Source organism: Nocardia sp. CS682, from assembly GCF_004634405.1.
Taxonomy (GTDB): Bacteria; Actinomycetota; Actinomycetes; order Mycobacteriales; family Mycobacteriaceae; genus Nocardia; species Nocardia ninae.
In genome coordinates this window covers 6,236,575-6,697,947 of the sequence record NZ_CP029710.1, presented here as the reverse complement: position 1 = coordinate 6,697,947, position 461,373 = coordinate 6,236,575, and the positions used below count along the sequence as shown (strand labels likewise).

At 66.8% G+C, this 461,373-nt stretch carries 392 protein-coding genes, 6 tRNA genes and 2 pseudogenes (1 of these 400 only partly in view); 175 read left to right on the top strand and 225 right to left on the bottom strand.

Going from position 1 to position 461,373, the window contains the following annotated elements:
- Positions 1–25: 25 nt before the first annotated feature.
- Positions 26–1,072, bottom strand: coding sequence for a sulfate ABC transporter substrate-binding protein (locus tag DMB37_RS30085; protein ID WP_135235557.1), 1,047 nt, complete (start codon positions 1,070–1,072; stop codon positions 26–28).
- Positions 1,073–1,277: 205 nt separating this feature from the next.
- Positions 1,278–1,367 carry an Ms4533A family Cys-rich leader peptide gene (locus DMB37_RS42010; RefSeq protein ID WP_370465230.1) on the bottom strand — a complete coding sequence of 30 codons (90 nt, stop codon included), beginning with the start codon at positions 1,365–1,367 and terminating at the stop codon, positions 1,278–1,280.
- 71 nt (positions 1,368–1,438) lie between these two features.
- Here DMB37_RS42010 and DMB37_RS30080 point away from each other — a divergent pair, with 71 nt between their 5' ends.
- Positions 1,439–2,500, top strand: a complete 1,062-nt coding sequence (locus DMB37_RS30080) for a M48 family metallopeptidase (RefSeq protein ID WP_135235556.1) — start codon at positions 1,439–1,441, stop codon at positions 2,498–2,500.
- Between the two features lie 87 nt (positions 2,501–2,587).
- Here DMB37_RS30080 and DMB37_RS30075 read toward each other — a convergent pair whose 3' ends face one another.
- Positions 2,588–2,851 carry a hypothetical protein gene (locus DMB37_RS30075; RefSeq protein ID WP_206055035.1) on the bottom strand — a complete coding sequence of 88 codons (264 nt, stop codon included), beginning with the start codon at positions 2,849–2,851 and terminating at the stop codon, positions 2,588–2,590.
- A gap of 124 nt (positions 2,852–2,975) precedes the next feature.
- On the opposite strand from DMB37_RS30075, the gene DMB37_RS30070 reads away from it, so the two are divergent.
- The gene (locus tag DMB37_RS30070; protein ID WP_135235555.1) at positions 2,976–4,964 is read left to right on the top strand and encodes a glycoside hydrolase family 15 protein; all 1,989 of its coding nucleotides are present in this window, start codon (positions 2,976–2,978) and stop codon (positions 4,962–4,964) included.
- A gap of 12 nt (positions 4,965–4,976) precedes the next feature.
- Here DMB37_RS30070 and DMB37_RS30065 read toward each other — a convergent pair whose 3' ends face one another.
- Positions 4,977–6,776 carry a dynamin family protein gene (locus DMB37_RS30065; RefSeq protein WP_135235554.1) on the bottom strand — a complete coding sequence of 600 codons (1,800 nt, stop codon included), beginning with the start codon at positions 6,774–6,776 and terminating at the stop codon, positions 4,977–4,979.
- 74 nt (positions 6,777–6,850) lie between these two features.
- Complete coding sequence (locus tag DMB37_RS30060; protein ID WP_135235553.1) at positions 6,851–8,977, bottom strand: hypothetical protein; 2,127 nt, start codon at positions 8,975–8,977, stop codon at positions 6,851–6,853.
- A 382-nt stretch (positions 8,978–9,359) separates the two neighbouring features.
- Between DMB37_RS30060 and DMB37_RS30055 the strand changes: the two genes are divergently transcribed.
- The 3 genes from DMB37_RS30055 to DMB37_RS30045 are packed head-to-tail and all read left to right on the top strand — an operon-like array spanning position 9,360 to position 11,849.
- Positions 9,360–9,779, top strand: a complete 420-nt coding sequence (locus tag DMB37_RS30055) for a hypothetical protein (protein WP_135235552.1) — start codon at positions 9,360–9,362, stop codon at positions 9,777–9,779.
- 19 nt (positions 9,780–9,798) lie between these two features.
- A complete protein-coding gene (locus DMB37_RS30050; protein ID WP_107654860.1) occupies positions 9,799–10,491 on the top strand; it encodes a response regulator transcription factor in 693 nt (230 codons plus the stop codon).
- On the top strand, positions 10,488–11,849 hold the full coding sequence (locus tag DMB37_RS30045) for a HAMP domain-containing sensor histidine kinase (protein WP_135235551.1): 1,362 nt from the start codon (positions 10,488–10,490) through the stop codon (positions 11,847–11,849). The genes DMB37_RS30050 and DMB37_RS30045 overlap by 4 nt, the downstream gene beginning before the upstream one ends.
- 35 nt (positions 11,850–11,884) lie before the next feature.
- Here DMB37_RS30045 and lepA read toward each other — a convergent pair whose 3' ends face one another.
- Positions 11,885–13,744, bottom strand: coding sequence for a translation elongation factor 4 (lepA, locus tag DMB37_RS30040; protein WP_107654858.1), 1,860 nt, complete (start codon positions 13,742–13,744; stop codon positions 11,885–11,887).
- Between the two features lie 233 nt (positions 13,745–13,977).
- On the opposite strand from lepA, the gene DMB37_RS30035 reads away from it, so the two are divergent.
- The 4 genes from DMB37_RS30035 (at position 13,978) to DMB37_RS30025 (ending at position 16,436) form a co-directional block, all read left to right on the top strand.
- Positions 13,978–15,099, top strand: coding sequence for an AAA family ATPase (locus DMB37_RS30035; RefSeq protein WP_135235550.1), 1,122 nt, complete (start codon positions 13,978–13,980; stop codon positions 15,097–15,099).
- Complete coding sequence (locus DMB37_RS41020) at positions 15,096–15,236, top strand: hypothetical protein (protein ID WP_206055034.1); 141 nt, start codon at positions 15,096–15,098, stop codon at positions 15,234–15,236. Before DMB37_RS30035 ends, DMB37_RS41020 begins: the two co-directional genes overlap by 4 nt.
- 44 nt (positions 15,237–15,280) lie before the next feature.
- On the top strand, positions 15,281–15,673 hold the full coding sequence (locus tag DMB37_RS30030; RefSeq protein ID WP_370465229.1) for a DUF4276 family protein: 393 nt from the start codon (positions 15,281–15,283) through the stop codon (positions 15,671–15,673).
- Positions 15,674–15,884: 211 nt separating this feature from the next.
- A complete protein-coding gene (locus DMB37_RS30025; RefSeq protein ID WP_135235549.1) occupies positions 15,885–16,436 on the top strand; it encodes a type II toxin-antitoxin system PemK/MazF family toxin in 552 nt (183 codons plus the stop codon).
- A 103-nt stretch (positions 16,437–16,539) separates the two neighbouring features.
- Here the strand turns inward: DMB37_RS30025 and DMB37_RS30020 are convergent, their stop codons facing one another.
- Complete coding sequence (locus tag DMB37_RS30020) at positions 16,540–17,328, bottom strand: aquaporin (RefSeq protein WP_135235548.1); 789 nt, start codon at positions 17,326–17,328, stop codon at positions 16,540–16,542.
- 345 nt (positions 17,329–17,673) lie between these two features.
- Here DMB37_RS30020 and rpsT point away from each other — a divergent pair, with 345 nt between their 5' ends.
- Together rpsT and DMB37_RS30010 are read left to right on the top strand one after the other, a co-directional pair.
- Positions 17,674–17,934, top strand: a complete 261-nt coding sequence (gene rpsT, locus DMB37_RS30015; protein WP_107660148.1) for a 30S ribosomal protein S20 — start codon at positions 17,674–17,676, stop codon at positions 17,932–17,934.
- A gap of 164 nt (positions 17,935–18,098) precedes the next feature.
- Positions 18,099–18,350 (top strand): hypothetical protein, encoded by a 252-nt coding sequence (locus DMB37_RS30010; RefSeq protein WP_107654853.1) that lies wholly within the window; start codon positions 18,099–18,101, stop codon positions 18,348–18,350.
- Here DMB37_RS30010 and DMB37_RS30005 read toward each other — a convergent pair.
- Positions 18,334–19,275 (bottom strand): helix-turn-helix domain-containing protein, encoded by a 942-nt coding sequence (locus DMB37_RS30005; RefSeq protein ID WP_240771715.1) that lies wholly within the window; start codon positions 19,273–19,275, stop codon positions 18,334–18,336. The two genes, DMB37_RS30010 and DMB37_RS30005, sit on opposite strands and share 17 nt — an antisense overlap.
- 124 nt (positions 19,276–19,399) lie before the next feature.
- Here DMB37_RS30005 and DMB37_RS30000 point away from each other — a divergent pair, with 124 nt between their 5' ends.
- The 3 genes from DMB37_RS30000 (at position 19,400) to DMB37_RS29990 (ending at position 21,601) form a co-directional block, all read left to right on the top strand.
- Entirely contained in the window at positions 19,400–20,470 is a 1,071-nt protein-coding gene (locus DMB37_RS30000) for an aldo/keto reductase (protein ID WP_135235547.1), read from the top strand.
- Between the two features lie 165 nt (positions 20,471–20,635).
- The gene (locus tag DMB37_RS29995) at positions 20,636–20,887 is read left to right on the top strand and encodes a DUF2798 domain-containing protein (protein WP_135235546.1); all 252 of its coding nucleotides are present in this window, start codon (positions 20,636–20,638) and stop codon (positions 20,885–20,887) included.
- Positions 20,888–20,968: 81 nt separating this feature from the next.
- Positions 20,969–21,601: a maleylpyruvate isomerase family mycothiol-dependent enzyme gene (locus DMB37_RS29990; protein ID WP_135235545.1), complete on the top strand. Its 633-nt coding sequence runs from the start codon at positions 20,969–20,971 to the stop codon at positions 21,599–21,601.
- A gap of 129 nt (positions 21,602–21,730) precedes the next feature.
- Here DMB37_RS29990 and DMB37_RS29985 read toward each other — a convergent pair whose 3' ends face one another.
- The 5 genes from DMB37_RS29985 to DMB37_RS29965 form a co-directional block, all read right to left on the bottom strand.
- Positions 21,731–23,020 carry an LCP family protein gene (locus tag DMB37_RS29985; RefSeq protein WP_135235544.1) on the bottom strand — a complete coding sequence of 430 codons (1,290 nt, stop codon included), beginning with the start codon at positions 23,018–23,020 and terminating at the stop codon, positions 21,731–21,733.
- A gap of 312 nt (positions 23,021–23,332) precedes the next feature.
- Positions 23,333–24,301, bottom strand: coding sequence for a DNA polymerase III subunit delta (holA, locus tag DMB37_RS29980; protein ID WP_135235543.1), 969 nt, complete (start codon positions 24,299–24,301; stop codon positions 23,333–23,335).
- A 148-nt stretch (positions 24,302–24,449) separates the two neighbouring features.
- Positions 24,450–24,713, bottom strand: coding sequence for a hypothetical protein (locus DMB37_RS29975; protein WP_135235542.1), 264 nt, complete (start codon positions 24,711–24,713; stop codon positions 24,450–24,452).
- 62 nt (positions 24,714–24,775) lie between these two features.
- The gene (locus tag DMB37_RS29970) at positions 24,776–27,154 is read right to left on the bottom strand and encodes a ComEC/Rec2 family competence protein (protein WP_240771714.1); all 2,379 of its coding nucleotides are present in this window, start codon (positions 27,152–27,154) and stop codon (positions 24,776–24,778) included.
- Positions 27,155–27,297: 143 nt separating this feature from the next.
- Positions 27,298–28,368 (bottom strand): ComEA family DNA-binding protein, encoded by a 1,071-nt coding sequence (locus DMB37_RS29965; protein ID WP_135235540.1) that lies wholly within the window; start codon positions 28,366–28,368, stop codon positions 27,298–27,300.
- A 150-nt stretch (positions 28,369–28,518) separates the two neighbouring features.
- Here DMB37_RS29965 and DMB37_RS29960 point away from each other — a divergent pair, with 150 nt between their 5' ends.
- Positions 28,519–29,301, top strand: a complete 783-nt coding sequence (locus tag DMB37_RS29960; RefSeq protein WP_135235539.1) for a DUF5984 family protein — start codon at positions 28,519–28,521, stop codon at positions 29,299–29,301.
- Positions 29,302–29,304: 3 nt separating this feature from the next.
- Here the strand turns inward: DMB37_RS29960 and DMB37_RS29955 are convergent, their stop codons facing one another.
- The 11 genes from DMB37_RS29955 to DMB37_RS29905 all read right to left on the bottom strand — a co-directional run bounded on the left by DMB37_RS29955 (position 29,305) and on the right by DMB37_RS29905 (position 41,380).
- A complete protein-coding gene (locus DMB37_RS29955) occupies positions 29,305–30,147 on the bottom strand; it encodes a DegV family protein (protein WP_135235538.1) in 843 nt (280 codons plus the stop codon).
- A gap of 3 nt (positions 30,148–30,150) precedes the next feature.
- Positions 30,151–30,867, bottom strand: a complete 717-nt coding sequence (gene octT / locus DMB37_RS42005) for a diglucosylglycerate octanoyltransferase (RefSeq protein WP_135237904.1) — start codon at positions 30,865–30,867, stop codon at positions 30,151–30,153.
- A 499-nt stretch (positions 30,868–31,366) separates the two neighbouring features.
- Positions 31,367–32,026, bottom strand: coding sequence for a histidine phosphatase family protein (locus tag DMB37_RS29945; RefSeq protein ID WP_107654842.1), 660 nt, complete (start codon positions 32,024–32,026; stop codon positions 31,367–31,369).
- A gap of 49 nt (positions 32,027–32,075) precedes the next feature.
- Positions 32,076–32,492: a ribosome silencing factor gene (gene rsfS / locus DMB37_RS29940; protein WP_135235537.1), complete on the bottom strand. Its 417-nt coding sequence runs from the start codon at positions 32,490–32,492 to the stop codon at positions 32,076–32,078.
- Between the two features lie 26 nt (positions 32,493–32,518).
- On the bottom strand, positions 32,519–33,160 hold the full coding sequence (gene nadD, locus DMB37_RS29935) for a nicotinate-nucleotide adenylyltransferase (RefSeq protein WP_135235536.1): 642 nt from the start codon (positions 33,158–33,160) through the stop codon (positions 32,519–32,521).
- A gap of 47 nt (positions 33,161–33,207) precedes the next feature.
- Positions 33,208–35,475, bottom strand: a complete 2,268-nt coding sequence (locus DMB37_RS41015) for a hypothetical protein (protein WP_206055033.1) — start codon at positions 35,473–35,475, stop codon at positions 33,208–33,210.
- Between the two features lie 3 nt (positions 35,476–35,478).
- Positions 35,479–37,329 carry an HSP90 family protein gene (locus DMB37_RS29925; protein ID WP_135235535.1) on the bottom strand — a complete coding sequence of 617 codons (1,851 nt, stop codon included), beginning with the start codon at positions 37,327–37,329 and terminating at the stop codon, positions 35,479–35,481.
- Between the two features lie 80 nt (positions 37,330–37,409).
- Positions 37,410–37,751: an MmcQ/YjbR family DNA-binding protein gene (locus DMB37_RS29920; protein WP_135235534.1), complete on the bottom strand. Its 342-nt coding sequence runs from the start codon at positions 37,749–37,751 to the stop codon at positions 37,410–37,412.
- 8 nt (positions 37,752–37,759) lie between these two features.
- Positions 37,760–39,187, bottom strand: coding sequence for a VWA domain-containing protein (locus DMB37_RS29915; protein WP_135235533.1), 1,428 nt, complete (start codon positions 39,185–39,187; stop codon positions 37,760–37,762).
- 4 nt (positions 39,188–39,191) lie between these two features.
- Positions 39,192–40,076, bottom strand: coding sequence for a MoxR family ATPase (locus DMB37_RS29910; RefSeq protein ID WP_199856575.1), 885 nt, complete (start codon positions 40,074–40,076; stop codon positions 39,192–39,194).
- A 38-nt stretch (positions 40,077–40,114) separates the two neighbouring features.
- Positions 40,115–41,380 (bottom strand): glutamate-5-semialdehyde dehydrogenase, encoded by a 1,266-nt coding sequence (locus DMB37_RS29905; RefSeq protein ID WP_107654836.1) that lies wholly within the window; start codon positions 41,378–41,380, stop codon positions 40,115–40,117.
- A 69-nt stretch (positions 41,381–41,449) separates the two neighbouring features.
- On the opposite strand from DMB37_RS29905, the gene DMB37_RS29900 reads away from it, so the two are divergent.
- The 4 genes from DMB37_RS29900 to DMB37_RS29885 all read left to right on the top strand — a co-directional run bounded on the left by DMB37_RS29900 (position 41,450) and on the right by DMB37_RS29885 (position 46,148).
- Positions 41,450–42,328: a ribokinase gene (locus DMB37_RS29900; RefSeq protein ID WP_135235532.1), complete on the top strand. Its 879-nt coding sequence runs from the start codon at positions 41,450–41,452 to the stop codon at positions 42,326–42,328.
- A 54-nt stretch (positions 42,329–42,382) separates the two neighbouring features.
- The gene (locus DMB37_RS29895; RefSeq protein WP_135235531.1) at positions 42,383–43,753 is read left to right on the top strand and encodes a glutamine synthetase family protein; all 1,371 of its coding nucleotides are present in this window, start codon (positions 42,383–42,385) and stop codon (positions 43,751–43,753) included.
- A gap of 1 nt (position 43,754) precedes the next feature.
- Positions 43,755–44,825 (top strand): amidohydrolase family protein, encoded by a 1,071-nt coding sequence (locus DMB37_RS29890; protein ID WP_135235530.1) that lies wholly within the window; start codon positions 43,755–43,757, stop codon positions 44,823–44,825.
- 99 nt (positions 44,826–44,924) lie between these two features.
- Positions 44,925–46,148 (top strand): RtcB family protein, encoded by a 1,224-nt coding sequence (locus DMB37_RS29885; RefSeq protein ID WP_135235529.1) that lies wholly within the window; start codon positions 44,925–44,927, stop codon positions 46,146–46,148.
- Between the two features lie 40 nt (positions 46,149–46,188).
- Here the strand turns inward: DMB37_RS29885 and DMB37_RS29880 are convergent, their stop codons facing one another.
- Positions 46,189–46,671 (bottom strand): hypothetical protein, encoded by a 483-nt coding sequence (locus tag DMB37_RS29880; protein WP_135235528.1) that lies wholly within the window; start codon positions 46,669–46,671, stop codon positions 46,189–46,191.
- 131 nt (positions 46,672–46,802) lie between these two features.
- Between DMB37_RS29880 and DMB37_RS29875 the strand changes: the two genes are divergently transcribed.
- Positions 46,803–47,744 (top strand): alpha/beta fold hydrolase, encoded by a 942-nt coding sequence (locus DMB37_RS29875; protein WP_135235527.1) that lies wholly within the window; start codon positions 46,803–46,805, stop codon positions 47,742–47,744.
- A 14-nt stretch (positions 47,745–47,758) separates the two neighbouring features.
- Here DMB37_RS29875 and DMB37_RS29870 read toward each other — a convergent pair whose 3' ends face one another.
- Positions 47,759–48,985 carry a GGDEF domain-containing protein gene (locus DMB37_RS29870; protein ID WP_135235526.1) on the bottom strand — a complete coding sequence of 409 codons (1,227 nt, stop codon included), beginning with the start codon at positions 48,983–48,985 and terminating at the stop codon, positions 47,759–47,761.
- A 183-nt stretch (positions 48,986–49,168) separates the two neighbouring features.
- Here DMB37_RS29870 and DMB37_RS29865 point away from each other — a divergent pair, with 183 nt between their 5' ends.
- Complete coding sequence (locus DMB37_RS29865; RefSeq protein WP_135235525.1) at positions 49,169–51,292, top strand: ATP-dependent DNA helicase RecQ; 2,124 nt, start codon at positions 49,169–49,171, stop codon at positions 51,290–51,292.
- A gap of 10 nt (positions 51,293–51,302) precedes the next feature.
- Here DMB37_RS29865 and DMB37_RS29860 read toward each other — a convergent pair whose 3' ends face one another.
- From DMB37_RS29860 to DMB37_RS29850, 3 genes are all read right to left on the bottom strand, one after another.
- On the bottom strand, positions 51,303–51,506 hold the full coding sequence (locus DMB37_RS29860; RefSeq protein ID WP_135235524.1) for a hypothetical protein: 204 nt from the start codon (positions 51,504–51,506) through the stop codon (positions 51,303–51,305).
- A gap of 64 nt (positions 51,507–51,570) precedes the next feature.
- Positions 51,571–51,879 carry a hypothetical protein gene (locus tag DMB37_RS29855; protein ID WP_240771712.1) on the bottom strand — a complete coding sequence of 103 codons (309 nt, stop codon included), beginning with the start codon at positions 51,877–51,879 and terminating at the stop codon, positions 51,571–51,573.
- Complete coding sequence (locus tag DMB37_RS29850; protein ID WP_135235523.1) at positions 51,876–52,124, bottom strand: DUF6364 family protein; 249 nt, start codon at positions 52,122–52,124, stop codon at positions 51,876–51,878. Before DMB37_RS29850 ends, DMB37_RS29855 begins: the two co-directional genes overlap by 4 nt.
- 140 nt (positions 52,125–52,264) lie before the next feature.
- Between DMB37_RS29850 and ligD the strand changes: the two genes are divergently transcribed.
- The 9 genes from ligD to DMB37_RS29805 all read left to right on the top strand — a co-directional run bounded on the left by ligD (position 52,265) and on the right by DMB37_RS29805 (position 60,737).
- A complete protein-coding gene (gene ligD / locus DMB37_RS29845) occupies positions 52,265–53,239 on the top strand; it encodes a non-homologous end-joining DNA ligase (RefSeq protein ID WP_135235522.1) in 975 nt (324 codons plus the stop codon).
- A gap of 221 nt (positions 53,240–53,460) precedes the next feature.
- On the top strand, positions 53,461–54,411 hold the full coding sequence (locus DMB37_RS29840) for a D-isomer specific 2-hydroxyacid dehydrogenase family protein (RefSeq protein WP_135235521.1): 951 nt from the start codon (positions 53,461–53,463) through the stop codon (positions 54,409–54,411).
- A 143-nt stretch (positions 54,412–54,554) separates the two neighbouring features.
- The gene (locus DMB37_RS29835; RefSeq protein WP_135235520.1) at positions 54,555–54,911 is read left to right on the top strand and encodes a nuclear transport factor 2 family protein; all 357 of its coding nucleotides are present in this window, start codon (positions 54,555–54,557) and stop codon (positions 54,909–54,911) included.
- A gap of 46 nt (positions 54,912–54,957) precedes the next feature.
- Positions 54,958–55,377 (top strand): hypothetical protein, encoded by a 420-nt coding sequence (locus DMB37_RS29830; protein WP_135235519.1) that lies wholly within the window; start codon positions 54,958–54,960, stop codon positions 55,375–55,377.
- 153 nt (positions 55,378–55,530) lie between these two features.
- The gene (locus DMB37_RS29825) at positions 55,531–56,517 is read left to right on the top strand and encodes an alpha/beta hydrolase (protein ID WP_135235518.1); all 987 of its coding nucleotides are present in this window, start codon (positions 55,531–55,533) and stop codon (positions 56,515–56,517) included.
- 2 nt (positions 56,518–56,519) lie between these two features.
- The gene (locus tag DMB37_RS29820; protein ID WP_135235517.1) at positions 56,520–57,425 is read left to right on the top strand and encodes an SDR family NAD(P)-dependent oxidoreductase; all 906 of its coding nucleotides are present in this window, start codon (positions 56,520–56,522) and stop codon (positions 57,423–57,425) included.
- 7 nt (positions 57,426–57,432) lie between these two features.
- A complete protein-coding gene (locus DMB37_RS29815; protein ID WP_135237902.1) occupies positions 57,433–58,353 on the top strand; it encodes a ferritin-like domain-containing protein in 921 nt (306 codons plus the stop codon).
- Between the two features lie 5 nt (positions 58,354–58,358).
- Positions 58,359–59,864 (top strand): NAD(P)/FAD-dependent oxidoreductase, encoded by a 1,506-nt coding sequence (locus DMB37_RS29810; protein ID WP_135235516.1) that lies wholly within the window; start codon positions 58,359–58,361, stop codon positions 59,862–59,864.
- A gap of 42 nt (positions 59,865–59,906) precedes the next feature.
- A complete protein-coding gene (locus DMB37_RS29805; protein WP_240771711.1) occupies positions 59,907–60,737 on the top strand; it encodes a MerR family transcriptional regulator in 831 nt (276 codons plus the stop codon).
- A 4-nt stretch (positions 60,738–60,741) separates the two neighbouring features.
- Here DMB37_RS29805 and DMB37_RS29800 read toward each other — a convergent pair whose 3' ends face one another.
- The 3 genes from DMB37_RS29800 to DMB37_RS29790 all read right to left on the bottom strand — a co-directional run bounded on the left by DMB37_RS29800 (position 60,742) and on the right by DMB37_RS29790 (position 63,757).
- The gene (locus DMB37_RS29800; RefSeq protein WP_167768976.1) at positions 60,742–61,623 is read right to left on the bottom strand and encodes an alpha/beta fold hydrolase; all 882 of its coding nucleotides are present in this window, start codon (positions 61,621–61,623) and stop codon (positions 60,742–60,744) included.
- A gap of 69 nt (positions 61,624–61,692) precedes the next feature.
- Positions 61,693–62,451: an ABC transporter permease gene (locus DMB37_RS29795; protein ID WP_240771710.1), complete on the bottom strand. Its 759-nt coding sequence runs from the start codon at positions 62,449–62,451 to the stop codon at positions 61,693–61,695.
- A gap of 25 nt (positions 62,452–62,476) precedes the next feature.
- Positions 62,477–63,757, bottom strand: a complete 1,281-nt coding sequence (locus DMB37_RS29790) for a glycosyltransferase (protein ID WP_135235514.1) — start codon at positions 63,755–63,757, stop codon at positions 62,477–62,479.
- Positions 63,758–63,853: 96 nt separating this feature from the next.
- Here DMB37_RS29790 and DMB37_RS29785 point away from each other — a divergent pair, with 96 nt between their 5' ends.
- The 3 genes from DMB37_RS29785 to DMB37_RS29775 all read left to right on the top strand — a co-directional run bounded on the left by DMB37_RS29785 (position 63,854) and on the right by DMB37_RS29775 (position 68,004).
- A complete protein-coding gene (locus DMB37_RS29785) occupies positions 63,854–66,415 on the top strand; it encodes a cytochrome P450 (protein WP_135235513.1) in 2,562 nt (853 codons plus the stop codon).
- Complete coding sequence (locus tag DMB37_RS41740) at positions 66,313–66,801, top strand: pyridoxamine 5'-phosphate oxidase family protein (RefSeq protein WP_135237899.1); 489 nt, start codon at positions 66,313–66,315, stop codon at positions 66,799–66,801. Before DMB37_RS29785 ends, DMB37_RS41740 begins: the two co-directional genes overlap by 103 nt.
- Positions 66,802–66,909: 108 nt before the next feature.
- Positions 66,910–68,004 (top strand): methyltransferase, encoded by a 1,095-nt coding sequence (locus DMB37_RS29775; protein WP_135235512.1) that lies wholly within the window; start codon positions 66,910–66,912, stop codon positions 68,002–68,004.
- Here the strand turns inward: DMB37_RS29775 and DMB37_RS29770 are convergent.
- Positions 68,001–68,591, bottom strand: a complete 591-nt coding sequence (locus tag DMB37_RS29770; protein WP_135235511.1) for a TetR/AcrR family transcriptional regulator — start codon at positions 68,589–68,591, stop codon at positions 68,001–68,003. The two genes, DMB37_RS29775 and DMB37_RS29770, sit on opposite strands and share 4 nt — an antisense overlap.
- Before the next feature lie 70 nt (positions 68,592–68,661).
- Here DMB37_RS29770 and DMB37_RS29765 point away from each other — a divergent pair, with 70 nt between their 5' ends.
- The gene (locus tag DMB37_RS29765) at positions 68,662–69,474 is read left to right on the top strand and encodes a bifunctional 2-polyprenyl-6-hydroxyphenol methylase/3-demethylubiquinol 3-O-methyltransferase UbiG (protein ID WP_135235510.1); all 813 of its coding nucleotides are present in this window, start codon (positions 68,662–68,664) and stop codon (positions 69,472–69,474) included.
- 34 nt (positions 69,475–69,508) lie between these two features.
- On the opposite strand, the gene DMB37_RS29760 is transcribed toward DMB37_RS29765, so the two are convergent.
- The 9 genes from DMB37_RS29760 to DMB37_RS29720 all read right to left on the bottom strand — a co-directional run bounded on the left by DMB37_RS29760 (position 69,509) and on the right by DMB37_RS29720 (position 81,060).
- Positions 69,509–69,841 (bottom strand): hypothetical protein, encoded by a 333-nt coding sequence (locus DMB37_RS29760; protein ID WP_135235509.1) that lies wholly within the window; start codon positions 69,839–69,841, stop codon positions 69,509–69,511.
- 185 nt (positions 69,842–70,026) lie between these two features.
- Entirely contained in the window at positions 70,027–70,929 is a 903-nt protein-coding gene (locus DMB37_RS29755; protein WP_240771709.1) for a hypothetical protein, read from the bottom strand.
- Positions 70,926–71,534 carry a nitroreductase family protein gene (locus DMB37_RS29750; RefSeq protein ID WP_135235507.1) on the bottom strand — a complete coding sequence of 203 codons (609 nt, stop codon included), beginning with the start codon at positions 71,532–71,534 and terminating at the stop codon, positions 70,926–70,928. Before DMB37_RS29750 ends, DMB37_RS29755 begins: the two co-directional genes overlap by 4 nt.
- Positions 71,534–72,526 carry a ScbA/BarX family gamma-butyrolactone biosynthesis protein gene (locus DMB37_RS29745; RefSeq protein ID WP_240771708.1) on the bottom strand — a complete coding sequence of 331 codons (993 nt, stop codon included), beginning with the start codon at positions 72,524–72,526 and terminating at the stop codon, positions 71,534–71,536. Before DMB37_RS29745 ends, DMB37_RS29750 begins: the two co-directional genes overlap by 1 nt.
- Positions 72,523–73,443, bottom strand: coding sequence for a nucleoside-diphosphate kinase (locus tag DMB37_RS29740; protein WP_135235506.1), 921 nt, complete (start codon positions 73,441–73,443; stop codon positions 72,523–72,525). The genes DMB37_RS29745 and DMB37_RS29740 overlap by 4 nt, the downstream gene beginning before the upstream one ends.
- Complete coding sequence (locus tag DMB37_RS29735) at positions 73,440–74,531, bottom strand: SDR family oxidoreductase (RefSeq protein ID WP_135235505.1); 1,092 nt, start codon at positions 74,529–74,531, stop codon at positions 73,440–73,442. Before DMB37_RS29735 ends, DMB37_RS29740 begins: the two co-directional genes overlap by 4 nt.
- Positions 74,532–74,601: 70 nt before the next feature.
- Positions 74,602–74,865, bottom strand: a complete 264-nt coding sequence (locus DMB37_RS29730) for an acyl carrier protein (RefSeq protein ID WP_107654809.1) — start codon at positions 74,863–74,865, stop codon at positions 74,602–74,604.
- Complete coding sequence (locus tag DMB37_RS29725) at positions 74,862–78,371, bottom strand: AMP-binding protein (protein WP_135235504.1); 3,510 nt, start codon at positions 78,369–78,371, stop codon at positions 74,862–74,864. Before DMB37_RS29725 ends, DMB37_RS29730 begins: the two co-directional genes overlap by 4 nt.
- Positions 78,361–81,060, bottom strand: a complete 2,700-nt coding sequence (locus DMB37_RS29720) for a phosphoenolpyruvate synthase (protein ID WP_240771707.1) — start codon at positions 81,058–81,060, stop codon at positions 78,361–78,363. Before DMB37_RS29720 ends, DMB37_RS29725 begins: the two co-directional genes overlap by 11 nt.
- A gap of 215 nt (positions 81,061–81,275) precedes the next feature.
- Here DMB37_RS29720 and DMB37_RS29715 point away from each other — a divergent pair, with 215 nt between their 5' ends.
- The 3 genes from DMB37_RS29715 (at position 81,276) to DMB37_RS29705 (ending at position 83,619) form a co-directional block, all read left to right on the top strand.
- Positions 81,276–81,980 carry an ESX secretion-associated protein EspG gene (locus tag DMB37_RS29715; protein ID WP_135235503.1) on the top strand — a complete coding sequence of 235 codons (705 nt, stop codon included), beginning with the start codon at positions 81,276–81,278 and terminating at the stop codon, positions 81,978–81,980.
- Positions 81,981–82,072: 92 nt separating this feature from the next.
- Positions 82,073–82,447 carry a hypothetical protein gene (locus tag DMB37_RS29710; protein WP_135235502.1) on the top strand — a complete coding sequence of 125 codons (375 nt, stop codon included), beginning with the start codon at positions 82,073–82,075 and terminating at the stop codon, positions 82,445–82,447.
- Entirely contained in the window at positions 82,444–83,619 is a 1,176-nt protein-coding gene (locus tag DMB37_RS29705) for a hypothetical protein (protein ID WP_135235501.1), read from the top strand. The genes DMB37_RS29710 and DMB37_RS29705 overlap by 4 nt, the downstream gene beginning before the upstream one ends.
- Positions 83,620–83,946: 327 nt before the next feature.
- Here DMB37_RS29705 and proB read toward each other — a convergent pair whose 3' ends face one another.
- The 10 genes from proB to DMB37_RS29655 all read right to left on the bottom strand — a co-directional run bounded on the left by proB (position 83,947) and on the right by DMB37_RS29655 (position 96,894).
- Positions 83,947–85,044, bottom strand: a complete 1,098-nt coding sequence (gene proB / locus DMB37_RS29700; protein WP_370465427.1) for a glutamate 5-kinase — start codon at positions 85,042–85,044, stop codon at positions 83,947–83,949.
- 133 nt (positions 85,045–85,177) lie between these two features.
- Positions 85,178–86,632, bottom strand: coding sequence for a GTPase ObgE (obgE, locus tag DMB37_RS29695; RefSeq protein WP_135235499.1), 1,455 nt, complete (start codon positions 86,630–86,632; stop codon positions 85,178–85,180).
- A 116-nt stretch (positions 86,633–86,748) separates the two neighbouring features.
- Positions 86,749–87,015: a 50S ribosomal protein L27 gene (rpmA, locus tag DMB37_RS29690; protein ID WP_040732806.1), complete on the bottom strand. Its 267-nt coding sequence runs from the start codon at positions 87,013–87,015 to the stop codon at positions 86,749–86,751.
- A 22-nt stretch (positions 87,016–87,037) separates the two neighbouring features.
- Entirely contained in the window at positions 87,038–87,349 is a 312-nt protein-coding gene (rplU, locus tag DMB37_RS29685) for a 50S ribosomal protein L21 (protein ID WP_040732804.1), read from the bottom strand.
- A gap of 344 nt (positions 87,350–87,693) precedes the next feature.
- Positions 87,694–90,810 (bottom strand): translation initiation factor IF-2 N-terminal domain-containing protein, encoded by a 3,117-nt coding sequence (locus tag DMB37_RS29680; protein WP_167768975.1) that lies wholly within the window; start codon positions 90,808–90,810, stop codon positions 87,694–87,696.
- Between the two features lie 506 nt (positions 90,811–91,316).
- On the bottom strand, positions 91,317–91,733 hold the full coding sequence (gene ndk, locus DMB37_RS29675) for a nucleoside-diphosphate kinase (RefSeq protein ID WP_107654803.1): 417 nt from the start codon (positions 91,731–91,733) through the stop codon (positions 91,317–91,319).
- Positions 91,734–91,903: 170 nt separating this feature from the next.
- On the bottom strand, positions 91,904–92,146 hold the full coding sequence (locus tag DMB37_RS29670; protein WP_135235498.1) for a hypothetical protein: 243 nt from the start codon (positions 92,144–92,146) through the stop codon (positions 91,904–91,906).
- 193 nt (positions 92,147–92,339) lie between these two features.
- Positions 92,340–92,756, bottom strand: a complete 417-nt coding sequence (locus DMB37_RS29665; RefSeq protein WP_135235497.1) for a DUF4233 domain-containing protein — start codon at positions 92,754–92,756, stop codon at positions 92,340–92,342.
- A complete protein-coding gene (locus tag DMB37_RS29660; protein ID WP_135237895.1) occupies positions 92,753–94,123 on the bottom strand; it encodes a folylpolyglutamate synthase/dihydrofolate synthase family protein in 1,371 nt (456 codons plus the stop codon). The genes DMB37_RS29665 and DMB37_RS29660 overlap by 4 nt, the downstream gene beginning before the upstream one ends.
- A gap of 95 nt (positions 94,124–94,218) precedes the next feature.
- Positions 94,219–96,894: a valine--tRNA ligase gene (locus DMB37_RS29655; protein WP_135235496.1), complete on the bottom strand. Its 2,676-nt coding sequence runs from the start codon at positions 96,892–96,894 to the stop codon at positions 94,219–94,221.
- 172 nt (positions 96,895–97,066) lie between these two features.
- Between DMB37_RS29655 and DMB37_RS29650 the strand changes: the two genes are divergently transcribed.
- Complete coding sequence (locus DMB37_RS29650) at positions 97,067–97,381, top strand: helix-turn-helix transcriptional regulator (protein ID WP_240771706.1); 315 nt, start codon at positions 97,067–97,069, stop codon at positions 97,379–97,381.
- Between the two features lie 132 nt (positions 97,382–97,513).
- On the opposite strand, the gene DMB37_RS29645 is transcribed toward DMB37_RS29650, so the two are convergent.
- On the bottom strand, positions 97,514–98,437 hold the full coding sequence (locus tag DMB37_RS29645) for an NAD(P)/FAD-dependent oxidoreductase (protein WP_135235494.1): 924 nt from the start codon (positions 98,435–98,437) through the stop codon (positions 97,514–97,516).
- Between the two features lie 164 nt (positions 98,438–98,601).
- On the opposite strand from DMB37_RS29645, the gene DMB37_RS29640 reads away from it, so the two are divergent.
- On the top strand, positions 98,602–99,195 hold the full coding sequence (locus DMB37_RS29640) for a helix-turn-helix domain-containing protein (protein WP_135235493.1): 594 nt from the start codon (positions 98,602–98,604) through the stop codon (positions 99,193–99,195).
- A 131-nt stretch (positions 99,196–99,326) separates the two neighbouring features.
- On the top strand, positions 99,327–100,001 hold the full coding sequence (locus tag DMB37_RS29635; RefSeq protein WP_240771705.1) for an ATP-binding protein: 675 nt from the start codon (positions 99,327–99,329) through the stop codon (positions 99,999–100,001).
- A 94-nt stretch (positions 100,002–100,095) separates the two neighbouring features.
- Here DMB37_RS29635 and DMB37_RS29630 read toward each other — a convergent pair whose 3' ends face one another.
- Together DMB37_RS29630 and DMB37_RS29625 are read right to left on the bottom strand one after the other, a co-directional pair.
- Positions 100,096–101,040 carry a diacylglycerol kinase gene (locus DMB37_RS29630; RefSeq protein ID WP_240771704.1) on the bottom strand — a complete coding sequence of 315 codons (945 nt, stop codon included), beginning with the start codon at positions 101,038–101,040 and terminating at the stop codon, positions 100,096–100,098.
- Positions 101,037–102,614, bottom strand: a complete 1,578-nt coding sequence (locus DMB37_RS29625) for an FAD-binding oxidoreductase (RefSeq protein ID WP_135237893.1) — start codon at positions 102,612–102,614, stop codon at positions 101,037–101,039. Before DMB37_RS29625 ends, DMB37_RS29630 begins: the two co-directional genes overlap by 4 nt.
- A gap of 138 nt (positions 102,615–102,752) precedes the next feature.
- On the opposite strand from DMB37_RS29625, the gene DMB37_RS29620 reads away from it, so the two are divergent.
- Together DMB37_RS29620 and DMB37_RS29615 are read left to right on the top strand one after the other, a co-directional pair.
- Positions 102,753–103,373 carry a TetR/AcrR family transcriptional regulator gene (locus DMB37_RS29620; protein ID WP_135235491.1) on the top strand — a complete coding sequence of 207 codons (621 nt, stop codon included), beginning with the start codon at positions 102,753–102,755 and terminating at the stop codon, positions 103,371–103,373.
- Complete coding sequence (locus DMB37_RS29615; RefSeq protein WP_135235490.1) at positions 103,370–104,920, top strand: glycerol-3-phosphate dehydrogenase/oxidase; 1,551 nt, start codon at positions 103,370–103,372, stop codon at positions 104,918–104,920. Before DMB37_RS29620 ends, DMB37_RS29615 begins: the two co-directional genes overlap by 4 nt.
- On the opposite strand, the gene DMB37_RS29610 is transcribed toward DMB37_RS29615, so the two are convergent.
- Both DMB37_RS29610 and DMB37_RS29605 read right to left on the bottom strand, forming a co-directional pair.
- The gene (locus tag DMB37_RS29610; RefSeq protein ID WP_135235489.1) at positions 104,917–105,372 is read right to left on the bottom strand and encodes a GNAT family N-acetyltransferase; all 456 of its coding nucleotides are present in this window, start codon (positions 105,370–105,372) and stop codon (positions 104,917–104,919) included. The two genes, DMB37_RS29615 and DMB37_RS29610, sit on opposite strands and share 4 nt — an antisense overlap.
- A 106-nt stretch (positions 105,373–105,478) precedes the next feature.
- A complete protein-coding gene (locus tag DMB37_RS29605) occupies positions 105,479–106,150 on the bottom strand; it encodes a TetR/AcrR family transcriptional regulator (RefSeq protein WP_135235488.1) in 672 nt (223 codons plus the stop codon).
- A gap of 198 nt (positions 106,151–106,348) precedes the next feature.
- Between DMB37_RS29605 and DMB37_RS29600 the strand changes: the two genes are divergently transcribed.
- The 3 genes from DMB37_RS29600 (at position 106,349) to DMB37_RS29590 (ending at position 110,360) form a co-directional block, all read left to right on the top strand.
- Positions 106,349–107,764, top strand: a complete 1,416-nt coding sequence (locus DMB37_RS29600; RefSeq protein ID WP_206055032.1) for an MFS transporter — start codon at positions 106,349–106,351, stop codon at positions 107,762–107,764.
- Positions 107,765–107,834: 70 nt separating this feature from the next.
- Positions 107,835–108,671, top strand: coding sequence for an SDR family oxidoreductase (locus DMB37_RS29595; protein ID WP_135235487.1), 837 nt, complete (start codon positions 107,835–107,837; stop codon positions 108,669–108,671).
- 354 nt (positions 108,672–109,025) lie between these two features.
- Positions 109,026–110,360, top strand: coding sequence for an FHA domain-containing protein (locus tag DMB37_RS29590; protein ID WP_135235486.1), 1,335 nt, complete (start codon positions 109,026–109,028; stop codon positions 110,358–110,360).
- Positions 110,361–110,672: 312 nt separating this feature from the next.
- On the opposite strand, the gene DMB37_RS29585 is transcribed toward DMB37_RS29590, so the two are convergent.
- From DMB37_RS29585 to DMB37_RS29575, 3 genes are read right to left on the bottom strand one after another with little or no spacing between them, the layout of a single operon-like run.
- Complete coding sequence (locus DMB37_RS29585) at positions 110,673–113,174, bottom strand: serine/threonine-protein kinase (protein WP_135235485.1); 2,502 nt, start codon at positions 113,172–113,174, stop codon at positions 110,673–110,675.
- Positions 113,171–114,010, bottom strand: a complete 840-nt coding sequence (locus DMB37_RS29580) for a hypothetical protein (RefSeq protein ID WP_135235484.1) — start codon at positions 114,008–114,010, stop codon at positions 113,171–113,173. The genes DMB37_RS29585 and DMB37_RS29580 overlap by 4 nt, the downstream gene beginning before the upstream one ends.
- Complete coding sequence (locus DMB37_RS29575; RefSeq protein WP_135235483.1) at positions 114,007–115,125, bottom strand: hypothetical protein; 1,119 nt, start codon at positions 115,123–115,125, stop codon at positions 114,007–114,009. The genes DMB37_RS29580 and DMB37_RS29575 overlap by 4 nt, the downstream gene beginning before the upstream one ends.
- A 379-nt stretch (positions 115,126–115,504) precedes the next feature.
- On the opposite strand from DMB37_RS29575, the gene DMB37_RS29570 reads away from it, so the two are divergent.
- The 4 genes from DMB37_RS29570 to DMB37_RS29555 all read left to right on the top strand — a co-directional run bounded on the left by DMB37_RS29570 (position 115,505) and on the right by DMB37_RS29555 (position 119,873).
- Positions 115,505–117,802 carry an FdhF/YdeP family oxidoreductase gene (locus DMB37_RS29570; RefSeq protein ID WP_135235482.1) on the top strand — a complete coding sequence of 766 codons (2,298 nt, stop codon included), beginning with the start codon at positions 115,505–115,507 and terminating at the stop codon, positions 117,800–117,802.
- Positions 117,795–118,634 carry a formate dehydrogenase accessory sulfurtransferase FdhD gene (gene fdhD, locus DMB37_RS29565; RefSeq protein ID WP_107654787.1) on the top strand — a complete coding sequence of 280 codons (840 nt, stop codon included), beginning with the start codon at positions 117,795–117,797 and terminating at the stop codon, positions 118,632–118,634. The genes DMB37_RS29570 and fdhD overlap by 8 nt, the downstream gene beginning before the upstream one ends.
- 80 nt (positions 118,635–118,714) lie before the next feature.
- A complete protein-coding gene (locus DMB37_RS29560; RefSeq protein WP_206055031.1) occupies positions 118,715–119,245 on the top strand; it encodes a hypothetical protein in 531 nt (176 codons plus the stop codon).
- A 112-nt stretch (positions 119,246–119,357) separates the two neighbouring features.
- On the top strand, positions 119,358–119,873 hold the full coding sequence (locus DMB37_RS29555) for a hypothetical protein (RefSeq protein WP_135235481.1): 516 nt from the start codon (positions 119,358–119,360) through the stop codon (positions 119,871–119,873).
- A gap of 194 nt (positions 119,874–120,067) precedes the next feature.
- Here DMB37_RS29555 and mihF read toward each other — a convergent pair whose 3' ends face one another.
- Positions 120,068–120,382 carry an integration host factor, actinobacterial type gene (mihF, locus tag DMB37_RS29550; RefSeq protein WP_029895202.1) on the bottom strand — a complete coding sequence of 105 codons (315 nt, stop codon included), beginning with the start codon at positions 120,380–120,382 and terminating at the stop codon, positions 120,068–120,070.
- Positions 120,383–120,922: 540 nt separating this feature from the next.
- Here mihF and DMB37_RS29545 point away from each other — a divergent pair.
- The 6 genes from DMB37_RS29545 to DMB37_RS29520 all read left to right on the top strand — a co-directional run bounded on the left by DMB37_RS29545 (position 120,923) and on the right by DMB37_RS29520 (position 125,576).
- Positions 120,923–121,300: a nuclear transport factor 2 family protein gene (locus DMB37_RS29545; RefSeq protein ID WP_135235480.1), complete on the top strand. Its 378-nt coding sequence runs from the start codon at positions 120,923–120,925 to the stop codon at positions 121,298–121,300.
- 191 nt (positions 121,301–121,491) lie between these two features.
- On the top strand, positions 121,492–122,307 hold the full coding sequence (locus DMB37_RS29540; protein WP_107654784.1) for a hypothetical protein: 816 nt from the start codon (positions 121,492–121,494) through the stop codon (positions 122,305–122,307).
- A gap of 191 nt (positions 122,308–122,498) precedes the next feature.
- Entirely contained in the window at positions 122,499–123,101 is a 603-nt protein-coding gene (locus DMB37_RS29535) for a DUF3558 domain-containing protein (protein ID WP_167768974.1), read from the top strand.
- Between the two features lie 2 nt (positions 123,102–123,103).
- Positions 123,104–123,493, top strand: coding sequence for a hypothetical protein (locus tag DMB37_RS29530; RefSeq protein ID WP_135235478.1), 390 nt, complete (start codon positions 123,104–123,106; stop codon positions 123,491–123,493).
- Entirely contained in the window at positions 123,490–124,794 is a 1,305-nt protein-coding gene (locus DMB37_RS29525) for a hypothetical protein (protein ID WP_135235477.1), read from the top strand. The genes DMB37_RS29530 and DMB37_RS29525 overlap by 4 nt, the downstream gene beginning before the upstream one ends.
- A 2-nt stretch (positions 124,795–124,796) precedes the next feature.
- Positions 124,797–125,576, top strand: a complete 780-nt coding sequence (locus DMB37_RS29520) for an ESX secretion-associated protein EspG (RefSeq protein WP_135235476.1) — start codon at positions 124,797–124,799, stop codon at positions 125,574–125,576.
- Positions 125,577–125,580: 4 nt separating this feature from the next.
- Here DMB37_RS29520 and DMB37_RS29515 read toward each other — a convergent pair whose 3' ends face one another.
- A complete protein-coding gene (locus DMB37_RS29515; protein ID WP_135235475.1) occupies positions 125,581–126,027 on the bottom strand; it encodes a DUF4254 domain-containing protein in 447 nt (148 codons plus the stop codon).
- 258 nt (positions 126,028–126,285) lie between these two features.
- On the opposite strand from DMB37_RS29515, the gene DMB37_RS29510 reads away from it, so the two are divergent.
- Positions 126,286–127,170, top strand: a complete 885-nt coding sequence (locus DMB37_RS29510; protein ID WP_135235474.1) for a helix-turn-helix transcriptional regulator — start codon at positions 126,286–126,288, stop codon at positions 127,168–127,170.
- The gene (locus DMB37_RS29505; RefSeq protein WP_135235473.1) at positions 127,167–127,379 is read left to right on the top strand and encodes a DUF397 domain-containing protein; all 213 of its coding nucleotides are present in this window, start codon (positions 127,167–127,169) and stop codon (positions 127,377–127,379) included. The genes DMB37_RS29510 and DMB37_RS29505 overlap by 4 nt, the downstream gene beginning before the upstream one ends.
- Before the next feature lie 29 nt (positions 127,380–127,408).
- Here DMB37_RS29505 and DMB37_RS29500 read toward each other — a convergent pair whose 3' ends face one another.
- From DMB37_RS29500 to DMB37_RS29465, 8 genes and pseudogenes are all read right to left on the bottom strand, one after another.
- Positions 127,409–128,341 (bottom strand): ADP-ribosylglycohydrolase family protein, encoded by a 933-nt coding sequence (locus DMB37_RS29500; protein ID WP_135235472.1) that lies wholly within the window; start codon positions 128,339–128,341, stop codon positions 127,409–127,411.
- A gap of 146 nt (positions 128,342–128,487) precedes the next feature.
- Positions 128,488–129,042, bottom strand: coding sequence for a hypothetical protein (locus DMB37_RS29495; RefSeq protein ID WP_135235471.1), 555 nt, complete (start codon positions 129,040–129,042; stop codon positions 128,488–128,490).
- Positions 129,039–129,704 (bottom strand): RNA polymerase sigma factor, encoded by a 666-nt coding sequence (locus tag DMB37_RS29490; protein WP_135235470.1) that lies wholly within the window; start codon positions 129,702–129,704, stop codon positions 129,039–129,041. Before DMB37_RS29490 ends, DMB37_RS29495 begins: the two co-directional genes overlap by 4 nt.
- Positions 129,701–129,988, bottom strand: coding sequence for a hypothetical protein (locus DMB37_RS29485; protein ID WP_135235469.1), 288 nt, complete (start codon positions 129,986–129,988; stop codon positions 129,701–129,703). The genes DMB37_RS29490 and DMB37_RS29485 overlap by 4 nt, the downstream gene beginning before the upstream one ends.
- A gap of 97 nt (positions 129,989–130,085) precedes the next feature.
- On the bottom strand, positions 130,086–130,778 hold the full coding sequence (locus tag DMB37_RS29480; RefSeq protein ID WP_370465227.1) for a PAS and ANTAR domain-containing protein: 693 nt from the start codon (positions 130,776–130,778) through the stop codon (positions 130,086–130,088).
- Between the two features lie 101 nt (positions 130,779–130,879).
- Positions 130,880–131,550: pseudogene (locus DMB37_RS29475) on the bottom strand (DNA alkylation repair protein).
- Positions 131,551–131,588: 38 nt separating this feature from the next.
- Entirely contained in the window at positions 131,589–132,164 is a 576-nt protein-coding gene (locus tag DMB37_RS29470) for a DinB family protein (RefSeq protein WP_135235467.1), read from the bottom strand.
- Between the two features lie 63 nt (positions 132,165–132,227).
- On the bottom strand, positions 132,228–132,836 hold the full coding sequence (locus DMB37_RS29465) for a hypothetical protein (protein WP_135235466.1): 609 nt from the start codon (positions 132,834–132,836) through the stop codon (positions 132,228–132,230).
- A gap of 94 nt (positions 132,837–132,930) precedes the next feature.
- On the opposite strand from DMB37_RS29465, the gene DMB37_RS29460 reads away from it, so the two are divergent.
- Positions 132,931–134,631 (top strand): alpha/beta fold hydrolase, encoded by a 1,701-nt coding sequence (locus tag DMB37_RS29460; RefSeq protein WP_135235465.1) that lies wholly within the window; start codon positions 132,931–132,933, stop codon positions 134,629–134,631.
- A 406-nt stretch (positions 134,632–135,037) separates the two neighbouring features.
- Here DMB37_RS29460 and DMB37_RS29455 read toward each other — a convergent pair whose 3' ends face one another.
- The gene (locus DMB37_RS29455) at positions 135,038–135,790 is read right to left on the bottom strand and encodes a hypothetical protein (protein ID WP_135235464.1); all 753 of its coding nucleotides are present in this window, start codon (positions 135,788–135,790) and stop codon (positions 135,038–135,040) included.
- Positions 135,791–136,041: 251 nt separating this feature from the next.
- Positions 136,042–136,659, bottom strand: coding sequence for a LysE family translocator (locus tag DMB37_RS29450; RefSeq protein ID WP_135235463.1), 618 nt, complete (start codon positions 136,657–136,659; stop codon positions 136,042–136,044).
- Positions 136,660–136,769: 110 nt separating this feature from the next.
- Here DMB37_RS29450 and DMB37_RS29445 point away from each other — a divergent pair, with 110 nt between their 5' ends.
- Complete coding sequence (locus DMB37_RS29445) at positions 136,770–137,222, top strand: Lrp/AsnC family transcriptional regulator (protein WP_135235462.1); 453 nt, start codon at positions 136,770–136,772, stop codon at positions 137,220–137,222.
- Between the two features lie 60 nt (positions 137,223–137,282).
- Here DMB37_RS29445 and DMB37_RS29440 read toward each other — a convergent pair whose 3' ends face one another.
- The 7 genes from DMB37_RS29440 to DMB37_RS29410 form a co-directional block, all read right to left on the bottom strand.
- On the bottom strand, positions 137,283–137,561 hold the full coding sequence (locus DMB37_RS29440) for a 50S ribosomal protein L7/L12 (RefSeq protein ID WP_135235461.1): 279 nt from the start codon (positions 137,559–137,561) through the stop codon (positions 137,283–137,285).
- A 36-nt stretch (positions 137,562–137,597) separates the two neighbouring features.
- The gene (locus DMB37_RS29435) at positions 137,598–137,924 is read right to left on the bottom strand and encodes an STAS domain-containing protein (RefSeq protein ID WP_240771703.1); all 327 of its coding nucleotides are present in this window, start codon (positions 137,922–137,924) and stop codon (positions 137,598–137,600) included.
- A gap of 367 nt (positions 137,925–138,291) precedes the next feature.
- A complete protein-coding gene (gene clpX / locus DMB37_RS29430; RefSeq protein ID WP_107654767.1) occupies positions 138,292–139,572 on the bottom strand; it encodes an ATP-dependent Clp protease ATP-binding subunit ClpX in 1,281 nt (426 codons plus the stop codon).
- Positions 139,573–140,020: 448 nt separating this feature from the next.
- Positions 140,021–140,692: an ATP-dependent Clp protease proteolytic subunit gene (locus DMB37_RS29425; protein WP_135235459.1), complete on the bottom strand. Its 672-nt coding sequence runs from the start codon at positions 140,690–140,692 to the stop codon at positions 140,021–140,023.
- Positions 140,693–140,760: 68 nt separating this feature from the next.
- Entirely contained in the window at positions 140,761–141,348 is a 588-nt protein-coding gene (locus tag DMB37_RS29420; RefSeq protein WP_135235458.1) for an ATP-dependent Clp protease proteolytic subunit, read from the bottom strand.
- Positions 141,349–141,599: 251 nt separating this feature from the next.
- The gene (gene tig, locus DMB37_RS29415; RefSeq protein ID WP_240771702.1) at positions 141,600–143,021 is read right to left on the bottom strand and encodes a trigger factor; all 1,422 of its coding nucleotides are present in this window, start codon (positions 143,019–143,021) and stop codon (positions 141,600–141,602) included.
- A 171-nt stretch (positions 143,022–143,192) separates the two neighbouring features.
- Complete coding sequence (locus DMB37_RS29410) at positions 143,193–143,768, bottom strand: FKBP-type peptidyl-prolyl cis-trans isomerase (protein ID WP_135235457.1); 576 nt, start codon at positions 143,766–143,768, stop codon at positions 143,193–143,195.
- Positions 143,769–143,879: 111 nt separating this feature from the next.
- Between DMB37_RS29410 and DMB37_RS29405 the strand changes: the two genes are divergently transcribed.
- The 6 genes from DMB37_RS29405 (at position 143,880) to DMB37_RS29380 (ending at position 153,959) form a co-directional block, all read left to right on the top strand.
- Entirely contained in the window at positions 143,880–146,339 is a 2,460-nt protein-coding gene (locus DMB37_RS29405) for a phosphoketolase (RefSeq protein ID WP_206055030.1), read from the top strand.
- A 177-nt stretch (positions 146,340–146,516) separates the two neighbouring features.
- The gene (locus tag DMB37_RS29400) at positions 146,517–147,416 is read left to right on the top strand and encodes a glycosyltransferase family 2 protein (protein ID WP_135235456.1); all 900 of its coding nucleotides are present in this window, start codon (positions 146,517–146,519) and stop codon (positions 147,414–147,416) included.
- 79 nt (positions 147,417–147,495) lie between these two features.
- Positions 147,496–149,280: a 3' terminal RNA ribose 2'-O-methyltransferase Hen1 gene (locus DMB37_RS29395; protein ID WP_135235455.1), complete on the top strand. Its 1,785-nt coding sequence runs from the start codon at positions 147,496–147,498 to the stop codon at positions 149,278–149,280.
- Positions 149,280–151,895, top strand: coding sequence for a polynucleotide kinase-phosphatase (locus DMB37_RS29390; protein ID WP_135235454.1), 2,616 nt, complete (start codon positions 149,280–149,282; stop codon positions 151,893–151,895). The genes DMB37_RS29395 and DMB37_RS29390 overlap by 1 nt, the downstream gene beginning before the upstream one ends.
- 293 nt (positions 151,896–152,188) lie before the next feature.
- Positions 152,189–152,590 (top strand): hypothetical protein, encoded by a 402-nt coding sequence (locus DMB37_RS29385; protein ID WP_135235453.1) that lies wholly within the window; start codon positions 152,189–152,191, stop codon positions 152,588–152,590.
- A gap of 133 nt (positions 152,591–152,723) precedes the next feature.
- Positions 152,724–153,959 carry a serine hydrolase domain-containing protein gene (locus DMB37_RS29380; protein ID WP_135235452.1) on the top strand — a complete coding sequence of 412 codons (1,236 nt, stop codon included), beginning with the start codon at positions 152,724–152,726 and terminating at the stop codon, positions 153,957–153,959.
- A gap of 4 nt (positions 153,960–153,963) precedes the next feature.
- Here DMB37_RS29380 and DMB37_RS29375 read toward each other — a convergent pair whose 3' ends face one another.
- The gene (locus tag DMB37_RS29375) at positions 153,964–154,359 is read right to left on the bottom strand and encodes a DUF1801 domain-containing protein (protein ID WP_135235451.1); all 396 of its coding nucleotides are present in this window, start codon (positions 154,357–154,359) and stop codon (positions 153,964–153,966) included.
- A 68-nt stretch (positions 154,360–154,427) separates the two neighbouring features.
- On the opposite strand from DMB37_RS29375, the gene DMB37_RS29370 reads away from it, so the two are divergent.
- Positions 154,428–155,072, top strand: a complete 645-nt coding sequence (locus tag DMB37_RS29370) for a TetR/AcrR family transcriptional regulator (RefSeq protein ID WP_135235450.1) — start codon at positions 154,428–154,430, stop codon at positions 155,070–155,072.
- On the opposite strand, the gene DMB37_RS29365 is transcribed toward DMB37_RS29370, so the two are convergent.
- Both DMB37_RS29365 and DMB37_RS29360 read right to left on the bottom strand, forming a co-directional pair.
- Positions 155,059–156,492 (bottom strand): MFS transporter, encoded by a 1,434-nt coding sequence (locus DMB37_RS29365; protein WP_135235449.1) that lies wholly within the window; start codon positions 156,490–156,492, stop codon positions 155,059–155,061. The genes DMB37_RS29370 and DMB37_RS29365 overlap by 14 nt on opposite strands.
- 42 nt (positions 156,493–156,534) lie before the next feature.
- Positions 156,535–157,305 carry a trans-aconitate 2-methyltransferase gene (locus DMB37_RS29360; RefSeq protein WP_135235448.1) on the bottom strand — a complete coding sequence of 257 codons (771 nt, stop codon included), beginning with the start codon at positions 157,303–157,305 and terminating at the stop codon, positions 156,535–156,537.
- A 299-nt stretch (positions 157,306–157,604) separates the two neighbouring features.
- Here DMB37_RS29360 and hspQ point away from each other — a divergent pair, with 299 nt between their 5' ends.
- Both hspQ and DMB37_RS29350 read left to right on the top strand, forming a co-directional pair.
- Positions 157,605–157,832 (top strand): heat shock protein HspQ, encoded by a 228-nt coding sequence (hspQ, locus tag DMB37_RS29355; protein WP_135235447.1) that lies wholly within the window; start codon positions 157,605–157,607, stop codon positions 157,830–157,832.
- Between the two features lie 73 nt (positions 157,833–157,905).
- Positions 157,906–158,571, top strand: coding sequence for a hypothetical protein (locus DMB37_RS29350; RefSeq protein ID WP_135235446.1), 666 nt, complete (start codon positions 157,906–157,908; stop codon positions 158,569–158,571).
- 166 nt (positions 158,572–158,737) lie between these two features.
- Here DMB37_RS29350 and DMB37_RS29345 read toward each other — a convergent pair whose 3' ends face one another.
- The 5 genes from DMB37_RS29345 to DMB37_RS29325 all read right to left on the bottom strand — a co-directional run bounded on the left by DMB37_RS29345 (position 158,738) and on the right by DMB37_RS29325 (position 161,781).
- Positions 158,738–159,211, bottom strand: coding sequence for a flavodoxin family protein (locus DMB37_RS29345; RefSeq protein ID WP_135235445.1), 474 nt, complete (start codon positions 159,209–159,211; stop codon positions 158,738–158,740).
- Positions 159,212–159,317: 106 nt separating this feature from the next.
- On the bottom strand, positions 159,318–160,238 hold the full coding sequence (locus DMB37_RS29340; RefSeq protein ID WP_135235444.1) for an RNA polymerase sigma-70 factor: 921 nt from the start codon (positions 160,236–160,238) through the stop codon (positions 159,318–159,320).
- Positions 160,235–161,392 (bottom strand): NAD(P)/FAD-dependent oxidoreductase, encoded by a 1,158-nt coding sequence (locus DMB37_RS29335; protein WP_240771701.1) that lies wholly within the window; start codon positions 161,390–161,392, stop codon positions 160,235–160,237. Before DMB37_RS29335 ends, DMB37_RS29340 begins: the two co-directional genes overlap by 4 nt.
- Positions 161,393–161,586: 194 nt before the next feature.
- Positions 161,587–161,660: transfer RNA gene (locus tag DMB37_RS29330), tRNA-Pro, on the bottom strand.
- Between the two features lie 47 nt (positions 161,661–161,707).
- Positions 161,708–161,781, bottom strand: a tRNA-Gly gene (locus DMB37_RS29325).
- Between the two features lie 912 nt (positions 161,782–162,693).
- Here DMB37_RS29325 and DMB37_RS29320 point away from each other — a divergent pair.
- A complete protein-coding gene (locus DMB37_RS29320; protein WP_135235443.1) occupies positions 162,694–163,644 on the top strand; it encodes a GGDEF domain-containing protein in 951 nt (316 codons plus the stop codon).
- A 13-nt stretch (positions 163,645–163,657) separates the two neighbouring features.
- Here the strand turns inward: DMB37_RS29320 and DMB37_RS29315 are convergent.
- From DMB37_RS29315 to DMB37_RS29290, 6 genes and pseudogenes are all read right to left on the bottom strand, one after another.
- Positions 163,658–163,915, bottom strand: a pseudogene (locus tag DMB37_RS29315) (zinc finger domain-containing protein); the annotation flags it as partial.
- A 78-nt stretch (positions 163,916–163,993) separates the two neighbouring features.
- Complete coding sequence (locus tag DMB37_RS29310) at positions 163,994–165,118, bottom strand: serine hydrolase domain-containing protein (RefSeq protein ID WP_370465426.1); 1,125 nt, start codon at positions 165,116–165,118, stop codon at positions 163,994–163,996.
- A 188-nt stretch (positions 165,119–165,306) separates the two neighbouring features.
- Positions 165,307–165,993 (bottom strand): response regulator transcription factor, encoded by a 687-nt coding sequence (locus DMB37_RS29305; RefSeq protein WP_135235441.1) that lies wholly within the window; start codon positions 165,991–165,993, stop codon positions 165,307–165,309.
- The gene (locus DMB37_RS29300) at positions 165,990–167,045 is read right to left on the bottom strand and encodes a sensor histidine kinase (RefSeq protein WP_167768971.1); all 1,056 of its coding nucleotides are present in this window, start codon (positions 167,043–167,045) and stop codon (positions 165,990–165,992) included. The genes DMB37_RS29305 and DMB37_RS29300 overlap by 4 nt, the downstream gene beginning before the upstream one ends.
- 93 nt (positions 167,046–167,138) lie before the next feature.
- Complete coding sequence (locus DMB37_RS29295; protein ID WP_135235439.1) at positions 167,139–167,951, bottom strand: Fpg/Nei family DNA glycosylase; 813 nt, start codon at positions 167,949–167,951, stop codon at positions 167,139–167,141.
- Between the two features lie 7 nt (positions 167,952–167,958).
- Positions 167,959–168,432: a ribose-5-phosphate isomerase gene (locus DMB37_RS29290; protein ID WP_135235438.1), complete on the bottom strand. Its 474-nt coding sequence runs from the start codon at positions 168,430–168,432 to the stop codon at positions 167,959–167,961.
- A gap of 165 nt (positions 168,433–168,597) precedes the next feature.
- Between DMB37_RS29290 and DMB37_RS29285 the strand changes: the two genes are divergently transcribed.
- Entirely contained in the window at positions 168,598–169,659 is a 1,062-nt protein-coding gene (locus DMB37_RS29285) for a M48 family metallopeptidase (protein ID WP_370465226.1), read from the top strand.
- A 45-nt stretch (positions 169,660–169,704) separates the two neighbouring features.
- Here the strand turns inward: DMB37_RS29285 and DMB37_RS29280 are convergent, their stop codons facing one another.
- Positions 169,705–170,352, bottom strand: coding sequence for a DsbA family protein (locus tag DMB37_RS29280; protein WP_135235437.1), 648 nt, complete (start codon positions 170,350–170,352; stop codon positions 169,705–169,707).
- A 210-nt stretch (positions 170,353–170,562) separates the two neighbouring features.
- Between DMB37_RS29280 and DMB37_RS29275 the strand changes: the two genes are divergently transcribed.
- The 4 genes from DMB37_RS29275 to DMB37_RS29260 all read left to right on the top strand — a co-directional run bounded on the left by DMB37_RS29275 (position 170,563) and on the right by DMB37_RS29260 (position 174,095).
- Complete coding sequence (locus DMB37_RS29275) at positions 170,563–171,798, top strand: NAD(P)/FAD-dependent oxidoreductase (RefSeq protein WP_135235436.1); 1,236 nt, start codon at positions 170,563–170,565, stop codon at positions 171,796–171,798.
- 112 nt (positions 171,799–171,910) lie between these two features.
- Positions 171,911–172,312, top strand: a complete 402-nt coding sequence (locus DMB37_RS29270) for a YciI family protein (RefSeq protein ID WP_135235435.1) — start codon at positions 171,911–171,913, stop codon at positions 172,310–172,312.
- Positions 172,309–173,553 (top strand): RNA polymerase sigma factor, encoded by a 1,245-nt coding sequence (locus DMB37_RS29265; protein WP_135235434.1) that lies wholly within the window; start codon positions 172,309–172,311, stop codon positions 173,551–173,553. The genes DMB37_RS29270 and DMB37_RS29265 overlap by 4 nt, the downstream gene beginning before the upstream one ends.
- A gap of 56 nt (positions 173,554–173,609) precedes the next feature.
- Positions 173,610–174,095, top strand: a complete 486-nt coding sequence (locus DMB37_RS29260) for an NUDIX domain-containing protein (protein ID WP_135235433.1) — start codon at positions 173,610–173,612, stop codon at positions 174,093–174,095.
- 6 nt (positions 174,096–174,101) lie between these two features.
- Here the strand turns inward: DMB37_RS29260 and DMB37_RS29255 are convergent, their stop codons facing one another.
- The gene (locus tag DMB37_RS29255; RefSeq protein WP_135235432.1) at positions 174,102–174,938 is read right to left on the bottom strand and encodes a phosphoribosylaminoimidazolesuccinocarboxamide synthase; all 837 of its coding nucleotides are present in this window, start codon (positions 174,936–174,938) and stop codon (positions 174,102–174,104) included.
- Between the two features lie 112 nt (positions 174,939–175,050).
- On the opposite strand from DMB37_RS29255, the gene pepN reads away from it, so the two are divergent.
- Positions 175,051–177,630, top strand: a complete 2,580-nt coding sequence (gene pepN, locus DMB37_RS29250; protein WP_135235431.1) for an aminopeptidase N — start codon at positions 175,051–175,053, stop codon at positions 177,628–177,630.
- 64 nt (positions 177,631–177,694) lie between these two features.
- Here the strand turns inward: pepN and DMB37_RS29245 are convergent, their stop codons facing one another.
- The 7 genes from DMB37_RS29245 to DMB37_RS29215 all read right to left on the bottom strand — a co-directional run bounded on the left by DMB37_RS29245 (position 177,695) and on the right by DMB37_RS29215 (position 185,756).
- Positions 177,695–178,498 carry an NAD(P)H-binding protein gene (locus tag DMB37_RS29245; RefSeq protein WP_135235430.1) on the bottom strand — a complete coding sequence of 268 codons (804 nt, stop codon included), beginning with the start codon at positions 178,496–178,498 and terminating at the stop codon, positions 177,695–177,697.
- Between the two features lie 178 nt (positions 178,499–178,676).
- Positions 178,677–179,141: a DUF5130 domain-containing protein gene (locus tag DMB37_RS29240; RefSeq protein WP_135235429.1), complete on the bottom strand. Its 465-nt coding sequence runs from the start codon at positions 179,139–179,141 to the stop codon at positions 178,677–178,679.
- On the bottom strand, positions 179,128–179,433 hold the full coding sequence (locus DMB37_RS29235; protein ID WP_135235428.1) for a hypothetical protein: 306 nt from the start codon (positions 179,431–179,433) through the stop codon (positions 179,128–179,130). The genes DMB37_RS29240 and DMB37_RS29235 overlap by 14 nt, the downstream gene beginning before the upstream one ends.
- Positions 179,434–179,522: 89 nt before the next feature.
- Entirely contained in the window at positions 179,523–179,954 is a 432-nt protein-coding gene (locus DMB37_RS29230) for a hypothetical protein (protein WP_135235427.1), read from the bottom strand.
- 766 nt (positions 179,955–180,720) lie between these two features.
- Positions 180,721–182,790: a hypothetical protein gene (locus tag DMB37_RS29225; protein WP_135235426.1), complete on the bottom strand. Its 2,070-nt coding sequence runs from the start codon at positions 182,788–182,790 to the stop codon at positions 180,721–180,723.
- A gap of 810 nt (positions 182,791–183,600) precedes the next feature.
- Positions 183,601–185,202 (bottom strand): glycoside hydrolase family 13 protein, encoded by a 1,602-nt coding sequence (locus tag DMB37_RS29220; protein WP_206055029.1) that lies wholly within the window; start codon positions 185,200–185,202, stop codon positions 183,601–183,603.
- Positions 185,203–185,336: 134 nt separating this feature from the next.
- Complete coding sequence (locus tag DMB37_RS29215) at positions 185,337–185,756, bottom strand: globin (protein WP_135235425.1); 420 nt, start codon at positions 185,754–185,756, stop codon at positions 185,337–185,339.
- Positions 185,757–185,988: 232 nt separating this feature from the next.
- Between DMB37_RS29215 and DMB37_RS29210 the strand changes: the two genes are divergently transcribed.
- Positions 185,989–186,693: an HNH endonuclease gene (locus DMB37_RS29210; RefSeq protein ID WP_228542192.1), complete on the top strand. Its 705-nt coding sequence runs from the start codon at positions 185,989–185,991 to the stop codon at positions 186,691–186,693.
- Between the two features lie 19 nt (positions 186,694–186,712).
- On the opposite strand, the gene DMB37_RS29205 is transcribed toward DMB37_RS29210, so the two are convergent.
- Positions 186,713–187,282, bottom strand: a complete 570-nt coding sequence (locus DMB37_RS29205) for a helix-turn-helix domain-containing protein (RefSeq protein WP_240771700.1) — start codon at positions 187,280–187,282, stop codon at positions 186,713–186,715.
- Positions 187,283–187,361: 79 nt separating this feature from the next.
- On the opposite strand from DMB37_RS29205, the gene DMB37_RS29200 reads away from it, so the two are divergent.
- Positions 187,362–188,108, top strand: a complete 747-nt coding sequence (locus tag DMB37_RS29200) for an AzlC family ABC transporter permease (RefSeq protein ID WP_135235423.1) — start codon at positions 187,362–187,364, stop codon at positions 188,106–188,108.
- The gene (locus DMB37_RS29195; RefSeq protein ID WP_135235422.1) at positions 188,108–188,416 is read left to right on the top strand and encodes an AzlD domain-containing protein; all 309 of its coding nucleotides are present in this window, start codon (positions 188,108–188,110) and stop codon (positions 188,414–188,416) included. The genes DMB37_RS29200 and DMB37_RS29195 overlap by 1 nt, the downstream gene beginning before the upstream one ends.
- Positions 188,417–188,584: 168 nt before the next feature.
- Here DMB37_RS29195 and DMB37_RS29190 read toward each other — a convergent pair whose 3' ends face one another.
- From DMB37_RS29190 to DMB37_RS29160, 7 genes are all read right to left on the bottom strand, one after another.
- Positions 188,585–189,250 carry a hypothetical protein gene (locus DMB37_RS29190; protein WP_135235421.1) on the bottom strand — a complete coding sequence of 222 codons (666 nt, stop codon included), beginning with the start codon at positions 189,248–189,250 and terminating at the stop codon, positions 188,585–188,587.
- Between the two features lie 43 nt (positions 189,251–189,293).
- The gene (locus tag DMB37_RS29185; RefSeq protein WP_240772588.1) at positions 189,294–189,665 is read right to left on the bottom strand and encodes a thioesterase family protein; all 372 of its coding nucleotides are present in this window, start codon (positions 189,663–189,665) and stop codon (positions 189,294–189,296) included.
- Positions 189,666–189,757: 92 nt separating this feature from the next.
- Entirely contained in the window at positions 189,758–194,710 is a 4,953-nt protein-coding gene (locus DMB37_RS29180) for an NAD-glutamate dehydrogenase (protein WP_135235420.1), read from the bottom strand.
- Between the two features lie 567 nt (positions 194,711–195,277).
- Positions 195,278–196,954, bottom strand: a complete 1,677-nt coding sequence (gene ettA, locus DMB37_RS29175; protein ID WP_135235419.1) for an energy-dependent translational throttle protein EttA — start codon at positions 196,952–196,954, stop codon at positions 195,278–195,280.
- Positions 196,955–197,042: 88 nt separating this feature from the next.
- Entirely contained in the window at positions 197,043–197,534 is a 492-nt protein-coding gene (locus tag DMB37_RS29170; protein WP_135235418.1) for a single-stranded DNA-binding protein, read from the bottom strand.
- A 177-nt stretch (positions 197,535–197,711) separates the two neighbouring features.
- The gene (locus DMB37_RS29165) at positions 197,712–198,680 is read right to left on the bottom strand and encodes a threonine/serine dehydratase (RefSeq protein WP_135235417.1); all 969 of its coding nucleotides are present in this window, start codon (positions 198,678–198,680) and stop codon (positions 197,712–197,714) included.
- 69 nt (positions 198,681–198,749) lie between these two features.
- A complete protein-coding gene (locus DMB37_RS29160; RefSeq protein WP_135235416.1) occupies positions 198,750–200,783 on the bottom strand; it encodes a cytochrome c oxidase assembly protein in 2,034 nt (677 codons plus the stop codon).
- An 82-nt stretch (positions 200,784–200,865) separates the two neighbouring features.
- Between DMB37_RS29160 and DMB37_RS29155 the strand changes: the two genes are divergently transcribed.
- The 3 genes from DMB37_RS29155 to DMB37_RS29145 all read left to right on the top strand — a co-directional run bounded on the left by DMB37_RS29155 (position 200,866) and on the right by DMB37_RS29145 (position 202,427).
- On the top strand, positions 200,866–201,252 hold the full coding sequence (locus DMB37_RS29155; protein WP_135235415.1) for a DUF4345 family protein: 387 nt from the start codon (positions 200,866–200,868) through the stop codon (positions 201,250–201,252).
- Positions 201,253–201,321: 69 nt separating this feature from the next.
- Positions 201,322–201,395 (top strand) — tRNA-Arg (locus DMB37_RS29150).
- Between the two features lie 99 nt (positions 201,396–201,494).
- Entirely contained in the window at positions 201,495–202,427 is a 933-nt protein-coding gene (locus DMB37_RS29145; protein ID WP_135235414.1) for a tyrosine-type recombinase/integrase, read from the top strand.
- Between the two features lie 340 nt (positions 202,428–202,767).
- Here DMB37_RS29145 and DMB37_RS29140 read toward each other — a convergent pair whose 3' ends face one another.
- From DMB37_RS29140 to DMB37_RS29125, 3 genes are all read right to left on the bottom strand, one after another.
- Positions 202,768–203,001 carry a DUF2188 domain-containing protein gene (locus tag DMB37_RS29140; protein ID WP_135235413.1) on the bottom strand — a complete coding sequence of 78 codons (234 nt, stop codon included), beginning with the start codon at positions 202,999–203,001 and terminating at the stop codon, positions 202,768–202,770.
- 762 nt (positions 203,002–203,763) lie between these two features.
- Entirely contained in the window at positions 203,764–204,630 is an 867-nt protein-coding gene (locus DMB37_RS29135) for a helix-turn-helix domain-containing protein (protein ID WP_135235412.1), read from the bottom strand.
- A gap of 1,617 nt (positions 204,631–206,247) precedes the next feature.
- The gene (locus tag DMB37_RS29125; RefSeq protein ID WP_135235411.1) at positions 206,248–206,562 is read right to left on the bottom strand and encodes a WXG100 family type VII secretion target; all 315 of its coding nucleotides are present in this window, start codon (positions 206,560–206,562) and stop codon (positions 206,248–206,250) included.
- An 89-nt stretch (positions 206,563–206,651) separates the two neighbouring features.
- Here DMB37_RS29125 and DMB37_RS29120 point away from each other — a divergent pair, with 89 nt between their 5' ends.
- Entirely contained in the window at positions 206,652–208,343 is a 1,692-nt protein-coding gene (locus DMB37_RS29120) for an alpha/beta hydrolase (protein WP_135235410.1), read from the top strand.
- A 70-nt stretch (positions 208,344–208,413) separates the two neighbouring features.
- Positions 208,414–208,911, top strand: a complete 498-nt coding sequence (locus DMB37_RS29115; protein WP_167768970.1) for an LppA family lipoprotein — start codon at positions 208,414–208,416, stop codon at positions 208,909–208,911.
- Positions 208,912–209,924: 1,013 nt separating this feature from the next.
- Here the strand turns inward: DMB37_RS29115 and DMB37_RS29110 are convergent.
- Positions 209,925–211,367 carry a DNA sulfur modification protein DndB gene (locus tag DMB37_RS29110; RefSeq protein ID WP_135235408.1) on the bottom strand — a complete coding sequence of 481 codons (1,443 nt, stop codon included), beginning with the start codon at positions 211,365–211,367 and terminating at the stop codon, positions 209,925–209,927.
- A 592-nt stretch (positions 211,368–211,959) separates the two neighbouring features.
- Positions 211,960–212,892 carry an HNH endonuclease gene (locus DMB37_RS29105; RefSeq protein ID WP_135235407.1) on the bottom strand — a complete coding sequence of 311 codons (933 nt, stop codon included), beginning with the start codon at positions 212,890–212,892 and terminating at the stop codon, positions 211,960–211,962.
- Between the two features lie 802 nt (positions 212,893–213,694).
- Here DMB37_RS29105 and tcmP point away from each other — a divergent pair.
- A complete protein-coding gene (gene tcmP / locus DMB37_RS29100) occupies positions 213,695–214,849 on the top strand; it encodes a three-Cys-motif partner protein TcmP (protein WP_135235406.1) in 1,155 nt (384 codons plus the stop codon).
- Here tcmP and DMB37_RS29095 read toward each other — a convergent pair.
- From DMB37_RS29095 to DMB37_RS29005, 19 genes are all read right to left on the bottom strand, one after another.
- Positions 214,824–215,585: a DUF5131 family protein gene (locus tag DMB37_RS29095; RefSeq protein WP_135235405.1), complete on the bottom strand. Its 762-nt coding sequence runs from the start codon at positions 215,583–215,585 to the stop codon at positions 214,824–214,826. The two genes, tcmP and DMB37_RS29095, sit on opposite strands and share 26 nt — an antisense overlap.
- A gap of 195 nt (positions 215,586–215,780) precedes the next feature.
- Positions 215,781–216,644 (bottom strand): hypothetical protein, encoded by an 864-nt coding sequence (locus DMB37_RS29090; protein WP_135235404.1) that lies wholly within the window; start codon positions 216,642–216,644, stop codon positions 215,781–215,783.
- On the bottom strand, positions 216,641–217,180 hold the full coding sequence (locus tag DMB37_RS29085; protein ID WP_135235403.1) for a hypothetical protein: 540 nt from the start codon (positions 217,178–217,180) through the stop codon (positions 216,641–216,643). Before DMB37_RS29085 ends, DMB37_RS29090 begins: the two co-directional genes overlap by 4 nt.
- Complete coding sequence (locus DMB37_RS29080) at positions 217,180–217,401, bottom strand: hypothetical protein (RefSeq protein ID WP_135235402.1); 222 nt, start codon at positions 217,399–217,401, stop codon at positions 217,180–217,182. The genes DMB37_RS29085 and DMB37_RS29080 overlap by 1 nt, the downstream gene beginning before the upstream one ends.
- Complete coding sequence (locus DMB37_RS29075; RefSeq protein WP_135235401.1) at positions 217,401–218,129, bottom strand: hypothetical protein; 729 nt, start codon at positions 218,127–218,129, stop codon at positions 217,401–217,403. Before DMB37_RS29075 ends, DMB37_RS29080 begins: the two co-directional genes overlap by 1 nt.
- Positions 218,126–219,907 (bottom strand): hypothetical protein, encoded by a 1,782-nt coding sequence (locus DMB37_RS29070; protein ID WP_135235400.1) that lies wholly within the window; start codon positions 219,905–219,907, stop codon positions 218,126–218,128. The genes DMB37_RS29075 and DMB37_RS29070 overlap by 4 nt, the downstream gene beginning before the upstream one ends.
- A 71-nt stretch (positions 219,908–219,978) precedes the next feature.
- Positions 219,979–220,458, bottom strand: a complete 480-nt coding sequence (locus DMB37_RS29065) for a hypothetical protein (RefSeq protein ID WP_135235399.1) — start codon at positions 220,456–220,458, stop codon at positions 219,979–219,981.
- Positions 220,455–222,506 carry an ATP-binding protein gene (locus tag DMB37_RS29060; RefSeq protein ID WP_135235398.1) on the bottom strand — a complete coding sequence of 684 codons (2,052 nt, stop codon included), beginning with the start codon at positions 222,504–222,506 and terminating at the stop codon, positions 220,455–220,457. Before DMB37_RS29060 ends, DMB37_RS29065 begins: the two co-directional genes overlap by 4 nt.
- Positions 222,507–222,721: 215 nt before the next feature.
- A complete protein-coding gene (locus DMB37_RS29055; RefSeq protein WP_135235397.1) occupies positions 222,722–223,498 on the bottom strand; it encodes a hypothetical protein in 777 nt (258 codons plus the stop codon).
- Entirely contained in the window at positions 223,495–224,103 is a 609-nt protein-coding gene (locus DMB37_RS29050) for a hypothetical protein (RefSeq protein ID WP_135235396.1), read from the bottom strand. The genes DMB37_RS29055 and DMB37_RS29050 overlap by 4 nt, the downstream gene beginning before the upstream one ends.
- Positions 224,100–224,918 carry a hypothetical protein gene (locus DMB37_RS29045; protein WP_135235395.1) on the bottom strand — a complete coding sequence of 273 codons (819 nt, stop codon included), beginning with the start codon at positions 224,916–224,918 and terminating at the stop codon, positions 224,100–224,102. Before DMB37_RS29045 ends, DMB37_RS29050 begins: the two co-directional genes overlap by 4 nt.
- Positions 224,915–225,274, bottom strand: a complete 360-nt coding sequence (locus DMB37_RS29040) for a hypothetical protein (RefSeq protein ID WP_135235394.1) — start codon at positions 225,272–225,274, stop codon at positions 224,915–224,917. Before DMB37_RS29040 ends, DMB37_RS29045 begins: the two co-directional genes overlap by 4 nt.
- Positions 225,271–225,663 (bottom strand): RRQRL motif-containing zinc-binding protein, encoded by a 393-nt coding sequence (locus tag DMB37_RS29035; RefSeq protein WP_135235393.1) that lies wholly within the window; start codon positions 225,661–225,663, stop codon positions 225,271–225,273. The genes DMB37_RS29040 and DMB37_RS29035 overlap by 4 nt, the downstream gene beginning before the upstream one ends.
- Positions 225,660–225,974, bottom strand: a complete 315-nt coding sequence (locus DMB37_RS29030; protein ID WP_135235392.1) for a hypothetical protein — start codon at positions 225,972–225,974, stop codon at positions 225,660–225,662. Before DMB37_RS29030 ends, DMB37_RS29035 begins: the two co-directional genes overlap by 4 nt.
- A complete protein-coding gene (locus DMB37_RS29025) occupies positions 225,967–226,305 on the bottom strand; it encodes a hypothetical protein (RefSeq protein WP_135235391.1) in 339 nt (112 codons plus the stop codon). The genes DMB37_RS29030 and DMB37_RS29025 overlap by 8 nt, the downstream gene beginning before the upstream one ends.
- The gene (locus DMB37_RS29020; RefSeq protein WP_135235390.1) at positions 226,302–226,652 is read right to left on the bottom strand and encodes a hypothetical protein; all 351 of its coding nucleotides are present in this window, start codon (positions 226,650–226,652) and stop codon (positions 226,302–226,304) included. Before DMB37_RS29020 ends, DMB37_RS29025 begins: the two co-directional genes overlap by 4 nt.
- On the bottom strand, positions 226,649–226,864 hold the full coding sequence (locus DMB37_RS29015; protein ID WP_135235389.1) for a hypothetical protein: 216 nt from the start codon (positions 226,862–226,864) through the stop codon (positions 226,649–226,651). The genes DMB37_RS29020 and DMB37_RS29015 overlap by 4 nt, the downstream gene beginning before the upstream one ends.
- Complete coding sequence (locus tag DMB37_RS41735) at positions 226,861–226,986, bottom strand: hypothetical protein (protein WP_255508318.1); 126 nt, start codon at positions 226,984–226,986, stop codon at positions 226,861–226,863. Before DMB37_RS41735 ends, DMB37_RS29015 begins: the two co-directional genes overlap by 4 nt.
- A gap of 295 nt (positions 226,987–227,281) precedes the next feature.
- Positions 227,282–227,497 carry a DNA-binding protein gene (locus DMB37_RS29005; RefSeq protein WP_135235387.1) on the bottom strand — a complete coding sequence of 72 codons (216 nt, stop codon included), beginning with the start codon at positions 227,495–227,497 and terminating at the stop codon, positions 227,282–227,284.
- A gap of 145 nt (positions 227,498–227,642) precedes the next feature.
- Between DMB37_RS29005 and DMB37_RS29000 the strand changes: the two genes are divergently transcribed.
- On the top strand, positions 227,643–228,398 hold the full coding sequence (locus DMB37_RS29000) for a sigma-70 region 4 domain-containing protein (protein WP_135235386.1): 756 nt from the start codon (positions 227,643–227,645) through the stop codon (positions 228,396–228,398).
- A complete protein-coding gene (locus tag DMB37_RS28995) occupies positions 228,398–228,868 on the top strand; it encodes an NUDIX hydrolase (RefSeq protein WP_135235385.1) in 471 nt (156 codons plus the stop codon). Before DMB37_RS29000 ends, DMB37_RS28995 begins: the two co-directional genes overlap by 1 nt.
- 26 nt (positions 228,869–228,894) lie before the next feature.
- On the opposite strand, the gene DMB37_RS28990 is transcribed toward DMB37_RS28995, so the two are convergent.
- The gene (locus DMB37_RS28990; RefSeq protein ID WP_240771699.1) at positions 228,895–229,434 is read right to left on the bottom strand and encodes an HD domain-containing protein; all 540 of its coding nucleotides are present in this window, start codon (positions 229,432–229,434) and stop codon (positions 228,895–228,897) included.
- A 1,210-nt stretch (positions 229,435–230,644) separates the two neighbouring features.
- On the opposite strand from DMB37_RS28990, the gene DMB37_RS28985 reads away from it, so the two are divergent.
- The 3 genes from DMB37_RS28985 (at position 230,645) to DMB37_RS28970 (ending at position 233,578) form a co-directional block, all read left to right on the top strand.
- On the top strand, positions 230,645–231,001 hold the full coding sequence (locus DMB37_RS28985; protein WP_135235384.1) for a MerR family transcriptional regulator: 357 nt from the start codon (positions 230,645–230,647) through the stop codon (positions 230,999–231,001).
- Positions 231,002–231,009: 8 nt separating this feature from the next.
- Positions 231,010–231,417: a DUF6188 family protein gene (locus tag DMB37_RS28980; protein WP_135235383.1), complete on the top strand. Its 408-nt coding sequence runs from the start codon at positions 231,010–231,012 to the stop codon at positions 231,415–231,417.
- 1,186 nt (positions 231,418–232,603) lie between these two features.
- Positions 232,604–233,578: a hypothetical protein gene (locus DMB37_RS28970; RefSeq protein ID WP_135235382.1), complete on the top strand. Its 975-nt coding sequence runs from the start codon at positions 232,604–232,606 to the stop codon at positions 233,576–233,578.
- Positions 233,579–233,638: 60 nt separating this feature from the next.
- Here DMB37_RS28970 and fdxA read toward each other — a convergent pair whose 3' ends face one another.
- Positions 233,639–233,968, bottom strand: a complete 330-nt coding sequence (gene fdxA, locus DMB37_RS28965; RefSeq protein WP_135235381.1) for a ferredoxin — start codon at positions 233,966–233,968, stop codon at positions 233,639–233,641.
- Between the two features lie 109 nt (positions 233,969–234,077).
- Here fdxA and DMB37_RS28960 point away from each other — a divergent pair, with 109 nt between their 5' ends.
- The 5 genes from DMB37_RS28960 to DMB37_RS28940 all read left to right on the top strand — a co-directional run bounded on the left by DMB37_RS28960 (position 234,078) and on the right by DMB37_RS28940 (position 240,336).
- Positions 234,078–235,013, top strand: a complete 936-nt coding sequence (locus tag DMB37_RS28960; RefSeq protein WP_135235380.1) for a LysR substrate-binding domain-containing protein — start codon at positions 234,078–234,080, stop codon at positions 235,011–235,013.
- Positions 235,014–235,431: 418 nt separating this feature from the next.
- Entirely contained in the window at positions 235,432–236,913 is a 1,482-nt protein-coding gene (locus tag DMB37_RS28955) for an NAD(P)/FAD-dependent oxidoreductase (RefSeq protein ID WP_206055028.1), read from the top strand.
- Positions 236,871–237,686, top strand: a complete 816-nt coding sequence (locus tag DMB37_RS28950) for an alpha/beta fold hydrolase (protein WP_135235378.1) — start codon at positions 236,871–236,873, stop codon at positions 237,684–237,686. Before DMB37_RS28955 ends, DMB37_RS28950 begins: the two co-directional genes overlap by 43 nt.
- A gap of 141 nt (positions 237,687–237,827) precedes the next feature.
- Positions 237,828–239,855, top strand: a complete 2,028-nt coding sequence (locus DMB37_RS28945; protein WP_135235377.1) for an ATP-binding protein — start codon at positions 237,828–237,830, stop codon at positions 239,853–239,855.
- Positions 239,842–240,336, top strand: a complete 495-nt coding sequence (locus tag DMB37_RS28940) for a VOC family protein (protein WP_135235376.1) — start codon at positions 239,842–239,844, stop codon at positions 240,334–240,336. The genes DMB37_RS28945 and DMB37_RS28940 overlap by 14 nt, the downstream gene beginning before the upstream one ends.
- Here DMB37_RS28940 and DMB37_RS28935 read toward each other — a convergent pair.
- Complete coding sequence (locus DMB37_RS28935; protein WP_135235375.1) at positions 240,333–241,094, bottom strand: alpha/beta fold hydrolase; 762 nt, start codon at positions 241,092–241,094, stop codon at positions 240,333–240,335. The two genes, DMB37_RS28940 and DMB37_RS28935, sit on opposite strands and share 4 nt — an antisense overlap.
- 170 nt (positions 241,095–241,264) lie before the next feature.
- Between DMB37_RS28935 and DMB37_RS28930 the strand changes: the two genes are divergently transcribed.
- Positions 241,265–241,963, top strand: coding sequence for a LuxR C-terminal-related transcriptional regulator (locus DMB37_RS28930; protein WP_135235374.1), 699 nt, complete (start codon positions 241,265–241,267; stop codon positions 241,961–241,963).
- Positions 241,964–242,105: 142 nt separating this feature from the next.
- Positions 242,106–242,765 carry a hypothetical protein gene (locus tag DMB37_RS28925; protein WP_135235373.1) on the top strand — a complete coding sequence of 220 codons (660 nt, stop codon included), beginning with the start codon at positions 242,106–242,108 and terminating at the stop codon, positions 242,763–242,765.
- Positions 242,766–243,175: 410 nt separating this feature from the next.
- Here DMB37_RS28925 and DMB37_RS28920 read toward each other — a convergent pair whose 3' ends face one another.
- Positions 243,176–244,330 (bottom strand): LLM class flavin-dependent oxidoreductase, encoded by a 1,155-nt coding sequence (locus DMB37_RS28920; RefSeq protein ID WP_135237882.1) that lies wholly within the window; start codon positions 244,328–244,330, stop codon positions 243,176–243,178.
- A gap of 383 nt (positions 244,331–244,713) precedes the next feature.
- Between DMB37_RS28920 and DMB37_RS28915 the strand changes: the two genes are divergently transcribed.
- The 8 genes from DMB37_RS28915 to DMB37_RS28880 all read left to right on the top strand — a co-directional run bounded on the left by DMB37_RS28915 (position 244,714) and on the right by DMB37_RS28880 (position 259,783).
- Positions 244,714–245,796, top strand: coding sequence for a 3-oxoacyl-ACP synthase III family protein (locus DMB37_RS28915; protein ID WP_135235372.1), 1,083 nt, complete (start codon positions 244,714–244,716; stop codon positions 245,794–245,796).
- On the top strand, positions 245,793–246,776 hold the full coding sequence (locus DMB37_RS28910) for an ACP S-malonyltransferase (protein WP_135235371.1): 984 nt from the start codon (positions 245,793–245,795) through the stop codon (positions 246,774–246,776). Before DMB37_RS28915 ends, DMB37_RS28910 begins: the two co-directional genes overlap by 4 nt.
- A gap of 13 nt (positions 246,777–246,789) precedes the next feature.
- Entirely contained in the window at positions 246,790–248,649 is a 1,860-nt protein-coding gene (locus DMB37_RS28905) for an acyl-CoA dehydrogenase (protein WP_167768969.1), read from the top strand.
- Positions 248,646–250,121, top strand: coding sequence for an acyltransferase domain-containing protein (locus DMB37_RS28900; protein ID WP_135235369.1), 1,476 nt, complete (start codon positions 248,646–248,648; stop codon positions 250,119–250,121). Before DMB37_RS28905 ends, DMB37_RS28900 begins: the two co-directional genes overlap by 4 nt.
- Positions 250,118–255,766: an SDR family oxidoreductase gene (locus DMB37_RS28895; protein WP_135235368.1), complete on the top strand. Its 5,649-nt coding sequence runs from the start codon at positions 250,118–250,120 to the stop codon at positions 255,764–255,766. Before DMB37_RS28900 ends, DMB37_RS28895 begins: the two co-directional genes overlap by 4 nt.
- A 262-nt stretch (positions 255,767–256,028) precedes the next feature.
- Positions 256,029–257,273, top strand: a complete 1,245-nt coding sequence (locus DMB37_RS28890) for a helix-turn-helix domain-containing protein (protein ID WP_135235367.1) — start codon at positions 256,029–256,031, stop codon at positions 257,271–257,273.
- 324 nt (positions 257,274–257,597) lie between these two features.
- Complete coding sequence (locus tag DMB37_RS28885) at positions 257,598–258,848, top strand: helix-turn-helix domain-containing protein (RefSeq protein ID WP_167768968.1); 1,251 nt, start codon at positions 257,598–257,600, stop codon at positions 258,846–258,848.
- Between the two features lie 140 nt (positions 258,849–258,988).
- Positions 258,989–259,783, top strand: a complete 795-nt coding sequence (locus tag DMB37_RS28880) for a GNAT family N-acetyltransferase (protein WP_135235365.1) — start codon at positions 258,989–258,991, stop codon at positions 259,781–259,783.
- A gap of 23 nt (positions 259,784–259,806) precedes the next feature.
- Here the strand turns inward: DMB37_RS28880 and DMB37_RS28875 are convergent, their stop codons facing one another.
- Positions 259,807–260,487 carry a maleylpyruvate isomerase family mycothiol-dependent enzyme gene (locus DMB37_RS28875; protein ID WP_135235364.1) on the bottom strand — a complete coding sequence of 227 codons (681 nt, stop codon included), beginning with the start codon at positions 260,485–260,487 and terminating at the stop codon, positions 259,807–259,809.
- Between the two features lie 75 nt (positions 260,488–260,562).
- On the opposite strand from DMB37_RS28875, the gene DMB37_RS28870 reads away from it, so the two are divergent.
- From DMB37_RS28870 to DMB37_RS28855, 4 genes are all read left to right on the top strand, one after another.
- The gene (locus tag DMB37_RS28870) at positions 260,563–261,042 is read left to right on the top strand and encodes a MarR family winged helix-turn-helix transcriptional regulator (RefSeq protein WP_135235363.1); all 480 of its coding nucleotides are present in this window, start codon (positions 260,563–260,565) and stop codon (positions 261,040–261,042) included.
- Between the two features lie 122 nt (positions 261,043–261,164).
- Positions 261,165–261,554, top strand: coding sequence for an NYN domain-containing protein (locus DMB37_RS28865; protein WP_135235362.1), 390 nt, complete (start codon positions 261,165–261,167; stop codon positions 261,552–261,554).
- A gap of 80 nt (positions 261,555–261,634) precedes the next feature.
- A complete protein-coding gene (locus tag DMB37_RS28860) occupies positions 261,635–261,958 on the top strand; it encodes an ANTAR domain-containing protein (protein ID WP_135235361.1) in 324 nt (107 codons plus the stop codon).
- Between the two features lie 121 nt (positions 261,959–262,079).
- A complete protein-coding gene (locus DMB37_RS28855; protein ID WP_135235360.1) occupies positions 262,080–263,081 on the top strand; it encodes a YdcF family protein in 1,002 nt (333 codons plus the stop codon).
- Position 263,082: 1 nt separating this feature from the next.
- On the opposite strand, the gene DMB37_RS28850 is transcribed toward DMB37_RS28855, so the two are convergent.
- Positions 263,083–263,766, bottom strand: a complete 684-nt coding sequence (locus DMB37_RS28850) for a PAS and ANTAR domain-containing protein (RefSeq protein ID WP_135235359.1) — start codon at positions 263,764–263,766, stop codon at positions 263,083–263,085.
- A gap of 195 nt (positions 263,767–263,961) precedes the next feature.
- Between DMB37_RS28850 and DMB37_RS28845 the strand changes: the two genes are divergently transcribed.
- The gene (locus tag DMB37_RS28845) at positions 263,962–264,783 is read left to right on the top strand and encodes a M15 family metallopeptidase (protein WP_206055027.1); all 822 of its coding nucleotides are present in this window, start codon (positions 263,962–263,964) and stop codon (positions 264,781–264,783) included.
- A 154-nt stretch (positions 264,784–264,937) separates the two neighbouring features.
- Positions 264,938–265,480 carry a hypothetical protein gene (locus tag DMB37_RS28840; RefSeq protein WP_135235358.1) on the top strand — a complete coding sequence of 181 codons (543 nt, stop codon included), beginning with the start codon at positions 264,938–264,940 and terminating at the stop codon, positions 265,478–265,480.
- 5 nt (positions 265,481–265,485) lie between these two features.
- Here the strand turns inward: DMB37_RS28840 and DMB37_RS28835 are convergent, their stop codons facing one another.
- A complete protein-coding gene (locus DMB37_RS28835) occupies positions 265,486–266,292 on the bottom strand; it encodes an SAM-dependent methyltransferase (RefSeq protein WP_135235357.1) in 807 nt (268 codons plus the stop codon).
- 119 nt (positions 266,293–266,411) lie between these two features.
- On the opposite strand from DMB37_RS28835, the gene DMB37_RS28830 reads away from it, so the two are divergent.
- Entirely contained in the window at positions 266,412–268,541 is a 2,130-nt protein-coding gene (locus DMB37_RS28830) for a bifunctional diguanylate cyclase/phosphodiesterase (protein ID WP_135235356.1), read from the top strand.
- Positions 268,542–268,563: 22 nt separating this feature from the next.
- Here the strand turns inward: DMB37_RS28830 and DMB37_RS28825 are convergent, their stop codons facing one another.
- From DMB37_RS28825 to DMB37_RS28795, 7 genes are all read right to left on the bottom strand, one after another.
- A complete protein-coding gene (locus DMB37_RS28825) occupies positions 268,564–269,997 on the bottom strand; it encodes a cytosine permease (RefSeq protein ID WP_135235355.1) in 1,434 nt (477 codons plus the stop codon).
- A 132-nt stretch (positions 269,998–270,129) separates the two neighbouring features.
- Positions 270,130–270,807, bottom strand: coding sequence for a respiratory nitrate reductase subunit gamma (locus DMB37_RS28820; protein ID WP_135235354.1), 678 nt, complete (start codon positions 270,805–270,807; stop codon positions 270,130–270,132).
- Positions 270,808–270,912: 105 nt separating this feature from the next.
- Positions 270,913–271,326 carry a MerR family transcriptional regulator gene (locus DMB37_RS28815; RefSeq protein WP_135235353.1) on the bottom strand — a complete coding sequence of 138 codons (414 nt, stop codon included), beginning with the start codon at positions 271,324–271,326 and terminating at the stop codon, positions 270,913–270,915.
- Positions 271,319–271,651 (bottom strand): hypothetical protein, encoded by a 333-nt coding sequence (locus tag DMB37_RS28810; RefSeq protein WP_135235352.1) that lies wholly within the window; start codon positions 271,649–271,651, stop codon positions 271,319–271,321. The genes DMB37_RS28815 and DMB37_RS28810 overlap by 8 nt, the downstream gene beginning before the upstream one ends.
- A gap of 61 nt (positions 271,652–271,712) precedes the next feature.
- Positions 271,713–272,711 carry a hypothetical protein gene (locus tag DMB37_RS28805; RefSeq protein ID WP_135235351.1) on the bottom strand — a complete coding sequence of 333 codons (999 nt, stop codon included), beginning with the start codon at positions 272,709–272,711 and terminating at the stop codon, positions 271,713–271,715.
- Complete coding sequence (locus DMB37_RS28800; protein ID WP_135235350.1) at positions 272,698–274,095, bottom strand: hypothetical protein; 1,398 nt, start codon at positions 274,093–274,095, stop codon at positions 272,698–272,700. Before DMB37_RS28800 ends, DMB37_RS28805 begins: the two co-directional genes overlap by 14 nt.
- Positions 274,092–274,415, bottom strand: coding sequence for a hypothetical protein (locus DMB37_RS28795; RefSeq protein WP_135235349.1), 324 nt, complete (start codon positions 274,413–274,415; stop codon positions 274,092–274,094). Before DMB37_RS28795 ends, DMB37_RS28800 begins: the two co-directional genes overlap by 4 nt.
- A 314-nt stretch (positions 274,416–274,729) precedes the next feature.
- On the opposite strand from DMB37_RS28795, the gene DMB37_RS28790 reads away from it, so the two are divergent.
- From DMB37_RS28790 to DMB37_RS28780, 3 genes are all read left to right on the top strand, one after another.
- Positions 274,730–275,584, top strand: coding sequence for an ABC-2 family transporter protein (locus tag DMB37_RS28790; protein ID WP_135235348.1), 855 nt, complete (start codon positions 274,730–274,732; stop codon positions 275,582–275,584).
- Positions 275,577–276,404 carry an ABC transporter permease gene (locus DMB37_RS28785; RefSeq protein WP_135235347.1) on the top strand — a complete coding sequence of 276 codons (828 nt, stop codon included), beginning with the start codon at positions 275,577–275,579 and terminating at the stop codon, positions 276,402–276,404. Before DMB37_RS28790 ends, DMB37_RS28785 begins: the two co-directional genes overlap by 8 nt.
- Before the next feature lie 127 nt (positions 276,405–276,531).
- Positions 276,532–277,395 (top strand): ATP-binding cassette domain-containing protein, encoded by an 864-nt coding sequence (locus DMB37_RS28780; protein ID WP_370465425.1) that lies wholly within the window; start codon positions 276,532–276,534, stop codon positions 277,393–277,395.
- Positions 277,396–277,432: 37 nt separating this feature from the next.
- On the opposite strand, the gene DMB37_RS28775 is transcribed toward DMB37_RS28780, so the two are convergent.
- Both DMB37_RS28775 and DMB37_RS28770 read right to left on the bottom strand, forming a co-directional pair.
- The gene (locus DMB37_RS28775) at positions 277,433–278,140 is read right to left on the bottom strand and encodes a DUF4389 domain-containing protein (RefSeq protein ID WP_135235345.1); all 708 of its coding nucleotides are present in this window, start codon (positions 278,138–278,140) and stop codon (positions 277,433–277,435) included.
- Positions 278,141–278,333: 193 nt separating this feature from the next.
- Positions 278,334–280,391 carry a CocE/NonD family hydrolase gene (locus tag DMB37_RS28770; RefSeq protein ID WP_240771697.1) on the bottom strand — a complete coding sequence of 686 codons (2,058 nt, stop codon included), beginning with the start codon at positions 280,389–280,391 and terminating at the stop codon, positions 278,334–278,336.
- A gap of 131 nt (positions 280,392–280,522) precedes the next feature.
- Here DMB37_RS28770 and DMB37_RS28765 point away from each other — a divergent pair, with 131 nt between their 5' ends.
- Positions 280,523–281,185, top strand: coding sequence for a TetR/AcrR family transcriptional regulator (locus DMB37_RS28765; protein ID WP_107654698.1), 663 nt, complete (start codon positions 280,523–280,525; stop codon positions 281,183–281,185).
- On the opposite strand, the gene DMB37_RS28760 is transcribed toward DMB37_RS28765, so the two are convergent.
- Complete coding sequence (locus tag DMB37_RS28760; RefSeq protein WP_228542196.1) at positions 281,182–281,508, bottom strand: hypothetical protein; 327 nt, start codon at positions 281,506–281,508, stop codon at positions 281,182–281,184. The two genes, DMB37_RS28765 and DMB37_RS28760, sit on opposite strands and share 4 nt — an antisense overlap.
- A gap of 388 nt (positions 281,509–281,896) precedes the next feature.
- Between DMB37_RS28760 and DMB37_RS28755 the strand changes: the two genes are divergently transcribed.
- Positions 281,897–282,430, top strand: a complete 534-nt coding sequence (locus DMB37_RS28755; RefSeq protein ID WP_135235344.1) for a DUF4254 domain-containing protein — start codon at positions 281,897–281,899, stop codon at positions 282,428–282,430.
- Here DMB37_RS28755 and DMB37_RS28750 read toward each other — a convergent pair whose 3' ends face one another.
- The 3 genes from DMB37_RS28750 to DMB37_RS28740 are packed head-to-tail and all read right to left on the bottom strand — an operon-like array spanning position 282,431 to position 285,035.
- Positions 282,431–282,748, bottom strand: a complete 318-nt coding sequence (locus DMB37_RS28750; protein WP_135235343.1) for a hypothetical protein — start codon at positions 282,746–282,748, stop codon at positions 282,431–282,433.
- Entirely contained in the window at positions 282,749–283,897 is a 1,149-nt protein-coding gene (locus tag DMB37_RS28745) for an acyl-CoA desaturase (protein ID WP_135235342.1), read from the bottom strand.
- A 22-nt stretch (positions 283,898–283,919) separates the two neighbouring features.
- Positions 283,920–285,035, bottom strand: a complete 1,116-nt coding sequence (locus tag DMB37_RS28740) for a ferredoxin reductase (protein ID WP_135235341.1) — start codon at positions 285,033–285,035, stop codon at positions 283,920–283,922.
- Between the two features lie 192 nt (positions 285,036–285,227).
- Between DMB37_RS28740 and DMB37_RS28735 the strand changes: the two genes are divergently transcribed.
- Both DMB37_RS28735 and DMB37_RS28730 read left to right on the top strand, forming a co-directional pair.
- Positions 285,228–285,848, top strand: a complete 621-nt coding sequence (locus DMB37_RS28735) for a TetR family transcriptional regulator (protein ID WP_107660112.1) — start codon at positions 285,228–285,230, stop codon at positions 285,846–285,848.
- Between the two features lie 116 nt (positions 285,849–285,964).
- Positions 285,965–286,537: a hypothetical protein gene (locus DMB37_RS28730; RefSeq protein ID WP_135235340.1), complete on the top strand. Its 573-nt coding sequence runs from the start codon at positions 285,965–285,967 to the stop codon at positions 286,535–286,537.
- 33 nt (positions 286,538–286,570) lie between these two features.
- Here DMB37_RS28730 and DMB37_RS28725 read toward each other — a convergent pair whose 3' ends face one another.
- The 3 genes from DMB37_RS28725 to DMB37_RS28715 all read right to left on the bottom strand — a co-directional run bounded on the left by DMB37_RS28725 (position 286,571) and on the right by DMB37_RS28715 (position 289,684).
- Complete coding sequence (locus DMB37_RS28725) at positions 286,571–286,984, bottom strand: nuclear transport factor 2 family protein (protein WP_135235339.1); 414 nt, start codon at positions 286,982–286,984, stop codon at positions 286,571–286,573.
- 90 nt (positions 286,985–287,074) lie between these two features.
- Positions 287,075–289,105: an NADPH-dependent 2,4-dienoyl-CoA reductase gene (locus DMB37_RS28720; protein WP_135235338.1), complete on the bottom strand. Its 2,031-nt coding sequence runs from the start codon at positions 289,103–289,105 to the stop codon at positions 287,075–287,077.
- Positions 289,106–289,126: 21 nt separating this feature from the next.
- On the bottom strand, positions 289,127–289,684 hold the full coding sequence (locus tag DMB37_RS28715; protein WP_135235337.1) for a PadR family transcriptional regulator: 558 nt from the start codon (positions 289,682–289,684) through the stop codon (positions 289,127–289,129).
- Between the two features lie 255 nt (positions 289,685–289,939).
- Here DMB37_RS28715 and DMB37_RS28710 point away from each other — a divergent pair, with 255 nt between their 5' ends.
- The 4 genes from DMB37_RS28710 (at position 289,940) to DMB37_RS28695 (ending at position 295,125) form a co-directional block, all read left to right on the top strand.
- A complete protein-coding gene (locus tag DMB37_RS28710) occupies positions 289,940–291,298 on the top strand; it encodes an MFS transporter (RefSeq protein ID WP_135235336.1) in 1,359 nt (452 codons plus the stop codon).
- A gap of 70 nt (positions 291,299–291,368) precedes the next feature.
- A complete protein-coding gene (gene cmrA / locus DMB37_RS28705) occupies positions 291,369–292,172 on the top strand; it encodes a mycolate reductase (protein ID WP_135235335.1) in 804 nt (267 codons plus the stop codon).
- A 153-nt stretch (positions 292,173–292,325) separates the two neighbouring features.
- Positions 292,326–293,669, top strand: a complete 1,344-nt coding sequence (lysA, locus tag DMB37_RS28700) for a diaminopimelate decarboxylase (protein ID WP_135235334.1) — start codon at positions 292,326–292,328, stop codon at positions 293,667–293,669.
- 181 nt (positions 293,670–293,850) lie between these two features.
- Complete coding sequence (locus DMB37_RS28695) at positions 293,851–295,125, top strand: diaminopimelate decarboxylase (protein WP_370465223.1); 1,275 nt, start codon at positions 293,851–293,853, stop codon at positions 295,123–295,125.
- 129 nt (positions 295,126–295,254) lie between these two features.
- On the opposite strand, the gene DMB37_RS28690 is transcribed toward DMB37_RS28695, so the two are convergent.
- Positions 295,255–297,054, bottom strand: coding sequence for a helicase HerA-like domain-containing protein (locus DMB37_RS28690; protein WP_135235333.1), 1,800 nt, complete (start codon positions 297,052–297,054; stop codon positions 295,255–295,257).
- 209 nt (positions 297,055–297,263) lie between these two features.
- Here DMB37_RS28690 and orn point away from each other — a divergent pair, with 209 nt between their 5' ends.
- Complete coding sequence (gene orn, locus DMB37_RS28685; RefSeq protein ID WP_135235332.1) at positions 297,264–297,914, top strand: oligoribonuclease; 651 nt, start codon at positions 297,264–297,266, stop codon at positions 297,912–297,914.
- A 55-nt stretch (positions 297,915–297,969) separates the two neighbouring features.
- A tRNA-His gene (locus DMB37_RS28680) sits at positions 297,970–298,042 on the top strand.
- A 128-nt stretch (positions 298,043–298,170) separates the two neighbouring features.
- Here the strand turns inward: DMB37_RS28680 and DMB37_RS28675 are convergent.
- Positions 298,171–299,385: an Ig-like domain-containing protein gene (locus DMB37_RS28675; RefSeq protein ID WP_135235331.1), complete on the bottom strand. Its 1,215-nt coding sequence runs from the start codon at positions 299,383–299,385 to the stop codon at positions 298,171–298,173.
- 305 nt (positions 299,386–299,690) lie between these two features.
- Between DMB37_RS28675 and DMB37_RS28670 the strand changes: the two genes are divergently transcribed.
- From DMB37_RS28670 to DMB37_RS28660, 3 genes are all read left to right on the top strand, one after another.
- Positions 299,691–299,763 (top strand) — tRNA-Lys (locus tag DMB37_RS28670).
- Positions 299,764–299,805: 42 nt separating this feature from the next.
- Entirely contained in the window at positions 299,806–300,267 is a 462-nt protein-coding gene (locus DMB37_RS42000; protein ID WP_135235330.1) for an NUDIX domain-containing protein, read from the top strand.
- Positions 300,149–300,931 carry an isoprenyl transferase gene (locus tag DMB37_RS28660; protein WP_135235329.1) on the top strand — a complete coding sequence of 261 codons (783 nt, stop codon included), beginning with the start codon at positions 300,149–300,151 and terminating at the stop codon, positions 300,929–300,931. The genes DMB37_RS42000 and DMB37_RS28660 overlap by 119 nt, the downstream gene beginning before the upstream one ends.
- 112 nt (positions 300,932–301,043) lie before the next feature.
- Here DMB37_RS28660 and DMB37_RS28655 read toward each other — a convergent pair whose 3' ends face one another.
- Positions 301,044–302,417, bottom strand: a complete 1,374-nt coding sequence (locus tag DMB37_RS28655) for an FAD-binding oxidoreductase (RefSeq protein ID WP_167768966.1) — start codon at positions 302,415–302,417, stop codon at positions 301,044–301,046.
- A gap of 604 nt (positions 302,418–303,021) precedes the next feature.
- Between DMB37_RS28655 and DMB37_RS28650 the strand changes: the two genes are divergently transcribed.
- Positions 303,022–303,939 carry a hypothetical protein gene (locus DMB37_RS28650; protein ID WP_135235327.1) on the top strand — a complete coding sequence of 306 codons (918 nt, stop codon included), beginning with the start codon at positions 303,022–303,024 and terminating at the stop codon, positions 303,937–303,939.
- A 12-nt stretch (positions 303,940–303,951) separates the two neighbouring features.
- Here the strand turns inward: DMB37_RS28650 and DMB37_RS28645 are convergent, their stop codons facing one another.
- From DMB37_RS28645 to DMB37_RS28625, 5 genes are all read right to left on the bottom strand, one after another.
- On the bottom strand, positions 303,952–304,635 hold the full coding sequence (locus DMB37_RS28645; protein ID WP_135235326.1) for a class I SAM-dependent methyltransferase: 684 nt from the start codon (positions 304,633–304,635) through the stop codon (positions 303,952–303,954).
- A gap of 196 nt (positions 304,636–304,831) precedes the next feature.
- Positions 304,832–305,998 carry an oxygenase MpaB family protein gene (locus tag DMB37_RS28640; protein ID WP_135235325.1) on the bottom strand — a complete coding sequence of 389 codons (1,167 nt, stop codon included), beginning with the start codon at positions 305,996–305,998 and terminating at the stop codon, positions 304,832–304,834.
- 34 nt (positions 305,999–306,032) lie between these two features.
- The gene (locus DMB37_RS28635; RefSeq protein WP_206055026.1) at positions 306,033–307,109 is read right to left on the bottom strand and encodes a polyprenyl synthetase family protein; all 1,077 of its coding nucleotides are present in this window, start codon (positions 307,107–307,109) and stop codon (positions 306,033–306,035) included.
- A complete protein-coding gene (locus DMB37_RS28630; RefSeq protein ID WP_135235324.1) occupies positions 307,072–307,353 on the bottom strand; it encodes a polyprenyl synthetase in 282 nt (93 codons plus the stop codon). Before DMB37_RS28630 ends, DMB37_RS28635 begins: the two co-directional genes overlap by 38 nt.
- Before the next feature lie 186 nt (positions 307,354–307,539).
- Entirely contained in the window at positions 307,540–307,899 is a 360-nt protein-coding gene (locus DMB37_RS28625; RefSeq protein WP_167768965.1) for a chitin binding peritrophin-A domain-containing protein, read from the bottom strand.
- 753 nt (positions 307,900–308,652) lie between these two features.
- On the opposite strand from DMB37_RS28625, the gene DMB37_RS28620 reads away from it, so the two are divergent.
- The 3 genes from DMB37_RS28620 (at position 308,653) to DMB37_RS28610 (ending at position 310,273) form a co-directional block, all read left to right on the top strand.
- Entirely contained in the window at positions 308,653–309,246 is a 594-nt protein-coding gene (locus tag DMB37_RS28620) for a transglycosylase SLT domain-containing protein (RefSeq protein WP_135235322.1), read from the top strand.
- Between the two features lie 124 nt (positions 309,247–309,370).
- Positions 309,371–309,685 (top strand): hypothetical protein, encoded by a 315-nt coding sequence (locus tag DMB37_RS28615; RefSeq protein WP_135235321.1) that lies wholly within the window; start codon positions 309,371–309,373, stop codon positions 309,683–309,685.
- Between the two features lie 84 nt (positions 309,686–309,769).
- A complete protein-coding gene (locus DMB37_RS28610) occupies positions 309,770–310,273 on the top strand; it encodes a DUF1992 domain-containing protein (protein WP_135235320.1) in 504 nt (167 codons plus the stop codon).
- A 135-nt stretch (positions 310,274–310,408) separates the two neighbouring features.
- On the opposite strand, the gene DMB37_RS28605 is transcribed toward DMB37_RS28610, so the two are convergent.
- The gene (locus DMB37_RS28605; protein WP_135235319.1) at positions 310,409–310,876 is read right to left on the bottom strand and encodes a MarR family winged helix-turn-helix transcriptional regulator; all 468 of its coding nucleotides are present in this window, start codon (positions 310,874–310,876) and stop codon (positions 310,409–310,411) included.
- A 62-nt stretch (positions 310,877–310,938) separates the two neighbouring features.
- Here DMB37_RS28605 and DMB37_RS28600 point away from each other — a divergent pair, with 62 nt between their 5' ends.
- Together DMB37_RS28600 and DMB37_RS28595 are read left to right on the top strand one after the other, a co-directional pair.
- Complete coding sequence (locus DMB37_RS28600; RefSeq protein ID WP_135235318.1) at positions 310,939–311,916, top strand: pirin family protein; 978 nt, start codon at positions 310,939–310,941, stop codon at positions 311,914–311,916.
- Positions 311,917–312,049: 133 nt separating this feature from the next.
- The gene (locus DMB37_RS28595; protein ID WP_107654673.1) at positions 312,050–312,346 is read left to right on the top strand and encodes an excalibur calcium-binding domain-containing protein; all 297 of its coding nucleotides are present in this window, start codon (positions 312,050–312,052) and stop codon (positions 312,344–312,346) included.
- Positions 312,347–312,410: 64 nt separating this feature from the next.
- Here DMB37_RS28595 and DMB37_RS28590 read toward each other — a convergent pair whose 3' ends face one another.
- Positions 312,411–312,632, bottom strand: a complete 222-nt coding sequence (locus DMB37_RS28590; RefSeq protein WP_107654672.1) for a DUF3618 domain-containing protein — start codon at positions 312,630–312,632, stop codon at positions 312,411–312,413.
- A gap of 243 nt (positions 312,633–312,875) precedes the next feature.
- Between DMB37_RS28590 and bcp the strand changes: the two genes are divergently transcribed.
- The 4 genes from bcp to DMB37_RS41730 all read left to right on the top strand — a co-directional run bounded on the left by bcp (position 312,876) and on the right by DMB37_RS41730 (position 314,608).
- The gene (bcp, locus tag DMB37_RS28585) at positions 312,876–313,349 is read left to right on the top strand and encodes a thioredoxin-dependent thiol peroxidase (RefSeq protein ID WP_135235317.1); all 474 of its coding nucleotides are present in this window, start codon (positions 312,876–312,878) and stop codon (positions 313,347–313,349) included.
- 281 nt (positions 313,350–313,630) lie between these two features.
- Positions 313,631–314,020 (top strand): hypothetical protein, encoded by a 390-nt coding sequence (locus DMB37_RS28580; protein WP_135235316.1) that lies wholly within the window; start codon positions 313,631–313,633, stop codon positions 314,018–314,020.
- Between the two features lie 15 nt (positions 314,021–314,035).
- On the top strand, positions 314,036–314,470 hold the full coding sequence (locus DMB37_RS28575; RefSeq protein WP_135235315.1) for a hypothetical protein: 435 nt from the start codon (positions 314,036–314,038) through the stop codon (positions 314,468–314,470).
- 9 nt (positions 314,471–314,479) lie between these two features.
- Entirely contained in the window at positions 314,480–314,608 is a 129-nt protein-coding gene (locus DMB37_RS41730; protein ID WP_255508317.1) for a hypothetical protein, read from the top strand.
- Here the strand turns inward: DMB37_RS41730 and DMB37_RS28570 are convergent.
- Entirely contained in the window at positions 314,605–315,351 is a 747-nt protein-coding gene (locus DMB37_RS28570; RefSeq protein WP_240771696.1) for a TetR/AcrR family transcriptional regulator, read from the bottom strand. The two genes, DMB37_RS41730 and DMB37_RS28570, sit on opposite strands and share 4 nt — an antisense overlap.
- A 99-nt stretch (positions 315,352–315,450) precedes the next feature.
- Here DMB37_RS28570 and DMB37_RS28565 point away from each other — a divergent pair, with 99 nt between their 5' ends.
- Both DMB37_RS28565 and DMB37_RS28560 read left to right on the top strand, forming a co-directional pair.
- The gene (locus DMB37_RS28565; protein WP_135235314.1) at positions 315,451–316,407 is read left to right on the top strand and encodes an ATP-binding cassette domain-containing protein; all 957 of its coding nucleotides are present in this window, start codon (positions 315,451–315,453) and stop codon (positions 316,405–316,407) included.
- Positions 316,408–316,412: 5 nt separating this feature from the next.
- The gene (locus DMB37_RS28560) at positions 316,413–317,177 is read left to right on the top strand and encodes an ABC transporter permease (protein WP_135237876.1); all 765 of its coding nucleotides are present in this window, start codon (positions 316,413–316,415) and stop codon (positions 317,175–317,177) included.
- 60 nt (positions 317,178–317,237) lie between these two features.
- On the opposite strand, the gene DMB37_RS28555 is transcribed toward DMB37_RS28560, so the two are convergent.
- Positions 317,238–318,533 (bottom strand): hypothetical protein, encoded by a 1,296-nt coding sequence (locus DMB37_RS28555; RefSeq protein WP_135235313.1) that lies wholly within the window; start codon positions 318,531–318,533, stop codon positions 317,238–317,240.
- Positions 318,534–318,775: 242 nt separating this feature from the next.
- On the opposite strand from DMB37_RS28555, the gene DMB37_RS28550 reads away from it, so the two are divergent.
- Positions 318,776–319,396, top strand: coding sequence for a TetR/AcrR family transcriptional regulator (locus DMB37_RS28550; protein WP_228542308.1), 621 nt, complete (start codon positions 318,776–318,778; stop codon positions 319,394–319,396).
- A 54-nt stretch (positions 319,397–319,450) separates the two neighbouring features.
- A complete protein-coding gene (locus DMB37_RS28545; RefSeq protein WP_135235312.1) occupies positions 319,451–320,605 on the top strand; it encodes a CdaR family transcriptional regulator in 1,155 nt (384 codons plus the stop codon).
- Positions 320,606–320,691: 86 nt separating this feature from the next.
- On the opposite strand, the gene DMB37_RS28540 is transcribed toward DMB37_RS28545, so the two are convergent.
- Positions 320,692–321,129 carry a holo-ACP synthase gene (locus DMB37_RS28540; protein WP_107654668.1) on the bottom strand — a complete coding sequence of 146 codons (438 nt, stop codon included), beginning with the start codon at positions 321,127–321,129 and terminating at the stop codon, positions 320,692–320,694.
- 11 nt (positions 321,130–321,140) lie between these two features.
- Positions 321,141–330,497 carry a type I polyketide synthase gene (locus tag DMB37_RS28535; RefSeq protein ID WP_206055025.1) on the bottom strand — a complete coding sequence of 3,119 codons (9,357 nt, stop codon included), beginning with the start codon at positions 330,495–330,497 and terminating at the stop codon, positions 321,141–321,143.
- A 387-nt stretch (positions 330,498–330,884) separates the two neighbouring features.
- Here DMB37_RS28535 and DMB37_RS28530 point away from each other — a divergent pair.
- Positions 330,885–330,966 (top strand) — tRNA-Leu (locus tag DMB37_RS28530).
- Positions 330,967–332,371: 1,405 nt separating this feature from the next.
- On the opposite strand, the gene DMB37_RS28525 is transcribed toward DMB37_RS28530, so the two are convergent.
- From DMB37_RS28525 to DMB37_RS28510, 4 genes are all read right to left on the bottom strand, one after another.
- Entirely contained in the window at positions 332,372–333,535 is a 1,164-nt protein-coding gene (locus DMB37_RS28525) for an IS110 family transposase (protein WP_135230933.1), read from the bottom strand.
- Positions 333,536–334,071: 536 nt separating this feature from the next.
- Positions 334,072–335,234, bottom strand: a protein-coding gene (locus DMB37_RS28520) for an IS3 family transposase (protein ID WP_135235311.1) whose coding sequence is annotated in 2 segments (ribosomal slippage) — positions 334,072–334,947 and positions 334,950–335,234 — 1,161 coding nt in all. Because the reading frame shifts where the segments join, the coding sequence is not laid out codon by codon here.
- A gap of 59 nt (positions 335,235–335,293) precedes the next feature.
- Positions 335,294–335,689, bottom strand: coding sequence for a sigma-70 family RNA polymerase sigma factor (locus DMB37_RS28515; protein ID WP_240771695.1), 396 nt, complete (start codon positions 335,687–335,689; stop codon positions 335,294–335,296).
- Positions 335,690–336,592: 903 nt separating this feature from the next.
- Positions 336,593–336,982, bottom strand: a complete 390-nt coding sequence (locus tag DMB37_RS28510; protein WP_135235310.1) for a hypothetical protein — start codon at positions 336,980–336,982, stop codon at positions 336,593–336,595.
- Between the two features lie 529 nt (positions 336,983–337,511).
- Here DMB37_RS28510 and DMB37_RS28505 point away from each other — a divergent pair.
- The gene (locus tag DMB37_RS28505) at positions 337,512–337,811 is read left to right on the top strand and encodes a hypothetical protein (protein WP_135235309.1); all 300 of its coding nucleotides are present in this window, start codon (positions 337,512–337,514) and stop codon (positions 337,809–337,811) included.
- 179 nt (positions 337,812–337,990) lie between these two features.
- Positions 337,991–338,350 (top strand): ADP-ribosylation/crystallin J1, encoded by a 360-nt coding sequence (locus DMB37_RS28500; protein ID WP_240771694.1) that lies wholly within the window; start codon positions 337,991–337,993, stop codon positions 338,348–338,350.
- 93 nt (positions 338,351–338,443) lie between these two features.
- On the opposite strand, the gene DMB37_RS28495 is transcribed toward DMB37_RS28500, so the two are convergent.
- Both DMB37_RS28495 and DMB37_RS28490 read right to left on the bottom strand, forming a co-directional pair.
- Positions 338,444–338,791 (bottom strand): hypothetical protein, encoded by a 348-nt coding sequence (locus DMB37_RS28495; protein WP_135235308.1) that lies wholly within the window; start codon positions 338,789–338,791, stop codon positions 338,444–338,446.
- A gap of 120 nt (positions 338,792–338,911) precedes the next feature.
- Positions 338,912–339,544, bottom strand: coding sequence for a HEAT repeat domain-containing protein (locus DMB37_RS28490; protein ID WP_135235307.1), 633 nt, complete (start codon positions 339,542–339,544; stop codon positions 338,912–338,914).
- Between the two features lie 402 nt (positions 339,545–339,946).
- Between DMB37_RS28490 and DMB37_RS28485 the strand changes: the two genes are divergently transcribed.
- From DMB37_RS28485 to DMB37_RS28475, 3 genes are all read left to right on the top strand, one after another.
- Entirely contained in the window at positions 339,947–340,537 is a 591-nt protein-coding gene (locus DMB37_RS28485) for a hypothetical protein (protein ID WP_135235306.1), read from the top strand.
- Between the two features lie 352 nt (positions 340,538–340,889).
- Positions 340,890–341,072: a hypothetical protein gene (locus DMB37_RS28480; protein ID WP_135235305.1), complete on the top strand. Its 183-nt coding sequence runs from the start codon at positions 340,890–340,892 to the stop codon at positions 341,070–341,072.
- A 662-nt stretch (positions 341,073–341,734) separates the two neighbouring features.
- Positions 341,735–342,388: a hypothetical protein gene (locus tag DMB37_RS28475; RefSeq protein ID WP_135235304.1), complete on the top strand. Its 654-nt coding sequence runs from the start codon at positions 341,735–341,737 to the stop codon at positions 342,386–342,388.
- A gap of 533 nt (positions 342,389–342,921) precedes the next feature.
- Here the strand turns inward: DMB37_RS28475 and DMB37_RS28470 are convergent.
- Positions 342,922–343,452 (bottom strand): hypothetical protein, encoded by a 531-nt coding sequence (locus tag DMB37_RS28470; RefSeq protein ID WP_135235303.1) that lies wholly within the window; start codon positions 343,450–343,452, stop codon positions 342,922–342,924.
- 1,523 nt (positions 343,453–344,975) lie between these two features.
- On the opposite strand from DMB37_RS28470, the gene DMB37_RS28465 reads away from it, so the two are divergent.
- The 3 genes from DMB37_RS28465 to DMB37_RS28455 all read left to right on the top strand — a co-directional run bounded on the left by DMB37_RS28465 (position 344,976) and on the right by DMB37_RS28455 (position 347,665).
- Positions 344,976–345,377 (top strand): hypothetical protein, encoded by a 402-nt coding sequence (locus tag DMB37_RS28465; RefSeq protein WP_135235302.1) that lies wholly within the window; start codon positions 344,976–344,978, stop codon positions 345,375–345,377.
- A gap of 586 nt (positions 345,378–345,963) precedes the next feature.
- Positions 345,964–346,677, top strand: a complete 714-nt coding sequence (locus DMB37_RS28460) for an AraC family transcriptional regulator (RefSeq protein WP_240771693.1) — start codon at positions 345,964–345,966, stop codon at positions 346,675–346,677.
- Between the two features lie 43 nt (positions 346,678–346,720).
- Complete coding sequence (locus tag DMB37_RS28455) at positions 346,721–347,665, top strand: sterol desaturase family protein (protein ID WP_135235301.1); 945 nt, start codon at positions 346,721–346,723, stop codon at positions 347,663–347,665.
- 234 nt (positions 347,666–347,899) lie between these two features.
- Here the strand turns inward: DMB37_RS28455 and DMB37_RS28450 are convergent, their stop codons facing one another.
- Positions 347,900–348,499, bottom strand: coding sequence for a TetR/AcrR family transcriptional regulator (locus DMB37_RS28450; RefSeq protein ID WP_135235300.1), 600 nt, complete (start codon positions 348,497–348,499; stop codon positions 347,900–347,902).
- A gap of 55 nt (positions 348,500–348,554) precedes the next feature.
- Here DMB37_RS28450 and DMB37_RS28445 point away from each other — a divergent pair, with 55 nt between their 5' ends.
- The 3 genes from DMB37_RS28445 to DMB37_RS28435 are packed head-to-tail and all read left to right on the top strand — an operon-like array spanning position 348,555 to position 352,910.
- Positions 348,555–349,910 carry an FAD-dependent oxidoreductase gene (locus DMB37_RS28445; RefSeq protein ID WP_240771692.1) on the top strand — a complete coding sequence of 452 codons (1,356 nt, stop codon included), beginning with the start codon at positions 348,555–348,557 and terminating at the stop codon, positions 349,908–349,910.
- Between the two features lie 14 nt (positions 349,911–349,924).
- Complete coding sequence (locus DMB37_RS28440; protein WP_135235298.1) at positions 349,925–351,712, top strand: gamma-glutamyltransferase family protein; 1,788 nt, start codon at positions 349,925–349,927, stop codon at positions 351,710–351,712.
- 46 nt (positions 351,713–351,758) lie between these two features.
- On the top strand, positions 351,759–352,910 hold the full coding sequence (locus tag DMB37_RS28435) for a lipase family protein (protein ID WP_240771691.1): 1,152 nt from the start codon (positions 351,759–351,761) through the stop codon (positions 352,908–352,910).
- A 608-nt stretch (positions 352,911–353,518) separates the two neighbouring features.
- Here DMB37_RS28435 and DMB37_RS28430 read toward each other — a convergent pair.
- Together DMB37_RS28430 and DMB37_RS28425 are read right to left on the bottom strand one after the other, a co-directional pair.
- A complete protein-coding gene (locus DMB37_RS28430) occupies positions 353,519–354,277 on the bottom strand; it encodes a MerR family transcriptional regulator (protein ID WP_135235297.1) in 759 nt (252 codons plus the stop codon).
- 529 nt (positions 354,278–354,806) lie between these two features.
- Positions 354,807–355,250 carry a hypothetical protein gene (locus tag DMB37_RS28425; RefSeq protein ID WP_135235296.1) on the bottom strand — a complete coding sequence of 148 codons (444 nt, stop codon included), beginning with the start codon at positions 355,248–355,250 and terminating at the stop codon, positions 354,807–354,809.
- A 1,134-nt stretch (positions 355,251–356,384) separates the two neighbouring features.
- Between DMB37_RS28425 and DMB37_RS28420 the strand changes: the two genes are divergently transcribed.
- The 5 genes from DMB37_RS28420 to DMB37_RS28400 all read left to right on the top strand — a co-directional run bounded on the left by DMB37_RS28420 (position 356,385) and on the right by DMB37_RS28400 (position 359,517).
- A complete protein-coding gene (locus DMB37_RS28420; RefSeq protein ID WP_135235295.1) occupies positions 356,385–357,209 on the top strand; it encodes an SDR family oxidoreductase in 825 nt (274 codons plus the stop codon).
- Positions 357,210–357,305: 96 nt separating this feature from the next.
- A complete protein-coding gene (locus DMB37_RS28415) occupies positions 357,306–357,842 on the top strand; it encodes a GNAT family N-acetyltransferase (RefSeq protein WP_240771690.1) in 537 nt (178 codons plus the stop codon).
- 148 nt (positions 357,843–357,990) lie between these two features.
- Positions 357,991–358,524, top strand: coding sequence for an N-acetyltransferase (locus tag DMB37_RS28410; protein ID WP_206055024.1), 534 nt, complete (start codon positions 357,991–357,993; stop codon positions 358,522–358,524).
- Positions 358,525–358,542: 18 nt separating this feature from the next.
- Positions 358,543–358,872, top strand: coding sequence for a hypothetical protein (locus tag DMB37_RS28405; RefSeq protein ID WP_135235294.1), 330 nt, complete (start codon positions 358,543–358,545; stop codon positions 358,870–358,872).
- 3 nt (positions 358,873–358,875) lie between these two features.
- Positions 358,876–359,517 (top strand): LysE family translocator, encoded by a 642-nt coding sequence (locus DMB37_RS28400; RefSeq protein ID WP_135235293.1) that lies wholly within the window; start codon positions 358,876–358,878, stop codon positions 359,515–359,517.
- Between the two features lie 44 nt (positions 359,518–359,561).
- Here DMB37_RS28400 and DMB37_RS28395 read toward each other — a convergent pair whose 3' ends face one another.
- Complete coding sequence (locus DMB37_RS28395) at positions 359,562–360,197, bottom strand: TetR/AcrR family transcriptional regulator (protein ID WP_135235292.1); 636 nt, start codon at positions 360,195–360,197, stop codon at positions 359,562–359,564.
- A 191-nt stretch (positions 360,198–360,388) separates the two neighbouring features.
- On the opposite strand from DMB37_RS28395, the gene DMB37_RS28390 reads away from it, so the two are divergent.
- The gene (locus tag DMB37_RS28390) at positions 360,389–360,583 is read left to right on the top strand and encodes a DUF5708 family protein (protein WP_135235291.1); all 195 of its coding nucleotides are present in this window, start codon (positions 360,389–360,391) and stop codon (positions 360,581–360,583) included.
- A 3-nt stretch (positions 360,584–360,586) separates the two neighbouring features.
- Here DMB37_RS28390 and DMB37_RS28385 read toward each other — a convergent pair whose 3' ends face one another.
- The gene (locus DMB37_RS28385; RefSeq protein WP_135235290.1) at positions 360,587–361,828 is read right to left on the bottom strand and encodes a sel1 repeat family protein; all 1,242 of its coding nucleotides are present in this window, start codon (positions 361,826–361,828) and stop codon (positions 360,587–360,589) included.
- 202 nt (positions 361,829–362,030) lie between these two features.
- On the opposite strand from DMB37_RS28385, the gene DMB37_RS28380 reads away from it, so the two are divergent.
- Positions 362,031–362,765 carry a TVP38/TMEM64 family protein gene (locus tag DMB37_RS28380; protein WP_135235289.1) on the top strand — a complete coding sequence of 245 codons (735 nt, stop codon included), beginning with the start codon at positions 362,031–362,033 and terminating at the stop codon, positions 362,763–362,765.
- Positions 362,766–362,822: 57 nt separating this feature from the next.
- Here DMB37_RS28380 and DMB37_RS28375 read toward each other — a convergent pair whose 3' ends face one another.
- Entirely contained in the window at positions 362,823–363,779 is a 957-nt protein-coding gene (locus DMB37_RS28375) for a triacylglycerol lipase (protein WP_240771689.1), read from the bottom strand.
- Positions 363,780–363,918: 139 nt separating this feature from the next.
- On the opposite strand from DMB37_RS28375, the gene DMB37_RS28370 reads away from it, so the two are divergent.
- Positions 363,919–364,503 carry a dihydrofolate reductase family protein gene (locus DMB37_RS28370; protein ID WP_135235288.1) on the top strand — a complete coding sequence of 195 codons (585 nt, stop codon included), beginning with the start codon at positions 363,919–363,921 and terminating at the stop codon, positions 364,501–364,503.
- Between the two features lie 105 nt (positions 364,504–364,608).
- Here the strand turns inward: DMB37_RS28370 and DMB37_RS28365 are convergent, their stop codons facing one another.
- From DMB37_RS28365 to eccA, 4 genes are all read right to left on the bottom strand, one after another.
- Positions 364,609–365,799 (bottom strand): cytochrome P450, encoded by a 1,191-nt coding sequence (locus DMB37_RS28365; RefSeq protein WP_135235287.1) that lies wholly within the window; start codon positions 365,797–365,799, stop codon positions 364,609–364,611.
- A complete protein-coding gene (locus DMB37_RS28360) occupies positions 365,796–366,539 on the bottom strand; it encodes a tRNA-dependent cyclodipeptide synthase (protein WP_255508316.1) in 744 nt (247 codons plus the stop codon). The genes DMB37_RS28365 and DMB37_RS28360 overlap by 4 nt, the downstream gene beginning before the upstream one ends.
- A gap of 515 nt (positions 366,540–367,054) precedes the next feature.
- Positions 367,055–367,297: a hypothetical protein gene (locus DMB37_RS28355; protein ID WP_135235285.1), complete on the bottom strand. Its 243-nt coding sequence runs from the start codon at positions 367,295–367,297 to the stop codon at positions 367,055–367,057.
- Between the two features lie 112 nt (positions 367,298–367,409).
- Positions 367,410–369,227 (bottom strand): type VII secretion AAA-ATPase EccA, encoded by a 1,818-nt coding sequence (gene eccA / locus DMB37_RS28350; RefSeq protein ID WP_135235284.1) that lies wholly within the window; start codon positions 369,225–369,227, stop codon positions 367,410–367,412.
- Between the two features lie 199 nt (positions 369,228–369,426).
- Between eccA and eccD the strand changes: the two genes are divergently transcribed.
- Genes eccD through eccCa form a run of 3 tightly spaced genes read left to right on the top strand, consistent with a single transcriptional unit; the run spans position 369,427 to position 376,315 of the window.
- Complete coding sequence (eccD, locus tag DMB37_RS28345; RefSeq protein WP_135237868.1) at positions 369,427–370,881, top strand: type VII secretion integral membrane protein EccD; 1,455 nt, start codon at positions 369,427–369,429, stop codon at positions 370,879–370,881.
- Entirely contained in the window at positions 370,874–372,262 is a 1,389-nt protein-coding gene (gene mycP / locus DMB37_RS28340) for a type VII secretion-associated serine protease mycosin (RefSeq protein WP_135235283.1), read from the top strand. Before eccD ends, mycP begins: the two co-directional genes overlap by 8 nt.
- Positions 372,263–372,277: 15 nt before the next feature.
- Complete coding sequence (gene eccCa, locus DMB37_RS28335; protein ID WP_135235282.1) at positions 372,278–376,315, top strand: type VII secretion protein EccCa; 4,038 nt, start codon at positions 372,278–372,280, stop codon at positions 376,313–376,315.
- Positions 376,316–376,416: 101 nt separating this feature from the next.
- On the opposite strand, the gene DMB37_RS28330 is transcribed toward eccCa, so the two are convergent.
- The 3 genes from DMB37_RS28330 to DMB37_RS28320 form a co-directional block, all read right to left on the bottom strand.
- Positions 376,417–376,809 (bottom strand): hypothetical protein, encoded by a 393-nt coding sequence (locus DMB37_RS28330; protein WP_135235281.1) that lies wholly within the window; start codon positions 376,807–376,809, stop codon positions 376,417–376,419.
- Between the two features lie 136 nt (positions 376,810–376,945).
- Complete coding sequence (locus DMB37_RS28325; protein ID WP_135235280.1) at positions 376,946–379,072, bottom strand: hypothetical protein; 2,127 nt, start codon at positions 379,070–379,072, stop codon at positions 376,946–376,948.
- Positions 379,073–379,080: 8 nt separating this feature from the next.
- Positions 379,081–402,465, bottom strand: coding sequence for a C2 family cysteine protease (locus tag DMB37_RS28320; RefSeq protein WP_370465424.1), 23,385 nt, complete (start codon positions 402,463–402,465; stop codon positions 379,081–379,083).
- Between the two features lie 2,403 nt (positions 402,466–404,868).
- Between DMB37_RS28320 and DMB37_RS41995 the strand changes: the two genes are divergently transcribed.
- On the top strand, positions 404,869–406,860 hold the full coding sequence (locus tag DMB37_RS41995) for a pentapeptide repeat-containing protein (protein ID WP_135235278.1): 1,992 nt from the start codon (positions 404,869–404,871) through the stop codon (positions 406,858–406,860).
- Positions 406,861–406,902: 42 nt separating this feature from the next.
- On the opposite strand, the gene DMB37_RS28310 is transcribed toward DMB37_RS41995, so the two are convergent.
- The 7 genes from DMB37_RS28310 to DMB37_RS28280 form a co-directional block, all read right to left on the bottom strand.
- Positions 406,903–408,105: a hypothetical protein gene (locus tag DMB37_RS28310; RefSeq protein ID WP_135235277.1), complete on the bottom strand. Its 1,203-nt coding sequence runs from the start codon at positions 408,103–408,105 to the stop codon at positions 406,903–406,905.
- Between the two features lie 145 nt (positions 408,106–408,250).
- On the bottom strand, positions 408,251–409,651 hold the full coding sequence (locus tag DMB37_RS28305; protein ID WP_135235276.1) for a HAMP domain-containing sensor histidine kinase: 1,401 nt from the start codon (positions 409,649–409,651) through the stop codon (positions 408,251–408,253).
- A gap of 12 nt (positions 409,652–409,663) precedes the next feature.
- A complete protein-coding gene (locus DMB37_RS28300) occupies positions 409,664–410,323 on the bottom strand; it encodes a response regulator transcription factor (RefSeq protein ID WP_135237867.1) in 660 nt (219 codons plus the stop codon).
- Between the two features lie 73 nt (positions 410,324–410,396).
- Complete coding sequence (locus DMB37_RS28295; RefSeq protein WP_135235275.1) at positions 410,397–410,756, bottom strand: hypothetical protein; 360 nt, start codon at positions 410,754–410,756, stop codon at positions 410,397–410,399.
- Between the two features lie 305 nt (positions 410,757–411,061).
- Entirely contained in the window at positions 411,062–412,657 is a 1,596-nt protein-coding gene (locus tag DMB37_RS28290) for an MFS transporter (RefSeq protein ID WP_240772586.1), read from the bottom strand.
- Between the two features lie 48 nt (positions 412,658–412,705).
- Positions 412,706–414,139, bottom strand: a complete 1,434-nt coding sequence (locus DMB37_RS28285; RefSeq protein ID WP_135235273.1) for an aspartate ammonia-lyase — start codon at positions 414,137–414,139, stop codon at positions 412,706–412,708.
- Positions 414,140–414,174: 35 nt separating this feature from the next.
- Positions 414,175–415,983, bottom strand: a complete 1,809-nt coding sequence (locus DMB37_RS28280) for a serine/threonine-protein kinase (protein WP_135235272.1) — start codon at positions 415,981–415,983, stop codon at positions 414,175–414,177.
- Positions 415,984–416,250: 267 nt separating this feature from the next.
- On the opposite strand from DMB37_RS28280, the gene DMB37_RS28275 reads away from it, so the two are divergent.
- From DMB37_RS28275 to DMB37_RS28260, 4 genes are all read left to right on the top strand, one after another.
- The gene (locus DMB37_RS28275; RefSeq protein WP_135235271.1) at positions 416,251–416,997 is read left to right on the top strand and encodes a MerR family transcriptional regulator; all 747 of its coding nucleotides are present in this window, start codon (positions 416,251–416,253) and stop codon (positions 416,995–416,997) included.
- A gap of 120 nt (positions 416,998–417,117) precedes the next feature.
- On the top strand, positions 417,118–417,432 hold the full coding sequence (locus tag DMB37_RS28270) for a hypothetical protein (RefSeq protein WP_135235270.1): 315 nt from the start codon (positions 417,118–417,120) through the stop codon (positions 417,430–417,432).
- Between the two features lie 9 nt (positions 417,433–417,441).
- Positions 417,442–420,312 (top strand): hypothetical protein, encoded by a 2,871-nt coding sequence (locus DMB37_RS28265; protein ID WP_135235269.1) that lies wholly within the window; start codon positions 417,442–417,444, stop codon positions 420,310–420,312.
- A gap of 575 nt (positions 420,313–420,887) precedes the next feature.
- Positions 420,888–421,958, top strand: a complete 1,071-nt coding sequence (locus DMB37_RS28260; protein WP_135235268.1) for a hypothetical protein — start codon at positions 420,888–420,890, stop codon at positions 421,956–421,958.
- Positions 421,959–421,979: 21 nt separating this feature from the next.
- On the opposite strand, the gene DMB37_RS28255 is transcribed toward DMB37_RS28260, so the two are convergent.
- Genes DMB37_RS28255 through eccB form a run of 4 tightly spaced genes read right to left on the bottom strand, consistent with a single transcriptional unit; the run spans position 421,980 to position 425,337 of the window.
- Positions 421,980–422,336 carry a YbaB/EbfC family nucleoid-associated protein gene (locus DMB37_RS28255; RefSeq protein ID WP_135235267.1) on the bottom strand — a complete coding sequence of 119 codons (357 nt, stop codon included), beginning with the start codon at positions 422,334–422,336 and terminating at the stop codon, positions 421,980–421,982.
- 36 nt (positions 422,337–422,372) lie between these two features.
- Positions 422,373–422,837 carry a YbaB/EbfC family DNA-binding protein gene (locus DMB37_RS28250; RefSeq protein ID WP_135235266.1) on the bottom strand — a complete coding sequence of 155 codons (465 nt, stop codon included), beginning with the start codon at positions 422,835–422,837 and terminating at the stop codon, positions 422,373–422,375.
- A complete protein-coding gene (locus DMB37_RS28245; RefSeq protein WP_135235265.1) occupies positions 422,834–423,907 on the bottom strand; it encodes a hypothetical protein in 1,074 nt (357 codons plus the stop codon). The genes DMB37_RS28250 and DMB37_RS28245 overlap by 4 nt, the downstream gene beginning before the upstream one ends.
- Before the next feature lie 29 nt (positions 423,908–423,936).
- Positions 423,937–425,337, bottom strand: coding sequence for a type VII secretion protein EccB (gene eccB / locus DMB37_RS28240; RefSeq protein ID WP_135235264.1), 1,401 nt, complete (start codon positions 425,335–425,337; stop codon positions 423,937–423,939).
- An 81-nt stretch (positions 425,338–425,418) separates the two neighbouring features.
- On the opposite strand from eccB, the gene eccE reads away from it, so the two are divergent.
- A complete protein-coding gene (gene eccE / locus DMB37_RS28235) occupies positions 425,419–427,149 on the top strand; it encodes a type VII secretion protein EccE (protein ID WP_167768962.1) in 1,731 nt (576 codons plus the stop codon).
- 47 nt (positions 427,150–427,196) lie between these two features.
- On the opposite strand, the gene DMB37_RS28230 is transcribed toward eccE, so the two are convergent.
- From DMB37_RS28230 to DMB37_RS28150, 17 genes are all read right to left on the bottom strand, one after another.
- Entirely contained in the window at positions 427,197–427,490 is a 294-nt protein-coding gene (locus tag DMB37_RS28230) for a hypothetical protein (RefSeq protein WP_135235262.1), read from the bottom strand.
- A 40-nt stretch (positions 427,491–427,530) separates the two neighbouring features.
- Positions 427,531–427,842: a WXG100 family type VII secretion target gene (locus DMB37_RS28225; RefSeq protein WP_135235261.1), complete on the bottom strand. Its 312-nt coding sequence runs from the start codon at positions 427,840–427,842 to the stop codon at positions 427,531–427,533.
- A gap of 73 nt (positions 427,843–427,915) precedes the next feature.
- Entirely contained in the window at positions 427,916–428,701 is a 786-nt protein-coding gene (locus DMB37_RS28220; RefSeq protein WP_135235260.1) for an ESX secretion-associated protein EspG, read from the bottom strand.
- A 112-nt stretch (positions 428,702–428,813) separates the two neighbouring features.
- Entirely contained in the window at positions 428,814–429,884 is a 1,071-nt protein-coding gene (locus DMB37_RS28215; RefSeq protein ID WP_135235259.1) for a PPE domain-containing protein, read from the bottom strand.
- Between the two features lie 4 nt (positions 429,885–429,888).
- A complete protein-coding gene (locus DMB37_RS28210) occupies positions 429,889–430,194 on the bottom strand; it encodes a PE domain-containing protein (RefSeq protein WP_135235258.1) in 306 nt (101 codons plus the stop codon).
- 14 nt (positions 430,195–430,208) lie between these two features.
- Positions 430,209–431,555, bottom strand: a complete 1,347-nt coding sequence (locus tag DMB37_RS28205) for a hypothetical protein (protein WP_135235257.1) — start codon at positions 431,553–431,555, stop codon at positions 430,209–430,211.
- On the bottom strand, positions 431,552–431,872 hold the full coding sequence (locus DMB37_RS28200; RefSeq protein ID WP_135235256.1) for a type VII secretion target: 321 nt from the start codon (positions 431,870–431,872) through the stop codon (positions 431,552–431,554). Before DMB37_RS28200 ends, DMB37_RS28205 begins: the two co-directional genes overlap by 4 nt.
- Before the next feature lie 104 nt (positions 431,873–431,976).
- Positions 431,977–432,291: a YbaB/EbfC family nucleoid-associated protein gene (locus tag DMB37_RS28195; RefSeq protein WP_135235255.1), complete on the bottom strand. Its 315-nt coding sequence runs from the start codon at positions 432,289–432,291 to the stop codon at positions 431,977–431,979.
- Positions 432,288–432,758 (bottom strand): hypothetical protein, encoded by a 471-nt coding sequence (locus tag DMB37_RS28190; RefSeq protein WP_240771686.1) that lies wholly within the window; start codon positions 432,756–432,758, stop codon positions 432,288–432,290. The genes DMB37_RS28195 and DMB37_RS28190 overlap by 4 nt, the downstream gene beginning before the upstream one ends.
- Positions 432,751–433,536 carry an ESX secretion-associated protein EspG gene (locus DMB37_RS28185; RefSeq protein ID WP_135235254.1) on the bottom strand — a complete coding sequence of 262 codons (786 nt, stop codon included), beginning with the start codon at positions 433,534–433,536 and terminating at the stop codon, positions 432,751–432,753. The genes DMB37_RS28190 and DMB37_RS28185 overlap by 8 nt, the downstream gene beginning before the upstream one ends.
- Positions 433,533–435,209 carry a hypothetical protein gene (locus DMB37_RS28180; RefSeq protein WP_135235253.1) on the bottom strand — a complete coding sequence of 559 codons (1,677 nt, stop codon included), beginning with the start codon at positions 435,207–435,209 and terminating at the stop codon, positions 433,533–433,535. The genes DMB37_RS28185 and DMB37_RS28180 overlap by 4 nt, the downstream gene beginning before the upstream one ends.
- A gap of 12 nt (positions 435,210–435,221) precedes the next feature.
- Entirely contained in the window at positions 435,222–435,944 is a 723-nt protein-coding gene (locus DMB37_RS41825) for a YbaB/EbfC family nucleoid-associated protein (protein WP_135235252.1), read from the bottom strand.
- 70 nt (positions 435,945–436,014) lie between these two features.
- Positions 436,015–436,839: an ESX secretion-associated protein EspG gene (locus tag DMB37_RS28170; protein WP_135235251.1), complete on the bottom strand. Its 825-nt coding sequence runs from the start codon at positions 436,837–436,839 to the stop codon at positions 436,015–436,017.
- Positions 436,839–438,731, bottom strand: a complete 1,893-nt coding sequence (locus DMB37_RS41010) for a hypothetical protein (protein WP_206055023.1) — start codon at positions 438,729–438,731, stop codon at positions 436,839–436,841. The genes DMB37_RS28170 and DMB37_RS41010 overlap by 1 nt, the downstream gene beginning before the upstream one ends.
- 166 nt (positions 438,732–438,897) lie before the next feature.
- Positions 438,898–440,418 (bottom strand): DUF707 domain-containing protein, encoded by a 1,521-nt coding sequence (locus DMB37_RS28160; RefSeq protein WP_167768961.1) that lies wholly within the window; start codon positions 440,416–440,418, stop codon positions 438,898–438,900.
- Between the two features lie 62 nt (positions 440,419–440,480).
- Entirely contained in the window at positions 440,481–441,560 is a 1,080-nt protein-coding gene (locus DMB37_RS28155; protein WP_135235249.1) for a glycosyltransferase, read from the bottom strand.
- Between the two features lie 36 nt (positions 441,561–441,596).
- Positions 441,597–443,507: a hypothetical protein gene (locus DMB37_RS28150; RefSeq protein WP_135235248.1), complete on the bottom strand. Its 1,911-nt coding sequence runs from the start codon at positions 443,505–443,507 to the stop codon at positions 441,597–441,599.
- Positions 443,508–443,666: 159 nt separating this feature from the next.
- Between DMB37_RS28150 and DMB37_RS28145 the strand changes: the two genes are divergently transcribed.
- Positions 443,667–444,167, top strand: a complete 501-nt coding sequence (locus tag DMB37_RS28145) for a nitroreductase family deazaflavin-dependent oxidoreductase (RefSeq protein ID WP_135235247.1) — start codon at positions 443,667–443,669, stop codon at positions 444,165–444,167.
- A 50-nt stretch (positions 444,168–444,217) separates the two neighbouring features.
- Positions 444,218–444,910 (top strand): 1-acyl-sn-glycerol-3-phosphate acyltransferase, encoded by a 693-nt coding sequence (locus DMB37_RS28140; protein ID WP_240771685.1) that lies wholly within the window; start codon positions 444,218–444,220, stop codon positions 444,908–444,910.
- On the opposite strand, the gene DMB37_RS28135 is transcribed toward DMB37_RS28140, so the two are convergent.
- A complete protein-coding gene (locus tag DMB37_RS28135) occupies positions 444,900–451,967 on the bottom strand; it encodes a non-ribosomal peptide synthetase (protein WP_135235245.1) in 7,068 nt (2,355 codons plus the stop codon). The two genes, DMB37_RS28140 and DMB37_RS28135, sit on opposite strands and share 11 nt — an antisense overlap.
- A gap of 647 nt (positions 451,968–452,614) precedes the next feature.
- On the opposite strand from DMB37_RS28135, the gene DMB37_RS28130 reads away from it, so the two are divergent.
- Positions 452,615–453,634 carry an alpha/beta hydrolase family protein gene (locus DMB37_RS28130; RefSeq protein ID WP_135235244.1) on the top strand — a complete coding sequence of 340 codons (1,020 nt, stop codon included), beginning with the start codon at positions 452,615–452,617 and terminating at the stop codon, positions 453,632–453,634.
- 4 nt (positions 453,635–453,638) lie between these two features.
- Here the strand turns inward: DMB37_RS28130 and DMB37_RS28125 are convergent, their stop codons facing one another.
- A complete protein-coding gene (locus DMB37_RS28125) occupies positions 453,639–454,634 on the bottom strand; it encodes a YafY family protein (RefSeq protein ID WP_135235243.1) in 996 nt (331 codons plus the stop codon).
- A gap of 98 nt (positions 454,635–454,732) precedes the next feature.
- On the opposite strand from DMB37_RS28125, the gene DMB37_RS28120 reads away from it, so the two are divergent.
- Positions 454,733–455,974, top strand: a complete 1,242-nt coding sequence (locus DMB37_RS28120) for an NAD(P)/FAD-dependent oxidoreductase (protein WP_135235242.1) — start codon at positions 454,733–454,735, stop codon at positions 455,972–455,974.
- A 12-nt stretch (positions 455,975–455,986) separates the two neighbouring features.
- Here the strand turns inward: DMB37_RS28120 and DMB37_RS28115 are convergent, their stop codons facing one another.
- The gene (locus tag DMB37_RS28115; protein WP_135235241.1) at positions 455,987–457,000 is read right to left on the bottom strand and encodes a hypothetical protein; all 1,014 of its coding nucleotides are present in this window, start codon (positions 456,998–457,000) and stop codon (positions 455,987–455,989) included.
- Between the two features lie 181 nt (positions 457,001–457,181).
- Positions 457,182–457,487 (bottom strand): hypothetical protein, encoded by a 306-nt coding sequence (locus DMB37_RS28110; protein WP_206055022.1) that lies wholly within the window; start codon positions 457,485–457,487, stop codon positions 457,182–457,184.
- A gap of 133 nt (positions 457,488–457,620) precedes the next feature.
- Between DMB37_RS28110 and DMB37_RS28105 the strand changes: the two genes are divergently transcribed.
- The gene (locus DMB37_RS28105) at positions 457,621–458,337 is read left to right on the top strand and encodes a spermidine synthase (protein ID WP_135235240.1); all 717 of its coding nucleotides are present in this window, start codon (positions 457,621–457,623) and stop codon (positions 458,335–458,337) included.
- A 13-nt stretch (positions 458,338–458,350) separates the two neighbouring features.
- On the opposite strand, the gene DMB37_RS28100 is transcribed toward DMB37_RS28105, so the two are convergent.
- Positions 458,351–458,854 (bottom strand): metallophosphoesterase, encoded by a 504-nt coding sequence (locus tag DMB37_RS28100; RefSeq protein ID WP_135235239.1) that lies wholly within the window; start codon positions 458,852–458,854, stop codon positions 458,351–458,353.
- A 36-nt stretch (positions 458,855–458,890) separates the two neighbouring features.
- Positions 458,891–461,373: the 3' portion of an RND family transporter gene (locus tag DMB37_RS28095; protein WP_135235238.1), read on the bottom strand. 409 nt of this gene lie beyond the right edge of the window; the window shows 2,483 of its 2,892 coding nt (coding positions 410–2,892); its start codon lies beyond the right edge, outside the window; it ends in the stop codon at positions 458,891–458,893.

The window sequence follows — 461,373 nt, the reverse complement described above, 5'->3', positions numbered from 1 at the left end:
CCAGTATCCCGTGTGCCGGAGCCGGTTACTTGGTCGCCTTGTCGTAGATCACCGCGACGGAGCCGGTGTTCGGCGTGAACAGCTCCTTGTCCACGGCCTTCCAGCCGCCCAGGTCAGCGATGGTCCACAACTTCTGCGGGGTCGGGAAATCGGTGCTGAAATCGGCCGCCACCTTCGGGTCGACCGGACGGAAACCGGCTTGCGCCCAAGCCTTCTGGCCCTCGGCGGTGTAGAGGAAGTCGCGGAAGGCGAGCGCCTTCTCCTGGTTCTTGCTCGACTTCAGCACCGCGACCGGGTTCTCGATCTTGAAGGTGACCGGCGGCACGAAGTGCTCGATCTGGTCGCCGTTGCGCTCGGAGAACAGCGCCTCGTTCTCGTAGCTGAGCAGCACGTCACCGGTGCCCTGCAGGAAGGTCTCGGTGGCCTCGCGGCCCGACTTCGGCTGCACCTTCACGTGGTCCTTGGACACCAGCTGGCTCAGGTAGTCCAGGCCCGCCTGCGGGTTCTTGCCGCCCTCGGACTTGGCCGCGTACGGGGCGAGCAGGTTCCACTTGGCCGAGCCGGAGCTGAACGGGTTCGGGGTGACCACCTCGATGCCCGGCTTCAACAGGTCGTCCCAGTCCTTGATGCCCTTCGGGTTGCCCTTGCGGACCACGATCGCGACGACCGAGCCGAACGGAATTCCCTTGGTGGCGTCGGCATTCCAGTTCGTGTCGACCAAACCGGCGTCGACCAGGCGGGTGATGTCGGGCTCGACCGAGAAGTTCACCAGGTCGGCCTCGGCGCCGTCCTTGACCTTGCGGGACTGGTCGCCCGACGCGCCGTAGGAGCCGTTGATGATGACGTTCTTGCCCTTTTCGGTCTTGTTGAACTCGGCGGCGACCTTGTCGAAGCCGGGCTTGGGGACCGCGTAGGCGTAGAGGTTCAGCGTGCCGCCGCTGCCGTCCGCGCCGCCACCGCCGACCGTGTCACTGGCTCCGCCACCGCACGCGGTGAGGGCGAGCGCCGCGAACGCGGTGACTGCGGCGACGGCGGTACGTCGGCGCGGGGTGAGCCAGAATTTGCGAGACATCGGGGTGGACCTTTCCTACGGACCGCCTGCTCGGGTATCTCGAGCGGCAGCGAAGACTGCGATGGATCGGTAGACCTGCGCACCGCTCGGGATGCGGCTGTGGCGCGACTGCCGGCCGGGTAGGCCGTCGGGGTTCGGGGACGTCTGCGAAAAAGTTGCACGCCAGTCTACGAGGGAGGGACGCGCAGACGTGCCCGGTCGCCGATCAGCGACAGAGAATGTCGGCGACCGCGAGGTTGCCGACCGCGATCAACGCCAGTTCATGGCGGACCTGCGGGACGACATTCGAAGACACGGGCAGACTGTAGCAGAGGCCACGGCCTCGATTCGAATCACAGAGCTCCAGGAAGAGGGGGGTTTCATCCCATGACTACCAGCCCGGATCGCGTACGCACGAGGTTTCCCGGTATCAGCACTCGCGCGTGGGAGCACCCGGCCGACCGGACCGCCTTGGTCGCGCTGCGCACGCTGTCCGGTTTCGACACCGTGCTGCGCACATTGTCCGGTTTGCTGCAAGAACGCCAGCACCGCCTTTTGTACTTGGCGACGGCGGTCCGGGTCGACGAGCGGCAGTTCCGTTCGCTGCATCAATTGCGCGAGGACTGCGTCAACGTGCTCGATGCCCGCACCACACCGGAAATGTTCGTGCTGCAGAACCCGCAGGTGAATGCCTTCACCATCGGCATGGACCAGCCGTTCATCGTGCTGACCACCGGTCTCATCGATCTGATGGATACCGAGGAGTTGCGTTTCATCGTCGGCCACGAGCTGGGTCATGCCCTGTCCGGGCACGCGGTGTACCGCACCATGCTCATGCATTTGCTGCGCATCTCCGCGAGCATCGGCTGGATGCCGGTGGGCGGCTGGGCTTTACGCGCGATCGTGGCCGCGCTGATGGAGTGGAGCCGCAAGTCCGAGTTGTCCGGCGACCGGGCCGGGCTGCTGTGCGGACAGGATGTCGACGCCTCGGTGCGGGTGCACATGAAGACGGCCGGCGGCACCTGGATCAAGGAGATGAACCACGGTGCGTTCCTCGCGCAGGCCGACGATTACGAACGGTCCGGCGATCTGCGCGACGGTGTGCTGAAACTGCTCAACCTGGAATTGCAGAGCCACCCGTTCTCCGTGCTGCGCGCCGCCGAGCTGCGCCGGTGGATCCAGAGCGGTGAGTACGACCGCATGCTCGCCGGCGACTACCCCCGGCGCGATCAGGACAAGAACACCAGCCTCACCGAGGAGATCAAGGGCGCCGCGCGCACCTATCGCACCAATTTCGACCAGTCCGAGGACCCGCTGATCCGCACCGTGCGCAACCTCGGCCGCGATGTCGGTGCCGCGGTCGGCACGGTCGGCCAGGAGGTCGGCGAGACGGTGTCCAAGATCGGCAAGCGTTTCAACGACTGGCGGACCGGAGAGCGGGAGAACTAGCCGTCGGTCGTCAGCGCGTGACGAGCCAGGCGACCACGACGAGGACGAGCAGGGCGATCAATGCGAGCTGGACACGCGAACGTGGCATCAGTGGGCACCGCTCTGCACGGTCGGGCGGGCGTCGACGGCGAGGTCGGCGGGCACGGTGTCGGGCACGGCGGGCAAGGCCTGCTCGATGCCGTGCTTACGGTCCAGGACGCGCAGCAGGGCGCGCAGCGTGCGGTCCAGCAGGTAGGCGATGGCGAAGCTGACCGGGACCATGCCGACGAGCACGACGAGGAACTGCGGGATGAACGGGAGTCCCGCTACCCACAGCTCGAAGCTGTCCCACCACCCTGCGATCTGTTGCACGCCGTCCAGCCTAGTGGGTCCACCTGAGAGCTCGGCAAGGTCAATATTCGGTCACGGCGGGCGCCTGATCCGGCACGGCGGCGAAGACAGTGGACGTGCGGCTCGCCCGGCCCGAAGATGAGGTATGCCGTCCTCCGATGATCTCACCGTCGACGAACCGTATGACCTGCCGGTGCTGAGTTACCTGTCCGAGTCCAAGCGGCACGGCGCCTACCCGCCGATCGACGACTACGCGTTCCTGTCCGACTGCGAGACCAGCTGTCTGATTGCCAGCAACGGGGCGGTCGAATGGATGTGTGTGCCGCGCCCGGACTCCCCGAGCGTCTTCGGCGCGATGCTGGACCGTAGCGCGGGGCACTTCCGGATCGGTCCCTACGGCGTCAACGTGCCGGCCGCGCGCCGCTATCTGCCCGGCGGCATGATCCTGGAGACCACCTGGCAGACCGAGACCGGCTGGTTGATCGTGCGCGACGCGCTGGTGCTCGGCCCGTGGCACAACAACGATCAGCGCTCCAAGACGCACCGCCGCACGCCGATGGACTGGGATGCCGAGCACATGCTGCTGCGCACGGTGAAGTGCGTCAACGGCACCGTCGAGCTGGAAATGAGTTGCGAACCCTCGTTCGACTACCACCGTGCAGCGGGTCGCTGGGAGTACACCGGCAAGGTGTACGAGGAGGCGACCGCCGTCCGCACCGACGACCCGAGCGCGGGCCCGAGCCTGGTGCTGACCACCGATCTGCGGCTCGGGCTGGAGGGCAGGGAGGCCCGCGCGCGCACCAGAATGGCGGAGGGCGACGAGAAGTTCGTCGCGTTGACCTGGTCGGAGCTGCCCGCGCCCAAGACCTATGAAGACGCGGCGCAGAAGATGTGGCAGACCACCGAGAGTTGGCGGCAGTGGATCACCCTCGGCAACTTCCCGGATCACCCGTGGCGCAACTACTTACAGCGCAGCGCGCTGACCCTCAAGGGGCTCACCTACGCACCGACCGGCGCGCTGCTGGCCGCCGCCACCACTTCCCTTCCGGAAACCCCTGGCGGCGAACGTAATTGGGACTACCGCTACACCTGGGTGCGCGACTCCAGCTTCGCGCTGTGGGGCCTCTACACCCTCGGGCTCGATCGCGAGGCCGACGACTTCTTCGCCTTCCTGCGCGACGCCACCACCGGCGACAACGGGGATGCTGTTCCGCTGCAAGTGCTTTACGGCATCGGCGGCGAACGCCAGATCACCGAGGAGAACCTCGACCACCTCAGCGGCTACGACCGCTCGCGGCCGGTGCGCATCGGCAACGCCGCGTACAACCAGGACCAGCACGACATCTGGGGCACCATGCTCGATGCCGTGTACCTGCACGTGAAATCGCGTCAGCAAGTGCCGGAAACATTGTGGCCGCTGCTGGAACGGCAGGTCCGCGCCGCCATCGCACACTGGCGCGAGCCCGACCGCGGCATCTGGGAGGTGCGTGGCGAGCCCCAGCATTTCACCTCGTCCAAGGTGATGTGCTGGGTCGCGCTGGACCGCGGCGCGAAACTCGCTGAGCTGCACGGCCAATACGAGCACGCCACCGAGTGGTACACCATCGCCGACCAGATCAAGGCCGACATTCTCGAGCACGGGGTCAACGCCAACGGCGTCTTCACCCAGACCTACGGCGGCGACACCCTGGACGCCTCACTCCTGTTGGCGGTACTGACCCGCTTCCTGCCACCGGAGGACCACCGCATCCGCGCCACCGTGCTGTCCATCGCCGACCGGCTCACCGAGAACGGCCTGGTGCTGCGCTACCGCACCGAGACCACCGACGACGGATTGTCCGGCACCGAAGGAGCTTTCACCATCTGTTCGTTCTGGCTGGTCTCCGCCCTGGTGGAGATCGGCGAGGTGCAACGCGCCAGGCACCTGTGCGAACGACTCCTCGGCTTCGCCAGCCCCCTGCGCCTCTACGCCGAGGAGATCGACCCACGAACCGGCCGCCACCTCGGCAACTTCCCCCAGGCCTTCACCCACCTGGCCCTGATCAACGCGGTCACCCACGTGATCAGAGCCGAAGACAACCGAAACGCAAGCGGTTTCCAACCCGCCCACTCCCCCGCGAACAACCCTGGGTGACAGGGTTTTTCGTCAGACGGTCAGACTGTCGGCCTGTTCGCGCAGGCCGCGCAGTTTGCCGAGTTGAACGTCGATGTCGGCGATGCGCTCACCGCTGTGGTCGCCGTACTTGTGGTGGGCGGCTTCGGCCAGCCGCAGCGCCTCATCCGCCTGTTTGGCGACATCGGTGGCGATATCGGTGAAATGATCGCGCAGCACACGCTGCATGGCGCGCAACCGATTTCGCGATTCCTTGCTGACCTGGAAGATGACGTCGTCCATCAGCCGAGCCACCGCGACCTTCGCCTCGGCACGACGGCGGGCCTTGCGGTTCTTGCGATCGTCCCAGAGCGCGTTGATACCGAGCAGCACGCCCGCCCCGGCCGAGTACCAGTTGACCAGCGACATACCGAGCAAGCTGGTAGCGAGGCCGACCATGAGGACACCACCGTAGGAGCCCCGCAGACCGGACAGGAACTGCTGCGTCACACCGGCTTTCGCGCTCTCCAGCGGCTCCAGCGGCTGCACGGGTTCGAGTACCTCGCCGGGGTTGTCCAGGCGCAGATCCGGCAGCGGCGCGGCGCGGTTGTCCGCCAGGAACTTCGAGGCGACCTGCTCGGAGAGCTCGACCGAGCGGTAGTGCGCCATCACGAAATTCTCTTCGACCGCCTCGCAGATCCTGGCGTCGAGGTCGGTGCCGAATTCCTTCCAGCGGCGGGCCGGATCGGTCTTGATGATCTCGGCTTCGGCGTCGCGCACGAGGTTGCGCAGCCGGTGGCGCAGGTCGTGCTCGATGTCGGCCATCAGCTCTGTGCTGCCATCGACCAGGGTGACCTGCCAGTTCGCCGTGCGCTGGCGCAGTTGTTCCGCGTTGTCCCTGGCCCGCACCAGCTGGTCGGTGATCTCGTCCCGGCGGCGCGGATCCCGCAGGGACTCGACCTCATTGCGCAACGTCAACGCGAGATGATCACTGACCAGCCGAATGTCCTGCACCGCGGCATCCAGCGCCACACTGTCCGCGCGGGCGACCACATAGTCACGCAGGTGGTCGATCAGTTGCGGCACACCGGATTCGATGTCGCGCTGGTAGTTGCCGGACAGCCCGGCCTGCCGGTGCAGTTCCGCGGAGACGGGCGCCACCGCGAAGCCGAGCCCGGCCGCGTCGAGCAGTTCCCGATTGCGCTGCTGGGTGTGTGACCAGTGGGAGAACTGGTCGATCTTGTTGAGCACGCAGATGACGGTCGGGCAGATCTGCTGGATGCGTTGCAGGTAGGCGATCTGGTCCACGGTGAGTTCGGTGGCCGCGTCGCCGACGTAGAGCACGGCGTCGGCGGCGGCGATCATCGACCAGGTGGTGTTGTCGGCGCCGCGGGTGCCGGGTGCGTCCATCACCACGACGCCGTCGGCCAGCAGCGGACTCGGCTGGGTGAACTCGGCCCGGATCACGCCGAACCCGGAGATGGCGGGGCCGGGATCGAGCGGGTCGACCGACTGCCGTTCGGTGCGGCCGTCGACCGAACGCACCAGTGTCGCAGTCGGTTCCGGTCCGTACTCGACGATGACGGGCACGCTCAGGTCGCTGTTGGTCGCGCTGACCGACGCGCCGACCAGGCTGTTGACCAGCGTGCTCATGCCGTTCTTCGGCTCGCCGACGACGACGAGGCGGACCCGGGGGTCGCTCACTCTCGCCCGGACCATGCTCAACCGGCTGCCCAGATCGTCGCGGCCCGCGAATCTGGTCATCTCCCGCAGTTCGTCCAGAATCCGGATCAGCGGCGCCATCGCGTCCGGGTGTTTCACCGTCGCGGCCTTCAGCCCGGCTGCGGCAGACAACCTGCCTCCTTACATAGTTGTGCTCTCGATCGACATGGACGCCCCCTTCACCCCTTGATCACCAAGGTCCCGCGCTATATCAACGCTGAGTCCAAGCCGCCCGAGCCCATGTGATGGGTCTCGGCCATCGTAGATTCCGGCAGCAGACCGCCGGACAGGCCGCCGCTCGCCAGGATCGAGTGGTCGGTGTAGGTCGGGTAGTCCTGGATCTGCGCCGTGTTCGCGCCGACCATGTGCGTGTTGTCCGCGATGGCATGCGGCTTGGGATCGACGATCGGCGGCTTGTAGGTCGGTACGGGCGCCTGCGTCGGCGTCGGCGCGTGGAAGGTCGGCGGCAGGTCGTGGGTCGGCACGGGTGCGTTGTGCGTCGGGACCGCCGTCGGCACGTCGCGGGTCGGCACGGTCGGGTCAGGCTGGGTCACCGTCGGCACCTCGCGGGTCGGCACGGTGGGCTGGGTGGTGACCCCGCCGGTCGCGCCGCCGGGGCCCGCCCCCGTGCTGGGGGTGGTCACGTCGTCGTCCGGGATGGTCGGCGACTGCGTGCCCGTGGCCGGCGGGATCTTGGTGGTCGGCACGTCCGGCCCGGTGGAGATGCCACCGTGGGAGGTCGACGGGTGGCCCGCGCCGGGCACCTTCGTGGTGAGGTCCGGCGTCTTCGGGATGCTCGGCGTGGTGATATCCGACGGCACCGTCGGGACCGGGACGGTCTTGGTGATGGTGGTGGGCATGTTCGGCGTGGTGACCGACACGTCCGAGGGCTTGGTATCGGGGATCGGGTTCGGCTTCACCACGGGCGTGGGCCGAGCCTGATCGAACAGTGCGGGCGTGGCGGCGGCGGGCACGGTGAGCACCGACGGACCCTCCGGCGCCGCAAACACATTCGCGATCGGCGTGGTCGCGGCGTCCGGCTGAATGGTGGTCTGCAACGGGGTGGCCGCAACCGGCTGCGGCGCGGCACTCGCCACGGGTGCGACCACGGCGGGCGCCGCGGCGGCGGTGGCCACCGGCGCGACGGTGGCCGACGCCATCGGTGCGGGCGCGGGCAGCGCCTGCACCACCGGTTGCGTCGTGGGGGTCGGGGCCGCCGAGTGCGTGGAGTGCGTGGACTGGGTCGACGACGAGCCCGGCGTGGTGAGACCGCCGACAACACCGGGGTTGCCATGGCCGGCCACGGTCGGATCGGTGACCGCCCGGTCGTTGCCGTCGGGCACGTGCAGACCGCTGCCCAGCCAGTCGGTGAACTGGTCGAGCTGATCACCCACGTGACCGGCGCCCAGGTCCACCTTCATCTCGGAATTGAAGTAGACGCCCTGCGGGCCGATGGCGAAATCCACCGACCACTGCGTGCCGACGAAGATCCCGAGTGGATCACCGCCCGCGTCGCCGACTCCGTCGAAGGGACCGTTCGCTGCCGGGGTCGCCTGAGATCCGGGCAGGTCGAAGACGCCGGAACCCGGCGCGACGAAACCGTTCGCACCCGGCAGGCCGAAACCGTGCCCGGCCTGACCGAGCCCGTGGCCGGGCAGACCGAAGCCATTGCCACCGGGCGCCTCGACGTCGGCGCCGGGGCGGTGGGCCGGGCCTGCGTCCGCACCGGGCAGGCCGATGCCGCCGGGCGTACCGGGCAGTCCAAGGCCGTTACCGGGCGACGTGCCGGGCAGTCCGACGCCGTGCTGGTCCGAGGCACCGGGCGTACCCGGGAGTTCCATGGCGTGCTGGTTCGACGCGCCGCCGGGCAGGCTCGGCAGGCCCATGCCCTGATGGGTGGACTCGGTGCCGGGCAGCTGGAATCCCGCGTCGGTGCCGTTGTACTCGTCGCCGAACGTCGGCAGGTTCGTGCCGCCGGGGTGGGTGCCGGGCAGGCCGAAGCCGGAGTTGCCGTGGGCGACAGGCGAGTTGGCCCCGTAAGGCGAGTTCAGCGGAGCCGGTTCGACGACCGGGTCCGGAAAGGTGATCGTCGGGGAAGGCAGGTCGGCGTCGGGGTCGCTGTTGTGCGCCCAGCCCGCGTTCCTGCTGTCCGCGTGTGAGGAACCGGGGTGCGCCGGGACGCCGCCACCGTTCGCGGCCACCAGTGCGCCGCCGGTGACATACGCGCCCGCCCGTGCTACCCGCGCGACACCCGTGGCCACTCGGTATGCGGTGTCACCCGCGCGCTCGGCTGCCTCGGTGGTGTCGTCATCGAAGGGCAGGTCACGCGTCATAGAAGCTCCATCTCGGGTTTCCAGCAGCCATCCTCACATGCCGGCCAGGCCGAGTGAAGATCACCTAACACTATTTCGGGAAAACCCGACTGTCACATTCTCCAGGACTGTAGAGACTCCACTGGTGGCGAGCAACACAACCCTGCCATCCCGAAAACCAGAACGGAAGCCCCATTTCTGGTGGGTTAACAAACCGTTCGAGGCCGCCGATTTGGCTTGTGACCAGGTCGAATTCTGCCGCACCCCGATCGGGCCACGCACGCGACGACGGGAACCTAAGAGTTCTCTAACGAATGCTCAACAAGTGGTGAAGATCCTTTCCCTACCGTCGATTTCGTCGGACCAGCCGGGCCGGCAGCATCGATCCGAAGGAGTCACCCTCATGACCGCATTCACCGGACGCCGCATCGCGGCCGTGCTCAGCGGGACCGCGCTCACCGCCGCCGTGGTCGCGGGCATGGCGGGCGCCGCATCGGCGCAGCCGGGACCGCCGCCGGCACCTGCCGCACCCGGCGCACCTGCTGCACCCGCCCCCGGTGTCATTCAGGTTGCTCCGGGCACCCCTGGCGAACCCGTCGTCTGCGCTCCGATCGATCCCAGCGAGCCGGTGGTGATCACCCGTGGCGAAGGACCGGACGGCCCGTGGGTCACCATCGAACGCGAACTGCCGCCCGGCGCCGTCCCCGCTGTCCCGATCGCGCCCATGCCCGCGATCCCGGCCGACGACGTGCCCGGCGCACCGGCCGAAACCTTGCCCGCCGCTCCGGGTGAGCCAGGGTGCGTCGTCGCGAGCGTGCGCTGACCGGGACTAATGTTGATCCATGACCGGACACCGGATCTTGGTCGTGGACGACGAGGTTCGCGTGCTCGCCTCGCTACGACGCGGGTTGGAACTCTCCGATTTCGAGGTGGTGACCGCGAGCGACGGCGCCGAAGCGCTGTCGATGGTGCGTACCGCGGCCCCCGACGCCATGGTGCTGGACGTGAACATGCCAACCCTGGACGGTGAAGGCGTGGTCACCGCGTTGCGCGCGATGGGCAACGACATTCCGATCTGCGTGCTCAGCGCGCGCAGCGCGGTGACCGACCGCATCGCCTGCCTCGAACGCGGCGCCGACGACTACCTCACCAAGCCCTTCGACCTCGGCGAGCTGGTCGCCCGGCTGCGAGCGTTGCTGCGCCGCCGGGTGACCCCCGCCGAACGTCCCGGCACCCAGGTGCGGATCGGTCAGGTGCAGATCGACCTGGCCGGGCACCGGGTGCTGGCCGCGGGCACCCCGGTCGACCTGACCAAACGAGAGTTCGAGGTACTCGCCTTGCTTGCCGAACATCCGGGCATCGTGCTCGGTCGCGAGCAGATCCTCTCCGCCGTATGGGGTTACGACTTCGCCACCGACACCAATGTGGTCGATGTGTTCGTCTCGTATCTGCGGCGCAAGCTCGAGGCGCCGGGCGCGCCACGGGTGGTGCACACCGTGCGCGGGGTCGGCTTCGTACTACGGGAGCAGCCGTGAAGCGGTCACCGTCGCTGCGTACCCGGGTGGCACTGGTGTCCGGGGTCGTCGCCGCGCTCGTCGCCCTCACCCTGACCATCACGTTCGCCGCGTTGCTCAACGCGACCGGCGAGCGGCAGTTGGACGATACCGTTTCGTCGATGGCGGTAAGGGTCGCGCCGCCGTTCAAAGGTGCTCCGGCGGAGCCACTTCCGCCGCCGTATCCGGGGTCGCAGGCACCCGGCACACCTCCCTATGCGGAAACCCCTTCGCCCCCACCACCTGTCGCGTCACCGTATGCGGAAACGCAACCCTCGGTGGACGCACGCGCACCTTCGGCCGCCGATGTCCCCGAATACTCGGTGCCCGGCGTACCCAGCGACGCAGCGGTGACCCGGGTCGACGGCCTGCCCGGTGTGCTGGTTTCGCTCGATCCGAACCGCGACGTGGTCGCCTCGGCCATCCACCGCAGCCAGCTCATCGGCCTCGGCATCGGGGTCGCCGGCGCCGTGGTCGCCGCCCTGCTCGGCTGGTTGCTGGCCGGTTATGCCGCGCGACCGCTACGCACGCTGGCCACCGCGACGCACGGCATCGACACCCTCGAGGAGCTCCCACCGCTGTCCGGCCGCGGCGCCAAGGAGACCGAGGAGCTCTCCGACGCCATCACCCGCATGCTCGCCCGACTCGAGGCCGCACACCGCGCCACCAACCACGCCCTCACCAGCGCCCGCGATTTCGCCGCCGTCTGCGCCCACGAACTGCGCACGCCGCTCACCGCCCTGCGTACCGACCTACAAGTGCTGGCCACCAAGGAGATTCCCGCCGACCAGCGCGGCACCATCCTCAACGAGGTGCTCTTCGCCGAACAACAGATCGAGAACACCCTCACCGATCTCGAACGACTCGCCGTCGGCGAACTCACCGAGCCCGATATCTTCGAACCCTTCGACCTCTGCGAAACCCTCGACCGCGCAACCCAAGACGCGCAACGCCGCCACCCCGGCGTCCGCATCGAACTCATCGAATGCGAGCCCGTCACGGTGACCGGCATCCCCGGCGGCCTCATGTTGATCGTCACCAACGCCGTAGCCAACGCCGTCCAGCACGGTCACGCCGACACCGTCACCATCACCGTCCGCCCAGCCGCCGACGACATGGTGGAGATCCTCATCGATGACGACGGAACCGGCATCCCGGACACCCTGTGCCCCAAGGCCTTCGACCGTTTCGTCAAAGGACCGGGTTCCCCCGGCTCGGGGCTGGGTCTCGCGCTGGTCCAACAGCAAGCTGAATTACACTCCGGCACAGCCGAACTCGCCAAGAGCCCGGCGGGTGGCGTACGCCTCCAGGTCCGGATCGCCGTGCAGCCCGCGGGCTGAGTTCAGTCGATCCGGTCCTGGAGCGGGGCTGGGCCCTACTTCCCCTTCGGCTTATCCGACGCGGCGTCGGAGGAGAGGGCGGCGACGAAGGCTTCCTGCGGGACGTCGACGCGGCCGATCGTCTTCATCCGCTTCTTGCCTTCCTTCTGCTTCTCCAGCAGCTTGCGCTTACGGCTGATGTCGCCGCCGTAGCACTTGGCGAGCACGTCTTTGCGGATGGCGCGGATGTTTTCGCGGGCGATGATGCGCGAGCCGATGGCGGCCTGGATGGGCACCTCGAACTGCTGGCGCGGGATGAGTTCGCGCAGCTTGCTGGTCATCTTGTTGCCGTAGGCCTGCGCGGCGTCCTTGTGCACGATCGCACTGAACGCGTCCACTGCTTCGCCCTGCAGCAGGATGTCGACCTTCACCAGCGCCGCGTCCTGCACGCCCGACTCTTCGTAGTCGAGGCTGGCGTAGCCGCGGGTGCGCGACTTCAGCGAGTCGAAGAAGTCGAAGATGATCTCCGCCATCGGCATGGTGTAGCGCAGCTCGACCCGGGTCTCGGACAGGTAGTCCATGCCGCCGAGCTCGCCGCGGCGCGCCTGGCACAGCTCCATGATCGAGCCGATGAACTCACTCGGCGAGATGACCGTGCACTTCACCACCGGCTCGAAGACGTGGCGGACCTTGCCCTCCGGCCAGTACGAGGGATTGGTGACGACATGTTTGGTGCCGTCCTCCATCTCTACGGTGTAGACCACGTTGGGCGCGGTGGAGATCAGGTCGAGGTCGAACTCGCGTTGCAGCCGCTCCCGGGTGATCTCCATGTGCAGCAGGCCGAGGAACCCGCAGCGGAAGCCGAAGCCCAGTGCCACCGAGGTTTCCGGCTCGTAGGTCAGGGCGGCGTCGTTGAGCTGAAGCTTCTCCAGTGCGTCGCGCAGGTCCGGGTAGTCGGAGCCGTCGACCGGGTAGAGACCGGAGTACACCATCGGGCGCGGCTCGCGGTAACCGGTGAGCGGCTCGGTCGCACCATTGCGCATGGCGGTCACCGTGTCGCCGACCTTCGACTGGCGCACGTCCTTCACGCCGGTGATCAGGTAACCCACCTCGCCGACACCCAGACCCTGCGTCGGCTTGGGCTCCGGCGACACGATGCCGATCTCCAGCATCTCGTGCGTGGCGCCGGTGGACATCATCTTGATCTTCTCGCGCGGGGTGAGCTTGCCGTCCACCACTCGGACATAGGTGACGACGCCGCGGTAGGTGTCGTAGACCGAGTCGAAGATCATCGCGCGGGCGGGCGCGTCCGGGTCGCCGACCGGTGCGGGCACCGTCTTGATGACCTCGTCGAGCAGTTCGGTCACGCCGACACCGGTCTTGCCCGAGACCCGCAGCACGTCATCGGGGTCGCAGCCGATGATGTGCGCGATCTCGGCCGCGTAGCGGTCGGGGTCGGCGGCGGGCAGGTCGATCTTGTTGAGCACCGGGATGATCGTCAGATCCTTGTCCAGCGCCAGGTACAGGTTCGCCAGCGTCTGCGCCTCGATGCCCTGCGCCGCGTCGACCAGCAGCACCGCACCCTCGCAGGCCTCCAACGCGCGGGACACCTCGTAGGTGAAGTCGACGTGGCCCGGTGTATCGATCAGGTGCAGCACGTAATCCGTGCCGTCCACCTGCCACGGCAGCCGCACGTTCTGCGCCTTGATGGTGATGCCGCGCTCACGCTCGATATCCATCCGGTCCAGATATTGGGCGCGCATCTGCCGCTCCTCGACCACACCGGTCAGTTGCAGCATCCGATCGGCCAGCGTCGACTTCCCGTGATCGATGTGCGCGATGATGCAAAAGTTCCGGATCCGAGACGGATCGGTGAACGTCGTGTCGGCGAAGCTGGCGGGCACTCCACTCCTCATGGGTATCGGCAAACTGTCCTCTATCGTCCCATGAGCAGTACGAAGCTCCCGCCATCGGTGTGCTGAACCGCGAGATCCTGGCTGCACGGGCCCGCTGTTTCCCGGCCGGGAGCAGCCAGCGGGTGATGGGTGGACCTGCGACGAAACACACTCGACGCGCTCGCCGCCGTGCAACAAGCGTGCGATTCATGAGCAATCCCAGGAACGTCGGTGGCTCATCGTAGAGTTAGGCCATGCCAGGCCAACCGCTGAAAACAATCCAGATCGAGGGATTCACCTCGATCAGATCGGCGACGGTCGAGCTTCGGCAACTGAACATTCTGGTCGGCGCGAATGGTGCGGGGAAGAGCAACTTCGTCCAAGCGCTCGCCCTGCTCGGACGAATTGTCGACGGTGAGCTCGGCCTGTTCGTCGGGCTCAACGGCGGCGCTTCGGCGCTGCTCACCGACGGCGACGGCGTCTCCCGGATTCGTTTGGAGCTCGACGCCGATCCCAACTCCTACGAGGCTGTCCTCGTGCCCGCGGCGAACGACGAACTGATCTTCGAAACCGAGGTCGTCTACTACCACGAGCCGAAATACGATCGCCCGTACAGCAAGTCGCTGGGCCACGGTCATCGCGAAACTCGACTGGCCACGGAAACCGGTGGCCCACGGGGCGGAATAGCCAAGTATGTGTTCGCGCTGCTCGAGGGCTGCAAGGTCTTCCATTTCCACGACACCAGCGCCGATGCTCCGGTCAAGCGGATGGTCTCCACTGCGGACAACCTCACTCTGCGTTCGGACGCAGGCAATCTGGCCGCGTACCTCTATCGCCTGCAGACCAGCGACGCTGCCGCCGACCAGGCGGCCTATCGCCGCATTGTCGGGGCGATCCGGTTGGTGGCGCCGTTCTTCCGGGACTTCGTGCTGCAACCCGAGAACAACGACCGCATCCGGCTCCGCTGGCAACTGCAGGGTTCGGACGCCGTCTTCTCCGCCAACCAGATGTCGGACGGCACGCTTCGGTTCGTCTGCCTGGCTACGCTGCTGCTGCAGCCGGAGTTGCCCGCGCTCGTCGTCTTGGACGAGCCCGAACTCGGATTGCATCCCTTTGCCATCGTGCAGCTCGCGAACCTGCTGCGGCAGGCCGCGTCTCGCAGCCAAGTCCTGATCGCCACCCAATCGGTCACGCTGATGAACCAATTCGAGGTCGATGACCTGATTGTGGTGGAGCGCAGAGCGGGCGGATCGACCTTCTCGCGTCCGGACGCCGCTGAGCTGGAGGCTTGGCTGGCGGAGTATTCCCTCGGCGAGCTGTGGGAGAAGAACCTGCTCGGTGGTCGACCCGTCAAAGAGGATTTCGATCAGGTATGACGACCACCTATCACCGCCTCCACTTCCTCGTGGAAGGGCAGAGCGAGGAGATTGTCGTCAACAATGTGCTCGGGCCTTATCTCGCTGACAGCGGCTGGACGGTGACCCAGTCGATCGTCACCACGAAACGCCCCTGACGACCCTGTTCGACTTCTACGCCTTTCCACCGGACGCTCCCGGTATGGCGGACATTCCGCCCGGCCTCGCACCCCATGACCGGGTGGCACACGTCGAAACCTCCCTCGCCGCAACCGCCGCCGATCGCCGATTCGTGCCGCATCTGATCCTGCACGAACTGGAGACGTGGGTGTTCGCCGCCGCAGAGCAGGTCGGCTGCCTGCTGCCAGGGCTGACCGAGCGGTTGCTCGTGGACGTTCATCTGACGGGCGGTCCCGAACTCGTCAACGACGGACCGGACACCGTCCCGTCGAAGCGAATCCTCAACTACTGCCCGCATTACTCGAAAACAAACGATGGACCGCTGGCGATAGCCGATCTCGGCATCGAGGAACTCCGGAGCCGGTGTCCGCACTTCGATGCTTGGCTCACGACGTTGCGCAACCGGCTGCCGTGACGGACGTAGGTCGCTAGCGCACAAGTGGTCGCTCCCACATTGGTGTCTTGACGCTATGGAGGTGGAGTCCATTTTGGCGCCGGTTTTATCCTGGTAGTGAGGGTCCTTGCGGGAGTTGGGGGTTCGAGGGGTCGGCGGGCGGGTGGGGCGGGGTGCTGGTGGAGGTCGCGGCGCGCGTGAGAAGACGGCGGTGCGCCGTTATATTGCGAATATGGCCCGAAGTTGGAACTCCCTCGGCAAGCAGCTCGGACTTATCGCTAAGGAGCAGGGTCCCAAGCTGGTCAGGCAGCAGGGGCCGCGGCTGGTGGAGCGGCTGGTGGGGTCGTTGGGTCAGCGGCGCACGCCTGCGGTGAAGGTGCGCCCGACCGCGTCCACTCCGGTGCCGACGGCTGAGCGGGCCCGGCAGATCGTGTACTCGCCGCAGTTGGACGGACGGGCCGATCCGGGCGAGATCGTGTGGACCTGGGTGCCGTTCGAGGAGGATCCGAGCAATGGCAAGGACCGGCCGGTGCTGGTGGTCGGGCGCGACCGCAGGACGCTGCTCGGGTTGATGCTGTCGTCGAAGGCGGACCGGGCGCGCGACCCGAACTGGGTCGGGATCGGCAGCGGCAGTTGGGATCCGGAGGGCAGGCCGAGCTGGGTTCGGCTGGACCGGGTGCTCGACGTGCCCGAGGCGGGCATCCGGCGCGAAGGCGCCATCTTGCCCCGCAAGTCGTTCGACCTCGTCGCCCACCGGTTGTGCGCCGAATACGCCTGGCACTGAATCGATTACGGCGATTGCCTCGACCTGCAACGCCGTTCCCCGAACCGCGGCATAGTGGCGAGCCCAGCGGCCCCCTCGGCGCCGATGGGCTCGTCGAATCAACTCAGGACAGCACGTTGCGCGAGCGACCGAACAGCAGGCCGTACACCAGTGCGCCGAGCGCACCGCCGATCAGGGGGAACACCACGAAAGCCCAGACCTGGCCCATCGCACCGTCTTGGTAGGGGGCGACGGCGAGGCTGCGCGCCGGGTTGACCGAGGTGTTGTCCACCGGGATCGAGATCAGGTGGATGACCGCCAGCGTGACACCGATGGACAGGCCGGCCAGCGGCACATCGGAGAGCTGATCGGTCGAGGCGAGCACCACGAACACCAGCAGCGCGGTCAGCATCACCTCGATGATGATCATCGCGGCCAGCCCGTAGCCGTTCTGCAGGACGACCTCACCGAGTGGCGCCTTCTGCGCCGAAGGACTGTGCGCCCCCCAGCCGTTCGCGCCGAGCCCCTTGGCCTCGCGGTCGTAGGACGGCAGATTCTTCGCCAGCGCGAACAACACGAGCCCGGCCAGGAATCCACCGAGCAATTGCGCGATCCAATAACCGGCCGCGGTGACCATGCTGATTCTGCCGAGCAGCAGATGACCGACCGTCACGGCGGGATTCACATGGCAGCCGGAGATCGGCCCGATCGCGTAAACGAGAAACAACAGTGAAAGTCCGAAGGCCAACGCCACGCCCAGCGCCCCGACCCGGTCCCCCGCGAGCACCGCCGTCCCGACACCGCCCATGACCAGGACAAACGTGCCGAGCGCCTCCGCTCCCCACTTTTTGCTGTCGGGAATCGGCCCGTACTCGGCGACTTCTTCCACAACTTCTTGAGCCGTTGGAGACATCTGTCCACCTTCCGCGTTCCAGACGTATAGCTTTTGCCAGCCGTGGTGTCGCTCAGAAAAACAGTGCCGTTCAAGATCAACGGGTTGTACCCAGGGACGCTACGCCAGACGTGTGGTCTCTACAACGACCTCGGGATCGCTGAGCCTGTGCGGCCGCCGCGGCACGGGCGGCGAGGGTCGCACGCGTCGGCGTAGCGCTGGACGCCGGTGCTGATTTCGTGCCCCGAGCGGCGGCTGGTATTCTCGACCTTCGGCGTTGCGTTACCCGTTTATCGAGGGTGCGACGCACGCGCAGGAACTTTTCCAGCACAGACCACTCAGCGACAGGAACACGAGGAAACAGGCGTGGCCAACATCAAGTCCCAGTTGAAGCGGATCCGTACCAACGAGGAAGCGCGCAAGCGTAACCAGTCGGTGAAGTCCTCGCTGCGCACCGCGATCCGCAGCTTCCGGGAAGCTGCCGCGGCCGGCGACAAAGAGAAGGCCGCCGCGCAGCTCCAGACCGCGAGCCGCAAGCTCGACAAGGCTGCCTCGAAGGGCGTCATCCACGCCAACCAGGCCGCCAACAAGAAGTCGGCCCTCGCGCTGGCTCTGAACAAGATCTGATTCCCCGGTACCGATCCGGTACCGCATGCTTCTGACGCAGCCGCCGTGGCCTCGACGACCACGGCGGCTTTTGTCGTACACGTACCCCGGTCAGCGCCCTGTTCGTCCGCGAGGATTCTGGATCGGCCCACAGCCTGTCGGAGGTTCCAGCTACCATTCGGCGCATGGTTACCGTTTACGCCAATCAGACTGTGGTCCGTGGCGAGGATCTGCCCGACGTGATCCGGGCCGCCGAGGTCCTGGGCATCGGGGTGAAGATCGAGAACGTGATGGTTCCCATCGACGAGGAGGGCTCGTACTCGTTGGAGTGGGTTGTCACGCGAGACGACGAAGTACCCGTGTACGACGACTGGGAGGGCCGATACGAGGAGTCGGAGGAAGAGGACGAGGAGCTAGTGCTCAGCTCGGTGGAGTGAGCTCCGCCGAGGGCGTCCGATCGACCAACGGCGCCGGATCGGCCATCAGCCGGTCCAGCGCCGTCTGCGAATCCGCGTCGGCCGCCCGATAGATGATGATGCGCTGGTCCGGATCCTGCACCGGCATCAACACCTCGTAATTGACCACCAGCCGCCCGACGACCGGGTGCCGCAGCGGTTTCGCGCCGCGGCCCTGCACCCGCACGTCGTGCCTGGCCCAACCCTCCTCGAACTCGGCGCTGCGTGCGGTGAACTCCGCGATCAGCTCGCCGAGCACCTGATCGTCCGGATGCGCCGCCCAGGCCGCACGCAGATCCGCGACACCCTCACGGATGATCCGCTCCCGCTCCACGTAGAAATCGCGCATGCTCGGCTCCATCAGGCACAGCCACATGGAGTTGCGCTGGCGCGGCGGCACCGTGTCGAAGTCGATGATCAGCCGCGACATCTCCCGATTCCAGGCCAGGATGTCGTAGCGATGGTTGATGAGCATCGCCGGTAACGGCGACAGATCGTGCACCAGCATGGCCAGCGCGGGCGCGGGCACGGTGGCCGGTTTCCCGGCATTCGGCTGCCGCTGCTTGGCCAGATCGAACAGGTAGGCGCGTTCGTCGGCGTTCAGCCGCAGCGCCCGCGACAAGGCTTCCAGCACGTCGGCGGACGGACGCAGGCCACGTCCCTGCTCCAGCCGGACTATGTAGTCGGTACTGACACCCGCCAGCTCCGCGACCTCCTCGCGCCGCAGCCCCGGCGTGCGCCGCGCCTGCCTGCGCGCCGGTAACCCGAGGTCACCGGGGGTCAGGCGCTCCCGCCGGTCGCGCAGGAACGCCGCCAGTTCCTGAGTGGGATCGGTGGCGCTCGCCGACCTGCGACGGCCGCCGGGCCCCGAGTTCGCGCCGTCTGTCGCGTTCACCATTCCGGTCATCACCGTCGATATTACGGCTGCCTAGGACTGGCTTTCCCAGGAAGAACCTTCCCTTACCCCTCCGGTCGCACCGCTGAAGACTGGGTTTCCTCACCAATGCAGCACCAACGACAAGGAGCTGGACATGTCCGGAGTCCGTACCCTCGACACCTACCGGCTGCTCGGCCGCTCCGGCCTTCGGGTGTCTCCGCTGTCCCTCGGCACGATGACCTTCGGCGCCGACTGGGGTTGGGGAGCCGATAAGGACGAGGCCCGCAAGATCTTCGACACCTATCTCGACCGCGGTGGAAACTTCATCGACACGGCGAGCCAGTACACCAACGGCACCTCCGAGCAACTGCTCGGCGAATTCACTGCGGACAATCGCGAAAGCCTGGTGCTGGCAACGAAATACACCATGCTGCGCCGTCAGGGCGACCCCAATTCCGGTGGGAACCACCGCAAGTCGATGTTCGCCTCGGTCGAGGCGAGCCTGCGCAAGCTGAACACCGACTACATCGATCTGCTGTACCTGCACGCCTGGGATTTCATGACCCCCGTCGACGAAATCCTGGGCGGCATGGACGATCTCGTGCGTTCGGGCAAGGTGCTCTACGTCGGTATCTCCGATGCGCCTGCCTGGCAGGTGGCCCGCATGCAGACCATCGCCGACCTGCGTGGCTGGTCACCGCTGATCGCGTTGCAGATCGAATACAGCCTGATCGAGCGCACCGTTGAACGCGACCTCATCCCGATGGCGCGCGAGCTGGGCCTCGGCGTGATCCCGTGGTCGCCGCTCGGCAGCGGCGTGCTGACCGGCAAGTACACCCGCGACGACCTCGATCACCAAGGGGAGGGTTCGGTCGAGGGCACTCGCAAGAACGTCGCGGCCGCACAGGGCGCGCTCACCGAGCGCTCGCTGTCCATCGCTGAGGTGGTCAAGGACGTCGCCACCGAGTTGGGCAAGACGCCTGCGCAGGTCGCGCTGGCCTGGACGCTACGCAATCCCGGTGTGACATCGCCCATCATCGGTGCCCGCACCGCCGCCCAACTCGAGGACAACCTCGGCGCGCTCGATGTCGAATTCGATTCCGCGCAGTTGGCTCGGCTCGAGCAGGCCAGCGCCATCGAACTCGGTTTCCCGCACGACATGCTGGCGCGGCCGATGACCCGCGGCGTCGTCTCCGGCGACCTGAAGATCGAAGCCCGCGCCTGAGCAATCGGTGTACGCGGCGGTGCTGGCACGGCTTGCGCCGCCGCGGGTGGCTGTCCTATGCTCGGCGCCGCGACATCCTGTCGCCGTAAGCGTTCACGTCAACCAACGCACCGGCCCCGCCGATCCGGCGGTGCCGTTGCCTGACGAACACTTACGGAGCGACCGATGAACTCTCGCAACACCTTTGCCAAGCTGCCCGCCCGGTACTCGGCGGTGATCCTGCCGATGCTGCTGTCCATTCTGATGACCTGCATCGTGTCGTTGATCAGCACGCTGATGAGCGACGGCCTGGCGGTCGGCGTCTGGTTGCGGTCCTGGGCGGTGTCCTGGCCCATCGCCTTTCCGACGCTGCTGCTCGTGCTGCCGCTCGTCCGCAAAGTCACGGCCGCCCTGGTCCAATCACCGCAGCAGGCATAACGCTCACTTTCCGGCATTGCGATGAAATTCTGTGGTTCGGGTCGTCACTACCGGTGACGACACCGAACCCGGAGGAACACAGTGGACCGAGATCAGATCCAGGCGTGGGTAACGGCCGAAAGGCTCTCGCTGGCCGACTTCTTCGACGACCTCGACGAGCACGAATGGCAAGTGGAGTCGCTGTGTGCCGGCTGGAACGTGCATCAAGTGCTGGCCCACGTCTCGCTGTCCAGCAAGGTCAGCCTGCGGGAAACGCTGGTGGGCGTCATCAAGGCCCGTGGCGATTGGGACCGGATGACCGACAAGCTGGCTCGCGATCGCGCAGCCCGGTTCACGCCCGCCGAGTTGATCGCGCAAGTGCGTGAGTCGGCCGGATCGACGCACCGGGCACCCGGGGCGAGTCCGATAGATCCGTTGGTGGACATGATGATTCACGGACAGGACGTCGCGCGACCGCTCGGCCGGGTGCGGGAGGTGCCCATCGAGCAGGCGTGCGCGGCGCTCGAACATGTGCGGAACAATATTTTCTACGGTTCACGAAAGCGGTTGCGTGGGATTCGATTGGTCGCCACCGACGCGGAATGGGCGGGCGGCGACGGACCCGAGGAGATCCGGGGGCCGATCAGCGATCTGCTGCTTGTCGCGACGGGACGGAAGGCGGGGCTTGCGGCGTTGACCGGGCCGGGGGTCGAGCGGGTTACTGCCGCGATGTGACGGGTCGTCACCGTTGCCGTATGGCACGAATCTCTTGCCGCACAAAGTATTTCGGCACCGAATGCATGGACGTGATCGACCGTTGCGGTGCTCGGAGCGGATGGCTTCGGGCAAGCCGGTGCAGCTCACTCAGTTGACGCAGGGGATGGTGTCACCGGTGATGGTGGTAGCGACCGGCGCACCGACATCCGGTGTGGGCGTTGGGGTTCCGGCGAGTGGGTCGGTGGTCGGCAACGTCGGCGGGCGGGTCGATTTGAACAACGCGACGGTCGGGTCCGGATCGCCGAACGCGGCGCGGACCTCGCGGCGGATCGCCGCCGGGTCGATGATGTTGACGTCCTGCCCATTGATGGTGGCGTAGCGCAGCACCGGCAAGGTACGGAATTCGACGGCCGGGCTCTCCGACGAGCCGAGGGTGCGCAGGAAGTCGGTGACGTTCCAGCCGTCGGACAGCACGATATTGCGGTGCGCGACGTCCATCAGCGCAGCCAGCTTGCCGACATCGGTGAACGTGCCCGCCTTGCGCAGATCGAGGGCCACCGAGGTGAGGAAGGCCTGCTGGCGGTGGGTCCGATCGAGATCGCCGTTCTCCAGGCCGTGCCGCTGCCGGACGAATGCCAGCGATTGCGCGGGGTCGAGCCGCTGCCTGCCCGCAGGGAAATCGGCGCCGGAGTAGTAGCTGTCGTTCACCGGCTTGTTGAGACAGACGTCGACTCCGCCCAACGCCTTGGCCAGGTCGTAGAAACCTGCCAGGGTGACCTCGCCGAATCGATCGATCGGCACGCCGGTCAGGTCGCGCACCGCCTGCACAATCGAGGCCCGCCCCGCCTCGCGTCCCGCCCGCTCCAGTGCCTTGCTGTCGGTCACGCCCTGACTGATCAGTTGGTCCTGCACGGCCGCTTTCTTGAGACCGTACGCTTCCTTGATCTTCACATCGGTGTAGCCGGGGATGCCGGCGACCTTGACGTAGTCGTCACGCGGAATCGATACGGCGACAATCTTTTTCATATCCGCGGGGATGTGCACCAGGATCAGGGTGTTCGCGTTGTACCCGCCCTCTTCCCCGTCGCCTGCGTGCAGCTGGTCCAGGATCTCCTTCGGCAGATCGTTCCCGGCCTGATCCTTGCGGGTGTCCAGGCCGATCAGCAGGACGTTGGTGTCACCGGCCAGCGACCGCGGTGCATCCACACCCAATGCCGCCGACCTGGTGAATCCGCGATCGAACCGGCCCTCGGTCGCCCATCCGACTGCGGTTGCCGCGAGCACCGCCATCGACACGCCCCCGGCCAGTACCTTCAGCGCGGTTCGCGCCACTCGCCGCTCCGGACGACGATGCGCGCCACCCTGCGGCCGACCGCGCCGTAGGCGGCCCCGCCGGGAATCATCGACCGGAAAGACCGGTGCTGTTCGTTCGTCCATAACCGATTCCAGTTTGACACGAACGATTAGCCGACAATTGGCTCGAATATTCGCGAAACCGCTGGCCAGAACGTTGCTGGCGAACTAGCTGGTGCCGATCTGAGACCGGACAAACCTCATCTGACGTTGCGATCTGACAGTACAGCCGCGCCCGAATGGCTCCCGTTTCTTGCTCGGCAGCTCTCCCAATCCAACTGATTGAGTTCTCGCCCACATGTGCCACAGCACACATCCGGCATCCCGATTCCTCGACCGAACTGCCCGTCGAACTCCCCTACTCGACTGCTATCCGACCGAGGCCGGGCTGGCGGCTCAGCCTGCGGCGTGCAGGTCGAGGATTTGGGTGAGTGCGTGTTCGAGGGCGTAGTTGGCGTCGGCGGCCCCGCCCTTGACGTCGGCGTTCAGGGCTGCGACCACTTGGAGGGCGGACCCGATGGTGGTGGGGGTCCAGTTGCGGGCCTGGGCCTGGGCCTTCTTGACTTTCCAGGGTGGCATGCCCAGTTGCTGGGCGAGTTTGAACGGGTCGCCGCGGCCTGCGGAGCCGACGCGGGCGATGGTGTGCACGGAGTCGGCGAGGGCGTCGGCGAGCAGGACATGGGGGACGCCGCGGTCGTTGGCCCAGCGCAGCGCCTCCATCGCACCGGGGCGGTCACCGGCGACGGCAAGCTCGGCCACGTCGAAACCGGAGACCTCCGCCTTGCCCGAGTAATAGCGGTGCACGGCAGCGACATCGATCTTGCCGCCGGTGTCGGAGACCAACTGTGAACAGGCCGCGGCGAGCTCGCGCAGTTCGGATCCGACGGACTCCAGCATCGCCTGCACCACGTCGCCCGCCACGCGTACTCCGGCGTTGCGGAATTCGCCGCGCACGAACTCCACGCGCTCGGCCGCCTTGGTCACCTTGGCGCAGTCGTGCACCACCGCGCCGGCTTTCTGCAGCGCGGGCACCAAGGCTTTGGCCCGTCCGCCACCCGAATGCAGCACCACCAGCACCACGCCCTCGGGCGGATCACCGGCGGCGGCGGTGATCACCGCGACCGCGTCTTTGCCCGCCTCGGCCGCCGACTCCAGGATGATCACGCGATCCTCGGCGAACAGCGACGGACTCAACAGCTCGGCCAGTTCCGCCGTGCTGGCGTCACCCGCCCGCATCCGATCGACCGGCACCGCATCGGCATCCGGCGCGAGCGCACGCACCTGCGCGGTCACCTCCGCCACCGCCCGCTCGACCAGCAGCTCCTCGTCCCCCAGCATGAGGTGCAGCGCAGGGCGCTCGGTCATGACATCACCTCGCCGACGCTCGCCTCCGCCACACGCGTACGCGCGCCGGTTCGATGGTCCTCTCGCTGACGCTCGCTGCGCTCGGTCACGGCAGCGATCCTACGGTCCCCCACCGACACCCCCACCCCGCAGGTTCCGCGTGTTCTCGTCACGGCGACCCGTCGAAGCGCTGCGCTGCTTTCCATGTGGCGAGGCCGTCGCGGAGCGCGCGGGACTTCTGAAGAAGATGACCGGGAGCCGCCGCGGCGGCCGCATCCACCATCCGAGCATGCCGATCGAACTCGCTGCGCAGCAGTTTCTCCTCGATCGCCCGGGCAACGAACACCGTCAAGGTGACGCCGTCGTCCTCGGCGGCCAGCTCCGCTGCCGCGAGCAGATCGGCAGGTAGCCGTATGTTCACGGGTTCTGTCACACTTCCTAATCTATTGATGCCCGCACCTGACGTGTGCCAATTTGCCTTGCCGCACAGGAAGCTCATCGCGAGCTCACCATCCGAAGCTCCGGCTCGTCGCCCAGGATCAGCACGTCTCCTCGCTGGTCTGTACGCACCACATTTGTGCCGAGGGCGGATAACTCCGTGAGGATGCCGGGGTTCGGATGTCCGAAGGTGTTCTCGGTGCCGACGCTGATCACGGTCAGCCGTGGTCCTACTGCGGCGAGGAATTCCTTTGTGGTGGTTCGGGATCCGTGGTGTGGGAGCTTCAGAATGTCTGCCTGTAGTGAGATACCGGTTTGCAGTAGTGCACGTTGTGCGGGGGCTTCGATGTCTCCGGTGAGGAGGATTCGTCCCGCTGGGGTGGTCGCCGCTAGGACGACCGAGCGGTCGTTGGCTTCCTCGGCTTCGGCACCGGGGGTCGGTCGTAGCCCATCCACCTCGGGAGCGAGGACCTCTAATTCGACTGTGCCGAACCGGAATAGCTGTCCCGCCGATAACTCCATGATCGGGATCTCCGCATCCTGGGCAACACCTACCACGTGGGCAAGCCCTTCACCGTGTCCTCTCCGCTGCGCCGCTTTGCTCGACGAAGCCTCGCGATCAGCCGACGCCGACCGAGCGTCTCCAGCGAGCGACGCACCGTGGGTACCCGGTTTCACCGCACCGAGCTCGTGCGCCCCCACCGCCACGGCGGCCACGGCGCGTCCGTCCACCGCGCCGTTGATACCGCCGATGTGGTCAGCGTGGGGATGCGTCAGCACGAGTAGCGCGATTCGCGATATGTGCAAGCGGTCCAAACAGTTCCGGATCGGCCTTGGCTCCGGCCCGACATCGATGACCACTGCGGTGCCGTCCCCGACCGACAGCGCGAGTCCATCACCTTGACCGACATCGCAGGCAGCCAGCACCCAGCCCGACGGTGGCCAGCCGGGATGCCAGATTCGCACCGGGATCAGCACCACCGCAACGCCGAACGCCACGGTCAGGAGCACCCTGCGGATGGCGGCGAATCGCAACGCAACAACGACTGCGGCGACAACTATGAGGGCGACGATTCCGCCGAACACTCCGCCTGGCACCCCGATGGACGCGCCGGGCACATCGGCCGCGCGCTCGGCGACGAACAGCAGCCACCACATCGGCGGTGCGGCGCAACGCAGTACGAGTTCGGCGAGCGGCGACCAGAGGCAGGACAGCACCGCGCCGAGCGCCCCGATGATCGTTATTGGCGCGATAACGGGCGCCACCAGCACATTCGCGAGAATCGCGACCAGGCTGAGCTGCCCGTCCAACGCGACCATGAGCGGCGTGGTGACGACGAAAGCACCCGCCGCCACCGCGACGATCTCGGCAGGCACACGCCGCCAACCCCGCGCACGCAGCCAGTCGGCCCAACTCGGTGCCAGCAGGATCAACCCGGCGGTCGCGCACACCGACAAGGCGAAGCCGACCGAAACCGCGAGCGCCGGCCACACGGCAAGCAGACCGATGACCGCTGCGCACAGCGCAGGCAGCGCCTGCTTTCGACGCCCGGTTACCAAGGCCAGCAGGGTGATCGCGCCCATCGCTCCAGCGCGCAGCACACTCGGATCGGGCCGCGCGACGATCACGAACAGCACCAGCGCTGCCCCCGCGACCAGCGCCCCGGTGCGCGGACCGAGGGTCAGCACCCGCACTACCAGCAGCACGGCCCCGAGCAGGATGGTGAAATTGGCGCCGCTGACCACACAGAGATGACCCAGACCAGCGATATCGAACTCTTCACGAAGCTCTTCGGGCAGGGCGGAGGTGTCCCCATCGACCAGCGCGGGCAACAACCCGGCCGGTTCCGCGGGCAACGCCCGAGCTGTCGCGGTCGCGAAATCCGTACGGATCGACTGGGCTACACGTTGCCACCACGGCAAGGCGCCGACAACCTGCGGTGGCCCCTGGGCCAGCAGCGTCGCCACCGTGAGATCACGACCCCGTGGACGATCGACTCGCGCCTGGAACTCGACCGCCTGTCCGGGCAGCAATTGCGCCCATACTTCGCCCGAGGCCAGCACCACCACCGCGCCACCGGTTCGCACCGTCGTCGCGCCGAGCCGATACTCGTCCAGACTTGCCCGCACAACCCACCGGCTGCCCCCGAACGAACTGCCACGCACCGGCTTCGGATCGTCGTTGGGCGTCACCACCACCCGCAGCGAAATCCCCGCAACGGCTCGCAATGGATGCGTGGCCACCCGATGTTCCCGCCACGCCGCGGCCACCGCGAACCCGCCCGCCAGCAGTACCGCGGTCAACGCCACCACCGCAACGGCCCGGTGCCGCTCCCCCGGATGCGCCATCGCCGACAGCAGCAGCACCCACAGCCCGATCGCCAGCGCGATCAACGCCACCGCGAGCCACAGCCCAGCCACCCACCCGGCTGTCACCGCCACAATCGTTGCCGCCCAACAACACAACGCCGCGGGTAAGAGCCGAGCATCGAGCACCTGTGCCTCGCCATCGGGGTCATCCCGTTCTGCGTCCTGCCCGCGTCCGCCGGGCACTTGTCGCTGACTCCGGCCCACCGCACTCATACCTTCACCAGCTCACGCAGCCGGGACAGACGCGCGGGACCGATGCCGTCGACCTGGCCGAGTTGAGCGACGTCGGTGAAGCGTCCATGGGTGGTGCGCCAAGTGACGATGGCTTTGGCGGTGACCGGGCCGATGCCGGGAAGGGCGTCGAGTTCGGATTCTGTCGCGGTGTTGAGGTCTACCCGGCCCGACGGTGTGGACGGCTGTGCGGATCCGGATGGTGCGGCCGAAGGGCGGGCACCCGAGTTGATGGTCGCGCTGCCGAGTTGCGGTGGGCCGGGGTTGGGGCCGGGTGGGCCGACGAGTACCTGGTCGCCGTCGAGCAGTCGCTGTGCCAGGTTGAGTCCGGCGAGGTCGGCGCCGTCTCGTGCACCACCGGCCGCCGCGAGGGCATCGGCGACCCGGGAACCGGCGGGCAGCCGCACCAGACCGGTGCGCTGCACCAAACCGACGACACTGACTACCAATTCGGTGCCTGCCGACCCTGGTTCGGCGGGCGCCGGCGCGGCACCGGGCGCGGCCGACGGACTCCGCGGCACCGCACCCGACAATCGCGCGACGGCGGGATCCGTGGTCGTCCGCACCGCGGGCACCGGTGGCACCGGCCGCGCCACGGGCCGCTCGCGAAATATCACCACGGCGGCTATCGCCATCGCCACCACCCCAACCAACAGCAGCGTGCACATCCCCCGGCGTCCCGGATCCAGCCGCATGCCCCGAAAGCGCTCCGGCACAAGCCGATCCCGCCATCCGGTGGTGACGGGTTCCGCCAGCCATCCCGGCGAACGCACCTCACCATCGTCCGCCTCGTCATCGGACGGCAGCTCTCCCAGATCCCACCGTCCAGGACCCGCGCTACCGTTTCTCGATCGGTCGTGCGCCGATTCGCCGAGTCCACCCGACATCCGGGGCACCGCGGGCAGCGCGCTCGCCAACTGCGCGCGGCGACCGCCGAGGGGTTGCGCGGCCTCGGCGGCGCCTGCGATTCCCGTCCGGCTGGCGCCGACGCGGCAGGTCAGTGCGCTCATCCGGCGCCGGATCCGTTCGCGTTCGTCCTGTCGTGGCATGGGGGCGACGGTAGTTCCGGGTGGCGCCGAAAGATCGTGACCGACCAGGGAATTCGTCCGTTCTGTTGACAACTGCCGGGGTGTGCACAACTCGCCGACGGCGCGCAGATCGGTCGGGCGTGGCGCTGCGCGAAGTGCAAAACTTGGCCCGTGATCCGATTCCGTTTCGGCTTGGCGCCGTGGGACCGAGTCGGGCCGTGCGGAGATCGGTCCCGGACTCTGCACTGGTTCGCGCTCACCGAAGGCTGGTACTACATCGACCTCGGCGACCACCACCTACTCCGGTTCTCCCACCGCACGACCGAGTTACTGCGCACCCAATCCGGACGGCACAAGACTCCGCACGACTGCTACGTCGAGTACTACGTGGCCCGCCTGTGGGAGGACGTCCTCACGCTGCTCCCGAACGCACTGGAGCCGGTGCCGAACGACCTGGTCGACTTCGTCGCCGCCGAATCCACGGACTGGTCCTTGGCGGACACCCCAGAGGTCGACGCCGCGTCGACCTGGTACGGCGACCGCACCCTCGACACCGGTTACCTGTGGTTCGGACCGCACCTGCGCTGGTGGCGAACCGTCGACGGCAGCGCCGACACCGTCACCGTCGCCTGGCATTACCCAGCGGATCCGGAGGGCGAAATCGAGTTCACCGGACCGTCGACCGGCCGCGTCAGCGTCCCGACCGACGAATTCCGCACGGCCGTCATCGAATTCGATCGCGCCCTGCTCGCCGCCATGTCAGCGCGGCTGCGCGAATTCGAAAGCTCCGGCCCGCCACCAGGTATCGAGATCGACCCAGCCCAGTTGGCCTACGAACAACGCGACCGAGCGCGATGGCTCTCCCATGCGCTCGACCGCAGGCCCGACACGGACTGGACGGCCGTCCGCACCGGCGCCGACGCTCTGCGCCGATCCGCCCCCGCAGCACACTGACCGCTAGGTGCAGCCGCCGGGGAGGACTAGGACGCCTACGGCACCGACACCCAGGTGGATGCCCAGGGCGGGGCCGAATTCGGCGACGATGAGTTCACGGATGCCGGGGACGAGGTCTCGGAGCTGGGCGGCGACGGTCTGCGCCGCGTCTTCGGCGCCGAGGTGCTGCACGGCCACGGCGGCACCGTCCTCGCCCGCCGCATCGACCGCTGCCGCAACAAGTTTCGCGAACGCCTTGGACCGAGTGCGAACCTTCTCCCGAAGTTCCAGCCGCCCCTCGACGATCTGCAACAGCGGCTTGGTAACCAGCTCGCTGCCGAAAAACGCGGCGGCGGAACTCAATCGACCGCCGCGACGCAACTGTTCGGTGCGGTTCACCAGAATGAACGTGCGCGCACGACTCGAAGCCGCAACTGCGGTGTCGTACACGACATCCAGCGATGCCCCGCCCCGCGCCCGGCGCGCGGCGGCCAGCACCGGCAGTCCGGTGGCCAGGCCCGCGCCGAGCGAATCGACGAGCCGAACTCGGTCGGCTGCGTCCATGTCGCGAACGGCCTGCCGCCCCGCCTCCCATGTCCCGGAGAGCTGGCGCGAAATATGTACCGCGACAACACCATCGCCGCCGCTGAGCTCCCAGGCCTGTTCGTAGACGGCGCGCAGCTCGCCGGGCGATGCCGCCGAGGTGGTCACCGTGTCGGAGCTGTAATCGATGTCGATGGGGTCGACGCCCTCGCGGATCGCGCGGTCACCGATCAGCACATGCAGTGGTACGACGGCGATATCGAGCTCGGCGGCGAGTTCGGCAGGGAGGCTGGCGGACGAATCTGTCACGACCACGACGGCCACGGACTACCGAACCTCCTGCAAGGTCTTCACCATCGCGTTGGCCACGGCCGTGTGCCCGGCCCAGCCCCAGTGGATGCCGTCCGGGTTCGCGTCGCCGGAAAAGATGTTGTCGCGCACCGCTTCACCGAGATCGACCAGCGGCACCGAGGTCCGGGCCGACCACGCCCGCAACGCTTTGACGGCGGGCTCGCGCCCGGCATGCACGCGCCCGTAGGCGTCGCAGTTGTGCACCGACGGCAGTACCGCGACGAACGGCAGGTCGGGCCGCAAGTGCGCCAACGCTTCCCGCGACTGCTCCAGGTAGTCGACGCTCACCTTCGGCGGAAGCGCCACGGGACGACCGAGTTTCGACAGCTTGGGCTGCAACCAGGTGTAGGTGGCCCGGACACGACGGCGCAGGGCAGGCGGCCGCACGTAGCGGATCAGTTCACGCAGCGCGGTCGGCAGCGGCGAGGGCAGCGAGTCCATGCCGCCGACCGCGAACACCACGGCACCGGCGCGCGGCACGGCCGCCCACACTCGAGGATCACCGATCAACGCCCAGTAGGCATCCCGGCAGGTCCAGCCGATCCGCCCGACCACCTCGACATCCCAATCCAGCTCGGCCCCAACGAGGTTCGGCCAGATCCGCGGATGATCCGCGGGCAGTCCGCCCTTGGGCCCGAAGTAGGACAACGAATCCGCGATCACCAGCAGCACGGGCCGCGCGGTCGCCGCCACCTCCGCCGAGGCGACCGCGTCGGCAGCAGCGACGACCGACTCGCCCGCCGACGCGGGATCGACGGTGGCGGATTCCGCGGTAGTCGCGTCCGAGTCGGCCGAGGCACCGGACGCTCCCGCATCGGTAGTCGCCGCCGAACCGACCGCGGCGCTGAGCGGTTCGGGAGAGGCACTCGACCCCGCAACCAGAACCGAGGCCGCTGCCGACTCCGCAACGCCCTCGGCGGATGCGCCCGAGACAGTTTCGTCGCCGGCAGATGGCGCAGCGGACGAAGCAACGTCGGCTACCCGCTCCGGCGGAGGCGGATCAACCGAGCTGGCGGGCGCGGAACCCTCGGGTTCGGCGGGCGCCTCGCCCTCGTCCGTGCCCGACTCAGCGGCTTCGGGCTCCACCGCCGGGGGTGCCGGGGGCGGGCCGAACAGCGCGTCCGGGATCGAACGTTCCGGTTTGGCCGACGCCTTACGGAACAGTTCGTCCGGCACCTGCCGAATCGGGTCTTCAGAGGACATCCGGGGCCACCTTCGCCGATGCGTTCCACACGTCAAGGCGCCAGCCGGGCTGGTCGATGCTCGGACCGTGACTGCTGAGCTGCACCCAGCTGGTGTTGGCCAGTCCACCGAGGACGGGCCAGTTCGCTGGCGGCAGATCGAGCAGCGCGGCCGTGAGGCCGGCGATCAGCCCGCCGTGCGCCACCAGGATGATAGTCCGGCCGGGCCAGTCCTGCCGTTCGACGAGCAGTTCCCGCACCACCGGCAGCGACCGCGCGCCGACCTCGAGTTTGCTCTCCCCGTTCGGCGGCCGGAAGGTGGCGTCGAGCCGCCAGGCCTTGCGCGCGCCGGGGTAGTCGGCGTCGACCTCGAGGTGGGTGAGCCCCTCCCAGTCGCCGAGATCGGTTTCCCGCAGTCGCGGATCGGGCACCACGTCGAGCGAGGTGTGATCGGCGAGTGCGGAGGCGGTCTCGAAGGCGCGGCGCAGATCCGAGGAGATGATGGCGATCGCATTGCGCGAAACCAGTTCGCGCGCGGCTTCTTTGGCCTGACGACGGCCGAGTTCGGTGAGATCGGTGTCGATCTGACCCTGCATCCGGTCGGCGGCATTCCATTCGGTCTGCCCGTGGCGCAGCAGGATCAGGGTGCGCACGCCGGCGTACTTACTCACGGTCGCGCCTTTCTGACGCTGGACGCTGACTTATCGACGATTCGCTCGCTCACTCGGCATCGCTCTCCGCGGCACCGTTCACCGCCGCGGCCCGCGCCTCGGGTGTGCCGAGTCCGTCCACCGGCACCACTGGGCAGTCTTTCCACAACCGTTCCAGCGCATAGAAATTGCGCTCCTCGTTGTGCTGGACGTGCACCACGACGTCGACATAGTCGAGCAGCGCCCAGCGGCCCTCGCGGGTCCCCTCGCGCCGCACCGGCTTGTGCCCGGCGTCGCGCAACTTGTCCTCGATGTTGTCGACGATGGCGTTCACCTGGCGCTCGTTCGGCGCGGACGCGATGACGAAACAGTCGGTGATCACCAACTGCTCGGACACATCGAGCACCACCACGTCGAGTGCCAGCTTCTCGTCCGCCGCCAGGGCCGCGATCTGCGCGATCTCCACCGACTCCACAGACGCACTCATGCTTGCCCCCCGCTACGCTCGCTCACTCAGCTACCTTCCGCTCCTGCGGGCACATAGAGGTGCCGCTTGGATATGTACTGCACCACGCCATCGGGGACGAGGTACCACACCGGCCGATTCTCGGCGGCGCGGCGACGGCATTCGCTCGACGAGATCGCCAGCGCCGGGATCTCGACCATGGTCACCGCATCGGCCGGAAGATCACGCAGATGTTCCTCGAGATGATCGGTATTCAGCTCATACCCCGGACGGCTCACCCCGACAAACCTCGCCAGTTCGAACAGTTCGGCCCAATCCTGCCATGTCAGGATGTTGGCCAGCGCATCCGCTCCGGTGATGAAGTACAGCTCGGCGTCGGGATGCTGGCTGCGCATCTCCCGCAGCGTGTCGACGGTGTAGGTGACCTTGCCCCGGTCGATGTCCGCGCGACTGACCGAGAATCGGGGGTTCGAGGCGGTGGCGATCACCGTCATCAGGTAGCGGTCCTCCGCCGGACTGACCTGTTTATCCGCCTTCTGCCAGGGCTGACCGGTGGGGACGAAGATCACTTCGTCGAGCTCGAACCGATTCGCGACCTCGCTGGCGGCGACCAAGTGGCCGTGGTGGATGGGGTCGAAGGTGCCGCCCATCACGCCCAGTTTGCGGCCGCGCCGACCTGTCTCTTGCATGAGTGCCGAGCTTAACCGGTCTGCCCCCCGCGGCCGGGAGCGGCAAGCTACTCCCCGGCCACCCAGTCCCGGTCCTCGGCGTCCAGCATTTCCGCCAGCTCCCGGCGGGCCCTGGCGAGTTCCTCGGCGACCTCGTCGCTCGACGAGCCGCCGTCCAGTTCGGCCAACTCGGTGATCAGTGCCTGCATCGCGGCGAACCACGGTCGGCCCGGCCCCGCCGTGGACCCCCACAGCTGCAACCAAGCCGCCGATCGCACGCACCGGGCTCGCGACACCACGTCCCCGAGCTCGCCGAACAGTTCGGCCGCCCGCTGATACGCGGCCACCGCCGCCGCGTCGTGATCGGAGTAGTCCAGCGCGGTCGCCGCCGACATGGCGAGTTGGGCGTGCAGTGCGCGACGTTCGGGATCGCGCTCCACCAGCAGAGCGCCGAGGGCGAACTGCCGGGCGGCGTCGTCGTATCGGTGCAGTGCGTTCAGCGATTCGCCGAACTGGGCGCGAACCGTGGCCAGTTCGGCAGGTGGGTAAGGAACCCCGTTCGCCGCCAGAGCTTCCTCGAAGAGCGCGACGGCCTCGCCGTGCCGCCGACCGCGATGGAAGGCACGCGCGGCGATCACGGTGTGGTGCAGCAGGTCCGGCTCGGACAACCCCTCCCACCGAGCGGCGGCACGCACCGCGGCGTCCGCCAAGTCGAGCTCGCGATCCGGTTGTCCGGCGATCGCGATGACCAATTGCGAGCTGACTCGCGCCAGGTGTTCCGCGGGCAGCACGCCGGACCCGAGCGTCAACGCCTCGCGCAGTCGAGCTTCGGCCTGTTCCGGGGCATCGGCCAGCCGGGCGGCGCCGAGCTCCGCCAACCGCCGCGCCTCGCTTCGCCTGTCCGCTTCGGCGGTGACGTCCTCAGCCCACTCGCCGGAAGACGGGACCGCCGTTCGGCGCACACCAGCGGCAGCACTGCCGGCAACCGCGGCACCAGAGGCCGGAGCACCGCCGCTCCCAGTGCTGACCGTCAGCGTCGCGTCGCTCGCCGCGCCGCCCGTCGAGCCTGCAGCGCTCACAGAACTGGCACCGCTCGTTGCAGTGCCATCGCCCGTTCGCGCGACGCTATCCGGGCCCGAACTGCCTTCGAGGCCGCCACCGCCTGCCGACGCGCCCGCGCCCGCCGAATCCGGCCCGCTCGCGCCGGCACCATCCGCAGCACGACAACCTGCCGCCGACACCCCCGGCAACCGATTGCGCAGTCCGAGTGGAAGTCGTTCCAGCAACGGCTGTCTCGCCAACCGAGCGGTGACGCCGGTACTCACCGCAGCATTCCCGTTACGGATGTCGTACCGCGCGCACAACCCCGCGATCTCCGTATCCAGCTCCGCCAGGAGCGAATTCACCGTCCCACCCGCGATCGGCACATAGCCGAGGCCGAGCGTGTCGAGCCGGCGCAGCAGCACGCAGACCCCGGTGATGAAGGCGAGCCGAGCACCGGCGTCCCCGCCGGGATCGGTGAGCCAGCGGGCATGTTCGGCCAGGATCTCCAGCCCGCGTCCTTCATTGCCGGTCAGCGCACAGAACTCGATGTGCATCGCGACGGACGGCCGAAGGCTGTCGTTGTGCCGCACCAGCGGATACCCGGTCAAATGCGCGCCACGTGCTTCAGCAACCCGTCCGGTGCGCAGCAGTGGGAGCAGCGCCTGCGCCAATACCCGGTGCGGCTCCTCCGCGCAGACCCGATCGCCGTCGATGACCGGCTGCCAGTGCGCGAGCGCACCAGCATCGTCACCCAAAGCCGCACGGCCGGCGCCCCATTCGTTGCGCTCGCACGCATCGCAGTCCGACATGCCGTCGCGCGGCGCCGCCAGCGCCTCCTCGTGCAGCAGCGCACCGTGCTCGGCATCGCCCAGCTTTCTGGCGAGTTCGGCACGCAGGGCGAGCACCGGCCGCAGGCTGTATCCGCGCTGGCGGTAACGGTTTTCGAGCTCGTCGAACCATCGGTAGACCGTCGTCGGCGGCACCGCGGGATTGTCGATCAGCCCCCAGGTCATCCATTTGAGGTACCAGTGCACCGAATGCGTCAGCAGGCCGAGCTCGGCCGGGTACTCGTCGTAGATCCGCAGCAGCCTGCCATAGGCGACCGGTGCCAGGTCACGCTCACCCGCATAGGTGTAGGACTGGGCGAGCTCGAGCAGCACCCGTCCTTCGAGTAGCCGGTCGGTGGCCGGCTTCGCCGCCGCCGCAAGCATTTCCAGCCGCTCGACGCGTAGTCGGCCATGCGGCAACGAGTAGACCTGCGCGAGCGCCTCTTTGATCTCGGCGGTATCCACTTGTCACTCCGTCTCTTCGCCGGTGCCCGCGGCACGTTGCGTCGCCCAGCTGAGGAACTCGCCGAAGGCGCGGTTGAGCAGCGCCGTGTCGGCCGCCCGCAGCGGGCGGTGGGTCATCAGCAGGGCCTGCCCGTACAGCGATTCCACCGCCGTCTTCAGGAAGGCCGGATCGCCGATCCGGGCCAGCCTGCGCACGACCGGGCTGTGATGGTTCAGCACCAGCTGGGCACGCGGCGCCGCGGCGTCCAGCGCGCCGAGGATCTCGGTCCACAGCTCGTCCGCGCCCAGCGCCGTCTCGGCCCTGGTGCGTTCGTTGCGCGCGCCGCGGTCGTCCAGATACAGCGCGGGCACCGAAACAGGATGGAAGGCACGGACTATCACGTCGCACGACAGCGGATCCAGCACCGCGCGGGCAATGGACAGCACCGGCGTCAACGCCAGTTCCTCGGCCGGATCGATCGGGTCGAGCGCGGCCGTGATGGCGTCGGTATCGAGGTCGATCACCTCGACGCCGGGCAGCAGCCGCGGCAGCAACGCCACCAGCTCGCGGTCATAGGCGTAGCCGCCGTTGACGATTCCGATCCCCTGCGCGGCAGCGGTCGAGGCCACCTGGCGGAACTCTTCCACGGACGCGGTCACCCGGACGACCGGGTGGTTGCGCGCGAACTCGGTCAGCGGCAGCGGACCGTCGGTGGTCTCGAAGGTCAAGTGCGGCAGCATGATCCGGAACAGCTCCGGCGAGTGCCTGGCCATCGCCTTGACCCCGAGGGCATGCACCGCGAGGAACGCAGCCAGCCGCTGCGGCTGTTCGGCCGCAATCTCGGTGAGCCAGTCGCGCACTCGATCGCCGAGCACCTCACGGACGATGGCGAGCCGTTCGTCCTCGTAGAGCCCCTCCCGGGAGGCCGTCGGCCGCAACGAGTCGGTGTCGATCACGCAGCGCACGAAGAACGCCCAGTCCGGCAACAGGCCGCGCACCGCGTCGCCGAGCAGCATGCCCTTCAGGTACACCCGGTGCGCGCTGCTCTCGGCCGGATTGCCCGGCTGCGCAAGCACATACGCGACGCCGCGCACGCCGGCCAGTTCCGCGTCCAAGTCGATGACGTCGAGCGGCGCGAAGCCGAGGACGCGCTCACCGAACTCGAGCAACGCGGCGCGGCGCTCGACGCCGGACGAATATTCGCGATGCCACACCGCGGGTCCGTCGGTGACCGGCACAATGACGCCGTCGGACTCGACCGTCACCGCGTACGGCAGCAATGACCCGTACTCGCGGGCGAGTTCGATCACCCGGCGCGCGCCGAACCATGACTCCGCGCCGACCCGTGGCGTCAGGTGCACCGTGGTGCCTGGCTCGGGGTACTCCGCCGGTTCCAGCAAACGCACCGAGTAGGTGCCGTCCGCGGCGGCCAGCCATTCGACCGGCGCGGCCGCAGGGTCGTCGGCGGAGCGGGTGACCACCCGGATCGTCTCGGCCACGGTGAAGCAGGCCAGCAGGCCGATGCCGAACTGCCCGAGGAATTCGCGCCGCGCGCCCTCGATGTCGTCCCGCTTCGACGAGCGCCCGATGGTCGCCAGGAAGCGGTGCACGTCCGCCTCGGTCAGTCCGATCCCGGGATCGGCGATCCGCAGGCCGGTCTCGTCGATACAGATCCGAATCGCCGTGGGCGCCAACCGGTCTCGCCCAGCACGCGCGGTGACGGCATCGACGGCGTTCTGCAACAGCTCACGCAGATACACCCGTGGACTGGAGTACAGGTGGTGAGACAGTAAGTCGACGATCCCCCGCAGATCCACCTGGAACGTATAGCTGTCCTCCACCGCCGCCACACCATTGGGCGCTCTCTCCACCATGGTGGGCAATCCTTGCCGCAGCGCCCAATGGTTCGCTTAACGAACGCTGATGGTCTCGACTAGCGGGCTGCGGAAAGCTGTCAGCCGGTCGGCCGCTTGGACTTCGGCAGCTTGCGCACGATCGCGTCATAGGACTGATCGACCAGCTCGCGCAGCTCATCACCCGGCACCGCACCGCCGAGCGTGATCACATTCCAGCCGTAACGCCCGATATACGCCGAAGCTGCCACGTCGTTCGGATACACCCGGGTCAGCTCGTCGGCCTCCTCCCGGCTGCGGCCACATTTGAGCCCCACCGACGTATCCCCGAGGAACGCGAAGATCTTGTCCCCGACCTTGGCAACCACATCGCCCTCCCACGGCTCGTCTTGCCACGCGCCGGGCTTCGCCAGGCAGTATTCGAGCAGTTGCGCACCATCCATGTCGGCTCCTACACCGGTAGCAACATCGACACCACGGCCGTCAGCTGGCTCGCCGAGCGGCATTCGTGCATCTCGATCACCTGTTGGTATTTGTCGGCGGCGGAATCGCCCGAACCCCAGTTGGTACGCATCTCCGGATTGAGCCAGTGCGCGTGCTTCGCGGTACGCACCAGCCCCCGCAGTGTTTCCAGTTCAGGGTCACGGTAATTGGTGCGCGCGTCGCCGAGGATCAGCAGCGAGCTGCGGGCGGTGACGGCATCGGGGAAGTCTCTGGCGAAGCCGGCCAGCGCGTTGCCGTAGTCGGAGTGCCCGTCCATCCCGACCACCTTGGCCTCGGTGAAAATCCGGTTCATCGCCTTGTCCAGCTGCGTGCGCGGATCGAAGAACTGGGTGACCTCGTCGGTCTGGTCGACGAACGCGAAAATCCTTACCCGCGAGAACTGTTCGCGCAGCGCACTGACCAGCAGCAGGGTGAAGTTGCTGAACCCGGCCACCGAGCCGGACACATCGCACAGCAGGACCAGCTCCGGGCGACCGGGCCGCGGCTTGCGGTTCACCAGATCGATGGGCACGCCGCCGGTCGACATCGACTTGCGCAGCGTCTTGCGCATATCGATCTCGCCGCGACGGGAATGCCTGCGCCGCACCGCGAGTCGCGAGGCGAGGATGCGGGCGAGGCGCTGGGTGCTGCGCCGCATCTCGATCAGCTCGGATTCGGAGGCACGCAGGAAGTCGACGTCCTCGGACTGGCGCGGGACACCGTAGCTGGCGACCCGCTCCCGCCCGATCCGCTCGGCCACCCGGCGCCGCGTCTCCGCCTCCACCGAGGCCCGGAACGCATCGATCCGGCCACGCGCGGCCCGCCGAGCGATCTCGGTATCGAACGCGCTGGTATCCGGCCCGACCGCGAGGCCGGCCAGGATCTTGGCCAGCAAGGTCTGCGGCTGAACGTCTTTCAACGCCTGATACGCCGAGAACGACGCGCCACTCGCGGACGTGTACTGGCCGAGTTGCTCGACCAACTGGGCGGCCAACGCTTCGAGCTGCGCATCGGCCGATTCCTGGCTCAACAGCTCTGCGAGCAGTTCCCGCAGCGCGGCGATGTCGACATCACCGGTCGGAGTCCGGGGAATCTCGACTTCGTCGCGGGCACCGCTGCGCTCCCCGATCGCGATCGGGAACCACAGGTCGAACAGCCGGTCGAAGGTCGCGCGATGGGTCGTCCGGCGCAGCAATGAGCATGCGAGGCCCTCGCGCAGCACGTCCCGGTCGAGCAGGTCGAGCACGGTCACCACCCGGCCCGCGTCCACGGTCTCCGAGGGGCCCACCGGAATGCCGCGTTCGCGCAGCGCTTCGACGAACCCGACGAGATGACCGGACAGCCCGTGCGGCGCGGTCAGGTCCGCATCGGGCGCGGGCTGCGAACGCGCGGGCATCGCCTCAGGCCAGCTTCAGCTCGGCCAGCGCGCGCTGGTGATCGCTCTGATGCTTCAGCACGACGCCGAGCGTCGCCCGCACCGCCGAGTCGTCCAGATCGTGCATGCCGAGGGCGAGCAGCGTGCGGCCCCAGTCGATCGACTCGGCGACCGAGGGCAGCTTCTTGAGCTGCATGCCGCGCAACACGTGCACGATCCGCACCAGCTGGGCGGCGACGGCGGCGGACAGTTCCGGCACCCGGCTGGCCAGGATGCGGCGCTCCAGGTCCTCGTCCGGGAAGTCCAGGTGCAGGTACAGGCAGCGGCGCTTGAGTGCTTCGGACAGCTCACGGGTCGCGTTGGACGTCAGCACCACGAAGGGCTTGCGGCTCGCGACGATGGTGCCCAGTTCCGGCACGGTGACCGCGAAATCGCTGAGCACCTCGAGCAGCAGGCCCTCGATCTCGACGTCGGCCTTGTCTGTCTCGTCGATCAGCAGCACCGTCGGATCGCTGCGCCGGATCGCGGTGAGCAGCGGCCGCGACAGCAGAAATTCCTCGGTGAAAACGTCGGCTTTCGTTTCTTCCCAGTCGTTTTCGCTGGACGCCTGGATCCGCAGGATCTGCTTGGCGTGGTTCCACTCGTAGAGCGCGCGCGCCTCGTCGACACCCTCGTAGCACTGCAGCCGCACCAGTTCGGCGCCGGAGGTCTGCGCGACCGCCCGCGCCAGCTCGGTCTTGCCGACACCGGCCGGACCCTCGATGAGCAGCGGCTTGCCGAGCCGGTCGGCCAGGAACACCGAGGTGGCCGTGGCCTTGTCGGCGAGATAGCCCGTGGTCGCCAGCTGGTCGATCACATCGTCGACCGAGCTGAAGATCGGCTCCTGGGTCGTCTCGGAAATGGGGGCCACGTGCAGTCCTTCCTCGGGGGTTGGTCGCCCCCTGTTACCTAAACAGGCCGGATCTGGCCGTCGCCCCACACGATCCACTTCGTGGAGGTCAGCTCCGGTAGCGCCATCGGGCCGCGGGCATGCAGCTTCTGGGTGGAGATGCCGATCTCGGCACCGAAGCCGAATTGCTCGCCATCGGTGAACGCGGTCGAAGCATTCACCATCACGGCGGCGGCGTCGACCCGGCTGGTGAATTCACGGGCCGCGGCCAGCTCACCGGTGACGATGGCCTCGGTGTGCCCGGTGCCCCAGGTGTTGATGTGCTCGATAGCCGCGTCCAGGCCGTCGACCACCTTGAGCGCGATATCGAGGGTGAGGTACTCCTCTCCCCAGTCCTTGCTGTTCGCGGGCACCAGGCCGGGCAGGTCGCCGTGCACGGTGACGCCATGCCGTTCCAGCGCCTCGATCAGCTTGGGCACCGCGGTGGTCGCGATCGCGTCGTCGATGAGCACCGTCTCGGCGGCATTGCAGACGCTGGGGCGGCGGGTCTTCGCGTTGAGCAGGATCTGTTCGGCCATCTCGAGGTCGGCGGCGGCGTGCACGTAGACGTGGCAGTTGCCGGTGCCGGTCTCGATGGTCGGCACGGTGGCATCGCGGACCACGGCGCTGATCAGACCGGCGCCGCCGCGCGGGATCACCACGTCGACCAGGCCGCGGGCCTGGATCAGGTGCGTGACGCTGGACCGGTCCGCACTGGGCAGCAACTGCACCGCATCGGCCGGAAGACCGTGGGCGACAAGAGATTCGCGCAGCACTGCGACCAACGCGGCATTGGAGTGCGCGGCCGAGGACGAACCGCGCAGCAGCGCGGCGTTGCCGGATTTCAGCGTCAGCCCGAACGCGTCGACGGTGACATTCGGCCTGGCCTCGTAGACCATGCCGATCACGCCGAGCGGCACCCGGACCTGACGGACCTCCAGCCCGTTCGGCAGCACCGAGCCGCGCACGATCTCGCCGATCGGGTCGGGCAGGCCGGCCACCTGGCGCAGGCCGGAGGCGATGCCGTCGATCCTGGCTTTGGTGAGCCGCAGCCGGTCGATCAGCGATTCCTCGACGTTCGCCGACTGCGCCGCTTGCACGTCCTCGGCGTTGGCGTCGAGCACCTGGTCGGCCGCGGCGAGCAGCGCGTCGGCCGCCGCGTGCAATGCGTCGTTCTTCTGCGCGGTGGTCAGCTGGGCCAGCACACGCGACGCGACACGAGCCTTGCGTGCGGCCTCGTGCACCACCTCGCGGACATCCGGCTCGGTCGTCGTTCCTACCGTCATGGGTACAGCGTACTTTCCCGCCGCCGGGCCGGAACCACCGCTGTAGCGGCTCTACTAGCCTGTTACGGCATGGCCGAAAAGACGGACGTTCCCTCGATCGCGGTGCTCGGCAGTATCAATATGGACCTGGTGGCGACCACCGATCGGCGGCCGGTGCCGGGCGAGACGGTGCTCGGCACCGGATTCGCGATGGTGCCCGGTGGGAAGGGCTCGAATCAGGCGATCGCCGCGCAGCGGGCGGGCGGTGCCGTGCAGTTCCTCGGGGCGGTCGGTGACGACGTGTTCGCCGCCGAACTGCGTCGTGCGCTGACGGATTCGTCGGTGGGTGTCGAGCAGCTGCGGACCGTGGCCGGGCCGAGCGGTGTCGCCGCGATCGTGGTGGACGGTGGCGGCGAGAACAGCATCATCGTGGTCGGCGGCGCGAACACCCGGATGACCGAGCTCACCGAGGCCGACCTCGCGGCGATCGCCGCGGCCGATATTCTGCTGTGCCAGTTGGAGATTCCGCTCGATACGGTGGCCGCTGCCGCGCGGCACGCCCGCGCGAACGACACCACGGTGCTGCTCAACCCGTCCCCGGTGCAACATCTTCCCGCCGAACTGTGGGCGAATGTCGATGTGGCGGTGGTGAATTCGGGCGAAGCCGAACAGCTCGGCGCCGACCTCGACCCGGTCGCCCACGTGGTCGTGACCCGTGGCGCCGACGGCGCGGTCTATCGCGGCCCGGACGGCCGGCAACTGTCCCAGCCGAGCCCCCGCGTCGAGGTCGTCGACACCACCGGCGCGGGCGACACCTTCACCGGCGCACTGGCCGCCGCCTGGCACCGCGGCCCCGAATGGGCGCTGACCTGGGCAGGAGCGGCAGGCGCGCTGGCAACCACCAAGCTCGGCGCGAGCACCTCGATCCCCACCGAAGAAGAAATCTCAGCCGCCCTCACCACGAAGTAGCACCGCGGGAAAAGGCAACGCCGACGGGCAGTCTGCCGACTATCGTTGATGCTCATGTCCACCATGCCGGAGCGCATCCCGTTCGACGGCGACAACGAAGCGGTGATCGACAGGCTGGACGCCGAGATCGTCGCGTTGACCTTCGTCGACAATGCGGGGATCACCCGGGTGAAGACGGTGCCGATGCGGCGGCTGGGGCAGGCGGCGCGGTACGGGGTAGGGGTCTCCCCTTGCTTCGAGACGTTCGCCTTCGACGACCTGATGGCGGTCGGCAAATACCTGGGCGGGCCCGATGGCGATCTGCGGCTGATACCGGATCTGTCGGCGTTGACCGAGCTCGCCTGTCAGCCGGGCTGGGCCTGGGCTCCCGCCAACAAGTACACCCAGGACGGGACCCCTTTCGTCGCCTGCCAGCGTGGGTTCGCAGCCCGCCAGGACGAGGCCGCACGCCGGGCCGGAATTCGGCTGTCGATGGCGTTCGAGACCGAATGGGCGCTCGGCTGGGACGACCTGGCGGAGTACTACCCCGCGGTGGAAGGACCTGCCTACAGCATGCTGCGGCTCGGGCGGGTGGCCGACTACGCGCGGGAACTGGTCGCGATATTGGATCGGCAGGGCATCCTCGTCGACCAGTTCCATCCGGAATACGCACCGGGACAGTTGGAGCTGTCCGTCCAACCGTCCGACCCGGTCGGCGCGGCCGACGATGCGGTGCTGGTGCGCCACACCATTCGGCAGGTGAGCCTGAAGCACAGCTGGCGGGCGCTACTGGCGCCCTGTCTCGATCCGGGCGGCACCGGATCCGGTGCGCACCTGCACTTTTCCGCGCAGGACGCGGACGGCCCGCTGTTCGCCACCGGCGACGGTCCGTACGGGATGCGCCGGACGGGCGAGGCGTTCCTCGCCGGGGTACTGCGCGAACTGCCTGCGCTGGTCGCAGTGGGCGCGGGCAATCCGGCGAGTTTCCTGCGCCTGGTGCCGTCACGATGGGCGGGTACCTGGCAGTGCTGGGGCCGCGAAACCCGCGAGGCGGCACTGCGTTTCGTCACCGGAGTGCGCGGTACCGAGGAGTGGGCGGCCAACGCCGAGGTCAAATGCTTCGACGCCACTGGGAATCCGTATTTGATCGTCGGTTCGGTCATCGCCGCCGGACTGGCCGGCCTCGCCGAGGAGTTACGGCTGCCCGCCGAAATCAATGGCGACCCGGTCACCTTCGACGCCGAACAGCTGATGGTCTCCGGTGTCAGCAGGCTGCCGACCAGCCCCGCCGAGGCCGCCGACCGGCTGGCGGACTCCAGGGTGCTGGCCGAGGCGATGGGTCCCGAACTGCACGACGCACTGCTCACCGTGCGCCGCGCCGAGGCCGAGCGCTACCGCGACAGCAGCCCGGAACAGCTGGTCGTGCTGACCCGTTGGCGGTTCTGACGTGCTGACCGATGGCCTCACCCTGACCGACCACCACTGCCACGGTGTGGTTCCCCACGATGTGGACCGCGCCGGTTTCGAGCAGCTACTCGGCGAAGGCGCCACCGGCAGCTTCGATTCCGCGATCGGCCTGGCGGTGCGCCGCTGGTGCGCACCGGCGCTGGACCTACCGCCGCACGTCGGCGCCGACGCCTATCTGGCCCATCGAGCCGAACTCGGCTGGCGTGAGGTCGCCGTCCGGCTGCTCGCCGCCACCGGCACCACCAGCTGGTTCATCGACACCGGATTCGGTGGCGGCACAGCGGAATTCAGCCCGCTCACCGAGGGCGAGGTACGCGAGGTCGTACGGCTCGAGCAGGTCGCCGAGCAGGTCATCGCCGAGGTGGGCGCGGGACGGGCGGTGTTCGACGAGATCGAGGCTCGGCTGCGCGACCGTGCTCGCCATGCCGTCGGACTCAAGTCCATCGTCGCCTACCGGTCCGGGCTGGATTTCCCGCTGCGCGATCGACCGCCGAAGGCCGTGTTCCCCGAACACCGCCTCACCGATCCGGACCTGCTCGGCTGGCTGGTCGGGCTCGGCGCACGCATCGGCGCCGAATTCGGCCTGCCCCTGCAATTCCACACCGGTTTCGGCGACACCGACCTGCGGTTGCCTCGCGCGGATCCGTTGCTGCTCACCGACTTTCTCCGCAAAACCGCGAACACCGGCCTCACCGTGATGCTGTTGCACTGCTGGCCATTTCATCGCAATGCCGCCTACCTGGCGCACGCCTTCGGGCATGTCCGGATGGATATCGGACTCACTGTCCCCTATGTGGGGCACCGCGCGCAGGCCGTGCTTGCCGAAGCGCTCGAACTCGCCCCCTTTCGCTCGCTGTGCTACTCCTCGGACGGTTACGGCCTGCCCGAACTGCATTTTCTCGGCGCGTTCTGGTGGCGCCGCGGCCTCGGCAGACTGCTCGACGAATGGCTCGCCGAGGACCTGATCACCACTGCCGACGCCGAACGCCTGGCCGCGGGCATCGCCCATATCAACGCCGAGGATGCTTATCCGAGCACCCCCGCTCGGTGACACCGAGTGGAATTACTCGCCCGCGGCGCGTATTTATTCGAGTGCGCCTTGCCGCGTCGATCTTTACCGTTGATCACGAACCAACGAAAGGATCGAACAATGTTTCCCGTCGAGCTGCGCGGCACCCGCGCGCAGACGCTCATGTGGGCCGAAGAGCACGCGGTCGAGCAGGCCGCGCTGCAGCAGCTGCGGAATATCGCCGCGCTGAAATGGGTCCACGGCGTCCGCGTGATGCCGGACGTGCACCTCGGCAAGGGGGCAACGGTCGGCTCGGTGATCGCGATGAAGGACGCGGTGGCCCCGGCCGCCGTCGGGGTGGACATCGGCTGCGGCATGGAGAGCGTCAAGACCGACCTCACCGCCGCGGACCTCCCGGACGATCTGCGTTCGCTGCGGTCCCGGATCGAGGCCGCCGTCCCGGTCGGCTTCACCGCCCACGACAGCGCGGTCAACGTGACCAAGCTCGGTGGCGAGGTGTCCGCGCTGGGCGCGAGCACCGCGACGCTGCGGGCGGGCTGGGATAACTTCTGGCGCGCGTTCTCCTCGCTCGACGACGGGGTGCAGGCGCGAGAAGGCAAGGCGCACAAGCAGATGGGCACCCTGGGCGGCGGCAACCACTTCATCGAGGTCTGCCTCGACCAGGACGACGCGGTGTGGATCCTGCTGCATTCGGGCAGCCGCAATATCGGCAAGGAACTCGCCGAGCGGCACATGGCCGTGGCACGGACATTGCCGCACAACGTCGATCTGCCCGATCGCGATCTGGCCGTATTCCTCTCCGGGACACCGGAAATGGCGGCCTACCGGCGTGACCTCACCTGGGCACAGGAGTATGCCGCACGCAACCGCGCGGTGATGCTCGCCCTGGTGTGCCGCGCGGTGCGCGACGAATTCGCCGGGCGTCCGGTGCGTTTCGAGCAGCCGATCTCCTGCCACCACAACTACGTGGCCGAGGAGCTCATCGATGGCATTCCGATGCTGGTCACCCGCAAGGGTGCGGTCCGGGCGGGCGCGGGCGAGCTCGCGCTGATCCCTGGTTCGATGGGCACCCGCTCATACGTGGTGCGCGGCAAGGGAAATCCGGCCTCGTTCCAGTCGGCCTCGCACGGCGCAGGACGGCGGATGAGCCGCAATGCGGCGAAGAAGCAGTTCACCGTCGCCGATCTGGTCGCCCAGACCGAGGGCGTCGAGTCGCGCAAGGACGCGGGCGTGGTCGACGAGATCCCGGCCGCCTACAAGGACATCGACGAGGTCATCGCCGCGCAGCGCGACCTGGTCGACGTCGTCGCGACGCTGCGGCAGGTGCTCTGCGTCAAGGGGTGAACTCGGGCCGCGCCCACCGGCTGGTGGGCGCGGCGCCGATTCACTTGCGTCGTAAGACCGCCGCGAAGGCCGCGCCGACCAGGAACATGCCGGTGAGTAGCGCGAAGCCGTTCAGTACCCAATTGTGTAGTGCGAGATGGAAATCGTCGGACAGCTCCGGCAGGTTCTCGATCTGCCGGTAGGTGTCTTCCGGAAACAGGATGTGCAGGATCCCGGGGATAAGGCCCCAGACCAGGCCCGCGACGGCCGTGCCCACCGGGGAGAACGCGGCCAGCGCCGCGACCAGGAACAGCAGCACCGCACCGCCCATGATCTGGAAGTTCGAACCCCAGCGGTCCGCCGAGCTGCCGAGGATCACCCACTGCCGGGTGTCCAGCGCGCCGTGCGCGGATAGCCCGACCCCGATCGGCGTGATCGCCAGCGCGATCAACGTGCCGATCACCGTGCGGCCGAAGCCGCTGCGACTCTGGAACTCGGCCCCCGGCGGCGACCAGCCCGCCGGCGACTGATACTGGCTCGACATGATTGGCCTCCTGCGCGGATCCCGGTACCGGGAGTGCCTTCCGCACTTATTGTCCGTCGTTCATGGTCATTTCGCGGCGAATGCCGCCGCTACCCAGCGGTCGATCGGGACGCGGCTGGTTACCATCGAGTATGCGTCAGCGGCAGCGGATTTCCGGCTCAGCAACTCCGGCAGCGACCGAATCAATTGATCCGCCCGCAATTCCCGGCGTCCGCCGCTCCTTCGTCACCGCGCGTGGCATCCGCTTCCATGTGACCGAGGCCGGGCCGGCGGACGGTCGGCCGGTGCTCGCGCTGCACGGCTGGCCGCAACATCACTACGCCTACCGCCATCTGCTGGCCGATCCGCCGGAAGGTTTGCGGATCCTCGCCGTTGATCTCCCCGGTTACGGCTGGTCCGGTCCGGCGCCGCATCGGTGGGTCAAGGACGAGGTGGCCACTGATGTTCTCGCGCTGCTGGACGAACTCGGCCTCGATCGGGTCTTGCTCGTCGGCCACGACTGGGGCGGCTACGTCGGTTACCTCATGGTGCTGCGGGAGCCCGAGCGCTTCGACGGATACCTGGTGCTGAACATGGCGCATCCTTGGCAGACGCCGCGCACCGTATTGCCACATCTGTGGCGGTTCATGCTCTATCAACCGCCGGTCGCCGCGTTCGGCACATTGCTCCATCAGCGCACCCGGTTTCTCCACCTGATGTTCGCCAAAGGCGTGAAGAACCACGCGGAGTTCGGCCCGGAAGTGGTGCGCGCCTATGCCGATCGGTTCCGCGATCCGGTAGTGGCCCGCGCCGCGACCGATACCTACCGCACGTTCCTGCTACGCGAACTGCCCCGCGCGGGCCGCAACGGCGAGACCCGCCGCGCCACCGTGCCGATTCGGGCGCTGTTCGGTGTCGACGACAGTGCCGTTCACCATTCGCTCGCCGCTGCGGAAACCGCGCAGGCCGACGACTACACCCTGGAACGCGTGACCAACTGCGGGCATTTCATCACCGAGGAGCGTCCCGATCTGGTGCGCGCCCGCCTGATCACCCTCGCCGCGGACACCTCCCCGCCCGACTCGCAAGCCTGAAAGTCGCGCGGCCCTCACACCTGCTGTGTCGAATCGTGGTTGTCGATGCCCTGCAACGCCGTGATGTGCTCGACCACGACGGTATTGCCGCCACGCTGTTTCGCCTGATACATCGCGCTGTCGGCGCAGCGGATCAGATCCTGCACCAGCTGACGGCTGCGGTTGTAGCCGTCGGCCCCCGCGTCGGCGACGGCGATGCCGATGCTCGCGGTGACCGAGATCGACCCGACGGGTTCGGCGACGGCGGCGCGCAACCGCTCGGCGGCGTCGACCGCGTTGGGGGCGGGCAGGCGGGCGACGACCGCGAATTCCTCACCGCCGAGCCGGGAAACGATGCTGCGCGCCGGGGCCGCGTGCTGTAACCGGTCGGCGGTGCACACCAGCACCTCGTCGCCCGCGGCGTGCCCGAAGGTGTCGTTGACGGCTTTGAACCGGTCCAGGTCGACCATCATCACGCAGACCGGCACCGGGCCTGCCCCACCGACCACCATCGCGGAGTGGTACTCGAACCCGCGCCTGCTCAGCAAGGTCGTCAAGGGGTCGGAGAGCATGTCGGTGCGCAGCATCCAGTAGCAGAACTGCAGCCCCGGCGGCACCACCGTGGCCGCGACCATGCCGAGGATCATGATCACCGCCGACGCGGCGTCGCCGACGCCGAACAGCGGAATCGACAGCACCACCGCGGAAGCCAGCGACCATGCCGTGTGCGCGGCGAGCACCTGCGGGCTGTGGAACGCGCTGACATAGATGCCGACGATCAACAGCAGCATCATGCCGACCGACCGGACGACATAGCCGGGGCTCAGCACGCAGACCACCGTGATGCACACGTCGCCGATCAAGCACAACGTCAGCGATTCGACTCGGTTCGGCCACGGCAACCACCACCAGCGCACCACCCACACCGCCGCCAGCGCCACGATGCACCACAGCACCGTCCGGCCGAACACGCTCTGCGGGCCCGCCGACGACGTCACGACCAACACGCTGATGAGCGGCGTCGCCAGCCCGCACAGTCCGATCGCGAATTTCACCACGCCGAGCGCCGAGCGGTCGGCGAGCGCGTTCACGACCCAGCGGTAGTCGACGCCGTCACGCCACCAGTCGCGCAGTAGTCGCAGATAACTGCTCATGGCCGCGCCTCGCTTGCGCTCGGCTTCGCCGAGGGCCGTGCCACGGTTGTCTCGCTCATTCGACTCGTCCTCGGCGTCGACAGCAGCCTCGTATCGTTCGAACCGCACTCACTTGTGGTGAACGCCGCCGTGGCCGGGGATTTCGGCCGACATAGCAGCGATCCAGGCAGTGTAAGCCACATCACGGCGGATACCGAGAGTCCGATCGGTATCGACCGCGACATGCACGGTCGGGGCGGGCGCGCGCGACGAGCACGGTTCGTGTCGGTACCGTCGGGCACGATGGAGCCCATGACCACGGCGACCGATGTCCCGGCGATCGACCTCACCGCACCCGACCTTCGCGAGCGCGCGGAACATTTGCTGCGCGAACTGGCCGGACCTGCCGCTCGGCTACGGGAGGACCAATGGACGGCGATCGAGGCGCTGGTGGTGCAGCGGCGCCGCGCACTGGTGGTGCAGCGCACCGGCTGGGGTAAGTCGGCGGTGTACTTCATCGCCGCGAAGCTGTTGCGCGGGGCCGGGCGCGGGCCGACCGTCATCGTGTCGCCGTTGCTGGCGCTGATGCGCAACCAGGTCGCCGCCGCGCAACGAGCGGGTGTGGTTGCCGCGACCATCAATTCGGGCAATGTCACCGAATGGGACGAGATCCACACGCAGGTCGCCTCCGGCAAGGTGGACGTACTGCTGGTCAGCCCGGAACGACTGAACAATCCGGACTTCCGCGACCAGGTGCTGCCGAAACTCGCCGCCGACGCCGGCCTCGTGGTGATCGACGAGGCGCACTGTGTCTCGGACTGGGGCCACGACTTCCGGCCCGACTATCGGCGGATTCGTACACTCATCGCCGATCTCGGCTCGGACGTACCGGTGCTGGCCACCACCGCGACCGCGAACGATCGGGTGGTCACCGACGTCGCCACCCAGATCGGTACCGACACCCTGGTGTTGCGCGGCACGCTGGACCGCGAGTCGCTGCACCTGTCGGTGGTGCGCTTCGACGACGCGGTGGAACGCACCGCGTGGCTCAGCGGGCACCTGCGCAGCCTGACCGGCTCCGGCATCGTCTACACGCTCACCGTCGCCGCCGCGCATGATCTGGCCGACGTGCTGAACTCGCACGGCCACACCGTCGCCGCCTACACCGGCCAGACCGATCCCGCCGAACGCGAGGCGCTGGAAGCGGCGCTGCTGAACAACGAGGTGAAGGCGCTCATCGCCACCTCGGCGCTCGGGATGGGTTTCGACAAGCCCGATCTCGGCTTCGTCGTGCACGTCGGCGCGCCGTCCTCCCCCATCGCCTACTACCAGCAGGTCGGTCGCGCGGGTCGCGCCACCGAGCGGGCCGAGGTGGTGCTGCTGCCCGGACCCGAAGACGCGCGGATCTGGAGTTACTTTGCCTCCGTTGCGTTTCCGCGCGAGCACATCGTGCGCTCGGTACTCGACGCGCTCGACACGGATCGGGCGTTGTCCACGGCCGCGCTGGAACCACTGGTCGAGCTGAACCGTTCCCGGCTGGAGATGGTGCTCAAGGTGCTGGACGTGGACGGTGCGGTGCGCCGGGTCCGCGGCGGCTGGATCTCCACCGGTCAGCCGTGGACCTACGACACCGAACGCTACGAGCGACTGTCCGAGGCGCGCGAGGTCGAGCAGCAGGCCATGATCGACTACCAGTCGACCACCGCCTGCCGGATGGAGTTCCTGCGCCGTCAGCTCGACGACCCCGGATTGCCTGCGGGACAAACGGATTCGCCCGGCTGCGGGCGCTGCGACAACTGCACCGGCACCCGGCCCGACGTCACGGTGGATGCCGACGCGGTCGCCGCCACCCGGGCCCGCCTCGACCGGCCCGGCCTGGATCTGAGCCCGCGCAAGCAGTGGCCCACCGGCATGGCGAAACTCGGAGTTCCGTTGTCCGGCAAGATCACCGGCGGGGCCGAGACGGGGCGGGTGCTCGGCAGGCTCACCGATCTCGGCTGGGGTCAGCGCCTGCGCACCCTGCTCGACGGGCCCGACGATCCCATCCCCGAGAAGGTCTTCGAGGCCTGCATCGCCGTCCTGCGCGACTGGGATTGGGCCGTTCGCCCGACCGCGGTGATGGCCCTCGAATCCCCGCGCTACCCCGTGCTGACCGCCACCCTCGCCGCGGGCCTCGCCGAGGTGGGCCGCATGCACGACCTCGGCACGCTGCCGACCCGCCCGGACCGCCCACCGGTGTCCGCCGCCAACTCCGCTCACCGCGTCGCGGGCCTGTTCGACTCCTGGGAGGTCCCCGACCTCACCGACGTCGAGGGCCCGATCCTGTTGGTGGACGCGCTCTCCGACACCGGATGGACCCTCACCCTCGCCGCACACGCACTGCGCAAGGCGGGTGCGGACGCCGTCCTTCCGTTCGCCCTCGCGTCGGTCACCTAGTCGGCTGGAGTCACTGCCGAGCGTCAGGCAGGGTGATCGTCTTCGGATCGGGTTCGATCGGCCGGGTACCGCCCAGCTGATTGTCCGGCGGCACCGGTCGGCGCGGCTCGCGGACGCCCGCCGTGCCGCCGCCGTTACCGCCGCGGGGCGGACCACCTCCGGCTACCTTGCCGCCCAACAGTCTTCGAATGGCCCGGAGCAGTTTTCGCATCATAGGGTCCAGTGTGCTCGCCGGATCGGCGGTCGCCGTCGTTGTTCACGCGCAGCGAAGCCGCAGATCAGAGGCTGAGGGTGGCGCGCAGGCGGGCGTCGAGGGATTCGGATTCGGAGACGGTGAGTTCGCCGAGTTGTTCGGTGAGCCACGGGCGGTAGGCGCGGTGCAGTTCGAGGGTGTCGGCCCAGCCGTGTTCGGTGTGGGTGGCCAGGACGTGGCCGGGGTCGGCCTCGCGCAGCGGGACGACGTGCAGCCAGCGGTACGGCGAGGTGATCACGGCCGAGTCGGAGACCAGCACCACCGACATGCGTCGGGGCAGCGGGGTGCCGTCGCGCAGTGCCGGGGAGTAACGCCAGACTTCGCCGCGCCTCATGCCGCGCCGCGGTTGCGGCGGGCGTCGGTTTCGGCCGCCTCGGCGATGGTCAGATCGTCGAACGCGGCGGCTTGTTCGGCGGCCTCGTCGACGGCCAGCTTGGCCAGGCTGTCGTGCACCAGCGCAGTGCGCAGCGAGGCGTTGATCACGGCGGAGAGGCTGCGATTCTGCTGGTCGGCGGCCTGCTTCGCCCATTCGGCCACCTGGGGATCCAGGGTCACGGTTACCCGCGTCGCTTTAGTCATGCCGCCGCCTCGTCAGCGCTCGCCGCCGCATGATCTTCATGCCACGCTCGCTCATACCCTCATGCATACCACGATGCTGCACAGTGTGCGGCCCGTTTTCCGTCCCCGTGGCCGGTGCCGCTTCGGCTATCGTCGGACGCGTGGCCAGCAAGTCTGCGTCGCCGGCCATCGAACTCGATGTCGGCGACCGCACGATCCGCATTTCCAACCCGGACCGGGTGTACTTTCCGGAGACCGGCGCGACCAAGCTCGACCTGGTGCAGTACTACCTGAGCGTCGGCGACGGCATCGTCCGCGCGCTGCGCGACCGGCCGTGCATGCTGCACCGCTTCCCGAAGGGCTTGGCCGGGGACAAGGTGCACCAGAAGCGGCTGCCCGCGGGCGCGCCGGACTGGATTCCCACAGTGCGCGTCTTCTTCCCCCGCTACGGCAGGCACGCCGACGAGCTGTGCGTGCACGAGCTGGCCGACGTCGTCTGGGCCGTGCAGATGTCGACCGTCGAGTTCCATCCGTGGAACTCCCGCGCCGCCGACACCGAGTGCCCCGACGAGTGGCGCATCGATCTGGATCCGATGCCGGACTGCCCGTGGTCGCGGGTGCAGCGGGTGGCCGGTGTCGCGCAGGAGGTGCTCGACGAGCTCGGCGCGGTCGGCTGGCCGAAGACCTCCGGCGGCAACGGTTTACACATCTATGTCCGGATCGCACCGAACTGGGGTTTCAAGGAGGTGCGGCGCGCCGCGCTGGCCTTCGCCCGTGAGGTGGAGCGCCGCGCACCCGACGACGTGACCACCACCTGGTGGCGCAAGGACCGCGATCCCGAGCTGCTGTTCGTCGACTACAACCAGAACGCCCGCGACCACACCATCGCCGCCGCCTACTCGGTGCGCGGCGTGCCGACGGGCACCGTTTCCACCCCGATCCGCTGGGACGAGATCTCCGACATCGACCCGCGCGACTTCACCATGAAAACCGTCCCCGCCCGCTTCGCCGAACTCGGCGATCTGCACGCGGGCATCGACGACGCCGTCTTCGAGATCGACCAGCTGCTGGAATGGGCCGATCGCGACAAGGTGGACGCCGATCTGGACGCGGAAACCGACCTCGACGCGAACTAGCCACAGCCGATCTGACCGTCCGCGCACACTCCCGGCTGCCTACGGATGACAGCGAATTCGTCGGCAGAAGGCAACAGGGGGCGCGGCGAGTGGGGCGGAGAAACCCTCCCGGGCCCTTGCGCTGCGGCGCGGCGAGGGGGCTCAGCGACGGTGATAACGTCGCGGAGGCGCTGCCATAGCTGCCGTGCGAACCCGCTGTACTGCTCCGAAGGAGGTCCTCCATGAACCGACCGGCAGTAGCGATAGCGATCGGACCGGCCGACCCGCCGCCCGCATTGCTGGCGAAGGCGGTGGTGGACGGCGGCGCGACGATAACCGACCTCAGCGAGGCGCAGGCGCTGATCTGGGCGGGCACGCCCGGGCAGTTCCCGGACGAGTTGCCGAGCACCGTCGAGTGGGTGCAACTCCCCGCGGCCGGCGTCGAAGAATGGTTCAACGCAGGCATCATCGCCGCCCACCCGAAGGTGCAATTCACCTCCGCCGCAGGTGCTTTCGCGGCGAGCGTGGCCGAGCACGCGCTGATGCTGCTGCTGGCCGGGGTGCGTTACCTGCCCGAGCAGCTACGCGCGGCCAGCTGGCGGCAGCAGGATTTCATCCCGCACATCGGTTCGCTGCGCGGCAAGACGGTCACCATCGTCGGCGCGGGCGGCATCGGCCGCGCGCTGATCCCCATGCTCACCCCGCTCGGTGCGCAGGTGATCGCGGTGAACCGATCCGGCCGACCGGTCACCGGCCCCGGCATCCCCGACACGATCGAGACGATCTCCACCGACCACCTCTCCCGCGTGTGGCCGCGCACCGACCACGTCGTCGTCGCGGCCCCCGCCACCTCCGCGACGCACCATCTCATCGACGCGGACGTGCTCGCGAGGCTGAAGCCGTCCTCGTGGGTCATCAACATCGCCCGCGGCAGCCTGGTCGACACCGACGCTTTGGTCACCGCGCTCGCCTCCGGCGCGATCGCGGGCGCGGGTCTCGATGTCACAGAGCCGGAACCGTTGCCGGACGGCCACCCGCTCTGGGTGCTGCCCAATGCCATTGTTACGCCGCATGATTCGAACCCGCCACAGTTGCGGCTGGCCGCCTTGGCCGACCACGTAGGCGCGAACGTGCAGCGCTTCGTCGCGGGCAAAGATCTGCTGGCCCCGATCGATCCGGACCGCGGCTACTGATCCCCGCGCGCCGCCCCTACGTATACGGCGGCGAAAAGTACTTATAGATGACTGATTCGGGGCACCCCCCTGCGGCCATAACGTAGTTCCTGTCAGCAAGAACGACAGCGAAACCGCAGATCACAGCCCCGAAGGAGCTCATCATGGACACCATCGTCGCCCAGTACCTGGAAGCCTGGAACACCACCGACGCCGCCGCCCGCAGGGCCGCCGTCGCCCGGGTGTTCACCGAGACCGCAGGCTACACCGACCCACTGATGGCGGTGACCGGGCACGACGCCATCGACGCCGGAATCGCCGCGGCGCAAGCACAATTCCCCGGTTGGACCTTCCGGCTGGCCGGCCCGGTGGACGCCCACCACGACCAGGTCCGCTTCACCTGGGAGCTCGGCCCCGCCGACGCCCCCGCGGTGGTTGTCGGCTTCGACGTCGCCGTGGTCGCGGACGGCCGCATCGCCAACGTGTACGGCTTCCTCGACAAGGTCCCCGCCGCCGCCTGATCGAAAACTACTCCACCACACACTGATTCACGAAGGAAACACAGTCATGAACACCACCGCCCCGTCCTACCTGTCCTCCGTCATGGCCCCCGGCCCGCAGCTGCTTCGCCTCTCGCTCCGGTTGGATGCCGTGGTCACCGGCGTCAACGGCCTGGCCTACCTCGCCCTCGCCGGACCGCTGGAGTCGCTGCTCGGCCTGAACACCGAGCTCGGCATTCCGATCGGGATCTTCCTGACGCTGTACGGCGTGGCGGTGGCGATCGTCGGCACCCGGCAGACGATCAGCCCCGCGGCGACCCGCCTGGTGATCGCAGGCAACGCCGCCTGGACCGTGGTCAGCCTCGCCGCCCTCATCGCAGGCGCCCTGGACCTGAATCTGGTCGGCTCGATCTGGACGGTCATGCAGGCCGGCACCGTCGGCGGTTTCGCCGCCCTGCAGTACCTGGGCCTGCGCAAAGCGCAGTGAGTATCCGACAACTGAACAGCCCCGCCCCCGACGGCCGCGGCACCAGCACACCAGCTGATGCCGCGGTCGTCGTCGCAGGTCAGAGCATGTCGCGATCAGCCTGCAACAAATGTGCCATTGACAACTGGCACATTCATCGATGATTCTGAACACATGACAAGGTCAACGAGGACCTCGATCCCCGGGGTACCCACCGCACCCTCCACGCGGGCCACCCTGGCCGCGGCGGCCACCCAGTTCGGGTTGCGCCCGCTGAACAACGCGGTGCCGATGAACGCCCCCGGAGTCTGGTTCGCCCGCAAGCTCGTCGCCACCTTCATGGCCGTCGGCGGCCCGGTGCCCCGCGGCACCGCCGTCACCCCGGTGCGGTCCGGGGCGGTGCGCGGCGAATGGGTCCGCGCGCCCGGCGTCTCCTTCGGCAAGCGCGCCGTCTACTACATCCACGGCAGCGGTTACGTCATCTGCTCCGCCCGCACGCACCGCGGGCTGGCCGCGCAGCTGTCGCGCAAGACCGGGCTCCCGGTCTTCCTGACCGACTACCGACTCGCCCCGGAGCACCGCTTCCCGGCCGCGGCCGACGATGTCGAGGCGGGTTACCGCTGGCTGCTCGACCGCGGCTACACCGCCGACGACCTGGTGATCGCCGGTGATTCGGCGGGCGGGCATCTCGCGCTCGACCTGCTCATCGAGAACGAACGCCGCCGCATTCCGCAGCCGGCGGCCGTGGTGATGTTCTCCCCACTGTTCGACCTCACCCTGCAGTTGGCCGCCGAACAGGAACGGCGCCAACGGGATCCGCTCATCTCCGCCAAGGCGGCGAGCCGCATGCCACGCGCCTATACGCAGGGCCTGCCCGACGACACCCCGCGCCTGCGGCTGACCGTGCCGGAGGGCATGTCGCTGCCGCCCATGTTGATTCAGGTCGGCGGCACCGAAATGCTCAGTGCCGACGCGCGAGCGCTCTGCGCGATGGTGCGCGCCGCGGGCGGCAGCTGCGAGCTGGAGGTGTGGCCGGGCCAGGTGCACGTCTTCCAGGCGCTGCCGACGCTGGTGCCCGAAGCCGATCAGGCCCTGGCCCGTGCGGCCGACTTCCTGCGGACCGCACTGGCCGCCCGCACTGTCTCCGAGAAGGTGAGCTGACGATGTTCGGACTGGAAAAGCTGCTGCCCCTGGGTAATCGGCCACGGCGCAGCTACGGCGCGCGAGCGGTGGTGACCGGGGCGGGCAGCGGCATCGGCCGGGCTTTCGCGCTGGAGATCGCCGAGCGCGGCGGGCAGGTGATCTGCGCCGACATCGACGAGGCCCGCGCCGACGAGACCGTCGCGCTGATCGAACGCAAGCATCGCGGCACCGCGCACGCGTTCCGCTGCGATGTGGCACACCGTGAAGACGTGGAAAACCTTGCGCGCTTTGCCGAATCGCTGTTCGAGCGCCCGGTCAGTCTGGTCATCAACAACGCGGGCGTCGGGATCGGCGGCAAGCGGGTCGGCCAGGTCGGCTTCGAGGACTGGGAGTGGGCACTCGGCATCAATCTGTGGGGTGTGGTGCACGGATGTGAGGTCTTCACGCCGCAGCTGCGCGCCGCCCGGCGCGGCGGCATCATCAATGTCGCCTCGGCCGCCGGGTTCGCCGCCGCCCCGTCGATGTCGGTCTACAACGTGTCCAAGGCCGGGGTGATGTCGCTGTCGGAGACGATGGCGGCCGAGCTGAGCGGCACGGGCGTCGCAGTCACCGTGCTGTGCCCCACCTTCGTGAAAACCAATGTGGCCAAGGACGGCCGGATCACCCAGCAGTCGGCCCGGCTGGCCGACACCCTGATGCGCTGGACCGGCTTCACGCCCGAACACGTCGCCCGCAACACCCTCGACGCACATGATCGTGGGCAGCTGTACGTGCTGCCCCAGCTCGACGCTCACGTGGTCTGGCGGCTCAAGCGCTACTTCCCCGCCCAGTACACCTACGTCCTCGGCCTCCTGGATCGGGTGCTGCCCCAGGACAACTCCCCCGCCACCGACCACACCTCGGTCACCGACAAGACAGGAGTCTGACATGGCCATCACGATGGACTTCGACGACATGCTCGCCAAGATCAAAGACCGGCAGTGGGCGCTGGCCGATATCGACTGGGACGCACCGGGCGCCGAGACGATCACGCCCGAGCTGCACGCCAAGCTCAAGCCGTTCATGGCCGACCTGATGTGGATCGAGAACGTCGGCGCGCGCGGCTTCGCCGCCATGGCGAAGAAGGCGCCCACCGAGACGCTGCGCGACATCTACCGCTACTTCCACGCCGAGGAGCAGCGCCACGCGAATGCCGAACTGGCGCTGATGCGGCGCTGGGGCATGCTCGACGGTGACGAGATCCCGCAGCCGAATGTGAACGTCAAGCTGGTGATCGACTTCCTGGACAAGTACGCCGACGGCATGTCGCTGTCGTTCCTGGGCACCGTGATTCCGATGCTCGAGGTCGCGCTGGACGGCGCGCTGGTCAAGTTCATCATGGACGAGATCCACGACCCGGTCTGCCAAGACGTCTTCAAGAAGATCAACAACGACGAATCCCGGCATTTGGCCGTCGATTTCGCGGTGATGGATCTGCTCGGACACGCACATATCCGCAAACTCGCCACCGACCTCGTCGGCGGCTGGCTGAAGCCGTCGCTGATCATCGGGGTGCTGAGCTATGTGCCGCTGCTGAACAAGATGCGCGACAACATCGTCGAGATGGGCGTCGACGAGGAGAAGCTGTACTCGGCGCTCAAGCGCTACGCCAATGTCGGTGAGCGCAGCGAATTCGCGCGCAGGCTGCCGATGTATCAGCTGGTGAAGCTCCAGGGCGGCTGGGTGATCGACCGCGGCCACCCGTACCACCTGTTCGCCGACGCACTGGTGAAGATCACCGCCAGGGTGCCGAAGGCGCTGCTGCGCAGGGACCCGACCTGGGTCAAGGAAGTCACCTACGAGCCGGCGGCGTGAGGCAGATGAGCAACAAGACTTTGGACGTCGCCATCATCGGCGGCGGGTTCGCCGGTATCGGCAGCGCGATCCGCCTGAAACAGAAGGGGATCGACAGTTTCGCCATCTTCGAGCGCGGCGACGCGATCGGCGGCACCTGGCGCGACAACACCTATCCCGGTGCGGCCTGCGACATTCCGTCGCGGCTGTACTCCTACAGCTTCGCGCCGAACCCGGACTGGTCGCACACCTACTCGGGTAGCAACGAAATCCTCGGCTATATCGAGACGATGGCGGCCGAGTTCGGCCTCGGACCGCATTTCCGGTTCGGCCACAACGTGTCCGGCATCGCCTTCGACGAGCCCGCCGGACTGTGGGAGATCACCATCGAAGGCCGCAGCGAGGCCGTGCGGGCCCGCGCCGTGGTGCTCGCCTCGGGACCGCTTGCCAATGTGAGCTTTCCGAACATTCGCGGCATCGAGGACTACGCCGGGCACAAGATCCACAGTGCCCGTTGGGATCACGACTACGACTTCACCGGCAAGAAGGTCGCGGTGGTCGGCACCGGCGCCAGCGCGGTGCAGATCATTCCGGAGCTGGTCGATAAGGCCGCCTCGGTCAAGGTCTTTCAGCGCACGCCGGGCTGGGTGCTGCCCCGGGTCAACCGGCGCACCAACGCGGTGACCAAGGAGCTCTACCGCCGAGTGCCCGCCGCGGAGCAACTCGCCCGGCAAGCCTGGTTCTACGGCCACGAGTCGGTCGCGCTCGGCGTCGTCTGGAACACGCCGCTGACCAGGGTCGTCGAACTGGTCGGGCGGGCCCAATTACGCAGGCAGGTCAAGGATCCCTGGCTGCGCCGCCAGCTCACCCCGGATTTCCGGGCGGGTTGCAAGCGCCTGCTGATGACCGACGACTACTACCCCGCGCTGCAACGGGACAACTGCAAGCTGATCACCTGGCCCATCGCGCGGCTGTCCGAAAACGGCATCCGCACTGCGGAAGGCATCGAGCACCAGGCCGACTGCATCGTCTTCGCCACCGGCTTCGACGTATCCAAGACCGGCACCCCGATCCCGGTCGTCGGCCGGGACGGCCGGGTGCTCGCCGACGAATGGTCGCGCGGCGCGTATGCCTACAAGAGTGTCGCCGTATCCGGGTATCCGAACCTGTTCTTCACCTTCGGACCGAACTCGGGGCCCGGCCACAACTCGGCGCTGGTGTACATGGAGGCCCAGATCGACTACCTGGTCAGTGCCATCGGCACCATCCTGGAGCAGGATCTGCGCGTGCTCGACGTCCGCAAGGACCGGCAGGACCGCTACAACGCGGGCATGCAGCGCAGGCTGACCGGCACCACCTGGAACTCGGGCTGCCGCAGCTGGTACCTCACCGAGGACGGTTTCAACGCGACCATGTACCCGGGCTTCGCCACCCAGTACGTCAATCAGCTGCGGACCGTCGACCTCGCCGACTACACGGTCGTCGCCGCGGACCGCAACGCCCGCAAGCCCCGGATCGCGGCGGTTTCCTAGATGACCGGTGCCGGCGGCCTTGGCGATAGACTCGGTCGATCAATGACCGGGCTGTTCGGTCGCCGGCATTCCGGCGCGCAGGTGGGCGAGGAGGTGGAATCGATGGAGTACCGCATCGATGACCTCGCGCGCGCCGCGGGCACCACCACCCGCAATGTGCGCGCCTACCAGGAGCGCGGACTGCTGCCCCCGCCCGTCGGCAAGGACGGCCGGGCCAGTATCTACGACAATTCGCACCTCGAGCGACTGCGGCTGATCGACGCGCTGCTGCAACGCGGCTTCACCACCGCGCACATCGGTGACTTCATCACCAGCTGGGAGACCGGCAAGGACCTCACCGAGGTGCTCGGCTTGCAGCACGCGGTCACCGCGTCGTGGTCGAAGGACGAAGCCTTCGAGGTGCCGCGCGAGCTGATCGGCACCATCCTCGGCGCGGAGGCCGACGAACTCGTCGACCGGCTGCGCGAGATGAACCTGGTCCGGTTGGAAGGTGACACCGTGGTGTTCACCGAGACCCAGCTGCTCACCTCGTTCGCCGAGCTGCACGAGTACGGCCTGGAACTGCGCACCCTCATCGAGATCTACGCCGAGGTCGCCGCCCGGATCGACGACATCACCCACATCATGATCACCGCCGCCAAGCAGCACATCATCGATGAGCACGGGGCAGGCTGGCTACCCGAGACCAGCAGCGAAATCGCCGACACCACAACGATGTTGAGCAAGATGCGCGAGCTGGCCGTCACCTCGGTGCACTCCACCCTGGCCCGCTCGCTCGACGTCACCCTGCGCCGGGAACTCGGCGACTACCTCGCCACCGCCGCCGAACGCGAACGCGCCAAGACGGATTCGCGCCCGGACACCTCTGCCTGACGGCTCAGACCTGGACCGAGTCGTGCTTTCCCGCGAAGTCCAGCAAGCGCGAAATCACCTGATCCGGAATCGCCCACAGCATGTCGTGCCCGACGCCGGGGTAGGTCTCGATATCGGCCGCGGGAAAATGCCGCCGGACGTGACCCGCCGCCACCTCGGGATCATGAATGACCGACTCGGCGCCGTACAAGGCGAGCACCGGTGCGGTGATCGCGGCCAGCCGTTCGTCGCTGAGCGGGCGCGGCCACGGCAACGCCATCCGGAACTTCACCCCCGCCAGAATCATTTCCCATTCCTGCTCGGTGAACCGGATACGCGGCTGGAGCCAATCGTTGAGCTTCTGCATCTTCTCCCGGGTAGGGCGGATGCCCGCGGCGATGAACTTCCGCAGCACCCGCCATGGCGGCCTGCCGAAGATGGCCGGGGTCGGCTCCAGCAGGCTCAGACTGGCCAGCCGATCGGAATGCTCAGCGGCGATAACGACGGCCAGCCATGCGCCGAGCGAGTAGCCCGCGAGGTGGACGCGATCCGCACCGAGTCCGGCGATCACCTCGCCGGCCCAGCGGGCGATATCGGTCTCGTCGCGCATCGGCGCGGTCTGCACACAGCGTCCCGCCCATCCCATGACATCGGTGGTGTACACGATGCGGTCGCGGGCCAGGTCCTCGATGAACGGGCCCCACACCAAGCCGTTGCCCGACATGCCCGGCAGTAGCAGCAGCGGGGCACCATCTCCGGACCCCGACCGACGCACTCGCGTTGTCCCGAAAGATGTTTCGATGTCGAGCTCTGTCGACGGCACCGGCCACTGTGCCGACATCGCGTCGTAGCTTCGCAGGTAGGTGGCCTGCGCCTCGTCGCTGGTGAATCGCCCGATCTTCGGCATGATCTCCCCTCCCGTGTTGGTGATATCAACGTACCATATAAATGGTACGGACATATCACCAAAACGGATTCACACTCGCGACCGACGGGCGAAAAGTACTGCGGCACAGGCGTAGCCGACCACCGCCAGTCCGACGGACCAGAGCACCGCGAGCACCGCACTGCTGTGCCATTCCGCGCCGATGAGCAGGCCGCGGAGCGTGTCGATCACCGGCGTCGCGGGCTGATGCTCGGCGAAGCCGCGCAACCAGGACGGCATGGTGGCGGTCGGCACGAAGGCGCTGCTGATGTAGGGGATGAACATGATGGCGTAGGTGAATCCGCCTGCGGCCTCCGGGTTTTGCGCGAGCAAGCCCAGCGCGACCGCGATCCAGGTGATCGCGTGCACGAAGAGCACGATCACCGCGAGCGCGCCGAGCCAACCGAGAAACCCTGCGTTAGAACGGAAGCCCAGGATCACCCCGACCACCAGCACCACGGCGACAGCGAGCATGTTGCGCACGACCCCCTCCCCCACATGCCCGGCCAGCAGTGCTTGCCGAAAGATCGGCAAGGTCCGGAATCGGTCCACCGCACCGGTGCGCAGATCGGTCGCCACCGCGGTGGCGGTGATCGAGGCGCCGAAGCCGGTGCACAGCAGGATGATTCCGGGGATCACATAGTCGATGTAGGGGCCGTCCACCTGTATCGCGCCACCGAACACGTACACGAACAGCAGCATGATCAGCACCGGCAGCAACAGCGAGATCAGCAGCGTGTCTCGGCTACGTAGCGTATGCCGCACCGCCCGCCGGAACATGACAGCGCAATCGCCGTAAACGCCGCTCATACCGTCCCACCGGCGGACTGCCTGCTCACCCGGCCGTGGCCTCGACGATGTCGGCGGTGCGCGGCGTGGCATCGGCGTGCGATTGCAGCTCTCCGGCAAGGGTTTTCGCGCGTTGCGCGGTCCCCTGGTCCAGCAGTGTCCGCACCCCTGCCTCCAGTCGCTCCCGGTCGAGCTTGCGGAAGCTCAGATGCGCACCGACACCGAGCCGTTCGACCTGTGCACCCCACATCGGCTGGTCGAACGACACCGAACAGACCAGCGTCGGCAGACCGGCGCGCAGGCTTTCGAACGTGGTACCGATGCCGCCGTGGTGCACGGCGGCGGCACACACCGGGAAGACGATGTCGTGCGCGACCGGGCCGACCACCTTGACCTGCTTCCCGGTTTCGGCCTCGGCGGCGGCCAGATCGCTCCAGCCTGCGCTCACCAACCCGCGGATACCCAGCCGTTCGCACACCTCCTCGACGATGGCGAGCACGGCATGCGTGTCCCGGATGGGCATGCTGCCGAAACCGAAGTACACCGGCGGGTCGCCCTCCGCGATCCAGGCGATCACCTCCCCGTGATCGGCGGCCAGCTCGCCGAGCGCCTCCCTGGCGGTCCGCTCCAGCGGCAGGAAGCCGACGAGCGGCCTGCGCTCGCCCCACTCCTCGGCCAAGCCGGGCACCAGGGCACGGTCGTAGATCTGCACCTCGGGCACGCCCGCACGCGCGAGCATGTCGGCAGGTGCGGCGGTGGTGCGCGGCAGGCCGAGTTCCTTGCGCAGCTGATTGAGGTAGCGCATGAAGACGACGCGGCGCAGGTTCTCCGCGAGCAGCCAGGTGGCGCGGTTCACCACGGCGGGCGGGTGCCAGGCAGGCGGCAGCGAGCCGGGGAACGGATACGCGGAGTTCTTCCGGCACGGAAAGCCGTGCAGCGAGACCATCGGCACCCGCATCGCCTCGGCGACCGACGCGGCCCGATCCTCGGTGAGCATGGTCGCCACGATGACGTCCGCGCCCGCGCACACGTCGATCACCTCGCGGTTCATCTGCTCGGCGTAGTCGGCCATCTGCTTGCCGACCAGCTGCATCAGCCGGAAGCTGCTGCCCGCCGCCAGCGCCTTCTGGCCCTCGTCGGATGAGTAGAGCTGCTGCACGTCCGGCCCGCAGCTGACCGCGGTCAGGCCGGTGCGGGTGGCGAAGTCGACGAGGTTCGGCGGCGCGCCGACCAGAACGTCGTGGCCGCGTCTGCGCAGCTCCAGCCCGAGCGCCACCGCGGGTTGCACGTCACCGCGGGTGCCCGTCAACGGAATCGCCACTCTCATGCCAGCTCCTGTACCCGGCGGGCCATACCCCGCACTTGTCGCGACTCGTCGTTTTTCCAGCATCCCGCGCGGCGCACATGTCCGTACCGTGGTCCCATGCACGTCGCGCTGTTCACGGACTTCCATCCCGCGACTCTCGGCGGGATCCAGACCTCGGTACATGCCCAGCGTCGCGGGCTCGAGCGGCTCGGCCACCGCGTCACCGTATTCACCGCGCCCACGCCGGAATCTACCGAACCGGACCCGGACCTGGTGGTCCTTTCCGCACTCGGGGGCGTCGTGGTGAACGGTTTCGCCATGGTGCTGCCGACGCCGGCGAACAATCGGACCATCGACGCGGCGTTCGCCGAGCGCGGCCCCATCGACGTCGTGCACACCCAGACCACCTACGGCGTCGCCATCGCCGGGCTGCGCGCGGCCCGGCGCCACGGCCTGCCCGTGGTGCACACCGTGCACAGCCGCGACGACGTCTTCATCGCCAACACCTCGCCGGTCCCGTACCTGTCCGCGCTCACCATGCGGGCGTTGCACGGCCGCTTCGTCTCCCATCGGGGGCGAATGCCGCGCAACGACGAATCGCGGGCGGCACGGCATGCCTGGCGCACGATGGTCGCTCAGGCCCAGGCCGCCGATCGGGTGATCGTGCCGACCGAGCATTTTGCCGAGCGCATTCTGGCGCATGGGCTGGCTCGGCCCATTCGAGTGATCTCCAATGGGATCGATGACGAGCTGCTCGACGCCGCACAGACTTCGGTGCCAGAGTCCGGCCCGGCAAGCGGCCCACTGCGAATCCTGTGGTGCGCCAGGCTTTCCGGGGAGAAGCGACTGCTCGAGGCAATCGATGCGGTGCGGCTCGTCGAGAACTGCGTGTTCGACATCTACGGCACCGGCGAGCTGTGGGAACGTGCGCGAGCGGCGATCGACGCCGGCGGGCTGAGTGGTCGGGTGCGGCTGCACGGTGCGGTCAGTCAGGCGGAGTGCCTGGCCGCGATGGCGCTGCACGACGTATTGCTCTTCCCCTCTTCGGGTTTCGACACGCAGGGTATGGCGTTGCTGGAGGCGGTGGCCATGCGGCTGCCGGTGGTCTACTGCGATCCGGATCTGGCCGAGACGGTGCCCGAAGGCGGCGGTGTCTGTACCCGCAATCCGTCGGTGTCGGCGATCGCCGACGCACTGCGCGAACTCGCCGACGACCCGGAACAATTGGCGCCGATGCGCAAGATCCTCGCCGATCATGCCGACTCTGCGCGGCAATCACGCCTCACCGAGGCGATTGCCGGGATATACACCGATCTGGTCGGAGGTGCGAAACAAGCTATGCCGCAGCCTGTTCCGAAAGTACCCACCGCGCCGGGGCGGCTACCCCTGCTCGGTCACAGTGTGGTGGCGTTGCGCGACGGACTGAAGTTCGTGACGTCGCTGGCCGAGATCGGCCCGATCGTCCGGATCTATCTCGGCCCGCGACCGGCCTACGTGCTCACCACCCCGGATCTCATCCGTGAGGTGGGTTTCGGCGAGGCGGGCGAATTCCATCGCGAGGAGCTGCGCGACGCGATCCAGGAGGTGATTCGCGGTGCGTCCAACGTGCTGAGCGGCAAACCGCACGAACTGCGCCGCCGGATGATCGCGCCCGCGCTGCGGCAGCGCCGGTTGACCGAATACGCGGTGGTGGCCGCCGATCTCGCGAATGCGTGGTCGGCGTCGCTGGCGCCCGATCGGCCGTTGAACCTGGTAAACGAGGCGCACCGTCTCGTCCTCGACACGATCTCCTCGACGCTGTTCACCGCCGAGTTCGGCGCGGACGCGAAACATGAAGTCCAGCAGAACATCCCGTGGCTGCTCGGTCAGGTGATCCAGCGCGCCGCGTTGCCGCCGCCGGTGCGCCGCCTGCGCCTCGTCGCCAATCGCCGGTTCACCGCCAAGTCCCGTCGGTTGCGCGCCGAGATCGGCGCCGTGGTCGCCGAATACCGCCGCGCCGACCGTGATTTCCACGACGTACTGTCCGCGCTGGTCCGCCACAGCGACCCCGAGACCGGCACCCGCCTGTCGGACGAGGAGATCATCGACGAGCTGCTGCTCATGCTGGCCGCGGGCGTCGGCTCGACCGCGTCCATCCTGGGCTGGGTGTGGCACGAGATCATGCGCAATCCGGATATCGCCGCCGAAATACGTCGCGAGCTCGACGATTTCGTGGGCGAGGCCCCGATCACCCCCGGCCATGTCGCGGAACTGCCGTATCTGCGGCTGGTCATCCTGGAGACCCTGCGGTTCTGGGGTCCGTGGGTCAGCACGCACACCGCGGACGGACCGGTCACGCTGGGTGGCACCACGCTGCCCGACGGCGCGATGGTGGTGTTCAGCCCGTACATGATTCACCACAATCCGCACTACTACCCCAGCCCAGAGACCTTCGACCCGGACCGCTGGTTCCCCGGCCGCGTCGAGGAGATCGACAAGAAGGCGATCCTGCCGTTCGGCGTCGGCAGCAGGCACTGCCCCGGCAACAACTTCGCCCTGATGACCATCACCCTCGCCACCGCCGCCCTCTTCGCCCGCTGGCAGCCGGTCGCCGACCCCGGCTACCGGGTGAAGCCGTCGAACCGCGATTTCGTCGCCGCCCCATCGCGGTTGCCGGTGGTCCTGCACGCCCGGCGCTGAACCGACGACAACGCGGCCAGACCGCGATCCAGCCCCCAGAGGCACCCGTATGGGGCTGGTTCACCACCGGCAGGCGAACACGCAAGGCCCGCAACCTCGCTCGCGATCCGCACTGTGCGATCAGCATCGCCGCCCACGACTTCGACCTCACCGTCAACGGCACGGCAGCCCAGGTCACCGACCCGGCGGCGGTGGCCGACGTCGCCGCGCGTTATGCCGCGGACGGCTGGCCTGCGACGGTCGACGACACCGGGCTGGCGCTCACCGCCGAGTACAGCGCGCCATCCGCGGGTCCGCCGCCCTGGCACGTCTACCGCATCACCGTCGAGACCGCGATGGCGCTGGCCACGGTGGAGCCGGGCGGCGCGACCCGCTGGCGATTCTGACCACGTCGACCGCGTCGATGGGCGGCCGCCGGTTCGGCCCGTGACGAGCGGCAGGCCCGTACGCTGCTTGGTGGCATAGTGCCGGCCGTCGAGCGGATGGAGACTCCTATGGCACCCGATCACCCGAGAATGCCACCGCCAGCGCTGGTTCGGGCTGTCGAACTGGTGCGCAACGGCCTGTCCGTCGCCTACCGCAAGCTGGTGCCGGGGCAACTCGCGGTGATGGAACTGCTGGCCGCCGGATGGTTGACGCAGGCGATCCATGCCGCCGCCGAACTCGGCGTCGCCGACGCACTGGCGGACGGACCACGCAGCGGCGCTGAGCTGGCCGAGGCCATCGGCGCCGATGAGGACGCACTGCACAGATTGCTGCGACTGCTCATCAGCCACGGTATTTTCACCCGGCGCCGGGACGGTAGGTACGCCCTCACGTCGATGGCCAAAGCGCTCCAACGAGACACCGATGTCACGCTGCGCGACGCCGCCCTGTTCTTCGGTTCGCCTATCCACCGGGACAATTGGTCGCATCTGGTCGACGCGGTCCGCACCGGCAAGCCGGTCGGCGAAGCGCTGCACGGCATGTCGTTCTTCGAGCACGCGCGGGTCGATCGTGAGCTCGGCACACTGTTCGACAACGCGATGACCAGCATCGGCAGCCTGGCGCTCACCCCGTTGCTCGCGGCCTACGACTTCGGCGCATTCGACACCCTGGTCGATGTCGGCGGCGGCGAGGGCGCGCTGCTCACCGAAATCCTGCGCCGCGCACCACGATCCACGGGCATCCTGTTCGACCTGCCGGAGGTGCTCGAGTCGGCGCCGAGCAGGCTGGCCGAGCTCGGGCTGACCGACCGCTGCGCGATCGAGGCCGGTTCCTTCTTCGACGCCGTACCCCAGGGCGGCGACGCCTACCTGCTGAAGCACATCCTGCACGACTGGGCCGAGGACGACGCGGGACGGATCCTCACGACGATCCGCGCGGCGATGAAACCCGATGCCCGCCTGCTGATCATCGAACTCGTCGTCCCCGAGCACACTCGTCCGCATCCCGGCAAGTTCATCGATCTCGAGATGCTGGTGAATACCGGCGGGCGCGAGCGGACCGCCGACGAGTACCGGGAGTTCCTGGCGCGCTTCGGTTTCAAGCTGACGCGAGTGATCCCGACGGTGTCACCGGACAACATTCTCGTAGCCGAACCCGCCTAAGGTGCCAGCGCCCCGGCGACGACCGTGGTCACGACCTTGCTGACGGCTTCGGCCGTCGGCGGCGCACCTTTCCGGTCGGCGAACAGGAGATGCCCGGCCCCGATCAGCGTGGGCGCCAAGACTTCCACGTCGGCCCCGGCTACGACACGGCCCTGTTCGCGCTCGGCGTCGAGGTAGTCGGCGATCATCGCGGTCGCTTCCGCCAGCAGCGGAACACCTGTCGGCCTGGACTGACGCAGCCTGGTGCGCAACTCGTCCCGGAAGGTGACGAGGCTGACGATCGACACGGCAACCGTCCCGAACAGCTGGGTCAGCGCGCCGCCGAGATTGCCGACGACGGTGCCGGTTCCCGCGGCTTCGCGCAACGCGGCCGCCTGCTGGTCGATCCGCGCTATGCGGTCGAGCACGAGCTCGGCCAGGAAGGCGTCGAAGTCGGTGAAATGCCGGTGCAGCACCCCTTTGGCGCAGCTTGCCTCGGTGGTGACCGCCCGGCTGGTCAGCGCGCTCGGCCCGTCCCGCAGCAGGATGCGTTCGGCGGCATCGAACAACTGGTCGCGCACGTCGCGCATGGCCACTCCGGTTGGCACCGTGTACTTCTCCTTGTCGTCCAGCCCGAAACGGTTGAAGAGTGGGCATCCGCCCACTTATAGTGGGCACATGCCCACTATACCGCCGCCACCGCCAGCGGAGTCTCATCGAGCCCGCGAGATTGCCGAGTCGTTCGGCGTGGACACCGAGCGCTACGACCGGTCCCGCCCCCGCTATCCCGACGCGCTGGTGCAAGCGATCGTCGCCGAAAGCCCGGGACGCGACTTCCTCGACGTCGGGGTCGGCACCGGCATCGTCGCCCGCCAATGCCGAGCCGCCGGTTGTACCGTCCTCGGCGTCGAACCCGACGAACGGATGGCCGAATTCGCGCGCCGCCACGGCACCGAGGTCGAAGTGGCCACCTTCGAGGCCTGGGACCCCGCGGGGCGAACCTTCGACACCGTCGTCTCCGGGCAGGCATGGCACTGGGTGGACCCCGTCGCCGGCGCGGTCAAGGCGGCCGAGGTGCTACGGCCGGGCGGCCGACTTGCCTTGTTCTGGAACGTAAGTCAACCACCGCCCGAACTCGCGGAGACCTTCGCCGAGGTCTACCGACGTGCCGTCCCCGACTCCCCGTTCGCTCGCCTGCCCGCGACATCTCCCGTTGCGATGTACGCGGCGATGTGCGACAAAGCCGCCGACGGCATGCGCGATTCAGGCGCCTTCAGCGAGCCGCGGCGGCAGCAATTCGACTGGGAACAGCGATATACCCGCGATGAGTGGCTGGATTTCTCAGCGACCACCGGCGCCACCACCCGTCTCCCCCAGTCCGTGCTGGACGAGGTGCTGGCCGGCCTCGGCGCCGCCGTCGACGCGGTGGGCGGCAGCTGCACCGTGCAGTACACGGCAATCATGGTCACCGCGGCGCGGATCGCCACCTGAAGCTCACGACCCGTCGGTCCACCGACCGAAGTTCCTAGGTGTCGGAAACGAAGGCGCGGGTGGTGATGCCGAGTGCGGTGCTCGTCATGCAGGAGGCGCGCATCGGCTGGCCGACCTCGGACGGTACGGAGTCGGTGCCGGAGTAGGGACCGAAGGCCGGGCCGTCCGGGCTCGAAGCGGCACTGATGCCGAGGCATTCGACCTGCAAGACCGAGGATCCGGACCCCTCGTGGCAGCGGGCGATGGCGTCGGTCACCCCTCGATCGATGAAGCAGGCGCCGGGGTCGGCGGCCGCGGCGTTCGCTGTGCCGATCACCATGCCGCAGGTGAGCACGAGTAGGCAGCCGACCCCGATGCTTCGACGCAACAGGGTTCGTACGACTCGCCCTCGCTTACGCTCGCTCACATAGATCCCTTCCTCGCGAGTGTGCACAATCGTCCCGGTACCGGCCCGGTCGCCGCATCAGCGTGAAGCGTCCCCCGGCGTTATTCCACCAGAACCGAGGCGCATTCGCGCGGGACACGACGGTCGCATCGACCACCGTTTCCGCGTCAGGACAGGCTCAGGGCCTGGCCGATCAGGGTGAGGTAGAGCGCGAGGATGAAGACGACGGCGGGCATGGCCGGATAGTCGACGCGGTCACCACGCAGGAACTTCAGTGCGCCGAAGGCCGGAATCAGCAGCAACGGGACGGGGAGCCAGGCGAGCAACGAGTGATCCCACGGGCGGACGAGAGCGATATCGCACAGCGCCGCCGCGACCGCACACAGCAGCGACGCCGCGGTGCTTCCCTTGGCGCCCAGAGCATTCGAGTACAGCAGCTCGTCGGGCCGGCGCTCGCGTGAGGTCTTCCTGGCGAACTCGAATTGCAGGAAGGCACCGGCGAACACACCGGCGACCGCCGCGGCCTGCCACTGCGCGCGCACCTCGCCGGTGTCGATCGCCGAGACGACCACGTAGCCGGTGACGAGTAGCTGCACGGGATAGGTGACGAACAGATTCACCATGATGTTGGTGCGCACTGTCGCGAACAGCCACTCCAGCCCCCACAGGACCAGCCCGTAAGCCATTGCGACAGCAATCATTGCAGCCGAACCCACCGACAGCGCCAGACTGCCCGCGATGGCACCGAGCGCGATGAGCCCCATCGCCACTCGAAGTTCGACCGCACTCACCGCGCCGGTCACCAGCGGGCGGTCCGGGTTATGCACGCGGTCGTATTCGAGGTCCTTCTGCTCGTCGACCATGCGCAGATACAGCAGTACGAACGCGACGACCACTACCCGCACCAGCGTGGCGCCGGTCGGTCGCCAGGCCGAATCCGGCTGTGTTACCAGCGAAGCCGTGCCTTCCAGAGCCAGCACCCACAGCACGCCGTACAGCAGGTAGTGCGGCTTGTACATCACCGCGGTGAACCGGACGATCCGCGCGGCGGACGCCAGCGGGTTTCTCACGCCCACCGATCCCAGTTGGTCACCTCGGCCGCCGGTGTGCGCCGCCCTGGCCTGTCACTGCCGGGCAGCATGTGCGCAACCGGGACCATGGCCACCTGGGTCACCTCGTCGAACGGGATACCGAGCAGGTCGGCGACCTCGCGTTCGTAGGCCAGATGCGCCGTCGTCAGGCAGGATCCGAGCCCGCGCTCGCGCAGGGCGAGCATGAAGTTCCACACCGCGGGATAGATCGAGCCGTAGAAGCTGGCCGACCGCAGTGGCGGCGCGGACGCAGGCAGCCTGCCGAGCGAGCAGACGAGCACCAGCGCGGGCACCTCGGCCAGATGCTCCGCCAGGTACCGTCCGGAGGCGAGATCGCCGAGCTGATCCGGCCGCGGTGTGCGTCCGGCCAGGTTGGCGGCGAAGCCTTTTCGGTAGTACTCCGCGATCTGCTGCTTGGTTTCCGGGTCCTGCACGACGAGGAAGCGCCATGGCTGCCGGTTACTGCCGCTCGGTGCCTGAATCGCGATATCCAGGCACTCCAGCAGATCTCGACGCTCGACCGGCCGGGTGAGATCGAGGCGGCGGCGAAACGACCGGGTCGTGGTGAGCAGTTCGGTGCTCATCAGCGCTCGGCCGCAGGCACGTCGGCGTCGAAACCCAGTTCGTCGTCGGCGAATTCGAGATCGACCTCGGCCGCGACCGCATCGCACTGCCGGATCTCGCAGTGGATCACCGTCCGGTCGGCCTGCTGCCCGGTGACCTCCGCAACGCATTCCGCAGGACGGTCCAGCTCCACAAATCGCTCGAAAGCGCTGCCGACGCACTGCAAACGGGGCGCCCGGTGCAGCACCATGGCCAGCGCGGTCTGCCTGCATGCCTCGATCAAAAGACTCCCCGGCGCATGATCGAGTTGGTGATCGAACAGAAACGGATGGCCGAGATCGGGCACCAGCGTGGCGCGGGCGGTGGCACCGGACACCTGCGGCGCGGCGATCACGACATTGCGCCAGTTCTCCCGCCCGACCTCGGCCGCGACCGCGCGATCGGTGAGAGCCGAGGCACCCGGATACGCACCGAGACCGAGGCTTTTCCGGAAGGCCGCACGAAGCGAGGTCCACTGTCGCGACGTCATCCAGGAGAACGAGCCGTCGACGGTCATCATCGACTCCCCGCCACAGTCGATTTCGAGCACCATGTCCAGACCCTGCACTCGCTCACCACGCACGTGCCGGCGCGGCACCCGCACTCGCATCACGAGATCGGCGGGCGCCGTACCGATTTCCCAGGCCGCGGTGTCCGCGCCGGTGCCGTTGAAGGTCCGCACGATGAACGCCATGTCGGAAGGTACGCCGTAGAACTCGTGGCTCAGCGCGATCGCCGCCTGTCTGGCTGCTTCCATCACCAGCAGCGGGTCGTGCCGCAGCGCAAGCGATCCGAGATGGTCGCTGTAGTAGGCGTGCATCCTCGGTAATTGGGCGCCGACCACGAACTCGTCCTCGGCCACGGTGTCGAGCGAGGTGACGAACACCTCGGACACCGCGCACCGGTGCGCCAGTTCGCGCGAGATCGTGCGCAGATGAGTCGCGGTCTTCACCGTTTCCACGTTCGCCGTCACGGTTGTTCCTCCAGCCAGTCTTTCGCGGACACCGGGCGCAGCGTCTGCGGCTGCGTGCCGACCCGCATCGGGAGTACATAGGACCCGAGCACGATCACCGACCACGGATCGAGTTCCCGGCCGTCGGCCCACGCGGCATACAGCAGCTGCGCGCAGTCCGTGTCGGCCCCGAGGTCGAATCCGGGTGCGGCCGGGGCACCGGCCGCTTCGAGGTCGCGCAGAATCCGCTCTACCGCGACCGCACGGTCGAAGCTGCGAGCGGGTGTCCACGCGTAGAGGTCGTTCGCGATCGCGAGGGCCTCGGCCGAGCGGTCGATGCCCGCGCCCGCCTCCGCGATCACCGCCGACCGGCGTTGCTCGTCCAGGTAGATGGCGAGCTCCCGCAGCACATCGGCGGGGTCGTCGGGTGAATGCACCAGATTCAGCAGGTAGCTGTGGCGGCCGAGCAGATGGCGCAGCTCGCCAGGCTGGCGTTTACGCGGGTCGGTCGGGCCTTTCGCCTCGGTAAGGCGCAGGGGGACCGGCAGTTCCGCGTCCTCGCCGCGCACGACGAGCACCAGCACATCCGAGATACCGACGAGCAGGTCGGCCAGGCGTCGGCGTTCGGGTGAGGCGATGTTCCAGGCGAAGTACCACAGCGCGCGAGCGAAATGCCGGTCGACCGCTACCCGGAAGGCAGAGACGACTCGGAAGTCATTGTCCGCCAGCCACTTCAGTGTCGGTTCGACGGCTCTGGCGACGATGGCGTCCGGCTTCAGCAGCAGCATCGAGTGCGCCTTGGCGAACTTCTCGGCATCGACACCGAGGCGACCCAGTTGGTCTACGGTCTCCTGCACATAGGTGTCGCCGACATAGGCCGCCACCTTTTCCCGCTGCGGCGTCAGCGCGGCGAGCAGCTCACCCAGCGGCGCCGTCACCGGTTCGCTCCACCGAAGTCGTTGCCCGCCAGCACTTCTTCGATAGACGGCAAGGGCACGCCGAGGTATCCGGATTCCAGGCAGTAGTCCAGCAGCACCCGCAGATACTCCTTTCCGGTCGACGGCGACGATCTGCCGAGCAGCACTTCGGCATTCGATGTGTCGAAGGCCAGCCGACGCTCGAAGTAGCTGGTGTACAGCGAGCCGATGCGCCGGTAGTACTCCCGCTCGATGGCGCCGAGATCGTCTTCGTGGAAGGTCGTCGCGGGCACGAAGGTCGCGACCTCGAACGACGGATACTCGGCGAACACGTCGGATACCTCGCGCAGCGACAGCGTGTCCCGGCCGAGCGCGTGAAAGGTGCGCCCGGTCGCCGAGTCGAAATCCAGCACGGCTGCGGCGATCACCTCGGCGACGTGGTCGACCGGCGCCAGCGAGAGCGTCGCGTCGTACCGGCCGGGCAGCGAGCGCAGTTTGCCCTCGACCATGAGCTTGACCACGGTGTAGAGGTTCTTGTACTCGCGGATCACGCCGGTGCCGCTCGCGCCGGTCACGATGCCGGGCCGCACAATCGCCCAGCGCAGGCCATGCTCGCCCGCCGCACGCACCAGCTGTTCGGCGCGGAACTTGCTCTGCTCGTAGCCGTTTCCGAAGTACTGGCCCGCGTCGAGTTCATCCTCGGCGATGGTGCCGCCGCGCCTTCCGCACACGTACGCCGTGCTGACGTGGACGAGCGGAATGTCCCACCGCTGCGCGAACGCGATCGCGTTGGCCGTGCCGCGGACATTGAGTTCGTCGTAGTCCTGCGCGGCGGCATCGAACGCCGTGGTGGCGGCGCAGTGCACGATCATGCCGACGCGTTCGGACAGATCTGCGCAATCACGCTCGGACAGCCCGAATCCGGGGCTGCGGATGTCGCCCGCGACCGAACTACCCGCGCCGAGCACGGTGCCGTCGTTACGGACGATGCACGAATTGCTGTGCAGCACAGCGGCGACCGGGCGGCTCGCGGCGGCCAGCCGGGCCACCACCTCCGCACCGACGAGGCCTGTTGCGCCGGTGACCAATACGGTGTCGCGCCCGCTCATGCTGTGGCCTCGCCGACGCTCGGTGCGGCCGTGCGCGAGAGTGCGCCGTGCCGTTGGTTCATTCGCGCGCTCATGACTGATCCTCTGCGGCCAGCGCGGTAGCGACCAGGCCGATGACCTCGCCGACCCGGCGGACGCCGACGAGCTGTTCCGGCTTGTAGCGCGGCAGGCCGAACGACCGCTCCAGCACCACGGTCAGTTCCATCAATCGCAGCGAGTCGAAACCCAAGTCTTCGATGAGCCGTTGACTGTCCTCGGCCGGACCCTGCGGGTCGGGCGCCATGGCGTACACCAGTTTGCGCACCCGCTCGGCCACCGCCGCGTCGGCGGTCATGACCGCACCGCCCCGTCGCGCAGGTGCGGTTGCTGCCCGCCGGAGGCCAGCAGATCGCGAGCCTCGTCGAGCGGCAGGTCGGTGTCGAGATAGCCTGCGATGCGCAGCCAGTCGTAGCCGATGGCCAGGGTGCGCCGCCACTGTTCCCGCGAGTCGAACGAGGCCGGGAACCCCGTCGCGGCCGGGTCCGCGGCGATAGAGCGCACCAGCGTGACGAAATCGTCGAGCACCGCGAGCCCGGCCACCGAGTCGCCCGAGAAGCGCACCTGCCGAGCCGATTCCAGCCGGGCGAGCAGTTCGTCACGCGACGCGGCGTTGGCAGGCACGAGGCGGCGCAGGGTCGACGATGGCGCGACGTCTGCGGGCAACGGGTGAATGCCGAAGGCGGACAGCACCACTCGCACTCCCATGGCGATCATTCGATGCGCGGCGATGTCGGCTACGGCGCCCTGACCATTCTTGACGGCACCCGCAAGATCCTCGCGAGCGTTCTCCAGCACGATGTTCGACCACACCAAGTTCAGTGCGCACTCGGTGAACCGGCGGGCGGGCAGCGGTGAGAGGGTCGCGATCGCGTCCTCGCGCGCGGCGCCGGTCACCCCGAGCGCCGGTGCCAGCGCGGACGGCACCGGCGTGTACGGCCGCACCGGCTTACACATGGCCAGCGCGGGCGTGAGCAGTTCGCCACGGCGCCACTGCAAGCCGACGAAGCCGAGCCGGACGAACTCGGCCAGCTCGGCGCAGTTGTCGTGTGGTGCGCGAGCGAGGACCGCGGCGAGGGAATGGCGGAACACCACCGAACGCCAGGCGCGGGCACCGTTGTCCGAGAGCGCGAAAACCGCACTGTCGCCGCGGACTACGTGCACGCGACCGCCGATGGTCCAGGTGGTGACGCCGGGCACCCTGGCGAACACGATCTGGTCGGGATCGTCGACGACGCCCTCGACACCGAGTTCGGCGGCGAGCTCGAACACCTGATTCCAGGTCGCCTCTTCGGACGGCGCCCGCGCTGTCGCGTCGCCGAGCACGCCCTGCGGTGTGTCGCCGTAGCTCCGCTGCGGATCGTCGCCGGCCCATGCGCCCGGATCACTGAGATCGCGGTAGCGGTCGATGGGTTCGGCAGTGCCGATCCGGTCCAGTTGCTGCGGCAGCCATTTGGTCTCCAGGTAGCTCTCGCCCCGGCGGGCGGCCCACCCCTTCATGGCCTGGAGCAAGCCGTCGCGGGCCCAGTCGATCGCCTCGTCGCGCGCCTTCAGCGTGCGCAGGGCGACGGCGTAGCGCAGGGCCTGCACGGCGCGCGCGGTCCACCAGTCCGCGATCAGCGTCATGAACGTGGGGTGTGGCAACAGCGCGCGCAACTCGTCGACGTCCAGGCTGCCCGGCCGGATCACCGTCGCCCGCAGGAACCGCTGACACCTGTTGAGTAGATCCTCGTCGAGCTCGGCCACGGTGGCGGCCTGCGCCACCTGTTCGAGCTGGCGGCGCAACTGCGCTTCCGAGCGCGTGCGCACCTCGACCCGGCGGCCGTCGATGAACAGCACCGTCGGCAAGGTAGGCAACTCCTCGCCGCCGGGCGCGAGCACCAGGAAGTCCACATCGGACCCCGCGTTCCCGAACCCCTCGGCCAGCGAACCTTCGAACAGGATGGTCGAATCCGCTGGTACCGCAACAATTTCCAGCGCCTTTTCGAGCAACTGGCGGACCCGCTCCACCGCCAAGGCCGGCTCGGGCAGGTCGGCCGCCACTCGTTCGAGGTTTTCGCCGGACGGAGGAGCCTCGCCCTGGTGGCCGTCGCCACCACCGGCGTCGCAGTAGCGGGCAACTTCCGCCTCGTGCACCACGGCGTCCGTCAGCGATCCACCGCGGAGCTGCTCCCACATATGACGCCTGCGCGGCTTACCACTCGACGTGCGCCGAATGATGCCGCGCGGCCCCGTGACTATCAGGGCAGTCTGAGCCGGTCCCAGCTCGCTGCGAATGATCCTGCGCGCCTCGGCGATCCAGTCCCCCGGCTTGGCCTCCGCGAACAGCGCGATCCCCTGGTCGCCGGGTTCGGTGATCGCGACGGCGGCGAGTTTGCCCTTGGTGATTCCGGTTTCCTGAGCGACGCGGGACTCGATGTCCTCCATGAACACCGAGCGCCCGCGCACCTTCAGGCTCGACCCCATCCGGCCGAGCACGAATACCTCACCGCGATGCAGGAAGCCGGCGTCACCCGTATACAGCGCGCCGTCGATGATCCTGGTGGACGCGCCTTCGGACTCGTCGGAGTAGCCCAGCGCCACCGAATCGCCGACCACCACCATCTCGCCGAGCGCGCCGTCGGGCAACTTGCGCCCGTCCTCGTCGACCACCGTGACGGTCGACTCCGGGGTCGAGTAACCGAGGCCCGTGATCCAGCCCGCGCCGTCCACGCGATGGGTGTCGTCGAGCAGTTCCCGGTCGAGGATGGTGACGGGTTCGCCGAAACGCAACGTCGGGGTGTCGATGCGCAGCGCGGTGATCGGGCGATGCCGCGCCGACGAGGTCACCATCAGCGTCGACTCGGCCAACCCATAGGCGAGGGTGTAGGCGCTCATCGAAAAGCCGCGTGGCCCGGTGAGGTTCGCGAACGACTGGAGGTCGGCCACCTCGACGGGTTCGGAACCGACGGCCAGTGTGCGCCAACCGGACAGGTCGAGATCGGCGATCTCTTCAGGCGAAACCCGGTGCGCCACATAGCCGAGCGCGAACGACGGCGACGGCGAATGCTGGGCGTGCGCCATCGCCCGCAGCCAGCGCGCGGGGTCGCGGACGAACTGGTCCGGGCGCATCAGGTACAGATCGCCCTGGTTGGTGACGGTGGTCAGGAACGCGCCGACCAAACCCATGTCGTGGTAGAGCGGCAGCCAGGACACCATCGCCTCGCCGCTGCGCCACTCGACCAGGGCGGAGATCATCGCGATATTGTTCGCCAGGTTGTGCCAGCTCACCCGCACGCCACGCGGGGCGGCGGTGGAGCCGGAGGTGAATTGCAGCAGCGCGCACTCGTCGGGCTCGCCGAACACACGCTCCGCGGGGGCGCGCAGCGTGGCCGCGTCGATCACCACGGGTTCGTCGGTGCGCCCGGCCGCCGTCGCCGCCTGCCGCACCAGCTGCTCGAACTCCGTCGAGGTGACCACCAACCGGGGTTTCGCCTGCGTCAGAATGGCGGCGATGTGCGCGATGATCTGGCCGAGATCGCCGAACATCGGCGGCGCGACCGGCGTGAACACGCCGCCGCACGCCCAGACCGCGTAGAACGCGGCGACGCAGGGGAAACCGGTGGGCATGATGACGCAGGCGCCGTCGCCGCTGCCCATCCCGTGCTGCCGCATCACCGCGGCGATCGACCAGGTGAGTTCGGCCAGTTCGGCGTAGCTCCGATATTCCCAGCCGTCGGCCTCGTCGGCCAGGTAGATCCCGGCCGCCTCGGCCGGGGTGGCTAGCCAATCACGAACGGCCGCAACGTCTTTGTCAGGATTCATCGCGGACATCTCCTTCGGCCAGCACCGTCACGGTCCCGTTCGTGCCATCGACCCGGATCCGCGCGCCGGTCCGCACCTTGGTGGTGACGTCCTCGACCTGGACCACCGTCGGCACCCCGAGTTCCCGCGCCACGATCGCGACATGGGTGAGCGGACTGCCGCGCTCGATGACCAGAGCCGACGCCGAGGGCAGTGCGGCCACCCAGCCGGGATCGGTCCGATATGCCACCAGGATGCCACCCGCGACGTCGCGTGGCTCGTCCACCACGACGGCGGTCCCCTCGACGATCCCCGAGGCCGACGGCGTGCCCGCGAGGACAGTGCCTGCCTCGGCGGCCGGGGTGTCGGTGATGGGCACCCAGCCCTGGCTCGCCAGTTCGGCCCGGCCGAACGCCGACCCGGTGGTGACGAACCTGGCCGGAGCGACCAGTCCGGCGTCCTTTGCGCGCTGCGCCTTTCGCGCGCCGACGAGGTCACGCAGGTCCGTGGTGTCGGCCTGCTCGTAGCAGCCGCGCAGCTCCTGCACGGTCAGGTAGAACACGTCGGAGAACTCGTCGATGACGCCGCGCTCGGCCAGGTCGCGGCCCATCGCCCGGATCATCCGCTTGACCATGCCGAAGGCCCTGGTCCGGCAGAACCGCAGCCGCTCGCGATGCGCGGCACAGCGGGAAACCTTGCCGCGCAACCGTTCATAGATCCTGCGCCGGATACCGTGCAGATGCGCGTCGAGGTATTCCTCGGCCTCGTCGCGGTGGCCGAGCGGCGCGTCCGGCAGGGCGCTGCGCAGCATGATGAACAGGCTCGCCGGATCTTCGCGCAGATCAGGTGTTTCCAGTTTGAGTTCGTCCAGGCTTCGATAGCCGTAGCGGTCGATGTAAGCGTCGACCTCGGCGCGGAAGTCCGGATGGTTCGTCAATGCCGGGTAAATCTGTTCCGGCGCAGCTGAATTCACTAGTGCGGTCAGTTCTGGGTCGGCGCGGGCCACGTCGGCGAGGGCCTTCATCGCGCGGGCTGGCTCCGCGGACTCGACGTCGGCGCCGGGGCCGACCACCGCGTACAGGAACCACTCCGGCGCTTTCGGCAGCAGCAGTTTGGTGAGCAGGAACATCAAGCCGGTGCAGGTCAGCAGGATCGCGTCGAGCACCATCAGCGGGCCCCAGCGTTCCACCAGATCGCGGTCCACCTTCCGGTACGCCGCATAGGCTTCGGCGCCGGAGAGCGCGGTGTAGTCGATGGCTTCGTATTCGTCGTAGACGCGGTAGAAGTCGGTCATGAACTGTTCGACGATGGCGTCGATGCCGAACAGCCGCCGCAGATAGGTCAGGGTGGTCACCGCGCGCGAGCGGAGGCGGCTCAGCGGATTACTGAAGGTGAACGGGCGCAACGTCTTCGCGATGTCGTCGGGTAGCGGTTCGGCCACCCCGAGGGCAGCCTCCAGCACCTTGCGGTTCAGTGGGTAACCCGGCGCGATGCCGACCATCCGATACCAGTGCAGCAGGTTGTAGTAGACGCGGCCGTGAAAGTAGCCGAGCAGCACCGGCGTCCAGCGCTCGGTCTGCCGCAGCTGCGCGTCGGGGACGCGGAGGGACTTCGCGTACCCGTGGTACACCCGGCCGTAGATGTCGGCGGCGGTGGTGAAGGTCAGCGGCGAGGTGAGGCCATTGAAGCTCTCGATGATGTTGGAGTTGTCCCAGATTCGCTGTTCGCCGTCGGGCACCACCTCGCCTGCGCCACGGATGATCGCGCCGGGTGCGGCACCGAGCACCGTGGTGACCGGGCGTGACTGGAGGAACCAGAGTCCCGCGTCGTCGATCGCCCACTCCACGTCCTGCGGGGCGCCGAACTCGACCTCCAGCTTGCGGCCCAGGTCGGTGATCTCGGTGAGCTCGGCGTCGGTCAGGACGGGCAGCTCGCGTTGTCCCGCGTCGACCGTGCTGATCGTGTAACCCTGCTCGCCGTCGGCCACGTACGACCGGTCCTTATCTCCGAGCACGGTTTCCAGCACTGCGCCGGAGGACTTGTCGACCACGACGGAGTCGGCGTCCACCGCACCCGATACCAGGCCCTCACCGAGGCCGTAGACCGCGCTGATGACCAGTTCGTCGCGCGCACCGCTGATCGGATTCGCGGTGAACAGCACGCCGCTGGCTCGGGCCGTGATCAAACGTTGCAGCACCACGGCGACGGCGCCCGCTCGCGGCTGCTTGTTGGCGAAGGCGTAGCGCAGCGAGCGCTCCGAGAAGGCCGACGCCCAGCAGTCGCGCACCCGGTCGAGCACCGCGTCGACCCCGTTGACGTTCAGAAAGGAGTCGAACTGGCCCGCGTACGAGTGCTCCGGCCCGTCCTCGGCGACCACCGACGACCGGACCGCGATGGGTCCGTCGCCGAGCCGCCCGTAGGCCTCGGCGATCAGCTCGCGGAGCTCGCTTGGCAGCGGTGTCGCGGCGATCTCGGCCCGCACCGCGGCACCGGCGGCGAGCGCCGCGTCCAGATCTTCGAGAAGTGTGACCTCGGTCACTTTCGGTGCGAGGCCGGCTTCGGCGGTGAACCGCGCGAAGACGTCGGTGCCGAGCACGGTCCAGTCGGGAACGCGAAAACCGCACTCCCCTAGACGGTGCAGACCGCGCGCTTTACCGCCACCAACGGCGGCGATCGTCGCGAGATCGGTCCATGGTCCAAGCACCTGCACGGCATGCTCCCATCACCCCTGATCGTTACGCCGAGGCACCACGCACCGGCTCGTTCGGGCAGAGCACAACTAAGGGGTTGTATGGATATATCCGAGAATTCACCGCAGTGTTAGCCCACAATCCTAGGTGCTCGGTGCGGCGACCGCCGACGCGCGCGACGACCGTTAAGCTACAACCCAGTTTCGGTGGGTTCGGTGAGGATGTGATTCGGGCGGTGAGTTGGACCTTCACTCCGGACGAGTTCGCCCACCTCTGGCGCGAAACCGACCTCGATCGGCACCCGTATCCGCTGCGCATCCTGGAAACGCCGCGTACCGAGGACGAGGCCGACAAGCTGCGCGCGACGCTGGAGGAACGGCTGCCGCTCGGCGCGGACCCCGACCTGAGCGCCTGCCTGCGCATCCTGGCTGCTCCGCACACCAGGATCGTGGCGATCGGCGGCACGCACACGCCGGGCAGCGAGATCCGGCTGCTCGCCGCGGCGATCTTCGATCGGGCCGTGCTCGCCGTGCAGGAACCCGGTTCGTCCCCCGATTTCGGTGGGCGCGTTCGACTGTCGATCGGGCACAGCGGCAAGCTGGGCACTCGGATCGCCGGACTGCTGCCCGCCACGCCGCCCGGCAAGGAACCGGCCCGGGTGGCACCGACCGACGCCGTCCGCGACGAGGAAGTGGTGGTCGCGCAGCAGCCGACCGCGCCGCGCATCCGCAAGCTGCTGCTGAAACCACATAGCGCGGAAGGTCATATCCGGATCGAGCCCGGTCTGGATCGGCCCGCTCCGCCGCCGCCGATTCACTACACCTGGTTCGACGTCAAGGGTGACGGACGGTATCTCCTGCGGGCGGGCAAGGAAGTCCACATCACTCCCGCCTCGGCCGAACAGATCGGCGCGCAACTGCAGAAGCGCATCGGAGCCTGACCCTGTTTGTCGATGCCGACGGATAACCACTGGTGCCCGCGAGCAGGGCTACGGGCTAGTCTGAGTCGGACCGACCATCTCAGGGGTGTGCGATGACGATCGAGACCAGCCGAGCCGATATCGTCCGGTTCAAGCAAGCGGCCCAGGCAGGCACCGTCCAATTCGATCCGGCGGCGGCCCGGCGCTGCGCCGAGATGTACGACCAGCAGGCCGAACGGCTCATTCATCTGCAACAACGCCTCGAAACCGCCTCGGAGCTGGGCGGATTCGGCGGATTCGTGTCGGCGCAGCAATTACAGGCTGGGTTCAATCACAAAGCGCGGGATGCCGCCACGTTGCTAGATCACTACATCGAGGCGGCCTATCGGATGAAAGAGGCGTTTCTCATCAGCGGTGGGTTACTGGAAGAAGCCGACGCCGCCAACGCCGCCGCCCTGCGCGCCGTCGCCGCGAGGCTTCCGCGATGACCGGCACCGATCCCGACTACATCAGCTCGATGGAGCACTTCGAGTCGATGCGGCACGAAGAGATCTACGCCAAGACCCAGCAGATCGACGCCGCCGAGATACTGCGCGCCTCGGTCGCCTGGCTGGAGGCGGCGGGCACGGTCAGCACCTCCTTCCCGCTCACCCGCGGCAGCGTGGACCGGGTGATGAACTCGATGGAGTGGAAGGGTGCCGCCGCCGACGCCGCGTACGCCAGCATCCGCAGCTTCGCCGCCTCGGCCGACGAGCTTGCCGCCGTCATGGGCCAGGTGGGTGCCCGGCTCGGCGGTGTCGCCGCCGCCGCCGAGGCGGTCAAGATCGCGGTCGCCCCGCCCGGATCCTCCGGACCCATCGGCGCGGTGGCCCGACTACTCGAGGCAGCGCACGTCATCGACGCGAAGATGGCCGAGGAGGCGCTGCGCCAAGAAGCCGTGCTGGCCATGAACATGGTGTACAAGCCGGCCTACGGAATGGCAGGCAAAGCCGTTCCCGCGCTCCCGCCGCCCCCGCAATTGCCCGCGGAAGTAGCGCCCGCGCCCACCATGCCGCAGCAGCGGCGGACGGTGCCGATCCAGCCGGAATACGTGCCGCCACAGCAGGATCTGCCGGACGGGCAGCGCCCCGACGGGCAGCAGCCGAATGGTCGTCCGTCGGCGCCCGCACCCTCGGTGCCGGAATCGCAAGCGCCACCGAGCACTACAACACCACCGCGCCCGGTGCCCGACCCGACACCGACGCCACCTCCGACAACGCAGGCTCCGCCGTCGACCCAGCCGGCACCACCGCCGACCACCGAGGCGCCGCCGACGCAGCAAGCGCCACCATCGACGCAACCTGCGCCACCGACTACTCAGCAGGCGCCACCATCGACGCAACCGGCACCTGCACCGTCGACTCAACAGGCACCCCCGCCGGAGCCACCCCCGACGCAACAGGCCCCACCCCCCGCACCGGCTCCGCCGACCGAGCAGGCACCGCCACCCCTACCTTCGCCACCACCCCAACAGCAGATCCCAGACCCGGCCCAACCGCCCGTGCCGCTCCCGGATCCAGGTGGCCAGCCGGGTGTCACCGGCCCCATCCCCTCGGAAGACGAACAGCCACAACCCCCGTCAACCACCAACCAACCCGGTGTGGTCCCCTCGCAGAAGTAGCCCGTCAAGCCTGGTTTCACCACCGACGGGACATGGTGGCGCAAACCCCGCCACCATGTCCCACTCGGCGCGTAGCCGGTCGACAAGGGGAGACATGTCAGCGGAGAGATCCGCGTGGGAGCGCCACCACGCCCCGCTCGGTGCGCAGCCGGTCAACGAGGGGACGTGGTGGTGGAGAAGTGCGAGTGGCAGCGCCACCATGTCCCATTGACCCACGTCGACCACCACTCGCCTGACGCAGTGTTGGCCAGGGTTGACGAGCGCTCAGCCGCGCCGTGGTGTTAACCGGCGGTGAGGGTGACGGTAGGTCTGGCCGGTGCCCTCGGGTCAGACCTTGACGAGGTCGTCGGCGTGGATTACCGGGCGCTGCATGGTGTCCGGGAGTTCGGCGGTGGAGTGACCGAGCATGGTGGACAGTTCGGTGCTGTCGTAGGCGACGACGCCGCGGGCCACGACGTGGTTGTCAGGGGCGACCAGGTCTACGACGTCGCCACCGTAGAAGCGGCCGCGCAGACCGGTGATGCCTGCGGCGAGAAGGGAGCGGCGGGCTGCTACCGCGTGGGCCGCGCCTTCGTCGATGAGCAGGGCGCCGCGGCTGTCGGCGGCGTGCCGGACCCAGAACTTGCGGGCGGACAGGCGAACTGGGCGGGCGGCGAATGCGGTGCCGACCTTGCCGCTGGTCAAGGCCTCGCCTGCCGAGGTGGCGGCGGCCAGGAGCACGGGGACGCCCGCGTCGGCGGCGAGGCGGGCCGCGGACAGCTTGGAGGCCATGCCGCCGGTGCCGAGTGCGCCGCCGCTGCCTGCGATCACACCGTCCAGGTCGGCGCTGCTGCGCACCTCGGGGATGAAACTTGCGGCACCCTTGCGCGGGTCGCCGTCGTAGAGGCCCTCGACATCGGAGAGCAGCACCAGCGCGTCGGCGCCGACGAGGTGGGCGACCAGCGCGGCCAGCCTGTCGTTGTCGCCGAAACGGATCTCTTCCGTTGCGACGGTGTCGTTTTCGTTCACCACGGCGACCGCGCCGAGCGAACGCAAGCGGTCCAGGGTGCGCTGCGCGTTGCGATGATGCTCACGGCGCGCGAAATCGTCCGCGCTCAACAGGATTTGGCCGACGGTGCGGCCGTAGCGGGCGAACGAGGTTCCCCACGCGTGCGCCAGCGCGAGCTGCCCGACACTCGCGGCGGCCTGCTTGGTCGCGAGATCACGTGGGCGCGTGGTCAATCCGAGCGGCGCGATGCCCGCGCCGATGGCGCCCGAGGACACCACCACCACATCGGAGCCCGCGCGCATCCGCGCCTCCACCGCATCGGCGAGCCGATCGAGTCGCTCGGTATCCAGCCCACCTTCCAGACTGGTGAGCGCCGACGAACCGATCTTCACCACCACCCGGCGCGCCGAAGCGATCGCCAGCCTGGCCTCACTCAACCCCGAATCCGCCGCCGTAGCATCCGAACTCACCGTCATCGCCCTCGAACTCCCTGCGCAACAACAACACTCGCCGACACCGAACCCACCATCACAAGCTCCCGCTCAACGACGCATCGACACGCGGGCACGGCTACTCCTCGTCGTCCTGCACCAACCCGCGGCGCACGCGCGAGGCGTGCTTGCGCTCGGCGGCGCTGATTCGGTCGTCCTGCTCCAGCCGGATATCGGTGCCACGGCCGGTGGGCACCCGGTCGATGCCCGCGGTGATCTGCGGCTCCCATTCGAAGGTCACGTTGCCGATGGTCACCGGAGCACCCGGCTCGGCACCCTGCTTGACCAGCTCGTCTTCCACCCCGAGGCGGGCCAGGCGGTCCGCGAGGTAGCCGACGGCCTCGTCGTTGTCGAATTGGGTCTGCTTCACCCAGCGTTCCGGCTGTGCGCCGCGCACGATGAAGCCGCCCGGCTCCTGCGGATCCGCGATCACACTGAAACCGGACTCGTTGACCGCGATCGGCCGGATCACCGGACGTGCGGGCGCGGCCTTCGGATGCGCCGCGCGATACTGGAGCACCAGGTCCGCGAGCGCGAAGGTCAACGGCCGCAAGCCTTCTCGGCTCACCGCCGAGATCTCGAAGACCGGCCAGCCGCGTGCGGTGAATTCGGGGGTGACCATTTCGGCCAGCTCGGCGGCGTCCGGCACGTCGATCTTGTTCAGGATCACCACGCGCGGCCGATCGGCCAGATCGCCGAGGTCGGCGTCGGCGCTCAGCGCGGGCTTGTAGGCGGCGAGTTCGGCTTCGAGCGCGTCCACATCGGAGACCGGGTCCCGGCCCGGCTCGAGGGTGGCGCAGTCCACCACGTGCGCGAGCACCGCGCAGCGTTCCAGGTGCCGCAGGAAGTCGAGGCCGAGACCGCGCCCTTCGCTGGCACCCGGGATCAGGCCCGGCACGTCGGCGACGGTGAAAGTGGTGTCGCCGCTGAGCACCACGCCGAGGTTGGGGACGAGGGTGGTGAACGGGTAGTCCGCGATCTTCGGCTTGGCCGCCGACAGCACCGACACCAGCGAGGACTTGCCCGCGGAGGGGAAGCCGACCAGGCCGACATCGGCGACGGACTTGAGCTCGAGCACCAGGTCGCACTCTTCGCCGTCCTCGCCGAGCAGCGCGAAGCCGGGGGCCTTGCGCGCCTTCGAGGCGAGCGCGGCGTTGCCGAGTCCACCGCGGCCGCCGCGGGCGGCGATGAAGCGGTTGCCCGCGCCGACCAGGTCCATCAGGACCTTGCCGTCGCCGTCGAGCACCATGGTGCCGTCGGGCACCTTGAGCAGCAGGTCGGTGCCCTGCTTGCCGTCGCGGTTGCTGCCTTCGCCCGGCTTGCCGTTGCCCGCCTTGGCGTGCGGGTGGAAGTGGAAGTCGAGCAGCGTGTGCACGTTGGGGTCGACCTCGAGGATCACATCCCCGCCGTGGCCGCCGTTACCGCCGTTGGGTCCGCCGAGTGGCATGAACTTCTCGCGAAGTACCGAAGCACACCCGTGTCCGCCTTTGCCGGCCCGTACATGCAGTACGACACGGTCGATGAACTTGGACATATGCCGAATCATCCTCCTTCAGGACTGGTCGATCGCAGAGGTACGTCTGTTGAAACGCGAAAACGGGCCAGGGTTGCGACCCTGACCCGCTCGGCTGTTGTCTGGAGAGGTAAGGCCTAAGCCTCCACCGGCTCCGGGACGACGATGTTGACGGTCTTGCGTCCGCGCTTGGTGCCGAACTCGACCGCGCCCGCCGCGAGGGCGAACAGGGTGTCGTCACCGCCACGGCCGACGTTCACGCCGGGGTGGAAGTGGGTTCCGCGCTGACGCACCAGGATCTCGCCTGCGTTGACCTTCTGGCCGCCGAACCGCTTGACGCCGAGGCGCTGGGCGTTGGAATCGCGACCGTTCCGGGAGCTGGACGCACCCTTCTTGTGTGCCATAGCTGAATCTCCTCGGGATGTCTTACTTGATGCCGGTGACCTTGATGACCGTCAGCGGCTGACGGTGACCCTGACGCTTGTGGTAGCCGGTCTTGTTCTTGAACTTGTGGATGCGGATCTTCGGGCCCTTGGTCTGCTCGACGACCTCTGCGGCCACGGAGACCTTGGCCAGCTTCGCGGCGTCGGTGGTCAGGTCGGCCCCGTCAACGACGAGAACCGGATCCAGGGCGACGGAAGTACCCGGCTTACCCTCGATCTTCTCGACCTTCACCAGGTCACCGACCGCGACCTTGTACTGCTTTCCGCCGGTCTTGACGATCGCGTACGTTGCCATCGGTCGGCTTCCTCCACTCGAATAAGTACAGTCATGTTTCTTCTCGCGACACAAGTGCGCGACGCGAGATGTGTTCTTGGCTGGCTTGCTGCGCGGGGCGTGGTATAACGCCCATCGCCAGGCAGCGACCGACCAAGGTTACCAGAGCACCCCTTCAACGACACAATCCGCCTGTCGGCAGCCTGTGAGCAACCCTTTGCCAGTGGGGTTTCGGGGCCTTCCGGCACTGCGGCGGGGACACCTCCGGTGCGCTCGTAAACGCCCCGTCCGTGACCACCACCCGACGAAGCGGCCGACCGCACCGAAGGGTGCGACCGGCCGCGTCGAAGCTGTCAGCGCAGCTGCTACGACTCCGCAGGCGGCGGGCCCGCCGGACGGCCCACAGCACGGCGCCGCGGCCGTCGCTGCGGCACCTCGACCGGAGCCGACGCGGTGAAGTCGACAGCGGGGGCCGGAGCCTGGTCCGCGGTCGGCAGCACGAACACCGCACCGCTGCTGTCCGCGGCGGGCGCGGCGGCCGAACGGGCGACTCTGCGCCGTCGTCCGGTGCGGGCGCCCGGGGCCGGCGCACCGTTGGTTACCGCGCGATCCTCGGCAGCGGGTGCCGCCGATTCCGCAGGTGTTTCGGCGACCGGCGTCTCGGCGACCGGCACGATCTCCGTGACGGTTTCCACGACCTCGACCACCTCGGCCGGTTCGGCGTCCACGTCATCGGCGGGCACGGCCACCGCGGCTTCGGTGACGACCTCGGTCTCGAGCGGCTCGATCTCGGCCGACTCGTCCTCGGTGACGTCCGACTGGTTGCCGGTCACCTCCGACTCGTCCTCGTCACCGTGGTGCGCGGCCATCGCCAAGGCGACCGGGTGCGCCCGCTTGACGGCGATGTCCTCCTCGGACTCGACCGGCGCGGTGCCGTTGCTCGCGGCGACAGGCGCGGCGGGGGCCGCACTCTTGTCGCGACCACGGCGCCGACGCGATCCGGTCTCCCGGGTCCCGCGTGCGGCACCGTCGTCGCCGGAGGACGGCTCCACCGGGTAAGCGTGCACGAGGATGCCGCGCCCATGGCAGTGCTCACAGGTGGTCGAGAAGGCCTCGACCAGACCGGTGCCCAGCTTCTTACGGGTCATCTGCACCAGGCCGAGCGAGGTCACCTCGGACACCTGATGGCGGGTGCGGTCGCGGCCGAGCGCCTCGGTCAGCCTGCGCAGCACCAGGTCACGGTTCGACTCGAGCACCATGTCGATGAAGTCGACCACGATCATGCCGCCGATATCGCGCAACCGCATCTGGCGCACGATCTCCTCGGCCGCCTCCAGGTTGTTGCGAGTGACCGTCTCTTCCAGGTTGCTGCCGCCGGAACCGGTGAACTTGCCGGTGTTCACGTCGACCACCGTCATCGCCTCGGTGCGGTCGATCACCAGGGTGCCGCCCGAGGGCAGCCACACCTTGCGATCGAGCGCCTTGGCCAGCTGTTCGTCGATCCGGTAGGCCTCGAACACATCGACGTTGTTGTTGTCGTGCCGGGAGACCCGGGCGAGCATCTCCGGTGCGACGGTGCCGATGTACTTCTCGACCGTGCTCCAGGCCCGGTCACCCTCGATGACGAGCTTGGAGAAGTCCTCGTTGAACAGGTCGCGGATCACCTTGACCAGCAGGTCGGGCTCTTCGTACAGCGTCTTGGGCTGACCGTCGTTCTTGCCCTCGGCGGCCTTCTCGATGGTGCGCCAGGTGGCCTGCAGGCGTTCCACGTCGCGGGCCAGCTCGTCCTCGGCGACACCCTCGGACGCGGTGCGGATGATCACACCGGCGTCGTTGGGGACGATGTCGCGCAGGATCTCCTTGAGCCGCTTGCGTTCGGTGTCGGGCAGCTTGCGGCTGATGCCGGTGGACGTGCCGCCCGGCACATACACCAGGAAGCGTCCGGCCAAGCTGATCTGGGTGGTGAGCCGGGCGCCCTTGTGCCCGACCGGGTCCTTGGAGACCTGGACCAGCACCAGTTCGCCTGGCTTGAGCGCCTGTTCGATCTTGCGCTCTTTACCGCCGAGACCGGCGGCCTCCCAGTTCACCTCGCCCGCGTAGAGCACGCCGTTGCGGCCGCGGCCGATGTCGACGAACGCCGCCTCCATGCTGGGCAGCACGTTCTGCACCTTGCCGAGGTAGACATTGCCGACCATCGACGCGGAACCGGTGCTGGTGACGAAGTGCTCGACCAGGATGTTGTCCTCGAGCACGGCGACCTGGGTGGCGGTCGGGTGATCCGGGAACGCCTTCTCGCGCACCACCATCACCCGGTCCACCGCTTCGCGACGGGCCAGGAACTCCGACTCGGTCAGGATCGGCGGGCGACGCCGGCCTGCCTCGCGGCCGTCGCGCCTGCGCTGCCGCTTGGCCTCGAGCCGGGTGGAACCGGTGATGCCCTGCACCTCGTCGACCGTGGTGGCGCGGCTGCGGCTCTTGTTCCGCGGCTCGCGCTCGTGCACGACGGTGTTCGGCGGGTCGTCCTCGGTGGCGACGGCCTCGGCCTCGGCGGGCTCGCCCGCCACCTTGCGACGGCGGCGACGACGGCGGCGACGGCTCGCGCCCTCCGGCTCGTTCTCGTCGTCGTCGGAGTCGGTGTTGTCCTCGGCGGAGTCGGTCGAGTCCGTGGTGTCGGCGGTGGCGTCGCCACTCTGCTCGTCCTCGGTGTCGTCCGAGTCGTTCTCGTCGTCGGCGTCGCTGTGCTGCTCCCCACGACCGCGGCCACGGCCACGACGGCCCCGGCGCCTGCGGCGCGGCTGACCGTCAGCATCGCTCTGGTCGGCCGATTCCTGGTCGTCCTCGACCGCCTCGGGCTCTTCCTCGGGCTGCGGCTCGACCACCGGCTCTTCGCGGCGGACATCGCGCTCGGTGCGGCGCTTACGGCGGGTCTGCTCGGCGGCCGCGGCATCCGGCGGCAGGAACAGCGGTGCCTGCACGACGGCGGCGGACTCGAAGACCACCGGCGCCGCGACGTGCGGCTCTTCCCGGACGGGGTGGGTGAACAGCTGCACCGACGGCTGGTGCGCGACCTCGTTCGGGTTCTCCGACCCGGAGTGGCCGATCAGCGGTTCGGGTGCGGAAAAGACCAGTCCGCCATGGCCCCGGCTGGGCGCAGGCTCTTCCGGAGTCTCGGCCGGTCGCTCGGCCGCGGTCTCGGGCTGCTGCGCGACCGGAGTCTCGGCCTGCTGGACAACCGGAGTCTCGGCCGCCTGCGCCGCCGGGGCGTCACCGTCCGGCGGGCCGAGCGCGTCGCGGACGGATTCCGCAATCGCCCGGTCGACATTCGATTGCGCGCTGCGCGCGTCGGACCCCAACTCGGTGAGCTTGGCCAGGATGCGCTTACTCGTTACCCCCAGCAGCTTGGCGAGTGCGTGAACTCGGATTCGCTCCGGCAATTGTTCGGCATCCTGTGGTGTTGTTTCCAATGGCTCTTTTTCGGCCACGAAGTCTCCTCGGACCCCCGGGCGCGTCCCTCCCGGTAAGGAGTGAAGCGGCCGACGCGGGGGCACTGTCCGTTCGCCTCACGCCGCTCAGCGCAAGGTCATCTGGTCTCGCCCCGCATGTCCGGTTATCACCATGTTGTTCGTCGGTTTGGGCTAACTGGTCACGCGGCGCCTGGCTGTTGGCTGAACTCCGCGATTGTGAGCGCTCATCCAGCGTGCCGACGCGAACAGCAAGCCCAGCGACCGGGCCTTTTGTCCGTGGCAGCGATGATCGGCATCGAACCGCGGTGTGTCATCCGGCTGCGATGGCCCCGATAGTCCACGTACCTGCGCGAACAGTCGGCATCAAAAGCAGCCGATGTCAGTATCCCATACCGAGCGCCGCGGTCTCACCGCGGCGCACGGCTTGCCTCGCTAAAGCTCGGCAAGCCGCGCCCCGCTGGGCGCTGTGCCTTCAGTTCGCTCGCTACGCTCGCTCAGGACTGTGTTCAACTCGCAAACTATTTTCAGGCCGGGAACTCCGGGAACCACAGAGCAATCTCACGCTTGGCCGATTCGGGCGAATCGGACCCGTGTACCAGGTTCTCTTGCGTCTCCAGGGCGAAGTCTCCGCGAATGCTGCCGGGCACCGCCTTTTCGACCGGATCGGTGCCGCCGGCGAGCTGCCGGAACGCCGCGATCGCGCGCGGCCCCTCCAGGATGGCCGCGACGACCGGGCCGGAGGTGATGAATTCGATCAGGGAGCCGAAGAACGGCTTCTCGGCGTGCTCGGCGTAGTGGCCCTTGGCCAGGTCCTCGGACACATGCTTCAGCTCGAGGGCCGCGATCTTCAGGCCCTTGCGCTCGATTCGTACCAGCACCTCGCCGACGAGGCCACGGGCCACACCGTCCGGCTTGATGAGTACCAACGTCTGCTCAGTCACGGCGCACACTCTAACCGGCACCCCCGGCGGGTACCGAACCAGCGGTCGTCTGGGGCGCGACAGGGGGTGCGCACGTCGCGGCGCAGCGGACCATACGGTGGGCACATCGGTGCCCCGCCACCATGAACGAAGCGGGGCACCGATGGTGGATCAGAGGGCTCCGATGCAGGTCAGCAAAGGAAGTTGCTGCCCGTCGGGGGCTTACCGCCGAGACCACAGTCGGCAGGGCCCGAAAGACTCGACAGCAGCTTGGACAGCCCGGTCGCGGATCCGGTCCCCGTCTCACCGACCGGCGCGGCCGGCCCAGCGGGCTCCAGGCGCAGGCCTTGTTCGGCCGTCGCCTGTCCCGCTCCGATCATCATGACCACCGCAATCGCCCCGAGCACAACACTATTCGCCACAATCCGCTGCATAAGCACTGCTCCTTCGCTAGCCGTACGACGCCCGATTCGACGCCGTATCAGCGGCCACGGTAGGGAGCGGCGGTCGAGCGGGGCAGACCGGAATTGTCGCGACCCCGAGACTTTCGACCCCGACGACAGGGGCATCGCGCGGGCGCAGAGCGGCAACGGAAGGGCTGGTGCCGGCTCGTGTCGCAGATAAGGATCAGGAGGAACGCTGGATCCGCTGGCTCGGCAGCAGACCCTTCTCCATCCGCCCGCGCACATCCGCGCGCAGCACCAGAATGAACCCCCACACCACCGCGAACACCACGCCGATGATCCCGATGGACAGGTGGATGAAGGTGCCGAGCAGCACAAAAACCTGCAGCCCGAGATTGAACGACATCGCCCACGGCCGACGCTGTAATCCGGCGCCGAGGAACATCACCACGGCGAGCACCACCAGGTAAGTCCCCGAGGCCCAGGTCACTCCGCCGCCGACCGAGCCGACGACCGGCAGCGCCAGCAGCACCACGATCGCCTCGAGGATCAGCGTGCCCGCCATCACCCCGCGGAAGCCCTTCCACGGATCGGTCGCGGGCTCGGGCACCGAATCGGGTTGGGCGGCGGGCTCGGTCATGCGGGGTCCTTTCCGAACAGCGCGCGCGTCGCGCCCGCCGTCACTACGGAGCCGGTCACCACGACCCCGGCGCCGGACACCATCTCCCCGGACTCGCCGACCTCCTCGGCAATGGCGATCGCGGTCTCCAGCGCGTCCGGCAGCGTCGGCGCCGTGATCACCCGCTCGTCGCCGAAGCGCTGCACGGCGAGGTCGGCGAGCAGGTCGACGTCCATCGCGCGCGGCGAACCGTTGGCGGTGACGACGATTTCGTCGAGCACCGGTTCCAGCGCGGTGAGGATGCCGTCGGCGTCCTTGTCGGCGAGCACGGAGACCACACCGACCAGCTTGCGGAAGTCGAACTCCGCGGTCAACGTCGAGGCCAGCGCCTGCGCGCCCGCCGGGTTGTGTGCGGCGTCGATGAAGATGGTCGGCGCGCTGCGCATCCGCTCGAGCCGGCCCGGGCTGGTCACGCTCGCGAAACCCGCGCGGACGGCCTCGATGTCGAGTTGGCGGTCGGCGCCGGCGCCGAAGAACGCCTCGACCGCCGCGAGGGCCAGCACCGCGTTGCGCGCCTGATGCTCGCCGTGCAGCGGCAGGAAGATCTCGTCGTACACCCCGCCGAGGCCTTGCAGTTCGAGCTGCTGACCGCCGATCGCGATCTGACGGGCCAGCACCCGGAACTCGCCGCCTTCGCGCGCCACCGCGGCGTCCACCTCGACGGCGCGGCGCAGCAGCACCTCCATCGCCTCGGGGTCCTGTTCGGCGATCACCGCGACGGTGTCGCGCGGAATCAAACTCTCCGGCGCGCGTTTGATGATTCCGGCCTTCTCCCCCGCGATGGAGGTGAGATCGGTGCCGAGGTAGTCGGTGTGGTCCATCCCGATCGGGGTGATCACCGCGACCTGCCCGTCGATCACGTTGGTGGCGTCCCAGGTTCCACCGAGACCCGTCTCCACGACGGCCACGTCGACCGGCGCCTCGGCGAAGGCCGCGAACGCCATGCCGGTGAGCACCTCGAACTTGCTCATCTTCGGCCCGCCCACCTCGGCCGACTGCGCGTCGATCATCTCGATGAACGGTTGCAACTCGCGGTAGGTCTCCACATACCTGGCGGGCGTGATCGGCGCGTTGTCGATGCTGATCCGCTCGGTGGCCAGCTGCAGGTGCGGGCTGGTGATCCGGCCGGTGCGCCGGTGTAGCGCGGTGAGCAGTGCGTCGATCATCCTGGTCACCGAGGTCTTGCCGTTGGTGCCCGCGACGTGGATCGCCGGGTAGCTCTGCTGCGGCGAGCCGAGCAGATCCATCAGCGTGGCGATGCGGGTGAGCGACGGTTCGATCTTGGTTTCCGGCCAGCGGGTGTCGAGTTCGGCCTCCACCAGCGCCATTTCGGCCAGCTCGACCGGGGACGGGCCGGAGCTCAGCCGTGGCCCGGCGGCCGGGTGCCGAAGCTCGTCGCCGTACTGGGGCTCGGGTTCGTGGTTCATTTGCCGCTCAGTTCCGCGAGCCGGGCACCGATGCGCGCCACCTCGGCGGCGGCGACTTCCTGGCGGTCCTTGATCTTCACGACCACCGGCTCCGGCGCCTTGGCGAGGAAGGCCTCGTTGCCGAGTTTGGCGGTGGTGCCCGCCAATTCCTTCTCGGCGGCGGCCAGGTCCTTCTCCAGGCGGCGGCGTTCGGCGTCCAGGTCGACCGCGCCCGAGGTGTCCAGCTCGACGGTGACGGTGGCGCCGCTCAGCCTGACCTCGACGGTCGCGGTTGCCGCGAAGTCGTCGCCGGGCTCGGTGAGCCGGGCCAGGTTCGCCACGGAGTCGTGCAGTTCGGTGAGGCCGGCGGTGTCGAGGCCGATGAGCTTGGCCGCGACCTTCTGCTTGTCGGCCAGGCCCTGATCGCCACGGAACCGGCGGATCTCGGTGATCAACCGCTGGGTGTCCGCGATGCGCTGAGCCGACACCTGATCGGTCGGCACACCGGAGGCCTGCGGCCACGCGGCGATCACCAGGGACTCGCCCCCCGTCAGCGCCTGCCACAGCGACTCGGTGACGAACGGGATGACCGGATGCAGTAGCCGCAGCACCGCGTCGAGCACGGTGCCGAGCACCAGCTGGGTGTTGTCGGCGCGGGCGCCTTCCTCGGCGAACTGCACCTTGGTCAATTCCAGGTACCAGTCACACAATTCGTCCCAGGCGAAGTGGTACAGCGCCTCGCAGGACTTACCGAACTCGTAACTGTCCAGCGCCGAATCCACCTCGGCACGCACCTCTTCGAGCCGATCCAGGATCCAGCGGTCGGCGTCGGTGAGCTGGGCGCGGTCGGGCAGCGCACCGGTGCGCGCGCCGTTCATCAGCGCGAACTTGGTGGCGTTGAACAGCTTCGTGACGAAGCTGCGCGAGGCGAGCGCGTGCTGTTCGCCGACCGAGAGGTCGCCGCCGGGCTGCGCGCCGCGGGCCAGGGTGAATCGCAGTGCGTCGGCACCGTATTCGTTGATCCAGCTCAGCGGGTCGATGCCGTTGCCGCGCGACTTCGACATCTTCTTGCCGTACTGGTCGCGAATCAGGCCGTGCAGGAACACATCCTTGAACGGAACCTGCGACCCTTCCTTGCCCGCCCGAAGGACCGCGTCGTTACCGACGTAGGTACCGAACATCATCATCCTGGCCACCCAGAAGAACAGGATGTCGTACCCGGTGACGAGAACGCTTGTCGGATAGAACTTCTCGAGCTCGGCGGAGGCGTCGGGCCAGCCCATCGTGGAGAACGGCCACAGGCCCGAGGAGAACCAGGTGTCGAGCACGTCCGGGTCCTGCACGTAGCCCTCGGGCGCGGTCTCGCCGGGGCCGACGCAGATGACCTCACCCTCGGGGCCGTACCAGATCGGGATGCGGTGACCCCACCACAGCTGCCGGGAGATGCACCAGTCGTGCATGTTGTCGACCCAGTCGAACCAGCGCGGCTCCGAGCTGGCGGGGTGAATCACGGTGTCGCCGTTGCGCACCGCGTCGCCCGCCGCCTTGGCCAGCGTGTCCACCTTGACCCACCACTGCATGGAAAGACGGGGCTCGATCGGCTCACCGCTGCGCTCGGAGTGCCCCACGCTGTGCACGTACGGGCGCTTCTCGGCGACCACGCGGCCTTCCGCGGCCAACCGCTCGCGCACCGCGACGCGGGCCTCGAAGCGATCCATGCCGTCGAATTCGGTTCCGGTGTCGATGATCCGGCCGCCCTCGTCCATGATGTTGGGCATCGGCAGGTTGTGCCGCAGCCCCATCTCGAAGTCGTTCGGGTCGTGCGCGGGGGTGATCTTCACTGCGCCGGAACCGAACTCGGGGTCGACGTAGTCGTCGGCGATGATCGGGATCTGCCGCCCGGTGATCGGATGCTCCAGGGTGGTGCCGATCAGCGCGCGGTAGCGCGGGTCCTCCGGGTGCACGGCCACCGCGGTGTCGCCGAGCATCGTCTCCACCCGGGTGGTGGCCACGATCACGTGCGGCTCGTTGTCGTCGAGCGAGCCGTAGCGCAGCGAGACGAGCTCGCCGTCCACGTCCTCGTACTTGACCTCGATGTCGGAGATGGCGGTGCGCAGCGCGGGCGACCAGTTGACCAGTCGCTCGGCGCGGTAGATCAGTCCGGCGTCGTAGAGCCGCTTGAAGATCGTCTGCACGGCCTGAGAGAGGCCGTCGTCCATGGTGAACCGGTCGCGGCTCCAGTCGACGCCGTCGCCGAGCGCGCGCATCTGCCACTGGATGGCGCCGCCGGACTCACGCTTCCAGTCCCACACCTTGTCGATGAACAGCTCGCGGCCGAAGTCTTCCTTGGTCTTGCCGTCGACGGCGAGCTGCTTCTCCACGATGGTCTGGGTGGCGATGCCCGCGTGGTCCATGCCGGGCAGCCACAGCACCTCGTAGCCCTGCATGCGCTTGCGGCGGGTGAGGGCGTCCATGATCGTGTGGTCGAGGGCGTGGCCCATGTGCAGGTTGCCGGTGACGTTCGGCGGGGGCAGCACGATCGAGTAGGGCGGCTTGTCGCTGGTGGCGTCGGCCTCGAAATAGCCAGCGGCTACCCAGCGCTCGTACATCGAGGCCTCTACCTCGCCGGGGTTCCAGCTCTTGGGGAGGGCATCGGCACGATTACGCGGATTGTCAGGGGCTGCGCTGGTCACCCGACGATTCTAGTGGTCGGGCTCAACCGTTTTCCGCAGGGTGCGGGGCGGCGCCGGAATCAATCCCGTCGTGCGGCGATTCGGTGCGCGGTGGCGGCCGGACGGCGCATGAGCCCGGTGGCCGGCGGCGCGGTGGGCAGGCCGAGCCTCGGGTCGTGTGAAACTTGCCGACGTGAGTGAGCTCGGCGAATTCCTGAGGGGCAAGCGCGCGTCGATCGCGCCGGAGCAAGTCGGCCTGCCGCCCGTCGGCAATCCACGCCGGGTGAGCGGGCTGCGTCGCGAAGAAGTCGCCCAGCTGGCCGGGCTGAGCGTCGATCAGTACACCCGGCTCGAGCTCGGCCGGGTGACCCACGTCTCGGACGAGGTGCTCGCCGGGATCGCGCGGGCCCTGCTGCTGACCGAGGAGGAAGTGTCCTGCCTGCGGCGACTGGGGTCGCGGCACCGGTTGCCGCACAACGAGATTGCCCGGGATCCGGACAAAAAGTAAGGCGGAGTCTTCGGTGGATGAGGGACACCGAAGACTCCGCCTACACCAGAAAGCTTACCGTCCCAGCTGGAAGGGTTCTCGAATCCATAAGCAATTCTCAGCTTCCGGCATTTTCTACCCCTGATCTCCGGATTAACCGGTCGAAACGGGCATCTGGGCGGCCGCTTGCGCCAGGTCGACATTGATCGCGACCGCCGCCGAATAGCCCGCCGACGCCGCACCGACGACCTGGGCGGCGGGGTTCGCGACATTGCCCGCCGCCCAGACGCCCGGCACGCTGGTCCGCCCGGACGGGTCGGCGACCACCCAGCCCTTCTCGTCGAAGTCACAGCCCAGGGCGTGCAACAGGTCGGCATTGGGCACGAAGGTAGGCGCGACGAACATGGCCGAGCAGGGCACCGCACGCCCGTCGACCAGTTCCACGCCGCGCAAGGTGCCGTCGACGACGAGTCGAGCGACCTCGCCCTCGACGATCCGGACGCCGCGCGCGGTGAGCTGAGCCCGATCGGTGTCGGACAACTCCATCGTGTGCTGGAACAAGGTCACCTCGGCCGACCACTGCGGCAGCACCAGAGCCAGGTGCGGCACCCGTGGGTCGGCACCGCCGAGCAGACCGAGCGGCTGATTGCGCACCTCGTATCCGTGGCAGTACGGGCAGTGCAGCACGTCGCTGCCCCACCGCTCGCGCACGCCGGGCAGGTCCGGAAGCTCGTCGCGCAATCCCGTGGCCACCAGGATGCGCCGCGCGGTGAGGGTCCGTCCGCTTGCCAGTCGAACGGTGAAATCATCTCCGGTGTCGGGGTTTTCGACGCCGGTCACCAGGTCATCGATCAGCTCGCCGCCGTATCCGGCTACCTCCGCTGCGCCTCGCTCCAGCAGCTCGCCCGGCGGCATGCCGTCTCGGCTGAGGAATCCGTGCATGTGTTCGGCGGGTGCGTTGCGCGGCGCACCGCCTCGTACTACCGCCACCGTGCGCATGGACCTGGTCAGCACCAGCGCCGCGGACAGTCCCGCCGCACCCCCGCCGACGACCACTACGTCGTACGTTTCGCTCATGCCTCCGCCTCGCTGACGCTCGGCTCCGGCACGAGCGAATGCTCGGCTGTGTCCATCGTTCGCTCGCTCATCTAGCGATCACCTCCGCCGAACAGGTTGCCGGTCCTGTCGCGATTACAGCAACTTATATTGCCGTTTCCGGGAATTCGAGGTGCACTGGAGTCATGCAGAACCAGCCGACCATCGCCGCCGCGCTTGCCGACATCGGGCCGCGGCTCAAGGCGGCGCGCACGCACCGCAATGTCACCCTGACGGCCTTGGCGGAGTCCACCGGGATCTCCAAGAGCACCCTGTCCCGGCTGGAGTCCGGGCAGCGCCGCGCCAGTCTGGAACTCCTGTTGCCGATCGCGTTGGCCTTACAGGTGCCGCTGGACGAACTCGTCGCCGCACCGAAGATCGCCGACCCCCGCGTGCATGCCCCCGCACGAAAGGTGAACGGTATCACCGTGTTTCCGCTCACTCGCCAACCGGGACCGTTGCAGGCCTTCAAGATGGTGATGCCCGCCGACCGCACCGAGCCGGAGCCGCGCGTGCACGACGGGTACGAGTGGCTCTACGTACTGTCCGGTCGGCTACGGATGGTGCTCGGCGAGCACGACATCGTCCTCGGACCTGGCGAAGCCGCCGAATTCGATACCCGGCAACCACATTGGTTCGGTTCCACCGGCCGCGGTCCGGTCGAAATCCTCAGCCTCTTCGGGAGCCAGGGCGAGCGCATGCACGTCCGCGCGCGCAGCCGCGGCGGCCGATCGGGATAGTCACGATTCGACCGCGCCCGTATTGTCCGTTGTTGCGATATCGGCCGCGGATGCGGAGGCTGGAGGATGTGAGTGAAAAATCAGGGTTTTCCCCGTTGCCGGAACAAGTCCGGCTAGGGACTCTGGAAGAGGTGAACCCTCCGCTCGTCGTGCTGCCACCGCACTCCCCCGAGGCGATATCGTCTTTCCTCGCACCGGATGCCGTGCACGATCTGCGCGGCCGGGTCATCGATGAATTGCAGTATCCGCCGATGGCGGCGCTGGTCGTCGCCGGGATACCGGGGGCGGGCAAGAGCACGGTGCTGCGCCGGTTCTTCGGCGCCACGACCGAGGCGGAAGACCCCTCCGGCGGGCCGGAAGGGTCGCTCGTGCTGGACTCGCTGCAAGCCCGGAATCGGTTGCGGCACCGGCTCGGCTGGCTGCCGTATTCGCTGTGGCGGCCGGTCGTCCATGTCGTGCACTTCGCGGGAATTCGTCGGGCACTGCGGGATACGGAGGGACCGGTGGTCATCCACGACTGTGCCACCACCGGCTGGGCGCGGTGGATCATCGCCCTCTGGGCCGCGGGGTACGGCAGGGAGCTGCACGTGATCCTGCTCGATGTGCCCGCCGCGGTGGCCCGCGCCGGGCAACAGGCGCGCGGGCGGCGGTCGAATCGAATGACCTTTGTGCTGCATTGCTTTCGCTGGCGGCGGCTGATGCAGCGACTGCGGGCGGGTGGCGGTCTGCGGCCCGCGCCCGAGTCGCTGGTGATCGTCGACCGGAGCAACATCAATCAGATGAACCGGGTCACCTTCGCCGCGTAGGAATCCGCTTCCCAGTCGGCGCGAATACCCCGGATCGGGGAAGCCCTGTGACACCACTCGTTTCCCGGCTGCGCGGGAGCCGGGCGATGCGGGCTCAGGGAACCAGCACTGTCAGCGCACTCGGTACGGCGCGGATGGTGATGGGCAACGTGCCTGCGGGTTCGCCGTCGGCGGTCGCCGGGGCGCCGGGCGCGGTCAGGGTGATCTCCGCCGCGCGATACTGCTTGACCTCCGGGTGATTCTGCCGTTTGCCCGCGGACAGCGCGGGCAGTAGCCGCAGCATCTCTACCCGGGACAGTCCGCCGACCACGGTGAGATCGAGCAGGCCGTCGTCCAGCACCGCGTCCGGGCAGATCAGCATGCCGCCGCCGTAGGTGCGGGTATTGCCGACCGCGACCATCACCGCGTTGGTCGACACCTCCGACCCCACCCCCGGATTCGTCAGGCCCTCGGTGACCGCGCCGGTCAACTCGACCCGATAGGGCACGGTGAACCGGCCGGAGATCTCGGCCAGCGCGGCGGCGGTGTAGCGCAGACGACCCTTGGGCCAGCGCATAGCGTTGGCGCGCAATGTAACTCGGGCGTCGAACCCGGTGCCGGTGACGGTGACGAACCACATCGGCGCCGATCCCGGTGCGGACGGTTCGATCCGGCCGAGGTCGATGGTCCGGATCTTCCCGTCGGCCACCAGGTCGGCCGCGGCGGCCGGATCCTCGGTGGGCACGCCCAGTTCCCGGGCGAGATCGTTGCCGGTACCCGCCGGGACCATGCCGAGCGGAACACCCGTGTGCGCGACGGCGTCGAGGGTCACGTTGATCAGGCCGTCGCCGCCGATGCAGACCACCGCGTCGCCGTTGCCCTGCGCGATCGAGTCCCGCACCAGCCGAACCGTTTCGGCGGCCGACGGCGCGCGCACCTCGGCGATCTCGACCCCGCGTGCCCGCAACCGTGCCATTGCCGCGTCCGCGACGTCGTGTCCTGCGCGCGGGTTGGTCACCACCGTGACCGCACGCACGGTTCGAATCGAATTCTGCGTCACGGGATCAGCTTTCCAGGATTGAGGATGCCCGCCGGGTCCACTTCGGCTTTCACCGCGCGCAATACGCGGACCCCGAGATCGCCGACCTCGGCGGGCAGCCATGGGCGGTGGTCGGTGCCGACCGCGTGATGGTGGGTGATGGTGCCGCCGTTGGCCACGATCGCGTCGCCGACAGCCTGTTTCGCCGTGTGCCACTGCGCGATCGGATCATCGAGCTGCTTGGCGACGACGGTGAAGTACAGCGACGCACCGGTCGGGTAGGTGTGCGAGATGTGGCACATGACCAGCGGCGGGGTGCCCTGCCCGGAGAGCGAATCGGTCAGCGCGGCAGTCACCTTCGCCTTGAGCGTGCCGAGGTTCGCCCAGGTTGTTGCGGTCTCCAGCGTTTCGCACAGCACGCCGACGTCCAGCAATGCATCGCGCATGTAGGGCGCGCCGAAGCGGCCGTGTTCCCATTCCCTGGCCGGGGTTTCGCCGAGCGCGGTGCCACCCGCCGCGGTGAGCAAGGCGCTCGCCTCGGCGCTGCGTGCCGCGACATGCGCCGCAGTCCCCTCGAAGGTGGTGATGGCGAGGCAGCCGGCGATCGCGTTGCCGCCGATGTCGCTGGAGCGGGCCAGATTGACCCCGGTCTCGGCCTCGTCGGACAGGCGAAGCACCGTTGGCGCGGCACCCGCCTGCACGACCGAACGCAGTGCGGCGGCACCGGTTTCGAAGTCGGGGAACGACCACCCTTGATAGGCGGTGGTCTCCGGTACGGGGTGGACGCGCACGGTGACCTCGGTGATCACACCGAGGGCGCCTTCCGAGCCGACGAACAGCTCACGCAGGTCCGGGCCCGCCGCCGAGGCGGGCGGACGGCCGAGTTCCAGCGTGCCGGTGGGGGTGGCGATCTTCAGTCGCTGCACCATGTCGTCGAACCGCCCGTACCCCGCCGAGGCCTGCCCGGATGACCGGGTGGCGGCGAAGCCGCCGATGCTGGCGAACTCGAAGCTCTGCGGGAAATGCCCGAGCGAAAGTCCTTGTGCCCGAAGCAGTTCCTCCGCACGCGGGCCGGTGAGCCCGGCACCGAGGGTGGCCATGCCGCTGACCGGGTCGATAGCGGACACCCCGTCGAGCCTGCGCAGGTCCATCGCGAGCACGGTGTCGAAGCGGCCGCGCACCGGATCGACGCCGCCGACCACGCTGGTGCCGCCGCCGAACGGCACGACCGCGATGGCGTGTTCGGCGCAGTAGGCCAGCACGGCGAGCACCTGGTCGTGGTCGGCGGGGAAGACGATGGCGTCCGGAGCGTCCTGCGGGCCCTCGGCACGGCGACGCAACAGGTCAGGGGTGCTCTTGCCGCCGGCGTGCCGCAAGCGGTCGCGGTGGTCGGTCGAGACGTTGTCCGGGCCGACCACCTCGACCAACCCGTCTCGTCGGGTAGGCGTCAGCGCCGACTCTCGAAGTGGCACCTCGCCCTCATCGCGGCGCGCCACCGGGTCGCCGGACACTCCGAACACCTGCGTGAGCAGGCCCCGGACCTGTGCCGATAACGGCTTGTGTCCGGCCGGAATGCCCCAGGCATCCCAGACCATACTCGCCACGGCCTGGGCTGCGCCCGAGTTTTCCGCCGGAGCCGATGCGTCGCCGGGGTACTTCTGCGTCTCGACCATGCGTTACAGTTTGACATAGAATGTCAAGCAGTAACGAGCCGACCTCACCGAGGTGAACCTTTGACCGCTCCCGACGACCCGCTTTCCGCCATCGATCTCGCGATCCTGGAGGCCGCCCGCCGCTGCGTGGCGGAGTTCGGCGTGCGCCGCACCACGCTCACCGAGGTGGCCCGGCGCGCGGGCGTCAGCAGGCCGACCGTCTACCGACGCTGGCCCGACACCGGGGCGCTGGTCGCCGAGCTGCTGGTCCGCGAGCTGCGCGCGATCGTCGCGGCCACCATGCCCACCGGAGGGCCCGGCCGCACCCGGCTGGTCACCGGCATCGTCGCGGGAGCCGCGAAGGTTCGCTCGAACCCGTTGTTCGGCAAGATCTTCCGCGCCGACACCGACCTGATGCTCACCTATGTCTTCGGCCGCCTCGGCCGCAACCAGCGCGCTTTGCTCGAGCTGTTCGCCGCGGGCATTCGAGAAGGCCAGCAGGACGGGTCGATTCGCGACGGCGACCCCGAGCAACTGGCCACCATGCTCCTGCTGATCGCGCAATCCGCGGTCCAGTCGGCAGGCACGGTCGAACCACTGCTCGCCGGAGCCGACCTGGACACGGAGCTGTCCCACGCACTCGACGGCTATCTCGTACCGGCCGATCGGCACGGCACCGACCTCGGAAAGGCATTGCGATGACCAGGAATTCGGTTGTCACCGGCGACTCGGCCCTGAACGCGGAACGCCGCACCAGGGAGCTGCGGCAGCTCGGTGACGGGGGCGAGATCGACGTACTGGTGATCGGCGGCGGCGTCACCGGCGTCGGCGCCGCGCTCGACGCGGTGGCCCGCGGGCTGCGCACCGTGCTGGTGGAGCGGCACGACCTCGCGTTCGGTACCAGCCGGTGGAGTTCGAAGCTGGTGCACGGCGGGTTGCGGTATCTGGCCAGCGGTCAGGTCGGCATCGCGCACGAAAGCGCGGTGGAGCGCGGCATTCTGATCCGCACCACGGCACCGCATCTGGTCCGCCCGCTGCCGCAGCTGGTGCCGTTGCTGCCCGGCATCGGAGCCGCGCAGAGCGCGCTGGTGCGGGTGGGTTTCCTGGCGGGTGACGCGCTGCGCCGCGGTGCGGGCACCCCGGCCGCGATCCTGCCCCGGTCCCGCCGGGTCGCGGCCGCCGAGGCACTGCGGCTTGCACCGACCGTGCGCCGCGACGGGCTGCGCGGCGGCCTCCAGTCGTGGGACGGTCAGCTCGTCGACGACGCCCGCCTGGTGGTCGCCTTGGCGCGCACCGCGGCCGCGCACGGCGCGACGGTGCTCACCCGCGTGGAAGCCCTTGACGTGAATGGCAATTCGGCTCGCCTCCGGGACACCCTGACCGGTGCGACCATGTCCGTACGCGCCCGCGCCGTCGTCAACGCCACCGGCGTGTGGGCCGACGAGGTCGACCCCAGCATCGAGTTGCGCCCCAGCCGCGGCACCCACCTGGTGTTCGACGCCGCGTCGTTCGGCGGGCTCACCGCCTCGCTGACCGTCCCGGTGCCGGGCAGCACCAGCCGTTTCGTCTTCGCCTTCCCCGCCGCGCACGGCCGCGTGTACCTGGGCCTGACCGACGAGGACGCCCCCGGCCCGGTCCCGGACGAGCCGAAACCCGCCGAGACCGAGATCGATTTTCTGCTCGACACCATCAACACCGCGCTCCGTGAGCCGTTGACCCGCGCCGACATCCGCGGCACCTACGCAGGCCTGCGTCCACTGCTGAAGACCGCCGACGACAGCACCGCCGACATCTCCCGCAAGCATGCGGTCCTACACTCCCCCACCGGGGTCATCACCATCGTCGGCGGCAAACTCACCACCTACCGCCAGATGGCCGAGGACGTCATCGACGCGGCCGTCACCCACGCCGGACTGACCGCAGGCCCCTGCCGTACCAAACGACTTCCGTTGGTAGGCGCGGTTTCCGGCGCCGCGCGCGACCGCATCGACGCGCCTCCGGTGCTGATCGACCGTTACGGCAGCGAAGCAGCGGCCGTTCTCGCTGCCACCCAACGCAACCCGGCACTGGCCCAACCGGTGGCGCCCGGAATAGACGTCACCGCGGCGGAATTCCACTTCGCCGTCACCCACGAGGGCGCACTCGACGCCGACGACCTGCTCGACCGCCGCACCCGGATCGGCCTGATCGCCGAAGACCGCGCGGCCGCGACCCCGGCCGCGATGGCCGCGCTCGCACCGGCCACCTAGGTTTCCGTGACGGACCCGTCGAACGTCCACGAGTCGATATCGGCGCACATGGTGGCACGCGGCCAGCCGTCGAGGCCGTGGGCGGCTTCGGCGGCGCGGATGGCGTGCAGACCTGGTGTCTGCTCCTCTTCGGAGAGGTAGCGGAAGCCGAGGCGCTCGTAGTACGGGCCGTTCCAGGCGACGTCGACAAAGGTGGTGAGGGTGATCGACTGCATGCCATGGTCTTTGGCCCAGAACACCGCGTGGTCGATGAGCTGCTTGCCGATCCGGCGGCCCCGGTGGTCGGGGTGCACCGACACCTGATCGATGTGCGCCATCTGGTCGACGACGCCGAGGACCAGGTAGCCGATCGGGTGGTCGCCGTCGTCGGTCCAGACCCACGCGCGTCCGGCGCGCTGGAACTCGCGCAAGGTTTCTAAAGGCGGCGGTTCATCCTCCGCCACGGCTGTCATACCGATTTCCGCAAACGGTCTACCCGCTGCGATCTCGATATCCTGCAGGACTGGCAAGTCGTCCTCGGTCGCCGGTCGGATCACGGACACCTTCGCATCATAGAGATCAGGTGGCGGGCGTGGCGAGAATGCCCTCGATCAGCACCCGAAGCGCCCATCGGGCACGCTGGTCCCCCTCGCCGGACATCATGGTGTCGCCCAGGGCCACGATCATCGGATAGCGCTCGGCCGGCAGCGCGGCGAAGCGCTCGCGGACCTCGGCGAGGTGCGCCTCGGCGCGCATCCCTTTGGTGTTGTAGGCGCTCTGTTCGGCGGCGACCGCGGTGATGTGCAGGAACAGCAGGTCGACGGCCCACGAGTTGGTGCGCTCGTCCACGCCGCCCTCGGCGAGCAGTGCCAGCATCCGGTCGACGAGCACGAGTGCGTTCGTCCCGGTCGGGATCGCCCCGAGCGCGACGAGCGCCAGTCCCTCGTGCCGGCTCATCACGGTGACCGCCGACTCGACCAGGGCGAACAGTCGTTCGCGCCAGGTGCCGCCGGTCGGTTCCTCGATCGTGCCGAGCACGTGGTCGAGCATGGCGGCCATCAGGTCGTCGCGGTTGGCGACGTAGACGTAGAGCGAGGCCGCGCCGGTGTCGAGCTCCTGGGCGACGCGGCGCATGGTCAGCGCGGCCTGGCCGTCCTGATCGAGAACGCGCAGGCCGGTTTCGATGATCACGTCGCGGCTGAGCGGTGCCTTCGCCGGACGAGCTCGGCGGCTGACCGGCGCTGAATTCATGACCGCGCCTCGATCCGCCGCGCCGAAACCACCTGGTTCGCTGCTCGCTGTCCGCGCTCGCTCATGATGCCGAGCATACGCGTTGAACGAACGTCGTTTGACACGAACAGCGTTCGTCTCCTACCGTCTTCCCAACGAACATCGTTCGTAACGATCGAAGTTCGACCACTCTCCGCTCCACCTCGAAGGAGGTGTCCCGTGTCCATCCCCACTCAGTCCACTGCGGCGAATACCCAGGTCAACAGCCGCAGGTGGGCCATACTCGCGGTCATCCTCGCGGCCGCCGTCCTCGACCTGCTCGACGCGACGATCACCAACATCGCCGCGCCGACAATCGCCGCGGACCTGCACGGCGGCCAGGCTTTGATCCAGTGGCTCGGCGCGAGCTACGCCCTCGCGCTCGGCGTGCTGCTCGTCGTCGGCGGCCGGCTCGGCGATCGCTTCGGTAAGCGCCGCCTGTTCCTGATCGGGCTCGCCGGGTTCACCGTCGCCTCGGTCGCCTGCGGCCTGGCCGTCGATCCGGTCTCGATCATCGTGGCCCGCCTGGTCCAAGGGGCGTTCGGCGCGCTGCTCATCCCGCAGGGTTTCGGCATCCTCACCGCGGTGTTCCCGCGCGAACAACTGGGCAAGGCGTTCAGCGTCTTCGGACCTGCCCTGGGCCTGTCCGCGGTGGGCGGGCCGATCCTGGCCGGCTTGCTGATCGACGCCGATCTGTTCGGCCTCGGTTGGCGCGCCATGTTCCTGATCAATATCGGGCTGGGTGGTGCCGCGTTCGCCGCCGCTTACCGCCTGCTGCCGCCCGACTCCGGTGACCGCACCGTCGCCATCGACGGGCTCGGCGCGGGTCTGCTCGGCGCCGCCATGTTCGGTGCGCTGTTCGGGCTCATCCACGGTGCGGCCAACGGCTGGACCGTGCTGCCGCTGGGCTGCCTCCTCGGCAGTCTGGTCTGCTTCGGCCTGTTCGTCCGGCGGCAGCTGACGGCCGCGGAACCGCTGATCCGGCCGACACTGTTCCAGAACCGGGGCTTCACTTCGGGACTGCTGCTCGGACTGGTGTTCTTCGCCGCGGTGTCCGGATTGCTCTATGTGCTGTCGCTGTTCCTGCAAACCGGCCTCGGCTACCGCCCGACCGGTGCCGCGCTCGGCCTCGCGCCGCTAGCCGTGGGGATCGTGCTCGCCTCGATCGCGGCGCACCAGTTCATCGCCCGGCTCGGCCGCAATCTCATCTTGATCGGGCTGCTGATCACCTTGTCCGGCATCGGCCTGCTGCTCGCGCTCGCACTGAGCGCGGGAACAACCGTCCATCCGTGGGCGCTCGCCGTGCCCGTCTTCATCCTCGGGCTCGGCATGGGCACCTGCTTCGGCACCGTCTACCAGGTCACCATCGGCGATATCGAGCAGGCTGAAACCGGCAGTGCCAGTGGGTCTCTCACTGCCGTACAACAACTCGCGAATGCCATCGGCGCGGCCGCCGTCACCACGGTGTACTTCCACACCGTGGGTTCGGGGCAGGCGCACGCATTGATCGTCAGTTCGGTGCTGGTCGCCGTCGGCACCGTCATCTGTTGCGCATTGGTCCGGCTACTGCCGCGCAACGCACCGGCCGAGCACTGACCCGCCGATGTGCCTGTCCGCCAGTGGCTTCCAGCGGCGGACCCAATTCACTACTCACCAAGGACTTCTCATGATTCTCGTAACCGGCGGTCGCGGCGCGGTCGCTACCAACCTGCTCGACCTGCTGCGCGCCGACGGCCTCGCCGTGCGTGTCGGATCCGCCCACCCCGAGCGGCTCCGAGTTCCCGCGGACGTGCCGACGGTCGCCTGTGATCTGACCGATCCGACGACCTTTCCCGCGGCCCTCGCCACAGTCACCTCGGTATTCCTGTACGCGGAGGGCGCAACCATCAGCGAATTCGTCACCGCCGCAACCGAAGCTGGTGTCGAGCACATCGTCCTGCTGTCCTCGTCCTCGGTGCTCGATCCCGACGCCGCGACCAACCCGGTCGCGAAATCGCATCTCGACGCGGAGCTCGGACTCGCCGCCGCCCCGATGACCGTCAGCATGCTGCGCCCGGGTGCCTTCGCCGGCAATGCCCGTAGTTGGGCCTGGGCGATCAAGGCAGGCCAGCCGGTCCGCCTGCCGTACCCGAACGCCTACGGCGATCCGATCCACGAGCTCGATATCGCCGAGGCCGCGCACACCCTGCTCACCGAGCCGGACTCGCGGGGCGGCCAGTACCACCTGACCGGACCCGAGACCCTCACCTTCACCGAGCAGCTCGACCGCGTCGGCCAGGTCATCGGCCGCTCCATCGCCGTCGACCACGTGACTCCCGAAGCGTGGAAACAGCAAATGGCCGAGTACATTCCCGGTCACCTCGCCGACGGTCTGCTTGCGTACTGGCGTCGCTGCGACGGTGTGCCGAATCCGATCACCGACGATGTCAGCACCCTCACCGGGCGTCCGGCCCGTACCTTCACCAGCTGGCTCGAGGAGAATGCAGCTCTGTTCACCGGGTGAACTCGGGCAACTGATCCGTTTCCGACAGCCGCACCTCCGGCTGTCGGAAACGTTTGCGCCGATCGACGGCACGCGCGGGCCGGTACTCGAACCGGGTGTCGGCGAGACGGTCGCCACACTTACGCCCCGGACCGAATAAGACGAACACCACCACCGCCTGTAGCGTGCCCGGCGCCGACAGACCGACCAGAATCGTGGCGGCACTGGCGGATTCAGCGGTCGGCAGATTCTTCCGATCGGTAGCTCCGATGTGCCCGGACGTAGCCCCGCAGCCCCTCGGCGCGCCGATCCACCCCGCGCACACGCTCTATGCTGGCTTCGAATGTCGGTAGTGCGCCGGGAAGGAGGGCGCGGATGCGCAGCAAATCATCCACCGTTGGTATCGCGCAGGGTGACGGCCTCGTCGCGCGCTTCGGCGGCGTAGTCGTCTATCTGGCTGGGGAAACCGCCTCCACGGACCGGATCCTCGGCGCGATCGAGGCGGTCGCGGAGGCCGCGCATCCCGGCGCGGCGCTCGCGCAACGGCTGGCCGCCGTGGTTTTCGGCAGCACGTCCGAGACGCCGCCGTTCGGCGTGGTCGCCCCGACCGACGACGGCACCCTGATCCTGCTGCGCGGACCGGTCTTCGCCGAGATCAGCGGTGCGGAGGGGACCAGACGCCTGGATGGGTCGCGCGCGTTCACCTGGGTGGACGAGATCGTGCGCGAACCGCTGCGCCGGATCACCGTCGGCACGGACATCGGCAAACCGCTGAAAGCATTGCCGCGCACCGATCTGCGCGCTGGCGTGGTCCCCGGTGGTGGCTTCGTCCTGAATGTCGCGCTCAAGCGTGCGGGCAAAGCGGCCAAGAGTGCCGCGGCACCCCGCCCGTCCGCCGGCGGCTCGGCAGCCGAGCCGCCGCCGACCGCCGCCGCCGGATTCGCCGCCACACCCGAGCCCACCGGTGCCGATGTGGCGGTCGACGCGCCGGCTGCCACGGTTTCTCCCGCCGATACCGCGGCGGCCGCGAGCGTGTCGTCGGTCGTCCGGGCATCGCCGGCCGACCGGAGCCCCTCGGCTACCCGGTCCGGCGCGGCTCAGTCCTCGTCGGCTCCCGCACCCACGTCCAACCGCGCCGCGACCGCCACCACGAGCCAGCCGTCGGAATCAGCGCGGCCACGCATGCGGCCGCGGCCGCCCATCGGCAACCGTCCCGCGGCGGACCGTCCACTCGCCTGGTCACAAACCCACCACCCCGGGCCACGACCCGAACCTGTTGCGCTGCACAAGACCTCGGCCGATCGCGTCGCCCGGATCGTCCGCCCAGCCGCCGAACCGGACCAGGCCGTCGGCAACCTGATCCTCGAGAACGGCGCGGCCTATCCGCTGGACCGCCCCTACGTCATCGGCCGCGGCCCGCAGGCCGACGACTCCGTCCGCTCCGCCACCGCCGCGCCCATCGTGATCCAACGCGATCGCCACGTCTCCCGCGTACACGCCTACGTCTCGGTCGACCGCGGCAAGGTCTTCGTCCGCGACGCCGCCGCCACCTCCGGCACCTTCATCGCCCCGCCCGGCACCGACCAGTGGACCCGAATCGGCACCTCCCCCACCGAACTCCGCCCCGGCTGGAGCGTCCGCATCAGCGATCGAGTGATCACCTACCGCGGCACTGACGAGACGGACGGCGACCGCCGCGAATCCGAGTGACGCGCGCATTGGCGTGAGCTGCCGCGAATGCGGTTTCGGCACAGTCGGTTACGCCCACCAAGCCAGCGGCCTCGTCGTTGTGGAGGGCACAGTGATTACGACCACCGCGGCGGCCGACTCATGGGTGACAGCGGACGCGGCGATAGGCCACCGCGACAGCCGACTCATCGCTGACAGCAGGCGCGGCGCGTAACGACTAGCGCCACGGCCGACTCGTCTTTGATGGGAGCGGTGCAGCGATTACCGCCACCCCTGGCAACCGGCTCATCGCTGACAGCGGACGCGGCGACTACGACCGCCCCGGCAGCCGCCTTATCGTTGACGGCGGACGCGGCGAAGATAGCGGCGGCGCTTGCCGATTCGGCGGGCACCGAAGGACGCTGCCAGGCCTGCGGCGGCGGCGAGGGCGGCGGAGCCTGCGGTGGTCGCTATTGCCGGTGGGTGGCCGAGGAGGATCCAGGCACCGCCAACGAGGGCGACGGCGAGCAGGGCGGCACTGATCATCAGGCCGACACTGTTGGCGAATCCACCGCGGCCCCTGCGTAACCGGCGCATGTTCGACTCGAGGTAGGCGAGGGAGAACAGGGCGAGCAGGACGACGCTCGCGGCCGTGACGGTGGTCGCCGGGCGTTGGACGGCCTGCATTTCCACTCGCTCGGTGGCGATTTCGCTGTTGTTCCGCAACAGGACGAGCTCACCGGTGAGGTGCCCCGCCATCACGTACTGATTGACCGGCGCGGGCAGAATGGCCCCTGGCTCACCCGGTATGAACGGCACGACTTCGCCGACGAGCGGTACACCGAGCAGCGTCACCTTCAGCGAAGCGGCGTCCGCATCGATCCCATTGACGCGCAACGGGACCGGCTTCGTCAGATCGACTTCGACGGGTGTCGTGGCCGGATCGACCCCACCGAGGGTGACCGCGCCCGGCGCCAGGTCACCACCGATCGATGACCGACCGAACCCCGAGACCATCAACACCACTGCCGCAATCGCGAGGACCGCGGCAACGGCGAACGGCACCCGCGGCGACTCGAAGCTGACGACTTCCTGGATGAGCACCAGGTCCCGTCGATCGATCTCGGCCAGCCGTGCCCCGTTGTCGGGCATCGGCTGCAACGGCCGCACCCGAGTCACCGGTCCACGAAACGGCATCGCGCCCTGCGCCTGTGCCGCAGGCCCTACCGGCGACCGAGCCCCAGCCGGAGGGACCGCACCTGAAGGCCGACCTGCCACTGGATGACCGCCCACCGGTCGCGGATCAGTCGGCGGACGGGTACCACCCTCAGGCCGAGATCCGGCCGGATACCACGGCACAGTTGGCGGAGCAGTCCCCGTCGATCCGGCCGTCGACCACGGCGCACTGTCCAGCGCGGGCCCGAACGGTGGTGCGCCACCGGATCCCTCGGGTGGCGCAGCGGATTTCGATGCCCCGCCAGGAAACCAAGGCGCGGTCGGCGGAGCAGCACCGAATGTCCGATCCGCAGACAGGGACTCCGTGTCCGACGGCGTACCGCGCTCCGAAGGTGTGCCGGACGCGGCCGATCCCGATGGACCGCTTGGCTCCCGCGGCCCGCTGGGCATTGCCGGTCGAAACGGCGGTGGAGTTCCATAGGCATTCGGCGGAGCAGTTCCGCCAGGGCGAGGTCCGGTTTCACCAGGGTGCGGCCCGGTCCTGCCGAAGGGCGGGGCGTTTCCGCCAGAGGGTGCGCTGGTTCCACCGGAGTCCGAGCCAGTTTCGCTAGAAAGCGAGCTGGTTGATCCAGCAGCTCCGCCAGTCCCGCTGGGTGACAGCGATGTTCCGCCCGCTGAATACGGTTGGACACCAGGTCGTGGTCCAGGGGTGACCGGTGGTGTGCGGCGGTGCCGAACAGATCCCCGGCTCGACATCCGCCCACTTCCGGTGGCGGCGGCAACGATCGTGTCCGCGCCGATCACCGGAATACCCACGGGCGTAAGCCAATCCTGTCCCCAGCAGTAGGCGGCAGGCTGCGCGAGCGCGATACCGAAGGACTCGGCGGTATCGAAGCGATCCGCGGGATCGGTTGCCAACCCCTGCATCACCACGGCGGCGATCGGTTCCGGCACGCCAGGAGCGACCGCACTCAGCGGGATCGGCTCATCGAAGGCATGCGCGAACAACATGGCCAGCGGACCGTCACCCGGCGGGAACGGCAACACCCCCGACAGCAGCTGATAGAGCATCGTCGCCAGCGCGTACACATCCGTGGCGGGCGAAAGCTGTTGCCCCCGTGCCTGCTCCGGCGCGATGTAGGACGGCGTACCGATGATGTCGCCCGCCTTGGTCACCCACGTCTCGTCGCCACCGACGATCTTGGCGATACCGAAGTCGGTGAGCTTGATCGCCCCGCCCGCCGCGAACATCAGATTCGCCGGCTTCACGTCACGGTGCAGCACCCGATGCCGATGTGCGGCGGCCAATCCCGCCGCGCAGGACAGCGCGATCGCGACGGCGGTCGCGGAATCGTAACCGTCCGTGGCGAACCGCTCGCCCACCGTGCCGCCCGGCAGATACTCCATCACCAGCAGGCAGAGCTCACCGTGCTCCAGATAGTCGAAAACCCGCACCACGTGCGGATGGTCGATCGCCGCGAGTACGCGAGCCTCCGCGACGAACCGCCGCCGGACCTGCTCGTCGTGCGCGAACTGCGGCGGGATCTGCTTGATCGCGACCGGCCTGCCCAGCCTGCGATGCGTGCCCGCGAGCACCACCCCGCACCCGCCCCGGCCGAGTTCGGCGCCGATGTCGTAGGCGGGCAAGGCAGCCCGCACCAGTTCGTCCTGCTCGGTCACGACGCCGATCCTCCGGCAGGCAGGCGGTAGGCGGGGGCGTCGGCGATCTCGTCGGTATCGGCATCGGCATCCACGTCGTCGTCCTCGTCCGGTTCCGGCGTCGGCGACGCGTAGCCGAGCAGGAAAGCCACGGCGGCTGTCGTTCCCGCGAACGCCAGCCACAAACTCGTATCCGGCACCCACCACCGCGCCACCGACGCGGTGAACGCGAACACCAGTCCGATCCCGAGTCCCGGCGCGAGCAACCGCAGCCCGCGCTGCCAGCGGTTGGCCGAAAGTCGGTGCCGGGCAATGGCCAACGCGGCGTCCGCAATGGCCAGTGCGGTCAAAACCGCCAACGCGATCCCGAAAAACCCGTAAACCGACCACAACGACCCGCGCACATCGGTGACCAAGGGAATCTCGGCCACCGCAGTACCGCTCGCTCCATACACCGCGAGTTCACCGCCGATCAGCCCGGTTGCCTGCCCGGCCAGCCCACGCAACTCCAGCCGATACCGCAACGACTCGGATTTCCCTGGCGCAATGGTCAATTCGACAGCGGTGGAGTACGAGAAGAAGCTCAATCCGAGCACCCGCCCGGCGAGATCGACGTGCCGGATCTCCAACGGCTCGCTCGTATTGTTCGTCAACTCGATCGCGACGCGAACCGTGCTGTCCGGCTCGAGCCGCAACGGCTTCGCCACCGACGTCCCCGCGATATCGCGCCCATCGAAGTTCGCGGACATGTCGACCCCGTCGGGCTTCGCGCCCGCCTGCGCCGCAGGCCACAGCAGCGCGAGCAGCAACAGCACCGGCCAGACGACAGCCCGAATGCCTTGGAAACCACCGCTCATTCGCCCCTCCGAGCGGGTAGATGCGACACGAGGCGATGGCAGTAGTACCACCCGCCGAGCACAAGGAAGAACAGAATCACGGTCAGCGTCGACGTCCCCGACCCGATGCTGCCGACCAGCACCACATCCAACGGCGCCGCCAGGGTGCGCCCGCACTTCGCCGTCACCTGATGTCTGCCGATGTCCATCGCACCGGTGGCCAACGACACCTCGAACGCACCGTCCGCCCCGGCCACGGTCTTACCTACGGCGACATCACCGATCGCGACATCGACCGGTGCCCCCGGCTCACAGCCGTGACCACTGGCCGTGACACCGACCCCGGGGCCGACCGCCGACGGCGTGAGATCCATTGCGGCAGGGGGTAATCGAGGAGGTGGCGGCGGCAGCGGCTCGGGCACCGGCGGCTCAACCGCCGGGGTGCGGACCGGATTCCTCGGTGGCGCAACAACATCCGGCGTAGGCGGCGGGTCGACGACTTCCGGGGGTGGGGGCGGTGGGGGTGGCGGCGGTGGAAGCAAAACCTCGGGCAGCGGCGGGATCACCACATCCGGCGGTGTGATCGGCGGCGTGGTGACCTCCGGTGGCGTGGTCGGCGGCGTCGTAATATCCGGCGGCCTCGGTCTACTCGACGGCGGCACCGGCGGACAGGTCGGCCCATCGGACCCACCGCACGGATCGGGCGGCCGAGGCGGCGGCACCGCTCTGCCGGGCGAAACGGGCCCGTCATGCGTCCCACTGCCATCCTGCGGTGGCGGCGCGTCTCTGCCACCGTTGCCCTCCTGCCGCGGAGCGGGCGCACCCGTCCCGTCACGGGTCCCACCGCCATCATCCGGCGGCGGCGGTAGCGGGCTCGACGGCTGCCGCACCGGAACCATCGCCTGCGGCCGATCACCCGGCTCGACGCCCTCGTCTACCCCGCTATCCAGCAGCGCGGGCGCGTAACGCCCGACGAAGCCGTCCCACGGTCCCGATATCGGCGGCAGCCGTTGCGCGTCCTCGACCACCGCTACCGAATTCGAATCCCCTGCTGCGGGCGCCCCCGGCAACCCGGCCAGCACACCTCCACACAGGATTGCCCCCAGCAGCACCCGACCCGCACGCCGCTGTCTCACCTGCCGACGCGCTGCGCCGGCACGCGAAGCAGCTGGTGCCAGCGTCCCCATCGGCCATGCTCTCGCTAGGCATACCGCCGCCCGCGCGCCGACCCTGCCCGGTGCGCTGACGGACTCTGTACGACCGCGCCCATCGTGCGTGCGATCCCTAGCATCGTAAGGCCGTGTGCGCCAACGCGGAGCCAACTCCGACGAGCCGACCTCGGGGATTACCGTCCTGCGCCCGCGCGAGATCTGGGGATGCACCCGGACTCCGCACGCCCGTTATGGTCAGCGCGGGCAACCAGCGTGTTCCGCACCCGCATCGCCGCGAGTGCATACCATCGAAGTAGCTGGTCCCCTGCCCGACTCAGACACCGCGAAGAGGACAATACGAACTATGCACCGTAACGGTCCGACCGAGGACATCGACGAGTCCGCCCTGAGCGTGACCGCGCCGAAAGAGCAGGCTGCGGGTGTCACCGCGGTCGCGGTGTCGTTGCAGCGTGCGGTCAGCGAGATGGGCGTGATTCGCACCGCTCGCACCCTCGCGCGGGTCAATCAGGTGCACGGTTTCGACTGCCCCGGCTGTGCCTGGCCGGAGCCGACCGGTCATCGCCGCCCGGCCGAGTTCTGTGAGAACGGTGCGAAGGCGGTCGCCGAGGAGGCGACGCTGCGCACGGTCACCCCGGAGTTCTTCGCCGCGCACTCGATCGACGAGCTGGCGGACAAGTCGGGGTACTGGCTCGGCCAGCAGGGCAGGCTGACACATCCGATGGTGCTGCGCCCCGGCGACACCCACTATTCCCGCATCGCCTGGGACGACGCCTACCGCATCGTCGCGGATCACTTGGGCGCCTTGACTTCTCCGGACGAGGCTGTCTTCTACACCTCCGGCCGCACCAGCAACGAAACCGCGTTCCTCTATCAGCTGCTGGTTCGCAGTTACGGCACCAACAATCTGCCGGACTGTTCGAACATGTGCCACGAGTCCTCGGGTGCCGCGCTGATCAGCTCGATCGGCATCGGCAAGGGTTCGGTCTCGATCGACGACTTCGCCGCCGCGGATTTGATCATCGTCGCGGGCCAGAACCCGGGCACCAATCATCCGCGCATGCTCAGCGCGCTGGCGAACGCCAAAACCGAGGGCGCCAAGATCATTGCGATCAACCCGCTGCCGGAGACCGGGCTGCTCGGCTTCCGTGACCCGCAGACGGTCAAGGGTTTCACCACCGGCGTGTCCATCGCCGACCACTTCCTGCAGATCCGCCTCGGCGGCGACATGGCGTTGTTCCAGGCCCTCGGCAGGCTGCTGTTCGAGGCCGAGGACCGCGCGCCGGGCACGGTGGTGGACCGGGAGTTCGTCGACGAGCATTGCGCCGGCTTCGCCGAGTACGAAAAGCAGGTTCGCGCGGTCGATTTCGACACCGTGCTGGCGGCGACGGGCCTGACTCGAGCCGAATTGGACCGCACCGCAAAGCAAATGGCCGAGGCGAAGAGCATCATCATCTGCTGGGCCATGGGCCTCACCCAGCAGGCGCACGGCGTCGCCACTATCGAGGAGGCGACGAACCTGCTGCTGTTGCGCGGGATGATCGGCAAACCGGGCGCGGGTGTCTGCCCGGTGCGCGGGCATTCGAACGTGCAGGGCGACCGCACCATGGGCATCTGGGAGAAGATGCCGGACGCGTTCCTCGACGCCCTGGACCAGGAATTCGGCATCACCAGCCCGCGTAAGCACGGCCTCGACACAGTCGACGCCATCCGCGCCATGCGGGACGGCCGCGCGTCGGTGTTCGTCGGGATGGGTGGCAACTTCGTCTCGGCGACGCCGGATACCGCGGTGACCGAGGCCGCGTTGCGCAATTGCGCACTGACCGTGCAGATTTCCACCAAACTGAATCGCAGTCATGTCGTGCACGGCAAGACCGCGCTGATCCTGCCTACCCTCGGCCGCACCGATCAGGATCTGCGCGACGGCCGCAAACAGCAGGTGTCGGTGGAGGATTCGATGTCGATGGTGCACTTGTCGACCGGGCGGCTCACGCCGGTGAGCAAGCACCTGCGCAGCGAGGTCGCCATCGTCTGCGATCTCGCGCTGACCCTGTTCGGCGCGGACCATCCGGTCCCGTGGGCAAAGTTCCGGTGCGACTACGACACCATCCGCGACGCGATCTCCCGGGTCGTGCCCGGCTGTGCCGACTACAACACCCGGGTCCGCGCCCGCAACGGCTTCGTGCTACCGCACCCGCCCCGGGACAGCCGCGAATTCCGCACCAGCACCGGCAAAGCCAATTTTGCGGTGAACGAGCTCAGCTGGACCCCGGTCCCCGAGGGCAGGCTGATCCTGCAGACGCTGCGTAGCCACGATCAGTACAACACCACCATCTACGGCCTGGACGACCGCTACCGCGGCGTGCACGGCGGTCGCAAGGTGGTGCTCGTGCACCCCGAGGACATCACCGCGCTCGGTTTCGCGGAAGACGAACTCGTCGATGTGATTTCGGAGTGGACCGACGGTACCGAGCGCAGCGTCAAGGGTTTCCGGCTCGTCGCGTACCCGACCCCGCGCGGTAATGCCGCGGCCTACTATCCTGAAACCAATCCCCTTGTCCCCCTTGACCATGTCGCGGCACGGTCGAACACCCCGGTGTCCAAGTCGGTCACCATCAGACTCGAGCGGACCACTGATGAGTAGAGTCACCGCCCGCCGCAGAACGCGCCGGATCTCCCCGTCGGGTGAGATCCAGCGCCCCGACACGCTCGCCGTGGAAGAGCCGCTGGAGATCCGGATCGGCGGCCAATCCCTGGCCGTCACCATGCGAACTCCCGGTAACGATGTCGACCTGGTGCACGGATTCCTGTTGAGCGAGGGCATGATCGGCGTCGCCGAGGAGATCACGGCGGCCCGCTACTGCACGGGCACCGACGACGACGGTCGCCAAACCTACAACGTCCTCGACCTCACCCTGCGCACCGCGGTGCCGGTGCGTACCCGCAGTTTCCTGTCCACCGGTGCGTGCGGGCTGTGCGGCAAGACCGCGCTCGACGAGGTCCGTACGCTCTCGAGGTATCCCATCGCTGAGGGCGGGCCGGTGGTGGACACCCAGGTGCTCGCGGGGATGCCGGATACCTTGCGCAGCAACCAATCCCTGTTCGAGGCGACCGGCGGTCTGCACGCGGCCGGGCTGTTCGCGCCGGACGGCACCGCGCTGGCGGTGCGCGAGGATATCGGCAGGCACAACGCCGTGGACAAGGTGATCGGCTGGGCACTGCGCCAAAACCGCGTCCCCGCACGGGATCTGGTGCTCATCGTCAGCGGCCGCGCCTCCTTCGAGCTGGTGCAGAAGGCGGTGATGGCGGGCATCGGGATGCTCGGCGCCGTCTCCGCCCCCAGTTCACTCGCCGTCGATCTCGCCGCGGAGGCGGGACTGACACTGGCCGGTTTCCTGCGTGGCGAGACGATGAACGTCTACACCCACGGAGGCCGGATCACCGCCTCGCCGAACCGGAAACCGCGGCTGGCCTGATCACCCCTTGCCCGTACCGGATGTCCGCTTTACCGTGACAGCACGTAGTCGGAGCAGTTCGGGCGGGAACGGAGAGACCGATGCGGTTTTCAGTGGAAGGTACCCAAGAGGGCTTACGCGTCCGGATGCGGTTCGAACAGCACCGCCGTCGCCTGCTGGCCACCCGGATCGTCTTGTTAGTCCTTGCCGTACAGGGTGCCGTCATCGGCCTGTGGGCGACCTTCGCGCCGCACTCCTGGTACACCAGCTTTCCCGGCTTCGGCATGCAATGGATCTCGCCCGACGGCCCGTTCAACCATCATCTCGCGGCTGATGTCGGCGCTTTCTTCCTGGCGCTCACCGCGGTGACCATCGGCGCGCTGGTCCTCAACAGCACCGCGGCGGCCCGCCTGGCTGGTATCGGCTGGCTGACCTTCAGCCTGCCGCACTTCGTCTATCACGCCTTCCACCAGCCTGCCGATATGAACGCCGCCAGCCTCTCCCTCAGCCTCATTGCCGCAGCCCTGCTCATCGCCCTCGGCCTCGCCTGCCTGCTGCTACCCCCACGCGGTGATATCCCGATGACCGATCCCGCGCCGGTGCACGTCCGGTTCCCGCGTCGCCGCCGCTGAGCGGCGCCAACCCCGGCCCACCCGCCGTGGATTGCGCCGGCCGAGTGGGGGTACTGCCGTCGAGCACTGCTTCACCCCGGTCTTCCAACGAGCCAAGGAGAAGGAGTTCACGATGACACTCTCTCGCAACATCGCGGCGCTGGCCATGGTCCTCGCAGCAGCCGGCGCCCCGCTGGCCATCGGCAGTCAAGTGGCAGCCGAATCGATGAACGCCTCATGTGGCGGCGGCACGGTCTACTACGACACCGATCCGATCGGCTTCCAATCGATGCCGGTCAACGCCGGAGTCCGTGGCAACCTTTCGGGCTGCCAGGGCACACCCACGCACGATGCCACGATCGACGCGCAGTTCACCGGTGCCGCGAGCTGCATGGATATCAACGGTCAGGTCGATGGCACGGTGACGTGGTCCAACGGTGAGGTCAGCGCCGTGTCCGGCCCGTTCCACGTGCCCGGCGGCTTCGGCGCTCCCGCGACCAACACGCTGACTATCGAGAGCGGCCCCGGCGCGGGCGGGCAGATCGTCATGGATCTGGGACCGGTCAACGCCGCCACCCTGGCCGCGGCCTGCGCCATGGGCCAAGCCCAGCACGGCGAACTGCCGATTCTCGGGCTCCGCATCGTCTGATCGATCGACCCGTTCGACCGACGACAACGCCCCACAACCCGGCTAGGCGCTGTGGGGCGTTTGCATTGTCTGTGCGGCTGGGGGCTGAGCTACGCCGTCCGGACCGCGAGCAGGCGGTCCTTCGCGAGGCAGAGCCGCGCCACCGACGTGAGTATTCGTTCCCCGGTTAGATCAACCGCGAACTGTTTGCTAGTTCAGTCCTTCAGGGCGTCGAGCAGCGCCGCACGCTGACGTGCGCCGAGCCCGCCGATCCGACGATCCTCCGGGATCTCCGCCTGATCCATCAGCTTGGCAGCCTTCACCGGTCCGACGCCGGGCAGAGCCTTGATCACCGCGGCGACCTTCGTCTTCTTGACCAGCTCATCAGAGTCGGCCTTCTTCAGCAGGTCGGCGACCGAAACCTTGCCCGCCTTCACCTTGCCGATCAGTTCGGAGCGCGCCTTGCGGACCGCTGCCGCTTTGGCCAACGCTTCAGTGCGCTGCTCCGCGGTCATGGTAGGCAGTGCCATGTCTCCTCCGCTTCCACTCGTCACTCGAACATCTGGTTGACCGGACCGAGTAAACAGCACTTCACCGGCAGCGCAAGGCCGACACACCGGGATCGGTTCGGCGGAGTTAGCGATGAGTTTCCTGGCTCCGCGCCGCCGAACGCAGTAATCAGCGGGCAAAAAGGACGAAAACCGCCCTCGGTCCGCTGACCGGACCGAATGCGTCCAGTCGGTAACGCCGCGCCCGGTCAGCGCGACAGAATTAACGAAAGCATCAGCGCGGGATAAAGGTTCAACGGCGAGCCACGGGGGATCAATGACGATCCCCGGCACCGGGCGCGAGCGGGGTTTTCCGGTCGTCACCGTGTCCCATTGCGAGGATGCTGACAACAGCACAGCGGAAACGGGGGCAGGTAACTTTCGGGGGGATTCCCCACGGCCCGAGCCACATCGATCGCCGTGGACAGCGCAACGACAGCGCGGAACCGATCCTTGACCGCCCCCGCCGCTGTGCTGCTACGCTGCCGAACTAGAACAGGTTCCAATTCGGCAGGAGTTCCGATGGCCAAGCAGATCCGCGACGTGGTCGAGCAGTACGTGAAACTGGTCGGTTCCGGGCCGACTGAAGCCGTCGTCGAGCTCTACGCCCCCGACGCGACCGTCGAAGATCCCGTCGGCACCCCCGTTCGGCACGGGCACGCCGCCATCCGGGAGTTCTACGACGTGCTCGCCGCGCTCGACCGGGAGACCGAACTGCGGCCCGAGACCATCCGCATCGCGGGCAACGAGGCGGCGTTCATGTTCACCGTCGTCACCCGGGTCGGCGGTCAGCGCTTCACCCTCTCCCCCATCGACGTGATGGAATTCGACGACGAAGGCAAGATCGTGCGCATGCGCGCCTTCTGGAGTCAGGAAGACATGGCGATCGAACCCGAGTGACTCGCCGGGTTTTTCGGCGCAGATAGCGCTTCAGCGTGTCCTCGGCGCGCGGAATCGACTATGAAGAGTAGGTGTCGATGCCTCCTGTCCGCTACCCTCGCAGCGAGCTACTACCCAGCTCCCGGTGATCGGGCAGCCCGGCATCTCCCGATTTGTCGAGTTCCGTTCCGCCCATCCACTTTTGGAGCCGCATGCCCGAGGAACACCCCTTCGACGATGTCGCGCAGTTGGCCAGGCGGGTCGAGCGGGCCCGCGGCCGGCTGGCCTACCAGTTCGATCCCGCGCTCACCGAGGCCCTGGCCGAGGACGAGCTGGAGGCCGAGCGTGAACTGGCCGAACGCATCCGCACCCAGGACCGCGGGCAGCGCTGGAAGTACGCCGAAGCCGTCTCCGCCGCCGCCGACCGCGCCAGGCAGACCAAAGAAGCCATCGAAAAGGCCGACATCCGCGACCTGCTGATGGCGCGCAAAGCCATCGCCGCCCAGCGCCGCGAATCCAGCCCGCACGCCCAGCTCGCCTCGCTCTACCGGCATCGTGCCTGGTCGCTGCGCGCGCTCGCGGGCGTGGTGATCGCGGGCATGCTGTGGTCGGCGGTCAACGTGCAGCACAACATCGCGCCCGACGGCATCACCGACCCGCTGTACTGGTTCAGCTACCTGGTCGAGGCGATGATCAGCGTCTGCCTGGTCATCATCATGATCGGCACCACCAAACTCTCCGAATGGGGCGTGCTGAACAGCCGCCGCCAGGTCGTCTCCGCCGAAATCGTGCTGCTCGCACTGACTGTCGGGTTGAACACCTACCCGCACGTCAAGGACGCACGGTGGTTCGACGCCGGCGTGCACGCGGTCGCACCGATGATGATCGGTGTCGCGCTGCTGACGCACAATGCGGCCAGTGCGCGATACAGCCAAGCAATCACTCGGGCCACCGAGCACATCCGCGAGAATCCTGATCGGCCGCGGCCGATGCACGACAGCACGCTGCTCGGCGCGACGCGCGGGTAGTCGTCAGGTAGACGGCGGTAGGGGGACCGCCGCGCCTGGTCTTTGTGAGAAGTACCGACCAGGTACCCGGATCGGCACATGTTGTTGCGGGTCGCGCAGGGTCGGCGGTACGGTTTGCGCAGGTAACGGGGGTGGGCACCGGGACGCATCCACCTCGGATGGATTTCAGGCACCGGCGGTTAGGGGAACGGATGACCAGCAGGGGGAACAGGCTGCAGGGGATCGCGCTGGTCGTGGGTGTCGGGTTGGTGTTGGCGGGGTGTGAGAAGTCGACGGATGGGGTGCCTACTAGTAGTGGGCAGAGTTCGGCGAGTGCCACTGCGAAGCCGTCGGGTTCGAAGGCAGCCGATACGGCCCTCTGGGATCCCTGCACCCAACTGTCCGACGATGCGTTGCGATCGACAGGCCTGAAACCAGAGACCAAGGAAAAGGATGTCGCCGGCATCGACCCAACCGGATGGCAGGTGTGCGGTTGGCAGGCCGCCGGGTCAGGCTGGTATGACCTGGCCGTTATGTCCGGAGAGGTGACCCTGGATCAGTTCCGGCAGCGCACGGATCTTCGGGACTTCGAGACACTCACGGTCGCCGGCCGACCCGCCTTGCGGTTTCTGGATGCAGATGACGACAAAGGCCTGGATTGCACGGTTGCCCTCCAAGTGCCGCAGGGCGGAAAGCCCGGATCGGTCAGCTTTTACCTGACAACCCGGTACTCGATCGGAAAACTCGGCGTGCCGTGCGATGAAGCACTGCGAAATGCCAATGAACTCAGCAAGTTTCTTCCCGGGGGGAGCTGACGATGGCTCGAGAGGGCGTTACCGAATGGCAGCGGCTGTTGGATCAAGCCAACACAGGTGAGCTGCGACTGAGCCCGGACGTCGGCAAGGACCTCGACGCACAGTGCCAGAACTACCTGAATGAGCTCGACGGTGTGCGACGCCAAGCTCGGCGCGTCGAGCGGGTTACAGGATTCGGGGCGATGCCGTCCGGCCCGATCCTTGAAATGAAGTTCTCCCGAAAGGCATCCGGTGCAGACAGTTCTCTGAACCAGTCCTTGGAAACGCACATCGAAGAAGTTCAACTGATGCGCCAGGTCTTCGCCACAGCTATGGCGAACTACCAATCGGTCGACGTGTCCAACAGCCAGAACCTCGCGGCCATCAACGTCCTTGGGGAGGACGGCTCATGAGCCAGGACGACTATCGAGCCCGCATCATCGCCGCTCAGCAGCAGTGGAACGACGATCGCACCGCTCTCTATTCGCACCGCAGCAAGCTCGCGCAGAATATCGAGGCGGGCTACGACCCACCGTCGATCGCCAACCCCGGCGAGGACCTGTTCGTGATCGAGACCGGCACACTGCAGGATCTGGTCGCCAAGGTCGAGGCGATGAAACCCGCCCAGGCTTGGGAAGCGTCCCAAATGTGGCAGAGCATCAGCGCCACCTTCCGAGAGAAGTCGCACACGTTCGGCGACGCGATCAAGGCGACAATCGCCAACGGCTGGGAAGGCGGTGCCGCGAAAGAGGCGGTCCAATCGGTCAACAAGTACGTCGAACAGTCGCAACAACTCACCCTCGCAACCGAACTCATCTCGGTGAAGCTCAACGAGCTGTACACCGGTCTCCATCAAACGCAAGCGCTGATGCCTCGCGCCAGCGACAGCAGTCCCGACCTCCGCGGCAAGACGCTGCCCAGCGAGGGTGTGCTGAAGGTCGACGACCACAACCAGACCGAGGCAACCGCGGAGGCGCGGCGGGTGCTGCGCACGGTGTACTGGCAGGTCGCGAACCAGACCGACAATGGTGTTCCGGTGGTACCGAACTCGCCGACGCTGGTGAACAATCCGGATCAATCAGCGGCTCCCCCGTCGACTTCCTCCGGTCCGACGACGTCCTCCGCCACGGGCGATCCGTCGAAGCAGGAACATCCGACGTCTGCCGAGAACCAGGCCGCGGATCCGAAGCAGGATCCGAACTCGTCCACCCAGCCCGCAGACCAGAACCCGCAGACCAATCCGGCCGGCACGACGACACCGCAATCCACCACGCAGGCAACCAATCCCACGTCGCCTTCGAACACCACTCCGGCCGGCACGCCGAACCCGAACACTCCGAGCACCACAACGACTCCGGGAACTCCGGTACCCAGCCGCAGCACCGCGCCGGGTAGCCCGGCCACTACTCGTTCGCCGGGCAGTCCCGGCAGCCCTGGAAGTCCGAGCACTCCCGGCACGCCCGCTCCGGGCCGGAGCATCCCGGGAAGTCCCCAGCAGCCCGGGACTGTGGCCCCAGCGGCCGCCCGCACCGGGACAAGCACCGGCGCCGCTGGACGCCCCGGAATGAGCGGCATGCCGATGGCCGGTGCCGCAGGCAAGCAGGACGACGAGGAAAACACACATCAGACCAAGGATTACTTGATCCGAGATTGGTCCGAAGAACTCCTCGGCGAACCGACCAAAGCTGTTCCCCCGGTGATCGGGGAAAACTGAGCGTGCGCAGTTGGAGATTCACCGGCCAGGAATTCGACATCCTCTGGTCGGCCTACGATCGCGATCGTCTGCCCTACCCGCTGGCCTTCCGCCCCACTACCGCAGTCGACTGGGACGACCTTGTGCGGCAACGAGAGTCGGCGGTCGAGGCGCTACTCGGCCAGTATTCCGAGAATCTGGAACTCGCCTTGTCGACGTTGCTCGAGCCCGAAGCACGCGTCGAATCCAAGGGATTCGGCGGTTCCGATCTCACTGCGGTGTTCCGATTCTACGGCGCAGTCCGAAACGGGTCCGGCGCCACTCTTGTTCAGCTGCCCGGCCCAGCCGAAGACACCGGCGGTGACGTGATCATGGGCTTGTGCGCACCGAGCGAGGTAGCCGCGGCGGCGGTCGCGGCACTGCCGAAGGCCCAGGCGGGCAAGCAACCTGCGGTCAGTTTTCGCAGGGACGAGATCGCCGCGGACCGTCAACGCTATTCGCGCCGCGCGAACGAGGTCAGCATCAACGATCAGCTCAACCGCATGTTCAAGCGTGATCGAACCACCGTCGGTGAGATCACCGTATTCCCCGGCCCGGCAATGGATTCCAGACCGACCACGGACGGCCGAGGCTTCCTCTGGACCGACTACGCCGACGACGGTCGCTACTACATCAAATCCGGCGACCCCATCGTCGCCACCCCCATGAGCCCCACCTCGATGACCAACGAAATAGCCCGCCTGCTCGACCTGACCCGCCGCTACTACCGTATGGAGAGCGAGCAGACCCAAGCCACGTGGTGAATGGCTACGGTCCGCCTGGTAGGCGCCTGCGTCCTGCGCACACCTCAGCGGCCAAATCGTCATAGCCGACGGCTAATTCGGCGAGCTGCTCCCAGGCATCGCCCAGCTCCCACTGCGACGCACTCGCCAAGGCAGCAAAGGCGCACGCAGTGAACTGGGCAACGCGGTCAACCACAGCCCTGACCGTCTCGGTATGGATGTAAGCGGCACCGTGCGAAGGCGGTAGCTGCAGGGTGACCCAGCGATCTATGTCGCGCACCAATCTTGCACGCCGCACGTCGATTTGATCGATATGCCTGCGGTCGGCCATGGCTTCCCGTGCGGCATACAACCGTTGTTCGTGTAGGTCCGATAGCTCGCGTGCCAAGCGCAATAGCGGGTGGTCCACCGATTGATCGCCCCGACAGGCTTGCAGCAGCTGATGTTTCGGTGGCAAGGGATCGGTCGGCATCGGGGGTTCCTTGTGGCACAGGAGCGCAGCGCGGTGAGGAGGGGTGCGCCCGGCCGACATCGAAACTGTTAGGTTTGAGGTGGACTCCCTAACCGCGTCGACCGGGCGCACATCAACAAAACACCTGCCAAGGTGGCGATGTGTGCGGCTTCGGGCGGCCCGAATGAACTCCCCCGAATCCCCAGCAAACCTCCCGCGGCAGTTGCCATGATCTACCCGATGCGGGTCGAACGGCCCGCCCGAAGTGGGGAGGACTTCATGCCGGAAACCGGATCTACCCTGCCGCGAAGGCAACTCGGTCGATATCTGACGGAGTGGCGCAGTCGCGCAGGAATGAGCCAGCAGAAGGCCGCTGAGCTACTGGAGATGGGTTCGAGCAGCTTGCAACGGCTGGAGCGCGGACAGAACAGCCGGATCAAAGTGCGCGACATCCAGGCAGCGTGCGATCTGTACGGGGTGCCGAGTGAACTGACCGAAGCGCTCACCGGGCTTGCCCGGCAGGCCAGCGTCAAAAGTTGGTGGCATGAGTACGGCGACCTCATCCCGAAAGACTTCGATGTGTATGTCGGACTGGAATCAGCGGCCGTCAAGTTGTGCTCACATCAGCCCGAATTGGTGCCTGGTCTCTTCCAAACAGCCGACTACGTTCGCGCCTTGTTTCGTCTCGTTCGCCCAGACGCCGTTCGGGCCGAAGAAGACCGCTGGGTCGAGCTGAAGATGCAGCGGCAGAACATCGTCACCCGCAAAAACCACCCCACCACCGTCGACGTGGTCATCGGCGAAGCAGCTGTACGCCGCATGAACGGCGGCCCGAACGTCATGGCCGCACAACTCCGGGGATTGGCCGACGTCAGCACGAGACCCAACGTGACGGTGCGTGTTCTCCCGTTCCGAGCTGGGTTCCCCGCCGGAATGTCGTTGGGGCCGTTCGTCATCCTGGACTTCGGCAAGACCGCAACCGGCGAGCCCACGGAGCCACCGATCGTCTTCATCGAAGGCAGCTCTATCGGCAACCTTTACCTCGAGAAGCCAGAAGACGTAGAACGCTACGATCGATCGTACGAGATCATTCGGCGGGCAGCGTTGGACGCTGAACACAGCAGGAATCTGCTCCGGCAGATAGCAAGGGAGTATCTAGCGTGAGTGCCGACCTTACTAGTGCTCGCTGGTTCAAGAGCAGCCGCAGCGAGGCGCAAGGCGAATGCGTAGAAGTAGCCTTCCTCACCGACGGCATGGTCGGTGTCAGAGATTCCAAGAACCCCAACGGTTCCGCCCTCACCTTCACCCCCGGCGAGTGGAACGCTTTCACAACCGCAGTCGTCGATGGGACGTTCAGCCACCCCGAGCTCTGAACGCGTCCAGTGACCAGCCCTCGGATCGCTTACTGAAATATCCGAGGGCGCTTCACATTTGCGTCAAGCTCTACCCAAGCCGGCAGCGGTTCACGCGCCGCCAACCACTCCTCCGGCACCCCGCGCATCTCACCCCGCCGCCCCACCCCCGTGTGTGCCGCCACGATCCCACCAACGATCGCAGCCGTAGTGTCCGCATCGCCACCAGCCTCTACACACGCGGTCACAGCCCCCGGATAGTCACTGAGAAAGCTGGCGGCCACCCACAGCGTGAACGGCACGGTGTCCTGCGCACTGACTGCCGCACCATTCCCGAGCTCATACGCCGCTTCGGCCACCGACCGCCCCAGCAGCTTCCGCGCTCGCCGCACACCGTCCGCCGTCCTGCCGTCAACCAGATACGGCTCGACCACATCCAGCAATTCGCTTGGCGCACAATCTTTCCCACGAGTCACCGCAGCCTGACCAGCCGCGACCGCAACCACCATCGCTCCCATGATCGCCTCCGAGTGCCGATGCGTAACCTCCGCAGACAACGCCGCCTCCCCCGCCGCACGATCCAAATCTTCAGCGAAGTACGCCCCGAGCGGAGCCACCCGCATCGCAGCCCCATTCCCCCAAGACCCACTCCCACCGAAACCAGCCCCCGCCGCTTCCCGCCACGGCCGCCCATCCCGAATCTCATGCAGCACAACAACTGTGCCACCGTATCCCCGATACGGTTCGCAACGATCAGCGAACACCGCCGCAAGCGCGTCCTGATCAACCCGCCCACGGCGCCGAAGTTCCGAGTACACCGAACAGGCCATCTCGGTATCGTCGGTCCATTCCCACGGCCCCGCCGGCGGTCGCCCGGCAATCAATTCACTGACAGACCGACCAGGCACAAAGAACTGCGCACCCAGCGCATCACCAACGGACAAACCCTCCAGGCTGTCCCGAACAGAATCAAAATCCGGCATGCTGCCGCAATAGTGCCAACCCCCGACCAGCCACCGCAACCGTCTCGAACGGGTGGCTGACAGCTTGCGGAGCCGCAAGGTACCTTGCGGGTGCCGACGGGCCACCGAATCCGTGATCCGATCGGAGCGTGGCGAGTCCGCGCCACTCAGCCGAGCCAGCGGTCGATCAGTTCTTTCCGTGGACCACTCACCTGTACAGCTGTGGAGGAGTCGGCGTGCATACGCTCTACCAAACGCTCGGAGAGCAGGGTTACCGCTTGCGCCACGGGCAGGCCCAGCTGATCGGCGAGCAGATCGAGGCGAGCATGGGTTGTTGCGTCGTGCGCCAGTTCGGGATTACTGAGGAGCCGGTCGAGTTCCATCCCGGCGAGTGCCTGGGTGAAGGTCAGATCCCGGTCAGGTAGCCAGCTCAGTCCCCAGTTGTCCTTCCCTGCTCGGCGGAACGCCGATTCGGGCGAGACCGCGCTGACCATCACCGTGTCGTTCACCATGATGTCGGGATGCACGTCGATCGTCGCATCCGCACTGGTTTCGGCATCGGCAGCAGCGCCGATCTCGCCGGTGACTCGCTTCTTTAGTTCGGCTAGGCCCGCTTCTACGTCGTAGACATTCGCGTCGCGCTGCTCGAGGTAGCTGTCCAGCTCGGCGAATGCGGCAGCGATCGAGATCGGCTCTGCGCCTTCGCCTTTCTCGGTGCTCATGCCGGCCGCACCCCCTTTGCCTGGGTACTGGCGCCTTCGTCTGCGCTCTGCCGGTACTCCGCGATCAGTTCGACCAGCTCCTCGACCCCGTCGAACGCGACTTTCGCTCGCACGCGATTCATACTCGCCTCGATCTTCTTGCGGGCCCTGCTCTTATGAGACTGCACGGTCGAGACCGTGCAGTCCAGCACTTCCGCTATCTCGAAGTCCGGCAGCCCCAACTCCCACGCCATAATCGCGACCCGGTACTCGGCCTCGGTCAATATGCCGTTGAGCACCTGCAGGAATCGTTCGAGATCGTCGTCGTCGAGCACCCGTTGCAGCGGATCTCGCCGAAGCATCGGTCCCAGCAGCATGGGGGTATCGGTGTCGAGGTACTCGCCCACCAGCACCTCGGATCTGGCATTCTTGCGCCACACATCGATCACCCGCCGTCCCGCTATTCGCATGATCAGCTGGACGATCCGCCGGTTCGTCTTGTCCCGGAAGTCTCGGTCGTACTGCTTCCACACCGCGATGAACACCTGCTGGACGACCTCGTTCGCCTGGTCGGTGTCCCCGTGGAAAGCGCGCCGCGCGAAGCGGAACACCGCCGGTGCGTAGGTCCGGAACAACTCGTCGAACCGGCGCTCTTCCGCCGGAGGCTCGGGGCTGCTGTTCATCTGGCTCGGATCTCTCGTGGCGCCGTTGGCTCGGGTAGCCGCCGGGGCCCGTCGCCGACCTCGACGACCAGGGTCGACACCGCGTTGCCGCGGCGGGCGACGCTCTCGACCACGGTGCCGACCGGCGCTTCGCGCACGATCATCCGAGTCAGCAAGTGCCGCTGCCAGTTTCGCACACAGTCGAACAGCCCGTACAGGATCAGCGAGCACAGCGGCCCCACGAATACAGCCGCTGCAGCCCAATTCGCCGCGGAAGCGCCATCGAAGGCCGAGAACAGCATCATGACCAGTACTCGTCCCGCGGGCGCACAATCTTGAGACCGCAACGCGCAGTGTCGAAACGGCGCAGGCAAGGGCGGCGGTCACCGGCACGGCGGTCCGTTATGCGGAATCGGTTGGTGGGTCGGGTTGTTCGTGCACGGTCAGGAGCAAGTGGTCGAACTGGGCGCGCACCTTGACCGGTGCGCCGTCGAATCCGTTGATGACGGCGATGAGTTTGGTGGCCAGGGTGCGGAGTTTGGTGTTGGTTTCCTGGGAGCGCCACTGCAGAACGCGGAAGGCTTGCTCGGCGTTGAGGCCGTAAACGAACATCAGCACGCCTTTGGCCTGTTCGATCACGGCGCGGGCTTCGACGACCTCGGGCAGGGTGGTGTCGAGGGCTTCGCGGTGGTTCTGGTCGAGGCGGTCGGTCAGGTCGATGTAGTAGCCGGTGGTGCCGACGGTGGCGCCGGTGTCGTCGTGCAGGCGGTCGCCGACGACCAGGACGTGATGCATGGTCCCGGCGGTGTCGATGATGCGGTGCCGCGAGCAGAACGGGTCGCCGTGCCGGACCGCGACGGCGAGGGTTTCCGCGACGGTGTCGCGGTCGTCGGGGTGTTTGTGCGCGAGCAGCAGTTCGGTGGTCGGGGTGACGGTGCCGGGTTCGTAGCCGTGGAGTTGGGCGACCTGGTCGGACCATTCCCAGCGTTGGTCGGCGAACCAGAATCGGAAGCTACCGATCAGGTAGGGGCTGCTTGCGGCAATCTGCTCCAGACTCGGCTGGCCGTCGGTAGTAGATGCAACAGTCTCGATCACTCGACGATTATTACCCTTCACCAGCGGTGATGCCGAAATTTCGGCTCGATCGCCGGCCGGGTGCAGGACAGTTGTCATCGCCGCGGCTCGGTGGCGAAGCGCTACTTCTCCTGCCGCCTACGCACGATTTCGATGATCCAGGCGGGCGCGAACGGGGACGTGCAGTTCGGCGGGGTCGGGTAGTCCTTCAGCACCTGAAGGCGTTCGCCGATATCGAGGGCGCGGGCGCGGTGCTCGGCGTGCTCGATGCCGATCTGAGCGAGGCAGTGGTTCATCGCCCACTGCAAGCGATCTGGGGCGTCCTGCATCTCCGCCTCGATGACGTCGAGCAGCCCAGCGAGGTCGAGGCCGTCGGGTTGCTTGGCGACGCGTTCGGTGGTGAGCGCCCAGCCCGCGCTCGCGACCACGGGATCAGGGTCGGCGAGCCAGGCCAGGCGCAGTTCTTCGGCGTGTGGGTTCTTCTTCACGACGTAGTTCACAAGCCAGTCGTGCAGCTTGGGTGTGCCGGCCTGGCGCACCATGGCGTCCAACTCGGCACGGTCGAAGACTTTCGGGCGGCAGATCAGGGTCGCCAGTAGTTTGGCGGCGGTGTCGTCGGTCGCCCACAGCTCGCGCGCGAGGTCCTGCTGCGTTTCAGCTGCTTCGCGAGCGCGCGCAGTTTGCTGAGGTTCACGCCGTGGTCATCACCGTGTTTCTCGTTCACCGCGAGTGCTCGCGGATCCTCGAGCGCGGACAGCTCGGCCAGCACCTCGGCTACCGTCGTCTCGGCCACCGTCGCCTCCTGTCCGTCGCTCGGAAGGTTCAGCGTAGTTATCCAGTGGCAGTTGTGGTGTGTAGGTAGAGGTCGCGGAGCAGGCAGACCTCGGACAGGTGATGGATCAGTTCGCGGTGGACGTGCAGCACCAGATCGGCCATGGGGAGCTCCGGGTAAGGCTCCTTCTCGCCCACCGGGACGCGGAGTCCGTCCGCACCGAGGCTGTGCACTCCGGTCAACCAGGCGTCGAGCTGGGTTTCGAGTTGGTCGAGCGCGACGGCCGCGGTACCCGCGTATTCCCAGCTCTCGTAGGACGCCGCCGGTGCGCCGAAGTGTGCCGCGTTGCGGGCGGCCAGCACGCCGACGATCACGTGACCGAGTCGCCAGGCGATCGTGGTGAATGGTGCGGGGGTCGACTCGGGGAAGGCGTAGTCGATCGTGAATTCTCCGGCGCCGGCCTGTACGGGCGCTGTCGAACTGCCGCGCGGTCGGACACTCCAAGCGTTCGGGACCGGTGACCAGAAGTACTCGTCATCGGTTAGGCCGTCCAGCCGGGCTCGGATCTGATGATTCCAGTGGAACTCCCACTGCTCGCGCAGCGTCCGGTTCCAGTCGAGTTCGTCTGCGTTCATGTCGCCATCCTGACAGCGCTAGCGGACAGGATCGGTCCGCTGTCTTCAGTGTCGGTTGCGCATCTACTGGCTCAGCGATCGTGGGCTGTACCGCCACGCCCTGCCGGGACTGATGTCCGCCGGTTTCCCCACGCCCAACGATTTCCGGACCTCGCCGATGAACCGGTCTCGACACTCCTGCTGATGTCGACGCGCGACGTGCCACGTTTCGTTTGGGGGGACAGGGCCGTTGAACGCCACGGTCATCGCATCGACATCGGCGAAATGCAGTTGCTCGGCGGCGGCAACGACCTCGCGCGGAGCGATCAGACGCAGTCTGGTGAGACTTGTCATCGCACGCCGGCAGGCGGCGTCCGAACTCTCCTTCTGCTCGACCAGTCCGGCGTGGTCGTCCGCCGCACGTAGTTCCAGCGTCCGCGGCGAGCGCGTGGCGAAGCTCGCCTCGACGTACTCCACGTAGGCCTCCACCAGCGAGTCCCGCAGCCAGCGGCGATGTTCACGTCGACCGGTGACGTACAGCGTTCCGAACGACAGGGCCGCCGCCAACGTGGCGGCAATCGCACTGAGGATGGACGGAAGCTGTTCCATGGGGACCCTGCTGTCGGTCGAAACCGTTGCACTACAGGGTAATGCGAGCGCCAGGTTCTCGGAATTGCTCGCCGAGGCGACCATCGCATGCGAACCAGACTCATCGGCCCATCGGACGCGAGCCAGGCGCATCTCTGATTAGACTGGCGCCCGGCCCATTTGGGTGGAGGGGGATACTATGCGCCGAACACGGCGACCTGTCATCGTGCTGCCGCTGCTGGCGGTTGTCCTGTCGCTCGCGGCCGGGCACGCCTCCGCGGACGGCGGCTCGTACAATCTCGAATTCCCACCGACGCCAGCACGTTTCACCGAATACCCGGCTGGCGCGCCACAGATCCCCGCGGAGATCGCCGACCAGCGCTTGGACTGGAAGTCGTGCACCGAGGTCGGACTGATCGCCGCTGCGAACGGCAATCCGGAGGCTGGTGTTCGCGCTCCCTTGCTCGACGGGCTCGAGTGCGCGACGGTCCGCACCCCACTGGATTGGACGCGACCCGACGCCGGTCTGGTCGCGACCTTCGAGATCTCACGATTACCCGCCCGACAGCCAGCAGGACGACCGCGTCAGTTGCTGACCAGCCCGGGCGGTCCAGGGGCCGGTTCGTTGATCAACCCGGCCGAGTGGGCTGCCACGTTCCCCGAGCTCCGCGAGACCTATGACCTACTGGGTTTCGACCCGCGCGGCACCCGCCTGTCCAGCACCGACCAGGTCTGCGACGCAAACATTTCGGGCGATTCGCTCCTGCTCGGCACCGGACGCAACGACCGCACCGACGTGCTGGACTTCTCGAGCGAATCGGTGCGACTCCAGCTGGGGCAGGCCCGCGATTGGGTGCGCTCATGCGTCGACCGCACCCCGGCCGGCACCTCCGGAACCATCACCTACTGGCAGACTGTCCGGGATCTTGACCTGGTGCGCGAGCTCTTGGGCGCCCAGACATGGAGTTATCTGGGCGTTTCACAGGGCACCCTGCTCGGCGTCGAACTGGCCCGCACCTTCCCCGACCGCCTCGACCGCGTGGTCCTCGACTCGGTGATCGACCCGACCGTGTCCAGCGCGGCAGCCTACGCCGAACGAGTCCTACGCCAGCAGAACGTGATCGAGCGGCGGTTCGCACCGTGGCTCGCCGCACGCGGCACGGTATTCGGCAACAGTACCGACGCGGTTCTCGGGGCGCTGCGAAAGCTGCGCGCCGACCTCACTGCGCACCCGATCCCGCTGCCGTTCGATCGCACTTTCAGCGGCAACGATCTCAATACCTTGTTCTTCGGCGTCGATAACAGCCCTTATGAGGCGCTGGAACGCAAACTCCTGACCTTGCGTACCGGGGTCGACACTCCCACGCCTGCGGCACAGCTCAACGCCGCCACGGCATTTCGGGTCCCACGACTACTGGAGGAGCTCGCCCAGGACATCTTGGCCGCCGGTTCACGCGTCGGCTGGTGGACCGCTCGCAACTGCAATACCGGCGCGTGGAGCCACGACCTCGACCACATCGTCGACACCGCACAACAACTCGCCGCTCGCGCACCGTTGACCTACGTCGGGATGAACTTCACCGCCGCGTGCGCGTTCTGGCCCGAATCCCACACGGGCACAAGTCCGCTGGGCTACGACAAGATCGGCTCCGCGGTACTCATCGCCAACGAGAAGGACCCGGTGACGCCGATCTCGGGAGCCCACGCCGTCCGCGCGCTGATCCCTACCGCACGGCTGATCACCGTGGTCGGCACGCCCGGTCACCTCGTGCTGCCGCAACGACCCAAGGGATTTCCCGCAGCGATCCCCGGCACCAGTTCGTGCGCGCGAGCCATCGCTGCGGACTATCTCGTCCACGGACGAATCCCCGAAGCCGACACACCGTGCCAGCCAGGCTGACAGTCCCTTGGACATGAAACTGCCCCAAGGTTGCCGTCGAAGCCAACCTCGGGGCAGGGATCGCACGAACCGCGGATGCCTGCAGGTGTTGTCACCCGCGACCCTTTACCTACCGGAGGAAACCCGGAGCGCCCGCAACGCCGCCGACACAGTCGGAACCCGCGATATCCGCGGCAGCGAGGGACACCGAAAGAAACCCCACAACGAGTACATCGCCCCTCCCCCGCACTCCGTTAACAGATTTTTCCGATGACTTTCCGCCGCCCCTGAACCCGCTCGACATACCGGCCCTACGACCCGATGTCACCCATTCCTTCGCGGTCCGCCGCGCCCATCGATCGGGAACACACAGTTGGCGTTGTACCAGGACAGTGCGCCCCATGCTGTCCCGTTCGACCGCGACTAATCAGTGTTGGCTCGGCAGCGACATCGCCAGCAGAACCGACACCGCGGCAGGTCCTGCGGCACCGAGCACCAGTGCGAAAGCCACGACGACGTTTGTCGAAGTCGGCGCCCACACAATCGGGAGCCGAGTGAGGACCCCGGCGAAGATTGTTCCCGCACCTGACAGCGCGACGATCGTGTACGTGGCAGCCGGCAGCTTCCCATGCGACGGATCGGTGGTCGGCGCAGCGCCCAGCATCCGCCGCGTCCGCCATCCAGCGATCACGACGCTGACGCCAGCGGTCCCGACCAATATCGTGCCAGTCACCCATTTCAGCAGGGAGCTGGCGTGGAACCGGTACATCACTTCCAAGAAGTCGAGGGTCGTCATCATCAACAGCAGCGTTGTGGTGACGATGACGACCGCGACCATGAAGCACGTGAGCTTGCGGACGTAGCCGTGATCGTCGACCCCCGCAAGACTGCGGTTCGTCGAGGCAGTGAGATGGCTGGACAGCATCCAGCCGATGCCGCACACCAGGGCCGTTCCCCCGGCCGCCAGCAGTCCGCTGGCGGGCATGCCCTGCGCCCAGGCCTGCATGCAGGCCTCGGTCGACACCCCCGCACCCAAGACAACCGGCCGGATGCCGGTGACGAGGCTGAACAGGTAGCTGTCCAGGCTCAAGGCCAGAAACGCCGCCGACAGCAGTGCGATGGTCTGTAGATTCGGCCTGCCTTTACGGCCGAACAACAGCACGATGCCCGTGAAGAGCACGCCCGCAAGGACTCCGGCGAGTTGGGAGTTCGTCGGAGACGAGGTGACGATGCTCCAGCGCCACGTGCTTCCGCCGCATGTTTCGTCCAGCATCGCGCTCGCCTTCCAGCCGGGGTCCGCCCACGTGGCCTGCTGTCGAGGAAGCCGCGCAACGCAACCAACCCGAACGTTAACGACCGGCTTCGCGGCGAAGTATCCGTTGTTCGGCCGACACCGCAGGCAGCGACACTGCTACCCGGTGAATTACTCACTCACACAAGGCGTTCCAGCAGGAGGAGGGTGCCGATGATGATCATGGCGATACCGGAGATGCGGGTGACGAGGCGGGCGGCGGTGGGGCGGGCGCGCAGGACGGTGCGGGCGAGGGTGCCGACGCAGAGGTAGATGGCGGCGCAGCTGAGGGTGTGGATCAGGCCGAGGGTGCCGATTTGGGCGGCTAGGGGCCAGGAGCCGGTGCGGTCGGTGAACTGTGGGAGCAGGGCGAGGAAGAGGAGGATGGCTTTGGGGTTGAGGCCGCTGATGCCGATGCCGCGCAGGACGCTGGTGCCCCACGGCGCGGGGTTCGATTGCTCCGGAAGGGCGGCGGGAGTGCTGGCGGTGGCGAGGGTCGTGCCGCCGAGCCACATCAGGTAGAGGCCGCCGAAGACGGTAAGGGCGGTCAGCACAACGGGATTGCGGTCGACGACCGCGGCGACACCGGCGGCGACGACTGCGGTCAGTGCGACGTAACCGAGTAACAGTCCCCCGACGGCGGGCAGCACCGAGCGTTCACGCAGACCTGCGGCGATCGCGTAGGCCCAGTCCGCGCCGGGCACGAGGATCAGCAGGACCGAGACGGTCCAGAACGCGGCGATATACCCGAGTGCCATGCGGAGCTACTCCCTTCGATTGAATACCCGCAGGAAGAATAGGCGGGATCGACCGGGAGGTGATTCCAAGTTTTCGCAGCTGAGCGGCTGTCTGTGGAAGGATCTTCTGCATGGATCGCGTGGACCGGAAGATTCTTGCGGAGCTACAGCAGAATGGGCGTTTGACGATCACCGAACTCGCCGCGCGGGTACGGCTGAGCCTGTCGCCGTGTCACCGTCGGCTGCGGGAGTTGGAACGATCGGGTGTGATCCGCGGTTACCGCGCACTGGTCGACGCGGCGGCTGTCGGGTTGACGTTCGAGGCGCTGGTTTTCGTCACCATGCGCCAGGAGGATCGCACGACGGTGGCCGCGTTCGAACAGGCCGTCGCGGAGATACCGCATGTGTTGCAGGCGCAACGACTGTTCGGGGATCCAGATTTTCTGCTGCGCATCGTCGCGGCGGATCTGCCTGCGTTCCAACAGCTTTACGACGAGAAGCTGGCTACACTACCCGGCGTGCAGCATTTGACGTCGACACTGGTGATGAAACATGTGGTGCACGAGCGACCGGTGCCGCTGTAATGAGCATCAGCGCTCTGCAGCCGACGCCTGCGCGGCAACTCAATTCGCCAGCGCGGCAACTCAGTACGGATAGCGCTGTTCGACAGCGTCCTTGGCTTCCTTGAGCCCGCAGCCGGTCAACTCTCGATACCGCTTGATCGCATGAATCTTCTTGCCATCAGCCAGAAGTGCGTCGATCTCGGCGAAGCTGAAGGATGCGGGTCGAGTAGGAGAGGGCACCGCCCGGACCGGTTCGGCGGGCATGGGCGGCAGATCCTGGATCCCCAGATGCTGGAGGATCAGGTCCGTTTTGAAGTGCAGCGCATCAATCTTCCGCTCGAGGCGGCGGCGGGCAAACATGATCGAATCGTAGTGACCGCCGCCGGGACTCGATAACTAGGCGGCGCCGAGCAGTGCGTCGGCGAGGTTGGCTGCGGTGTCGAAGGCGGCGAAATCGCCGGCGACCGCCAGCAGCCGGTCGACGCAGCGCGGCCCGGTGACCAGGCGAACCCGGCGGTCGGTGTGCTCAGCCCAGGTTCGCGCCTCGATCAGCACATGCAGACCGGCGACGCCGAAGAACGTCACCTGGGACAGATCAATGACCACCAGGGGCGCTGCGGTATTCAGCGAACCGATCAGTTGGGACCGGAACTGGTCGGCGGTATAGAAGTCCACTTCTCCCGCGATGGCGCAAAGCGTGACGGTTTCACTCGGCGCGGTCACGGAAACATGAAGTCGAGCTTCCGGTTCGGTGCGACTCGGCAACGTTGCTCGACTCGGTGCCGCACCTCGACTCGCCATGAGGTCGGGTCTCGACGCGGTGGTTGCGGGGCTTGCAGGAGTAGCAAGAGTTGACGACATGCGGATCTCGGTCCTGTCGCGCACGGCAATTGACGTCCGTTGCCGGCAATGCGTTGCGTCCCGGGCTGATCATGAGCACCAGAACTAGGCTGTTCGCTCAACCCTGAATGCGGGTTACCCACTCCACACTAGACCTACACCTCATTGATGCAGAATTATTTCCTACTGGTAGCAACGAAAAAAGCCACCGCACGCTGCGCGATGGCTTCTTTCAGCTCTGTCGAGGGGACTACGCCGACTTCTCCCGGCGTTCGGCCCGCTGCGCCTTGCGAGGCACGATGGTCGGCAGCACGTTCTCGGTGACGGTGTCGGAGTCGACGACCACCTTGGCGACGTCGTCGCGGCTGGGGATGTCGTACATCACCGGCAGCAGGACTTCCTCCATGATGGCGCGCAGGCCACGAGCACCGGTGCCGCGCAGAATCGCCTGGTCGGCGATCGCTTCGAGGGCATCGGTGGTGAACTCGAGGTCGACCCCGTCCATCTCGAACAGCCGGACGTACTGCTTGACCAGTGCGTTCTTCGGTTCGGAGAGGATCTTGACCAATGATTCCTTGTCCAGGTTGGTCACCGAGGCGACGACCGGCAGCCGGCCGATGAACTCGGGGATCAGGCCGAACTTGATCAGATCCTCCGGCATCACCTCGGCGAAGTGATCGGCGGTGTCGATCTCGGACTTGGATCGGACCTCGGAGCCGAAACCGATGCCGCGATGGCCGGTGCGCTCGGAGACGATCCGCTCCAGACCCGCGAACGCGCCCGCCACGATGAACAGCACGTTGGTGGTGTCGATCTGGATGAACTCCTGGTGCGGGTGCTTGCGTCCACCCTGCGGCGGCACGCTCGCCTGGGTGCCCTCCAGGATCTTCAGCAGCGCCTGCTGGACGCCCTCGCCGGAGACATCGCGGGTAATCGACGGGTTCTCGCTCTTGCGGGCGATCTTGTCGACCTCGTCGATGTAGATGATGCCGGTCTCGGCGCGCTTCACGTCGTAATCCGCGGCCTGGATCAGTTTGAGCAGGATGTTCTCGACGTCCTCGCCGACGTACCCGGCCTCCGTCAGCGCTGTCGCATCGGCGATGGCGAACGGGACGTTGAGCATCTTGGCCAGCGTCTGCGCGAGGTAGGTCTTGCCGCAGCCGGTGGGGCCGAGCATGAGGATGTTCGACTTGGTCAGCTCGACGACCTCGCCGCGGCTGTCGCGGCCCTTGTCGCCGGCCTGGATGCGCTTGTAATGGTTGTAGACGGCCACCGCGAGAGTGCGCTTGGCGGTGTCCTGCCCGATCACGTAGTTCTCCAGGAAGTCCCGGATCTCCGCGGGCTTGGGCAACTCATCGAGCTTGACCTCGCTGGACTCGGCGAGCTCCTCCTCGATGATCTCGTTGCATAGATCGATGCACTCGTCGCAGATGTACACCCCTGGTCCCGCAATGAGCTTCTTGACCTGCTTCTGGCTCTTTCCGCAGAACGAGCACTTGAGCAGATCGCCGCCATCTCCGATGCGCGCCATCTCGTGGGTCCCTACTTCCTTGTCCGCGTGCAACCGTCCGTCCAGGTTGCCAGCTATCTGCCGCCTTGCTTGTCCGCGCCACCGGCTGTGATCGCAAACGCATCGACCGATTCCGGCGGGTGAGGCAGTGCTGTCAACCGGGAGCAAAGGTCCCTAGGTTGACCGTACCTGGTGTGTGCGACGGAGGTCGACAACTCGAGCATGTTTCTCCGCCGGGTTGTGCGAGTTCTCACGACACCGGAGCACGTTACGTCCGTTCAGCAGCCATTTTGTGCGTCGGCCGCTTGTTTCATCGGGGCTGCGGACCCGAGTGTTTCCGGGCCCGCCGTGTCACTGGAGCAGTCCGGCCGGGCAGCGCGCCACTTGGCACACTTCCCGGCCGGAAATCCCTGGGGTACAGCAATTTACGAGCGAATCGCCGCCGGGGTCGGCGATTCGCACGACGCGATCACTTCTTCTGCGCGCTGAGCTTGCGATAATCGAACACCTGGTCGATGATCCCGTATTCCTTGGCGTCTTCGGCCGTGAGGATCTTGTCGCGGTCGGTGTCCTTGCGGATCTGATCCGCGTCCTTACCGGTGTGGCGGGCCAGCGTGGTCTCCATCAGGCGACGCATGCGCTCGATCTCGGCGGCCTGGATCTCCAGATCCGACACTTGCCCCTGGATGCCACCCTCGAGCGAGGGCTGGTGGATCAGCACGCGGGCGTTGGGCAGGCAGGCGCGCTTGCCGGGGGTACCGGCGGCGAGCAGTACGGCGGCGGCCGAGGCGGCCTGGCCGAGGCAGACGGTCGCGACATCGGCACGCACGTACTGCATGGTGTCGTAGATGGCCATCAGCGAGGTGAACGAGCCACCGGGCGAGTTGATGTACATGGTGATGTCGCGGTCGGGGTCGAGCGACTCCAGCACCAGCAGCTGCGCCATGACGTCGTTCGCCGAGGCGTCGTCCACCTGCACGCCGAGGAAGATGATGCGCTCCTCGAACAGCTTGTTGTACGGGTTGGACTCCTTGACGCCGAAGCTCGAGTGCTCGATGAACGACGGCAGGATGTAGCGCGACTGCGGGCTCTGCGGCGCCGTGCCGCCGAGGCCTGCGCGTGGGTCAAACTGGTTGGCCATCTTCGTCTCCAAAGTCTGTGTGTGAAAGCGGCTGATGCGCTGAACGGACAAGAGAGTCCGGATGGCGCTTACTTGCCTGCGCCGTTGGTCTGCTCCGCGTGGCTGATCACCCGATCGATGAAGCCGTACTCGAGCGCCTGCTTGGCGGTGAACCAGCGGTCGCGGTCGGCGTCGATGGTGACCTGCTCGACGGACTTGCCGGTGTGCAGCGCCTGCAGCTCGTTGAGCTCACGCTTGGTGTGCGCGAACTGCTCGGCCATGATCGCGATGTCGGCCGCGGAACCACCGATGCCCGCCGACGGCTGGTGCATCATGATCCGGGCGTGCGGCAGGGCGAAGCGCTTGCCCTTGGTGCCCGCGGTGAGCAGGAACTGGCCCATCGACGCGGCCAGACCCATGCCGTAGGTCGCGATGTCGCACTCCGCGAACTGCATGGTGTCGTAGATGGCCATACCGGCGGTCACCGAACCACCGGGCGAGTTGATGTAGAGCGCGATGTCCTTGGTCGGATCCTCCGCCGTGAGCAGCAGGATCTGCGCGCAGAGCTTGTTCGCGATATCGTCGTCGACCTGGGTGCCGAGGAAGATGATGCGATTGCTGAGCAGCCGCTCGTACACCGAATCGCTGAGGTTGAGACCAGCAGTCGCGGATGTCATGACGACCCCTGCCTGATTGACTGTCACGGATACCTGCCTTTTCTAACCGGCTCGTTGGCCGACGGCCATCTCTGGTTCGTTGTCACAAACATTAACGAAGCAGGGCGGCACCGAACTCCCGGTACCGCCCTTCTTCGCTTACAGCGCAACTTCGCTAGCGCTCAGCTGCGCTGTTCGCGAGGGCGCGCTGTGTCTTCGGTTCACTCGCTTCGCTCGTTCACAGCGCAATCAGCGCAGCTCGCAGCCGCTCGTCACGCTGGCACTTCATAAAACTCATTCGGCCTTCGCCGCGGCGGCCTCGGTCGATTCGACCTCGGCAACACCTTCGGCCTCGACCTCGGGGCGGAATCCTCAGGGGCACCGAACATTTCGGCGGTGTCCACGACGTTGCCCGCGGAGTCGGTGACCTTCACCTTGCCGACCACACCCGCAAGCGCCTTGCCGCGCCGGACGTCGGCGAAGATCGCGCCGAGCTGGCCGGCCTGCTGCACCTGCTGGATGAACTGCTCCGGCGCGAGGCCGTAGCGCTGCGACTGGAACAGGATCCGCTCGGTGAGCTCTTCCTGCCCGACCTGGGTGTTGTCCGCCTCGGCGATGGCGTCCAGCAGCAGCTGGGTGCGCACCGACTTCTCGGCGGACTCCTTGGCGTCCTTGTCGAACTCTTCGCGGCTGGAGCCCTGGGCCTCCAGTGCCTCGGCGAGCTTGGCCTCGTCGTGGTCGAAGCCGTGCACCGCGTCGTGGGTGACGGCGTCGATCTCGGCCTGCACGACCGCCTCGGGCAGCGGCACCTCGACCTGCTCGAGCAGGGTCTCCAGCACCTTGTCCCGGATCTCGCCGGCCTGCTGCACCTTCTTGCTGCGCTCGACCCGGTTGCGCAGGTCTTCCTTCAGCTCGTCGAGGGTGTCGAATTCGCTTGCCAGCTGGGCGAAGTCGTCGTCGGCCTCGGGCAGCTCGCGCTCCTTGACCGACTGCACGGTGACCTTGATGACGGCTTCCTTGCCCGCGTGCTCGCCGGCCACCAGGGTCGAGGTGAACTCCTTGGACTCACCGGCGGCCAGGCCGATCAGCGCCTCGTCGAGGCCCTCGATGAGCTGGCCGGAGCCGACCTCGTGGGACAGGCCGGTGGTGGCCGCCTCGGGCACGTCCTCGCCGTCGACGGTCGCCGACAGGTCGATCGAGACGAAGTCGCCGTCCTGGACCGGGCGCTCGACACCGGTGAGTGTTCCGAAGCGCTGGCGCAGCGACTGCAGCTGCTCCTCGATGTCCTCGTCGCCGATGGTGAAGGCGTCGACGGTCACCGCGATGTTCTCGTACTCCGGCAGCGTGATCTCCGGACGCACGTCGACCTCGGCGGTGAACGCGAGCTCCTCGCCGTCCTCGATCTTGGTGATCTCGATCTCGGGCTGGCCGATGACCTTCACGTCGGCCGCGGTGACGGCCTCGCTGTAGCGGCCGGGCAGCACGTCGTTGACGACCTGCTCCAGCACCGCGCCGCGGCCCAGACGCGCCTCGAGCAACTTGGCCGGCGCCTTGCCCGGACGGAAGCCGGGGATCTTGACCTGCTTGGCGAGTGCCTTGTACGCGCGGTCGAAGTCCGGCTTCAGTTCCTCGAAGGGCACCTCGACATTGATCCGGACCCGGGTCGGGCTCAGCTGCTCGACGGTGCTCTTCACGGACATGCTCCTTGTTCGTCGTCTGTTCTGGTTGAGACGCGATCCCCCGTCGTCCCGGACTTCTACCGGGACCCCGGCACCCGCCGGGCTGGCGAGGGACGCGGCGTACGCATCCCGACCAGGTTAGTTGACCGGCCGGGGCGGGCTGCACTCGGCCGCTTCTCGCCGCCGCTACTTCCCGACCGACACCGCGTCGGTGACGAAGACCAGCGTCTCGTTCGGCGCGATACCGCGACCGCCCGCGCCGTAGCCGAGGTCCGGCGGCACGATCAGCAGCCTGCGGGTGCCCTCCTGCACGCCGACCAGCCCCTCGTCCCAGCCCTGGATGACCTGGCCGCCGCCGAGGGTGAGCTGGAAGGGGGTGCCGCGGTCGAAGGAACTGTCCTTCTTCTGCTTGTTCGACCAGGTGACGAGCGCGTAGTTCATGGTGAGCGGCTGGCCGGCGGCGGCGCCGGGGCCGCTGCCCTGGATCAGGTCCTTGGTGATCAGCTTCTTGGGCGGATCGCAGTTGTCCGGGATGGTGATCTTCGGTGCGGAACCGAAGTCGCCGCTCACGCCGATGTCCTCCGCGGTGCATTCCCGGCCCTTGCTCTGGGTCGGCGCAGCCGGTGCCGTCGGGGAGAGACTCTTCGCGGGCGCGGTGGTGGAAGGAGTAGAGGACGCCTTGTCGTCCGACCCACAGGCGACCAGAGTGAACGCTGCCGCGGCCATGGTGCCGATCCCGATGATCCTGCCGAGTGTGTGCATGCGGCGGACCCTAGACCATCATCGCGGCGAATGTCCGAGTCGCCCGGCGCGCGTCGGACTGCCGTTACGCTGACAAGTGGAATCTCCCCCTACGACGAGGAGAGTCGGCGCATGACCCACATGGCGAGCGCGGGTGGCGATACCTCCGCCGACAATGTCGGCAGCGCGGGCGGCGAGAGCGTCGCCCCGCAGCCCTATCGGTTGACGGATATCGCAGGCCCGCTGGACCGCGACGAACTGACCTCGATCGACGCGTGGTGGCGAGCCGCGAATTACCTCGCCGTCGGGCAGATCTATCTGATGGCCAATCCGCTGCTGCGCGAGCCGCTGCAGGCCGAACACATCAAACCGCGACTGCTCGGGCACTTCGGCACCGTGCCCGGTTTGAACCTGGTGTGGGTGCACGCCAATCGGGCGATCCGGCAGCGCGGGCTGAACGCGGTCTTCGTGGCGGGACCCGGGCACGGCGGGCCGGGGCCGAACGCGTGCGGCTGGCTGGAGGGCACCTACTCCGAGCTGTACAGCCATATTCCGCAGGACGCCGCGGGCATGGGTGCGCTGTTCGCACAGTTCTCCTTTCCCGGCGGGGTGCCCAGCCATTGCGCGCCGGAGACGCCCGGCTCGTTCCACGAGGGTGGCGAACTCGGCTACTCCCTGCTGCATGCTTTCGGCGCGGCCCTGGACAACCCGGACCTCACGGTGTTCTGCGTGATCGGCGACGGCGAGGCGGAGACCGGGCCGCTGGCCACCAGCTGGCACGCCAACAAGTTCCTCAACCCGGCGCGCGACGGCGCGGTGCTGCCGATTCTCGCGCTGAACCAGTACAAGATCGCCAATCCGACCATCCTGGCGCGTATTCCGGAGCAGGAATTGGTTTCACTGATGCGCGGGTACGGCTACGAGGCGATCATCGTCTCGGGCAGCGATCCCACCGCGGTGCATCAGGCGATGGCCGTCGCGGTGGACACCTGCATGGAACGCATCGCGCAGATCCAGCGCGCCGCGCGCGGCAGCACCGATGGTGTGCGCCCGGTCTGGCCGATGATCGTGCTGCGCACCCCGAAGGGCTGGACCTGCCCACCCGTGGTGGACGGCGACCCGGTCGAGGGCACGTTCCGCGCGCACCAGGTGCCGCTGCCCGGCGCGCGTTCCGACCCGGACCATCGAGCGGTGCTGGAGCAGTGGCTGCGGTCCTATCGCCCGGAGGAGTTGTTCGACGAGCTGGGCAGGCCGGTATCGGAGCTGCTCGACCAGGTGCCCGAGGGCGACCAGCGGATGAGCGCGAATCCGATTGCCAACGGCGGCATGCTCGTTCGTGATCTGAACCTGCCGGACTGGCGCGATTTCGGGGTCGAAGTCGCCACACCGGGTGGGTCTTCGCACGAGGCGACCAGGGTGCTCGGTGCCTGGTTGCGCGAGGTCACCCGGAACAACCCGGACAACTTCATCACCTTCGCGCCCGACGAACTGGCCAGCAACCGGCTCCAGGACATCCTGGAGGTGACCGGGCGCAACTGGCAGGCCGAAATCGGTGAGTACGACGAGAAACTCGACCGCACCGGGCGGGTGATCGAGGTGCTGTCCGAGCACATGTGCCAGGGGCTGCTGGAGGGTTATCTGCTCACCGGCAGGCACGGGGTGTTCACCTGCTACGAGGCGTTCATCCACATTGTCGACGCTATGTTCAACCAGCACGCCAAGTGGCTCGACGCCAGCGCGGGAGTGCCGTGGCGGCGGCCCATCGCGAGCCTCAATTATCTGCTGTCGTCGCATGTTTGGCGGCAGGACCACAACGGGTTCACCCATCAGGACCCCGGCTTCCTCGACGTGGTGCTCAACAAGAAGCCGTCGATCGTGCGGGTCTACCTGCCGCCGGACGCCAACACGCTGCTGTCCACCTACGACCACTGCCTGCGGTCCCGGCACTACGTCAACGTTGTGGTGGCGGGCAAACAGCCACAGGCGGACTGGCTTTCGGTGACCGACGCGGCCGAGCACTGTGCCCGCGGCATCGGGATCTGGGACTGGGCGGGGCACAACGACGACCTCGGCACCGTCCCGGATGTCGTGCTGGCCTGCGCCGGTGACGTGCCGACACTGGAAACCCTTGCGGCGGCGGCGATTCTGCGGGATCGACTGCCGGCGCTGCGCGTCCGGGTGGTCAATGTGGTCGACCTGATGCGCCTGCAAACGCAGGACGAACACCCACATGGGTTGCCCGACAGCGAGTTCGACACGCTGTTCACCCACGACCGGCCGGTGATCTTCGCGTTCCACGGCTATCCGTGGCTGGTGCACCGGCTCACCTATCGACGGGCCAACCACGACGGGTTGCACGTGCGCGGCTACAAGGAACGCGGCACCACCACCACACCGTTCGACATGGTGATGCTCAACGATTTGGACCGATTTCACCTGGTGATGGACGTCATCGATCGGGTGCCGAGCCTGGGCGAGCGGGCCGCCGGACTGCGTCAGGAAATGGTGGACGCGCGGTGGGAGGCGCGGGCCTGGACCCGGGAGCACGGCGAGGACATTCCCGAGGTCGCCGACTGGAGTTGGCCGTACTGACCCCGGCCTCGCACGCCGCGGCGTGTGAACCCTACGTATACTTCGCTGTCCGGGGACACCTTCAAAAGCATTGTGGTGAAGGATAGTTCGCGAACAAAGTTCCTCGATGCGGTCGGGGCGGAGGTTCCACGTGCTTCCGCTCGACTGTGTCTCGTCGAGGCCCAAGGGGGAGTATCGATGTCGGCGTCAGCCGTACCTGCACGTAAGCCCGAGCTCGTCTCGGTCATCATCCCGGTGTTCAACGGACTGCCGGAATTGGACGAACAACTCGCCGGCCTGGCCGAACAGGACTATCCGGATCCCTACGAAGTGGTGATCAGCGACAACGGCTCCAGCGACGGCCTGGCCGAGCACATCGCCGGACATCCGCTGACCGCGCGATTGCAGTTGCGCTACGTGGTCAGCTCCGCCACACCAGGTCCGTCGTACGCGCGCAACAACGGGGCGGCGCTGGCCGAGGGTGACTTCCTCGCCTTCGTCGACCAGGACGACCGCGTGCATCCCGGTTGGCTCAGCGCGATGGTGCGGACCGCCGCCGATTACGACGCGGTGAGCGGCGCCGTCGAGGTGACGACGCTCAACACCCCGGAGGTGGCCCGCTGGCGACCGATGCCCGCGCCGGAGGACGGCTTCCGCACGCATTACCTGCCCTATGCGCACGGCAACAACGCCGGGTACTGGCGCGCCGCCTTCGACGAGGTCGGCGGATACGACGAGAGTCTCTTCGGCGGCGATGACGTCGACATCAGCTGGCGGCTACAGGAAGCCGGGCTGCGCCTCGGCCATTCGCCGGATGCGCTGGTCGCATACCGGCTACGCACGACCTACCGCGACACTTGGCGGCAAGCGCTCAATTACGGGCGCGGCGCCGTCGAGGTGTACGTCAAGCATCGGGGCGCCGGCTGTCCTCGATTGCCGTTCCACGCGACGTGGTGCTCGATTGTGCTTGTGGTGCTGCACAATCCGTTCCTCCCGCTCACCAGGAATCGTGTCCCGCGCGGTCTGTGGACCCTGCACGCGGGCGTGCTCGCCGGGCGGATCCAAGCCGGCCTGCGCCACCGCACCTACTACGGATAACCGGAGCGCACCATTCCGGGGCCTGCTACGGGGATGAAACTTCCTTGCGCAGGTCCCGGCACTGGGCGACGATCGCTGCATGCTCCTGACGATCACCTGCACACCACCGGAGGACGCCGACTGGCCGGCGACCGACCTGGGGTTCTTGCTGCACAAGAATCCCGGCCGGGTGCAGGCGTTCGAACAGTCCTACGGCACAGCGCATGTCGTGTACCCCGAGGCGACCACCGCCCGATGCACGGTGGCGCTGGTGCTGGAGATCGATCCGATCCGGCTGGTGCGCGGACGTTCGCGCGGGACACCGGATTTCAGTCTCGGCCAGTACGTCAACGATCGGCCGTACGCGGCGTCGTCGCTGCTGTCGGTCGCGATCGGGGCGGTGTTCCGCACCGCGCTGCACGGGCGCTGCACGCTGCGCCCGGAGCTGGCGCAGACCGCGCTGCCGTTGCACGTCGAGTTGCCCGCCGTACCGTGCCGAGGCGGCGCGGAGGTGGCGGAGCGGGTGTTCGCGCCGCTCGGCTGGGCGGTGACCGCCACTGCCCTGCCATTGGATCCGGCGTTCCCGGCGTGGGGAGATTCGCACTATCTGCGGCTGGAGCTGTCCGGGACCGTGCGGTTGGCGGACGCGCTCTCCCACCTGTATGTCTTGCTGCCGGTGCTGGATGGGGCGAAGCACTACTGGCTGGCCGCGGATGAGGTCGACAAGCTGATCCGGGCGGGTGGCGGATGGCTGGCCGAACATCCGGAGCGTGGATGGATCACGCGACGTTATCTGGCGCGGCGGCAGTCGCTCGTGCGGACGGCATTGGCTCGGCTGGCCGAGTTGGACGAAGTCGAGCCGGAGTTGTTGGACGCGGTGGAGGAAGTGGACGACGCCGAGAGTGTTGCTTCCAGCGACCTTGCGGCGGGTGGATCCGAAACCGGCTTCACGCCAGCGCAAGTGGCTGACGGCGAAGACGTTTCGGCCGATCGCCGAGGCGGGGGCGAAATCGCCGCAGCAGACGCGGCGGACCTCGCCGCAACAGTGGCCGGTGCGCACGACGGGACCGTGGCGGGTGCGATCGACGTAGCCGTGGCCGGTGCAACCGACACGGACTCGGCCGGTGTGCCTGACATGGCAGCCGCTGGTGTGCCTGACATCGCAGCGGCAGGCGGGCCGGACTCGGCAGCGGCTCGTGCGTCCGGTCTGGCTGAAACATCGCCGGGCACAGTCTCATTGGCAGTAGCACGACGCGCTGCGGTGCGTGCCGCGCTGCACGAGGCCGGCGCTCGTCGGGTGCTCGACCTCGGTTGCGGCGAGGGCACGCTGCTGCGCGAGCTGCTGTCGGACAAGGCCTTCACCGAGATCGTCGGCGTGGACGTGTCGATGCGGGCGCTGCATATCGCGGAACGCAAGTTGCGGCTCGAGCGCCTGCCCGAACGCGTGGCGCAGCGGCTGACCCTGTTGCAGGGCGCGCTCACCTACACCGACGCCCGGTTGCGTGGTTACGACGCCGCGGTGCTGATGGAGGTCATCGAGCACGTGGATCCGCCGCGTCTCGGTGCGCTGGAGCATGCGGTCTTCGCGGCGGCGGCACCGAGGGCGGTGCTCGTCACGACGCCGAACGCGGAGGTCAATGTGCGCTTCGAGGGCTTGGCGGCCGGTGCGTTCCGGCATGCCGATCACCGGTTCGAATGGACCCGTGCCGAATTCGCGGCGTGGGCCGACGGGGTCGCGGCCCGGCACGGGTATTCCGTGCGGTTCGTGCCGATCGGCGTGGTGGACGCGGAGTTCGGCGCGCCCACCCAAATGGCAGTATTCAGCAAGGTCGAATTCGACAACGCCGCGGTCGCCGTGGCTGCGACCACGGAAGGGGTGGCGTGATGGCAGAGCTCTCCGTGCCCGAGCTGTCCCTCGTGGTGCTGATCGGCAGCACCGGCTCGGGTAAATCCACCTTCGCGCGCAAGCACTTTCGGTCGACCGCGGTGGTGTCCTCCGACGCGTGCCGCGGCATCGTCAGCGATGACGAGAACGATCAGTCGGCCACCGCCGAGGCGTTCGCGCTGCTGCACCACATCGCGGGCATCCGGTTGCGGCGTGGCCTGCGCACGGTGGTCGACGCGACCAACGTGCAGGCCAAGTCGCGGCAGGAACTGATCGCGGTGGCCCGCGCCCACGACGTGCTGCCGGTGGCGATCGTGCTCGACGTGCCGGATTCGGTGTGCCTGGAACGCAATTCGGCGCGCCCGGACCGGGCCTCGCTCGGCGCGCACGTGGTGGTCCGGCAGCAGCGCGAGTTGCGGCGCAGCCTGCGCGGACTGGAGCGCGAGGGCTTCCGCAAGGTGTACGTGCTGCGCGGGGTGGCCGAGATCGAGGCGGCGACCATCGTCGACGAGAAGGCGTGGAACGACAAGCGCGAGCTCACCGGGCCGTTCGATGTGATCGGTGACGTGCACGGCTGCCGCAGCGAACTCGAAACGCTGCTCGGCGAGCTCGGCTATGTCCTCGAACGCGACGACGCGGGCCGGGCGATCGGCGCGCGGCACCCGGCGGGGCGCACCGCGGTGTTCGTCGGCGACCTGGTCGACCGTGGGCCGGACACCCCCGGCGTGCTGCGGCTGGTGATGGGCATGGTGGCGGCCGGAACGGCGCTGTGCGTCACCGGGAATCACGAGAACAAGCTCGTCCGCGCGCTCGACGGCAAGCAGGTGCGGGTGGCACACGGCCTCGCCGAGTCGCTGGCCCAGCTCGACGGCGAGGACGAGGTGTTCCGCAAGGCGGCCCACGAATTCTGTCGTGGGCTGGTCAGCCACTATGTGCTCGACGGCGGCAAGCTCGTCGTCGCGCACGCGGGGCTGAAGGAAGAGTTCCACGGGCGGGCATCGGGGCGGGTGCGGTCCTTTGCCATGTACGGCGAAACCACCGGGGAGACGGACGAATACGGTCTGCCGGTGCGTTATCCGTGGGCCAACGACTATCGCGGCCGGGCCACCGTGCTGTACGGGCACACTCCGGTGCTGGACCTGCAGTGGGTGAACAACACGCTGTGCCTGGACACCGGCGTGGTGTTCGGTGGCAGGCTGTCCGCGTTGCGCTATCCGGAGCGTGAGCCGGTTTCGGTTGCGGCGGAGGCGGTTTGGTACGAGCCGACGCGACCGCTGGAGCCCACCGCAGCTGCGGCAAACGCGGCAGTGTCGGCTGCCGCCGGAGGCGTGGTGCACCGGGATCCCGGCGTGCTCGACCTGGAGGACGTGATCGGCCGCCGCGTCGTGGAGACCCGTTATCACGGGCGGGTCGGCGTGCAGGAGGAAAACGCCTGCGCCGCACTGGAAGTGATGAGCCGATTCGCGATCGACCCGCGCTGGCTGGTGTATCTGCCGCCGACCATGTCGCCGTGTGCGACCTCTGAGCTGGCGGGCTATCTGGAACATCCGGCGGAGGCGTTCGCGTATTACCGCACCGAGGGCGTCGACCGGTTGGTGTGCGAGGAGAAGCACATGGGGTCGCGGGCCGTGGTCCTGGTCGCCCGGTCGGCATCCGCCGCGCGGGACCGATTCGGCATCGACGACGGCGGCACCGGCGTGATCTACACGCGCACCGGTCGGCCGTTCTTCGATGATCCGGTGCACACCGAGACACTGCTCGCCCGCGTGCGCACGGCCGCCGAAACCGCGGGGCTCTTCGATGAGCTGCGCAGCGAGTGGCTACTGCTCGATACCGAACTCATGCCGTGGTCGGCGAAGGCAATCGGCCTGCTGCGCAACCAGTACGCCGCCGTCGGCACGGCGGCCCGGGCAGCGCTCGGTGCCGCCACCGAGGTGCTTTCGGCGGTGGCGGAACGCGGACTGGATGTCGCGGACCTGACGGCGCGCACAGGGGCACGCAAGGCCGATGCCGCGGCGTTCACCGACGCCTACGGCCGTTACTGCTGGCCGGTCGACGGCGTGGCCGGTCTCCGGCTCGCGCCGTTCCAGATCCTCGCCGCCGAAGGATCGAATTATGCGGTGCGCGAGCACGATTGGCACCTCACGCTGATCGACCGGCTGGTCGCGGCCGACAGCGAGCTGTTCGCGCCGACGGGTCGGATGTTCGTCGATCCGACCGACGCGGACAGCGTGGCAGCCGCCACCGACTGGTGGACCGAGCTGACCACAGCGGGCGGCGAAGGAATGGTGGTCAAGCCGCGGCAAGCGTTGGTGCGCGGCGTCAAGAAGGCCGAGGGTGCCACGGGCGACGGCAGGCTGGTACAGCCCGGCGTGAAATGCCGTGGCCCCGAATATCTTCGGATCATCTACGGGCCGGAGTATCTGCGCGAGCACAACTTGGCTCGACTGCGCACGCGCGGCCTCGGCCGCAAGCGCTCGATGGCGTTGCGCGAGTACGCACTCGGACTGGAGGCGTTGGACCGGCTCGCTGCGGGCGAACCACTGTGGCGGGTGCATGAGGCCGTCTTCGCGGTGCTCGCGCTGGAGTCCGAACCGGTGGATCCACGCTTGTGAGAAGCGTGGGCGGACAGCGGACCGAAACAGCTGACACCAGCTAGTGCGGCGGACCCCCGCCGCGCTAGGTGGTGGCGCTATAGCACCCCTCCCCCACACGGCAGCGGGCGTCATCGACAGCGTGGCGACGATGGTGCGCGATCCATCGCTCGTCGGGCGATGGTTGAAGCGCCGCCGAGCCGGGTAACCAACCCGGCGATGAGGCAGGATTCTGCCGCGGCATGGTTCCACGCCGCGATCTCTTCTGAGTGTGTTCGGCGACCTGTTCCCGCTACGCAGGAGGACGAAGATCCATGGTGACTATTCGAAATTCCGCCCGCATCGCGACCGCCATCGGAGCCACCGCGTTGGCCATTGCGTCGGCCACCGCTGTGGCCGCAGCCGAGAACGCCATCGAGGTCAGTGGTGTCGGGCCGGTCAATATCGGGGTCGATTACAGCTGTGAAGCCTCGGCCGGCGTGGCCGCGATCCGGGCCATGGTGGGCGACCCGCAGGCCGACAGCCCCTCGGCCACCGGTACACAAACGGCGGTGACCTGCGACGGCAGCCGCCAAACCGCCGTGGTGCTGCTCACCGGAGCGAACGGTGCGGACGCGCCGCTCTCGGCGGGACAAACCGTCCAGGTTCGCGTTGCCCTGGTCGACAGCAGCGACACCGTCGTCACTGGTCAGGCCAAGGTGGTCTCGCTGGCCTAGACCGAGCTCGGACTCCAACTGTCTCAGACCCATTGCACCCGGCAACTGATACACGTTACCGTGGGTGTTAGCAAGCTGCTTGCAACTGTTACCGCGGCGGCTTCGCAGGCGTACTGGACAAGGGAGTCTGACCATGCCGTTCGCGAGTTCGGACAGCACGCCCAACACCGGGCACATGCTCATCGACGACCGCTTCACCGCCGTGGCCGCGAAGTTCTTCGCGATGTTCCGGCGCAAGCGGCAGGGCGGTGGTGCCCTCTCGGTCTACCTGAATGGTGCACCGGTGCTGGACATCTGGGCCGGCTGGGCGGACGGTGACCGGCGGTGGCGCGCCGATACGATCGCGCTGTCGTACTCGACCGGCAAGGGCGTCGCGGCCACCATCGCGCACCGGCTGGCCGAGCGCGGCGTACTCGACTTCGACGCACCGGTGGCGACGTACTGGCCGGAGTTCGCGGCAAACGGCAAGGACGCCATCACCGTTCGCGACGTGCTGAACCATCGCGCCGGGCTGCAACGCACCCGAGGTCTGCTCGACGACCCGGCGGATCTGCTCGACCACGACGCCATGGCCGCGGCCATCGCCGCCTCCGCGCCGGATCCGTTGCGGCTGCGCGCGTCCGGGTATCACGGGCTCACCTTCGGCACGATCGTCGCGGAGATCGCACAGCGAGCCACCGGGCGCGAGTTTCCCGAGCTGGTCCGAACCGAGCTCGCGGAACCACTGGGCGACAACGACTTCTACTTCGGCGTCCCGCAGCACCAGCGGCATCGGCTCGCGAAGCTGTCACCGCGCCTCGGCATCGCACGCGTGCCGTTCGACCGGATGATCGCCCCGTTCGCCTCGATGCGGGCGGTGCACTCGGCGCGCGGCGCGGTGTACGACGGCTGGGCGGATATGACGCTCGGCGACCAGCCCTACGATGCGATGATGCCCGGCTGGAACGGGGTTTTCACGGCTCGGGCGCTGGGCAAGATGTACGGCGCGATCGCCAACGACGGCATGATCGGCCAGCGGCGCCTGCTGCGGCCGGAGACCACCCGGCTGATCGCGCAGATGCCGCCGAACGGGCGGTTCGACTATGTGCTCGGCGCCGCACCACATTTCGCGCTCGGGTATCACCGTGGCATCGTCGGCACCAGGCTGACCCGGCAAGCGTTGGGGCACTTCGGCATCGGCGGATCCGGCGGCATCGCCATGCCCGCGCTCGGGCTTTCGGTCGCCTTTGTCACCAATCACCTCGGCAACCACGCCATGTCACTGGGTGACGCGCGGCTCCCGGTGCTCGCCGCGCTCTCCCAGCGCGCCGCCAGAGGCGTGAAAGACACCAGCGGGCTGCCGGATACCCTCGACGTCGCGGTCGGCTGAGACGTCAGCTCTCGCGCTTCAGCTTGCGCCAGCCGCCCGCGCGGTTGTTGGCGATGATCTGCTGGAACATCGCGAGCAGCGGTGCGGCAGGGACCTTTTCGCCCTCGCGCACGGCGACGGTTCGGGCGGTCTTGTTGTCGTGACCCGCGGTGATGATGCCGTCGGGGTCAGCGACGATGGCTCCGTCGTAGAGGAAGATATTGACGTGCGTCTTCGCCGCGAGCAGGGCGCAGATGTTGCCGTCGAGCACGAAGTACGGCTGCACGGTGCGCTTGATGGTCTCGACGACGTCCGGATCGGCGGCGTGCACCAGCTCGCGCACCTCTCGGCAGATTGCTTGCTGCCAGCTGGGTAGCGCGTCGATATAGGTGTCGACGCGCGGATCGACCGCGTAGGACATGGACAGATCCAAACACAAATCCGGCGGTCCGATGACCGTTTCTCGCCAGCCTGAGTACGATCGACCGTATGGAAAGTGGCCCCGACTCTGCGGTCCTCACCCGGCGCGAGCCGGCCGAGATCACCGATAAGCGCCTGCTCCGCGGCGCGAAGACGCGGCAGACCGTGCTGCGGCACGCGGTGGACATCGCCTCGCTCGATGGCCTGGCGGGTTTGAGCTTCGGCAGGCTCGCCACCGACTCCGGGTTGAGCAAAGCGGGCATCCAGACGCTGTTCAAGACCAAGGAAGCCTTGCAGCTGGCCGCCATCGACTACGCGCGCGACCTGTTCGTCGAGGAGGTGATCGAACCGACCAGGACAACGCCGCACGGTCTCGCCCGGCTGCGAGCGCTGATCGAGAGCTGGCTGGCCTACGCCGAGACTCCCCTGTTCGCGGGCGGCTGCTTCTGGGTCGCGAGCATGCCGGAGCAGGACAGCAGGCCGGGGCCGTTGCGCGACGCGCTGCTGCGGGACCGGCGGGCGTGGGTGAGCATCCTCGAGCGGGAGTTGCGCGAGGCAGTGCGGGCGGGCGACATCGCCGAGGTCGATCCGGAACTCGCCGCCTATCAGATCGATGCGGTGCTGTGCGCCACCAACACCGCGCTGCGCGTGGGCGAGCAGGACGCCATGAGCCGGGCTCGGCGCATCGTCGAGGGTTTCCTCACGTCGCCCTGACCGCCGGTAGTTGGCGTACCAGCATTGAAATAACAATGGCGACAGCGAAATTCGCGATCGACGACATCATGAAGGCGTGCCCCGCCACTGCGGCGCCGGTGTCCGCACCGGGCTGGAACGCGGCGAAGAAGACCGCGCCGATCACCGCGACGCCCAGCGCACCACCGATCTGCTGGGCAGTCGACAGCGCCCCCGACGCCGTGCCGACAGCCGCCGGTCCGACCCCGGACAGCACCGTGTTGAGCAGCGGCGTGATGAGCAGCCCGCCACCAGCACATTGCAGCACGATCGTTGCAATCACCAGCGCCACAGGGAATTCCGAGCTCGACAGCAGCACCACCACGGTGCACAGATAACCGGCCACCATCAAGATCGACCCGAGTTCCAGTACGCGCCGACCATATTTCGGCACGACGCGGCTCGCGACCATGCCGAAGACGAAGAACGTCGCCGCACCGGGCGCGTAGACCAGCCCCGCCCCGAGGGCCGACATGCCGAGGCCCTCCTGGAGCGAAATCGACAGTGCCAGATAGTAAGACGTGAGCAGCGCGTATACACACAGCACGAGCACGATGCCCACCGTGAACGAGCGCTGGGCAAACAGACCGAGATCCACCAGCGGGTCGCCACCCGTGTCGGCCACGCGCCGTTCGACCACGGCGAACAGGGCGAATGCGGCCGCGCTCGCCACGAAGCAGGCCAAGGTCCACCACGGCCAGCCCGCCTCGCGCCCCTGAATGAGCGGGAAGGTGAGCAGTAACAGCGCGGTACTCAACGCGAGTACGCCAGGAACGTCCAGCCTGCGCGCCCCCGTCACGCGGGTCTCCGGCACGAATTTCGCGGCGAGCAGGATCATCGCCACCCCGATCGGCACGTTCACCCAGAACACCGCGCGCCACTGCGCCCCGAACAGATCCGCGCTGATCAGCAACCCACCGATGAGCTGGCCGCCGATGCTGGCCATGCCGATCACCACTCCGAGCACACCGAAGACCCGGTGCCTGCTGCGTTCCGGCACCAGCACGGCGATCATCGCGAAGACCTGCGGAACCAGCAGCGCGGCACCGAGTCCCTGCACGACCCGCGCCGCGATCAACGTGCCGGGGCCCGGCGCGGCGGCACACACGATCGAGGACAGCGTGAACACCGCCGCGCCGAGCAGGAAGATCCGTTTGCGTCCATACATATCGGCGATGCGGCCGCCGGTGATCATCAGTACCGCGTAGCTCAGCTGATAGCCCGCCAGGATCCACTGGAGTTGCCCCTCGGTGGCACCGAGATCCGCGCGGATCGCGGGGCCGGCCACCACCACGATGTACGCGTCGAGGATGGCCATGAACATGCCGACCATGACCACCGACACCGCGGTCCACGGCACGACGGCCGGGCTGGTGCCGACAGCTGGTTGCAACTCCGTCATGCCAGAGACAATACGGTCGACCGTATGTTTATGACAACAGCCTCAGGACGAAGGCTTGTGTGCCACCGCGAAGATCCGGCGGAACGGGAACCACGTGGTGCCGTCGGACCTCGCCGGGTAGGCCATGCGCAGCCGGGCCGCCAGCTCGGTACGGAATTCACCCCAGTCTTCCTCGTCCAGCGCGGCGCGAATCGGTCGAAGCGCGGTGCCGGTGACCCACTCCAGCACGGGATCGGGGCCCGAAAGTCGTTGCAGATAGGTGGTTTCCCAGACATCGACGACGGTGTCGTCGGTGGCCAGTGCCGTCGCATAGTCAGCGGGCGTGGACACCGCGTCGGCGCTGCGCAGCGCGATCTCGGCCAGCCGAGCCTGCCAGCGCGCCTCGGTCGCCAGCGCGCGGATCTCCCGATGCGACGGCGCGTCGAAGTTGCCGGGCACCTGCATGGCGAACCAGGCGCCGGACGGCAGGGCGGGCAGCCACTCCGCGAGCAGGCTCAGGTGATCCGGAACCCATTGCAGGACAGCATTACTGACGACGACATCGGTCTCGGGGTCCGGCGCCCAGTCGTGTATATCGAGCACGCGGGCATTGATTCCCCGCTCCTGGGCTTCCTGCACCATCTCCGGCGAGGAGTCGAGTGCGTCGAGTTGCGCGTCCGGCCATCGTTCGGCGAGCACACCGGTGAGCGTGCCCGGCCCGCAGCCCAAATCCACTACCCGCCGCGGCTTTTCGGCGTCGATCCGGCTGATCAGCTCGAAGAACGGGCGGGCACGGTGATCGGCGAAATCGAGGTACTTCTTCGGATCCCACATACGAAACCCTTCTCGTAAACAGTACGAGCGTACTTAGTACGATTGTACTGCAAGGCGGCGATCTGGAGCCGGTCCACTACAAGCAAACCGACCAGTTTTCGATGGGTATTTCCGGGTAGTCATTACCTACCCATGGATGTCCACGCCGATGCCGCCAGCAAACAGAGGGTTGCCGACCCGATCGCCCTGATCGGCTTCGCGCCCCGGCGACGACGCCCCCGCCCGCCCCGACTCTCGTTCCTCAATGTTGTTGCACGCAAGACAGATACAGTGAGCTGTATCGGAAAGGTGCGTGAATCATGACGGAAGCCAAATTCGCTGTCGGCGACCGAGTCCGCCACGTGTCCATCGGACGTCACGGTGTCGTAGTCGCGGTCGACACGGAGTATTCGCCGGCCCACGACGAAAACGACCTCAGCCTCAACCCCTCCGTCCGTGACAGCCCCTGGTACCGGGTGACGCTCGAGGACGAGAACGGTCAGCCCGTGGAGACCTACCTATCCGAGTCCCAGATCGATTCCGAATAACACCGACCCGCGCGAAACACAGCGGGATGGTTGGTGCCCGGTTTGTGTCGGTTGGTGCCGCTAGTCTGCTGAAGTGGTCGGACCGGATTCGGCGCTGCGCCGACTGATGCGCGAGGCAGCGAAGCTGCTGCAGCCCTATGGCTTCCAGGGCTCGGATGACATGTGGGTGCGAGTCGTGCCCGGGGGTGTGGCGTCGGTCAGTCGCACCCGGGTACTGCGCACCTGGACCGAAGGACAGCAGGTGCTGAAGTTCGGCCTGACCCTCAACGCCACACCCGCCGCCTGGTGGGAATTCCGCAACTGGCGCAATACACAGCTCGGTCGCCCGCTCGTGCCGCTGGAGCAGGCGACCGGCCCCGGGCTGATCAGTGACCACGGCATGCCGGACGAGCTGACCCAGCCGTGGTCGCTGGGGGTCGACCCGGCAACGGCGGGCAGGCATGCGCTGGCGGCAGACGTCGACGCCATTCGTGCCGAGCTACCCAAGCGCGTGCACGCCTATGCGCGGCGCGCGCTACGACTACTCGAGCCGGACCGGTATCTGGACGAGTTACTGGCCGACCCGGATCCGCAGAGTGAGGTGTGGGAGGCGATCGTCGTGCTGCTCGCCGATCGCGGGCCTGGGCCCGAACTGGAAGACGCGTGCACCCAATTACGGGCGTACCTAGCGGCTCGAGACGAATCGGCCTATGCGGAGAGCCTCATCGCGTACGTGCAAGGCCGCGCCGCCCTGGTCTGAGCATCCTCCAATGAAGGCGCTGGGCGGCGCGAAAATCGCTTAGCTGCCGGGCCATTACGAGCACGCCACTGAGTCGTACACCATCGCCCGGCCCATTGCGGCACGGGCAATTCCGGTAAGTGAACCCGCGGCATCGGGGAGCTCGCTGCCGCGCTCCCCTCGCATCTCAACGCGTCGCGCCGAGCCGGACTCGTAGTCCCTCTGCGAATGTGCGCGCCGCCGCGAGATCGGTGGCGTCGGGTCGCCCCTTCCGGATGCCGCCGACGAGCTTGAACGGTGCGTAGGTGTCGAACGCGCGGCACGAGAACGTGTCGGCCACCTCGAATCCCTTCTGCTCGAGCAGGCGAACCATGGGGCGGGAGAAGCGCTGCATACCGGCATCCGGAAAGCCGCTGCTGGCGAAGACGAATGCGGCCCTTCGCGGCTCCTGCGGGAGCGACTCGACGAACTCCCGCAGCTGGGCGTGGAAGGAACCGAGGAAGATCCCCGAGCCGAACCCGACGAGGTCGTAGCCGGCCAGCTCGGCGGCATCGGTGCGCTGCGGGTCGACAACCCGGGCTTGGAGCACCTGCCCCATGACGTCGGCGATCTTTTTCGTGTTGCCGTGAGACACCGAGGTGCACACGATGATGGCTTTCATGACGACGCTCCTTCAGGTTGCGTTGAACCGGACATGCTCTGAGACACCGCCCGGTTCACGACCGTGACATCCGGGCGCCTGTGGTCCCCCTCACGCCGCGGGTTCCTCAGATGTTCTGCGGCCGATCGAGCGGGCGCAGCACGTCGGCGGAGCGCAACTTGTCCGGGTTGCGCACCGCATACAGGCCGGTGATGCGGTCCCCGGCGATCTCGATCATCAGCACGGTGTCGAGCTGACCGTCCTCGGACCGGAGCAGGATCGCGGGCAGCGCGTTGAAGGTGCCGAACTCGGCGACCATGCCCGCCATGCTGTGCTTGGCGAGCTTGATGAGGAAGCCGGCGACCGCTGCGGCACCGGTGATCGGGCGACCGGCGACGATGGCTTTACCACCACCATCGGAGATCTGCACGACATCGGGAGCGAGCACGTCCATCAGGTTCTGCACGTCACCGGTGCGTGCGGCGAGCAGGAACCGATCGAGCACCGCGCGATTGGTGTCGGCGTCGGGCTGGAAGCGTTTGCGGCGTGCCTGCACGTGTTCGCGGGCGCGGTGCGCGATCTGGCGCACGGTGGTGTCGGACTTGCCGATCATCTCGGCGATCTCGACGAGGCTGTGGCCGAACACCTCCGACAGCAGGAACACCGCCCGCTCCGTCGGACTCAACGTTTCCAGCACCAGCAGCATGGCCATCGACACCGATTCGGCCAGCAGCACATCGTGACTGGCGTCGTGTTCGGTGCGGATCGGTTCGGGCAACCAGTTGCCCACGTAGTCCTCGCGGCGGCGGCGCGCCGACCGCAGCTGATTGAGCGATTGGCGTGTGACGATCTGCACGAGATAGGCGCGCGGGTGTGCCACCTCGTCCGGGTCGATGTCGCGCCAGCGAAGATAGCTGTCCTGCAACACGTCTTCGGCGTCGGCCGCGCTGCCGAGGATCTCGTAGGCGATGGTGAACAGCAGCGGACGGAACTGGTCGAACACGTCCGACGCGGTGGTGTCTTCGGTTCGCTCGCTGGGCTCGCTCATCGGGCCGCCGTCCGGCTCGGCGCCGGCACGGTCGGGCCGGGCAGCCATCGGTAGGCCCGCGGGTATCGCATCGAGGTGAGGGTGAAGCGGCACACCCGTTCCTTGACCATCGCCGCCACTCGCCCCGACAACACGAACCCGCGCGGCGTGTCATCCAAGTGTGTGGCTTGAATGAACCCGTCGCGGCGCCCCAGACTGACTGCCTGTCCCACCATGCCGATCGACAGCGGTTCCGGTCGTTCACCCCTGATCAACGCGAGCACCGTGTCAGCGCCGTGCGCCCCCATCGGTATCGCCGCTTGGCAACTCATTCTCAAGTGCTCCCCCACGTGTAGCGGCGGTGCGACAGCGTCCCCGACGCCGACGATCCGCCCATGATCAACACACACCAACGTATCGTCGGTGCGCAGCCGACCGTCAGCGGCCACCGGCAGGCCGCTGCGCGACGCCAGATCCGGCACGCCGAACGAGCCCGCCCACACTGTGCAATCGCTGGGCAGCACACCCGCATCGGTCGCGACACCGTCGGCACGGATCCCGGTCACCCGCAACCCGGCGCGCACCCGCACCCCAGCGTCCGCGAGCCTGCCCTCGATGCTCGCCCGGCTCGACTCGGGCAGCCACGCGGCCACCGACTGCGAAACCAGCTCGATCGCCAAAGACGGATACCGGTAAGCGATTTCAGCGGACGTCTCGATCCCGGTCAGCCCACCACCGACCACCACAACCCGAGCACCCGCCGACAGTCGCCGCAGTCGCCCACGCAACGATTCGGCTCCGTCGAGATCGGCGATATCGCATGCGTACTCGGACCCGGCCGGGCCGCGAGCGGCGGTGCTGCCCACCGCGTACACCAGGTAGTCGAATGCGAGCGCGGAACCGTCATCGAGCAGCACCGAATCCTCGTCGATCCGCTCCACCGTCGCTACCCGCAGCCGAACGTCGCGATGCAACAGTCCCCTGTGCTGCCGCACCGCGCTCGACACACCAGCCGCATGTTCGTGCAACCGAATCCGTTCCACGAACTGCGCCCGCGGATTGACCACGGTGACCTGCACATCCGACCGGCCAACCGCCGCAAGCCGATTCGCGGCCATCGCCCCCGCGTAGCCTGCACCGACAACCACCACCCGCACCATCACAACCACCTCCATGCAGCTCGACCAGATGTCTCGAAGACACCGCCCGAGCGGAGACCGTGACATCTGCAGAAAGTGGTGGCAATCACAATGATTCGCTTGGCTGACCGGCGGCCAGCGACAACTTCCAGACCACACGCGTGGGAATCGGTCAGGTAAACGAAACAGCCTCTGACCTTCGTACGCAGATCAGAGGCTGTTCGATGCTGTCGGGGTGACAGGATTTGAACCTGCGACCCTCCGCTCCCAAAGCGGATGCGCTACCAAGCTGCGCTACACCCCGTTGTTCCTCGCGGCGGGTGTCGGCCGCCGCCGAGGCTGAATTCCGTGTGGAGCGGGTGACGGGAATCGAACCCGCACCATCAGCTTGGAAGGCTGAGGTTCTACCATTGAACTACACCCGCAGGCATACGACATCGATGGGATCGCCACGATGTCGTGTGCGTTCCGACTGTACCGAACCCTGCTTCGCAATTGCCAATCAGCCCCCCGCGCAGCGGGTTAGCGCGGGGTGTGTCCGGCCCGTCGGCGCGCTGTCGCGGGCGCGCGCCGGAGGGCAGCCGCCCCGGTCAGGGCGTGGCGCACGGGCCAGAACTAAATGAAATTAAAAGGCTTCTGTTCCTGGAAACTCGGGCGTGTCGGATGGAAAGCGGGGAGCATATGGGACGCGTGACGACTCCTGTCGGGGGGAGCCGTGGCCCACGGGGTGGCCAGCAGTCACGCCCGACCGGTCGCGGAGAGGATGCCACCCTTGGGGACATCACGACTCGCCGATATCGCACTAGCAGTAAATTGCGCTGTGCGACCGACCGCCGGGTGTGCTGTGGGCAGGAAAAACCGGCTCCACACCTCCAGTGGGCAGAAGACCCGCAGACTCTCGGCTACTCATACCGCTACTTCGGCACCACGACCAGGCGGGCGGCCCGGCAGGCCGACCGCTCGGCCCCAGGGCGCCGAGACATCGCGAGTGGCCGCGGGGACCCGACTGACGCACCGCTACAGCGTGTCGTCAGCGTGTCACGGCGCGACTTCTCAGCGAACGAAATCCAGGTGTAACGCCCACGCGTGTGCAGCGATCACATACCCGATCGCCATTCGCGAGGCATCGAGAACACGTTGCAAAACAGCGTATTTTGATGCCGAGTGGCTTGCTAGGATCCTTTTTGCCGGACGGGGGTATCTGGAAAGGGGGCGGTGAGCGTGCGCCGAGCGAGGTGGACACAACCGCGTAGCAGTGCGAACGATCGGGGTGACGTCGGCACCTGTGTCAGCACAGGGCCTCTGGGTACCGACGCCACCTGCGTCGGGTGAGTTCGATGTCGATCGATATCGAACCCCCCGTCGCCGCGATGGCCCGCGCCTGGGCCCGTGCGGTGTGCGCCGAGCCGGGTACCGGTGCGGCGCCCCAACAGCTGGAACCGGTACTGATCGACATCGTCGAGCGCCTGCTCAGGCTGGCCAGGTCCGAGCCGTTCCCGGTGCCGGAGGCCCGGGTGCTCGGGTCCAAGCTGGCCGAGGCCCCGTTCGACCGGATACGCATGCTCGCGCAAGCCTCACGGTGGCTACTCGGCTTCCCCTCCGGCGCGCCGGGCTCACTCGTCGCCACCCGCTGGCCGCTCGTCGCCAGCCAGGCCATCGACAGCTACGCCCAAGCGCTCCAGGAACGCGCGCTGGCGCAGCAAGAACAAAACCTCTCGGCCAAGGTCTCGCTGCGCGTGCAGGAGATCGCCGCGCTGCAACACCGGCTGCGGCACGAGGCGACCCACGACGCGCTCACCGACCTGGCCAACCGGACGCTGCTGCAAGACCGGGTGCGGCTGATGGCGACGGACCCGAACCGCGGCGTCGGACTGCTGCTGATCGACCTGGACCGGTTCAAGCAGATCAACGACGGCTACGGCCACGCGATCGGCGACGAGGTACTGGTCGAGTTGGCCAACCGCCTGCGCGAGGTGTGCCCCCCGGACACGGTGATCTGCCGTTACGGCGGCGACGAATTCGTCCTCGCCGTCAACCCGCCGCACAACACGCTCGGCGACCTCGCCCACCGGATCGTGTCCGCGCTACGCGACCCGGTGTGGTCGACGGCGGGCCCGGTGCCGGTCTCGGCGAGCGTCGGCACCGCGTTCTGTCCGCCCGGAAGTCCCTGCGACTTCAGCGATCTGCTGCGCCGGGCCGACCGCGCGATGTACTCGGCGAAGACGGCGGGCGGGCGGCGGTTCGCGCTGGCCGACGAGCCCGCCATCGACGAGGCCGTCGCCGGTTGAGGGACTGATCCACCTGACAGGTGGGACACCAGAACAGATTCTGAGCCTCCATGACCGCGTGCGCGACCGGGGTGCCGCACACGCGGCACGGCGCGCCCTGGCGGCGGCAGACGTAGGTGCGCGGCCGGTCCGGAGCGTAGGACGGCTCACCGTGGTCGTCCTCGGGCCGGACCACGACCATCTTGCCGACCCGCACGCCCACCTTCATCAACGCGACCAGATCGACCCACATTGCGTCCCACTCGACGGCGGACAACGCGGTACCCGGCCGGCATCCGGTTCGTGCAGACCTGGGAGTCCAGTCGGAACCCGAGGTCGAAGTCCTCGCTTTCCGCCTCGGCGCTTCGGGTCACGCCACCGCGCAGAAGATAGCTGTAAACGCGGTCGAATACTGTTCGTTGGTCTGCTCGGTGTTGACGCTGATGGTCGCCGCGGTTCCCGTGCTCGTGGCTATCGCCATCGTGCTGAAGCCGGGAATCCCGCCGGAATGCCCCCACGCCTCCTTCACTTCGTTCCCACAGGGCACCTTGAATCGGACCAAGCCGAGTCCGTAGGTCATCTCGGTGAAGGGCGGCATCGGTATCGCGTCTTCCATCTGCGCGAGTTGTGCTGCCGGTAGCAGTTTTCCGGTGACCAGTGCGATGAAGAACCGGTTCACGTCGGTGCCCGTGGAGACGATCGCGCCGGCCGCGCCCGTCCAGGCCACCTCGGCGTCGGTGGCGTCGACCCACTTGTCATCGACCTTGCGATAGCCCAGCGGATGCGGATCGCGCAGGCCGGTGTCACCGCGCGACGGAATGTAGCTGTCGCGCATCGCGAGAGGTTCGAAGATGCGACTGCTGATCTCGGCGGCGAGCGGACGGCCCGCAATGTGTTCGATCAGCATCGCCAAGAGCGCATAGTTGGTGTTGGTATACCGGAATTGCGCTCCGGGCTCGAACTGCGGCGGCATGCTCATCGCGATACGCACCAGGTCTGCCGGTGTGAAATCGCGATAGGCCCTGCCGTCCGTCGTCTGATCGAGTTGCTGAGGCAGCTTCTCGGAGCCGCCTTCAGGGGCGAAGTCCGCGAGGCCGCTGGTGTGCTGGAGCAATTGGTGCACCGTGATCCGGTTGCCGTCATTGCCGTTGCCGTGCACGACACCCGGTAGATACCGCCCGATCGGAGCCTCGAGATCGACGGAGCCCTCGCCGACGAGTTGCATCACCACCGTGGCAGTGAAAGTTTTTGTGACGCTGCCGATTCGAATATGAGCCCCGTCCGCATAGGGTGCGCCGGTGGCAAGGTCACCTGCACCGGCGGTGAACGTGTGCTGTCCGTCCGGTCCGCTGACAGTTGCCTGCGCGCCGGGCATCCCGGAGCGGACCAGGTCGGTCAGCGCGTCGGTAACCCGAGTAGACATCGATGCGTCAGCACTCCGATTCGCTGTGCTGTCGGCCGCTGTGCTCTCATCGCAACCCGCCGCGGCCAGCATCGCCGCGGCGACGACCATGTACCGGCCGCGCCCCCGAAATAGGCCCCAACCCACGCTGTTGTACCTCTTTCCACCAGATGATCGATTTCCTTCTCGATCTGACAGTCCTGACGGTAGAGACACGGTCCATCCATGCCTATCCGGTAACGCCCGGAATTCGCTGTACCCCCAGGGTGGTACGTCCAGGGTTACGGGTGCCGGAGATCGGCCGGCGGGGAGGGCGTGATCAAGCCGCTCTCGTAGACGGCGACGACGACTTGCGCACGGCTGGACAGACCGAGCTTGCCCATGATGCGTTTGACGTGGGTTTTGACGGTAGCTTCGCTGAGTTCCAGGTGCTGCGCGATCTGGGCATTGGTCAGGCCATTGCCGATCAGCTGTGACACTTCGGTCTCGCGCGGAGTGAGAGCGCTCAGTCGAGCGCCGGCGACAGCCCTGGTCCGGTGCTGGTGTGCATAGGTTTCGATCAGCCTGCGCGTGATGGCGGGTGAGAGGAGCATGTCACCGGCGACGATGGCCTGCACGGCGGTGATGATCCGCTGCACCGGAGTGTCCTTGAGCAGGAATCCGGACGCTCCGGACGCGAGCGCGGCATAGACGTATTCATCGAGGTCGAAGGTGGTAAGAACGACAACCTGCGGTCGGTTGTCGTGTGGAGCATTTAAAAGCTGTCGAATAGCCGTGATCCCGTCGAGCACGGGCATCCGGATGTCCATCAGGATCACATCCGGGGAGATGCGGGTCGCGAGCTCGATGGCCTGGCGACCGTCGGCGGCTTCGCCGACGATCTCGAATCCGGGTGTGGCACTGAACAAGGTGGCCAGACCGGCACGGATGAGCGCTTGGTCGTCGGCGACGAGAACGCGGATCGTCATCGGACCCCGTTCGTCGGCAGCCGCACTTCGACCGCGAATCCGCCGCTCGTGTGCGGGCCTGCGGTCAGGACACCGCCGTACAGCTCGGCGCGCTCACGCATGCCCGCAATGCCTTGCGGCACAGCAGAGCTCGTCGACGATCCGCACGCACGGCCGTTGTCGATCACCCGTAACGTCAGCGCGTTTTCACCGTAGTCGAGATAGATCCGGGCCGCTGCGGGCCCGGCGTGCTTGAGGACATTCGTGAGCGCTTCCTGAGCAATTCGGTAGGCGCACAGGTCCACTCCCGGCGGCAGGGGCCGAGCGCGCCCGGTGCGGATGAGCTCGATGGGCAGACCGGCCGCACGAGTGTGGTCGGCCAGCTCATTCAGCTGCGCCAGGCCCGGCTGCGGGTGGTAATCCGCAGTATCACCGGGGTCGGTCCGCAACACCGCAAGCATCCGTCGCATCTCGGCCAGTGCCTGGCCACCGGAATCAGCGATCGCGGTGAGCGCCGTGCGTGCGGTCCGCGGATCGGAATCCAGTACGTACTCCGCCACTCCGGCTTGCAGGGAGATAACCGATATGTGATGGGCGACAATATCGTGCAACTCCCGCGCGATCCGCGCCCGCTCCTCAGCGGCGGCCCGCGCCGCGCGTTGGTCGGCCCGCTCGGCCCACCGCCGGAACGCGTCGCCCAGTGCCCACGCCCCCATGGTCTGCAGCACCGCGTTCACCGCATCCGGCCAGCTCAATCCGGCCGCCGTCGGCAGGTAGGCGAATAGCGCGGCGGCCAGCGCCAGCACCCAGATGATCGCGGCGACCCGGGTGGGCCGATGCTGCGCCACACTGAACATCCCGACCAGTAGGCCGATCCCGTAGAGCGGGAAGTCCCCGCCGTGGCCGAGCAGGAGGTAGGCGATCACCGCACCGCTGATGATCACCATGCATGCCACCGGCGCATAACTGCGCCCCACGATCGGCGCTGTCGACAATGCCGCCAACATCAATGCCGGCCAACTCGTACGATCCGACACCGGCATGCCGACCACGGTCAAGGCTGTCAGTGTCACAGCGAGCAGCGTGTCGGTCAGCAGTGGCCGATGATTTGCCCGCACCCGCCCCACGATAGCCAGGCCGACCCGTCGGGTACCACCCATGGAACCTCAGCGAGCCTGACAGGCCGGGCACCAGAACAGATTTCGGGCGTCCAGCACCGAGTGCAGAACCGTGGTGCCACACAGGCGGCAGGGATCGCCGGCTCGACGGTAGACGTAGGTGCGGGGCTTGTCCTTGGCGTATGCCGGTGCGCCATGATCGTCTTCGGGGCGGACCACCACGATCTTGCCGCGCCGGACGCCGACCTTCATCAGATCGACGAGGTCGGCCCAGATCGCTTGCCACTCTTCGCAAGCGAGCTGGGCGCCGGGGCGATGGGGCGAGATGCCTTGGCGGAAAAGGACTTCCGCCCGGTAGACGTTGCCGACACCCGCCACCACCTGCTGATCCATCAGCAACGCGCCGATCGGCCTGCGCGAGCGGTTGATGCGCTGCCAGGCGCGGTCGCGGTCGGCGCCGCGGCGCAGCGGATCGGGGCCGAGCCGATCGGTCAGCGCGGAAACCTCTGGGGCGAGCAGCACTTCGCACGCGGTCGGCCCGCGCAGATCGGTGCCGAAGCCGGGCTGTCCGTCCGGCGCGCCGAGCATGCGCATCCGCACCTGCCCGATCGGCTCCCCCATCGGCAGCTCGGATTCGGTGAACTTCCCGTACAACCCGAGGTGCACGTGCACGACCAAGCCCGAGTCGTAGTGGTGCAGTAGATGTTTGCCCCACGCCTCGGCTCGCGTCAGCAGGTGACCGTCGACCCGGGCGGCACCCGCCGCGAACTTGCCCTGCGGGCTCGACACGCGCACCACACCGCCCGCGAGGCGCTTGTGATGCAGCCTCGCGAGCCGGTGCAGCGTATGGCCTTCAGGCACAGCGTGTTCAGTACGCGGGAACGGCGGGGGCCTCGCCGGACTTCTCGTACTCGGCCAGGATGTCGATGCGCCGCTGGTGGCGCTCCTCGCCCGACCACGGGGTGGTGACGAACGCGTCGACGATGGCCAGCGCCTCCTCGGTGGAGTGCATGCGGCCGCCGATGCCTGCCAGCTGGGCGTTGTTGTGCTGGCGGGCCAGCTGGGCGGTCTCCACGCTCCAGGTCAGCGCGCAGCGGGCGCCGGGCACCTTGTTCGCGGCGATCTGCTCGCCGTTGCCGCTGCCGCCGAAGACCAGCCCGAGGCTGCCCGGGTCGGCGACGGTGCGGCGGGCTGCCTCGATGCAGAAGGCCGGGTAGTCGTCGAGGGCGTCGTATTCGAGGGCGCCGCAGTCGACCACCTCGTGGCCCGCCTTTTCCAGATGATCCTTGACGTGATTCTTGAGTTCGAAACCGGCATGGTCGGCACCGAGGTATACGCGCATGGCAGGCATTCTGTCAGGCCCGGCCGCGGCTCGTTGCGAAGGGGCACAGAGCCCGATTAACACCGGGGACCGCAAGCGCGAATCGAGATACGTCCGGACCGCCGCGGTCTCGCGAACACCGCGAGGTTCCGCTCCTACTCCCAGCAACTGAATAGAGTTCATTCCATGCAGCCGCACGAACCCCAGCCCTCTCAGACGGGCCCGCACGCCGACCCGTATGCCCCGGCCGGGTGGGCGCAGGCGCAGGACGCGCCTTACGGCTCGCCGCCGCCCTACCCCGTTCCGCCTGCCTACGGCCCCTATCCCGGCTTCCCCGTCCCGCCGAACGTGTCGCCACAGCAGCAGCCGCGCGGGCTGTCGCCGTTCGGGATGCCCGCCCGGCACAGCTGGGAGATCCCGATGCTCATCGTGGTGGTCACGCTGACCGTCGTGGCCTACGCGATCGCGGTGCTGTTGCTGGTGACGGGCAGTGTCGACCAGTACGTGCTGCTGCTGGTGTTCGCGCCGCTGCTCATCTGGTTCGGCCGCGGCATTCTCTACTCGACCCAGCGCGTGAACGGCGTCAAGATGTCGCCGACCCAGTTCCCCGAAGGCCATCGAATGGTGCTCGAGGCGGCCGCGCGATTCGGCATGGCCAAGGCGCCGGACGCCTACGTGGTGCTCGGCAACGGCCAGATCAACGCGTTCGCCAGCGGGCACGGGTTCCGCCGCTTCGTGGTGGTGTACAGCGACCTGTTCGAGATCGGCGGAGCCGCACGGGAACCCGACGCGCTGGCCTTCATCATCGGTCACGAGGTGGGCCATATCGCGGCGGGCCACGTCTCGTACTGGCGCCAGCTGGGTATGTTCCTGGTCCCGTTCCTGCCGATCATCGGCAACTCGCTGATCCGCGCGCAGGAGTTCACCGCCGACAACCACGGCTACTGCAACCGGCACGTCGGTGCGCCCGGGGCGATGAGCACGCTGGCTGCGGGCAAGTACCTGAACAAGCTGGTCGGCTTCGACGAGATGGCCGATCGGGCGGCGCTGGAGAAGGGCTTCTTCGTCTGGATGGTCAACGCCATGTCGTCGCACCCGGTGCTGACCTGGCGGATGTGGGCGCTGCGCGACCGGAGCCGCCACGGCAAGCTGTGGTTGCGGCCCACCCCGCCCGCGGGCGCCGTGCCTCCGGCATACCCGAGCTCCTACGGCCAGGCACCCGCGCTGCCGCCGAAACCCGTTCCGTAGCAAGCAGGTGCGAGTGCCGCCCGTACGCGGCACTCGCACGATCGCTCAGTCGAACTCGGGGTCTTCGGTGCGGGTGCGCTTGAGCTCGAAGAAGTGCGGGTAGTCCGCCAGCGTCACCGCGGCGTCCCACAGCTTGCCCGCCTGCTCGCCGCGCGGGATCCGGGACAGCACCGGGCCGAAGAACGCGGTGCCGTTGATGTGGATCGTCGGCGTGCCCACGTCGGTGCCGACCTTGTCCATGCCCTCGTGGTGGCTCTTGCGCAGCGCCTCGTCGTAGTCGGTGCTGTCGGCGGCCTTCGCCAGTTCGGCGGGCAGGCCGACCTCGGCCAGCGAATCGGCGATCACCACGGCGAGGGATTCCTTGCGCGATGCCCGCTCGTACTCGGCGCGGCGGTTGTGGATGCGGGTGGCCATCGCGGTGTAGAGCGGCGAGAGCACCTTGTCCCCGTGCTCCTGCGCGGCGGCGATGGCGACACGGACCGGGCCCCAGCCGGAGGCCAGCAGTTCCTTGTACTGGTCGGGCAGGCCCTCGCGGTTCTCGTTGAGTACCGCCAGGCTCATCACGTGGAATCGGGCCTCGATGTCGCGGACCTGCTCGACCTCGAGGATCCAGCGCGAGGTGATCCAGCACCAGGGGCACAACGGGTCGAACCAGAAATCGGCAACGTCTTTCGCGGAGCCTTGATCACTCACGGCGGGTCCTCTCGAATCGGATATTCGACGGCGGTGGCGTGTCCGATGATGTCGCTCGCTGCGCGCGCTGGTGCCCCGCCGCTATACCGAACCAACCACACCGGCTCCCGATTCGTTCCCATCCGGTGCCCGCGTTTTCGGGAGACGGCGCCGCCCACCCCAGTAGGGTCTATTCGCAGGAGTCCGGTTCCCTCTCGACAAGGAGTCCGAATGACCTCGGATGAGCATTTCGTCATCGTCGGCGGCGGACTGGCTGCGGCCAAGCTGGCGGAAGCATTGCGCGCCAACGACTTTCCCGGCGCGGTGACGCTCATCGGCGCGGAGGAATGGCTGCCCTACGAGCGACCACCGCTGTCCAAGGACCATATGGCGGGCAAGAAACAGCTCGCCGAATTCACCTGCGAACCGCGTCAGTGGTACCGCGACCATCGCGTCGAGGTCCGGGTCGGCACGACCGTCGAAGGCATCGATCGCGCCGCGAAGACGGTCTCGCTGCCGGACGGTTCGACGGTGTCCTACGACAAGCTGGCACTCGCCACCGGCTCGTCCCCGCGAACATTGTCGATCCCCGGCGCCGACGCGCCCAACGTGTACACGCTGCGCACCATCGAGGACTCCGACACCCTGATCGAGCTCTTCGCGAGCGCCGCACAGCGCATCGTGATCATCGGGGCGGGCTGGATCGGCCTGGAGGTCGCCGCGGCGGCCAGGGCCGCCGACCTCGAGGTGACCGTCGTCGAGAGCGCGGAACAGCCACTGCTCGGGGCGCTCGGACCGGAAATGGGCGAGGTGTTCGCCGACCTGCATCGCTCGCACGGGGTCGACCTACGCCTCGGGGTGCAGGTCAGCGAGATCACCACGAAGGAAGGCATCGGAACCAGGCTGGCGAGCGGGGTGAAACTCGCCGACGACACCGTGCTCGATGCCGAGGCCGTGCTGGTCGCGGTGGGCGCCGAGCCGAATATCGAACTGGCCGCCGAGGCGGGCCTGGACGTCGACGGCGGCGTGCTCGTCGACGAACACCTGGCCACCAGCGACCCGGACATCGTCGCCGTCGGCGACATCGCCGAACAGCAGCATCCGGTGCTAAACCGCCGAATTCGGGTGGAGCACTGGGCAAACGCGCTCAACCAGCCCGCCGTGGCCGCCGCGACCATGCTCGGCAAGAAAGCCAGTTACGACCGGCTGCCCTACTTCTTCACCGACCAGTACGACCTGGGCATGGAGTACACCGGCTACGCCGCCCCCGGCGACTACGACCGGGTGGTGACGCGCGGCGATGTCGGCAAACGCGAGTTCGTCGCGTTCTGGCTCGACTCGGACAACCGGATTCTCGCGGGCATGAATGTGAACGTCTGGGACGTGACCGACCGGATCAAGGAACTGATCCTCGCCGGCGAACCGGTCGACCCGGACGCGCTGGCCGACACCTCGAAGCCCTTGTGATGCAGGTCACTTCACGGGTTTGGCGAGATGCGTCGAATCGACGGGTCAGGCTCCGACTACACCACGAGCGCGCCGCACGGGCGCACCGCTCTGTAGCCGGAAAGAGGACCCGATGAAGTACATGCTGCTGAAGACCTACACCGCCCCCGCGTTCTGCGACACACCGATCAACGAATGGTCCCCCGAAGAAATCCAGGCGCACATAGACTTTCAGCGCGCCCTCGGCGAGCAATTGGCCAAGTCGGGTGAGCTGGTAGATGCGCAAGGGCTCGCCGGCCCGACCGAGGCCCGCATCGTCAGCTCCGACGGCCGCTCGGCGCCGGTGGTGACCGACGGACCGTTCCCGGAAACGAAGGAATTTCTGGCCGGGTACTGGATCGTCGACGTGGAAAGCCCGGAACGGGCCTACGAGATCGCCGCGAAAGCCTCGGCGGCACCGGGGCCGGGTGGCAAACCGATCGGCGAATACATCGAGGTGCGGCCGGTGCTGAGCGTCCCGGCCAGCGACCTGTGACCAACCGGCGAGTGGTGCCCGACGACACACCGCTCCCGGCGAGGGCCGAGGACCTGTTGCGCGAGTTGGCGCCACAGGTCCTCGGTGCGTTGGTCCGTCGGTTCGGTGATTTCGACACCGCGGAGGACGCGCTGCAGGAGGCCATGCTCGCGGCCGCGACCCAGTGGCCGGTGGACGGTCTGCCGGACAACCCGCGCGGCTGGCTGATCCAGGTGGCGCAGCGCCGGATGGCCGACGCGGTGCGTGCCGAGGTGGCCCGGCGGCGCAGGGAGACAACGGCCTACGACCGCGACGTGCCCGACGCGATGCCGGTCGACCACGACGACACCCTCGCGATGTTCTTCCTCTGCTGCCATCCCGCGCTGTCCTCGGCCAGCGCCATCGCGCTCACGCTGCGGGCGGTGGGCGGGCTCGGCACGGCGGAGATCGCGCATGCGTTCCTGCTGCCGGAAGCGACCATGGCGCAACGGATCACGCGGGCGAAGAAGAAACTGGCGACGCTGGAGCGGCCGTTCGCGCAGCGGGGTGGTTCCGAATGGCATGCTCGGCTCGGAACCGTCCTGCACGTGCTGTATCTGATCTTCAACGAAGGTAATACCAGCACGTCCGGCCCGGAGTTGCAGCGCGCGGACCTGTCCGCTGAGGCGATTCGGCTCACCCGCGCGGTGCATCGGATGCTGCCCGACGATACCGAGGTCACCGGCCTGCTCGCGCTCATGCTGCTCACCGACGCCCGGCGGGCGGCCCGCACCGGCGCCAAGGGCGAGTTGATTCCGCTCGCCGAGCAGAACCGTGGGCTGTGGGATCGCGCGCAGATCACCGAAGGCGTCACGTTGGCGACGAACACGCTCGCCCAAGGACTTTCCGGGCCGTATCAGATCCAAGCGGCCATCGCAGCGCTGCACGCGCAGGCCGGCAGCGCCGACGAGACCGACTGGACCAAGATCCTCGCGCTGTACGACCTGCTCGAAAAGCTTTCGGACAACCCGATGGTGACGCTCAACCGGGCCGTGGCGATCGCGATGGTGCACGGCCCCGAGGCCGGGCTCGACCTCGCCGCCGCCCTCGACGATCGGCTGGCAGGCAACCACCGGCTCGACGCTGTCCGCGGCCACCTCCACGAGATGGCAGGCAATCCCGACGCCGCTATCGCCTGCTACACCGCCGCGGCGGGCCGCACCCCGAGCGCGCCGGAGAACCACTACCTCACCCTTCGCGCCGCCCGGCTCCGGCATCGCTGAGCGGCTCGCTCGACGGTTGCCGCGGCCGTTGCGACTCGTACGGCAGACTGCATGGGGTGACGGATAAGACCAGTGCGGGCGTTTTGGTATTCCGGCGGCGCGGCGACGCGGACGTCGAGGTGCTGATCGGGCATATGGGTGGGCCGTTCTTCGCGCGCAAGGACAGCGGCGCGTGGTCCATTCCGAAGGGCGAGTACGAGCCGGAGCTGGAGGACGCGCAGGCGGCGGCCAGCCGCGAGTTCCACGAGGAGCTCGGCCTGTTTGTGCCGCCCGGCGACTGGATTCCGCTCGGCGACGTGCGGTACGGCAGCGGCAAGGGGAAGAAGACGGTCACCGTCTGGGCGGTCGAGGGCGACCTGGATCCGGCCGACGTGGTGCCGGGCACCTTCGAGATGGAGTGGCCGCCGCGGTCCGGCCGGATGGCGAGCTTCCCGGAGATCGACCGCGCCGGCTGGTTCGACCTGGCCACCGCGCACGACAAGCTCGGCACCGGCCAGCGGCCGTTCCTCGACCGGCTGAAGGACTACCTCACCCAGGCCTGAGTTCGCCTACTGCGACACACCCGTCCAGGCGCGACCGGTGACGAGTTCGTAAGCCTCCCGGTACTTCTGGCGGGTGACCTCGACGATGTCGGCGGGGATCTCCGGGCCGGGCGGCTCCTTGTCCCAGCCGGTGGAGGTGGCCCAGTCGCGGACGAACTGCTTGTCGAAGGAGCGTTGCGCGCGGCCGGGTTCCCATTCGGCGGCGGGCCAGAAGCGCGACGAGTCGGAGGTCAATACCTCGTCGCCGAGGGTGAGAGTTTCACCGTCCCAGCCGAATTCGACCTTGGTGTCGGCGACGATGACGCCGCGTTCGGCGGCGTGCGCCGCACCGCGGGAGTAGATGTGCAGGGTGAGGTCGCGGAGCTGCTCGGCGACCTCGCGGCCCTCCTGGTTCACCACGTCCGCGAAGGTGATGGACTCGTCGTGCCCCTCGGACGCCTTGGTGGTCGGCGTGAAGATCGGCTCGGGCAGCTTGTCGCCCTCGCGCAGGCCGGGCGGCAGCGCGACGCCGGATACCGAGCCTTCCCGCTGGTACTCCTTGAGCCCCGACCCGACCAGGTAACCGCGGGCGATGCACTCGACCTGCACCATCTTCAACGGCTTGACCCGGATCGCGCGACCGGCGAACTCGGCGGGCACGTCGGTGGCGGAGACCACATGGTTGGGCACGTCGGTGAAGTAGTCGAACCACCAGTTGGACAGCTGGGTCAGCAGCGCGCCCTTGTCCGGGATCGGCGTCGGCAGCACCACGTCGTAGACCGAGACCCGATCGGACGCGACGAGCAGCAGGGTGTCGCCGTCCTCGTAGAGGTCGCGCACCTTGCCTGCGTGCACATGCTTCACTCCGCAGCTCCGATCCTGGATAGGGTTCAGTAAAAAGTCCCGCGCGGGCAACCTTACCCAGGTGGCATCGTGGGGAACGCCCGAGCTAGTTCTTCGAACCCGAAGGAGCCCTATGTCCGCACCGAACCTGACTCGCGACCAGGCGATCGAACGCGCGTCGACAGTGACGGTCGATAACTACCGCATCGACCTGGACCTGACCGACGGTGCGGGCAAACCGGGCGAGCAGACCTTCTTCTCCCGGACCACGGTCACCTTCGCCGCAACGCCGGGCGCGAGCACCTTCATCGACCTGGTGGCCCGCGGCGTGCGGTCGGCGGTGCTCAACGGCACCGCGCTCGACGTCTCCGGCTACGACGAGTCCACCGGTATCACGCTGCCCGACCTGGCCGAGCGCAACGAGCTGGTGGTGGAGGCCGACTGCGAGTACTCGAACACCGGCGAGGGTCTGCACCGCTTCGTCGACCCGACCGACGACTCGGTCTACCTGTACTCGCAGTTCGAAACCGCCGATGCCAAGCGGATGTTCGCCTGCTTCGACCAGCCGGACCTGAAGGCGACGTTCGACGTCAGTGTGACGGCGGCGCCGGAGTGGAAGGTCATCTCCAACGGCGCGGTCGTGGAAACCCTTGCGGCGGAGCCTGGTCGGCACGTTTTCCGTACCACCCCGAAGATGAGCACCTACTTGGTAGCGCTCATCGCGGGCCCGTACGCGCAGTGGACCGACGTCTACACCGACGGGCACGGCAGCATCCCGCTCGGGATCTACTGCCGCGCTTCGCTTGCCGAGTTCATGGACGAAGAGCGGCTGTTCACCGAGACCAAGCAGGGATTCGGCTTCTACCACAACAACTTCGGCGTTCCCTACGCGTTCGGCAAGTACGACCAGCTGTTCGTGCCGGAGTTCAACGCGGGCGCGATGGAGAACGCCGGCGCGGTGACCTTCCTGGAGGACTACGTCTTCCGCTCCAAGGTGACCCGTGCGTCCTACGAGCGGCGCGCCGAGACCGTGCTGCACGAGATGGCGCACATGTGGTTCGGCGATCTGGTCACCATGAAGTGGTGGGACGACCTGTGGCTGAACGAGTCGTTCGCCACCTTCGCGTCGGTGCTGTGCCAGGCCGAGGCGACCGAATACACCAGCGCCTGGACGACTTTCGCGAATGTGGAGAAGTCCTGGGCGTACCAGCAGGACCAGCTGCCCTCCACCCACCCGATCGCGGCGGACATCCCCGACCTGGCCGCCGTCGAGGTGAACTTCGACGGCATCACCTACGCCAAGGGCGCGAGCGTGCTGAAGCAGCTGGTCGCCTATGTGGGATTGGAGCCGTTCCTGGCGGGTCTGCGGGCCTACTTCGCCGATCACGCCTACGGCAACGCCACCTTCGACGATCTGCTCGCGGCGCTGGAAAAGTCTTCCGGCCGTGACCTTTCCGACTGGGGCGCGCAGTGGCTCAAGACCACCGGCCTGAACACCCTGCGTCCGGACTTCACGGTCGACGGTGACGGCAACTTCACCTCGTTCGCCGTCCTGCAGGGCGGCGCGGAGCCGGGTGCCGGTGAGCGCCGCGTGCACCGGCTCGCCATCGGCGTCTACGACGACCAGGACGGAAAGCTGGTGCGCACCAAGCGCGTCGAGCTCGACGTCCAGGCGGCCGAGCGCACCGAGGTGCCCGAGCTGGTCGGCGTGGCGAGCGGGCAGTTCGTGCTGATCAACGACGACGACCTGACCTACTGCTCGGTGCGCCTCGACGCCGGATCGCTGGACGTGCTCGTCAACCGGATCGCCGATATCGCCGAGCCGCTGCCGCGTACCCTCGCCTGGTCGGCGGCCTGGGAGATGACCCGCCAGGCCGAGTTCCGGGCCCGCGACTTCCTCGCGCTGGTCCAGCGTGGCGTGGGCGCGGAATCGGAAATCGGTGTGGTGCAACGACTCCTGATGCAGGCGAACCTGGCACTGCGCAGCTACGCCGACCCGGAATGGTCGGCGAGCACCGGCTGGACCGTGTACGCCGACCGGCTGCTCGAGCTGGCTCGCGAGGCCGAGGGTGGCTCGGATCATCAGCTGGCCTTCGTCAACGCGCTCGCCGCGGCCAAGCTGTCCGACTGGCACACCGAGGTGTTGCAGGAGCTGCTCGACGGCGACCCGGCGAAGGTCGGTCTGGCCGGGCTGGTCATCGATACCGACCTGCGCTGGCGCCTGGTGATCGCGCTGGCGGCGGCGGGCGAGATCGACGCCGACGGCCTCGATACCCCGTTCATCGACCAGGTGCTGGCCAAGGATCCGACCGCGGCGGGCAAGCGGCATGCCGCCACCGCGGCGACCGCCCGCCCGATCGCGGCGGTGAAGGAGCAGGCCTGGACCAAGGTGGTGGAGGACGACACCATCTCCAACATCACCGCCCGCGCGATCGCCGCGGGCTTCGCACCGGCCGGTCAGGCCGAGCTGCTCGCGCCTTACGTGGATCGGTACTTCGCGGCGATCCCCGGCGTGTGGGAGCGGCGCTCCAGCGAGGTCGCCCAGACCGTGGTGGTCAACCTGTACCCGAGCTGGGCGATCAGCGACGACGCGGTCGCGGCTGCCGACAAGTTCCTGGCCGGTGAGCACCCGCCCGCGCTGCGCCGCCTGGTGATCGAAGGCAAGGCCGGCGTCGAACGCGCCCTGCGCGCACGGGTATTCGACAGCCGGTAGCGAACCATGACCAACGGGACATGACGGCTCCAGCTTCGCCGACATGTCCCGTTGATCATGAATGTCACTGGAAGAGAGCGGTATTGGCGGCGGCCCACTGGGCGAAGGTGGTGGCGGGGGCGCCGGTGAGGTCGGCGATGATCGTGTTCGCCTGCTGCGGGTGCTCGACCATGGTGGCGAGGCCGTCGACGTACCATTCGGCGTATTCGCCCATGGCCGGTGTCAGCTGTTGAATCGCCTCCTCACGTGACACTTTCACCATCCTGAGGGGGCGGCCCAGTGCCGCACCGAGCTGCGTGATCTTCTCGGCTCTGGTCAGCGTTTCCGGCCCGGTGAGTTCGTAAACTTTGCCCGCGTGACCGTCGGACAGCAGGACCGCCGCGGCGACGCGGGCGATGTCGTCCATCACCAGCGGTGCGTTGGCGGCCTCCGGGTAGGCGTCCGGCAGTACGTCACCGGCCCGGATCTGGTCGGTCCAGATCGTGGCGTTCTCGGTGAATTCGCCTGCATAGAGGTGCGTCCAGTCGAGCCCGGAGTTCTCCACGGCCCGCGCGATCGGCTGCCAGTCGGTGTACTCGTTGCCGGACAGGTCGACGATGTGCCGGATCCCCGCGGCTTTCGCCGCCGCCACGACCTCGTCGATGGTCTCCAGGACCGGGGCGAGATACATCCGGTCCACCCCCTCGAACGCTGCGGGCAACGACGACACCCGCTTCAGGTAACCCTTGACGACCTCCACTCCGGCCGGAAAGTTCGTCCGCTCCGGATGATTCGACAGCGCCCGGATGTCCTGTGCCCCCGCCGCGAGCAGGTGGTCGACCACCATCCGTCCGATATTTCCGGTAGCTCCGGTCACAAGAATTTTCATCTCACCACCCTGCGCGGCGGGCGCACCGAGTGACAACCCCCAATTCTGGTACTAGCGAAGAGAAAAATTTCCGCGTCTGGGTCTGGGTGTAGTGCCCGCAAACGCCACCGGCGCGCTCACCCAGTGGGTGAGCGCGCCGGAAGCATCACTCGTGACTCCGCCGCAAGGGCGGGATGGTTCAGCGGCCGATCGCGGCAGCCATCACGCGAACCGCGGAAACCAGGCCGTCGATCAGCTGGCCCTGCCGGAACGAGCTGGATGCGGCGGTGACGCCGAGCTGGCAGACCCGGTCGTTCGCGCGGTCGGCGACGTCGCGGCCGGAGCGGACCTCGATCGCCTTGTCGTTGGGCGAGACCGCGATGAGCACCGAACGCGTCGCCTCGGGGGTCGAGGGGAAGATCGCGTCCGCACCAGCGGCCGGATCGGCACCGAGATCGCCGATGTAGACGTTGAAGCGCACCTTGGTCGCGCGGGTCGCCTCGGTGAGCACGTTGTCCATGGCCAGCCGCTCTTCGTCGCTGAACGGGGCCTCCTTGAACACGTCACCCGCCTCGTGCACGCCGGAGACGCGTCCACTGGTGGTCACCACATATCCGCGCGGCAGGTCGGACTCGACCACCGCGGGCCACTTAGAACTTGCCACTTGCCCGGCCTCCGATCAGCTCCGCCTTGGGGGCTTCGAGCGCCGCATGATGACCATGCGACGACTCCGCGTGGTGGCCGTGCGACTCCTCGGCCCTTTCGTGGTGAAATGCGTTCGTCACCTCGTCGGTCGCACTCCACAGCACCGGCGCCGCCGTCCACTGCTGACCGAGGTCGTAGTGGGCGGGCTTCTCGCCGGGGAGTGGCTTACCGAGATACGACAATCCGGCAATCGCGCCGTAGACCACCAGCGGGATGCCGAGGAAGATCAGCACTGTCTCGAGAATGCTCACGGTCCAACGGTAGACGATGCTCTGTAGTAGTTCCTCTTCTGGTCGCACTGTGACTGTTTCGTGTCGGGTCGCGGCGACGACCCCGCCGGTCATGGCCGGGGAGGTCGAAACCGGACGCTGACGTGGATCTCTTCCGGCCCGCACCGCCGCCACAGGGCCCGAGCGGTCCGCCACCCGGTACGGAGGGCGAACACGAGCGCGCCGCAGGCCAGCGTCCGATGCTCGATATCGTCGGGCCATCCGTTGCTGACCATCTCGGCGAACGTCGCGGTCGTCATCACGCCGGCCACCGCAACCGGGATGTCGAGTCGCAGCGTGCGACCGATCAGCCCGGCAGTCACGTAGCGGGCACCGATCGGGACTGCCGATACCGGGTATGACACAGGCAGCGCAGGGCCGGACGGCACATCCGTCCGGACGCTGTCGGCGGTGTCGTCCCGCGCGCTCGGGGTGGCCGACTGGTCTCCGGTATCACCTGTGCGCGTGGCGTCCCCCGCGGGACCGCGGTGAGAATTCAGCATCTGCGTTTCGTCTTCCTAGGTGAGGAATCCGTGTTCGAGCACTGAATCAGCACGACGGAACACGAACTCAGGAATATTCAGGGAATGCGACCGACGCACGATTACGTGCAGTTCTTCTCTGGAATTCGCGGCGGGCCCGACTCGAGCTCACCGGGCCTGCCACCCTTCGCCAGCGAGAGGACGAATACGAGCATAGCCAAGACCAGCCGGGTTTCAACATTCCTTTTGCACCCTTCCGGCAGAAGTGAGTCAGCTCAGAGCGAAATCGGTCCAATAGAGTGGCAACTCTCGGAAAGCTTCCAAATAGCAGTCACGCCGATAGGCGCGTTTGGAATTGGAATTCCAAATACGATTCGGTGCCGTTCCAACCGAGCACCGCCAACTCTCGGATGCCATTCCAAACAGGCGGATTTGGACTCTCTTCCACCGCCCTTACCTGCGCTTTTGGAAATCTTCCCAGAGAGCAGGCCGCACAGGGATGACGAACGCCTGTCGAGGTTTCGTCGGCAACCAGCCCACGATAGACCGGGTTACGAGTCGAGCACAGCGATCCAACTCCAGCCACCCGGCTCGCGCACACCTCGAAGAATCCGCGCAGTACTCGACAACAGAAATTTCGACAAACTGCATACAGCGAAGTGTCGAATCCGCCGATATGCCTACCGATTCGAGATTGCAAATGCAAATACACCAGTGCAGGCTGTGCGGAAAAGTAGACGGTCGAGAATTATGCGGCGCCGTAATGACGGACAGCGAAAGCCCGGTCCTACGCGACCCCCGGCCGATTGCGGGCAGACCACCGACCCGCGGCGGCCGTGGCCAAGCGCGCCATCATCAACTCCGCGGCCGTCGCGGAGTCGGTCGGAGACACCGCTTGAACATTGCGGAGCCGAGCGTCACGTGGATACACCGGTTCCCGCACCGGATCCCATGCGGTCGTCACCGAGGTGAACTCGACTCCGCCTCGAATCTTGGCCGCGGTGAACAAATCTCGTCCGCTCAACGGCACGGCGACCCCACGCTGCTTCGCGCGCTCGACCACCTCGATCACCATAGCGACAACCTCGGCCGTTTCCGGAACCCGGCGATGACGGCCGCTACGTCGTTCACCGGCCCGGTAGATCCGCGCGAGGCGTCCGGTGCCGTCATGATCGACCACCGCCACCGAGCTCACCAGCCCATAACCGGTCCGCGCAGGCACGGCTGTCACTCGCCACGCCGCCACGTACAACGCAGGCTGCAGCACACTGGTGGCCTTGGTGCCCGCCGACCCCAGATACACGAGTTCACCATGGCCACCGTAAATTCCGAGCACGCCGGATTCGGTGAACACGATGTCGCCGGGGCGCAAGTCGACGTGGCGTACGGCGACCGCCATCACCGGCAACTCGAACCGGATATCGGGTGGCAGCGGCAAGTCGATGGCCTTGAAGGCCTCGCGCACGAGCCATGCCTGCGATCCCGCGTACGGGAAGACCAGGCGGTCGATCGCCCGCAGCGCGGCCGGTCCCGGTTCGGCGGCCCGCGCCGCGGCCTCGACCTGTTCGGTCACCGCACACATGACCGCCTCGTACTCCGATACGACGCTCTCGGTCGACGAGTCGGCCGGGCGCGACGGCAGCGTCACCTGCTGCGCAGCGGCACCGTCTCGTGGGCCAGGCGGGACGTCGGCCGACGACGGCGGAACGGTATCGAAAACTGTTGGTGTGGCCAGACTCTGCGCAGGGCGGTCCGTCAGCAGCACAGACTCCCACGTGATGCGGCGTGTCGTCCTAACCTGATCCCGGGGGATCAGCCAGCCGTACGATCCCCCCACCGACGCGGCGAACAGCAAAGCGAGTCCATTGCCCGCATAAAGACATTCACGGCCGTCGGCCAGGATGAGGATGTCGCCTGGCTCGGCGTTCTCGAACGGCACGTGCACGCCGGCCTCGGCCTGTTCGCCCGCGCGGGTCCGCAAAGTGATCCCGGCGGCGCCATAAGCCTTGCGAATGAACGATGCCGCGGTGAGATTCTCGAGGGAGCGCGGGTCAGCGAGTTCTTCGCGCACGAACCGCAATGCCATTCGACCTGGCGAGACCCGCACCCCCGAATCCCGCAGCACGCTGCCGACCCACCAACGGTCGGCCTGCGCAACCGGCTCCACGCCCACTGTCTGCACCGCGGGATCGCGCGGCTGCCACGGTTCGTAGGCATGCGGCTCGTACTGTGTCGCAGGCAAGGGTGTGATGAAACGCGTGCCGACGGAGCCGTAGACATCAGCCGGCGAGAAAGCCTTTCTCGGCGAAAACCGTTGGGTAAGCCCACGCCACAGCTCCGACCAGCCGCCCGGTTGGGCAGTCAACGGGGCGTCAGGACCGGCGTTGACAGTGTTCGGCGCAACGCTTTCCCGCTGCCCGGCAACCGGACCGGAGACACCCGGGTGCCGTCCCGGAGAGGGCACACCGTCGGTCTGCGGTCGAGGCGGCTCTGCTGTTCCGCGGGGCACTGTCTTGCCCGCCTCCGGGAACCTGCGCCTGATCTCCGCGCAGCGGGCCACCGCGAACTCGATCTGCTCCGGTGGGAGTTCGCAGCTCTCCAAATACTTGTGGAGCAGCGCAGGCTTCGGGAAGCTCGTGTAGGTGGGGTTTCCGGCGTAGTTGTACACCGTCTGCCGTCCGGGCTTACCGGCACAGCGTTTCGCGACGGCAGCCCTGGACAACCCCGAGGAACGCTGCGCCTCGGCGGTCATCGCCAGGAACTCCATGCGCAGTCGGTCGTAAGAGGCGCCGTCGAGATCGAGCGTGAGTTTCAGCTCGGTGCCTGCCTTCTCGGCCGCGGACACCTCGGCCCTCACCGCGATGAACGGCAGTCAGCACCACCCGGGACCCGACGTAGTGCGCCACCGAGCCACGCGCCACAGTCAGCTCTCCGACACCGCACGCACCTCGGCACTCCGGCGGACACGACAAAACCGGTCACGTCAACTCCTCAACCTGTGTAACGAAGGAGTCCGCTGGCCGCGGTGCTGCGCGCCGACCACTGCGATCGGCGCTCGTGGTCCGGATCCACTATGAGGTGGGTACCAGCCGTTGAGCCTCGCGTGCCTCGCGAACCCCAAAGCATCGTGGGTGCAGCCGAATTCGGGACCATCGCGGCACTGCGCGCTACAGGCTGGTTAAGCCGAGCGCGGCCCCCCACTGCACTGGGGGCACCGACCAGTCTCCCATTCCGCGACCGCTCACGGCCAGTCCCCGCGAGCAAAAATCACAAATGTGTAACTTCGCTGAGAGCGAACCACGTTCGGGTCGCTGACAACCCCGCCGACCAGCGATTTGGACTAAAACGCAAGCCCCCTGAACGCGAATGTGGACCGCATGAATTAGTCCAATTGGAAAAATGCATCGCGCACATAGGCAAATTTCGGCGTGGCGGATGCGGCCGTCAGGCAGCGTAGCGGCGGCCGCCGGGCTCGCAACGATCAATCGCTACGGGCGCAGCCCTCCCCACGCTGGGGTGTGGCCGCACACAGCAACACCCCAGCACAACTACGCGTACCTGCCGAGCAGACGCCGCAGCCCTATGCCTTCAGCATCGTTCTGCCGCAGCGGCTTCCGCAGTCCGTCGACCGGCTGCCCCTCGAAAGTTCAGCGGACCACCGTGCCCGCTAGACCAGCCACGCGGCGGTGTTCGGCGGCAGCTGGCCACCGTCGAGCGCGGCGCTGGCCAGCAGCACGTCGCCGGGTGGCAACTGGGTGGGTGTGTTCGACGCGTTCAGCACACAGACCAGGCCGCCCTCGCGGCGGAAGGCGAGGCACCCGGGCGGGCTGCCGTACCACTCGATCCGGTCACCGCTGAATTCCGGTCGCAGGCCGCGTAATTCGATGGCCATCCGGTAGAGCGAGAGGGTGGAGCCGAGTTCCTCGAGCTGGGCTTCCACGGTGCGTCCCGCCCAGTCGGCCGGCATCGGCAGCCACGGTGTGCCGGTGGTGAAGCCGAACGGCGGCGTGGCGCCCTCCCACGGGATCGGCACCCGGCAGCCGTCGCGGCCGCGTTCGGTGTGCCCCGACCGTTCCCACGCCGGGTCTTGCAGTACCTCGTCGGGTAGGTCGTCCACGTTCGGCAAACCGAGTTCGGCGCCGTTGTAGATGAAGACCGTGCCGGGCAGCGCGAGCTCGACCAGCAGCATCGCGCGGGCCCGCGCCTCACCCACCGCACCGCCGCCGTAGCGGGTCACTTCCCGGGCGATGTCGTGGTTGGACAGCGTCCAGGTGGGTGCGGCCGCGACCGGCGCGACCGCGGCGAGCGAGTTGTCGATCGCCGCACGGACGTGGTCGGCGTCGAAGTCGGTCTTGGCCAGCCGGAAATTGAAGGCCAGGTGTAGCTCGTCGGGGCGCAGGTACTCGCCGAATCGCGTGTTGTCGTTCACCCAGACCTCGCCGATCGACACCGCGTCCGGGTAGTCGTCGAGCACCTTGCGGATGCGGCGGTGGATCTCGTGCACGGCGGGGTTGTTGAAGCGCGGATCGTCGTCGTCGTTGGACAGCATGCTGGACTTGGCCACCGCCATATCGGGCAGCCCGGCCGGCTTCGCCATGCCGTGCGCCACGTCGAGGCGGAAGCCGTCGACGCCGCGGTCCAGCCAGAACCGCAGGGTCTTCTCGAAATCGGCGGCGACCTCTGGGTTTTCCCAGTTCAGGTCGGGCTGTTCCGGCGCGAAGATGTGCAGGTACCACTGGCCCGGCGTGCCGTCGGGCTCGGTGATCCTGGTCCAGGCGGGGCCGCCGAAGATGCTCGGCCAGTTGTTCGGTGGGGCGTCGCCGCCGGGGCCGCGCCCGTCCCGGAAGAGGTAGCGGGCCCGTTCCGGGCTGCCTGGTCCGGCTTCCAGCGCCGCGAGGAACCAGGGATGTTCGTTGCTGGTGTGGTTGGGCACCAGGTCCATCGTGATCTTGATGTGGCGCAGGTGCGCCTCGGCGATCAGCTCGTCCATGGCGGCGAGGCCGCCGAACAGGGGATCGATATCGCGCGGGTCGGCCACGTCGTAGCCGCCGTCGGCCATCGGCGAGGTCATCACCGGACACACCCAGAGTGCGTCGATGCCGAGCAGTTCGAGGTAGCCGAGTTTCTCCCGGACGCCACCGAGGTCACCGACCCCGTCGCCATCGAAGTCCGCGAATGATCGGGGATAAACCTGGTAGAAAACGGCCGACCGCCACCATGGTTGCTTGGTGCGATCCACCGGCACCAGCACGGCGGGTGTATCAGTCACACCTGCAATAGTGCCAAAGTTTTGCGGCAAAAACCCTTAGGCGGAGCAGTGATCTCAACTTCCGGCAAATCGCCAGCGTCCGCCGCGACGCGCCGAAAACTCTCGGCCCGTCTCGGCTCTGGCGCCAAACGCCCTCACCAGGGGGCGTTCATCAGCGAATTCGCCGCCATCTCCAGGTAGTCCAGCAGCGCCTTGCGGTGCTCGTCATCGAGCAGCTCGGGTTCGATCTCGGCTACGGCGATTCGCATGCAACGCAACCACGCGTCGCGCTCCAGCGGACCGATGGTGAACGGATGATGCCGCATCCGCAGCCGAGGGTGCCCGCGCTCCTCGCCGTAGGTCCGCGGCCCACCCCAGTACTGCTCCAGGAACATGCGCAGCCTGCGCTCGGCCGGGCCGAGATCTTCCTCGGGATAGAGCGGGCGCAACACCTCGTCGGTCGCCACCTCGCGGTAGAACGCCGCGACGATGCGTTGGAACGTTTCCGCTCCGCCGACCGCGTCATAGAACGACGTCGCCTGTTCTGCCGATGCTGTCTGCTCGCCCGAAGTCATAGACCCTCTCGATTCGCTGGATGCGCCGACGTCCATTGTGCCCGTGCTCGGCATCGGCAGCCCACACCGCGGTTTCTCGGGGCGGTAAATCGCGGGCCGGCGGCTCTTCAGCCACAGTTAACCGGACATTGTTGAAAATCACCGTGCAATAGCCGACGTTCCATGGTCAACTGGGTGGCAATCTCTGCCGAGCTAACAGCATGATCCTGCCAATCATGAAATTGAGGTCCAGATGAAGCAGCGGCACAGCGCCAGATCACACGAGGCGCGGACACACCGACAACTCCAGCCCGCCGACGTCCACAATCGTGGGTCGGGGGCTACTCCGCTGCACATCTTGTCCGATCATTATCCGGGCGCGCATCACGGTCACGCCGATCATGCGCACCGCTCCGCACCGCCGCACAGCGAGAGTCCGAGCTGGTTGAAGCGCCGGGTGCTGCTTCTGAACGCCACCTACGAGCCGCTCACCGCTCTGTCCGCGCGTCGCGCGATCGTCTTGCTCATCTGCGATAAAGCAGACACCGTCCATCACGACGTCGAAGGTCCGGTCGTCCATTCCGCCGAATCCGCCGTCACGATTCCCTCGGTGATCCGCCTGCGCACCTATGTCCACGTGCCGTATCGGGCCCGCGTCCCGATGACCCGCGCCGCACTCATGCACCGCGACCGCTATCGCTGCGGCTACTGCGGCGGCAAAGCCGAAACCATCGACCACGTCATCCCGCGCAGCCGGGGCGGGGAACACTCCTGGGAGAACTGCGTCGCCAGCTGTGCGCCGTGCAATCACCGTAAGGCCGACAAGATGCTGAGCGAGCTGGGCTGGACCCTGCGCTCACCGCTGGTCTCGCCGAAGGGACCGCACTGGCGGCTGCTGTCCACGACAGCCGATCTGGACCCGGTGTGGTTGCAGTACCTGGGTGAAGGCGCCGCCTAGCCCCGGTTCGACACAGGGCCTAGGTGTACTCGATCACCAAGGTTGCCCAGGTGGCGGGCTCCAGTGCCTCGAAGAGGTGTGGGAGATCGCCGGGGTAGGAGATGTAGTCGCCCGGGGACAGGTCGACGGGTTCATCGATCAAGCCGACTTTGGCGCGACCGCTCGCGAGTAGTACGTGCTCGACCACACCTGGAATGTGTGGCTCCGAGCGGCGTGCGTGGCCTGGTTCGACGGTGATCCGGAACAGGTCGCGGCGGGAGTTGGGCGGGCTCGCGGCCAGCAGAGTCGCGCGGTAGTCGGATTCCGCGGCGGCGACCACCGGGCCCTCCCCCGCGCGGATCACCTGAACGGTGGGGCGTGGCGGGTCGAGCAGGCCGGAGAACGGCATGTCCAATGCGACGCACAGTGCCCACAGGGTTTCCAGGCTCGGATTGCCGGTGCCCGATTCCAATTGGGAGAGCGTGGATTTCGCGATGCCCGCGCGATTAGCCACCTCGGTGAGGGACAGGCCCGCGCGGGTGCGTTCACGGCGCAAGGCGGCGGCGATCACCGCCTGAGGTGTCTGCGCCGGTGAGTCCCGCTGTGCCACTTGCCCTCCCATCGTGTGATCGAACACTCAACAGGAAACCATATTGACGGATCGGTTCGCTGTGTTCACTATAAGCTACATGCGTTCGATATGGCGAACACTCGGGCGGGATACGTTCTCCGGGATCGCGGCGGTATGCCTTGCCGTCGCGGTGATCGGCGTGTCCTACGGTGCGACCGCGGTAACCACCGGCCTGCCCGCGTGGCTGCCCATTGTGCTTGGGATCGTGGTGCTCGCCGGGGGTGCGGAGTTTCTGTTCATCGGGATCGTCGCGGCCGGCGGCAGTCCGATCGCGGCCGTGCTGGCCGGGCTGGTGGTCAACGCTCGGCATCTGCCGTACGGGTTGTCGGTGCCCGATGTGGTCGGCACCGGGTGGCGGCGGCTCCTCGGGGTGCACCTGATGAACGACGAGTCGGTGGCGATGTCGCTGGCCCAACCCGATGCCGAGCGGAAGCGGGCTGCCTACTGGGCCTGCGGTTTCGGCGTGCTGCTGGCCTGGCCCGTCGGTGCCGCGCTCGGTGCGCTGATCGGGTCCTTTGTGCCGGATACCGCGGCGTTCGGGTTGGACGCGGTGTTCCCTGCGGTGCTGCTCGCGTTGATCGTTCCGGCGTTGCGGGACACAGCGACACGGCGTGCGGCGTTGGTGGGGGCTGTGGCGGCGGTCGCCAGTGCACCGTTCTTGCCTGCGGGAATGCCTGTGCTGATGGCGCTTTCGGGATTGTTCTTCGTGCGGCCTTGGGGCGGCAAAGGAACCACTGCCGAATCGGAAGCTGTTGCACCAGCGCCGAATTGCGAGCGGACCACCTGCGAATCAGGTGTCGAGTAATGCTGATCGCAGGCATGATCGCCCTCGCCCTCGGAACCTACGCCTTCCGCTGGTCCGGACCAGCGCTCCGCGACCGTATCCGCTTCCCCGCCCGCACAATTCAGCTCCTGGAGGTCGGCGCTGTCGTCCTGCTCGCCGCTCTGGTGGCAGTCACCGCGCTGCCCACCGCCTCCGGCCACTTCGGATTCGCGCTGCCCGCAGGTGTTCTCGTCGCCGCGTTGCTGGCCTGGCGCAAACAACCCATCCTCCTGGTAATCCTCGCCGCCGCAACAACCACCGCCCTCCTACGCCTACTCGGTCTCCCCTGACTCGCCCGTTCACCATCAACGGCACCGCTGAGGACAACAGCCGCACCTGTTCTCGGGATTCGCACCGGCTGTGGGGGCCCCAAGCCAGTGCGAATCCCAAAATGAGTGCAGATCTCGATATGCCGCGAACGGCGCGATCCGCTGCCCTGCTGAGCCGTCGGCGATGGGTCAGCTCGGGGACAGGGAGATGCCGCCACCTCGGCGGCGGGCCACCGAACCGTAGCGGGCGTCGATGCGCAGCCAGGTGTTGGTAGCGCGGACTCGGACGATTTCGGTGGGGAGGATGCGGGCGGGATCGGCCTTGTCACCGGAGTGCGGGATGAAATCCATTGCGGTGAGGGCGAAGACGACGCGCATCGGGACCTCCACCTCGAGGTCACCGCCGGAGACGGTCAGCACAGGCTGGTCGAGCAGCGAGGCGGGCGGGCCGTGACTGCTGCCGTGTTCCTTGGCCAACCGCGCGCCCTGCTCGGCGAGTTCGACCAGGGTGCGGGCCGGGACATCGTCGATGTGGGTGAAACCGTCCATCGGGGGCAGTGCGCCACGCCAGGCGGAGTCCATCGAGTAGCCGAGGTCGATGGGCAGGCCGGAGCTGAGCCCGGCCAGCACCATGTCGGCGCCGACGGTGACGTCATCGACGCCGAGCTCACCGACGATGGTGCGGACCGCGAGCGCCTCGAAACCCGTTGCCACCCAGGCCGAGACGTGCTGCTCCCCGCGGCGGCGGATACGTACCACCACCGCGGGGTCCAGCCGCAGTGCCCGAGTCAGGAACGTCGCGAGATTCTCTCGCTCCGCCGGATCGGGCACGTGCAGCACACGCTGTTCCGGCATCACGGCTGTGCTGCCGTTCGCGCTACGTGACTAACGATGTGGATCAATCCATCCACTCGGCGAGATAGTCGCGTTCGGCATCGGTGAGCCTGCGCAACCGCTGCGCGGACATGTCGAACGCGGCGATCTGGGTGGACGCGATCACCGCGGCCGGCGAGTCCGGCGCCGCACTGGCGGCACGCACCTCGTAGCCGATGGTGAAGTCGACCGCCCGCAGCTGCTCGATCCACATGGCGATATCGAGCGGCGTGTCCTCGTGCCGCAGCTGACCGCGGTAGCGCACCCGCAGGTCGGCCAGCACACAGCCGGTGCCGAGCGCGGCGGTCGGCCTCCCGGGCTCGAGCAGCCACGGGATCCGCGCCTCCTCCAGCAGGGTCACCATCCGGGCATGGTTCACATGCTGGAAAGCATCCATGTCCGACCATCTGACCTCTACCTGGGTGTGGAAACGCTTGGGCAGCACGACGTTGCCGCCGTGTGCCTTCCCGTTACCGTTCAACGAGCTCGTCAACGTGGTACCTCCGATTGGGCGCCCACCCCGCTCACCATGCTTCGCACTTGCCGCGCCGCAACCGACAGCGTGGCGAGATCGTGGGTTCCGGACTCGAACAACTCCGACAGTGCCGCTCGGGCGCGCCCGAGCCGGGACTGGTTCTTCGACTCCCAGTATGCAATCTTCTCGTCGGCGCTCTCTTCCGGGTCACCGGCGGAGAGCACATCGAGGGTCAGCGAGCGCAGCGACGAGTACATATCGTCGCGCAGCGCGAGCCTGGCCAGCGAGTGCCAGCGGTCGCCGCGTTCGAGGTGGCTGACCGCCTGGAGCAACCAGTCGATCTTGAGGTGCTCGTTGAGCGCGTAGTAGAGCGCACCGACCTCGTCGCCGTCGCGATCGGTGATGTCGGCGATATCCACGATGTCGAGCAGCGGGAACAGGTTGAGCAGCCCGAACACCTCGGTGGCCAGGTCGGTCGGCGCACCGCGGGCGATGAGCTCGGCCGACTGATCGGTGAGCGTCGCGACGTGGTGTCCGCGCAGCCAGCCCGGCACCTTCGGCGCCAGTGCCTGCACGTCCTGGCAGTACCGGTTGATCTCCGCACCGACCGCGATCGGCTGCGGACGGTTGCTCAGGAACCAGCGCGACGCCCGGTCCAGCGTCCGCTTGGTCTCCAGTTCCAGCAGGTCACGCACCGCGGTGGTGGCGTCGGCCGCCCGGATCCTGGCCCACATCTCCGGCAGGCCGAAGATCTCGGTGGCCGCGGCGAACGCGCGCACCGAATCGGTGGCCGTGGCGCCGGTCTCCTCGCTCAACCGGTGCGCGTAGGTGATGCCGCCGTAGTCGACCATCTCATTCACGATCATCGTGGTGAGGATCTCCCGGCGCAGCCGGTGCTTCTTGATCGCGGCGCCGAACCGGTCGCGCAGCGGCGTCGGGAAGTAGTCCGGCAGCCGGGTGACGAAGAACGGGCTGTCCGGCAGATCCGTGTCGAGCAGGTCGGCCTTGAGCGAAAGCTTCACGTGCGCCATGAGATTGGCGAGTTCCGGCGACGTCAGGCCGGTGCCCTCCTCCAGCATGCGCTTCAGCTGCGTCTTCGACGGCAGCGCCTCCAGCTCGCGGTCGAGGCCGCGGCGCTCCTCGAGATCCTCGATCAGGCGCATGTGCACGTTCAGCATCTGCGATGCGTCGGTGCGCGACATGCCCATCAGGAAGTTCTGCGCCACATTGTCTTCCAGCACCATCCGCGCGACCTCGTCGGTCATCGAGGCGAGCAGCGGGTTGCGTTCCGGCGCTGGCAGCTGGCCCGCGCTGACCACACCGTCGAGCAGCACCTTGATGTTGACCTCGTGGTCGGAGCAGTCGACGCCGGCCGAGTTGTCGAGCGCGTCGGTGTTCATCTTGCCGCCGTGGCGGCAGAACTCGATGCGGCCGAGCGCTGTGGCACCCAGGTTGCCGCCCTCGCCGATCACCTTGACGCGCAACTCGTTTCCGTTGACGCGGACCAGATCGTTGGACTTGTCGCCCACGTCGGCGTTGGACTCGGTGCTCGCCTTGATGTAGGTGCCGATGCCGCCGTTCCACAGCAGCTGAGCCGGCGCGAGCAGGATGGCGCGCACCAACTCGGGCGGGGAAAGCGACTCCACATCGTCGGCCAGCCCCAACGCCTTTCGCGCCTGCGGGCTGATCGGCACCGACTTCACCGTGCGGTCCCACACGCCGCCGCCCTTGCTGATGAGCGAGGCGTCGTAGTCGGCCCACGACGAGCGAGGCAGCTTGAACATCCGCTGCCGTTCGGCGTAAGAGGCAGCGGTGTCCGGGTTCGGATCCAGGAAGATGTGCCGGTGGTCGAACGCCGCGAGCAGGCGGATGTGCTCGGACAGCAGCATGCCGTTGCCGAAGACGTCACCACTCATGTCGCCGATGCCGACGACGGTGAAATCCTCGGTCTGGGTGTCGATGTCCATTTCCTGGAAGTGGCGTTTGACGCTCTCCCAGGCACCCTTGGCGGTGATGCCCATGGCCTTGTGGTCGTAGCCCACCGAGCCGCCCGAGGCGAACGCGTCGCCGAGCCAGAAACCGTAGCGCTTGGCCACATCGTTGGCGATGTCGGAGAAGGTGGCGGTGCCCTTGTCGGCGGCCACCACCAGGTAGGTGTCGTCGCCGTCGCGGCGCACCACCCGGGCGGGCGGCACTACATTGCCGGTCGCGCGATCCACGTTGTCGGTGACGTCGAGCAGGCCGGAGATGAAGGTGCGGTAGCAGCTGACGCCCTCGGCGCCGAGGGCCTGCCGGTCCGCGACGGGGTCGCCGGTGGCGGCAGGCGGCTGCTTCACGACGAAGCCACCCTTCGCACCGACGGGGACGATCACCGCGTTCTTCACCGCCTGGGCCTTCACCAGGCCGAGCACCTCGGTACGGAAGTCCTCCAGCCGGTCCGACCAGCGCAACCCACCACGGGCCACCGAGCCGAACCGCAGGTGCACACCCTCGACCCGCGGCGAGTACACGAAGATCTCGAATTGCGGCCTGGGCTTGGGCAATTCGCTGATCTCCCGCGGCTCGACCTTCATCGAGATGTAGTCACGCGCCATGCCCTCGGCGTCGGTGACGTAGTAGTTGGTGCGCAGCGTCGCCCTGATCAGGTTGAGGATGGCGCGCAGGATGCGGTCGGCGTCGAGGCTGACCACCTCGTCGATCCGGCCGCGGACCTGGATCTCCAGCTCGGCGGCGTGCTCGGCCGAGAAGTTGTCCGGGTCGAAGCGTGCCCCGAACAGGTCCACGAACAGCCGAGCCACGTCCGGGTAGGTGAGCAGCACCCGGGAGATGTTGGCCTGGCTGTACGGGAAACCGGCCTGCTGCAGGTACTTCGCGTAAGCGCGCAGGATCGATACCGCACGCCACGGCAGGCGTGCGCGCAGCACCAGTTCGTTGAGTCCGTCCGCTTCCGCGCGGCCGTACCAGGCCGCCTCGAAGGCCTCGGTGAACCGCTCGCGCAGGCCACGGACCTCCGCCTCCAGCACGGCGGCCCGCTTGGACGACTCGAGCAGTTCCGCATCCAGGTCGCGGTCGAGCGCGCTGCGCAGCAACTCGGCGCGGGCCAGCAGACCGAAGTCGTAGATCCAGCGTTCGCCGCCGGTGCTCGGGTCACCGCCGGGCTGTGGCTCCAGTTCGAGCTGGTACGGACGCTCGTCGACAACTTCCACACCGAGGCTCTGCAGGACCGGAAGCACCTGGCTCAGTGAGATGCCGGGGCCTGCGACGTAGAGCGAGAACCGCCAGGTGCCCGGGTCGGAATCCGCGTTGCGGTACAGGTATTGGTCGATGCCACCCTCGCGCAGGCGCTCCAGGCGAACGATGTCGGCGAGCGCGCGGCCTGCCTCGAAGTCCTCCTTGTAGGCGTCCGGGAACGCCTCGGCGTAGCGCTGCACGACCGCCGGGTCGAGCATGGTGGAGGTGCTGACCTCGTCGTTCAGGTGGTCTTCCCAGGTCCTGCTCGCCTCGGCGAGCAGGCCCTGGATGCGCAAGCGGTTCGCCTCGGAGGTGTCCGCGGGCGGTGCCGCGTAGCGCGGGGCGCCGAACTCGGCCTCGGGCATGCGGACCGTGAAATACACACTGGCCAGGTCGCTTTCGCCGACCCGCGCGGAGTAATCGATGGAGACGCCGCCCAGTTCGCGGACCAGGATCTCCTGCATCTCCAGCCGCACCCGGGTGGTGTAGCGGTCGCGCGGCAGGTAGACCATGCAGGCGACGAAGCGGCCGTAGCCGTCGGCGCGCAGGAACAGCCGGACCTGTCTGCGCAGGCCGATGTTCAGCACCGCGAGGGCGGTCCGGCGCATCGTCTCGGCGTCGGAGGAGAACAGCTCGGTGCGCGGGAAGGACTGGATGACCTCGAGCATCGCCTGCCCGGAGAACGACTCCAGGTCGAAACCGCTCTCCTCGATCACCGAGCGCACCCGGCGCTCGATCACCGGGATGTCGAGCACGTTCTCGTGCACCGCGGTGACCGTGAAGACGCCGATGAACAGGTGCTCGCCGACGATGGTGCCTGCCTCGTCGAAGTCGGCGACACCGATGAAGTACGGATACACCGAGCGGTGCACGGTGGCGGGTACCAGACCCTGGGTCAGCATCAGCAGCGGGCGGTCGGCGGCGTTGATCGGCACCCGGAAGTCGGTGCCGACGTCGGGCCGGAGCACGCCGAGGCAGGTGCCCGGCATCGGGTTGGACGACTCGCGCCCCTGCTCGGAGCTCAGCTGGTAGCGGGCGTAGCCGAGCACGGTGAAGTTGCCGCTGGCCAGCCAGCGCAGCAGGTTCGCGGTGTCGGACAGGTCGGTTTCCGCGAACGGTGCGGTGCCCGACTTGGCGGCCAGCTCCAGGTCGTCGGCCAGCCTGCTCTGTACATCCTTGATCGCCTCGGTGTCACCGATGACCTGGCGGACATCGGCGATCACGTTCGGCATGCCGGATTCGATCCGGCTGAGCAGCGCCCGGCTGGTGGCCGGGTGCAGTTGCAGGTGCATCCATGATTCGCGCAGTGCGGTGGCACCGTTGGTGCCGTCCACTACTTCGTGCGGGGCGGCGTGCTGCAGGCGTCCCTCCGCATCGCGCTCGACTTCGAAGATCGGGTGGATTACCTCGCTCACACTGACGCCGAGCCTGTTCAGCGACGAGGTGATCGATTCGACAAGCAGGGGCATGTCGTCGGTGACCAGCTGCACCGCCGCGCCGAGGCCGGAGCCGTCGTCGGGGTGATACACCCGGACCAACGCCCGGCCCGCCGGGCGGTGCATGGCCAACTCCATGTGCCGCCGGAAGATCTGGGTGATGCCGGTGATCGCGCAGTCCACATCGCCAGCGTCGACGTGGCGGAAATACGCCTCCTCGAGGGTCGCCAGTTCGCCGCGCAGTACCTGCGGCAAACTCGCGGCCCACGCCGCACTGGACAATTCGGACGAGACCGTCATTTTTTCGCCAACTCCTCGGATTCGGTTCCGTAACAAAGCGACGCCGGTCCGAGAGTAGCTGTGCGCTGCAGGCGAGGGGGTGAAATCCCTTCCAATCCTGGGGTGTTCACCATCACCGCGGTGTTCGCCACGCGATTGCCCAGCTCGGATGAAGGATCCAGGCACAGCATCGTTCGGACTCGCGAACGTCAGGTGTGCGCGACAGGGTCTTTCTGCGGCGGCAGCGGGGCCGAAGCACCTCGGATCAGCTCGGCCACCATGTCGACGGTGGGAACCGCCGATTGCTCGAACTGTGCCTGCGCATTCACGTGTCCCACACTAGCGAGATTCGAACTGGCTGTGGGCGCCGGTGGGGTGCGGTTGTACCGGATCCGAGACATAACGGACGTCCTTCATCGTGGCGCGACGAACTCGTCGGTCCGGGCCCGGCATTGTGGGCTCGGTGGGGCCGGGATCGAGTCGTGGCGTCAGGTCGATGGCACGACTGGATTCCGGAGCATGTCGGCTAGGCCGAGGCACAACCGAGGTGCGGGCCGACCCGAGGGGTTGGCCGGCCCGCGGTCTCGATCAGTCGCGGGTCAGCTTGCGGTGCGTAACCCGGTGCGGGCGAGCCGCTTCCAGGCCGAGGCGCTCGATCTTGTTGGCCTCGTAGGCCTCGAAGTTGCCCTCGAACCAGAACCACTTGGCGTCGTTGTCCGCGTCGCCCTCCCACGCCAGGATGTGGGTGCAGGTGCGGTCGAGGAACCAGCGATCGTGGGAGATGACCACGGCGCAACCCGGGAACTGTTCGAGCGCGTTCTCCAGCGAACCGAGCGTTTCCACGTCGAGGTCGTTGGTCGGCTCGTCGAGCAGGATCAGGTTTCCACCCTGCTTGAGGGTGAGCGCCAGGTTCAGCCGGTTCCGCTCACCACCGGAGAGCACGCCGGCCGGCTTCTGCTGGTCCGGGCCCTTGAAGCCGAACGCGCTGACGTACGCGCGCGACGGCATTTCCTGGTTACCGACCTGGATGAAGTCGAGGCCCTCGGACACGACCTGCCAGACATTCTTCTTCGGGTCGATGCCTGCCCGGTTCTGGTCGACGTAACTCAGCTTGACCGTCTCGCCGACCTTCACCTCGCCGCTGTCGGGGGATTCGAGCCCGACGATGGTCTTGAACAGCGTGGTCTTACCGACGCCGTTCGGGCCGATCACGCCGACAATGCCGTTGCGCGGCAACGTGAACGACAGATCCTTGATGAGCTGGCGGTCGCCGTAACCCTTGTCCAGGTGCGAGACCTCGACCACCACGTTGCCGAGGCGCGGGCCGGCCGGAATCTGGATCTCTTCGAAATCCAACTTCCTGTGCTTGTCGGCCTCGGCCGCCATTTCCTCGTATCGACCGAGGCGGGCCTTGTTCTTGGCCTGGCGGGCCTTGGCGCCGGAGCGCACCCAGGCCAGCTCGTCCTTGAGCCGCTTCTGCAGCTTCTGGTCCTTCTTGCCCTGCACCTCGAGCCGCTGGGCCTTCTTCTCCAGGTAGGTGGAGTAGTTGCCCTCGTAGGGGTAGGCGCGGCCACGGTCGAGTTCGAGGATCCACTCGGCGACGTTGTCCAGGAAGTACCGGTCGTGGGTGACCGCGAGCACGGCGCCCGCGTACGCGGCCAGGTGCTGCTCGAGCCACAGCACGCTCTCGGCGTCGAGGTGGTTGGTCGGCTCGTCGAGCAGCAGCAGGTCGGGCTTGCTCAGCAGCAGCTTGCACAGCGCGACGCGGCGGCGCTCACCACCGGAGAGCTGGGTGACCGGCTCGTCCGGCGGCGGGCAGCGCAGCGCGTCCATGGCCTGCTCCAGCTGGGAGTCGACGTCCCACGCGTCGGCGTGGTCCAGGTCCTCCTGCAACTTGCCCATTTCTTCCATGAGCTCGTCGGAGTAGTCGGTGGCCATCAGCTCGGCGATCTCGTTGAAGCGATCCAGCTTCACCTTGATCTCGCCGAGGCCCTCCTCGACGTTGCCGCGAACCGTCTTCTCTTCGTTCAGCGGCGGCTCCTGCTGCAGGATGCCGACCGTCGCGCCGTTGGCGAGAAAGGCGTCGCCGTTGTTCGGCTGGTCCAGTCCGGCCATGATCTTGAGCACGCTGGATTTACCGGCGCCGTTCGGGCCGACGACACCGATCTTGGCGCCGGGAAGGAAGTTCAAGGTGACATCGTCGAGCACGACTTTGTCGCCGTGCGCCTTGCGAACCTTCTTCATCGTGTAAATGAACTCAGCCATAAGGAGGAAGCCTATCGGTGTCGGAAACGGTGAGTTGAACCGGCGGATACCCCTCGCAACGCGCGGCCGGAACGGCGCCGCGCCGGGGTCAGGCGTCGGCGTGCTCGGGGTGGGTTGTCCGGGGTGGCGCCGCAACTGCGGCAGCGACATTCTCCCCCGGCCCATCGCCTGCCGGCCCTGGTTGTTCAGCGCCGAAGCCATCTCCAGTATTCCGCATCTCCGACCACCGGGTCACCTGGGCGACGCAGCGAGCGAGGTCGGGTCCGACGGCGCTGGCCCGCATCTCCAGGTCGCGCCGTTCCGAGCCGTCCTTGCTGCGATATTCCAGCGAACGCAACTGACCGTGGGCGATGACCGGATCGCCGCGGCGCAACGAGCCCTCGACCCCTGCCACCAGCCTGCGCCAGCAGTTCACCGTGAGAAACAAGGTGCCGTTGTCCACCCACTCCCCCGTCGTGCGGTCCAGTCGGCGCGAGTTGCTCGCCATCCGGAAGCTCAGCACCTGCTCACCGTTGGACAGGTCCCGCTTCACCGGATTGTTGACGATGGTGCCGATCACGGTCGCGTTCGCCTCGTACATGATGACGCCCCTTCGCATTCGACCCGTGGCGGTTGCCCGGGGACTTCCTCCCCGCGAGGAGTGCCTCCAGCCTCATCGATTCGGCGGACGGCCGGGCGCCGCGATCCGAGAATGTGGACAACTTTCTCGGATGTGGACATCCCGCGCTTCTTTCAGGGCAAAGGGATGCGAAAGCGACTACAGCACGGAGAGATCCGTGTTGGCACCGCAGAGGACGATCACCGGACGTTCATCGTCGGCAGGCACATACACACCGCTCTGCACCGCCGCCAATGCCGCCGCACCCGCGAACTCCACCACGACGCGGAACTCGCGCCACAGGTAATCGCGGGCCGTCGCGATGGCGTCGTCGGTCACCAGCAGCGAACGCACCTGATAACGCCGCGCGATATCCATCGCGATATCGCCGATTCTGGTGGCGCCCAAGGATTCCGCCGCGATGCTGGACACGCCGACCTCGACCGGCCGGTTCGCGGACAACGCCGCATGCAGGGTGGGAATGCCTTCCGGCTCGACGCCGATCACCTGCTGCCGGCGGCCGATCGCGGCCGCAATGCCCGCCACCAGCCCACCACCGCCCACCGCGGCGAGCACCGACGGCCGCCCGCGCACCTGCTCCTCGATTTCCAAGCCGACCACACCCGCGCCCGCGACGATCGCGGGCAGATCATAGGCATGCAGTTGCAGCGCATTACGTTCCGCGGCGAGCTCGTTCGCGTAATCGAGCGCCTCGGCGTATGTCGTTCCGTGCCAGAGCACCTCGGCACCGTGCGACCACATCGCGGCCACCTTGGTATGCGGCGCCGACTCCGGAACGACCACGGTGCAGGACTTTCCGAGCTGCGCGGCCGCCAGCGCGGCGGCGATACCCGCGTTGCCGCCGGACGCGATGACCACCTGGTCGACGCTCGCCGCGGATTCCAGCAGCGCGTTGAGGCTGCCCCGGACCTTGAAAGTGCCACCGTGCTGCAGGTATTCGAGCTTCATGGTGACCGGTACCGGACCGTTCGGCCCGGTCACGGTGGTGTGGAAGACCGGTGTCTTGCGGATCCGTCCGGCCAGCCGCTTACGCGCGGCCCGCACATCGGATCGGTAGATCCGATCGATCGGTCTGTGTTCGGAGAAAACTACGGACCGTTCGTTCACAACCACACCTTGACCACGCTCGACTCCACCATGACCTGAGACCGCACGCCCGCAGGCATGGTCTTACCCCTACTTGTGTACCCCTCCATCGCGTTTGGCCAGCTCCGCGAACATCGCGTTGTGCGCGGAGAGGGCGGCGTCATGGTCGCGGTCGGCGGCTCGATCGGTGCGCTGCGCCAGCTTTCGATCGCTGCGCGACCACTGGATGAGCAGGGCGAGCATCACCACGACGAGCGGCACCTCACCGCTGGCCCAAGCCAGGCTACCGCCGGTGCGCTGGTCACCGAGCAGGTCGCCGTTCCAGTCGAGGCCGAGACTGCGGTAGAACCAGCCGCCGAGGACGGTGGTCATGCTCATCAGCGCGATACCGAAGAACGCGTGGAAAGGCAGCGAACCGAACACCATGCCGAGTTTGGTCAGCGGTTCCACCTGGCGCGGTTTGGGATCGATGCCGATGACAACCCAGTAGAACAGATAGCCGCTGAGCAGGAAGTGCAGGTTCATCAGCAGGTGTGCCGCATGCGAATCCGCATACGTGTTGAAGATCCCGCCGAGGTAGAGCGCGTAGAAACCGCCTACGAAGATGACCGACGCCACGATCGGGTGGGTCAGGAAGCGCGACACCGGATTGTGCACCGCGGCCAGAATCCACTCGCGTGGTCCGGGAGCGCCGGTGCGTCCGGCGGGCGGCAGGGCTCGCAACGCGAGCGTCACCGCCCCGCCCAGCGCGAACAGAATCGGCGCGAGCATGGACAGCGCCATGTGCGCGCCCATGTGCACGCTGAACATCGCGGGCGCATACCGCCCCACCCCGGACGAGGTGGCGATCAGCAGGACAACGCAGCCGGACAGCCAGGCGATGGTCCGCCCGACCGGCCACGCGTCGCCGCGGGCCCGAAGTCGGCGCACACCGAGCAGGTACACCGCCGCGAGCACGATCGCCAGCGTCCCGAAGATCAGGTCGAATCGCCAGTCGAAAAGCAGTCGCCCGACGGTCGGAGGACCGGCCAGGTTGTAGCCGAGTTCCACCTCGGCGGGCGTCGGGATCGAGGTCGGTGGTGGTGGCGGGGTCCGGCCGAGGCCGACCGCGAGCCCCATGGTCGCCGCGAAGATCAGCACCTCGACCCCGGCGAACCGGATCAGCGCGCCACGGTCGGCCGGGTTCGCGGCGAGCGCAGGCAGTGCGGCGCGCCGCTGCGCAAAGCCGATCAGACCGAGGATCAGCAGCGCGGCGGCCTTGGCGAGCACCAGCCTGCCGTAGGTGGTGGTGAACAGTTCGTCCCACGGCACCCGGACCCAGGAGTTGATCACGCCGCTGACCCCGATGGTGACGAACGCGAGGGTGGCGGTCAGCGAGAACCGCCGCGCGGCCAGATCGGTGTGCGCGCCACCACGGCGTGCATGCGCCAGTAGCGCGAACAAGCCGCCCACCCAGATCGCGGCCGAAACCAGGTGCAGGATCAGGCTGTTGGTGGCGACATCGTGCGCGCCGCCCGAAGACGAGTGCCCGGTCAACGCCAGCGGCATCATCGTCACGATCGACCCGGCGAACAGCACCGGCGTCCACCCCCAGCGCAACGCGAGCCGGGCGCCGACCGCCACGATCAGCGCGAAGATCACCGTGGTCCGCCAGGCGCCCGCCAGCTCGATCTGATCGATGGCGCGCCACAAGCCGTCCGGTCGCAGCGTGTCACCGACCGGCTGCCCCGTGGTGTCCGACACCGTCAACGGAACGAGCAGGGCGGCGCACACAGCCCAGATGAGCGCGAAGTTCGAGGCACGCCGAATCGCGCGATACCCACCGACGTCGAGCAAGCCGCTCGCTTGCGGCGGCACCAGGAACGCGGCGAACAGCAGCGAACCGACGGTCAGCGCCGCCGACAGATCGGCGAGCGCGCGCACCGCGGGCAGGCCGTACGTGGTCAGCGGACCCGGATCCGGGATGCCGAGCAGACTCAACGCGTGCGCCGCGGACATCGCGACCACCAGCGCCGCGACCACCGCCGCGATCGCCCCCGCCAGCGTGATGATCACCGCGTATGTCGCCGCCGGCCGAGTGACCTCCGGACCTGATGAAGCGGACGGATCCTGCGCTGACGACATACGACACAGCGTAGTTCGATTGTTATCGCGTGGCCGCGTCGGGTTTGTGCCGATAGGGTGGTCGGCGAATCACGGAGGTGCAATGTCGATCGTGTCGATCGTGTTGATTGCCTTGGTGGCGTTGTTCTTCGCCGCCATGGGCGTCTACGGGCTACTACGGCCCAGCCAACTCGTCGACCCACTCGGGCTGCTCGCCGACCGCGCGGACGCTCGCGCCGAGGTGCGTGCCGTCTACGGCGGTTTCGGCATCGCCACCGCGGTGATTCTCGGGTTGGCCGCCGCCGACGTCGGCAACCTCAGATTCGGGGCCTGTGTCGCAGTCGCCGCCGCGCTCGGCGGCATGGCGGTCGGCCGGATCTGGTCGGGTTTCGTCGAAAGCCCGTCCGCTTTCTTCCCCGTCTGGTTCTACCTGGTGCTCGAGGTGATCATGGCCGCAATGCTCGTACTCGCCGTCACGCTCGACCCCTAGCCATCTGGTCGGTCGCTATAATTGGCGCGCTGGACAGCACGACCAATGTCGGCCATGGTGGAACCCACTGCCTCCGTAGCTCAGTTGGATAGAGCAAGGGCCTTCTAATCCCTAGGTCGCAGGTTCGATTCCTGCCGGGGGCGCTTTCCCGCTCTGACCTGGATGTATTCCGGGTCAGAGCGGGAATACCCATCCAGCACAACGCTCAAACACCTAGGGATTGTCGCGAGTAGACTTCGTCCATGGGGCAGGATCTCGATGACCTAGACGAGCTGCTGGAGGATTTCACCAGCGAGTTGCGGCAGACCAACAAGTCCAAGGGCACGATCGACACCTACCGCCGGGACATCGGCTACTTCCGCAAGTTTCTGGTACGCAAGGAGTTGCCGACCACCTCAGCCTCGCTGACCAAGCCGATCATCGGCGCCTACGTCGAAGACACCCTGACCCGCCCCAATCAGCGCACCGGCCGTCCGATCACCCCGGAGTTCGCGCACCGGCAGTACCGCAGTCTCCAGCAGTTCTGCAAATACCTTGTGCGCGAGGAGATCCTGGACGCCGACCCGTTCCTGAAGATGATCCCACCGACCGTGCCCGACAAGCCGACCCCCGTTCCCGCGGTCGATGCGCTGCGCAAGCTACTGGCCGAGTGCGGCGGAACGACCTTCGAGGACCGGCGCGACACTGCCCTGATTCGCCTGTTCGCCGACACGGGTGTGCGCAATGGCGAGATGGCGCCGCTGGACCTCGACGCCCTCGACTTCGCCGAGAACACCGTGCTGGTGCTGGGCAAGGGTCGCCGGCCCCGGACCGCGCCGTTCGGGGACAAGACACGCACCGCGATCCGGCGCTACCTCCGCGTCCGCGCTCGGCACCCCTTCGCGGTGAACGACAACCCGGCACTGTGGCTGGGCAGCCGCGGTCGCATGACCGCATCGGGAATCCAGCAGATGCTCGAACGCCGCGCCCAGGCCGCCGGCATCGGGCACATCCATCCACACCTGTTCCGCCACTACTTCGCCCACAACTGGCTGGCCAACGGCGGACAGGAACAAGATCTGATGATGCTGGCGGGCTGGCGATCCCGGCAGATGCTCGGCCGGTACGGTGCGTCCGTCGCTACCGAGCGGGCCAAAGATGCCCACCGCCGCGCGAGGCTCGGCGACCAGCTGTGAATTATGAGATCAAAAACTCTGAAAGCTGCGCTGACCAGCCAATACCCTAGTCGAGGACGAGCAAGAAACTAGAATACATTGCTGTCGAAAACAGCCTAAACGATCTTGATCGGGCGGTTCAAGGTCAGGTGGAATGGCCAGATGCTCGTAGGCCGCCAGATTGGCAGGCTACATATCGGTTGACACGGAGGCCGTCTGCGCGTCGGGTGCCGACCTTCCTCAACAGCGCCCAATGTCCGATTTCCTGACCTCCGATAAGTGGGCGAAAGCAGTCGGTTACACGGGTCAGATAGCGATGGCGGGGTTCCGCTTTGCAGCGCAACCCCGCCATCGCTATCGCTCAGCCCTTGGATGAACGGGGATCATTGCCCGGCGGAATGGTGTCCTGACGTCCGATGGTGCCATCGAGGCGGCGCACCTGAAGCTCCCCTCCACCGTCATTGCTGAGAATTTCGCGGGCACGATCGATGCCAGCCGCTTGAGTCGGCACCACCGCGCTGGCACGGTCGGCGCCTGGCACACGGACCTCCCAGTCGCCGTCATCACGCTTCTGAACGATTCGCTTGTTCGTCATGAATCCTCCTGGAGGAATTGAGCTTCCGCCCATTCAGGATCGCGAACGCGAACGCATCCGAGGTCAACCATATGGTCTGACGTCGAGTGCCCTACCATCGAAAGAGTCTGGCCAAAGACAATCCGAGGTCCTGCCCGAGTTCACGCTCTGGCAGGGCCTCGGCGTTTACTGCGGGGATTGCTATCCCTGCCCCGTCCGGTTGAGAACGGTCCCTCCATCATAGATCTTGGGGGTGACAAGTCCGTGCAGCACAACACGTTGTGCCCAGCCGTACCTGACCTGCTCTCCCGCAGCCTGATCACGGAATACGCCGGCCGCGATCGTAGTGACTAGCTGTCGTCGCCCCCACCAAGCGAGATAGTCATGCGCAACGCTTGCGGGATATTTCGGCGGTGGTGATGCCCCGATCGATGTCCGGCTCACACTTCAGTGCCGGAAAGAGGCCAGCGCGAGGCGCATTTTCCTTCGTCATGACCAATTCGACGCGACGAACCACGCCAGGCGGTTCCAGCCAAACCGGATGACACGTGCGGACATTCCCCCCGCCTCTGCAATCGGCCCGATGATCTGACTTCCGTACGGGCGAGTGAAGGCCGCCTACGGCGTCACTACGTGATGGCTACGCCACCCTTAACTAGCCCTAGCCCTAGCCCTAGCGTCAGCGCAGAGATGACCTGTATGAGGAAGTAAGTTGAAGAGCAGTCGGCGCGGAGGCGTAAACCACGGGGTTCAATCACGAGACACTGTGGGTCGTCACAGCCACTACGATTGTTCGCCACGTTCGATTTCCTCAAGGCGCTGTGACTCAATGCGTTTCGTCGGTAGATGCTTTGTCAAGTCAATCGGCGTTGGGCTCAACCCTAGTTCCTTCACCGCTGTTAATGACAACAGGTGGTCTTTGAGATCCGAATCCTGTACCCGATCTATCAGACTGGTTGCCCGCTCGAACGCGACATCGCTTTGAATATCTTCCCGCACCTGATCCGCCCGTTCGGTTACATGCGTACGAGCCTTGTATGCGTGCAAAGCGAACGCCCCACCTCCCCCCGCCACAACAAGACCCGACAACGTTGCGACCACTGGTGTGTAGTCCAAGTTCGGGTCACCAGCATGTGTCAGTAGCATCACTGCGCCCCAGATCGTCACTCCCGCCCCCGCAGCAGTGAATACCATCGCCAACAGGAACGCGATATTCGCCTGGAGGATCGAATGCCCGAGGAACCGGAAATAGATCGCCTGCCGCTTCTCCGCCAGCGTCTCCCCTGAAGCCTGCGAAGTAGCACCTACCTGCTCGATGATGTTGATCTGCTGGTTGCCCCCCACGACAACATTCTGAACAGGCCGTCGTCGACCCACGATCCGAGCATGGGCATCGACCCACTCGCCGATATCTTTTACATCCAATGCCTCAAGAAGCGGCATCAAACGCGTCGCAGAAGGCAAAGACACCCCTCTCATATAGGAAGCGATCAGCCCCCGAGGGATTTCGGTCTGTTCGGACAGTTGCCGAAGACTCGTGCCGCGAATCCGAATCGCCGCGTTGACCAGCATGCCGAACTGCTCCACCGAGTTTGCCGCCCGGAGCAGGGCCGGATCAATCGACCCCCGAACCTCGTCCGCGCCGCCCATACTTTCTCCTCAACTAGAGTGATACGCGACACATCGTAGGTGGAGACGGGTGCGTTACCTCAGACGGGTCGAGGACGACTGAGTACCACGGGGACCGCAACCAGGCGAGGACACCGGAAACTGCCACAGCCTGGCCTCCGAAACAGAAGGCCGATGCCGGACCTTATAGTTGGAAATGCGAAATCGGCGTGGGAAAGATTCACCCGACGACGACACATCTGACGACAACGGCGACGATACCCCCGGCATCACCGCCAAGATCCACTGACGACAATCGTTGCTATTTGCCCTGTTCAGGGCCTTATTCTGACCATCAGCGTGTGGAGTCGTCATCAGGCAGTGCGGCAGAATCGCACACATGAGCGAACAATCGCGGGAGTACGTCGTCGGCGACCGAGTGACACGGTGGGCCGATCCCGACGGCCGCGGCATCGCTCCCGAACACCCCGATGCGGTCCAACGTATTGGCACCATCACCGCAGTGCATCACCATCCAAACCGGTGGGCAGGTCGTCGCCTACCTCGTCTCCTGCCGAGGTGGAGTCAGCGGAACCTACATCGCGACAGTCCGGCCCGACCACAGGCACCAGCTCACCCTCGCCTAGCTCTAAAACTGACATCGCGGAGGTCCTGGTGGAGGACACTTGTGCACAGCGCGCCACGGGAGGTTCAGCGATGCCCAAGATTGGTGGCAAAGCGGAGTACGGCCAAGCATGCGATATGTGTTCGGTGCCGGTGGAAGGCGGAGGTGGCAGGCTTGGTGGCGAACCGGGTTCCTGGACCGTTACGTGTGGTCGATGCCAGCACATCGAAAGTCTGACCGGAATACACGGACACACTGACGCGCCACTACCCGCGGTGCGGATCGATAAACCGCCGAACAAGGTTCACCCGATCGAACTGTGGGCAGTCGGCCTGACTCGTAACTGCCGAGCCTGCGGCAACGAAACGATCTGTATTGCGGGCTTTTACCCGTGCATGCCTGCTATCGGCTATCGCCTGCTTCTCTTGACCGGCACCGAGACCTCATGGAGGCTCGCGAAACACCTACTCGGACAATCACAGTCAGGTAGGCAGATCGCCGCCACCATCGACCACCACCCTACCGCCAGTGGCGAGGGGACAACCTTGTCCGGTGGCTGCCCGGATTGTGGCAGCGTCTACGACAGCGTCTGCGATGAACCGACGGTCCACGCAGATGTTGTCGAGCGTCGTTTGCACGCATTGGATCTGATTGCGTCGGCACCCTGTTCGGTTGTGAAGTGGCACCGAGCGTTGTACGACCCCTCACGGCGGTTCATACGTATCTGATCGACCGACATGTATGACCACTGGGGTCAGAGCGCGATCAGCAGTATCAGCAGAATGACCACCGTGATTCCGAGGGCTGCGGCGAACCCAGACACGGTGTGTACGACGCGAGTTTCCTTCGACATTTCAGACAGTCGCTGATTTGTCCGTCAGTTGAACGACCAAGCGGGCGGCGTTGACCGCTTAAGAGACAACAGGATTCGGACTGATTGCTGCCCCAATCATCGAGGCGGTGGCTGGCCCGCCTGCATCGGCGGCTGGCCGACTTCCTCGCTACCTTTTGACCGGCGGCGTCCGGGGTTCCGGTCAGAGGTCGAGGCTGGATTGGAGTTGGTTGGTGGTTGCGGCGCGGGATTGGTCTTGGGTCTGCAGGGTGGTCGCTGTGGTGTTGAGCGATTCTGAGAGTTCGGCGAGTTGCCGTTGCAGCGTGGCGCGGCGGTCGTCGAGGTAGTCGGTGAATCGGCTGAAAGCGGTCGCCGCGGTGTCGCGCCATCCGTCGCGGCTGTCGGTGATTGCTTGATCGGTAACGCGCAGGGTGGTGCCCGCGGTGTCGTAGAGCCCGTTCAACCGGCCGGCGGCCTGCCGGAGTATGGCCGGATCGACCGAGACAGAATCCCCCATCGACGGTGCCTCCCCAAGAATTCGGTGCGATTGCCGTTACGATACCCACAGTCGTATGCAGTCCCGACTTCCGTGGGGGATCTTGGTCGATGTTGCTACCGGACATTCGCTGGTGGAACGAGCTGGCGCTGGAGATGCTCGAGACCTCGTTGTCTCGGCGCCTCACCACGGTGGGCGACGTTGTCGATCAGCTGGCCGATATCGGCAAACTGCCCGGTTGGCAAGGCGATGCGGCGGTGGCCGCGCGCCGCAGCTTCGCCGTCACCGCCGACCAGCTGATCGATGAGGCCGCCACCCTCGGCGCGGTCCGGGAATTGACCACCCAGACCAGGGAAGCCGTCACCCATCTCAAACAAACCCTCGCCGCCCTTGAACAGACCGCGGCGGCGAACGGCCTCGAAATCTGGGACGCCGGACACGTCACCATCGCCGAGCGGCCCAACGCGCCCGACCCCGCGCAGGTCGAGTCCCTGCGGCTGGAACTGCAGGACGCGGTACACGCGGTGATGAAACAGGCCGACGACATCGACGCAGACGCCGCCGCGGTCCTGAATCGCGCCGCCGACGGCGCGATCGATGACAAAGGCGCCACCGACGTCACCGCGGCCTCTGCCGCCGGCGCCACCCAAGGTGGCCTCACCGCGCCCGCACCGCCGGAAAATGGGACACCGCAACAGAACAAAGAATATTGGGACGCGATGGACGAGCGGCAACGCCGCGAAGTCATCGCACAGCATCCCGAATGGATCGGTAACCGCGACGGCATCCCGTCGGCAGCCCGGCACGAAGCCAACGTCAACCGCATCGACGACGAACGCACCCGGCTCACCCGCGAACGCGACGTCCTGCAAGAACAACTGAAAGACGCCCCCGACGGCTCCCGCTACCCCAACGCCCCCGACCCCTACGCCGGCGACAAGCAGAAACTCGCCCAGGTCGAGGCGAAACTGAAGGACCTCGATACCGTCGAATCCCTCCTCAAAGACCATCCGCTCGACCCCGCCAACCCGGACAAGGGCGCGCGGCTGCTGCTGCTGGACATGCAGTCAGGAGACAAGGCGATGGCGGCGATCGCGGTCGGCGATCCAGACAACGCCGATCATGTGTCGGTGGCCGTGCCCGGGGTATCGACGACGGTGCAGTCGTTGGATGGGATGACGCGAGAGGCGGAAGCGGTGCAGCGGGAAGCCGAGAAACAACTGCGACTAGCCGGGCGACCCGACGAACGCGTGGCCTCGATCGCGTGGCTCGGCTACGAACCGCCGCCCGACCTCGGGCTGGACGCGGTGAGTTCGGAACGAGCCAAGGACGGCGCGCCGAAGCTGGCGAACTTCTTCGACGGCCTCGACGTCGCCTCCAACAAACCGGACCCGCACATCACGGCTCTGGGTCACTCCTACGGCTCCTACACCACAGCGCTCGCGCTGCAGGAACACGGCCGCACCCAGCCCGTCGACGACGTGGTGTTCTACGGCTCACCCGGCATCAACGCCAACGACGAACCCGACCTGGGCTTGCCGCAAGGCCACGGCTATGTGATGCGCGCACCGGACGATCCGATCTCGCTGGCCGACGGCTTCGGACGATTCGGTCCCGATCCAGTCACCACCAAGCTCGAGCAGCTCTCCGTCGGCGAGGCCACCACCACTGATGGGGTTCGTCGCGAAGACTCCAACGGTCACGCCGAATACCCACGACCCAGCGGCAACGGCGAGCTCCGCACCGGTGGATACAACATGGCCGTCGTCGTCGCCGGACTACCCGAACTGGTGGTGCGTTGAGATGACGACCGGCACACGACTGTTCGCGGTGATCGTCTGCGCGACGATCCTGACTGGATGTGGAGACAGGGTGAACGATCCCGACCGCCCGCCGTCCCAACAAGACATCGCACACGCCGAGGCCAAAATGCAAACCTGGCCCTCGGTCGAAGCCACCGAACGCCAACTCGCGACCCTGCTCCAGCAGATCGCGGACGCAGCGAAAACCGTTGCACCCGGCCTCGATTGGCGCACCATCGCCGACCGCGGTCAAGGCACACTCGGCTGTCCCTCCCCGTACTTGGAAACCGACGGCGTGTCGATGACGACCGACACCCTCACCTCGCCGGTGCCGATCACCGACAGCGAATGGCCCGCCGTACTGCAGATCGCCCGCGACATCGCAGCGAAGGACGGCATCACCTCACTCACCGTGCGAACCGACGTACCCGGACGCCACGACGTCACACTCCACTCGCCCGATCACGGCAACGAAATCACCCTCGGTACCGCCCAGGCGGCACTGCTGGCAGGTCTGACCGGCTGCCGATACCGCGAAGAAGACCTGCACAAGCAACCAGGGAACTGACAGCAGGCAGATCATCGCGACCGGGGCACCCACGGGATCCGACTCGTGTATTAGGTGAGCCAAGACATTGCCACCGCAGAGGAGACATCACACGACGACCTGTCCGGCCTGGACGAGCTGGAGCAGGCTCGTCCAGTTTTCACGGCGCGATCCACCGCCGCGAGCGAACCGTCGGCCCGCCCGTCTGTTTCTCCACAATCCGATTGGCGGATCACAGCGCAGTCCCGTCTTGATCGAATCGTCTGCGGATCATCTACGAACGCTTGCGCGTCCGTAGATGATCCGCAACCTGATCCGAAGTCGAGCGGCTCGATGTCCGATCGCTGTCCACCGAAGTATCTGCGGACCTCAGCGGCGTTCTCGGATCGATCGCTCGCGGCGAGCTTTCGAGTCGCGGTGACGACGACGAGCCGGTGGCCGCCGCGGCGGAGCCGGTCGGCGACGGACTTGCCGGCGAGGTGGTGGCCCTAGTGTGTCGCGAACGACCTTGCGGGCGTCTTCACGTCGATCCGGGTCCTTGTGTGCGACTGCGAAGAACCCTGCCCATAGCCGCAGCAGCCCGTTGTAGTGCACTTCCGCCGTACGCCCCGACCGGCGGCCGGATCGGACCCGCAACCAAGCAATCCCACACGCCACGAGTGCTCCGCCGCCAGCGAACAGCTCAATCATCAGTCGGTCTCCCACTTCGATCGTTGAGGCGACGGGAGGAGACTACGAAGAGAGTTGACCGAATTTTTCGGTCCGCATTCGCCCTGGTCAGCGTAATTCCGCCCCTCACGCCTGGAACTGATGGGGCAGCAATGGTCGGCACGCTCGCCGAACTTCGTTACAGTCATTGGGTTCCTGATTGTTTCTTTGGGTGAGACATCCGGACATTGGCTGCCCGGCCTGTTGGCGCAGGTCGGCGCAGCACCCTCCAGCACCCCGCGAAGGGCGCTGTCGAGGCTCAACAAGTGGATCACAAAGTGAACAGGTGCTTTTTAACGCCGAACACCGATGTCAGCGGCGGATTTTTACACCGCCTTCCTCGGCCTGCCCCGTTTTCCGGGTGACGCAGACGCAAGGCCGAGCTTGATAAGGGTCGCGCGTTCCACCAGGGGCCGAAGCCGCCTGTCTTGCGCCGCCAAGTGTCGTAGGACTTTGTCGATGGCCTTTTCGTAGGTGCTGCGTTGCGCACCTGCGGTACCTACCTTCCACACGGCGTCCTTGCCTAGTGTGGTGAGGACCAATGTGTTCTCGAAGAACTCGTGCACGCGTACGGTATTTCCGTCGACTTCAACTTCGCGGAGCGCATCACGCCGCCAGGGGATTGACTCAGCCATCACGTCCACCACGAGCTCGGGCGAGACACCCGCGACGCGGGCCGCTGCCAGAGCGGTAGCGACGGTGTAGAGACCGCTGGCTGCACCGTGTACGAAATCTTCCTTGAACGTGCTGATGGTCGACTCACCTGTGGCCACTTCTCGCCATCCCGGCATGTTCCTGTAGGCATAGTCGATCGTGGCGACGACCTCGTCTCCGACGGAGGTCAGGGCTGCGGCTTCGTCTAGGCCATTACGCAGTTGCCGCTGCTCGACGATGGCGCGGAGAATGTTCTCGCGTTGCTCGGGTGTGCGGTCTCGGACACCGACGCCAGCAATATTCGCAGCGGTGTTGCGGACGGCAGCGGCAGTGTAGAGCGGATCGAAACTTTGGCCTTTCTCTTTCGCCAATGCCCTGGCCGCCTTGGTGCTCAGGTATACGGACGAATCCTTGAAAAGGTCCGACTTCGACATCACATAAGACCCGAGCCGATTCGGCAGACTCGTCTTGTCCATGACCGCGATCAGTGATGGACTGATCGGCTTTGTACTGGCCATCTGGACAAAGATCGTGGACAGTACGTCCGGATCGTCCTCGAGGAGCATCTCGATGGTGACGCTGGCCTCGGCAAGCCGCTTCCGCGCCTCGAGCAGGCGTGGGTCTGCATCGTCCGCAAGGTCTCGTACCTGCCGCCAGGCCGCAGCGATCGCCATGTTGCGATGCTGGCCATCTTCGATCACAGGATTCTCTGCATCGCCGTAGACGGTCAGCTTGACCAAGTCTGCGCCCATCCCGACGGGGATCACCGGTTCGATGGTCACCTGGTCGCGTGGCATCGCCACAGTCAGCATTCCCAGAAACGGTCGTTCCGTCTCAAGCAGGAACGCTTCGATCTTCTTCCAGTGTGCGTCGGCCATATCGCGGTTGCCGGCCCGTTGGCTCTCGACATCGAAGTTGCGACGCTCGAGCAGACGATCGAAGTTGATGTTCTCGCCGATTTCTTTCATCGTGGCCGCGAAGACGATCTTCTCCATCTTGCCGGCCCAAGTGCGAATCCCGTTCTTCTGCAGCTTGATTGGCGGTCCGATCCAACCGCGCAGGGTGTCGATGTCGACGTTCGGTGCCAGCTCCACGCCTTCGCCATCGTCGCTCATGTCGTCCTCGTTGTCGCGCTTGTGGGGTTCCGCGCCAACGTGGACCGCAGGCACATCGGGAGACTGTATTCCGCCGGCCTATATGAAGTCAATACGCCAGGCGCGCCTGGCAAAAAGGGCCGGCGGATTTTGTCAGCGACCTCCGGTCGAGGCTTTCAGGCATCGCCTCGGCAACAGCCGGACACGGTGCACGTGCCTATCTTGCCAGTGCGCAAGAGCTTTGGTGCTGAAGTTCGTGCGCGCGTCTTCGGCTCGAAATTGCGCAGGAGGCTACGCCTCGGCTATCGCGGAGTCCAAGATCGCGGAGCGCACAGAGGCGTGGCGGCGATGTCCGAATCGTCTATATCCGGTTGCCGTGGCCGGTAGATCCCGCACTTAGCCGCGTTGTCATGTCGGGAGGGACCAGGGGGCGACCGCCCCGAATCCGGGGCAAGGCGCCCGAGGTTCTCGTTCAGGACCTTGACCGAAGTCAGCCGACGGACACCCAATTGTTCTGGAGGCCAACAAAGTCCCACCTATATGTTGGCCGTCCTCGAACGTGGACGCATCACCGCGACCTGCTGAGTCGGTGACCAGTTCCGAATCCAACTGGCTAGACCCAAGCAGACGTGACTTCCTGATGGTGGTCAGCTAACGCTTCCGTGTAAGGGCCTGGAGATATCGAAACATCTTGAAGGCCAGCGTAATCCGGGTAGCCCTTCAGGGCAGGTGCCACGACAACCTTCATCGTCGTCGGATCCACGGCTATAAGGCCGGCGTCGAAGAGGCTATGGATGTCAGCCCTCAGCAACAGTCCCTCATCCGGATCGTGGGTTCCGTGCGTGGCGAATGCGCGCAAGTGAGCGGCCTGAAGAGCCTTGGCTGGACACGGTCCGGTGACTGCGCACACCAACCCGTCACGTTGTAGAAGAGATTCACGAAACTTGTCCTGCCCTTTGCGAACCCGAACTAGTGCAGTCCGGTGGCCCCCAGCAGGTGGACACTTCTTCTCCTGCGGTACAGCAGGGACCGAGACCGAGACACGATCCAGCAGCTTCTCCAAGCCTTGAACATCGCAGCGTCGGATCGCATTCTGCTTTGACCGGTCCAGTAGGAGCTCAAGGTCCGCAGCTGGCACAGCGCCGTCGAGGGCCTGCCATTCAGCACCGTAGCTCGCAACGTACAAGGTCACCGGATCATCGACCGTGAGGGGAACGTCGAACTCGTGGCGACACCCCTCGTGCCGGCATAGATAGACGGTCGGTTTGCCACTCTTTCTGTGCGAGAGATCCGCCTTGCTGCACTTCGGGCACTTGAACCGCACCTTCGTGCCCTTCTCCTTGGAGATGCCGTCGACGCGCGATACGCCGTAGACGAAGTTGGTATCCCGAAGCACGACAAGGTGTCCACCATCGACCTGGAGATGATTGGCCACCCCGCTGTCATAGGCATAGTGCGAGCCCAAGGCGTCGGGATAACCCTCGTTACTCACCCAAGAGCGGCCCTCCATCTTGGTCAACAACGACCATGCCCTGTCCTCAGCCACTCCGCCGTCCTCCGATCTACGCCAAGATGGTGCGTTAATCGTACGGACAGGGACCGACACATTCCCCGGACCATCGGCAGCCCGAAGCGTGAGAACGCTCTAGACGCGGCCCCGGCAGCCGCAGCTGCGAACCAGCACCGTCCACTCGCATGCAGTGCCTCGGGCTGTCCTTGCGCTTTCCGCCCCAGCTCGGTAAGTCGCCGTTGTCGCGATACGCGCCCACCTCGACCGTTACGTCACCACCTCTGCCACCCACGTCTACCCAACGGCCGCCGCTTCGCCGGACTTCACCACCCACCCGACTGCGTACCCAACGCAACATCCGCACCCAACCCAGCCACCCACCCAACTCTCTTTTGATCTTTTCTTCTCTTCTTCCGTACCCAAAACCCTCCTCACCTCTACTACTTACTTAGGTTCCTGGTCCGGTTCCCGGGGCACACTTCATGCGCCCGCAGGGTGTATGAAGTGTGCCCCGGGAACCGGACCAGGAACCGACCCCATTTGCCCAGCTCAAGGAGGGTTTTGGGTACGGACAGCAGGGTATGGACAGCAGTCCATACCCAAACAGTCCGCACCTTCCGCGCGGGTCGGCGAGCCTGCCGAGTCCTGACACTCCGGGGTCTTGAGCGACTGCGGGCCGCAGCGCAAAATCGAATACCGAGGACGAGCGTCCGCGTTATTCTTTCTGTACGGAAACTCTCGCACTCCTGGCAGGGGCGCCGTGGTCAGGATCGGGAGTGCGGTAGTCCCTACCTCGTGCCTGAGCGGGCGCGAAGGCGTCGACCGTCAGGGGGCTGCGGTGTCAAAAGGAACGACCTCTGGTCTGTTGGATGAGGTCCGAGCACAGTCGGTCTTCAAGCACGAGATTTTAGACAGCTACATCATCCGATTCGTGACGATGACAGGCCGACGTGCTGGGCGTGCAGTTCTGCTGGATGGGTTCGCTGGCCGCGGCCGCTACCCAGATGGCAAACCCGCCTCCGGTGAGCGGATGCTCTTAGCAGCGAAAAAGTCGAAAAACACGCTCGATGTCGAGGTTGTTCTGGTAGAGAAGCAGCAGTCGCTCTATCGACACCTCGCGGAGGTGACGGAGGAATACCGTGCGGAAGGCATCACCGCAGACGCTTACCGCGGTGAAGTCCAGGATCATCTCGGCGGGGTGATCAGCCGGGCACAGGGTGCACCGTTGTTCCTGTTCCTCGATCCGTGTGGCCGAAACTTAGCGTTCGACGTCTTGTCTTCTGCGCTGCGGAGACGCCGGCGGGCTTGGCCGCCGACGGAGGCGCTGCTAAACATCAACGCCGATCTGATCCGTCGCGCCGCCGGCGTCGCACGCAAGGAACTCGCCGATCATGCGGCTCTGGACTGCGTTGACGTGATGTGTGGCGGGGACTGGTGGCGTCAGCTGGCGCTTGATGCCCACTCAGCTTCGCATTCGGCCACATGGGAGTCCGCAGCAGAGGCCGTCGTTCACGAATACGCGCGTCGGCTGGGGCTGACAACCGGGATGAGGTCGGTTGTGGTGCCGGTACGGCGCAAGCAACATCATCAGCCCGTCTACCACCTGGTGTTCCTGACTCGCAGCGAGTACGGAAGGTGGGTATTTGGTGACGCGGTGGCCGCCGCGCGGCAAGCTTGGCTGGGCGCATTGGGACCCTCGGACGAGGAGGTGGCCGACATGCTGTTCGACACGGTCGAGTGCCAGATCGACGCCGAGCAAGACGGTGCACTACGCGCCATTACAAATAATCTGATCGCGCTGGCCACCGCCGGGCCGAGAGTGAAGCTGGTCGACCACACTATGGCGGTGTTCGGCGACAACTATTACGGCGTTGCGCAGGAGCGGTTGGTACGCATCGCGGCGCGTGAACTGAGCAAATCAGGGCGTATCGAGCTCGACGCGAGTGCGAAGCAGCCACGTGATTGGGTTATCGGCCCTGTCCAGCAGCCATAGGCACTGTAGGCATCTGATCCCAGAGTTCCCCATCCAGCTTGCGGCCCAACGCTTTTGGCGTCCGGCCACCCCATTGCTTGAAGAAGAACGGCACGTCCGCCTCGTGGCATGCGTCGCGGATGCCGCGCACCCAGTCCGGATCCATCAACCGATGATTGGGCCCGGATTCGCCACCGGCGATCACCCAGCCGACCCCATCGAGTACGAGTCCGTCCAGCGGGCCAAGCAGGGGTTCACACGATAGGAACCGCACTGCTGCCGGTACGTGGCGAAGATGGTCGATTCGATCGAAATGGTCTGCGTTCTCCACTGATACACCCATCCAAACGTTCGCCGGCCAATCGAGTCGATCGGCCATGCGCTGCAACCGAAGTGAGCGTTTGGTGAGAATCTGGTAGGTGTGCTGCGGCGTCTCGCGCATCACGTCGAACACGTCACGGACGAACCCCGCTGGAACCTTTGCGTGAAACAGGTCAGACATGCTGTTGACGAAGACGACTCGCGGAGCGCGCCATCGTCGCGGAACATCAAGGGCGCCTTGGTGAATCGTTACACCAAACCCTGGGCCGGACGTGCGCGGATCGCCATCGGTTTGGTATTTCGCGGCACCCATCGCTTTGAGGCGCTTCGCCAGCGTCATCGCGTAGCAGTTGTCGCAGCCAATCGACACCCGGTCGCATCCAGTTACTGGATTCCAGGTGGCCTCGGTCCACTCGATACTCGATTTATCTGCCACGACACCTCCCTCTGGTTGTTCAATGTGTCCTCAAGATTCGTTACTCCCTCTGCTGGCGGATCGAATCAATCGAAACCCGTGATCCGATCCGCCGCACAGTCAACCAGGAAGTCGATCACTGGAAGCAGCGACCGTGAACCATAGCCCAATGAAATCGGGGCTGGTCGTGTGCGCCTCCAGGGACGCACATCGCTACTACTCCTTCGTGGTCGTGGGAGTGGTTCCTCCGGCAATAAGCCGGAAGCCGCTGTGTTCGTCGTCGCCTGCGCTGTTGCGGTCGGCGTGTGTTGCGTTGCGACTGTTGCGGTCATCGTCGGTGGTGGCGCTCTCGGCAACGATGCGCGAGACGGTGGAGTAGTGCAGGCCGAATGCTTCGCCGACTTCGCGGGTGGATCTCACTTGCCGGTACATCGCCCGGATTCGGGCGTTGCGGTCGGTGTCGTCGCTGCCGTCGCGTGGGGTGTCGGCTGCTGTTGCAGCGGTGTCGCGCCCCGGCGCGGTGACGGTTGCCGGTGTTGCGGTGTTGTCGGTGGGTATGGACTCTGACAGCAGCGCGAATCCGGAGATGACCATCAGTCCGTCGAGCACGATGGGGCCGACCGCGGCTCCGACTTGCCCGTATCCCCAGTTGGTGAGGACGTCGTGGACGTGGCCGTAGGAGATGATCGCCGACCCCAGAGCGACGCTGCCAGCCCCGATGTAGCGGGCGACGATCCAGCCGAGTCCGCGACGCCATCGCGTGCGGGACAGGACTTCGACCGAGAGCAGCAGTCCGATCGGCCACACTGCCGACCCGATTTGGGGTGCAACGCCTGGGTGCCAGCCGGGCGGCATGGTGGCGGCGGGCAACCAGGTGTGCAGCCAGTTCGCGGCGACCGACAGGACCGCGCCGAAGGTGAACCCGGCCCATGCAACACTGCGCCCGCCGGTGGGTGCAATGCCATCGCGATGTCCCGACTGTGGACGGCGCGCTGTGCGACGCTGCGGTGCAACAGTATTGGGTGTTGCGCCGTTGTGACGCCAGCGCGCGACACCCACTCGAGTGCCTGTTGCGCTCATCGCTCGAACTCCCACTCCGGGCCGTTGTCGGCGCGGTCCCATTGCCGTCGGTACGCGCTGATTTCGCGCTGGTGCCGCTCGCAGTCCTCGCCGTGGCCGGTCTCGTTGTCGGCAGGATTGCCCTCGTAGGGTCCGCGGTCAGTGACGCGTTGGTTGCATGATGTGCAGGTCCAACAGGCGTTGTTGTCGCCCCATCCGTAGCGTTCTGGTGGGGCGACTCGCTGGAATGCCTCGACGGCCGGTTCGGAGACTTCGTCCCGGTCGATGCCGAATGCGTCGGCGATGTCGTCCCAGCTATGGCCTTGCCCGCGGGCTTTGCAGGCGTACTCGTCGGTCATGCTGTGAGCGATTCGGTTCACCCAGTCGGCGGCTTCGATGGCGTGCAGATAGTCGACCGGGACGTCCTGATCGCCGTAGTTATAGCCCGTCAGCCGCGAAATGTACGGCTCCTCGGTGATCGCGGTATCGCCGTGCTCGTCGCGGATTCGGGCAAACACGGCCTTCTCCAGTCGGCGCCTGAGCTCCCATGCGTTCATTAGGCCACCTCCTTATTCGAGCGTTCCGGCGTGAACTCATCGAGGGACTCGGCCAGGTCGGCACGTAGTGCAACGGCCTGGCTGTAGGGCAGGTGGACTGAGACGTCGCTGCCGAATCGAACGATCACGAGCTGTTCACCGTCCTCAGCACGCCAATACTTGGCGGACGCCTTGCCGAACAGGCTCACCGATACGTACGACCGATTCCGTTCGCTGCTCATTACTCCCCCTCGCCGGTTGTGCTCGACTGCGTCGCAATCGGTTCCGCCGTGGTGCCGCAGGTCTCCGGTGGCGTGTAGGTGGCGGTGTAGTACTTGGGTGGGCGGAAGTTCACGTTCGCCGGGGCGCCGACACTGCTGAAGGAGATCCGCAAGAATGCGTCCACGGCGGGCTCGCGGGCGCCGACGTCGAGGATTGCTTCGAGGATCGCATCGCGGATTCCGGAGCGCATCCACAGTTTGCGCAGTCCCGGGCCGACGCGGCGTGTAGTGCCATCGGTTTGCAGGATCAGGACCGGGACCATCATCGGGGCGCCAGTACGGCGATCGAACGCGGGTTTCTTGGTCACCCAGTCTTTTTCCTGCTCCTCTTCGATGCGGATGATGAACCCGGACACCTCGGTACCGATGGGGTCGCTGCCAGCAAAGGCGGGCTTGATCTTCGGGTTCATCGCCGCGTGCATCGTCTTAGCGGTTGCCCGGCTCCTGCGGGCGACGCGCGGGCCGGCGGTCTTGACGGTCATACGGGGCTTCCCTTCGTGAAAGTTGGTGCGCGCCTTAGTACTCGCTGTATCCGGCGTCGACGTCGCGGCGGTGGACTCGGTGATCTGGTACTCGCGGCGCAGCTCGGTGGCCTTGGCGCGGTAGTTGGCCGCTTGCGCCGTGTCGGCGAGGCTGTCGGCGGCGGCGGTGAGCCGATCGGCGAGAGCGGCGGCAGCGTCGGGTGTCATCGGTCGAACCCGTCGCCGATATCGGTACGGTGCGCGCCGTTGCCCGGTGTGTTTGCCATTTCCGGTCGGCTCATAGACACCTTCGGCCGCTGCGGCCCGGTCGGCCTGACATTGTGGGCGTTGATCCGCTGGTCGGGCGGCGTCATCGCGATGACCTTGGCCACCGCCTCGTCGCGTTCCTGGGTTCGTTGCCCGGCCAGTGCGACCGCTTCGTCGCGTTCGGTGGTGAGCTGGTTAACCTGCGTGGTCAGTTTGACGTGGTCGGCTCGTAGTGCCGACAGGTCATCGACCGCGGTCCGCCGCGCCATATCGACCTGTTGATACCTCCGACTGAGGTCGTCCACCTTGCGTGCGAGTGCGTCGTATTCGGCCCGGCTCGGCGCGGTATCGCGCTCCGGTGCAGCTGGTTCCGTCCTCGGCCGGTCGGGATGAGATTCGGTGCCGCGTTCCGGTGTGGCTTCGGCGCGTTCGACACCGGTGCGCCACTGGGTGACCTCGTCCATGACGAATTGCGTTCTGCCCGTGGCGATATAGGCCGGTTCGACCTGATTGTTTTCCCAGCTCGCTGCGGTCACGGTGGTGTCAGGTGATACGTCCAAGGTTCGCAGTGTGTGCTTGACCCACTGCTCCGCCTCAGCGGCCGTGGAATGCAGTCCACGTGCGCTGCTCACCTGAGGGCTTCCGGGCGTCCGGTAGCGGATCGTGGTCTCCCACCGGTACGGCTCGTTGGTCTCCGCAGTTTGTGCCCGCTTCTGGTCCTCACCGATGCCGGCTGTCTCGCTCCTCCCGTGAGGCAGTCTTGTAGGCGTCTGGGGCCGCACGGACTGTCCGCGCTCGTTTATGGCTCCGATGACTTTGGCGGGGTGGCCGTCGTCGCGGTGGAGCACACGGGTTCCGGAGGCAGTGCGGTCGGCGATGAGCAGCCGCAAGTTCGTAGCCGCCGTCGAGTCCGCGTTGTGCAGTTCCCGGCCTATCCGGGCCATGAGGGCCTGTTCGGTGGGGGCCGAATACAAGGCAGGGCGCACCCAGCCGTCGGGGTAATCCCATTCCAGCAACCCGATGAAGCGGTCTTCTGTCGTGGTCCGGCCGGTTTTCGTCGTCCCGGTCTCGGAGTCCTCGTGTTGCTGGCCGAGCTGGTTCAGGTCGGTGGCGGACCTCTCAACCGTCGACCGCTGCGCGCGTTCGGCGGTGGCAGCTGGCCGTTCGATGCCCGCGGCTTCCCGGGCTCGCGCGACCTGTGCCCGGTAGCGTAGGGCCTCAATGCCTTTCACTTTGTGCGACCGGTTGAACAGGCGACCGGGCTCGAATGCGGGGAAGGTCGTCGCGGCATCGAGGCCATCGATAGCGATGCCCTGCTCAATGGGGGTCAGATGCGGGTCACGCAGAATATGCGCTTGCATATCGGTGCGGTGTCGTGCCAGGGCTTGCGCGTCCCGGTACCGCCGATCGTGGTCGACTGTCGGGTTGTCGGCTCGCTCGGCGACGGCCAGCGAATGCGCCCGGTACCGGTCGACGGCCTGGTTGGCCCAGAGCAGGTGATGGGCGCGTGCAGCATCCTGCGTCTTGAGTTCGACCCGCCACGCCTGGGTGATTTCCTTGCGGATCTTGCGACGCTCGAGCCAGCTTGCGGCTTGGGCGTAGCGCCGCAGGGTCGCAGACATCGCGGATACGAATTGCCGTGCTTCGCTGATGATTTCGTCTTCAGGGCTGTTATCGGGCATGGTCAGATCTCCTTTGTCAATAGTGGGGATGGGGACGTTGCGGGCGTCGGTGCCCACACGCGGCCGTCGGTCTTCGGCCTGCGAATTTGGGGTGCGACCACCCGTTGCTTTGAAGAGGGAGGGGGACGTCACCGCACACCGCGGCGCCGGTTGACGACGATCTCGCGGATGCCGGGGCGACCGCGGGTTGTCCACACGGTGTAGGCGATCCAGCCCGTCCCGTACACGGCGATCGCGGCGGCGACGGCGATCCCTGCCGCGGTGGCCAGAACGACGGCGCCGATCACGCCAGCGCTGGTGAGCGCTGTCCGCCACCAGGTGGTGATGAACTCGCGTACGGCGAGTGCGGTTCGTACGGCGGGGTCGTCAGCGTCGATGCTGTCGCTGGTCTTGTACAGGTCGACCGCGCCCGGGCCGGCGGCGATGACTGCGGTTCGGCCGTGTTCACCTGTCAGGCCGATGTCGAGGTCGAGGTCACCGAACATGGCGCGTAGCTGGCTGGCGGTGGGGGTCGGCACGGTGATGTCGTCGCGGCGTGCGGGTAGCCGGTCGGGCTGCTCGTCGGGTTCGTCGGGAGTGGCTGCGTCGTAGTCTTTTTCGATGCTCATGCGGGGTCTCCTTGTCCGTGGATGAGGGCCGACCAGACGGTGCGGGCACGTCCTTTGCCGCGGCCGCCGCTGGTGTGGTTGATCGGTTCGGAAGCCAGCAGCGGTATCGCTTTCGCGTCCAGGCGGGCGACGCGACCCCAGCGGGCAATGCCTGCGTTGACGTGGACGCAGTCGCCGGGTTCGATGCGGCGCAACAGGTTCGGGTCGACTAAAAAGCTGTCCTGCATCCGCACGGACCCTTCGCTGCCGTGTTTGCCGTCGAGGGTGTGGCGTGAGGGTTCGATGGCGCGGCGGGTGCCGAAGTTCTTGAGGATGTCGTCAGCACCTTCGGAGCGGCACGCGATCACCCCGCCGGCGCAGCCCTTGATGGTGCGGGCGGCTTCGCGATCGGTTGGGGCGATCGACTCGAAGGAGTGGTAGCCCAGGATCAGGGCGACGTCTTGGGAGCGCAGGGCTTCGGCGGCGTCGTAGACGTTGGCGTCCACGCGGGAGAGTTCGTCAATCGTGCAGGTGATGACATGGCCGTGTTTGGTCGCGGCGGTCTGTTCGACCATCGCGATCAATGCGTTCATCTGCGCGGACGCGACCGACTTGTTCGCGGTGCCGGGCACGGTGACGAACCAGTACTGCTTGTCCAGCAGGCTGGTGTCGCCGTCGAATGCGTCCCCGAGCTCACGGAACAGGTTGCTGAACCGGGCGGTTTCGGCGGGCAGGACAGGTTGTTTGCCTTCGACCATGGCCTGCACCGCGTACAGCTCCCGCAGGTACGCTTTCGGCGCACCGCTCGCGTCCGCATCATTGGCGGCGGTGGCGTCCTCGGCGGATTCGACCGTTTCGACACCGGGTTCGGCTTCGAGCAGATTCCCACCCCAGGCGTGCCACAGCCACGGTTGATCGAAGCGGGCCAGGAACTCCTGGGAGTTGGTCGGCGGGTTCTCCCCCGGCCCCAACTCCTTGTCCGGGTCGGGGGCGTCCACGATCAAATGCACCAGGGAGATACGCATCTGCTCGAAGAACGCCTGCCCGGCATCGGTGGCCTTCTCAGTCGGGCACAGCTTCTCCAGCACGTACCGCAGCTGACATACCGGCATCCGGAACAGGGCAAGCTTGGTTTCGGGGAACATCGCGATCTTGCTGGGATGCATCCCAGTCGCGAGGATCGCCTCGCGCTGCTCGGCCCATACCCGCATGTCCTCGTGGCCGCCCTTGCAGGAGGCGTTGATGGTCAGCGGCCGTTTCGGGGTGACCCGCAACAAGGTTCGCAGCCAGGGCCGCATTCGTGCGGCCTGGAGGTAGCGCAGCTGCGCGGCCACATGGACCGCGATCACCAGCCGCGACAGCAGCGTGGTCTTGCCCGAGCCGGGGCCGCCGACGACCATCAGGTGTTTGCGGATATCGGCGTAGGCGAGCTTGAACAGGGTGTCGAACGTTGCCACCAGCTCCGCGGCCGCGCTCTTGCCCTGCTGGCCAATCTCCTCGGCGAGACGGCCGAGCACGATCCACCGTTCGGGGCGAATCCAGCCGGTCACCACCGTCAACGGGGTCGGGGTCGACGCCAGCTCGCGCGCCATCCGCAGTTTGGCGTTGGTGCGGCGCCGCTGCGCGCGTTCGGTCGCGGCGACCGAGCGTTTGCCGATCGTGGCGACCCGTACCGAACACCGCGCCCACAGGATCGCCGCCACCACCAACGCCGCCGGGACGACCGTGATCGCCAGCGCGGCGACACCCGCTTGGATCTCACCGTCGGTGAGGCGGCTGGCGCCGTCGAGCAGCAGCCGCAGCGGTTCACGCCAATCCCATTGCGCGACAACGGTCACCACGGGGAGCACCGTCGACGCGACGGCGAAGTTGCGGACCCGTCGCGCGTCCCACCCCAACCGTGCCGCGCTCACCCACGCGACTCCGACCACGGTCGCCATCGCACCGAGGGTCACTGCGGTTGCGGCCAGGATCTCCCCGATCTGCGCCCACATGTGCGAGTCGTCGGTGCTGGCGGTGCCGGTTGTGCCTCTGAGGCCCGGGTGCTGGTGGGTGTCCATCCACTCCACGACCCGCTCCCCCACTCCTCGACGCGTGTCGTCCGGTGCCGGTGTGGGCGGTGTCGAGGGGCAATCGGTCGGAGTAAGCACGGGCGTGCAATTCGGTTGCGGCACAACCCGATCCGCATACGGCGCGATGCCTGCGGGGGCTGGTGCGGTGGGCCCGCAGTCGGTCGGGGTGATGATCGGCGTACACGCCGGGGACTGAGAAAACAGGTAAGGGTTCATGAAACGGCCTCCTCTGGGCCAGCACTGCTTGCAGGAAGTTCGATGCTTCGGCGGGCGATCACCGCACTGAGGCGGCGCAACCGGATCCCCGGTGAGCGGGGCAGTTTCTTGGCGCGAATGAGTTCCTTGATCGCGCTGTCCAGGGCATTGCCGATCCGGTCGGTCGCGTACACGTACAACAGTCCGTGACCGTTTTGCAGGGTTCGGTAGGCGGCCAGGACGCTGATAAGCAGCCGCGCGGACGGGGTTTTGAGTGTCAGTTCGACCTCGACGGCCCACCAGCGTTCGCCGTCGAAGTAGCGGCCGTCGTGCACGTGCGGGCGTGCCGAGAACTGCGACAGCAGAGAGGCTTGCCCTGCTGCGAACAGCCCGGGTGTTTTGCGGGCGGCTTCGCGCAGCAGCAGCCGTTCAGGCACCCACACACCGGTCTCCAGCCCGACCAACGCGGCACGGACCCGCGACACCTCACCCTTGTGAGTGAGGTTGGTGGAGCGCGGAACCCACGCTGATGCCTCATAACCCAGACAGCGGGTCGCGGTCCCCTGAGTAGCCCACACCCACGTCACCGCTCGGTCTTTTCCGCGGGGACGCAGCGAATCCGAATGCACCGCGCCGAAGTCGTCGCGCCACTTCTCCATCAACTTGTAGGTGCGGGAACGCCGGGTGCCCAGCAGAAGCATCAGCGTGGCGAAATCGGCGATCCACTGCTCGGAGAGGAACTTGGCCACCAACTCGTCACGCGGGGTCCAGCGCCGTCGGCGTCGCGCGTTCACCGCGACCACTCCCAGTCCGACTGCGACCGTCCGGGCTGCTCCAGCGCGCAACGTCCGCCCGCGCTGGCGAGGATGCGCTCCACTGAGCGCTGGGTGAGGTGCAGCCGCTCGGCGGCGAGTTTGGCCGTGGCACCTTGACGGATCTCAGCGAGCACCGCTGCCTGGCGTTCGGCGGTGCGTACCTTCAAATTCGGTCCGCTGCGCCGACACCGGATCGGTTTCGCCTCCGGGTCATCGATGGCGTCCTCGTCCCACTGGAACGGCAGCGCCCACCCTCGTGTCAGAGCGTCCTGGCGTGCCTCTTGTGAGGGTCCGGGCGTCATCTGCAACCGGTCGAACAATGTGGCGACCTGCCGGTGAAGATCGGCCGGAATTTCTCGCCGCGCCAGCGACTCACCCCGAGGGGGACGCGCGGTCAGTGCCTGCATGTCCGAAACCGCGACGCCGAGCTCCCCGGCAAGATGATCGTGCGGGTAACCGAATGCCACCAGCGCCCGTGAGCGGCGCACCGCACCGATGGCGGGCACCTGCGTGTTATCACTGAGGACATCGCGTCCGTCGGTGCGGTGAATAGTGCTGGCGCGGTCGGGTGTTGAGGTGTTCATCGGTCCAGCTCCCATCCCTGGTCTTGATGTCGAACCGTGTTCAGATGCCGGGCCGGTGCGCTCACTGGGCGCAGGCGCAGCACCTTCGGTGTGGGCTGCTCGTCGGCCAGCTGCGCTGTTTTCCCCAGCGCGGCAGTGATGGCGGTGAATCGTCCGCCGCTGTCCTGGTCGTGGCAGGAACGCAGCCGGAGCAGCCCGTCGCGGTCGTGGCTGCCCTCGACGGTCCAACCGGCCCGGAACAGTGCTTGCTCGGCGTGCTGGAACCGGACGAGCGCGTCTTGCCGGGCAAGATGGTCGGCGTCGACGGCATCCAGCGCGGCAGCGTCGACCTGATGGCGGGTGACCACACCGTCCGGGCCTGCCTGGTGATACACCCGCTTGGCGGCGTCGAATGCCGCTGTAGCCGTGTCGGCGCGCTCGCGGGCAGCCTGGACGATCTCGGCCCCCAACTCCGGCAACGAGCGTTCCAATGCGCCCGCCAGTTCCTCGCGGCCCTCGCCGCGAGCCTGCGCGACACGGGCCACCGTGCGGTCATACCGGCCCAGCAGCGTCGCGACGTGCTGGTCGACGCCGGTGTAGTCCTCCCAACGCGCGTCGGCACCAAGCAGATACGGACGCTGCCTATCGGCCTCCCGCGACAGCCGCAACAACCGCGGTGCGGCCGCCTGCATGGCCGGTCCACCCGCGCTGCCGGGCCGCAACTGCTGCGACAGAAGCCGATACTGCGACCATGTCTCCCGCAACTCGGCGACCAGCGCCACCACCTTGTCAGCGTCCGACCCGCCTGATGGCGGGAAGGAATGCAGCGCGGTCATCTCTCGAACTCCCACTGCTGCGACGGTGGGCAAGCTTGTCCCGCCATCGCCGGGCGGTGCGCCGGTGCCTGGCCGGCCTGCGTCGGCTCGCCTGACCCGGTCACTCCCGTGCGGTCGTGATGGGCGCGTGGCTGCCCGTAGCGGTCTATCACCGCCGCCGGAGTCAACCGCTCGTGCGGCGCTGACAGTGAATGCAGCTGCTCACGGTCCAACGCGTCATCGAGCGCAACAGCGAGTTGCCTGATCTGCTGGTCCTTGTCCGCTAGCTGGCCTCGCAACTGCGTCACCTCCCGGCGCAGCACACCGGAATCGCTGTGGGGCAGACGCAAACCCAGGTGTGGCAGGTGAATGCTCATCGGTCCCACCCCTGCTCCCACTGCGGTCCCGGATCGCCGACCTGTTCGGCGTCAGCGCGGTCGAACCCGTGCCGCTCCCACACCCGCAACTGCCGCTCGTGGTTGGCCTTCGCGAGCGCAGCCCGTTGTGCCGGGGATGCTTCACGCTTAGGCGCGGCCAGATCGGTCCGGAACAGGTAAGCGGCGTTCCGGGGCGGCCCACCATGCGGGCGAGGCTGCACCAGGTAAGCCGCGTAGTCCTGACCATTGGGCCGCAACCGCATTGCCCGCAACTGCCGACGCGTTACCAAACCCGCTGGTGCGGTCCGCCATTCATACGTCGGCAACCCGAACCGCTCACCGGTCGGATCAGGCAGATCGCGACGCTGCACGTCCTTCGGGCCGATCATGACCGGGCCAGCCCGTCATCAATATCGAGACTGCGTGCCAGCTCCCGAATCCGCAGAAGTTCCGCGTCGACCGCGGCAATGGTCCGCCGCAGTGCCGAGACCGCTTCGACCGCACTGAGTGCGGTGGCGTCGGGATCGGAGACACCCTCAGCCGACCAGTACAGCGAGTCAACCGATAAGCCCCCAGCGGCCGAGGGCAGTGCGCGGAAACGGCTCTCGATCTCTCGCAACTTGATATCGAGTTCAGGGGTGCTGTTGAGCGCGATCGTGATGTCCGCCAACAGGTACCGCAACTGATAACGGTCAGCCATGGCCGACCACCCCCGATTGTGCTGGCGTCGCGGGGACGCACGAACCTGACTGCTGCGCGAGCGAACCCAGCTGCTCGGCGCGGCAGATGTTCGGCAAGGGCGTGTAGTCCTGGTAGTCGATCCAGGCGGCCGTGCAGGCACCCATCCCGATCAGGATCAGCACCGCGAGGGCACCGCCGGCCAGTGGCGCGGGGAGGGCGCCCAACCACCCGTAAACCGCACCGACACCGGTGAACTCCGGGCCCGACATCGCCTCCAGCGTGTGGCTACGACCCCGATCCCGGACCACGGTGTGTACGACCGGCTGGTCGTTCCTCCATGTGCGGGTCATCGATCCCACCCCCGCTCGGGCGACGCGATGTCCGCCTGCTCTGGGTACACCCGGATACGTTCGGCGGTCTCACGGACAGGCTTCAATCCGTACGTGCGGACTCCAGCCATGTCCTTGGCCGTGTCGGCAAGACGGCGCACCGTGCTCTCGATGTTCACGCGACCGAATTCGGGATCACGATGCGGATAGCAATCAAACCGTTCGGCGAACGGTTCCAGCTCCCGGTAGCGGGCCTGCAACGCCAGCACGCGCAAGCGCAGCAGCTCCTGATCACTGGTGATGGCGTCGATCTCGTCCAGCAATTCGGTCGGATCGTTAACCGGCTCCCGCTGTGCTTCCGCGCTCATGGCCGCACCTCCAGCTCCATCAGCTGCTGGTCGACTGCGGTGATGTCGACGGACTTCGCGGCCGCCGAGATGACGACATCGGGCGCCCAGGCGGACATAAAACCCATTGCGTAGTCACGCTGTTCGGCCGTCAGCGACTGCCACGCCACCAGAGCCTGTTGCACGAACGGATCAAGGCCCTCGAACGGATCGGTTGGTGTCGGCACGCTCATCGCCGCACCCCCGGCCGACGGGTGGTACGCCACAACCAGAACACGCCGAGCACGAACAACGTCCCCAGCAACACCGCGGGCTCCGTCAAAGCGACGAAGCCGACCGACACAATCGCGATCACGAAAACCAAAGTGCGAGCGCGCATCACGCCTCACCGCCCCGGTGCCGGTTCTGGCAGCGACGCCTACGAGACTGTGCAGACTTCAACGCCATCCGCGTGAAATGCGCCTTGCGGGCCTGTTCGGCGCGATATGCACGCTCTTCGGGACTCAACAGACCGTCGGGGTCCACGAGGCGATCGAACTTGCTCTCCATCGCCTTCCGGGCCGACGCCGTTCGCGCTGCCCTATCAGGGGTCTTGGCCCACGATTCGTACGCGGCGACCCTTGCCTGAAGCACACGATCCTTCTCGGTACTCATGCCGTACCGCCCTGCTGAACCGGACGCGCAAGCGCGGTGACCTCGCCACGGCTGACGTAGAGAAGGCGCGGACCGCGTCGGTATGCCGTCAACATTTGCTGGCCGATCCATCGGCGGATCGTGGTTGGGTGGACATCCCCTGCCAATCGCGCAGCATCGCGCAGACTGATCAAGTCATCCGGCAGGTTGTCGACCTGGAGCGAATCAGTCACCGTTCCTCCTCGTTGCATGTCCAAACTCTTTGGCACACAATGAGATTCGCCTAAGCACATAGGACGTCATTACCACACGGCAGGACTTGTCAGGACGTCTAGGGACGAGTAGAGTTGTCCCTAGACGTCCCCGAGGAGGGTCACTATGGCGAACGACCGACTGCGCGATGCACTACAGCGCAATGGCCTCGACATCGCCCAGATCGCCCAACAAACCGAAGTTGACGAGAAGACCGTCGAACGGTGGATCACCAGGGGAAGGACGCCATATCCGCGGCACCGTCGCACGATCGCGGCCCTCGTAAGGGAGTCCGAGAACTACCTCTGGCCGGATGCGGTATCGCCGCAACGGCGCGCCGAGGCCGCCGAATCAGAAGTGGTCAAGGTCTATCCGCATCGGAACTCGATATCCGCAGATCTGTGGGTACGACTACTGAACGACACGGTCGAGCAGCTCGACATGCTGGTCCTGGCCGGCCTGTTCCTGGCCGAAGAGCCGTCGTTCTGCAAAACAATCCGGCAAAAGACGCAAGACGGCCTGAGGGTGCGGATGCTGTTCGGTGACCCGAACGCGCCCGAGGCGAGCAAGCGAAGTGCCGAAGAGCGACTTGCCAGCGGTACAGTCAGTGCGCGAATCAAGAACGCGTTGGCGCTGATTGAACCATTATCAGAGATTGATGGCGTGGAGGTCCGATTCCACGAAACCACCCTCTACAACTCTATTTTTCGGTTCGATGACGAGATGATTGTCAATGCCCACGTGTACGGGTTCCCAGGAGCTCACGCGCCAGCTCTACACCTTCATCGACTTCCCGCCGGGGACCTGTTCGAGACATACACGACAAGCTTTGAACATGTGTGGATGACAGCCCAGTCGGCCGACTTCCGGGAGATTCACTAATGACCAGGACGGACTACTACAACAGTCCCACCGCACCAACCCCCAACAGCATCAAGGTAGCGGTGAGCGCGTTGGTCCGCGACGATCAAGGTCGGATCCTGATGATTCGTCGTAGCGACAACAACAAGTATTCGATACCAGGCGGAGGCCTGGAGGCCGGAGAGACCGTTTCCGAAGCAGTCGTACGAGAAGTCAAGGAAGAGACCGGCATCGATGTCCGGGTAACCGACATAATCGGTGTCTTCTCTAATCCCGGCCACGTCATTGCGTACGACGACGGCGAGGTCCGCCAAGAGTTCTCCATTTGCTTCCACGCGGAGCCGGTCGGTGGGAAACTGCAAACCAGTATTGAATCCCATGAAGTAAGTTGGGTTGCGCCAGAGGCACTTTCAAGTTTGGACATCCATCCGTCAATCATGCTCCGGATTGAGCAAGGCCTGAACCATGGCGACACACCGTACTTCACGTGATGGGTTTGGCTAGGAGGCGAGCGTAACTACCCGACGTTACTGAGAAGTCTTTCGGTGCGCTGAACTGCGGCACGCAATTCTGGCTCTGCTTCACCGATCGACTGTGCAACCACGTCGTCCGGACCGTAACGTTCCCGGACCTCGGCAATCCGACTACGGAGATCGGTCGCCTCGCCGTTCGGAGTCGTCGTCATGTCAGCGCACCAAAGCGCGTCCCGCAGCGCGGTCCGCTCGTCTGGCCAATCAATCACGATTCCTCGGCGCCGCGCCTCGACTCGCGCGCAGGAATGGTGAGCCACCAGGGCACACAGTCTTTCGTCAGCTCCTCGCTGCCGAAGGTACTGGGCGCCGTCAACAGGATGAAAGCCCGTCCGACGCAAATCGGGTGTATACCCGATGTCATGGAGCCAGGCTGATGCGATGAGTAAGTCCGGATCGTCAACAACTCCAGCTAAGGACTGGGCACGACGAACTACTCCCTGAACGTGGCGCCATCGTTTCGGCATCACCGCCGCCAGATGGGTACACGCCACCTGCTCAGCCCAATCGGCAAGGGGCATCGTCATATCACCCACCGTAGTCAGTCCCGCGCTCCGACATCGTCCGAGTGCAAAGGTGCGACGTAGATCGCGATCACCAAGATCAACCGAGGGTCGTCGTCTCACCTAGGGATTGTCCCATTTTGCGCACCGATGAGCTGCGTTTATGCAGGTCAGGACAGTGTTCGGAGCTCGGGAACTTCTAATCCCTAGGTCGCAGGTTCGATTCCTGCCGGGGGCGCCACACCCCCTGTGGTCTGCACACAGTGCGCCACAGGGGGTTTACCCACCAAGCGCCGCGGTCAAACAGGTGGGATGTTTGCGAGCAGCCCCCTACGCCTCGCCTAACTGCCGACGCAACTCGGAGCCCACGCCAACGGCGTGAGCTGAGCGAGCAGCAGCCACCGCCGACATCATCGAAGGGTTCGCTCACCGCGACCCGGCGAGCTCACCACGCCATCTATGCGGCGTTCCACCTGCGTAACCAGCCCACCGTCACACCGGGCCCAGTTGGCGCAGCCAGCACCCGCACGGGTATCGACTCCGCCTTCGCCGCCGGAATCCAACGATCCATCCGGGGCGAAACGAGCGGTTACTCCAGCGCCGCAAGGCTGAACCGCCACAACCCTGGCCGACGTCATCGCCGGGTTCGCGCACCATGACGCCCCGGACGCGACTCAAAAGTCTTGACGGGCAGGTGATTCCACAAGGTGGCGGGCAGATGTCGTCCGATCCGAGTCGGCACGGCGTCGACCTCGGGCAGAACTCGGCCAAGCGAAACCGCCGTGGCGCGGTGAAGTAATCGTCTCCAGTGGCGGATGAAAATCTGCACTGATGGAGGTAGACATTTGCCAACAGCCGATATACAGTCGCTGTCGTTCGCATGAAGAAGACCAGTGGCCGGGCAGGTGAACTGCCCGGAACAGCAAGTCCACTGTCCCCCTCCGGCGGAGAAGAGAATCCGGTGCAGTTGGCCGGACCGCCGGAGGGGACGAAGAAGTCAGTGAAGTAGTAGCAAGACACGAACAACTCTGAAGTAGGACCGGCGATCTGGGAGGTGGTCACTGAGTAGTCACTTATCGGTTCCGCGTCCCAGGCAGTGTCGGGAGCGGTGTAAGACATCGGCCGACACGGCCGGTGACAATGAATTGAAGTCGATCAAACCCCCTCTTCTGTAAATCACAGGCCCCGGCGCACCCGCGCCGGGGCCTGCCGACGTTGACTCCCGAGAGGTGCTGTGCAGCAACCGAACAACCATCCCGCCGACGGTCCCAGCGCCTCGGACAAACTCGATGACGACGACTACCCCGCCTACAGCATGGGGCGTGCCGCGGAAATCCTCGGCGTCACCCAATCGTTTCTGCGCGGACTCGACGCCGCGCGACTGTTGACCCCGCAACGCTCGGCCGGCGGGCACCGCCGCTACTCGCGCTACCAACTACGCATCGCCGGGCGCGTGCGTGAACTCGTCGACGCGGGCAACCCGCTCGACGCCGCCTGCCGCATCGTCATCCTCGAAGACCAACTCGCCGAAGCCCAACGGCTCAACACCGACCTCCAACACAGCCTCGACCAGCGCACCGACCGAGACTGAGGGCTTAAATGACCGATGCGGGTCGGTTCGTGCAGTTGGTCATCGTCGGACAGCAGGCAACGGAGGTGGTCGTAGGGTTCACGGCGACGATTCGGCTGGGTTCGCCGAACGGGTTCGAGTTGCAGATCGAGGGCGACCTGACCGTTGGGACGCCTGCGGGCAACCGCCTACAGGCCACGGCCGGTGAGTACGCCGACATCAGTTCCGAACTGGAATCGCTCGTTGGTTCTACCGTAACGAGAGCCGATGCCAGTGAAGTCGAGGGGTTGAGTCTCGAGTTCGATTCCGGCGCTTCGATTCATGTTCCTGTTCACGACCAGTACGAATCCTGGGGAATGGTGGGGCTGGATGGCTCCCGGGTTATTTGTTTACCTGGCGGAGAGTTCGCCATCTGGTCTGCCCGCGAAAGCCAGTGACGTTACGTCGAGTGGACGTGGTCAGGTCAGGTCAGGTCAGGTCAGGTCAGGATATTGTGCCGAGGCTTGCGGCGAGTTAAGTACGGCCGGTGATTGCGAGGTAGGTGTACCTGGCACGAAGTAGAACTCCTCACTGGTTTCCTGGGCGAACGCCTGACCTTCCCTTGGCTCGGCGCGCACCCTGTCCCGCTCACCGAGCCAGAAGCATCTCCGGTTCCGCAATCCCCCAAGCACGTAACTCGGGCTTGCTCGGCGGAACTCTTACCGACTTGCTGCGCGCCCATCCAATGGGGCAACTACGTCCACAACATCAGCCACGCCCACGAGTCGGGCACCCTCGAGCATCGACAGCTGTAGGCCCGGCGAAATCGGCGGCCAAAGATCGGGTACCAGCGGGTGGAGTCGGACCATCGCCTCCTCACCGGGCGCGAGTGTCATGGTTGCCTCGAGTGTCAGAGGCGCATCGTGGCATTCCTGGTGAAGTTCCGGCGGGAAGGCCCAGTGGGATCGGTAGCCAGAATGGATCGAAGAGTGGCGACCACCCTGCTCAGTGGTCAGGAGTCGCAGTCGTGCGCGGATGTACCCGCACTCAGGTTCATTCGCGGTCAACCGGTCGTGATAACGGTCAGTATCCATGCTGGGATTCTTCCGCCCGTCGCTCCCTCAATCCGCAAACCGGATGGGCGGACCGCGCCACGTATGCCGCTCCGCTCACCGTGGCCGGGGGCCGAAGAGCACTTCCCGAAGCGCGACGGCAAGCTTTCGCTGCACTCTCCGAAGGGTTTTTACCGTCGTCTCGTCGGAGAGCCCGGTGGTGATCGACCAGTCTTGTCCGGATCCGAAAACGTCACTGGCGAAGACGAACTCGGTTGCAACCAGCGTGCGCCGCCAATCTCGTGCAGTCAGCGGTTCCTCCGCAATCAGAGCCGTACGCAGTCGTCGACCTTCCTGGAATAGGTCCGCTACGGTCTGAAAGCCCATAGCGACGGCGAGTGCATCGGTGCAGTTGGCCGGGCCACCCCATTCGCTCAACCCGCAGCGTAGAAGCTCACGCTCATCCTCCGATAGGTCTATAGCCACCAAACAGTCAGACTCCACGAACACATGATCACCTACGACATGCCCGGTCACATAGAAGTCGTATCTGCTTGCCAGACTTGGGAGTATGCGAGAGGTTCATCGGGTTGTGGTCGCGGTCGAGGGTGCGAAGGCGCTGATCTGGACTGACGAAGGGCTGTACGACGTCGCTGCGGGCTGGCGGTCGATTCCGTTGGACGGGTCCTCGAGTTCATCGAGGTTCAGCGGCTACGGTGCCGAGTTCGATGCCACGACGGTGTCACCACTCGGCGATGTTGTCGCACTGGTGGCGAGCACCGGCGACACGGGGCTGCTGCTTAGGCCCGATGGTGAGCTCATCCGCGAAATCAACCGCAGCGACTACTGCGCCGATGCGTATCGATATCCGTTGGCGCTGTACACACTTCCGGACGGCCGTACCGGGCTGGTGCATTGTCCTGATGACTACAACCGCCTGGAAGTCGAGGTCGCGGTGAGCGGTGAGCGCATCACCGTCGACACGGATCGCGAGCCTGAGGATGTCTTCCATTCCCGTTTGGGGGTCTCACCCAACGGGCGGTATCTGCTCAGCGCCGGATGGGTATGGCACCCTGTGGATTGGCTGGCTGTGTACAAGCTGTCTCGCGCATCGACCGAACCGGCCGTACTCGATTCTCTGTGCGGATTCGCGCCGACAAGCGCTGATGTCGCCGGGGCGTGCTTCCTCGACAACGGCGACCTCGTCATCAGCACCTGCCCGGGTGCGGCTGTTCCTGAAGATCCCGAATCGCTAGGGCCCGATATGTTGGCGCGCTGGTCGCCCGCCACCAAGACTTTCGTCTGGCGAAAGCAGCTTGATTTGACTGCGGGCGACGTCGTTGCGATGGCGGGGCACATCCTGGCGCTCCACGAGTACCCCCGCCTATACGACGCCACGAGTGGAGCACTGGTGGCCGAATGGCCCGACCTCCTGACTGGCCCAGCAACCAGCTCCATCGTGTGGGACGAATCCTTTTCCGGGACAGCGCGAGTGGCGATCGACCCCGCCGGTCAGCGGTTTGCGGTGACCGACAGCGAGCGGATCACGATCGTCCGGCTCGAATAGACCACCCGTCGACATGGGTCTTCGACCGAATCCACGACGACGCGCGGCAACCGCGTGCTCTCAATATTGCTGCACATAGGTTGTATCGACTCCCAACGCACCGACCACTGTCCCGCCGCCGGGATGCCCGAGCGGTGTCGTCCGTCCAGGCAGCGGCTCAGTGAAGAAGCGGGCGTTCTCGGTAACGAATTGCTCTTGCTCGGCGGGAATGTCGTCTTCGAAGTAAATCGCTTCGACCGGGCAGACCGGTTCACATGCCGCGCAATCGATGCATTCGTCGGGCTGGATGTAAGCCATCCGATTGCCGATGAAGATGCAGTCGATCGGGCACTCCTCGATGCAGGCCCTATCCAGTACGTCGACGCAGGCGGCGCCGATCACGAATGTCACGATGTTCCCCTCCACTGTCCTGTGCCCGCGACTCGGGACAGCTACGAGCTTGGTGCCCTTCCCCACCGCTGGGTAGCGGTCAATACTCACCGCCCCATGAGGTGACCTTATGACCCTGCCGCCGGGTACACCCGACCTAGAGGTACTCGATCTGCTTGTCTCGGTGGCAGAGCTGGGCAGTCTCGGCGCGGCCGCACGACGGCACGGCATCAGCCAGCCCGCCGCAGGCATGCGCATCAGCACGCTGGAACGTCGTCTGCGCCTACGGCTGCTCGATCGCGGACACACAGGTTCTGCGCTCACGGATGCCGGTCACACCCTCATCGAACTAAGCCGCCCCGTGCTAGCGGCCGCGGCGGTCCTGGCCGACGGTATCGCGGCCCTGCACCACACCACACGCCCGAGCCTGCACATCGCGGCCTCGAAAACCATTGCCGACCATCGGATTCCGCAATGGCTGTCAGCACTACGCAAAATCCGCCCGGAACTGGCGGTGGCGCTGGAGGTGGCAAACTCCCAGCAGGTGACCACAGCCGTACGCGACCGCGACACCGAACTCGGCTTCGTCGAAGGACCCCATCCACCACCCGGATTGGGCAGCCGCGTACTCGTCGCCGATGACCTCGTGGTGGTCGTCGCGCCGACCCATCCATGGGCCACCCGTCGCCGTGCGGTGACATTGCGTGAACTCGCCGACACCCCGTTGCTGTGGCGAGAGAAGGGCTCGGGCACCCGCGATACGGTCTGGCAAGCCCTGCAGATGCATGGCACACCGGCACCACCGGCAGCCGAACTAGGCTCGGCCGCAGCGATTCTCGCCACAGCCCGCAGCGCCGCCGCACCCGCGGTGGTCAGCCGCCTCATCGTCGCCCACGAGCTACGCGCCCGCACCCTGCACGAAGTGTCATTAGACGACTCGATCGTTCTGACCCGAAAGTTCCGCGCCATCTGGCACCGCCGCACACCGCCCAACGGCCCCGCCCAAGACCTCGTCGAGCTCGCCATCCGCATAGAGGCAACACGCAGACGGCGCTCGCCGCAGTAGGCGCCATGCGTATAGCCCGAATGCGAAACGCTCAGGGCACGGCCGGAGTTCGCACTCGATCAGATCGCCAATCCACCGGTACTCCTCTGGCGACCAACGACTCACGGCGTTGATGGATCGATGCACCGCGTGCCGGTTTCGGTGCCGCAGAACGGCAGCGCCAAGCGAACCTTCCACGCGCCGATCGGCGCATCACCGCCGTCACTGCCAATTCTTGCGAAAGGCCAACCTGGCCGAGCAACCGCGGCCGAGCGGTAGTTGTCATCGCGGGCGCGGGCGCCTCGAGCAGCTGCGCGACGCCCACACAGACAAGTGAGCAGGTTCTGGTCTGGCAAGTGAGCTGCATACGGACCGAATGTGGACATCGACCGGACGAGTGCCGCGCCGGGAGTCCGAAAACAACTTTCAAGGATCGATCATGCGGACAAGGAATTCGGATCAGGCGAGGACGGTTGTGGTGCTCGGCGGCGGGCCGACCGGGTTGACGGCGGCGATGCTGTTGGCGGCGGAGGGGGTGCGGGTCACGGTGCTCGATCGAGACGGGGCGGACCCGGGTGGTGGCGCGGAAGGTGTGTGGGATCGGTGGCGGCGGCCGGGTGTCAATCAGTTCCGGCATCCGCACATCATGTTGCCCGGCGCGTATCAGCTGCTTGTGCGGGAGTTGCCGCAGGCGGTGGTCGAGCTGAAGACGCTTGGTGCCGTATCGCACAACATGCTCGGTGGCGCGTTCGATCTGCCGACCATCGGGGGCCGCAGGCCCGGAGATGAGCGATTCGAGACGCTGTCGGCTCGGCGGCCGGTTATCGGGGCCGGGCTGGGTATAGCTGCGGCGGAGACCGCCGGGATCACCGTTCGCCGGGGCACTTCCGTGGTGGGTTTGCTGACCGAGGCCGGGCAGGGGACGCGCGTCACCGGCGTCCGCACCAGCGAGGGTGAGGGGATCGACGCCGACCTGGTCGTCGATGCGCTCGGCCGTAACTCGCCGGTCGCCAAGATGCTCACGGAACTCGGGTTGCCCGCACCGATCCGGCAGAAGGACGAGGTCGTGTTTCTGGCTTACAGCAGGTACTTCCGCTCCCCCGACGGGTCCATGCCTGCGCAGGCCCCGTGGCCGCTCGAGCATCACAACAGTCTGGGGATCACCTCCGTGCCGGGTGATGCCGGAACGTGGTCACTGGCGTTGTTGGTTTCCGGTCGCGACCGCGCGATGCGGGGGCTCAGCGATCCGGCGGCCTGGCAGCGGGCGGCGGCGCTGTACCCGGATATGGCGCACTGGGTCACCTATGGCGAACCGATCACCGGGGTGCTTGCTATGGCGGGAATGGAATCACGGTATCGCCGGTTCATGGTCGACGGTCGGCCGGTGGCGACCGGGCGGCTCAGCATCGGAGATGCTTGGGCGACAACCAATCCGACGTTCGGCACGGGTATCACGATGGGGATGACGCATGCGGCGTTGCTGCGTGATGTGTTGCGGGAGGCCGGGTTCGAGGATCTGGAGAAGCTGGCCTTGCGGTTCGACGAGGTCACCGAGGCCACCCGCACACCGGTGCAGCAGGCTTCGGCCGCATGGGACTGGCACCGGATCGCCCAGATCGACGGTGACATCAACAGTGTGCCTGACGAAACCGACGACCAGGACTGGAACTTTCGGCAGGCGATCGAGGTGGCGAAACTGCTCGATCCGGGAGTATTGCGGGCGTTCGGCGAGGTCGGCTCGATGCTGAGCTCACCGGAACAGGCTTTGGCCACACCGGGTCTCGTCGATCGGATCATCGAACTGGGCGCTGGCACAGCGCCTTACCCGTCGACCGGCCCGTGCCGCACGGCGCTGCTGACCACGATCGGAGCGAGTAAATGCGTATCGAAACCAATGGCATCGAACTCCAGGTGCAGGTGAGCGGCTCCGGACCGGACGTTCTTCTGGTGCACGGATTCCCGGACACGCACGCCAGTTGGCATCATCAGGTTCCCGCACTGAACGCCGCCGGGTACCGCACCATCGCGCCCGATCTGCGCGGCTTCGGCGCGTCGGACAAACCGGTAGAGCTGGCGCAGTACGAGCTCGCGGAGTACCTCGCCGACCTCGTCGGAGTGCTCGACGAGCTCGGCGTCGAACGAGCGCATGTGGTCGGCCACGATTGGGGTGCCTCGCTGGCTTACCTGCTGGCCGCGAACTACCCGGACCGGGTGGCCGGCCTCACCTGTTTGTCGGTCGCCAGCCCGGCAGCTGTCGTGGACGCGGGGTTGGCCCAACGCGAGAAGTCTTGGTACTTCCTGTTGTTCCAGTTCTCCGGGATCGCCGAAAGGTGGTTGGCGCAGGACGATTTCGCCAATGCCCGGCAATGGCTGGCCACCCATCCCGACCTCTACGAGGTCATCGAGCGACTGCGTGATCCGCGAGCACTCAGCACGAGTCTCGGGTTGTACCGCACCGGCGCCGGACCACAGTTGCTGGTGGAGCCGCCCGCGCTGCCGCCGTTGCTCGCGCCGATGCTCGGGGTGTGGAGCAGCGAAGATCGGTACCTGACCGAGGAGTCGATAACCGGAACCGAGAAATACGCCGGCGGGTTGTGGCGCTACGAACGCCTCGACGGCGTCGGTCACTGGATGCAACTCGAAGCGCCGGAGCGGGTCAACGAGTTGCTGCTCGACTTCCTTTGCGGGCAATGAGCCCGGCCGGTCCCACCCTCCGGGGGACCGCGGGAATTAACCAGGTCCCGGCGGCATCCCCATTACATCGTCCACGATGCAAATCCGGGACACTGTCGATAGCGTTGTCACCACAACGGCCGCCGCGCCGGAAGGAGAGTTATGAGTGCGACCGAGGGCCGAGCGCTACTGGCCCAGAGCTTGGCCGCCGGGCGTGATCGGGCGTTCGTAGGGCGCGATCCCGAACTCGAGCTGTTCAGGGCGGCGCTGGCCGGTACCGCGGGCGCCCGGCCGGTCCACTACCTGCACGGACCCGGCGGCATCGGCAAGTCGGCTCTGCTCAGGAGGTTCGCGAGCGAAGCCCGCCGGGCGGGCCGCTCGGTGGTCGAAGTAGACGGTCGCACCGTCACGCGCACACCGGAAGGCTTCACGGCGGCGGCGGGGATCGCGGTCGAGCAGGCAGGCACGGTGCTGCTCGTCGATACCTTCGAAATGTGCCAGGGCCTCGAAGGCTGGCTGTGGGAACGGTTTCTCCCGCAGTTGCCGGTCGGTACGATCGTGGTGATCGCCGGACGGGCCGCTCCGGACCCGCTGTGGGCCGCCGACCCCGGGTGGGCCGATCTGCTCCAGGTCACCGCCTTGCGCAACCTCACCCCCAACGAAGCCGCCGAATTCCTGCACGTGCGCCAGGTGCCCGCGAGCGCGCAACAAGCCCTGCTCGGCTTCACCGGCGGCAACCCGCTCGCGCTCGCGCTCGCCGCAGCGGTGGCCGTGAAAGACCGTGCGGTGGCGGCAGATTGGAAACCGAGCCAGGACACCATCGCTACGCTGCTGTACCAACTGGTCGGCGACACACCCAGTGCCGAGCACCGCAAGGCACTGGAGATGTGTGCACACGCCTACGTCACCTCGGAATCGTTGCTGCGGGCGGTATTCGGCGACGCGGCCGCCGAGTTGTTCGCGTGGTTGCGGGTGCAACCGTTCATCGAGTCGACGGCTACGGGGCTGTTCCCGCACGACGTGGTGCGGGAGGCGCTGGAGGCAGACCTCAAATGGCGTGACCCCGAGGGTTTCGCCGAGATGCATCACCGGATGCGGGAACTGCATCTGGCACAGCTGCGTTCGGCGCCGCACGCCCAGTTGGTCCAGTCCACCGGCGCGCTCATTTTCATCTACCGCACCGATCGGCAGATGTCGGAGTTCAATATCTGGCGCGAGACCGGACTCGTGCAAGACCATCCTTATCAGCCGAGCGAGCGGGGCCGGGTGCTGGCTCTGGTCGAGCAGCACGAAGGGCCGGAGTCCGTATCGATAGCGGCCTTCTGGCTCGACCACCAACCCCAGGCGTTTCGCGTCTACTACTCCACCCACACCGGGGAACTCGCCGGCTTCTCGGCCTGGCTCGAACTCGCCGAACCCGAAGGGCTGGAGATAGATCCGGTCGTCGCCGAGGCGTGGAACCACGCGCGCGCCAACGGACCGCTCCGGCCGGGTGAATATATGGCGTTGGCCCGCTTCACCATCGACGGTGTGGCGTATCAGCGGCCAGCCGCGACAACCACTTTCGCCCAGTGGCGCGCGACCGGGGAAATGATCCGCGGCGAACGGCTGGCTTGGTCGTTCGTCGTGATGCGCGACGACGGGTACTGGAACGACCACCTCGGCGATATCAACATGCTGCCCACCGCCGCGCCGCCCACCGTCGGCGACCATCGGTACGCCCTGTTCGCCCACGATTGGCGGGCCCAACCCCCGGGCCCGTGGCTACAGCAGAAGTCGGAGTCCATGCTGTCGGGTGCCGCGATGGCCGGGGCCGCACCCGCCCGCGGCGAACTGGTGGTGCTGTCGCGACCGGAGTTCGACGCGGCGATCCGCGAGGCCCTGCGCACGCTGCGCCAACCGGCGGCGCTCGCCGACAATCCGCTCAACCGCAGCAGGCTCGTCGTCGAGAGCGGCAAGACATTGAGCGAGATTCTCGCCGACGCCGCGCAGGGACTGCTCGGGCAGCGCGGCGGCGAGAAGCTGCATCGCGCGGTGACGATCGCGCACTTCCGCGGGGCGCCCACTCAGGAGGTGGCGGCCGAGCTGCTCGGGCTGCCCTTCAGCACCTACCGCCGTCATCTCACCACCGCGGTGGAGCGGATGAGCGAGCTGCTCTGGCGACACGAATTGAACGGTGACCTTGTCTGACGTCGGCCTGCCGGTTCCGCTGGTGTTCTTCCGCGTCGGCATCGTCGTCGCCGACCTCGACGCCGCCATCGCGCGTTTCGCCGACGAACTCGGTATCGGGTTCACCGACCCTGCTACCCAACGCATTCCACTGATGGAAGTCGGCGACCGTGCGATGCGGTCGTTCGAATTGACCACCGCGATGTCGCGCACCGAACCGCCCTATTACGAGCTGATCCAGGCCACCGGCGACAGCATCTTCGCCAGCCCAGCAACCAAGAAAGTTCTGTATTACGGCTGCTGGGAACAAGATACGGAGCGCCGCCTCGCCCGATTGGCGAGCCGGGGCGCGCCGCCCGACGTGATCTGGCGGCCCGCCCCCGATGCGGCCCCGACCGCCATTTTCACCCGACCCGACCGCACCGGCGGCCGGATCGGCTATCTGTCCGCGCAGATCAGGCCCGCCATCGAGGAATGGGTACGGACGGGCAGGTCCCCCTAGGGATTCCGCTGCCCCGGAAACAAAGACTCCCAGAAGTCGTGCAACGCCGTCGCGGCCGCCGCCGGTTGCTCGAGCATCCACCAGTGTCCGGCGTCCGGCATGATGTAGAACGTCGCACCGAGCTGGCGAGCGACTTCGGCGGCGAGCAGGTAATCGTCGAACCGGTCGTGCACCGGATTGATGACGAGTCCCGGTGCGCACGTTCGCTTCAGCTGGTGCCCCCAATCGCGGTACGGGTTGACCGCGGAACGGTAGAAGTCCAGAACCGCCCGGCCCATTCGCGCGTCGAACTGTTGATGCATCCGCCGCGCCTGCGCGTCGGGCGCGCCGAGCGAACGCAGCGCTGTCGCAACACCTTCCGGAGCATCGAGGTCGGCGACGACGGCCTGCCGGACGAATTCCTCACCGGCACCGACGGTCTGCCAGGCCTTGGCGAGCTCGTGCCACCCGTAGTCCGGATGCAGGGCACTCGCCCCGTCGGCCACCCAACTACGCAGCGCGACATCGGAATTGGTGGCAACCCGATAGACGAGCAGAGCGCCCACGTCGTGGCCGACCAGATCGATCGGGCCGGGAATGCGCCGGAGCTCCCCCTCCAGCCACGCCGCGTAACCATCCTTGGTGGCAACGAACGAATCCGGTCTGCCCCGACCGAATCCAGGCAGCGCCAAAGCCACACTGTCAGTGCCGAGGTGTGCCCGCACGCCATCCCAGACGTCGGCGGTCTCCGGCGCACCATGAACGAAGACGACAGTCATCAGCGATCCTCTCTGGTCAACTACACCTGCCCTGGCGGACGGGCCGCTGCCTACCTTCGGCGCCGAGCCAGCTCAGGTGCCAGACCAGAACCTGCTCAATTTCCGAGGTGGCAGGTATTGAGCACCGGATGACCTGTCGGCTGAGTACCGGTCGGCCGCATGGTTTTCGAATGGGACACAGCGAGCATGTCGACATCACCGCGCAACTCAGCGCCGACCGGGACCCGCGACCCTCGGCGGCGGTACCCGGGCGCGTCCGCGTCGCTGTACACGCCACGGATCCGATCACCCGCATGGGCGTGCTCGCGTCGCTGCGCGGTCGGTCCGAAGTCCAGGTCGTTTCGGGTGACGAGACGGCACGCGCGGCCGTACGGGTGGTCGCCGCAGACCGAGTCACCGCGGAAACGCTTGCGTTGTTGCGTGATTCGGCGGAACAGGTGAATTGCCCGGTGGTCCTGGTAGTTTCCGACGTCGACCCGGCGTACCTGCTGATGGTCGCCGAGTGCCGCGTCGTCGCGATACTCCCCCGCGCGGGCGCCACCCCGGACCGAGTGATCGCGACCGTCGCTGCCGCCGCGGCCGGTGCCGGGCTCATCGCACCGGATCTCCTCGGCGAACTGCTGCGCCAACTGGAGCGACTGCATCGGGAGGTGCTCACCCCCAACGCACTGACCGCCGCGAGCATGACCGCGCGCGAGATCGAGGTGATCCGACTGCTCGCCGACGGTTTCACCGCCGCCGAGATAGCCAGGCGGATCAATTACTCGGAACGCACCGTGAAAACGGTGATCTACGGCGTGACCAGGCGGATGAACCTGCGCAGCCGGGCCCAGTTGGTCGCCCACGCGGTACGCCACGGTGTGATTTGAGCCTTCTGGAGCGCCGTCATGTTTAGAACTGAAGTGATGGGGATTACCTGTATCGAAGCGTGACGACCGTAGGCTCGGGCGGGTCCACTGGGTGGTCGACAGATGTCGCGATGGAAGTAGCCGGCTGGAAGGGCTGTGAGCAATGCTGCGGAAGTTCCTTGATCAGGGTGTCGTCTCGTTGATCGACAAGTCGGCGCGGGCGCAGGCACCGCTGGTGCGCAAGTACACCGGCTTCGTCCGAGGCAGGCATCCGAGCGAATCCCCCGAGCAGATCGTCGACCGGCTCGGACGGCACTACTTGATCGCGGTAACCGCCAGCGGCGTGGTCGTCGGCCTCAGCGCGGCGGTGCCGGGCGTCGGCACCCTGGTGGGGTTGGCCGCGGCCGGTGCGGACACGGTGTTCTTCATCGAGGCCTCGACGGTGTATGCCGTTGGTGCTACCGAAGTTTCGGGCAGCAAGGCCGCGGCTCTGCGGCCGCCGCTCGTCTCGGCGGTCGTGCTCGGCCAAGCGGGGACCGAGGGGCTCGGCGCGGCGGGCCGGTCGGCCAAACAGTGGGATACCAAGCTGGCCAACAAACTACCGATCATCCGGCGGATGGACGACTCGCCGATCAAGCGGTTCCTCGTCCAATTCATCGTCAAACGCGGCGCGCTCGCGTTCGGCAAGGTGATCCCCGCGGGCATCGGCGCCGTGGTCGGCGGCGTCGGTAACAACGCGCTGGCCCGCGGCGTCATCAAGAACCTGCACGAAGCCCTCGACGAGCCCCGAACGGCTCAGCCGATTCTCGCCGAGGACGCCTAGCTGCCGTGCACCGCCCTGGGCCGCCGGCCCGGGGCGGCTACCGGTGCTCAGACCGGATAGATACCCCGGCCATTCGGACCCAGTTTTAGAGGCTGCGCATCGGGTTGCGGTGAACCCCGACCTACGATCCTTGCTCCGGCCTATTGGCACAGGGCAGTTCCTTGCCGTCGTGTCGAGTTGTGCGCTCGCCGATACTTCCGTCGTGATAATCCCGCCGGACATGCTGGCACCCGCATTCGTAGCGGTCGACCCGCACGATCATCCCGAATCCATCGGAATCTTCTACGTGATCGTCATCAACCAGCCGACCGCACGGCGCGACACAATCTGTGAGATGAGTCGATTCGATATCCATGGGTCGCCTCTCCTATACTATGCATTTCCTTGGAAGCCGGGCGTACCGGAAACGATCAGAGTTTGCGCAGCCGTCTGAGTATGCGCAAAAAAGGAACCGAAGCAGCGAGGCCCTTGCCGATATTCGGATGGAAGGTACTGAGGTCCACCAGAACGGCGTACCGCAGGCCCTTGTCCCGCCACTCGGCGATGCGCTCCTCGACCTCCGACGGCGTCCCGGTGACGCAGTAGTCCCGCACCAACGACCCCGGCACCTTCTCGGCATACGACAGCACCGTGTCCTCGTCCAGCAGTTGCGGTAACAGGTCCTGGATGCCGGAAAACTTGGCTCCCAGTGGATGTTCCACACCGTGTCGCGCCCACATATCCGCCGAAATGCACAGTCCGAATGCACGGGCACCGACCGACTCGACCGTTTCCTCGATATGCGCATGCGTCAGACCGGTGATCACGAAAAGCATTGCGGCAGGCACTATCGCCATCGGATCTCGGCCCGCGTCGGACGCCGCGGTCCGCACGCGCTCCAAGCTACTGCGGTATTCGGGAGCGGGTTGCGGATAGGCGGGGAACCAGGCGTCGGCATAGCGTCCGGCGGCACGGAGCATACGGGGCCCGTGCGCCCCGATCCAGATTTCCGGCCTGGTGCCGCGGTACGGCGGGATCTCGAAGATCGCATCGTGCAGCGGAAAGTATTCGGAATCCCGACTGACCGGGCGGCCTTCGGACTCCCACAGCAGTCGAATCGTCGCCAGCGCTTCTTCGAATCTCGCCACCGGCGCGTGCCACGGCACACCGTAGGGCTCGTTGTTCTCCCGCTCCCCCGGTCCGATACCGAGAATCGCGCGCCCGCGACTCAAGACGTGCAAAGTGGCGGCTGCCTGCGCGGTGACCGCGGGGTTGCGCCGGCCGGCGTCGGTGACGCCGATGCCGAGCCGCAGGCGCTTGAGACTGTTCTGCGCCGCGATGTAGCCCAGGGCGGTCCACGGGTCGTAATGCGCGTTGGCTCTGGGGATCAGCCGTGCGGCCCCCATGTGCCGCGGCTGCCAGATCGAGCCGGGCAGCAGCCCCGTCAAGTGGTCCGGCACGAAGAGCGAGTCTGCCTGCCCCGCGGCGGCGAGCCACCGGTTCGTCCGAAACGTGAGGTCGGGTGTGATTCGAGGCTGCAAACTCAGATCGAGTATGCCGGTGCGGAATCTGTCCGCCTGCCGCATGGGAATCTCCTGGGTAGTCGGGTAGCGCGGATGGCCGGCGCCGGTGACGTACAACCGGGCGCGCCGCGTTGCCATTCGGTCCAACGAACATAAGTCCGCGGCTCGGCGCATCGTCCAACAAATTTGGTAGGTCGACCCGGCCACGAGAGTTGGGAACCACAATGCGATAGAAGTGGGTGTACCCGAGGGGGTGTGCTATTTGGGGCTGCGCAAACCATCGGAAGCGGAGCCGAACAGCCAACATTTCGTGGCAGCGCGCGCCCCTCGACTTTTGGCATCCAACGCAGACGACAGCGTGTGACCCATTATCGATGGGACCTATTGCGCATGGATAGTAGTACGTTTCAGAGATCGTTTTTCCGGAATGGAAGTAAGTGATATCGATGACAGAAAGCAGTCTCGAACATCTCGATCACGGCGCGCACAACTGCGCCGACAATTGCGGCAATGCGAATATCGCTATCGGCGTCCTCGGTGCGGGCGGCTTTGTCCCGCAACAGGTGCGCACCAATGCGGAAGTCGCGGACGACCTCACAGGAGTGACGCCCGAGTGGATCGTCGAGCGCACCGGGATATACCAGCGCCATGTTTCCAGTAGCGGTCAGTCCGCATCCGATCTAGCCGTCGAGGCGGTACGCAACGCACTGCACGTGGCGGGCCTGGACTCCAGCGATCTGGATCTGATCATCGTGACGACCTCGACGCCGGACGAGCTCGGGCCATCCACGGCGTGCCGCGTGCAGGCGCTGCTACAAGCCCATCAGGCGGTCGCCTTCGATGTCTCGGCCGCCTGCACCGGCTGGCTGTTCGGCACTCGGGTTGCCGTCGATTACTTGTGCGCGGGCACCGGGGCCCGTTGCGCGGTGGTAGTAGGCGTCGAAGCCTATTCGCATTTCCTCGACTCCGAGGACCGGGCTACCGCAGTGCTCTTCGGCGACGGCGCCGGAGCCACGATTCTCGGGCCGGTGCCTGCGGGAACCGGTTTCAGCCCGATCGAGCTGGGTTCCGATGGCGACCATGCGGGCGACGTGCTGATCCCGGCCGGCGGCAGCAAGCATCCGGCGAGCGCGGACACGCTGGAGCAAGGCCAACATGTCATTCACATGGACGGTAGAGCGGTCCGCGATTTCATCCTCGAGATATTTCCCAAGGCCGCCGCCACCGCGTTGCGAGGAGCCGGATTAACCGCCGATCAGATCGACGTCATCGTCACCCATCAACCGAATCCGGTGCTGTTGCGCAGTGCCTGCGCGGAAGCCGGATTCGACGTGGACCGCCTGGTCATCGTTGGCGACATGGTGGGAAATATCGGTGCCGGTTCGGTGCCGTTCGCACTGGCCAAGGCCAGCGCCGAAGGTCAATTGCATTCCGGCGACCGGATATTGATCGTCGGTTTCGGCGCCGGTGTCACGTGGGGTAGCACCGTTCTCACGTGGGGAAACGGCGGCCAGGAGGTCGAACGATGAACGGGCGCACCGATTCTCGACCGCCGTCGCTGGCATTCCTCGTCCCCGGGCAGGGCGGTGATCCGCGAGGTGCGCTGAACGGGCTCTATCACGCGGGCGGTGCGACCTGGACCGCGATCGACGACATCCTCTACGACATCGAAGAGGCGGCGGGTACTGCCGGGCGCGACGTCCGTACGGTCTTGCTCAGTGACGCGCCGGACCAACCGCTTGCCCCCGGTGTACCGCAACTGGCGACATACGCCATATCGGTGGTCCTCGACCGCGTACTGACCTCGCTCGGCCACCGGCCCGACGTGATTGTCGGGCAGAGTTTCGGCGAGATCGCCGCCCTTGTCTGCGCCGGAGTCTTCGATATTTCGGATGGCACCCGTGCGGTGTGCGCGCTCAACGCCGCCTTCCGCGGTTTCGAGGGCAAAGGCGCAATGGTTCTGGTGCTCGCCGCCGAGCACGAAACCCGGGAGCTGCTGGACCGAATCGGCCGCTCGGACCTGGTGGTCGCCTGCGTGAACAGTCCAGAGCAGACCATCGTCAGCGGTCCGACGGAGGCGATCGAGGCCCTGTTCGCGGCGGACGGCGACCGCCCACGCCTGGTGCGATTGGCCGTTCCCTATGCCTCGCACCATCCGGGACTCGTCGCCGTGGCGGACCGCTTCCGGGCGAGCCTGAGCCGCGTGACGCAGCGGCCACTGCGGGTATCGGTGCATTCTCCGGTCGGGCATCGGACCTACACCGATACCGACGATCTGCGCGAAGCCCTGGTCGATTGCGTGACGAACCCGTTGGATCTGGTTGCGGCGCTGGAACATGTCGGCAAGCAGGGCGCGGAACTGTTCGTCGAACTCGGTGTCGGTGACGGCCTGTGCCGCTGCGTGCACGCCACCCTGCCCGGCGCGAACACGCTGGCGCCGTTGGCCGGTGACCTGTCGTGGTCGACCACCCCGCGGTCGCAACCCCTCGTGTTCCCTCGACTCCGCTGAAGAAGGTACGCACATGACGATCGACCACGATGTCACCCCTGGCGATACCTTGCGATCCGAACTCCAGGCGTTCCTGGACGGTCCGGGATCCGGTACAGCACAGCGGAAACTTCGAGACCGGCTCCGGTCAGCGCTGCCCGATGCCTACTTCGCTTGGCCCGATGGAACCACCCGGCAGGAGCGGCTGACCCTGGTGTACGCCCGAGCGAGGGACGCCGGTCGAGCGGCGCCGCCCGCCACGGCGCTGCTGGACGATCCGAACACCTTGTGCGCGCTCCTGTCCCGGGCCGCCGTCGCGGACCCCGATATGTTCCATATCCTGCTCGTGCACTACACGCTGGTGCTCGCGCCGATCCTGCGCTCCATCCCCGCCGGGCCCAGCGCGGGCCTGGCGGCCGTGCGGGCGCGCCTGGAGACGATGGATTCGTTCGGCTCCGCCCTGATGACCGAGAGCTCGCGCAGCAACAGCCACCTGCACCCACGCACGCAGGCCGTTTTCGATCCGGAGACCGGCGACTTCGTTCTGCACACCCCGGACGCGGACGCCAGCAAGTTCCCCAACAGCACCGGCCATCCGGGCGTTCCGAAGACCGGAGCGGTCTACGCACAGTTGATGGTGGACGGGACACAGCAAGGCGTGTTCGTGTTCATCGTTGAGCTACGTGGCGCCGACGGTGCCACGTTGCCGGGCGTGCAGATCACCCCGGCACCCGACTCCTTCGCGCTACCTTGCGATTTCGCGTCCGTACGTTTCGACAGGATGCGAATTCCCTTGCACGCCTGGCTCAGCGACGGTGCCACGATCGACGCCGAAGGCCGGTTCAAGGACACCACGGGCGATGCCGCAGGCCGTCTCGCACGCACGATGAGCATCGGGGCACCGCACGTGTGGCGCGGCGTTATCGCCGCCTGCGCCGGTGTCACCCAGGCATCGGCACGGATCCTGCAGTCTCACACCGCCAATCGCGTGACCATGGGACGACTGGCCCCCGAACAGGGGCTTATTCGCTACCGCAACCAGCAGGAAGCGGTGCTCGGTGCCTTGGCGGCGGCCTACGTACTCACGGTCCTCAGCAGGCACACGATCCTGCAGAGCACCACCGCGTCGGCACCGGCGCTCGGCGACGCGACCTGGGCACCCTGGTCGACGGTCGACAGTGAGCTCCCGCTGTTGAAAGCCTGTGCGACCCGTATCGCCTTGGACGCGATCGCCAGCTGCCGCACCCACTGCGGCGCCGCCGGTTTCGTTACGGGCAATCGCCTCAACGCTTTCCACGGCTTCGTGAACTCGTACTTCTGCGCAGGCGGAGACAACGAGCTCATCCTCATGGACACCGCGCACTCGATGACCGATACCGACCGATATCAGCCACCCGGCCGGCACCCGCGCTCGATCGAGGCGGCGAACCTGAGTGCACCGGAGAGCTGGGTGTCGTTGGCGCGCAATGCCGAACGTCATTTCCATCGTTGCCTCACCGCCCGCCTCGCACAGTCGCGGAGCGCCGGGTCGGACCAATTCACCGCCTGGAACGACAATCTCGCTCTGGCACAGGCGGCCGCAACCGCCCGAGCCGACCGGATTGTCCTCGAGCTGCTGCGCACCGCATACGACGGCGCACCCTCGCCCGTTCGTCGGCTGCTGCGCCTGTACGCGCTGACCTGGATTCAGCAGAACGCCGGGCTGCTGGTCGAGCAGCGTCTCGTCCCGTCGCCATTGCTCGACCATGTCTGGCAGCACCGCCGTGCCCTCTGCGACGAACTGGTGCCGGATATCGCCGACCTCGCAGCCGCCTTCGACCTCCCCAACTCTGACGCGATCTTCCCGCACCGCCGCAACAACCCGACCGAACCCACTTCAGGAAGTCTCCGATGACAGTTCGAACCGCCTTCATGTTCCCTGGGCAAGGCTCGTATATACCGGGGGCATTGCACCGGCTTATCAACGAATTCCCTGCTGCCCGAGCCGTATTGGACCAGATCGATGAGGTATGCGTGGAGCTGGGACACGCCCCCGTTTCGCGACTGCTCGTCGACCCCGGCGCACCATCGTTGGACGACCTGGTAGCGGATCAGTCGGCCGACCTCGATGCGGCGCTGTTCGCGAGCAATATCGTCACCTTTCAGATCCTGGTGGCCATCGGCCGGCATGCGGATGTCGTGCTCGGGCACAGTCTCGGTGAAGTGTCGGCGTTCACGGCTGCCGGTGCGCTCACCGTGCCGGACGCCGCCCGGCTGGTCTTCAGCAGAACGACGGCGTTGCAGAGCAATTCGATCCCGTCCGGCGGCATGCTGGCACTGTCCGTCGGTAGTCACCGCGCGGCGCACCTGGTGGATTTCGTCGCCGAACCACGCGTTGCCGTAGCGGTGGACAACGGACCGGAACAATGCGTCATCTCCGGGCCGGACGACGGCCTTACCGATGTCGAGCGCGTCGCCGCCGCCGTGGGTATCCGAGCGACTCGGCTTCGCGCCATCCAGCCCTTCCACAACAGACTGCTCCTCGATGCCGCCGACGACCTGAGCAGGGCCTTCGCCGACATCCCGGTCACGGAGCCGAGAATCCCGGTCTACTCACCGGTTCTGGGGCGATACGTCGGTTCCGCCGATGACATTCGATCCTGGGTCGGCGGTCATCTGACCCGGCCGGTGCTGTTCTACGACGCGCTGCTGCGGCTGTACCGCGACGGCGTGCGCTGCTTCCTCGAATCGGGCGGCCGGAACACGCTGACCAGGTTGGTGCCCGCCTGCCTGCCCGCAGCCGCCCGCACGGTCACGCCGCTGCGGCGGCGCTGTTCAGCGGCGGAGTTTCGGCAGGCGGTCGAATCGCCGGAGCCGGGGCCGCCCGATTCGGATGTCGCCGACGCGGCGCCGAAGCGCGCCGACACCGACGGCCAGACATCGAACGGCAAGCTGGCGGCATCGTTCGTACCGGTGCCGGTAGCGGTGCCGGAACGCAGCGCAGAACCGAAAAGTAGTGCGCCGGAACCATCTCCCGCGCCGGAACACAGCGTCACACCGGAGCCCAGCCCTGCCGCGGCCCAGACCACCGGACTGCCCGAGGCGGCCGACCTCGTCGCGCAAATCCGCGAGATATATGCAGACACTCTCGGCTATCCCGCCGAGCTGTTGGACGCGGATGTCGACCTGGAGGCCGACCTGGGCATCGACTCGATCAAGCAGATCGAAGCGTTCCGATTGGTGCGGCAACGGTTCGGGTTGCCCGAACCGTCCACCGAGATTCGAGTGACCTCCTACTCGACCCTGGCCGAGGTGGCCGAGCTACTGCGCAGGCTCGCCCACCAGGATGGCGCGGCTGTCGCGCACAGCGAAGGTGTGCCGCGATGAACGGCGAGTTCACCGGAAAGATCGCGGTGGTCACCGGTGGCGGCAAGGGGGTGGGGCGGCGCATCTCGCGGCGGCTGGCCGGACAGGGCGCGCATGTCCTGGTCAACTACTTCCATTCCGCGGACGATGCCCGATCGACCCTGGCCGACATACTCGACGCAGGCGGCAGCGCTGAGCTGCTGCACGGCTCGGTGGCCGACGCCGAGTCCGTCCGCGCGATGTTCGGGAAGATCGCCGATCACCATGGCGGACTGGACATTCTGATCAACAACGCCGCCCGTGGGACGCTCGCACCGCTGGGCACGCTGCGCGACAACGACTGGACGAAGGCCTTCGCGGTCAATCTCGACGGCAGCAGGCGTTGTGCGCAGGCCGCGGCTGCCCTGATGGCCGGACGCGGCGGCTCGATAGTCAATCTGTCGTCCATCGGTGCGGGCCTGGTCATCGGGAACTACGCGACGGTCGGGGTGAGTAAGGCGGCCGTCGAAGCGCTCACCCGCTATTTGGCAGTGGAATTCGCCCCTGACGGGATCCGGGTGAACACCGCGTCGGCCGGCTTGATCGATAACGCCACCGGTGATCTCTTCCCCGACAGCGCCGAATTCCAGCGGACGGTGCTGGCGGCGACCCCGCTGCGCCGGCTGGCCACCGAAACCGACCTCACCGAAATCGTGTTGTTTCTGGCGTCGGATCGCGCGGCATTCATCACCGGACAGGTGATTCTCGCCGATGGCGGGCTCTCGCTCGGCTCAGCGAGCTTGTCGCCACCCGCCGTACCAGCGCAGTCCGCCGCGGCGGCGCGGCGTGCTGATCCACCGGTAGACGTGGCGGTCTCGGCACTGCCGACCGATGATCCGCCGCCGGAACCGCCCAGCTCCGATGATCAGCTCGTCGCTGTGGTCGGTACCGGCCTCGGCATCGCGGGTGCCAGCAGCCCACAGGAATTCTGGCACCTGCTGGCGCAGCCGGTATCGGTCTTCAATGAGCCCGGCGACCGGTTCGCCATCGAGAACTTCCACGCGTCCGACCCCGCCGCCGTCGACCGTACCTACTGCCGGGTCGGTGGCCATCTGCACGACTTCCATCCCCATGCTGCCCTGGCGGCCGAAGAAGCGAACGATGGCCCGATCCTCGACGAAGCCACCCGCTGGCTTCGGCACAGCTTGCTGCAGGCCAAAGATGGTGTGCACCTTGCCGAGACGGACCGTTGCGCGGTCTACATCGGTGCCTGGCCGGGCGGCAGCCATACCCTGGCCGAGTATCTGGTGACCGAGGTACTGGCCGAGGCCGCAGGCGAGCAGACTCCACTGCGCGAACTGCTCAGTCGGCGCTACCCGCGGGCACGCGCGGGCCAGCCTGTCCTTCCCACGATGGTGGTGCGCGACGCCATCGCCGGACTCGTCGACTCGGTCACCGAGGCCATGGTGATCGACACCGCGTGCGCGTCCTCGCTGTACGCCATCGACTTCGGGGTCAAGGCGTTGCTGGCCGGCGACTGCGACGTCGCCTACTGCGGCGGGTTCGAGGTGTTGAATCCGACGGTGGCGGTGATGTTCGCCAAGCTCGGTGGTCTGTCGCGCCGGGGTGCGGTCCGTGCCTTCGACGCGACGGCCGACGGCACGTTGTTCAGTGATGGGGCCGCCGTCGTGACACTCAAGCTGCTTGCGCGCGCCCGCGCCGATGGTGACGAAATCCTCGGCGTGCTGACCGGATTCGGCGCCGCCGCCGACGGTCGAGGGAAGGCGATCGCGGCGCCGAACCCAGCGGGACAACGACTGGCGATCCAACGTGCCCGCGAGATCAACGACACAGCGCCCGAGGATGTCGACTGGATCGTCGCGCACGCCACCGGCACCACCGCCGGGGACCGCGCGGAACTGCGGACGCTGGCCGACCTGGCTCCCCCGGACGGATACCCGTGTAGCTCCAACAAGGCGGTGGTCGGCCACACCGGCTGGGCCGCAGGCGCGGTGTCGCTGATCCATGCCACCGAGGCACTCCGCGAAGGGCATATTCCCGGACAGTTCGGCTTCACTTCCGCACCTGCCGATGTGCAGCAGGACCGCACTCGTATATCGGCCGAGGACAGCGAGTTCCGGGCCGACGCGCGGCGGCCTCGGACGGTGGGCATCTCGGCATTCGGCTTCGGCGGCACCAACGGTCACCTCCTGCTCACCGATCGCCCTAGCAGCGGTACGGTTCGATCCGCCCGCCCGGCGCGTACCGGTGAACTGGCGGTGGTCGCCTGGAGCGCCCACCTGCCGGGCAACCCCGACCGTGCGCGGATCCGCGACTGGCTTCGCGGCGACGCGGCGGCCCCGCAACGTTGCTTCAGCGTCCCCTACCCGGCACCCACTCCGGCCGAGATACGGCTGACGCCGAAGACGATCGCGACGATAGATCGCTGTCATCTGATGGCAATTCAGGTCGCGGACGCCTTCCTTCGCGACCACGGAGAGCTGTGGGACGACGTCCGCGATGCGACCGGAGTCATCACCGCGCACACCGGCATCCCGGTCGCCCTCGCTGACGCGTTCACTCGCACCTACGCCGACGACGTGCTGAGCGCGGTCGCGGAATCCGATGCGGCCGAGACGCTCACCCCACTGGTCGAGTCGGTCCTGGCCACGGTGCGCGAGCGGGTACCCCCGTGCAACGAGGACACCTACGCGGGCGTGATGACCAATGTCATCGCCTCCCGCATCACCAGCAGGCACAACCTGCGCGGCATGAGCGTGGCCGTGGACGCGGGCGAAGACTCCGCGATGGCGGCGCTGAGCACGGCCCGGCGGTATCTGCAGACCGGGGATCTGAAGCTGGCTCTATTACTGGCGCTCAACGGTAACTCGGGTAATCAGCTCGCCGACATCCTCGGCAGGCCGCCGGAGCAATTGTCCGAGGGTGCTTTCCTGATTGCGCTGGCCACCGCCGAGGAGGCCAGACGGCGCGGCTGGCCGATCGCGGCATTGGTGCGTTTCGATCGCGCCGAGCCGGGCAGCTCCCCGGCTGCCCGCGAACACGGTGGCGCACAGGATGATCGGCCGGAGCACCGGGACTATCTCGGGGCCGCGGGAGCGGTCGAACTGCTCCGTGCCGTCGAAGGGTCGGCCGGAACCGCGGAAATGTTCCTGCCGAACGGAGACCGGGTCCATGTCGCGACCGGCTCCTCCGGGCCGGTTACCCGCCGGGCGGGGCGCCTCACCCGCCGATATGTGCCCACATTGGCCGCGGCGCCACTCGACGGGCCGGTAGCACTACACAGCACGATCCCTGCCGGGAGTCTGGTCCTTGTGGACTCCGCCGAGTCGGCGCGACTGGTGCGCGACGAGTTGGCCGGGGTGGAGGCGACGATTCTGGCTGCCGACGTCGACGATCCGGCCGACGACCGGGTGCAGACCATGATCGATCGGGCGAATCCGGTACTCACTGTGATCTGCGATTGCGGCGCGGCCGTCGAACCGCGTCCGACCCCGGACCACACCGCACTGCTACGTCTACATGATCTTACTTTCCTTGCGGCTCAGCGATTGTGGCCGCGCTGGACGGACGAGAGCGCGCTGACGGTGTTGCTGCCCGATCAGCCGGCAACGGGCCTGCCGCACCCGTACGCAGCGTTGTTCACCGGCTTGGTCAAGAGCCTGGCATGGGAACGCCCCGGCGCGCCGATCTGCGCGGTACTCACGGACGCGCCGCAGGCCGCTGCCATGCAGTTGCTGGCTCTCGAACGACGGGCGGCCGCACCGGGATCGGTGGTCTGGCATCTCGACGGTGTCAGGCACCACGAAGTCCTCATCCCTGAGCCGGTTTCGGCCGCAGGTCCGGAGCTACCCATCACCGACGATTCCGTGCTGCTGGTGACCGGTGGGACCGGTGGGCTGCCGGTCGCGATCCTCCGAGCGCTCAGCGAGCAGGTCGAGCCGAAGGTATGGCTGCTCGCCCGCACCGATCCGACCCGCACACCCGAGCACGTTCCCGCCGCCGACGGCGCCGCACCTGCCGAGCTACGCGCCGAGCTCATCAGGCAGCTTCGCGAGGCCGAGCCGGACATGCCGATCCGATCCCTCGTGCATCGGGCCGACCAGCAGTTGAAAAGCGTTGCCCGCCATCAGGCTTTCCAGGAACTAGCGGAAAGGCTCGGCGCGCGGCACCTGCACTATCGGCACTGCGACGTACTGGACCGTGATTCCGTGCGCGCCGCGGTCGACCACGTCCTGGCGAAGGAGGGTCGGGTGGATCTGGTGATCCACGCCGCCGGATTGTCCGAACCGGCACTGCTGACCAACAAGTCGTTCGGCAGCTTCCGAAACATCCGGGATACCAAGGTCATCGGATACCAGAATGTGAAAGCGGCGCTCGCCGAGCATCCGCCGGCGCGGTGGTGCAACATCGGTTCGGTGGCGGGCGCGATCGGGCTGCCCGGGGATACCGACTACAGCGCCGCCAACGACTTCCTGGCCGCGTGCGCGCGCAGCTCCGACGACCACGAGTTCACCCTCGCCTTCCCGCTCTGGTGGCAAACCGGACTACGCGCCGACCAAGTGGACCGCGCATACCTACGGCGCCAGGGACAGCTCAGCGCCATCACCACCCAGGAAGGGACCCAGCTTTTCCTGGACGAACTCGGATCGGGTACCGGCTGCGCGGTATTTCTCGGCGACAACGAACGCGACATGCTCAGGGCCGGGCGACCGCACAGCCTGGCCGAGGACCGGGATTCGAGCGACGAATTCCTCGGCGAGCCGATCGAACTCACGGAGACGAGAGGGTGCTGGCACTACCGGTTCGACCGTGTCCGGGACGGCTATCTGACCGATCATGTCGTGGACCGTAAGGCGACAGTGCCGGGCACCCTCATGCTGGAGATCGCGGCACGCGCGGCAATGACGTTACGGCCCGACGTCATTGTCCTCGGCTATCGCGATACCCGATTCGAGGCCTTCATCAAACCATTCGCCGGCCGCCGAAATACCGATCTGCACATCACGGCCGTGGTCGGCGAGACCGGGAAAGAGCCGGCGCCATCAATATTCGTCGAACTGAGCTCCGAGGTCGCCGCCACGAACGGCGGAGCGCCGGAGCCTCGGCGGCGCTATTTCCGCACCGAAGTCCTGCTGTCGGTGGGTGAGTCGGAGCCGGCACCACGCCGTAGGGACGCCACCGAGCTACTCGGCCGAGCCGTGCGCGATCCGTACTGTCAGCCCGATTCTCCGGTCCACATCGGTGGATTCTTCGACAACATCACTCAGGCCCGGGTATCAAATCAGCGGTCGACGGCCGCCTGGTCGCTACCGCCGGATCGGCCCGGTTTTCTCGAGCACATGCGTATCCCATGGCTGCTGCTGGACGCGATGTTGCGCACGTTCGCACTCGCCGCAGGCACCAATGGTGCTCAGCCGATCCTGGTGCCTCGCGGGATCGGTCGCATCGACCTGTCGCAGTGCCGGGTCAACGATGTCGGCCTCAACAACCGATACGGCACGGGCATTCAGCTGTTCGGCGATGTGAACGGAGCGGCCGCGCTGCGCGCGATAGCACCGGATGGGTCGATCCTCGCCGAAATGGCCGACCTGACAATGCATCACATGGGGACCGTCCGGCTCGACCCAGCTTCGTCGAGCCGCGTCGGTCACCCGTCAGAGCCGTAACCACGCCGTGATCGCATACCCCTCGGGCCGCACAGATCGTTATCGGCGCCCTGCCCCCGTATGCCCACATCGTGCGATGACACCATCAGCAGCGCCACCGTAGCCGACCCGTCCCCTGCACGTGCAGCTGAGAAGTCGACGACGATCGACCAAATATCCGCCACACCAATGTTTTTCGACTAGGCTACGTAGTCCGGCGGCAACGAGGAGCTACCCGGCAGGAGGGAGCATCCAGTCACGAACACCTGAGGAAGGGGTTCGGATGGTCGTGAACCACCGAGCGCTGCACGCGGGCGAGCGAATCGAGTTGCGCCGTCGTCGGCTGGGCCTTTCCCGTCGGGTGGTCGCCCAACTGGCCGGCCGCAGCGAGGAGTGGCTGCGCCAGATCGAGCGCGGCCACCGTCGCCTCGACAGCATCGAGATGGTGTATCGCCTCGCCGAAGTCCTGCGCTTCGATGATCCCGTCGAGTTGATCGGCTGGCCGTCCTCGAGTATTTCCAGAGCACGCGAAATCGGCGAAATGGGCCTGCAGCTGACCGCGCTCAACCGAGCCATCATGGACCATCCCTCGACGCAGGCGTTCGCCACGACGACCGTGGACTCGCCGCCGCCGCTGGCCACGGTGCGCGAGGCGCTCGAAGAATGCTGGCGCAGTTGGCTCGGGTCGAGTCATCGCTACACCGAAATCGCGACCCGGTTACCCGAAGTACTTGCGGCAGCACGGTCCATTCGCGCCGCCGCACAAGCCACGTCGGACGAACAGCTCGAGGAAGCGGGGCGGGTGCTGGCCGAGGCCTACCACCTGGCACGGTTCGTGCTGGCCAGGGTGGGCAATCACCAACTGGCGTGGCTGGTTGCCGACCGGCCCATCGGAATCCTCACCCAGCCTGCGCAACCCACCCTGGTCGCAGTCAGTTCTTGGCATGTCGCCAGCGCACTACTGGCGCTGGGCTACCCCGCGGAGAGCCGCGACTACGCTCTCGCCGCCGCCCGACGTCTTGCCACGGCCGAGCAGGTGCAGGCCGAAGGCCCCGTATACGGAGCACTGCAACTCTTGGCAGCAGAGGGGGCCTCCAGCGCCAACGACCTCGAGCAATCCGAGCGACTCGCGACCGAGGCCGCCGGTATCGCCGAACGTCTCGATGCGGAAAACCGCGTTCGCACAGTGTGGTTCGGTGTCCCCGAAGTCGCCATCACCGGAATGGACATCGCACTGCGACTCGGGCGCGTCGACGATGCGATCAAGCTCGCGGCCGACGTGCACCTTCCCGATGACGCCTCCGTCGATCTGCTTGCTCGCTATTACTTGACCACTGCCTACGCCTACGGCCGTAAGGGCGAAGACTTCGCCGCGATACTGGCGCTGCAGGGGGCCGAACGCGCCAGCCCGGAGGATCTGCGCTACGACTGGATGGCCCACCGCACCCTCCAGCGACTCGCCCGGCACGACCACCACCTGACCCGTCGCGATCTCACCAAGCTGCTCGCTGTCGCAGGCCTCGCGTAGCCGCGCCGGCACCGGGGAATACGCCGGTGAGTTTTTCGGCATAATCGGCTGGCACTTGGGTAGAACTCCGGTAAGGATCCCGTCAGTGGTTCATCGGCTTCAATGAGAGGTTGCCAATGGTGTAGGACACGCCACTATGTCGATAATGACGTCACATCGAAGGCAACAACCATACCGACTGACAGTTTCTTTCCAGCCGCAGTAACCGGCCATGGGGAACGGTTGCAATACGCACACCGCCCGAATGCTCCGGACGCCGGGCTATTCGGCGTGCGGAGCCACACTCGTACACATTTTCGCGATAGTCGATTGCCGGGAGGACTCGTGAGCAATACCCATCGACCGAAAACCGGGCCGCTGACGATCGGTGAGCGTCTCGAACTGTTGCGGCACAAGCACGGCCTGACGCGTCGTGTGCTCGCCGAACAGGTCGGCCGCAGCGAGGAGTGGCTACGCCTGGTCGAGTCCGGAAAAAAACCACTCGACAGCATAGCGATAGCTCTTCGCCTCGCCGAAGCACTGCACATCAAGGACATCGGCGAATTGATCGCGTTGCCACCGCAGATGACGGCAAGCAGTACCGAAGCAGCGAGCGGCCTCGCGGAATCCTTGGAACGCAGCATTATCGACCACCCGTCTATTCGAGCCTACGGATACAAAGGTACGATCACCTATTCCGTACCGGATCTGACCGGTCGATTGCGCCAATGCCAAGAAGACTGGAAGTATCTGCCGACGCGATACACGAGACTGGCGGAACGCCTTCCGACGATCGTATCCGGGGCACGCATGCTGCATTCGCTGGCGCAGGCCGAGAATTCGGTGCCGCGCGCCGATGAGGTCGGTATTCTCTTGTTACGCAGCTACCATTTGTCCCGCCGCTTTCTGACCAGGGTCGGCTCGCACAACCTGGCCTTCACCGTCGCCGACCGAGCGATGCTCGTTGCCGATCAGATGCGCAATAAGTGGCTGATCGCGGCATGTGCGTGGCATATCGGGCACGGCATGCTCGGGCTCTCGAATTTCCAAGAGTGCCATGACTATACGGCGGCGGCCGCCAAACGGCTGGCCGAGGTTCCCGACTCGGTCGACAAAACCGTGCTGATCGGAGCATTACAGCTACTGGCCGCGAAAGGGGCCGCCGCTGCCGGGGATGTCGCGGAATCGGCGAGGCTGACCGCCGCCGCCACCGACGTGGCACGGCAGTTCGATGCGGACCGTGAGTCCTTCGGTATCCCGTTCGGACCAGTCGAGGTCAAGATTGCCCAGTTGGAAATCATGCTCTGGGGCGGCGACTGTTCGGCGGCCGCCGAGCTCGCCGCAGAGCTGCATGTCCCGGAGGATCATCCCGTCGGTGGGCGAATGCGTTTTCACGTCGCGAGTGCGTATGCCTGCGCCCGCCGGAACAATTACCGGGGAGCGTCCTCTGCGCTCAGCAAGGCAGCCAGCGTGTGTCCCGAAGATTTCCGCTACAGCTCGAACACGCAGCGCACGCTGCGTTATCTCATCAAACAGGACAACCGGCTGGTCAGCCCTGATGTGCATCGCCTCGCCCGCATGGCCGGACTCCACTGAGCGGTTCGATCAATCGACCGGCGGTCCTGCCCGGCGACCGGACGGCAAGTCCGCGCCCCGGATTCGCCAGTAGATAACTGCTTGATGAATTCTCGGCGCTACAGCAACTTCCGTATGGAAATTTTGGGTAGCTTCACGGCATGGCAGCGATAACCGAGATGGTCGTCAGCGAACTGATCGGGCCCGACAGCCTGTCCGATCCCATAGCGCTTTATCGTGATGTCTTCGCGCTTCGCCCTGAGGACCCGGCCCCCAGCCCGAGGCTACTGACCGCATTGGCACACAATGGCGGCATCACGCTGGGCGCGCACCGGGAGGGAAAGCTGGTCGGCTTCAGCTACGGCTTTCCCGGATTGAACCTCGACGGTGGCGGACACATCGCGTCGGTGTACCACTACATGGAGCTGCTAGTCGTTCGAGCAGACCAGCAGAGCTCCGGAATCGGCCGAGCGTTGATGCAATTCCTGCGCGGCCTCTCGCTTGCCCGCGGGGTGCGCACCATCCAGTGGGCGTTCGACCCATTGCGGGCGGCAAACGCGTATTTCTATCTCGACGTCCTCGGCGCCCGCGGCTGCGGCTTCGCCCCAAACCTGTACGGCGTCGAGGAATCCGGACGCGACCGCGGCCACCGCACCGACCGAATCATCGCCCACTGGGAACTCGCCAAACCTGCCCACGACTGGCCACAGCCTCCATCGGGACTTATGCTCGGCCGTCCCGAACTGGATCCGCTGGCCGATGCCGGGGACATTCTGCTCGCCGTTCCCGCCGAGTACGAAATTCACTGTCCCACCGCAGCTGCCCTGGGTCAGCGGATTTCCGACACCCTCGGCGACCTGCTCACCGCCGGTTTCCAGACGGTGTCCTGCCGGAAGGCCAGCGACGGAACGTCGGTGTACCGGCTCGTCGCCGCGGCGCGAGAGCACCCGCGGTAGCCTCGCCGCTCGGATGCGCCGCGCTACATCGGCCCCGCCGTGTCGGCCAGCAGCCGGGCGGTGAGGGCGGGGACGCCCTCGCCGGTCACTCGCTCCAGGCCGGCCGGGCGACCGGTGACCACCAGCAGAAGGGCTTTGATCGGACCGCGGATCTCGACGCCGGCGCCATGTGACCAGTCGATGTCGGTGGCGCGCAACGCGAATCCGTCGAGGCGGTGTTTCTTCCAAACCGGCCAGCCGATCTCCGTCGCGGTGGTGGCGCCGGTCGCCGCCGCGTCGACCGGGAGCTCGATGGTGCGGCCCAGCGGGATGGCGATGTCCTGGCCGTGCACCATGGTGTCGAAGAGGATGTTGCGATAGTTGGTGGGGCCCGGCAGTTTTCGGGACGACGCGTGCGTGCGCAGCATCGCGACCAGCTCGGCGGGCGGGCGTTCGGCGGCGCGCACGGTGAGGTCGTCGATGAGCCGGTTGTAGTTCCCGTTCGCGCGCAGACCGGCGACGAACAGGGCGCCGAGTGACGGCGGGTGCGGCGTCAGCGCGAGGTGCGCGGCGACGTCGCGGATCCGCCACCGGGCGCACAGCGAGGGCAGCTCCCATTCCGCGGGTGTCAGCTCGGCGAGCACGTCGGCGATGGCGCGGCGCTGCTGTTCGATGACCCGCCAGCTGGCCTCGCGGTCGAGCAGCGGTGATGAATTCGCCGACATCGGGCACCTCCGGTAGCATTAGTCAGCATCACTGACTAAAATAGTCAGCGGATCGAACTATTGTCAAGGAGTGGAATGGCCGACGCCGAGCTGAACGCGGGGCTGCTGATGTTCATCGCGCACCGGTCGATGGAGGACCGGATCTTCGCCGAGCTGCATGCGGCCGGGTTCACCGACATCACCGTGGCGCAGGGCCGGGTCGCGCAGCGCATCAGCCGCGACGGCATCCGCCTTACCGAGCTGGCCGAGCAGGCGCAGATCACCAAGCAGACTGCGGGATTCCTGGTCGACCAGCTCGAGCGCGCCGGGTACGCGGAGCGGGTCGCCGACCCGACCGACGGCCGCGCGCGCCTGGTCCGGCTGTCCGAGCGGGGCAAGAAGGTGGCGGTGTTCGCGAACTCCATCGCCGACCGGATCGAGGCGGAGTGGGCCGCACACCTCGGGACCCGACGCATGCGCGAACTACGCGCCGCCCTCACCGCGCTGCGCGAGATCACCGACCCGTACGCCCATCCGGGAGGTGCGGCTGCCCGGCTCGGTAGCGGTCCCGCTTGAGCGGTTCCAGCGCTGACAAGAAGCGAAAGGTCTGCGCCGCGTCCAGACTTCACGGTGCGATTTCGTCGCGCGTGCAGCGCGGGGCGTCTTACCGAACTCCTGACAGGGAGGAGACTGGGCGCGTGGCGGACGGAATTCAGCTGATTGTGGTGGATGCTGCGAATGTCATCGGCTCGCGCCCGGATGGCTGGTGGCGCGATCGCGCGGGAGCGGCTCGAAGATTACTCGAGCAGCTGTCGGCTTCGGCGCTGCGACGCGAGCAACTCGTCGAGGTGGTCGTCGTGCTCGAAGGCAAAGCGAAGGCCGCGGATCCGTATGTGGATGGTGTGCGGGTGGTACCGGCAGCCAGCTCCGGAGACGACGCGATCGTCGACGTTGTCGCTGCGGCCGTCGAGCAGGACAGCACGCGGTCGATCACCGTCGTGACGGCCGATCGCGAACTGCGCGCTCGCGTCGCAGCACTCGGCGCGGACACCGTCGGACCCGGCTGGTTGCTGGACCGCGTCGGATAGCGAACCGACCAGTCCTCATCTCTTTTGGGAAGGTTGGCCAACGGCCCCATAACAATTGGTCCGCTGGGTAGTCCCCCGGTATGAGCGATGTATTCGAGGAACGTGGCCAGCCGTCCCTCGGGCGCGCCTCCCCCGAATTGCTGGCCGCCCGCGCGGTGATCGAACAGGCGAAGGGCGCGTTGATGCTGGTCTACGGGGTAGACGCGCAGCAGGCATTCAGTATGCTGCGCCGCCGTTCACAGGAGACCAACGTCAAACTGCGCGCGCTGGCCGCGCAGTTGATCGCCGAACTGCCTTCGCTGGACCTCGCGCCACCGGAACTCCGAGCCAAAGTGGACTATTTGCTGCACATCGCCCACCCGGGGGGCACCAAATCTTCCGGCACACCACCCGCCGAGCTCTGACCAGCGCCGACACCGGATCGGCGCGAAATCCGTTGGGACGTATCGGACAATCCGTCCGCGGACACCGGGCGAATCCCGCCCCCGATGCGATCCCCGGCGGCGCGCCAGCTACGGTGCGCGGGTGATCCTGCTCACTGTCGGCTTGGTTCTGTTGGGTGTCTTCGCACTTCGGTTCCATCTGGACCGGCGGCGGCTGAGCAACGGAATCTACCTACTGCTTGGGGTGGCGCTGCTCGGCGCGTGGGTGCTCAGCTCGGGTAACGACATCGATCTGACGCGCGCCTTGGTCGGGCTGCTCGTGGTGCTGTCACCGCTGGTGGTGTTGGTGCTGGCCGGGCTGCTGCTCGCCAACGGCATGCAGATGGTGCGCCGCGAGGGGCTGCGGATCGCGAATCTGCTCTCGATCGGTCCGGGGATCGTCCTGCTGGTGCCCTATGTGCTGCTCGGCGTCGCCATCGCGACCGGCAGCCTGCGCTCGGTCCTGCTGGCGTCGCTGGGGCTGGCGGTGAGCTACTTCGGGTTCGTCTTCACCGGCTTTGTGTTGTACTCGCTGCTCTACGGATCAATGCCGTACAAACCGGGAATGGACGCGATCGTCGTACACGGCTCGGGCCTGGTCGGCGCGCGCGTGTCGCCGCTGCTCGCCAGCCGGTTGGACCGGGCGATCCAGATCTACTGGGCCGAACTCGCGGAGGGCCGCCGCCCGGTGATCATCGCCAGTGGCGGTAAAGGCTCCGACGAGGCGGTATCGGAGGCCGCCGCGATGGCGGACTATCTCCGGGCCCGCGGCATACCCGACGACAGCGTGGCCACGGAGGCCAGATCGACCACCACCCGGGAGAACTTGCTCTTCATCAAGCGGCTGCTCGGCGAGCGCGGCACGTCGACCCGCATGGTGTTGGTCACCAGCAACTTTCACGTGCTGCGCACGGCGATTCTGGCCCGCAGGCTGAAGCTGGACGCCGAGGTGACCGGCGCGCACACCGCCTTCTACTACCTGCCGAGCGCGATCCTGCGTGAGTTCGTCGCGATCGTGGTCGCCTACAAGTGGACCAACGCCATCACCTGCCTGACACTCGCCGCGTTGCCGCTGCTGCTGGCCTTGGCCACCACCGGCCGCTGAGTCAGGAGGCGTCGACGCGTTCGTGCACGGTCAGCAGCAGGTGATCGAAGCGATTGCGGAACCCCACGCTGTCTTTGCTGAGCATCCTGAGTTCGTCGACGAACTGCGCGGCGAGATCACGCAGCTTGGTGTTGGTCTCCTGGGAGCGCCAGCGCAGCACCCGGAACGCCTGATCCGCGTTCACCCCGTAGGCGAGGATCAACGCGCCCTTGGCCTGCTCGATCACGGCGCGCGCCTCGATCACCTCCGGCAGGATCTCCTCGAGCACCTCCTGCCGCTGCTCCTCGAGCCGTTCGGTCACGTCGACGTAGTAACCGGACGTGCCGATCGCGGTGCCGTCCTCGTCGACCGTAAGGTCGCCGACCACGACGACCTCACGGACCTCGTCGTTGGTGTCGATGATCCGGTGCCTGCCGCAGAACGGTTGCCCGGTCTCCGCCGCGGCGGCGATGCAGCTCGCGACATGTTCCCGATCGTCCGGGTGCTTATGGGACAACAGCAGCTCGGTCGTCGGTTTCACGGTCCCCGGCTCGTAGCCGTACATCGCCGCCAGCTCATCGGACCATTCCCACCGCTGGTCGGCAAACCAGAAGCGAAACCAGCCGGGCTCGGCGCACGCGTCGATGCCGATGGTCTCTTCCATCGCGCTCACCGCGTCCGGTGGAACTTCCTCGCCCAGCGTCACCGCTCCAGTATCCGCCGAAACACTCGTGCTTCGGACCCCGACCCACAAATACGCCGCACCCGGAACACTCGGCCACGACCCGCAAGATCGTCTGGGATGGGTAAATCGAGAAGCGCAGCCTGATCACACGGGTTGTGCCATGCTCGTCACCGTCGGCGAATGTGGTTGCACCCCAGGCTGATCGCGAGGAGAAACATGAGCCTTGTTCCGTCGTTGCGGCGCCTCGGATCGGCGACGCTGGCCGGTGTGCTGGTCATGACCCTCGCGGCCTGCGGGGATGCCGGGCCCGACGCGCCCGCGGAAACCAACGCTCCGGTCGCGACCACACCGATGGCCGACGAGACCGCCTTCGTCTCGGTCACCGACGTCGAGCCGACGATCCTGGTCGACGCGCGCTATTACGGGGAGCACAACTTTCTCGGCACCCGGGTGACCGGTTACGAGGCGCCCCGCTGTTTGCTGACCAAGCAGGCGGCCGCGGCACTGGCGGCGGTGCAGCGGGAATTGCAGCCGATGAGCCTCTCGCTCAAGACCTACGACTGCTATCGGCCGCAGCGCGCCGTCGATCATTTCGTCGCGTGGGCGAAGGATCTCGGCGATGTGAAGATGAAAAAAGAGTTCTATCCCGCCGTGGACAAGGCGAATCTGTTCCGCGACGGCTACATCGCCGAGAAATCCGGGCACAGCCGGGGCAGCACCGTGGATCTCGCCATCGTCGCCTTGCCCGCGACCGACCCGGAACCGTACCGGGACGGGGATCCGCTGCGCGAATGCTTCCTGCCCACCGAGCAGCGGTTCCGCGACAACATCCTCGACTTCGGCACCGGCTACGACTGCTTCGACCCGGCCGCACACACCGCCAATCCGGCCGTCGGCGGCACCCAGCGGGCCGTGCGCGCGCTGCTGGCGGAGCTGATGGAAGAACACGGGTTCACCAATCTGGCCGAAGAATGGTGGCACTTCACCCTGAAGGACGAGCCGTTCCCGAAGACGTTCTTCGACTTTCCGGTGCGCTAGCCGTTCTTCTTCGCAGGTCGCGGCCTGCTCCTACACTGAAAAACAGCGGCACGGTCGACCGCAGGAGCGCCACGGCAATTCCGCGATCGGCATCTCTCCCAGACCCGACCCGCCCAGGGCCGCAGCAGCAGGCCCGTTTCCCGGAGGAGGCGGCATGCCCGATCCATCGCACCTGAAGATCTGCCTATTCGGCCAGGGGTGCACCTGCCCCACCGTCACCCTGTTCCTCGCGCCCGAACCGCTGATCCCCGGCGGCAGCATTCTGCACCTGCTCGAACAGGCGCCGCTCGCCGCCGGAACCGCCGCGCCGACCCCGGATGCCGACCTGGTCGACCTGGTGCAGACCGACTCGACCCATGCCGATCCGGGCCCGCTGGTGCGCACCGAATTCCGGGCGTTCCGTTCCGGCCTGCCCGACCCGCACGAGATCCGCACCATCCTGCACGACCGGCACATCACCGACACCGCACCGGTCGGGCTCGATCTCGACGACCCAGCCGAAATGACCCGGCTCGCCCTGCTCCCCGAGCGCCCCATCGGATTCCGGCGCACCGAGGACTTCCAAGAGGAAGCCATCCGCCGCGCCATGCTCGCCGTGTACCGGCACTTCCAGGTGGACCAGCGAATTCGCCTGACCTATCACGGTTTCGCCGACCCGGCGACCGGCTGGTTCGCCCTGCGCACCGCGATCGCCTGATCGAGTCAGTCCTTGCGGGCCATCCCGCCGTACGCGCCGGACCGTTCGGGATGGTCGCCGACGTCGGCCGGATTGTCGGGACGCCACAGCGGCAACTGCACCAGCCCCGGCTCGAGCAGGGTCCAGCCCTGGAAGAATTCGGCGATCTCGAGCTTGGTACGCAGCACGATCTCGGTGGAGGTGCGCCCGGACAACTTCTGCGCTTCGAGGACTTCCTCGGGTTGCCCGTCGGCCGTGGCGTGGGTAATCGCCAGATAACTGCCGGGTGCGATCGCGTCCCGCAGCCGCGCGATACAGCCCGCGGGATCGGCCGCGTCGGGGACGAAATGCAGTACACCGAGCGCCAATACGGCCACCGGCTGGTCGAAGTCGAGCAGCCGCGCCACCTCCGGGTCGGCCAGAATGGCGTCGGGATCGCCGATGTCGGCTTGCACGACAGCGGCGGCGGGATTTCCCTCGAGGATGGCCCGGCTGTGCGCGACCGCGACCGGGTCGATGTCGACGTAAACCACACGGGCCGACGGGTTTACCGCCTGGGCCACCTCGTGCACATTACCGACGGTCGGGATGCCGGAACCGATATCGAGGAACTGATCGATGCCTGCCTCGACCAGGAATCGCACGCACCGACGCAGCAAATCCCGGTTGGCGCGCATGGTCTCGGCGACATTGGGCGTGAATTCCTCGATCTGCCGGGCCAACACTCGGTCGATCTCGAAGTTGTGCATGCCGCCGACGAAGTAGTCGTATACGCGAGAGGCGCTGGGACGATCCAGATCGATACCCTCGGGTGCCCAACTCGGTCTGGTCATCAATCGCCAACCCTTCTCGAAACATCGCCTGCCAGCGACGAAAGCATCGCCATCGTAGCCGGGTTCGCGAGTGGCCGCAGTTGGGCGGAGCTCCGCAAATCGGACTACGATCGGACGTTATGGCGTGGGATGCCGGGAGCGGTTCTGATCCTGGCGGACCGCACGCCGAACTGGCCGGGAAATGGGCGGCCGCACTCGGTGGCGGGCCGCGCAATCACGTCGTGCCCATGAGCTCGGCCGAAACCCGCACCCTGCTGACCACGCTGGCCAAGGAATTCGTCGACATCGCGGCGAATCAGGGACCCACCGATCGAGTCGCCGGACTCGGCGGTGAGCTCGCCCGCTCGCATTTCGTCGGTGACGAGGTGCTCGGGCGCAGTCTCGCCGTACTCAATACCTACCTCGTCGACGGAGGCGCGGTCTCCGCAGATCGAGCCGCCGAGTTGCTGGCCGCCTTTGCCACCGGTTATCTGCGCGCCTTCCGCGCGTGGCTGCTTGCCGAGCAGGAAAGCGTCCGGGCCGCAGACATCACCGCCCGCAGGCTGGTCGAGCAGCAACTGCGGTCCAGTGAGGCGCGGCTGCGCGCGGTGTTCTCCCAGGCCGGCATCGGCACCGGGCTTTCGGACATGACCGGCCGGATCATCGAGGTCAACAACGCCTTCGCCGGCATGCTCGGCTACCGGCCCGAGGAGATGTGCCGGCTGTCGGTCACCGATCTGACCCACCCCGACGACGGTCCCGACATGTGGCAGAAGTACGCCGGGGTGCTCTCCGGCAAGTACGACAACGTGCAGTTGGAGAAGGCCTACCGGCACCGCGACGGCGGCACGGTGTGGACCCACATCAACGTCTCGCTCATCCGCGACGAACACGGCAAGCCGCAGTACACGCTGGTGCTGGTCGAGGACGTGTCCGAGCGCCGCGCGCTGCGCGAGCGGTTGCACTACCGGGCCCACCACGATCAACTCACCGGCCTGCCGAACCGGTCCCGCTTCTTCGACGCGCTCACCGCTGCCTACGCCGACAGTGTTCGGGTCGGGCTCTGCTACATCGATCTCGATCACTTCAAAACCGTCAACGACACCTTCGGCCACACGGTCGGTGACGAATTGCTCGCGCAGGTCGCCGCCCGGCTCAACGCGTGCGTCAACCGATCCGATCAGCTCGTCGCGCGCATGGGTGGCGACGAATTCGTCGTTCTCATCCCGCATTCCACCGGCGTCGAGGAAGCGGCGGGGGTGGCCAGGACGGTGTTGCACGCGCTGGCGCAACCGTTCTATGTCCATGAGCATCAGCTGACCGTCACCGCGAGCATCGGCGTGATGGAGGAGCGCGCCGACCGGATGTCGGCCACCGACTTCCTGAAGGCGGCCGACACCAGCATGTACTGGGCAAAGGCCGCGGGCCGCGGGCGGTACGCGATCTTCGACGCCGATCGCGGCCGCCGCGAACACACCAGCGCCGAACTGTCGGCGGCCATGCCGTCGGCGCTCCGGGACGGCGAGTTCTACCTCGACTATCAGCCGATCGTCTCGCTGGCGAGCGGGCAGACCGTGGCGGTCGAGGCGCTGGTGCGCTGGCGGCACCCGGATCTCGGCATTCTCAGCCCGGCCCGATTCGTCGACCTCGCCGAGGACAACGGGCACATCGGCGCGCTCGGCTCCGTGGTGCTGGAGACGGCCTGCCGCGCCAGCCGCGAGTGGCACGATCGCTATCCGCAGACGCCGACGGTCAGCGTCAACGTGTCCGCGGCCGAAGTGGCCGATCCCGCCTGGCTGGACCACGTCCAACAGGTCATCGCCGAAACCGGGATGGACGCGAGCCTGCTGCAACTGGAGCTGACCGAGCGGGCGTTCATGCAAACCACCGGACGGCCGCTGCGCGCGCTGCACACGCTGGCCGACGCCGGGGTCCGCATCGCCATCGACGACTTCGGCACCGGCTACTCCAATCTGGCCTACCTCGGCCAACTTCCGCTGCACGTGGTCAAACTCGCCGGCCCGTTCATCCAGCGCATCCGCACGCCGGACACCGCGAGCCCCACCGACCTGCTACTCCTCGAGACGATCATCGATCTCACGCACGCCCTCGGCTTTACCGTCACCGCAGAGTGCGTCGAAACCCGCCACCAGGCCGACCAACTCCGCGACCTCGGCTGCGACACCGCCCAGGGCTGGCACTTCCACTATCCGATGCCCGCCGAACAGGTGACGACGCTGCTGAGCATGTCCGATCTCCGGCTGAGCTGAAAACGCTCACTGCCGCAAGAATTCACACCTGGGCGACGGTGTGCACGGTGCCGGTCGGATAGATCATCCGGTCCGGTGGGTTGCTGGTGCGGCGGGCCAGCGGGTAGTAGATGGCGGCGGTGAACACGATGCCGACGATCCAGGAAATGTCTGCGCCGCCGAGCATTTCGGTGACCGGGCCGGTGTAGAGCTGCTGGGCCAGGAAGGGGATCTGGGCCAGCACGCCGAGCGTGTAGCAGGCCAGAGCGGTGCTGTTCCAGCGGCCGTATCGGCCGTCGGGGTCGTAGAGCGCGGGGATGTCGATGCGTTCGCGGGAGATCAGGTAGTAGTCGATCAGGTTGATCGCGCTCCACGGGGTGAACACCATCAGCAGGGTGAGCACGAAATTCTTGAAGTTGCCGAGGAAGTCGGCGCTGGCTCCGATCGCGACGAGCATCGACACGGCGGTGAAGCCGACGATGTAGGCGGCCCGCGCGAACGGCGTGGTGCGTGACTGCCCGTTGAACGCGGTCACCGAGGTCAGGATCGACATGAACCCGCCGTAGGCGTTGAGACAGTTCACCGTCAGCTTGCCGACCACGATCACCAGATAGATCAGCAGCGCGAGCACGGCAGGCCCGGCGAGGTCGCCGATGAAACCGACCTGGTTGCCCAGGAACGCTTTCCCCGCCACCGCCGCGACCAGCGCGCCGAAGGTCATCGACCACTGGGAGCCGAGCACGGTGCCCGCGAAGGTCCCCAGGAAGGTGGTCCGGTCGCTGGTCGAGCGCGGCAGGTAGCGCGAGTAGTCGGCCACGTACGGCCCGAAGGTCAGTTGCCAGCCCGCGCCGAGTGAGATGGCGAGCACGAACGTCGCCATCTCGAACGGCTTTACACCGACGTAGCTACTCACGTCGTATTCGGTGAACAGCCGGACGGCGAGGTAGCTGAAACCGACGACGCCCACCACCGTGGCGATCCGCCCGACCACGTGGATCAACCGATAGCCGGTCACCGCCACCACCGCGGTGAGCGCGCCGAAGACAAGGATGCCGACCGTCGCGTTGTCGATGTGCAGGATCTTGTTCACCGCTTGACCGGCCAGCACCGTGCCGGTGGCGGCGAACCCGAGGTACATCACGATGACGAGCAGCAGCGGCAGCACCGCCCCGAACACCCCGAATTGTGCTCGGCTGGAGATCATTTGGGGCAACCCGAGCCGCGGGCCCTGCGCCGAGTGCAGTGCCATCACGATGCCGCCGAGGATGTTGCCGATGAGCAGGCCGACTATCGCCCACAGCGCGTCGGCGCCGAACACCACCGCCAGCGCACCGTCGACGATCGCGGTGATCTGCATGTTCGCCCCGAACCAGAGGGTGAACTGGTTGATGGGCGTGCCGTGCCGTTCGGCGTCGGGGATCACCTCGATGGTGCGGCGCTCGATCGATGCGCCCGCGTCGAGTTGCTCGTGCGCCATAGGCCCGCCTTCCGTCATCCGGGAACAGCTGGAAGTGCGGGAGAGCCCGGCGAGCTGTCACTGCGTCCGAGTATCGCGCACACTGGTCGGTCTCGTACTTCTTTGCACCACAGACCGACCGGGCGCAGCCTGCTACGGCGTAGACAGTTCGCGAGGCCGACCGGTCGGCGGTTCGGATCGAATGCGCCGGATCAGCCAGTAGACCGGCTCCGCGAGAATGCTCGCCAGACGGGTGTAGGGCCAGATCGCGACGAACAGCATCAGGACCAAACCGCGGGCCTGGTAGATGAACGGCGCGTGCACCATGGCTTCGGGATTCGGGTGCAGCGTCCACAGCGACCGGAACCAGGTGAACAGGGTTTCGGCGGTGCGATAGCCGTTCCCGGAGGAGTTGGGGTCGAATTTGATCGCCACCCGCGTCAGCAGACCGGCCACCAGCATCGGGAAGGTGATCCGGTCCAACGGGCTGATCACGTGCCGGCCCGGGCTGCCGATCATGTCGGGCACGAACAGCAGCACCGCGCCGACCGTTGCGACCACGACGGCGCACACCTCGACGGCGACAATGACGACATAGAACGTGTTGTCGGGGTGCGAGTTCGGCCCGGAGACGAGCAGATCGGTGAGCCGGGCGGCAATCATGCCCGCCATTCCGACGCGAAATGCGGTACCGCCGATCCGCTGCGCCCGGTCGGCTTCCGGACCGGTGCTGTACCAGCCGAATCGGTCGTGCCGATATCGCCAGAAATGACCGATGATGAACGACAGCAGCGCACTGTAGGGCAGGACAATCCACAGCACCGACATCATGCCGTCCCCGCCTTCGTCATCGAATCGAGAAATAAAAACTATCCGAGGTACGCACCACCTTCGCAGAGAGTGGGCCGTCGAACAAGGGCCGGACGGCCCTCACGTTCAATGGCGATTGTCGTTGTGGCCGAACGGCATCGGGCAATACGGGGTCTCCGCGCAGGTCGGCAAGTCGTGGCAGCCCGCGGCGAGTGCCGCTTGCAATGTTGTCTTGATCTCGGTCAGCTCGGCGAGTTTCGCGTCCACTTCGGCCAGTTTCGCGGCGGCACGGGTCGGTAGGTCGGCGCCGGTTCGGGTGCCCTCGAGCAGATCGGCGACCTCCTCGAGCCGGAAACCGAGCCGCTGGGCGGTCTTGATGATGCGCAGCGTCGTCACCGTCTCCGGCGGATACATTCGATGTCCACCCAGCGATCGATCGGGATCGCGCAGCAATCCGCGGCGCTCGTAATAACGCAGGGTCTGCACATTCACTCCGGCCGCCGCGGCAACCTGCCCCGTTCGTAAAGCCTTGTCATTCATGTATTCGCGCCCTTGCCCGCTCGGTGAGCGCATCGAGGACCTCGACCTGACTGTCGGCAACGCCGATCCGCATGACCACATCATCGCCCACCGTGGTGAACGCGAAGTCGAAAAACGAACAGCACTCGGATTCGCGGGCGGCCAGATCCCGGCCTAGTTCTTCGGCGTCGGAAACAATCAGCAGATCGAGCCGGGTGGGGCGTGCCCGGCGCACCTCCCGCACCGATTCCGCGAAGAACCGATCGAACTCCGCGGTGCGCAAGGGCTGTTCGGCGGTCGGCAACGTGCACGACTCGGCGGCCCAGTTTTCTGAATTATCGATCATAAAGCCACGGTAAGTCCGTACCACGGTACCGATTGCAACCCTTGATATCGCGCCGGACGAGTCAGGCCGAAGCGATCGCGGTGATCAGCGTGCGGGACGCGATGGTGCGGGTGGTGATGAGCTGGGTGAAGGTCTTGGGTTGCTCGCCGGGGTACTGCTGGGTGAGCTTGACCTCCCAGTGCGCCAAGCCGTCATCGCCGTCGCGGGTCCGGGTGATCTGCACGCAGTAGCGGGTGCCGACCGGAATCTGGTTGATGCCGCGCTGGATCTGCTCGGCGGGCGACACGATGGCGTTGTCGGCGACGACCGCGCGGGCCCGGTAGCCGGAGCGTTCCACGTAGTAGGCGTATTCGAAGGCGAGGATGGCGTCCGGACCGTTGGCGGTGCCGCCGGGGTCGGTGCCGGAGACGGAGTCGGCGGTGCGCTTCTGCTCGCAACCCTGGGTCGCGATCGCCGCAGGCTGTGCGGGCACCGTTGTCGTTGTGGTGGTGGCGATTCCGGTGGTACCGCGGGCGGGGATCGTACCGGTCTCCTCGGCCGCAGGCGTGTCGGTGCCGAACCCGTGCACGGCGGTGTACAGGATCGAGACGACCGCGATCGCGACACCGAGCACGATCAGGACCGCGAGCACCTTGTTGCCGCCGCGCGGCTGCTCGCGACGCCGGGTGGGGTGGCGCAGCGGGACGCCGGGGTGGATGCCGGACCGGTTGATGATCGCGGGCGGCGGATTGACGTTGTCCTCCGGGCCTTCGGCGGTGAACTCGGCTACCCGCGTGCGCCGCCGGTCCGGCTCGACCGGCGGTGGCTGCGACGGCTCGACCACCGCGGGCTGCGGGTCGAGCCAGTGCTCCCAGTCGCCGGTTCGCCGGGGCCGCTCCGGGGTGGGTGGCTCGAACACGGCGACCTCCGGATCTCGGCGACGCACCGGTGCGCGGCGGCCGGACGGGCGCCGCCGCCGTCGCGCCTTACCGGTGGGTGTGCGCAGCATGGGCAAGCCCATGTCGAACGGATTGCCCTGCCCCTCTTGCCGACCCGGTGCGTTCGGGTCAGAGGGTGTCATCGTCGTAGTCGCCGAGGACCGGGGTCACGGCGACCGCGGCCGTCGGCACGGTGACGCCGAGCTGGCCGTCCTTGGGCTTGTGCTCCTGGTCGTCCGGGCGCGGTGGCGGCGGCAACGCCACGCCACCGCCGGTGCCCGGATGGCTCTGCTGATCCGGGTTGCCCGACCGCGACGGGGTATCCGCCGGGGCCTGCGCTTGCGGCGCCGGAGCGGGCGCGGGCCTGGACTCCGGTGCCGGTGGTGGTGGCGCCTCGACCTTCGCCGACGGCGCGGAGCCGTGCTGCGCGGGCGGGATCACCGTGCCGGGTCCGGACGGTGCTGACGGGGTGGACGGCCGGGCGCCCGCACCGAAGTCGAACAGCTTCGGCGAGGCGCTCGAGTTCGGCGTACCGCTCGACTGATCCCCGGCGGTGCTGCCCGGGCGGATCGCCTCCTGGACAGCCGTGTCCGCGCCGGCCGCCACGGTGTCGATGGCGTGCGTGCCGACCTCGGCGACCTTGTCGACGATATGCGTGCCGACGCCGGCGATCTTGTCGATGATGTTCGTGCCGATGTCGACGCCGGCGTTGATGGCGGCGGTACCGAGTTGCACGCCCGCGGAGATGAGTTGCTGTTGCAGCTGGAGTTGCGCGGCCAGGGCCGGATCCGCAGGCTGCGTGGTGCCGCCGATACCGGGCGTAATGGTGCCGGGGACCGTGGTGCCGGGGACGAATTGGCTTGTGCCGCCAGGGATGAACTGGCTCGTGGTGCTCGGCTGCGCGGCGGTGACGCCGGACGGCTGAGTAACGGTGAGTGGTCCCATCCGGTCCAGTCGCCTGCTGTGGTCGTCCATCTCGGTCTGCGCGACGTTGACCGTGGTGAGCGCGTCGCGCAGCGCCTGGGTGGCCCGCGCGATCACCGCGTCGGTGTCCGGGGCGGCGGTGGCGTTGCCGAGGATCTGGCGCGCGTCACGCCGGAAGTCGGCGATGATCTGATCCACCGTGCGCGCGGCGCGGGCGCTGGTGGCGTGCGCGTCGCCGAGCACGCTGAGATACGCCGGTCCCCGGTCGGAGATTTCGCCGATCTCGGTCTGCGTGGTGCGCAGTGCGGGTACCGCGGCGTCGGCGCCGCGGGAGGTCCATGTCGACTCCAGCGCGTGCAGGCCGTCGCGGTGCGGGCCTTCCACATCGGCGGCCTGGGTGGAGGCGGCCGACAGCGCGCTCGTCGCGGTCTGATTCGGGGTACCGACACCGGTGCCGAGACTGGCGCGCAACTGGAGCAGCGGGCGCACCAGCGCGGCGACGATCGGCGGGTCCACGTTCGGATCCTGATACGTGGTCACGGGCGCGACGGTGTCGGCCGGGGCGGCTTGGGACCGCCTGCGTAGTCCGGTCAGGCTTCTCATGTCAGCGTCTCCCCGGTCCGGGTGATGGCACCCGCGGTGTCGGCATCGATGCCCTGCATGTCCGAGGTGTAGCCGCGCAGGATCTGCCCGTAGGTACCGACGAGTTGTCCTGCGGTGGACAGCGCCTGGGCGTGTTCGGATACCGCCGTGGCGAACCGCGCGGCGAAATCGGCGCCGACCAGCCCCAGGTCGGCGGCCAGCTGGTCTTGATTCACCGCCCCGGAGGCGACCGCGGCCGCCGAGGCCAACTGTTGGGAGACCGCGTCCGCGATCGCGGTGTAAGCGGCCACCGCCGCCGGATCCAGCTTCAGCGTGTCCACCGTTCCCCTCCCGGGTTCCCAGTCTTTCGCTACCGCGACATGATTCGATGACAAGCCTACTGCGCGACCTGGACACCCTGCGTCCGATCGTCGCTAGTCCGTTCCGCCTGAGTATGGCAACCAACGGGCACGATGTCATGCGCTGGCGCGGCCGCCGACTCGACGGCGCGTCCGAATTCCCGCGCTGCGTGCGATTCTTCCGGTGCGGGCGGCGCATCCGGACCTACGCGGGGCAATCGGCCGACGCAGCACTTTTACGAAAAAATCCGGAAGCTCCTCCACGCTCTTCCCGGCAGCCTTAGGCTTGACTCTTTGTGCGCGACAGAGCAGGCGGGGACGGACGGCTCGGCGCGACCCGGTATCCATGGCGCGCCATCGCGGTCTACGCACACCTCGCGCGCGCGGGTTTCCGACGGCAGTCGCAGTACCGGCTGGCGATGTTCGCAGGTCTTTTCACCAACTGCGTTTTCGGTTTCGTGCGCGCGGCGGTGATGCTGGCGGCCGTACGCGCCGCCGGCGATTTCGGCGGCTACGACGAGGGTTCCATCGGCGCGTACGTGTGGCTCTCGCAGGGGTTGCTCGGCGCGATGCAGTTCATGGGTCCACCCTTGGACCTGGCCGATCGGGTGCGCAACGGCGACATCGCGATCGATTTCCTGCGTCCGGTGGATGTCCAGTTCGGCTATCTCGCCGGTGATCTCGGCCGGGCGGCCGCCACCATGCTGCCGCGCGGAGTGCCGAGCGTGCTGATCGGCGTGCTCACCTTCGGGCTCGTCATGCCGAGCACGCCCGGCCCGTATCTGCTCGGTGCGGTGAGCGTGCTCCTTGCCGTCGCCCTGTCGTTCCTCTGCCTGTTCGGCGTCGCGCTGATCGGATTCTGGGTGGTCGAGACCCGCGGCATCCGCGTGCTGTATCAGGTCGCAGGCACGTTCCTGGCCGGACTCTTTGTGCCGGTGCATATGTTCCCCGCATGGCTGCGCACCGTCGCGCAGGCGACGCCGTTCCCCTCGATCCTGCAAGCGCCGATCGATGTGCTGTCCGGGCGGATCACCGGGATGGCGGCGGTGAGTGTGGTTGCCGTGCAGGTGTTCTGGGTGCTGGTCGTGGGCGGCACGGGCCGGCTGCTGCTGGCGGCCGGGCGGCGCAAATTGGAGGTGCAAGGTGGTTGAGCCGAGCACCGTGCGGGCCGGGACCTGGGCCACCCCGTACGCGGCGGTGCTGCGCTCGCGGATCCGCGCCCAGCAGTCCTACCGGCTGTCGTTCGCCAGCGAGGTTTTCAGCGCGTTCCTGATCGGTCTGGTCGAGTTCGCCGAGGTGTGGGTGATCTTCCACAACGTCCGGGTGCTCGGCGGCCTCGATCTGAACGCCGCACTGCTGCTGTTCGGGTTCGGGCAGTCGACGTTCGCGTTGGCTCAGGTGGTCTTCGGTCATCTGGACACCCTCCCGACGCTGATTCGGATGGGTCAGCTCGACGCCTATCATCTGCGCCCGCAACCACTGCTGCTCCAGCTCATCACCAGCGACATCTCGCTGCGCCGCTTCGCCCGTGCCGCCGTCGCGCTGGTGGTGCTCGGATTCGGGCTGCTGCGCAACGACATCGACTGGAGCCCGGCCACCGTCCTATTGGTGCTGCTCACCCTGGTCAGCGGTATCGCTTTGTTCGGTGGCGTTTTCGTGTGCGCCGCCGGATTGCAGTTCTTCCTGATCGACGGCGCCGAACTCACCAACAGTTTCACCTACGGCGGCTCGTTCGCCGCGGTGCAACCCGCCACCGTATTTCCGATCCCGCTGCGGCTGCTGTTCGGCTTCGCCATTCCGGTCTGCTTTACCGCCTATCTGCCGACCATCGCCCTGCTGCGGCTGCCCGGCCCCGCGCTGTTGCCCGCGTGGCTGGCCTGGTGGTCGCCGCTGGCGGTGCTCTGGGTGTGGCTGCTGGCGCTGAGCTGCTGGCGGTTCGGTACTCGGCACTATCAGGGAGGCGGCGGATAACGTGGCGGATTCCGGCCTTTCGGACCCGATCATCGAGATCGAGGACCTGACAAGACAATTCACCCTGTACCGCAAGGACGGCCGCCGCTGGCGCAGGCGGCGCGCGACGCTCACCGCGGTGGACCGGATGACCTTCCGGATCGAACGCGGCACGGCGGTCGGCTATATCGGCGCGAACGGCGCGGGCAAGTCCACCACCATCAAGATGCTCACCGGCATCTTGGTGCCGACCGCGGGGCGGGTACGCACCTGCGGGCTCGAACCCGTCCGGCAGCGGCGCGAACTCGCCGCCCGGATCGGGGTGGTGTTCGGGCAGCGCTCCCAGCTCTGGTGGGATCTGCCACTGCACGAATCGTTTTCGATCCTCGCGGCCATTCATCGGCTCGATCCGGACGTCGCGCGCAAGCGTAAACACGAGCTGATCGAGCAGCTGGAGATGGCCGACACGCTGGACACCCCGGTGCGCCAGCTCTCGCTCGGCCAGCGCATGCGCGCAGAAGTGGCTGCGGCGCTGCTGCACTCGCCCGAACTGGTGATCCTCGACGAGCCGACCATCGGCCTCGACGTGCTGTCCAAGCAGCGCCTGCGCGAGTTCCTGCGCGCCGAACGGGCCGACCGCGGCACCACCCTGCTGCTCACCACCCATGACATGGGCGACATCGAAAGGCTTTGCGGCCGTGTGCTCGTGGTGGATCACGGCTGCCTGGTCTACGACGGATCGCTGACCGGGCTGGCCGCCACGGTGGGCGCCAGGCGCGTGCTCGTCGTCGATCTGGCCGAGCCCGCACCGGATATCGACGACCTACCCTGCGCGCAACTGCTGGGCTCCGAGGCCGGCGGGATGCGCCAGCGGCTGGCCTTCGATCCGGAGCAGACCACGGCCGCACAGCTGCTCGCGCTGGTGTCCGACCGGGCCGAGGTGCGCGATCTGTCCATCGAGGAACCGGAGATCGAGGACGTGGTCCGCCGGATATACGAGTCCGCCCGCTGACTCAGCGGGCGGACTCGGTCGTGGGACTTGTTGCTGCTCAGCCTATTTCGGGGTCCCGGGCACCCTGGTCGAGCCGGAACGGCGGGTACTCGTCGCGCAGGAGCGTGGCGTAGGCCTGCACCCGGATGCTCCACCGGTTGATGCCGACGACGAAGTCGTACACACCCTGCGGGTAGCGCGCGGTGAACAGCAGCCCGATCACCGCGACGAGCAGCAGGATGCTGATCAGCGTAATGCCGCTCGCACCGGACCATCCGTCATCGTCGTCATACATATAGAACGCCATGCCGCCCGTCGTCATCGCGGCGAGAATCAGGTAGTGCGGAATGGCGAGCAGCCACCATTTCACCAGCACCAGACCGCGATGCAGACGCTCCGGATAGTCGATCGCGAGATCCGCCGGGTATTCGTCGCTAGGCTGCAGGCTGAACGGCGGGTACTTGTCGGTGCCAAGCACGGACAGTGCGTAGAACTCGACCCGCCAGGTCCAGCGCATGACCCCGACATTGAAGTCGAACATCGCCCGCGGGTATTTCCCGGTGATCAGAATCGCGAAGAACGCGATCACGGTCACGACGAAGTAGGCGATGTGCAGAAACAGCAGCACGATGTAGTGCGGAATGGCCAGCAGCCACTTGACCAGCCACATCCACCGCGACAATGCGGGATCCAGATCCCCTCTGACGCGAATCGGATTGACCGGGATGGCCGGCTTCGCAGTGTAGTCAGGGCTTTGAGGTTCCATGATCGATGCTCCTTTCAGGTGCTTTCGATCCACGCCACAAACCAGGTGCGGAATATCTGCGATTCTCGCGTATTCGACGACTACCGACGCCACGATCGGATATCGACACGCCAACAAATAGGTGCACACTAGTTCAGCGCATCCCAGACCCCGCCATAAACGCCCGATAGGCGGGAACCCATTCTGCCCTTCGTTATCCCAGCGGCCTGTTCAACGGCACGTTCACGAAGCTGGGCGCCGACGGGTCGAGCACGAGGTGTTGCGGTGCCGCCGCGTTCAGGACGCCACCGTCGAACAGCATCGGCGGTGCGAGGAAGCCGCGGGGGAAATTGCTCGCGAAGACGTTGACGCGCAACCGATGTCCGGGCTGTAGCACGGCGTCGACCGGGTTGACGGCGACGTCGAGGACGGTCGGCTGTCCCGGCACCAAGGTTTGCCGGTCGGCGAGCGTCAGTTTGTACACGGTGTGCGTGTAGTCGCCGTCGGCGTCCTTCGCGCTCTTCGCCTCGTCCACCGCGCGCAGCGAGGCCGCGAGTTGCCCGCTCGCCAGCACCGTCGACTGACCGTTCGGGGCGACATCGTTCACGGTGACCGCCCAGTAGCCCTCGATGTTGTCGTACATCGTGTTGAGGTGCACGGTGATCGGGCCGGACAGCACGGTGGGCTGCTCGACCGGCGCGCCGGTGAAGGTGAGGCCACCCAGCTCGTGGATGCGGTCGTCGCGCCCGCAGAAATTGAGCAGACCGATCACGCCTGCGGATTCGACCGCCGCGTCCCGCGAACACAGCGAGGTGAGGCCCGCGACCGGTGAAACCGTCAAACGAGCTGTGCCCTCGGGTGTTTCGGCACTGAGCGAGCCGTCGTAGACACTGGTCGCGGTGCCGCTCGGAGTGGGCGAGAGATACATGCGCTGGTAGTCCATGCCGGGCCGGGGGAACGCCGGCGCGGTGGTCCAGCCGCCGCCCTGCTGCCATAGCGCAACCGGCCCGTACTCGTCGATGCCGTTGTCGATGCCCTTGAGCCACTTGTCGTACCAGGCCATCTGGAGCACGTCGAGCCGCGGCGGCCGACCCGGATTGCCGAGGCCGGAACCGGGATTGAAGTGATAGGTGTCGCCCATGATCAGCTTCTTGCGCTCCGGCGGCAGCGGGAGGTCGGCGAACGACCGGGCACTGGACGAGGCGAAGATGTCCTGCCAGCCGCCGTAGGCGAAGGTCGGTACCTGAATCCGCTCCGGATGACTGTCGGTGAACGCAGAGCGTAACGAGCTGCCCGGCAGCAGCTGCTCTTTCAGCGGCGCGGGCACCGAATCGACGCTGAGCGACAGGGCCATCAGGATGTAGTCGAAGAACTCCAGCGGCGTGGCCACCCGATCCTGGAGCCATTTCAAGTCCAGGTGGCCGAGCGCTATGCCGACCGGGTCCGGGAAATTCGAGATCAGGTCGACGCCCGCGATATACAGCGGACCGAACAACCCCAATCCGCCGCCGGGGAAGGCGACATCGGTGAGGGTGTCGGTGCTGCCCTCGACCGGGAATATCGCTTTGAGCGCAGGCGGATTCTGTTCGGCGGCTTTGAATTGGTTGATGCCGGAGTACGAGATGCCGGACATCCCGATATTGCCGTCCGACCACGGCTGCTTGCTCGCCCAGTCGATCATTTCGAGGGTGTCCTGGCCCTCCCTGCTCTGGAAGAACTGCCAGGCGCCCTGCGAATATCCGGTGCCGCGTACATCGGCCACGATGTAGGTGTAGCCGTGCTGCACCAGCTTGCGGTCGGCACCGAAGGTCCGCGCGGCGCCGCCGCTGAGTGCTCTGGTCAGATCGGTGATCGAGTCGAACGGCGTACCCGCGAAGTCGAACCGGTTGACCAGCTCGATCAGCGCGTCCGACAGCACCGGGATGTTGAGGGCCAGATCCGCGATCAGGGACACGAATTTCGTGTACGGGGTGAGGTCGACGATGGTGGGCAGCGGCTCGGTCACGATGTGGCCCGCGGCGTCGACCGGCCGATAGATGTTGGCCTTCAGCACCGTTCCGTCGCTCATGGTGATCGGCACGTCGAAGTCGATGTGCACCGGCCCCGGGTACTTCGCCGGACCATCGTGCGCGGCGGTCCACTGCCTGCCGAGCTCACCCCCGTCCGGCGCCGATTCCGCGACCGCGGTGCTCGGTACGACCCACAACGCAGCCATGGCGGCGGCGACCACCAGCGCTCCCACCCGACCCAACCCGCGACGAAATGTCCTCATCGACCTCGACCCTTCTGGCTGCCCAGCTTAAAAACACTGCCGTACCTATGTCGGGTGCGAGAGTAACCGGGACCACATCGAATGGACAAGTATGAGTCGGATCACTGGCGCGAGGTGTCTATCCTCAGGGGATGGGACTCGAAGCCGGTGTCGACCGCGGCCGCCTGCCACGTGGCACCCACGGCATGGCGCCGGAGGCGGTGGCCCACTCGCAACGCATGCGGATGTATCTGGGGGTACTGGAGGCGGTCGCCGAGCGGGGTTACGCCGCAACGACTGTCGGCGATATCGTGGCCCGCGCCAACGTCTCGCGGCGCACCTTCTACGAGCTGTTTCGCGGCCGGGACGACTGCTTCGCCGAGGCCTTCGAGGCGGCCGTCGGGCTGGTGCTCGGCGAACTCGCAGGCAGCGTGCAGGCCACCCCACGCAGCGAGTGGCGCGCGCTCATCCGCACCACGCTGGAGACCTACCTGCATGTTCTGGCCGAGAACGGTATCTACGCCCGCGCGCTGCATATCGAATGCCTGGTCGCCGGGCCGGTCGTCGCCGAGCAGCGCCGTCAGATGAAAACGTTACTGGCGCATCGCATGCACGCGGCTTTTCGCATCGGTCGCGCCGAGGGCGATATTCCGGTGGACATTCCGGCGGAAATATTCGACGCGCTCATCGGCGCGGTCGACGATCGTATTCGCGACTGCCTGGAAGGCCCTGGCGCCCAGGCGCTCCCCACCCTGAGTGCACATCTGTACCAGATCACCATGGCGCTGTTCGGCGTTCCGGAATGGGACGCCTAGCCGGGACCGCTCCCCTGCGCCGAATACAGGCTCACTTCGCCGTCCTCGCTGAGGAACGCATTGACCAGCATGATGCGCTGGGCCTGCAGATCGTCGGTGGCCGGCGCCTCGGTGGTGATCGAAATCTGCGGTATAGCCGCCCAGTTCACCACGTAGCGCTCGGGCGGTCCGTTGTCGTCGGAGAGCCTGGCGAGGCGGAAGACCGACACGGTCTTGCGAACGATGAGCGTGCGCACGACCTCTCCGATTCGCTCGGGGTCTTCCAGCGCGAACATGAACCCGAATGTGAGCTCGGGCGATGACACGTAGGCGGGCACGAACACCGAGGCTAGCGGATCGACCGAGACCGCGCAGCCGCCGCGCCGAACCGGTTGCTGATCGTGCGCCCGTCCACCCTTGTCGGAGATACCGACGGTGCACTCATGTGACCGATCCGTAACGGACCATAACGATTTACAAGCGGCTTTCGGATTCGTACACCATACTATTGCGCCGATTCGGCAACCGCGCTTTCCTGAAAGAGTCCCGATTATTCGGGCCGTCTTCCTCATCGCATCGTCGCGGATTTCCCGGTTTCTTTGCCGTGCTGGTGGACTATGGGGGTGACGTCCGAGCTCGGGACTGCGCCGGAGCCGAGGGGTGCCCCTCCCCGAAATCCCCCTCGGCCCTGGCGCATCCAGATCGGGATAGATACCGCAGGGGTGTACGCACATGCCGACCGAATACGCACGCGTCCGTATCGGGACAGAAGAACTGCCGCCACCCGCTGAACTCTTGCGCGCCTTCCGCGAACCCGACGATCCCAACCGGCGCCGACACAGCGTGCTCAGCGCCGCCCGGCAGCTCGTCGAGTGTCACGAGCGGCGGCACAAGGCAATCGAAGCGGCGCACGCGCCCGACGCCTCGCCGGGGCGGGTCGCGGCGTGCACCCAGCGGGTGGAGGACATCGACGGGCAGCGCGCCGAACTGGTCGGGCAGATCGACGTGTGGGTGGCCGACAATGTCGAACACCGCGGCGGCGCCTCGCTGCATACCGAGACGCTCGGCGCGGTGATCGATCGGATGGCGGCGAAATGGGTTGCGGCACAACGAGCTCTGCGCCGAGCGCCGCAGCAGCGGGCCCGCCCGGTGCAGGTGGACGGGGAAGCCCACCTGCAGTGGTGCAGGCTCGCCGAATTGACCGACGGCTACCGCGATCTGGTCACCGACGTCACCGAACACCGGCGCAGGCTGCCGGTGTGGTGATCAGCGGGTCTCGTCGACTCCCGGCTCGACCACCTCGGCGTCGACGAACGACGTCTCGGTAGCGACCGGCGGCGTCGGCGCCGCGGGTGCCGGATCGTCGTGCTCGAGATCCACCTCCCGCCGCGCCTCGGCGGCATCGCGCCGAGCCGCGGCGGCGGCCTCGTTCATCTCGATGGCGTCGGTCACCCACTCACCGATCTCCTTGGTGACCTCCGCGACGGTGCCCGCGATGATGCTCGCGATATTGCCGACATGTTTGGCGCCCGAAGACGTCAATTCTTGAATGAGGTCCTTGTTGCTTTCGAATTTCCCGATCATTCACACGCCCACTTCGGTTGCCTTTCGCTGACGCATCACGATAACACCGGGAGACGGTTCGCTCTTGACCAAGCTGGGCGGCAGTGCAAGCTTGAAAATTTTCAGCCAGACCGAGCCGATCTGCTTGCTCAACGAGCCGGTGTTGTACGGGAGTCCGTACTTTTCACACAATGCGCGAACCTCCGGTGCGATGTCCGGATAGCGGGCCGCCGGGATGTCCGGGAACAGGTGGTGTTCGATCTGGTGCGACAAATTGCCGGACATGATGTGGAACAGTTTGCCGCCGGTGATGTTGGCCGAGCCGAGCATCTGCCGGATGTACCACTCGCCGCGGGTCTCGTCGGCGGTCTCCTCTTCGGTGAACGTCTGTACGCCGGTGGGGAAGTGACCGCAGAAGATGATCGAGTACGCCCAGACGTTGCGGACCAGGTTCGCGGTGACGTTGCCTGCGAGCGTGCTGAGGAACAGCGGACCGGTCAGCGCCGGGAAGATCAGGTAGTCCTTCAGCGCCTGCTTGCCCGCCTTGCGGAACTGGCCCGTGACGAGCCGCTTGATGTCGGACCACTTCCGCTTGCCGCGCACGATGTTCTCGACCTCGAGGTCGTGTGCCATCACGCCCCACTCGAACAGCATCATCAGCGCGAAGGCGTAGAGCGGCTGGCCGAGGCGCAGCACGTTCCAGGACTGGCTCTCGTCCATCCGCAGGATGGAGTAGCCGATGTCGCGGTCCTTGTTGTGGATGTTGGTGTAGGTGTGGTGGATGTAGTTGTGCGAGTGCTTCCACTGGTCGGCCGGGCAGACCGTATCCCATTCGAAGACACGGGAATTCAGGCCGGGCTCACGCATCCAGTCGTACTGGCCGTGCATGACGTTGTGGCCGATCTCCATGTTGTCCAGGATCTTCGACACGCTCAGCGCGGCGACGGCGGCCAACCAGACCGGCGGCAAGAAGCCGAGGTACATCAGGCCGCGCCCGGCGATCTCGAAACCGCGCTGCGCCTTGATGATCGAGTAGAGGTATTCGCGGTCGCGGTCGCCGAGGTCGGCGACCACCTTGGCGCGCAGTTCGTCGAGCGCCTTGCCGAGTTCCTCGATCTGGTCCGGGCTCAGTACCAGCGGGCCGTCTTTGGTTTCGGTCAGGATTGTCATTCGATTAATCCTTTGCTCGGGTTCAGATGTCGATGTCGACGTCGCCAACAGGGGCGTTGATGCAGAGCTGGATGGGCTGATCCGGATCACTGTCGGTCTCGCCGGTGCGCAGGTTGCGGGTGCAACCGGTGCGCCGAACCGCGGTGCAGGAGAAGCAGATTCCCATCCGGCAGCCGTACTCCGGGGTGAGTCCGGCGGCCTCGGCCTGCTCGAGCAGGGGCGCGCCGCTGTTGTCCGCGGCGACACCGCTGGCCGAGAAGCGCACCGTGCCGAAGGCCTCGTCCGCGTCGACCGGGGTGAGCGAGAGGGTGAACTCCTCGGTGTGCAGCCGATCGTCGAGCTGTTCGGCCTCGTAGATCTTGCGCACCGAGTCCATCAGCGACTGGGGGCCGCAGACGTAGGTGTGCGCGTCGGCGAACCACGGTGCCACCCGCTCCAATTCGTCGTAGTCGAAGTATCCGCTCGACTTCGCCGTCGCCACGTCGACCCACGGCGCCGAGGAGTCGACGCCGGTGGTGTCGGGCCGCCACGGATGGCGCAGCTCGATGCGAAAGTTCGAGTGCCGCTTCGCGATCGCGTCGAGTTCCGCGCGGTGCGGAACCACCTCGGGCGATTTCGCGTAGTGCAGGAAGACGACCTCACCCGGGTAGCCCTCGTCGGCCAGGGTGCGCAGCATCGACAGCACCGGCGTGATGCCGCTGCCGCCGCTGATCAGCAGCACCCGCTCCGGGCGCGGGTCGGCCAACCGGAAGACACCGGCGGCCTGTTCGAGATCGACCACCATGCCGGGTGTCGCGTTGCGGGCGAGGTACTGCGAGACCAAGCCCTCCGGGTGCGCCTTGACGGTCAGCTGGATGTGCCTGCCCCGGCCGCCCGCCGGGTTCACCGGCGAATAGCAGCGCGTGTGGCGGACACCGTTGATCACCACGCCGATCTGGACGTACTGCCCGGCGGCGTGGCCTTTCCATTGCCGGGTGGGGCGCAGCGTCAGGGTCACCGACCCCGGGACCGAACGGTCGACCCGGATGATCTCGGCGCGCATCTCCCGCGCGGTGAGGGTCGGGCGCACGAGTTCCAGATAACGGTCCAGCGGATGCGGCGTGGTCAGGGTCTGCACCAGGTTGATGAGATCCACCATTCGTTACTCCGTGCCTCTATGTCGGGGCTGTTCGACTTGCAGGAGCCGCGACGTTGCGTTCCAATTTCAGTGCACGTCTGTACACTCAACTAGTGTGACTGATGACCGGGGTCTGGTGTCAACCGGCAAAACATGTGACGCGAACAACATCTGGAGATAAGACGAATGGTGAACGGATGTATGCTCACCGTGATGACTGAGCAGGCAGAAACCCGAGGCGAGCGCAAGGAGCGCACGCGACAGGCCCTACTGGACGGCACCCTCGCACTGGCTGCCGACCGTGGCTTCGCGGCGCTGAGCCTGCGTGAGATCGCCCGCTCGGCAGGCATCGTGCCGACCGCCTTCTACCGGCACTTCGCGTCGCTGGACGACCTCGGCGCGCAGCTCGTCGACGACGGCATCACCGCGTTGCGCCTCGCGCTGCGCGAAGTACGGCGCAAACCGGACGCGAGCCTGTCCGACACGGTGCGATTCGTGTTCGCTCAGGTGGAGCCGAAACGCGAACTGTTCGGCTTCCTCACCCGCGAACGGCACGGCGGATCCGCGGCACTGCGCAAATCGATCGCGCTGGAACTACAACTGATCGTCCGCGAACTCGTCGCAGACCTCTCCCGCATCCCGGCGCTGGATTCCTGGAGTCACGCGGACCTGGAGATCGCCGCCGACCTCCTGGTCGCGACGGTCACCGACGGCATCGTCGCCTACATCTCGGCGCTGCCCCGCGAACGGGACGCCATCATCGATCGCACGGTGCAGCAGATGCGGTTGATCTCGCTGGGCATGGGTGCGTGGTGGCCGCCGAAGGAGCGGTAGCTGCCGCCTGGCCGCGGCATAGCCGGGTCCGACTTGCCTGATCAGCAGGCCTTGTCGCACTGACCGGCTACCTCGAATCGCACATGCATAGCCGCTGGTTCTGGGAACCTCTTCCCATGACAATGGCGGCCGAGGACATCGCGCGAGGTTCCCAGTTCGTCGACTACATCGGTCTGTTCGTGCCTGCGGGAGTCGTCACCGGAGCGCTGATCGCGGCGTTGGTCGCATGGTGGAATGAGCGAAGATCGCCCCTGGACGAGCTCAAGTCCCTCATCGAGATCCGCAAGGACTGGCCCGCATATCTCCAAGGGGTCGAGGCCGTCGACTACGAGATCGGCAGGCAGCTCGCCAAATTGCGCATCGCCGCCGACGTTGCCGACCTGCCCGGCTATCGCCTGCAGGTGGACAGCGGTCTGGCGGCGGTGCAGCAGGCGCGGCGGCGACGACAACGAACCACTCGTCGGCTCATGTTCTGGCTGACAATGGCCGTCATCGTCATCGGCGCCAGCCTCTACTGGTCCGAGCGGTACCCCGACCGTCCGGCGAACGAGCGAGTCTGGGTAGCTCTGATCGTCTTCACATTGGCTGGCCCGGTGTTGACATTGGCCCACGACCTCTGGGAAAGCAGACGCAAGAAGATCGCCCGAGCGGAGTTGCTCCGCGCCACGCAAGCCCGCAAAGGCCTATGACGCCGGCCCCAGGCACAGCGCCATAGTCCGTAGCTATCCGAAGACCATGGTGTTGGCGCGGGCGGTGTCCATGTATTCGCGGACGCGGTGGATGCGGCCTTCGTGGAGTTCGAAGATGAAGCAGTAGTCGTTTTCGTAGGCGTTGCCGTTGGCGAGGGTGGCGGTCATGGTCTCCTCCACGATGACGCGGTCACCTTCGGCGTAGAAGCCGTGGAAGGTGAGGGTGACGTCCTTGGCGAACATCTTGGAAAAGCCGTAGGCCAGGAAGTCGGCGATCGCGTCGCGGCCGATGATGTGGCTGGGGCCTTTCATGAAGACCGCAGTGGCGTTCCGCGGGGGTGCGAGCCACTCCGCGTCCTCGGTGAAGAACGCGGATATTTGCTCGAAATCGTGTGTGGCGAAGGCTTTCCAGGCGTTTTGGACGATGGTTTTGCTGTCCTGAGTCACCTGGTCAGCGTTGCGAAGATTCCGCCGCGCCGCTGGCGGAAATCAGACGAGGTCACCCGATGTCGCCTGCCGGCGACACCGGGTGATCGCTCAGAGTCGCGCGGCGAGGCGGGTGCCCTGATCGATGGCGCGCTTGGCGTCCAGCTCGGCGGCCAGTTCGGCGCCGCCGATGAGGTAGAGGTTCATGCCTGCGGCGCGCAGCTCGTCCTCCAGATCACGGACCGATTCCTGGCCCGCGCAGATGATCACGTTGTCGACCGGGATCAGTTGGGGGCGTTGGCGTTTCTCGCCGAAGCTGATGTGCAAGCCGTTGTCATCGATGCGTTCGTAGTTGACGCCGCCGATGTGGTCGACACCCTTGGCCTTGAGTGCGGCGCGGTGCACCCAGCCGGTGGTCTTGCCGAGGTCCTTGCCGAACGGCGTCGTCTTGCGTTGCAGGAGAACGACTTCGCGGGCGGCCGGCGAAGGCTTCGGCTTGGTGAGCTGACCGCGAACCTGCTCGTCGTCGGCGGTGACGCCCCACTCTTCCTTCCACTCGTCGAGCTTGAGCGTGGGATGCCCTTCGACGGTGAGGAATTCGCTCACGTCATAGCCGATGCCGCCGGCACCGATGACCGCCACACGCTTGCCGACCGGACGCTCCTCGCGAACCAGTTCGGCGTAGGACAGCACCATCGGATGGTCGATGCCGGGGATGTTCGGGATGCGCGGCTTCACGCCGGTGGCGAGCACCACCTCGTCGTAGCGGGCCTCGATGAGTTCGGCGGCGGTCACCCGCTTGTTCAAATGCACTGTCACGCCGGTGACTTCGAGCATCCGGCGGTAGTACCGGATCGACTCGTTGAACTCTTCCTTGCCCGGAATGCGGCGGGCGATGTCGAACTGCCCGCCGATCTTGTCGTCGGCCTCGAACAGATCGACGTGGTGCCCGCGCTGGGCGAGGTTGACCGCCGCGGACAGCCCGGCCGGCCCCGCACCGACCACGGCGACGCGCTTGGTGCGCCGGGTGGGCAGCAGCTTCAGCTCGGTCTCGTGGCCGGCGCGCGGGTTCAGCAGGCAGGACACCGTCTTGTGCTGGAAAGCGTGGTCCAGGCAGGCCTGGTTGCAGGCGATGCAGGTGTTGATCTCGTCGACCCGGTCCTGCTTGGCCTTGTTGACCCATTCGGGATCGGTGAGGAACGGGCGCGCCAGCGAAACCAGTTGCGCGTCACCGCGGGTCAGGATCTCCTCGGCGATCTCCGGCATGTTGATCCGGTTGGACGCACACACCGGAATGTTCACCTGCTTGGTGATCTTCGCGGTGAACTCGACGAAAGCCGCACGCGGCACCGAGGTCACGATGGTCGGCACGCGTGCCTCGTGCCAGCCGATGTCGGTATTCAGGATGTCCGCGCCCGCGGCTTCGAGTTCCTTGGCCAGCGCGACGATTTCGTCGAACGTCTGACCCTTCTCGACCAGCTCGGCCATGGAGAGCCGGAACACGATGATGAAGTTCGGGCCGACCGCGGCGCGGGTGCGGCGCACGATCTCCACCGCGAGGCGGCGCCGGTTCTCCGGCGAGCCACCCCACTTGTCGGTGCGCTTGTTGGTGCGCGGCGCGAGGAACTGGTTGATGAAATAGCCCTCACCGCCCATGATTTCGCAGCCGTCGTACCCGGCGAACTGGGCCAGCTTCGCACAGCGCGCGAAGTCGTCGATGGTCTGCTCGACGCCCTTGGCCGAGAGCTTGCGCGGCCGGAACGGGTTGATCGGCGCCTTGATCGACGAGGCGGAGACGCTACCGGGCATGTAGGAGTAGCGACCCGCGTGCAGGATCTGGATGGCGATCTTGCCGCCTTCCTTGTGCACCGCCTTGGTGATCACTCGGTGCCGGTACGCCTCGGTTTTGTTGGTCAGCTTGTTGCCGAACGGCAGCAGCCAACCGGTGCGGTTGGGTGCGTAACCGCCGGTGATGATCAGGCCGACACCGCCGCGGGCCCGCTCGGCGAAGTAGGCCGCCAGCTTGTTGGTGTCCCAGGCGCGGTCCTCCAGGCCGGTGTGCATCGACCCCATCACCACGCGATTGCGCAGGGTGGCGAAGCCGAGGTCGAGCGGCTCGAACAAATGGGGGAAGGCACTCATGCCTGTCTCACCTTTCTCCGGTCAATCGCCGCGCGGGGCTGTCGCGGGCGGGTGCAGGGCGTGCAGAACTTCGTCGCACCATTCGATGAACCCCGACTCCACGCGGACGCCCGCGCGTAAGACGAGGTACTGGTGCAGAGCCGTACCGGAGAGCTGATCCGGTGCCGGAAAGTCGCGTTTCTCGATGAGGCGATAGACGTCGAGGCGGTGGGCGTGCTCGTCGCGGTGCCGCGCGACCTCGGTGCGCAGCGCGCCGATATCGCCGTAGGCGGCGGCGCGGATCTTGACCGCGAGCTCGTTGCGCGGGGTGCCGGTGTCGGAGGGTTCGGCGATCCAGCGGGCCAGCTCGGCGCGGCCGGCCGCGCTCACGGCGTAGACCTTCTTGTCCGGTCGGCCGTCCTGGGCCACCGACTCACTGCTCAGCCAGCCGGATTCCTCCATGCGCTTGAGCACGCGATAGATCTGCTGATGCGTCGCGCTCCAGAAGTACCCGATGGACTTGTCGAAGCGGCGCGCCAGCTCATACCCCGAGCCGGCCCGCTCGGTCAGCGATACCAGCAAAGCGTGCTCGAGGGCCATGCGGCAAGAGTAGCCGTGACACCCAGTACTATGCAACTGAGTGCATACCCCCGCTTTCGTGTCGGGCGTTGACCGGGTTGTGCGGGCCGAATCGCATTAGGCTGCGCCGCATGGGCGAGCGAATCGTGTCGGAGCGCGGGGCGCGCATGCCAGGGCCGAGCGCCGGCGAGGTGCAGGCATGAGCGAGCGCAGCGAGCGAGTCGTGTTGGAGCGCGCGTCGCGCATGCCGGAGTCGAGCGCTGGCGAGGTGCAGGCATGAGCGAGGTGGACGCGCGGGCCACTGTCGGGCAGGCCGCCGGGCGCGGGCAGGTGGCGGCATGGGGGCTGTGGGACTGGGGGTCATCGGCGTTCAACGCGGTGATTCTCACGTTCGTGTTCTCCGTGTACCTGACCGACAAGGTCGGTGATGATCTGCCGGGCGGGATTTCGCCGAGTGCGTGGCTGGGGTGGGCGCTGGGGCTGGCCGGGCTGGTGGTGGCGGTGACCGCCCCGGTCAGCGGGCAGCGGTTCGACGCGACCGCGAAACGTAAACGCTCCCTTGCTGTTCTGACGGCGCTCTGCATCGCGTCGATGACCCTGATGTTCTTCGTGCACGACGACTACCACTACCTGTGGCTCGGGCTGGTGCTGCTCGGGCTGGGCTCCGCGTTCTTCGAACTGGCCAGCGTGCCGTACAACGCGATGCTGCGACAGGTGTCCACGCCGGCAACAGTCGGCCGGGTGTCCGGATTCGGTTGGGCGATGGGCTATTTCGGCGGCATCTTCCTGCTGTTGATCTGCTATTTCGGTTTCATCGCCGGCGAGGGTGACACGCGCGGGCTGCTCGGGATACCGACCGATGACGGGCTCAACATCCGGTTGGTCGCCATCGTGGCGGCGGTCTGGTTCGCCGCGTTCGCGCTGCCGGTGCTGTTCACCGTGCCCGAATTGCCGCGCACCGACGCCGATCCCGGCGCGGCCAATGCGGGATTCTTCGCGTCGTACCGGATCTTGGCGCGCGACCTGCGCGAGCTGTGGGTGACGGATCGGCGCACGGCCACCTTCCTGATCGCCAGTGCGATATTCCGCGACGGCCTGGTGGGCGTGTTCACCTTCGGTGCGGTGCTTGCGGTTCGGGTGTACGACATCGCGGACTCCGACGTGCTGCTGTTCGGCATCGCCGCCAATGTGGTTGCGGCACTGGGCGCGATCGTCGCGGGCCGCTTCGACGACCGCGGCGGGCCGAAGCTCGTCATCGTGGTCTCGCTGGTCTCGATGATCATCTGCGGTCTCGCCCTGCTCGTCGTCTCCGGCCCGCTGATGTTCTGGATCTTCGGCCTTCTGCTCACCGTCTTCGTCGGCCCGGCCCAGTCGGCCGCCCGGTCCTTCCTCGCCCGGCTGGCCCCGCCCGGCCGCGAAGGTCAGTTCTTCGGTCTCTACACCACCACCGGCCGCGCCGTCTCCTTCTTGGCCCCCAGCTTATTCGGCCTGTTCGTCTGGCTCTTCGACGCCGACCGAGCCGGCATCATCGGCATCGTCCTCGTCCTCGTCCTCGGACTGCTCGCCCTGCTCCCCGTCCGCTCCCCCGACCCCACTGAGATCGCCACCCCACCCAAGATCGACCGGCTCACCTGAGCGGTCCCTCGTTCCCAGTGCCGTATAGGAGGGGTGCGTGTGGCGGAGGTGGATCGCATAGGCTCCTGGCGTGAGCTTGCCCTCCCCTACTTCTGAGAATCGCGCGGTGGTTACCGGCGCCTCCTCCGGCATCGGCATGGCGTTGGCCGCCGAACTCGCCGCGCGCGGGTATTCGTTGATTTTGGTCGCGCGGCGCGGTGAAGTGCTCACCGAGCTGGCGCAGCGACTGACGTTGGCGCATGGGATCGCCGCCGAGGTGCGCGCGGTGGACCTCGCCGATCGGACGCAGCGTGCGGCGCTGGTCGAGGAGCTCTCGGCGCGCAATATCTCGATCCTGTGCAACAACGCGGGCATCGCGACGTTCGGGGCCGTCGCCGAGCTCGATCCGAGTTACGAGCGTGCGCAGATGGAACTGAATGCTGTTGCGGTGCATGATCTTACGCTTGCCGTGCTGCCCGGCATGATCGAACGCGGCAGTGGCGGGATCCTGATCAGCGGGTCGGCGGCGGGGAACATGCCGATTCCCAATAACGCCACCTACGCCGCGAGTAAGGCGTTCGCCAACACGTTCTCCGAGTCGTTGCGCGGCGAACTCAAGGGTTCCGGCGTCAACGTCACCCTGCTCGCACCGGGCCCGGTGCGCACCGATGCGCCCGACCCGGCCGACGCGTCGATCGTCGACCGGTTGGTGCCCGACTTCATGTGGGTGTCCTCGGAGTACACGGCGAAGGTGTCCATCGACGCGCTGGCCCGCAACAAGATGCGGGTGGTGCCCGGACTGATCAGCAAGGGGATGAGCGTGGCGGGCCAGTACGGTCCGCGTGCGGTCACCGCGCCGATCGCGGGCGCCTTCTACAAGAAGCTCGGCGGCTAGCGAGACGCACCTCACGACCGGGGTCAGGGATCCGTCAAGATCGGGCCTTCGGTCGTCAAGCAGCCGTAAGCTGGACGTTTGCCCCAGCGGAATCGGCGTAGTCCTGACAGCGGCCCCGCATACGGAATAGCGGGGGCGCACACAGGAGACACCGTGACGCTGCTGGAAATCTTCCCGTCGCTGAAGTCGGGAATGCCCTCTCGTCTCGACTCGGCCGTATGGCCGCGCGACACGCATTACGACGACGCGGGTCGCATCACCATCGGCGGGGTGGCGCTGGCCGACATCGCCGACCAGTACGGCACTCCGACCTACGTCCTCGACGAGCGCGAGGTCAGGGAGCGCTGCCGCGCCTACCGCAAGGCCTTCCCGGAGGCCGAGATCATCTACGCGGGTAAGGCCTTGATGATCCGCGCGGTCGCCAACTGGGTTTCCCAGGAGGGGCTGTCGGTGGACGTGTGCTCGTCCGGCGAGCTGGCCATCGCCTTGGCCGCCGGGGTCGCCCCGCGCCGAATCATCATGCACGGCAACGGAAAATCTTTCGATGAACTGACCGCCGCGATCAAGGCCGGGGTCGGCCGGATCGTGGTCGACTCGCTGGCCGAGATCACGCTGCTCTCGGCGTTGGTCACCGACTCGCAGAATGTACTGCTGCGCCTGTCCCCCGGCATCGACGTGCACGGACATCCCGCCGTGAAGACGGGCGTCACCGATCAGAAGTTCGGCTTCCCGCTCGGCGGCGACACGGCCGCGGAGGCGGTGGCGCGGATTCTGCGGCAGCCGAAACTGAACCTGGTCGGCTTCCACTGCCACCTCGGCTCGCAGATCTGCGACCCGGACTACTACGGCGAGGCCGTGCGCCGGGTGGTCGCCGAGATGGCGCGGGTCCGGCAGGACCACGGGCACCTGCTCACCGAGCTCGACCTCGGCGGCGGGCACGCCGTCGCCTACCGCACCGGCGACCCCGAGATGAACCTCGGCGAACTCGCCGCGATCATCGAGGACGCGTTGGACGCGGCCTGCGCACGGCAGCACTTCCCGCGCCCGCACATTTCGCTGGAGCCGGGCCGGGCCATCGTCGCGCACGCGGGCGTGACGCTGTATCGGGTGCTCTCGGTCAAGCACATCGAGGGCGGCCACACCTACGTGACCGTCGACGGCGGGATGAGCGACAACCCGCGCGTCGCGCTGTACGGCGCGCGCTACAGCGTTGTCGTCGCGAACCGGCACCCGACCTGTGCCAGCATGACCGCCACGGTGGCAGGCCGCTTCTGCGAGGCGGGCGACATCCTGGCGACCGATGTCCAGCTGCCCGTCGATCTGCGGCCCGGCGAGGTGCTCGCGGTGCCGTCGACCGGCGCCTACCACCACAGCCTGGCCTCGTCCTACAACAGCGTCGGCCGGCCGCCGATCGTCGCGGTGCGGCACGGGCAGTGCCGGGAGCTGGTGCGCCGGGAGACCATCGCCGACCTGATGTGCCGCGACGTCGGCTGCTGAGTGTCCCGCCGGACCGCGCGGTGTTTCGCGCGCCGCGCGGTCGGGCGCGTCAGCGATCCGTCAAGATCGGGTCGCGGGTGGTCAACGTTGCGCTAAGCGACTGCTTCCTGGCGGATCGGCGGCGTAAGTCTTGGTAGGCCCCGCAGATGGAGAAAGCGGGGAGCGGATCAGGAGAGCACCCGTGACGCTAGTGGACTTCTTCTCGCCGATGCGGTCGGGAACTGCCGCGCACCTGGATTCCGCGGTATGGCCCAGCGATGCGAGGTATGACGACGAGGGCCGGATTGTCGTCGGTGGGGTCGCGCTCGCCGACATCGCCGAAACGTACGGCACCGCCGCTCGGGTGCTGGACGAGCGGGAGGTGCGACAGCGCTGCCGCGCGTATCGCAATACCTTTCCCGAGGCCGAGATCGCTTACGCCGCAACCGCGTTGCTGCTGGGCGCGGTGGCCGACTGGGTCACCGGCGAGGGGCTATCGGTGGTCGTGTGCTCGTCCGGTGAGCTGACCGCGGCGCTTACGGCCGGGGTCGATTCGAAGCGAATCATCCTGCACGCCAACGGTGTATCACGCGAGACGCTGGAAACCGCGGTTGCGCGGCAGGTCGGCCGGATCGTGCTGAGTTCGCTCGCCGAGATCGAGCTGCTCACCACCGTTCCCGCGGCCCGTCCGCAGCGGGTGCTGTTGCGCGTAGCTCCTGGTATCGACGGAGACGCTGCCCACGAGGCGGACCGACCAGGGTTTGCGCTCGGTGCGGCCACCGCCGAGGCCATGGCACGGGTTCTGGGCGCGCCGATGCTAGATCTGATCGGCTTCCACTGCCACCTCGGGTCGCAGATCTACAACCCCGATCACTATGGCGAGGCAATTCGCCGGATGGTCGCCGAGATGGCGGTGGTCCGGCACGACCACGACCGCATTCTCACCGATCTCGATCTCGGCGGCGGGCACGCCATCGCCTACCGCAACGGTGACGCGGAGATGAACCTCGCCGAGCTGTCCGCGATCATCGAGGACGCCCTCGACGCGGCGTGCGCCCGGCAGCACTTTCCGCGGCCGAAGGTCGTCCTCGAACCGGGGCGCGGGATCGTGGCGCGGGCCGGGGTGACGCTGTACCGGGTGTTGTCGGTCAAGCACAGTGACGGCGGGCATGTCTCCGTCGTCATCGACAGCGAGGCACGCACGCGGGTAGGCACTTTCGCGGGGACAGTCGTGGCGAATCGGCTGGCGACCGGTCCGCTGGTGAGCACGACCGTCGCGGGGCGAGCGGGCGATCTGATCCTCGCTACCGAGGTGCGGCTGCCCGTCGACCTGCGGCCCGGTGAGTTGCTCGCCGTGCCGTGCACCGGTGCGTATCAGCACGGTGCGCCACGCTCCCGCGTCATCGCCGTCCGCGAGGGGCACTACGCACAACTCGTTCGCCGCGAGCCGAGTCTGCTCGATCGTGACGCGAGCTGACGCTCTCGATCGTGACGCGCGCTGAATCTGCTGGACCGCGGCGTGCGCTCAACTACTCGGCCACGACACGAACTGAGCCTGCTCGCGATTTCCCGCACACGACACTGTGTGCGGGAAACCGACTGGCGGTCAGCGCTTTCGGGTGCCGAAGATGCTGCGGCTGATCTCGCGGCCCGCGGCGGTGGCCGCCGAGCGCAGGAAGCTCTTGACCGCAGGGTTTTTCATGATGCGTTCGGCGGTGGAATCCTCATCGGTCTTCGACGCACGGCCGGGCGCCGGGGCGGATTCCGGGCTCTGGTCCGCCGCAGCGACCTTCGCGGCGAGCAGCTCGTAGGCCGATTCACGGTCGATGGTCTGGCCGTACTTGCTGTGCAGCGAGCTGGACAGTGCGCGCGACTTGATCGCGTCGTCGCCGATGGTGTCCATGAGCGAGCGGGGCGGCTGAATCCTGGTCCACGCCACCGGTGTCGGCGCGCCCTTCTCCGAAAGCACCGTCACCACAGCCTCACCGGTGCCGAGCGAGGTGAGGGCCTTCTCCAAGTCGTAGGTGCTGGTCTTGGGGTAGGTGCGCACCGTCTTCGACAGTGCCTTCTGATCGTCCGGGGTGAACGCGCGCAGTGCGTGCTGGATGCGCGCACCCAGTTGGGAGAGCACCTGATTCGGGATGTCGGTGGGCAACTGGGTGCAGAAGAACACGCCGACGCCCTTGGAGCGGATCAGCTTGACGGTCTGCTCGACCTGGTCCAGGAACGCTTTCGACGCGTCCGCGAACAGCAAGTGCGCCTCGTCGAAGATGAAGACCAGCTTGGGCTTGTCCACGTCGCCCACCTCGGGCAGCGTCTGGAACAGATCCGCGAGCACCCACATCAGGAAGGTGGAGAACATCACCGGCCGCGCCGCCTGCGCGCCGAGCTCGAACAGCGTAATGACGCCCTGCCCGCCCGCGGTGCGCACCAGGTCGCTCGGATCCAGTTCCGGCTCACCGAAGAAGGTGTCGCCGCCGTCGGCCTCCAGATTGACCAGCGACCGCAGGATGACGCCCGCGGTGGCCGCCGAGACACCGCCGATGCCCTTCAGGTCCTCCTTGCCCTCGGCGCTGGTGAGATGCGTGATGACCGCACGCAAGTCTTTGAGGTCGAGTAGCGCGAGGCCGTTCTTGTCCGCCCAGTGGAAGATCAGCCCGAGCGTGGATTCCTGAGTCTCGTTGAGCCCGAGCACTTTACTGAGCAGCACTGGGCCGAACGAGGTGATGGTGGCGCGAATGGGGACACCGATGCCATTGGTGCCGAGCGAGACGAATTCGGTCGGGAAGCCCGTCGGCTGCCAGTCCTCGGCGCCGGTTTCGGCGGCACGAGCGCTCAGCTTGTCGTTGGCCGCACCCGGCTGTGACAGGCCCGACAGATCGCCCTTGATGTCGGCGAGCACCACGGGAACCCCTGCGGCCGACAGCTGTTCGGCGATGCCCTGCAAGGTCTTCGTCTTACCGGTGCCGGTCGCGCCTGCCACGAGGCCGTGCCGGTTCATGGTGCGCATCGGAATGCGCACCCGCGCCGCCGGATCCACCTCGCCGTCGACCACCACGGTGCCGAGCTCCAATGCCACCCCATCGAAGGCGTACCCGGCCGCGATCTCCTGTGCGGCCGCCGACCCCTTGCCAGCTGCGGTGTCCGCCTTGCCGGCCCCCGCAGCGTCCGCCTTCTGGTCGGCCTTGCTCGCGGCTTCGGCGGCGGCAGCGGCAGTCTCGTCCGCCTTGGCCGCCGCGCTCTCCGCTTTGGCCTTCGTCTTGGCCTGCACCCCCTTCTCACCCGCCTCCTGCTCGGCAAGCTCGCGTTCGGCCGCCTCCGCAGCCGCTGCCGCCTCCGCAGCAACCCGCGCCGCCTCCTCCGCAGCCTTACGCGCCGCAGCAGCTTTTTCCTGAGGGCTTGTCATCGCACGTCCTCCGTCTGGTCTGACTCGAACTGCCTTAACGCAGTGTTTGCTGTCGTACCGAAAACGCCTGTGCCGATCTGCAGAAACTGTATCCCCGAGGGACCGTCCAGTGGTCTCACCTCCCTGCGACGGAGCAGACTTCTCCCTCGAACGGCCCGTTCGCGCGGCGCCGCAGGCGCTGCAAAAACGACACAGCTAATGTTGCTGCCGTGTCAGATAAATACGTGGTGTGGATGGATTGCGAGATGACGGGCCTGCGCCTGGACAGCGACAAGCTGATCGAGGTGGCCGCGCTCGTGACCGATAGCGAACTCAACATCCTCGGTGAGGGTGTGGACGTGGTGATCCACGCCGATGACGCGGCGCTGGCCGCCATGCCCGCGGTGGTCGTCGACATGCATGCCCGTTCCGGGCTGACCGAAGAGGTGCGCCGCTCCACGGTCACCATGGCCGAGGCCGAGCAGCAGGTGCTTGACTACATCCGCCAGTACGTGCCCACGCCGCGCACCGTGCCGCTGGCCGGTAACTCGATCGCTACCGACCGCGGCTTCATCGCCCGGGACATGCCCACGCTGGACGCCCACCTGCACTACCGGATGATCGACGTGAGCTCGATCAAGGAGTTGTGCCGCCGCTGGTACCCCCGCATCTACTTCGGTCAGCCGGAGAAGGGCCTGGCCCACCGCGCACTGGCCGACATCAAGGAATCCATCCGCGAGCTGGAGTACTACCGCCGGACCGCGTTCGTCGCACCCCCCGGGCCGTCCACCACGGAGATCGCCGCGATCGCCGCCGAGATCGGCAGCGCCGCGGGACCCGCCGAATCGGCCCAGGTCAACGCCTCGTCGGAAACCGATTAGGGAGACGAAGGGGTGACACGCTAATATCGACGGCGCCGGTGTTCATCCGGTGATGGTGACCGTAGTTCAGTTGGTAGAGCACCAGGTTGTGATCCTGGCTGTCGCGGGTTCGAGTCCCGTCGGTCACCCTGAGAGGCCCGGGTTGGAGAGAAATCTCCAACCCGGGCCTTTTCTTTTGCCCGGCACCCGTCCAGCTCGTGCCCGCACACGACGAACGGGCCACCAGCTACTGCTGATGGCCCGTTGACGTTACGGTTCAACGCGGGTCGGCGTTACCCGCCTTCCACACCGGCCACGGGATGTTCCAGTCCCCCAAACCGTCTACGCCGGACAACGTTCCGCCGACGGTGTTCTTGATGATGGTGATGTCACCACGCTTGGCGTTCTGATACACCCACTGCGCGTTCGCCGGGCTCAGGTTCAGACACCCGTGGCTGGTGTTGCTGTAACCCTGCTGCCCGACCGACCACGGCGCCGAGTGGAAGAAGATGCCGCTGTAGGAGATTCGCGTCGCGAAGTCGACCGGCGTCTTGTACCCGTCCGGCGAGTTCACCGCCACACCGTAGGTCGAGGAATCCATGATGATCTTCTCGTGCCGATCGCTGACGATGTAGATGCCGTTGTCGGTGGGCGTGCTGTTCTTACCCATCGAGGTCGGCATGGTTCGGACGACCTCACCGTTCTTCTCGACCACCACCTGCTTGGTGTTGTCGTCCGCGGTGAAGATCACCGCATCGCCGATGGTGAAGTACGAGTGGATGTTGTCCTGGCCGTACAGACCGTCGCCGAGATCACGGCCATACACATTCACGTCGATCGTGACCTTGGTCCCCGGCGCCCAGAAATTCTCCGGACGCCACCGCACCTCGCGGTTGTTCACCCAGTAGAACGCGCCCTCCACCGGCGGCTCGGTAGTGATTTTGATCGCATCCTGGGCGGCCTTACGGTCCGGAATCGTCTCGTCGAACTGGATCGCCACCGGCTGGCCGATGCCGACCACCTCGCCCTCGCCAGGCAGCAGATACGGCTTGGTCTGGCTGTCCGGGGAGCTGGTGGTGAAGCTGAGCGTGGTGGAGCTGGCGCCGCCGAGGCCGATCGCGTCCGCCTTCAAGCGATATACCTTGCCGTAGCCGAGCACCTCGGTGGTCTCCCAGGACCGGCCGTCGGCGGCCAGCCTGCCGTTCACCGGCTTACCCTGCGCATTCACCAGTGTCACGTTGGTGAGCTTCCCGTCCTCGACCTGGAAGGCCAGCGGCACACCCGGCGAGACCCCCATCTCGCCGTCCTTGATCGGCGACAACAGCTTCGGCTTGATCAGCTCGACCAGCGGGTTCCGGTCGATGGCGATCGACGACGAATCCGCCGAGTCCGATGCAGAGCACCCCGATAACACCGACGCGGCCACCGCGAATACGGCGAGAGGTGCGGTGATATGTCGTATCCACCGACGCCGACCATGACCAACGCTCATTCCAACCCCGTTTCAAGTCTCGGTGCATCAGAAGCACACCGATGGCTTCGGATCCCAACCGCCTACAGCTCAACCCGCCGTGCCTGCGGAGCGGTCGAGACCACGTTCGGCCATTCTGCCAGTCCGAGACGCTCGCACCAACGCGAATCCCGCGCCGACACAGACGTGTTACACCGGATAGATCCGAACTGTCCGGTTCGGTGTTAACACCCGCGACCGAACCGTCATCGCCCCCGCTCAGGAGGCGATTTCACATCTGCCGCCTCGGCCTGTTAAGGTTTGTCCCGCACCGGAACACGGAGCAAGCGCCATTAGCTCAATTGGCAGAGCAGCTGACTCTTAATCAGCGGGTTCGGGGTTCGAGTCCCTGATGGCGCACATATCCAAAGCCCTGGCAGATCCATTACCGGGGCTTTTCTCATGTCGGTTGAGTTCGCTCGTTCCGACGTAGCCGTGGTCTCGTACTCATCCCGCAGTTCGGCGCTCACCAGCGAAGCGCGCCAACGCGGGAGACGAGCCATACAAAGATCCGCTTCCTACGGACTCGTGCTGGCTTCGGACCGCGTGCACATGGTCCGACTCGGTTCCTCGTCGAAGGATGACCACGGACGTTGGATGCTGCCAGGTGGCCGGTTAGAGCACGGCGAACACCCGCGGGAAACCGTGGTCCAGGAGTTCAAGGAAGGAACAGGGTCCGATGCGGCGGCCCGATATACTGCCCCGGTTCCAGGTGCCGTGACGAACCCTCACCTAAGAAGAGTTGATGAGACTTCTGCCCTTGTTCTTGCGTCAGCCGCTGGAGGCCATCTACGAGCGTCGGCTGGCTACGACGCTGAGCGGACTGCCGAGACCACAGCACATCGGCGTCGTGCTCGACGGTAATCGCCGCTGGGCGAGAGAGGCCGGCCACGACGATGTCCGGGAGGGATATCGGGCCGGCGGGGCCAAGGTCACGGAGTTCCTCGAATGGAGCACCGCCGCCGGCATCGCGCACGTGACCCTCTTCATGCTGTCCGACGACAATCTCAGCCGCCCGGCAGCGGAGCTCGAGCCGCTGATCGAGATCATCGAAGCAACCATTCGAGACATCACCGCCACCAACAGGGATTGGGAAGTCCAGGTGATCGGATCACTCGACCTACTTCCCGGTGACACGGCTCGAGTGCTCAAGGAAGCGGTCGCCGAAACGGTCGGACGTGGCGGCCCCAGGGTCGACGTCGCGGTCGGGTACGGCGGCCGCCGCGAGATCGTGGACGCAGTGAAGCGCGCGTTCCGGCAACGCGTCGCGGACGGCGGCGACCTGCTCGAGCTGATCGAGCAATTCGATGTCGATGACATCTCACAGCACCTCTACTCACCCAATGGCGAGAACACCGACTTCATCATCCGCACCTCAGGGGAGCAGCGGCTATCAGGCTTTCTGCTGTGGCAGTCGGCCTATGCCGAGATGCACTGGCTGGACTGCTACTGGCCGGCCTTCCGCCGTATCGACTTTTTGCGTGCACTGCGATCGTATGCAAGTCGTCAGCGACGATTCGGCAAGTGAGCCGGGCTGACCACCTGGACGAATAAGTCCGACGCCTGGTCCCGCGGTTCAGGCGATCAGCGACCGGGTGACCGGCGCGCCGATCGCGTAGTTGTGCCATAGCGGCCGGTCACTACCCGTTGATCCCCCACCGCAGCCGACGGTCCGGGTCTGTGGTCTGGCGAACGAACTGCACTCGGGGGAAGTTGTGTGCGAAGCAGCGCTGCACCGTGTCGGTGGGTTGCACGTGGTTGAGGTACCCGCCGGAGGAGAAGGGGGCTACGGCGCGGTTTGCGCTGAGGATCCAGTTATGGGCTTCGTCGACCGGGTTGGGGGTCCGGACTACCCACTCCAATGCTGCGGCGTGCGCACGCCAGGGGAAAGCAGTGGCGTCGGGAGCGGTGTCCTGGATGGCGCCGTCGAGCGGTTCGACCACAACCACACCCGATCCGCCACTGTCCGAACGGGCGGCGATGACATCGACGATGGTGTCGACAGCGGCCGGCGAAAGCTGGGCAACGACGTCGGAGCCGGCGACCCTGATCGATCCCGGACGCGGCCGCCCACTGTCGAGGTCGTGTACGGCGGCCAAGTACTCCAGCGTGCGATGGTCTACTGCGGACGGCTCGATTCCGGCCGCGGCGCTCAGGTCGGCGGCCACTGCGGCTCCGGTACCTGCCGGGCACACCATCCGGACCAGACATTGAAGTCCGTCGTCCGCCGAGATGAGGACGCTGGCATACACGCCACGATCGGCCGTGGGCATCCACTGCGCCCAGCCGTTGAGCACGCTGGCTGCCTTGTCACCCGGAAAAGTCAGTCGCACCATGTCTTTCGCCGTCGCAGGGATGGTGCGGTAGGTCAAGGAGGTGAGGATGCCGGTAGTGCCGCCGGCACCGCGCAGTGCCCAGAACAGGTCCGGCGCGGTGGTCGCGTCGGCTCGTATCGCTTCGCCGTTCGGCAGCACGAGTTCGGCCGCGACCAGCCGGTCGCAGGTCATGCCATAGCGGCGCGCATCGGCCCCGAGACCGCCGCCGACCGTCAGACCGGTGAGCCCGACGTCGGCACAGACACCGATCGGCAGCGCCAAGTCCGACTCGGCCAGTTGGGTCACCGCAGCGAGACTGGTCACCCCGGCACCGACGGTAACCTGGTCGGCGTCGACGGTGATGTGGTCGAGTCCGCGTACGTCGATCACCAGTGCACCGGTGGAGGCGGACGCGCCGACAAACGAGTGGCCACCCGATCTGGCGGCGATGGGCAGGCCGTGGTCCCGCGCGAAGGACACCGCCGCTTGTACGTCCTGCGGCTGCGCCACCTCGACCACTCCGAGTGGTGCGTTGCCGTCGAACCGCCGGTCGAAAAGCGCTTTCACCGCAGCGTATTCGCGGTCCTCGGGCAGCACGAGCGTGCCACGCAATCGACTGCGCAGCCCGGTCCATGCCGTGGAGTCCACGGTTGCCGCCGCAGTCCCCGAGGACAGCGTTCCCGCGGCCGCGGCGGCCACGAGGCCACCCGCACCGCGGATCAGCGAGCGACGCGAAAATCCTGATGCAAGGAGACCTGTCGCTTCCGCGGAGTCAGTCACGCCGCCCGGCCCTTCGTCCCCGTGTGCAGTCCAGCAATCAGCGGTGAGAGTGCACCTGTCCACGCAGCGAGCACAGCTTGTCCTCCTAGTTGCGACCGATCCCGAGACCATCCGACGACAGCGAAGCGACGCGCGGCCGGTGCCTCGTTGTTCGAACAGAGATGATTCGGTGCGGCGACACCTGTGGATGGACCGCAATTACTCGATCGGCGACAAGCCGGTGGCCGGCACTTCACCGAAATTCTGGTCCAGGACCGCGTAAAGCCTTGGTGGGCTCCTCGCCGCGCTCCCGTCGGCCGGTGCCGTAGGCGGACGACACCGGGGTTTGCAGTGCCGTCTTGAACTCAGATGCTGCACTGAGGGTTTCGGTATCGTTTTTGGTCTGACCACGAAGCGTTTGCGTGTTGGCCGGAGTCGCTAGGCTCTCGGCATGCGGGTACCAGGGGTGTGGATTGGGTGCGATGTCATCGCGACTCGGATGCGGCGCGAGACCCGGCTTCGACGCAGCGGGGAGCACTCCCGATTGAGCCGCAGCGACATCGTGGTGCACTCCGCCGATGGAGAACGCGTCGCGAGGGTGCTGACGAGGTGCGCCAACATCCTCGGGTTCGATCTCGAAGGCGAGCAGTTCTGGACCGAAATGGTCGCTGATCTCTTCGACGGCCCGTACGAGGACCGAGCGGCCGACGATGCTGGGATCGCGTTACGCGCACACTGGGTCACCGCGCCCGATGGCGAGCCCATCGGTCTGGTCGTGTGGTTGGCGCCGGGCGCGGTCACGCCTCGGCCGGTCTACAACAGCTGGATTCTTGATCTCGATGCGGTCACCACCAGCAGCGCCGGAGACAACCTCGCAATCCTGGGCACCGACCGCAAAGTCGGCGAACCGCGACCCATCCACGACCTGCTGCGATACGCGAATGCGGACGATGTGCCGAAGTTTCTCGCGTTGTATTGGGATGCCGCGACAGGTACCCAAAACCTTGCGGCCGAGGCGATTTGGTCGATTCAGCCGCCGGGCGCCCCTGACTGGATGCATTTCTGGAGTGCCGCGCACGCCGGCGTCGGCCCGACCGAGCGATCCGTCTACGGAATGAGTTTGCAACTGGCCCGACGTCCCGAGCCGGTCGTATCCACGTTGCGGCACATAGTCCAGTTCACCCGGTCTTCGCTCATCCTGGTCGATGCAGAACGCCGGGTCACCCTGCACACAGAGGGGGTGCTGCGTGAAGAACTATGCGACAGCAACATTGCCAACCTGCTGGATGAGCTGCAGATCGCGCGGATCGTTTCCGGACCGGAAACCAGCGTCGAAGCGATTGTGACGATCAACGGCCGCCGGTACCAGGCCAGCGCGTGGCCACTGCCGAGCGTGCAGCACAAACCCGTTCGGCCGGCCGCGATCGTTATCCGACCCGTTGACAGCGAGTCCGCGGCTTGACCGCCGCCACTGCTAGGTACTACGGCGCGGGCCACGCGCAGTCCACAGCGCGGTCTGGCCCACCCTGGTAACCGACACGTCCGACCACGCTCGATCGAGGGCGTAGCGCAGCCCATCGAGATCGTCGCGCGCGTTGTCGAAGGCTTTGTGCGCCCGGAAGTAACCGTCGACGGCCCTACTCAGCGGCGTTGAAGGCTCCGCCAGGACTGTGGCGCCGAAAAACACGCCGTCGGCGCTGGTCACATCGGCAACGCGCTGGAACGCGCGCCCCTTCTCGCTCCATGTGCCGGGCAAACAATGCATCAGCAAACTGGCCGCAACCGAGCGGAACCGCTGATTCACAGGCAGTTCGCCTAGCACGGATCCATAATGCGCCCTGGCCTCGATTCCGCGTTTCCGGAGGCGCCGGGAGGCTTCTTCGAGTGCATGCACAGACAAGTCCACCAACTCGACTACCGGAGTCCGCGCGGCGCCGAGGGGCGCTCGTTCGAGCAGGTCCCCCGTGCCAGGACCGATATCCAGGTGCACCGCAGACGACAGTCGCGAGTACTGGTCCAGCAGATGCGTTGTCTCACAACGCCAGACGACCTTGTTGTTGATGCCCAACACAATACGGTCGTAGACACGTAGTAGACCGGGCGTATACGGAGCAGCACCATCGAGTTCTTCTAGGGTTAATTGGCTGACCTGAACCATATGATGGACTCCAAGAGGCACCGGGGCAGCCGGAAGCGCCCCATTCGGGAATGGGATCTGCTTCCGGGCTCGGGAATCACTCTCCGGCCGGTGCGAGAGGAATCATAACAAGAACGTCCCGCAGCTCAGGCCGCCGACTGGGGACCACCGTTCCGGCACCCAGCCGAGCAGTGATTCCAAGGTGGTTCTGCAGGCACTAACCGGTGGTGAAGGTGGGGTCCGGCGGGATCCAGCGGCTGCTGCGCGAGGCCGATGACGCGAATCCGAAGTCGTGTTTGAGTTCTTCGGGGATGGCGTACTGCATGACGCGGCCTCGGGTGAGGGAGCTGAGTTCGAACCAGGTGGTGAGGTGGCCGAGGCGGTCGAGGGCCCATTCGCCCAAAGGGGAACTGTCTTCGATGGTTTCGAGGATGCCGAGTAACGCGGGGACGGTTTTGATGGCGGTGTCCCAGGCGGTGCGTGGCACCTCGAGCCAGTCCGCGCAGGTGTCGCCGATGAGGTAGCGGATGAGGGCGGAGACGACGGGGTCGAAGAGGGTGCCGGGGACTACCTCTTCGTAGAGGTCGATGAGTTGGCGGGTGAGGTTCACGCCTTCCTGGCTCGGCCCCATATGTCGAATCAGGTAGAGATCGAGGAACTCTCGGGCGGACTCGATGTCTTTCGGTGCGTGTTCCTGGTCTACGCCGAGCATCGCGCCGACCACGCGCCAAGCGTAGAAGTAGGCTTCGGCGCCGTCGACGCTCATGTGGATGTTCAAGCGGTGCAGGCTGTCCAAGACCAGCATCGAGAACAGCAGCTGGCCGCCGATCATGTCCTCCTGGCAGATCGGCGTCCCCCATTCTGCTGTGTCCCAGCGGTTTTCGCGGGAGAGGTGGTGGCGGATCGCGGCGTGCAGCAGCCGCACCTTCTGCACGGCGGGAATGAAACGGCTGCCGGCTTCGAAGGCGTCGGGCTGCATCAGGTAGACGGTGAACTGCCCGGTCTCGGCCATCCGTTTGGACGGATACTCCAGAGAGTGGGTGGCCGACAACAGCTTTGCGACCTGCGGGATGACGTAACAGGCGGGCATAGCGGCGAAGGACAGCGCGGTGGAGATGTGCACGTTGTTGTCGATGAAGAACAGCCTGGCCTTCTCCATCTCGTCCCAGTCCACCCAGGCGGGCGGGGCGGCGGTCGTGTGCAGGTACTCGCGGGCGACCTCGGGCAGGTCGTCGGGCAGCGGCGAACCGGCGGTGGAGACGTAGCGCATCAGGGTGTTGAACTTGCCCACCTCCCCGCGCTCGAACAGGGTGGCCACGGTAGCATCGGCGAGTTCGTCACCGTGCAGGCGCAGCGCGTCCATCGACGTTTGTGTCCGGTTCATCGAGACTCCTTGTGTCGGTGGCGAAATGGGTGGATCAGTAGCGGCGCGCGGTAGCGGCGGTGGCCAGTTCGGTCAGCGCGCGGGCGGCGGGTGCGGGCACGTCGGCCAGGGCGTGCGTGGCCTCCTCGACTCGGTCGGTGATCATCTGCTCGATGCGCGCCGGTGCGCCGACCCGGATCATCAGGTCGCGGACTTCACAGAGGACGGCCTCGTCGGGTTCGCCCTGCTTCAGTAGCCGGGTCAGCTGTTCGCGCTGCGGGCGGTCGACCGCGTGCCAGGTTTCGGCGAGCAGGGCGGTGGGGCGGCGGGCGCGCAGATCATCGAGATTCGCCTTTCCGGTACGGTCCTGGTCGCCGAAGAGCCCGAGCAGATCGTCGCGCAGCTGGAAGGCTTCGCCCAGCGGTAAGCCGTACGCGGAGAACGCTTTCCGCAGCGCATCGCTCGCGCCACCGAGCGCGCCGCCGATGAGCAACGGTTGTTCGACGGTGTATTTGGCCGTCTTGTACCGGACCACCTTCAGCGACTCGGCCACATCCGGAACCGCACCGGTGCAGAGGATTTCGAGGCACTCACCGGCGATCAGTTCCCGGGCCAGCACCGCCCACAGCGGGCGCGCCCGCGACAGGTAGGCCGCGGGCAGACCACTGGTCACGAACAATTGCCCGGCCAACGCCATCAGCAGATCGCCGACCAGCATGGCGAGCGCCTTACCGGTCTGCGCGAATTCCGGTGCGCTGTGCAGCGGTTCGTGCAGGGCGACCTGCGCGGTGGGCAAGCCGTGCCGCAGCGGACTGTCATCGATGATGTCGTCGTGCACACTCGCCGCCGCGTGCACCAATTCCAGTGCGGCAGCAGCCCGGACGAAGGCACTGCTGTCCGGTTGCCCGGCCGCGCGCCAACCCCAATAGCAGAACGCCGCCCGCAACCGTTTCCCCTGCGCGCTCGCCGCTACCAGCTGATCGGCCACCGGACGTAGTCGCGGATCGATGGCGAGCAGCTGGTCGCGTTCCTGCCCGACGAACTCCTCCAGGATGTCGTCGACGCGCGCCTTGAAAGCGCAGGCGTCGTGCCGATCAGGGCGCACCGGAACCGGTTTCGCGCGCACGGACATGCTGCGCGAGGATCTCCAGGTGGGCGGGCGGCAGCAGCGAGGTCCGGTCCAGCGCTAACCGGCCACGCGCTTTCAGATCGCTCTCCGCCTCGCCGGCCATGCCGGGTAAGTCGGACCGCCGGAGTAATCCCAGTGCCCGGTTCACCACCGGGCCTACCCGGCTGAGCGCCAGATCCGCCAGCCCCGCCGCCAGGAGTACCGCGTCCTCACCCCGGGATCCGCGCTGATTCGACCTCTGCGACATGCGATCACGCTCCTGTCCACCCGAACGGCACTCACACCGCGACCCGGAAACGCCGAACAGGTCCGGCACCGCCAGTGTCGCAGCGGCGACCCGGTGACGTGCCGAAAATTCGCAGGACAACCAGTTGTCCTCTTGAATGTCGGCTGCGCACATGGTGTTCGGAGCAACACTTCAGCGCCGGAGTTTTCAGCGGAGGCTACGCCCCACACAAACCAACCGCCGCTCGTCGTACCACCCGCCCTCCGCACAGCGGAACTGATACGTCGTCATGGGTTGAGTTCGGGAACTCACGCACCGATAGAACACGGCTCGGTCGGCCGGATCGACGTAGTGCCCCGCACTCTTGCCGTCGCAGAAGTCCGAGCGCGCCTCGATCGGCACCACCGCGTACTGCCGAGCGGCGATATCGCGCCCGGTCCCCTCGGGCATATCCACCGCGGCCATGGTGCCGAGCGTCATGGCAGCGACGCCGAGGGGTGGCAGCACTGCGAGCACGGTCCCGGCGGCAAGGACGCCGGTGCGGCACGCCAGGCTGTTCGATTTCATGGACGGCGGTTCCCTGTCTCCCCGGTCGCGGGGCATCGGCGACTAGCGGCTCCCCTGTATTCGGTTCCGCAGACCGACCGGATCGGATCTTCCGACGGAAACGCCGTGATCTGGCCGTTTGCGCCGACGTCTCACCGTTCTCAATCCGGACGAAATTCCCGGTCCGGCAGCAGATGTCCGGTTTGTTAGCCGAAAACTTCTGTGACGTGTCGCACATTGGGTTTAGCAGCAAACTCCCTGCGTAGGTAACGGTTCGGCAACTACCAGGGAGGCGTTCCAAGATCGGTAGCATCTCCCATTCACTAATCGTTTACTGTGCGTTCACCTAGCGTGACCATTCTGCGATCAGGTCATAAAGCGACCTGGAGTTTGGTTACACCGAGGAGTTGTTCACACACATTCGGAAAACGACCGCAACGGCAGGCACGACGCCAGCCGCGGTCGGCGGATCGGGATCCGGCAATGGACCCGCTAACCCCAACCTTCCGCCGAATGGGCGCGCCGAGAGGCCGTCTTTCTCTCCGCATCGAGGATGCGGAGTCCCGCGCGACATCGCGGCCGGGCTCGCAGTGAGCGCCCCGGCACCGCACCACTGAACCGTCGCGTTCCGGGGACCACTGCGTCCCCCACAACAAAACCCGACAACAGCACACAGCCGTACCGGCGAGCGCTTACCGCGTGCCCGCCTTGGATCCGTGCTGCCTGCGCGCGCCCGGATCGAAACCTGTCCCCGACAAAGGAACCGATTTCGTCATGCCTGACAGACGCTTTTTCCCGCTCCGCCGCTCGACGCTTCGCGAGGGCATGACCTTTGCCATCGCCGCCGCAGGCGTCGTGGCCGTTGCCGCCTCCTCCGCAGTCTCGGTGGCCGACGACAGCGTCCCGTCTCGCATCGCGATGGTCGCGGAGCAGCACCCGGCCGCCGAGCCCGTCGCCGCCCCCGCACCCATGCCCGCGCCGCTGCCGATCCCGATCCCCGTGCCCGAGCCGATCCCGGCGCCGCTGCCCGCACCGGCCCCCAGCTACCCGGACAACCTCGACGGCTGGATCCGCCAGGCCCTCGACGTCATGGCGGCCAACAACATCCCGGGCAGCTACGACGGCATCTTCCGCAACGTGATGCGCGAGTCGACCGGTAACCCGCAGGCGATCAACCTCTGGGACTCCAACGCCGCCGCGGGCATCCCGTCCAAGGGCCTGCTCCAGGTGATCGACCCGACCTTCCGCGCGTATCACGTCGAGGGCACCTCCTGGGACATCTACGACCCGGTCGCCAACATCGTCGCCGCCTGCAACTACGCCGCGCGCACGTACGGCTCGATGGACAACGTCAACGGCGCGTACTGACCCACGACGCCGCCTCGTCCGGCCCACGCATTGACGCTTCCCTGCTCGACCGCAGGGAGGCGTCGTCGCATTCCGCCCCGCCGCCGGGATAGGGTCGTGCACCACCGACCTTTGGACTTCCGCGATGACCGATTACGCGCACAGCGACACGGCGGCCAAGAGCCGCGCCGAGAAGGCCCGGCGCCTCGCGAGCTACGTCTGGCACCTGGGCATCACCGGACCCGAACTGCTGGCGATGCCCGCCGCGACCCGGCGCAAGCTCGCCAGGGCGGCCGACACGAACCCACCGAGCACCGAGGAGACCTGGGCGACAGTGGCGCAGTTGCTGACCGAGAAGGACGACTGGGCCGCCAGGCACCCCGGCCATCCGGCGGCGCGGCGCGAGCACACCGATGACAAGCTGCTGTGGGTGAAGCCGCCGATCACACCCTGGTCGTGATCCCTTGCCGGACAGCGGCTTAGGCGTCCGCACCGGCCCGTTCGGTAGCATGGTGGCAATGCACCCGCCGTCAAAGGTGACGCGATGACCGAGCGCAAACCAGCGAAACTGGACTTCGAATCGTGGATCGACAAGCAGATCCGCGAGGCAACAGCACGCGGTGAATTCGAGAATCTGCCCGGTGCGGGCAAACCGATTCCGCGCGGCAGCGACGACGAGAACTGGTGGCTGAAGGGCTACCTCCGTAAAGAAGGAGTGAGCGGCGACGCGCTCCTGCCACCGTCACTGCTGCTGCGCCGGGATATCGAGCGACTGCCCGAGACTGTGCGCGAACTGAACTCCGAGCGCGCGGTCCGCGAGACCGTGCGCGAGCTCAACAAGCGCGTAGTCGACTGGCTGCGCTTGCCGCACGGGCCTTACGTCCGCATCGCCCCGGTCGATACCGAGGAGATCGTCGAGCAATGGCGCGCCGAGCGCAGGCCGAAGCGACCGCCGGACACATCTGCGGTCGCCCCCGAACCAGCCCCCCACACCACCCCATGGTGGCGGCGCCTATTCCACAACCCCAACGCCACGCCGAGCAACTGACCTCACAGTCGCCCCGGGCCAGCCGAATATTCCACCCGCTCAGCGCAGCAGCCGCCACCGAGCGATCGTTTCAAGATCAGGGGTAACTGCTTCTCGGGAAATGCCGACCTCAATTCCCCCTGATCATGAAAGCAGTCACGCGCCCAGGGCGGCGTGGGTTGATTCCTCCACTGCGACAAGTACTTTGTCGGACAGGGACTGGAGGGCTCGGGCTTCGTCGGGCGTGATGCAGTCGATGAAGACCTCACGCACCAGCCGGACGTGGTTCGGGGCGGCGTGTTCGAGTAACCGGCGACCTTCGGCCGTGAGCTTGACCAGCACCCCGCGCGCGTCCTCCGCCACCGGCTGCCGGTCGACCAGCCCGCGCGCGTCCATGCGGGCGAGATGCTTGGACAACCTGCTCTTCTCCCAGCAGACCTCGGCCGCGAGATCCTTGGCCCGCAGGCAGTCACCCGGTGCGGCCGAGAGCGCGACCATCAGTTCGTAGTCCGCCGCGGACAGCCCATCTCGGGTCAGTCCCTCCGCGATCGCCGCGTCCAGCCGCTGGCGCAGGCGGATGTAGGCCGACCACGTCGCCTGCTCGTCGTCACTCAGCCACTCCATGGGAATGAAGTCTACTCACATTTGGTTGACATGGACACCAACTCCCCTCCCAGGAGGTTTCGATGCCCGCCATCACCGTCCCCGACCTGATGATCCTGCCGCGCCTGCCCCAGCCCACCGACACCATGCGCGAACGCCCGGTGCGCACCGTGGTCAGCGCGCCGAAACAGCGCGAGGGTGCGGGGTTCGAGGTACGCAGGCCGTTCCCGAGCGTGGACCTGCGCACCGCCGACCCGTTCATCCTGCTCGACCAGATGGGCCTGGTCGCCTACGAGCCGCACGAGGCGAAGGGCGCGCCGTGGCATCCGCACCGCGGCTTCGAGACCGTCACCTACGTCATGGACGGCGCCATGGTGCACCACGACTCCAACGGCGGCGGTGGCGTGATCGGCGAAGGCGACACGCAGTGGATGACCGCGGGCTCCGGCATCCTGCACGACGAGCTGCCCACCGAGCAGCTGGTCATGGCGGGCGGCTGGTTCCACGGCATCCAACTGTGGGTGAACCTGCCGCGCGCGCTCAAGTTCGCCGCACCGCGCTACCAGGATCTGCGCGCCGGTGAACTGACCCTGGTCAGCTCGCACGACGGCGGCGCGCTGGTCCGGCTCATCGCGGGTTCGGTCGGCGGCTTCGACGGCCCCGGCTCGACCTACACCCCGATCGCCTACGCCCACGCCTCGATCAGCCCCGGCGGACAGCTGGAAACGCCGTGGCCGCAACACTTCACGGCGATGGCGTACGTGCTGTCCGGCAGCGGCACGGTCGGTGCCGAACGCAGGCCACTGCGCGAGGGACAGCTGGCCGTCTTCGGTCCCGGCGACGCGATCACGGTGAGTGCCGATGCGCGCCAACACAATCGGACCGGCGACTTGGAGGTGTTGTTGCTCGGCGGTCAACCTATCAAGGAACCCGTCGTGCAATACGGACCCTTCGTGATGAACACTCGCGCCGAAATCATCCAGGCCATGGACGACTACCAGGCAGGACGCATGGGAAACATCCCGGCCGAGCACGTGGCGGGCCGTCGCCTGGGCGAGTAAACGCGACGACTAGGGCATCCCCTAATGCCCTAGTTCTCGGGCGACGCGGTTGACAAGCGGGCGAGGCGTCACAACAGTGGATGCGGCGTCCGGTCGGACGCCTATCCATCGCAGCAACTATTTAGAGGAATACATGAACGTTCGCCGGCTTACCCTCAGCGCTGCCGTCGCGGGACTGACCCTCCTTGCGGCGCCGACCGCGCTGGCTCAGCCTCCCTCAGGTTCCTCCGGAACCGGATCGTCGGCCGTCGACACCGGCTCGGCCGCAACCGGTTCGGCTGGTCTGACGCAGACCGGTTCGGCCGGCGGCGCCTTCGCCAACTGTGAAGACGCCAAGCGTGCCAACCGGGCACCACTGTTTCGTGGTGAACCGGGCTACGGCCCGCACCTGGATCCGGACGGTGACGGGTTCGCCTGCCCCACGGTCTGATACCCGTGAAATAAGAACACCCGGTGTGCCAGGCACACCGGGTGTTCTGCTGTTCGGCGCCGACTCAGCGGAAGATCTTGACCAGCACCAGCCCGACCACCACGACGGCCGCGCCGATCAGGCTGTACTTCACCTTGGGCTCGTTCAGCTTCCGCAGCACGATCTGCTTGCTGTCGCTCGCGATCCGCTGCGGATCCGCGCGCACCGCGAGTTCGTCGAGCGTGCTCGCCAGCCGCGTGCGCGCGGCCTCGATCTCCTGCTCGATCCGCTCGGTATCCTTCGCCACGTTCAGGCCTCCTGTGTTTGATGTGCCGCGCCGGGGCTCGAATCGCGGTGCGTGTTCGGCCTTCGCGGGTCACCCTCAGCTCCCGGCCGAGTGTATCGGTCCGCGCGGCGCCGACCCGGGGCACGCGGCGTTCTATAGATCCGCACAGTGCAGCCGAGGTGTGCGCGGCGCGGTTCTGTCGGTCCACACAGTGTCGTTCCGTCTATCCGCAGAGTGTCCGAGCCGTCGGTTACCGTGCAGGACGTGACCGACAACCAACGACTCTCCCCCGGCGATACCGCCCCCGATTTCACGCTGCCCGACGCCGACGGCAAGGATGTGTCGCTCGCCGACTACCGCGGCCGCAAGGTGATCGTGTACTTCTACCCCGCCGCCAGCACCCCCGGCTGCACCAAACAGGCCTGCGACTTCCGCGACAACCTGGCCGAACTCGACGGCGCGGGCATCACCGTGCTCGGCATCTCGCCGGACAAGCCCGCGAAGCTGGCCAAGTTCCGCGACGCCGAGCAGCTCACCTTCCCGCTGCTGTCCGATCCGGACAAGGCCGTGCTCACCGCGTGGGGCGCGTTCGGCGAGAAGACCATGTACGGCAAGACCGTCACCGGGGTCATCCGCTCCACCTTCCTGGTGGACGAGGCAGGCAAGATCGAGGTCGCCCAGTACAACGTGAAGGCCACCGGTCACGTCGCCAAGCTGCGCCGCGATCTGTCGGTCTAGGTTGCGACGGAGCGGATGAAGCTCTCGTAGCGTCCAGCATCCGCTCCAGGCCGGACTCCGAATCGAACTTCTGCCAATCGATTCCGTTGCCATCATGGAGTCATCAGCGGAGGCCGGACATCCACACGTCCGCAGAGGCGACCCTCCACCTCTCCGATTATCTGCGGTCCAGAACAATATTGTGACGGCACACACAGCTGGGAACCGAACTTCGTCGTGTCACGTCTGAAGAAGTGATCCGACTGAAAGACAATGACCAGAAGGAAATCGGGGGAGAAACCATGAAGCGCATCCAGAAGTTTATGACTACAGGTGCCGCATTGGCGGCTACAGCTCTCGTATCCGTTGCCATGGCCGGCACCGCGCAGTCGAGCGTGGCACCCGGCTCGGCGGCCCTCCCTGGCGCCGTAAACGTAGGCACTGCGATCGCATTCGAAGCGGAACAGGGCGCTCCTCGGTTCGAGTTCGTAGTGACGCATTATGTAGTGCGGTCCTGCTACTTCGAGAACATGGATCGGGTGGGCGCCGACGGACCACACAAGTTCGAGGGGAAGGGCAAGTCGAAAGATGCCGCGATCAGCGACGCCGACGACAAAGCGAACGATGCGGCAGCGAAAAAGGGGATGAAACTCAAGCACTGCCGCACCCAAAGTCACACTTCGAAGCGATAATTAGGAGGTGCAGCGATGACCGACCGGTTTATCTGGCAAATTGCTGTCGGGTTGGGAAAGCCGGACCCGGAAGGTCCGGGGTCGTTGTCGAGTGAGGAGATTCATCCGGTAGCAGTGCTACTGGAAGACAGCGTCCGCAGAGTCGGGGAGCACATTCCGTGCGTCACCGGATTCGGGGCCGTTTCCGAGCTGGCCGAAGCCGCAGTGCGGCTACGAGGGGATGACTACGACCTGGCGAATGTTCCGTTCGAATGCACCGTAACTGTGTACGCAACGGACGACGAGATCGACGCGCTGCTCGTGGCGGTGGCTGAGGCCCTCGCGGTGGACGCCGACGGCTACTCGCGGGTGGCCGATCGATCGGTGTCCATCGGTTTGCGGCCGATTTTCGACTATGCGAGGCACGCTCAGTCCTATCAATATCTGGTCGATCAGTATTCGGCGGCGTAGTCGGAGCCGGTGGCGCTTGTCGGCCTCGGCGGCTTCGAGGCGCTTACCATCTCGACCCGAGTTGTCCGAAGTGGCGTCCAGTACAACGTGAAGGCCACCGGTCACGTCGCCAAGCTGCGCCGCGATCTGTCGGTCTAGGGCTGCTCGAAGGAGCGGACGAACTGCTCGTATCCGTCCAGCAGTCGGGCCAGACCGAACCGCAGTCCCCCGTCGTCCCACTCCACGTCGTCATCGTCGAACACCTGGGCGGCGAGGGCGCGCGTCAGCGCTGGGTAGCGCTGCGGGTCGAGTACCCGGCTCAACATGGCCGGGTACTCGGCGTTGTCCCCGCTCGCCGCCAGCTCCTTGGCGACGCGCATCCGGCCGATCAGGTACAGCGAAACATTCATGACGAGTTGCAGTTTGATCGGCTCGGGCACGGCGGTTTCGGCGAACATCCCCAGGCCCGCGTCCAGCCAGGCCATATTGCACGGCCCCGTCGGCGGCGCGGCCAACGGCAGATCCACGAACCACGGGTGCCGTCGCAGCGACTCGGATACGCCTGCGGCCCATGCCTCGATGCCCGCCCGCCACCCGACGCCGACCGGCAGCTCCGGCGGTAACCCGAGCGCGCGATCCGAGATCAGGACGAGCAGGGTGTCCTTGCTGTCCACATAGCGGTAGAGCGACATGGTGGTGAAGCCGAGCCGCTTGGCGACCCGCCCCATCGACAGTGCCGCGACCCCTTCGGCATCGGCCACCTCGATCGCCGCGTCGATCACCTGATCGAGACTCAGTCCGCGCTTCGGCCCCCGCGTGCCCTGCTCGTCCAGACCCCACATCAAGGCGAAGGACTTGGCCCGCGCCGCCCCGCCGCTGTCCGCCTCCGGCGTGTTCACCACTGTCGACCCCTTTTTCTCGTTGCCTCTTCCCTCGGGCCAAAAACTGTGTACGGTCTAAACCAAGTTTAACCCATACACAGTTTTGACTCGAGGAACCACATGACAGTCCCATCTACACCCGCTGTCAGCATCAGCGGGTTGACCAAAACCTTCGGCGACCAGACGGTGCTGGCCGGAATCGATCTGGAAGTCGCGGCGGGCACGGTCTTTTCGCTGCTCGGCCCGAACGGGGCGGGCAAGACGACGATGGTGCGCATCCTGGCCACACTGACCGGTGCCGACAGCGGTGCGATCCGGGTCGGCGGCCACGATCTCGCGCACGAGGCCGACACCGTGCGCCGCCTCATCGGCGTCACCGGCCAGTACTCCGCGGTGGACGACGTGCTGACCGGTGCCGAGAATCTCCGGCTGATGGGCAGGCTGCTGCATCTGGACAAGCAGCAGATCGCCGATCGCACCGCCGCTCTACTCGACCGATTCGACCTGACCGGCGCCGCCGACGCCCGCGTCGCGACCTACTCCGGCGGCATGCGCCGACGGCTCGATCTGGCCATGAGCCTGATGGGTGCGCCGCGGATCATCTTCCTCGACGAACCGACCACCGGGCTGGATCCGCGCAGCCGCCGTGAACTCTGGCAGGTGATCCGGAACCTGGTCGCCGACGGCGTGACGATCTTCCTCACCACGCAATACCTGGAGGAGGCCGATCAGCTGGCGGATCGAATCGCGGTGCTGCACAACGGGAAGATCGTGGCCGAGGGCACGCCGGGCGACTTGAAGCGGCTCGCCCCCGGCGGGCACATCCAGCTGCGCTTCGCCGACCAGCATGGCTTGGCCGCCGCGTCCCGCGCGGTGCCCGGCGCTGAGATCGACGCCGAACAGTTGGCGCTGCAGGTGCCCTCGGACGGCAGCGTCGGCACGCTCAAACAGTTGCTCGACCAGTTCGAGGATCAGGCGATCACCATCGACGGGCTGACCATCCACACCCCCGACCTCGACGACGTGTTCTTCGCCCTCACCGGGCACCCCACCACGCAGAAAGCAGCAGTGCTGTGACGATCATGAATACCCGGCTGGCCGTACAGGATTCGGCCACCATGCTGAGCCGCAACCTGCGCCACACGGTGCGCAGTCCCGACACGATGCTGATGACCGTCGCGGTGCCGATCGCGATCCTGCTGATGTTCGCCTACGTGTTCGGCGGCGCGATGAACGTCGGCGGCGCGTACATCGACTATGTGGTGCCCGGCATCATTCTGCTGTGTGCCGGCTTCGGTTCGGCCACCACCGCGGTGAGCTTGTCCACCGATCTGACCAACGGCATCATCGATCGGTTCCGCAGCATGGCCATTGCCCGGTCGTCGGTGCTGACCGGACACGTGGTGGAAAGCGTGCTGCGCAATCTGATCACCACCACGCTGGTGATCCTGGTGGCCGTGGCGATCGGCTTCCGGCCGACCGGTGACCCGCTGCGCTGGCTCGCCGCCTACGGCATCATCGCGATGTTCGTCCTCGCGCTGTCCTGGGTCGCGGCCGCGCTCGGGTTGCTCGCGAAGAACCCCGAAGCCGCCAATGGGTCCACCTTCTTCTTCATGTTCCTGCCGTATGTGAGCAGCGCTTTCGTCCCGCCGCAGTCGATGCCGAGCGGGTTGCACTGGTTCGCCGAGAACCAGCCGGTCACGCCGGTGATCGAAACCTTGCGGGGTCTGCTGATGGGCACCCCGATCGGCAACAGCGCGCTGCTGGCCGTGCTGTGGTGCGCGGGCATCGGTCTGGCGGGCTACCTCGCTGCGGTCGCGCTGTTCCGGCGCCGGACAAAGAGCTGACCTGTCGGCGTAAGGTCCGATTCCGCTGGGGACAGACCTTACGCCGCAGGCTGTTTCGGCTCAGGTGGACATGATCTGCTGGGCCGCCCACTGCACCATCATCCGGAAGTGGTTGTCCCACCAGGTATACGACTCCGCGGTGAACGCCGGAGGGGGCGGTGACTCGCCGGGGAAGAGCAGCGACCCGTTCGGGGCGCCGACCTTGTTGGTGGCCGCCGGGACGCCCGAGCCCGAGGTCAGCGGCGTCGTGGCTTTGGCTTCGGAGTCGCGCGCGGGTTCGGCGGGGATCAGCGATTCCGTGCGATCCTGCGGCGTGCTCCCCCACAACTGGGCGGAGTACTGCGGCTCGGATTCGACGGGATCGAGGGTAATAACCGTTATCTCCGGCTCCGCCGCGACGACGGGTGCGCGCCGGTCCAGCACCGGACCCTCGACCCGGGGGGTGTCGATCCGGATCCGGTCGGGCTTGTCCGCACCGGAACCGCTGACGACCACCTTCGATTCGGCGGTGACGTGCGCGTCCTTCACCACCGCACCCGGCAACGTCCGCGACGAGCCGCCCGCGACGTACACACCGCCGACCACCAGCCCGCCCGCGAGCACGCTGGCCGCGGCGAACACCGCGGCACCGCCACGCACCCGGCGTACCCGTTCTTCCGTCTCGCCGATGCCGTCCACGTCCGCCATCGCATACAGCGCGGCACCGGCCGCAGACGCGGCGGCCGAAGTCTTGCACGGGATCACCGGCGCACCGAAGGCGTCCACGGCCGCGATGACCGCGGGTTTGCCTGCGGCCGAACCGATCAGCACCACCGCGTCCGGCCGCACCGCCGCCGCCTCGAACTGGTCCCAGGCGGCCGTCACGGCGGCGCCCATCGAGTCCGCCGTCGCGCCGCCCGCCTGGCTGATCGAGGCGAGCACCCGGCGGCGGCCGCGGTCGACGAGGGTGAAGGCCTGGTGGCCGGGCACCACCTCGCAGATCAGCAGATCGTCGAATTCGTCGAGCCAGGTCATCATTCCGGCCACGCTGAGATGCGCGGACTTGGCCGACACCAGGGAAGCCGTGTGCCACTGCCCGGACGCCAGCCTGGTGACGATGGCCCGCCGCTCGGCAGCGTCCCGGTAGGTGACGGCCGCGCCCACGATCTCGTGGTCCTGGCCGAGTTCGGCGGCGAGTTCGTCCAACGCCGTCTCGACCGCTTCCGCCAAGTCCGCTTTGCCGTCACCGAGTGTCCGTTTCACCCGATGCAGCAGCACGCGCTCGGGTAGCCGTGCGCCGGTGTCGGCGAAAGCTACCGCGTGCACGGCGCCACGTTCGGTGGAAACGCCGAGAGTTACCACTGATCGAGCTACCACAGGTCGCGCCCTCCTGGTCCGTTCGCGCGTCAGAAGCCACGCGCGCTCGGTATGTGTTCGGCGCCACATTCGATCTGGATGGGTAGTGAAATCGGACAGAAGATGAACACGCAGAAGCCGTGCGCGTGTCGTGGGTGTGTCCGTACCGTTAGCCTGGATACGTGGAAGTACGCGCAGAGACCAGGTCGAAGCACCAACGTCTGGACCCTGCGTTGGAGCTGCAGGACGACCCGCAGGAGCTCATGCCGCGGCGCCGGCCGACGCAGGAGCGCAGTAAACGCAAGTTCGATGCGCTGTTGCAGGCGTCGCGCGAGCTGCTCGTCGAGGTCGGCTTCGAATCGTTCACCTGTGAAGAGGTGGCGGCACGCGCCGAGGTGCCGATCGGCACGCTGTATCAATTCTTCGCCAACAAGTACGTCATCGTCTGCGAACTGAATCGGCAAGACCTGGTGGCCGTTTCGCAGGAACTCGCCGATTTCCACGGCGAGATCCCGTCGCTGGACTGGCTGCGGCACATGAACCAGCTGGTCGACCATCTGGCGAATCTGTGGATGAACGACCCGTCCCGGCGCGAGGTGTGGCTCGCCATGCAATCCACGCCCTCCACGCGGGCGACGGGCGCGATCCACGAGAAGGAGTTCGCCGAGGTCGTCTCGCAGATGCTGCGGCCACTGACGCCGCGCACCCCGCGGGCGCGGCGCACCATGATGGCCGAGGTGCTGGTGCACGTCGTCTACTCGATGCTGAACTTCTCGGTGCAGGACGAGCAGAGCCACGCCGAGGCGGTCTCCGAGCTCAAGCGGCTGATGGTGGCGTATCTGCTGGTCGCGGAGAAGGAATCCCGCTCGGCCAGCGGACGCTGAGCCCACATAGCCGACCAGTTGCTGAATCCGGAGCAAGGGCTATCCTCCAGGAGTATGTCCAGCCCAGGGCCGTCGGCGAATCGCCGCGTGCTGTTTGCTCAGATGTCCGCGCGGTCCGCAGAACTGACCGCGCTGGCCATCAAGCGACTGCGCGCGGAAATCCCGGCCTATGCGCAGTTGGACGCGGAGACGCTGGCGCCGTCCACCCGCCGCACCATCGATCAGCTGATGCGAGTGCTCGCCGAGGGGCGTGAGCTGACCGCCGACGAACTCGCCGTGTTCACCCTGCACGGCGAAACCCGGGGCCGCCAAGGGATTCCGGTGACCGAGATGTTCCGCGGCTGGCGGCTGGCCGTGCGGATCGCCATCGATCAGGTGGTCGCCACGGGCCGCAGGCTCGGCATCGGCGACAGTCAGCTGCTCGGCCTGACCAATGAATTGCTGGCGCTGACCGATACCGCGATCCTCGCGGTGGCACGTGGCCATATCGACGCCGATTTCGAACGAACCCGCCACGACCAGCAGCGCCGCGCCGACCTGGTCCGCGGCATCCTGTCCGGCACTCTCAGCCCTGCCGAGATCCGCGTGCAGGTCGAGCGATACGGCTTGGATTCCGATCGCGAATACCGCGCGATCCGCGCCCGCCCGCACCCCGAACTGCCCGCGGACCAGGTGGCGCGGCTGCTCGAGCACACACCGTCCGGTGATCGTCCGCACGGCCTGCTCGCCCTCGTCGACGGCGACATCGCCGGCGTGGTGGACCACATGCCCGCCAGGGAGATCGAGACCGCGGTCGGCATCGGCCCGCCCGCCCGGCTGGATCGGATGGAGCCGTCGTTTCGCAGCGCCACCCGGGCCATGGCCACCGCCGAGGCCTTCGAGCGCACCGGCGTCTACGAGCTGGCCGATCTCGGGCTGCTGCCCGCGGTGCTCGCCGATACCGAGGTCGGCGACGAACTCGTCCGCCGCTACCTCACGCCGCTGGGCCGCACCGACAGTGCCGCAGCGCTGCTCGACACCGTCGCGCACTATCTGGGCAACGGCATGCGGGTGGACAACACCGCCAAGGAGATGGGCCTGCACACCAACACCGTGCGCTACCGCCTCCGCCGCTTCCAGGACCTGACCGGTCTCGATCTCACCGACCCCGATCGTGCCCTCGAAGCATGGTGGGCTTTGCAGCGTCGCCGCCTCAGCCGGGAACGCTGAAAAGCCGCACACCTCCTGATGTCGTAGGCCGCAAGCAATTTCGGCTGCGGGACATCAGTTGGTGTGCGGCTGTACAGGTTTGACGCTCAGGCGGGCGTTTCCCGGCCTTCGATCAGGTCGACCAGTTCGCCCGGATCTTCCAGCACCACCATCGCGGCGGCGGTGTCGCCGTCGTGCGTCAGCGACAGGTGAACCCTTGCGCGAGGCAGGAATTCGGCGGCCAGGCCGTGCAGCTTGATGCTCGGCCTGCCCCACGCGTCGTTGACCACCTCGATCAGCGGGTACGGGTTGTCGCCGATCTGTGGGCGGCGGGCGAAGCGAGATGAGGCCCAGGCCTTGATCACCGCTTCCTTCGCCGCCCAGCGCACCGCGTAACTACGCGCCGGATCGGTCCCCTTGCTCTGACAGTAGCGCCGCTCGCCCGCGGTGAAACTTTCCCGGAGCATGGTGGTTCCGGCGCGTTCGAGCTGTTCGGCGAACTCGGAGATGGTCACCAAGTCCAGGCCGATACCGAGGATCGTCATATGCCGGGAGCCTACGACCTGCTCTGGCGGTCCGTGCCCGAACCGGCCGCAGTGTGGCCGGTGCCGCAGCCGAACCCGTCGGCCCGGTAGGCGCCGTCGGCGTTGAGGCGAGCCTCGGTGGACAGCAACACGTCCGCCTCCAGCTGCCGCGACTGCTTGGCAGGCGTGCCGTCACCGCCCATGCGACGGTCCGCCGGACGCTCGTACAACGGAGCGCCGCCGCACATGGCCTCGGTGAACCGCTGCCGCCCGGCGAGCTGACGCTGCTGCGCCTGCCGCTGGTAGGCCTCGCGCCGCTGCGGGTCGATCGCCTGGATGAACGCCTCCGGATGCACCACCGCGAGCAGACCGTTGACGTGCCCGAAGCCGAGCGAGGTCAGCAGGCCTGCCTTGAGCGGGAACCGCTCGCCGAAGCGCAGCGGCTCGCGCGCCCACACCAGGTGCGGGTACGCCTGCATCTTCTCGTCGACACAGTCCAGGCTCCGGTTCGGCGGCACCACACCGGTTTCCAGCACCTGGCACAGGCCGATCAGCTGGAACGCGGCCGCGCCGCCCTTGGCGTGCCCGGTCAGGCTCTTCTGCGAGATGACGAACAGCGGTGCGCCCGCGGAGCGCCCGATGGCGGTGGCCAGCCGGGTGTGCAGCTCGGACTCGTTCGGATCGTTGGCCGCAGTAGAGGTGTCGTGCTTGGACACCACCGCGATGTCGTCCGGCCCGACCCCGAGCTTGCGCAGCTCGGCGGCGAACCGGGACTCGCGCCCGCCACGCCCCGCGCCGAGCGCGCCCAGACCGGGTGCCGGGATGGAGGTGTGCACGCCGTCGGCGAAGGACTGCGCGAAGGCGACCACGCCGAGCACCGGCAGGCCCATCTCCACCGCCACGTCACCGCGGGCCAGCAGCACGGTGCCGCCACCCTGCGACTCCACGAACCCGCCGCGGCGGCGGTCGTTGGCGCGGGAGAAGTACCGGTCGCTGATGCCCTTGGCGCTCATCGCCGCCGAGTCCGCGGTGGCCGACATGTCACCGAAGCCGACGATGCCCTCGATGCCCAGATCGTCGAAGCCGCCTGCCACGACCAGCTCGGCCTTGCCGAGGCGGATCTTGTCGACGCCCTCTTCCACCGACACCGCGGCGGTGGCGCACGCCGCCACCGGGTGCACCATGGCGCCGTAGCTGCCCACGTAGGACTGCACCACGTGCGCGAGGGCCACGTTCGGCAGCGCCTCCTGCAGGATGTCGTTGGGCCGCGACTCGCCGAGCAGGTTGTCGACGTAGAGCGAGCGCATCGAGGACATGCCGCCCATGCCGGTGCCCTGGGTGTTGGCGACCAGGCTCGGGTGCACCCAGCTCATCAGCTCGGCCGGACTGAAGCCGGAGCTGACGAACGCGTCCACCGTGCAGACGACGTTCCAGAGGGCAACGCGGTCAACCGAGTTCGCCATCTCCGCGGAGATGCCCCAGATGGTCGGATCCCAGCCGGTGGGGATCTGGCCACCGACGGTGCGCGACAGCTTGGCCCGGCGCGGCACCCGAATCTCGGTGCCCGCCTTGCGCGTCACCGTCCAGTCCGCCGCATCCGGCACCGGCGCGATGACCGTGTGCTCGGGGTCGGCCTCGTGGAAGGCGCGGGCCTCGGCCTCGCCGCCGACGGTGAACGTCAGGTCCTGATCCAGGAACACCGAGGTCATCAGCGGCGCGCTGTTGTCGATCATGGCGCCGTCGTCGCCGTAGCGGCGCACGCCGCAGCGGGCGACGACCACGTCGTGGTACTTGTCGGCGATCTCGGATTCGGGGACGTAGTCACCGGTTTCGGCGTCGTACCAGCCGGGCTTGGGGTCGTTCTCCCAGGTGACCAGGCCGGTGGTCCAGGCGAGCTCGAGCACGCCTGCGGCCGAGAGCTGATCCTCGACCTCCATCTCGAACCGGGTGCGCGCGGAGCCGTACGGGCCGAGCTCGCCCGCTCCGACGATCACCACCATGTCGGCGAGATCGGTGGTGACCGTGCCCCATTCGGGCACCGGCAGCACCGAGGACATGGTCGGCGGCGCGGGCAGTGCCGAAATCGTGGCTGCCGCATCGGCTTCCACGGTTTCGTCGGCGGCCTGCTCCGCGGCCTGCTTGGCCAGTGCGGGCAGATCGAGCTTGGCCTTGGCGAGTCCGCCGGTCAGGTCGATCTGCTGCGGCCCGGCCAGGGTGACCTGGCGAGCGCGCGAAGTGCACCACTTGAGCAGCTCGTCGGCCATCTCGGCGGTGGACCAGGTCTGCACGCCAGCCTGCTCCACGGCCTCGACCATCGGATCGTTGTGGCCCATCAGCCCGGTGCCACGCACCCAGCCGATCATCGCGTGCACCAGGGTGACCCGGGTCGACCACGACTTCTCGGCGCGCCACTTGGCCACCACCGCGTCGAGCGCGGCCTTCGACTCGCCGTAGGCGCCGTCGCCGCCGAAGAGGCCGCGGTTGGGCGAACCCGGCAGCACCACATGCAGTTTCGCGTCCACGTCGTGGTCGGCGCCGAGGGTGGACAGGCCACCGATCAGCCGCTCCACCGACCAGAGCAGCACGCGCATCTCCATTTCCGCGCGGGCACCCGCGTCGGCGAGGTCACCGGCCACCCGCGGCGCCGCGAACGGCAGCAGCATGGTCGGCGTCATCGCGTCCTTGGTCTTGACCTTCGCGCCGCCGGCGTTGTCGACCTGTTCGGTGCCGACCCACTCGATCAGCGCGTCGATGTCCTGGTAGGAGGCCATGTTCGCGGGCACCACCCAGAGGGCGGCACCGTGGCGGGCGTTGTCCCGGTACAGCTTCCGGTAGAAGCTCAGGCGGTCGTCGTTGAGGCTCGACGTGGTGACCACCACGGTCGCGCCGCCGCCGAGCAGCCGCCCGGTGACCGCCGCCGCGATGGAACCCTTGCTGGCGCCGGTGATCACCGCGATGTCCGCGGACCAGATCCCGCGATCGTCGGCGGTCAGCGCCGCCGTGGCGATCCGCTCGTACACGCCGGCGAGCACCGAACGGGCCTCGTGCTTTGCCCGCTCACGCCACCAGTTCGCCTGCGCGGCAACGGCTTCACCCGCGCCGAGGTAGCCGTCGGCCGGCAGCTGAGCGGACTCGGCGTCGTCGCCGAGCCACAGCTTGGCCAGATCCTCACGGGCCGTGGCCCAGCGGTCGTCGAGCAGCACCGCCTTGCGGGCATCGAACGCGGGAGCGACCAAACGCGGCCAGTCCGAACCCAATTCGGCCGAGACCAGGTCGACCAGCGAGGTGTCGGTCGCCTCCGGCGCGGACACCTGCTCGGTCAGGCCGAGCTGTTCGAGAACCACCCTGGCGGCGGTGGCGAGCACGCCGTCGCGGCCGGTGATCTGCTCGGTGAACTCGCCGAGGGCGGCCGCGTCGACGGTCGCGCCGCCGCCACCACCGGTGGAGGGCAGCGAGACCGCGACACCGCGGCGGGCGGCGACCGCCTGCACGGCGGCGTCGATGGCCGCGTCGACCGAGGCGGCGTCGCCCAGCGAGCCGTTGACCAGCCCGCCGAGGTCGCCACCGCGGACGCTGGCGCCTTCCCTGGTGCCGAGGGAGACCTCGGCGGTGACGTGGCTGGCCCAGCCGTCGCCGAGCTCCCAGACCTTCTTCACCCGCTCGCCGATCGCGGCCGGACGCTTGCCGGACGGACCGAACACCTTGCGCAGGTGGTCACCGATCGAGTCGGACAGCACCGAGCCGAAAGGCTTGTAGGTACGGGCGAGGCGCTCGACGGTGACCGAGAGCGCACCCATGTCCGCGTCGGCGGCACCGTCGATGGCGCCGAGCGAGAGCTCCGTGCCGAGGTCGACGAGCAGCTGGTTGCGGCGGGAGGAGACGCCGTCGCACAGCCCCTCGATGGTGTCGACCGGGCCGATCTGGTCCAGCCGCAGCTTCGTCCACAGCGCGATGAGCACGCGGGTGGCGTCGGCCGCGGTGAACGCGATGTCGTCCGGGCGCGGTCCACCCGAGCTGGCCACCGGCGCGGCGGCCGCGACCGGTGCGGCAGCCGTGGTGGCCGAGGCGGTTTCGACGGACTCCTCGATGGGCTCGTCGACGGGGGCGGGATCGGTGTCGGTCGAGTAGACGATGCCCGCCTCGCGCTCGATGTTGAGCACCTCGACCGTCGCGCCGCTGAACGCGGGCAGCTTCAGCGTCTGGCTGGCCAGGTTCGCCACCGTCGGCGTTGCGCCCAAACCGATTTCGACGAACCGCTCCACCCCGAGGCCGCCGTGCGCGGTGTCGGTGAACAGCAGGTCCTGGGTCTCGATCCAGCGCACCGGGCTGGCGAACTGCCAGGCGAGCAGCTCGACCAGCACGACGCGGCACAACTCGACGGGGCGTGCCGCCCAGCTGTCGAAGTCGGCGAGTACCGCGGCCAACGGCTCGGACGGCACCAGATCCGCGATCTCGGTGATGAATTCGCGTTCCAGCGAGAACGGGCGCGGCACCAGGTTCGGGATGTAGCGGCCGACCAGGATCTCCGGGTGCAGGTCGGCGGGCAGCAGCTGCTCGAGCTTGTGCCGGAACTCCGGCACACCCTTGCGCAACACGGTGGAGTGGAACGGCACGTCGATGCCCGGCACCAGGATGAACGCCCGCTTGCCGCCGAATTCCGCACGGCGCCGGTCGATCTCGGTCTCCAAGGCCTCCAGCCCGGCGACCGTGCCCGCGATGGCGTACTGCGAGCCGCGCAGGTTCAGGTTGACGACCTCGAGGAACTCCCCTGTCTGCGCGCCGATCCCGGTGACGAAGTCGATCACCTCGTCGTCGGGCAGCCCGATCTGCGAGGGCCGGATGGCGGCCATCCGGTAGTCGCTGCGGCCCTGCGCATCCCGCGGCACCAGCTCGTGCATCGCGGACCCGCGCTGGAACACGACCTCGAGCACCGCCTCCAACGGCAGCACCCCGGCGACCGCGGCGAGCGCGTTGTACTCACCGACCGAGTGCCCGGCCAGCATCGCGCCCTCGACGAACGCACCGGCCTCGCGCAGCTCGGCCACCTGGGCGACGCCGAGGACGGCCATCGCGACCTGGGTGAACTGGGTCAGGTGCAGCACGCCGTCAGGGTGCCGGTGTTCGACACCGCGTGCCTTGAGGTAGGTCGGGTTGTCCCGGACCACCGCGAGGATGGAGAAGCCGAGCGCGTCGCGGGTGTGCTTGTCGGCGCGGTCCCAGATCGCCTTGGCGGCCTTGGAACGGGTGCGCGCGTCCAGGCCCATGCCCTTGCGCTGAATGCCCTGGCCGGGGAAGGCGTAGACCGTTCTGGGCGCCGCGGTACGTCCGGTCGCGGTCATCACCAGATCGCCCGCGGTCCGGCAGGACACCTCGACGATCTCGCTGCCCGCGTCGACCGCGATCCGCTCGACGCGCACGTCGATCTCCGCGCCGGGGCGAACCATGCCGAGGAATCGGGTGGTCCATGCCGTCACGGTCCGGGCCGGAATCGCGCTTTCCGGGTCGATTGCGGAGACGGCGTGCTGGGCCGCGGCCGAGAGCCACATGCCGTGCACGATCGGGCTGCCGAGACCGGCCAGCTTGGCGGCGGAGTCGCTGGTGTGAATCGGGTTGTGGTCACCGGATACAGCGGCGAACGCGTGCATGGTGCGCGGCGCGACGACCGTGACGTCACGACGGCGGCGCCGCGGGGTGTCGATGGCGGCGTCGGACACCGTGCCCGCCGCGCGCGGCGGATCGGTGAGCTCACCCGCGCCGTTGCGGCCGCGGATGGCGAACCGTTCGGTGAGGGTGGCCACGGTCGGCATGGACAGCCCGGTCTCGGGGCGGTCCAGCATGCCCGTGATGCGCACCCGCACCTCGACGACGCGGCCGAGGTCGGTGTCGAGCGTCTCGCCCGCCTCCGCCCGCACCACGAGAACGCTTGGGCTGGTAGGCAGTTCGCCCGCCAGCTCGATCTGGTGGTCCAGATGGACCAGGTCGAGCATGCCCTCGATGACGCTCGCACCGTCGGCGGCCCTGGCCGCACCCAGCACGGCGAACACGGCCGGCCAGCAGGCGCCGACCAGCACGTCGGGGACGGTGCGGCCGAGCGTGCTCAATGCCGAAGGCAGACCCGAGCCGGTCACGCCAGCGTGGTCGGCGACGAGGTCCGGCGACCAGGCGATGTTCAGGTGGGCGACCTTGCCCTTCACCTCGGGCAGTGCCTGCCCGGCGGCGACGGCGAGCATGGCGGTCATGGCGTCGTGCGCGTCGGCCTCGGTGACCACCGGAGCGCCACCGTTGTAGGTGGTGGTGGGCACGGTGATGCGGATACGAACGACGTTGCTGCCCAACAGCGGAACGGTCAGCTCGACGTAGGAGTTGTCGGCGTCCGGGCCGGTGGTCTCGGTGAGCGTGGCCCCGCTGGGCGGGTGCACGGCGCCCTTGCCGTCCACCGTCCAGTCGGCCACGTCGCCGAGCCGGTGTACCGGGTTGACGGTGGTGCGGCCGGACCATTCGATGTCCGGCGCGGCGAGCACCGTATCGATCGGGCCGGTGGTCACGTTCGCCACCCGGCGCGCGTCGATCGCCACCGGCACGACGCCCGCACGGACCAGGGAGTACGCGGTGTCCTGCTCGAAGCGGTCGAGCAGTTCGCCGACGGGCTCGTCGACGCGGGTGATGCCCGCGACGGAGACGGTGCCCGGGATGACGCAGACCTGGTCGGCCGAGTAGCGCGGATCATGGGCCTGCCACAGCGAATCCGAGCGCCACCAGCGGCGCACGTCGCCGTCGACGACCGGCACGAAGTTCACCGGCTTGCCCGGGGTCTTGCACAGGGTCACGAAGAACGGGACGTCGGCCGGGTGCAGCAGGGTCTGCTCGGCGGCCGGGTACTGCGCCTTCAGCGTGCAGAGCGCGTTGACCGGGTTCTCGAAGTCCTCGTCCGAGGCGAACAGCGTCGGGATCTCGCCGCGGTCGGCCGGGTGCAGGCGAGATTCGGTGCGGCGCATCATTTCCGCGAAACGGTCGCGCCAGGTGATGTCGAGCCAGACCGAGCGGGTGGCGTCGGTGATCGCGTCGCCGATGTCGCTGCCGCAGTCGAAGTCCTTGCGGCGGTCCAGGCCGACCGCGAGCTCGATGTAGCGCTCCAGCCAGTCCAGGTAGGTCATCGTCGCGACGTCACCGAAGTACGGCTTGGCCGTGGCGTTCAGCGCCTCGATGATCTCCGCGCGCCGCGCGGCGACCGCCTCGGCGTCACCGGCGACCTCGTCGAGCAGGCGGCCGGTGCGCGAGGCGGCGTTGTCGATCTCGTGGATGTCGGCGCCCAATTGGCTACGGCCCGAGGCCATTCCGCCGGACGCGGTGCCCGCGCCGACCCAGTCGGGGGTGCCGGGGGTGTCCACCAGCAGCTGCTTGACCTCGGCCGCGGTGGTGGCTTCCAGCGTCGCCATGGCGGCCGTGCCGACCAGCACGCCGTCCAGCGGCATCACCGGGTAGCCGTGCGCGGTGGCCCACTCACCGGTCAGGTACTCCGTTGCGCGCTCCGGGGTTCCGATACCGCCGCCGACGCAGACGACCACGTTCTCGTGGTTGCGCAGCTCGGCGTAGGTCTCCAGCAGCAGGTCGTCCAGGTCTTCCCAGGAGTGATGCCCGCCGGCCTTGCCGCCCTCGATGTGCATGATCACCGGGTAGTCCGGCACCTCGGTGGCGATCCGCAGCACCGCGCGGATCTGCGCGACGGTGCCCGGCTTGAACGCGACATGCGAGATGCCGACCTCGGTGAGTTCGTTGATGAGCGCGACAGACTCTTCGAGCTCCGGAATGCCCGCCGTGACAATGACTCCGTCGAACGGAGCGCCCGCGGTGCGGGCCTTCTGCACCAGTCGCTTACCGCCCAGCTGCAGCTTCCACAGGTAGGGGTCGAGGAACAGCGAGTTGAACTGGACCGCGCGGCCCGGCTGCAACAACGTCTTCAGCTCCGCGACACGATCGGCGAAGATCTGCTCGGTCACCTGGCCGCCACCGGCCAGCTCGGCCCAGTGGCCCGCGTTCGCCGCTGCCGCAACGATTTTCGCGTCGACCGTGGTCGGCGTCATGCCCGCCAGCAGAATCGGCGAACGACCGGTCAGCCTGGTGAACGCGGTCTCCACCACGATCCGGCCGTTCGGCAGCCGAACCGGCTTGGGCGCGAACGCCGTCCACGGCGTGGACCGCTCCGGCGCGGCGCCCGGGGTGAGCAGGCTGCGCTGCCCGGCCCTGGTCGCGGCCGCGACCATGCCGACGCCGGTGCCCTTGAGCGAACCGCCGGTCAGCCTGGACAGCAGATCGCCGGGGCCGAGATCCAGAATCCATTGCGCGCCAGCGGCAACCATGCCGTCGACGATCTCCACCCAGTCGATCGGGTCGACCAGGATCTCCTGCGCGAGCGCACCGGCCAGCGCGCCGTCCAGGCCACATTGGTTGGCCCATCCGGTGACCAGGTCCACCGTGTCGGCCAGCGCCGGGTGGTGGAACGCGACGTCGACGGACACGTCCTCGAAGACTGGCGCGAAGATAGCGCCACCGCGCACCTTGGCGTCGCGTTCGCGGGCCTGCTCGTCGTGAATCTGCGCGCAGCGCTGGCGCACTCGCTCCAGCTGGGCGGGCGTGCCGGAGAGCACCGCGCGCCTGCGTCCGTTACGAATGGACACCACCGCGGCCGCCGCCGGATCGACACCCTCGGACACCTCGGCCACAACGGCACGCAACTGCTCGGGATCGACGTTGGACACCGCGACCATCGGCGAGCGCTCGCCCACCGGCATCAGCCCGCGGCGGCGCGCCACCAAACCGGCTGCGGCGCCGATCAATTGCGCGATCGCCAACAGCTCGGCATCCCGCCTGCCGCCTGCCTCGACCGCGGTCGCCGCGAGGCGGCCCTGCGAGTGGCCCACGATCGCTACCGGCGCCTGCTCGGTCGGATCCAGACCCTGCAGGCGCAGCGCGCGCATGGCCGCCACCTGAGAGAGCAGCACGCCGGGCATCGACACGGCGGCCGAGCGCAGAATCTGTGGCGACGGGGCGGCGGAGACCTCGCCCTGGTCGGTGTCGACCAGTTCGTCCTCCAGCATCCAGCCGATCGGATCGAAACCGACCGGACGGACCACGAGCAGCTGTGCCGCAACGGGTTCCAGCATCGCTTCCGCCTCGTTGACCAATGCGGTCAATTCGGGCTCCAGCGCGCTGTCGCGTCCGATTTCTTCCAGTTCATCGAGCCACTGGGCGCCCTGTCCCCCGAAGGCGAGCGCGTAGGGCGTCCCGCTCAGCAGCCGATCCAACAGCGGCGAGCGGTCCCCACCCCCGTGGGTGGCTCCAACCTTCGCGCTCTGTCCGGTACCGGTCTCGGTGCTCTCGTTGATCGTCAAGACGATTCGACTTCCTTTTCCTGGCGACGCGCCCTGCGAGACACGCCGCTCCCTCCGGTGCGCAGGTGTTCCTCAGCGTTGGGGCCTGATACGGGCGAGGATAGCCAAAATCATGAGGAAATCCTCACGTTTGCTCGCCGGCTACGGGGCATACCGCCGAGTATTCGTGCACATCCGTACCAGAATGATGTCAAACATGACCCTTCCTCATGTTTGAACACGCTGGTCCATCGGGTTACTAACCCGTACGAAACATGAGCTCTCCTCATGTTGACAGTTATCTAATCGTTATAATCCCTGGTAGGGTTACTGACCAGTACGCCACGCCCGCCCGGAGCTTCGCGAAGTCGGTCAAGCCCGGTAGAGTTTGCACGGTCGTACCATCACGCGCGAGTGGCGAAATTGGCAGACGCGCCAGATTTAGGTTCTGGTGTCCACGGACGTAGGGGTTCAAGTCCCCTCTCGCGCACAGCTTTGCGTCACGCGTGACGCAGTCACGGTCCGGGTGTCCAAGAAGTCTCGAACACCCGGGCACACCGCTAATTACCAGCATCTATACGACGGTCGCCAGCCGGACACAGCACGCTTCGCGACGCCCCGAGCGCTTCCATACGGAGATACCGACCGCCCCAAGCTGGTTCCACCCGACTCCCCCACCCGAACTGATCTACCGTCCAGTTCGCCGCGCCCAGATTGTCCGAGTAGCTGACGTCGCCCGCACCCACGGTGTGTCGCAGGTAAACGATGACCGCCGAATCGCTGACAAGCACGTCATGGGAGCGCTAAGGTGACCGACCGCCATTCGCCTGGAAGTAGCCACCACCGATTCCGGCGTCCTGCTCATCCGTCCGCGCGAGCAGCGCATCGTCACCGGTGGCAGCCATACCTCCCCGTATCGTCGGCGGCGGCCAGTGGGCATCTTCGTCGGCGACCGAGTGCTGCCGCTCGGGCAACGCAGTACCGGGCGCCTAACCTCCTGCCGCCGCAGCGGCGCACTCGCGGTACGCCCGCACGACCTCGACCGCGAGCAATGCCTGCTCTATCTGCGGGAACGGACGGCATCGACCGTTGGCAGCCGGTCTCCCCACCCCTGACACAGCATTTGATCAACCACCCCGAGCAGCGGTACCGCCCGCCGATGGGGCAGTTGCTGCGCTACCGACACCTACGTCAAGTCGAATCTCGCCGAGGTGGCCGCCGCATTGGCGGTACTCACCGGCGACCGCATCCGATCTTGTCCAGACAACTGCCCAGCCCGACCGCTAGTACCGGGCCCGCACGCTGATCACTTGGAAGGCTCACCCGGCCGACACCACGCTCGAACTCACCTCAACTGAACCCGCTCACCCCGATGTACGCACGCCCCAGCATTCGCGTGCGCACAGCTTCTTCTGGAGCGTGCTCACCGCGGCGGCCGCGATCAGCATCGCGTGCGGCGAATGCGGGCCAGGATCTGCTTTCCGTGCGCCCGGTACGAACCTTCCCCTTACTGCCGAGCACGAGCGCTATGCAGCCCGGGATCACGGGCAACGCGAACCAGATCGGCAGCCCTGCGAGGGTTTCCGCGCGTGGGTCCCGTGGGCAGGGATAGTTACGCGTTGCGAAGGTCGCTGCCCCCGCGATGCATGCGAGACCAAGAACAACGTACGCCATTCAACTGGACCGTTGGGATGATCGTGGTGCCGGACCGGACGGCGACACAGGTGTATTCAGCCGTCGATGACAGCAGCGTCGAAGGGGAGCTGTCCAGCCACGAGTTTCGCTGAGCTGAGCGCACGCAAGAAGCACCACCGCGCGGCGTAGTCCCTGATGAGCGTCCGCACATACCGCGTGCAGCGCGTTCGCAATCGCCCGCTTTTGGCTCCCCTCTCGCGTCAAGACATGATTCGCAGGTCGGGAGTATTCTGGTTATCGGTGAGTCCGGGTTGTGGCTTGTCCGAAGTGCCGGTGTGCGGGGTTGAGCCGGTCGCGCTGGAGTCAAGAGTCGCCCCCGATTGCCCTCCCGGGCTTGCCGTTTCCCGTCGTTGCTGGTCGGCGAGCATGCGCGCGTAGACGATATTGGACAGGCGGCGTTTCAACGCCCGCGTCGCTTCCATCGAGGTCTTGCCCGCAGCTTTGCGGCGGTCGTAATAGGTGCGGCCCGCGCTGGGATTACGCAGCTGAACGATGGCCATGATGTGCAAGACCCGATTGATTTTCCGGTTCCCGGCACGCGATAGCCGATGCCGTTGCTGCTGACCAGAAGAAGCATCCAAGGGGGCGGTGCCGTTCCAGGACGCGAACCGGTTGCGGTCCCGGAATCGGTGCAGGTCACCGACATCGGCAAGCAGCCGGGCGGCCCCAGCGGGTCCGATCCCGTTGAGGTCGGTCAAGGTGGAACCACGTTCGGCGACGAGCTCGCGCAATTCCTTATCCGCGGTCTTGATCTTGCGATCGATGACCTCCAGTTGACCGATCAACTCAACGGTCAGGCGGCGGCGGACCTTGCCTGCGGGATCACGGGGCTTGACGGTCGCGACCAACTTCCGTGCTTGCATCGCGGACAGGAATTTCTTAGCCCCGCCGGGCAGCAATTCCAGCAGCAACCGGTGTAAACGGTTGACGGTGTCGGTGCGGGCGCGGCCGAGTTCGTCGCGTCGGTCGGCGAGCATGCCCAACGCGATCAGTTCCGAATCAGCTTGCACGCGATGCAGATTCGGTGAACGTAAAGCCGCCAACGCTACTGAATGCGCATCGACAGGATCGGTTTTGCGGCCGTTGCCGGTGGCGAATACCCGCACCTGCGCCGAGAGTTTCGCCGGCACGTCGACGACGGTTTCACCGTCATGGACCAGGCGGTGGGCGAGGTGGCGGCCGATGCCATTGCATCCCTCGATCGCCCACACCCGATCCGGGTATCGCCTTGCGGCGGTGAGCATTGCGCTGTAGCCGGCGTTGTCGGTGTCATATCGCCCCGTCGCCAGCACCGCTGCCGCGGGGTCGATGATTTCGATCGTGGCTGAGCGTTTGTGCGGGTCCATCCCGATGATGACCTTCACCAGTGCATCCTTCCCGAATCGACGGATGGTGTCCGTGCGGGAAGGCACCGCTACTTCGAGCTGGGCAAACCCCTCTTAAGCCATTCCCTGCACGGTGACCGGTGAGGAGCAAGCCATTTGAGAGCCACACCAATGACGCAGGTGGGCAGCCGATTACCGAGCTTCTCACCGGGCACCTGGACCCGATCCTGGCCGGGATCAAGCCCTAGCGCCAATGCTAAGTAGCCGAAGAGCGCGCGTCTGCTTTGGAGGCAGCCTTGGGCAGGTTTCCGGGGTCAGTCGTCGCGTTCTGGCGATTCGGTTTGATTCAGTTCGGGTTGTCCGGAGTGTTCATGGCCCTTGTGGCGCCCACGACGGCACCGAGGCCTGAGTCGGCGTGTCTCGATCCGAGGTGTCCGTGGCTCCGAATACATGGACGTAGCGTGAACCGACTGGCTGGCCTACCTCGAAGGATGGTTACCGATATGCGCATTGGTCGTCCCCGAATTACCGCCCGTGATCTAGGGGACTGATGCAGGATCCGGTGACAGTTTCGGTCACGCGGCCTGACTGGCCGGTGCGGTCATGATGACCTCGTATTCGACGGGGGTCAAACGGCCGAGCCCGGCCTGTCGCCGCCGCCGGTGATAGGTGCGTTCGATCCAGGTGACGATCGCGAGGCGCGATTCCTCACGCGTGGACCAGGGTCGGCGATCGAGGACATTCTTCTGCAGCAACGCGAAGAAGCTCTCCATCGCGGCGTTATCGCCAGCCGCACCGACCCGGCCCATGGATCCGGCCATGCCGTGACGAGTCAAGGCGCGCAGGAACTTACGGCTCCGAAATTGCGACCCACGGTCGCTGTGCAGGACGCAACCGGCCACGTCGCCGCGGCGGGCGACCGCGTTGTTGAGCGCGTGGACGGCCAATACCGATTTCATCCGGGAATCGATGGAATAGCCGACGATCCGGTTGGAGAACACGTCCTTGACCGCGCAGAGATAGAGCTTGCCTTCACCGGTCCAATGTTCGGTAATGTCGGTGAGCCACAAACGATTCGGGGCATCAGCGGTGAAATTGCGGAGCACCAGATCGTCGTGGACCGGCGGCCCGGCCCGGCCCTTTCCACCGCGCTTCTTGCCGAACACGCTCCACCAGCCTCGGGCCGAACAGATCCGCCACGCGGTCCGGTCGGCCATCGGCTCACCCGCGGCGCGGGCCTCGTCGGCCAGGAACCGATAGCCGAACTCCGGATCGTCTCGATGAGCGTCGAACAGCGCGTTCGCGCGATAGGCCTGCTCGAGCTCGGCCGGTGTGACAGGTTCGGCGAGCCACCGGTAGAACGGTTGGCGGGCCAGCCCCAACACCCGGCACGTCACCGCGACGGGAATCCCGTCGTCGGCCAGCTCACGAACGAGCGGGTAGGTCATTTTCCCGGCAGACTCGCCTGCGCGAAATAGGCGGCGGCCCGTTTGAGGACCTCGTTCTCCTGCTCCAGCAACCGGATTCGGCGTTTCGCCTCACGCAACTCCGCCGGCTCGCTCGAGGTCTTGCCTGGCTTCGTGCCTTCGTCGACGTCGGTTTGGCGCATCCATTTCGACAGCGTCATCGGGTGGACCCCGAAATCGGCGGCGATCTGCTCCAGCGTCACCCCGGCATCACGGTCACGAGCAACCCGGACGACATCGTCACGGAACTCACGAGGGTAGGGCTTGGGCACAGCGACATCCTTCCAGCCCGCCCGAAGGCAAGCCAACTCGGTTGTCACCTATCCCTGCATCAGTCCCGACCTATGCCGAGATAGTGCGCCACCTCGGCATAGGTTCGTCCCTGGTAGTAGGCCAGGGTGATGGCTTCACGCTGAGCAGCACTCAGGCTGTCCAGGCCGGCGAGCACGGCCTGCTGTTCGAGGGTGTTCTCCACCGTTTCGGCGACTTCATCGAATTCCCGTCCCACAGCTTTGATCCCGTAGTCGAACTCACGCGCGAAACTCGCACGTTCACGACGGACCCGGTCGACCGCGCGTCGATGCGCCAACGTCAGCAACCACGTGGTCGCCGAACCCTTGCCCGGATCGAACGAGGCCGCGGTACGCCACACCTGTAGATAGGTCTCCTGGGTGATGTCCTCGGCGTAGCCCCGGTCACAGACCACCCGCGACACCAGACCGAACACCCGACCACACGTGCGGTCATACAACTCGCAAACGCCGGCTGATCGGCATCGGCGCACCGCCGCAACAACGCGGCCAGCTCAACACTTTCAGCAGCCACCTCGCCACCGACGACCTCGGTAGCCGACCCCGCCATCACCACCCGCTACCCCCTGCCATAAGACCGGCAACGATAGCGGACGACTATAGCCACTGCCAGTGAAGCGTCACTTCCCCCGCACGCCCAGCCCCGACCCGCCGTTGCCAGAAGACCGCAGGCGCAAGAACGTCCGCCTCTGCCGAATTGAGTGCATTCGATCCGGCGACGATGTCGGGCGATCGAGGGTGTCACCAGGCATGCTGGCTGGACAACCGAGCTGAAGTGCGCTGGAAACGAGTGGGTTCGCAGATTCTCGTAGCGCTGAACCGTTAACCCGCCTGGTGCTGTGGGTGGAAAACCGACCCGATTCCAGGAGTTCGATGCGGTGGCGCGTCGCTGAAGTACAGAAGGCACTGCGCCTCAGCGACGCTCGTATCCGAACTGGCGCATCCCGTTTGTTCGTGCGAAGCGATGCACCATCAAGCATTCGGAGTCACTGCCTGTTCGGATTGCTCGAAATCTCAAGATGTCTTCGGGCTGGTGTTGCCGAACCTCCGCAAGCTGCGGCAGGCGGGCACGTCGGTAACCGCGCTCGCGCCCGCAACGCCCACTCCAGGACACTCCTGGTCGTGGCATCTCCGAGTAAGTGGGGGCACGACGTGCGCCGTACCCGACTTGCTCTCCCGCAACCGAGCACGAAACGCCCGGCCGGGAGCCAGTCGGCTGGCTGTGGTCACCCACAACACCTCAACGACACTGCCCCGACCACAGTGGTCAGGGGCAGTGTCGCTCGGAGCTCCTCCAGCCGGAGCCGGACATCGGCGAACTACTTTTGCGGCGGCCTGATACGAACCATCACGCCGCCTGTCTTGGCGAGAGTGGAGTAGCCCGGCACACTGAGCAGCGTTGCAGAGAGCAACACCCGGCCCAGATGATCGTGGGCCAACACTGCGGACCACTTGTGCTTGGCACCATCGCAGGCGAAATTCATGCTCCGCCCATGGATTCCCTCCCCCTCGACAGCGACGTGCGCCTTACCGCCCCCAGAACACGACGCGGTACCCGTCGCAGTCACGTAGTGGATTCGATAGCCGTCCGCGGCGGCTTCGTCCTTCATGGTGATCGTCGCACCAGCGGCAGACGCGATCGGCGCGTCAACAGCAACACCTATCAGTACCGCGGATGCGGCTACGAGAACTCCGGACAGGATCTTCATTGCGATAGTCCTTCCCATGTTCGGACAGGGCACATGACCCAGGGCCACCGTGCCTAGATACGGCGCAAGCAGTGCACCACCACCACCTATTCGTTCCAGCCAGAAGCTTGGACTGGAAGCCGAGGCGTTGCGTGCACCCAGCCCGTGCGTCGCCAGGGGTGACCGCACCGGCATGCGGCAGCTAGGAGCGGTGTCGGGAATCGATTCTCGACACTGCCGCGCGGTGGACCAACATCCGGTGCCGCAGGGCGCGTGCTGGACAGCAGTGCAAATCTGTTGCTCGTCCCCAGCCGCTTGGCCTGCGGCGGCTGGGCTTTCAGCTCAGTGGACCTCCCATGTCCGCTCATGCCGCATCCCGCGCGGTCCGCAGTGGCTAGAGGAAGCCCGCTGAAGATCGAAGGCCCCGAGGCATCGCGGGGCCGTCGCGGTCTCCGCACATGCCGAATTGAGTATGGTGGCGGGTCTTGAGCCTGTTGTATCACCTGGTCCATCAGTGCTCGGAGTGGACAGTTGAGCGAAGAGAAGAGTGATGACTGATCCCAGTTGGCAGCTCGTGCAGGCAGATAAAGTCATCGGCGTCCTGACTCAGGACGCCGTCGACATGTACTGGACAGACTGCGTGTTCGAGCCTGGACCTGGATGGGTTGATCTCCAGCCGTTGTTCACTGCTTCTCGCGACGCTTGGCAACGCGGTGACTCGAGGGCGGCCGTCGAAGCCGATGAGGCGATACAGGCACGGGGACTTGTCCTCGTGCCGATCGGTGGCGGGCCGCCGCGGAGAGAATTTCTCATCCGTATCAACGGAGACAAGGCCCGCTTTCGTTACTGATCACACTGAGACGATGCGCAGGGAGATGATGCTGCCGATGTCCGCACATGCCGCCTATCGCGCGATGTCGCACGACCGCTCCGGAATCCCTCGCCGGTGCGTCTCAAATGGTGTGGCGGTGGGGTCCAACTGCCGGATAAGGTGCGCTGGTTCTGTTGGTGATCGTGGTGAGGTGCGCAGTGGTTCGGGATGAAGAGGTGCCGGTCACCGTGCTGTGGCGCCCGACCGGTCCGGAGGAGCTCGCGCTGGTTCGCCAGTCCGGCTGGCGCGCTTGGCCTCCCAGACTCCCTGAACAGCCGATCTTTTATCCGGTCCTCAACGAGGACTACGCGATTAACATCGCGCGTGACTGGAATGTCGCCCACCACGGAGTGGGCTATGTGACTCGCTTCCGGGTTGCCAAGGACTTCCTCGGGCGCTATCCGGTTCAGCAAGTGGGCGGGAAGACCATTCTGGAGCTATGGGTGCCAGCCGAAGAGTTGGAGGAGTTCAACGCTCACCTGGTCGGCCCGATCGAGGTCGTACACGAGTTCCGGTGATGGAGACTCATCTCCAGATCGGCTGGCCTGCATCATGTTTGATGCAGCGGCGCGCGCTCATGGCGATGTGCGTGTGATTGCGGGGCCGCCGGCTTATATGGAGGAATTGTCCGTCGGTGGCTGGTCGTAGAAAATCCGCTCGAGCGTCTCTCGGAGTGGTCGATCCAACGGCCTCCCGCCGGTGTCGAATCCTGGTGCCGGATTGTCGGCGAACCCACCGATCTGCTCGCTCTGGCCGTCCGCTGTCGTGGCCCAGACCTCGGTGTCGGCGGGACGCCAGATGACCACCGTGTCGGGATAGTGAGTCAGTTCGGCCAGCATGGAATCCGGCCCGCGGAACGTCAGGCCAATCTTGCCCGCCGCCGGGAACTCATACGTCATCGCTTCCGGCTCGACGATGATCGAGAATTGATGGCTGTCGAGTGGGGCTGTGACAGCCAATCGGAACTCCATCTGCCAATCATGCCCGACATCCAAGCAATTCGACTGTTCAGTTCGTATCGTCGCGGTCCATAGGCAAGGGCAGGACGGGATACTGCCGTGTGCTGTGCTTTACCTCGGTCAGAGAACGCTCACATGGTTTCCGTAATGACCGTTCAGAGCGTCCTTTGCGGCGTCGGCGATGATCTGGCGGCTGTCTTTCGAGCATCGGCTGAGAAACCCACGCACGCGAGGCCCGGACCAACCGGCTGCCGCGACCGCCGGCCAGTAAGGCAGGGACTTATGGTTGAGATCGCGGAAGTTTGCCTCGGCGTAGTCGAGGACGTCGTCGACCGCGGTGTCGGGGAAGTTCAGTCGCAGCATCGCCACCGCGCGCAGCGCGCCGTCAGCGAGAAGTTCGACATCTTGCTGCAGGCACCACAAGGCAGGAGCCGGGTCGTTGTCGACCTCACGACCCAGGCGGACAATGGCGTCGCCAAGGGCAACGTTGACCACAGTTGCCGAGCGAGGTTGCAGCGCCAGTCCTTTCAACAGTTCGACATCGCCACGGCCACCAGTCATCCCCAGTGCCATGATCAATTGGTACTGGGTCTCCCAGGTGCGCTTGTCCAGCACTTCACGTTCGACCGCGGTGCGAACTTCGGTCGCTGTCGTCGGGTCCGCGAGCACGCGCAGCCGTTTGGCTCCTCGTCGCCGCCGCGCCGAGAGCGAGTCCGTCAGTAGCGCCAATGCCTCATCTCGCGACAGCGTCATCCAGCTCTGCCTAACCGTGTTCCCACATCGTTGATCCATCGCATAGTTCCACACCGGATGACAGGGACGCGTTCAACTTCCAATGCGGACATCCGCACATGCCGCGACCCGCGCGGTTCGACGAGGACCAGCGCGGGCGTGCGGAAGATCAACGGGCAGAGATCATCTCAGCGTCGGCAATGCCCGCACATGCCGATTTCAGCACGTCAGCCCTAATCAACTGCCAGTCCTGACCGCGGCCTTCAAGTACGCAGGCAGGATTGCCGTGGAGTCACAGGGACGGCGCAGCCAGTTTCCTCAACGCCTGCGCAGGGCGGGTGTGAGAGTCTGAGGCATCCAAAGGCTCGGCGGCACCGAATGTACTGGAAGCTCCGATACGGACCACGCGTATCGCCACCGTCCATGTTGAATGCCCAGGAGGCAATTGTGAGGGTACGCTTGTCCGCGCTCCTCGTAACCGGATTTTCCGCGCTGCTGATCTCCGGTGTGGCCTCGCCGCACCTGGCCTATGCGGATACCAGCGCCGCCGACAGAGCCGATGAGTTGGAGAACTCGATCAGCAAAGCCAAATGGGGGAAACTCGTAGATCGTTTCTGTAAGAATCCCATCAACCCGAAGAACAACCTGGAAGCTTCGAGGGCCGATTTCAGCGATGCCGGAATCAATGCCTATGACAAGGCTCTTCACATGAGTCCGCTGGAGCTCACTCAGGACCCGTACAAGGTCGCTCGCGCGCGGACAATGGTGGATGGCAAATACGGTAATTTCGCGCCAACCCCTGGTTTCACGGATGAAGATACGCTGCGGCTATGGCGGGCTTTGGTTTGTGAGGTTGCTGCTTACAAGAGGGAGTGGCACAACGAGTTCAAGGCTGCGACCGAAAAGTATGGAAAACAGATGAAGCCAGAATACGACGATGATGAGGCCGTCCTCAAACTGTTTGAAGCCAAGTATAAAGCGATGGATGATGCGCTGAAGCTCGCGGGTAAGTAGTCGCAGCACCCTGCCGTTCCGCGCGGCAGGGTCATCGCTGCGATGTGGCCGGGAGCATGCTCGATGGTCTCGTTGACGCCGCCGAACATGCTCCACGTGCTTCGGGTAGGCAGTGCGGCGGGTGTAGCTGAAGCGCAGAAGTGGCTCAGGAGCCTGAAAGTGAACCTGTCAGGTTCCTGCTGGAACGCACTCTCATGCCGCGGAGCGCGCGATCTCCGAGAGTTGCGGTGCCGCGAGCGACCGACCTTCTTCCGGGCAGCCCGGTGATCTTGACCTAGTCCGCAGCTTCGATAGCCTCGTTTGTGTTGTGCCTCACAGGACCGTTCACTACTAGCGATAGGAGGCTGCCGACATGGGCGCTTTCAGCGAAAAGTACGACAAGGTGGATTGGAGCAACGCGAAGACCATCCCCACTGACGACCTCAACGACGAGGACTACCACGAGGTCGAGGACACCGATACCGACGTCAGTACCGAGGTCGGTACACCGATCGACCCCGCGATACAGCGGGAGATCGATCTCGGGAGGTATTGATCAGGCGGCGGTGGCATCGCCGCCCGCGGCGTTGAGGTTGCCGTTGGGAGTTATGGCCGCCGCCAGCAAACGTCGGCCGGGCGCGACTCAAGACATGGAGCGTGCCCATTTCTGTGCGGCTATACGAGCGCAGCGCAGGAGATCTGGCACGCCGCTCATGGCACCCCTTGAGGTCAGGACCTGGTTGGGGGGTCGGAGCCGTCGCGGAACACGCCCGAAGATCAACGGGCTGAGGCTATCTCAATCATCGGCAACGCACTGAAATGCCGCGCGGCGCGCGATCCCCAAGGCCGCGAGGCTCAGGCCGACGAACGCACTAAACTGCCGATCTCAGGTCACCTCTCGGTGGTGATGGCATACTCTGCCGCGCGTTCGGCCTCGCCAGGGGTAGAGATGGACTGTCACTACACGCGAGACGAGCTGCGCACGTGGGGGATTCCGCACGTATCTTGCGTAAGAATATTGCATGATCTGAATGGGAACGCGGTCATGCCACTGCTGCACAGCTCAGCGCGGCGGCTCGCTCATGCCGGAGAGCGCAAGGTCTTCTGTTGGTGCGGCAATCCGTGATGCTTTTGGTTTCGAATAGAAGTTCGGGTCCGCCTCGCATGTGTCATATGTGACCGGCTCCACCGGTTCTATCGCAATCATGGGAGGTCGGAATGGAAATTCGTATCCAGGGGACGCGCTCGGTACAGGCCGGATCTGCGGTGATGGGGCTGATAGTTGCGGGGCTGGTTGTGTGCAGTCCCATTGCCGTTGCTGACGAAACCTCCTCATCGGGGGCCGCTCCGGCGCTGTGCTCGAGTGAAGAGGAGAAAGCCGGGGATGCTGACGTGGCACGCTGTCACGCCCGGCGCGCCGCTAGTGCCGCGTACCGGACGCGCGAGGCCGCCGAGTACGCCGAAGCACAACGGGGCAATAAGGTAGCCGATATCGATTTCGCTCTGATGAAGAGGCGGGTCGAAGGCGCACGCGAATCAGCAGACCAAGCCGCAAAAGCGGCAGAATCAAAGGACGCCCAAACGGCAGCGAGCTTGGCCGCATCGGCATCGGGCACAGCCTTTGCGGCAGCCCATGAAACAGCGAAGATGTTGGGTGGATACGGAAATATTCCGAATCCCAAAGGTGGACCTGACTATGTCGGCTATTTCGGCCCCCACGGGGACGCGGCTGTCGCAGCAAGGCATGCTTACAAACGGGCGGATTTCGGCAGGCGCAATCACGGGTTGGATATCAGCGATAATACCCTGGCTGATGAAGCTGAAGCCAAAGCGGTTGATGCATTTCGAACAGCGGGATGGATTGTCAGGTAAGCATATTGAAAGGGTAATGAACCTGATCGCCGCTAACGGGCATGCTGGCATACCGTGAGCAGCGGTGCACGGAGTTAATTTCGCCCTCGGTGGGATGCGTCTGAGGCATCCCACCGAGGAATTTGTGCCGTGCTCAACTCATGAAAGACTCACAGCATCGCACGGGTACCTCTCGTCGCGTCACTTCAACCACATCGCATGACGAACGGGACTGCCCCGACCCGCGCGTTCGAGCCGGGTGTGCTCGCTGGCTTTGTTGATATCGTCGAGCATGGGCTGTGCGCGCGGCAGATTGGCGGTGGCGCATCGCTGAAGTGCAGAAGGCACTGCACCTCAGCGACGCTCGTATCCGAACCGGCGCATGATGTTGCTCCTGCGAGCGATGAACCATCAGGGATTCAGAGTCACTGCCTGGTGGGATTGCTCGGCATCTCAGGGGCGTATCCCGGCTGGTGGTTGTCGCCATCGTTGAGCATGGGCACTTCACCGGATATCGACGCCATCTTCGATCTCTCCGCATCCCACGAACGAAGTCAAGGTCCGGTAGGGAGCCAGTCCCCAAGCGCACGGCTGAGTCCGTTGTACCGCGCAGTCCAGTAGTCCTTGATGGTGGCCTTCTCTTTCTCGGCGCTCAGGCCACGCAAATCGGGGGCGAGGCTTGTCTGGCCGTCCTCGATCAGCTTGGTCAGGACCTTGTAGTAGGCGTTCACGTCGTGGTGGTCGGGATTGCACAGCTTGAGTCGTGATTCGTCGGTGAACTCTTTGGTGCCCAGGACCTGCTGGCGCGCTTGAGAGATCGGATCTTTGGGTGAGTCGAAGGTGACCGGCAGAAATCTGATCCACTTGTCGATCTCTTTGAGCTTCGTCGACGACATCGGGTCTTTCGTGCATACCGCCTTTTCCAGCCGGTATTCCGCCTGGGGAGCGAAGACGTCGTAATAGCCGCGTGGATCGGTCAGCGGTATCCGGAGTACGTAACCGGTTTGATATTCGTCACTTACTTCTGTTGACGGCTGCGAATCGGCGAAGGCGGGAGGAGATATCGCAGCGCTCGCAGTCAACACCAGGGCAGCAGCAGCGATCTTGGTGTAGTGGTTGATATCGAACCTCCGTGTGGCGGGTAGTGTTCAGCCGCACTTGTCGTTCAGCGGGCGTTGATCAGATATTCGTAGCCCCGGACGACTCGGATGGCCCTCAGCATCGTCTACCGCAGCGTGGCAGGCGAGCCGGTCAGCGGTTGGGTGACTCTCGGTTGTGACAGCGAAACGGCTTACTCGGGCCAAGCCCGGCCACCGCCAGGTTCCGACGGAATGTGCGGTTCGCTACTGACCATTCGGGCGGATGTACCAGAAGATGGGAACCATGTTGGAGGTAGGCGTGTCCTCCCAGGGTGACCGTCGAGCGAGCCCGCATGCCGACAGCCACGATGCGTTCAGATCACTTACCCGAACAGACGTCCGGAAATCTATGCAAGCTACTAGCGCGGCGGTTTCGCCACCGACAGCACCTAATCGGCCTAGCCGTTGGAACGACCCGTAGTCACATCCGACGGGCCAACGTCTTTCTATGCCTCTGCGCGGGCGTTGGTTTCCCGTGCGGCGCAACAGATTTGGTATCGCCGCAACCTTCGGGCGTGCGACGATTTGTAGCGGTCGATATCGCGCCGACCAGAGGAGAGACCGATATGTCTGACGAGCAAGCCACACCCGAAGTCACTGATATTGGGCTGATTCCGGCAACCGAGGTCAATCCAGAGGAGGTAGGCACTCTGTCACTCACTTACACCGACGGGGTTCCCGTTCTGACTCTTACGGAGGGACAGCTGCTCCAGCGGCCATCGCCCTCGTAGATGATTCTGGAAATACGGTGGCGGCATACACTGCGGCTTCGGTCGTAAAGGACGGAGTTAGCGTTGAGCCTCTCGTCCCGGAAGCCGGAAACGGGCTCTCCATCACCAGTCGCACCGCAAGCCTCGCTACCACCCCCCGACCCTCTACTCCCAGCACTACCTGAGCCCTAGGTGATTGGCGATGCCGCCGCCCTCCAGGCACCGGCGGCGGCATCACCGCTTCCAGCCCGCCCTCGTCCAATGCTGGCACGAACGCCCTTGTAATGCCGCGGAGCGCGCGGTCCGCGACCCAGACTCGCTGCGGCTCAGGACGTCCCAAATTTGCCGACGAGCGGACGTAAGTTTCGCAGACTCTCCGACGGCCGTTAGTAGCTGTTATCGGAAGTCAGCCTGGTGGACGGCCCAGTCCGCGCTCGACGGTTGTCCTGACTTACTAGGGTCTACGTGGCGGCGTGGCAGCAGCATTCTCACGTATGTGGCGAGGGAAAGTAGCGGTGTAACCGACCAAGATTCGGCGCCGAGGGAGCGGAGCGGTTGCCCCCATCGGGGACAGTCGCATGAGAGAGCCATCCGTGCCGCTCGACAGCAACGAATACTGTCGGGTCGCGTGTCTGTCTGGTGCCGTAGGCGCTGAAACGGCCCCGGGACGGGCGCTACCGGCGCACATTCCGTGTTGTCCCATCCGAAAAGGACATGATGATCACTCCAGGACGTTCAACCGTCCCCGCCCTTGCCACATTGATCGCGGTAGTCGGTGCCGGATTGGTGGTCGGCTCGGCCGCACCGGCGGCTGCGGTAGCCGAATGCGGCGCCACCGAGGCCGACTGGAAAGGGACCTTTGCCTCGGCTGGCTCGTCGCAAATCGAAAACCCCGCTACTTTGACCTTCAAAGGAGACGGGACGCTGAGCACTGAAGATCCCGGTCAGCCCGAGGGTGAGGGAACCTACAAGATCGGCGACTCCGGGACCACCGTCGACTACGCCTATGAAACTGAAGACCGCAACCACAATCCCATCAACGTCGAGGTCACCTACCTGATCAGGTCCCTCAGTTGCGTGGACGGCGGTTCGGTCGTGACTGCGTTCACCGCCATTACCGCCGACGGTAAGGCGGTCGTCACGTACGCCAAGAAGCAGTAGTTCGCGCTGTGAGGTGAAGGGGGTGTCGCCGGGCCAGGGGCGCCTCTTCGCTTCGTTGTGACGATGCCAGATAACTATGCGCCGCTCAGGGCACAAACGTCCGGAAATGCCGCCGAGCGGGCATTCTCGAGAGCACAGGCGTTGGCGCGCAGTCGATCTCGCGAACATCCGCAACTGCAGGTGAGCGAGTGTCGATCGTGATGTCCGCCTGAGCCGACACCGAATGAGCGGAAGTAGGTCCAGGATCGGCGTGGATAACATCCTCGGCGACGGTGGGAGAGGTATGCCGGAGGTTGTGAGCTTGAAGGCGGTTGATTCCGCAGGTGTGTTCTGACCGTGCGTGCTTCGTCTGGGCGAGTCGTCGGTGGCGCGGGCGGAGTTGGTGGGTCATGGCGTGTTCGGGGCGGTTGATGATGACTAGGGGAAGCGCTGCTGAGTGCGGCCGGGATGTCTACACTCACGCGATGTCGAACGTGTTCTGGGCAAGCGCCGCCATCAGCACCGCTTTCGCCGTGCTCATCGCGGCACGTCTGCCTTCTCGCCGTCGGCAGCAGTGACGGCGAACGTGCCGAGGTGGCTCGGCGGTGTGGTGTTCACCCCTGGACTGATGGCGTTCACCGGTGAAATCGGGGACACCGCAGCACATTCCCACGCTGCGGTGCAGTTCCTGCTTGTCACCACCGGTGAGCTGACCCTGACCGACTCCACCGGGCACACGATCTCTGCCCAGCAGGCGATCATTCCTCCGGGGATTCGCCACGAAGTCCGCGCCACCCCCACCACTACCGGCTTCTTCGCTTACCTCGATTCGGCCAGCATCACCGGCCGCGCTGCCTTGGCCCGCCTCGATGGCCTACCCCCTGACCAGGTGTCGAGTTGGATCACCGCGGCGACCCCGCGAGCCACTCCTGCAGTGCCACTGCCCGACTCGGCATCGCCTGTTCCAGGGCGGTCCTCGCATCCAGTGGTGACCCGAGCGCTGCGCGTGGCGGCCGCGGCGCCGAGCGGTCCGCCGCCGCTGGGCGAGCTCGCCGCCGCCGTCGCGATGTCACCGAGCCGCCTATCGCATCTGTTCGCCGCCGAAGTCGGGCTGCCCTACGCCGCGTGGCGGCGCTGGACCCGCCTGCAACTAGCCGTCGGCACCGTCCGCGCAGGCGGATCGCTGACCGAAGCCGCGCACGCCGCCGGTTTCACCGACAGCGCGCATCTGACCAAAACCTGCCGCGACCTGTTCGGCATCACCCCCACCGAAGCCCTCATCGCCACCGGCTGGCGACCCCGCACGCCTCAGTCCAGCTGATTTCTACAAGCCGCGGGCCACGCCCGACAGCGACGCTGAACACATGTCCACGATCACTGCACCTCTCATCCGCTACGGCTACGTGCCGTTGATGCTGATCGGCATCAACGGCGCAGGCATCGCCCTGGCAGCCAGCGGAGCCAACAAAGCGTGGCTGCTGGCTCTGCTCGTCACCGCCATCGCGTTATCGTTCGCCGCCGAACGCTTACTGCCCTATCACGATGCCTGGAACACCCCGGCCGGGGACGCCGGCCGCGACACCACCCACACCTTCGTCAACGAAACCCTCATCCTCGCCAGCGTCGCCGCGATCCCCGCCTTGGCCGCGCTGATCCCCGGCGACGGAATCTGGCCCAGCAACTGGCCTTTCCTCGTCCAGGTACTGATCGCGATCCTGGTCGCCGACCTCGGTATCACCCTGACCCACTACGCCAGCCACAAGATCGGGGTCCTGTGGCGGTTCCACGCCGTGCACCACAGCCTCACCCGCTTCTACGGCCTCAACGGCCTGATGAAGCACCCCCTGCATCAAACGATCGAAATGACCGCAGGCGTCACCCCGCTGCTGCTCATCGGCATTCCCGTCCCCGTCGCCGCCGCACTGTCTCTCGCGGTCGCGGTGCAGTTGCTGCTGCAACACTCCAACACCGACTACCGCGTCGGCCCCTTCAAACACCTACTCGCCCTCAACGAAGGACACCGCTTCCACCACCTCAAATGGGCGGGCATCGGCGACGTCAACTTCGGGCTGTTCACCCTCCTCTGGGACCACCTGCTACGCACCTACAGCTACGACCCAACTCGCCGATTCAGTAGCGCCGACCTAGGCATGGCCGCCAAGCCCGACTACCCCGTCAGCTACCTTGCCCAACTCGTCGAACCATTCACCCACCACGGTGCCTGCCACTTCGCCGACGCCACCACCGAAAGTTCCTCTGCCGCTTCGGCGGCCGACCGTGACGCGGGCTCTGTCGCGCCCATCAGCTGAACTCGATTGCTCACGAACGCTGCTCACACGAGAGTGGCTTTCAGAACCGGAGCAGAATGTCGTTGCAGGTGCCCGCGGGCGAGGGCACCTGCGCTCAGCAGGCGGCACGGTTCGAGCTCACCCCGGACGAGGGCCAGGTCGACAGCCCATTCGCTGAGATTGAGCAGGAGTAGCCCTCGGTGAACCTGCGCTGGCCCGCTGCGGCGATGCGCGGTCTTCGACCTCCTGACCCAGCTATTCGACTTCGCGTCGTAGCGAGTCGATCATGCCGAGGGCGATCTGGCCTGCTTCGCGGCGCACCTGTTCGTTGGCCGATTCGGCAAGGCTCCAAGCCAATTCGGTGAGCAGTCCGTAGATGGCGCGGACGATCAGGTGCGGCGATCGGGGGCGGAAGACGCCCGCCCGGATCAGCTCGTCGACCAGGTCGCCGATCAGGCCGACCATGTGGCGCTCGTCGAGCTCACGCCAGCGGTCCCAGCCCAGGGCGACCGGGCCTTGCTGCAGCACGATGCGCTGGTAGGCCACGTCGGTGCATTCGTCGAGGAAGACGTTCAAGGCCCGGACGGTGGTGTCCCACGGGTCGCCCGGCGTACCGAGTGCTTTCGTCAACCGCTCGGTCAGCTCCTGTTCGACCTGCTCGAAGACTGCCTCGAACAACCCTTGCTTGCCGTTGAAGTGGTGATATACGGCGCCGCGCGTCAGGCGGGCGGCCCCCGCGATCTCGTCGGCGGACAGTTCCGAGTACCGCCGTTCCATGAACAGCCGACGCCCCGCCTCCAATAGCGCGGATCGGGTGGCTTCGGCGTATTCCGCACGTCGTCCCTTGACAGTCACAGCAACAAGACTACATTCACATACATCATGTATCTGAGATGTTAGGTGTATGCGAATGTCGGATCGCAAAGATGTGATCGTCGTTGGGGCCGGGGCGGCCGGGCTGACGGCTGCCCGCACGCTCGCGGCGGCCGGGCTCGACGTCGTGGTGCTGGAGGCTCGGGACCGGGTCGGCGGTCGCACCCGCAATGTCGAAATACCGGACAGTGCCTCGTCCGTCGAAGTCGGCGGCATGTGGGTCGGACCCGGGCAGGAACGGGTGCTGGCATTGCTGACCGAACTAGAGTTCGCCACCTATCCGACCTACGACCACGGCCTGAAGATCGGCGAATTCGGCGGCCGCGTCACCCGCTACCCGGGGCGGATACCTCGACTGAATCTGTTGGCACTGGCCGATATCGGGGTCACCCAGCTGCGCCTGGATCGCGCGGCCCGGCGAATACCCTTGCAGGCACCGTGGACGGCGCCCCAGGCCGGGGAACTCGATGCGCAAACCTTCGACACCTGGTTGCGCAAGCACTCGAACACCGCGACCGGACGCGCCTTTTTCCGGCTGATCACCCAGGCGGTCTGGTGCGCCGAACCGGAGGACATGTCGGCACTGTGGGCGCAGTTCTACATCCATTCGGGCGGCGGCCTCGACTCGTTGATCAACACGACCGGCGGCGCGCAGCAGGACCGGGTCGTCGGCGGCACCCAGCGGCTGTCGATCGCGATGGCCGAGGAATTGGGCGACCGGGTCGTCCTCAATGCCGCGGTGATACAAATCGACTGGAGCGACGACAAGATTCGGGTCCGGGCCGGGCGGCGGCAATGGTGGGGGCGGCACGCGATCATCGCGGTCCCACCGCCGCTGGTGAACCGAATCCGGTTCACGCCGGACCTGCCCGCCGAACGCGCCCAACTGCTGCAACGCCTCCCAATGGGCTGGACGATCAAGGTCAACGCGGTCTATGACGAGCCGTTCTGGCGCGCGAAAGGTCTATCTGGACAAGCCAATAGCGACCGGCGGCCGCTCGGTACAGTCTTCGACGCCGGTCCACCCAGTGGCGACCCCGCGGTCCTGGTCGGCTTCCTCGAAGCCACCCATGCCCAAGCCGCCGCTCGCCTGGCACCGAAGGAACGCCGCGCCGCGGTACTCGACGACCTGGCAGCCTATTTCGGCCCCAAGGCGCGCAATCCGGTCCACTACATCGAACAGGACTGGGCCGCAGAATCTTTCAGCCGCGGCTGCTACGGCGCCTTCGCCACCCCCTCGACCTTGACGCGCTTCGGACCGGAGTTGCGCCGCCCGACCGGCTCGCTGCACTGGGCTGGCACCGAAACAGCGACCCGCTGGGCCGGATACATCGACGGCGCAATCGAATCCGGTCAACGCGCGGCCCGCGAAATTCTCGCCACCACCCGCTGAAGGGACTCACACCAATGACCAGCTTCACCACACGTCCCACCCTGCAGGGCACCTTCGGCATGGTCTCGTCCACGCACTGGCTCGCCTCGGCGGCCGCGATGGCGATCCTCGAGGACGGCGGCAACGCCTTCGACGCGGCGGTAGCTGCGGGCTTCACCCTGCATGTGGTCGAGCCGCACCTGAACGGCCCGGCGGGGGAGGTGCCGATCATCCTCGCAGCGGCGGGACAGCCCCCGCAGGTGCTGTGCGGGCAAGGTCCAGCACCAACGGGCGCGACGATCAAGCATTACACCGGCCTGGGCCTGGCGTTGGTGCCCGGAACCGGGCCGTTGGCCGCGGCGGTACCCGGCGCCTTCGACGCCTGGATGCTGCTCTTACGCAACCACGGCACCAAGCGGCTGGCCGAGGTGCTGGCACACGCCATCTGGTACGCCGAGCATGGACACCCCGTGCTCGAGGATGTCTCGGTCACCGTGTCCTGGATGCGGGATATCTTCGAGACCGAGTGGACTACTTCGGCCTCGGTGTATCTACCGGACGGAAATCCGCCTGCCCCTGGGCAATTGCTGAAGAACCCGGTATTGGCTCGGACCTGGCGGCGGCTGATCACCGAAGCCGAGGCTGCGAGCGCGGACCGCGACACACAGATCGACATCGCCAGGCGCGCATGGCGCGAGGGGTTCATCGCCGAAGCGCTTGCCTGCGCAGCGGCACAGCCCACGATGGACACCTCCGGCGAGCGCCACGCCGGCACTCTGACCGGCGACGATCTGGCGAATTACGCTGCTACATACGAGGATTCGGCCACATACACCTGGAACGGCTGGACCATCGCGAAGCCCGGCCTGTGGAGCCAGGGGCCCACATTTCTGCAGCAGCTTGCCTTGCTACCAGAACGACTGGACCACGGAACGGCCGATTACTACCACGCGCTGATCGAGGGATCGAAACTCGCGATGGCGGATCGGGAGGCCTGGTACGGGGAGGGCTCCGAGACCAGCCTGGAGGCATTGCTGTCGCCGGTGTACAACGCGGAACGGCGTGCCCTGATCGGCCCGGAAGCGTCCTATCTGCTGCGGCCCGGCAGCCCGGGCGGTCGATCGCCGCGGCTGAGTAGCCATGTTCATTCCGCTGCGCCGCAAGATGTTTCGGTCAGCATCGGGGAACCTACCGTGGCAGTTACCGGCGCCACCCGCGGCGACACCTGCCATCTCGACATCGTGGATCGCTGGGGCAACATGGTTGCCGCCACGCCCAGCGGAGGCTGGCTGCAGTCGAATCCGGTCGTGCCCGAACTGGGTTTCCCGCTCGGCACCCGGTTGCAGATGGCGTGGCTGGAGCCGGGACTCCCGAATTCCCTTGCACCGGGCCGCCGCCCACGCACCACGCTCAGCCCCACCCTGGCATTACGTGACGGCGAGCCCATCCTGGCATTCGGCACTCCGGGTGGTGACCAGCAGGATCAGTGGAGCTTGCACTTCTTCCTGGAACTGGTATCGCGCGGCGACGCAAAGGGTTGTGGCCACCTGGATCTCCAGGGGGCGATCGACGCACCGAACTGGCACCAGGACAGCTTTCCCGGCTCGTTCTATCCGCGTTCGATGAATCCCGGTGGTGTGACCATGGAGTCGCGCGTCGACCCGGGCGTTCGAGCCGAGCTGCTCCGGCGCGGTCATCGGATCTCCGTGGGCGACCCCTGGTCGGAGGGGCGCATCTGCGCCGTCGCCCGCGACCCCGAGACGGGCGTGCTGTCGGCGGCGGCCAATCCACGCGGAATGCAGGGCTACGCCGCCGGACGCTGAAAGACCGAATCGCTTGTTTCTCAACCCATTACATGAGAGGTGTTCCATGAAGTTCCCCATGCGGTGCATGGTCGTCGCGATGCTGGTCGCCGGATGTTCGGTAACAACCACCGGAATATCGACGGCGGTGCCGTCGAACGGCCCTGGATCCGTCGTGTCCTCCCGGCAGCTGGACGGCGCCGAGCTGATTCCCGCGTCGGGCAGGGGTTTCCGGCTCGTCTACCGGACCACCGGCCAGAACGGTGAGCCTCAGGTCAGCGGCGGAAACGTTTATCTTCCCACCGGGACGCCGCCGCCCGGTGGTTGGCGGGTGGTGTCGTGGGCGCATGGCACAAGCGGCATGGCGCAAGGGTGCGCGCCCAACCTGATGGGTGGAATTGCGGATGACCACGACGAGACACCGCAGATGTCTTCGCTCTTGGCCCAGGGTTACGCGGTGGCGGCCACAGATTACATCGGGCTGGGCGCACCGGGGCAGTACGAATACTTGGCCGGGCGCGCCGAAGGGCATGCGGTGCTCGACATTGTCCGGGCCGGTCGAGCCCTCGCCCCCGAACTGTCGGATTCATATGCGCTGGCCGGGCATTCCATCGGCGGGCACGCGGCTCTACTCGCGGCGCAATTGTCGTCGAGCTACGCCCCGGAACTCGATCTGCGCGGAACAGCTGCCTTCGCTCCGACAAGTAATTACGAAAATCTGATCACCCTGCTCTCCGGACCCGACCTGGCCGCGCCGCTGCCCGCCGGACTGCAGGTCCGCGTCTTGATGATCATGGCGGGCCTCCAGCACGCACGTCCGGAGCTGGCGTCCACCGATCACCTGAGCGAGCGTGGAAAGCAAGTGCTCGCCCTCGCGGCCGCCGGCGAAGGATGCCTGGAGTCAGCGACCACCGCCGTCAAGGGCCGCCCCGTCGGTGAGCTATTCAGCAAACCCCTGACCGATCCGGCGGTGACCGCCGCCCTCCGCGACTACATGGGTGCACCCACCACCGGCTATCACCGGCCACTGCTGCTCCTACAGGGCGGCGCCGACACGGTGCAGCCGATGCCGACGACGGTGCTACTCCAGCAACAACTCCAGCAGGGTGGTGTCGACAGCCGACTGCAGTTCTACCCATCGGCCACTCACTTCACGCTCCTGCCGCACGCCCGTGCCGACGTGTCCGCGTTCCTGGCTGAAGTCTTGCCGAGTCGCTGATCAGGGCGGGTCGGCCTACTTCCCCTCTGGCCGAAGGTTTCTCGTTCCTTGGCGTAGGGCACGGCATATCGCGCCGTTCGGATCGACCGCACCGCGGTGAATCTCGCGAGTGGCACATGGTGGAGGGCTCACTCGCCCGTTGCCGCAACCATGTGCCACTCGGCGAGTACGCGGGGATCAGCGGATGAGGTCCGCTGTGCGGCAGACCATCCGCGCTGCGTTGGCTGGCGGGCCAGCGCTGGTACGGCTCAGAACGAGGCGAAGGTTGATGCCGTGCTCGCCGACGTAGACTCCGCCCCGGTCGAGGGGCGGGCTGCGGGCAACGCCACGGATGCGGGGAAAGCCGACCCAAACCGGAAAGGCATCGCGGACATGCGGGACGTGCTGGCCGCAGCTGTCACAGGTGAGCAAATCGAGGACGCGCTGGCCGTCTGCTCGGTTTTCAACACGACCAACCGGCTGGGCGATGCATTCGACTTCGAACAGCTCAGCCCCGCAGGCTTCGACGCGGGAGCCAGGTACCTGCTCAAACGGGGCTCTTCCCGCGCCACCGCTGACCCTCGACATCGGGACCGCTGCTACTCAGCCAGTCTGGTCGGTGCCGGGCGTCACTGTCCCCGTGAAGCGTTTGCGGCCTCGATGAAATCGATCTGGGCCGGTGACGGGCCGCGGAACTCGTTCTGAATTCGTTCTGCGTTGTCGGCTTGCATCCGGTACAAACTGTCGCGCAGCCCGGTATCACCACCGTGGAATTCTTCCAGCAACCGCATCCACCGCGCGGCCAACTGCTGAGCCTGCGGAGATGCCGGGTCCAGCCCGGCCTCGATTGCCGCGTCGACCTGCGAGATCAATTCGCGCCAGCCTGCTTCGACCTGCTCGATGTGGGGCTCGCCGGATTGCTCCCGACGGTGAGCGAGCTGTGCCAATTGCTCTTGCGTGAAATATTGCTTGACCGTGTCGTCGACCATGACAGTTCTCCTGATCAATTCCAGGAAGCGATCCGCGCAGATGTCGGGCCGGTTCTGCGCCGTCGCCGCAAGTGCGGCCACCAGGGCGTGCAGGGCCTGCGTCGCAGAGACCTGAGCAGCCAGAAAATCGCGATGCGCGGCCAGCACTTGGGTAATTGCCGTGGTGCCGGCGAGCACGTTCGCGATCTGATCCAGTCCCAGGCCCAGTTGACGCAAGGCCACCACCTGATACAGGTGCTGGACATCGGCTTCGGTATAGAGCCGGTGCCCGGTATTGGTGCGCCCAGCCGGGCTTACCAAGCCGATGCGGTCGTAATGATGCAACGTCCGGACCGTCAATCCGATCTCGGCCGCGAGCTCACCGACCTTCCACACCTGCCCATTTCCCGGCTTGTCCATCCGCTTCCATCTCGCTTCCACCGCCGCACCTCGCGCCGGTAACACCGACGCTATGACCTGACGCTACGTCAGGAGCAACCGCGAATTTTCTGCTGGACATCACAACAGCAGCGGCACCCAAACCTCCACGCCGACATGACTATCCACGTGGTGATGCAATGACCCCTCGAGCCCGAGACCGCATGCCGAACAGAAGTGCGGGCCGCCACCGAACCCGCGGTGCGCAGGATCTGTCTGCGCGGGGCTACGGCCGCCGCAGCGGCCCGCATCCATCCTTGGCCTGCGCTGCGGCACCAAACATCATCCCGATCGGTGACTTGGAAAACGAAACCGGCGGTGGCCATGAGGCGTTCGCGTTCCCGCGCGGCTCGTCGCCGGCCGCGACCACAACAACAGCCGACAGATCAGTGCACAGTTAATCTGCGACCGCAGTTACTCGACGGCTTTGATGACATGCTGCCAATGCTCCATCTCGCTAACCGTGGAATGAGCGCTGTCGGCGATTACTTCGAAGACATGTCGAACGACCTCAGCCCAGGGATGGCAAGTCCGAGGGCATGGAAGGAAGGAAGTCCCCAGATCCGGGGAGGCCAGGACCAGATACGACGATCAGCCAGCTGAAGACCGCTACCACAGCCAGCACCAGGAATGACCACATCGGCCACACCGACACGACGCGCCGACGCCACCAACTCCACACCATCAGCACCAGCACGACGAGCTCGACAATGAACGTCGCGGAAGTCATCAGACCAATGCCTGCGTCGAGGTAGGTGGCGCACTCGCCCGTACAGTCTCGGGAAGCGAACATGGCGATCATCAGCACCATGGACATTCCGAAGACGAATGCCCCCGCGAACAGGAGCACTGCACCGACGAGGTCGACATTCCGGCCCGGCTTGTACCGCGGCTTCAGTAACACTTCGGCAGCCGGGGTATCAGCACGCAGACCCGGCTCATGACGCGAATTCATGAAACCTCCTCGTACACAGGAGGATAGCGCAAGAAATGTCCGATTCGACCGCGCCTCGCGCTGGCCCGGGCCGCACCACGCCTGGCCGAAATGCTCGACGATTACCGACGGAGCCTACAGCGGCAACCTCACCACCTGGCCCCGCCAGAAACCGTGGACCACACTGAAAATCATCCGACGCGGCGACAGCGTGACAGGCTTCGTCGTTCTGCCACGCCGCTGGATCGCCGAAGCACACTCTGGGGCGGATCTGATTGCGCTGCAGATGTATCCGCGAGTACGCACGCCATCCCGACCACCGAGTCACCTCATCACAGCACTGACCAACCCTCCACGGACGGAGTCTGAATGGCCGTGAAGAAACTGCTCATTTCCGTGGTTGGCCACGGGCGAGACGTCGCGACATGAGCATGATCATTCGACAGGTAGATCGCAGGCACTGCCGCGAGGTCCGCCGCCAACAGCGCGGCGATCGCGAGCAGCCACACCATCCGCCGCAGGCGGGACCCTCCATCCGCCGCGCCTCCTCGCCCGCCCGGCGCGGGAATCGTCTACTGCTGCGTCAACGGTCGGCCCAACTCGTGCAATCGGTGTTCGGCTCCGGCAACCGAACTCGCAGTCAGCCTATCGGCATCGTCGGCCATACCCGAACTCGTTGAGCTGTCATCTGGTTCGCGATCAGTCCGTCGTTGCTCGACTCGAGGACCGGATGCCGCGTGGCGTGTGTTCGTGAACGCCCGGAAGTGCCGATCATGCGCAGTTGGACGGGCGGGTTCCGCTGGCTCCGCAGCGTCGTGTCGTTCGTTCGACCGACATCTCAGCTAGCGGACCTATCGGCTACCCCAACCATCCAGTCGGCGGGAGTTATTCGGTCAACTGGCGGTTTCGCCGGTCGCCGCCGCGTTCTAGGTTCGACCGGTAGGAAAGACTGCCTTTCGAACGACGACAGCAGCACGTGTCAATTCGCGGCCCGTTCGCCAACACCGCTCCGGCGGCCCGCAGCTGTGTCGCCCGTGGCGACACGCAGCTGGCGCGTGCGCCAACTCGACTGTGCCGCAGCGGCATGACGTCCAGTGTTGCCGGGGCTCCCCTGCGGATCCGCTTCCAACACGCATATCGAACTAGAGGGCAAGAATGACATTCCTCGTAACGGGCGCCTCCAGCGGCATCGGGCGAGCGGTTGCCGTCAGACTCGCTGAGGGCGGGCATGAGGTTGTGGCTGGAGTGCGGCGAATTGCCGACGCGCCGGCCCACCCGCACATCCGGCCGGTAGCACTGGACGTCACCGACGCTGCGCAGCTGGCTGCGGCAGCGAAGGATGTCGGGCCGCTGAGCGGCTTGATCAACAACGCAGGAGTCACCTTCGCCGGACCGATGGAGCACATACCTCTCGACCGCTTGCGCGAGCAACTGGAGATCAACGTTGTCGGGGTACTAGCCGTGACCCAGGCGTTCTTGCCTGCGATCAGGGCTGGACGGGGACGCCTCGTCATGATCAGTTCGACCGCAGGTCTCGTCGCTACCCCCTTCCTCGGCGCCTACAGCGCCTCGAAGTTCGCCGTGGAGGCGATCGCAGACTCGCTGCGCCAGGAACTGGCGCCCTGGGGTGTATCAGTCGTCGTGGTCAACCCCGGTAGCTTCAAATCACGGAACCGGGCCAAAACCGAAGCAACGGTGCAGATAGATCGCGCAATCATGGGCGAGACGGCAGAGCGCCGATACGGCCAGGCCATGGACGCCGCCACTCAGTTCAATAAAAAGATAGAGGCCGGGGCCGGAGCACCAGAGCGAGTCGCCGTCGTCGTCGAGCGAGCGCTCACCGCACGCCGTCCCCGCCCGCGCTACCTCGTCGGTACCGACGCGCACATCACTGTCGCGCTGAAGCGACTGCTGCCGGCCCGAACCATGGACACGCTGCTGACCAGAACCATGGGCCTGCCACCGCGGTCCTCGGATTGATACGGAACCACTTATCGCCGATGTCGGCACGGCGACCATGTGATCATGGGCGCGGGAGTGGACGGGAGAAACGTCACGATGCGAGAGGGAGTACCGATGGTGTCCATCGAGATGGTGCCGACGGAGGCGGGGGGCGATACCGCGCTACTCGCGGAGCTCACCGACCTGGTGAATCGGGTGTACGAGGCGGCCGAAGCAGGTCTGTGGCTTGACGGCGCCAGTCGCACAACGACATCCGAGCTGGCCGGGTTGATCACCGACGGTCATGTCGCCGTGGCGCGTGAGGAAGACGGCCGACTAGTTGGTGCCGTCTGCATTCGGCAATTGGCCGATGGCATCGGCGAATTCGGCATGTTGGTGTGCGCGCCCGAGCAGCGCGGCGCCGGAATCGGCAGTGCCCTGGTCGATTTCGCCGAGCGTCAGTGCGTTGATCAGGGCGCGCGGACGGTGCAGCTGGAGCTACTGGTGCCCCGCAGCTGGGCGCATCCGGTGAAGGAGTTTTTGCGCGGCTGGTATCTGCGGCTCGGGTACGTCCTCGAGCGTAAGGGGCAGCTGGAGGAGAGCTACCCGCACCTGGTGCCGCTGCTCGCCACCCCGTGCGATTTCCTCATCTTCCACAAACGGATGCGCTGACTCTCGCAGTGCAGTTGCGCTGGGAGGCGCGCCGTACTTTCGTGAGATGTCCCGCGTCAGGGAACTCCAGGATTCACCCAGCGGACGACCGCTCAGAGTCGACCACCCCGCCGCATCGTCCATCCGCACCAATGATTAGGAACCGCTCGTGGCCACCCAGTCGCCGAAGCAATTAGATCTACCCCGCGATGCCCTATCGGAGGTGCTCCCCGACTCCACACTGTCCCTCTTCACTGCGGACGATCTCGCCGAACTCGTTGTCCTGCAACGATGCTGCTGGGTGCCGGAGGCAGTGCTCAACGACATGCTCGACCTCCCCCCGCTGCACGAGACCCACGACGAGGTACTGGCGTGGGCGACCACATCGACGACTCTGGTCGTGCGGGAACGCGGGCGTCTGGTCGCTGCGGTGCGCGGCCAGGTCGAGGGCAGCGACTGGCACGTCGGCCGCCTCATGGTCGCTCCCGACCTGACCGGTCGAGGAGCCGGTTCCCGCCTGCTGCGTCTGATCGAAAGTCTCGCTCCCCCGCACGTCGAGCAATTCATCCTGTTCACCGGCGCACGCAGTGAACGCAACATCCGCATGTATCAGAACGCGGGCTACCAACTCCTGCCCACACCGGATCCCCTCCCGCCCAACCACATCAGCGGTGCGGTCCACATGGTGAAGCCCAGGCTCTGATCGAGTCGACCGGGCCCAATGCTCACCGACCAGACGCAGCATGCTCCCGCTGCGCACATGATCCGGAACCGTCGCAGCGGCGCCGCGTTGGCGTTTCTGCTGCGTTTGTTCGTGGTGGCGAAAAGGGTCGTGGTTCAGCCGAACGAGAAGCACTCACGGGAGCGCCAGGTGACCGACCGCTATTCGCCTGAAAAGCAGCCGCCAGGACGAAACCCGACATCCAACCGTCACTCTCAGCACCGCGAGCGTGCCCACACCCGCGAACTCCACCGGTCCGGCGTCGATGGCTACCAGTCCAGTGCATCAGAACTGGCTGTGGACACCCGCGATGGGCGTCCGCGAGGGTGAGGCGTGATCGAAACGACGGCGGTGCTGGGTGTGGCCGCGATCGAGCTGGGGATGGTGCTGACGCCAGGGCCGAACATGGTGTATCTGGTATCGCGGACCGTATCGCAGGGACGGCGCGCGGGTCTGGTTTCGTTGTCGGGCGTGGCCATCGGGTTCATGGTGTATCTCGTGGCCGCCACCGTCGGGCTTACCGCGATCTTCGCGGTGGTGCCCGGGTTGTACTTGGCCCTGAAGCTGGCCGGCGCGGCGTATTTGGCGTACTTGGCGTGGAAGACGTTGCGCGGCGGCCTCTCGGTGTTCGAGCCGTCCGGTCTGCCCGCCGACTCCATGGGCAAACTCTTCACCATGGGCCTGGTCACCAACCTGCTCAATCCGAAGATCGCGATCATCTACATGGCGCTGATTCCGCAGTTCGTGACTCCCGAACACGGGCGAATTTGGTTGCAGAGTCTGCTGCTCGGCTCGGTGCAGATCGGTATCGCGCTAACCGTCAACGGCCTGATTGTGCTCGGTGCCGCCAGCCTCGCATCGTTCCTGTCCGGGCGACCGCTGTGGCTGCGGGCACAACGCTGGGTCACCGGCACACTGCTGGGCGCCGTCGCGGTCCTGCTGGCCACCGACCGCACCCGCCCGGTTCCGGCCTAGGTAGACCGGAACGGGGACCTCAGATCGACACGCCGCGGCCCAGCTCAGTCGGCATGGTGTTGCGCATGCGACGGCGCACGGCGGTCTGTCCGCCTGGGGTGGGTGGCCAGGTGCGCGTCGAGGGTCGCGATAGCAGTTTCGGCGGGCAGCCCGACCGGGTCGGTCAGCATGCGCACCGATAACCCCTCGACCAGCGCGGACAGCAGTCGCGCCTCGAGCGCGGGATCGACCTCGGCCGCGTATTCGCCGGATTCGATACCGGATTCGATGGCCTCGACCAGTTGCGCCTGGGTGCGCTGCTGATAGGCCGACTCGATCGCGGCGAGTTCGTCGGTGACGACGGCGCGCGCGAGAAACGCGACCCATATCTTCACCAACCGCGCCCGTGCCGCGTCGACCGGAAGCCAATCCACCAGGACCGTCCGCAGTGCCGCGGCCACGCCGTGCTCGTAGCTCACCTGCGCCGCGCGGTCGTCGAGGAGTTGCTCGACGTGCCTGAATGCGGCGATCAGTAATTCGTCCTTGGTGCGGAAGTAGTACTGCACCTTCGCTGGAGACACCCCGACTTGCGCGGCGACCTCACGCACGCTCACCGCCTCCATCCCCCGGGTCGCCGCGACGTCGAGGACGCCGTCCAACAGCTCGGCGCGCCGCAGGGCGTGCGCGTTGTCCGTCACCATCGCACCGCTCACTGCTGCTCGACCGGACCGAAACAGACAGTGACGGCGTCGCGGGTGATACCGGCGACCTTGCTCATGGTTTGACCTCCAGCTCGGGAACTATCGCGGCGGCGACAACCGATGGCCTGACGATTCGCCGGTCCATACGACTGTACAGTACAGTCGTATGGACCACTGGGAGAGGTAAGGGAATGAATTCAGGATTCAAAGCCGTGATCACGGGCGGCATTACCCTCGTTATCGGTTTCGTGCTGTGGCGATTCACCGGCAATGTCGAGACGCCGGTCGTCACGCCGACCAAGCTGGGCATCGTGTTGATGGCTCTGGGCGGACTGGAGGTCCTCTACGGACTCTTCAAATCGGTCGTCGGCAAATCCGTCACGTAGTTCTCAGGCTGGCGGTGGCTTCATCCGACAGGGAAGTGCCCAGCATGCGGCGGCCCGGCCGAGCCCCTTCCCGGATCTGAGCTCTCGGTGGCGGGCAACCTCAGCGCCGGCCGGGGTCGAGTTGCTCGAGGAGATCTTTCGCCACCAGGTAGCCCGCCGCCGCGGCGCTGCGGTAGCACTGAACAGCTTCGGCATGGCGGCCTCGGTGGTACAGATAGTGACCCAGGGCGATCGAGGCGGGCAGGTACCCGGCGTCGACTGCCTTGCTGCACCAGCTTTCGGCTTCGGCGGCTCTGCCGGCGTCGAAGAACAGCAGCTCGGAGAACTCCAGCATCGCGCTCGGGTCACCGGCGTCGACGGCACGCCGGTACCACTGCTCGGCGCACCGACATCGCCCTGTTTGCGCAGATCCAATGCGCGGCAACGCATCGCCCGCACATCGCCGGATTCGGCCAGCTCTTCCTGTTTTTCGCTGGTCCAGAAGGTGTTCTTGCCGAAGCGGAAGAAGTCGAACAGGTCCTGGCCGTTCGCATGGTCGACGTATAGGGCATTGCGGTGCCACATCTCGGCTTCGTCGACTGCGCCGCGATCATCCGCTCGGCGGGCGAGCTCGGTCATCGCAGCGACGTCGCCCGCTGCAGCGGCTCGGTAGTACAGCTCCTCGGCTTCAGCCTGCCGGCTCGCGTCGGCAGCCAGTCGCTCGGCGAGCAGGATCATCGCGTCGGTGCGCCCGAGCTCGGCGGCCCGTCGATGCCACTGCTCGGCCTCGGCGGCCCGACCCCATTCTTCGAGCAGAGCGGCCACGGTGAGCATCGCCGTCGTGTCGCCGAATTCGGCTGCCTTGGTGTACCAATCCTCGGATTGGTCCAACCTGCGGAGGTCGCCGAAGAGTCCGCCGAGCAGGCCCATGAGATGGGTATCGGCCTCAATTTCGGCACGCTCGGCCAGTACCGGCAGTGTCATCGTGAACAGTTGCTGTGCCCGATCCACGAGATCTGCGTGCTCGTCGAGGCTCGCGGTGTCGTCGAACATCTCGGCCAGCCATCCGCCATTGTGTACCGACCGTGGGTGCTGCTCCATTCGGAACAGTTCGGACAGCCTGACGTAGGGCTCGCGCGAAGTTATCGAGGCCTGTAGCGCCTCGTATGCCTCGAGGACCAATTGCGGCGCGAATCCAACGCCTTTCACCACCGCTGCCGCTGCCAGCGCCACTGCAACGACGCGCGATTCCCGACTCGTGACCATTTTCTCTGCTTCCCGCCGAACATCAGGGCAGGGCCAGTCAACCACTCGCTCAACCAGTTTCGACTCTCGGTATCGGGACGAGAGCCGCGCCTGATACCGCGAGCGCGGGTCTCGCCTACCTCGCAGACCACCGCGTGTTTCCCCGCCGACATCCGCGCGGCCGTCGTGGGTCCGGTCGGCATGCGGCAAGATTGCCCGCATCATGACCGAGAACGGCAGCCCCTACCGCATCAGTCGACGACTGGACATCGCCCGCCTCGTGCTGTTCGCCGCGTTCCTGTGTGTGATGTTCTATCTCGTCGCCGTCGCCCGCGTAATCGACATCGACGCCGTGCGCGAGCTGGTCGAGTCGACCGGCCCGGTCGCGCCGCTGGTCTATGTGGTGGCCTCAGCCGCCCTCGGCGCCATCTTCGTCCCCGGCACGATCCTGGCCGCGGGCAGTGGCCTGCTGTTCGGTCCACTCGTCGGCACCTTCGTCACGCTCGGCGCGACCGTGGGCACGGCGGTCATCGCCAGTCTGCTCGGACGGCGCGCGGGCCGCGCGAGTGCGCGCAGGCTGATCGGTGCCCGCCGCGCCGAGCAGATCGATGCGCAGATCGAGCGGCGTGGCCTCTGGGCTGTCGTCGGGCAGCGCTTCGTCCCCGGGATCTCGGATGCGCTGGCGTCGTACGTCTTCGGCGCGTTCGGCGTTCCGGTGTGGCAGATGGCGGTCGGCGCCTTCATCGGCTCGGCACCGCGTGCCTTCGTCTACACCGCACTCGGCGCATCGATCGGCGACCTGTCGGCGCCGCTGGCCTACACCGCGATCGCAGTGTGGTGCGTCACCGCGGTCCTCGGCGCCGTCGCACTGCACCGCGGATACCGCGGCTGGCGTCGGCGCGGCGAGCGTCGAGACGCCGCTTCGGACGCAGGCCCGCAGCGCGACCCCGCCGCCTGAGGATCCACCGCTACCGAACTCTCGCAGGACAGCTCCGCGTCGGCGCGCGGCCGTGAATTATCCAGCGGCGCAGGGCACCGGTCGCTGGTGTCGCGGATCGAGGGCGTTGCGGACGAAGGCGGCCGCGCGCCGATCGGCGACGATGGTCAAGTGATCGGCCACATTTTGCGAACAGCCTTCTTGCAGAACGATATTCGTCACTCCGTCGCCGGGCAGCAGACCCGAGGTGTACGGCAGGACGACCTGGTCGTAGCGGGTGACGACATTCGTGTAGGTGATGCCGGGGACGTACATACCGTCGGAATGCAGGTCGACCATCAGCGGCGAACCGGTCTGCGCTTCCTTCCCCGTGGGCTGGGCCTTCAGTACCGCTTCCAGGGCCGGACCGACGCCCAGCTGAGCGGCGAACTCGCGGGCGGTGGCCAACTGATCGCCAAAGGTGCCGCGCCATACCGGAGCCAAGGAAACGTAGCGGTCGATCCGGGACGCACCGCCGAGTCGTTTCGCGTAGTAGTTCGGCAACAGCGTGCCCAGGGAATGGCCGACGATATCGACCTTTCGGGCGCCGGTTGCGGCCAGTACCCGCTCGATGAAGCCGCCGATGGTGCGCGCGTTCTGCTCGGCGGTGCCGGTCATGCCGCCGAGCGCCGAAACCGGCCAAGGCAGGTCGAGTGCACCGTAGGTCAGGGCGAAGACGCAGTAACCCTCGTTGGCCAGCAGCGGAACGTATGTCCCCCAATTGGTTTGGGCTCCCGCCCCGGCGCCGCCGTGCACCAGCACCACCGGATTCGGGTGTGCCGCATTGGGTTTGCAGCCCCAGTTGTTACTGCCCGGCAGTGAGCCACCGGGATCGGCAAGCTCGGCACGTATTCCGCTGAATGTGCTGTATTCCACCGGCAGTTCGGCCTGCGCGGGTCCGACGCCCATACCTACCGCCACCGCGCACAGCAATGATCCGATCCGCCATCTCGGCATAACGAAATCCCTCCCGTTTATAACGCGTTCCAGTTCCACCCTTCGGGAGTGACTTTAGGCTGGAATCAGCTGTCCTGGGCGAGTTCGAGGACTACCTGCGGACGCAGCTCGCGCACCGATCAGGTTTTCGCGCCGCGCCCGTCTGTACGTGTGAGATCCACTCACGAGAGGCTGACGCATGCGGAAACTGACCTTTGGCATGAACGTAACCCTGGACGGCTACATCGCCGCGCCCGGCGACGATATCGGCTGGAGTGGAGGTGAGGGACCGGACTCGTCGCCGAGCGATGAGCTGTTCCAGTGGTGGTCCGACCGGGTGGCGGCGACGAGCCTGGCGCTGTATGGGCGCAAGCTGTGGGAGGCGATGAGTTCCCACTGGCCGACCGCCGACCAGCAACCCGACGCCACACCGGCTGCCATCGAGTACTCCCGCCGCTGGCGGGACATGCCGAAGGTGGTGTTCTCCGCGACGACCAGCACCGTCGACTGGAACACCCGCCTGGTCACCGGCGACGCGGTCACCGAGATCACCCGGCTCAAGGCCGAGGACGCCGGCCCGATGGACATCGGCGGCGCGACGCTCGCCGGGGCGGCCATGCGGGCCGGTCTGATCGACGAGTACGTGCTGGTCACCGTGCCGGTCCTGGTGGGCGGCGGCACACCGTTCTTCACCGCGCTGGACAGCTGGGTGAACCTGAGTCTGGCGGAGACCCGGACATTTCCCGGCGGCGTGCTGCTGACCCGATACGAGACGAGGCGATGAGCACGGGCCAGACGATCGGCGCGGTGTTGCGGGCGGCCGCCTCTCGCCGGTAGCCAGTGCCGACGACCCCGCCCGCTCGTCAGGCGGGGTATCGGACGGCGGCGGTTACCACAAAACGGGTAGCCGCTCTGGGATTCGCTTCATGAAGCGGGTGCGCCAGACGAGTTGGTCGATGGGCACGGCGAGATCCAGGGTGGGTATGCGAGTCAGTAGTGCTTCCAGGCCGATTTGGGCATGCTTGCGGCTCAGGGCGGTGGCGGGGCAGAAATGTTGACCGCCACCGAAGGATAGGTGGGCGCTGGCGTTGGGGCGATTCAGGTCGATAGTCTCGGGCGCGGGGAAGGCGGCGGGGTCGAAATTGCCGCCTTCCACCAGTACCAGCACCAGCTCGCCCTTGTTGACCAGGACGTCACCGAGCTGGATGTCTTCGGTCGCCAGTCGTGGCAGGCCGTCGCCGATGGACAGGTTGATGCGTAGTAGCTCCTCCACTCCGGCGGGTATCAGCGACGGGTCTGCAAGCAGTTGACCCTTCAGTTCCGGATGCTGAATGAGCGACACCAAGGCCATGGTGAGAAAGCCGCCGGTGGAGATCACGCCGGCCCCGAACAAGGTGACTCCGACGGTAGCCAGCATCTGTTCGGAAACTTGCGCGTAGTCCGGATCCTCGCGCAGAGCGGCGAGTTCGGCCATCAGGCCGGAGGTGGCCGGGTCGTCGAGGCGTTCGACCATGTAGGCGATATCCCGATTCCAGTTGAGCTCGGCGGCTGGGATGGGTTCGGCGGAGTTCATGAACGCGATATGCAGACTGCGCATCAGCTTGGGTGCATCCTGCTGTGGAATGCCGAGGAGGTGACAGTGCAGTGCGGCCGCGAACGGGTCGGCGAAATCGTTGCGCAGATCGGCGGGCGCGCCCTCCGCGACGAGAGCATCGACCAGATCTGTGGCGGTGGTCCGCATAAACTCTTCGAGGCCAGGCGATTTCGGACTCAGGGCCTTCATCACTGCCTTGCGTAAACCTGCACCAGTGATATTGCCCATGTTGTTCACCACCTCCGGCGGGATGGTGAGGGCGTACTGGCGGGGCACTCCCGGCGCGGAGGTGTCCTTCAACGAGAACCGGCGGTCTTCCAGAACCTGCTTACACAGGGCGTAGGAGCTCACCAGCCAGGCCTCGTCACCGGCGATGGTGCGCACCTTGCGGACAGGCGTTGCTTCGCGAAGTGCGTTGACCTCCTCGGGAATTCGGTCGCCACGGGCGGAGAACGGGAAGGCGAGCAACGTGTCGAAGGTTGTCATGCGCCCGCTCCTTCGATAGGAGTGACGATGGCGTGCCCCTGGTTGCGCGAGGCGCGAAGTCCGGATCCACGCGCATACAGCAGTTCCGCCATCGGCAGCAGTTGGTGATAGCAGTTCAGCGATGAGGGCACCCCGAGGATCGCGGGCGTGTCCAGGAACAGCGGGGCCTCGGCACGGATGTAGTCGAGGCATACCTCGTGCTGACGGGGCGTGGGTGCGCGCCCGTCCAGCACCTTCGAGGACAGGAACCGCGCCACCAGCTGGTGACACACGGCGCGGAACTCCGCATCGTCGGCCGACCGTCCGACGAGATCCGCATGCAGGGCCCGGTACGCTTCGTTGGCCCGGAACTCCGACATCGCCTTCGCGAACAGTCGCCTCCCCTGCGGATCGGCATCGCCAACTGCCGCAACAATTTTGGCGCGCACGCCGCGAATGTTCTTGTCCGCCTTACGGCGAGCGTCTAGCTCGGAATAGCCTATGGCTTCGAACATTTCGGCCACATACACATCGGTGTAGACGATGTCGACCCGATCGAAGTGCGAGAGTCCCCATTTGGCGAGATCGCGAATTCGCTGACCGGAGAAGTAACTGTTTCCCGGTGACACACCGATGACCGCGTGATCACCATCGTGCTGGACCACCTGACAGTGCCGAGTGAACGGCTGAACCAGAAAGCCCTGCTGGACAGTGGGTTTCAGTGATTGTGCTGCAGATCTGGAGAGCGTTGCCGACGTCACGATTGCGCGCCTTTCGCCGAAGGGGATCTACCGAATTACCCGCCCTGCCGAGGCAGTGGTGCACGCCGTTGTCCCCGAGCCCCTGCATCGCTCGCGAGTGCTTTAGATCCTCGCGGTGCTCACCGGGCCTCGGCAACGGTGAGAGATCCAACGCCCGCAGCGCACCCGCGGACCGAATTCTCATGATCGCACAATTCCGTGCTCGGTCGCCAGGCTCGCCCGTAGGAGCCACATCCCGACGGTACTGATCTGCCGTCCAGTTCGGGTCGACCAGGTCAGCTCAGTAGCTGAAGGCACCCTCGTCTACGGTATATCGCCGCGCCCGATGCCGACCGACGCGCTGACAAGCACTTCGTGTGTGACCTCGACAGAAGGCCGACATTTGCCTGAAGGTAGCCATCAACCCGGCCTGGCGTGCTCCTGCGACCACGCCAAGTCTGGGTCATACCCGCCGACGTGCTCGGACCGACAGACCGGCTCGCACGCTGACGACGACGTCCGAAACGGCACAGTGCTCACGGCAGATCACCATCATGACGCGTTCGCCGCTGCCAGATTTGCCAGACCGGCTCCGTTGAAACAGGCTGCGCCGCAGACTGATACGCCCGAACCACCCCGACCAAGGCTTCGGCGACCTTCCCCATGAGCATGCCGACCAGCACCGACACCATGACGACCCATACCCCGTCGAACCCGAGTACGAACATCAGCACCGACGCCACAGCCAAGACAAATGGAATCGCATACGCGGTTTCCACGAGAAACCTTCGTAGTCGCGGCATTTCACCTACCTCCCCCAGCACACCGTGCACACTCCAGGGTAGCGGCTTCGATCCCGAGGTAGACGCGATCGTCCAACCAGACCCTCGCCTATGTCAACGTGGCCAGCACGATATCCAGCGCCTTGCGCATATCGTCCGCCTCGATGCGCATCAGAGTGTCTTCATCGAGGGTCCGCGGGTCAAGCGATTCGTCCATGGCCAAACGGTATTCGCGTTCTTCCTCCGCGCTCTCGATCACATTGCGGATGAACCGCCCGTTGCCGGCGATGTCGACACCGCGCCGCGGCAGACCGCTCTGGTCGGTGCGTTCCGCCGCGTACAGCTGCACACACGCTTCGCGCAAGATCTCGACCGCTTCATCCGAGAGTGCGGAATCACGTTTGCTGGCAATGAATTTGCCGATGTCACGGAGTTCGTCGGGCGAGTAGGAGTCGAACTTCACTCGTTTGGCGAAACGAGAAGCAAGACCATCGTTGCTGGCCAGGAAGCGATCGATCTCGCCGTCGTACCCGGCGATGATCACCACCAACCGGTCGCGGTCGTTCTCCATCCGAGCGAGCAGAGTATCCACTGCCTCGCGCCCGAACGCGTCCCCGCCAGACAACCCCTGCTGGATCAGCGTGTACGCCTCATCGACGAAAAGCACACCGTCCATGGCGGAGTCGATCAGCGCATTGGATTTGATCGCGGTGGAACCCAGATGCTGGCCGACGAAGTCGGAGCGCTTGGTCTCCACCACCTTGTCGGTCTTGAGCAGTCCGAGCCCGCAGTAGATCTTGGCGACCACGCGGGCGATGGTGGTCTTGCCGGTACCGGGCGGACCGGTGAAGGCCAGGTGCTGCCCGCGCGGCATGCTGCTGAGGCCCTTCTCCGCGCGAATCTTGGCCATGGTCGCCGAGGACTGCAACTTGGCAACCTGCACCTTCACCGCCGCCAACCCGATCTGGGCCTGCAGTTCCGCGCGAGCGGTGGCCAGAATGGTCTCGGCGCGGTCCTGGTGTTCCTGTTCGGCGGCCTCGTCCAGGGATGGCGCGGTCGCGGGATCCCAACGGTTGGTGCGTGATTCGATCTGCTCGCGAGTGGTGACCATGATGCGGAAGGTCGGATCGCTCATCGCGCGGGCGTTCGAGGCGAAGCCGGGCACCTGGCTGTACACCGTCTCGAACAGCGACCGCGCCTCGTCCTCGTTGCCTTGCTCGCGCAGCGCCAGTCCGCGGCAGTACATGGCCGCGGTGCGGGCAGCCGGGATCGGACCGTGCTCGGCTTGTTCGAGGCGGCGCGTCGCCTCACCGAACAGGCCGAGGTGCGCGCACGCGGTGCCGACCATGACGTGGGCGCCGACCGCCATGTACTGGTCCTGCCACTCGGCCGACCCGGCCAGCACCGCCATCACGTCGGGCCAGAGCTGAGCGGTGAAGTACAGGACGCCGCGCGCATAGGCGCAGAGGCGGTCGTCCACGACGCGGTCGGGGTCGTCGGTGATCTTCTTGCGGCGCTCGTCCAGCTCGTCGAGCACATGCTGGGCCTCGTCGAACTGCTTGTCGTCCAGCAGACGCATGGCGTGCGCGATCCAGATCTCGGTGAAACCGGCGACCGGATAGTCGATGTACTGGCCGATCTGGAAGCGGCCCGCCAGCTGGCGCGGCGGCAACCCGAGCCTGCGCTGTTCGCGCATCAGCGAGGTTGTCGAGGTGCGGTGCAGCTGCCCGAACACCTCGTTGGACGCATCCCCCGCGGCGAGGCGGCCCAGCCACGCGTCGCACATATCCGGGTCGAGCTCGGTGGCCCGGCGGAAGGCCACCTTGGCGTATTCGAGGTTCTTGGCGGCCTGCTGGCCGTCGACCATCAGACCCAACGACAGCACGCCCGCGTCGAAGACCTGTTGGGCTGAACGAATCGCTGACATGCGGCGCAACGTAGCCGGAATACGTTGCCGCGTCACTCCTTACCCTGCGCGCGAGCATGCGGCATTCACCGGGGATTAACCGCGCGAGACCACCGCCGCCACAGAACCGCATGTCAGCGCCCGACCAGGGTTACAACTGCGGAAACTCACTGCTCAGCCCGCGCGACCGAGCGACTCCGTTGTTAATTTCCCGAACGTGATGGAGTCCACGGCGATCGAGCCGCAACTGTGCCGGGTCTCGGTGATCGGTGGCAACACCCAGGTGGATGTGGTGCTGCCCGCCACCGTCGCGATCGCGAATTTCATCCCGGATGTGGTGGCGCTCATCGCTTCTCGCAACCCCGACCTGTCCGAACTCGAGGACAACGGACCGCTCGCCGCCCAGCACTGGACCCTGGCCCAGCCCGGCCAGACCGCGATCGACCCCGGGCGCACGCTCACCGAGGCCGAGGTGTTCGACGGCGACCTGCTGGTGCTGCGCGCGGTGGATTCGGTCGAGTCGCCGCCGCTGTTCGATGACGTGATCGACGCGGTCGCCCGGCTGACCGACGACTCCTTCAGCGGCTGGTCGGGTGAGTCGGCGGGCCGAGCCGGGATGGGTGGCGCGATCACTGCGGTGGTCGGCACGTGCTTCCTGCTGCTGTTCGCGGCGGCGCGCGGCTGGTCGGTGCTGGCCGGCTCGGCGGGCCTCGGCATCGGTCTGGTGATCCTGATCGGCGCCGCCCTGGTCGCAAAGAAGTACGCGGCGACCGCACCCGCCACCGCGCTGGCACTGTGTGGCCTGCTCCTGATGGGTAGTGGCACAGCGGCATTCGTGCCCGGCCGCCCCGGCGCGCCACACCTGCTGTTCGGTGCCGCCGCCACGCTGCTGCTCGCGGTGATCGCGATGCGGGCGATCCCGGTGCGCACGACGATGTTCACCGGTGTCATCACGGTCGCGACGTTCGCCGTCGGCGCCGCGGGCACGGTGACGATCTGGAATGTCGCACCGTTGAAGGTCGCGGCCGGGATCATCATTTTCGCGTTGCTCGGCATCACCCTCGCCTCGCGGATCGCGGTCGCGGCCGCGCGGCTTCCGGTGCCGCCGGTACCGACCGCGGGCGGGGCCATCGACCCGCGTGACCACGAACCACGGCCGACCATCGAAGGCATCGGCGCGGTCGGCGCGACCGCCATCCCCTCGGCGGCCGGTCTCGGCGAACGGTCGCGGCGGGCCAACGACTTTCAGTCCGGGATGATCTTCGGCATCGTAGCGATCACCGTGCTCGCTACGATCGTGATCGTCGCCTCGGCCACCGAACATCGCTGGCAGTGCGCGGTGCTCGCCGCTGCGGTCGGTGTCGTACTCGCCAGGCGTGGAAGGGCTTTCGCGGATCTGACGCAGGCGGCGGTGCTGGTGGCCGGTGGCTGCGCGGCGCTGATCGTGCCTACGGTGCTGTGGGGCGTGCGGATGCCGGAACTCGCGCTGCCCGCCGCGGGCGCGCTGCTGTTGGTGGCGGGGCTCGGCATGCTGATCGGGGTCGCCGGACCGAACATGGAAGTCTCGCCGGTGGTGCAGCGGGCGGGCGAGATCTTCGAATACCTGCTGATCTGCATTATCGGTCCGCTCGTTTTCTGGATCCTCGACGTCTACGCCATGGCCCGGAATGCGTGAGCTCGCCCGGTCGGCCGTCGTCGTCACCCTGGCGCTGGCACTGGCCGTAGGTCCGGTCGGCGCGGCACTCGGTGTAGCGCCGCCGGTGGTGGATCCGGGAGCGCTGATCACGAATGCCCCGGTAGCTCCGCCGGTCCCGTCGGAGCAGCGGCTGCTGTGCTCGCAACCGATCTGGACCGGACCCGCACCCGTCGGAGTGCCCGCGGCGCAGAAGGCGCTCGGCCTCGAAAACGCCTGGCAGTTCAGCCGCGGCGAGGGACAGACCGTCGCGGTGATCGACACCGGAGTCAACCCGCATCCACGCCTGTCGGTGCGACCGGGCGGTGATTACGTCTCCGATTCCGACGGCACGGCCGACTGCGACGGGCACGGCACCCTGGTGGCCGGCCTCATCGCCGCTCGACCCGCACCCGAGGGTGGCGACGGCTTCTCCGGTGTCGCACCCGCCGCCTCGATCCTCACCATTCGCCAGACCAGCCTGGCCTACCAGGCCAAGAACAGTTACCGCTCCGACGATCCCGGTGCGATGTCGGCCGGTGGTTACGGCACCGTCGACACCCTCGCCAGCGCGGTGGTGCACGCTGTCGACAGTGGCGCAACGGTCATCAATGTTTCCGCGGTGTCGTGCAGGCCCGCCGGTGCCGAGGCGGTCGACGGCCCGCTCGGCGCTTCGCTGCGGTACGCCTACGAACACAACGTCGTCGTGGTCGCGGCAGCGGGCAATCTGCAACAGCAGGGCGCCTGCAAGGAGCAGAACGGCACTGCCGGGTGGAACGCGGTCGCCACGATCGCGACGCCCGCCTGGTTCTCGCCCTATGTCCTGTCGGTGGCGTCGGTGGAGCCCGACGGATCGCCCTCGGCCTTCACCCTTTACGGGCCTTGGGTTTCCGTGGCCGCGCCGGGTAGCAATCTGATGTCGCTGGACAGCGCGCCGGGCGGCACCGGGTTGGTGAACGGCACTCCGCAGGCCGACGGCCAGGTGGCGCCGGTGAACGGCACCAGCTTTGCCAGCGCGTATGTCGCGGGCCTGGCCGCCCTGGTGCGCGCCCGCTTTCCCGACCTCTCCGCGCAGCAGGTGATGGACCGCATCATCCGCACCGCGCATGCCCCGGGCAGCGGCCACGACGCCCGGATCGGCGCGGGCCTGATCGACCCGGTCGCCGCGCTCACCGCAGTGGTGCCGCCCGCCGCGAAAACTGATCCGGCACAGGGCATCCCGATCGCGGGACCGACGCCACCGGCTTTCGTGAGCCCGTGGCCGCGCCGCATCGGCCTCGCGGGTGCGGTGAGCTGCCTGACGCTGCTGGCCATCGTGCTCGCCCTCTCCATTCCGTTCCGGCGCGAACAGCGCAGGCCCCTCGTCCTGCCGGGCGATGACTAACCGAAGGAATTGTCCATGGGCACAAAGGGGTTCATCCGCCTGGCCAGGATCGCACCGCCGCGGCCACCGGGCGGCGAGGTAATCCTCAACGCACCACCGGAGATCACCGCGCCGGTCCCCGCGCCGCTGTGGCAGCGGCTGCTGCCGGTGGTGATGGTGGTCGCCATGGTCGGCATGATGGGGCTGATGTTCACCATGGGCGGCAAGTCCATGTTCTCCAATCCGCTCACCATGATGTTCCCGATGATGATGCTGATGTCGATGGTCGGCATGTTCGCCAGCCGCACCGGCGGCGGCGGGAAGCCCGCCGCCGAGCTCAACGAGGAACGCAAGGACTACTTCCGCTACCTCGATCAGCTGCGCCGCGACGTCCGCAATACCGGCACCGCCCAGCGTGAGGCGCTGTTCTGGAGTCACCCGCACCCGATCGACCTGCACGCGCTGATCGGCACCCGCCGGATGTGGGAACGCAGGCCGAGCGACCCCGACTTCGGGCACATCCGGATCGGCGTCGGCAGTCATCGCCTCGCCACCAAGCTTGTTCGGCCCGAGACTGTTCCACTGGAAGACCTGGAACCGGTCGCGACAGTGGCACTGCGCCGTTTCGTCCGCACCCACTCGGTGGTGCACGGCCTGCCGACCGCCATCTCGCTGCGCGCGTTCCCCGCGGTGAACGTGGAGGGTCCGCGCGAGCACGGCCGCGCACTCGTCCGGTCGATGCTGATGGAACTGGCCACCTTCCACGGCCCGGACAGCATGATCTTCGCGATCGTCACCGCCGATCCCGACGGCGAGGTGTGGAGCTGGACCAAATGGCTCCCGCACCTGCAACATCCCCGCGACACCGACCGGATCGGTTCGGCCCGCATGCTTTACGAGTCGCTGTCGGAGCTGGAGACCTCGTTGTCGGAGGACCTGCTCGAACGCGGCCGGTTCCTGCGCAACGCACCGACTACGGCGGGCAGGCTGCACCTGGTCGTGGTGATCGATGACGGGTATGTCAGCGGTGCCGAACGCATCATCAGCGACGCCGGACTCGACTCGGTGACCGTGCTCGACCTCACCGCACCGCAGACCGGCCTCGCCGTCCGGCGCGGGCTGCAACTGGTGGTCGACGAGGACGTGATCGGCGCCCGCACCGGTGGTTCCGTGGAGAACTTCGCCGGGCCCGACCGGGTAAGCCTGGATATCGCCGCCACTTTCGGCCGCGGGATGGCGCGCTACCGGATCGCCACCAGCGCCCAGGTCGTCGACCTCGGCGCCGAGGTGAACACCGACCCTGGACTGATGGCAATGCTAGGTGTCGCGGACGCGGCAACCCTAGACGCGGACGTGGTGTGGCGGCCCAGGTCGGCGCGCGAGCGGTTGCGGGTGCCGATCGGCTCGACCCCTGACGGCACCAGGGTCGAGATCGACATCAAGGAGTCCGCCGAGAACGGCATGGGACCGCACGGGTTGTGCATCGGCGCAACGGGTTCCGGCAAGTCGGAGTTCCTGCGCACCCTGGTGCTGTCGATGGTGACCACCCACTCCCCCGACCTGCTGAACCTGGTGCTGGTCGACTTCAAAGGTGGCGCAACGTTTCTCGGACTCGATCCGCTGCCGCACGTGTCCGCCGTGATCACCAACCTCGAGGAAGAACTCTCGATGGTGGACCGCATGCGCGACGCGCTGGCCGGTGAATTGACCCGCAGGCAGGAATTGCTGCGAGCGGCAGGCAACTTCGCCAATGTCACCGAGTACGAGAAGGCCCGCGCCAACGGGGCGCCGCTCGATCCGCTGCCCGCGCTGTTCATCATCGTCGATGAGTTCTCCGAATTGCTCTCGCAGAAACCGGATTTCGCGGAGCTGTTCGTCATGATCGGCCGCCTCGGTCGCTCGCTGCGGGTGCATCTGCTGCTCGCTTCACAGCGCTTGGAAGAGAACCGGCTGCGCGGCCTCGACTCGCACCTGTCGTACCGGATTGGTCTGCGTACCTTCTCGGCCGGCGAATCCCGGCAGGTGCTCGGCATCACCGACGCCTACCATCTGCCCGCACAGCCCGGCGCGGGCTATTTGAAGAGCGATTCTTCGGATCCGTTGCGGTTCAACACCACCTACGTGTCCGGGACTTACGTGCCGCCGGTTGCGGGACGGACGACCGGCCCGACGGCCACGGCCGGGACGGTCGACCTGTTCACCGCCGCCACCATCGAGGCTGCCGCACCCAGCACGGAAGAGCAGCAACCGATCCCGGTCGAACTGCCCGATCTCAACGAACTCCTCGGTCAGGCGCCATCCGCCGAACCCGAGCGGTCGCTGCTCCAGGTGGTGGTGGATAGGCTGACCGGACACGGCAGGCCCGCGCACCAGGTGTGGCTGCCACCACTCGATATCTCGCCGACTGTGGATCTGGTTCTGCCCGACCATGATTGGCGCTCTCAGGTCAACCAGAATGCCAATCTGTGGCTGCCGATCGGGATCGTCGACAAGCCGTACGAACAGAAACGCGATGTGCTCGCGATCGATCTGTCCGGCGCCCAGGGCAATGTCGCGGTGGTGGGTGGACCGCAGTCGGGCAAGTCGACCACCCTGCGCACCATCATTCTCTCAGCCGCCACCACGCACACCCCCGAACAGGTGCAGTTCTACTGCCTCGACTTCGGCGGTGGCACCCTGGCTGCCCTCACCGGGCTGCCGCACGTGGGTTCCGCGGCAGGGCGGCTGGAGAGCGACCGGGTGCGGCGCACCGTCGCCGAACTCAGCATGTTGCTGCGCAGGCGTGAGGCCCGCTTCCTGGAGCTCGGCATCGAGAACATGCGTGAATTCCGCAAGCGCAAGGCCGAATTCGCGCTGCTGACTCCGGAAGAGCGGGCCGCGCATCCGCTCGCCGCCGACGCGTTCGGTGATGTGTTCCTGGTGATCGACGGCTGGGCCGCCTTCCGTGAGGATTTCGACCTGATCGAGGGCCAGGTGCTCGCCCTCGCGGCCCGTGGGCTGTCCTACGGCATCCACCTCATGCTCGGAGCGAACCGGTGGGCGGAGATCCGGCCCAACGTGAAGGATCAGATCGGCACCAGGATCGAACTGCGCCTCGGCGATCCGTCGGACTCGGAGATGGATCGCCGTGCGGCGGTGAATGTTCCGATCAATCGCCCCGGCCGCGGCATGACCGGTGACAAGCTGCACATGCTGATCGCCCTCCCCCGCCTGGACACCGACGTCAACCCGGAAACGCTCTCCGACGGCATCGTCGCCGCGAAGGCCGAACTCGCCGAGCTCTACGGTGATCGACGGGCCCCTGGGGTGCGGATGCTGCCCGGCGAGCTCGACCGCGATCAAGTGCTGACCACCGCACGCGAACTGAATATGCGCCTGGACAACAAGCGGGTGCTGATCGGGTTGAGCGAATCGGAGCTGCTGCCGGTGGTGCTCGATTTCGAGGAGTCGCCGCACCTGCTGGTCTTCGCCGACGTCGGCTGCGGCAAGACCACGCTGCTGCGCAATATCGCGCAGGGCATCGTGGAGAATTCGCACCCGAACGAGGCGCGGGTGATCCTGGTCGACTACCGGCGCACCATGCTCGGCGCCATCGACGGGCAGCACCTGGCCGGGTACTCCACTTCGGCGCAGACCTCGATTCCAACGTTGAAGGAAGTTGCGGGATTCGTGTCGCAGCGGCTACCCGGCGCCGACATCACGCCTGCGGAGCTGCGGGAGCGCAGCTGGTGGACGGGGCCCGAGGTGTACGTGATCGTCGATGACTACGACATGGTGGCGTCGAACAATCCGCTGGTGCCGCTGCTGGATCTGTTGCCGCAGGCGCGGGATATCGGTTTGCATGTGATCATTGCGCGCCGGTCCGGTGGCGCGGCACGGGCGCTCTACGATCCGGTGCTCGGGCCGATGAAAGATATGTCGGTGGACGGGATCTTGATGAGTACGCCGAAGGACGAGGGTGTGTTGCTCGGGGACGTGCGTCCGGCCCAGTATCCGCCTGGGCGTGGGTTGTTGGTGTCGCGGACGCGGGGGCGCGATCTCATCCAGATCTGCCATCTGCCCCCGCCGAACTGAGCGAGGGGATGTTGCTCAGCGATGTACGTGCGGAGCAACATTCGTCTGGGCGTGGGTGTCGTATGTGCGAGCGCGACCCTGCCATCCAGCGTGCTGGGCGGTCAGGAGAACGCGGCGGTGGCGTTCTCCTCGGTTACGACGAGATCGCCTGCGGCCCGGCTCATTCCGTGGGCGAATTGGGACAGGGTGTGCGCCATGTCGAATCCGCCTTGGAGCAGGTCGGTGCTGAGGTTTACGTAGCCGGCGTCGCCGTCGGCGAACGACTTACCGTATGAGTCGGTGCCCCACGGCGGGTTGGCGCTGCTGCCTGCGGTGACCGTTGATTCGGAGCGTGTGGCGCTTCCGTTGTGCTGCACTGCGATCGGGTCGCCGAGCAGCGTGAGGGTGTCGGCGAGCATGCGCACCGCACGGCCGACCGAGTCGGCGACAGTGTCCATCACCACGGCGGCGGCATGCAGGTCGGTAGTTGAATCGATGGCGATGCTCTGCTCCACCCAACCCACTCTGGCCAGGACGGGCTGCGCCAGAAGGGATTGCGGGCGACTGGGGCCGGAACACTATGCGAATTGTGGGTTTCGGGCTCGAGCCACGCACCTACTGATTTCTCGCGCTGGCTCCTCGCGCGTGCGTCTAGCGGATATCACTCTCCGCGTTCGCGGAATCCACTGGTTGCCAGTCGGTTTCGGAGTCTTGCGGTGCGCCCCACACCGCCGGGTCGGGCGCTGATGGCGCGGCGTACTGCTCGATGATCGGCTGGTGGTAGGAATCGAGTTTGGGGCGGGTCTTGGCGCGCAGATCGGTGCCCTTGGGTTGATAGTGGTCCGTCCCCGGACCGCCGGTGCCGTATTCCTTTCCGAGCTGCTCACTGCGGAGCAAAGCCCGCTGCCACCAACTGTGCTCCGCGCCGATCGGGCGCACCGTCGGCTTGGCTTCGGCATCGGCGCTGCGGTTGATCACGTCCGGATGGACACGCACCATGCGCAGCTCATCGGCGCGCTGCTGGGCGAGGTCGGCCCTGTGTTGCGATTCGTCGGCGCGGGCCTGGAAATCGTCGGCTCGGCGCTGGTGCGCGTCGGCGCGCAGGCGCGCGGCGGCTTGCTCGAACTCGGCGCTCGCGTGTTCGACCCGGGCGCGGGCAACCTGTAGTTCGACCCGCTCGACCTGCCGAGGGTCGGCAGAGTCGTTCGCGCGCAACGATTCCAGGCGAGTTTCAGCGGCCCGCAGTTGCTGCTGCGCCCGCTCGGTGTTCGTCCGTGCTTGCTCGGCGATATTGTCTTCCGTCGCCGCCCTGGTCTGTTGCATAGCGGCCCGCCGCTGCACGGTGTCGGCACCTGCCTGCGCGCGATCCGCGGTCTGCTGGGCCGCATCGGACCGCTGCTGCATGTCCTGCGCGCGGTCGGACATGCGGGAACCCCACTGCGGCTGCCGGTCGACCGCCGACGGCCCGTCCGGAGCCCCGAGTGCGCGAGCCAGCGGCGGGTTCTCTACGGATTCAGAAGGCTGGGCCCGCAATTGGGGCTGGGCGGCACGCACCTGCCGCTGGTATTCGCGCAGGTTCGCCGCGTCCTGGCGATCGAGCTCGCGCAGCCTGCGCTGATGCTGCGGCGTCGACTCGACCGACCGGTCGACCGAGGGCCGCGCCACCGGCGCCGGTCGTGGGATGGGCTGGTCGCTCACCGATCCACCGACTGCCGCAGCCCGGCTCGCCGGGACATACACGTTCCCTTCGGCGTCGAGCTGGAAATGCCGCAGGAAACCGGTGCGCGCCACACTGCCCGGCGCGCGGTTCAGCTGGAACAAGCCGCGTGCACCACCCGCCATCGCCCCTCGAAACGCACCACCCGACGCACCGAGACCGAAACCGCTCGCGGTGAACGCCCCCTGCCAGTTACCGCTGTTCATCGCCGAGGCCATCGAACTGCCGACCGTGCCGACCGCACCGGCGAACGCCCCGATCGCCGCGCCCCGACCCACATCCGCCGCACGACCGAGCTTGTTGGTGAGCCTGCCGATCGAGGCATCGAAGCCGATGCCACCCCAATGCCCGGCCGCCCGGCCGAACAACCCGCTCGCATACGACGCACCGAACGAGAGCAGCGCCTCGTTTCCGTTGAACTGACGCCGAGTACCCCCAGCGATCTGGCCACCCTGGATAGCCGCATCCACCAGCACCGCTTGACCTCCCGACACCGCGCCCTTCACCGCGTACGTGGCCAGATTCTTGACCACCAACTTTGTCCAAGCCTGCTGCCCGACAGCGCCGAACGCCCGCAGTATCACCTGCTCGATCCGCGTGATCACCAAATCCTCGACCCGCCGCAACCCGGATCTGGTTCCCGCGATGGCCGCGGCCTCTACAGCGGGCGCGGTGGGCGGAAACATCCACGCCCACAGGATTTCTACCGCCAGCATGGCGTAGGAGACGATCATCATCAGCTTCGCCGCCTGCACGGTGGTGCCGAAATCGAAAGCGGCATTGCCGAGTTCGTCGTAGTCGGCGGCCAGCTTCGCCAGCGAGGCGTCGCCGTTGAGCAGGTCGGTGAACAACGCCGAGATGGTCTCGGCTCCCGCGCCGTCGGTATAGGCACCACTGGCTTTCCGCCGTACCTGAGTCAACGGGACCACCTGTGCAGCAAGCGATTTCGATGCTTCGTTCCAGGCGCGACCGATGGCGAACAGCAGGTCCTCGTTGCCTGCGGGCAGGTCGACGCCGACCAGCCAGCCCAGCCATTTCAGATCCTGCGGGATCTCGATCATCGCCGAGGTTACCGGCCGAACGCGGTCGGGTCGAAGAAGTCCACGGCAGACGCGCTATCGGCAGAAGAAGCTTGCGCTGCAGGACCTTCCGAAACCGGCTCGTATGGGCCACGCGTCGACGCGACCCTGTCCCAACCGTATGCGGACCGGCTACCCGGACCCGCCGACGCCAAGGTCCAGAAGTGGTTGAGGTGCCGCAGCGGAACAACGACTTCGTCGCGGAACCGATCGCCGTTCGAGTCGATCAGCCGCAGCCCTGTCGTTATGCCGGTGGCCTCGTCGACCACCACGTCCGAGACGAAGTACGAGTGCCGAGCCGTCAGACCGCTGCCGGCATGCGCTGTCGCACCGCCCGGCAGCGGGCGGGTAGTCATGATCACCGTGTCGCCGCGCTCTAGCAAATTCGCGATTCGGTCAGCCACCCACCGCGTCACGACTGAATCATCCAGCGGAGCAACCGATTCCCACCGCCTCATCTCAGCCAACACCGGCGCCAACTCCGGCGTCAGCTGCCGGAAGCGCTCGGAGCCGAGCGTCTCCGCCAAGAACGTGCGGAAGCCGGTCGCGGAGCGCGGGTCGTGGGCATTCAACCATTGCGTGATCATCGAGCTGGCAGCACTGAGAGATAGGCCGAGCCCCTCGATCCTGTCCCATTCAGCGAGGGCCTTGCCCCACGTCGAATGACCGGCCCAGCTTTCCAGGTAGTCGTGCCAGGCGCTGTCCAGGCCCAACAACTCGTGCGCGACTTCGTGACGTCCGCCCACCAACTCCGCCAAGGCATCCGGACCCAACATCATCGGATGCGCGAACGCGCGGTCGTCCACTGCACGTATCGGCAGGATCCGCCCCGTCGCACCCGGCGAATCCACAGGCCACAGCGAACGCGCGGTCTCTGCGGCATACCCGCCTTCGATTCCCGCGTACCCCTCGCTCCCACCACGATGAATCGCCCAGGCCTTTTCGATCAGCGCGGGCCACAACGGCTGCCCGTCCCGGTGTGCCGCATACGCCAGCTGTCCGTCGTAGGCATAGAACCGCCGATCCACCGGCACCCACACCTCGCGCCGCACGGGGCTGGTGAACTCCACTTCGCCGGTTGCCGAGGTCACTCGGCCATCGCCGTCCTGCTCGATGAACCGGACCTCGAAATCGCCGTCCGCGCGGGAACGAATCATCTGGCGCACCCAGTCCGGGTGCCGCTCCGCCAAACCGATGAGATCGGCGAGCAGGTAGCAGGTTCCAGCCCCGCCCTGCTGCACGTCGGAGGCTCGGGGCACATCGCCGAGCCCGAACAGGGGACCGGAGACATGCACCATGTCCGGCACGAGCACACCGGCGTCTGCGAGCACGTCGCGGCCGACCTGATGCCACACGGACGTACCGTCGCTACCGCCGGGGACGCGCACCGAAACGCGAGCAGGGTCGTCCGCATCGATCCGCATCGCGACCATGGTTCCCGCCGCCAAAGTCACTGTCTGCCCTGCTGCCACAAAGGTGATCGGTGTGGCTTCGGGGATGCGCACAGCCGCCGCCGGAATACGCTGCCTTGCTTGCGCCGTATCCACCGCCGCAGGTGTCGGAGCCGGAGTGGACTCCCCGGCCGCTTCCTCGAAGCTCAGCTCCTCGAACGCCTGGAAGGACAGGTATTCGAAGTCGTCATGGGTCTGCAGTCCGGCAGTCTGACCACTGAGATGTAGCAGCACTGCGACGTTCAGGTCGGTCATATCGGAAGGCTCGTTCGCGTAGTCACATTCCGCGCCCGCATCGACCATGACCCGCAAAACCCCTGCGTGAACCTCGATCTCCACCGCAGCGGCAGCGGGAGCGCCGCCGAGCAGCGACGCGTGGGTGAAGACCCGACCGCGCCCATATTGACGCTGCTGCTCCTTCGTGACCGCGTACATATTGCCGTATTCGTCCGTCGCCATGACGGCCAACCGTTCCTGCGCGCTCGGGCGGCTGGGCAAAGCCTCGAAGTCGAACGTGCTTCCTGAGCCGCGCTCCGCGGCCCAGGTGGTGTCGAATACCGCACCGTCCGCCGAGTACAACCGGCCGTCCGGTCCCAGCAGGATGCGGAACTTTTCGCGATCGGCGAACGAGATCGGTTCGTACTCCGTACCGGGCTCCATCGGCCGCCCGGTAAACAGGCGATCGGCCGTTGTGTTCCGCTCCGGCACGCGGATATCGGTACCCGCGAAAAATGGTCGGCCGTCTTGTTCCGCAACGGGTTCGGTATCCGGCTCCGTGAACTGTGCGCGGAAAATCTCCCAGCCTTCGGGCAGCGTCGTCCCGTCGACGCCTTCCATATGCGAGGAACTGGTCGTATCGATGACGTGGGCGTCGGCGTGGTGGAAGTCAGAAGGAGCTTGCTCTGGAGAACCTTCCGTATCCAAGACCTGCGATAGCGCGACCCTATCCAAGCCATATGCGAATCGGGTACCCGGACCTGCGGACGACAGAAACTTGAACTGGTTGAGGTGCCGCAGCGAAACCACGACTTCATCTCGGGACCGATCGCCGGATTGCCGCGCGTTCGAGTCGATCAGCCGCAATTCCGTCACGCGCCCTGTCTGCTCCTCGAACACCACGCCTGACACGAGATATGCGTGCGTGTGCAACAGGCCGGTATCGGCGTGCCTAGTCGCGCCATCCGGCAGAGTTCGGGTATTGATGACCACCGTGTCACCGCGCTGCAGCAAGTTCACGATCCGGTCCGCCACCCACTGCCTCAAGGCCGAATCATCGAGCGGCGCAGTTGATTCCCACCGCGCCATCTCCGCGTACACCAGCCGCAGCTGCGGCCCGAGCTGTTGGCAACGCTCGGAGCCCAGCTTCTCCTCCACGAATGCGGGAAAACCGGCGGCCGTGCGTGGATCGTTGGCCACCAGCCACTGTACGAATGTCGACCTGGCATCACTCGCGGAAAGGCCGAGTTTCGCAATCTTGCTCCATTCAACGACAGCCTTGTCCCACGTCCCGTAAGCAAGCCATTTTCCCTGGTAGTCGTGCCAGTCGTGCTCCAGGTCCAGTAGTTCGTGCGCGACCTCATAGCTGCCGCCCGCCAACTGCGCCAACGCATCCGGGCCCATCATCATCGGATGTGCGAATGCGCCGTCATCCACCGCACGTATCGGCAGTATCCGCCCCGCCGCACCCGGCGAATCCGCAGGCCACAGCGCACTCGAGGTCGCCCCCGACCCACCACCCTCGATTCCCGCGTACCCCTTGTCCCCGCCGCGATAGAGCGCCCAAGCCTTCTCGATCACGGCAGGCCACAGCGGCTGTCCGTCCTCGTGAGCCGCATACGCCATCTGCTTGTCGTAGGCATGGAATCGTCGATCGACCGGAACCCACACCTCGCGCCGAGCCGGCTCGGTGAATTGCACTTCGCCAGTTGCCGATATCGTCCGTCCATTCCCGTCTTGCTCGATGAATCGCACCTCCAAGTCACCGTCCGACCGTGAACGGATCATCTGGCGCACCCACTCCGGATGTCGGTCCGCCAGACCGATGAGATCGGCAAGCAAGTAGCAGGTGCCAGCCCCGCCCTGCTTCACATCGGCGGCACGAGGCATATCGTCGAGCCCGAACAGCGGACCGGCGACACGTTTCACGGTCGGTACCCGCACACCGGCGTCCGTCAGCAGTTTGCGCTCGACGCGATGCCACACCCCGCTGTCGCCGGGTTCGCGCACCGAAACCTGAACGGGGTCGGCCTCGTCCACTCGCACCGCGATTGTTGTGCCTCCCGCCAACGACACAACTCCCCCGGCCGCGGCGAATGTGATCGTCCTGCCTTCCGGGATTCGCACGGCTGCCGCAGGCATGCGCTCCCGTGCTCGCGCCTCGTCCACCACCGGAGCCGGTGCAGCTGCCGGAGTCGGCGTATTGGCCGCTTCCTCGTAACTCAGGTGCTCGAAGTCCGCGTCGATCCGCAAACCGATCGGCTGAGCATGCAGATAATTCAGCGCTGCCGAATTCAATTCCGCCAGAGCGATATCCGCCGGTCCGTCTTCGTAGTCGTATCCCGAGCCCCAATCGACCAGGACGCGCAGCACCCCGGCCCGCACCTCGATCTCCGCGGCCGCGGCGGCGGGAGCGCCGCCTAGCAGCGACGCATGGGTGAATTCCCGACTGCGGCCGTATCCACGCTGCTGTTCCTTGGTAAGCGCGTACAGATTGCCGTACACGTCCATCACCATCATGGCGCGCCGTTCCGGTACGTGCGGATCGCTCTGCAACGCCTCGAAATCGCGCGTGCTTCCCGAACCCCGTTCAGCGGCCCACGTGGTATCGAAGACCGCACCGTCGACCGAGTACAACCGCCCGTCCGGCCCCACCACGATCCGCAACTTCTCGCGATCGGCGACCGAGATCGATTCGTAGTCCTCCCCGTGCTTCACGGGCTTCCCAGCGAACGGGCGCTCGGCCGCCGTCTTCCGTTGCGGCACCGGGATATCGGTGCCCGCGAACAGCGGACGCCCGTCGGGGCCGACCGCGGGTCCGGCGTCCGGCTCCGTGAACACATCACTGAAGTGTTCCCAGCCCTCCGGCAGCAACAAACCCTCGCCGAGCCCACGCTCGACCCCATCGACCACCGGCATTGATACACCGGAAACATCGGGCCGCGACGCCCGCGCAACGGGCGGGCCGTGCACAACTACCTCGGGCGACTGCGATACATCCGACCGAGTCGCGCGTGGGACCGGCGGAGCCGCGACAACGGCTGCATCCCACGGCGAAACATCGGGTCGGGTGGCGCGCGGGGCCGGTGGCGGTCCGGCGGACGGCAGGTGGGTCGAGTGCCCGGGTTCGGCACGAGCTGCCGCAACTTCCCCGTCCGACTCGAATCCCGCCAAGTCCGAATCGAAACCCGACAGGTCCGACAGGGCGTCCAAGTCGGTGATGTCCCCGTCGCTTTCCGATTCGGCGGTGGGCGCCACGGCTTTTTCATTCACGCCATGGAAGAACCGGGTGCCCGGGCCGGAAGATCCGATCCTGCCGAATTGATTGAGATGCCTCAGCGGAACGGAGACCTCCGGACCGCCGTGCGGGTCACGCACGACAACCGCTGTGGGTTGTCCGCCCGGCCCGCCGGCGTGCTCGACCCGCGCGACGGAATACGAATGGTTCGACTGTAATTCGGTATAGGTGCTGTCCGCGGCTTGCTGCTCCGATTTGGTCACCAGATTCACCGTGTCGCCGCGCCGGAGCAGCGATTCAATGTAATCGGCCAGCACCATTGCGGTCCGCTCGTCCGCCAAAGCGGCGTTCCCGTCCCATGCGGTGAGATAACCGATCAACCTGTCCGCCGGTACCCGCCACTGTGCTTCGAGGAAGTTCGCGAAGTCGACGGTATCGTCGAAGTCGACCTCGGTTTCCGCATCCTCGATCGCCTGGATGGCGGCCGCCATCTCCCCGTAGCTCACTGTCCGCTCGTAAATCTCATCAATAGCGAGGACGAGTTGCGCACGGTCCAAGTTCGGCAGATCCTTCGGAGCCGAATTTCCCAGCACCATGACCGCCATCGCCACCCTGGACGCGACCGCCGACAATTTGAAACGCATCGTGCCTGCCGAAACGAAACCGGTCGACTCGGCCCAACCCGCGACCATCTGGGCAAATCCAGAGAGCGAGACCCCGGGACCATCGGCGGATTCCTCGGTGGCATCTTCGGTCAGCTCGGTCAGCAGGTCAGGGTCCGCCTCGAACAGGTGACCCACCGACAGGTCCAGGCTACGTGTCGGTTGCACACGACCGGCGAAGCCCGGCATCTGCGGCGGGCGCAACTGTCCGGCAGATATCCCGGGATTTCCTCCGTCGATACCCCCGTATCCCAGTTCCTTCCCACGCCACACTGCCCACGCCTTCTCGATTACCGCGGGCCACAGTGGCCACGAATCGTCCTGCGCCGCGTACAGCATTCCACCGGTGGAGTTTTTGTAGAAGCTGTCGTCCACGGTGACCCACACCCAGCTGTCCTGCTCCGGGTCATAGAACCGAACGCTGAAGGTGCGTACCGGGCCTGCTACACCCGCACGGATCTCCTCGCCCTCACGAATCATGTCTTCGATCAGGTCAGGATGCCGCTCGGCCAAGCCGATGAGATTCGACAGCAGATAGCAATCCCCGACCCTGCCCTGTCGAACATCCTCCGGTCGTGGACGGCCGTTGAACAGGAGCCCCGATACCTTCTCCACATCGAGATCGAATATTCTGGCGGCATCGACGGTCAGCCACCCGGTGCCCGGGAAATGTAGATCGACCTTTTCCGGCGCGAGCGAGTTGACCCGGGCAGCAACAGTAGGGCCGTCCAACCGCACCACCTGATCCGCGTCATCGACGCAGAACAACCCGGTAGCCTTCGGAATCCATCCGCCGCGGTTCTTGTCGTATTCGAATGCCGCAGCCGCCACAGCAGCGGGAATTTCCACGACGGCACCGTCGGACTTCGCGAGCTTACGAATAGGCGAATCACCCATCATCGTCCACCCGACGTGCTGAAAGACCGCGCGCTGCGGAATCGGCACCAGTTTTCGGTGCGCGTCGGCCACCACCAGCTCGCCCTTCAAGAGCTCGACGCCGGCAGCAGGCATGACTAGCTGCGGGTCCGCAGGCGGTGTGGTCCTCTCGCCGCCCGGCTGCCGAACCGCCGAAGATTCCTGGAACCCGGCGGCTTCCAGCACCGCGGCCCGAAACGCCGCCGCCTCGAGCGTGGGTCCGACCGGCTCGCTCGGCAGCGACTGCACGAAATCCCGAGCGAAGAGCAGTGCGTCCTCGTCGTCAGTAGTGACGACGGATGGCACCCCGGGAACAGTCATGCCGCCGCGTGTGGAATTCCTTGCCCAGCTGTTCAATTCGCTCTGCATATGCCGGTAGTTCCGGATGTCCACAACACCACCGCCGTGGGTGTGCACTGCCACCCAGTAGTGCGCACCACCGTCGGCACGGTTCAACATGAATGTATTCAACTGCTGCTCGGGCGGCCCGAAATGCAGATGCGTCACACCACCGTCCGAGTGATACACATCCAGATTCAATGTCAACGCAGCGGCCGCCGACGGCAACAGCAGATCGGCGGCATCACTGTTCCAAGTCCCCTCCTCCAGCAACTCCGTCAGTTGCCGCACGAAAGCATCCGAATCCGAGAATTTGCCGCGGTACGCATCCGGCTCGGCCAGCATCTTTCGCACCACCCCTACGCGGAAGTCCCGATGCGCGTTCCGATCAGTGGGATCGACACCCACAGCCCGCGCCAACGCCTCCCACAAACAATTCCCCATCCCTGGCTGTGACTCCCACACGCCATCCACACCCGGTGCACGAACACCGCCGATCTCCGCACGCACCTCGGCGGCGAAAACCTCTACAGGCGATAGTGATTCGCCGGCTCCGCCGCGCAACCGGGCATGGCTCGGGTCGGCTGGATCGGAGTCGGCGGCAGTCACGGGCCGAAGCGGCGGGTTCGCCGGTTCGTCCCCCTGCGTGTAGTGCGGGGGCGGTACCACAGGCAGCCGCAGCTGCCGCTGGTGTGCTGCGAGGATCAGGTATGGCCAGACAGCATCGTTGTTCGGCACGTTGTCGGGCCAATCACCGACTCGCCGCACCCGAACCCACCGCGGCTGTCCGTCCTGATGCAGGCGGACATCGACGGCGTCACCTTCTGGGGCCTCGCGAACCGAAGCGGCGACGATGTCGGGGTAGCGAGTCACCAGCTCACGGAGCTGGGTGATTGCCTCCGGAGGTGCCGGGACCGGCATTGTCCGCAGGCCACCCAAGTCGATCTCGCTCGGGCCTGCCGGTCGCCACAGCGGGCCGCCGAGCCTGTTCGGAAGACGGAGACCGAGTGCGGCGGCCAGGTCACGCTGCAGCGATACCGTCGCGCCGCTGGAGTGCCGGACCAGGATCTGGTCCGGATCTGGGCTCGGTTCGACTTCGACCATCTCGCCGTCGTACAGCGTCGCTTCCGTGCCTGCCACGGGCACCGTGACCGTGCTCCGGAACTCCAGAGAATCCGGCATCTGCTCGAAGCCACGCTGTTCGAGCAGATCAGCGTCGACCCACCCCTGGTCGTTGGAGCCCACTATCCAGAGCCACCGGTGGCTCTCGTCGGGCGCGGTCCGAGACTCGTCGCCGTCAACTGAGGGGTCGGCCCTGAAGGAACCATCCGGGAAGGGGTGGATCGACACGTCCTGGTCGGTGAGCACGGCCGTAGCAGCCAATGTGACGCGCACACCTGCGGGTTCTTCGACCACCGGTTCATCGGCAGCCACGTCCTCTTCGGTCAGCCGCAGCGGACCGGCCGGTATCCGGCCGTTCGGGTACAGCGGCAGTCCACGTTCCAACAGCCGGTCCTGATCGACCTGCGCATGCAGAGTCAGCTGCGGTGCTCGCGGAAGGATAAGTATCCGATGTTGCGGATCGTTGGCCCTACTCATATTTTCCAGGTCGTACTCACTGAGCCAGCTGAGCGTCTCCTGCGTGTAGGGAATCGAGACCTCGAAGAGCTGGACACCGTCGACCATTCGCGACCGACCGGTCCAGTTCACCTCGGTAGGAGGCTGACGATCATGGCGCTCCACCGCCGCCACCGCGGTATGCGCAGCCGCCACCTCGCTCGCCATGATGACGAGCAGCGGCCAGATCGGGCGATCGTTCGGCCAGACCAGGCTCCGGCTGTAGGAACGGTTGACCCGGATCCACCGAGCACGTTCGTCCACCAGCAAGCGGACGTCGACGGTACCGTCTTCGTTCTCTCGGAACATGTCTCGGACGAATTCTGGGTGATCACGCGCGAGAGTGCGCAATTGGCGGACATTGGGCCCGCTCAAACCGTTCAGGTCGTCGGCTTGCGGACCGTCCGTCCAGAGCGGACCACCCAACAGCACCGGGCGAAACAGCCTGAGTGCGGCTGCCGCGGTCTCCTGAACCCACACGGCCCGCCCGGGCAAACGCAGCAGCAGCAGCCCCTCATGGCCGTCCGGCTGTTCGGCGGTCGCATCGATGTCGACGAGTTCATTGTCGTAAACGGTGACGGTGCCGGTGATCCCGGGTAGATCGGCGGCGCGAAAAAGGTTCTCGCCGGCCGGACCACGCCGGAACCCGGCGTCGAGCAGACTCTGTTCCCAGACCCACCCGGCGTGGTTGTCGCCGAAAATGCGATACCTCGTCCCACCACTGTCGGTGTACCGATTCCAGGGACGGTCTTGGAACCGTAGAGCGCCGGCCGGATTCGGCCGGATGAGCACTCCGCGATCGGTGCGGACACCGGTCTGGTCCAGCTCGATGCGCCTTGGGAGGGGTAAGAGCGGATCGGGTCTCATCTTCGACGCGAACGAAGCCAACGGAGCCGGGCCGCGTGGTAGCGAATGCTGGGTGCCGTTCGAATTGCCCTGCGCACCATCGTTGCGCTCGCCGAGCGTAGCCGCAGCCGGGGTGGGCTCAGCCGCTGGCGCCGGACCGGCATCGCTTGCCGCGGTGGCGTTCTGGGGCAGCGCCGGATCAGTCCAGAGGGCTGCGGCCGATCCGCCGTTCTCATCGAATTCCCACGGGGCACTGACGGCGTCGGCGTGTGACTCCTCGCCTGGGTTCGAATACACCGACCCCACCGACGCGCGGCCCGGACCGACCGGCGCAAGCAGCTCCGCACTACGCCGAACTGCGGGCCCATCCTCGACCGAACCCATCGACAGCGTCTCGATCTGCTGCACCACAGGCGACGACACGACGACGTCCGACGACGTCCCATCACCCGAACGCGAACGCGCGGAGACCACCGAGTACACCGACCCCACCGACGCGCGGCCCGGACCGACCGGCGCAAGCAGCTCCGCACTACGCCGAACTGCGGGCCCATCCTCGACCGAACCCATCGACAGCGTCTCGATCTGCTGCGCGGCATTCGAATCAGGCTGGGGAAGTTCGCCCGGCGGGTCGAACGGATCATGTGCGACATTTCTTGACGCGTCGTCCGCAAGGCCGACGGTGCGTGCTGCGAGCACTATGGCGGGCCAGATCGGCTGGCTGCTGCCCGGTCGCCAGGGCAGATCGGTGCTGCGGTCCATCCGCACCCACCGTCCCTCAGCGACGTTGACATCGATTGTGCCGTCCTCGTTTTCGTGCAGCCCCGACCGGATGCCTTCCGGGTCGTTCGAGACCGAATGCCACAGCTGCTGAACCAGCCAGCTGTGCGGCAGATGGTCCAGATCTCGGGGTTGCGGGCCGGATTCACCCCACAGCTCGCCCGGCAGCACGGTGCGCCGCGTCCATCCGAGTCGGCTCGCGACGCCCTCGGTTATCAACAGTTCGTCGCCGCCGTAATGCAATCGCAGCCGGGAAGTTCCGTCCACTGCTACCACAGGATCCGCATCGATAATGATGCGATCGCCTTCGAACACAGTGATATCGCGTTGCTCCCCGCCTTCCGACCTGCCATCGACCTGCATGCTGCGGTAGAGGCGTCCGGTGGACCGATGCCAGCGGTATCCGTGCTCGCGCAAGAAGCCGGCGGGTACCCAGCCCGCCCCGTTGGCGCCATCGACCCACAACCAATCCTGTGCATCGTGTCTGACACGCATGGCCGGGTTGTCCTCGAGCATCAGGAACCCGCCCGGATGCGGGGTGAGCTGATCACCCTCGGCGGTGGACATCTCCGGCGCGGTGAGCCGGAGTCGGGCACCGAGGGCGAGGGCGGTCCGGTCCACTTCCCGGTCGTTCGCCGCATCGAATGCCAGCAGCCGGATATCCGGCGCAGGCCGCAGCCCGGTATCAGCCATCAGCTGCCCGAGGGCCACGTCGTTCAGCTGCGCGGTGACCGGGTATTCACCACCACGATCGACGAGTAGCGAGATGATACCGTCCCGCACTTCGATTTCCGCGGCCATCGTCGCGGGCCCACCGCCGAGTAGCGCCGCGTGGGTGACCAACTGATGCGGGTTGTCGATTTCGCGCTCCGCATAGAGGTTGCCGGCCCGGTCCATGACCAGGATCGCACGGTAATTTCCCGTGTCGAAGAGACTTCCGTCGCTAGCGCGGTACAGGCGTCGGTCCGGGCCGACAGCGAGACGCCGCCGCTCGATCTGATGATCCGGCAGCGCGTCGTGCTGAGCGTTGGGCAGCACCGAATCCAGGTCGAGTTCTTCGACATTGCGCGCGGGCATCCGGTACATCTCCCGCTGATCCGCGGTCAGCCTGAGGAAATTGCTCCCTGCCTGCGCGAGCACCGGCGGCAACGCCACCTCGACCGTGCGGGGCGGGGGCACTTGCTCTCCGGTGCCGCGCAGCATCACGGAAATATCGGACTCTTGACTATCGCTGTCGGACGCCGCATCCGGCTCGGTCGGTGACTGCCCTCCCGCTGCCAGTGAGATGGGGCCCTCTTCTGTCACCGGCGTAGCGGGAGCTTCGTTTTCGGCCGAGACCGTCGACGGTGAGTTCACGGCTTCCGGCGCATCGTCGGGATTCGAGACCGAAAGCTGGAAGTCGCGGTGCAACACAATCGGATTCGGTCTGTACAGCAGATATCCCAGGGCTTGTTCGGTAAGCCCGGCCGCAGTCACGTACTCCCCACCCCGATCGACCATGACCGACAGCTGGCCATCGCGTACTTCGATCTCCGCGGCCGCCGCCGCGCGACCACCGTTCAGCAGCGACGCGTGGGTGATCCGCGGATCTGCTTGCTGAGCTTCGGCGATCGCGTAGATATTGCCGAAGACGTCGAGCACCATCGGCGCGCGCCGGATCGCCGGAGTCTGCTGATCGTGTGCGTGGGTATCGAGGTCGGCCGAACCCGTCCGCACACCCGACGTCGTATCGAACAGCGAGCCGTCCAGCGCGCGGTACATAAGCCCGTCACCGCCGACCACGATCCGGTATGAAGCCCGCACTTCCTCGCTCAGTCGGTGGAACTGAGCGGTGCCCGGCAACGGCGCCACGACCAATCCAGCGCCGATCGTGCTCGGCGGCGGCACCAGTTCGCCGGTGCCGACCAGCACCGGCTGACTCGCCGACGGCCGATCGGCCGGTGGTACCACGATCGACTCGACCACCGGTGCCACCGACTCGTCGGCCACCGCCGCCACGACCGGCTCGGCCACCGGCTGATTCGGTGTGGGCTCGCTCCTGGACTGCGACTGCTCGTGCACCGAAGTGGGCACGCGGCTTTCGGCGACGATCGGGTTCCCGACGTGGACAGCGTCATTCCTGCCGAAGCGCCGCAGGAAGTCCGTGGTCCGCCTATGGTGTCGTCGCCACCAACCGCTCTGCTGGGTGACAGTCGGGGTCGTCGCGGGACGACGGCGTCGCAGTGCCCGCCCGAGTCTCCCGACGGAATCTCCGACCACGTTGCCGGTCCGCGTCCGCCCTGGCGTGGTCTCCTGGCGTGAGGTTCCGGACCGGCCGGAGGGACCCCGCCTGGTGGACTGGGTAATGCCGCCCGCCCGGTATGACAGCGCGGTGCCTTCCGGGGTGCCGGTCGCGGCATCGTGCGGCGGCAGCACTTCGGCCGTGAGGATGGTCAGGCTGTTCGTGGAGTTCGTCCGCACGCCGGTGATCCGGTAACGGGTACCGCGGGGCAGCAAGAGTTCCTGTTGATCACCGCCGGGCGCGACTCCGTCCCTACCGATGTACAGGCCATTGGCGCCCGGCCGGACGGTCAGCTCCAGGAGGTAGCCCTCAGCCAAGGAGAAAACCGTTTCCGCGCCCACGGAAGTCGACATGTATCCGGGTTCGGTCTGGATGGTATCGATGAGCTCCGTGGGGTCGCGGTCTTCCAGCGGGAGACCTTGCGGACCGACCATGAACGTGACGTCGCCGACGATGCGTACTACCTGAATAGGCTCAGGCAGCCGCAGTGGCCGGCCGGTGGCCTGGTCGAGCAGGGCGATCTGCCTCAGCACATTTTCCGCTACCAACTCTTTCGTGGTGTGGAAGTAGTCCGTCAGCGTATAGAGGATCGCCTCTTGCCTCGCGAGGTCCGCCAAACGCGCGTCTCGCGACGTACTGTTCAGGATCTGATCGATATGACTCAGACGCTCGTTGCTGTCGGCCGAGGCCCCCTCCGCCACCAGGAGTGCCCGGGCCTCCTCGAGTTCGGACACCGACGGGAATTCCGAATCTTCAGAACCGTCTTTCAAGACTTCCACAAAGTCGACGGCTTGCATCAATGGTTCGACATATTCCGTGATGCCTTTGCGCGTGTCGACACCGGCAATGCTGCGAACAATTCCGTTGACCACGGCCTGTTTCTCGTAGGCTTGGACTGCCAGCCGGAGTTTGAACCACTTCCTGCCCTGGAAATCTTGCATGCCGGCGAGGTAGCGACTGGCATAGGCGGCACCGTCGTCGTTGTTGTCGAACCGGCGCACACCGTCGGCGCCGACCTGTCCGACATCCGAAATACCCAGCACCGCACCGTCATTGTCAACCCCGACATGATAGTGCCCAGCACCGTCACCGGTCGCCCGCAACAGCGTGTACACCGGCAAACCGGGCCCATGACGCAGCCCTTCCGTTACACCAGATGGATAGACGACATTCACATTCAATCCGAGCTCACGCACCACGAACGGCAAGAACAACTCGGCCGCCGGATCCATGAACTCGCTGTCCCTCAGCAAATTCGCCAACTGCAGAGCGAAATCCCGCTTCCGCACATCCTCCTGTTCCCCCACCATAAAATCTCTGAAGGATGCGGCCCAATCTTGTTCAGCCCGCGCGCTCAAGCTCGTCACCACATCGGCACGCAAATCATCGTGCGCGTCAGCGCCTTCCATGTGCAGCACCGTCGCCAGCGCGTGGAACAAGCAGTTGCCGTCGCCCGGCATCGACTTCCACAAACCGCCCGAAGGTGCAGAGACTCCCTCAACCACCGGATCCAGCGTTGCGGCGACCGCTGCCGCATCCGCGTCATCTCGGATGGGTGCCTCATCGACCTGCTCGGACCTCGACTGCGACCGGTCGCTCACCGGAGTGGGCACATGGGACTCGGCGACACTCGGGTTGGCAACGAGGACAGCTTCATTCCGGCCGACATCCCGCACGAATTCACTGGTCCGCCCGCTGCGCCTACGCCACCATCCGGCCGGCAGAGTGGCCGTCGGGTTCGTCGCCGGACGACGACGTCGCAGCGTCTGGCTCAGTCTGCCGGCGAAATCGCCCACCACGTCACGGGTCCGCCGCCGACCGGAACCGGGCTGCTGCCCAGCCACCGGTTCGACCGGCACGCCGGCTGCGCGCCCCGGCGCAACCACCGACGGCAGATCCGCCGCGCGCTGCTGCCTCGCCGGTCCGGACCGGCCGGAGCGATCCCGCGCAGTGGATTGGCTGACGCCTCCCCCTCGGTACGGTTGCGCGGTGCCCTCCTGGTTATCGACCGCGACACCCTGCGGCGGCAATACTTCGGCCGCGAGGATCGTTTGACCGTTCGCGGCGACCCTTACGTCGGTGATCCGGTAACGGGTACCGCGGGGCAGCAGGAGTTCCTGTTGATCCCCGCCGGGCGCGACGCTGTACTTGCCGATGTACATGCCGTTCGCACCAGGCCGGACGGTCAATTCCAGGCGGTAGCTATCGGCCAGGGAGACAATCGTTTCCGCACCCACAGAGGTCGACATGTAGCCGGGTTCGGTCTGCACGGTACCGATGAGCTCCCTGGGGTCGCCGTTGCCCAGCGGCAGACCCTGCGCCCCGACCATGAAATTGATGTCGCCGACGATGCGAACTACCTGAACGGGCTCGTGCAACCGCAGTGGCTGCCCGGCGGCCTGATCCAGCAGGGTGACCTGTGCCAGCACATCCTTCGATAGCAGATCTTCGGTCGAGCCGAAGTAGTCCAGCAGCGAGTAGAACAGCTCATCTCGCTGCCCGAGCTCCGCCAAACGCACCTCTCGCGACGCATCGCTCAGGATTTCCTCGACAAGCTTCAGGTGCTCGCTGCTGTCGACTGTGGCGCCCTCCGCTACCAGCCGTGCCCTGTCCTCCTCGAGTTCGGCCACCGTCGGAAGTTCATAATGGCCCTCGCCTTTCAAAACTTCCACAATGCGGACAGCTTGCTTCAGTTGTTCGATATATGAACCGATTTCGGCGTCCCGCGCGTCGACACCAGCAATGTTGCGCACGATGAGGTTGGTCCAGGTCTCCCTCTCGTAGGCATGCACTGCCTGCCGAAGTTTCAACCATGCGGGGCCCTGAAAATCCTTCATGCCAGCGAGATAGCGGCTGGCATAAGCGGCACCGTCTGCATTGGTATCGAACCGGCGAACACCGTCATCGTCGACTCGCCCGACGTCCGAAATACCAAGCACCGCACCGTTATTGTCGACCGCGACGTGATAGTGCCCGTCGCCGTCACCGGTCGCCCGCAACAACGTGTAGACCGGCAGCCCGGGCCCGTGGCGCAGCGGTTTCACGACGCCGCCCGGGTAGGCAATATCCACATTCAACCCGAGCTCACGCACCACGAACGGCAGGAACGACTCGGCCGCCGGATCCATGAACTCGCTGTCCCCCAGCAAGTTCGCCAGCTGCCGCTCGAATTCGGTGTGCCGCAGCTCCTCCGGCTCTCCCACCATGAAATCGCCGAAGAACTCGGTCCACTCATCGGTCGCCCGTGTGTTCAACCCCTCCACCACGGCGGCGCGCAAATCCTCATGCGCGTCAGCGCCTTCCATGCGCAGCACCGCCGCCAGTGCGTGGAACAAGCAGTTGCCGTCACCCGGCATCGACTTCCACACCCCACTCTCGGGTGCGGAGACTCCCTCGACCGTCGAGTTCAGCGCGCCAGCCACCGCCGCCTCGTCCGCTCCACCTCGGAAGACTGCGTCATCTGCCCGTCCGGATCGGGACTGCGACCGCTCGCTCACCGGAGTGGGCCCGCGGAACTCGGCGACGGCCGGGTTGCCAACGCCGACAGGCTCACTCCGGCCGACGTGCCGCAGGACTTCCCCGGTCCGCACACCGTGCCTACGCCACCAGCCGGTCGGCTGAGCGACCACCGAGTTCGTCGCCGGACGACGCCGCAACACCCGCCCCAGCTCGCTGACAAAACCGCCGACCAGGTTCCGCGCCCGTCGCCGCCCGGACGTGTTGTGCCGCATGGTGCTCGGCTGCACCGGCGCATCGGCTGCGGTCGGCTGTGCACCGACATCGGCCGACGGCGCGATGACAAGTTGCGTGCCGAGCTCGGATTGCCCGGCGGGACCGACCGAGCCGATACCCGGATATTCACCGCCACGGAAGACCGCCCACGCCTTCTCGATGACCGCAGGCCACAGCGGCTGCGACGGATCCTGGAGCGCGTACGTCGTGTCTTCTGCGGCGTCGACGTAGAAGGTGTCGTCCACCTGTACCCACACCCAGCTGTTCTGTGCAGGATCGAAGAACCGCACTTCGAACAGACGCACATCGCCAACCTTCGACGAGCGGATCATGTCCTGGAGCAGAGCGGGATTCGCGGCCGCCAACCTGATCAAGTTCGCCGTCAGATAGTCGGCTCCCTGCACGCTTCGGCGAACGTCGCCTGGCAGCGGCACGCCGATATCGCCGTAGAGCGGCCCGGTTGCCCGCCGGTCCCGCACATCCAGTCTGTCTGTCTCGACATCGAGCCAGCCGGATTCCATGGCGCCGTGGACGTACAGCTTCATCGTGTCCCCGTCGTCCATGGTCGAACGCACCGGAAAGGCGGGACCGTGCGGGTTTATCACGGCGTTTCCCGCGCGGTTCATGGCGAACACGCCGGTTACGTTCGGACGCAATACCAGTGAGCCGTCGGCCTGCTCCTCCTCCCGGAATGCCGCCGCGACCAAGATTTCGGAAAGATCTACCGTGTTGCCGTCCGGCAACAGGACTTCGACCTCGTGATGGTCGAGCCTGCGCACCACCCGCAGCGAATCCGCGAAGTCCACGTACACGAGTCGGCGCGTGGTGTCGCTCACCAGCAACCCGTTGTCCGAACCGAGAACCTTCGCCGTCGTGTACGGCATCGTCAGGGCCAAGTCGGCGGGTGGGAGGACATTCGCACGCCGCTCACCGCTCGCAGCAGGAGCGCCGGCATCATCACTGGGGCCGGTCAGATACCTGAGCTGTGCCTCTCTCGCGAGCGGCATCGACTCGACATGGAAGCCAGGATTGCTCGATCCGTCAGGATCGAAATTCGCGAAAAGCACCGGCCCAATGGCTGTTCCGGCTCGGACGGCATCGATCCGGGCGTCGAGTTCCGCGCCGGCCAGCATGAGCAACGTACCTTGCATGGTGTGCCCGCGCGGCGAGCCGGGGTCGGCGGCTGCTGTCCGCAGTTCCGCGTCCAGGTACGCCCGGTTGAGTGCATCGCGGACGGCGAGGGGAATCGCGACAGAAGTGCGCAAGAGCGGAAAATCGGCGATCAGCCTTCGCTGGTATTCCGGCGACAGATCGGAGAAGAGCAGACTGTTCCACCACTGATGGCCATGCTCGTTCCACCAGGTCGCCAGTTGCTGGTTCCGGTCAAGACGGAATGCCGCAGTGTCGTTATAGCCGATTTCGGGAGGGAAGGAAGGCGGCACAATCCGATCGTTCACATCGACCGGGTCCGGGTGCGCCCACAGATCCAACTGATGGGACGGGCGTACCTGCCCACTGCTGAGCAACCGCTTCCACTTGTCCAGATCTCGCTGCTGCTCGGTCAGCCGAAAACGTTCCGCCTGCAACCATTCCCGCAGCGGTCCGGTCTCAGCACCCTGCTCCCGGCTGCGCAACACCCAATCCCGCGCGTCCAGCCATCGACCCAATCTGGCGGTCTCCGCGGTTTGCCGTTCCAGTTCGCCGACTCGTTCGCGGACACCACCATGCAAACCCGTGCCGCTGGTGAAGTCGAATCCCTTGCGCTGGAAACTGTCCGCGAGCACGAGCCCCCGGCGGCGAAGGAGGTCCACAGCGTAGTCGTTCATCTGCGGGGTGGGTCGATAGTGCCCGCTGTGGTCGGTCAGCACCTGGACCCGACCGTCATCTACCACGAGATAGCCGGCGGCGGTGACAGTGCGGCCCCCGAGGAAGGAGGAGTGAAAGCTCACTACCGAGGTCGTACCCGAGTACAGGTTGCCGAACTCGTCCATGACGAACTTCGAGCCCGAAGTATGCAACGGAGCACCGTCACGCGCTTGATACAACCTGCCGTCCGGGCCTACGAACACGCGGTGCTGTTCACGTTCCGCCGGCGTCATGTAATGAGTCGGTGTGTTGGTCGTCCGGGTTGTGATCTCGAGCCTGTTGCGGTCGATGGTGATCGACTCAGCCAGGTCGAGCGTTGTCAGGGAGCGCAGTGGCCGATTCTCGCCGGTGTACGTCCTAGCGAGGACCGCGCCGTCGAGCAGCGGTGCTTGCCGAGACGCCAGCACCCGATCGAACGGCGGCGGAATTTGCTCTGGCGGTATCGCCCCAGGTACCGGCGAAGCCGCAGGTTCGATCGGATGCACACCGGCCCACAGCGATTTGTCGGCGTCCATTCCGATTTCGTAGTGACCGTCCTGGGCTTGCCGCAGATGCAGGGTAGGCCGCCAGGGGTCCGCTGAACTGCGGATGGTCGATCCCTCCGGATGGTGCAACACGACGTTCGCCCAGAATTGATCGCCCGCCAGGGCCAGCAATTCCTGTTTCGTCAGGCCGCCAGCGAGCTCGGAACGCGCGTCGAAGTCGGTCCCGAAGTGACGCAGATTACCTATCACCCACTGCAATCTGCCGTCGACCTGCTGCCCGAACCAGTTGTCGTAGTTCTGTCGGAATTCGCTCTCCTGCAGCGACATTCCGGCCAGGTCGGTCAAATGCATCGCGTCGTAGGCATGCCGGCGTGCGCTCTCCTGCGCCGAGGATGCCTTCAACTGTTCGGTGACGAAAACTTGCCGGTAGTACTGGTAATTCCCGACCAGTCGATCGGCGAGTACGGCGCGCAGATCGTGCGAGCCGTGGAGGTTGAAAGTGCGTGCAAGCGCGGTACACAGCGGGTCGATGGGACTGTGCACCGGAAACCAGTCCGGCGGCATGGGCTGATCGATGGCCGCCGGGACCTGCGGTGTCTCGATACTCCGCGAAGCGGAGCCGACCGGGCTACCGGCAGTCGTACCGAGGTGCTCGGGACCGCTGTCGGATGGCGCGAGCGCGGCACGGGCGGCGGTCCCGGGGGCTGTAGTCGGCCCGGAACCGGGCACCGGCACGCCGTGTGCTGAGTACAGGACGGCATGCGTGGCGGCAAGGTCCGGTCGAATCACCGGCGGGAAGCTATGCCGGTTTCCCGCACCGGGATCGATGACGACAACCGCGCCATTTTCCACCCTCAGCAGGTAGGGGTGTCCGACACCATCAGCGTCGGCCGCGCCCTGATACGTATCGACGACGAGAGCCGTCGCACCTTCGCCGAGGGCGAGCAGCCGACCGGCAATGTCGTCGTGATCAGCGAATTGCCGCAGGCCGGCGGTATCGTCGCTCAACTCGATGAATTCAGAAAACTCTACCCGCAGGCTTCCCCACTGCTCGACCGTCGGCGGGCCGACCTGAAACACGGCCGGTGAAGTATCCGACGACGCGGGTGGGGGTGTGAATTGCGCATCGTCCACGGATGCACGCTGCTGTCGCACGCTGCGAGACATGCCGAACAGGTCCGATGCCGATGTCCGCGAACGGATCTCGCCGGATGACGTGGCGACCGGGCCGAACGCGGCGAGCGAACCCGCGCCCGCCGAGCTGAACATGACGAACTGGTTGAGCTCGGCCAAGGGGATGCGCAGGTTTTGTCCACCGTTGTACGGGTCGGCGAGCAGGACCGCGGTCGGGATTGTTGGCGCCGCGCCGGCTCGCTCGACGCCGACCACCGCATAGGCGTGCTGCGGCTGCAGCGCGGTGTTGTCGTAGTCGTCGGTGAAACGCCGTTTGGTGTTGAGAACGACTGAGTCGCCGTGCCCTATCAGTCGATCGATCCGCTGGGCAAGCCACACCGCGATCGTGGTGTCGGGCAACCTCGTATTGAGATCCCACGCGTCAAGTTGCTGCTGGAGGGCGTCACCCGAGGCCTCCCACTGCTTGTCCAGATAGGTCAGGAACGCGGCTCGATCGTCCGCCCCTTTCCAGTGCGCCAGCACCTCCCGCGTAGCGTCGACCGAATGGTCACCGAGCAGCGCGGCCAGCTCGGCACGATCCATCTTTACCAAGCCCGATGGCGTCAGCTGCTGTTCGTTGACAACTACACCCACACGCGCGGCCTCGGCGCGCAACCCTTCGTTCAGGAAGCTCCTGAATTCTCGACGAGTCCACGCACTGCTGCCCTCACCCGCTCCGGTCGCGAAGAACCTGTGCTCCCAATCGAGCACCATTCGAACGAATCCTGGCTTGTCCACCGCACTGGCCAGCGTGTCCCGATCAAGCTCGAACGGGTGCGCGAACATGGACTCGTCCACACTGCGGGTCGGTTGCGACCGGCCCCCACTGCCCGGCATCTCCGGGGGACGCACCATCGCGCCCGTACGCCCTGATCTGCCGAGGTCGATCCCCCGGTAGCCCTCGTGGCCGCCGCGGAACACCGCGAACGCCTTCTCGATCACCGCTGGCCACAACGGCTGTGTTGGATCGTGCACCGCGTATTTCATTGCACCGGCGGCATCGGTATAGAAAGTGTCGTCGACGGTGACCGACGCCCAGCTCTGCTGCTCCGGATCGAAGAACCGCACCGTGAACAGGCGTTTGCCGTCGACCTCCGACGTAGTGATCATGTCTTTGATCAGGCCCGGATTCCGGGCCGCCAGACCGATCAAATTCGACAACAGATAGCAGGTCGCGGCGCCGCCTTGCCGGACGTCCCGCGGCGCGGGCATCTCGTCGACACCGCCGTACAGTGGCCCGGTCGCCCTGCGGACCTTGGTGGCGAGTCGGGCCGGATCGATCGACAACCAACCAGCCGGACCCGCGTATATGTTCATCATGGCCGCATTCACCGGATCCGGCCGCACCGGGACAGGTCCGGTTGCGGATCCGGCCGGCAGCAGATTGCGTGTGTTGCCCGCCATATCGGTGACGAACAGCCCGGTTCCGTTCGGCCGCAACAGCACTGAGCCGTCGGGCTGCACCTCCTGTCGGAAAGCCAACGCGCCCATGTCATCCGAGAACACGAACTCGCTGTTGTCCGGCAGCTGGACCCGGACACCACCGTGCTCGTCACTCGGCAACACCCGCAGCGATGCCGTGGCATCGAGTGGCACGAGATGACCGTTGATGTCGCTGACCAGCGCACTCGCGTTCGGGTACGGCGCCATTGCCACCGGCATCGTCGGTGCCACACCGACGGGCGGCGAATCCGCAGACCCGTCCGGCGCACGGCCGGCCGACTCGACCGCATCGTCGAACAGTGCGGTGAGTTCCGCGCCGGTCAACGAGTCCAGCGAGTCGGTGAACGGCTGCTCGCGGAACAGATGGGCCAGCTCGTCGCCGGTCACTTCGTCATCGACCGGGCGGAGGCTTTCAGTCACCGACTCGGTGCCCAGTGGTGGCGGCTTCTCGTTAGTCGGGGCAAAGGCCCGGCTCGGCGTGCTCTGCTCGATTCCCGCGAGCGCGGCGGACAGGCCAGGAACGGTCTGACTGGCCAGGTGGGCGGCATTGCGCGCCTGCAATGTCGAAGCCAGTTCCAGCAGTTCAGCTTTCGCGGCTCGATACTCCGTCTGCGCGGCATCCCTGGCGGATCGCGCCACGTCGAGGTCGTCACGCGCCGCATCGAGTGTGGTGCGATCGCCGGGATGCCGCTCCGCAAGCGCGTGCACCGTCTCCGCGTCCATGTACTTGACTTGGGCAGACTCGTGGGCTGTAACCGCCTCGGTGTAGCGAATCACTGTCACGGCATGCTCGCTCGACTGCACGAAGAGCGCGTCGTCGGCGGCCAGGTAGTACTGGACGCTGCCTTCCTGCCCGGCGCGGGCAGCCCGGTTCTCCGCCTGGATGTCGATGTCGCGCAGGTGCGATCTGCCCGACACCTTCACGTGCAGACCGCCGGCGTCGCTCACGTCCTTGCTCACCGGAATGTCGACACCGCGGCCACCCTGCCGGTTGATCACCAACACCTTGCCGAGCTGACCGGCCTCGTCCAAGATCTTCTGCAGCCGCGCTTCCGCATGAACGCCGTTGTCCAGGAACCACTTTGCGTCGATGGCAATGTGCTTGACGTTCGCCGCCGTCAGCAGCGCCGACACCTGCTCCACTTCGCTGTTGCGGTTGGTGATGACCAGCTGTGGCGGCGTCTGGGGACCGTGGGTGCGCGCAATGTCGTCGGCGATCATCTGATGTTTGGCCGCCTGGTCGAGCGCCACAGCGGCATCGAGGGTCGTGAGCTTGGATTCCTCGAAGCGCGGGACCGTCACCACGTCGGGCATGCCGAACCGCGCGGTCAGCTCACCGGCGACCCCCTTGGCGGTGCCCGACGCACCGGTCACTGCATCAAGGTTGGTGCTGGAGACCATCTCCTTGGCGGTGATACTGCTCGAGGTCGCCGAATCGGCACGGATCGCCAAACCGTGCTTGGCCTCGACTGCCTGTGCCAGTCCGCCGTTCCAGCGGCTCTCGGTCGAGGTCTGCGGATCGAACATCACCTTGTGGGTGGTCTGATCAATGATGTAGACCTTCCCGTTGGTCCGGTCGATGATGTAGTGGTCCTTCTCGACGAACTCCCAGCGCGCCGTGGCCGCCGAATTGATCCGCTGCAGTTCGGATTCCAGCGAATCCGCGGGTCGGCCGTCTGCTCGCAGCAGCTTGGTGACCTCGGCAACGCCGTCTTCGGTGAGTTTGGCAGGGCCTCCCACCTGGTTGTCCTTGCGGCCGAAATGGTCCGGGGTCAGCGCACCGGAAGCCAGGTGGCGATCCAGGAAGTCCTTGGCCCGCACAACGCTGTCGGCGATGTCGCGGGGGGCCGGCTGCGCGGCACCGTCGGAGATGATCCAGGTGGTGTCCGCGTGCACCAGCGCTTCGTCGATCTCGTCGATCACGGCCATCCGGCCCGGCACCACTTTGCCGCGCAGATGCCCGAATCCGGCGTCGTTCAAGGTACCGATGTAGATCGTCGGTTTCCCGTCTTCGACGGGCAGATACCCTGGACCGTCCGGATCCATCCGGCCGACATGGAAGCCGTAGGGCCCCAGGACCCGCTCGTACAGGGTGAATGCCTGGTTGGCCAGGGTGTCGCGAGTGGTGAACACCTGTAGTGATTCACCGGCGGCCGCGTGCATGATCGCGTCGGCGAGAAACGCCAGGGTCTTGCCCTCACCGGCGTCCATGTTGATGGGGCCGTGCCGCATGGCCATGGCCGCCATCGTCTGCGTCCAGCGCAGGGTCTTGCCGGGGAGCAGCTTGCCGTTATCGTCCAGCCCCTCGGTTCCGCGCCGGATCACCTCCATGGTGGCGGTGACGGCCCGGTGGTATTCCGCGATCTCTTTCGGATCGGTCGAGGAGTGGAACTTGCTGCCCTCCAACGCTTTCCCCAGTTGCGCGAGGGACAGTCCGCTCCATTCCTCCGGCTTATAGCTGTCGCGGACCTGTTTGGCCTCCGCCAGGAAGTCCCGGGGCGGGGCGTCGCCGTCGGGGGCCTTCGCAGCATCGGATTCCGGCCGCCCGCCGAACGTGTCCGGATCGGTATCGCGGCCGGGAGCCTCGTCCTCAGCCGGCGTCTTGCGCCCCGGCGGGTCGGCGAGCTCGCCGTCCTGGTCGCGGCGGGGGGCCGGATTGTCGCCATCGGTCGACGTCTTGCGCACCGGCGGGTCGCCCAGCACGACGTCAGCGTCGCGGGGTACCCGGAACTCGGTCAGTCGCGGGTCGGACAGGATGTCCTCGACGGACCGGTCGAGCGGTTCGTCGCTGTCGGCCCGTCGCCAGCCGCCGTCCTTCACGGCGTCTCCCGCGCCGTCGGGCTGCCGCCAAATGTAGTGTGCCGCAGCGCTATCGCCGAGCACGACCACCTTGATGTCGGAGACGTCGGCCGAGCCGTACTCCTCCTTGGTCAGGACGCGCGGATCCTCGCCGAGTCCGTCGATCTTGCCCCACTGCACCCCGTCGGTCAGCGGCGGCCGGGTGACTTCGGGCTCGTCCTTCGACCGCTTCGACTCGCTGTCCGAATCACGGGTGGACTTTCCGCTGGTGTTGTCGTCCTCGGCGACAGGCTTTTTCGCATACGGAGTCTTCTCGGGAGCCGGTTTCCAGCTATCTCTCTCCTCCGCCGTGTACTTGCGCCCGCTCTGGTCGAAGTGGTCGAGATCCTTGTAGAGCGTTTCGCCGAGTGCGGCCTTTATCCGAGCGGGCTCTGGAATGTAGGCACCCGCCCAGTCGCCGACCGCGGTCATCCGCCCATTCACGAAGTGAGCTTGGAACGCCACGTATACACCGGCATTGTGGAATGCCTCGTGCGTCAGATCGCTGATGTACCAGCGGCCGTGGTGGTCGCCGACCACGGTTCGCATCACCGGGGCGTGGTTGTCAGCCCATCGGTGCAGCAGCGGGCCGCGCCGCGGCAACTCGATGGTGGTCGGGCCGTCCTCGCCGACCACATTCTTGCCGGGCTTGCCCTGCGCCGGTTTCGACTTCGACTTCGATGAGTCGTCGGAGTCGGATTTCGATTTGCTAGAGGTCGACTTCGACGAATCATCCGACTCGGTCTTCGGCTTCGATTTCGCGGACGAGTCGTCGGACTCGCTGCCCTTCGGCTTGTTGCCCGGCGCACTGGGATCCCTGGTCCACTTACCGTCTTCGGAGACGACGAAGCGGTGCTCGGCCCGCTCCTGCTCGGTGAGCCGGTACAGGCCGCGCGACCCCCACTCGTCGATACCGCGGTCGTCGGGCGCCGCCTTGCCGCTACCGTCCTTATCAACGGGTGGCGGCTTCTTCTGCCCGAATCCAGAACGCACCTCCATGTCGTTGATGCCGGGCTCGGGGCGGCGGAAGGGCTCACGCCCCTCGTGCGGCGACTTGTGGTTCCCGAACAACTTCTCCAACACCGCGGCCGTCTGCTGGAAGCCGAGGATCTGCCGGAGGAACGACTTGCCACCCGGCCACGCCGGTCCGAGCAACTGGGGATCGATCTGGCGCCAGCGCGGTTCGAACGCCGCGGCCTTCAGATCGGCGAGCAGGCCGCTCGGCTTGTCGGACTTCGGCCCGCCCTTGGTCGCAGTGTCGTCGCCGGGCTTGCCCGGGGTAGTAGCGGTATCGCCGTCGCCGCCGGCCTTGCGAGTGGAGGCGGACGAACTGCCATCGCCATCGCCACGAGCCTTGCGCGTGGAGGCAGACGAACCCTCATCGCCCGCACCACCAGGCTTGCGCGCAGTAGCGGACGCCCCATCATCGCCGCCACCACCGCCTTTAAGCGAGATAGCAGACCCGCCGTCAGCACCGTCACCTCCGGTCTTGAGCGAGGAGGCAGACCCACCGTCAGCGCCGTCACCACCAGCTTTGCGCGAGGAGGCAGACGAACCCTCATCGCCCGCACCACCAGGCTTGCGCGCAGTAGCAGACGCCCCATCATCGCCGCCACCACCGGGCTTGCGCGAAGCGGTGGACGCACCGCCCTCTGCACCGGCCTTGCGCGAACCAGTAGACGCACCGTCAGCGCCGTCACCACCGGTTTTGCGCGAAGTAGTAGGCGAACTGTCGTCACCACCCCGACGACCCGCCGCATCGCTGCGCGGGGCGTTCGTGTCCGACGTGTTCCTTGCCGACTTCTCGACCGGCGGTGTCTTGTCCCCGGATGTCGAAGCCTTTTCGCCGGGCGACAGTGTCCTGTTGTCGGCTGATGGCGACTTGTCAGCGGTCGGTTGATCGGCAACCGATTTCGACCGGGCGGCACTCGGCTGCGGATCCGACGAACCCGCCTTGGTCTGCGGCCCCGTCGATTGGACCTGTTCGGTCGCCGCCGAGCGGTTGCCGGATTGTGGTGCGGCGGTGTCGAACTGCTTCGTCTGTACGCCAGGGACGCGATCGCCGCCGGACAGCGCGCCCGAGCGCGGCGGAGTCGAACCACCGGTCGTCGCGGACGACTGTGCGGCCTGCGAGGCACCGGCCGCGGTCGGCTTGGCACCCGGCTGCTCCGCCTTGGGCGGTGGCGCGGAGCCCACCGCGTCCGCCTTGGCCGCCGCCCCGGACTGCCCGGCACCGCTCTGTCCACCGCTCTGCGAAGCGCCCGGCTGCCCTCCTCCTTGCGAAGCGCCCGACTGTCCGCCACCAACCTGCGAAGCGCCCGGCTGTCCGCCACCAACGTGCGAAGCGCCCGGCTGTCCGCCACCAACGTGCGAAGCACCCGGCTGTCCGCCACCAACCTGCGAAACGCCCGGCTGCCCGCCACCAACCTGCGAAGCACCCGGCTGCGCGCCACCTCCGTGCACAGCCGCGACCGCGGGACTCTGCGACTGCGCGTTCTGGTCTCCTTGCTGCCGGTGATCCAGCCCCGCGGATTCCGCACGATCGGTCGAGACCTGTGCTGCGCCATCGTTTTTCGGCGCGGCCACGGAGCCACCGTCGTCCGCAGCACCCGCGCGATTCCCGGAAGTCCCAGCGTCCGAAGACGATTCGTCGCTACTGACCGACCGTCCGTCCTCCGACGACCTATTCGAAGCGCCGTCGTCGCCCCGCGATCCACCGGTCTGCCCGTCGCTCGCCGCGGCACGCCCGGACCCTTCGCTACCAGCCGACCCGTTCCCGGAAGAACCAGCAGCCGAGGACGATTCGCCTCCCCTACCCGAACTTCCGTCCGCCGCGGGCGGCGTCGCGCCCGGCGCTCCGGCCTGCTCGTCACCGCCCGGCCGCGCACCCGACGGCGTTTCCGACACCGGCGGTGTGACGGGCGGGCCATCTCCCGCCACCGGCGGATGCACCGACGGCGGAGTCTTCCCAAGATTCCCCGTCTCCGGCACATCGATCTTCGGTGCGACGCTGCTACCGCGGAGCCCACGTCCGCCACCTGTGAACGCACCTGCAGCACCCGCGCCGAGCATGTGCGGATCGAATTCGAAAGGGCCGCCGTTGATCATCTGGTTGGCGAGACCACCACCGACCATACCGCCGAGACCACCAGCGCCACCTTGCACGAGGCCGGTGGCCGCCCGCTGGTACCACTTGTCGAACTCCGATTTGGTGAGCTTGCCGCCCAGACCTTTGAAGAGGTCGCCACCGATCTTGCCGAACAGCGAACCGAACGCACCACCCATCGCACCGCCGAGTGCGTACTCACCCAACGACTTACCGTCGAAACTGTCCTTGTGTCCGGCCGCCATCTGGCCGAGCTGAAGCAGGATATTGAGGATCACCTGTTGGCCCATGGCATTGAGCGCGGCGGTCACCATGTGCATCACCATGACCTTGAGCCATTGGAAGACGAGCTGGTACCAGGCGGTCAGCGCCGCCTGCGTCCCGGGCGCGGTGATCGGGGAGAACCAGGCGATGATGATCTCGATCGCCAGCTGTACCAGGCCGACGACGATCATGATCTTGTTTTCTTGAATCGCGCAACCGACCTTGTCGCACGCTTTGGAAAGCTCCATCATCGATTTCGCGATCGACTGCATCGATGCGTCTTCCGACTCGTCGGTGAGGTGCTTCAGCGTCTGCACCATCGACGAATTCAGTTCATCCGCCGATGGATACGCCTTCAGCACATCCTTGATGGCGTCCTCGATGCTGCTCACCAACGCCGACAATTCGCCGCTGGCCTCCGACCACGCGTCGGCGACGGCGAACATGCCGTTCTCGCTGCTGTCCTTGGGCCATTTGCTGCCGGCCGCGACACTCAGCCACTGCAGATCCTCGGGTAGCTGGATGTCGGACTGGGCGATCGCGGGCGGAATCGACATCCGCTACCGATCACCGGTGCGCCAGCCGGAGCGCTGCCACGGATCGCCCGGATCCGGAGTTTCGCTCGGTTCGTCCACCTGGGGCGACGTCTTACGCCGGTCGCGCCGCTTCTCTTTGCCGTCGCCCGAGGCACCGCCTTGGCTGCCTGGCGGCATGCCGCCGGGCATACCCGGCGGAATGCCGGTGCCGGGCACGCCCGCACGGGTCTGCGGGCCACCCTGCCCGTTCTTGCCCGCCAGTTTCTCACCGTCGAACGCGGAGGTGGACCGTAGCATCGGATTACCCAGGGGTCCGCCGGGACCGCCGCCCTTGCCGCCAGCGCCTTGACTGCCCGACTTGTCCACCGGCGCACCGGTTACCGGATCGATGGCCGGCTTGTACGCATTCGGCGCGAGCACGCCAGGCACGCCCCCACCGAGACCCGAATCCAGCCCGAAGTTCTTCGCATTCGGCGAGATGCCGCCCGGCAGGTCCTTGGAATTGCCTTGCCCGGGACCGGGACCCGGTGTGTACGGCGAATTGGGGCCGGTCATACCGGTGGAAGACATGTTCGCGACCGGCGGACCGGTGACATCACCGATATTCGGGCCGCCCGCAGTCGAACCACCGGGGCCTGGGCCAGTTCCCAACGCGCCCGGTCCGGGACCCCCACCACTCTTGATCTCCGGGCCACCACCCGATCCTTGGTTCCCGCCCGGCGGCGGTGGTGGTCCCGTCGGACCGTTCTTTCCGTCGTTCTGACCGTCCTTGTCCTCCTTGTTGCGGTTCGGATCAGAACTGAGTGGACCGGTGTACGGTCCCGGATCGCCCGAGGCGTCCTCATCGACGTAGTTCTTCAGAATCCATTCGGCAAAGAGATCGTCACCTCTGCCGAATACCTTGCCCGCCTCTTCGATCGTGCGGCCGTAGTTCACCAGCAACTGCCCGTAGACGGGTACCGCGCCCTTCGCGTCTGAGCCGGTACTGGCATTGCCGACCAACGCGTCCTTGGACTTCAGATAGCCCTGCTCGCCTTCGGCGAACTGCTTGCCCATCTTGTCGCTGCCCCACGGCTGCCCGAGGCTCAGCAGGTTGTTGTTGAGCTTGGTGAGAATCTCGAAGAGCCCATTGGGCAAACCCGGCAGCTCTGCCAGCTTCTTGCCCTTGTCGATCAGGGCCTCGGGGTCGACGCGAACCGTGCGGCCGTTGTTCGGCTGCGGTGCCATCACGATTCCTAACTCATGTCCTGCGGCGGGCTGACGCGGCGGCGCGGGAGGGAGCGGGGTGGCCGCGCGGCACGCTTCTCATCGTGGCGTGGCGCGTTCAAAAGTCGCGTGCCGGAACGGGTTTGTTCACCGTCCCTTCAGCAGTTCACCCAAATGTAAGGTCGGCCGGATCGGCGACGGCGGGCAGACTCACCGTCACCACCAGCCCGTGCGGCTGCGCCGATTCGACGAACAGCAGCCCGTCGTGCTGCGCCGCCAAGGTGGCGGCGATCGGCAGTCCCAGCCCCGATCCACCGGTCGTCGCCTGCGCGCCGCGGAAGAATCTCGTTGTGAGCAGGTCGATTTCCTCCGGGGACACTCCGGCCCCGGTGTCGGCGATCGACACCACGACCGACTCGGCTTCCCGGTCGACGGTGACCGTGGTGCTCGCGCCCGCCCCGGCATAGCGCGCCGAATTGCTCAGCGCCACATCGAGAATCTGGGCGAGCGCACTGCTGGGCACACCCGTTTCCGCCGTCGTGACCAGCGATTGGAAGGTAAGCGTGATATCGGCGCGAACGTAGGCGTCGTGCCAGGCACCGACCCGGTCCGCAGCCACCCCGACCGCATCGCACCCGGCGGCAGACGGGCCGACCTGCTTGTCTTGTTCGGCGTCGGCGACCGCGGCGGTCAGCAACCCGTCGAGCAGCTCGGTCAGCCGGTCCACCTCGCTCACCACACTCACGAAGGTGGCGGCGGCCCGGTCCTCGGCGAGCATCGGCTGTAGTGCCTGGAGCCGAACCGCAAGCGCCGCAAGCGGATTACGCAGGGAGTGCGCGGTGTCGACCACATGCCGACGCTCAGCGGCGGCCAACGCGGCCACCGCCCGCGTCACCGACTCGACACCGGCCGCCAGCTGCAGGATCTCGGGCGGGCCTTCGCTCATCGGCGCTTGCCGCCGGGGCGGGCCGCGGTGCACCGGCAGGGTCGAGGTGAGCGCGTCGACCTCGCGCAACAGCCCGGACACCGGGCGCAGGATCCAGCCCGACACCAGCAGCGCCAGACCGGAGACCAACAGCAGCGCGGTCGCGGTGACGCAGGCCAGCTGCGTCCACCGGACCAGGATGTCGATGCGGGTCTGCGAGGTCGACACGTCGATCACCACAACACCACCGGACTGTGGCGGCGTGCCGATCGGCTGCGCGACCAGCAGCGGCTCGGTGTTCCACGGATACAGCGGGCGCGGCATCTCGAGCCAGTGCCGTTCGCGGGCAGCGGCACGCACTCGCGGGTCGGCGAAGTCCATGCCGAGACTGCACAGCACCGTGCCGTCGGCGCCGAGAATGAGCACGCCGTTGCTGGTGCTGTCGCGGTAGTTCTGCGCTTCCTCGCACAGGCTCGTCGGTGTCGTCGCGGCCAGCACGCCGAACCGGCTGGCATCCTGCACCCGGTCGATGACCAGCCCGCGAGTCCGGCTGGTGGCCAGTTCGTTGGCGATGCCGACGGCGAAGACGATCATGCAGAGTGTGGCCAGCGCGGTGAACGCGGTTACCAGCCGAGCGCGCACGCGGCGAGCCTCTCAGCGCGCCCAGCGATAACCGAAGCCGTGGATCGTGACGATCAGCCCGGGCCGGTTCAGTTTGGCGCGCAGCGCGCCCATGTGAACATCGAGTGAACGAGAGGTCGCCGCGGTTTTCTCACCCCAGACCTCGGTGAGAATCTTGTCCCGCCCCACCGCGACGCCGGACTGCTCGGCCAGCACCCGGGCGACGGCGAATTCCTTCTGCGTCAACGAAATCGGCTGCCCGGCCACCTCGACCGAGCGCGCCGCCAGATCCATGGTGACATCGCCGGTGACCACGACCGACGAGTCCGGTTCGGTGGCCCGCCTGCGCCGCACCACCGCTTCGAGGCGCGCGACCAGCTCGCCGACCCGCGGCGGTTTGACCATGTAGTCGTCGGCGCCGGCCCGCAGGCAGGACACGACGGCGACCTCGTCGCCTTCGGCGGTGAGCACGACCACGGGGACGTCGCTGACCTTACGTAGTTGGCGCAGCACGAGATAGCCGTTGAGGTCGGGCAAGCCGAGATCGAGGATGACCGCGTCGTAGGCGGTGTGCGAAGTCAGGAGGTCGAGCCCGAGGCTCAGATGGTCGACCGAGCCGAAGCCATGTGCCCGCAGTCCGTCGACGACGGCACCGGCCATCCCGGCATCGTCCTCCACCACTACCACACGCAGCACCCAAGCCCTTTCCCGCAATCCACCACCGGGAATGAGATTACCGTAGGCGCAAAAGGACTCGGTCGTTACGTCATGCGGTGGCTTGCGGGGCGGTGGGCCTTGCCCCGTTCCCGAGCAGTGGCGCGACGGCGACCGGCGGGTAGCCGACCCGCCGCGGCGCGGGCGGCAAGCTGGGGAAACGCCTGCGCAGGCCGCCGAGTTGCCGATAGACCTCACGCAGTTCCTCGTGCAGCGCGCCGAGTTCCTCGTGCAGCCGCTCGGCTTCGTCCACGAGATTCCCCCAGAACAGCCGGCCTTGCTCGAGCTGCGCGCGCTCGGCACGCGAGCGCGCCAGGGTTTCCTCCGCCGAGGTGCGCGACGGGCCACGGCGCGCCGCGGTGGCACGGCGGTTGGTGCGATGGGTGGCAGTACTGGGTTCGGTATTCCGCATGGCAGATCCCGGCCTTTCGGTAAGTATCCGGACACAATTATGCGCACAATTCCGAATTCGTCAATCGAACCGATGTAATTTGCATCGACTTAGGCATCACAGAGAAATTGTTGAGAATCTTAAGAAACCATTTAGAAGTCGGCATACCCGTGAAGTTCCTTGAGAAATAACGCAGCTACCTGGACAAACGGCGACAGCAGACGGCACGGGCTCCGCCTGCGAACATTATTTAACGTGGCAGCTACTGAAGATAAATGCATGCTAGAAAAGAAGGGTGTCAATGCCCCCGGTAATCACCGGACGCGCTACCGGCTTCGCTGCGCCGAGTTCGATTTCCGAGCGAGCACACTGGCGACGAGCATAACGACGACAACAGCCGCGATCACCCCGATCGTGGCGAGCAGACCCTCGCGATAGCCGGCGACAAACGCGTTGCGGACTGCGACGGCGAGCGGGACACCGAGGTGATCCCCCGCGATGTTGATTGCTCGCACTCCATCGCCGACCGGATCGCGTCCGATGGCCGAGCCACCGATGGCGAGCACGTCGGCGGGCACCACGAAGCGCGCCTGATAGCCGCGATCGACGAGTCCGCCGACGATCGCCACCCCGAGCAATCCACTGAGCTGAACGAGCATCAGCTGTGCGCCCCATGGGATGCCGGTGCGCGAGGCCGGATGCACCGCGCTCACCACCTCCAGCGCGATGCCGAGCACCAGGGCGCAGCCCAGGCCCGTCACCGTCACCATGGCGACGAGCGGGACGAGGTCACCGGGCTCCCCCGCGGTCAGGCCGATGGCGAGCCCGTCCATGATCGCGGTCGAGCCGATGATCACTGCGGCGACGACGCACCCCGCACGCTGCAGTGCCGCACCCACTTTCGCACCGATCGCGGTGGCGAGGCAGGCGGGCACGAACAGGGCCACCCCCGCGACCACCGGCACCCGGCCGCCGAGCACCTGGAGATACTGAATGACCAGGAAAACCATGCCGAACATCGCCAGGATCGCCCCGCCGAGCGCGAGCATGACCAGCCGCACGCGCGGCTCGGCACTCAGCAGCCAGTCGTGCGGCAGCGAACCGCCGCGCCGAATTGCCGCCGCTACCACCGCGAGCGCCACGCCGGCGCCGAGCGCGATCGCGAATCCCTGAGATGTCCAGCCCCACTTGGGCGCCTGGTACAGAGCGAGTGCGAGCAGTCCACCGGACAGCGTCATGGTGAGCACAGCGGGCCAGTCGACCGGACTCTCCGGGTCCGCCGGGACAGCAGGGAGTATCACGAGCACCCCGACGAACACGAGCAGATTCGCGGTCACCACCCCGGCCATCGCGTGTGGCCAGTACACCTGGTTCAGCACCACCGCGGTGACGAACAGCGTCATCATCACCCCGGCCGAGGAGCAGCCTGCCCACACCGTGACGGCTCGCGCCCTACGGCTTCCTTCGCCGTATACGAGCACCACCATCGCCAGCGTCGCAGGCAGGATGGCCGCGGCACCCACGCCCGTGACCGTTCGTGCGATGAGCAAGCCGATCGGGTTCTCCGCACAGGCCAGATGGAGCACGGCGCCTACGACATACACCAGATAGCCGCCGACAATGACCCGCTTGGCGCCGAGTCGGTCGGCGAGCGCACCGCCGACCAGCAGGAGCCCGACATACGCCAGCGTGTGCGCCGCCGGCAGCCACAGCGAGATCGCCATGTCGGGCCGATGCCCCAACTGCCGCAACAGCGTGTGGACCGCGATGCTCTGCATCGCGGTGTCGTAACTGATCATGAACGCGGCGGCGCACAGGGTCAGCAGCGTAAGGCGACGACGCCGGCGACTCAGGCGCATCGGTTCGCCCCGCGTGCTCGCCGCGTCGGTGGCGTCGGCGAGCGGGTCCATATCCAGTGTCATCACGTGCCCTTTGTCCAACCCCGGACATCAGATGTCCAACCCCGGACATCAAACTACCGGGTCGGTCGTCCGGTGGATGACCAACGGGGGCAATCCCGCCAGCCGACGGCTCGACAGCAGCTCGCTTACCTCTTCCCGGCTGAGCAGTCCCTCGGAAACCACGATGTCGGAGATCATTTCGCCGGTCGCCAAGGCCCGCTCGGCCACTTGCGCACACGCCTTGTAGCCCAGGCGCGGCGCCAGCGCGGTGACCACCCCGATGGAATTGTGCACGCCGTCGGCGAGATGCTGACGGTTGGCGGTGATGCCCGCGATGCAGTCGGTGGTCAGGGTGTCGACGGCGGCACTGAGATGGCTCAGCGACTTCAGCATGCTGTAGGCGATGACCGGTTCGAACGCGTTGAGCTGGAGCTGCCCGGCCTCGGCCGCCATGGTGACGGTCAGGTCATTGCCGATCACCTCGAAGGCCACCTGATTGACCAGCTCGGGGATCACCGGGTTCACCTTGCCCGGCATGATCGACGAGCCTGCCTGCACCGCAGGCAGATTGATCTCGCGCAGGCCGGCCACCGGGCCGGACGAGACCAGCCGCAGATCATTGCAGATCTTGGACAGCTTCACCGCGACCCGCTTGAGGATGCCCGATACCTGGACGAAGGCGCCGCAGTCCTGCGTCGCCTCGATCGGGTCGGCCGCCGGGACGACCGGCTCACCGGACAGCTCGGCCAGGTAGCGGCAGGCCAGCTCCGGATAGTCGGGGTGCCCGTTGATTCCGGTGCCGATGGCGGTGCCGCCGAGGTGGCACTCCAGCAGCAGCAGGCAGCCCTCGGCGAGCCGGGTCCGGTCTTCGCGCACCATGGTGGCGTAGGCGGCGAACTCCTGGCCGAGGGTCATCGGCACCGCGTCCTGCAACTGGGTGCGCCCCATCTTGATCACGTCGGCGAATTCGGCTGCCTTGCGGTCGAACTCGTCAGCAAGGCCGCCCAGGACCACGCTCAGGGCGCGCAGATGGGTCACCAGACTCAGCTTGATCGCGGTCGGGTAGACGTCGTTGGTGGATTGGCCGAGGTTCACGTGCGTCAGCGGATCGAGTTCGGCGTAATTGCCGCGCTCGAAGCCGAGGATCTCCAGTGCCCGGTTGGCGATTACCTCGTTGGCGTTCATATTCGACGAGGTGCCCGCGCCGCCCTGGATGAGGTCGATCGGGAACTGAGCGAGCAATTCCCCGTTTCGCAATTCGGTGCACGCGGCGATGATGGCAGCGGACCGACGCTCGTCGAGCAGGCCGAGATCGCGGTTGGCCTGGCACGCAGCCTGTTTCACCATGGCCAGCGCAGCGATCAGTGCGGGGTAGGTACTCATGGCCGAGCCCGTGACGCGAAAGTTCGCCATCGCCCGTGCGGTGTGGACACCGTAATAGGCCGCGGCGGGTACGGCGAGCTCGCCCAGCGAGTCCTTTTCGATACGTGTTGCTACATCCATCGATGCCTCCGTTGTTCGTGCTGTTCATCGTTCGTTCACCACCACGTGCGGGCGCGCACGGCATTGGCCCGGTCCACCAAGGCGAACCGGGCCCAGCGGTCCGGCGTCGCGAAAGCGAGTTCGCGTAGGGCCGCTTCTACCCCGTCACGCAGGCCGCGCTCGGTGTAGGGATGGCCGAGGACCCTGTCGCAGTGCGAGTTCGGCGTGCCGCCCGCGCACAGCCACGCGAGTGCGCTCTGCAGGACCGCGGCTCGTAGTTTCAGGACGCGCCGTTCCGCGGGCAACGTTGTCAGGGCGTCCGCCGCCTCGTCCAGCAGTTCCTGGGTTAGGTCGGTGAGCGGCAGGTCGGCCAGCAATTGTGCGAAGGCACGGCGCGCGATGTCATTGTGCGGCAATGCGGTTCGGACCTGCCGAAGGATACCGATCGCTGCGAGCGGGGCACCGCCGCGAAGCTCCTGCCTGGCCAGCCCGAACGCCGCGGCGGCCACGGTGTGGTCGGTCCGCCACACCTCGCGGTAGTTGTCGGTGGCGAGCCGGTGCCAGTCCTGCCGTAGTGCCTCGTCAGCCTCGTCGTCGGCGGATAGCTCCGCCGTCGCCGCCAACGCGAGCAGTGGCATGAGCTCACCCGGCACCACTGCGCTGACCTCGCCGAAACTCTTGTACGCCTGCGCGAGTCGGTCGGTGGTCAGCGCCGTGATCGCGTCGTACCAGTCGATTCGCCAGCCGGAATCGTCGGAGTCGAGCAGCGGGATCGGCAGCGCGGCGGCGAGATCGGCAGCCGTGAACCGGTCGTAGCCACGGAAATCGCCGCGCACGGAACCGAATACCGCCGAGACATGCGGATCGTCGCGAAACCCGTGGTGGGCACGCACCATTCGCAGCACACCGCGGAGTTGCCCGGACAGCGCCGCCACCGTGGGGAAGCGCCGGGCGGGGTCCTCGGCGGTCGCCCGGTCGAGCAGCCGCGCGAAAGCCGGGTACCGGCGCAGGATCGGCGAGTCGGTCGGCAGCGGGTCGGTGGGTTTACCGGGCAGGGTGAGTGCCGCCAGCGTCCGGCCGACGGTGTAGATATCGGACGCTACCGTCGGCCCCGTGCTCGTCACCTCCGGCGCCTGATATCCGGGAGTGCCGTACAGGCTCCCGCCGGAGTGCAACGCGGAGACCGCGCCGAGATCGATCAGTTTCACCGCGTCCTGACCGGCCATGATGTTGGCCGGTTTGAGGTCGTTGTAGGCGAGTCCGAGGGTGTGGATATAGCCGAGTGCGGGCAGGATCTCCAGCACGTAGGCGATCGCATCGGCGACCGGAAGCGGTTCGGGCGCTTGCTGTTCCAACACCACGTCGAGGGACCTGCCGCCGACGTACTCCATGACGATGTAGCCGCCCGCGGTGCCGTCGCTGCCCCGGTGGGTGACGAAGTTGTAGATCTCGACGATGCTGGGATGGGCGAGTTCGGACAGGAACTGCCGTTCCACCAGCGCCGTCACGTGAGCGTCGATGTCCTGCGGATTCTGTAATCCCTTGAGCACCACCCAGCGCCCGCCTACCCGCCGGTCCTTGGCCAGGAACACCCAGCCGATCCCGCCGTAGGCCAGGCAGCCCTTGACCTCGTACTGGTCGGCGACCACGTCGCCTTCGCGCAGGGCGGGCCGGAAGCTGAACGGAGCCCCGCACCGCCCGCAGGTGCCGCGCAACGGACCGGGTCCGTGCTGATCATGGCGGCCGACCGGGCGACCGCACTTCCAGCAGAATCGCTTGTGCTCGGCCACTTCCCGGATTTCCAGCATCGGCACGTCGGTTTCGGTCGGACGTACCTTGGTCCCGCCCCGCACGTTGTTCGTCATGGCTGGTCGGCGCGGCGTCCCGACGCTGCTCGAGGCGTCGAAATGCCGTGGGACCTAACGGTTGTCATGATTCGGCCTTCCCGCCCAACAATCATGCCGGTGTTCAATGGAACATACCGCCATGTGATGGCACACACAAGAGGTCGTGGGCTGAACCGTGCCGACCTCCCGCTATCGATGTCGCGGCGATTCAACCAGCCACCACCCCGGCGAGCAGCAGCAACGGACAGCACCGGGGACACTGTTCACCTGTGGTTTCCTGGAGGCATGGCGAAGGAAGCGGAGTTGACCATCAGCGATCTGGCCGAGCGGTCGGGGATGACGGTGCGGACGCTGCGCGACTACAACGAGCGCGGCCTGCTGCCGCCGCCGAAGATGAAGGGCCGCACCGGCTTCTACGGGCCCGAGCACCTCGACCGGATTCGGATCGTGGAACGGCTGGTGGAGCGCGGCATCACGCTGAACGGGGTGCGCGGACTGCTCGAAGCCTGGGATCGCGGCCAGGATCTGGCCGACGTGCTCGGCGTCGCTGCCCCGGTCAGTCCGGCACCGCCACAGGACGCGACACCGGACGGACTCATCGCCGCCGCCGACCTCGCGGACCGATTCGCCGCCGCCCCTGACGGTTTGGCCCGATCGGTGGCGGCCGGGCTGTACGAACCGGTCGATCCGGGCACCTACCGGGTGGCCGAGCCCGCCCTCCTGGAGGTCTTCGAGCAGCTGCTCGACGCCGGAGTGAGCACCGATCGTGCGCTCGATGAAGTGGAGCAGCTGCGCCTGGACTGCGACCATATCGCGCGGCAGTTCACCGATATCTTCGTACGCACCGCGGTCCGGCAGTTCCAGCGCTCGCATCGCACCGCGCCGGATACGGAAACCCTTGCTGCACAGCTGGATTCGGTTCGCACGCGGCCCGCCACGATCACCGCGACCGTGGTCGGCAGATTAGTGGAGCGCTATGTCGGATCGGTAGTCAATCGCGAGTTCCCCGGCATGTTCTCGCCCGGAACATGATCCGTTCACCTTCCACCGAAACTCTGGTCTGTGCCGCGAAATTGTGGTACCTACATTGGAACCACTTACCGGCGTTGATATTTCGCCGAACCTGGACGCAATGAAGGTGAGGCGAGTAACTTGGCGGAAACAATAATTGTCGACCCCGCACATGTGCGCGCAGGCGGCACGGAATTGATCGCGGCGAAGGCCGCATTCGAGACCACCATGAATACCCTGTCGGAAGCCATCGGCTCGCACGGGCCGGAAACATGGGGCAAGGATTCCTACGGCAAGGAGTTCGCCGACGGCGAGAAGGGTTACCGCAGTTCCCGGAACAACCTGCTGAGCGGTGGCCGGGAAATGGTGCAGACGGTCGAAGAATTCGGCAACGGATTGATCCGGGCCGCGAACAGCTCCGAGTCCGCCGATGTCGGCAATTCCACCGCATTCTGAGCGACGCCGATGTCGCTGCATTGGCCGGAGGAACTGCGTTTCCTGACCTACGTGGTCGGCCAGGCGTGGCCGGACGGCGACGAGGACCGCATGTTCGCCATGGCCCAGGCCTGGTTGACTGCCGCCGAAGACCTGGAACAGCAGGTACTTCCGGTGCTCCGCACGGCGGAGGGGCGCACCCTTGGCGGGTACGAATCCGGTGCGGGCCGGGAGCAGATCAGGTCGGCGTTGCAGCAGTTGCAGGCCGGTGATCATTCGGTCGAACGGCTCATCGCGGACTTCCGGCAGGTCGGCGGCTCCACCCGCAACGCGGCGACCACGCTGGAAGCCACCAAACTGATGACCATCTTCGCGACCACGATGCTGGCCGCGCAGATCGCGGGGGCGTGGCTCTGGCCGCCGACCGCGCCCGCCGTCGAGGCCGCGGCGATCGGTGCTACCCGTGCCTCGCTGTATCGGGTGAGCAATCGGGCGCTCGCGGCGCTCGGCAACCTTCCGCACGTGGGCGAATACCTGGTGAAGACGCTCAGGTATCTGCCTCGGCTCACCGACGAACCGGGGCGCATCGCCGGGCTGGTCGCGAAGTACCCGACGGCGCTGACCGCGAAGGCGACCCCCGGACTATTCAAGGCCTTCGTCGACGCCGGTTTTCGTGCGAGCACCGCGCGCACCCTGGCCGGACTCCCCGCCGACGCGGTGCAATTCCTCATCTCGAAGGCGACGAACAATCTCATCTGGGCCGGCGGCCTCGACGCCACCATCCAGGGCATCCAGATGTCTAAGGGGCATCGCGACGAGTTCAACGCCACCCAGTTCGGGATGTCGGTCGCCGCCTCCACCGGCGGCTGGTACGCGGGTGCACTCGTCGCGACCAACGTGAGCAAGTACGGTGCCCGGTTCCTGACCAGCCGGGGCAAGGACCCGACGGCAGGGGTGTGGGGCGCGGGGCTCGGCCTGGTGTCCGGCACGGTGCCGACGGTCGTCGCCACCCTGGTGGGTGGTGGAATCGCGATGGGGTTCACCGGGTCGTTCGACCCGACGATGGGGCTCATCGGGGCGCTGGCGAGCAATTCGTTGATCGGTACGCCGCGTGGGTATATCGGCATGCGCGGGCAGGAGCCGGCGGCGACCAGGGGCGATGATGTTGTGGCAGCATCGAGTCCAGCGCGGGCGGGCCTGGGGACCGGCGGCGATGGTCCGGCGGCCAGTCGGCCACTCGCATCCTCGGACGAACTGATCGCACAGATTCGGGCACGGGATGACCAGGGGTATCAGGCGGCACGGGCCCAGGACCGGGCAGCGTCGCGCGAGGCCACACCGGAGAGCGGACCGGTCAATCGACGGGCCCATCGTGACGCGCATGTCAACGAACAACGCAGCCAGATAAAGGAACTCGCCGATTCGCGGCGGGCGGTGCTCGATGCGGAACTGCAAAACGTCCGGGCACGGGATCGAGCGGCGGCGACACCGGACGACCCGGCCGCGCTCGATGCCGTTCTGCAGACCCGGCTTCGGATGGACGAAGCCGTCGACGCCGATGCCGTGACCAGGGCGCGCATCCAGAATCGGTTGGCAGCTGATGACCAGCAGGGCGGTGTGGTGGAAACCGGGCTGCCGTTACCGACGCGGTCGAGCACGGATGTCGAGCAACCGCTGCCGTCGCGCTCGAGTTCTGATGGTGAAGGTGCGATCAATTCCGCTACTGAGCAACGCATTTCGTCCGACGATGGCCAGCCGCGCGCCTCGGGACGGAGCCAGGCGGACAGTGAAAGCGCCGACTCCCCCGGGAACTCCGAGGGCAACAACTCCGGCAGGGGCGCAGACGGCAGCGCCTCCGCCAAAGACCGCGGCGGCAGCGCTTCCGTCAGGGACTCCGACGGCGGCGACGCGACGCGCAGCCGGGCCTCGAGCTCGGGTGCACGGGCGCAGGGCGAGGAATCCGAGATCAGGGCGGCGTCGCCCACCGGGTCCGGGCATGACCGCAGGTCTTCGAACGCCGACTCGGCCGATAATGTGGCCGCGCGCAACGACATCGAGCACAGCCCAGGCTCGGCGGCACGTGCCGAGGACCCGACGGTGGCGACATTGCGGAGCAAACTGGCCGCGGCCGACGCGCACCTCACGACGCTGCGCGAAGCCGACAGTCGGGTCGACAGGGCGTACAAGAGCGCGGTCGGCAAGGGACTCAACGATCTGGTCGAACAGCGCGGCAACCATCGAAACACCCTGGCCGACCTCAAATCCGCCAGGGAAGCGACCAACACCGACCTGCGCCAAGCGCGCACCAACCACGACAGCGCGTCCGTCGAGCAGCGTCCCACCCAGCGGCAACGGATCAACGATCTCGAAAGCACGCTGAAGACTCAGGACCGCGCGATCGAAGACCAGACCGCGCACCTGGCCATCGCCGACCAGCAGGTCGCCAGGGCGAGCGCCGACCTCGACGCGGCGCTCAGCGCCCGCGAGCGCGCGATGGCCGACGTGCGCAGGTCCATGACCGAACTCGAAGACGCCGGGCGTGCGGCGGCGGCGGCGAGTGCCGCACACCCCGCCGACCCCGGCCGCACCGAGACGGCGCACCCCTTCGCCCACCAGGAGCAGCTGCAGCGCGATATCGATCAGCGCCGCAACGACCTCGACTCTGCGAACGCCAACCACGAAGAGCTCACGCGGGCGTCCGGGGCGGCCGAGCGCAAGCTGGAGCGACAACTCGCCGACTTCGAGACGAGCATCCGCACCGAACGGACCATGCTCGACGGCGGCTACATGAGTGGAAAGCCGAAGTCCAGGAAACTGCCGCTCGACCACGGCATGCCCGACCCGTTCACCGCGCTGCCACCACCCAGTTACGACTTCTGGCGGCAAGGGGGAACAAGGTGAACGACAGCCGAAGCCTGAACCCGAGAAACCCGGCGGGCCAGCGGAAACCTGCCCCTGCGATTCCGGAGACCCCGATGCCCACCGAAAGCCATGACCAAGCCCCCGCTATGGCGCAGGGAGAGTCGGATAGTCCCGATGTGGCCTTCACGCTGATCACCGAGTTCGGTGATGGCACAACCATTCCCGCGCCGGCTACCGGGTCCGCTCCATCAGCGGGCGCTCCCCCCGCGGCACTCGCGCCCCCGGCCCCCACGCCCACGGCCCTCGCGCCCAGTCCTGCTTCCGCACCCGCGCCCACCTCCCCCATGACCGGCACACTCACGTCATCTACGACCGCCGTTTCACCCCTGATCACCCCGCCGCCTCCACCCATGGTCTTCGCCCCTACGTCCCCTACGATCGGCACGCCCGCGTCACCATCGACTGCCGCGCCCAGTTCGCTGACGACCGCTACGCCCAGCTCACCTGTGACCGCGACGCCCACCTCACCGATGACCGCCACGCCCACCTCACCCATGACCGCCACGCCCGAACCCGCCACTGCACCAGCACCAACCGAGGAACACGCGGCCGAAATGCGTCGATCCGCGGACCAGCTCGCGGCCGCCATCACCGACCTGCTGTTACCGGCGGCCCCGCCGCGGTGGGAACAGTTGCGGCTGGGGTTCTCGGTGACGGTGGCCGCGGTGTCGGGCGATGCGGTATTCCTGGTCGACGACGCGCCTGTCGTCGTCGAAATACCGGCGGAGGCAGCCGAACTGGTTCAGACGCTGCGCGCGGTGACAGTGCTGCCGGGCGTGCGGGCGTGGTGGCAGGTGCACTTGGTTCGCGATCGAATAGGCACTACCAGTTGTGAATTCGGGTACGGCGATGTCGCGTTTCCGGTCGACCGGCTTCTCCCGACCGCCGCCTACCGGGCCGATCTGGAGCACTTTCCGCGCGAGCGACTGCCGGTGTGGCTGGCCGGACGGCTGCGGGTCGAGGCCGGCGCGCACCAGTTGCCGCAGGCGCTGTCCCAAGCCCGGATCGACAGCGCGCCCGCGACGCCCGTCCGGTTCCTGACGGCGCAGACGGTGTGGGCGCGGTGGGCGACGGTGGCGGCAGCGGCGGTGGCGATCGGTACCGAGTGGGGTCCTCGAATAATCGGAGCCACAGCGGTTTTCGAGGGCACCGACGGCAGCGGCTCAACCCTGCAGCTACTCCCCCGCGGCCGGGCGGTGCTGTCCGGCGGGCTGTGGAACGCGCCGGAGCTGGACGCGGCCTACAACGACGGCGCGCAGCTGCCGCAGTACTTCGCGGGTGTCCCGGACTGGCTCGACAGCTCGGTCCTGAACCACCGCGCGTTCACCGCACAGCTGTCGTTCTGCTACTGGTGGGACGGCACGGACTGGTCGAGCGGACAGTCACCAATGCCGACCACCGTCGGCGCGGCGATCCCCGGAGTGTGGACACCGGCGACGGTGGTCGACATCGTGTGCGCGGTACTCGGCGCCTCGGCCGCTCGGACCGCAGTCGAGGATCTGCTAGCTGCCGCCGAGTCCGGTTCGGTGACAAGAGACTTGGCTGTGGCAGCCTTTACCACCGATGAGCACACCGACGTGCCGGGCGCCTGGTCCCAGCTCGCGCTGGCCGGACTCACCGGCTGAACCAGGATACGCCCGCTGAGCTCAGCGCAGATGCTCACGCAGCGACGAGATCGCATCGAGCATCCCGTCCAGATTCGGCGCCGCACCGTGGTCGATCGAGATGGGCGCGACGATTTCCTGTGCCCGCTGAGCGATTTCACGCACCGCCTGCTGTGAGGCCTCGGTGACTGCTGCCGCGATCTCGTCATAGGTCAGATCTTTGACGCCCGCGCCGAACTTGATGTCGATGGCGATCCCGTCCGCGTTCACCGTGACGCGGACCCGGCGGCGTTGCGCCCAGCCGGTGGCGACGAGTTGCGCGCATTCTTCCTGCACCTGCGTCACCTGCGCCATCTTGGCCTGGAATTCGGTGACGGCACTGGCGAATTCGTCATCCATCGAAGTAGTTCCTTCCACACGCGGGCCGCGTATTGCTCAACGGTCCAGGATTCGGTTGCTCTTACCGCGCGACTCGCCTGCGTCGCGCTTCGCGGGTGGTGTCAGCGGCGCTCGCGTCGGTTCGGGCAGCTGGGCGCGTAGTGCGAGCAGCTCCTCGGGCAGCTCCATCATCGACGGCAGCCCCATCCGCATCGCCGCGAGCGGACCCATCAGTTCCTTTTTCTTCCGTTCGACCTCAGCAGCCGCCGTCTGCGCCGCCTGCACGGTGGCGCGGGCGATCTGCCCGTAGCTCAGCTCGTCGATGCCTTCGGCATACACCGTCTCCATGATGGATCCGGAGGCGTTGACCACCACGGTGATCCGGCCGTACTCCACGGTCGCCGACGCGGTCAATGCGGCACTGGCGGAGCGTATGTCGGTCATCTTGCCGAGCGCACCGACAACGGCGTCCATGAAATCGATCGCATCGCTTGCTGCGCGCTGGTTCTCCGGTCGAATCATGCCTGCATCGCCTCCGCCATCACGTCCACCAATCCCTCTGACTCCACCTGCAACCCGGCATAGCGCTCTAGGTATGCCGTCACTTCCGCGGGGTCCTGCTGATCTTCGGCATCGGGCAGCAATACCAGGAACCGCGTTGGGTTCGGTTCCGCGTCGCCGACCAGCGCGACCAGTTGCCCACCGCGTATCCGCAGCACCAGCAACGGGTTTTCGCCGTCGGGCACGTCGGCGAAGGCGGCTTTCACCGCCCACTCCAGGTCGCTGATGGCGATGTCCACCCAGCCGATCGGCACGCTGGATCCCATCGACGGCCAGGTCTGCGGATCCACCGACACCAGCGCGGGTTTCGGCCATGGCCTGCGCCGATCGAGCTCGGCGACCAAGCGATGCACGAAGTCCAGGATCTCGTCCTTGGTGAATCCGCCGGCGAGTTCGACCGCCAGCTCGGGTAGCACCCCTGCCGTAACCACCTGTGCAAGTGCCGGATAGAACTCCTCCACCTTCGCGAGATAGCTGATCCGGTCGATCAGGTCCGTTGCCGCGTCGGCGATGATCTCCGCGCCGGACAGATCTTGCACGTGCGCCATGGACGCGCAGAGCTGGACCACCAGGTTCGGCTCATCCAGTTCGGGAGCGAACTCTGTTGCCGCACTGTCGGTCTCGGTGACTGCGAACCCGTCCAGGGAGAACGGACGGTCCACCGCGGCCAGCGCGGCACTGTCGGGGTAGGCGTCGCCGGTGTCGTGCCGATAGCGCAGATACAGGTCGACCTCGGCACTGCTGAGACCGGGCCGGTCGGCGTCACCCGGCACGCCCTCGACGTAGCCGACCTCCCAGTCCAGCATCGCCGCGATCTGGTCCGCCGAGAGCAGTCCGTCCGGCATCGGCTCGTCGGCGGGGGCGAATCCTGGGTCGGCCGTGACGGCACCGACCAGGGTCACCCGCAGTTCCTCCGGCGCTGTCACGCAGTGACCGTTGTCGTCCACCAGCTCCGGCCGAATGACCACGCAGGCGCCGCCGACTGCCACCACCAGTGCACCATCGGCATACTTGCCCACAATTCGTGGCATCGCACTTCCTTCCTTTTGCGTGCCTGCCCTCACCCGGCGGCGACGATGTCCCGCGCGATCAGGGCCGACTGCCGGTCGAGCATCGGTCCGCCCGGCAGCTGGCTGACGATCTGCCACGGCGCGAATTTCGGCTTGGTGAGCCCGAGTACGGCAGCCGTCGCGGTGTCGGGGATGCCGAACCGCACTCCGGTGTCGGTGACGTAGAACAAGGCGTCGCGCCGGGTGCTGTCCGGCTCGATCCCGGTCACCTGGATGAATTCACCGGTGGACGCGGGCAGGTACGCGGCGTTGGCGCCGGTACTCGCCACGAGCGTCATCGGCGCGGCCCCGTCGGCCAGCGGCAAGCTGCTGCCGAGCAACACCTGCAACTGCGCGGCCTGATCGCTGTCCGCACGCGTCCAGGAGACGCATGCCACCGGATCGGCGTCGGCGGAGACGATGGTCAGGTCATCACCGGGAAACTGGTCGACCGGCAAGCTGTCGACCACCGGAATACCCCTGATCGCATCCGGTGAGAGTTTCGGAATCGCGGTGAGCCCCATGGAGTTCGCGGTCCGCAACACTCGCGCGGTGAATTCCGAGATCTGCTGAACACCCTCGGCGAGCACAACATACGGAGCCGAACCGGTGACACCGTGGACCCTGATCACCGAACCGATGGGAAACTCTCCACCCCGCACCGCACTCGGCTCACCCGCCCGCGGGATCACCGGCACCGCGAGATCGGGGACCGCCACGCTGGCGTTGAGCAGGCCCGTGCCGATCGGTCGTGGCCGCAGGGCACGCAGTTGCGGCAGCGCCGAAATGATCGCGTCGTTGTTCTTGTCCACCCGTGCGTGCTTGCCGTCGTAGATCAGGTAGGTCGCGCCGTTGTGTGTGGCCAGCACCGCCTCACCCGGTGCGGCACGGCGCATTTGGGCACCGAGCTGCGGTGCGCCGGCCAGGACGGTGCTGCGCAGTCCGGCGGTCGCGTCTTCGCACAACGTCCATTCCGAGCGGCTGCGGTCGGCCGGGCCGGGTAGCGCCGACGGCGCGCCGGGAATGCCGAGCAGCGGCCCGCGCGGCAGCGACGACAATTTCGCGTCCTTGACCGAGGTCGGCGATTCACCGCTGCCGGTGATCAGCCGGGCCGACGCGAGATTCAGCGCCGGATGCAATGTTCCGTCGACCACCGCATAGAGGGCGCCGGTGCCGGAACCGAGCACGATCTTCGCGTCGCCGACCTGCCCTTGCGGACGCAGAAACGACAATATCGCGCAGCCCGCGGTGACCAATACCGCCAGTACGATACCGGTGATCAGCGACCGGAATTGGATGCGCATCGGATCGTGCAGCATGCGCACATCTCGCCGCACCATCGCATGCCCGTAACGCTGGAGCAGAAAGCGATATCCATTCACCTGCGCGCGGGTAGTCAACTGGGCAGGCACCACAACTCCTTACGCAATTTCGGCTGACCTGTGAGACGCTAACGCACAATGCAGGGTTTGTGCTGAATGGAGACAGGCCGAGTGAATAACGAACAAATTCCGGGAACTACCGCAGCGGAGTCGAATGCAATTCCGGTACCGGGGCTGTGCCGCCGCACCCTGTTCGACCGGGTGCCGTTGCCCATCGTGTTGCCGTGCGCCGCCGCGGGCACCGCGGCCGCTACCTCGGCAATCGCGTGGAACGCCCCGCCGTGGGCGGTGGCGGGTGCCGGAATCGCGGTTTCCGCGCTCGGTGCGGCCCGCGTGCGGAAAACAAACATTTGGCGAATTCTGGGCATGCGCACCGCACTGTGGTTGCGCAATCGGAGCAAGAATGCCGCCCCGTCGCACACCGAACCGTTCGATGTTCCGATACCCGAATCCGGCAGCAGCCGGTGCGGAATGCGCTGGGACGGCCGCTATCTGATCACCATGCTCCTGCTCGACAGCGCCGCGGTGACGCCCACCCTGCTCGACACGACGGACGTGCACTCGCCCTCGACCATCTCCCTCGCCGACGTGGCGGGCTGCGTGTCCCAGTTCGACATCCGGCTCGCAGCGGTCGACGTGATCGCCCACGGCGTCCGCACCGACGGTCCGCACAATGTGGCCGGACTGTACAAGAAGCTGCTCGGACCGCTGCCCGCCGCGGCATCGCGCACGGTGTGGCTGGTCCTGCGCTTCGACCCGCTGGACAACGCCGGTGCCATCGAGAACCGGGGCGGCGATCAGGAGGGGATGATCCGGACGGCGCTGGTCGCCACCCGCCGCGTCGCGAGCCGCCTGACCACCCGCGGCGTGCGCGTTTCGGTGCTGACGGCCACCGAGCTGGCCGCGGCGGAGGCGGCCGCGCTGCACGACACCGAGGTGGCGCAGTGGTCCGAGGATTGGCGCACGCTGCGCAACAACAGCATGGAGTTGACCGGCTACACGATCCCACCGGCCCGGCTCGACTCCGGTGTGCTGTCGGCGGTCTGGACGCTGCCCGGCAAATCCGTGCTCACCAGGCTGCGCCTGACACCGCAACCGGAGTCGAACACACCTGGTAACCGAGGTACCGCAGTGGCTTTGACCGCGCTCGTTCGGCGCGACACAACGGGCACGGCCGACGCTGAACCCGACACCGCCGCAGAGGATCTCGGCCTGCTGGCACTGCCCGGCAACCAGCGGCGCGTGCTGCTCGACGGCGGCCATCTCGACTCGTCCGCCGCACTGAGTGGGCCGCCAGCGGCGATGGCCCGCTTCACCGTCCCGGTCAGCGGCTGCGGTCAGGTGATCGGTGCGACGGAAGCCGGTGCGGGCGTCGCCGTTCCGCTGTTCGGCCCCTCGGTCCGGCGGGTGGAGATCGTCGGGTCGCTGCGGCTCACCCAGCTGATGGTGCTGCGCTCGGTGGCCGTCGGCGCCCAAGTGCTGGTGCACAGCGTCCGGCCCGACGCCTGGGCACACCTGGTCGACGCGGTCGGCGCCCCCGCGGCGCTGGCCATGTCGTCGGCGGGTGGCTCGCACCAGGCGGCCACGATGATCGTGTACGACGGGGTCACCGCCGCCGGGCAGGTCTCGGATGCGACCGCGGTCTACGTGCGCGAACCAGCGGAGGCACAGGTCATCCCGGATGCGGACGTGGTGCTGATCGAATCACCGGACACCCCCGGCCGGGTAGTGCTGCGCGCCGCGGGCGATGACCTGACGGTCCAGCTGGTGTCCATCTCGGAGGAGTTCGAGTACCTCGGTGCCACCGCGACCGAAACGCGAGCGCTGGTGCCGACTGCATGAGAAAGGGCCCGTCGCCACGGCGACGGGCCCTTCTCGGTGTCAGCTGGTTACCAAACGAAGTCGTCGGCGACGTTCTGGTCGGTGGCCTGAGCCTTCTCCAGCGCGGCCCGCACATTGCTGATGCCCTTGCCGAGAATGTGCAGCAGATCGTCCATATCGGTCATCAAGGTATTGTGCTTCTGCTGGAAGGACGCGGAAGCCCCCGCATCGCCACTCTGCCACGCCTGGCTGAGCAGCCTCTTCGCCGAGTCGTCGGCGTTGGTCCGTTCCGTGGTGATATTGGTCTTGTACCCTTCCAGATCGGTGATCAGCGCGTTGATTTTCGCGGGGTCGTAAAGCATGGTGGTGAAATCCCGTTCTCTGGTATGTATTCGGTGCGATTCAGAGGTAGTTGGTGTTCAGCGTGGTGAAGCCGGACATGCTCTCGTCTTCTGCCGACGCGACCTTCTTCTCACCGGTGTTCAGTGCGTCGGACACCAGACCCAGGTCGACGTTCACGGCCTTGATCTTCGTCTGGAGTTCGGTGGCGAATTTGTTGAAGGCAGTGTAGGCCTCGCCTTCCCAGCCGCTCTTCGCGCTTTCCACCGCGACACCCAGGTTGTCGACGGTCTTGTCGATCGGGGGAATGATCGCGGCATATTCGTTCGCGTACTTCTGGAAAGTCGCGAAATCAAGGTGAAGTGCACCGGCCATGAGACGTCCTCTCGAATGAATGGATCTGTGAAACTGCCGGAGCGATCACTCCGGACGATCGGGGAATCGGCGGTTACGGCATCCAGCGGCCCTGCGGCAGCGCCTCGATCTGCGCGGCGACCGCATGGGCCAGTCGGCGATCGCTGCCTGCGGCCAGGGTGGTCCAGGCCCGTCCGTCGCCGGCGATACTGCCGCCGGCGATGATGCGGCCCACCGCCGTGTCGTACACCGCGGCGGTGGCGGGCGAGCGCACGGCGACGCCGTCGACGTGGGCATAGCAGACCAGCTCGGCGAGCGAAGTCCATTGCCGCAGTGCGAGTCCCAGCGTGACCGCCTCCGCCTCCGGCATACCGAGCTGGTACACGGCGTTGGTCGCGCTGGTGCCCGCCTCGTCGAGTCGCTGCTGCAACTCGTCGGTGGTGGCGCGGAAGGTCGGGATATCGGCGGGCTGGGCCGGCCCGAGCGCGTCGAGCAGCGGCCGGGCCAGCAGCTCCGGATCCTCGTCACCCCACACGGGCCGGATGTCGAGCTCGTCGCCGACGCGGACCGCGACGGCATGGTCGAGCCCACGCCGGACCAGGCAGACCCGGTGCAGCACCCCACCACGCCGGATCCGCAGCACCAGTTCGCGTTCCGGGCGGGCGAGGGCGAACAGCGCGGTGGCCAGCTCGTCGTCGCGGACGTCGCCGTCCGCATCGAGCAGGCCACGATCACGCAGATCAAGTACCGCGGCAGAGCGCGCCACCGACGCGGCCGCGTGATCGGTGTGGCCTGAGCGCAGCGCGAGCACCGCGGGGAACGTCTGCACGCCGAGCGCGTCGGCGATGACGAGCGCGCCGTCGGTGGTCAGGGTCGCCATCGGTCCTCCCCTCTCGGGATCGATCGGCCCTGGTTACCGTTGCGCTGCAACGTATTCGAGCTGCGTGCGGCGCAGGTCGTTCCGGCGGCGAGGGCAAGCCCCGCGCTGGGCCTCACGACTGCACCTCCTGCGGCACGGCCGCGGCCGGTCGGCTTTGCTCAACGGCGCCGCCACCCGCGACCACCGCCGGGCCGCCACCCGGCACCGCTGTGGCACCCAATACTGCTGGTGCAGTGGCGAATCCGGCGTCGACAACGATCTGCTCACTGATATCGCCCGCGTCGGCGACTCCGGCTCGCGCCGCAGTCTGTTGCGCGGGCGAGGCGGACTGAGTCGCGGTGGACGGCGCGATCGGCGGCGGCACCGCTGCCGTGCCGACGGGCATCGAGCCCGACGAGGGCACCGGCGTGAGGGCCGGGCCCGGCTGCGGTAGCGGGGTGAGCATCAGCGATTCGCTGCCGACCGGCACGGTCGGCGGCGGCGGTGCCAGGTCGAGCGCGGACAGATCGATCGTCACCGCCGGCGCGTGCACGACCTCGGCGGGCACCGGCGTCGCGGCGGCCGGCTCCGGGGCGGCGGGCGTATTGCCTTGGCCCCGAGCCTTTTCGGCGAGCAGATTGGCGCCCGCCGACACCGCCGGTGCCAACTCCTGCGTCCACGGAACGGCCAGCTTCTCCCCGGCCGCCTCGTAGGTGCGCATCACCTGGGCTGCCTGCTCGCGCAGCGCGTCGACCTGGCGTTCGGCCAGGTCGAACAGCCCGGCCAGCGGTGCGCCGAGCAGGCTGCCGTGCAGCATGTCCTCGGCCGAGCGCACGGCCGCGTTCAGCTCGCCCACCGGCGGCATGGCGAGTTTGGCCAGTTCGTAGGACGCGGCCTGCTGAGTGGCGATCGCGGCATTGTCGGTCGCCGCCGCAGTGATGGCGTCGAACCACGTGGACAACCCAGCCAGCTGCGCCAGACCATCCTCGCTGGAATCGGATCCCCAGGCGCCGCCAACTGCCGAGAGGATGGCGCGAAATTCCGTACCGGCCTCGCCGAGTCCGGCGGCGAACTCGGCGTAGGCCAACCCGGCGTCGCCCATCTGGGCCGCGCCGGGACCGGTGGTCAGCTCGTGCGCCAACTGCTCGGCGGGCACGGCTGCCCAGTTCGTGCCGGTGAACCCGGCCAGCGGTGGCTCGACCATCGCGTTACATCAGTGGCTTGAACGAATCGACCACATCGCCGTCGGCCACGGCGGCGAGGTCGGCGTGCGAGCGCAGGTTGGCGGCGATCTTGCGCAGTTCGCCGACACCGCTGAGGTACGACTCCTGGAACGACCCGCCCACCGCGCCGATGGTCTGCGCGGTCTGCCGCGACACTGGGTCGAGGCCGGCGGCGGCCGGGCTGAGCGCGTCGCCGCGCCGATGCAACGTGCCCTCCAGGCCGTCGGCCAGGGTGTCGAGGCGACCCGCCGCCAGGCGGGCGAGCTCACCGTCGAATGCGATCTGACCCATCGAAATCTCCTCTGCTACAAGCTGTACGGGTTGTCTGTCTTGCTCGGTGGCGCCGCACCGATGACCGGCGCTGCGGTCTCCGGGGGCGGGCCACCGACGAGTTCGTCGACATGCCGGGCGTCCACCAGCGCGTCGGCGTCCCCGTCGACCGGCCGCGACCGATCACCCACACCCGCGAGCCCGCCCATGCCGGGCACGAGGGGCGGCAGCACCTCCCCCGCGAACCGGACGGTCGAGGTGGTGGCACCCGGCGCCGGACCCGACGACGTGGCGACAACGGTCTCCGCCTGCCAGCCACCCAGCGGTGCCGCCGCGCTGGTCACCGGCGGGGCTGACATCAGCGGCCCGATCGGTGCGCTCAACACAGCACCGGCCTGCGGCCGATTCGGCACCGGCGCCGTAGCTTCCGTGGCCGGTTTCGGCGGCAACTGTGCGGCGACCTGCCGGCCCGCCTGGCTCGCCGCCGAGATCAGCGGCTGCACCAATTGCACCAGCTGCTGGACGACCTGGTCGCCCGAGGTGGTCGAACTGGCCGCCGCGGACTTCGCCGACATCCCGCCCGACGTCTGCACCGAGCCTGGGGCAGGGGTCGCCTTCCCCAGGTTCACACCCTTCATCAGCGACTGCGACGACTTACCCAGGCTGCCCAGCTTCGGCGTGGTCGGCTTGCGCACCGGCACCGGCTTGCCCGCTTGCGCCATCTGCGCGGACTGCCCAGCCAGCTGTCCCTTGGTATGCGCGGTGATCGCGATCGCCTCGAGGCCCGCTTCGATCGCCGACGCCAGCAAGGCGGTCTGCCCGGCCGGAGTCGCCAGGGTCAGGCTGAGCGCGGCGGTGGTCGCCGCGAATCGAGCTGCCACGGCGGCCATTTGCAGGTATCCGATGGCCACCGTCCCGGCGGCGCCCGCGGTGATGCCCTTCATGTGCGTTGCCTGCCCGGCGATCTCGGTCGACGTCGCCATCGTCTGCACCGCTGCCGAGGTGGCGGCGCGACTGCCCGCGCTCTGCATCTGCTGCAATAGCTGAATGCCGGTGGTCGCCAATTGCGTTGCTGTGCTGATCGATTGGGTGACTTGCTGAAGCACGGTCTTCGGGTCGAGCGGGCCGTTGGCGCCCAAGTTGCCGTCCCCGAAGCCGCTGAACAGATCGGTGACCGGCTTGATCAAGTTCAGCGGATCGATCGTCGGCAGCGGCGGCAGGCCGGGCAGTGGCGGGAGCGCGGGTAATTGAGGCAGCGCCGGCAGCCCTATGTGCGCTAGCACCTGTTCGGTCGGCCGGTCGAGGAAGGGCGCTACCGGGGTGTTGCGCAGCGCGTCGAGCACGGTCGGTGACAGGGGCGCCGCAAGGTGCGCGGCCGTCATGCCTGCGCGCCCGCGGGCGGGACGAAGGCCTCCGCATTGGTCTGATCGGCCAGCTCGTAGGACCGCGCGGCGGCGTGCGCGGTGAGCGCGGTCCCGGCGAAGTTGGTCACCAGCTCGCCCACTGCGGTGAGGTGATTGGCCTGCGCATAGGCGAAACTCACCAGGAATTCTTGCCCGATCAAGCCGAACACGGGGGCGGCGGCGGCCACGACCGCGGCCTGATCGACGGCACCGGCGACGGCGACCGCCGCGGCCATCCCCTCGGAAATGTCGCCATATTGACGGAATGTCTGCGGCTGCACATTGACAACATTCATCGCGGTACCCTCCTGGGCTGATCTGCGAACTCGATACCTGGGCGGTTCACCCGGAAATCTAACGAGCACACGGTCTTTCGCAAGATCAGCGCGGGTCGCGGATCCTACTGTTCACCTTGCTGTTGTTTGTTCACCTTGCTGTTGAAGTCCTCGACCAGACCGCCGCGGACCGCCAGCGCGCGCTGCGCCGCGACGGACGCCGCGGTTACTACCGCGGCGTCGAATTCGGTTGGTGACAAACGGGATATGCCCTCGGTCAGGCGAAGGTCGAGGAGCTTGCCCGCGCCGTCGACGACGGCCGTGACCGTCGCATCGTCGCTGGTGTGCTCGACCTTGATCGCGGCGATATCCTCGGCGAGCCTGCGCATCCGATGTATCTGCGCGGTCGCGTCCGCTTCGAGTGCTGCGAAATCGGTCACCACGTGCTCCCGTTCTGATCGAGCCAGCTGCGCGGCTCGTATTCGTGCTCGGCCTCGTCCGCTAGTTCGGCCTGCTCGACCGCCTGCTGGGTGGGTAGGCCGAGCAGACGCAATGCGTCTTCGCCGAGGCCGAGGCCGGTCAGGTATTCCCGGCGGCGCACGCCCGCCCGATCGGTGGCGAGCCGGCACAGCCGCAGCACGTCGTCGGCGAGATCGCCCGGATCGCGGCGGAGTTGGTCCGGGGTGACGCGCACCATGGTCGGGAGTCCGGAATCCGTTGCGGCAATGACGATGTCGCCACCGCGCAGGGAGGCTTCCCCGGTCGCGAAGGTTTCGAAGTCCGGCACTTCGGGTGCTTCCGGTGCCGGTTCAGGCTCGGTGCCTTCGTACAACGGGTCGTCGTGCACAGCCGACTGGATCGCGCCGGTGTACCAATCGGTGTCGGCGGCTCGGGTTTGCTCAGGCACGGCGCTCGTCCTCCAAGGTCTGCAACACGGTGGTGATGTGGGCGGTGATCATGGTCGCCAGCCGGGGGCGGTCGACGGGCGTCGCGACCGGCCCGGCCGTGTCGGTGACGGCGTAGCGGCCGTCGTCGACCAGGTCGTGCCATTCGATGCGGTAGCGGGTTATCCCGCGTGGCCCGAAAATGGAACTACCCAAACGGGTTTCGATTACGCCGAGGAACTCAGCCTGCTTTCCCAGCCATTCGGCGCTGCGCCGGTCGGCATCGGCGTAGCTTTCCTGCACCTTCGACCGGCCGTAATAGTGGTCGGTGGCACCGTCATCGGGCGCGGTCACCAGTGGCGTATCGGGCAGGCGGCCCGCGGCACGCTCGGGCAGTGCCCCGGCAATGGCGCCGGCGAGCCGATCCGCGGCGCCGGCGGTGATCACGTAACCGCCGCTGTGCCAAATACTTTCGCCAGGCAGCTGACTGATCAGTGTGGCTACTGCCCCCTGCCGTGCACCGAGTACTCGAACCAAGCCGTCGGGGCGGTCCTGGTGCCGTGGATCGAAGCCCTTGGCCGACACCAGGACATCGGCCCGCGCGACCCGGATGAGCGCGTCGTGCAGGGCGCCGTCGTCGGCGTCTGCCGTGCGCGCCCTGGCCTCGGCGCGTAATCGCGCCCAGTCCTCGGCGCTCTCGCCGCGGTACAGCGCGAACAGCGGAGCGGGCAGCCTGTCCTGAAACAGGCTGTCCCACAGGTCGATCAGCTCGACGTCGGTGAGCCGCCAGGTGCGGCTCACCGGTCGAGCACCGGACGGATGCCGCGTCCGGGCTCGCCGAGTGCCTCGTCGAGATGGTCGGTGGAATTCAGGTACTCCGAACGCTTCTTCTCGCGTTCATCGTTCGGGTTCGACCGGCCGGGGACGCCGCCGTACGGCGCGCCGGGCTGGAGTCCGCTGCCCGGCCCGGCCCGGCCGACCACCTTCGCTTCCGTGGGCACCACGGCGCGGGGAAACAGCGGACTCGGTGCGGCACCGAGGGCCACCGGGGCGCGGCCACCCAAGCCTCTGCCGCCGATTCCACTGCCGCCCTTGCCGACCGGAGCTCCGGTGTGGGTGCCGACCGGCGGCACCGTGCTCGCGAAGATCCCCGGGTTCTTCGAGGGGTCGGTGGACAGATCGCCGAGCGGTTTGTTCAGCGGCGACAGCGATTTGTTGCCGATGCCCTCGAGCGGATTCGGTGGCTTGCCCGGGTTGGTGGTCGGTGGTTTCGATCCGGGGTCGGGGTTGCCGATGGTGGGCGGCTTGGATCCACCCGTGCCGTTGTCACCGCCGCCGCTGCCCTCACCGCCTTCGCCGCCGCTACCTTCACCACCACCACCACCGCCTTCGCCGTCGATCGGCGGCTTGTCGCCGGAATCACCACCCGCGCCCTCGGGTTTCTCCTCGCCGTTCGGGGGCGTCTGCTCGGTCATCGGTACCCCGGGCGTCTCGTCGCCGACGAACAGCGCCGGGGTCGTCACCGGATCGGGTGACGGCAAAGTCACGACGCGGCTCAGCGTCTGCGGGTAGCTGTCGGAGTAGTGGAGCTGAAAGTTCTCCTGGTACCGGATCAGGTTGACCTCGTTCGCCATATTTTGCGAGATGGAGGTAGCCGGCGGCGGCGAGGGTGTCGGCGGCATCGCGGTCTGCTTGGTCTGCTGGAGCCAGCCCGAGGTGTAGACCAAGGTGTCGCCCAGGAGGTTCATGTCACCGGTGAGCTGCTTGGAAGCCTCGGTGTAGCCGGTGGTCGCCGTGATCGCCGACTGCGAGCCGACACCCTGCCACCGGTCAGAGGTGGACGAGATCGTGGTGCGCAGGGTGGTGAATCCGGTTTCGAGGGTCGTGGACAGCCAATGCCACACCTCTCCGGCGTTGGCCACTGCCTGCGGGGTCATCGAATTGCAGATGATGTAGAGCGCTTCCCAGCCCAGCTGGCCGCCCATTTCGGGACCGAACCCGAACGAGTCGTATTTCGTCACCGGGTCGGGTTTGCGTGGACTGCTGGGAATGGTGCCGGTCGGTGGGGCCCCGCTCGGCGGCGTGCCCTTCGGGTTGAAGGAGATGTCTTCGAAGCTCGCCGCCGACTCACCCTCGGTGCGCGCATAGCGCTTGCCCGCGGTGACGAACGTGTTGCCCATGTCGACCAATATCTGACGGTGCCGGTCGATGCGCTGGCGCAACTCGGTGCCGAACTTCAGGCTGAACACCGTCCACATCAGCTGGCCCGACACCGACGCAGCGATGTGCGGGCTCGCCGCAGCGGTGTTCTGGTTGATCCAGTTCTGCACGCCGACAACAACTTCGAGCATGGTCTCGACGTGCTGGGCACACTGTTCGGCCGTGCCGGGTTCGAGTTTCAGGTTCCCGTTCTTCGCCGAGGTGAGCAGCCCCGCCCAGAGCGTGCCTTCGGACGGATTCGATTCAGGTGCCATGTGTTTCTCCGATCACCGCAGTTGGTCGCGAAGACGTTCGATGCCCGCCAGCACGACGTCCGGTCCGGGGAAGCGCGGCCGGTCGTTCTCGACGGTCGGCGCATAAAGGTCGGCGACTTTGCGCGCGACCGCCGCCACCGCCGCGCGGGACGCCGCGACGATGGCCTCGGCAATCTCGTCGTAGCCGAGATCGGCTATGGCGCCGGAGAATTGCAGATCGATCAGCACGCCGTCGGCGTTCACCGCGACGGTTACCCGGCGTCCCTCGGCGGAAGCGGAGGCGAACAACCGAGCCCGCTGTTCCTGAAGTTCGACAAGGCCGGCCTGCTCGTCGACAACGGCGAGCGGCTCGCGCTCGGCGGGTGGGGTCAGCAATGCCGGTGGCGGTGGCGGCAGCTGCTGTTCGTCCGGCATCCAGTCGACCAGATCCGACAGCTTCGGCAAGCCCAGCAACGCCTCCCGCTGCGCCGACAGAATCTCGTCGGCTTTGCGTTGCACCGCTGCGGCCGCCCGCTGCGCCGCCTGCACGACGCCGCGGGCGATCTGGTGATAGCCGAGATCCTCGATGTCGTCGTCGAAGTCGACCTCCGTCACGGCGCCGGACACGTCCACCACCACGACGATTCGCTCCCGCTCGGCCGACGCCGACGCCGTCACCGCCTGATGCAGGCGTTTGGCCTCGGCGAACCCGCTGATGAGCCGGTGCACGTCGTCGACCACCTGGGCGACTTCCATTCTCAGCCGATCATTCGGGCCGTGCACCGGGCCTCCGTCTCCTGGGTGCGGCACATGATTCGCTCGCCGCTCATCGGCCGTGGTCGTAGACGCTGGCCCTGGCCACCCCGCGGCGCGACTCGTCTTCGCGGACCAGCATGAGTTCGTCGCAGTGCCGATCGATGAGGGCGCGGAATCCGTCGCTGTCGACCGCGACAGCGGCGGTAGGTGTTTCCATGCCGATGGCGTAGCAGCCGTCGCCCGGATGGTCCTCCCAGACCAGCCATTTCGTCACCTGGCCGGCCGGGCCGAAGTTCGAGTGGCCCTGGGTGATCACGACCCGGCCCACGGTCGCCTTCGGCGCCGCCTGCCACTGCCTGCAGCGCGCGTCGACATCGCGGTCGCCCTCGTCGTACAGCGTGCTGCGGCCGTGCCAGTGATCGAGTTCGGCCACCCCGCCGGAGTCGAGCAGCTCCACCCTCGGCTGACTACCCGCCGTCATCGTCGGCAGTCTGTCGACCAGCAGGCGGGTCAGCGACGCCGCATCGCACTCGGTGATCTCCAGCTCGTCCTGACTTTCCAGCATGGTCGGGCTGAAACCCTGGATCAGTACCGCGCGATCACCGAACTTCCGGCCCGCCATCACGATTCGGCCGTCCAGCACCCGCGCAGCGCTGTAATCGTCGGCGTGGACGGCCAGCCGGATATCGGCCCGAAGTGATTTGACCAACACGTCGGCCAGTGCCGGATCCCACGCCGCTTGCAACTCACCCCAGACTCGCGCCTTGGCGAACTGGTAGTCGTAGTAGCCGCGAATGGGTGAGGTGTAGATGAACGGCCAGTTCCGATCGCGGTCGACGAGTCGTTCGCGCAGCACCCGATATTCGAGGCCGCTCAGGCGCCAGGTGCGTTCCACTATCGGTTTCCCTCCACCGTTATGCCGGGGGTCCCGGTCGCTGTTTCGCCCGCCACCTCGGTGGTCGACTTGGTAGCCGTGAAGTCCTCGAACACCTCCGGCTGATGCCCGCCGGCTCGGCCGGGAAGGTCGAGCCGCAACTGCGGTGCGCCACCAGGGGGCAGCGCGAAGGACACGCTGAGCGGCCCGGTCGCACCCGAGGGGAACAGCTGCTCCTCGAGCTCGTGCACCTGCCGCCCGATCCGCTCCGACGCCTCGTCCAGCGCCTGCTTCACCGTCATGGTGCCGTTCTCCACGGCCTTTGCCAGCTGCTGCAAGGCGGGGCCGAGCTGGGCGGCCAGTTGATTACCGAGTTGCACCAGTGTCGGGATCGCCGACGCGATCAGTTGCAGCGCTTCGGAGAACAGACTCATCATGTCGGCACCGGATGCGCCGCCGCCACCTACTCCGATCGGACCCATCGGCCCAGTAGGGCCGATGCCCTGACCGGGATTGCCCGTAGGGTTCGAGCCACCGCCGCCGGTGCCGCCGCCGGATTTGCCGCCGCCGGAACCGGTTCCGCCACCGGAGCCTTTGCCCTCGCCCCCGCCACCGGTGCCGCCGGACTTGCCGCCACCGCTCCCGGCGCCCTCACCGCCGCCGCTCTTGCCGCCGCCGGTTCCGCCACCGGAGCCTTTGCCTTCGCCACCGCCGCCACCGGTGCCGCCGCCACCTTTACCACCACCGCTGCCACCACCGGGATTGCCGGTAGGTTCCTTGTAGTTGTAACTGCCCGGCAGATCACCGGTAGCACCCATCAGCTTGTTCGGATCAGCGAACATGGGAATCAACCCCGCAAGCTGCGTCACACCCCCGCGATAACCCTTCTGACTACTCTGCGCATCACCCTTGTCCCAGAACGCCCGCATCGCGGTCAACGCACCATTCACATCGGTGGATCTGAGGACCTTGGAGGGCTGACCACCCGCGTCATACGCCTTGAAATCCGCGTACTGATACAAACGAGAATAAATGAAACTGTTGAAATCAGCCGTATTACCGACAACATTCGACATCGACTCCATACCACGCTGCAACGTATCCGTCGCCTGCAGATACTTCTCCAGGAAAGCCACCGCACGCTCCGCGCCACGACCCTCCCAATACCCATTCTTGAAAACGAACTCCACCTCGTCGACGAACTTCTGCACCGACCGCCGCCACAACACGCCCAGCGCCCTCCACTCACCCGCCAGCCAGAACGTATTACCACCATTCTTCTCGATCATCTTCGCGATATTGGCGAAATCGAGCAAAACGAAAAAGTCGCCGCTCTCGATAGCCCCCTCGATCCGCCCCTTCGCACCCGAATCGAAACTGACACCCGAACCAGCAGTCGTCGGCAACCCCGGACCCGACTTCCAATCATTAGGTGAAGTAGAATGAAACTTCGACAACTCCGACCAATGATCCGTCCCCTTCTCCGGGGCGTTAAAAGTATGCGCATTATCATCATCGGTATTGCTATACGACTTATGCGCAGCAACAAAAGTATTCGCCATCACCGTGACAATCGCCTGATGATTCTTCAAGATGTCGACCAACTCGACAGTCCGCTTGTCCTCGAACCTGTCGAACAACATCTTCATACTATCCAAAGTCGTCACACGCTGCGCCGCACTATCGACCGAAAAATCCTTCTTATTATCGATCGTCCACACGAACTTCGCAAAATATTCACCCAACACCAAATCGATAAACCCCTTGATATCGGCCGCAAACCCCTCCGCCGCCGACACCAACTTCCCCAACCCCCCACTATCAACCTTCAACAACTTCAACTTGCCGTCCTGCGCACCCTTCAACAACCCAGACCACTCGGTCTGATCGAAACCAGGCCCACCCGACGTCATCCCACTCCTACCGTCAATTCACTGCGTCCGCCCTGAGTTTCTAGCACCGAACAATCGGGCGGTCACGCTGTAAGGCGACCGCAGCCCGGTCCGTACACCATCCGTTAACCAACGCCGCGCGATGGCTCGTCGCGAGACCGGCGCCCCGGCACGAGACGACGTCTTCCTACGCGCTCAGTCGCGTCGAGCGAACGGCCGAGGGCCGCTGAAGCACTGCGTCCAGGCGCATCAGTGCGCCTTCTTCCACCATGCGCCTGACCATTCCGTCACACGGTATTTCGGCTCTGAAACAGGCACCGGCACCGTCGAGACTCCCGTGCGCTACGGCCACCTGCAGCAGGTCACGGGAGTAGTGCGCGAAATGGCGCGCCATCGCGCCGCCGCTGCTCGCCGCCTCGGTAGCCCGAACCAGCCAGTTCTCGAAACTCGGGTAGGGGTAGTGCAAAATCATCGGCGCTGTGACCGTTCCGCTCGCGCCGGTGAATCCGGTGAAGCTGTGTGTATCGACCGGCTCGATATCCGCATCGAGCCGGACTGCGCTGCGGTTCGCAGGCGCGTCGAGGAATGCGGAGCGCCCGCTGACGCGGAACAAGGTGCACTCGCGGAACGGGTCGCCGACCGGGTGCGGCTTCGGAACTGCCTCGTGGGCGATAAAGGTAACCTGGTCGGCCCCGGGGATCTGCCAGCGGCGCCTGCCGTCGTCGTAGAACAGTTCCCGCGGGCCGAGGGGAAGCAGCCAGGCCATACCGGCGGAACGTGCGGTCGCGACGGCAGCGTGAATATTGGCCATCGCACGCTCGACCGGATCGGCTACGGGAACACTGTTGTCGCACAGCAGTATCGGGTGCTCGGTGTCGCGTGCGAGTTCACGCACGTCCGGATCATCGGAGTAGACAATGATCAGGTCCGCATGCACCGCATGGTGGTCGAGCCAGTCCGTTAGCCCGGGTTGCGGCCCGTCGACGGAAACGCAGATCGCCGTCGGCTCGGCCCGTTGCCGGTAACCCGCGCCGATTCCCCGATACACCGTCGTTGTCAGGTCGATCTCGTGCTGGATCAGGTAGTCGTAGTACTCCGCCCACGTGTTCACCCCTGCCGCGCGGGCCGCCGCGTAATTCGGGCCGCCGACCGGTCGGGTATGCCGGACGGTCACCGCGTCGACTATGGCGATCGACGAAGTGTCCGGCACGAATCTGGGCCAATGGAAATCCAGGCCCCACCCCGTCTGGGTGGCATCGAAGGTCGGCAGGCAGCGGAGCAGGAAATCCCGGCGAAAACACGGGGCCATGATCTCGACGAAATTCGTATACCGGAGCTCGAACCGGCGATCGACCAGGGTGATCTCGTGGGAGTAGTAGCTGTCCTCGGTGAGTGCGGGTTGGGACAGCGCGAGCCGGTATCGGGCCGCGTATTCGAACAGCTCATTGATGGACGCGGTGTCGGTGGCCAGGTCGTCGTCCGGGAGCCAGATGTAGTCGTAGTCTTCGATCGTGTCGGCCAGATCGACGGTGAGCACGTGATGCAGCGCAGGCCATTTGGGGCCCTTGCGGTCAAGCCTGCGCACGCCGTCAGCGCGATAGCGGTGCGGGTCGTCGCCGAAATAGCTCACGACCAGATCCCAGGTGCGTGGCTCCGGTCCGGCGAGCCATTGTTCGTGCAACGAGGTGTCCCCCGCCCGGAGCACCACCAGGTTCCGTCGCCGCCCGCCTGCGCGGAATACACTCGGCCGCTGCCGAATCGGCCCGCTTGTCACGCGGCGTACCAGCCCTCTCCCCAGAGCGTGCCGAGACGTTCGAAATACGTCTCGTATTGCGGGGCAACGACATCGGTGGAGAACCTGGACACCGCGTAGTCGCGAATCCCTTGGTAGTCGAGCTTGTCGACCGCATCCGCGGCCTCGCAGAATTCGCGCAGCGTACGGCAGCGAAACCCCTGCACGCCCTGTTGCACGGTCTCGGTGAACACGCCCCAGTCGGTGGTGATCACCGGAGTCCCGCACAGCATCGCCTCGGCATGCACGCCGCCGAACGGTTCCAGGTACAGCGAGGGCACGAAAACCCCACGGGCCCGGCTCATCAGCTCACCCCGGCGCACATGGTCGACCACGCCGACATACTCGGCGACCTCGGCAGGCGGCGCCACGCCCGCGCCCGCGACAACCAGCTTCACCCCGAGCCGCTGACAGGTGTCGACGGCGATCTGAATACCCTTCGCCTCGACGAGGCGACCCATGAACAGGAAGTAGTCGTCCTTCTCATCGGAGAATGGAAAGTCCTCCACCTCATAGTAATTCGGGATAACCGCGTCGTAGAACTGGCCGCGGGCGCTCATCACCCCGGGGACCGTGGAGCGTGAACCATAGACGGAGTGCATCCACGCGTAGCTTTCGAACACTCGATAGTTCGCGAACACCCCGCTGTAGCCGATCCCGAACTCGACGGTCATCAACTCGGGGAACGTGTCCGCGATCGCCTGCTGACAGGTGCCACCGAGCACGCAGATGAAATCGCGATCCTGCCTGCGCCTGGCGATCTCGGTGATGGCGCGCTCATTGGTGATGGTCCAGTGCGGATCGTAAGCATTCCAGGTGAGGTTGTTGAGGTCCTTGTACAGATCGTTGCCGCCGAACCACTCGGCCTGCTCCGACTTCGACGCGATGGTGACGAACTCGGTGCAGGCCGCGTCGTTCTCCTCGCCGCCGTACAGAAACACCTCGTGGCCCAGACCCGTCATCATTGCGGCGAAACGCCGGATCTTCTGGGTGTATGCGCACGGCTGATAGTGCTTGGTGGTCTGTGTATTGGGGAAATTCACGACATGAAAACGCATGGCAGAGCTCACGTTTCGGCTCGAAGGATGGACTGGTCAGCGGTCGATGATGGGCCGGACCGACAGGGGATCTTCGCCGACCGCCTCCTCCAGATGCTCGGTACTGTCCAGGTAGGCCGCGCGTTTGCGCTGTTGCTGCTGTTGCTGTTGCCCGCCGGGAGCGCCGCCGCCCATGCCGCCACCCATCGGGTAGCCGCCGTAGGGCATCGCGGCCGAAGGAGCCACACCGGCCCGGGCGATCGCCGACTCGCCGGTGTTGCCCGGCGCAGCCGCGCGGGGGAACAGTTTGTCCTCCAACGGGTTCGCAGGTTTTCCTACCCCCGCCGCGCTACCACCCGCCGAGCCACCGCCCACCCCGGCCGGCTTGATGTCGAAGCCGAACGGGCCGGAGGCACCGGTCGGTCCCGAGGCACCCCACGGACCGGAGGCGAACGGGAGTGCGGGCCCCGAAACCATTCCTGACGCCAACTGCTGCAATGCCTTCGTCAGTGCCGACAGCGGTCCGGTTGCGCCGACAACCGGTCCGGTGGCCCCGCCAGGAACCATGTCTTTCGCCGACGATGGTGGGCGGGAGGATGATTCGGTTCCGCCGCCGGAACCCGGTGGCTTGCTGCCGGATCCGGGTGGTTTGCTTCCCGCGCTGCCCGCACCGCCGCCGGTGCCTTTGCTTTCGCCGCCACCTCCGGTGCCGCCGCCGCTCTTGCCGCCGCCGGTTCCGCCACCGGAGCCTTTGCCTTCGCCACCGCCGCCACCGGTGCCGCCGCCACCTTTACCACCACCGCTGCCACCACCGGGATTGCCGGTAGGTTCCTTGTAGTTGTAACTGCCCGGCAGATCACCGGTAGCACCCATCAGCTTGTTCGGATCAGCGAACATGGGAATCAACCCCGCAAGCTGCGTCACACCCCCGCGATAACCCTTCTGACTACTCTGCGCATCACCCTTGTCCCAGAACGCCCGCATCGCGGTCAACGCACCATTCACATCGGTGGATCTGAGGACCTTGGAGGGCTGACCACCCGCGTCATACGCCTTGAAATCCGCGTACTGATACAAACGAGAATAAATGAAACTGTTGAAATCAGCCGTATTACCGACAACATTCGACATCGACTCCATACCACGCTGCAACGTATCCGTCGCCTGCAGATACTTCTCCAGGAAAGCCACCGCACGCTCCGCGCCACGACCCTCCCAATACCCATTCTTGAAAACGAACTCCACCTCGTCGACGAACTTCTGCACCGACCGCCGCCACAACACGCCCAGCGCCCTCCACTCACCCGCCAGCCAGAACGTATTACCACCATTCTTCTCGATCATCTTCGCGATATTGGCGAAATCGAGCAAAACGAAAAAGTCGCCGCTCTCGATAGCCCCCTCGATCCGCCCCTTCGCACCCGAATCGAAACTGACACCCGAACCAGCAGTCGTCGGCAACCCCGGACCCGACTTCCAATCATTAGGTGAAGTAGAATGAAACTTCGACAACTCCGACCAATGATCCGTCCCCTTCTCCGGGGCGTTAAAAGTATGCGCATTATCATCATCGGTATTGCTATACGACTTATGCGCAGCAACAAAAGTATTCGCCATCACCGTGACAATCGCCTGATGATTCTTCAAGATGTCGACCAACTCGACAGTCCGCTTGTCCTCGAACCTGTCGAACAACATCTTCATACTATCCAAAGTCGTCACACGCTGCGCCGCACTATCGACCGAAAAATCCTTCTTATTATCGATCGTCCACACGAACTTCGCAAAATATTCACCCAACACCAAATCGATAAACCCCTTGATATCGGCCGCAAACCCCTCCGCCGCCGACACCAACTTCCCCAACCCCCCACTATCAACCTTCAACAACTTCAACTTGCCGTCCTGCGCACCCTTCAACAACCCAGACCACTCGGTCTGATCGAAACCAGGCCCACCCGACGTCATCCCACTCCTACCCGCTCAGCCGCTGCTGCCGGACACCTAACCACGCGCGGCCGGCTACGTCAGACCGCCCGAGAACCGAACCACCAATCAGACACCTGCGGTTAACCATCGGGCGCTCACCGGGCATACCGTTCTGGTTTCCAGGGAAGGAGAACAGACATGACCCCCGCAGATCTGATCGCCATCCTCGGCGCACGCGCATTGCAGACCCGCTGGTTGGTGCGCGCGCCGATCCGGCTCTACCGCGCCGGACTCGGGTTTCTTCTCGGTACCCGCGTCCTCATGCTGGAGCATGTCGGGCGCAAGTCCGGGGAGAAGCGGTACGTCGTACTCGAGGTTGTCGACCGGCCAGGATCAGACGAGTACGTCGTCGTGTCCGGGTTCGGCCCGAAAGCGCAGTGGTATCGCAATATTCGGGCGCAGCCACAGGTGCGTATCTCAACCGGCCGGCTGCGGGACGCACCGGCGATCGCTTCGCCGATGAGCGAGGATGACGCGGCCGATGCGCTGGAGCACTACATCCGCCACCATCCGGCCGCGTGGAAGAGGCTGCGCAGCAGCATCGAGCGGGCGACCGGACAGCCGGTCGACACGTTGCCGATGGTGCGGTTGCGTCTGCCTGAATCCCACACCGGTCGTGCGTATTTCCGGCATCGGTAGCCTCGTTCAAGGGCAGGAACCGAGCCGAACGGACAGTGCGGGGGCAATCAGTGAATGATGAATCGGCCGGACGGCCGAAGGGGCTGGGTAAGCGGGCGTGGGTGACCACGAAGCTGGTGCGTCGCGTACTGCGCACGCTGGCCTGGTCGAAGTTCGTGCGGGTCACCGTGCTCGGCCGCGACGCAGTGCCGAAGACCGGTCCGGTGATCGTGGCGAGTAATCACATCTCGATGTTGGACGCGGTTTTCCTCTGGGGCGCGCTGCGGCGGCGAGCGGTCGCCATCGCCATGGCCGAACTGTGGTCGTGGCCGGTGGTCGGCTGGCTGGTGCGGCGGCTCGGCCAGATTCCGGTGCAGCGCCGCGACAGCGCGTCCGGTCAGGTCGCGCTGTCGCAGGCCGAGCAGATCCTCCGGCACGGCGGTGTCCTGCTCATCTACCCGGAGGGGCGGCTCGTCGCCGCCGACGAGCAGGAACCGTACAAACCCGGTGTCGCGAAACTGGCTCTGGCGACCGGAGTTCCGATCATTCCGGTCGGCACCACCGGCACCGATCGGGTGCTGCCGTTGCGCCGCACCCGCGGCACCGGGCCTGCCTTCGATCGCCGCCAGCGGGTGACCATCTCCTTCGGCGCGCCCGTCGACCCCGCCGACTTCGATGATCCTGACAAGCTGTTGGATCATCTGCGCCAACGGATCGAGGACCTGCGTGCGGTGGATCGACCGCACCCCGACGCTATTCGGTAGGGGCTCCGATCGGGGTAGGCAGGAATCCGGATTTCATGAAGGCGACGATGTAGGTGTCGAGCACGCTTGCGTCGATCGGCAGGCAGGTGATTGCGCTCCCCGCGAGTGCGCGTCTGGTGTTGCCGCAGTCCACCACGAGGTCGGCCGCGCCACCCGCGTAGTTGCCGCCGAGGAGTGCGGCGCGCACCAGCGAGTCGTCGCCCGTCAGGTAGCGAGCATTGGCTTGCTCGGCGAGGCGCAGCTGTACGGCTTCGAGAGACGTTGTCTCGATGGGTATTCCGTGGCGGCGCAGACACTCGAAGATGTCTCGGATCGCCAGCGGTACCTCGTTCACCAGGTGGTAGGCGGTGTCGGTCGCGGTGCCGAGGGAGATCTCCACGATGGCACGCGCCACGTAGGTCACCGGGGCGAGCGAGATCGTCGCCGCTCCCACGTCGGGGGCCATGCCGAGGATCGCCGCCGCTCGGATCATGTTCCAGAACGAGTCGTCGGCGCTGTTCACACCGACCTGCAAGTCACCGGAGACCAGGCCGGGCCGATAGATCTTGATCGGCACGCCGCGCTCCCCCGCCTGCAGGATCAGTTGCTCCGCCGCCCATTTGCTCGCTGGGTAACCCTGTGCGGGCAGCTCGGCGGCGCTGATTCGAGTGCCCTCGTCGACCCGGGCGCCGGCGTGGACCATCGACATCACCGTGTTGATCGTGGAGACGAAGTGCACGGGCTTGACCCGTTGAGTTGTCGCTAGCCGCAACACCTCTCGCGTCCCCTCGACATTGGTGGCCCGCAGCCGTGCGTACGGCTCCAGGTGATTGACCTGAGCGCCGTTGTGATAGACGACGTCGATCCGTTCCGCGAGCCAGGCGTGACAGGTGTCGGACAGCCCCAGCGACGGTGCCGCGAGATCGCCAGGCACCGGGACGATTCGGGATTCCGGGACGTCGCCGCACAGTCGATACCGCTGCAACGCCTGGTGGATCCGATCTCGTCCCGCAGCGACGGTGTCGGCCCGAACCAGGCACCACACGACGGCGTCGGTGCGGTCGAGCAGTTCCCGTAGCAGGTATGCCCCCACGAAACCGGTCGCTCCGGTCAGCAGCACGTCACGTGCGCGTCCCTGGTGGATCGGCGCGATGTCGACGCCCGAAATATCCGGCCCGAGTATCGCATCGGCGGCAATCAGCGCCGGACAGTGCACCGGCGCATCCTGACCGGCTATGCGTGCCGCCAAGCTGCGCACAGTGGAGGCACTGAACAGCGACGACACCGGCAGCTCGACACCGAGCCGGGCCGACAGCGCGTGTTGCAGGGTAAGGGTGAGCAGTGAGGTACCGCCGCGGGCGAAGAAGTCGTCGTCCGCACCGACCTGCGCGACACCCAGCACCTCCGCGAACACCTCCGCGACGATCTCTTCGGTCGGCGTCGACGGGGTCCGGAACGCTGCAACGTCGAACCTGGGCTCAGGCAACGCCTTTCGGTCCAACTTGCCCGCGGGCGTCAGCGGAAGACGGTCGAGTTCCATGATCACCGCGGGGATCATATGCCGTGGCAGGCTGCGCTCGGCATATTCGGTGAGTTCATCCGCATCGAACGCCGCGCCCGTTGCACGCACATACGCCACCAGAACCGTTTCACCGGTGGACGTTTCGTGGCTGACCGTCACCGCGAAGTCGACGCTGTCGTGACCGCCGAGCACCGCGTCGATCTCGCCGAGTTCGATGCGGAAGCCGCGGATCTTCACTTGGAAGTCCGACCGCCCGACGTACCTCAACTCCCGAGGCGCGGGCGGGGAATCGCCCTGCTGCTCCGGCACACACCAGCGCACCAGGTCCCCGGTGCGGAACATGCGCGCACCCGGTTCGCCCCACGGATTCGCGACGAACCGTTCCGCCGTGAGCCCAGCACGGGCGCGATATCCGCGAGCCAATGTCCCACCGGCCAAATACAATTCACCGGTGACACCGGGCGGCACCGGATGCAACCGCTGGTCCAGCACCAACGCGGACACGCCCTGCACCGGCCCGCCGATGGTGATGTCTCGACGGGCGGTCTGTGCGCCGAGGGTTGCGGCGATGGTGACTTCGGTCGGCCCGTAGGCGTTGATATATCTGCGGCCCGGCTGCCACTTCGCCACCAGTTCCGGCCCGGTGACATCACCGCCGACCAACAGTGTTCCGGTCGTCACACCGGTGGGATCAACCGTGCTCAATACGGCCGGAGTGGCGCTGCAATGCGTCACCCGTTCGTCGCGCAACACGGCGGCGAACTCGGGTCCGCCGATCACCTCGGGCGGCAGGATGACCAGGGTCGCGCCGACCGACAACGCACACAACCACTCCAATGCCGCCGGGTCGAAGCTCGGCGAGATCGAGTGCAGCAGACGATGTTGCGGTTGGAGTTCCAGCACACCGACCGTGTGCTCGATCAGTCCGGCCAGCCCGGCATGGGTGACCAGCACGCCCTTCGGCACACCCGTCGAACCGGAGGTATAGATCAGGTACGCCGGATTGTGCGGGCGCAGTGGGGCGATCCGGTCGGCGTCGGTGATCGCTCGCGCGGACCGCCGTGCACACCCGGCCGCGATGGCCGGATGGTCGAGCATCAGCCACGTCAGCTCCTCAGGCAGGCGATCGACATACTCGGTGGCAGTCAGCCCGATCACCGCCGACGCATCGGTCACCATGTGCCGCACCCGATCCGCCGGATACGTCGGATCGATCGGGAGATACGCGGCACCAGTCCTGGCGACCGCCAGCACTGCGGACAGCATCTCGTAGGAACGCGGGAATGCTAGCGCAACAACACGTTCCGGTCCGACGCCGAGATTGATCAGGAATCGCGCCAGCCGGGCCGAAGAATCATCCAGTTCGCCGTAGGTGATCGATCGGCCCCGGTCGCGTACCGCGATCCGATCGCGGCCCCACCGCACCCCACGCAGCAGCAGCTCCGGCATCAGGGCACCGGTCATCGCCTGGGCGGGCTCGACCCTGGTGAGCGCGCAGTACTCGTCGTCGGCGAGCAGCGGAAGATCGCCCACCGGTATGCGCGGCTGCGCGACGATCGCCGCCAGCAACCGCGTGAACCGGCCAGCCATCACCCGGATCGTGGCTTCGTCGAACAGGTCTCGCGCGAAGGAGAATTGCGCGGCCATGCCTGCGGCGCTCTCCCGGACCGCCAGCGAGAGATCGAACTTCTCGACGCCGGTGTCGAAATCGACTGCGGCAACGTGTAATCCGGGCAGCTCGAAGGTGGCTTCCGGCAGGTTCTGGAACGCGAACCCGACCTGGAACATCGGATTGCGGGCGGTGGATCTGGCCGGGTTCAACGTCTCCACCAGCCGCTCGAACGGGATATCCGCGTGCTCGAACGCCCGTAGATCGTCGTCGCGGACCTGCTCGAGCAACGCGGTGAAATCGTCCTGCGCACGGACCCGCGTGCGCAGCACCAGCGTGTTGACGAACATACCGACCACCGCATCGAGTTCGGCCTCGCCGCGGCCCGCGACCACCGTGCCGACCGCGATGTCCTCGGTGCCCGACCAGCGGGCCAGAAATATCGCGAACGCGGTGTGCAGCACCATGAACACCGTCGCGCTCTGCGCACGAGCTAGCTCGGCCAGTCCGCGCTGCACCTCGGGGTCGATCGCGAACAGCACCTGCCCGCCGGCGAACGATCGCGTGGCCGGGCGCGGGCGGTCGAAAGGCAGGGCGAGCTCATCGGGCAGGCCGGTCAGCGTGGTGCGCCAGTACTCGGCCTGTTGCGAGATCAGGCTGCCCGGATCCGTCTCGGCGCCGAGCATGGCCCGCTGCCAGAGACTGAAATCGGCGTACTGCACCGGCAGTGGCGCCCAATCCGGCCCCGCGCCAGCGGATCTGGCTGCGTACGCAACCATCACGTCGCGGGTCAACGGCGCCATCGACCAACCGTCGCTACAGATGTGATGCGCGACGAGCACTAGGACGTGCTCGGATGTGTTGATGCGAAACAGGCTGACCCGCACCGGAATATCGGTCGCGACATCGAACCCGGCGGATGCCACCTCGATGATCCGCGGCAGCACCGCGGCGGCCTCGACCGGTTCCGGTGTGAGATCGAGAACGGCCTCCTCGACGGGCAGGATGGACTGGTACGCCACACCATCGTGCTGCGGGTACACGGTGCGCAGTATCTCGTGCCGCTCGATTACGTCATCAATGGCACGGCGCAGCGCCGGGACCGCCAGATCGCCGGTCAGCCGCACGGCGACGGGGATGTTGTAGACCGCCGAACTCCGATCGAACTGGTTCAGGAACCACATGCGCTGCTGTGCCATCGACAGCGGAATCCGGTCCGGCCGAGGCCCTGCCACCAGTGCGCGGCGGCCGCCCGAGCCCAGGTGCCGCCCCACCTCGGCAGCCAGCGCGGCCACCGTCGGCGCGGTGAACAGCAGCCGCGCGGGCACCCGTGCGTCCAGTGCCGCGCCGAGCCGGGCCGCGACCTGCGTGGCCAGCAGCGAGTTGCCGCCGAGGGCGAAGAAGTTGTCGTCCAAGCCGGTTCGATCCACGCCGAGCACCGTCGCGAACACGTCGGCGACCGTGTGCTCGAGCGGATGCTCCGGCGCACGGAACACCGCGGTCTCGACCACCGGCGCCGGTAGCGCCGCCCGATCCAACTTCCCATGTGCGGTCAGCGGTAATGCGTCGACGGCGACGAACGCCGACGGAACCAGGTAATCGGGCAGCACCCTGGCCAGCTCGCTGCGCAGCGTCGCTACCTCCCGCTGTCCGACCACATACGCGACGATCCGCTGATCGCCCGGAAAATCGGTCCGGATGACAACGGCGACTTGGTGCACCGACTCCAGCGCGAGCAGGGCGGCCTCGATCTCGCCGAGCTCGATGCGGAACCCGCGCACCTTCACTTGGTCATCGGCCCGACCCAGATACACCAGGTCGCCGTCGGCATTCCACGCGGCGAGGTCACCGGAGCGGTACAGCCGGGATCCGCCGGCGGTGAAGGGATTTGCGACGAAACGCGCAGCGGTCATAGCCGCGCGGCCGAGATAGCCCCGCGCCAATTGCGTACCCGAGAGGTAGATCTCCCCCGCCACCCCGGTCGGGACAGGGTTCAACCGCTCGTCCAACACCCAGACCAGCAAACCCGGTATGGCAGAACCGATTACGCTGTGGCTACTCGCCGACACCTGATGACAGGTCGCGTGGACGGTCGTTTCGGTGATGCCGTACATGTTCACCAGCTGTATATCGGCGTGCCGGGCGCGCCAATCGTCGAGCCGGTGGAACTCGAGCGCCTCTCCCCCGAACACGATGTACCGCAACGCCAATGGGGCGACCTGAGGTTTCGCCGATGCGGTGCGGTCCGCGTCGGCCAACTGATAGAACGCCGACGGCGTCTGATTGAGCACGGTCACCCGCTCGGTGCGCAGCAACTCGATGAATTCCGCTGGCGACCTCGATGTTTCGTAGTCGACAACGAGCAACGTCCCGCCGTGCAGCAGTGCGCCCCACAGCTCCCACACCGAGAAGTCGAACGCGGACGAATGGAACATCGTCCACACGTCACGATGGTCGAAGCCGAACCGCGCTCGGGTGTTCGCGAACAGCGCCACCACATTGCGGTGCGGGATCTGCACGCCCTTGGGACGCCCCGTGGAACCGGACGTATAGATCACGTAAGCAAGGTTTTCCGCGCGCAGCCCGGCCGTCCGGTCCGCATCACCGATAGGCGCGGCGTCCATGCCGAAGTCGCTGCCGCTCAGCTCGATCGAGGGCGCCACGGTGGGCAGGGTGATCCCCGGCTCCGTCACCACACACGTCGGCTCGGCGTCGGCCAGCAGGTAGGCGATGCGATCGGCCGGGTACGCCGGGTCGACGGGCAGGTAGGCACCGCCGGCCTTGACCGTGGCGAGCAACGCGACCACCAGGTCCAGCGATCGGGGCATGGCCACGGCCACCAGCTTGTCCGGACCGACACCCAGCGCAATCAGCTTGCGTGCCAGCCTGTTTGCCCGTGAATCCAGTTCCCGGTACGTCAATGTCTCTGCGCCGAATTTCACCGCGGTCGCGTCCGGGTGTGCCGCCACCACGTCAGCGAACAACTGCGGGAGTGTCTGCTCCGGCCGCGGCGCGAAGGCGCGGGGGAACACGGTGGTGAAGAACTCGGTGAGCGGCTCCGGACATCGCCGCGGCCGGGCGCCGATCGCGACCACCGCCGCCTGCGTGATGGGCACGGCATCGAAGACACCCGTCGAGCCTGCGGTCACACAGGCGATGTCGTCGTCTTGGATGGGGCGCACCCGATCCTGGTGCGTCACCGGATCACCGGGCAGCTGGGCGAATTCGCTTCGGGTGCCGGGGTCGTCGACCATCAGCCACTCGATCGAGCGACGCGGATTCGAGGCTGTCCTCGAGTCCAGCCATGGCGTGCCTGCGGTCAAGCCGAGCACCGGCCTGGTATCGGCGAGCAGGTACTCGGCCTGTTGCGTCGAGGCTCGCGGGTCGATCACGACGAAGCCCGCGCCGGTCTTCGCCACCGCCCACATCGCCGATACCGCCCCGAGCGGCGAGGCAATCGCGACCGCAACCAGGTCCCCGGCACCGATGCCGCGACTGATCAATAACCGCGCCAACCGCGACGAGACATCGTCGAGTTCGCGATAGCGCAACGCCGACCCCCGAAAAGCTATGGCAATACCATCGGGGTCGGACTCCACCGCCACCGCCAACAGCCGCGGCAGGGTCGCTGCCTTGGGCCGCCGCGTATGCACTGGGCGCGTGCGTACTGGTTCCCGCACTGGCCCGGACGCGTTATCCCTCACACCTATCTCTCCTACACATTGCCTGACTCGGCAGATTGCCACTGTTCGCCGCCTACTATTGGTCACCTGACCAGTTAGTGGCGTATAGATGTTTCGGGGTCGGCGACGTTGCCGTCGTTCCCGACCGTCGGGATTCCTATCATGAACCCGACTGGTAAACGTTACACCGAGAGTTCCTTTTGGAAATAGCCAATTAATAGCCCTTTCCGGAGAATGGTACCTTAAATGGTCGGAGACCCGCACGTCTAGGGCACTTGAACGCCACTCGGCTTCAGCGCGTCACCAGAGACATCGAAGCCGTCTTCGCTGTCAGCGCGAGCCTGAACTCAGGCAAGAGATCAACAACTTCCCGCAGTTGGGACACCGAACGGCCGACGTACGCAACACCGTTTAGTTATAGTTAACATCGCGAACCTGAACGAACAACGACATCATTTATGCCACATTGCCATCTATTTGCTACCAACTATCCTATGCCATGATCAGGTGAGCAACCACATATATATCATTTGGGTATTATTAGAAAACTATGATGATTTAATTACGTTGCTCGATGCGCCGGACAACACATTCTGCTAAAAACACCGTCGTAGCTTCCGATCCGCAACCGAACACCGGCAAACCCGCGCGATGAATGACACCTCGACCGACTTGGCTTGCGCCCGTTGGGATTCGACAGTCACCCCGGCCGCACCACAGGCCTGAGCACCGTGCGCGGGCGGTTGCGCGCCCGCTTACAGTAGGAGAGCGCAGCCCGACTATGTCCGAGCGAGCGGCATCGATGTGTAACAGTTTTGCCGCTACGGAAGACGCAGTGGGTGGGGATTGGGGCAGCCCGCGCGCCGGTCGAAGCTACAAGCCATAGGGAGTACTAGATAGATGCACGTTCGATGAAGCTTTCCGCACTACGCCACACCGCTGCGCTGCGGACCACCGTCGTCGCCCTCGCCGCCATGCTGTCCGCGAGCCTGCTCGGCGCTACCGCCTCGGCCGAACCGCAGCAGCCCTCGGCCGTGACCTCCATCACCAAGGAGGGGCGCACCTGGCACCTCAAGGTGTACTCGGCGGCGATGAACACCGAGATCCCGGTCGACGTGCAGCGCCCGGCCGACGAGGGCAAGTCGGCACCGAACCTCTACATGCTCAACGGCCTCGACGGCGGCATCGGCACCGCCAGCTGGCAGGCGCAGACCGACGCGCTGCAGTGGCTGGCCGACAAGCAGGTCAACGTCATCTCGCCGATCGGCGGGCGCGGCAGTTACTACACCGACTGGCAGAAGCCCGACCCGGTGCTCGGCGTGAACAAGTGGAAGACCTTCTTCACCGAGGAACTGCCCCCGCTGCTGGACAAGACGCTGCAATCCACCGGCCGCAACGCACTCGCCGGGCTGTCGACCTCCGGCACCTCGGTGCTGCAGCTGGCCGAGGCCAAGCCCGGCCTGTGGAAGTCCGTCGCCGCCTACAGCGGATGCGCGCAGATCGCCGACCCGGCGGGTCAGCAGTTCGTGAAACTGGCCACCGAGACGTGGGCGGGCGGCAACACCGAGAACATGTACGGTCCCGCCAACGACCCGCTGTGGGCGGCGAACGACCCGGTGATCAACGCGGAGAAGCTGCGCGGCACCCTGCTCTACGTCTCCAGCGGCAGTGGTATCCCGATGCTGGACGACGTCAAGTACTACCTCGGTAGCGCGCCGGGCCCGACGGGCGCGGTCAACCTCGGTCTCGGTGTGATCATCGAGGCGGCCGTCAACGGCTGCACCGCCAATCTGAAGAACAAGCTCGATTCGCTGAACATCCCGGCGACCTACCAGTTCAACCCGGTCGGCACACACTACTGGCCGTACTGGGAAGAGGCGCTGCACAAGTCCTGGCCGCTGCTGGCGCAGGGTATGGGCATGACCGCCTGATCGCTCAACTGTCGCTGATGGCCTGCCACCGCCGCACCAGGCGGTGGCAGGCCATTGTCAGTTCCGGTGGCTCCACTTCGGTGAGTTCGGTGTCGAAGGTGGCGAGAATGCCCGCGACGCCGGCCCAGGACCAGGCGCCGAGGGTGAGCCGGCAGTGCTGCGGATCGAGGTACTCGACGACCGATCCGCCGGGCGCCCAGCGGGCCACCGTCTCGGCCGCAAGCCGCAGACGCGCGGTGCCGACGCATTGCCACTCGGCGGGGGTGTCGCCGCGGTCGTGGCTGGTCATGACGAAGTGGGCGACGTCGCCGCCGGGGAGATCTCGCGGGGTGAACGGCGTGCCCGTCGGAGTCTGGAGGTGCAGTCGGTCCACCCGGTGTACGCGCCAGGTGTTGTCCGCGAGGTCGTAAGCGACCAGGTACCAGCGCCCGGCCCAGACCACCAGGTGGTGGGGCTCGATGCGGCGCGGCGAGATGAAGTCGGCATCGCGTGGATCGGGGCGCGTGCCGTCGGCACGCAGCGGTTCGACGACGAGCACGTGCTGGTGGCGCACCGCTGTGCCCACTGATTTCAGCGCATCCGGGGCGATAGGCGGACCCGGGAACTCCCAATAGTTTTGCAGCCTGGTCAGCCGCAGCGATTCCATGGCCGCGCGCAGTCTCGCGGGCATCACCTGTTCGAGGGTGTCCAGTGCGCGAGCGGCGTCCTGGCCGAGGCCGAAAACCGTGCTCGGGGCGGTCTGCAACGCCACTGCGACGGCGATCGCCTGCTCGTCGTCGAACAGCAGCGGCGGCAAGATGTGACCGGCGCCGAGTTCGTAACCACCGGTAGGCCCGTGCACGGTGCGGATCGGGTAGTCGAGCAACCGCAGTGTCTCGATGTCGCGCCGCGCGGTGCGTTCGCTCACGCCGAGCCGGTCGGCGAGTTCGGGCAGCGACCAGCGTCGGCGGGTGGCGAGCAGCGACAACAGGCGCAGCGCTCGGCGGGAGGTATCGGCCACTCCCCCATGATGACCGGTAGTGGCCATTCGGTGTCCACTACCGGTGGCAGTCTCGCGTCCGAAGGTTGTTCGACATCGACCAGAGGAGCCGAACCAAGATGCGCATCATCGTCGTCGGGGGTGGGATCGGAGGGCTCGCGCTGGCCGCCGGTCTCCGTCGAAACGGGTTCGACGTGGCGGTATTCGACCGTGACACCGACGTGGCCGCGACCGGCGGGTACCACATCACGCTCGACGGGCGGGCGCAGTCGGCGCTGCGGGAGCTCGTCGCGCCGGAGATCTTCGAACGGTTGCTGGCTTCTGCCTCGGCGCTGCGGTTGCGGCAGCCGGACGCGCTGTGGGATCGGCGCGGGCGATTGCTCGGGCACGGGCGAGATCTCAGCGGCGACGTCAGTGTGGACGTCGACCGGATCACCTTGCGGACCTTGCTAGCCGAGGCGGTCGGTGCCGATCTGCAGCTGGGCCGAACCGTCACTGCGATCGGTCGGGCCGCGGACGGCACCCCGCAGGTGATGTTCGCCGACGGGGTGCCTGTTCGAGGCGATCTGCTGGTGGGAGCGGACGGTGCGCACTCGCTGGTGGCTCGCCACCTGGCCGGCGGACCGACCAACGCACCCGCCGGCATCATCGGATTTTCCGGGCGGACTTCCGTTGGCGATCTGAGCTCGGTCGAGCGGCAGCGGCTCGGCACGCGGTCCAGTTTGGCGATCGGCCCGCGGGGTGCGGCGCTGTACATCGGCTATCTCGATCCGGCCGGTAACGCGGTGCTCGATGCCCCCGGGCTTCGGGCGGCGGTCACGGTCGGGCCTACCTATATCTGGGGTGCCATGTTTCCCGAGTCCGCCGCTACCGACGCGATGCGTGCGGCTCCCGACGAGGTGCTGCAGCAGGAGCTGCTGACCTGGTTCCGCCGAGTTGGCTGGAGCGAGCGCACGCTCGAGGTCATTGCGCGGGCCGATCCGGACAGTGTTGCCGCGTTTCGCTTCAACGCGGCGTCGACTCGGGCACGAGACCTCGCGCCCTGGCCGGCCGGCGTCATCACCGCGCTCGGTGATGCCGTGCACGCGACCCCGCCGACCGCGGGGATGGGGGCTGGTGCGGCCATCCGCGATGCCGCGAGTTTGGTTGCGAATCTGTGTGAGGTCGCGGCGGGAACTACGGCGCTCACGGTGGCTGTCAGTCGGTTCGAGGCGGACATGCGGCTGCGCGGTAGTGAGGTGCTGACAATGGCGATGAAGACGGTTCGATGGATACTGGCCACCGATACCCGGCTCGGCGGCGGCGCTGTGGTTGCGGCCAGCCCGATTCTGGCCGCTGCCAACAGGATTCGGCGGAGTTGACCGCAGGTTCCGTTACTGCGCGGGCGGGCTCCACCGCCGCGCCAGTTCGTCGAGCCGGTCGCGGATTCGCCGAATCCGTTTGGCCGGCGCGGTTTTCGGAGAACACAGCGAAACCGACAGCAGGTTCAGTGGCGCCCGCGTGGGGTGCGGCGCGTGTGTGTGCTGCAGGACAGCGCCGAGTTCTGGCCCATATCCCAGATCGACCACGATCTGATCGGTCCGATATTCGATGCGGTCGGCGATCGGTATCAGCACCAGCACCATTATCTCGGGTACCAGTCGCAGCAGCACGGCGGGAGCGAGACCCACGATCACCGTGGTCGCCGCGACCGTCGGGCAGGCGACGAGCACCCTGCTGAACACGGTCCAGCCGACGGAGAAAATCCGGGAGCCCCGCGCGGGCAGCCGTCGCGCGATCGCCTCGCCGACGGCTGCCAGCCCGAGACCCGACATCAACGCGCGCTCGATCCAGATAACAGGCAGATTGTAATGGCGAAACACCAACTGCCAGAACGTCAGCCGCCCCTGCACGCGTTGCGCGAGCCGATGGGCGAGCACAGCTTCCAACTCACGCGGTTCGAGCAGGCGCAGTGCTTCCGCGGGCACCGCGATCGTTCGGCCCGGCACCACGAACCGCCGATCCTTCTCCCGCACCCACAGCGTGTAGGACGCGGCGGCCACACCGGCCTTATAGGCAACGTGCTCGAAAGCAGGAACCAGCTTGCGCGGCTCGTCGGACGTTGGCCGCCGCAGCCCGACCAGCCGCGCCACCCACCGGCGGTCCGAGCCACGGGCACACACCGCGGACCAGACCGCACACCCCAGCAGCCAGGCCGCCGCCAGCGCACCCGGCACCTCGACTCCCGCCGCACGGCCGAGGCCGTACAGCAACACCGTCACCAACGCCGCCGACGGCACCGCCGACAACAACAGCACCGTCCACGCCCGCACCCGATCCGCCACAGACCGCCGGGCCACAGCAGTTCCGCCTGGGTAATTCGCCGCAGCGATCACTTCGGAGGTCATGCCCGACGGTACAGCGGATGCCGCCAGCCCCGCTGAACCGGCAGTGACCACCCGATGGCCATCTACCTGCGATTCGCACACATCGCGCCGAACCATCCCGCGCCAATCGACACAGGTTGTGACCAACCTCAAAGCCGAGCCGGGTCGTTCATCGCCGGCGGGGTGCTATCTGGCCCCGCGATCATGCCTCCGCGACGGCGGCCCACCATGCCACAAGACGATCGGCCAACCCATCCACCCCGTAATGCTCCCGATGGTGATACGGATTCAGCCCGAAATGCCCTTCGAGCTCGGTCCAGAGAAACTCACTGACCTCAGCCCGCCCCGCCCCCGCCCCCAACCTCGTCAACAACGGGGCGACCAAACATTCATACTCGTCGTCCACCAGATCAGCCACTCCGACCGGATCCCATTGATTCAGTAGGTATTTCAGGTTGTCCTCGATCTCCGCCGCCCGCACACCCGCATCGTCCAGGACGGACCTCACGATCGCAAGGTCGCGCAGCCGCCTGCCAAGTCGGGCCTCGACAGCGGGGCGTTTCGCATGTGCGGATTCTATGTGGGCTGATCCCCCGCGCCGTATGCGCGAACGGCGGCGCATAGCGCCTATCGTCACTGCGATGAGCGCACACTTCGAGGAACTCGGCTGGCAGCAGACTGCGATGGGGGAGATCAGTTTGCGGCGGCGGTTCGATCCGACGGCGCGTACGGATGTGTTCGAGGTGAAGCTCGGGGATGAGTATTTGATGTCGAGTTTGTTCACTGTGGCGGAGCGTGAGCTTGCTCGGTTGGGGCTTGCACGGACTGTGGGGGCGGAGCTGGATGTGCTTGTCGGTGGGCTCGGATTGGGTTATACCGCACAGGAAGCTTTGCGGGACAAGCGTGTTCGGGCGCTTACGGTGATCGAGTACTCGGCTGCGGTTATCGACTGGCACAACCGTGATTTGTTGCCTGCCACTGCGGGATTGGCCGCGGACGATCGAATCACCTTGGTATGCGCGGACTTCTTCGCGGCGGCGGCGAGCACGGTGGGGTTCGACGCCGGACGTCCGGGGCGGACCTACGATGCGATCCTGCTGGACATCGATCACTCGCCACGCCATGTGCTGCATCACCCGCACGCGCCCTTCTACACGCGGGACGGGCTGCGGGCACTGTCTGCGCATATCGCCCCGGGCGGCACGTTCGCCCTGTGGTCCGACGACGCTCCGGACGACGAATTCCTGGCCGTCCTCGAATCCGTCTTCACCGATGTGGCCTCGGAAGAGGTCGCCTTCGACAACCCGCTCACCCGTGGGCGGTCGACCAACACGATCTATCTCGCCACCCGGCCCTGACGGGCTACCCACATCATCGTCCGCGCGGGATGACGTGCAATTCCACCTGACGCAGTTGGCCCGCACGAACAGTCGCGGTCATGTATGTGTGCTCGGGCTGCCTCCGCCGATCCGTCGGCGATCCGGGGTTGAGCAACCGTAAACCGTTGTCCGCGATGGTGTCCCACGGAATGTGACTGTGCCCGAACACCAGCACGTCGGTGTCCGGGAAGTCCCGCGCGCACCGCTGCTCGCGCCCTTTGGCGGCCCCGGTCTCGTGCACCACCGCAAGTCGCACCCCGGCCAGTTCGGCCCGGGCGATCTCGGGCAGGCGCGCCCGCAGCAGCGGCCCGTCGTTGTTGCCGTAGACGCCGATCAACCGCTTGCTGCGCGCCTCGAGCCGCTCCAGCAACCCGACCTCGACCCAGTCACCCGCGTGCACGACGACGTCGGCGCCGTCGACCGCTCGCCACAGTTGCTCGGGCAAATCACGCGCCCGCTTGGGCACGTGCGTGTCGGACATGATGAGCAACCGCATGCTGTCCGGTGTAGCACGGGTGGCGGCCGGCGCGGGTCAACGCAGCCGGAGGATATTGATCGGCCACCAGAACCAGCGGCCGGTGAGCGCCGCGATGGCGGGCACGACGAACGAGCGGACTATCAGCGTGTCGAGGAAGAGCCCGATGCCGACGGTGGTGCCGATCTGCGCGATGTTGTGCGCGTAGCTCACGAGCATGGCGAACATCGTCACGCCGAAGACGAGCCCCGCGGTGGTGACCACCCCGCCGGTATTGACCATCGACCGGATGATTCCGGTATTGATCCCCGCCGAAAGCTCTTCCTTGAATCGGCTCACCAGCAGCATGTTGTAGTCCGCACCGACGGCGACCAAGAAGATGAACGACACCGGCGCCACCGACCAGTGCAGCGGATTACCGATGATGTGCTGCCAGATGAGCACCGCCAGCCCCAAGGCGGACAGATAGGACAGCGCGACCGTTCCGATCACCGCGATGGCCGCGACGAGACTGCGCAGCAGCAACAACACCACACAGAACACGAAGGCGAACGCGGCGACCACGCTGGTGATGAAGTCCTCCCGGACGAACGCCTCGATATTGAGCAGCGTGCCGCCGGGCCCACCGATGCTGACCGTGCTGCCGGCCAGTGAGGTGCCCTTCATCGCCTCCAGCGCCGTCGGAATGATCTTGGCGCTGAGGTCCATGGCTTCCCGGCTGAAGCCCTCCATCTGCGGTGTCACGATCATGCGGGTCACCTTGCCGTCCGCCGAGAAGAAGAAGGGCAGCGCGCTTTTGAACAGCGGGCTGTCGAACGCTTGGCTCGGCAGGAAGAAGAATTCACTGGGATCGCCTGCGGTGAAACCCTTTCCGACCTCGTCCAGGAAATGGGTGATCTCCGAGATCTGCGGGAGCAGGATGTTCAGCGTGCCCTGCAGCGGCGCGAGCACGCCGGTCACCTGGCCGATGAACTCCCGCAGGCTCGCGACCTGAGCATCGAGCTGCGGAAGTGCTTGCGCGGCAGTGCGAACGCCGCTCACGAGCCCGTCGACCGTGTTGTCGAGCCGCCCGACATCGTCGAAGAGGGAGAACCCGGTGAGCGCCGCCTGGCAGGCGCGGACGTCCTGGCAATTCGGGATCGAGCTCACCATTTGCTTTGCGGGCCCGGCGGTATCGCGAATGGAGTTCAGCTTCTCGGCGACACCGGTGACGGCCGACTGCAACGCGACCGCACTGCCGTTTACCTGGTCGAACCCCTGTTCCCCGGTGTCGAGCGCGCCCTGCACCCCTTTGATGGTGAGGTTCAACTGGTCGATGCGCCCGGCGAGCCCGGTGAGATCATCGAGCCGCGGCGCGAGCATGTCCTTCAACTGGGTGAAGCGGTTGCCGATGTAGCCCGCCTGATTGGTCAGCGTGCCTTCCTCGAGCGGAGTCGTCAACGGTCGGGTAATACCTTGCACCGCACTGACTCCGGGCACCTTCAGCACCGCATTGGTGAGTTTCGCGAGCGCGATCAGATCGCCGGGATTGCGCAGATCGTGATCGGATTCGACGAGAAACATGCTGGGCGCCATGATGTTCGGCGGCAGATGACGATCGGCCGCCGCGATCCCCAGGTTCGCCGGCGAATCGCTCGGTTGCGCGATGCGCTCGTTGAAACTCGGCGCGAACGTCGGCAGCACGAGTATCGCGAGCACCAGCACGGTGAGACTGGCCACCAGAACGGGCCCGGGCCAGCGCACCACCGAGGTCGCGATCCGCCGCCACCGCCGCTGTGACGACTGCGGACGGGGCTCGAGAAACCCGAGCCGACTGCCGAGCGCCAGCAGGGCGGGGCCCAGCGTCAAGGCCGCGGCGAGGGTCACGCTCACTGCGATCGTGCACGGCAAGCCGGAGGTGCTGAAGATGGCGAGCCTGGTGAAGGACATGCAGGCGGTCGCGCCCGCGACGGTGATGCCGGAGGCGACGATGATGTGCAGAACCCCGTGCAGCGCTGTGTAATACGCCGTTTCGGGGTCTTCCCCCGCGCGCCGGGCCTCTTGATATCTACCGAGCAGGAAAATGCCGTAGTTCGTGCCCGCCCCGAGCACGATCACCGCGAGCAACGCGGAGGCGAAGATGGAGACGCCGATGATCTGCTGCTCGCCGAGGTAGGCCACCACCGGCCGGGCCACCGCCAACCCCATCCCGACCGTCAGCAGCGGCATCGCCACCGTGATCGGCGAGCGGTAGACGCAGAGCATCACCGCGCCGACCAAACCGGCGCACATCATGATGAGCAACAGCATCGAGTCGTTGATCGAAACGAGTTCGTCGTTGACCACTGCGGACGGACCCGTCAGGTGCACCTCGATGCCCGGCGGTGGTGGATAGCCGGCGATGATGTCCCTGGCCGCCTGGGTGGATTCCATGGCCAGCGCCGTGCCCATGTTCCCGGCCAGGTTGAGCAGCACATAGGACGCTTTGCCGTCGGAACTCTCACTCGCCGGGGAGAAGTTCGGATTGGACCACAGGTCCATCGCGGAGTTGACGTGCTCCT

Excerpts from the sequence above, each read along its gene's own strand:
- DMB37_RS28730 (WP_135235340.1), top strand. The coding sequence starts at position 285,965 with ATGACAATGGCGGCCGAGGACATCGCGCGAGGTTCCCAGTTCGTCGAC.
- DMB37_RS28205 (WP_135235257.1), bottom strand. The coding sequence starts at position 431,555 with ATGACGGCCGCGCACCTTGCGGCGCCCCTGTCACCGACCGTGCTCGAC.
- DMB37_RS29965 (WP_135235540.1), bottom strand. The coding sequence starts at position 28,368 with ATGCCACGACAGGACGAACGCGAACGGATCCGGCGCCGGATGAGCGCA.
- DMB37_RS28845 (WP_206055027.1), top strand. The coding sequence starts at position 263,962 with ATGAGCCTTGTTCCGTCGTTGCGGCGCCTCGGATCGGCGACGCTGGCC.
- DMB37_RS28275 (WP_135235271.1), top strand. The coding sequence starts at position 416,251 with ATGGCGAAGGAAGCGGAGTTGACCATCAGCGATCTGGCCGAGCGGTCG.
- DMB37_RS28480 (WP_135235305.1), top strand. The coding sequence starts at position 340,890 with ATGGGCGCTTTCAGCGAAAAGTACGACAAGGTGGATTGGAGCAACGCG.
- DMB37_RS29335 (WP_240771701.1), bottom strand. The coding sequence starts at position 161,392 with ATGGAGGTGGTTGTGATGGTGCGGGTGGTGGTTGTCGGTGCAGGCTAC.
- DMB37_RS42000 (WP_135235330.1), top strand. The coding sequence starts at position 299,806 with ATGTCGGTTGAGTTCGCTCGTTCCGACGTAGCCGTGGTCTCGTACTCA.
- DMB37_RS28675 (WP_135235331.1), bottom strand. The coding sequence starts at position 299,385 with ATGAGCGTTGGTCATGGTCGGCGTCGGTGGATACGACATATCACCGCA.
- DMB37_RS28610 (WP_135235320.1), top strand. The coding sequence starts at position 309,770 with ATGACCGAGCGCAAACCAGCGAAACTGGACTTCGAATCGTGGATCGAC.
- DMB37_RS30080 (WP_135235556.1), top strand. The coding sequence starts at position 1,439 with ATGACTACCAGCCCGGATCGCGTACGCACGAGGTTTCCCGGTATCAGC.
- nadD (WP_135235536.1), bottom strand. The coding sequence starts at position 33,160 with ATGCAAGAGACAGGTCGGCGCGGCCGCAAACTGGGCGTGATGGGCGGC.
- DMB37_RS28635 (WP_206055026.1), bottom strand. The coding sequence starts at position 307,109 with ATGTCCGTGCGCGCGAAACCGGTTCCGGTGCGCCCTGATCGGCACGAC.
- mihF (WP_029895202.1), bottom strand. The coding sequence starts at position 120,382 with ATGGCACTGCCTACCATGACCGCGGAGCAGCGCACTGAAGCGTTGGCC.
- DMB37_RS28625 (WP_167768965.1), bottom strand. The coding sequence starts at position 307,899 with ATGAAATCGAACAGCCTGGCGTGCCGCACCGGCGTCCTTGCCGCCGGG.
- DMB37_RS28295 (WP_135235275.1), bottom strand. The coding sequence starts at position 410,756 with ATGCGGAATACCGAACCCAGTACTGCCACCCATCGCACCAACCGCCGT.
- DMB37_RS29210 (WP_228542192.1), top strand. The coding sequence starts at position 185,989 with ATGAAGCAGCGGCACAGCGCCAGATCACACGAGGCGCGGACACACCGA.
- DMB37_RS29820 (WP_135235517.1), top strand. The coding sequence starts at position 56,520 with ATGTTCGGACTGGAAAAGCTGCTGCCCCTGGGTAATCGGCCACGGCGC.
- DMB37_RS29200 (WP_135235423.1), top strand. The coding sequence starts at position 187,362 with ATGCGTTCGATATGGCGAACACTCGGGCGGGATACGTTCTCCGGGATC.
- rpmA (WP_040732806.1), bottom strand. The coding sequence starts at position 87,015 with ATGGCACACAAGAAGGGTGCGTCCAGCTCCCGGAACGGTCGCGATTCC.
- DMB37_RS28445 (WP_240771692.1), top strand. The coding sequence starts at position 348,555 with ATGTCGGATCGCAAAGATGTGATCGTCGTTGGGGCCGGGGCGGCCGGG.
- DMB37_RS28105 (WP_135235240.1), top strand. The coding sequence starts at position 457,621 with ATGAGCGCACACTTCGAGGAACTCGGCTGGCAGCAGACTGCGATGGGG.
- DMB37_RS28835 (WP_135235357.1), bottom strand. The coding sequence starts at position 266,292 with ATGACCAGACCGAGTTGGGCACCCGAGGGTATCGATCTGGATCGTCCC.
- DMB37_RS29750 (WP_135235507.1), bottom strand. The coding sequence starts at position 71,534 with ATGAGCACCGAACTGCTCACCACGACCCGGTCGTTTCGCCGCCGCCTC.
- DMB37_RS29360 (WP_135235448.1), bottom strand. The coding sequence starts at position 157,305 with ATGTGGGATCCGAAGAAGTACCTCGATTTCGCCGATCACCGTGCCCGC.
- DMB37_RS29125 (WP_135235411.1), bottom strand. The coding sequence starts at position 206,562 with ATGGGGGATTCTGTCTCGGTCGATCCGGCCATACTCCGGCAGGCCGCC.
- DMB37_RS28290 (WP_240772586.1), bottom strand. The coding sequence starts at position 412,657 with ATGACACTGGATATGGACCCGCTCGCCGACGCCACCGACGCGGCGAGC.
- DMB37_RS28800 (WP_135235350.1), bottom strand. The coding sequence starts at position 274,095 with ATGAGAAGCCTGACCGGACTACGCAGGCGGTCCCAAGCCGCCCCGGCC.
- DMB37_RS28825 (WP_135235355.1), bottom strand. The coding sequence starts at position 269,997 with ATGGCGCACGAGCAACTCGACGCGGGCGCATCGATCGAGCGCCGCACC.
- DMB37_RS28595 (WP_107654673.1), top strand. The coding sequence starts at position 312,050 with ATGAACGTTCGCCGGCTTACCCTCAGCGCTGCCGTCGCGGGACTGACC.
- DMB37_RS29995 (WP_135235546.1), top strand. The coding sequence starts at position 20,636 with ATGAACTCTCGCAACACCTTTGCCAAGCTGCCCGCCCGGTACTCGGCG.
- DMB37_RS30010 (WP_107654853.1), top strand. The coding sequence starts at position 18,099 with ATGGTTACCGTTTACGCCAATCAGACTGTGGTCCGTGGCGAGGATCTG.
- DMB37_RS28365 (WP_135235287.1), bottom strand. The coding sequence starts at position 365,799 with ATGACAACCTTCGACACGTTGCTCGCCTTCCCGTTCTCCGCCCGTGGC.
- DMB37_RS28580 (WP_135235316.1), top strand. The coding sequence starts at position 313,631 with ATGAAGCGCATCCAGAAGTTTATGACTACAGGTGCCGCATTGGCGGCT.
- DMB37_RS28690 (WP_135235333.1), bottom strand. The coding sequence starts at position 297,054 with ATGACAAGCCCTCAGGAAAAAGCTGCTGCGGCGCGTAAGGCTGCGGAG.
- DMB37_RS28920 (WP_135237882.1), bottom strand. The coding sequence starts at position 244,330 with ATGCGGCAGGCGGACAGATTCCGCACCGGCATACTCGATCTGAGTTTG.
- DMB37_RS29660 (WP_135237895.1), bottom strand. The coding sequence starts at position 94,123 with ATGGCGCTGGTGGAGGCCGAACTCGACACCCGCTGGCCGGAAACCAAG.
- DMB37_RS28100 (WP_135235239.1), bottom strand. The coding sequence starts at position 458,854 with ATGCGGTTGCTCATCATGTCCGACACGCACGTGCCCAAGCGGGCGCGT.
- DMB37_RS28320 (WP_370465424.1), bottom strand. The coding sequence starts at position 402,465 with ATGGAGGTGATCCGGCGCGGAACCGAGGGGCTGGACGATAACGGCAAG.
- DMB37_RS29730 (WP_107654809.1), bottom strand. The coding sequence starts at position 74,865 with ATGACCGCCGACGCGGCGGTGGCCGAGCGGGTGCGCAAACTGGTGTAC.
- DMB37_RS29615 (WP_135235490.1), top strand. The coding sequence starts at position 103,370 with ATGACCAGGAATTCGGTTGTCACCGGCGACTCGGCCCTGAACGCGGAA.
- DMB37_RS30085 (WP_135235557.1), bottom strand. The coding sequence starts at position 1,072 with ATGTCTCGCAAATTCTGGCTCACCCCGCGCCGACGTACCGCCGTCGCC.
- DMB37_RS28740 (WP_135235341.1), bottom strand. The coding sequence starts at position 285,035 with ATGGTGGATCTCATCAACCTGGTGCAGACCCTGACCACGCCGCATCCG.
- DMB37_RS28430 (WP_135235297.1), bottom strand. The coding sequence starts at position 354,277 with ATGGACAAGCCGGGAAATGGGCAGGTGTGGAAGGTCGGTGAGCTCGCG.
- DMB37_RS28380 (WP_135235289.1), top strand. The coding sequence starts at position 362,031 with ATGACCGAGAACGGCAGCCCCTACCGCATCAGTCGACGACTGGACATC.
- hspQ (WP_135235447.1), top strand. The coding sequence starts at position 157,605 with ATGACGGAAGCCAAATTCGCTGTCGGCGACCGAGTCCGCCACGTGTCC.
- DMB37_RS28755 (WP_135235344.1), top strand. The coding sequence starts at position 281,897 with ATGCCGACCGAATACGCACGCGTCCGTATCGGGACAGAAGAACTGCCG.
- DMB37_RS29590 (WP_135235486.1), top strand. The coding sequence starts at position 109,026 with ATGCGCAGCAAATCATCCACCGTTGGTATCGCGCAGGGTGACGGCCTC.
- DMB37_RS28645 (WP_135235326.1), bottom strand. The coding sequence starts at position 304,635 with ATGGTTCAGGTCAGCCAATTAACCCTAGAAGAACTCGATGGTGCTGCT.
- DMB37_RS41020 (WP_206055034.1), top strand. The coding sequence starts at position 15,096 with ATGACGACCACCTATCACCGCCTCCACTTCCTCGTGGAAGGGCAGAGC.
- DMB37_RS28440 (WP_135235298.1), top strand. The coding sequence starts at position 349,925 with ATGACCAGCTTCACCACACGTCCCACCCTGCAGGGCACCTTCGGCATG.
- DMB37_RS29425 (WP_135235459.1), bottom strand. The coding sequence starts at position 140,692 with ATGGCCAACCAGTTTGACCCACGCGCAGGCCTCGGCGGCACGGCGCCG.
- DMB37_RS28765 (WP_107654698.1), top strand. The coding sequence starts at position 280,523 with ATGGGACTCGAAGCCGGTGTCGACCGCGGCCGCCTGCCACGTGGCACC.
- DMB37_RS29825 (WP_135235518.1), top strand. The coding sequence starts at position 55,531 with ATGACAAGGTCAACGAGGACCTCGATCCCCGGGGTACCCACCGCACCC.
- DMB37_RS29765 (WP_135235510.1), top strand. The coding sequence starts at position 68,662 with ATGCCCACTATACCGCCGCCACCGCCAGCGGAGTCTCATCGAGCCCGC.
- DMB37_RS29850 (WP_135235523.1), bottom strand. The coding sequence starts at position 52,124 with ATGACTAAAGCGACGCGGGTAACCGTGACCCTGGATCCCCAGGTGGCC.
- DMB37_RS28910 (WP_135235371.1), top strand. The coding sequence starts at position 245,793 with ATGAACGGGCGCACCGATTCTCGACCGCCGTCGCTGGCATTCCTCGTC.
- DMB37_RS28370 (WP_135235288.1), top strand. The coding sequence starts at position 363,919 with ATGCGGAAACTGACCTTTGGCATGAACGTAACCCTGGACGGCTACATC.
- DMB37_RS29670 (WP_135235498.1), bottom strand. The coding sequence starts at position 92,146 with ATGCAGCGGATTGTGGCGAATAGTGTTGTGCTCGGGGCGATTGCGGTG.
- DMB37_RS29495 (WP_135235471.1), bottom strand. The coding sequence starts at position 129,042 with ATGAGCACCGAGAAAGGCGAAGGCGCAGAGCCGATCTCGATCGCTGCC.
- DMB37_RS29405 (WP_206055030.1), top strand. The coding sequence starts at position 143,880 with ATGACCCACATGGCGAGCGCGGGTGGCGATACCTCCGCCGACAATGTC.
- DMB37_RS29560 (WP_206055031.1), top strand. The coding sequence starts at position 118,715 with ATGCGGTTTTCAGTGGAAGGTACCCAAGAGGGCTTACGCGTCCGGATG.
- DMB37_RS29450 (WP_135235463.1), bottom strand. The coding sequence starts at position 136,659 with ATGGCACTCGGGTATATCGCCGCGTTCTGGACCGTCTCGGTCCTGCTG.
- DMB37_RS29075 (WP_135235401.1), bottom strand. The coding sequence starts at position 218,129 with ATGACACCCGACGCTGCCGCCGCTCTCGCCGATCGGCTCACCGCCGCC.
- DMB37_RS28435 (WP_240771691.1), top strand. The coding sequence starts at position 351,759 with ATGAAGTTCCCCATGCGGTGCATGGTCGTCGCGATGCTGGTCGCCGGA.
- DMB37_RS29555 (WP_135235481.1), top strand. The coding sequence starts at position 119,358 with ATGACACTCTCTCGCAACATCGCGGCGCTGGCCATGGTCCTCGCAGCA.
- DMB37_RS29570 (WP_135235482.1), top strand. The coding sequence starts at position 115,505 with ATGCACCGTAACGGTCCGACCGAGGACATCGACGAGTCCGCCCTGAGC.
- DMB37_RS29025 (WP_135235391.1), bottom strand. The coding sequence starts at position 226,305 with ATGACCCGCACATGGAGGAACGACCAGCCGGTCGTACACACCGTGGTC.
- DMB37_RS29525 (WP_135235477.1), top strand. The coding sequence starts at position 123,490 with ATGAGCCAGGACGACTATCGAGCCCGCATCATCGCCGCTCAGCAGCAG.
- DMB37_RS28200 (WP_135235256.1), bottom strand. The coding sequence starts at position 431,872 with ATGAATGTTGTCAATGTGCAGCCGCAGACATTCCGTCAATATGGCGAC.
- DMB37_RS28950 (WP_135235378.1), top strand. The coding sequence starts at position 236,871 with ATGCGTATCGAAACCAATGGCATCGAACTCCAGGTGCAGGTGAGCGGC.
- DMB37_RS29800 (WP_167768976.1), bottom strand. The coding sequence starts at position 61,623 with ATGCCGAAGATCGGGCGATTCACCAGCGACGAGGCGCAGGCCACCTAC.
- DMB37_RS29460 (WP_135235465.1), top strand. The coding sequence starts at position 132,931 with ATGCGCCGAACACGGCGACCTGTCATCGTGCTGCCGCTGCTGGCGGTT.
- DMB37_RS29140 (WP_135235413.1), bottom strand. The coding sequence starts at position 203,001 with ATGACGAACAAGCGAATCGTTCAGAAGCGTGATGACGGCGACTGGGAG.
- DMB37_RS29645 (WP_135235494.1), bottom strand. The coding sequence starts at position 98,437 with ATGAGCGAAACGTACGACGTAGTGGTCGTCGGCGGGGGTGCGGCGGGA.
- DMB37_RS28900 (WP_135235369.1), top strand. The coding sequence starts at position 248,646 with ATGACAGTTCGAACCGCCTTCATGTTCCCTGGGCAAGGCTCGTATATA.
- DMB37_RS28265 (WP_135235269.1), top strand. The coding sequence starts at position 417,442 with ATGTCGCTGCATTGGCCGGAGGAACTGCGTTTCCTGACCTACGTGGTC.
- DMB37_RS29805 (WP_240771711.1), top strand. The coding sequence starts at position 59,907 with ATGACCGGGCTGTTCGGTCGCCGGCATTCCGGCGCGCAGGTGGGCGAG.
- DMB37_RS29705 (WP_135235501.1), top strand. The coding sequence starts at position 82,444 with ATGACCGGCACCGATCCCGACTACATCAGCTCGATGGAGCACTTCGAG.
- DMB37_RS28710 (WP_135235336.1), top strand. The coding sequence starts at position 289,940 with ATGAGCGAGGTGGACGCGCGGGCCACTGTCGGGCAGGCCGCCGGGCGC.
- DMB37_RS29020 (WP_135235390.1), bottom strand. The coding sequence starts at position 226,652 with ATGAGCGCGGAAGCACAGCGGGAGCCGGTTAACGATCCGACCGAATTG.
- DMB37_RS29340 (WP_135235444.1), bottom strand. The coding sequence starts at position 160,238 with ATGAGCGAGCCCAGCGAGCGAACCGAAGACACCACCGCGTCGGACGTG.
- DMB37_RS29665 (WP_135235497.1), bottom strand. The coding sequence starts at position 92,756 with ATGACCGAGCCCGCCGCCCAACCCGATTCGGTGCCCGAGCCCGCGACC.
- DMB37_RS28485 (WP_135235306.1), top strand. The coding sequence starts at position 339,947 with ATGTTGAATGCCCAGGAGGCAATTGTGAGGGTACGCTTGTCCGCGCTC.
- DMB37_RS29000 (WP_135235386.1), top strand. The coding sequence starts at position 227,643 with ATGGCGAACGACCGACTGCGCGATGCACTACAGCGCAATGGCCTCGAC.
- DMB37_RS28860 (WP_135235361.1), top strand. The coding sequence starts at position 261,635 with ATGAGCGATGTATTCGAGGAACGTGGCCAGCCGTCCCTCGGGCGCGCC.
- DMB37_RS28880 (WP_135235365.1), top strand. The coding sequence starts at position 258,989 with ATGGCAGCGATAACCGAGATGGTCGTCAGCGAACTGATCGGGCCCGAC.
- DMB37_RS28870 (WP_135235363.1), top strand. The coding sequence starts at position 260,563 with ATGGCCGACGCCGAGCTGAACGCGGGGCTGCTGATGTTCATCGCGCAC.
- DMB37_RS29375 (WP_135235451.1), bottom strand. The coding sequence starts at position 154,359 with ATGTCCTACGCGGTCGATCCGCGCGTCGACACCTATATCGACGCGCTA.
- DMB37_RS29380 (WP_135235452.1), top strand. The coding sequence starts at position 152,724 with ATGCCGTTCGCGAGTTCGGACAGCACGCCCAACACCGGGCACATGCTC.
- DMB37_RS29160 (WP_135235416.1), bottom strand. The coding sequence starts at position 200,783 with ATGTCGTCAGCGCAGGATCCGTCCGCTTCATCAGGTCCGGAGGTCACT.
- DMB37_RS29535 (WP_167768974.1), top strand. The coding sequence starts at position 122,499 with ATGACCAGCAGGGGGAACAGGCTGCAGGGGATCGCGCTGGTCGTGGGT.
- fdhD (WP_107654787.1), top strand. The coding sequence starts at position 117,795 with ATGAGTAGAGTCACCGCCCGCCGCAGAACGCGCCGGATCTCCCCGTCG.
- DMB37_RS28925 (WP_135235373.1), top strand. The coding sequence starts at position 242,106 with ATGCTGCGGAAGTTCCTTGATCAGGGTGTCGTCTCGTTGATCGACAAG.
- DMB37_RS29410 (WP_135235457.1), bottom strand. The coding sequence starts at position 143,768 with ATGCACACACTCGGCAGGATCATCGGGATCGGCACCATGGCCGCGGCA.
- DMB37_RS29035 (WP_135235393.1), bottom strand. The coding sequence starts at position 225,663 with ATGATCGGCCCGAAGGACGTGCAGCGTCGCGATCTGCCTGATCCGACC.
- rsfS (WP_135235537.1), bottom strand. The coding sequence starts at position 32,492 with ATGAGTGCGTCTGTGGAGTCGGTGGAGATCGCGCAGATCGCGGCCCTG.
- DMB37_RS29605 (WP_135235488.1), bottom strand. The coding sequence starts at position 106,150 with ATGAATTCAGCGCCGGTCAGCCGCCGAGCTCGTCCGGCGAAGGCACCG.
- DMB37_RS28995 (WP_135235385.1), top strand. The coding sequence starts at position 228,398 with ATGACCAGGACGGACTACTACAACAGTCCCACCGCACCAACCCCCAAC.
- DMB37_RS28960 (WP_135235380.1), top strand. The coding sequence starts at position 234,078 with ATGACCCTGCCGCCGGGTACACCCGACCTAGAGGTACTCGATCTGCTT.
- DMB37_RS28775 (WP_135235345.1), bottom strand. The coding sequence starts at position 278,140 with ATGGAACCTCAAAGCCCTGACTACACTGCGAAGCCGGCCATCCCGGTC.
- DMB37_RS28840 (WP_135235358.1), top strand. The coding sequence starts at position 264,938 with ATGCCCGATCCATCGCACCTGAAGATCTGCCTATTCGGCCAGGGGTGC.
- DMB37_RS28210 (WP_135235258.1), bottom strand. The coding sequence starts at position 430,194 with ATGGGTCAGATCGCATTCGACGGTGAGCTCGCCCGCCTGGCGGCGGGT.
- DMB37_RS28130 (WP_135235244.1), top strand. The coding sequence starts at position 452,615 with ATGAAGCTTTCCGCACTACGCCACACCGCTGCGCTGCGGACCACCGTC.
- DMB37_RS29465 (WP_135235466.1), bottom strand. The coding sequence starts at position 132,836 with ATGGTCGCCTCGGCGAGCAATTCCGAGAACCTGGCGCTCGCATTACCC.
- DMB37_RS28615 (WP_135235321.1), top strand. The coding sequence starts at position 309,371 with ATGACCGATTACGCGCACAGCGACACGGCGGCCAAGAGCCGCGCCGAG.
- holA (WP_135235543.1), bottom strand. The coding sequence starts at position 24,301 with ATGACCGAGCGCCCTGCGCTGCACCTCATGCTGGGGGACGAGGAGCTG.
- DMB37_RS29190 (WP_135235421.1), bottom strand. The coding sequence starts at position 189,250 with ATGCCGGAACAGCGTGTGCTGCACGTGCCCGATCCGGCGGAGCGAGAG.
- rplU (WP_040732804.1), bottom strand. The coding sequence starts at position 87,349 with ATGGCAACGTACGCGATCGTCAAGACCGGCGGAAAGCAGTACAAGGTC.
- DMB37_RS30005 (WP_240771715.1), bottom strand. The coding sequence starts at position 19,275 with ATGACCGGAATGGTGAACGCGACAGACGGCGCGAACTCGGGGCCCGGC.
- DMB37_RS29795 (WP_240771710.1), bottom strand. The coding sequence starts at position 62,451 with ATGAGCGGCGTTTACGGCGATTGCGCTGTCATGTTCCGGCGGGCGGTG.
- DMB37_RS29120 (WP_135235410.1), top strand. The coding sequence starts at position 206,652 with ATGTTGCTACCGGACATTCGCTGGTGGAACGAGCTGGCGCTGGAGATG.
- DMB37_RS28230 (WP_135235262.1), bottom strand. The coding sequence starts at position 427,490 with ATGCTTTACGACCCCGCGAAAATCAACGCGCTGATCACCGATCTGGAA.
- DMB37_RS28945 (WP_135235377.1), top strand. The coding sequence starts at position 237,828 with ATGAGTGCGACCGAGGGCCGAGCGCTACTGGCCCAGAGCTTGGCCGCC.
- DMB37_RS29610 (WP_135235489.1), bottom strand. The coding sequence starts at position 105,372 with ATGACAGCCGTGGCGGAGGATGAACCGCCGCCTTTAGAAACCTTGCGC.
- DMB37_RS28890 (WP_135235367.1), top strand. The coding sequence starts at position 256,029 with ATGGTCGTGAACCACCGAGCGCTGCACGCGGGCGAGCGAATCGAGTTG.
- DMB37_RS30020 (WP_135235548.1), bottom strand. The coding sequence starts at position 17,328 with ATGTCTCCAACGGCTCAAGAAGTTGTGGAAGAAGTCGCCGAGTACGGG.
- DMB37_RS28280 (WP_135235272.1), bottom strand. The coding sequence starts at position 415,983 with ATGACGAACAACGTGCGGGGCGGGACCAAGGTACGTCCGACCGAAACC.
- DMB37_RS29195 (WP_135235422.1), top strand. The coding sequence starts at position 188,108 with ATGCTGATCGCAGGCATGATCGCCCTCGCCCTCGGAACCTACGCCTTC.
- DMB37_RS28415 (WP_240771690.1), top strand. The coding sequence starts at position 357,306 with ATGGTGTCCATCGAGATGGTGCCGACGGAGGCGGGGGGCGATACCGCG.
- DMB37_RS28805 (WP_135235351.1), bottom strand. The coding sequence starts at position 272,711 with ATGACACCCTCTGACCCGAACGCACCGGGTCGGCAAGAGGGGCAGGGC.
- mycP (WP_135235283.1), top strand. The coding sequence starts at position 370,874 with ATGCGTGAGCTCGCCCGGTCGGCCGTCGTCGTCACCCTGGCGCTGGCA.
- DMB37_RS28630 (WP_135235324.1), bottom strand. The coding sequence starts at position 307,353 with ATGTCGCAGAGGTCGAATCAGCGCGGATCCCGGGGTGAGGACGCGGTA.
- DMB37_RS29145 (WP_135235414.1), top strand. The coding sequence starts at position 201,495 with ATGGGGCAGGATCTCGATGACCTAGACGAGCTGCTGGAGGATTTCACC.
- DMB37_RS29445 (WP_135235462.1), top strand. The coding sequence starts at position 136,770 with ATGGATCGCGTGGACCGGAAGATTCTTGCGGAGCTACAGCAGAATGGG.
- DMB37_RS28560 (WP_135237876.1), top strand. The coding sequence starts at position 316,413 with ATGAATACCCGGCTGGCCGTACAGGATTCGGCCACCATGCTGAGCCGC.
- DMB37_RS28145 (WP_135235247.1), top strand. The coding sequence starts at position 443,667 with ATGACCCCCGCAGATCTGATCGCCATCCTCGGCGCACGCGCATTGCAG.
- DMB37_RS28250 (WP_135235266.1), bottom strand. The coding sequence starts at position 422,837 with ATGATTCGACCGGAGAACCAGCGCGCAGCAAGCGATGCGATCGATTTC.
- DMB37_RS28935 (WP_135235375.1), bottom strand. The coding sequence starts at position 241,094 with ATGACTGTCGTCTTCGTTCATGGTGCGCCGGAGACCGCCGACGTCTGG.
- DMB37_RS29735 (WP_135235505.1), bottom strand. The coding sequence starts at position 74,531 with ATGAGCGGGCGCGACACCGTATTGGTCACCGGCGCAACAGGCCTCGTC.
- DMB37_RS29490 (WP_135235470.1), bottom strand. The coding sequence starts at position 129,704 with ATGAACAGCAGCCCCGAGCCTCCGGCGGAAGAGCGCCGGTTCGACGAG.
- DMB37_RS30030 (WP_370465229.1), top strand. The coding sequence starts at position 15,281 with ATGGCGGACATTCCGCCCGGCCTCGCACCCCATGACCGGGTGGCACAC.
- DMB37_RS29290 (WP_135235438.1), bottom strand. The coding sequence starts at position 168,432 with ATGCGCGTATACCTCGGTGCCGACCATGCCGGTTTCGAACTCAAGAAT.
- DMB37_RS28420 (WP_135235295.1), top strand. The coding sequence starts at position 356,385 with ATGACATTCCTCGTAACGGGCGCCTCCAGCGGCATCGGGCGAGCGGTT.
- DMB37_RS29400 (WP_135235456.1), top strand. The coding sequence starts at position 146,517 with ATGTCGGCGTCAGCCGTACCTGCACGTAAGCCCGAGCTCGTCTCGGTC.
- DMB37_RS28150 (WP_135235248.1), bottom strand. The coding sequence starts at position 443,507 with ATGACGTCGGGTGGGCCTGGTTTCGATCAGACCGAGTGGTCTGGGTTG.
- DMB37_RS29830 (WP_135235519.1), top strand. The coding sequence starts at position 54,958 with ATGAACACCACCGCCCCGTCCTACCTGTCCTCCGTCATGGCCCCCGGC.
- DMB37_RS30055 (WP_135235552.1), top strand. The coding sequence starts at position 9,360 with ATGACCGCATTCACCGGACGCCGCATCGCGGCCGTGCTCAGCGGGACC.
- DMB37_RS28660 (WP_135235329.1), top strand. The coding sequence starts at position 300,149 with ATGAGACTTCTGCCCTTGTTCTTGCGTCAGCCGCTGGAGGCCATCTAC.
- DMB37_RS28955 (WP_206055028.1), top strand. The coding sequence starts at position 235,432 with ATGCGGACAAGGAATTCGGATCAGGCGAGGACGGTTGTGGTGCTCGGC.
- DMB37_RS28875 (WP_135235364.1), bottom strand. The coding sequence starts at position 260,487 with ATGTCGGCGAATTCATCACCGCTGCTCGACCGCGAGGCCAGCTGGCGG.
- DMB37_RS29835 (WP_135235520.1), top strand. The coding sequence starts at position 54,555 with ATGGACACCATCGTCGCCCAGTACCTGGAAGCCTGGAACACCACCGAC.
- DMB37_RS29810 (WP_135235516.1), top strand. The coding sequence starts at position 58,359 with ATGAGCAACAAGACTTTGGACGTCGCCATCATCGGCGGCGGGTTCGCC.
- DMB37_RS29985 (WP_135235544.1), bottom strand. The coding sequence starts at position 23,020 with ATGGACGAACGAACAGCACCGGTCTTTCCGGTCGATGATTCCCGGCGG.
- DMB37_RS28550 (WP_228542308.1), top strand. The coding sequence starts at position 318,776 with ATGCCGCGGCGCCGGCCGACGCAGGAGCGCAGTAAACGCAAGTTCGAT.
- DMB37_RS29500 (WP_135235472.1), bottom strand. The coding sequence starts at position 128,341 with ATGCCGGATTTTGATTCTGTTCGGGACAGCCTGGAGGGTTTGTCCGTT.
- DMB37_RS28980 (WP_135235383.1), top strand. The coding sequence starts at position 231,010 with ATGACCGATGCGGGTCGGTTCGTGCAGTTGGTCATCGTCGGACAGCAG.
- DMB37_RS28260 (WP_135235268.1), top strand. The coding sequence starts at position 420,888 with ATGCGTCGATCCGCGGACCAGCTCGCGGCCGCCATCACCGACCTGCTG.
- DMB37_RS29050 (WP_135235396.1), bottom strand. The coding sequence starts at position 224,103 with ATGAACACCTCAACACCCGACCGCGCCAGCACTATTCACCGCACCGAC.
- DMB37_RS29710 (WP_135235502.1), top strand. The coding sequence starts at position 82,073 with ATGACGATCGAGACCAGCCGAGCCGATATCGTCCGGTTCAAGCAAGCG.
- DMB37_RS28180 (WP_135235253.1), bottom strand. The coding sequence starts at position 435,209 with ATGGCACCTGAATCGAATCCGTCCGAAGGCACGCTCTGGGCGGGGCTG.
- DMB37_RS29180 (WP_135235420.1), bottom strand. The coding sequence starts at position 194,710 with ATGACGGTCTCGTCCGAATTGTCCAGTGCGGCGTGGGCCGCGAGTTTG.
- DMB37_RS29285 (WP_370465226.1), top strand. The coding sequence starts at position 168,598 with ATGCAGCCGCACGAACCCCAGCCCTCTCAGACGGGCCCGCACGCCGAC.
- DMB37_RS30035 (WP_135235550.1), top strand. The coding sequence starts at position 13,978 with ATGCCAGGCCAACCGCTGAAAACAATCCAGATCGAGGGATTCACCTCG.
- DMB37_RS29170 (WP_135235418.1), bottom strand. The coding sequence starts at position 197,534 with ATGTACGAGGCGAACGCGACCGTGATCGGCACCATCGTCAACAATCCG.
- DMB37_RS28815 (WP_135235353.1), bottom strand. The coding sequence starts at position 271,326 with ATGAATGACAAGGCTTTACGAACGGGGCAGGTTGCCGCGGCGGCCGGA.
- DMB37_RS30070 (WP_135235555.1), top strand. The coding sequence starts at position 2,976 with ATGCCGTCCTCCGATGATCTCACCGTCGACGAACCGTATGACCTGCCG.
- DMB37_RS28475 (WP_135235304.1), top strand. The coding sequence starts at position 341,735 with ATGGAAATTCGTATCCAGGGGACGCGCTCGGTACAGGCCGGATCTGCG.
- eccCa (WP_135235282.1), top strand. The coding sequence starts at position 372,278 with ATGGGCACAAAGGGGTTCATCCGCCTGGCCAGGATCGCACCGCCGCGG.
- DMB37_RS28505 (WP_135235309.1), top strand. The coding sequence starts at position 337,512 with ATGACTGATCCCAGTTGGCAGCTCGTGCAGGCAGATAAAGTCATCGGC.
- DMB37_RS29310 (WP_370465426.1), bottom strand. The coding sequence starts at position 165,118 with ATGCTGGCCGCGGCGGGTTGCGATGAGAGCACAGCGGCCGACAGCACA.
- DMB37_RS28830 (WP_135235356.1), top strand. The coding sequence starts at position 266,412 with ATGGCGTGGGATGCCGGGAGCGGTTCTGATCCTGGCGGACCGCACGCC.
- DMB37_RS30000 (WP_135235547.1), top strand. The coding sequence starts at position 19,400 with ATGTCCGGAGTCCGTACCCTCGACACCTACCGGCTGCTCGGCCGCTCC.
- DMB37_RS29390 (WP_135235454.1), top strand. The coding sequence starts at position 149,280 with ATGGCAGAGCTCTCCGTGCCCGAGCTGTCCCTCGTGGTGCTGATCGGC.
- DMB37_RS29595 (WP_135235487.1), top strand. The coding sequence starts at position 107,835 with ATGATTCTCGTAACCGGCGGTCGCGGCGCGGTCGCTACCAACCTGCTC.
- DMB37_RS29385 (WP_135235453.1), top strand. The coding sequence starts at position 152,189 with ATGGTGACTATTCGAAATTCCGCCCGCATCGCGACCGCCATCGGAGCC.
- DMB37_RS29580 (WP_135235484.1), bottom strand. The coding sequence starts at position 114,010 with ATGAGCGGTGGTTTCCAAGGCATTCGGGCTGTCGTCTGGCCGGTGCTG.
- DMB37_RS28255 (WP_135235267.1), bottom strand. The coding sequence starts at position 422,336 with ATGGATGACGAATTCGCCAGTGCCGTCACCGAATTCCAGGCCAAGATG.
- DMB37_RS28155 (WP_135235249.1), bottom strand. The coding sequence starts at position 441,560 with ATGCGTTTTCATGTCGTGAATTTCCCCAATACACAGACCACCAAGCAC.
- DMB37_RS28990 (WP_240771699.1), bottom strand. The coding sequence starts at position 229,434 with ATGACGATGCCCCTTGCCGATTGGGCTGAGCAGGTGGCGTGTACCCAT.
- DMB37_RS29925 (WP_135235535.1), bottom strand. The coding sequence starts at position 37,329 with ATGGTGGAGAGAGCGCCCAATGGTGTGGCGGCGGTGGAGGACAGCTAT.
- DMB37_RS28735 (WP_107660112.1), top strand. The coding sequence starts at position 285,228 with ATGACTGAGCAGGCAGAAACCCGAGGCGAGCGCAAGGAGCGCACGCGA.
- DMB37_RS29920 (WP_135235534.1), bottom strand. The coding sequence starts at position 37,751 with ATGGATGGTGCGCAACTGCTCGAATACTGCCTGGCGAAGCCCGGCGCG.
- lepA (WP_107654858.1), bottom strand. The coding sequence starts at position 13,744 with ATGAGGAGTGGAGTGCCCGCCAGCTTCGCCGACACGACGTTCACCGAT.
- DMB37_RS29470 (WP_135235467.1), bottom strand. The coding sequence starts at position 132,164 with ATGAACGCAGACGAACTCGACTGGAACCGGACGCTGCGCGAGCAGTGG.
- DMB37_RS29345 (WP_135235445.1), bottom strand. The coding sequence starts at position 159,211 with ATGAAAGCCATCATCGTGTGCACCTCGGTGTCTCACGGCAACACGAAA.
- DMB37_RS28600 (WP_135235318.1), top strand. The coding sequence starts at position 310,939 with ATGCCCGCCATCACCGTCCCCGACCTGATGATCCTGCCGCGCCTGCCC.
- DMB37_RS29875 (WP_135235527.1), top strand. The coding sequence starts at position 46,803 with ATGCGTCAGCGGCAGCGGATTTCCGGCTCAGCAACTCCGGCAGCGACC.
- DMB37_RS29885 (WP_135235529.1), top strand. The coding sequence starts at position 44,925 with ATGTTTCCCGTCGAGCTGCGCGGCACCCGCGCGCAGACGCTCATGTGG.
- eccD (WP_135237868.1), top strand. The coding sequence starts at position 369,427 with ATGGAGTCCACGGCGATCGAGCCGCAACTGTGCCGGGTCTCGGTGATC.
- DMB37_RS28720 (WP_135235338.1), bottom strand. The coding sequence starts at position 289,105 with ATGAGTGCCTTCCCCCATTTGTTCGAGCCGCTCGACCTCGGCTTCGCC.
- DMB37_RS29880 (WP_135235528.1), bottom strand. The coding sequence starts at position 46,671 with ATGTCGAGCCAGTATCAGTCGCCGGCGGGCTGGTCGCCGCCGGGGGCC.
- DMB37_RS29545 (WP_135235480.1), top strand. The coding sequence starts at position 120,923 with ATGGCCAAGCAGATCCGCGACGTGGTCGAGCAGTACGTGAAACTGGTC.
- DMB37_RS28220 (WP_135235260.1), bottom strand. The coding sequence starts at position 428,701 with ATGGCGACCCTGACCACCGACGGCGCGCTCGTCATCGCCGACGCGCTC.
- DMB37_RS28895 (WP_135235368.1), top strand. The coding sequence starts at position 250,118 with ATGAACGGCGAGTTCACCGGAAAGATCGCGGTGGTCACCGGTGGCGGC.
- DMB37_RS29775 (WP_135235512.1), top strand. The coding sequence starts at position 66,910 with ATGGCACCCGATCACCCGAGAATGCCACCGCCAGCGCTGGTTCGGGCT.
- DMB37_RS29030 (WP_135235392.1), bottom strand. The coding sequence starts at position 225,974 with ATGGCTGACCGTTATCAGTTGCGGTACCTGTTGGCGGACATCACGATC.
- DMB37_RS28640 (WP_135235325.1), bottom strand. The coding sequence starts at position 305,998 with ATGAACCGGACACAAACGTCGATGGACGCGCTGCGCCTGCACGGTGAC.
- DMB37_RS29420 (WP_135235458.1), bottom strand. The coding sequence starts at position 141,348 with ATGACATCCGCGACTGCTGGTCTCAACCTCAGCGATTCGGTGTACGAG.
- DMB37_RS29370 (WP_135235450.1), top strand. The coding sequence starts at position 154,428 with ATGGAAAGTGGCCCCGACTCTGCGGTCCTCACCCGGCGCGAGCCGGCC.
- DMB37_RS28540 (WP_107654668.1), bottom strand. The coding sequence starts at position 321,129 with ATGACGATCCTCGGTATCGGCCTGGACTTGGTGACCATCTCCGAGTTC.
- DMB37_RS28575 (WP_135235315.1), top strand. The coding sequence starts at position 314,036 with ATGACCGACCGGTTTATCTGGCAAATTGCTGTCGGGTTGGGAAAGCCG.
- DMB37_RS29625 (WP_135237893.1), bottom strand. The coding sequence starts at position 102,614 with ATGGTCTGGGATGCCTGGGGCATTCCGGCCGGACACAAGCCGTTATCG.
- DMB37_RS28120 (WP_135235242.1), top strand. The coding sequence starts at position 454,733 with ATGCGCATCATCGTCGTCGGGGGTGGGATCGGAGGGCTCGCGCTGGCC.
- DMB37_RS28915 (WP_135235372.1), top strand. The coding sequence starts at position 244,714 with ATGACAGAAAGCAGTCTCGAACATCTCGATCACGGCGCGCACAACTGC.
- DMB37_RS29865 (WP_135235525.1), top strand. The coding sequence starts at position 49,169 with ATGACCACGGCGACCGATGTCCCGGCGATCGACCTCACCGCACCCGAC.
- DMB37_RS29230 (WP_135235427.1), bottom strand. The coding sequence starts at position 179,954 with ATGCTGAATTCTCACCGCGGTCCCGCGGGGGACGCCACGCGCACAGGT.
- DMB37_RS29155 (WP_135235415.1), top strand. The coding sequence starts at position 200,866 with ATGTCGATCGTGTCGATCGTGTTGATTGCCTTGGTGGCGTTGTTCTTC.
- DMB37_RS29640 (WP_135235493.1), top strand. The coding sequence starts at position 98,602 with ATGCAGAACCAGCCGACCATCGCCGCCGCGCTTGCCGACATCGGGCCG.
- DMB37_RS29320 (WP_135235443.1), top strand. The coding sequence starts at position 162,694 with ATGTCGATCGATATCGAACCCCCCGTCGCCGCGATGGCCCGCGCCTGG.
- DMB37_RS28405 (WP_135235294.1), top strand. The coding sequence starts at position 358,543 with ATGCTCACCGACCAGACGCAGCATGCTCCCGCTGCGCACATGATCCGG.
- DMB37_RS29085 (WP_135235403.1), bottom strand. The coding sequence starts at position 217,180 with ATGAACGCATGGGAGCTCAGGCGCCGACTGGAGAAGGCCGTGTTTGCC.
- DMB37_RS30060 (WP_135235553.1), bottom strand. The coding sequence starts at position 8,977 with ATGACGCGTGACCTGCCCTTCGATGACGACACCACCGAGGCAGCCGAG.
- DMB37_RS29530 (WP_135235478.1), top strand. The coding sequence starts at position 123,104 with ATGGCTCGAGAGGGCGTTACCGAATGGCAGCGGCTGTTGGATCAAGCC.
- DMB37_RS41825 (WP_135235252.1), bottom strand. The coding sequence starts at position 435,944 with ATGGAAGTCGCCCAGGTGGTCGACGACGTGCACCGGCTCATCAGCGGG.
- DMB37_RS29245 (WP_135235430.1), bottom strand. The coding sequence starts at position 178,498 with ATGAAAATTCTTGTGACCGGAGCTACCGGAAATATCGGACGGATGGTG.
- DMB37_RS29900 (WP_135235532.1), top strand. The coding sequence starts at position 41,450 with ATGGCCGAAAAGACGGACGTTCCCTCGATCGCGGTGCTCGGCAGTATC.
- ettA (WP_135235419.1), bottom strand. The coding sequence starts at position 196,954 with ATGGCTGAGTTCATTTACACGATGAAGAAGGTTCGCAAGGCGCACGGC.
- DMB37_RS28455 (WP_135235301.1), top strand. The coding sequence starts at position 346,721 with ATGTCCACGATCACTGCACCTCTCATCCGCTACGGCTACGTGCCGTTG.
- DMB37_RS29895 (WP_135235531.1), top strand. The coding sequence starts at position 42,383 with ATGTCCACCATGCCGGAGCGCATCCCGTTCGACGGCGACAACGAAGCG.
- DMB37_RS29855 (WP_240771712.1), bottom strand. The coding sequence starts at position 51,879 with ATGAGGCGCGGCGAAGTCTGGCGTTACTCCCCGGCACTGCGCGACGGC.
- DMB37_RS29275 (WP_135235436.1), top strand. The coding sequence starts at position 170,563 with ATGACCTCGGATGAGCATTTCGTCATCGTCGGCGGCGGACTGGCTGCG.
- DMB37_RS28245 (WP_135235265.1), bottom strand. The coding sequence starts at position 423,907 with ATGCCACGAATTGTGGGCAAGTATGCCGATGGTGCACTGGTGGTGGCA.
- DMB37_RS29110 (WP_135235408.1), bottom strand. The coding sequence starts at position 211,367 with ATGAGCGACGATGGCGAAGGCGTGGAGCTGGCACCGAACGTCGACATC.
- DMB37_RS29915 (WP_135235533.1), bottom strand. The coding sequence starts at position 39,187 with ATGCCCGCGCGTTCGCAGCCCGCGCCCGATGCGGACCTGACCGCGCCG.
- DMB37_RS28490 (WP_135235307.1), bottom strand. The coding sequence starts at position 339,544 with ATGACGCTGTCGCGAGATGAGGCATTGGCGCTACTGACGGACTCGCTC.
- DMB37_RS29440 (WP_135235461.1), bottom strand. The coding sequence starts at position 137,561 with ATGTTTGCCCGCCGCCGCCTCGAGCGGAAGATTGATGCGCTGCACTTC.
- DMB37_RS29015 (WP_135235389.1), bottom strand. The coding sequence starts at position 226,864 with ATGAGCGTGCCGACACCAACCGATCCGTTCGAGGGCCTTGATCCGTTC.
- DMB37_RS29790 (WP_135235514.1), bottom strand. The coding sequence starts at position 63,757 with ATGAGAGTGGCGATTCCGTTGACGGGCACCCGCGGTGACGTGCAACCC.
- DMB37_RS29515 (WP_135235475.1), bottom strand. The coding sequence starts at position 126,027 with ATGCCGACCGATCCCTTGCCACCGAAACATCAGCTGCTGCAAGCCTGT.
- DMB37_RS28215 (WP_135235259.1), bottom strand. The coding sequence starts at position 429,884 with ATGGTCGAGCCACCGCTGGCCGGGTTCACCGGCACGAACTGGGCAGCC.
- DMB37_RS28820 (WP_135235354.1), bottom strand. The coding sequence starts at position 270,807 with ATGATGTCGGTGCTGTGGATTGTCCTGCCCTACAGTGCGCTGCTGTCG.
- DMB37_RS28390 (WP_135235291.1), top strand. The coding sequence starts at position 360,389 with ATGAATTCAGGATTCAAAGCCGTGATCACGGGCGGCATTACCCTCGTT.
- DMB37_RS29045 (WP_135235395.1), bottom strand. The coding sequence starts at position 224,918 with ATGACCGCGCTGCATTCCTTCCCGCCATCAGGCGGGTCGGACGCTGAC.
- DMB37_RS28310 (WP_135235277.1), bottom strand. The coding sequence starts at position 408,105 with ATGGCACCGCAGCCGAACAACGGCCGCACGGTTCGCGTCGACCCCGAG.
- DMB37_RS28770 (WP_240771697.1), bottom strand. The coding sequence starts at position 280,391 with ATGAGGACATTTCGTCGCGGGTTGGGTCGGGTGGGAGCGCTGGTGGTC.
- clpX (WP_107654767.1), bottom strand. The coding sequence starts at position 139,572 with ATGGCGCGCATCGGAGATGGCGGCGATCTGCTCAAGTGCTCGTTCTGC.
- DMB37_RS29725 (WP_135235504.1), bottom strand. The coding sequence starts at position 78,371 with ATGAATCCTGACAAAGACGTTGCGGCCGTTCGTGATTGGCTAGCCACC.
- DMB37_RS28325 (WP_135235280.1), bottom strand. The coding sequence starts at position 379,072 with ATGATCGAGATCCCGCAGGATCTGAAATGGCTGGGCTGGCTGGTCGGC.
- DMB37_RS41010 (WP_206055023.1), bottom strand. The coding sequence starts at position 438,731 with ATGACGTCGGGTGGGCCTGGTTTCGATCAGACCGAGTGGTCTGGGTTG.
- DMB37_RS28565 (WP_135235314.1), top strand. The coding sequence starts at position 315,451 with ATGACAGTCCCATCTACACCCGCTGTCAGCATCAGCGGGTTGACCAAA.
- DMB37_RS29840 (WP_135235521.1), top strand. The coding sequence starts at position 53,461 with ATGAACCGACCGGCAGTAGCGATAGCGATCGGACCGGCCGACCCGCCG.
- DMB37_RS28620 (WP_135235322.1), top strand. The coding sequence starts at position 308,653 with ATGCCTGACAGACGCTTTTTCCCGCTCCGCCGCTCGACGCTTCGCGAG.
- DMB37_RS29065 (WP_135235399.1), bottom strand. The coding sequence starts at position 220,458 with ATGAGCATCGAAAAAGACTACGACGCAGCCACTCCCGACGAACCCGAC.
- DMB37_RS29305 (WP_135235441.1), bottom strand. The coding sequence starts at position 165,993 with ATGACGATCCGCGTTCTCGTCGCCGACGACCAAGCGCTCATCCGTGCC.
- DMB37_RS29905 (WP_107654836.1), bottom strand. The coding sequence starts at position 41,380 with ATGACGGTAGGAACGACGACCGAGCCGGATGTCCGCGAGGTGGTGCAC.
- DMB37_RS29270 (WP_135235435.1), top strand. The coding sequence starts at position 171,911 with ATGAAGTACATGCTGCTGAAGACCTACACCGCCCCCGCGTTCTGCGAC.
- DMB37_RS28285 (WP_135235273.1), bottom strand. The coding sequence starts at position 414,139 with ATGGATGTAGCAACACGTATCGAAAAGGACTCGCTGGGCGAGCTCGCC.
- DMB37_RS29485 (WP_135235469.1), bottom strand. The coding sequence starts at position 129,988 with ATGATGCTGTTCTCGGCCTTCGATGGCGCTTCCGCGGCGAATTGGGCT.
- DMB37_RS29365 (WP_135235449.1), bottom strand. The coding sequence starts at position 156,492 with ATGACGGAGTTGCAACCAGCTGTCGGCACCAGCCCGGCCGTCGTGCCG.
- DMB37_RS28605 (WP_135235319.1), bottom strand. The coding sequence starts at position 310,876 with ATGGAGTGGCTGAGTGACGACGAGCAGGCGACGTGGTCGGCCTACATC.
- DMB37_RS28745 (WP_135235342.1), bottom strand. The coding sequence starts at position 283,897 with ATGACAATCCTGACCGAAACCAAAGACGGCCCGCTGGTACTGAGCCCG.
- DMB37_RS29135 (WP_135235412.1), bottom strand. The coding sequence starts at position 204,630 with ATGGGCGGCGCGGACGAGGTTCGGGGGTCGATTGATCCGGCCCTGCTC.
- DMB37_RS29090 (WP_135235404.1), bottom strand. The coding sequence starts at position 216,644 with ATGAGCGCAACAGGCACTCGAGTGGGTGTCGCGCGCTGGCGTCACAAC.
- DMB37_RS29080 (WP_135235402.1), bottom strand. The coding sequence starts at position 217,401 with ATGAGCAGCGAACGGAATCGGTCGTACGTATCGGTGAGCCTGTTCGGC.
- DMB37_RS30025 (WP_135235549.1), top strand. The coding sequence starts at position 15,885 with ATGGCCCGAAGTTGGAACTCCCTCGGCAAGCAGCTCGGACTTATCGCT.
- DMB37_RS28930 (WP_135235374.1), top strand. The coding sequence starts at position 241,265 with ATGGGACACAGCGAGCATGTCGACATCACCGCGCAACTCAGCGCCGAC.
- DMB37_RS29785 (WP_135235513.1), top strand. The coding sequence starts at position 63,854 with ATGCACGTCGCGCTGTTCACGGACTTCCATCCCGCGACTCTCGGCGGG.
- DMB37_RS28750 (WP_135235343.1), bottom strand. The coding sequence starts at position 282,748 with ATGATCGGGAAATTCGAAAGCAACAAGGACCTCATTCAAGAATTGACG.
- DMB37_RS28115 (WP_135235241.1), bottom strand. The coding sequence starts at position 457,000 with ATGACCTCCGAAGTGATCGCTGCGGCGAATTACCCAGGCGGAACTGCT.
- DMB37_RS29860 (WP_135235524.1), bottom strand. The coding sequence starts at position 51,506 with ATGATGCGAAAACTGCTCCGGGCCATTCGAAGACTGTTGGGCGGCAAG.
- DMB37_RS30050 (WP_107654860.1), top strand. The coding sequence starts at position 9,799 with ATGACCGGACACCGGATCTTGGTCGTGGACGACGAGGTTCGCGTGCTC.
- DMB37_RS29215 (WP_135235425.1), bottom strand. The coding sequence starts at position 185,756 with ATGACTTCGGGCGAGCAGACAGCATCGGCAGAACAGGCGACGTCGTTC.
- DMB37_RS29185 (WP_240772588.1), bottom strand. The coding sequence starts at position 189,665 with ATGGATGCTTTCCAGCATGTGAACCATGCCCGGATGGTGACCCTGCTG.
- DMB37_RS29040 (WP_135235394.1), bottom strand. The coding sequence starts at position 225,274 with ATGAGCATTCACCTGCCACACCTGGGTTTGCGTCTGCCCCACAGCGAT.
- obgE (WP_135235499.1), bottom strand. The coding sequence starts at position 86,632 with ATGTCCAAGTTCATCGACCGTGTCGTACTGCATGTACGGGCCGGCAAA.
- DMB37_RS29540 (WP_107654784.1), top strand. The coding sequence starts at position 121,492 with ATGCCCGAGGAACACCCCTTCGACGATGTCGCGCAGTTGGCCAGGCGG.
- DMB37_RS28780 (WP_370465425.1), top strand. The coding sequence starts at position 276,532 with ATGACCTTCCGGATCGAACGCGGCACGGCGGTCGGCTATATCGGCGCG.
- DMB37_RS28715 (WP_135235337.1), bottom strand. The coding sequence starts at position 289,684 with ATGGCCCTCGAGCACGCTTTGCTGGTATCGCTGACCGAGCGGGCCGGC.
- DMB37_RS28225 (WP_135235261.1), bottom strand. The coding sequence starts at position 427,842 with ATGGCCGGTGCACTTCACCTTGATTTCGCGACTTTCCAGAAGTACGCG.
- DMB37_RS29395 (WP_135235455.1), top strand. The coding sequence starts at position 147,496 with ATGCTCCTGACGATCACCTGCACACCACCGGAGGACGCCGACTGGCCG.
- DMB37_RS28425 (WP_135235296.1), bottom strand. The coding sequence starts at position 355,250 with ATGAATTCGCGTCATGAGCCGGGTCTGCGTGCTGATACCCCGGCTGCC.
- DMB37_RS29510 (WP_135235474.1), top strand. The coding sequence starts at position 126,286 with ATGCCGGAAACCGGATCTACCCTGCCGCGAAGGCAACTCGGTCGATAT.
- DMB37_RS28545 (WP_135235312.1), top strand. The coding sequence starts at position 319,451 with ATGTCCAGCCCAGGGCCGTCGGCGAATCGCCGCGTGCTGTTTGCTCAG.
- DMB37_RS28810 (WP_135235352.1), bottom strand. The coding sequence starts at position 271,651 with ATGATCGATAATTCAGAAAACTGGGCCGCCGAGTCGTGCACGTTGCCG.
- DMB37_RS28510 (WP_135235310.1), bottom strand. The coding sequence starts at position 336,982 with ATGAAGATCCTGTCCGGAGTTCTCGTAGCCGCATCCGCGGTACTGATA.
- DMB37_RS28385 (WP_135235290.1), bottom strand. The coding sequence starts at position 361,828 with ATGGTCACGAGTCGGGAATCGCGCGTCGTTGCAGTGGCGCTGGCAGCG.
- DMB37_RS28395 (WP_135235292.1), bottom strand. The coding sequence starts at position 360,197 with ATGGTGACGGACAACGCGCACGCCCTGCGGCGCGCCGAGCTGTTGGAC.
- eccA (WP_135235284.1), bottom strand. The coding sequence starts at position 369,227 with ATGTCAGCGATTCGTTCAGCCCAACAGGTCTTCGACGCGGGCGTGCTG.
- pepN (WP_135235431.1), top strand. The coding sequence starts at position 175,051 with ATGTCCGCACCGAACCTGACTCGCGACCAGGCGATCGAACGCGCGTCG.
- DMB37_RS28905 (WP_167768969.1), top strand. The coding sequence starts at position 246,790 with ATGACGATCGACCACGATGTCACCCCTGGCGATACCTTGCGATCCGAA.